The following is a 458,265-nucleotide window of genomic DNA, read 5'->3' as shown; positions in this document are numbered from 1 at the left end:
CTGCTCGCGGCGTGCTTCGTGACGCTGGAAATCCACGAGTTCGTGGGCATGATCGCCGACGGCGCCGGCCCCGGCCGCAGCGCCTTCCTGTCCTCGTTCTTCACCCTGGTCGGCACGCACGGCCTGCACGTGTCCGTCGGCATCCTGTGGCTGATCGTGCTGATGGTGCAGCTCGGCAAGTTCGGCCTGACCGAGGCCAACATCCGCCGCATGCAGTGCCTCAGCATGTTCTGGCACTTCCTCGACCTGGTGTGGGTCGGCGTCTTCAGCTTCGTCTATCTGGCAGGTGTGCTGCGATGAGCCATTCCGATTCCCACGACCACGCCGCGCACGGCCACGACGAGCACGCGAACCACGGCAGCCTGCGCAGCTACCTCACCGGCTTCGTGCTGGCGAGCATCCTCACCATCATCCCGTTCTGGCTGGTGATGGGCCACGTGTTCCAGAGCCACTGGCTGACCATCACCGTGGTGCTGCTGCTGGCCGTCGTGCAGATCCTCGTGCACGTGATCTACTTCCTGCACCTGGACACGCGCTCGGAAGGCGGCTGGAACATGCTGTCCTTCGTCTTCACCATCGTGCTGGTGGTGATCGTGCTGGGCGCATCCATCTGGGTGATGTACAACGAGAACTCCCTAATGATGCCGATGTCGGCGCAGTACCAGCACGGGGCGTGAGCTTCGGCTTTTGCGGTCATCCATGATCGCGAAGATCACACGGGCGGCCAGCCATGGCCGCACTATCTCGAGAAAAAGCCGGCGATGCCGGCTTTTTCGTTTTGCCGCCTCGCGCGAGGGGATGTTGTCGCGTCTACTTGCTCGGCGTTTCCAACGCGCGGCGCGGAGATTCCCCGTTTCGCAAGGAACAAGGCTCGACGATCGTCTACTGCGGGCCGACGCGAGGGCAAGTTCCCTCTCCCCTTTGGGGAGAGGGTTAGGGTGAGGGGCGGGTGCTTGCAACAACCTTCCGATTCCGCATTTTGGCTCGCCTGCGGCGGGCTTTCGATCGCCTGCCGGCGCTCGAGTTACTTCTCTTTGCTGGCCCAAAGAGAAGTAACCAAGAGAGAAGGGCCTAGTTCAATCCGCCGGAATTACAAGCAGGCTGTGTCGAGGAGGTTGGAACTACTCCCACCGTCACGAGCTTCACTGCGGCCACTCCGCACCGTATCTGAGAACTGAGGGTAGAGCCCTGCAGCGATCCACGAAGATCCTCGCAGGAGCAAACAAGCCTTGGTGCGAAAGGCCTCCGGCATAAGCCGCATGGGGCTTTCGAACAAACCCTCAGCGCACCCCGCGCACCGGCAGGATGGCCCAGGCGCCCAGCGCCACGAACAGCGCCGCCACGGCGAACAGGCCCGAGTAGCTCCCTTCGCTGGCCTGCAGGATGCCCGGTGCGATGGCCGGCATCAGCGACTGCGGCATGACGCTGGCGATGTTGAAGATGCCCAGGTTCCTGGCCGCGTGCGTTTCGCGCTCCGGCAGCACGTCGGTCACCAGCGCGAGATCGACGGCCACGTACACGCCCTGTGCCGTGCCGGCGAGCGCCATGCCGACGAGGAACCAGGGCAGCGAACCGGCGAAGGCGACCGTCAGCAGGGCCAGCGCATAGGCCAGCGCCGCGCCGCACACGAAGGCCTTGCGCCGCCCGATCGCGTCCGACAGGCCGCCGCCCACGGCGCTGAACGCCGCCACCGCGCAGGACTGCACCAGGGTGGACAGGAAGATCAGCCGCGGCGCTTCGCCCGGCGCCCGCCCCAGGTGCTGGATCAGGTAGAACTCCTGGTAGGTCATCAGCAGCGCGACCCCGGTGTAGAGCAGGAAGCGGCTGCTCCACGCCCAGGCGAAATCGGGAAAACGCAGCGGATTGATCCAGAAACTGCCGAGGAACTCGCGCCAGCCGTAGCGGGGCCGCCGCGATGCGGCCAGGCGGCGATCCGGCAGCATCCAGGCCAGGCCGATCGCGCCTACCAGCGCAAAGGCCGCCGGCAACAGGAAGACCGCGAGGGTGGAATGCTCGACCGCCTGCACCAGGAAGGTGCCCGCCGTCATGCCCAGCGGCAGGCTGACGCCCACGATGCCGGACACCGTGCCGCGCTGCGACGCCGGAATCTGGTCGGAAAAGATCGCCACCAGCGCGGCCAGCTCCGCATTGAAGGCGAGCTGCGTGATGCACCAGCCCAGCAGCAACTGCGGCACCGACGCCGCCACCGCGATGGTCGCCAGTCCCGCCGTCCCGCCCAGCGCGCCGGCGACCAGCCAGGGACGGCGCATGCCGAAGCGCGAAGCCGTGCGATCCGACAGGCGGCCGAAGAACGGATTGCCGAACAGCGCGACCAGTGCGCCCACGCTCACCACCAGCGACAGGCTGGCGGTCGCGTCCGCCGGGGCGATCTCGCGCACGCGCATCGCCAGCCCCACCAGGATCGGCGGCAGCAAGGCCATCCACAGGCCCGTGTAGGCCACGCCGTAGGCCGCGATGAACGGCCAGCCGACGGAACACGCGCACGGCACTTCGCCGGCAACCGAACCGGCTTGCGGGAGTCCGCGCGCAGCAGCTTCAAGCTTGTCGTCGATCACCGTCCCGCATCCCCATGGATCCGCACGCGGGCCTTCGCAGGCGCCATGGCGGCACGGGGCAATCCTACGGCTTTCCGGGCGCGGCCGTGGATTCGCGCAGGTGCACCTGATAGGGCACCCGCGCCTGCTGCCGCAGAGACGGGTCGCGGATCGACTGCAGCACGCTTTCAGCGGCCTGGCAGCCGATCTCGCGGCACGGCTGGCGCACCGTGGTCAGGCCCGGCGAAACGAGCAGCGACGCCGGCGTGTCGTCGAAGCCGCATACCGACAGGTCGCCGGGAATCGTCAAGCCGCGTTCGTAGGCTTCGCGCATCACGCCGCAGGCCATGTCGTCGTTCGCCGCGAAGATCGCCGTGGGCGGACGGCGCCGGTCGAGCAGCGCCCTTGCCCCGGCCACGCCCGATGCGAAGGTGAAATCCCCCGGCACCACCAGCGACTCGTCGAAGGCGATGCCGGCCCGGCGCAGGGCGTCGCGATAGCCGGCGAGCCGCCAGGCGTGCGCGCCGTGCCCCTTCAGCCCGGTGATGTGGCCGATGCGCCGGTGCCCCAGCGATACGAGATGCTCGACCATTTCCGCCGCGGCCCGGCGCTCGTCGAAGCCGATGTCGATGCGCGACTGGCGCAGCTTCGAGGAGATCGTCGAATAGCGTATGTCGAGTTCGTCGAGGCGCTGCAGCAGCCTGGCGTTGTTGGCGTGCGGCGGCACCAGTACCAGCGCGTCCGGGCGGTGCTGCGCCACGAAGCCGTCGATCTGCGCGGCCAGGTCGTCGGTCGCCTCGAACGGATGCAGCACCGCGTTGTACGGCGTCCCCTTGCACGCCTGCAGCACGCCGACGATCAACTCCATGGTGTAGCTGGAGCCGGCCATCGGGTTGTCGTACAGCAGCGCGACCAGGTACGAGCGGTTTCCCGCCAGGCCGCGCGCGGACGGATTGGGCACGTAGTTCAGCGCAAGGATCGAAGCCTCGATGCGCTCGCGCAACTTCGCGCGCACGTTCGGATAGCCGTTGAGGAAACGGGACACCGTCTTGGTGGATACGCCTGCATGCGCAGCGACATCTTCGATTCTCGCAGGCATGTGCGGTCTTGCCCCTGTATGGCTTGCAGCGGCCCATGCTACCCGAAGTGGACGGCGCACGGTCGCCCGGATTCGCCCGTTTCGCTCAAAAAGTCCAGCGCTTGTATTTTCTGTTGACAGCGCTTGTAGATTTGACTAGCTTGCGACGAACGCAAGACCCGTGCGGCGCGGTTCGCAACGCACGGGGAAAGGGGAACATCCATCCGGCGAATCGTCCGCAATGCGGGCGGCGCGGCTTCGGCCATGCCCGGCCCGGCGGGGAACACGCAACATGCGAGGGATAGGGTTGATGAACAATCGTCACTGGAGCCGGCTGGCCGCGATGGCTGCCCTGGCGTGCATCGCCGGCGGCCAGACCGCTGCGCGGGACGTGCCGCCGGCCACGCACTACGCCGACTGGCCGGAGATCAAGGGCGCCTACGGCGACGATCCCGCGCTGGACGCACGCGTGCGTCAAATCGTGGCCGGCATGACGCTGGCGCAGAAGGTCGGCCAGATGACCCAGGCGGAGATCAAGTCGATCACGCCGGACGAGGTGCGCCGCTACTACATCGGTTCGGTGCTCAACGGCGGCGGCACCTGGCCGAACAACGACAAGCACGCCTCGATCAGGGACTGGCTGGCGCTGGCGGACAGCTACTACGACGCCTCCATGCACACCGACATGGCGGTGAAGATCCCCGTCATCTGGGGCACCGACGCGGTGCACGGCGACAACAACGTGTACGGCGCCACGCTGTTCCCGCACAACGTGGGCCTGGGCGCAGCGCACGACGCGGAACTGGCGCGCGAGGTCGGCGCCGCCACCGCCAGGGCCGTGCGCGCCACCGGCGTCAACTGGGCCTTCGCCCCCACGCTGGCGGTGGCGCAGGACGTGCGCTGGGGCCGCAGCTACGAGAGCTTCTCCAGCCAGCCGCAATGGGTGCACGCCTATGCGCGCGCCTACGTGGAAGGCATGCAGGGCGCCTTCGGCCCGCACAACGTGATGGCCACCGCCAAGCATTTCGTCGGCGACGGCGCCACCTGGCAGGGCACCGACCAGGGCGAGGCCCGCGTCGACAAGTCCACCATGGTCAACGTGCACGGCGCGGGCTACTACGGCGCGTTCGAGGCCGGCGTGCTCAGCGTGATGGCCTCGTTCAACAGCTGGAACGACCGCGCCGACGGCGTGGACTACGGCAAGATGTCCGGCTCGCACGCCCTGCTCACCGACGCGCTCAAACGGAAGATGGGCTTCCGCGGCTTCGTGGTGTCGGACTGGAACGCCATCGGCCAGCTGCCCGGCTGCAGCAACGCGAGCTGCCCGCAGGCGATCAACGCCGGCATCGACATGGCGATGGTGCCGGGCGACTGGAAGGCCTTCATCGCCAACACCATGCACGAGGTGCAGGACGGCCAGATCCCGATGGCGCGCATCGACGACGCGGTGAGCCGCATCGTGCGCGCCAAGCTGCGCATGGGCCTGTTCGACGGCAAGCGCCCCTCGCAATTGCCCGGCGCCGGCGACGCCAGCCTGCTGCAGGATCGCGCGCTGGCGCGGCGCGCGGTGCGCGAATCGCTGGTGCTGCTGAAGAACAACCACGGCGTGCTGCCGCTGAAGCGCGGCATGAAGCTGCTGGTGGTCGGCAAGAGCGCGGACAGCCTGCCGAACCAGGCCGGCGGCTGGTCGCTCACCTGGCAAGGCACCGACAATGCCAACGCCGATTTCCCCAACGCGCAGAGCATCCTCAATGGCCTGCGCAACGCCGACGGCGCGGCCAACGTCACCTACAGCGAGAACGCGCAGGGCGTGGACGCAAAGGACTACGACGCCATCGTGGCGGTGATCGGCGAGACGCCGTCGGCGGAGATGATGGGCGACATCGCGCCGTCGTCCACCCTGCGCTTCGGCGACCGCTATCCGGAGGACGCGGCCCTGCTGAAGAAGGTGGCGCAGTACGGCAAGCCTGTGGTGACGGTGTTCGTGGCGGGTCGGCCGCTGTTCGTGAATTCCCTGCTCAACCGGACGGACGCCTTCGTGATGGCATGGCTGCCCGGCAGCGAAGGCGGCGGCGTGGCGGACGTGCTGTTCGCCGCCGGCCAGGGCAGCCAGCGCGACAACTTCAGCGGCACGCTGCCGCGCCCCTGGCCCGGCGTACCCTGCCCCGACGCCGGCAAAGCCGGCGCGTCGCCCTGGCTGTTCGAGCCGGGCTACGGCCTGCGTTATCCCACACGGCACGACCTGCCCGCGCTGCCCGAGCACGCCGACGTGAAGGCCTGCGCCGATGCGGCCAGCCTGCCGGTGTTCCACACGTTGGCGGTGGCGCCGTTCGCGCTGTATCTCGCCGACGCGGCGCACGGCGAACGCGCCGTGGGCTCGGATCTCAACGCCGAAATCGCGTGGCCGGGCGACCACCCGCTGCTGCGCCTGCGCACCGCGCAGGTCGACACGCAGCAGGACGCCAAGGCCGTCGCATGGCAGGGCGCCGGCCGCTTCCTCGCGCGCAGCGCGCAGCCGGTCGACCTGACGAAACTCGCTGCCGCCCGCGCGGCGCTGCAGTTCGACGTGGTGGTCGACGCGCCCGCCAAGGGCCCGGTGACGCTGCGCATGGAGTGCGGCAGCGACTGCGGCGGCCAGCTCGACCTCGGCCCGGTTCTCGCCGGCTACGCCACCGGCACGCGGCAGAGCGTGTCGATCCCGCTGGCATGTTTCGCGGAGCGCGGCGTGAACCTGGCGCACGTCGACGTGCCGTTCGAGATCGCGGCCGACGCGCCGTTCGCCGCGTCCTTCGCGGACATCCGCATCAGCTCCATCGCCACCGCGAACCGCCGCGACCTGCCGTGCGCCAGTCTGCAACCGCGCCCGGCCGGCAGCGGGGACAAGTGACAAACAACGCGGCGCAAAGCCGCAACAGTCGAGTACTCATTGCAGCTCCGGAGGGGAAAATGAACCAGCAATCCACGCAAGCGCGCCACACCAAGCAACCGTGCCGACTGTCCCTCGCGATCGCGATGGCGTTGTTCGCGGCCGGGCAACTGCATGCGCAGACCGCGCCCGCGACGACCGACCAGGCCACGCAGACCGCGCCCGACGCGAAGAAGGACAGCAAGGCGGACAAGGCGAAGGCCGCGACCGCGGCCGACGAGAAGGCAGCAAAGCAGCTCACCGGCCTCACCGTCAACGGCTACTCGTCCAGCCTGAACCGCGCGCAGGACATCAAGCGCTTCTCCGACACGGTGGTGGACGCCATCTCGGCGCAGGACGCCGGCTCGCTGCCCGACCTGTCGGTGACCGAAGCCCTGCAGCGCGTGCCGGGCGTGGCGGTCAGCGCCGCCGGCATCCCCAACGACCCGGATCACTTCTCCATCCAGGGCACGGACATCAGCCTGCAGGGCCTGCCCTACACCAGCACGCTGTTCAACGGCCGCCAGGTGTTCTCCGCCGGCGGCGGCCAGGGCCTGAACTTCTCCACGGTGTCGCCTGAGCTGATCGGCTCGGTGGTGGTGAGCAAGAACCAGACGGCGGACATGCTGGAAGGCGGCATCGCCGGCTCGATCGACCTCAACACGCGCAAGCCCTTCGACAGCAACAAGGACACGCAGGCCTCCGTCACCCTCGGCGACTACTGGGGCGACCTGGCCAAGAAGGGCACGCCGCAGATCGCCGGCCTGGTCAGCCACAACTGGAACACCGACATCGGCCGCTTCGGCGTGCTGGCCAACCTGGCCTACGACCGCATCGAGCAGACCGACAACGGGATCTCGCTGGTGAACTTCCAGCGGCGCTGCAACGGCTGCATCGTGCCGATGCCCGCCTGGGCGCCCAGCGCCGACAGCTACCCCGGCCTGGCCGAGGGCACCAACGGCCCCTACTACTACGTGCCGGTCGGCGGCGACCTGCGCAGCCAGGACGAAACCAGCACGCGCTTCGGCCACGTGCTCGCGGCGCAGTGGGAAAGCCCGGACAAGACCTGGCAGGCCACGCTGGAATGGGATCGCGCCTCGGACACCGAGACCACCTACGAGCACACCCTGCAGGCCTCGACCGACGGCTGCGGCTGGTCGCTTCCCGCCACCTGCGGCATCCCGCTGACGGGCACCACGCCCACCTACGACGCCAACGGCGTGTTCCAGTCGGGCACCATCACGGCCCTGCCCAACCCCGGCTACACCTACCCGGGCTACGGCGGCTTCCCGACGCAGCTCGACAACACCGCGTTCAAGAGCCGCTACGTGACCAACGACTACAGCTTCAACCTGAAGTGGAACGTCAACGACCGGCTGCACCTCAGCCTGGACGCGCAGGACACGCACTCCGACTACGACTACGCCTACTACTACATCCGCGAACTGACCAACGCCAACTGGTACATGGCCCTGCACGGCAACAACGTGCCCACGGTCGCGGTGCTGTCGCCCGATCCCAAGGAGACGGCGGCGCAGTATTTCGCCAATCCCGCCAACACCTACTGGGCCTCGGCGCAGGATTCCCATCGCTATTCCTGGGGCAACCAGCGCGCCTTCCGCCTGGACGGCACCTTCGAGGTGGACAAGGGCCCGCTGGACGACATCCAGTTCGGCTTCCGGCACAGCGACCAGGGCGAGACGGTGCAGGACACCGGCTTCAACTACCAGGCCGTCAGCTCGCCGAGCGGCCCGGGCGCCAACGTGATCACCGCCGGCGACACGCCCGGGTTCGTCGCCCCGTACAACTTCGACCTGCCGGCCTTCTCCAACGGCAATTTCGGCATCGTCGCTCCCTTCTTCAACATGAACCCGATCACGCAGTTCTGGCCGTCCGTCGCGGCCATGAAGCAGATCAACCAGATGTGGTACCAGGCCAACCAGCAGTACTTCGCCGCCAACCCCGGCTCGAAGCCCAACCCCTACTACACCACCTACGAAAGCGACCTGTACAACTCGCCCTACGCCTTCATCCCGGGCACCTCCTACCTGCCGCAGGACGTCTCCGCCAACGACGAGAAGACCAACGCCACCTACCTGCGCCTGAACTTCGGCAACGGCAACATGGATTTCCTGAGCGGCCTGCAGATCAGCGGCAACGTGGGCATCCGCTACGTGCATACCCAGGACGACGCCTCGGGCTACCTGTTCCTGCCGAACCAGCAGACCGTGCTCAACGGGCAGAGCATCGCGGAGCACTGCAAGTCGGGGCCGAACACCCAGGCCGGCGACGTCTTCTGCTCGCTGACGCCTGAGCAGCAACAGCAGTACCTGGCCTTCGCCAACGGCGCGTACGCCCCGATCACGGCCAGCAACAGCTACGGCAACTGGCTGCCCAGCTTCAACCTCGCCGTCGGCTGGACCGACGACCTCATCACCCGCTTCGCGTTCTCCGAGTCGATCTACCGCCCCTCGCTGATCCAGCTGGCGGCGGGGCAATCGGTCACCGGACTGATGCCCTACGGCACCAACGCCACCTCCACGCCCACGGTGGAGGGCAACAACGGCGGCCACAACCCCTACCTCAAGCCCATCACGGCGCACAACTTCGACCTGACCCAGGAGTGGTACTTCGGCAATGCCGGCTCCCTCACCGGCATGCTGTTCTACAAGCAGCTGAACCACACCATCCAGTACATCACCAACGTGGTGAGCACCTCGGTGACGAACAACGGCGTGACCTATCCGGAGCAGTACACGGTGGGCCTGGCCAACCTCGACCAGAAGGGCAGCGTGGGCGGCGCGGAACTGGCCTACCAGCAGAAGTACGACTTCCTGCCCGGCTGGCTGTCCGGCTTCGGCACGCAGATCAACTACACCTACATCAAGCCGCACGGCCTGGGATTCGGCTCGGTCAACTACTGCCCCACCACCTACCTGACGGCCACGCAGTGCACCAACCAGCACAAGCTGCCGCCGCAGGAACTGTCGCGCGACACCTTCAACTTCACCGTGTACTACGAAAAGGGCCCGCTGTCGGCGCGACTGGCCTGGAACTGGCGCTCGCAGTTCCTGCTCACCAACCAGGAAGCGGACTTCCCGCTGCTGCCCGTTCTGGCCGACCCGCAGGGGCAGCTGGACGGCTCGCTGATCTACTCGCTCAACGACCACGTCAAGGTCGCGCTGCAGGTGGCCAACCTGCTGAACTCGACGTTCAAGACCCGCGAGGTGGTCAACACCGACGGCCTGACCGTGCCCAAGGGCTTCTTCCGCAACGACACTCGCTACAACCTCAGCCTGCGCGCGAGCTTCTGACCGCGGGCGACCCGCTCCTGCCTCGCCGGCGTACCGGCGAGGCAGGACGGTTGCGGCACTCCATTCCCCGTTGCCTTCATGCCGATGCCGGCAGGCTGGCATGAAGGCATTTTTTTCGTCCGCGCGGCCATGGCTGCGACACGCTCGCGCTTTCGCAGCCGAAACGGCAAGGTGGTTGATGACTGCGTTTCCCGCGACCCGTTTCGGCAAGCCGCGCCACGGCCGGTTGGGCATGATCGCCATGGGCCTGGCATTGGCCGCCTGTGTGCCAGCGGCCGCGATGCCCGCGTGGAGCGGCGGCATCGCGACGGCCGCAGCGAGGGACGAAAGCCTGGCGAACGCGGCGTGTCGCGCCATCGCCGGGCGTGTCGATGCGACACCGGGCAACGGCCCCGTCCTGCTGCGCAGCTACGACAGCCGGCGCGGACAAGGTGCGCCCGATCTTCCGCCACTGCACTCGGCGGCCTTCACCTACGACAACGCGCTGGCCGTCATCGCCCTGCTCGCCTGTGGCCAGCGGCCACAGGCCGCGCGCATCGGCGAAGCGCTGCGACTCGCGGCAATGAACGGCACGCGCCTGCGCGACGCCTACCGCGCGTGCGCCGTCGGGAGCGACGGGCCGCAGCCGAACGGCTGGTGGGACGCAAGGCGGAAGCGCTGGATCGACGCCGCGCACGACTACGCCAGCGCGTACCAGGACGGCACCTCGTGCGGCAACGTCGCGTGGGCGGCGCTGGCGCTGCTGGCCCTGCACGACGCCACCGGCGAGGCGCGCTGGCGCGACGCGGCGATCCGCCTCGCTGGTTGGGTGGTAGCCCACGCATCGGACGCGCGTGGCGCGGGCGGCTTCGACGGCGGCATCGAATCCTGGCTGCTGGTACCGCGCAAGGCGACGTGGAAATCCACCGAGCACAACATCGACCTCGCCGCGCTGTTCGAGTGGCTGCAGCGCATCGCCGCACCGGGCGACTGGGCCGCGCCGGCAAGGCAAGCGCGCGGTTTCGTCGCCGCCCAATGGGACGCGGCGAGCGGCCATTTCTGGATGGGCACCCTGCCGGACGGCGCGACGCCGCTGCGCACGCCCTCCGCCCTCGACGTGCAGCTGTGGGCGCAGCTCCTGCCGAACGCGCCGAAGCAATGGCGGCGCGCGCTCGCCTGGGTGGAACGCACGAACGCCGTCGAAGGCGGCTTCGATTTCACCGACGCGCGCGACGGGCTATGGACGGAAGGCACCGCGCAAGCGGCGCTCACCTATCGCTGGCTGGGCCGCAAGGTCGAAGCGGACAAGCTGCTGGCGTCGGTCGCACGACAAGCATCGCCCGGCGGCTTCCTCTACGCCACGCCCCAGGCGCGCATCACCGCAGCGTATTCGTACTACTACCACCAGCCGCACCTCGCGGCGACGGCATGGGCCGTACTCGCCGCGTTGAACCGCAATCCCTACGTGCCCGTGAGAGGCACGGTCACGCGGTAAAGGCTGCACAGAGGCGGAAGGCCTACTCCACCGTCACCGACTTGGCGAGGTTGCGCGGCTGATCCACGTCGGTGCCGCGCAGCACGGCCACGTAGTAGGCCAGCAGTTGCAGCGGCACGGTGAACACTGCTGGGGCGATGAAGTCGCCGCCGGCGTCGACGCGCAGCAGGTGGCCGCGGGCGGCATTGCCATCCATTGGCGCAGCGCTGTCCGCGAACACGATCAGTTCGCCGCCACGGGCGCGCACTTCCTGCAGGTTGGATTTCAGCTTGTCCAGCAGCGGGCCGTTCGGTGCCACCGCCACCACCGGCATGTCCTCGTCCACCAACGCCAGCGGGCCGTGCTTCAGTTCGCCCGCGGGATAGGCCTCGGCGTGGATGTAGGAGATTTCCTTGAGCTTGAGCGAGCCTTCCAGCGCCACCGGGAACTGCGCGCCGCGCCCCAGGAACAGCGCGTGGTGGCGCGGGATGAAATGCGCCGCCAGCTCCACGATCTGCGGTTCCAGCCTGAGCGCATCCGCGATGGCATGCGGCAGGTGCTGCAGTTGCGCGCACAGGTCGGCGTAGCGCGCATCGTCCAGCCCATGTTGCCGCGCCAGCCGCAGCGCCAGCAGCGCCAGCGCGGCGAGCTGGGTGGTGAAGGCCTTGGTCGAGGCCACGCCGATTTCAGGGCCCGCGCGGGTCATCAGCTTGAGGTCGGCCTCGCGCACCACCGAGGATTCGGGCACGTTGCAGATCGCCAGCGTGCCGAGGTAGCCACGGCGGCGCGACTCGCGCATCGCGGCCAGCGTGTCGGCGGTTTCGCCGGACTGCGAGATCGCCACGAACAAGGTGCCCTCCGGCACCACCGCCTCGCGGTAGCGGTATTCGCTGGCCACCTCCACGCTCACCGGCAGGCGCGCGTATTCCTCGATCCAGTATTTCGCCACCAGGCCGGCGTGGTAGCTGGTGCCGCAGGCGATGATGTGCAGGCCGCGCACCTTGGCCAGCAATTCGTCGCCGCCCACGCCGAAGATGTTGGGCAGCACGCCGTGCGCGCCGATGCGCGATTCCAGCGTGTCCGCCACCGCGCGCGGCTGCTCGAAGATTTCCTTCTGCATGTAGTGGCGGTATTCGCCGCGTTCCACCGCATCGGCGGACAGCTCGCTCTCGTGCACCGCGCGCTCGACCGGCTGGCCGTCGAGGCCGAACACCTGCACGCGCTCACGGGTGATCTCGACGACGTCGTCCTCGTCGAGGTAGATCATCTTGTTGGTGACCTGGATCAGCGCCTGCGCGTCCGAGCCGAGGAAGTGCTCGCCGATGCCCACGCCCACCAGCAGCGGCGCACCGCGGCGCGCGCCAACCACGCGACCGGGCTCATCGCGGCTGATCGCGGCGATGGCGTAGGCGCCTTCCAGTTCGCGCACCACGGCCAGCACCGCGTCGCGCAGGTTCGCGCCCGCAGCGCGGCGCTGCTCGATCAGCGCCGCGATCACTTCGGTGTCGGTTTCGGAGGTGAACACGTGGCCGCGCGCCTTCAACTCCTCGCGCAGGCTGGCGTAGTTCTCGATGATGCCGTTGTGCACGATGGCGACGCGCCCGGCGACGTGCGGATGCGCGTTGGCCTCGTTCGGCACGCCGTGGGTGGCCCAGCGCGTGTGCGCGATGCCGGTGCCGCCGGGGAACGGCGCGGCCTGGTACTGCGCCTCCATCTCGCGCACCTTGCCCTTGGCGCGCACGCGGCGGATCTCGCCGCCTTCCAGCACGGCCAGGCCGGCCGAATCGTAGCCGCGGTATTCCAGCGCCTTGAGGCCGGCGATCAGCAACGGCGCCACGTCGCGCTGGGCGGCGGCGGCAACGATTCCACACATGGCGAAGCTCCGTGTCGGTGGATGCAAGCGAAGGCGGGGACTGTGCCGCCCACGCGTTTCAACCGGCTTTCGACACCGATGTCAGCTCGTCAGTTCACCTTGCGGCGTAGCCAGTTCAGCAGGTCGATGCGGGTGATCAGGCCGAGGAACTGCTCGCCGTCCATCACGATCGCCACGTGGCCGCGCTCGAACACCGGCAGCAGCGACTCGATCGGCGAGCGCACGTCGAGCATCTGCAGGTCGCTGATCATCGCCACCGACACCGGGTCGCGGAAGCGCGTCTCGTCGGCGTGCACGTGCAGCAGCACGTCCGATTCGTCGACGATGCCCACCAGCCGGTCGCCGTCCATCACCGGCAACTGCGAGACGTCGTACAGCTTCATGCGCGTGTAGGCGGTGATCAGCAGCTCGTGCGGGCCGATCACCACGGTGTCGCGCTTGGCGAACGGGCGCAGCAGCAGGTCGCGCAGGTCGCCGTGCTGCTCGCGATCGAGGAAGCCGTTGTCCAGCATCCAGTAGTCGTTGTAGAGCTTGGAGAGGTATTTGTTGCCGGTGTCGCAGACCAGGGTCACCACGCGCTTCGGCGCCGTCTGCTCGCGGCAGTACTTCAGCGCCGCGGCGAGCAGGGTGCCGGTGGAGGAACCGCCCAGCACGCCTTCTTTCGCCAACAGTTCGCGCGCGGCAAGGAAGCTCTCCTTGTCGCTGATCGCGTAGGCCTTCTTCACCCGCGAGAAATCGCTGATGGTCGGCAGGAAATCTTCGCCGATGCCTTCTACCAGCCAGCTCGACGACTTGGTGGAGAGCGTGCCCTCGTTGATGTACTGGGCGAGGATGGAACCCACTGGATCGGCAAGCACGATCTCGGTCTGCGGCGAGGTCTCGGCGAAGTACTGCGACAGGCCGGTCATGGTGCCGGAAGAACCGCAACCCACCACGATGGCGTCGATCCGCCCGTCCATCTGCTCGAGGATTTCCGGCCCGGTGGTTTCGATGTGCGCGCGCGGGTTGTCGGGGTTGCCGAACTGGTTGATGAAGTACGCGCCGGGCGTCTCGCGCGCGATGCGTTCCGCCATGTCCTGGTAGTACTCGGGATGGCCCTTGGCCACGTCCGAGCGCGTGAGCACGACCTCGGCGCCCATCGCCTTGAGGTTGAAGATCTTCTCGCGGCTCATCTTGTCCGGCACCACGAGGATCAGCCGGTAGCCCTTGGCCTGCGCCACCAAGGCAAGGCCCAGACCGGTGTTGCCCGCGGTGCCCTCGACCAGGATCGCGCCGGGCTTGATCTTGCCGGCCTTCTCGGCGCCTTCGATCATCGACAGGCCGATGCGATCCTTGATCGAGCCGCCCGGGTTCGCGCTCTCCAGCTTCAGGAACAGCTCGCACGGCCCGGTGTCCAGGCGCTGCGCGCGCAGCATCGGGGTGTTGCCGATCAGTTCGAGGACACTGCGCCGTATCGTCATGGAGAAACCATCGCTCGCCGGAAAGGCATCCATGATAGCCGAGCGCCGAAACGCCCCCGCGAAACGTCGCGGCCCCGGTCGGCTTCCTGCGCGGAAGCGGGCCGGGGCCGTCGTTGACGCGGGCGGATCTGCGATCAGCTGGAAAGCGAACGCCGGCCTTCCCACATGCGCTCGAGGCGCGTCTTGGCGTGCAGCTTTTCCTTCTTCATGCTGGCGAGGGTGAAGTCGTCGAGCGGGAGCACGCCGATCTCGGCGTCGTGCACCTTGCTGTCGAGTTCCCGGTGGTGCTGGAAGAGCCGGCGGAACTCCGCATTGGCCTTCATCAATGCTTCGACGTCATCACGCTGCTGGTTTTCGAACATGATCCAACCTCCTCGTGAGTAAGCATGCGGGCGCACGAGCGCGCCCATCCACCCGTGCGAGCCACGCGCACACGCTCCCGCCCACCCGCACCGACGACTCGGTTGGCGGGCGGAACATGGACGGGAAAGTGGGGCATGGTTCGAACCGGCAGGCATGGAGCGGAACGGCTCCATGGGTTCGACCCTACTCCCCCCGGAAAAGTGCCGCAAGCCCACGCGGAAGCCGGTGTTCCTGACCGCTAAAACGGCGTGAAACAGGCATGAAAAGCTGCCGGAGCAGCTTGTTGCGCCTGCCCCAAAAACACACGGCGCCGCTTTCGCGGCGCCGTGCCTGCAGGTGAATCGGTAGCCGCTTTGTCCAGGAGTGCAGCCATGGATGGCTGCCCGTTTGACTTTCGCAATCAGGGACGATTGCAAAGACCACTCCCGTTTGATCTCCGCGATCAAGGACGATCGCAAAAACTAAGGCTTGCCGCCCGCGTCCTGCTGCATCTGCGCGCGCATCGCCTTGGCGGCCTTGGCGGCCAGCGCGGCTTCGCGCTTGGCGGCGCGCGCCACGCGGCCCTGCGCCTCGGCCAGCCTCTTGGCCTTGGCGGCCTCGGCCTGGGCCTGCTGAGCCGCCTGCGAATAGGCCTCGCCCTGCTCCTGCAGGCGTTGCGCCTCTTCCTGCGCCATCTGGTACTGCAGGCGCTGGCGCTCCAGTTCGCGGCGCGCCGTCTCGGTTTCGCGCCGGGTGTTTTCCAGCTGGATCTGGTCGTGCTCGCGGTCGAGCTGGGCCAGCTTCATCTGGGCATCCTGCAATTGCGCGGAGGCGCGCGCCGTGTCTACCAGGCGTTCGGCCATGTACAGCGCGTGCGGGCGCTCGCTGGAGCCGGCCTGTGCCAGCTGGGCGATGGCGTTGCGGGCCAGCGACTGCTCGGCCTGCGCGTAATTGCCCAGCACCGGGTCGCCGGCGAGCTGGTTGAGGTTGCTGGTCAGCCGGCTGACGTCGATGTCGTCGCGACGCGCCTGCGCGGCGCCGGCCGCGCCCAGCGCGAGCAGGCTGGTGGCGAACAAGATGGCGGCGCGCTTCATGGCTGACCTCCCACGGGCTGGAAGCCCTGTGTTGCGTCGGTATCCTGGTTCTGCGCGGGCGCGGGCTGGAAGCCATCGCCCGACGAGGGCGCCGACAGCACGGACGCCGGCGGCGCCGGCATATCCTCCACCGGCGCGGCCGGCGGCAGCGTGCTGGCGCTGGCGGGCGGTGCCGCCGAGCCGGCGACGGCCGGCATCGGCAAGGGCTTCGCGAACTCGGCGGCGGCCGCGGCGGCGGCTTGCGCGCCCTTTTCGCGCAACTCGGCATTGGCGTCCATCTTGGCCTGGATCTGCGCCCGCGCCGCGCCCAGGTCGGCCTTGACCCGCGCCAGATCGGCGTCGGCGCGCGACTCGGCCGCCAGGTCGGCGGCCAGCGCGTACTTGCGGGCGGCCATGGCGCCCTGCGCCTGCTGGAACTTGTCCTGGGCGAAGCCCAGATCCACCGGGTCGTAATCCGCCGCGCCGGCGTCATGCGCGGCCTGCAGTTGCGACTGCGCCAGGTTCATGGATTCGTTCGGAGGGGGTACGCTGGCGCAACCGGCCAGCAGCAGCAACCCGGCCAGCAGACCCGCCCGCACCGGCGCGCTCAAGCCGGTCGGACGCCGGGTCGATAAAAGGGAGATGTGCACCATCACGCATTCCTGATTAAGCTTCTGCGCTTATTGTGGGCGTGCGCATTCGCTCAATGCAACGAGAACAGACAGGGGACTCGGCGTGGACATCGGTTACTTCCTCAAGTTGATGGTCGACAAGGGCGCCTCGGACATGTTCCTGTCCACCGGCGCGCCGGTGAACATCAAGGTCGAGGGCAAGCTCTACCCGCTCGGCAACACCGGGTTGCCCGGCGGCATGGTGAAGAAAATCGCCTACTCCCTGATGGACGAAGGCCAGGTGCCGCAGTTCGAGCGCGACCTCGAACTGAACATGGCGCTGGCGGTGAAGGAAGCCGGGCGCTTCCGCATCAACGTGTTCAAGCAGCGCGGCGAAGTGGGCATGGTGATCCGCGCGATCAAGAGCGAGATCCCCAACGTGGAGCAGCTGCAGCTGCCGCCGATCTTCCGCGAGCTGATCATGGAGCCGCGCGGGCTGATCCTGGTGGTGGGCGCCACCGGCTCGGGCAAGTCCACCACGCTGGCCTCGATGATCGACCACCGCAACACCAACTCGTCCAGCCACATCCTCACCATCGAGGATCCGATCGAGTACCTGCACCGGCACAAGCGCTCCATCGTCAACCAGCGCGAGGTGGGGCTGGACACGCACACCTACCACGAGGCGCTGAAGAACGCGATGCGCGAGGCGCCGGACGTCATCATGATCGGCGAGATCCGCGACACCGACACGATGGAAGCGGCCATCGCGTTCTCCGAGACCGGCCACCTGTGCCTGGCCACCCTGCACTCCAACAACGCCGACCAGACGCTGGAGCGCATCCTCAACTTCTTCCCCGAGTCGGCGCACAAGAACGTGCTGATGAACCTGGCGCTGAACCTCAGGGCGGTGATCAGCCAGCGCCTGGTGATCGGCAAGGACGGCCGCCGCATACCCGCGGTGGAGGTGCTGCTGAACACCCCGCTGATCCGCGACATGATCCGTCGCGGCCAGATCCACGAGGTGAAGGAGGCGATGGATCGCAGCCTGCAGGACGGCATGCAGACCTTCGACCAGTCGCTGTACCGGCTCTACAAGGAAGGCCGCATCGAGCTGGAGGAAGCGCTCAACAAGGCCGACTCCCGCGACGGCCTGGCGCTGAAGATCCGCCTTGCCGAAGGCGGTGGCAGCGGCTCGGACAGCAACGCGCTGATGGGCGGCAGCAACGACCCGTACGGCATGGGGTTCTGAACCCCGTGCCACGCCTCAAGGCGCCGGGTCAGCCCTTCGGCGCGTCCGGCTGCACTTCCGGCGCCGCCGCCTGGAACGCCTCCAGCTCGTTGCACGCCGCGTCGATGCGCCGGATCGTCGGGTAGTCGTCCAGCGGCAGTTTCCAGCGCCGCGCGTTGTACACCTGCGGGATCAGGCAGGCATCGGCCATGCCCGGCATGTCGCCATGGCAGAAGCGGCCGGTGGCTGCGTTTTCCGCCAGCATCGCCTCCAGCGCCGCGAAGCCGGTGGCTATCCAGTGCCGCGACCATGCGCCGCGCTGCGCCTCGTCGGCGCCCAGTTCGCCCTCCAGGTACTGCAGCACGCGCAGGTTGCCCAATGGATGGATGTCGCAGGCCACCAGTTGCGCCATCGCCCGCGCCTGCGCCCGGCCGCGCGCATCGGCCGGCAGCAGCGGCGGCTCGGGATGCAGTTCCTCGAGGTATTCCATGATCGCCAGCGACTGCGTCAGCACCCGGTCGCCATCGCACAGGCAAGGTATCAGCTGCTGCGGGTTCATCGCGGCGTAGGCCGGCGCGTGCTGCTCGCCGCCGTCCTTGACCAGGTGCACGGGGCGGTTTTCGTAGCCCAGTCCCTTGAGGTTCAGCGCGATGCGCACGCGATAGGCGGCGCTGGAACGCCAGTAGCCATACAGCACGAGATCGTAGGTCATGACGCGCGCCCCGCCGCCGAAAGTGCGCAGTGTAATTTGCATCCCCTCCTAACGGGCGTGAAAATACGCGGTTCCTGCCGCCGCCGCGGCCATCGCCACTCCCGGAGCCTGATGTGACCGTCCTGCGCATGAGCGACCTCGACCTCCACGGCCAGCGCGTGCTGATCCGCGAAGACCTCAACGTGCCGATCGACGACCACGGCCGGATCACCTCCACCCAGCGCCTCGATGCCGCCCTGCCGACGATCAGGGCCGCGCGCGACGCCGGCGCCAAGGTGATGGTGCTGTCGCACCTGGGCCGCCCAAAGGAAGGCCAGTTCGACGAGGCCTCCTCGCTGGCGCCGGTGGCGGCCTGGCTGGGCGACAAGCTGGGCAAGCCGGTGCGCCTGGTGCGCGACTACCTGGACGGCGTGGACGTGGCCGATGGCGAGGTGGTGGTGCTCGAGAACTGCCGCATGAACGTGGGCGAGGGCAAGGACGACGAAGCCCTGTCGAAGAAGTACGCCGCGCTGTGCGACATCTTCGTGATGGACGCCTTCGGCACCGCGCACCGCGCCCAGGCCTCCACCCACGGTGTCATCAAGTTCGCACCGGTGGCCGCGGCCGGCCCGCTGCTCTCGGCCGAGCTGGACGCGCTGGGCAAGGCGCTGGAGAACCCCGCGCACCCGCTGCTGGCCATCGTGGCCGGCTCCAAGGTCTCCACCAAGCTCACCCTGCTGGAGAACCTGATCGGCAAGGTCGACCAGCTGATCGTGGGCGGCGGCATCGCCAACACCTTCATCGCCGCGCTGGGCCATTCGGTGGGCAATTCGCTGGTCGAACCCGACCTGCTCGACGCCGCGAAGAAGGTGCTGGCCGACGCCAAGCGCCGCGGCGCCGAAGTGCCGCTGCCGGTGGACGTGGTAGTGGCGCCGGAGTTTTCCGCCAACGCGCCGGCCACGGTGAAGCCGGTGGATCAGGTGCGCGACGGCGAGATGATCCTCGACATCGGCCCGCAGACGGCGGCGAACTACGCCGCGCTGATCGCCAAGGCCGGCACCGTGGTGTGGAACGGCCCGGTCGGCGTGTTCGAGTTCGACGCCTTCGGCAAGGGCACCGAGACGCTGGCGCGCGCCATCGCCGCCTCGCCCGCGTTCTCCATCGCCGGCGGCGGCGACACCCTGGCCGCGGTGGACAAGTACGGTATCGAGAAGGACGTGTCGTACATTTCCACCGGCGGCGGCGCGTTCCTCGAATTTCTCGAAGGCAAGGAACTGCCGGCGGTGGCCGCGCTCAAGGCGCGCGCCGGCCAGTGACGCTCTGCCTGTTCGACCTCGACGGCACGCTGATCGATTCCGAGCCGGGCATCACCGCCTGCATCCGCTACGCTTTCGACAAGCTGGGCGTGCCGGCGCCGGCCGACCTGCGCCCGTGGATCGGCCCGCCGCTGCGGCACGGCTTCGCGCCGCTGCTGGAGCATGACGCCGCGCGCGTCGAGGCGGCGGTGGACTACTACCACGAGCGCTTCGCCACGCTGGGCTGGCGCGAGCACGCGGTCTACCCCGGCATCGCGGCAACCATCGAGCGGCTGCAGGCGGCCGGGCACACCCTGGCCGTGGTCACCAGCAAGCCCGAACTCCACGCGCGCCCCATCGTCGAGCACCTGCCGTTCGGCGCGGCGTTCAGCCGCCTGTACGGCCCCGATCCGGACAGTCCGCACAGCGAGAAGGCCTCGATGATCGCTGCCGCGCTGGCCGATTTCGGCGCTTCGCCCGAGCAGGCCGCGATGATCGGCGACCGCCGCTTCGACATCGAAGGCGCGCTGGCCAATCGCGTGCGCGCCGTCGGCGTGCTGTGGGGCTTCGGCAGCCGCGAGGAGCTGGAACTGGCCGGCGCGCAGGCGCTGGCGGACGAGCCCGGCCAGCTACCCCAATTACTGCACGCCTGAATTCGCGCAGACGAGGGCCGTGATGGAGCCGGCATTGTTTCTGGATGGATCCACGCGAGTGCAGCCCCTCACCCTGCCCTCTCCCCAGAGGGGAGAGGGAAAACGCAAAGGCGTCAGCCGGCGACGCGCTTCACCGCATCGACCACGTTCGCCACGGTGATGCCGAAGTAGTCGAACAGCTGCTCGGCCGGCGCCGAGGCGCCGAAGGTGGTCATGCCGATCACCTCGCCGTCCAGGCCCACGTACTTGCGCCAGAAATCGGTGATGGCGGCTTCCACCGCCACGCGCGCGCGGCACCAGCCGGGCAGCACGCCTTCGCGGTATTCCGGTGGTTGGGCATCGAAAGTCTCGGTGCAGGGCATCGACACCACGCGCACCGGCACGCCCTGCTGCGCCAGCGTGCGCATCGCCTCCATCGCCAGTTCCACCTCGGAGCCGGTGGCGATCAGGATGGCCTTGAACTTGGTATCCGCCGGGTCGGACAGCACGTAGGCGCCGCGCGCGATGTCGGCCAGCTGCTGCGGCGTGCGCTGCTGGTGCTTCAGCGTCTGGCGCGAGAACACCAGGCAGGACGGGCCTTCGCGGCGCTCGACCGCGGCCTTCCACGACACCGCCGATTCCACCGCGTCGCAGGGGCGCCACACGCGGTTGTTGGGGATGATGCGCAGGCTGGCCAGGTGCTCCACCGGCTGGTGGGTGGGGCCGTCCTCGCCCAGGCCGATCGAGTCGTGGGTGTAGACGTGGATGGAGTGCGCGGGGATCAGCGCGCTCATGCGCACCGCGTTGCGCGCGTAGTCGGAGAACACCAGGAAGGTGGCGTCGTAGGGGATGAAGCCGCCGTGCAGCGCGATGCCGTTGCCGATCGCGGTCATGCCGAACTCGCGCACGCCGGAATGGATGTAGTTGGCGTTCGGGCTGGCTTCGGTGACGCTCACCGAGCCCTTCCAGAGGGTGAGGTTGGAGCCCGCGAGGTCGGCCGAGCCGCCGATCAGTTCCGGCAGCAGCGGGCCGTAGGCGTCCAGCGTCATCTGCGAGGCCTTGCGGCTGGCCACGTCCGGGCCTTCGGCCTGCAGCTTGTCGACCCAGGCCTGCGACTTCGCGGCCCAGTCCGCGGGCAGCTCGGCGGCGAGGCGGCGCTTCAGCTCGGCGGCCAGCTCGGGGTGCGCCTTGGCGTAGGCGTCGAACAGCGCGTTCCACTCGGCCTCGCGCTTCGCACCGGCGGCCTTGGCGTCCCAGCCGGCGTAGATCTCGGCGGGAATCTCGAACGGCGGGGAACGCCAGTCCAGCATGTCGCGCGCGGCGGCCACCTCGTCCTTGCCCAGCGCCGCGCCGTGGCAGGCCTCGGTGCCCTCCTTGTGCGGCGAGCCGAAGCCGATGATGGTCTTGCACATCACCAGCGTGGGCCTGGCGGTCTCGGCCTTGGCGGCGGCCAGCGCGGCTTTGATCTTCTCCGCGTCATGGCCGTCCACGTCGCGGATCACGTGCCAGCCGCAGGCCTCGAAGCGCATCGCGGTGTCGTCGGTGAACCAGCCCGGCACTTCGCCGTCGATGGAAATGTTGTTGTCGTCGTAGACCAGGGTGAGCTTCCCCAGCTTCCAGGTACCGGCCAGCGAGATCGCCTCCTGCGAAACACCTTCCATCAGGCAGCCGTCGCCGCAGAACACCCAGGTGTGGTGGTCGACGACGTCGAAGCCCGGCCGGTTGAAGCGCTCGGCCAGCACCTTCTCCGCCAGCGCGAAGCCCACGCCGTTGGCGATGCCCTGGCCCAGCGGGCCGGTGGTGGTTTCCACGCCCACCGTGTGGTGCGCCTCCGGGTGGCCCGGCGTCTTCGAATGCAGCTGGCGGAAGCGCTCCAGCTCGCTCATCGGCAGGTCGTAGCCGGTGAGGTGCAGCAGCGCGTACTGCAGCATCGAGCCGTGGCCGTTGGAAAGCATGAAGCGGTCGCGGTTGAACCAGTGCGGGTTGGCCGGGTTGTGGCTGTGGAAATCGTTCCACAGCACCTCGGCGATGTCGGCCATGCCCATCGGCATGCCCGGATGACCGGAATTGGCCTTCTGCACGGCATCCATGGCAAGGGCTCGCACGGCATTGGCGAGTTGGCGGCGGGTGGTCATGGGAAAGCTCCGGGCGGCGACGGAAAACGCGCATTGTCCCCGATCCGCACGAGGCTGTCGCGCACGATGACCGCTCGATGGCCTCGTGGGCGCCTTGCCGCAAAAGTTAATCGCGACTTAATACTGAACTAGCAAGTATTGAATCTTTCGCCCCCGGCAACCATCCAAGCACTGTGTCCGGCATTTCCCCGATGCCGGACATGCGGCACCGGCTCTTTCCCCATGACCGGCGACCGCCTTCCCATAACAGGAGACTCTCCATGAAGAAGACTTTGCTCGCCCTTGCCCTCGCCTCCACCGGCCTGCTGGCCGTCCCCGCCGCCTTCGCGCAGAACGCGCCGGCCGACAACGGCGGCTGGTTCATCAACGGCAACGTGGGCCGTACCGCCATCGACAAGGGCCCGTACGACGGCCACGACACCGGTTACGCGCTGAACGGCGGCTACCGCTGGGCACTGTCGCCGAACTTCGCGCTGGGCGCGGAAGTGGGCTACAACGACCTGGGCAACATCCGTGCGAAGAACATCTTCAACAGCCAGCCTGTGGTCGCCCCCGGCAAGTCGCAGCTGCACGGCTGGACGGCCGGCGTGAACGCCCACCTCGACCTCAGCCCGAGCTGGTATCTCAGCGCCCGCACCGGCCTCTACAGCTGGACCGGCCACGGCATGAGCAACGACGTGAACCCGGTGCGCAAGAGCCTGGACGACAACAGCTGGTACGGCGGCGTGGGCGTGGGCTACAACCTCACGCAGAACGTCAGCGTCGGCCTGAACTACGACTACTTCGACGCCAAGAAGCACAACGTCGACCTCAGCACCGACATGATCTCGGCCAGCGCGGAATTCCGCTTCTGACCAGGCCATCGCCGGTTGCACGCAACCACGAAGGGCGCCGCAAGGCGCCCTTCGTCCGTTTGGCGATCCTTGAAGCCTTGCAAACACGCCCTTAACATCCGGCGGTCGCTGGAAAGGGCGACACGACAATTTCTCAGGGCACAAGGAAAACCCTTCATGGACAACCGGAAACTGCTTACGCTCGTCGCCGCCACCTGCGGACTCTTCGCCGCCACCGCCCACGCCGACCAGACCAATGGCTGGTTCGTCAACGGCAATGTCGGCACCGCCCACTACAAGGCCACGGTCGATGGCGATGGCACAGGCACCGACAGCAATACCGCCTTCATGCTCAACGCGGGCTACCGCGACCAGGGCATCCTCGGCTTCGAGGCCGGCTACACCAACCTCGGCAGCGTCAGCTCGAAGGACAGCTACGGCGACCGCTACAAGCTCAAGGGCGATGGCTGGACGCTCGGCCTGAACGGCCACTTCAACTTCAACGACCACTGGTACATGTCGGCCCGCGCCGGCGGCTTCCTGTGGAAGCTGAAGGCCACTGCCACGATCAACGACGGCACCTTCACGGAAACCGACCGCGCCAGCAAGCAGGGGCTCGGCTGGTACGCCGGCCTGGGCACCGGCTACGACATCGACAAGCACTGGAGCGTGGGAGCGGCTTTCGACTACTACAACATGCGCAGCCGCGGCGAGTACGAGATCGGCACGCGCGTCTTCTCGGTCAACGCCGAATATCGCTTCTGAGGCGTGTTTCAGGCAAAAGCGAAACGGGCGCCGCGAGGCGCCCGTTTCGTTTGAGCGGCGCGGCCACGGATGGCCGCCCGCCTGGCTCTCGCGATCGCAGTCGATCGCAAAATTCAAACACTCAGCCGTTCCAGCGGCCCAGCGCGGCGAGGCCGTTGTCCTTGGCGCGCGCGTGCACGGTCTTCTGCGCCTCGGCGTAGTTGGCCTTCATGTCCTTGGCCCACAGCTTGAGCGCGGCCTGCTGCATGGCGCGGCCGTAGGAGAACGACAGCGGCCACGGGTGCGGGCCGATGCGGTTCATCGCGTTGAGGTGGGCGGTGCTCTGCTCGTCGGTCTGGCCGCCGGAGAGGAACACGATGCCCGGCAGCGAGGCCGGCACGCAGGTCTTCAGCACGCGCACGGTGGCCTCGGCCACTTCCTCGACGTCGGCCTGCTCGGAGGAATCCTTGCCCGGGATCACCATGCTGACCTTGAGGATGGTGCCTTCCAGCATCACGTTCTGCTCGTACAGCGCGCCGAACAGGCTGCGCAGCACGGCTTCGTGCACCTCGTAGCTCACCTCGATGCTGTGGTCGCCGTCCATGATGACTTCCGGCTCCACCATCGGCACCAGGCCGGCCTCCTGGCACAGCGCGGCGTAGCGCGCCAGCGCGTGGCAGTTCGCCTCGATGGCGGTGGAGGACGGGTTGTCCTCGCTGATGTTGATCACGGCGCGCCACTTGGCGAACTGCGCGCCCAGCTTCACGTATTCGGCGAGGCGCTCGCGCAGGCCGTCGAGGCCCTCGGTGACCACGTCGCCGGGGAAGCCGGCCAGCGGCACCGGGCCCTTGTCCACCTTGATGCCCGGGATGATGCCGAGCTTCTTCATCAGCTGGGTGAACGGCACGCCGTCCTTGGTGGACTGGCGGATGGTCTCGTCGTACAGGATCGCGCCGGAGATGTGCTCGTTGAGGCCCGGCGTGGTGAGCAGCAACTCGCGGTAGGCGCGGCGGTTCTCTTCCGTGTTCTCGATGCCGACGGCCTCGAAACGCTTCTTGATGGTGTTGGTCGACTCGTCGATGGCGATGATGCCCTTGCCGGGGGCGACCATGGCCAGCGCAACGCTTTCGAGATCTTCGATACTCATGACGGCTCCGTACGACGAGGCGTGATCCGCCCGTTCAAGGTGGATGCCGCCCTGGCGGGCGGCGGGATGTAAGGCCGCGGATTATAACGAAACCGACTGAGAGCCTGCTCGATATCTCCGCATGGCCCGCGGAGAAATCGAGCAGGTTCTTGCGCCGATCACTGCCCGTAGCCGGGCAATTTGCAGGGTTCCATCACCTTCTGCATGCCCTCCGGGCCGTCAGGCGCGTTGAACGGCACGATGTAGTAGGTGTCGATCGGCTGGTCGATGCGGTTGGTGAGCGAAGGACCGTAGCGGAAGTTCTTCACCGCGGTCACCGCGGCGTTGCCCAGGTCGCTCCTGGGCACCAGCTTGGCCAGCTGCACGTTCATCGGCACGCCGTCGGAACCGATGGTGTAGGTCACCGCCGCGCAGCCGGGCTTGTCCAGGTTGTCGCCCGAGTTGGGCAGATCCGTCTGTACTTTGGTATTGAGGCGGATCCAGTAGTGGTACTGGTTCTGCGGATCGATCCGGTGCGACGACTGCGCCAGTACCGGCAAGGCGCAAACCAGCGCCGGCACCAGCAGCAGGGAACGGATCAGGCGGGAGGCGTTCGAGTTCATGACGGGTACTCCGGCGGGGTTGGGGACGCCGACAGTCTAGTCGCGCGGCGCGATCCCGTCGTCACCCTCGGCCGCCGGCCGCATCGGATAGCCACGCAGGCGCCACACCAGGCTTGCCAGGCCGCGTGCGCCCAGGATCAACGCCAAGCCACACGCCGCTTGCGCAAGGTAGAAAATCATCCAGTGCCATTCCGCCACCGGCAGCAGGCCCGTGGAGGAATCGGCCAGGCGGCTCTTGAAGAACAGCATGCTCAGGCCGTGCCCGAACAGGCCGGCCACGCCCGACACGGCCAGCATGGCGCCAGTCACGGCCAGCGCCACCGCCATCAAGGCGTCGGCGCCCAGCCCCACTTCCAGCGTTTCGTGGCCGCTACGGCCGACGGCCCAGCGCGCAAGGACGCCGGGCCACAACCACAGCGCCCCCGCAATCAGCAGACCGAACAGGGCAAGCAATACCGCATCGAGGGCGAACCCGCCCTCCGGGGATTGCCACAGGAACACCGGCAAGCGCTCGAACAGGCCGACGGCCATCAAGACCGCGCCTAGGCGAATGGCGACGCACAGCACCGTGTAGAGCGTGGTTTTCATTCCCTTCCCCGTTCCGCCACGCGGGCAAACGTCAGAGGTCGCGGATGTTGTCCACCGCGCCGTCGGCGCCCACCGCGAGCAGCTTCAGCGTGTTGGTGCCGCCCACGTGGCCCACGCGATCGCCATAGGTGATGACCACGCTGTCGCCCTCGGCCAGCTTGCCCTGCCCGAACAGCAGGCGCACCGCGGCGCGGGTGGAGGCGGCCATGCTCTGGTTTTCGCCGTGGCTGAACTCCACCGCGCGCACGTCGCGCAGCACCTGCATGCGGCGGCGTGCGGCGGCGAACGGCGACAGGCCGTAGATCGGGATCGCGCTGCGGTAGCGCGACAGCCACTGCGCGGTGGCGCCGGACTCGGTGAGCGCCACGATGGCGCGCACGCCGAGCTGCGCCGCCAGCACCATCGCGGCCAGCGCGATGGCCTGGTCGGTGCGGCTGAGGTGATGGCCGGCGTTGGCCAGGTCTTCCTTGGGCTCGAACTGGCGTTCGGCGCCCAGGCAGATGCGCGCCATCGCCGCCACCGCCTTGTCGGGATGGGCGCCGGCGGCGGTTTCCTCGGACAGCATCACCGCGTCGGTGCCGTCGATCACCGCGTTCGCCACGTCCAGCACCTCGGCGCGGGTGGGGATGGGCGAGCGCACCATCGACTGCAGCATCTGCGTGGCGGTGATCACCGCGCGGTTGCGCTGTACGGTCTCGCGGATGATCTTCTTCTGCAGGCCGGGCAGCTCGGCGTCGCCGATCTCCACGCCGAGGTCGCCGCGCGCCACCATCACCACGTCGGAGGCGTCGATGATCTCGCCCAGCACGGGGATCGCGTCGGCGCGCTCGATCTTGGACACCAGCGCGGCGCTGCCGCCGGCCTCGTGCAGCAGGCGGCGCGCGAGGTGCATGTCGTCGGCCGAACGCACGAAGGAAACGGCGAGGAAGTCGGCGCCGATCTCGGCGGCGAGCTTGATGTCGGCCTTGTCCTTGTCCGACAACGCGGTGACGGACAACCCGCCGCCCTGCCGGTTGAGCCCCTTGCGGTCGGACAGCTTGCCGCCCACCAGCACGGTGCAGTGGATCTCGGTGCCGGCCACCTCGTTGACGGTGAGCGCCACCAGGCCGTCGTCCAGCAGCAGCACGTCGCCGGGGCGCACGTCCTGCGGCAGGCCGAGATAGCTCACGCCCACGCGGTCGATGTCGCCGGGCGGCGCGTCGGCGCGGCAGTCCAGCACGAAGGGCTTGCCGACCTCGAGCTGGATCGGGCCGTTCGCGAACTTCTCCACGCGGATCTTCGGCCCTTGCAGGTCGGCCAGCACGCCCACCTCGCGGCCCGCCGCCGCCGCCGCCGCCTTCACCGCCGCGGCGCGGGCGCGGTGGTCGTCCGGCTGGCCATGCGACAGATTGAGACGAACCACGTCGACGCCGTTGGCGATGATGCTTTCGAGCATGCCCGGCGCATCGGTGGCGGGGCCGAGAGTGGCGACGATCTTGGTGCGGCGGAGCGGCGTGTTGGTCATGCGGTGGCCTGGTGAGCTATGGACGTCTAAATTCCGGTCGAGCCGTGGAGGCTAGCAGATAGCCGACGCCATGCCAGCCTGCATTCGTATGTAACGCCGCATGTAACGCGTCACGGCGCCAGCGCGAGGTTGAGCACCTCGGCCAGGCGGCGCCCGGCGATGCGCAACTGGTTCTCGGCCACCGGCAGTTCGGCGTCGACGTAGGCCTGGCCGATCTTGTGGCCGTCCGGGTAGAAGCCCGGCGTGGCGGTGATGCGGCAGGATTCCTCCGCCCATTGCGCATAGGGGTTGTCCAGCGGCGCGATGGGCTGCGGCAGCGCCGCCGGGCCTTCCGCGTCCAGCTTCTGCGCGTAGGCCTGCCAGTCCAGGCCGCGCGTCTTCAGCATGCCCGAGTCCCAGACCTTGTGCAGGTTGCTGCCCTTGCCCTCGAACTGCACCTGGTACTTGTTGCCGCCGAGGTCGTCGCGGTAGCCGTCGTGCAGAGGCTGGTGCTCGTCGCCCACGAAATGCACCACAAATTTCAGTGCTTCGAGGCGCACCGCGTCCGGCTGCGACTTGTCCTGGAGGATTTCCACGTAGTGCGCCAGTCCGCCCACCACGCATTCGCCGTCGCGGCAGTCGCGCGGCGGCACGTAGTCGCAGGCCGGGCCGCCACGGAAGTTGATGTAGTGCAGCTTGCGCGTCCGCTTCCACAGCGCGTCCAGCGCGGGGTTGTCCTGGATCTCGTCCGGCCAGCTGGCGATGTCCGCGAGCTGCGTGGTGTGATCCAGCGCAAGCAGGTGCTCCACCTCGGCCTCGGCGGCCGGGCTCAGGTGTTTCTGCGCCAGCGCGGCGACGATGCTGTGGCCCAGCGGCCCCCAGGCCTGCGCGGAAGGAACGGCCAGAAGGGCGGCCAGCAGGATCATGCCGGCCCGTCGAATCGATGACATGCGAGAACCTTGTCCGGAAAAGCGGACGGACATCTTGCCACAGCGACCGTGACAGCCGCCCCCGCCCGTGCCGCCCCGTCGCCGCCGGCCATTTTCCCGGGCCGGGCCCGGCGATCCACCTGCCGCTTACTGCGCCGCGCGCTCGCGACGGTGCGCGCCATGCGACAGCCACGCGTAGTAGAGCAGCGGAATGACCAGCAGGGTCAGCACCGTCGACACCAGGACGCCGAAGATCAGCGACACCGCCAGGCCCTGGAAGATCGGGTCGTCGACGATGAAGAAGCCGCCCAGCATCGCCGCCAGCGCGGTGAGCACGATCGGCTTGGCGCGCACCGCGGCCGCGTCGACCACCGCCTCGCCCAGCGGCCTGCCCGCCGCCACCGCGTGGTTGATGAAGTCGATCAGCAGGATGGAGTTGCGCACGATGATGCCGGCCAGCGCGATCATGCCGATCATCGAGGTGGCGGTGAACTGCGCGCCGGCCAGCGCGTGGCCGGGCATCACGCCGATCACGGTGAGCGGGATCGGCGCCATGATGATCAGCGGCACCACGTAGCTCCTGAACTGGCCGACCACCAGCAGGTAGATCATCACCAGGCCGCCGATGTAGGCCAGGCCCATGTCGCGGAAGGTCTCGTAGGTGATCTGCCACTCGCCGTCCCACTTCACCGACAGGCCGGCGGTGCTCCGCGGCTGCGCGATGAAATGCTGCGCCACGGCCTGCCCGTCGATCTTCCGGTGGTCGAGTTTGCCGACCAGGTCGAACATGCCGTACAGCGGGCTGTCTGCGGAACCGGCATCGTCGCCGGTGACCGTGGCGTAGGGCAGCAGATCCTTGTGGTAGATCGCCTTCTCCCAGTTGGCCGGTTCCACCTGCACCACTTCCGACAGCGGCACCAGCGCGCCGCCCTGCGCGCGTACGCGCAGCGCCAGCAACTGATCCATCGAGGCCTGGTCGCCCGCGGGCAAGCGCAGCCGGACGGGCACGGCGTACCTGGCGTGGCCGTCCATCAGGTAGGTGGCGTCATCGCCGGACAAGGCCGTACGCAGCGCCTGCGCGATGCCCGCCTGGGACAGCCCGAGGCGCGCCGCGCGGGCACGATCGACCACCACCACCTCGCGCGGCGCATCGGCTTCCACGCTGGTGTCCACGTCGACGATGCCGGGCTCGGCACGGAATACGTTTTCGATACCCAGCGCCGCCTTGCGGATGCTGCGGTAGTCGGGCCCGTAGACCTCGGCCACGATCGGCGCCAGCACCGGCGGGCCGGGCGGCACCTCGACCACCTTGAGCGACGCGCCGTAGCGCGCGGCGATCTTCGCCAGCGCGGGGCGGGCGGCGAGCGCGATCTGGTGGCTCTGCCGGTGGCGATCGGACTTGTCCACCAGGTTCACCTGCAGGTCGCCGACCAGCGGCCCCTGGCGCAGGTAGTACTGGCGCACCAGGCCGTTGAAGGTGATCGGCGAGGCGGTGCCAGCGTAGCCCTGCCAATCCTGCACTTCCGGAATCGTCGCCACCTGCGCGGCGAGGTCGTGCAACAGCTGGTTGGTGCGCTCCAGCGTGCTGCCCTCCGGCATGTCCACCACCAGCTGGAATTCCGACTTGTTGTCGAATGGCAGCATCTTGAGCACCACCGCCTTCACCATCACCAGCCCCACCGAAGCGAGCACCAGCAGCCCCATGGCGGCGAACAGCAGGCGACGGCGGCGGCGCGCGCGGTCGCCGTCGATGAAGGGCCGCATGACGCGCTGGAACAGCCGCAGCAGGCGTCCGCCGGCAGCCTCGTGGCGCGCACCGCCGTTCGCTTCGCCCGCAGCTTCTTCGTGGCGATGCACATGCCGCAGCAACCGCAGCGCCAGCCACGGCGTGACGATCAGTGCCACCGCCAGCGACAGCAGCATGCCCGCCGAGGCGTTGATCGGGATCGGCCGCATGTACGGCCCCATCAGGCCGGAGACGAAGGCCATCGGCAGCAGTGCGGCGATCACCGTGAAGGTGGCCAGGATGGTCGGCCCGCCGACCTCGCTGACCGCCTCCGGAATCGCCTCGCGCAGGCTGCGCCCGCCCAGCGCCATGTGCCGGTGGATGTTCTCCACCACCACGATGGCGTCGTCGACCAGGATGCCGATCGAGAAGATCAGCGCGAACAGCGAGACCCGGTTGATGGTGAAGCCCATCGCCCACGAGGCGAACAGGGTGAGCGCCAGCGTGATCACGACCGCGCCGCCCACCACCACGCCCTCGCGCCAGCCCAGCGCGAACATCACCAGCAGCACCACCGACATTGCGGCGAGCAGCAGGTGCAGCAGCAGGCTGTTGGCCTTGGCGGTGGCGGTCTGGCCGTAGTCGCGGGTCACCGCCACGTGCACGCCGGCGGGGATGTCGACATCCTGCATGGCCTTGAGCCGGGCGCGGATCGCCGTGGTGATGTCGGCGGCGTTGGTGCCGGCCTTCTTGGCGATCGCGATGGTCACCGCCGGCGCATTGCCGGTGGCCGGCCCCGGCCGACCGGCCGGCGAGCCGAACCAGACGTAGCGCGAAGGCAGGTCGGCACCCTGCTGCACGTTCGCCACGTCGGACAAATAGACCGGCTGGCCGTCCTTGAGCCCGATGACCAGGTGCGCCACGTCGTCCGCGCTGGCGAGGAAGGTTCCCGCGGTGACCGGGATGTCACGGTTGCCGGCCACCCGGTCGCCCGCCTGGGCCACCACGTTGGCGGCCTTCAGCGCATTCGACAGGTCGGTGAGCGACATGCCGTACGAGGCCAGCTTCGCCGGGTCGAGCTGCACCACCACCGCGCGGTCGGGTGCGCCGATGGTGTAGACGTCGCGCGTGCCCGGCACCCGCTTCAGCACCGTCTCCAGCGTGTGGGCCACTTCGGCCAGTTGGGTGGGGCCTTCATCGGGGCGGTCGCTCCACAGCGTCAACGCCATCACCGGCACGTCGTCGATGCCCATCGGACGGATCAGTGGCTGGCCCACGCCGAGGCCGCGCGGCACGAAATCCCGGTTCTGGTAGATCTGGTTGTACAGCCGCACGATGGCGGCCTGGCGCGGCACGCCGACCTGGAACTCCACCGTGATCATCGACACGCCCGGCCGGCTGACCGAGTAGACGTGCTTGACGCCCTGCAGCTCGGAAAGCTTCTGCTCCAGCGGGAAGGTCACCAGGTTTTCCACGTCGTGCGCGCCGGCACCCGGGAACGGCACGGTGACGTTCGCCATGGTGACGTCGATCTGCGGCTCCTCCTCGCGCGGCGTGATCGCCATCGCGGTGAGGCCGAGCAGCAACGCGGCCACCGCCAGGATCGGCGTCAGCGGCGAGGACTGGAAGATCCGGGCGATGCGCCCGGCAAAGCCGAGCCGCGACGCGTTCATCGCGCCTCCTCGCGGCGCCGGGCGATCAGCCAGCGCGCGGCGGCGGCGGGATCGGTGGCGATGCGCTCGCCGCCGTCCAGCCCGGCCAGCACCTGGATGCGATCGCCCGACACGTCGCCTGTGCGCAACTGGCGCAGCGCGACCTGGTCGCCGTCGATCACGTACACGCCCTGCAGCTCGCCACGCTCCACCAGCGCGGACAGCGGCACCAGCAGTTGCTTCGCCTCGCCGGTGGCGAAGGCCACCTTCACCGTCATGCCGGGGTAAAGCCCGGCGTGTTCGCCGGAGAGATCCAGCCGCACGCTGAAAGTGTGCGTGGCCGGGTCGGCATACGGGAACACGGTGACCTTGCCCGCCGCCAGCCGCTCGCGGCCGCCGTCGTACTGCACCTCGGCCGTGCCCGAGCGCCGGATCGCCTCGGCCACGCTCTGCGGCACCTTCACTTCCACGCGCAGATCCTTGAGCGAGGCGATGCCGATCAGCTGCTGCGCGAACGGCGGCCCGGTCACGGCCTCGCCCACCTGCACGTAGTGCCTGGTGATCACGCCGGCGTAGGGCGCGCGCACCACCGTGTACTTCTCCGCCTGGCCGGCCTGGCTCCACTGCGCCTGCGCCGCCTCCAGCGCGCCCTTGGCGGCATTGCGCTGCGCCAGCGCCTGGTCGTAGTCCGCCTTCGACACGTAGCCCTGCGGATAGATCGCCGCGAAGCGCTTGAAGCTGGCCTCGGCATTGACGTAGCCGGCCCGCGCCGAGGCGATCTGCGCCTGCGCGGCGCGCGCCGCGGATTTCTGCTCCACGTTGCTGAGGCGCACCAGCACCGCGCCTTCCTGCACCACGTCGTTCACGTCGTGCGGCAACTCCATCACGCGGGCGTCGGTCTGCGCCGTGAGCACGGCCGCGTTGACCGCCTCGACGGTGCCGTCCCATGCCTGCCGGTTCGGCGCTTCGTCGGGGCGTACCACCAGCGAAGCCAACGGCGGCGTGGCGCCATGCTGCCGCGCAGGCGGCTGCTTGCCGCCGCCGCAGGCGGCTAGCGCCATGGCCAGCAACGCGGGCCACAGGATTCGGAGGGCTCGATTCACGGCACGGTTCCGGTGCGGGCAAGCATTATTTGCGGGAAGGAAAAGCGCAGCCGGCGCGCAGGCCGAAGCGCGCCAGCGCCATGGCCAGCGGGCAGAAGCCGGTGAACGCGGACTGCAGCAGGTTGGCGCCCACGAACAGCGTGAGCAGCAGCCACCACGGCGACACGAAATGGGCCAGCGCGACGCTCAGCAGCACCATGCTGCCGGCGAATCCGAGTACGAAGCGATCGATGTTCATGGGAATACTCCGCGGCAAGGAAGCGTCTCAACGGCGGGACGCATCGGGTTTCAGCGACTCGATCCGCAGCATCCTCAGCATCAGCCGCTCGTAGAACGGATGCGTGTTGCCGGTGCGGACTTTGCGCAGGTGGTAGCGTTCGAACATCACCTTGGCGTAGTGCACCCATTTGCCGACGCGGGCCCACGTCACGTTGCGCGGCGGGATCTGCGGCAGCGCCACGAACGCCGCGCCGGTATCGCCCATGTCCGCCAGGCACACGGCGTTCCAGGTGGCGCGCGCCTGTACCGGCCGGCCGGCCAGCTCGTCGCGCAGGTTCTCGGCGATCGCGCCGACCATCGATTCGATCATGAAGCCGGTCTTCGGCGCGCCCGTCGGCACCGGCGTGGCCTCGACCGGCGGAATCGCCACGCACACGCCGGCCGAGAAGATGTTGCGATAGGCGGGGTTGCGCTGGTGCTCGTCGATGAGGACGAACCCGCGCGGATTGGTCAGCCCCTCGATGCCACGCAGCGCGGGAATGCCGGTGAATGCCGGCAGCAGCATGGCGAAGGCGAACGGCAACTCGCGCGACTGCGCCACCGCCCCCTTGGCGTCGACCTCGTCGAGCTTCAGGCTGCCCGCTTCGACCGAGGTGACGCGCGCATTGGCGACCCAGCGGATGTCGCGCTCGCGCAGGATCGATTCCAGCAGGCCTTTCGAGTCGCCGACGCCGCCAAGGCCCATGTGGCCGATATAGGGTTCGGGCGTGACGAAGGTCATCGGCACCCGATCGCGCAGCCTGCGCCGACGCAGATCCGCGTCGACGATCAAGGCGAATTCGTAGGCGGGCCCGAAACAGCTGGCACCCGGGGCCGCGCCGATCACCACCGGGCCCGGATTCGCCAGCAGCGCCTGGTAGGCGCGCCAGGTTTCGTCGGCGTGCGGCCCGGTGCAGATCGAGTGCGTGTGTCCGCCATCCGGCCCCAGGCCCGGCACCTCGTCGAACGCGAGCCGCGGGCCGGTGGTGATCACCAGGTAGTCGTAAGGCAGATCCTGGCCATCGACCAGGCGCACGCGGTTCTCGGCCGGAAGCACGTGCTGCGCCGGCACGTCGATGAAGCGGATGCCGTGACGGCGCATCGGCTCGGCCACCGCGACCCGGATCGCCTCCTGCTTGCGCCAGCCCACCGCCACCCAGGGGTTCGACGGGGTGAACTGGAAATAAGGGCTGTCGCCGACCAGCGTCACCTCGTGCGCCGCGCCGAGCGCCGCCTTGATTTCGTATGCGGCGGCCGTACCACCCAGCCCCGCGCCCAGGATCACGATCTTTGCCATGGAGCCTTCCCCCTAGCCGATATCAGGATGGGTAGCCGCCCTTGCGGGCCCCTTGATTCATCTCAAGCGACGATATAATTCAACTTAACTAAATTAGATTTATCTTATTTAGATGATTGCGCTAAAGTCAAGCATCGAATCTGCCGGATCGGTTCTTCGGAGGCGTCATGCCAGCCACTGCCAAACACGACTTGAACGCCATGCGCGAGCGGGCCGAGGAAGCCTCGCGGCTGCTGAAGGCGCTGGGCAACCCGCAGCGCCTGCGCGTGCTTTGTCTGCTCGTCGGTCAGGAAATGTCGGTGGGCCAGCTCAACGAGGAGCTGGCCGATCTCAGCCAGTCGGCGCTCTCGCAGCACCTCGCCAAGCTGCGCGACGAAGGCTTGGTGCGCACGCGGCGTGAATCGCAGACGATCTGGTACACGCTGGCGCACGGGCCGGCCGAACAGATCATCGCCACGCTCTACGGGATCTACTGCGCCCCCGAGGAAGCGCCGCTGTGCGCGTCCTCGTCGCGCAAGCGCACCGGCAGCCGCAGGTAGCTGGCGCCGTTGCCTTCCGGCGGCGGCAGCCGGCCGCCGCGGATATTGACCTGCAGCGCAGGCCACAACAATCGCGGCACGGCCAGTGTGGCGTCGCGTGCGTTGCGCATCGCCACGAAGTCCGCCTCGTCGATGCCGTCGTGCAGGTGGATGTTCGCCGCCCGCTGCTCCTGCACCGGGATCTCCGCACGCGCCTCGGCGCCGGCCGGCGGATAGTCGTGGCACAGGAACATGCGTGTCGCCGGCAGGCCGTAAAGCCGCTGCACCGAACGATACAACGCGTGGGCGTCGCCGCCCGGAAAATCGCAGCGCGCCGAACCGCTGCTCGGCGAAAACAAGGTATCGCCGACGAACACCGCGTCGCCGACCAGATAGCTCATGCTGTCCGAGGTATGGCCGGGCGTGGCCAGCGCCTGCACGGCCAGCGCGCCCACCTGCAGGATGTCGCCGTCGGCCAGCAGCCTGTCGAACTGCCGCCCGTCGGCGACCAGGGCGTCGTCGTCGAGATTCAGGCGCTCCTTGAAGGTTCGCTGCACGCGGACGATGCCTTCGCCGATCGCCACCCGCGCACCGGTGCGCTCGCGCAACCACGCCGCGGCCGACAGGTGATCGGCATGCGCGTGGGTTTCCATTATCCATTCGATGCGCAGGCGCGAGGCCTCGGCGGCGGCCAGCACCTTCGCCGCGCTCTGCGCGCGCGCCTCGCCCGAAGCGACGTCGAAATCCAGCACCGGATCGATCAGCACGGCCGCATCGTCGCCGGGCGCGTGCACCAGGTACGTCCAGGTGGCCGTGCCCTCGTGGCGGAAGGGAATGACGTTCGGATGCATGTGCCGCTCCTGCACGGACTTGACCAATACATTAGACAATACTAATTTACTTCCATCGACGCAAATACCGGAACCCGAATGAGCAGCTATCTACCGAACCAGTGCTGCCCGGCGGCACGCCTGCTCTGCGGCGGCCAGCCCAGCGAAGCGCAACTCGCGGACTTCGCCGCGGCCAATCCGCACGGTTGCGTGGTCAACCTGCGCCCCGCGGCGGAAACGACCGGATGGGACGAAGGCGCCATCGCCCGCCGGCTTGGCCTGGCCTACGTGCATATCCCGGTGGCCGGCCCGCAGGATCTCACCCCGGCCAACGCCAAGGCACTCGCAAGCGCGCTGGACGCGCACGCGGACGCCGCCCTGCTGATCCATTGCGCCAGCGGCCAGCGTGTCGCGGCGCTGCTGGCGTTGAAGGCGGCATGGGTCGACGGCCAAAGCGCGCGACAGGCCATGGCCACCGGAAAATCGGCCGGCCTGTCGGCCCTGCAGCCGTACGTCAAGGCCCGCCTGTCCGGATGAGGCGCGGATCGACGACCCGCAGCGGATCACGACCCGGTGGTTCGGGCTAGAATGGCGTTTCGGCGGCCACGACCGGCCGTCCGTTCCCATTCCATCGAACCGGAGGAAGGTTGCCCATGGCCATCAAGGTCGGCATCAACGGCTTCGGCCGCATCGGCCGCAACGTGCTGCGCGCAGCAGTGCAGAATTTCGCCAGCGACATCGAAATCGTTGCGATCAACGACCTGCTGGAGCCGGACTACCTCGCCTACATGCTGCGCTACGACTCCGTGCACGGCCGCTTCAAGGGCGACGTGTCCATCGAGAACGGCCAGCTGGCGGTCAACGGCAAGACGATCCGCCTCACCCAGGAGCGCGATCCCGCCGCGCTGAAGTGGAACGAGGTGCACGCCGACGTGGTGATCGAGTCCACCGGCCTGTTCCTGGACAAGGCCAGCGCGCAGAAGCACCTCGACGCCGGCGCGAAGAAGGTGATCCTGTCCGCGCCGTCGAAGGACGACACGCCGATGTTCGTCTACGGTGTGAACGACAAGACCTACAAGGGCGAGGCGATCATCTCCAACGCCAGCTGCACCACCAACTGCCTGGCGCCGATCGCCAAGGTGCTCAACGACAAGTGGGGCATCAAGCGCGGCCTGATGACCACCGTGCACGCCGCCACCGCCACGCAGAAGACCGTGGACGGCCCGAGCAACAAGGACTGGCGCGGCGGCCGCGGCATCCTCGAGAACATCATCCCGTCCTCGACCGGCGCGGCCAAGGCCGTGGGCGTGGTGATCCCCGAGCTCAACAAGAAGCTCACCGGCATGAGCTTCCGCGTGCCGACCTCGGACGTCTCCGTGGTCGACCTCACCTGCGAGCTGGAAAAGCCCGCCACCTACGCGGAAATCTGCGCGGAGATGAAGGCGCAGTCGCAGGGCGCGCTGAAGGGCGTGCTGGGCTACACCGAGGACAAGGTGGTCGCCACCGACTTCCGCGGCGAGACCTGCACCTCGGTGTTCGACGCCGACGCCGGCATCGCGCTGGACTCCACCTTCGTGAAGCTGGTGAGCTGGTACGACAACGAGTGGGGCTACTCCAACAAGTGCCTGGAAATGGTGCGCGTGGTGGCGTGATCCTGGCGATCGTCCCTGATCGCGAGAATCAAAAGCCCGCGCAAGCGGGCTTTTTCGTAGCTCCCACCCAGGATCCGAATTGGGGTGCCCCGAGCTCGTCATTCCGGCGCAGGCCCACTGCTGTCCGGAATAATCCGGGGATGGTGTCGAAGGATGAAGACCCGCGCCGCTTGCACGAAGCATTGCGAGAAGGCGACTTCATTTCCGATAACGACCACCTATCCAGACTGTCATCCCGGCGAAGGCCGGGATCCAGTAGCGACCATGTTCGCTCAGGCCGCACGGCCACTGGATGACTCGCTTCGCTCGCCCCTTCGGGGCCGCCCTGCGGGCGTTCTGCGCGCTTCGCGCTTGTCCGGCCTGCGCCGGAATGACGAGAAAGACCGCGGCCACGAATGTTCAAAATTATTCCGGACAGTAGTGGGCGAAGGCCGGAATCCAGCAACCGTATGGCCTGCATCGGCGTTGCCGCTACGGGATGACTCGCTACGCGCGCCCCTACGGGGCCGCCCTCCGAACGTTCTGCGCGCTTCGCGCTTGTCTGGCCTGCGCCGGGATGGCGATACTCAAGTTCGCGGCCATGCCTCTCCTCCTCGGCGCTTCAGCAACGGCAGCTTGTCCGGCACGCCGTCCCACTTGCCGGCATCCTCCAGCGCGGGAATCCTGCGGGTCAGCACCGGCCACTCGCGCGCCAGTTCGGCGTTGATCGCGAGGAAACCCTCCTGCCCCGCCGGCACGTCGAGTTCGGGGAAGATCGCGCCCACCGGGCATTCGTCCACGCACAGCGTGCAGTCGATGCACTCGTCCGGGTCGATCACCAGGAAGTTCGGGCCTTCATGGAAGCAGTCCACCGGGCACACCTCGACGCAATCGGTGTGCTTGCAGTTGATGCAGTTCTCGGTGACGACGTGGGCCATGAGGGAAAGCGCTCGATCCGGGTTCGCGGTGTCCGTGCAGCATCGCCCGCCGCGCCGGGAGCGGCCATGACCTGGATCAGTGGCCCCCTCGCGCAGGCGATCCCCGGACAAATTGCCGCAGCCGCTTGACGGCCATCATGGCGCGTCGACAAGGGCTGGCGACAATACCCGCGACGTCTCCCGGGGAAATTCCATGCCGACCACCGAGTACTACAACGACAGGGTCGTGCGCCAGTTCCTGCTGGCCGCGGCGGTCTGGGGCATCATCGGCATGTCGGTGGGCGTGTACATCGCCGCCGAGCTGATGTGGCCCGCGCTCAACTTCGACCTGCCGTGGATCACCTTCAGCCGGCTGCGTCCCGACCACACCTTCGGCGTGATCTTCGCGTTCGGCGGCTCCGCGCTGATGGGCACCTGCTACTACGTGGTGCAGCGCACCGGCCACGCGCGGCTGGCCTTCACCCGGCTGGCCGGCTTCACGTTCTGGGGCTGGCAGATCGTCTGCGTGCTGGCGATGGTGTCGATGCCGCTGGGCCTCACCACCAGCAAGGAATACGCCGAGCCGGAATGGTGGATCGCGCTGTTCACCGCGGTGGTGTGGGTGTGCTTCGGCGTGGTGTTCTTCGGCTCGCTGGCGCGCCGGCGCATCAAGCACATCTACGTGGCGAACTGGTACTACGGCGCCTTCATCATCGCGGTGGGCCTGCTGCACATCGTCAACCACCTGTCGCTGCCGGTGTCCTGGAGCAAGTCCTACCCGATCTACTCGGGCACGGTCGACGCGATGGTGGAGTGGTGGTACGGCCACAACGCGGTGGCGTTCTTCCTCACCGCCGGCTTCCTCGGGATGATGTACTACTTCGTGCCGCGCCAGGCCCAGCAGCCGCTGTGGAGCTACCGCTTCTCCATCGTCAATTTCTGGGCGCTGATCTCGGTCTACATGTGGGCCGGCTCGCACCACCTGATGTACACCGCCCTGCCTGACTGGGTGCAGTCGGTGGGCATGGCGTTCTCGCTGGTGCTCTTGATGCCGAGCTGGGGCTCGGCGGCGAACGGTCTGCTCACCTTCAACGGCTCCTGGCACAAGCTGAAGGACGACCCGGCCGCGAAGTTCATGGTGATGTCGCTGGTGTTCTACGCCGCCGCCACCTTCGAAGGCTCGATGATGGCGATCAAGACCGTGAACTCGCTGTCGCACTACACCGACTGGACGATCGCCCACGTGCACTCCGGCTCGCTGGGCTGGGTGGCGATGATCACCATCGGCTCGCTGTACGCGATGGCGCCGCGCGCGCTGGGCCGCCCGGCGATGCACTCGGTGCGCGGCATGAACCTGCATTTCTGGCTGCACATGGCCGGCACCCTGCTGTACGTCGGCTCGATGTGGACCGCCGGTGTCACCGAGGGCGAGATGTGGCGCGCCACCCTGCCCGACGGCTCGCTGAAGTACGGCTTCCTGGACAGCCTGATCGCGATCAAGCCGATGTACCTGATCCGCTGGTTCGGCGGCGTGCTGATCCTCTCCGGCATGTGGGTGATGGCGTGGAACCTGTGGCACACCGCCGCCGACGCACGCGCCCGCATCATCAAGCCGATCCCGGTGCCGATCCCGGAGCCGGTGCCGCACCAGATCCCGGCCCCGCTGGCGGCCGTTACCTGATGCGCTCGTCCGTGATCACCGCTTCGGTCGGATTCCCGCTGCGGGAAGGCGGCTCGATTCTGCTAGTCCAACCGCGGCCATCCATGGCCACACTCCTCGATCTGATGCGCTCGTCCGTGATCGCCGCTTCGACCCGGTTCCCGCTGCGGGAAGGCAGCTCGATTCGGCAAGTCCAACCGCGGCCATCCATGGCCGCACTCCTCAAGTAGAGCTCAATCATGGCCTACAGGCATTTTGAAGCGATCGAGAAGCACGCCGGCCTGCTCGGCGTCGGCATCGCGATCATGGTCTCGCTGGGCGGGCTGGCCGAGATCACCCCGCTGTTCGTCGAGGCGCACTCGCTCAAGGCGCCGCCGAACGTGCATCCGTACGACCCGCTGCGGCTGGCCGGCCGCGACGTCTACGTGCGCGAGGGCTGCTACCTCTGCCACTCGCAGATGATCCGCGCGCTGCGTTTCGAGACGCAGCGCTACGGCCACTACTCCACCGCGGAGGAGTCGGTCTACGACCGCCCGTTCCAGTGGGGTTCCAAGCGCACCGGCCCCGACCTCGCGCGCGTGGGCGGCAAGTATTCCGACGACTGGCAGCGCATGCACCTGATGGATCCGCGCAGCGTGGTGCCGCAATCCAACATGCCGGGCTACACGTGGCTGGCCAAGGCCGGCATCGACGGCGCCGACATCCAGGCGCGCATGCGCGTGCTGCGCAAGCTGGGCGATCCGTACAGCGACGCCGACATCGCCGCCGCGCCGGAGGCCGTCAAGGGCAAGACCGAGCTGGACGCGCTGATCGCCTACCTGCAGGGCCTGGGCATCAAGAACGAGCCGGACGACACGCCGCCGGCCAGCGACGGAGGTGCGCCATGAGTCCGTTCTGGGGCCACCTGGCCGGCGTGATGATCGTGCTGATGATGCTGAGCTTCGTCGGCATCTGGATCTGGGCCTGGCGCAAGTACCACAAGCCGGTGTTCGACCGCATGGCGCAACTGCCGATGCAGGACGACGACCTGCCCGCCGCGCCCACCACGCAGGAGAAGACGCCATGAGCGCCGGCTGGTCGCTGTGGGTGATGTTCCTGGTGGTGCTGAACCTCGGTATCACCTTCTTCCTGTACCTGTGGGGGCCGCGCGCGAAGATCCCCACCCAGCCCGACGGCACCAGCGGCCACGTCTGGGCGCACGGCGTGCTGCGCGAAGGCGTGCGCCGCCTGCCGACGTGGTGGGTGCTGCTTTCCGGCGCGATGTTCGTGTCCGCCTTCATCTACCTCGTGCTGTACCCCGGCTTCGGCAACCACAAGGGCGCGCTGGGCTGGACCTCGCACCGCCAGCTGGCCGGCGAGCAGGCCGCCAACGACGCGAAGCTGGAGCCGCTGATGCAGCGCTTCGCGCTGTACACGCCCGAGCAACTGGCCGGCGACCCTGCCGCGCTGCAGATGGGCCAGCGCCTGTTCGAGGACAACTGCGCCGCCTGCCACCAGCGCAGCGGCAAGGGCAACCAGCAACTGGGCGCGCCCGACCTCACCGACAACGACTGGCTGTACGGCGGCAGCGGCAAGGACATCACCACCTCGATCCACGACGGCCGCGGCGGCGTGATGCCGCCATGGAACAGTCTGGGCGAGCAGACCGACGACAACCTCGTGCAATACGTGCTGAGCCTGTCCGGCGAACCGCACGATGCGAAGATGGCGGCCGCCGCCGAGCCGATCTTCAAGGCCACCTGCGCGGCCTGCCACGGCCCCGACGGCAAGGGCAACCAGGCCGTGGGCGCACCCAATCTCACCGACCACATCTGGCTGCACGGCGGCAGCGTGGCCGACATCCACGCCACCATCCACGACGGCCGCCAGGGCCACATGCCGGCGTGGGACAAGCGCCTCGACGACCGCCAGATCCACGTGCTCGCGGCCTACGTCTACCACCTGTCGCACCCCGATGCCGGTGCCGCCGAATAAAGCCGGCGGCCGCTGGTACCGCCAGCCCATCCTGTGGCTGGGCATCGTGGTCTTCGTCGCCTCGATCGCCGGCTGCGTGTGGATCATCGTGGCCAGCGCGCGCAGCGCCGACATCCCGCTGCCGACCTCGCACGTCGTGTTCGGCGTGCCCGCCAGCGCGCGCAGCAGCCACGCCGCCGACACGCGATGAACGCGCACGCCGCCTGGGGTCACCCGCTGCTGCTCGCCCAGGTGCTGCGGCCGCGCCGCGACGGCCGCAGCGAAGTGGCGTTGCGCGTGGACGCGCTGGGCGAGCCGCGCCGCGCGCTGGCGCTGGAACAGGCGATCCGCGCCCTGCCCGGCGTGCAGCGCGTGGCCGTGCTGCCCGCCGCGCGCCGGCTGCGGGTGGTGTGGGACGCGCACCGGCTCTCACTGGACGCGCTGGTCGAACACTGCGACGCGATGCGCTGCCCGGCCCAACCGCTACCGCACGACGACGCCGACGAGGCGCGCGCCGCGGAACTGCACGACGCGCTGAAGCGCCTGCTGGTGGCCGGCATGTGCATGATGCAGGTGATGGCCTACGCCCTCGTCATCTACCTCGGCGCGGTGGATTTCGTGGACTTCACCACGCGCGGCCTGTTCCGCTGGCTGGGTTTCCTCACCACCATCCCGCTGGTGGCCTACTCCGCGCAGCCGTTCTTCGCCGGCGCATGGCGCGAGTTGCGCAGGCGCTGCCTCGGCATCCACCTGCCGGTGGCGCTGGCGGTGGCGCTGGTGTTCCTCGCCAGCGCGTACGACACCCTGCGCGGCAGCGGCGAGATCTATTTCGACTCGGTGAGCATGTTCGTGTTCCTGCTGCTCGCCGCGCGCTACGTGGAGCTGCGCGCGCGCCATCGCGGCAACGCGCAGGCCGACGCCGCCATCGACGCCGCGCCGCTGCTGGCGCAACGCCTCGATGCCGACGGCACGCTGGAAACCGTGCCCGCGCTGGCGCTGCGCGCCGGCGACCGCGTGCACGTCGCCGAAGGCGGCAGCGTACCCGCCGACGGCGTGCTGGAGTCGGAGGCGGCGCGGCTGGACGAGGCCCCGCTCAGCGGCGAAGCGCGCCCCGTGCTGCGCCGGCGCGGCGAAGCGCTGGTGGCCGGCAGCGTGCTGCTGGACGGCCCGGTCACGCTGCGCGTGGAACGCAGCGGCGCGGCCACCACGGTGGCGCGCATCGGTGCGCTGGCCGCGCGGGCGCGCGAGGCACGCCGCTTCGCCGCCGCCGGCGACCGCGACGCCGCCCGCTTCGTGCTGCGCGTGCTGGCGCTCACCGCGCTCACTGCCGTCGGCTGGCTGCTGGTCGAGCCCGCGCGCGCCTTCGACGCCGCGCTCGCCGTGCTGGTGGTGGCCTGCCCCTGCGCCTTCGCGCTCACCGCCCCCGCTGCCTTCACCCGCGCGCTCACCGCACTGGCGCGCCACGGCGTGCTGGCGACCGATGCCGCCGCGCTCGTCCGCCTCGCGCGTGTGGACACCGCGCTGTTCGACAAGACCGGCACGCTGGGCGTGCCGCGGCTCGATCCCGCCGCGATCGAACCGCTGCGCGGCACGCGCGAGGAAGCGCTGGCGCTGGCCGCCGCGCTGGCGCGCGAAAGCTCGCACCCGCTGGCCCGCGCCATCGCCGGGGCCGCCGATCCGTCGCTGCCGCCGAAGCGCGCCGAACAGGTGGAAGCCGTGGCCGGCGCCGGCCTGCGCGGCACGGTCGACGGCCGCGCGCTGCGCCTCGGCCACGCCGACTTCGCCCTGGATCGCGCGCAGGCCGGCCAGCACGACGCCATGCTGCTGGCCGACGACCACGGCGCCATCGCCCGCTTCCATCTCGCCGAACATCCGCGCCCCGACGCGCCGGCCACGCTGGCCGCACTGCGGGCCGATGGCATCGCGCCCTGCATCGCCAGCGGCGATGCGCCGGAACGCGTGGCCGCGCTGGCCGCGCAGCTCGGCATCGCCGACTGGCGCGCGCGCCAGACGCCCGCCGACAAGCTCGCGCGCCTGCACGAACTGCGCGCCGCCGGCCACGTAGTGCTCGCGGTGGGCGACGGCAGCAACGACGCGCCTATCCTCGCCGGCGCCGACGTCTCCGCCGCGCTGGCGGGCGGCACCGGTCTCGCGCAGGCGCAGGCCGACCTGCTGCTGATGGACGACCGCCTCGACGGCCTGGTGCGCGCCCGCGCCGTCGCGCGCGAAGTGCAGCGCATCGTGGCGCAGGGCCGGCGCTGGTCGCTGGTCTACAATCTGTGCGCGGTGCCGTTCGCCGCGTTCGGTTTCGTGCCGCCGTGGCTGGCCGGCATCGGCATGTCGCTCAGCTCGCTGGCCGTGGTGCTCAACGCGCTGCGCGCCGGCCGCGACGACGGCCATCCACGACAGGAGCTGCGCGCATGAACATCCTGCTGGTGCTGATCCCGGTGACTGCGCTGGTGGTGCTGCTGGGCGTGGCGCTGTTCTTCTGGGCGGTGAACCACCAGCAGTTCGACGACCTCGACACGCCCGGCATCCTGCCGCTGCTGGACGAGGCCGCGCCGGACGCCGCCACCACGCACGACGACGACACGCCCGCACCATGAGCACACTGGACGAAACCCGCATCGCCGCCCTGGTCGACCGCTTCTACGACAAGGTGCGCGCCGACGCTTCCATCGGCCCGATCTTCAACGCCGCCGTGCACGACTGGCCCGGGCACAAGGCCCTGCTCACCCGCTTCTGGTGCTCGGTGGCGCTGGGCGCGCAAAGCTATCGCGGCAACCCGATGGCCGTGCACCGCGGCCAGCCCGCGATCCGCGCCGTGCACTTCGCGCGCTGGCTGGAGCTGTGGCGCGAAACCACGGCCGAAGTGCTGGACGAAGCCGACGCCGCGCAGATGCAGGACTACGCCGACCGCATCGGCCGCAGCCTGCGCATGGGCATGGGGCTGCCCGAACGGCTGGACGTGCGCCCGCTGGGGATTCCGGTGGTGGGCGTGAGCCCGCCCTGAGCCGGCGCAAGGCGCGCGCAGCCGCCGGATCGCCCGCAACCATGACTTCCGGCGATGTCCCGCCCGCGCGCATAGTGGCATGGTGCCGTGTCGAATTCCCCGCGGAGTCACCGCCATGCGCCCCACCCTGCTCGCGCTCAGCCTCGCCCTCGGACTGGGCGCCGCCGCCCTTGTCCATGCCGACGCCACGCCGCCGTCGCAGCCGCCGCTCACCGCCCTGACCAAGGACTCCGGCACGCCGATGCCGGCCGAGCAGAAGCGCGTGCATTTCGAGCATGCCGAGCTGCACATCGCGGTGGATCCGGCCACGCAGAGCATCGCCGGCAAGGCCACGCTCACCTTCGGCGCGCTGGCGGCCACCGACGTGCTGATGGTGGATCTGGATCGCAACCTGCCGGTGAGCGCGATCAGCATCGACGGCCATGCGCTGCCCGCCAGCGCATGGAGCAACCCGGAGGGCCGCCTGCGCATCCAGTTGCCGCAGGCCGTGGCCAAGGGCGGCACGGTCGTCGCCACCATCGCCTACGGCGGCAAGCCGCACGTGGCGAAGAACGCGCCGTGGGACGGCGGCTTCGTGTGGAGCCATACGAAGGACGGCCAGCCCTGGGTGGGCAGCGCGGTGGAAGGCGAAGGCTGCGACCTGTTCTGGCCCTGCATCGACCAGCCCGACGGCAAGCCCGACCTGGTCGACCTCTACGTGAACGTGCCCAAGCCGCTGGTGGCGCCCGGCAACGGCGTGCTGGTCGGCGTCGCCGACGAGGGCAGCACGCGCACCTACCACTGGCGCGCCAAGCATCCCACCACCTACGCCATCTCGATCAACGTGGGCCCGTACAAGGAGCTCACCGGCGAGTACAGGAGCCGCTACGGCAACACCATCCCGCTGCAGTACTGGTACCTGGACGGCGAGGACACGCAGGCGAAGGCGCTGTTCGCCGAGTTCCCGCGCATGCTGGACTTCTTCGAGGCGAAGATCGGCCCCTACCCCTGGGGCGACGAGAAGATGGGCGTGGTGGAAACCCCGTACAAGGGCATGGAGCACCAGACCATCAACGCATACGGCAACCACTACGCGAAGAACGGCAGCGGCTTCGACGACCTGCTGCAGCACGAGTTCGCGCACGAGTGGTTCGGCAACCAGATGACCAACGCCAACTGGGACGACATGTGGCTGCACGAGGGCTTCGCCACCCTGATGCAGCCGCTGTACGCGCAATACCTCGACGGCGACGCCATCTACTACGCCTGGCTCGCCCGCCTGCGCATGATGATCGAGAACCATCATCCGGTGGTGTCCGGCACGCCGCGCACCGAGGAGGCCGTGTACGAGGACTCGCGCGGCGGCCCCGGCCAGGACATCTACAACAAGGGCGCGCTGATGCTCGACACGCTGCGCCACCTGATCGGCGAGCAGGCGTTCTACGACTCCATCCGCGAGCTGGTGTACGGCCGGCCCGACCCGAAGCCCGGCAACTTCCAGCCGCAATACCGCACCACCGCGGACTTCATGCGCATCGTGAACCGGGTCACCGGCAAGGACTACGACTGGTTCTTCAAGGTGTACCTCTACCAGGCCGCGCTGCCCAGGCTGGACGTGCAGCGCCGCGGCGACACGCTGGATCTCGCCTGGCACGCGCCGCACGACCTGCCGTTCCCGATGCCGGTGGAAGTGAAGGTGGGCGACGCCGTGCACACCGTGCCGATGGACGGCGGTCACGGCAGCCTCGCGGCGCCGGCCGGCGCGCTGGTGACCATCGACCCGCATTCGCTGCTGCTGCGCGACGAGCCGCGCGTCACCGAGTTCCAGCAGTGGATGAAGCAGCAGCGCGCGCAGAGCAAGGCGGCAAAACAGTAAGAGCCTGATCGACCGGCTTCCTGCTCGTCATTCCTGCGCAAGCCAGGAATGACGAGCGCAGCCAGGGCCTCCCAAGCCGTCGTCAACTTGCGCCGGTGAGGAAGCCGCCGATCCGGCGCAGCCGCTGCCCCAGCGTGCGCAGCCCGCGCACCAGCTTCGGCAGCAGCCAGCACAACAGCAGCACGAACAGCGCCAGCAGCACCAGCATGGCCAGCGGGTGACGCCACATCAGGTAGAGGCCGCCCAGCCAGGTGAGATCCTCGCCGGCGCTGGCCGTCCAGTTGCTCAGCGGCTCCGGCGAGGTGTTGATGAGCGCGCGGCCGCCGCTCTTGGCCAAGTGCGTGCCCGCGGTGAGCGCGCCACCGAGCAGGGCCGCCGCCACCTGCGTGCCGGCACCCGAATCCCTGAACACGCCCCACGCCAGCAGCATGCCCACCGGGACGCGGATGAAGGTGTGGATCGCGTCCCACACGCTGTCGAAGGCGGGGATCTTGTCGGCGAGGAACTCGCCCAGCGCCAGCACGCCGGACACCGCCAGCACCCAGGTATCGGTGAGCATCGCCAGCCCCGGCGGCAGGTGCACCCAACCCAGCCGCCCGAGCAGGCCGGCGGCGAAGACCGTGGCATAGAGGCGGAAACCGCTGGCCCAGGCCAGGCCTCCGGCCAGTGCGACGTTCGACAGCGGATCCATGGGCAGGCTCCCGGCAACCGGCAAGGCCGCGAATGGTGCCACGCTCGCGCGCCGCCGCCACGGCGTCAAGCGCCAGTGCACACGGTGCATGCAACCGCCAGCCGCGGAAACGGACAGGGGCGCCGTGGCGCCCCTGTCCGCATGGCCAGCATGGATGGCCCCAGAGCCTGTTTACGATCTCCGCATGCCCGCGCCGGGAGCTGTTTGCGCGCAGGCCCAGGAAGAAGGAGGGAGTGGACGTCTGTCCACGACCGAGTGATGACGCCGAGATGGGGGCAAACAGACCCGGCCCTATGGGTTGCCTTGCCGTGGCCGCCATGCGGCAGCGCGCGGCTTGGCCTGCCAGCCAGGCAGGCGCTGCGCCACGCACTACCACCTGACGACCACGTCAAGGCAACGCGGGCCATGCGGAGATCGTAAACAGGCTCTTAGTGTGCGGCGCTGGAGGCCGCGGCAGCGGGTTTGTGCGCTGCCGCCAGCGCAGCGAGGTAGTCGCTGCCGGGCGGCAGGATGCCGCTGGCCAGCTTGGGATCGGCCTTCAGCATGCCCACCTCGTCGGCGACGATGTGCGCGGCCTCGCGCAGTTGGGCGTCGGGCGCGTCCTTGGCGTCCTTCTCCTGCTTGAGCTCGCTCTTCAGGCTGCGCTCGCCGGGATCGAGGCCATCGTCCAGCGCGCTGTCCTCGTCCTTCATGTAGGCGTCGCTGCCGTCGATCGCCTTCTGGCGGTCGCGGAAACTGGCCTGTATCGCGTCCAGTTGCTTGCGCTCGGCTTCGCGCTTGGCGAAGTTCAGCGACACCGAGGTCTTGGCGCGCATGGTCTTGTACTGCGCCAGCTCGTCCAGCATCAGCTTCCACGCCGGCGACATCGCGGTACGGGCCTCGTGCAGGCTCTCCAGCTTCGGCAGGTAGAGCTTCACGTCGCCGTCGGGCTGGTAATCCGCCGGGGCGATGTGCGTCCACGGCAGCGCGTTGTCGTAGGTGGATTCGCCGAAATCCTTGGAGTCGCCGTTCCGCGGGAACTCGATGTCCGGCGTGACGCCCTTGATCTGGGTGGAGCCGCCGTTGATGCGGAAGAACTCCTGCACGGTCATCTTCAGCTCGCCGTACTGCGGCTTGCCGGCGGGGTCGGGGCTGAAGCGGTCGAGGTCGATCAGGGTCTGCACCGTGCCCTTGCCGAAGGTGGGCGTGCCGATGATCAGGCCGCGGCCGCGATCCTGGATCGCCGCGGAGAAGATCTCCGAGGCCGAGGCGGTGCCGCGGTTCACCAGCACAGCGAACGGGCCGTTCCACAGCGGCGCGGCGTCGTCCGCGCCCTGCACGTCCACCTGGCCGCGCGCGTCGCGCACCTGCACCACCGGGCCCTTGCCGTTGAACAGGCCGGTCATCGAGTCGGCCTCGGCCAGCGAGCCGCCGCCGTTGCCGCGCAGATCCATGATGATGCCCTGCACGCCGGCCGCCTTGAGCTCGCCGACCAGCTTGGCCACGTCGCGGGTGGCGCTGCGGTAATCCTTGTCGCCTTCGCTGCGCGCGCCGAAATCGGAATAGAAGCTCGGCAGGTCGATCACGCCGATCTTGCGCACGGCGTCGCCGTCCTTGACCTCGATGATCTTCTTCTTGGCCGCGCTTTCCTCGATGTTGACCTTCTTGCGCACCAGGCTGACGACCTCGTGCTTGCCGTCCGGGCCGGCGTCGGCGGGCAGGATCTCCAGCCGCACCGTGGTGTCCTTCTTGCCGCGGATCAGGTTGACCACGTCGTCGATGCGCCAGCCGATCACGTCGGTGAACGGGCCGCTGTCGCCCTGGCCCACGCCCAGGATGCGGTCGCCGGGCTTGAGCTTGCCGGACTTCTCCGCCGGGCCGCCGGGCACCAGGCTGAAGATGATGGTGTAGTCGTCGCGCGACTGCAGCTGCGCGCCGATGCCTTCCAGCGACAGCTTCATCTGGATCGCGAAATCCTCGGCCTTGCGCGGCGTGAAGTAGTCGGTGTGCGGATCGGTGGTTTCGGCGTACGCGGTCATGAAGGTCTGGAAGGCATCGTCGCCGTCCAGCTGCTTCACGCGCTCGATGTAGTTGCTGTAGCGCTTGGTCAGCGTCTTGCGGATGTCGTCGTCGCTCTTGCCGGCGAGCTTCAGGCGCAGCCAGTCGTTCATGGTGCGCTTGCGCCACAGGTCGTCCAGCGCCGCGTCGTCCTTCGCCCAGGCGGCGTCCTTGCGGTCGTACTGGTAGCTCTCGTCGCCGTCGAAGCTGAAGCCGGCCTTGAGCAGGCCGCGCGCATAGGTCATGCGCTGCACGGCGCGCTGCAGGAACTGGTTGTAGATGTCGAACGGGATCGAGAGATCCTGGTTCCAGATCGCGTCGTCCAGCTTGGTCTGATCCGGCGCGAACCGGTTCATGTCCTGCTGGGTGAAGAACACCTTGTCCGGATCCAGCAGCTTGAAGTAGTCCGCGTAGATCTTCGCCGACATCGCGTCGTCCAGCGGCTGCGCGTCGTAGTGGAAGCGGGTGAGGAAGCGCGCGGAAAGCTGCGCCGCCTGCGCCTGCGTGGCGGTGGGCTTGAGCGGCCACGTGGCCGCCTTGCGGTTGCCGCCTGCGCCGAGGTCGGCAGCGGATTGGGCGAAGGCGCAGGTGACGGTCAAGCCCAGCAGCAGGGCCAGCGCGGGACGGAAGGTCATGGGGATGGCGGCTCTCGGCAGATTAGGCGACGCCGGCCGCGTGGGCCTGCAGGTCGGCGTGGTAGGAGGAACGCACCAGCGGGCCGGAAGCGACGTGATGGAAACCCATCGCCTCGCCTTCCCTGCGCAGGTCGTCGAATTCTTCGGGCGTCCAGTAGCGCACTACCGGGTGATGGTGCGGCGTGGGCTGCAGGTACTGGCCGATGGTGATCATCTCGACGTCGTGCGCGCGCAGGTCGCGCATCGTCTCCAGCACCTGCTCGCGCGTCTCGCCCAGGCCCAGCATGATGCCGGACTTGGTGGGCACGTCGGGGTGCTGCGCCTTGAAGCGCTTGAGCAGATCCAGCGACCACTGGTAGTCGGCGCCCGGACGCACTTCGCGATAGAGGTGCGGTACGGTTTCGAGGTTGTGGTTGAACACGTCCGGCGGGAAGTCCGCGAGCACTTCCAGCGCGCGCTCCATGCGGCCCTTGCCGCGGAAGTCGGGCGTGAGGATCTCGATGCGGATGGCCGGGCTGGCGTGCCGCACCGCGCGGATGCACGCGGCGAAATGCTCGGCGCCGCCGTCGCGCAGGTCGTCGCGATCCACCGAGGTGATCACCACGTACTTCAGGCGCATGTCGCGGATCGTCTCGGCGAGACGCGCCGGCTCCAGCGGATCGGGCGCGGCCGGGCGGCCATGCGCCACGTCGCAGAACGAGCAGCGCCGCGTGCACACCTCGCCGAGGATCATGAAGGTGGCGGTGCCCTTGCTGAAGCACTCGTGGATGTTCGGGCACGAGGCTTCCTCGCACACCGTCACCAGCGCGTTCTCACGCAGGCGCGCCTTGAGCTGCTGCACGGCATTGCCCTGCGGCAGGCGCACGCGGATCCAGCTCGGCTTGCGCAGCACCGGCACCGCGGTGTCGAAGCCGGCGCGGTTCAGCGCGATCTTGTCGTTGCCCAGTTGCTTGTCGACCGCGGGCGCGCCGCTGACGACGCTGATCGGAATGGACTTGGCGGGTGAAGCGGAGGCGTCGCTCATGCGGATTCGCGTGGGGGGAGTTCGGGGATGACGGAGGCAGCCGGTTCGGCGCGGAACCCGAACTGGCGGCAGAACTCCTCCACCAGCGCATCTTCCACGTCCGCCAAACGCGACGGGCCGCCCAAGTCTAGCACCTGCGTCACCGCCAAACCCTTGTAGCCGCAAGGGTTGATGCGGTGGAAGGGCTCTAGGTTCATGTTCACGTTGAAGGCCAGGCCGTGGAAGCTGCAGCCGCGGCGCACGCGCAGGCCCAGCGCGGCCACCTTGGCCTCGGCCACGTAGACGCCCGGCGCGCCCTCGCGGCGCTCGGCGACGATGTTCCAGTGCGCCAGCGTATCGATGATGGCCTGTTCGATCTTGTTGACCAGCTCGCGCACGCCCACGCCGGCGCGGCGCAGGTCGATCAGCGGGTAACCCACGATCTGGCCGGGGCCGTGGTAGGTCACCTGGCCGCCGCGATCCACCGGCACCACCGGGATCTCGCCCGGCGCCAGCACGTGCTCCATCTTGCCCGCCTGGCCCAGGGTGAACACCGGGTCGTGCTCCAGCAGCCAGAACTCGTCCACCGTGTCGGCGGTGCGGTTGTCGGTGAACGCGCTCATCGCCTTCCACGTCGCCGCGTAGGGCTGGCGGCCGAGGTGGCGGATCTTGAGCGGCAGGGACATGGCGAAACCTGGCAGAACGGAGATGGAAAGATGCGGCCGGACGGCGGAAAGCCAAGGGCGGCGCGGCAGCCGCCCGGCCGGTCACAAGGTGTAGCGGATGGCCGTATCGGCGCGCAGCGCGGCGTGCGCGCCGTCGTACTGCTCGCGGCTGTCGCAGCGGAAGCGGACGGAGACGGAGACGTAGTTGCCGCCGCCGGAATGGCGGTGCTTCACCGTCTCGTGCAGCACGTGCAGGCCGGCGCCTTCGAGCAGTTGCGGCACGCGCGCAGGCAGGCCGGCGTCGGCCTTGCCCACCGCGGTGATCTCGAACTCGCCGGGGAACTGGAAGCCCTTGCCTTCCCGCTTCGCCTGGCTGAAATCGATCTCGTGCATCACTTCGTACCCGGCGCGGCGGCCGGGGCAAGCGCCGGCACGTCGGTCTTCTTGTTGCCGCGGAACCACAGCAGGATGGAATCCCACAGCCGCGAGAAGAAGCCGCCCTGCGGCGCGTCGTTCAGCGCGACCAGCGGCACGCTCTGGATCGGCTGACCGTCCAGCGCGATGCGCAGCGTGCCCACCTGCTGGCCCTTCTTGAACGGGGCGATCAGGGTGGCTGGGATGTCCATGGTGGCCTTGAGCTTGTCGTACTGGCCGGTCTTCACCGTCACCAGCACGTCGTCAGCCACGCCCAGCGGCAGCGTGTCGGCTTCGCCCTTCCACAGGCGCGGGCTGGCCAGCGGCTTGCCGGCGTCGTACAGCTTGTGCGTCTCGTAGAAGCGGAAGCCGTAGTTGAGCAGCGCCATCGCGGCGTCGGCGCGGCCCTTGTCGGTGCTGGAACCCATCACCACCGCGATCATGCGCTCGTCGCCGCGCTTGGCCGAGGCGTCGAGGCAGAAGCCCGCGGCGGCGGTGTGGCCGGTCTTGATGCCGTCAACGGAAGGATCGCGCCACAGCAGCGCGTTGCGGTTCTGCTGCTTGATGCCGTTCCACTCGTACTCCTTGATCGCGGAGATCGCGTAGTCGGCGGGGAAGTCGTGGATCAGCGCGCGCGACAGGATCGCGATGTCGTGCGCGGTGGAGTAGTGGCCGTCCACCGGATAGCCGGACGCGTTGACGTAATGCGTGTTCACCATGCCGAGCTGCTTGGCGTAGGCGTTCATCAGGTTGGCGAACGCATCCTCGGAGCCGGCGGCGTGCTCGGCCAGCGCAATGGCGGCGTCGTTGCCGGACTGCACGATCATGCCCTTGAGCAGGTCTTCCAGCGGCACCTGGCTGCCCAGCTTGAGGAAACTGGTGGAGCCGTCGGTGCCGGCGCCGCCGGACTTCCACGCGTGCTCGCTGATGGTCACGGTGTCGTTCGGATGCAAGCGGCCGTTGGCGATCTCGGCGGAGACCACGTAGTCGGTCATCACCTTGGTCAGCGAGGCCGGTGCGCGGCGGTCGTCGGGGTTCTTCGAGGCGATGATCTGGCCGGTGGCGTAATCCATCAGCACCCAGCTCTGCGCGTCCACGTCCGGCGGCGGCGGCACCGGCATCGGCGCCACCACCGGGTTCGGCACGCCGCTGGGATGCGGCGGCATGGCGACGGGGTGCGGCGGCGTCTGCGCGAAGGCTGCGCCGGCCACCAGCGCGGCAGCGGCGAATGGGGTCAGGATGCGGCGGATAAAACTCATCGTGATCGTGTTCCGGATGATTGCCGGCGGCACTCGCGGGCACCGCCGACGGGAAGAAAGTTTGTCAGTCTACCGCGACCTGCGGCCGCGGCAGGCCCATGTTCTCGATGCGGCCGGTCAGCTGGTCGGCGCGATCCACGCTCTCCAGCGGCCCCACCCGCACGCGGCGGATGGTGCGGCCATCGACCTGAACCTGCTCCACCTGCACCGGCGCGAAGTTGGCCTGGCGCAGCTGCGCGGCCACCCGCTCGGCATTGGCCGGATCGGAGAACGCGCCCACCTGCAGGTAGATGCCCGGCGACCCGCCACGGCTTGCGACCGGCGCGGGCGGCGGAGGTTCCCTGCCGGGAGCGGACGGATCGATGCCCTGCACTTCGACCAGGCCGGTGCCCTTGGGCCAGATGCCGATGCGCACCGCCGCGGCGTAGGACAGGTCGATGATGCGGTTCTCGTGGAACGGCCCGCGGTCGTTGACGCGCACGATCACGCTCTTGCCGTTCGCGAGGTTGGTCACCCGCGCGTAGCTCGGCAGCGGCAGCACCTTGCTCGCGGCGGTGAATTTGTACATGTCGTAGTTTTCCAGGCTGGAAGTCTTGTAGCCGTGGAACTTGTTGCCGTAGAACGAGGCGATGCCGCGTTCGTCGTAGCCGCGCGCCGTGGGCAGCACGCGGTAGGTCTGGCCCAGCACGCTGTAGGGCGACTTGTTGCCGTACAGCGAGCGCGGCTCCGCCTTCGGCACCGGCTCGGGCAAGGTGTAAATGTACGACGGCGGCGCGCCGGCGGGCGAACTGTCGCTGCTGTCGCCGTAGCGCTTGTCCTGCGGCAGGCTGGTGTCGTCGCCGTGGCGGAAGGAGAACCAGCCGTGGTGCGCGGGGGCCGGCGCGGCGGCGGCTTCCGGCGGCGCCGCGGGCCGCGTGGCATGGCGGCCGCCGCAGGCGGCCAGCAGCATCGCCGCCGCCAGCAGGATCAGCCCGCGCGCCAGCTTCATTGCGCGCTGCCCGCGCCGTCCGCGGCGCGCACGCCGTCCATGATCGCCTGCGCCAGCTGGTGCACCGCCATCGCGTACATCGGGCTGCGGTTGTAGGTGGTGATGACCTGGAAATTGTTGAAGGTGAACCACTGCTCCGGCCCGGCCAGGCCGTCCAGCGTCAGCAGGCTGGTCGGCTCGCCCGGGTTCAGGTGCTGGAACGGCGCATAGCCCCACGCTTCCAGTTGCTCCAGCGGCCACTGCGGCTTGGCCTGCCAGTCGCCCAGCGGCTTGGCCGCGCCGTCCGGCTGCGCGCGCGCCGCCACCGGGCCGCCGGCGATCCAGCCGTGCCTGGCGAAGTAGTTCGCCACGCTGGCGAGGATGTCGGGCAGCGAGTTCATCAGGTCGATGCGGCCGTCGCCGTCCGCGTCCACCGCGTAGTCGCGGATGCTGTCGGGCATGAACTGGCCCCAGCCCTGCGCGCCGGCGTAGGAGCCGGTGAGCGTGTTCAGCGGGCCGGCGAGCCGGTTGTCCGGCAGCTCCAGCAGGGTCTTCAGCTGCTGGCGGAAATAGGGCGCGCGCTTCGGGTAGTAGAAGCCCAGCGTCACCAGCGCGTCGAGCACCCGGTACTTGCCGGTGTTGCGTCCGTAGAACGTCTCCACGCCAATGATCGCCACGAGGTACTGCGGCGCCACGCCGTACTGCTTGCCGATGCTCTCCAGCAACGCGCGGTGCTCGCGATAGAACGCCACGCCGTCGTCGATGCGCTTCTGGGTGAGGAAGATCGGCCGGTACGCGCTCCACGGCTTGGATTCGGCCGGGCGATTCATCGCGTCGATGATGCTCTGCTGCATCCGCGCCCCGTCGAGCAGCGCATTGAGCGCCGCCGGATCCTTGCCCGTGTCGCGCGCCACCTCCTGCACCAGCGCGGACTGGCCGGGATGCGTGTCGGCCAGCACCGGCGACGACGCGACGATCAACAGCAGGGCAAGCGGAAACAGGCTGCGCAAACGGCGCGACGCGGCAGGCACGGGCATGGTTGATCGACTTCGGCAACGACTTCGCCGAAGCGTAACACGCACTCCGGCGCAAACCGTGGCGCGCGCGGGCCGCGCGAAAGGCAGAGATTCAGTCGTGCCGCTTGCGGTGCGCATGGATCGACATCAGCATGCCGAAACCGGTCAGCAGGGTCACCGCCGAGGTGCCGCCGTAGCTCACCATCGGCATCGGCACGCCCACCACCGGCAGCATGCCGGACACCATCCCGCCGTTGACGAACACGTAGACGAACAGGCTCATGCCGATCGCGCCGGCGAGCAGGCGCGAGTAGGTTTCGCGCGCCTCCATCGCGATCCACAGGCAGCGGCCGATGATGAAGGCGTACAGCGCCATCATCAGGCACACACCGAGCAGGCCGAACTCCTCGGAGAACACCGCGAAGATGAAGTCGGTGGTGTGCTCGGGCAGGAAGTCCAGTTGCGCCTGCGAGCTGTGCATCCAGCCCTTGCCGAACGCACCGCCGGAGCCCACCGCGATCTGCGACTGGATGATGTGCCAGCCGTTGCCCAGCGGGTCGGACTCCGGATTGAGCATGGTCAGCACGCGGTCGCGCTGGTACTGGTGCATGAAGTGCCAGCCCACCGGCACCATCGCGCCGACGCCCGCCAGCAGCAGGCCGATGCGCCACCACGCCATGCCGGAGAGGAACAGCGCGAACGCGCCGGCGGCCGCCACCAGCAGCGCCGTGCCGAGGTCGGGCTGCTTGGCGATTAAGCCGGCGGGAATCGCGATCAGCACGCCCACCGCCGCAATGTCCTTCCAGCCCGGCGGCAGCTGGCGCGGGTGCAGGTACCACGCCGCCATCATCGGCATGGTGAGCTTCACCAGTTCGGACGGCTGGAAGCGCATCACGCCGAGGTTGAGCCAGCGATCCGCGCCGCGGCCCTCGCCCAGCACCGCCACCACCGCCAGCAACAGGACGCTGCTGGCGTACAGCCACGGCGTCCAGTTGCGCAGCGTGGCGGGCGGGATGCGCGAGATCAGTAGCATCAGCGCAAAACCGAGCACGAAGCGCGCGGCCTGCCCGCCGACCAGCGCCATGCCGCCGCCCGCCGCTGTGTACAGGGTGCACAGCCCGGCAACCGCCAGCAGCAGCAGCCCCCCCGCCAGCGGCAGGTCGATGCGCGGCCGGGTCAGCACACGGCGCAGCAGGCGCGCCCACCGCACTTGCAGCATCTCGATCATGGCGGGTTCTCCTGCGACGACGCTTCGGCAGGCTCGTCGTGCGGCACGTCCTGGGACGCATCCGGCGGGGCATCCTGCGGCGTTTCCGCTGGCGTGCCGGCCGGTATCGCCGGAGCGCCCGGCGCCGCGCCGGGCGGAGGCAGGCCGCCCGGCGGCAGCGGCGTGTCCGGCGGCGCGTTCGGCTGGGTGGCCAGCCAGGCGTCGAGGATCTTGCGCGCGATCGGGCCGGCGGAGGAAGCACCCCACGCGCCCTTCTCCAGCAGCACCGCCACCGCGATGCGCGGCTCCTCCGCCGGCGCGAACATCTCGAACCACGCGCGATGCCGGCTGGCGAGGTAGGCCAGGTTGGTGTTGTCGTTGTAGGCGTCGGTGTGGCGCGAGTAGAGCTCGGCGGTGCCGCTCTTGCCGGCGATGGTGTACGGAAAGCCCTTGCCCAGCCCGTAGCCGGTGCCGCGCGGGTCGTTCACCACCATCTGCATGCCGTCGACCACCGCCTGCCATTCGGACGGATTGCCGATGACGGACGGGCCTTCCGGCGGATTGGGCAGCGGCACCCTGGGCGCATCCACCCCGGCCTGCGTGGCCATGACCAGCCGCGGCGCATACGGCACGCCATGCCCGGCGAGCGTGGCCAGCGCATGCGCGAGCTGCACCGGCGTCACCGCCCAGTAGCCCTGGCCGATGCCCGCGATCATCGTCTCGCCGGGGTACCAGGCCTTTCTGTAGCGTTTGGCCTTCCATTCGCTCGAAGGCAGCACGCCGCCGGCTTCGCCGTCGAGGTCGATGCCGGTGGGCTTGCCGAAGCCGAACCGGGCCATCCACGCGCTGAAGCGGTCGATGCCCATGTCCACCGCCAGCTTGTAGAAGTAGGTGTTCACCGACCACATGATGGCCATGCGCAGGTTCACCGTGCCGAAGCCGCCGCGGCGGTCGTCGCGGCGGCAGAACGTGGTGCCCGGCAGGCAGAACGTGCCGGTGGAAAGCACGGTGTCCGCCGGCGTGCGTAGGCCCAGTTCCAGCCCGCCCAGGCCGACGAAGGGCTTCACCGTGGAGCCAGGCGGGTACACGCCGCGCAGCGCGCGGTTCAGCAGCGGCTTGTCCGGCGCGCTGGTCAGCGCGTTGTAGTCGGCGTGGCTGATGCCGTCCACGAACAGGTTGGGATCGAAGGTCGGCTCGCTGACCATCGCCAGCACCTGGCCGTTGCGCGGGTCGATCGCCACCGCCGCGCCGGTCTGCCCGGCCAGGGCCTGCTCGGCGGCCTTCTGGACGCGCACGTCGATGCTGAGGTAGATGTTCCTGCCGGGCGTGGCCGGATGCGTCTGCAGCACGCGCTGGGTGCGGCCGTCCGCGTTCACCTCCACCAGCTCGTAGCCCGGCGTGCCGTGCAGCACGTCCTCGTAGGAGCGCTCGATGCCGATCCTGCCCACGTGGGTGGTGCCCTTGTAGCGCGCGGGGTCGAGGCGGTCGAGGTCGTCCGCGTCGATGCGCGAGACGTAGCCGATCACGTGCGCGAACAGCCCGCCGAACGGATAGCGCCGGTTGAGGTAGGGCACTACGTCCACGCCGGGGAAGCGCCAGCGGTTCACCGCGAAGCGGTCGATCTCGTCCTCGGTGAGGCGCAGTTTCAGCGGCACGCTCTCGAAGCGGCGGCTCTGCTTCAGCTGCTTGTGGAAGGCGTCGAGGTCGTCCTGGCTGAGCGGGATCACCTGGCCGAGCTGCGCCAGCATCGCCTTCATGTCCGTCACCTGCTCGGGCACCACCTCGAGCCGGAACGCCGGCACGTTGTTGGCCAGCAGCACGCCGTTGCGGTCGTAGATCAGGCCGCGCGCCGGCGGGATCGGGATGGGCTTGACGCGGTTGTTCTCCGAGCGCGCGGCGAACTCGTCGTAGCGCGCCACCTGCAGGGTCGCGTAGCGGCCGAGCAGGCCGAGCAGGCCGAGCACGATCAGCGCGAAGCCCGCCAGCGCACGGCGGCGGAACAGCTCGCCTTCGCTGCGTGAGTCCTTGATCGCGCGCCGCAGCTTCATGTCGCCGGTTCACGTCTCATTGTATCCGCAGCCGCACGCGCAGGTCGTCCAGCAGCAGGAACAGGAACGGCCACAGCGCGGCGCCCATGAACGGGGCGATCCACCAGCTCGCCGGCGGCATCGGCGCGCCGGACAGCAGCCGCACCAGCAGCAGCAGGACACGGTCGTTCAACAGCAGCGCCAGCACCGCCAGGATCTGCTGCGACATGGTGAAGAAGCGCAGCCGCGAGCGGAAGCGCAGCACGATGAACACCAGCGCGCACAGGCGCAGCGCCTGCTCGCCCAGCAGCACGCCGTCGAACAGGTCGGCGGCCAGGCCGAGCAGGAAGGCCAGGCCCAGGCCCACGCGATCCTCCGACTCCAGCACCCAGTACAGCAGCACCAGCGCGGGCCAGTACGGCTTGAACGGCTCCAGCACCGCCGGCAGCGGCACCAGCATGGACAGCAGCGCGAACAGCAGCGTGCCGGCGAACCACCACGTGGACAGGCGCTGGCGGTTCATCGCGCGCTCCCGGCCGCGGCGGGCGATGCGCTTGGATCGGCGGCGGGCAGGATGGCAGTGGCGCGCGGCAGGGTCGTCCGCACGGCACCCGCCGATGCGGCGGAAGCTGGCACGGCGGCGGCGCCCGGCGCGGGCGCCAGCGCCGCCGGCGGCCCGGCCGGAATCGCCGGCGCGGGCGGCCCGTCGGGCTCGGCCTGGTCGTGCAGCAACAGCACGTCCTCGCTGCGGTCGATATCGGCCGCCGGCTGCACCTGCGCCACGCGGAACATGCCGGAAACGCCCGGCGCCACCTCGGTTACCTTGCCCACCGGGAAGCCCGGCGGGAAGCGGCCGCCCAGGCCGGAGGTGAGCAGCCGGTCGCCCGGCCGCACGTCGGCGGACAGCGGAATGTTCGGCAGCACCAGCCCGCTGCCGTCGCGCGCCCCGTAGGCCACCGTGCGCAGGCCGGAGCGATCCACCACCACCGGGATCGCATGCGCGGGGTCGGTCACCAGCATCACCACCGACGTGGTCGGCAGCACCTCGACCACCTGCCCCATCACGCCGTGCGCATCGATCACCGGCTGGCCTGGCTTCACGCCGTCGCGCGCGCCCAGGTTCAGCACCAGCCGCTGCTGCCATGCGCCCAGATCCACGCCGACCACGCGCGCCAGCTGCACCTTGAGGTCAAGGCTGCGCCGGGTGTCCAGCAGCTCTTTCAGATGCTGGTTCTGCTCGGCCACGCCGGCCATGCGGTTGAGCCGCGCGTTGGCCAGCAGCAGATCCTCGCGCAGGCGCTGGTTCTGCTCGGTGAGCAGCTTGCGGTCGGCGAACGCCACGCTCAACGTGCGCATGCCGGCGCCGGGCAGGTCGGCCAGCCGGTACATCGGCTCCACCACCACCGACGCCATGCCGCGCACGCGCCACAGCCAGCCGTTGCGGTGATCCAGCACCATCAGCACCATGGCCAGGGCGAGGTAGACGATCAGCCGCAGCGTGCCCGCGGCGTTGCCGGCGAACAGGGGCGAAGACTCGTCACGCGTGCGCGCCACGACTGGGCCGGCTCGCTCGGCTTATTCGGGGGCGAAGAAATCGCTGCCGTGCTGGTCGATCAGCTCCAGCGCCTTGCCGCCGCCGCGCGCCACGCAGGTGAGCGGATCGTCCGCCACCTGCACGTGCAGGCCGGTCTCCTCGGAGATCAGGCGGTCGAGGTCGCGCAGCAGCGCGCCGCCGCCGGTGAGCACGATGCCGCGCTCGGCCACGTCGGAGCACAGCTCGGGCGGAGTCTGCTCCAGCGCCGACTTCACCGCGGCCACGATGCCGGCCAGCGGCTCGTGCAGCGCCTCGAGGATCTCGTTGGAGTTGATCGTGAACATGCGCGGCACGCCCTCGGCGAGGTTGCGGCCGGAGATCTCGATCTCCTTCACGTTGGCCTGCGGGAAGGCGCAGCCGATTTCCAGCTTGATCCGCTCGGCGGTGGATTCGCCGATCAGGGTGCCGTGGTTGCGGCGCACGTAGTTGATGATGGACTCGTCGAAGCGATCGCCGCCCACGCGCACGGACTGCGAGTAGACGATGCCGTTCAGCGAGATCACCGCCACCTCGGAGGTGCCGCCGCCGATGTCCAGCACCATCGCGCCGCGCGCCTCGTGCACCGGGATGCCGGCGCCGATCGCGGCGGCCATCGGCTCCTCGATCAGGAACACGTCGCGGGCGCCGGCGCCCTCGGCCGATTCCTTGATGGCGCGGCGCTCCACCTGGGTGGAGCCGCAGGGCACGCACACCAGCACGCGCGGGCTGGGGCGCAGCAGGCGCGACTTGTGCACCTGCTTGATGAAGTACTGCAGCATCGCCTCGGTCATGGTGAAGTCGGCGATCACGCCGTCCTTCATCGGACGCACGGTGGCGATGTTGCCGGGCGTGCGGCCCAGCATGCGCTTGGCCTCGCTGCCCACCGCGGCGATCGCGCGCGGGCCGCCCGGGCCGCGATCCTGGCGCACCGCCACCACCGAGGGCTCGTTCAGCACGATGCCCTGCCCGCGCACGTAGATCAGCGTGTTGGCGGTGCCGAGGTCGATCGAGACGTCGTTGGAAAAGATCCCGCGAAACTTCTTGAACATGGGGTTCGCCGCGCGCCGGCCTGAGTAAAAAACAAGCTGGCCAGTCTAGTCAGCGCGACCAGCGCGCGCAACCGGAAAGACGTTAAAAAACCCTTGTGCAACGCCGCTTTCCGCACATTCCGGAGATTCCGCCTCAGCTGCACGGATTCGCCATGAACGTCCGTTCACGATAGGATGCGAACCTTTGCCGGCCGCGACGCCGCGCGCCATCCACCATCGCAACCGGGGCAATCACGCAACCATGTCAGCCGTCATCTGCGGATCGCTGGCCTATGACACCATCATGGTGTTCCAGGATCAGTTCAAGAACCACATCCTGCCCGACCAGATGCACATCCTGAATGTGTCCTTCCTGGTGCCGCGGATGCGCCGCGAGTTCGGCGGCTGCGCCGGCAACATCGCCTACAACCTCAAGCTGCTGGGCGGCGACCCGCTGCCGGTGGCGGCGGTGGGCCAGGATTTCGCGCCCTACCGCGCGCACATGGAAAAGTGCGGCATCCCGCTCGACCGCGTGCGCGTGTTCGACGACCAGTTCACCCCGCAGTGCTTCATCACCACCGACCTGGACAACAACCAGATCACCGCCTTCCACCCCGGCGCGATGTCCAGCGCGCACGACAACCACGTGCGCGAGATCCCCGACATCGACTTCGCCATCGTGGCACCTGACGGCCGCGAGGCGATGCTGCAGCACGTGGAGGAATTCGCCGCGCGCGGCGTGCCCTTCATCTTCGACCCGGGCCAGGCGATGCCGCTGTTCAGCGGCGACGAGTTCCGCTCGATGATCGGCAAAGCGACCTACGTGATCGTCAACGACTACGAGTCGCAGCTGCTGCAGACGCGCACCGGCTGGAGCGCCGAGGAGATCGCCGGCCGCGTGAAGGCCTATGTGGTCACGCTGGGGCCGCGCGGCTCGCTGATCCATGCCGACGGCGCCACGCACGAGATCCCGCCCGCGCACGAGCGCCAGATCGTCGACCCCACCGGCTGCGGCGACGCGTACCGCGCCGGCCTGATCTTCGGCATCATGCGCGGCAAGGACTGGCCCACCGTGGGTCGCATGGCCTCGCTGATGGGCGCGCTGAAGGTCGAGCACCCCGGCACGCAGAACCAGCGCTTCGATTACGCGCAGTTCGCCGCCGCGTTCAAGGAACAGTTCGGCTACGCGCTGGACTGAGGCAAGCCCGGACAACCGGCAAACCGGCACCTGTCCGCCATCCCTGGATCCCGGCCTGCGCCGGGATGACGGGCAAAATCCCAAACCGCTTCACCCGGCAGGAAACGCGCAGGCGGCCTGCACCGCCGCCTGCCAGCCGCGGTAGCGCCGCTCGCGCTCCGGCGCCGACATGCGCGGCTCGAAACGGCGCTCCATCTGCCATAGCTGCGCGAGCTGCTCGCGGCTTTCCCAGAAGCCCAGCGCCAGCCCGGCCAGATAGGCTGCGCCCAGCGCCGTGGTTTCCTGCACCCGCGGGCGCAGCAGCGGCACGTCCAGCATGTCGCTCTGGAACTGCGCGATGAAGTCGTTGGCGATCGCACCGCCGTCGCAGCGCAGCTCCTTCAGCGGGATGCCCGCGTCCGCCTCCATCGCCGCCAGCACGTCGCGCGACTGGTAGGCCATGGATTCCAGCGCCGCGCGCACCAGGTGTTCGCGTCGCGTGCCGCGGGTGATGCCGAACATCGCGCCACGCACCTCGCTGCGCCAGTACGGCGCGCCCAGCCCCACGAAAGCCGGCACCAGGTAGACGCCGTCGCTGGAGGCCACGCTCTCGGCCAGCGCCTGCGAGTCGGCGGCACGCTCCAGCATGCGCAGGCCGTCGCGCAGCCACTGCACCACCGCGCCGGCGACGAAGATGCTGCCCTCCAGCGCGTACTCGACCTTGCCGCCGATCTCCCAGGCGATGGTGGTCAGCAGGCCGTGCCGCGACGGCACCGCCTGCGCGCCGGTGTGCATCAGCATGAAGCAGCCGGTGCCGTAGGTGTTCTTCGCCATGCCCGGCTCGAAGCAGGCCTGGCCGAACAACGCCGCCTGCTGGTCGCCGGCAAGGCCGCCGATCGGCACCGCGGCGCCGAGGAAACGCGCGGGATCGGTATCGCCGTAATGTTCGCTGCAGGCGCGCACCTCGGGCAGCATCGCGCGCGGCACGCCGAACAGGCGCAGCAGCTCGTCGTCCCAGTCGCGGCGGTGGATGTCGTACAGCAGGGTGCGCGCGGCGTTGCTGGCGTCGGTGACGTGCAGGCGCCCGCCGCTGAGGTTCCACACCAGCCAGCTCTCGATCGTGCCGAACAGCAGCTCGCCGCGCTCGGCGCGCGCCTGCGCACCTTGGACGTGGTCGAGGATCCAGCGGATCTTGCTGGCGGAGAAGTAGGCGTCGATCAGCAGGCCGGTCTTCGCGCGCACCATCGACTCGGCGCCGTCCGCCCGCAGCCGCTCGCAGATCGCCGCGCTTTGCCGCGACTGCCACACGACGGCGTTGTGGATCGGCTGGCCGCTGCGGCGATCCCACACCACCGTGGTCTCGCGCTGGTTGGCGATGCCGATGCCGGCCAGCTCGCCCGGCTCGACCTGCGTGCGCGCGAGCAGCTCGGCCACGGTGGCATGGACGCTGGCGAGGATCTCGCGCGGGTCGTGCTCCACCCAGCCGGGCTGCGGATAGACCTGCGCAAATTCGCGTTGCGCGATGCCTGCCACGCAGCCGCCTGCATCGACCAGCATCGCCCGCGTGCTGGTGGTGCCCTGATCCAGCGTCAGGATGTATCGCTTCACCAAGAGGCACCTCGTGCGCGGGCAGTGGCACGAAGATTAACAAGACGGCGGCGCGGCGTTTCCGCCATGCCGCCGTTTCGCCGAGGGGAAGGCGATGGATTTACCAGGTACGCACGTCCGCCACGCTGGCGGTGAAGCTGTTCGCATCCGGCGTCGCGCGGAACATGCGGCCCAAGTCGAAGCTCACCGAGCCGCCAGGGGGAATGTTGGAGGTGCCCGCCGGCCATGCCTGCTTGCTCTGCAACACACCACCCGACGCATCCTTGATCTCGATGCGGATCTGCGCAGCGGCGGGGGTGGCGCAGTTGTTGACTAACTCGCCGCGCAAGCTCATGTGTCCACCTGGAACCACGCCCGGCTTGAAGTCCTTGATTGCGAAATCGGTAACCGAACAGGCGGCATGGGTAACCAACGGGGTCAGCAGCAGGACGGCGGCAACGACAAGAACTTTCATGCAGGTCTCCGGAGACGGTGGGAAATGCTATGCCCATGTTTCGGTTGACGCGCGGAAAACTTTAGCGGTCACGCCTCGATCCGGATCTCGCCTTGTCTGGATCAATGCAGCACGAAAAGCTTGTCGAAACCGGCCACGCGCAGCGTGCTGCGCAGTTCGCCCGATGCGTTGACGATGCGGATGTCGGCACGGTCGGCGCCGGCGTGCTCGCGCAGCAGAAGCAGCATGCCCAGTGCGGAGCTGTCCATGCCGGTGACCTCGCCGAGGTCGATCACGTAGCTGCGCGCGCGCTTGCCTTCGCCCAGGCAGGCGTCGTGGAAATCGCGGTGGATGCTGAAATCGAAGCGTTCGCCCAGTTGCAGGGTGAGGCAGTCGAGCTCGGCATCGTGGTGGACAATGAGGCTCATGGAAGCGTTTCCCGGTTCAGAACGGCGATCCGTGGATGGATCGTGCGCCAATCAAGCACGACGTGCCTGATCTTTCGTGGCCAGGCCCGGGCACGCACCGGGCTTGGGCAAGCCGGAAAGATGCAGGGCACGTTCCCGGCCTTCAATGTCAGAAGAGTTCGATCTCGCCGGCGTCCATCGAGTTCTGCAGCGCCGGGCCGCGGGCGCGCAGGCGCGCCTTCTCGCGCTGGATCGCCAAGCGGTTGCGCACGCTCTGCGCTCGCGCCTCCAGCACCTCGGTTTCCAGCGTGGCGCAGGCCAGTTCCTCGATGTCGCGGGTGCACTCGCTGGTCACTTCCTGCAGTTCGACGAGGCGCTCGCGGGTCTGCCCGATCAGCTGGCGCAGGATGTCCTCGAACTGCAGCGAACGCACGGTGGTGGAAACGTCGCTGGTGAGGCCGCGGCTGATCTCGACCACCTGGTCGGCCACCTTGCTGGTGCGCGCGTCGCTCTCCGTAACGTGCGCGGTCATCGCGTCGATGCCGCCCTTGGCCGACAGCGCCACGTTGAGATCCTGCGAAGCCATCGTGCCGATCAGGCCGCGCAATTGCTCCATCGCGGTGCGCGCACGCTCGACGTGGCCGCCGATGCGCTCGTTGAGCTGGTTGGAATTGCTGGCCAGGTTGCGGATCTCGCCGGCCACCACCGCGAAGCCGCGGCCCGACTCGCCGGCGCGCGCCGCCTCGATGGCGGCGTTCAGGGCCAGCAGGTTGGTTTCCTCGGCGATGGTGCTGACGTTCTTGAGCAGGCCGAACACCGCGTCCATTTCCTTCGCCATGCCGTCGATGCGGTAGACGATGCGCAGGCTCTCGCGCGACATCTGCACGATCATGCCCACGAAGTGCTCCAGCAGGTCGCCGGTGCGCGCGGCGAAATCCTGCACCGACACGCCGCCGTTCTGCACGCCGATGATCTGCTTGAGCAGCGACTGCTGCAGCGCGGTCTTGTTGGACAGGCCGTCGAAGCCGCCGCCGAGTTCGGACACCGCGTCGCGCAGCAGATCCAGGCATTGGTGCAGCTCGCGGGTGGCGTGGCCGAGTTCGTCCACCAGGGCGCTGCGCACGTCTTCCAGCGCCTCGCGCACCGGGCCGGCGCCGGCAGGCGCGGCCACGGCGGCCGGCGCGGCGGCCTCGACCGTCGCCTCGGCGCGCGTGGCGACGAACCAGGCCGCGGTGAGCGCCAGCACCACCAGCGGCGCCAGCCAGGCCGGATGCCAGACCAGCGTGAGCAGCAGCGCGACGGCGCTGGCGATCCAGCCGGCCAGCGGGCGTCGGGAAAGAATGGGGGAAACGAGTGACATGATCCGCGATCCGGGTCAGGCGCCTTTGGCGCTGGCAGTGGGGCCAAGGTGGACGTGGTGCGCCAGCGCGAGCAGGCGGGCCGCGATATTGTCGATCGGCAACATTTCCGGGGCGGCGCCGAGCTTCCACGCGGCGCCGGGCATGCCCCAGACCACCGAGCTGGCCTCGTCCTGCACCAGGGTGGCGGCGCCGGCCTGGCGCAGTTCGAGCAGGCCGCGCGCACCGTCGTCGCCCATGCCGGTGAGCAGTGCGGCCACGGTGGCCTTGCCCACGCTGGCGGCCATCGAGCGGAACAGCACGTCCACGCTGGGCTTGTGGCGGTTCACCGGCGGACCGTCATGCAGGCGGCACACGTACCTGGCGCCATCCCACATCGCCAGCAGGTGGTGGCTGCCGGGCGCGATGTAGGCGGTGCCCGGCTGGATCGGCTGGCCGTCCTGCGCCTCGCACACGCGCATCGCCGAGCAGCGATCCATGCGTGCGGCAAACGGCCCGCTGAAGGCGGCCGGGATGTGCTGCGTCACCAGGATCGGCGGCGCGTCGGGCGGCATCATCTCCAGCACCACGCGTACCGCCTCGGTACCCCCGGTGGAGGCGCCGATGGCGATGATCGGGCTGCCGCCGCGGCTGCCCGCCATCTGCGAGCGCGGCAGCACCGCGTCGGCCGAGAGGCGTGGCGCCACCTCCAGTTTGCGTACGGTGGTGCGCGCCTGCGGCCTGGCCTTGGCCGCGTGCTTGACCTTGGCGCACAGCTCCTGCGCGGCGTCGCCGAAGCTGGCGGCGAGGTCGGTGTTCGGCTTGGCGTAGAAATCCACCGCGCCCAGTTCCAGCGCGCGCAGCGTGACGTCGGCGCCGGCGGTGGTGAGGGTGGACACCATCACCACCGGCATCGGCCGCAGCCGCATCAGGTTTTCCAGGAAGGTGAGGCCGTCCATGCGCGGCATCTCGACGTCCAGGGTGAGCACGTCGGGATTCAGTTGCTTGATCTTGTCGCGGGCGATCAGCGGATCGGGCGCCGTGCCCACCACCTCGATCTCCGGATCGCAGGCGAGCATCGTCGACATCAGCTTGCGCACCAATGCGGAATCGTCGACTACCAGTACGCGCACTCTTTCCATTGCTCACCTTGGGCTATGCGGGGCCGAGGCCGGCGACGGCCCAAAGAAGGGCCGGCGCCGGACGCCACAGCGTCAGAACAGCTCGACCTCACCCTTTATCGGATCGTTCGCCAGCTGCTTGAGGTACTTGCGCTCGTTGTCCACCAGCTTCACGTCGTCGCCACGGCGCAGCAGGCGTACGCGCGCCTTGCCGCTCTGCGGGAAGAACTGCACCTGGCGCGGATAGACGTCGCCCAGATCCTCCGCCACCACCCGGAGCTTCTCGGTGGCGATGTAGCGGCGCACGAACTCGATGTTGCGCTGGCCGACGTCGCTCATCTGCGCCAGCACGCGACCGCCGCCGAACAGCTTGACGGTGAAATCCGAGCGTTGCGCACCCGCCTTGAGCAGGGCGTTGATGAGGTGCTCCATCGCGTCGGAACCGTAGCGCGCGGCGCGGCCCACGGTGGACGACCAGCTGTCGCTGGCGCCGCGGGGCTCGGGCAGCATGAAATGGTTCATGCCGCCGATGCCGCGCACCGGGTCGTGGATGCAGGCGGACACGCAGGAGCCGAGCACCGTGCTCACCAGCTCCTCCTGCGCGCCCACGTAGAACTCGCCCGGCAGCACCTTGACGTTCATGCAGCCCTGCACCGGATCCCAGTAGCGGCGCAGGTGCTCGAAGCCGGGCATCGCCTCCGGCAGCGTGGGTATCGCACGGCGTTCGGATCGGCGCGCGTCCATCAGCCTCGCTTCCTGTAGACGGTGCGGCCGATCAGGTCGAAATCGTCGCTGATGCCGTGCAGCGACTCGGAGTGGCCGAGGAACAGGTGGCCGCCCGCCGGCAGCAGCGCGGCGTAGCGGCTGAACAGCTTCTGCTTGGTGGGCTGGTCGAAGTAGATCACCACGTTGCGGCAGAAGATCGCGTCGAACGGCCCGCGCATCGGCCAGTCGTGCAGCAGGTTGAGCGGCTTCACCGTCACCAGCTCGCGCAGGAGCGGATGCACGCAGGCGTAGCCCTCGTACTGGCCGGAGCCGCGCTTCATCCAGCGGCGCCGGCGCTCTTCGCTGATGCCGCCGAGCTTGTCCAGCGCGTAGACGCCGTTGCGCGCCGCCTCCAGCGCCTGCGGCGACAGGTCGGTGGCGAGGATCTTGGCGTCGATGCCGCTGGCGCCGTGCTTTTCCAGCGCCTCGGCCAGCACCATCGCCAGCGCATAGGGCTCTTCGCCGGTGGAGCAGCCGGCCGACCAGATGCGCAGCCGGTCGCCGTCGCGGCGCTTGTGCTTGATCCACTGCGGCAACAGCTCGTTTTCGAGCAGCTCGTAGTGGTGCGGCTCGCGGAAGAACGAGGTGACGTTGGTGCTGATGACGCTGGCCAGTTCGCCCAGCTCCGCGTCCGGCTCGTTGCGCAGCAGCTCGCAATAGGCCGCGTAGTCGGGCAGGCGCAGCGCGCGCAGGCGCCGCGCCAGCCGCCCCTGCACCAGTTGGCGCTTGTGCTCGCCCAGCGAGATGCCGAGGTGCTGGTACACGAAATCGCGCATGAAGCGGAATTCGGCGTCGCCGAGCAGGCTGCCGTCGTCGGCCGCGGTCGCCGCGTCGTTACGGGTTGCACCGGCCGCGGCGGCACGCATGCTCAGAACTCCTTCCAGGCGCCGGCATCCGACTCGACTGCAATGGCGCGCGACGGCGGCGCCTTGCGCACGGCGGCGAACACCGCCTCGGTGGCCTTGGTCACTTCCTTCGCGCGCGACGGCGGCGCGCCCTTGCCGCCCTTGGCCGCCTTGTCGCCGCCGAGGCGGAAGAAGCCCACCTGCGCGGTAAGGTCGGAGGCCTGCTCCTGCATGGCGCGGGCGGCGGCCGAGGCCTGCTCGACCAGCGCCGCGTTCTGCTGGGTCATCTCGTCCATCTGCATCACGGCGTTGTTGACCTGGTCGATGCCGGCGGACTGTTCGTTGCTGGCCGCGGCGATCTCGGCCACGATGTCGGTGACCTTCTTCACGCTCTCGACGATGTCGGCCAGCGCCTTGCCGGACTGGTTGACCAGCTCCGAGCCGCTGCGCACCTTCTCCGCGCTCTCGGCGATCAGGCCCTTGATCTCCTTCGCCGCGCCGGCGCTACGCTGCGCCAGGTTGCGCACCTCGCTGGCCACGACAGCGAAGCCGCGGCCCTGCTCGCCGGCGCGCGCCGCTTCCACCGCGGCGTTCAACGCCAGCAGGTTGGTCTGGAAGGCGATGTCCTGGATCAGCCCCACGATCTCGCCGATCTTGCGGCTGGACGCATCGATTTCGGCCATGGCGGAAACCGCCTTGCCGGCCACTTCGCCGCCATGCTCGGCCTGCTCGCGCGCGCCGCGCGCCAACTGGTTGGCGTGGCTGGCGTTCTCCGCGTTCTGCTTCACCGTGGAGGTCATCTCCTCCATCGACGAGGCGGTTTCCTCCAGGCTGGAGGCCTGTTCTTGCGTGCGCTGGCTGAGGTCGTCGTTGCCGCGCGCGATCTCCTGCGCCGCGCTGTTGACCGCCTCGGAACCCTGGCGCACTTCGTCCACGATGCCGCTCAGGCGTTCGTCCATGGTGCGGAAGGCTTCGAGCAGGTTGCCCAGCTCGTCCTGCCGATCCACCTTGATGTCGTGGCCCAGCCGGCCTTCGGCGATGGCATGCGCCACGGTCATCAGCCGTTTCAGGGTATAGGTGAGCGAACGCACCAGCAGGGTCGCCGTCACCAGCACGATCAGCAGGCCGATGCTCATGCCGGCGAACACCAGCACGCGCACCTTGTTGTAGCGGCTCACCTGGTTGGTGTACGTCTGCTTCACCTCCTCGCCCTGCATCTTGATCAGCTTGTTGAGCGTGTCCATGCGCAGCATCAGCGCGGGGCGGACTTCCATCTCCAGCAGGTCGTGCGAGCCGTCGTCGCCCTGGCTCAGGGCATCGGTGACGTCCTTAAGGCTGTTCACGTAGTCCTTGTCGGTGGCGGTCATCGCCTCGTATTGCTTCTCGACCGCCGGGGCGAAGTGCATCGCGCCCAGCTGCTTGTTCAGCGGCGGGATGGCTTTCTGGTTTTCCTGGAACTCGGCGAGCTTCTGCTTCACCTGATCCGGCTTGCCGACCACGGCCGCCGCCTCGCCAAGCACGATGAAGTTCATCAGCGAGCGGTTGCGCAACTCGCTCATCACCTGCACCGGCACCATGCCGTCTTCGTAGCTCTTGCGCATGCCTTCGTTCTGCCAGGACATCACGCCCAGGCCCACGGCCGCGCCCACCACCAGCATGATCGACATCAGGCCGATCATGGCGACCAGGCGGGCCTTGACGGAGAGGGCGGACAGCTTGGAAAGGCGGAAGCTTGCAATGAATTTCTTGATGTTCATCAGGATTCCAGGATCAGGCGGAAACTTCGACGTCGCGGACTTCGGGCAGTGCGGAGTCCAGCGCGTCGACGTCTTCGGGGCGCATCAGCTTTTCCACGTCCAGCAGCATCACCATGCGCTCGACGTGGGTGGCCAGGCCTTTCAGGTAACGGGTATCGACGATGGCGCCCATGTCCGGCACCGGCTTGATAGCCGCCGGGTCGATGTCGACCACGTCGGATACCGAGTCCACCACGATGCCGAACAGGCGGTCGGCCACGGCCACCACGATCATCACCGTGGCGTCGCCGTAGGCCTCGCGCTCCAGCCCGAAGCGCAGGCGCAAGTCCATCACCGGCACGATGGCGCCGCGCAGGTTGAGCACGCCCAGCAGGTGCTCCGGCGCCTGGGGGATGCGCGTGACGCGCGTCCAGCCGCGGATCTCGCGCACCGACAGGATGTCGACGCCGTATTCCTCGCCGGCCAGGCTGAAGGTGAGTTGCTGCACGGCGGGCGCCGTGTCCGCAGTGTTTTCGTGCATGGATCGCCTACCTCGTGAGGATCGTTTCGGGACGGCCGGTTACGAGCGCTATCGGCCGGATCCGCGAACACTTGAATCAGAACGACAGTTCGCTCCACACGCCCAGTTCGTTGGTGGTGGCCAGGGGCACGCCCTGGCGCAGCACCGCGGTGTGCTTGCCCACCAGAGCCAGCCGCAGCCACTTCTGCGGACGCCATTCGACGCCGGCGTCGGCATAGCGGCTGCGTCGCGAGGGATCCTGCAGGCGGTTGGGCCAGGTGTAGTCGTAGCGCGCGAACACGCTCCACTGCGCCGTGAGCTGCCGGCTGGCCCAGGTCGAGACGTTGCGCACGCGCTCGCTGGGCACGGTATACAGGTTGGCCCAGTTGCTGCCGTAGCTGTAGCGCATGCCGAGGCGCCAGACCTTGTCCGCCCAGGCCGCCAGCAGGTCGAGGCGGCGCGCGGTGTGGCGCAGGGTGTGGGTGGCGTCGTCCTCGTCGCCCAGCTGACCGTCGTAGCCGCCCAGCGCGACCACCGCCTGCTTGACGGGATGCCACGCGGCATATGCCTCCACGTCGACGCGGTCGCCGGTGTGCGGCTCCTTGTAGCCGCCGCCGGTGACCACGGACACGGCCACGTCGAACGCCGGCGATAGCCGGCCGGCGAAGTGCACGCCCCAATCCGCGGCCGAGTCGATCTTGGCCATCGAGCTGCCGATGGCATCCACGTAGCGGTAGCCGTACCACTGGCTGGTCAGCGCCAGCATGGGCATGTCGCTCGCGCCTATGCGCAGGGTGGTGCCGGGGGCGAACTTGCGCTGCAGGTAGAGGTGCTTCACCCACACGTCGGTGGTGTGCACCTGCCCGCGCAGCCAGTTGACGTCGGTGGTGAGGTGTACCGACCAGGCCGGGTCGAACGCGTAGTCCGCGTCCAGGTACAGGCGCTTGAGGTCGCCATTCCACGCGCGGTTGCTGGTATCGGTCTTGTAGTTGTTCTGCTGCAGGCTGCTGATGTCGGCAAACACCTTGCCGCCGAAGGTGAAGTCGCCGGCATGGGCCGCGCCGGCGGCCAGGCCGAGCAGCAGCAGGCCGGCCATCGCGGATCGGGCGTACCGCGACCGGCCGCCCATGGAACGCAGGATCGTGCGCATTGGTCTGCTTCCTTGTGCGAGCCTGCTCAGAATTCCGTCCAGCCGCTGTCGGAAGGTGCGGCCGTGGCGCTGTAGGTGGGCTTGGCCTGGCGCGCCAGTTCGCGCGAGGGCGACCGCGAGGCCTTGCGCGCCACCGGCATCGGCTTGATCGCCTGCGTCTCCACCGCCGCCACGCCGCCGTCCAGCCGGAAGAACGCCGTCTGGTTGCGCAGCTCCGCCGCCTGCTCCTGCATCGCCTGTGCCGCCGCCGACGCCTGCTCCACCAACGCCGCGTTCTGCTGCGTCACCTCGTCCATCTGCATCACCGCACGGTTCACCTGGTCGATCCCCGTCGACTGCTCCGCGCTCGCCGCCGCGATCTCCGCCACGATGTCCGTCACCTTGCGCACGCTCTCCACGATCTCCGACAGCGCCGTCCCCGTCTGCTCCACCAGCACGCTGCCCGCCTCCACCCGATCCACGCTCTCGCCGATCAGCGCCTTGATCTCCTTCGCCGCCGACGCGCTGCGCTGCGACAGGCTGCGCACCTCGCTGGCCACCACCGCGAAGCCGCGGCCCTGTTCGCCCGCACGCGCCGCTTCCACCGCCGCGTTCAGCGACAGCAGGTTGGTCTGGAACGCGATCTCGTCGATCAGGCCCACGATGTCCGCGATCTTCCGGCTCGACGCCGTGATCTCGCCCATCGCCGACACCGCCTGCGCCGCCACCGTGCCGCCCTGCTCCGCCTGCGCGCGCGCGCCGCTCGCCAGCTGGTTCGCGTGGCTCGCGTTCTCCGCGTTCTGCTTCACCGTCGAGGTCATCTCTTCCATCGACGCTGCCGTCTCTTCCAGGCTCGACGCCTGCTCCTGCGTGCGCTGGCTGAGGTCGTCGTTGCCCCGCGCGATCTCCTGCGCCGCCCCGCTCACCACCTGCGAGCCCCTCTGCACCTGACCGATCACTTCCACCAGCTTCACGTGCAGCCGCTGCATCGCATGCATCATGCTGCCGGCCGGCAGATCGAGCTTCTCCGTGCCGTTCAGCGACAGGTCGCCATCGGCCATGCGCCCGGTCATCATCACCGCGAACGCGGGCTCGCCGCCGATGCTGCGCCGGATGCTGCTCATCGACAGCCACACCACGCCGATCACCAGCAGGGCGAGCAGGCCGGCCCAGGCCAGATGCACCATCAGGTCGTGGCGAAACTGCGCGTCGATGTCGTCGAAGTAGGCACCGGCGGCGAAATTGAGGTTCCACGGCTTGAACAACTGCGCGTAGGTGATCTTGTCCTTGGCGCCGCCCTTGGGCATTTTCTGCGAGTAGCGGATCAGGATGTGGCCATTCTTGACGTCGCCCTCCGACATCATGCGGTAGTGCGGCATGCCGTTGGCGTCGGTTTCGGCGCTGATGTCCTTGCCGGCCCAGTCCGGCCGCAGCGGGTGCATGCGCATCACCAGGTCGGTGCCGAACACGAAGACGTAGCCGGTGCCGTTGTCCCAGCGCATGTTGTGGATCTGCGCCAGCGCCTGCTTCTGCGCCGCATCTTCGCTGAACTCGCCCTTGGCGGCGCGATCGTGGAAACCCTGCGCTATCGATGCCGCGGTTTCGATCTGGTTCTGCAGCCGATGCTCCAGATCCGACATCTGCACGCTCCGGCTCTGCCACGCGCTCATCACGGTGAGCGCGATCAGGCCGACCAGCACCACCGCGATCACCACGCCGACGCGGGCGTTGAGGCTCATGTTGTTCAACGACCACTTCGTTGCTTTCATCGCGGACATCCGCCTGTATGAAGTGCGTGCCGGCCACGCGACGGCGACCAGCGAAGATGAAGCGGGAAACCCCGTTTCAGAATTCCGTCCAGCCGCCGTCGGAAGGTGCGGCCGTGACGCTGTAGGTGGGCTTGGCCGGACGTGCCAGTTCGCGCGAGAGCGACCGCGACGCCTTGCGCGCCACCGGCACCGGCTTGATCGCCTGCGTCTCCACTGCCGCCGTGCCGCCATCCAGCCGGAAGAACGCCGTCTGGTTGCGCAGCTCCGCCGCCTGCTCCTGCATCGCCTGCGCCGCCGCCGACGCCTGCTCCACCAGCGCCGCGTTCTGCTGCGTCACCTCGTCCATCTGCATCACCGCACGGTTCACCTGGTCGATCCCCGTCGACTGCTCCGCGCTCGCCGCCGCAATCTCCGCCACGATGTCCGTCACCTTGCGCACGCTCTCCACGATCTCCGACAGCGCCGTCCCCGTCTGCTCCACCAGCACGCTGCCCGCCTCCACCCGCTCCACGCTCTCGCCGATCAGCGCCTTGATCTCCTTCGCCGCCGACGCGCTGCGCTGCGACAGGCTGCGCACCTCGCTGGCCACCACCGCGAAGCCGCGGCCTTGCTCGCCCGCGCGCGCCGCCTCCACCGCCGCGTTCAGCGACAGCAGGTTGGTCTGGAACGCGATCTCGTCGATCAGCCCAACGATATCCGCGATCTTCCGGCTCGACGCCGTGATCTCGCCCATCGCCGACACCGCCTGCGCCGCCACCGTGCCGCCCTGCTCCGCCTGGGCCCGCGCCCCGCTCGCCAGCTGGTTCGCATGGCTCGCGTTCTCCGCGTTCTGCTTCACCGTCGAGGTCATCTCCTCCATCGACGCCGCCGTCTCTTCCAGGCTCGACGCCTGCTCCTGCGTGCGCTGGCTGAGGTCGTCGTTGCCCCGCGCGATCTCCTGCGCCGCTCCGCTCACCACCTGCGAGCCCCTTTGCACCTGACCGATCACTTCCACCAGCTTCACGTGCAGCCGCTGCATCGCATGCATCATGCTGCCGGCCGGCAGGTCGAGCTTCTCCGCGCCGTTCAGCGACAGGTCGCCGCCCGCCATGCGGTTCACCAGCGCCACCGACACCGACGGCTCTCCACCGATGCTGCGCCGGATGCTGCTCATCGACAGCCACACCAGCGCGGTCACCACCGCACCCAGCAGGCCGACCCACAGCAGGCTGGACATCAGCTCGCGATGGAACTGCGCGTCGACGTCGTCGAAGTAGGCGCCGGCGCCGAAATGCATGTTCCACGGCTTGTAGAACTCGGAATAGGTGACCTTGCCGACGATCTTCTTGGTGCCGGGCTTGGGCCACTCGTATTCGCTGATGCCGCTGCCGTTCTTCGCGTCGACGTCGTGCATCAGCTTGAACACCAGCCTGCCGTGCGGATCGGCCATGCCGCCGACGTTGCTGCCGATCTTGTCGAGCAGCACCGGATGCTCGGTGAGCGTGTAGTCGTCGCTGAACGCGAACACGTAGCCCGCACCGTTGTCCCAGCGCATGTTCTGGATCTGGGCCAGTGCGCGCTTCTGCGCCTCGGCCTGGCCGAACTCGCCCTTGGCGGCGCGCGCGTCGTAGGCCTTGGCGATCGAAAGGGCCGACTCGACCTCGCTTTTCAGCAGGCTTTCCAGCCCGTGCATCTGGTTGGCGCGGCCGTGCAACGCGTTCGTCACGGTGAGCGCGAGCAGCCCCGCGATCACCACCACGACCACCAGCACGGTTCGCGCATTGAGGCTCATGCGCTGGAACGACCATTTTTCAAACGACATCTCGCCCCCCTTCCGGATGCCGGCCGGGCCGCCCGCGTCAGGCGGCCTTGACGCGCCGCCCCAGCCGCACCACGCCGCCCACGTCCACGATCAGCGCTACCGAACCGTCGCTGACGATGGTGGCGCCGGATACGCCCTGCACCCGTTCGTAATGCTTTTCCAGCGACTTGATCACCGCCTGCTGCTGGCCCAGCAGCTCGTCGACCAGCAGGCCCACGCGCTGGCCTTCGTCCTCGACCACCACCACGATGCCGCGCTCGATCTCGGCGATCGCGTCGGCGCAACCGAAGGCGCGGTGCAGGCGGATGATCGGCAGGTATTCGCCGCGGAACTGGAACACCTCGCCGCCGCCGGCGATCCTGCGCACGACATCGGCCGTGAGACGCAGCGATTCGACGATGGAGATCAGCGGCACGATGTAGCGCTCCGCGCCCACCGCGGTGACCAGGCCGTCGATGATCGCCAGGGTCAGCGGCAACGCGATGGTGAACACGCTGCCCTTGCCCGTCACGCTCTTCACGCCCACGGTGCCGCCGAGGTCGCGCACGTTGCGGCGCACGACGTCCATGCCCACGCCGCGCCCGGAGAGGTCGGTGGCCACGGCGGCGGTGGAGAAGCCGGGCTGGAAGATCAGCTCGGCCACCTCGTCGTCGTTGAGCTGTTGGCCCGCGGCGACCAGGCCGCGCTCGACCGCCTTGGCCAGGATGCGCTCGCGGTTGAGCCCGGCGCCGTCGTCGCTGATCCGCACCACGATGTTGCCGCCTTCGTGGTGCGCGTCGAGCGTGAGCGTGCCGGTTTCCGGCTTGCCGGCGGCGCGGCGCTGCTCCGGCATTTCCAGGCCGTGGTCGATCGCGTTGCGCACCAGGTGCACCATCGGATCGCCGATCTTCTCCAGCACGGTCTTGTCCAGCTCGGTCTGCTCGCCCTGCAGCTCCAGCTTCACCTGCTTGCCGAGCTTGCGCTCGAGGTCGCGCACCAGGCGCGGGAAGCGGTTGAACACTGAGCCGATCGGCAGCATGCGTATGCGCATCACGCTTTCCTGCAGCTCGCGCGTGTTGCGTTCGAGTTGGGCCAGCCCCTCGCGCAGGCGCTCCAGCTGCGAAAGGTCGAAATTGGTGCCGATGTCGTTGAGCATGGACTGGGTGATGACCAGCTCGCCCATCATGTCGATCAGCGCATCGACCTTGTCGATGCCGACGCGGATCGAACCGCCTTCGCCATGGCCGGAAGCCGCCGCCTCGCGCGCGGCAGCCGCAGGCGCGGCGGGCGCCGCGACGGGGACGGCCGCAGCAACAGCCGGCGGCGCCGGCGCGGGAGCAGGCGCGGCAACCTCGGCCGCAGCAGCGGCCAGCGGCGCGATGGCCAGTTCGCAGTCGCCGTCCAGCCACTCGAACACGGCGTCGAGATTCGCGCGCGCCACCGCGCCGTGCAGGCGCAGCTCCCAGCCCAGGTAGCACTGGCTGGGATCGACCGCGGCGAACTCCGCGGGCGCGGCGTCGCTGACGAAGGCGCGCACCACTTCCAGCGTGCCGAGCTGCTGCAGTTCGCGGAACAGGCGCAGCGGCTCGTTGCCGGTCTGCAGCAGGTGCGGCATCGCCACAAAACGGATGTTCCAGCCGGCGACCGGCGCGGCTTTCGCCTTGGCCGCCGCGGGCGCCGCCGCGGCTTCGCCTTCCACCAGCTCCGCCAGTTCGGCGCGCAGCGACTCGCTGATGGCGTCGGCGGCGGGCTGGCCCTTCGCGGTGCGGTCGAGCATGGAGCGCAGGCAGTCGACCGAGCGCAGCAGCAGGTCGGTGAGGCCGGCGTCCACCGCGCGGCGCTCGCTGCGCACTTCCTCCAGCAGCGATTCGGCCACGTGGGTGAACGCGGCCACGTCGGCGAAACCGAACGTCGCCGCGCCGCCCTTGATGGAATGCGCCGCGCGGAAGATGGTGTGCACCAGCTCGTGGTCGGTCGAACCCGAGTCCAGCGCCAGCAGCGCGGCCTCCATCGCGTCGAGGCCTTCCAGGCTTTCCTCGAAGAAGGTCTTGTGGAACTGGGTCAGGTCGACCGTGGCCATGGATGCGTTTCCTCAGCCCAGCACGCGCTTGACGGTCGCCAGCAACTGCTCGGGATCGAACGGCTTGACCAGCCAGCCGGTGGCGCCGGCGGCCTTGCCTTCCATCTTCTTCTCGGTGTTCGACTCGGTGGTGAGCATCAGGATCGGCACGCCCTGGTACTCGGGCCTCGCGCGCAGCGCGCGCACCATGCTGATGCCGTCCATCACCGGCATGTTGACGTCGGCGAGCACCAGGTCGAACGCGCTGGCGCTGGCTGCGTCCAGCGCCAATTGGCCGTTTTCGGCCTCGGTCACTTCGTGGCCCGCGCCGCGCAGGGTGAAGGCCACCATGCCGCGCATCGAGGTCGAATCGTCTACCGCCAGAATCTTTGCCATGCTGCCACCTCAGTTAGGCCGGCCCGACGGCCGGCAGTTCCAGAATCCGTGCCAGGCCGAGCAGGCCGGCCGCGTCGTTCAAGGCGGCGCTGCTGCCGCGCCAGGCCAGCGTGCCGCCGCGCCCGTCCAGCGCGCGGCGCAACAGCACCAGCAATTGCAGCGCGGCCGTGTCCACGCGCTCCACCTGGCTGCCGTCGAGCTCGATGGCGCCGTGCTGCAGCGCCTGCGCCAGTTCGGCCTGCAAGGCCGCCTGCGCGGCGATGCGGCAATCCGCCGGCAACACCACGGTTGCCTTCTCGCCCGCCGCCTGTCCTTCGTCCTGCCTTGCTGCCCGCTTGCCGGCCATGCCGTCGCCCCTTTCGCGCCACCTGGCGCTGACTGCTGGCTTATCGGCCGGCACGCTAGCCCCTTTAGGCTCTAAAGTTTGTGCAGACGCCGCCGATGCCGTTTCCGATTAGCCGACTCAGGCCCATACCTTTTATGCGGGATCCGACTTGATCATCCAGCCGACCAGCCTTGCCGCCCTGACCTGGGCCGGCGCCGCCGCAGGCACTGCCGCGCCAAGCTGGCGCATCGGCACCGTGCTGTCCGCGCGGCCGCTGGGGGTGAGTCCGCAGGGGTTGCAGATACTGCAGATCGGCAGCCTGACGGTGGAAGCCGACGTGCTCAGCAGCCAGCTCCCCACGCAGTTCCAGGTGCGCGTGCTCAGCCTGGGCGCGCAGCCTCAATTGGAAATGCTCACGCCGCCGGCCGACGCCGCCCTGCAGCGCGCCATGCGCGAGAGCCTGCCCCAGCAGAACGGCTACGCGCCGCTGCTGGCCACGCTCGATGCGCTGGCGCAGCGCCCGATGCTGCGCCAGTTGCCGCCGGATCTGCGCACCGCGCTCGCTTCGCTGGAACAGGCGCTGCGCAGCCCGGCGGAAGTCACCCGCGGCGAAGGGCTGCGCGAAGCCATCGCCCACAGCGGGCTGTTCCTCGAAGCCACGCTCGCCCGTTCGCTGGGCCAGCCCCCGCCGGCACTGCAGGACGACTGGAAGGCCGCACTGCTGCGCCTTGCCGCCACGCTGGACAGCCGCGCGCCCGCATCACCGGCAACACCGGGGCAGAACGCCGGCGAAACCGCGCCCCCGCTGCTGCAACGCGGCCTGCAGGCGCAACCGCGCGCGCCCTTGCCCGAGCTGCCGATGGACGACGTGACGCCCTTGCTGGGCCGCCTGCAGGGCGAGGTGCATGCCGCACTGGCGCGGGTCGAGGTGGCGCAACTGGAGTCCGGCACCGGCCCGCTGCCGGCATGGATGATCGAAATCCCCATGCACGGCGAAGGCGGCAGCGACGTGCTGCAGGTGCAGCTCGAGTACACCGTCGACGACGGCGACGGCAGCCGTGGCTGGAACCTCGGCTTCGCGCTCGACCTGCCCACGCTGGGCGCGATCCAGGGCGAGCTGCAGTTGCGCGAACCGCGCCTGTCGGTGCGCCTGTGGGCCGCCCTGCCCGACACCGTGCACCTGCTGGAGCGCCAGTTCACCGCGCTGCGCCAGCGGCTCTCCGCCTGCGGCCTGTTGCTCGATCAGCTGACCTGCCAGCTCGGCCTGCCCGAACCGCCGAACCGCTACAGCGCCGTGCTGCTGCAGGCCACCGCATGAGCGCGCCGGACAATACGCCGACCGCACCGCCGCCGGTGCGCCGGGTCAGCCTGCGCATTTCCGGCGGCGGCACCGTCGGATCCCGGGCCAGCCTGCCGCCGGAATCGCTGGAGGCCCTGCGCGCGCGCGCGCAGGCGATGGGCCTGCCGCTGCACCCCGATCCGCAGATCGCCGCCCTGCTGGCCGGCCTGCGCCTGCGCGACGACGTGCCGGTGCTGCTCTACGCCGCCGCCGCCTCGGTGCTGGCCGCCGTGTACGACGCGGCGGCGGAGCAATAGCTCAGAGCCTGTTTACGTCGGCGTCCGCATGGCGAGAATCAGCTTCGCCTCATCACTGGACAGCCCGCAGCACGCCACCAGTTGTTCGACATCGGCGCCTTCGCGCGCCAGTTGCTTGGCCAGCTCCCACGAGCGATCGGGCAGCACGGGGCGCTCCACCTGGCCGAGCTTGCGCTCGACGCGGCCCAGCGCCGTCACCAGCATCGAGGTGGGCACGTCGGTGCTGGTGCCCGCCGCGTTCTGCCACAGCGCATCGACACGCCGCTGCAGGCGATGCGACTGCCGCCACAACAGCACCAGCAGCACGCTCTGGCCCGCCGCCACCAGCAGCAATGCGACCACGCCAAGTTCAAGCCACATCGTCGCCGCCTCCGTTCAGGCGGTACAGGCGGCGCGCATCCAGCAGCACCACAAAGCCGTCCCGCCATGGCAGCACGCCGCTGACCGGGTCGTCGTCGCGGCTGACCCTTCCGGGCGGCGGCGGCGCGATCTCCAGCCCATCGCCATCCAGCAGTTCGCCCACCGCGTCGACCTTGAGGCCCAACGACTGCCCCGCGTGCGACAGCATGATGATGCGAATCCCCAGCGGATCGGCTTCGGGTTGCGCCGGCAGGCCGAGCCGGCGGCGCCCGTCCATCACCGGCACGATGCGGCCGCGCAGGTGCCGCACGCCAAGCAGATCGGGAGCGGAACCCGGCACCGGGGTCAGCTCGTCGTCGCGGATCACCTCGCTGACGTCGGCCAGCCGCGCGGCATACAGCTGCGCGCCGATGCGGAAGGTCAGCCAGTGGCGATCGTCGTCCGAATGGTTCTGGATGGCGGGCGTGTTCATGGGGCGTCCTTGGCGTGCGGTTCGGCGCCGGGCGTGGCGGCGGCCGAAGTGGCCGACGCCGGCGTCACCGTGGCGGTGGGCAGCGTATGGGTGACGGAGGCCTCCGGCTGGCGCGCCGTGTCCGCAGGCACGGGCGAAGTGGATCGCAGCACCTGCACGGCAGGCAAGCCGGCGGCCGGCGCGGCGACCGAAGAAGCGACGGAGATGCCGGACTGGCGGTCGATCTGGCCGACGTCGCTTTGCGTGCGCTGCGGGGCCGAGCCTTCGCCCATCACCACCACCAGCACGCGGCGGTTCGCGTTGCGGCCGTCCGCGGTGCCGTTGTCGGCGACCGGATGCGTTTCGCCCCAGCCGACGATGCCCAGCCTGTCCTGCGCGATGCCGCCGTCCATGAACAGGCGCGCCACGCTGCCCGCGCGCGCCGCGGAAAGCTCCCAGTTCGAGGGGAACTGCGCGGTGCTGATCGGCACGTTGTCGGTGAAGCCTTCGATGCGCAGCGGATTGCTGAAGCCGGCCAGCACGACGGCCAGGTTGTGCAGCACGACCTGCGCCTTGTCGGACAGCTGCGCCACGCCGCTGGGAAACAGGATGTCGGTGCGGATCTCGATTTCCAGCCACTGCTGCTTGTTGCGCACCACCACCTGCTTGCTGTCGATCAACGGCTGCAGCGCCTTGCGCACCTCGGATTCGATGCGCTTGAGGTTGTCCTTCCCGGAGCCGGCGCCGACGTTGCGCCCGTTGCCGCCCTGCAGCGCCACCGGATGCGGCGGGATCGGCACGGCGACCACCGCCACCGCGCCCGCCTGTCCTTCCGGCGAGGCGATGGACGGATCGACGTTGTGCGGCTTCACCTTGGAGGGCGGCATCGGCGCGATGACATGGCTGGAACCGTTGAACGCCTCGATCATCGCCTCGGAAAGCACCCGGTACTTGCCCGCGTTGACCACCGAGACGGCGTACATCACCACGAAGAAGGCCAGCAGCAGGGTGATGAGGTCGGCGTAGGGGATCGCCCAGGCCTCGTGGTTCAGGTGCTCCTCGTGCTTGTGCTTGCGGCTCACGAAACGTAGCCCTGCAGGCGCGCCTCGATCTGGCGCGGGTTGTCGCCCTGCGCGATCGACACCAGCCCCTCGATCAGGATCTCGCGCATCTTGGTCTGCTTGTGCACCAGGCTTTTCAGCCGCGCCGCCATCGGCAGCATGAACAGGTTGGCCAGGCCCACGCCGTAGATGGTGGACACGAACGCCGCGGCGATGCCGTGGCCCAGCTTGCTGGGATCGGCCAGGTTCTGCATCACCGCCATCAGGCCCATCACGGCACCGAGGATGCCCATGGTGGGCGAGAAGACGCCGGCGCTTTCGAACACCTTGGCGCCGGCCAGGTCGATGGCCTCGCGGGTTTCCAGCTCCACCTCCATCACGCTGCGGATCGCCTCCGGCTCGCCGCCGTCGACCAGCAGCTGCAGGCCCTTGCTGACGAACGGGTCGGTCTCGGCCTCGATCTGCGCCTCCAGTCCCAGCAGGCCCTGCCGGCGCGAGATCTCGCTCCAGCCCACCACGCGACTGATGAGGTCGGCGGGGCGGTGGTTCGGCGGCCTGTAGATCATCGCCGCCATCTTCAGCGCATGCTTGAGCACGCCGCCCTGGTTCTGCAGCAGCAGCGCCGACACGGTGCCGAATATCACGATCACGAACGCGCCGTCGTTCCACAACGCATCGACGCTCGATCCCTTGAGGATGGTGCCGATGATGAGAACCAGAAAGCCCAGTACCGTGGCGATGATGCTGATCAGATCCATGAGCAGGCTCTCAACCGGTCTGCGCCAGCGGGGCGAAGGGTTTCGCGGCGCCGTCGGCCAGGCCGGCCAAATCCATCACCAACGCCAACCGGCCATCGCCGGTAACGGTGGCGCCGGCCACGCCGGGCACGCCGGCGAACAGGTGGCCCAGCGGCTTGACGATGACGTCCTCGCGGCCGAGCACTTCGTGCACGAGGCAGCCCAGCCGCTGGTGGCCGATGTGCAGCACGGCCACGTGGCGCACCGCCTCGGGTGCCGCGCCGGCCCAGGCGACCATGTCCACCAGCGGCAGCGCGCGCCCGCGGTGGCGCGCCACCAGGCGGCCGTCGAGCAGGCTGTCCTGGCCGGGATCGAGCTCGAAAACCTCTTCCACGTTGCCCAGCGGCAGCGCCTGCAGCCGGTTGCCCACGCGCACCATCAGCACGCGCACCACGGCCAGCGTGAGCGGCACGGCCAGTTCGAGTTCGCTGCCGTGGCCCAGGCGCGAATGCACCGCCAGCGTGCCGCCCAGCTCGGTGATGCGGGTCTTCACCACGTCCATGCCGACGCCGCGGCCGGAGATGTCCGACACGGTGGCAGCGGTGGAGAAGCCGGGGCGGAAGATCAGCTCGTAGCACTCGCTTTCGGACAGTCGCGCGGCCTGCGCCGCGTCGATCACGCCCTTTTCCACCGCCTTGCGCTTGAGGATCTCCGGATCCATGCCGCGGCCGTCGTCGGACACGGTGATGACGATGCGTTCGCCGCGCTGGCTGGCCGCCAGCACCACGCGACCCTTGCGCGGCTTGCCGGCGCGCTCGCGGTCGGCGGGCTGCTCCAGGCCGTGATCCAGCGCGTTGCGCAGCAGGTGGATCAGCGGATCGGCCAGCGCCTCGACCAGGCTGCGGTCGAGGTCGGTGCCTTCGCCTTCGAGCACCAGCTCCACCTCCTTGCCGAGCTGGCGGGCAAGGTCGCGCACGATGCGCGGGAAGCGCTGGAACAGGCGTCCCACCGGCTGCATGCGCATGCCCATCACCGCGCCCTGCAGTTCGTCGGTGATGCGATCCAGTTCGCCGGTCGCCGCGGCCAGCGCCTCGCTGCCGTGGCGCGCGGCGAGGCTGAGCAGGCGATTGCGCGCCAACACCAGTTCGCCGGCATGGTTGACCAGCAGATCCAGCCGCGCCGTGTCCACGCGCACCGTGGTTTCGGCGGCGGGCGGCGCGGCCTGGCGCGCGGCGGGAGCGGCCGGTGCCGCCGGTGCGGGCGCCGGCGCGGCCACGGGTGCGGGCGGCGGCGCGGCCGAACCGGGCTGGCCGCCCTTGCCGTGCAACGTGTCCAGCAGCGCCTCGAACTCGTCGTCGTCGATGGTGCCGGCGGGGGCCGGCGCGGGAGCCGCGACCGGCGGCAACGCGGCGGGCTCGATGGTGCCGGGCACCGCGGTGCCGTAGAGGCTGTCGAGCAGCGCCTCAAACTCGCTGTCGTCGATGGTGCTGTCTGCCCCGGCGGCCGGCGCAGGCGCGGACACTGGAGCCGGCGCAGGTGCCGGCGCAGCCGCCGCCACGCCACGCGGCAGCAGCGCCTTGAGCAGCTCGGCCGGCGGCGTCGCCAGCGGCGTGCCGGCGGCCAGCGCGGCCATCATCTCGACCAGCCGATCCAGCGTCTGCAGCAACGCATCCATGTAGCTGGCATCGAGCGTGAGGTTGCCGTTGCGGGCCTGGTTGAGCAGATCCTCGGCGTTGTGGCACAACTGCACCATCGGCTCCAGCGAGAGGAAGCCGGCACCGCCCTTGACGGTATGGAAGGCGCGGAACACGGCGTTCAGCAGTTCGCCGTCGCCCGGCGCCGCTTCCAACCCCACCAGTTGCTCGCCCAGGCGCTCGACGAGTTCGCCCGCTTCGACGAGGAAGTCCTGGCGCAGCTCGTTGTCGAAATCAGCGTTCACTGCGCCCGCGCCCTCAGAAACCGAATTCGCTGAGCAGCCGGTCGGCGTCCTCCTGGCTGTGGATCTTGTCCACGTCGGCGGGCACCTCGGCGCCCGCCAGCGCGCCGGTGAGACGCACCAGCTCCAGCAACGAGGTTTCGACCGTGCCGATGAAGGCGGATACCTTCTTGATGCGCTGGCCGGAGAGATCCTGCCAGGACTGCGCCACCACCATGTCGGCGAGGCCGGTGCGGCAGGTTTCGGCGAAGCCGCCCGCGTCGCGCGCCAGCCCGGCGGCGAGTTCGTCGCCGTCGGCGCGCTTGAGCACGTCGCCGGCGTGCTGGGCCAGCGCTTCGGCCTGCGGCCGCAGGCGCTCGGCGAAGTCGATGCTGCGATTGGCGGCGTTCGCGCTCATCTCCAGCACGTCCTGCAGGTGCTGGCGCGCGTCGGCCACGATGCCGGGTACGCCCTCCTGCGCCAGCTCGCCGCCGAGGCGGCGCACGGCGTCGTGCAGCTCGCGGGCCAGCTGGCCCAGCGCGCGGAACAGGTGCTGCTCGCGCTGGCGCACCATGGTGTCCAGCGCGTGCTCGAAGGCGGGGCCCTCCGGGCTGTTCAGCAGGTCGCGCAGTTCGGACGGCAGGTTCTCGTCGCCAGCCAGGGGGATCAGGGTGCTCATGCGTTGGCTCCGCTGGCGGCGATCCGCTCGAAGATCTTGGTGAGCTTCTCCTGCAAGGTGGCCGCGGTGAAAGGTTTGACCACGTAGCCGTTCACGCCCGCCTGCGCGGCGGCGATGATCTGGTCGCGGTTGTTCTCGGCCGTCACCATCAGCACGGGCATGCCTTTGAGCGAGGGCTCGGCGCGGATCGCGCGCAGCAGGTCGATGCCGGTCATGTTCGGCATGTTCCAGTCGGTGACCACCAGGTCGAACGGCTGGGCGCGCAACATGGCAAGCGCGTTGTTGCCGTCGTCGGCCTCCTGGATCAGGGTGTTGGTGAAGCCGAGCTCCACCAGCAGGTTCCTGACGATGCGCCGCATGGTGGAGAAATCGTCCACCACCAGGATTTTCATGTTCTTGTCCAAACGACTGCTCCACGTAACGAGGGTCTGCGGGGGATGCGGGTTCGCGGCTCAGGTGCGCCAGCCGGAGAGCTTGCCGCGCAACCGGATCACGGCCTGGCCGTGGATCTGGCACACGCGCGACTCGCTGACGCCGAGCACGGCGCCGATTTCCTTGAGATTGAGCTCCTGCTCGTAGTACAGCGACATCACCAGTTGCTCGCGTTCGGGCAGTTCGACGATGGCCTCGACCAGCGCTTCGCGCATGCCGCTGTGCTCGATGCCCTCGTCCGGCGACAGGCTGTTCTCGTCGGCCACGTCGTACACGCTGGGCTCTTCGCTGTCGTCGGAGGAGGTGAGGCTGAGCAGGCGCGAGGAAAGCGCGTCCGAGAGCACCTGGTGGTACTCCTCCGCGCTGATGCCGAGCCGCCGGATGACTTCGGCGTCGTCCGCCTCGGCGCCGGTCTCGGCCTCGATCTGGCGGATCGTCTCGGCCACCTCGCGGGTCTTGCGGTGCACCGAGCGCGGCGTCCAGTCGGCGCGGCGCAGCTCGTCCAGCATCGCGCCACGGATGCGGATGCCCGCGAACGTCTCGAAGCTGGCCCCCTTGTCGTTGGCAAAATGGCGCGCTGCCTCAAGCAAACCGATCATCCCCGCCTGGATCAGGTCGCCCACATCGACGCTGGCCGGCAGCCGCCCCATCAGGTGGTAGGCGATCCGCCGAACCAACGGCGCGTGCCGACGTACCAGTTCGTCGGCACTTCCGCGGGAGAATTGTAGATATTCCGAAGTCGCGCTCATCCCGGGGTTCCCCCGGCCGGAACCGCCCGGCCACCGAAGAAGGAGATGCGATCGAGACCCGCGCGACCGGGCTCGACCCACTTATCGACCGACTCGGCCAGTTTCTTGAATGCCCTGGCCGACGGACTCGACGGCCACAGTTCTACCACGGCTGCCTGGCGGCGGATCGCCTGGCGCAGCCTTTCGTCGTGTGGTATCCAGCCGCAGAATTCGATGACCAGGTCGAGGAAGCGGTCGCTGACCCGCGCCAGCTTCTGGTGCAGCAGGCGCGCGTCGGCCTCGTTGCGCACCATGTTGGCCACCATGCGCAGGCGGCGCACGCCGAAATCGCGGCTGAGCACCTTGGCCAGCCCGTAGGCATCGGTGAGCGAGGCCGGCTCGTCGCACACCACCAGCACCACGTCGTCCACGGCGGCAGCGAACATCGTCACGCTGTCGGACAGGCCGGCCGCGGTGTCCACCAGCAGGAACTCCGGCGGACGCGCCAGCTCGTCGAAGGCGCGGATGATCGCCGCCAGCTGATTGCTGTCCAGTTGCGCCAGCCGGCGCGCGCCGGAGCCGGCCGGCACCACCTGCAGGCCGCAGGCCGCGGGCATCACCAGCGATTCCAGCGAGCATTCGCCGTCCAGCATGTGGCCGATGTGGCGGGTGGGGGACAGGCCGAGCATCACGTCCACGTTCGCCAGGCCGGTGTCGGCGTCCAGCAGCATCACCTCGCGGCCGGCGCCGGCCAGCGCCGCGCCGAGGTTCACCGCCAGCGTGCTCTTGCCCACCCCGCCCTTGCCGCCGGTGACCGCGATGGTCTTGCAATGCCGCCGCGACGACGGCACCGCCGTGAGCAGGCCGTCGGCCTGGTGGCCGGCGGCGGGCATCTGGGCTGGCGTGGGCGGCACCACCATGGCGGCCAGCAACTGCGTCAACCCGGAAGCCTGATTCATCGCAAACACTCCACTCATGCCTCTGCCACAGCCAGGCCGAAGCGCTCGGCCATCATGTCGTCGTCGGGATTCGCGCTCGCCTTGACGGCGCGGGCGGCGCGGCACACCAGTTCGCGTGCGTCGGCGGTGGCAATATCCTCCGGTACGCGTTGACCGTCGGTGACGTAATCCAGCGGCAGGCGGTGGCGGATCAGCACCGACAGCGCGCCGCCCAGCCGCGGCGCCTCGTCCAGCTTGGTGAGGATACAGGCGTGCGGGTTCAGTTCGCGGTAGGCGCCCATCGCCTCTTCCAGCGAATGGCTCTGCGCATTGGCGGCCAGCACCAGGCAGGAGCGCAGCTCGCCGGCGCCGGCGAGGATCTCCAGCTGCTGCGACAGCCGCGGGTCGCTGCCGGCCATGCCGGCGGTGTCGATCAGCACGGTATGGCGGCCGGCCAGCATCTCCAGCACCTTGCCGAGGCTGCGCGCGTCGTAGGCCGGGTACACCTGCACGCCGAGCAGGCGGCCATAGTGTTCCAGCTGCGCGGCGGCGCCGATGCGGTAGTGGTCGGTGCTGACCAGCGCCACCTTGGCGGCGCCATGGCGCATCACCGCCCGCGCGGCGAGCTTCGCGATGGTCGTGGTCTTGCCCACGCCGGTGGGGCCGACCAGGGCGGTGACGCTGCGCTCGTCGCCGCACAGGTCGCGGCCGCTCACCGCCAGGCTGCGGCTGAGGATGCCCAGCGGCAGGTAGCGCGCCTGATCGGCGTTGATCTGTTCCGGCAGCTCGTTCACCAGGGTGCGCGCCACGTCGGGCTCGATGCCCAGCCGGGTCATCTCGCGCAGGATGCGCGCGCGCAGCGGCTGGCGCCGCTCCATGTCGTTCCAGGCGAGGCTGGACAGCTGCACCTCCAGCATCGCGCGCAGTTCGTTGAAGTCGCTGCGCAACTGCGCGGTGTCGCGGGCGGCGCGTTCCATCAGCGGATGCGTCGTTGCCGGCTGCACTGTGGCCACCGGCGCGGCGACCGGCGGCACCGGCGCGCGCGGACGGCTCGGCGCGGCAGGTGCCGGCGCGGCTTTCGCCACCGGCTGCGGCTGCGGCTGTTGTTGCGACTGCGGTGCGGCCACCGCTTCGACCGGCCCACCGTGCCTGGCCGCCTCGCGCACCAGCGCCTCGTCGTAGTCGATGGCGGCGATCACCTCGATGCCGTCGTCCATGCGCCGGGTGGACAGGATCACCGCGTCCGGCCCCTGCTCCTCGCGCACTTCGCGCATTGCCTGGCGCATGTCTGGCGCCACGAAACGTTTGATCTTCATAGCTTGCTCCGCAAGCGGGATCGGAGATCGGGGCCTGGGGATCCGAAAGAGCCGGCGGCGCGACGAGCTTGCGGCGCCCCGGCTTTTGACGAATCCACCATCCCGAATCCCGAACCCCGGTTCTTACCGCCCCAACGCCTGTACCAAGCGCACCCGACGGTTGTCGGGCACCTCGTTGTAGGCCAGCACGTGCAGGTTTTGTGCCACATGGCGGGTGAAGCGCGCGAGCCACGGCCGCAGCTGCGGCGCGACCAGCAGCACGGCCGGCTCGCCGCTCATTTCCTGCTTGCGCGCGGCGTCGGCCACGCTCTGCTGCAGGCGGTCGGCGAGGCCCGGTTCGACCGCCGCGCCGGCCATGCCGCCCGCGCCGGACATCGAGCCGAGCAGGATCTGCTCCAGCTCCGGCGCCAGCGTGATGACCGGGATCTCGGTGCCCAGGCCGGCGATCTCCTGCACGATCTGCCGGCCCAGCGCCACGCGCACGGCAGCGGTGAGCATGCCGGGATCCTGACTCTGCCCGGCATGCTCCGCCAAGGATTCGACAATGCTCCGCATGTTGCGGATCGGCACGCGCTCGGCCAGCAGGTTCTGCAGCACCTTCACCACCACGCCCAGCGACAGGCGCTTGGGCACCAGATCCTCCACCAGCTTGGGCGCGCTCTGCGCGAGGCGATCCAGCAGTTGCTGCACGTCCTGGTGGCTGAGCAGTTCGTGTGCGTGGCCCTGCAGGATGTGCGAGAGATGCGTGGCGATCACCGTGGCCGGATCGACCACGGTGTAGCCGTAGCTTTGCGCCAGCTCGCGCTGGCCCAGCTCGATCCACACCGCCTCCAGGCCGAAGGCCGGATCCTGCGTGGCGATGCCGGCCAGCGTGCCGTGCACCTGGCCCGGGTTGATCGCCAGCAGGCGCTCGGTATGCACCTCGGCCTCGCCCATCGGCACGCCCATCAGCATGATGCGGTAGGCGTTGGGGCCGAGGTCGAGGTTGTCGCGGATGTGCACCGCGGGAATCAGGAAGCCCAGCTCCTGCGACAGCTTGCGGCGCACCGACTTGATCCGCCCCATCAGCTCGCCGCCCTGATGCGCGTCCACCAGCGGGATCAGCCGGTAGCCCACTTCCAGCCCCAGCGGATCGACCGTGGCGACGTCCTCCCAGCCCAGCTCCACGCGCTCGGCGGGCGCCGCGGCGACCGGCGCCTCGGCGGGGCCGGCGGCGAGTTGCTCACGCGTTTCGTGTTGGCGCTTGAACAGCAGCCAGGCTGCGCCGGCGCACACGCCGCCCAGCAGCAGGAAGGCGAGGTTGGGCATGCCGGGCACCAGGCCCATGGCGATCAGCACCGCCGCCGCCACCGCCAGCGCGCGCGGCTGACCAAACACCTGGCGGGCCAGTTGCCGGCCCATGTCCTGCGCCTTGGAGACGCGGGTGACGATGATCGCGGTGGCCACCGACAGCATCAGCGCCGGCACCTGCGCCACCAGGCCGTCGCCAATGGTCAGCAGGGTGTAGGTCTGCGCCGCCTCGCTGGCGGACAGGCCGTGCTGCATCACGCCCACGAAGAAGCCGCCCACGATGTTGATGAGCAGGATCAGGATGCCGGCGGTGGCGTCGCCGCGCACGAACTTGGAGGCGCCGTCCATCGAGCCGTAGAAGTCCGCTTCCTCGCGCACTTCCTGGCGGCGCTCGCGCGCCTGCTCCTGGGTGAGCAGGCCGGCGTTGAGGTCGGCGTCGATCGCCATCTGCTTGCCGGGCATGGCATCCAGGGTGAAGCGGGCGGTCACCTCGGACACGCGGGTGGCGCCCTTGGTGACCACCACGAAGTTGATGATGGTGATGATGGCGAACACCACCAGGCCCACCGCGAAGTTGCCGCCGATCACGAACTCGCCGAACGCCTCGATCACCTTGCCCGCGGCGCCGGCGCCGTCGTGGCCGTGCAGCAGCACCACGCGGGTGGAGGCGATGTTGAGCGCCAGGCGCAGCAGGGTGGCCATCAGCACCACGGTGGGGAATGCGGCGAACTCCAGCGGCCGCATCACGTAGACCACCGCCAGCAGGATCACCAGCGACAGCGCGATGTTGAAGCTGAACAGGATGTCGAGCAGGAACGGCGGCAGCGGCAACATCATCATCGCCAGCATCACCAGCATCATCACCGGCGCGCCGGCGCCCCGTCGCGCCAGCTGCTTGAAACTGCCCAGTACCTGCGTGCCCGTCATGGTTTTGACTCGTGCTGCGTGTTGAAGGATGGCAGGCTGTTTTGGCAGCCCGTCAGCGATATGGCCCCATCAGGTCGGGATCGACCTCGGGGTTCGGCGCGGCCGGCGGCGCTTCGCCATGCGCCGCAGCCTGCTTCAGCTGGTAGACGTAGACGAGCACCTGAGCCACCGCCACGTAGAGCGCAGCGGGGATCTCCTGGCCCAGCTTGGTGGAGGCATACAAGGCTCGTGCCAGCGGCGGCGCCTCGACCAGCGGGATGCGGTGGCTGCCCGCCACCAGGCGGATCTGCTGGGCCAGCATGTCCGCGCCCTTGGCGATCACCCGCGGCGCGCCCATGCGGCCGTCGTCGTAGCGCAGCGCCACCGCGAAGTGGGTGGGGTTGACCACCACCACGTCGGCCTTGGGCAGTTCCTCCATCATGCGGCGGCGCGCCTGCGCCATCTGCACCTGGCGGATGCGGCCCTTGATCTCGGGGCTGCCCTCGCTCTCCTTCATCTCGTCCTTGATCTCCTGCCGGCTCATGCGCAGGTTCTTGTTGTAGTCGTACTTCTGGTACACCGCGTCGATGCCGCCGAGCAGCGCCAGGATGCCGCCGAACCACAGCGCGGCCTGCCCCATCAGGCTCATCGCCTCCACGATGCCGTCCACCGCGGAGCCGCGCCCGGTGGCCTGGATGCCGGCCTGCCAATGGCGCATCAGCAGCGCCAGCACCGCGCCGATGAACACCACCTTCAGCAGCGCCTTGCCCAGCTCCACCAGGCCGCGTATCGCGAAGATGCGGCCCAGGCCCGCGACCGGATCCAGGCGGCTGAACTTCGGCTCCAGCGCCTGCGTGCTGAAGTTGAGACCGCCCAGCAGCAGCGGCGCGGCCAGTGCGGCCAGCACGGTGGCCAACGCCACCGGCGCGAACAGCGCCAGCGCCTCGCTCACCGCCACATGCAGCGTGCGCCCCGGCAACGTGTCGGAAAACAGCGCCTCGCGCGAATAGCCCAGGCCCAGCAGGAAGATGTTCCGCGCGTGCCCGAACGAGGCCCGCCCGCCGGCCATCAGCGCCGCCACGCCGGCCAGCACCACCGCCGCGCCGGAGAGGTCGCGCGATCGCGGAACCTCGCCTTTCTCGCGCGATTCCTTCAGCCGTTTTTCTGTCGGCTGTTCGGTTTTTTCCTGGTCGCTGTCGTCGGCCACGGTTCGGCCCTAACCGCCCAGCAACTGGCGCATCAGGTTCCAGGCGGCGTCCTGCAAGGTCGCGAACGCGCCGGGCAGGCTGCGCAGGGAGAGCCACAGCGCGATGAAGCCCAGCGACACGGTGATCGGGAAACCCACCGCGAACAGGTTCATCGACGGCGCCGCGCGGCTGATCGCCGCAAAGCCGATGTTCACCAGCAGCAGCGAGGTCATCGCCGGCAGGGCCACGCGCACCGCGCCGCCGAACAACTGCACGCCGAAGGCCATCACCGCATGCAGGCCGTTGGCGTCGATGGCGGCCTCGCCCGGCGACGCATGGCGGAAGCCGTCGGCCAGCAGCGCGATCAACTGCAGGTGGCCGTCCATCGCCAGGAACAGCAGGGTCACCAGCGCCAGGTAGAACTGGCCCAGCACGTTGGCGTTGCCGCCGGCCTGCGGATCGACCACCTCGGCAAAACCCAGGCTCATGCCCTGCCCCACCAGGCCGCCGCCGAACTGCACCGCGTCGAACACCAGCTGCAGCACGAAGCCCACCGCCGCGCCCGCCACGAACTGGCCGGCCAGGTTCGCCATGCCGGCCGCGCCGAGCACGTCCGTCACGTCCGGCGCCAGCGGCACCAGCACGAAGGTCAGCAGCAACACCACGCACGCGCGCACGCGCATCGGCACCACCGAGGCGCCGAACACCGGCGCGACCAGGCAAACCCCGCCCACGCGCGCCAGCGCCCACAGGAACCGATCCATCCACGGCATCAGCATGGCCACGTCCAGCACGGTCACCGCATCATCCCCGGCAGCCCCTGGATCAATTCCGCCGTGTAGTGCACCAGCAGGCGCAGCATCCACGGCCCCGCGATCAAGGCCACCAGCGCCATCGCGATCAGCTTGGGGATGAAGCTCAGCGTCATCTCGTTGATCTGCGTGGCCGCCTGGATCACGCCGATCAGCAGGCCCACCACCAGCGCCGTGAGCAGCAGCGGCGCGGCCACCAGCATCGCCACGTAGAGCGCGTGCTGGCCGATTTCCATGATGGATTCGGGGGTCATGGGGACACACCCTCGGCTCGGCTCGCCGATACAGCGACAAAAAGCTTTCGTCCTCCTTCGGAGGGCGAGTCACTTTTCTCTGCGTGGCCAGAGAAAAGTGACCAAAAGAGAGGCCACCCCGGTGGCGTGCCCTCCAGGCATCCTGCCTTCTGGGTGCGCGGGTGGGCTACGGGGTTTTTCGACGGGACTCCTGTCCCGGCGAAAAACTGGCCCTCATCCCTGCGGGCCATCCTGCGGACTTTCCTCTGCCCACCCGCCACACCATAGGGGCCCCGGAAAAGCAGCGCGCTCCCAGCGCGCAGAAGCAAGAGCAAGAGCAAGGGCCGCGAGCTTGCGGCGCTCTGGCTTCTGGCGCGCACGATGCGCACCTGCTCCTCCGGGGCCCCTGGGCGGCGGTGAGGCGGGGACGACAAGGCCGCGCAGCGGGCGAGCCCAAGGACGGGCTCGCCTTTTCGCGCGGGCAGGAGCCCGCTCGAAAAGCCCGGCCCCGGCTCACGAACTTGCCGGGCACGAAGCCCGGCAAGCGCCAATCGGGGTGTCGTTTTCTCTTGGCTACTTCTCTTTTGGACAAGCAAAAGAGAAGTAGCTCGGCTGCCGACAGGCAGACGAAACCGCTTTGAAACTTCCGGAAGCACGGAAGCAAAAGCCCCTCTCTCCCGCCCCTCTCCCGCAAGCGGGAGAGGGGAAACGAAGGGCATCGCGAGCACCCGCCCCTCACCCCGGCCCTCTCCCCGCATGGGAGAGGGCGTGAACAGCAGCGCGGCGCTCATGTGTAGAAGCTCCCGGCCAGGGTTCCCAGCAGCAGCGTCCACCCGTCCACCAGCACGAACAGCATGATCTTGAACGGCAGCGAGATCAGCGAAGGCGACACCATCATCATGCCCATCGACATCAGCACGCTCGCCACCACCAGGTCGATGATGAGGAACGGGATGAACAGCAGGAAGCCCATCTGGAACGCGGTCTTGAGTTCCGAGGTGATGAAGGCCGGCATCGCCACCTTGAACGGCACGTCGGCCTTGCTGGCGTAGGGCTGCTCGCCGGCCAGCTTGGTGAACAGCTGCAGATCCGCCTCGCGGGTCTGGTCGAGCATGAAGCGCTTGAACGGCGCGCTGGCCGCCGGCAGCGCCTGCTCGGCGCTCAGCTGGCCGTCCATGTACGGCTTCACGCCGTCGGCGTAGGCGCGGTTGAGCACCGGCGACATCACGAACAGGGTGAGGAACAGCGCCAGCCCCAGCAGCACCTGGTTCGGCGGCGTGGACTGCGTGCCCAACGCCTGCCGCAGGAAGCCCAGCACGATGATGATGCGGGTGAACGAGGTCATCATCAGGAAGATCGCCGGCAGCATGGTCAGCGCGGTGAGCAGCGCCAGCATCTGCAGCGACAGCGTCCAGTTCTTCGCGCCGTCCGGCGCGTTGCGCACGGTCAGCACGGGGATGCCCGCGCCGCCGATGCCGGACGGGCTGGCCGGCATCGACAGCGCCGGCGCGTTGCCTGCCGGCGCGGCGTTGCGCGCCGACTGCGGCGCGGCCAGCGCGAGCGCCGGCAACAGCAGCAGGACGAGCGCCAGCCATCGGCGCACGGCGGCAAGACGGCGGCTCACGACTTGCCTCTCCAGCGCGACAGCAGCTGGGCGAGATCGGGCACGGCCGGCAGGGCGACCGGGTCGTCCTCCACCGGCGCGCTGCCTTCGTAGACGTGCAGGGTGCGCATGCCGCCCGGCCCCACGCCCACCAGCAAACGCTTGCCGTCGGCCTCGATCAGCAGCACGCGGTCGCGCGCGCCCACCGCCATCGCCTCCACGCAGCGGATGCGCCGCCCGCCGGGCCGGCTGCGCGCCTGCATGCGCCGGCTCAGCCAGCCCGCCGCGAAGATCAGCGCCACCACCGCGGCAAGGCTGAGCAGCACGCGCAGCAATTCGCCGCCCACGTCGATGTCCGCCGCCGGCACGGCGGCCGGCGCCAACGCGAGCGCCCTGCGAATCAGGCATGACTCGCCGCACCGGCGGCCTGCCCTGCGTGCCATCGGCTGCGCCGATGTCCACACCGTCATCCAGCCTGCGCGATCCGTATCCCGAATCATAGCTGTCGTCACCGCAGCTTGCGCACGCGCTCGGCCGGGCTGATCACGTCGGTCAGGCGGATGCCGAACTTCTCGTTGATCACCACCACCTCGCCGTGCGCGACCAGGGTGCCGTTGACGAACACGTCCAGCGGCTCGCCGGCGGCGCGATCCAGCTCCACCACCGAGCCCTGGTTGAGCTGCAGCAGGTTGCGGATGCTGATGCGGGTGCGGCCGACCTCCATCGCCAGGGTCACCGGCACGTCCAGGATCATGTCGAGATTGACTTCGTGAGCGCCGCCCGCGGCGCTACCGCGCAGCGAATCGAACTCGACGCGTTCGTCGGCGGCGCCGGCCATCGCTTCAGTGGGCTGGTTCATGCGTTTTCTTCCGGGTTGAACTGGTCGCCGGCGGTGCGCATCTCGCGCCGCCCGACCGGGGCTTGGAAACGGACGGCGTTGCGGCCGTTGGCCTGGCCGTAGCGGCCGCGGAACAGCGGCACGTCCTCGGCATAGACGGTGGACAGCTCGGGCAGCTGGATCGGCAGGACGTCGCCGGTGCGCAACTGCAGGAAGTCGCCCAGCGTGATCTCGATGTCGAGCAGCTGCGAGCTCAGCGGCACTTCGGCGTCCAGCACTTCCTCGCGCAGCAGCTCGGCCCAGCGGTCGTCGCGATCCACGCGGTCGCTCTGCACGCCGGCGTCGAGCAGGGTGCGGATGGGCTCCACCATCGCGTAGGGCATGGTGAGGTGGATCTCGCCGCCGCCGCCGTCGAGCTCGATGTGGAAGCGCGACACCACCACCGTCTCGGTGGGGCTGACGATGTTGGCGAACTGCGGGTTGATCTCCGAGCTCTGGTACTCGAAGCCGAGCCCCAGCACCGGCGCCCACGCCTCCGCCATCGCGGTGAAGAACTCGGCCAGCAGGATCTGGATCACGCGGTTCTCGGTGGCGGTGAAGTCGCGCCCCTCGATGCGTGCATGGAAGCGGCCGTCGCCGCCGAAGAAGTTGTCGATCACGGTGAACACCAGGCGCGGCTCGAACACCACCAAGGCAGTGCCGCGCAGCGGCTTGATCTTCACCATGTTCAAATTGGTGGGCACCACCAGGCTGTGCACGTACTCGGCGAACTTCACCATCTTCACGCCCAGCACCGAGACCTCGCAGGTCTTGCGCAGCACGCTGAACACGCCGGTGCGGAAGTAGCGCGCGAAGCGGTCGTTGACCATCTCCAGCGTGGGCAGGCGGCCGCGCACGATGCGATCCTGCTGGGTGAAGTCGTAGGACAGCACCGTGCCGGGCGGCAGCGGCTGGTCGCTGCCGGTTTCCACCGCGCCATCGGTCACGCCGTCGAGCAGTGCGTCGATCTCGTCCTGGGAAAGCAGGTCGCTCATGCGCGCGGTGCCTCCGTCACTGCATCACGAAGCTGGTGAAGTACAACGCGTCGATGCCGGGCTTGCCGGTGTGCTCGTTGACGATCCTGCGCACGGTTTCCAGCGCCTGATCCTGCAGTTTGCGGCGCCCGGGTGCAGTGACGATCACCGAGTATTCCTGGTTGCTGAACAGCGACACCAGGGCGTCGCGGATTTCCGGGCCGGCGCTCTTCGCCGCGTCGATCGCCTTGGGGTCGCGCGACATCAGCGTCACGCCCACCTGCAGGTAGCGCAGCGATTCGCCGTCCTTGAAGTTCACCACGAAGGGCGGATCCAGCGGCAGGTAGAGGTCGACCTTGGCCAATTCCGCCTGCGTCTGGCCTTCCGAATGCGCCGCCTTCTGCGTCTTCCAGAAATAGCCGCCGCCAGCCAGCGCCAGCACGACTACCGCGCCGATCATCATCATCGGCTTGCGCGACTTCTTCGCCGGTGCCGCCGCCTTTTCCTCGTCTGCCATGGAAACCTCGATCCGCCGTGTTGAGTGAAGTGTTCAATGCAATCCATGTGCCAAAGAAAATCCCGGAAATCGGGATGCGGCTTTCCGCGCCGCCTGGCCTTGCCGCGCGATATGGGAAACTGCGTCCTGGCCCCGGACTTCTCCCGGCGGCGCTTTCTTGACGCACGCCGGACGTACGCCGCGTCGCAATCGCGACACGCCCCATGTAAGCGGAACCGGGATGAAGCGGGCGTCTGCGCACGCGCGATCTCCAGGCGGGCGCGCCCGGGGAGCGCGGACGAACCCTTCGCTCAGGCGAACGCGTCGAGCAGGCCGATGCGGCTGGCCACGGCCGCCGTCGAGGCCATGTCCTGCACGTCGCCGGCATCGCCGGTGGCCGACGCCGCATCGCCATCGCCGTGCGCGTGGCCGTTGCCCTGGCTTTGCTGCTGCCCCACTTCGGCATGGCCCAGCGCCAGGCCATGCTGGGCCAGCATGTGATCGAGTTGCGGAAGGCCTTGCTGCACGGCGGCGACGGCGGCGGGGTGCTGCGCGCTGAACACCACGTCCACGCGGCCATGGCTCACGCTGAGTTTCACGTCGAGCGAACCCAGATCCTCCGGATGCAGACGCACCTTCGCCTGCTGCACGCCTTGCTGGCTTAGCCATACCACCTGCTGGCCGAGGTCGCCGGCAAAGCCGGCGCTGCCCGGCGACGACGACAACTGCAGCTGCGGCACGCTCGGCGCCGGCGCCGGCGTCGATGCCGTCAAGTTCGTCGCCGTCGCCAGCGTCAATGCATCCAGCGCGCGATCCTTGTGCGTGCCGGCGCTGGCTGGCGTGGCGGCTGCGGTGCCAAGCGCACTGGCCAGGCTGGCCATGGACGTGGCGGCGGGCGTGGCGGCGACGACCTGTCCGTCCTGCGCCATCGCCTGCAGCAAGGCGGCGGCCTTGCCGCGCCCCGCTGCGCCATCCCCCGACACCTTGTCGCCATCCGTGTCGGCAGCGCCATTGGCGGTGCCGGCGATCTGGCCGAGCATGGCAAGCATGCTGCCGGCCAACGAGGCGGCGGCATCGCTGCCGGGTTCGTCGGTTTTCGGCGCGGTCGCCGGTTTGGCCGCCGCCGCCGCGCCCGTGCCGGCAATCGCCGCCGACGCGGCCTGGGCCGTGGCAAGGGCGGCATCGATCAGGGCGGCATCCGTCGACGCGGCGCCGGCCGACGGCGTGGCCGGCGCGGACGCGTTGCTGGCGGCGGATGCCGTCGCAGGCGTGGCAACCGAGGACATGTTCGACTCCTGCGCGGATTTGCCCGCGGCATCGGCGTGGGATGCATCGCCCTGGCCGCCCGCATCCGGCCGGGTTGCGTTCGATGCGCCGGGCGCGTTCGCCGATGGCGGCGCATCGCTGGCCTGCGCGCTGCGCGCGGCCTGCAAGTGCTGGTCGAACGGCGTGAGCGCGGCATCGCTGCCCGGCGCGCTGGCGGGCGCGGCGAGCAGGACGGGTGGCGTAGGCATGGGGGGAAGTGCGGCGGGTGCGGGCATGGCAAAACTCCAGTGCGGGCGGCAGGCGCGGCGCTTCAGCGCGGCCGCCGATGCTGCATGCGTTCGTCGATCTCGGCTTGTTCGTGCCGCTCCTCGGCGCGGCGCTCGTGTTCCTGGTGGTGCGCGATCACCGTGTCCAGCGCGCTTTCGCGCGCATGCGCCTGTTGCCAGTGGTCGCGCACCTGGTCGAGGCGGCGATGCTGGCGGTTCACTTCGGCCACCTGCTGGGCGATCGCCTGGTCGATGCGCGCGACGAACTGCTGGCGATTGAGCAGCGCCGTGACGCTGACCGCGCCGGCGCCGGCCTCGGCGTATTCGCGCCGGTAGCGTTCCAGCTCGCCCAGCTGCTGCTCGGCCTTGGCCAGCGCCTGTTGCTGGATGGCCAGCCTCGCCAGCGCGTCCTCGGCTTTCTGGTGGGCCTGGTCGGCCGCCGGCTGCAAGCGCTTGGCACGCGAGTTCATGTGGTCACCCGTTCGGCGATGAGGGCGAGGCGCTCGACGGCGGCGGCCAGCGTCACCGGCTCGTCCACTTCCTGCTGCAGGAACTCGCGCAGCTGCGGCCACATCTCGATGGCCTGGTCGACCTGCGGGTCGGAACCTTTCTGGTAGGCGCCCACCGCGATCAGGTCGCGCTGCTGGCGATAGGCGGAGTAGACGCGGCGGAAGCGTTGCGCGTCCTGCAGCTGTTCGCGCGCCACCACCTGCGGCATCACGCGGCTGATCGAGGCCTCGATGTCGATGGCCGGGTAGTGGCCGGCCTCGGCGAGGTCGCGCGAGAGCACGATGTGGCCGTCCAGGATCGCGCGCGCGGCGTCGGCGATCGGGTCGTGGCGGTAGTCGTCGCCTTCGGTGAGCACGGTGTAGAACGCGGTGATCGAGCCCTTGCCCTCGGCGTCGTTGCCCGCGCGTTCCACCAGCGCCGGCATCATCGCGAACACCGACGGCGGATAGCCCTTGGTGGCGGGCGGCTCGCCGATCGCCAGCGCGATCTCGCGCTGCGCCTGGGCGTAGCGGGTCAGCGAATCCATCAGCAGCAGCACGCGCTGGCCGCGGTCGCGGAACCATTCGGCGATGGCGGTGGCGTATTGCGCGCCGCGCAGGCGCTTCAGCGGCGGCGCGTCGGCGGGCGCGGCCACGATCACCGCGCGGCGGCGGCCTTCCTCGCCCAGCGTGTGCTCGACGAATTCCTTCACCTCGCGCCCGCGTTCGCCGATCAGGCCCACCACCACCACGTCGGCGTTGGTGTAGCGCGTCATCATGCCGAGCAGGGTGGACTTGCCCACGCCGGAGCCGGCGAACAGGCCGATGCGCTGGCCGCGGCCCACGGTGAGCAGCGCGTTGATGGCGCGCACGCCCACGTCCAGCGGCGCGTCGATGGGCTTGCGCGCCATCGGGTTGATCGGTTCGTTCTTGAGCGCGGCGTGCTCGTCGAGGTCGAGCGGGCCGTCGCCGTCCAGCGGCAGGCCGTCGGCGCCGACCACGCGGCCCAGCAGGTGCGCGCCCACCGGCAGGCCGCCGCTGCGCGCGCAGGGGCGCACGCGCGCGTTCGGCAGCACGCCGTGCATGTCGCCCACCGGCATCAGCAGCAGGCGCTCGTCGGCGAAGCCCACCACTTCGGTTTCCAGTTCGCCGCCAACGGCGGTGTCGACCAGGCAGCGCGCGCCCAGCGCGGCTTCGCAGCCCTCGGCTTCCAGGGTCAGGCCGACCACGCGGCGCAGGCTGCCTTCCACGGTGAGCGTGTGCGCGGCTTCGGCACGCGTGGCCTGCCGCGCGATCTGGCGCTGCCAGCGTTCGCTCCGCGCGACCGGGTCGACGGCGGGAATCATGGTTCGCCGCCGTGCGGTTCGTCGGTTTCGCCGAGCACGGCCTCGGCCAGTGCGGCGAGCCGGGTTTCCACCCGTGCGTCCAGCCTCGAACGTTCACTCTCCAGCACGCAGTCGCCGCGCGCCAGCGTGGGGTCGGACTGCAGGCGCCAGTGCTTTTCGACCGCGCCCAGGCTTTGCAGCAGGACGAGATCCTGCGGATGCAGGCGCACGCGCAATTCGCGGGTGGCGGCCGGCAGCGCGCCGGCCGCTTCGCGCACGGCGCGCGCGACGAGTTCGGGCGACAGCTGCAGTTCGCGCGCGACCACGCGGCCGGCCACCACCATCGCCAGTTGCGTCAGCTCCCGCACCACCTGTTCGTCCAGCGCCTGCAGCGGGCGCGCCGCCGCTTCGCACACGGCGTCGAACTGCGCCAGGCGCTGCAGCAGCTCCTGCTGCGCCAGCGCACGCCCCTCGGCGAGCCCGGCGGCGCGGCCTTCGTCGCGCGCCTGCTGTTCCAGCGCCTCGAGGTCGCGCACGGTGGGTTGCGGCGGCAGCTCGTTCGCGGCCTGCGGCGCCGGGTCGGGCTCGTCGCCGACGTTGGGCAGCTCCCAGCGCTGGAAATCCGTGCCGGCATGGTGGATCGCGGCCGCCATCACACGTACTCATCCCCGCCGCCGCCGCCCAGGGTGATCTGGCCGGCGTCGGCCAGCTTGCGGGCGGCCGCCAGCACTTCCTTCTGCGCCGCGTCGACTTCGGAAAGGCGCACCGGGCCTTTCACTTCCAGGTCGTCGCGCATCATGTCGGCGGCGCGCTTGGACATGTTGGCGAAGATCTTTTCGCGGATCGAAGGCTCGGCGCCCTTCAACGCGGTGATGAGGATGCCCGACGGCACTTCGCGCAGCAGGGTCTGCATGCCGCGGTCGTCCAGTTCGGCTAGATCCTCGAACACGAACATCAGGTCTTCGATGCGGCTGCCCAGCGCGTTGTCGTGGCTGCGGATCGCCGTCATCAGCTCGGCCTCGCGGCTGCTGTCCATCGCGTTGAGGATGTTGGCGGCGGCCTTCAGCCCGCCCACGTTGGCGGACTTGAGTTTCTTGGTGTTGCCGTTGAACTGGCGCTCCATGATCTCGTCCAGCTCGTTCAGCGCGTGCGGCTGCACGCCGTCGAGGGTGGCGATGCGCATCACCGCGTCGCTGCGGGTGCGCGGTGGCAGGTAGCCGATCACCTCGGCGGCCTGGTCGGGCTCCAGGTGCGCCAGCACCAGCGCGATGATCTGCGGGTGCTCCTGGTTGATCATCTCGGCGATCGCGCGGCTCTCCATCCACTTCAGCGATTCCAGCCCCTTGCTGCTGCGGCCGAGCAGGATGCGGTCGATCAGGCCGCCGGCCTTGGTTTCGCCCAGCGCGTTGGTGAGGATCTTGCGGATGTATTCCTCGGTGCCGACGCCGAGCGAGGTCTGCATGCCCATGTCTTCGTCGAGCTTGTCGAGCACCTTCTCGACCTGCTCGCGCGACACGCTGGAAAGCCCCGCCATCGCGGTGCCGACCGATTGCACGTCGCGCGCGCTGAGGTGCTTGAGCACTTCGGCGGCATCCTGCTCGCCCAGCGTCAGCAGCAGGATGGCCGCACGCTGCGCGCCGGTGATGGGTGCGTCGTGGCGGTTAGTTGCCATCTTCGTTCACCCAGTTGCGGACGACTTGCGCCACCTGCTTGGAGTTTTCGCCCACCATGTGGCGGGCCTGCTCCACGCGCTGCTCGTAGACCCGCGAGGGCGTGGTGTCGATGCGCGCGGCATGCGCCGTCTGCTGGCCCAGTTGCTCGCGCGGCTGCGGCTCGTCGTCGCCCACGCGCACGGACACGCTGGGCAGCGGCGTCGGCAGGGCGGCGGCCCTTTCCGGCGCGCCGCGCAGCAGGCCCTTGAGCAACGGCCGCAGCAGGCCGAACGCCACCAGCAGCGCAACCAGGATGCCGGCGGCCTGCTTGATGAGATCCAGCATGCCGGGACGCTCCCACAGCGGCACCGACGGTTCGGCGTCCGGCGTGAGGTTGTGGTGGAACGGCTGGTTGATCACGCTGACGCTGTCGCCGCGCGTGGCGTCGAAACCCACCGCGTTCTTCACCAGATCCGTGAGGTGCTGCAGTTCCTGCGCGGTGAACGGCACCTCCTTCTGCGCGGCCTTTGCGCCGGCGGTGGCCGCGGCGCTTACCAGCTTGTCGTCCACCACCACCGCCACGGTGAGGCGATCGAGCCGTCCCGCCGGATCGCTGACGTGACTGATGGTGCGATCCAGCTCGTAGTTGCGCGTGGCGCTGCTGGAGCTGTCGCTGTCGCGGGCGGAGGAGGCCGCGGTGCTGCCCGGCGTGGCGGCCGTGCCGGCGTTGGGCTTGGCCGCAGTGGGCTGGGCCACCGTCTTCGGCGGCTGGTTGCTGAGCGCGCCGGGCACGTCGCCGGCGGCGCCGCCGCCGGTGCGCTGCTCGCTGCTGACCTGCTCGCTGCGCAGCGCGGGGTTGTCCGGGTTGTAGGTTTCGGTGGCTTTTTCGGTCTGGCTGAAATTCAGATCCGCGTTGACCTGCGCATGCACGCGACCGGGGCCGACCAGCGGGGTCAGCAGATCCTCGATGCGCTGGGCGTAGATGTTCTCGATGCGCGTGGCAAGGCGCAGGCGGTTGTCGCTGGTGCTGCCGGGCGCGTCGGCGTTGCTGGTGAGCAGTTGGCCCTGCTGGTCGACCACCGACACCTGGCCGGGATCCAGCCCCGGCACGCTGGACGCCACCAGGTGCACGATGGCCGCCACCTGCCCCGCATCCAGCGAACGGCCCTGATAGAGCGTGAGCAGCACCGAGGCGCTGGCTTCGTGGTTGTCGCGGATGAAGGCCGATGGCTTGGGCAGGGCCAGGTGCACGCGCGCGGCGCGCACGGATTGCAGCGAGGCGATGGTGGAGCCGAGGTCGTTCTCCAGCATCTGCTGGTAGCGCGTACGCTCGGCGAGGTCGCTCATGCCGAACGGCGAGTCGTTGGCCGACTGCGCGTCGAGCGCGACGCTGCCTTGCGGCAGGCCCTTGGACGCCAGTTGCAGCCGCAGCGCGCCGAGGTCGGCGGCCGGCACCATGATCGAGCTGCCGTCGTTGCTCAGCTTGTACGCCGTGCCGTTGGCCTGCAGCTCCTGCGTGATCGCGGCGGCGTCCTTCTGGTCGAGCCCCGCGTAGAGCAGGCCGTAGTTGGGCCCGCGCGACCACAGCACCACGGCCACGCCCAGCGCCACTGCGGCCGCCACCGCCACCAGCAGGATGAGCTGGCGCGCCGCGGGCGTGCGGGCGATCTGCTTGAAGGAGTCCAGGCGTACGCCGGCGTTGTCGCTGCCGGTCGTCGCGATGGCGTTGTCGGCCATGCTGATGCTCGTCGGTCAGGGTTGCTCGGTGATCGGGGCGCCGATCAAACCGACATGTTCATGATGTCCTGGTAGGCGCCTACCAGTTTGTTCTGCACCGCCACCGTCGTGCGCAGCGAGAGATCGGCCTTCTGCACGGCGATCATGGTCTTGGCGAGGTCGGCGCCGGGATCGCCGCGCTCGAAGCTCGCGGCCATGCGCCCCGCCTCCATCTGGGTGTCGCCCACCGCGGCGATGGACTGCCGCAGCAGCGTGGCGAAATCCGCCGGCCCGCCGCTCGGCCGCGCTTGCACCGCGGTTTCCGGCAGCCGCGTCTGCGCCGTCATCTGGCGCATCTGGGCGAGCAGGTTGTTGATGTCGATGGTGCTCATGGCGCGGCCCCACGGTGATGGATGGGAGACGGAATCCCGTCGCGAGACGGGCTCCGTCAAGGCAAATGCACGAGCCGTGCCATGGCTGTCGCGGTTGTGCTTCGGCTTTTGCGGCAGCGCATCCGGTGCGCGGAAGCCCTTGCGCCAGGGCATTCGCGCGCGAAGCGCTCCCGCGGACAGATGACGCTCAGGCCGCCATGCCGTTGGCCTGCAGGCCGTACTTGCGCAGCTTTTCCACCAGGGTGGTGCGCTGCATGTGCAGCAGGCGCGCCGCATGCGCCACCACGCCATCGGTGATGTCGAGCGCCTGGCGGATCAGCCCCACTTCGATGTCGGCGAGGTGATCCTTCAGGTCGATGCCCTCTTCGGGCAACAGGCGTTGCGCTTCGTCCACCGCCTGGAGGCCGATGGCGCCGATCACGGGATGCGGCGTTTCCATCAGCGCCAGCAGGGCTGCGCCGCGCACTTCCTCGCCGGCCGGCACGCGACGGTATTTCGGCGGCAGCTCGCTGGCGCGCACCTCGCCGTGCGGGCACAGGATCGCCATGCGCTCGACCAGGTTGGCCAGCTCGCGCACGTTGCCCGGCCAGGCATGCTCGCCCAGCGCCTGCATCGCGCCGGCGCTGAAGCGCGCCACGTCGAGGCCGCGGCGGACAAGGCGCTGGTTGAATTCGTCGATCAGCACCGGCAGGTCTTCCAGCCGCTCGCGCAGCGCGGGCAGCTCCAGCGGGAACACCGAGAGGCGGTAATACAGGTCTTCGCGGAAGCGGCCTTCGGAAATCGAGTTCTCCAGGTCGCGGTGGGTGGCGGCGATGATGCGCACGTCGCAGCGCTGGGTCTTGGTGCCGCCGACGCGCTCGTAGACGCGCTCCTGCAGCACGCGCAGCAGCTTCACCTGCATCGGCAGGCTCATGTCGCCGATCTCGTCGAGGAACAGCGTGCCGCCCTCGGCCAGCTCGAAGCGGCCCTTGCGCGCGCTGATGGCACCGGTGAAGGAGCCCTTCTCGTGGCCGAACAGTTCGCTTTCCAGCAGCTCGGCGGGGATCGCGCCGCAGTTGATCGCCACGAACGGCTTGTCGCGGCGGGCGGACTGCTCGTGGATGGCGCGCGCCACCATTTCCTTGCCGGTGCCGGATTCGCCCAGCACCAGCACGGTGGAATCGAACGGCGCCACCTGGCGGATCAACGCGTTCACGTGCACCATCGGCGCCGAATGGCCCACGAAGCGCAGCCCGCCGGTGTTGCCGCCGAGCAGGCGCGCATGGATGCCGCGCAGCGCCTCGGACACCTGCTCGTACAGCAGCGGAATATCCACCAGCGCCGCGCGCGGCGCGGCCGCCTTGACGTAATGCGCGGCCAGCGGCGCGTCGGCGGCCACCAGCATGGCCGCACGCTTCGCCGCGCTGCCGAGCAGACCCAGCTGGCGCTCCACCATGGCCTCGTCGCCGTCGCTCCCCACGTACACGCCTTGCCAGGCATGCGTGGCTTCTTCAACGCCCTGGCAATCCACCGCGCGCTGCGGGTGATAGCCGAGGAAGTGCAGCGCCGACATCACGGCCTCCGCACGAGTCGCGTTGGACTCGATGACGAGAAAATCGAATTTGTGCATGACCCCCGTTCCTTAACCCATCACGCACCCCTGGGCTCCCTGCGGGATACGTCGCTTCATCAGTGCCAGCTTTCCGTCACCGGCGTGCTGAACGACGAGCAACAACGAGGCCAACTTTGACGGCTTGCACGACAACAAAACGTCAATGGCGACGAATTCACGGCACCCTCACGCAAGCCGCATGACACGGGCGCATGTAACGCCCCATGTAAACACATGCCATGTATGGCTTTTTGCCGAAGCGGACGACGGAGCCGCGCTCGGCCGGTTTCCTGCCATGTGCGCAGGGAGAATTTTCTGGCGGTTTTCGCATACGTGATGCGCGTCACATATGACGCCGAGGCCTTAGCCAACTTGCTGACGCGCGCCTGCCACTTTGCGTCGGTGATGGCGAAACACGAGCCGCTCAATCGCGTCACTCGTGGCATCGCCGTGCAAGGTGAACTCCACGAAGCTTCGACCATCGTCCAGCGTGCGCGAGACGCGCGCCGGCAGTTCCAGCGGCAGGCTGCGGCAGGCATCGAAGCGCATGCGCAGCAGCATGCCCTCGCCTTTCGGCACCAGCGCGGTCGGCAGCACCGCGCCCACGGCGTTGAAGCGCAGCGTCTGGCGCGGCGGCAGCGAGGTATCGGGCGCGAGCATCTGGTTGACGATTTCCACCAGCGCGGTGAGCTTGACGTCCATCCGCAGGATTTCCTGCATCAGGGGGCTTTCCTCGTCGCCGTGGTCGGTGCGGCGCTCCTCCAGCGAAGCCAGCATCGCCAGCACGTTCGCATTGCGCTCGGCCAGCCGTTGCAACACCTCCGGCGAAGGCGGCCACTCCAGCGGCTTGCAATCGGCGTGCAGCAATTCCTCGCTGCTGAGACGTTGCTCGAATTCATTCCACTGGCTGGCTGTCATGTCGGCTCCGCATGCGCTTTCCGGGCCGGACTGGCCCAAGGATCGCCCGACCGCAGCAAGATGCTCGCCAAGCGAACGTGGAACAGGCGTGACGGCGCCGCAGGGAAACCCGCAGCACCGCCGAAATCCTTGCTCGCCTCCTCCGGCACGCTGCGGGCCGCCCGCGCGGATTCGCCTAGCGGGCCAGATCGACGTAGGTGCGCAATGCCTGGTGCGCGTGGCCATGCTTGACCAGCGCGTTGGCGATTTCGGCGCGCGCACGCGCGGCCAGGCTCAGCATTTCCTCGTTGCACGCCAGCAACTGCTGCAACAGCTCGCGGGTGCGCATGTCGCGCGGGTGGGACGCGCGCAGCAGCGGCGCGCGCTCCACCTCCATCCGCGGCAGTTTGTCCCAGTCGCCTTCGCGCGCGGCGGCCAACATCGCGTTGCTAACCTCAAGGGCACGTTCCAGCATGGCGTACTCTCCACTCACGCTTGCCCTCCGGCACGGCTGGCGAGATAGGCATCGCGGATGCCATTCCAGCCCTTGCGCACCGGTTCGAGCAGGCCGATGCACTCGGCCAACGCACGGTCGTCGTTGTTCAATTGCGCGAACAACAAACGGCGGTTGATGTAGTCGTAGAGCGCGTCGAGGCGCCCGGCCAGCGAGCCGCCGGCCTCGTGGTTCAGGCTGGCGCGCAGTTCGCCCACGATGGCCACGGCCTTGGTCACCACGGCGCCCTTGGCGGATACGTCGCCGTGGCGCAGGTGCGCGCGCGCCTGCGCGATGCGCTCGATGGCGCCGTCAAGCAGCATGGCGATCAGCTTGTGCGGGTCGGCGTCTTCCACCCGCCCCGCGACGCTGGTCTGCTGGTACATCGCACTGGCCTGACGCATGTAAGCGTTCGTCATGGGCCGGCCTCCTTATTTCTTCGAAGAATTGCTTCCGATCAACGCATCCAGCTGGGTAGTCAGGTAACTGCTGGTGTTGTTGAGCGAGGACATCAGCGTGTCCAGCGCGGTGTACTGCTGGCGCAGCTGCGTCGCGTACGTGTTCATGCGCGCGGTGAGATCGGCCGATTCCTGGGTCAGGTTGGTGAGCTGCTTCTGGATGCTGTTGGTGCGCGAAGTGATGATGCCGTTGCCGGAAGTGAAGCTGTCCAGCACGTTGTTGAGCACGGTGGCGTAGCCGTTGGTGCCGGCGAACAGGTTCTGCACCGCACTGGGGTTGCTCTGCAGCGCAGTGTTCAGGGTGCCGCTGTTCACCGTCAGCGTGCCGTCGGCGTTGCGTGCGATGCCCAGGGCCGCCAGCGAGCCGATGCTGTTGCCCGCCACGCTGTTGCTGAGCACGCTGTTGATCTGCCGCTGCACCGACATCAGCGTGGAGTCGCCCAGCAGCACGCCGGCCTGCTTGCTGTCGGGGTCGTAGCTGTTGAGCGTGGCGACCGTGCTCACGTAGCTGTTGTAGGCGCTGACGAAGTCGTTCACCGCGCTGGTCACCGCGCTGGTGTCCTGGCTCACCGTCAGGGTGGTGGTGCCGGTGCCGGTGAGGTTCAGCGTGACGCCGTTCAGCACGCCGCTCACCGAATTGCTGGCGCTGGTGGCCGCGATGCCGTTGATGCTCAGGCTGGCGTCGCTGGCCTCGTGGCTGCCCGCCGTGTTCAGGGTGGTGGCCAGCGCGGAGAGCCCGCTGCTGCTGTCGTCGCCCGCGCTCACGGTGAAGCCGTTGGCCACGCCGGTCTTGGTGGAGGTGAGCAGCAACTGCGCGCCGCCAGAGCCGTAGATGACGGTGGCCTGCACGCCGGGGTTGCTGGTGGACTGGTTGATCGACGTGGCGATGGTGCTGATCGAGTCGGTGGCCCCCACCGTGATGTCCATCGACTTGCCGCCGACGCTCACCGTCAAAGTTCCGGCGCCCACCGCCGTACCCGTGGCGTAGGCGCCGCTGGTGCGCGACTGCGCGGTGGCGAGATGATCCACCTCCACGCTGTAGGTGCCCGGTTGCGCATTGGGCAGCGTGGTCGCCGAGCCCATCGCCGTGTTGCCCAGCGTGGCCGCATAGGTGTTGTAGGTGATGCTGCTGGACAGGGCGCTCAGCGTGGACTGGATGGAGCTGAGCGAGCTGCTCAGCGCGGTCAGTCCGGCCTCCTGCGACTGCAGCTGCGTGGTCTGATTGCTGATCTGCTGCGCCGGGCCCGCCTGCTTGGCGTTGACCAGTGCAGTGATGATGGCGTCCACGTCCAGACCCGACCCGACGCCCGCCGAGCTGAGCAGCGCGGACGTGCCCAGGCTGGTGGTGTTTCCGCTCGTACCACTGGTGCCGCCGGTCGTACCGCCGGTCGTGGTGCCCGTCGTGGTGGTGCCGATGCTGGGGATGGAGGTCATGGAATGGCGTCCCGTGCTTGTTGCCCCCTGCGCGCGAGGGGTCGAAGGTTGCAGGCAAGACCCGCGCCAATGGCGCAAACAGGCCGACAACCCCGCTTGAGCGTTTTTCGGCGCCTGCACCGCATTCTTGAGCCGTCAAATGTCTGGCACGGAACGTGCGCCGCTCCGGCGGCCGGCGGCCAGCCGCTATTGCAGCAGCCGGAGCGCGCCCTGCGGCTGGGCATTGGCCTGGGCCAGCACCGAGATGCCCGCCTGCTGCAGCACCTGCGCCTGGCTCAGCCGCGCCGTTTCCGCCGCGAAGTCCGCGTCCTGGATCGTCGACTGCGACGCCTGCAGATTGGTGGTCTGCGCCGACACCGTGGCGATGGTGGACTGGAAGCGGTTCTGCACCGCGCCCAGTTGCGCCGCGAAGTCGCTCACCGAGGTCAACGCCACGTCGATCCGCGAGATCAGCGCGTTGGCGTCGCTCACCGTCTTCACGTCGCCGCCGTCCAGCGAACCGGTCGCCGCGATCGCCGTGCCGTCGGTATACGCCCCGGTCGCCGTGCCCGTGCCGCTGGTCGCGCCCGTCCCGGTGATCTTCGCCGCTGCGCCGTTACCTTTCGCGGAACCCGAGGCAATCGAACCGGCGTCCGTGACCTTGAAGCTGCCCGCCGAGAAGATGCTCACGCCGCCGTTGCCGTCCACCGCCGCGCTCACGTTGCCGCTCAGCGCCGCGTTGATCGCGTCGGACACGTCCTGCGAGCTGCTCGCCGTACCGGCCAGGGTCACCGAACCCGTGGTCACGCCGTCGGCACCGGTGTACGCCACGGTGAGCTTGCTCAGATCCAGCGTCTGCGCGGCCGTGCCCGTGCCGCTGCTCACGAAGGCGCCGCTCAGGTTCACCGAGTCGAAGCTCGACACCGAGCCCAGCGCCGAGGCCTTCACGCTGGTGTTCAGGCTCACGCTGATCGTCTGGCCCACGTCCGCGCCCACCTGGAAGCTCTTGGTGCCCAGCGAGCCGTCCAGCACGTTCGAGCCGTTGAACGTGGTCTGGTTCGCGATGCGGGTGATTTCCTGCAGGCGCTGCTGCACTTCGTTGTCGATCGACGCGCGGTCGTCCGAGGTGTACGTGCCGTTGGCCGACTGCACCGCCAGGTCGCGGATCGCCTGCAGGTTCGCCGTCACCTGATCCAGCGCGCTGCCTGCCGTCTGCGCCAGGTTGATGGCATCCGACGCGTTCGCGCTCGCCTGGTTCAGGCCGCCGATCTGCGTGGTGTAGCGCTGCGCGATCGCGTAACCCGCCGCGTTGTCCGCCGCGCTGTTGATCTTCAGGCCCGACGACAGGCGTTCCGTGGCCGTGGCCAGCGCGCCCTGCGACTTCGTCAGGTTGTTCTGCGCCTGCAGCGAAGAAATATTGGTGTTGACGACCAATGCCATGAAGATCCCCCGGGGGGAGCGGCCAATGCAGGAAGCTTCAACCGCCCGCAGCCGCGCCTCGCGGACATGGCGTCATCGCCGATCCGAAGCATCGGGGCCGGATCGCCCGGCAAAGCCCACGCCTGTCGCATGGGCTTTGCCCGGAACCCGAGGCGGCGGCGCCCGTTGCGGCGCCGCCACCGGAAAGCGAAACCGGCCGCGGATTTCCCGCGGCCGGCCTGTTTGTCGCCTGTTACTGCAGGAGCTTCAGCGCCAGCTGCGGGTTGGAGTTGGCCTGGGCCAGCACCGAGATGCCTGCCTGCTGCAGCACCTGCGCCTGGCTCAACCGCGCCGTTTCCGCCGCGAAGTCCGCGTCCTGGATCGTCGACTGCGACGCCTGCAGGTTGGTGGTCTGCGCCGACACCGTGGCGATGGTGGACTGGAAGCGGTTCTGCACCGCGCCCAGTTGCGCCGCGAAGTCGCTCACCGAGGTCAACGCCACGTCGATCCGCGAGATCAGCGCGTTGGCGTCGCTCACCGTCTTCACGTCGCCGCCGTCCAGCGAACCGGTCGCCGCGATCGCGGTGCCGTCGGTATACGCCCCGGTCGCCGAACCCGTGCCGCTGGTCGCGCCCGTCCCGGTGATCTTCGCCGCCGCGCCATTGCCCAGCGCGGAACCCGAGGCCACCGAACCGGCGTCCGTGACCTTGAAGCTGCCCGCCGAGAAGATGCTCACGCCGCCGTTGCCGTCCACCGCCGCGCTCACGTTGCCGCTCAGCGCCGCGTTGATCGCGTCGGACACGTCCTGCGAGCTGCTCGCCGTACCGGCCAAGGTCACCGAACCCGTGGTCACACCATCGGCACCGGTGTACGCCACGGTGAGCTTGCTCAGATCCAGCGTCTGCGCCGCCGTGCCGGTGCCGCTGCTCACGAACGCGCCGCTCAAGTTCGCCGAGTCGAAGCTCGACACCGAGCCCAGCGCCGAGGCCTTCACGCTGGTGTTCAGGCTCACGCTGATCGTCTGGCCCACGTCCGCGCCCACCTGGAAGCTCTTGGTGCCCAGCGAGCCGTCCAGCACGTTCGAGCCGTTGAACGTGGTCTGGTTCGCGATGCGGGTGATTTCCTGCAGGCGCTGCTGCACTTCGTTGTCGATCGACGCGCGGTCGTCCGAGGTGTACGTGCCGTTGGCCGACTGCACCGCCAGGTCGCGGATCGCCTGCAGGTTCGCCGTCACCTGATCCAGCGCGCTGCCCGCCGTCTGCGCCAGGTTGATGGCATCCGACGCGTTCGCGCTCGCCTGGTTCAGGCCGCCGATCTGCGTGGTGTAGCGCTGCGCGATCGCATAGCCAGCCGCGTTGTCCGCCGCGCTGTTGATCTTCAGGCCCGACGACAGGCGTTCCGTGGCCGTGGCCAGCGCGCTCTGCGACTTCGTCAGGTTGTTCTGCGCCTGCAGCGAAGAAATATTGGTGTTGATGACCAGTGCCATGGGGTGTCTCCTAAGGAATTCGGTCTTGAAGCTGTCGGATACGTTCTCCGGCGGTGCTCCAGACCGGAGTGCCAACCGCCTCAGGGGGAGTTTCGGCGCTGGCACGGGCTTCTTGAGGCATATTTTTGGTTGGCACGGATCGTGCGCGCGCCCGGCCGGCCGCCGTGACCGGCCGCACGCTTGGCATCATGCTTGCTGACATGCCTGCATGTCGGCCACGGCCGACGATAAGTTGACGACCACGGGTTGGCTGGCTCCAACCGACGCACCGGGATTCCGTATCGATGCAGACAACAGAAGAGCGTCTCGCGCAGAACCACGCCGAATTCCAGACGCTGCTCGACCACATGGAAGCGGCCATCGATGCCGGCGATTTCAATGCGGCGATCAGCCACGCCCGCGTAGCCGCCACGCTGGCGTGGCAGCGCAGTTGCGGCATCTTTGCCTCGCCGCGGCTCGAATCCCTGCTCGCACGCGTGGGGCAGGCACTGCCGCCCGGCCCGCCGCGCAGCCCGCGGACGGACGGCCGCCGCCGCGTGCTGACCATCATGTCGCAGGGCTACGACACCGGCGGCCACACCCGGCTGGCCTGCCAGTGGATGGCGCTGGACAGGAACTCCACCCATACGCTGGTGCTCAGCCAGCAAAACACGATACCCGTGCCCGACATGGTCAGCGACATGGCCAGGCGGGGGCAGATCACGCTGGTGGTGCTGGAGGACGATTCCAGCACGAAGCGCATCGCCGCCCTGCGCAGGCTGCTGAGCGACGCCGATGCCGTGGTGCTGCAGATCCACCCGAACGACCCGCTGCCGGTGGCGGCGCTGGCGGGCATGGAATCGCCGCCACCGGTGCTGCTCGACGACCATGCCAACCACGTGTTCTGGATCGGCGCCAGCGTCACCAACCTGCTGGTGTCCCTGCACGCGGACGGCATGCGCATCGCCACCGAGCGCCGCGGCATACCCCGCAGCCACATGGCCGCGCTGCGCCCCGCCATCGAGTACCCGTCGATAGACCCGGCACGCGCGGGCGATATCCGCGCGCGCCACGGCATACCGCCCGACGCGCCGCTGCTGGTGTCCTGCGGCGCCCCCTACAAGTACATCCCCATCGAAGGACAATCGCTGGCCGGCCTGCTGGCGCCGGTGCTGGCCGAGCGCACGGATGTCCACCTGCTGCTGATCGGCCCGCGCTACGACCCGCCCGGCACCAGTCTCGCAGCGGACTATCCGGATCGGGTGCACCTGGCGGGCTTCGTCTCCGACGTGGACGAGCTGTTCACCACCTACGCCGCCTGCGACGTCTATCTCGACTCCTTTCCGTTCGCCTCCGGCAGCGCGTTCCACGAAGCCATCTCGATCGGCAAGCCTGCCCTGAAATACGCCCCGCAGGCATGGAGCGACTGCGGCTACACCATCAACTCGGCCTCGCTCCCCGAACTGCTCTACCTCGCGCGCGATGCCGACGAATTCCGCAGCCGCCTGTACGAGTTGCTCGATTCGCCGGCGCTGCGCGAATCCCACGGCCGCATGCTGGCCAGCATCGCATGCACCTACCACGACAAGGCCGACTACCAGGGGCAGGTCGATGCCCTGTACATGCGCGCCGCGCGCACCTCGCTGATCGAGATCGATCCGGAGATCGCGGCACAGCGCGTGGAACTGCTCGACACCCTGCTCGACCGGCTGGGCGACAACCGCATGGCCGCCGTCCGCGCGGAAGGCGGCGGCGCCAAGTCCACCCCGCTGGAAGCGCTGTCCGTGGAGGAGCAGTACCGCCGCTGGCTGGACGCGCAGGTGCTGCCGCCGGCCCGCGCGGCGGCGGCGGCCGCCCGCCTGGCGGATACGCCGTGTACCTTCCACGTGCTGGTCATCAACGCCGCCGGTGACGACACCCTGCTGGCGCGCACCCTGGATTCGCTGCTGGCGCAGTCCTGGCCGGCGGCCGCGCTCACCGTGCTCGGCGATGCCGGCGGCCCGCTGCCGGACGGCATCGCTGTCGAACCCGTGGGCGACGGCTGGATCGCCGCGATCAACCGGATCGCCGAGGCCGGCGCGACGACCTGGGCGCTGGCGCTGCAGGCGGGCGACACCTTGAGTCCCGATGCCCTGCTGCTGCTGGCCGACCTGGCCAACGCGCAACCGGGGCTGGCCTGCTGCTACGCCGACGAGGACAGCCTGCAGGACGACGGCCCGGCCGCGCCGATCTTCAAGCCGGATCTCAGCCTCGACCTGCTGCGCAGCTACCCGTACACCGGCAGCCTGCTGGCCATGCGCCTGGCCTCGCTGCAGGCGGCCGGCGGCCTGCAGGAGCAGGCGGGCGAGCTGGCCGGCCACGACTTCATCTTCCGCTGCATCGAGCAGTTCGGCCTGGCCTCCGTGGGGCATCTGGCCGAGGTCGTCCACCATGCCGCCACGCCCTTCGCGCAATGGCTGGGCAGCCCGGCGGTGGCGGAGCAATCGGGGCCGGTGGTGTCGCGGCACCTCGACCGCCTCGGCATCCCCCACCAGTTGCTGCCCGGCGTGCTGCTCGGCTCCCAGCGCGTCGTCTACCTGCACGACCGCCAGCCGCCGGTGTCCATCATCATCCCCACGCGCGACCAGCTGCCGATGCTCAACGGCCTGATCGACAGCCTGCTGGCCAAGACCAGCTACAAGAACTACGAGCTGCTGATCGTGGACAACGACAGCCGCGACCCGGCCGCCTGCGCCTACCTGGACGGCATCGAGCGCCTCGACAATCCGCAGCTGCGCGTGCTGCGCTGGCCGCATCCGTTCAACTACTCCGCGATCAACAACTTCGCCGCCGCGCAAGCGCGCGGCGAATACCTGATCCTGCTCAACAACGACACCGCCGTGCTGCACGCGGACTGGATCGAGGCGCTGCTCAACCACGCGCAGCGCCCCGAAGTGGGCATCGTCGGCGCCAAGCTGCATTTCCCCGACGGGCGCATCCAGCACGGCGGCGTGCTGCTGGGCATGAACGGCCCCGCCGAACACCCGTTCGTGGGCCTGGCGATGGACGCGCCGGGCTACATGCACCGCCTGCAGGTGGATCAGAACTACACCGCCGTGACCGCCGCCTGCATGATGATCCGCAAGTCCGTGTACGAGGAAGTCGGCGGCCTGGACGAGCGGGATTTCAAGGTTTCCTACAACGACGTCGACCTCTGCCTAAAGGCGCAACAGGCCGGCTACCTCACGGTGTGGACGCCCTACGTGCGGCTGATGCACGAGAGCAACGCCAGCCAGAAAGTCTCCGACAGGACGGCGCTGGCGACCAACCTCGTCCGCTTCAGGGGCGAGCAGGCGGCGATGTACCGCAAGTGGCTGCCGCTGCTGGCGCGCGACCCCGCCTACAACCGCAACCTGGGCCTGGCGCCGCCCGGCTTCGACCTCGACCCGGTTCGCGCCCTGGCCTGGCAGCCGCTCGCGCAACCGGCGCTGCCGCGCCTGTTCTGCATCGCCGCCGACGAAACCGGCTGCGGCCACTACCGCGTGATGCAGCCCTATCTCTCCATGCAGCGCGAGGGCGTGGCCGAAGGCATGATCGCCTCCGCGCACATGCCGCCCGTGCTGCTGGAGCGCTTCGCGCCCACCAGCCTGGTGCTGCAGCGACAATACACCGACGCCCAGCTCGAGACGATGCGCGGCTACCGCGACTTCAGCCGCGCGTTCAAGGTGTACGAACTGGACGACTACATGCCCAACGTGCCGCTGAAGAGCGTGCACCGCGCGCACATGCCCAAGGACATCATGAAGTCGCTGCGCAAGGCCATGTCGCTCGTCGACCGCTTCGTGGTGTCCACCGCGCCGCTGGCCGAGGCGTTTGCCGGCCTGCACGACGACACCCGCGTGGTGCCCAACCGCCTGCCGGTGGATTGGTGGGGCGACCTGCGCAGCGAACGCCGCAAGGGCGCCAAGCCGCGCGTGGGCTGGGGCGGCGGCAGCAGCCATCGCGGCGACCTGGAGCTGATCGCGGATGTGGTGCGCGACCTCGCCAACGAGGTGGAATGGGTGTTCTTCGGCATGTGCCCGGAGAAACTTCGTCCCTACGTGCACGAATTCCACACCGGCGTGCCGATCGGCCAGTACCCGGCCAAGCTGGCCTCGCTCGACCTCGACCTCGCGCTGGCGCCGCTGGAAGACAACCTGTTCAACGCCTGCAAGAGCAACCTGCGCCTGCTCGAATACGGCGCCTGCGGCTTCCCGGTGGTATGCAGCGACATCGTCTGCTATCGCGGCGAGCTGCCGGTGACGCGCGTGCGCAACCGCTTCAAGGAGTGGGCGGACGCGATCCGCATGCACCTCGCCGATCTCGATGCCACCGCACGCATGGGCGACGCATTGCGCGACGCCGTGCACCGCGACTGGATGCTCACGGGCGACGACCTCGTCGCATGGCGCGACGCGTGGCTGCCGGATTGAGCGTGCCGGCCGTCGTCGTGCCGGCTTCTTGTCCGTCATCCCGGCAACAGCGTTCTTGCTCGTCATCCCTGCGCAGGCCGGACAAGCGCTTCGCGCGCAGAACGCCCGCAGGGCGGCCCCGAAGGGGCGAGCGCAGCGAGTCATCCAGTGACCATGAGGCGTGACCGGGCATGATCGTCGCTGGATCCCGGCCTGCGCCGGGATGACAGGCAAAATCGGCGACGGTTTTTTGACCACCAACACGGGGCAATGCAAGACTGCGTAACAGCGTTTCGGGATCGTCCGCCACGACACATACGGCTGGACGCAGCCATGCAGGCCGTCGCATGCGGTTGGCCGGAAAATTGCAGCTTCCATCGGAAATTCCACCACAGGGGCACAGCAAAACCATGGTCACCATCGAAGAGTTCATCGGGCAGTTCCTCGACGCCGTCGATTTCCAGAACCCCGTCGAAGTCACCCCCGACACCAAGCTGGCCGACCTGCCGGAATGGGATTCGCTTTCCGCGCTGGCGACGATCGTGTTGTTCGACACCGAATACGGCAAGGTCATCGTCGGCCCCGACCTGGAGAAATGCGCAACGGTCGGCGACGTGTACGCCCTGGCGGGGTAAGGCCATGAGCCAGTCCACTCTGCGCAACGTGCGCTTCGCCGGCATGGCCACCTGCGTGCCGAAGCGGGTGTTCCACAACATCGACGACGCGCCGCCCAAGATCCGCTCGGAGCGCGAACGCCTGACCCGCAACATCGGCATCTACACGCGCCGCCTGTGCCCGAACTGGCAGGCTTTTTCCGACCTGGCCTTCGAGGCCACGGAAAAGCTGCTGGCCGAACTGAAGTGGGACAAAGCCGACGTCGATGCGCTGATCGTCGTCAGCCAGTCGCCGGACTACCTGATCCCGGCCACGGCGATCATCCTGCAGGATCGCCTGCAGTTGCCGCAGACCACGATCGCCTTCGACGTCAACCTGGGTTGCTCCGGCTACCCGTTCGGGCTGCACCTGCTCGGCAGCATGATCGCCGCGGGCGCCATCAAGAAAGGCCTGCTGCTGTGCGGCGACCGCGCCGGCCAGGAGAAGGATCCGCTGTTCTCCGACGCGGGCACGGCGACGGCGCTGGAATTCGACGCCGGTGCGCCGCCGATGCACTTCGACCTGAACAGCGACGGCAGCGGCTACCGGGCCATCATGCTGCCCGTGGGCGGCCAGCGCGAGCCGGTGTCGATCAACCACCTCATCGCGCACCGCGACGAGGGCGGCTACTGGCGCAGCGCGATGGATCTGATCCTGGACGGCCCGGCCGTGCTGAGCTTCTCCACCCAGCGCGTGCCGCCGGCGGTGGAGAAACTGCTCGACCACGTCGGCATGGACAAGGACGAGATCGACTATTTCGTCTTCCACCAGGCCAACCGGATGATCAACGAAACCATCCGCAAGAAGCTCCGCCTGCCGGAAGAGAAGGTGCCGAGCACGCTGCACGATTTCGGCAACACCAGCGGCGCATCGCTGCCGGTGACGATGACGGCGCGCCTGCGCGACACCCTCGCGCAGGGCAGGCACCGCCTGCTGCTGTGCGGCTTCGGCATCGGCCTGTCCTGGGGCACGGCCATCGTCGACATCGAGTCCGGCGTCTTTCCCGAACTGATCGAGGCGTGAGCGTGGACGCCGCGGATCCGTTCTCGCTGGAGGGCAAGCGCGTCCTGGTCACCGGCGCCTCCTCCGGCATCGGCCGGCAGGTCGCCATCGCCTGCGCGCAGATGGGCGCGCAGCTCGTCGTCAGCGGACGCAACGGCGAGCGGCTGGCGGCGACGCTGGCCGAGCTGGAGGGCGAAGGCCATGCCGCCGTCGCAGCGGATCTGTCCCGGCAGGAAGACATCGACCGCCTCGCCGGCGAAGCCGGCGTCGTCGACGGGCTGGTGCACGCCGCCGGCATTTCCAGGCTCGTACCGTTCCGGATGATCTCGCGCACGCAGCTGGACGAGATGTTTTCCAGCAACGTCTACGCGCCGATGCTGCTGAGCAAGGCTTTGCTGGCGAAAAAGCGCATCGCCGCCAACGGCTCGATCCTGTTCATCTCGGCACTGGCTTCGCATGTCGGCCCGCTGGCCACCGGCGCGTACTCGGCCAGCAAGGCGGCGCTGCTCGGCGCCATGCGCACGCTGGCGCTGGAAGTGGTCAAACAGGGCATCCGCGCCAACTGCATTGCACCGGGTTACGTGCGCACGCCGATGCTGGACAGCCTGAACCAGGGCGGCGGCAGCATCGACGAACACGCGAAACTGACGCCACTCGGCCTGGGCGAACCGGAAGATGTCGCCTACGCCACCGTGTTCTACCTCTCCGACGCCAGCCGCTGGATCACGCGCAACTACTTCATCGTCGATGGCGGATTGACCGTGCCGATGGACATCTACGCATGAGCAATCCCGCGCACAAGGCATTCTCGCTGGCCGGCAAGACCATCCTGGTGACCGGCGCCTCGTCCGGCCTGGGGCGGCAGATCGCCCTCACCTGCGCGCAGCGCGGCGCGCGGCTGGTCGTCACCGGCCGCCATGCCGCGCGCCTGCAGGAAACGCTCGACCAACTGGCCGGCATGGGACACGTACAGGTGGTAGCCGACCTGACTTGCGCCGAAGACCGCGAACGCCTTGCGCAGGCCGTCACGGACATCGACGGCCTGGTGCTGTGCTTCGGCGGGCAGATGCTTTCGCCCATCCGCCAGCTCAGGGAAGCCTTGATGACGGCGATGTACCAGACCCATTTCCTCGCCCCGGTGATGCTGACCCAGCGCCTGTTGCAGGCCAATGCCATCGCGAAGCAGGGCTCCATCGTGTTCATGCTGTCCACTTCGGCGCACATCGGCACGCGCGGCGTGGGGCCCTACTCGGCGATGAAATCCGCGCTGCTCGGCATCATCCGCTGCCTCGCCATCGAACTGGCTCCCCGCAAGGTGCGCGTCAACGGCATTTCGCCGTCAGTGATTCCCACGCCCCGGCTCTGGGGCGACGACAACGAGCAGAACGAGCCGCTGAAGAAGGAGCGCGCGCGCCACCCGCTGGGGCTGGGCACGCCGCAGGACGTCGCCAACGGCGCGGTCTACCTGCTGTGCGACGCCAGCCGCTGGGTGACCGGCACCAGCCTGGTCATGGACGGCGGGGCGGTGCTCTGATGCAGCGCGTGCTCATCATCGGCGCGGGCGGCTGGGGGCGAGAGGTGCTGCACCAGATGACGCACGACGACGCCGGGCACGAGGTGCACTGGGTCGTCGACGGCTTCCTCGACAGCCGCGCGCACATCCTCGACGGCTACGACGTGGGCGTGCCCATCGTCGGCGATCCGATGACCTACGTGCCGCAGCCCGGCGACGTGTTCGTCTGCGCCCTGGGCGATCCGCACGAACGCCTCAAGTACACCCGGCCGCTGCTCGACAGGGGCGGCATGTTCATCTCGATCCACACGCAATCCTTCCTGAGTTCGCGCGTGCAAATCGGACAGGGCTGCCTGCTGGGACATTGGGTGCATGCCGGCCCGGACGTGCATATCGGCGACTTCGCCAACATCCAGGCATTGAGCATGCTGGGGCACGACGTGCATATCGGCCGGTACGCGCACGTCGGCGCGCAGGTGTTCATGGGCGGCGGCGTGCGCATCGGCGACTTCGCCGTCGTGCACCCGCGCGCGACGATCCTGCCCGGCGTGGCCGTCGGCGACAACGCCGTGGTTGGGGCCGGTTCCGTCGTGCTGAAGGACGTGCCCGCCGGCGCCACCGTGTTCGGCAATCCGGCCAAGGTCATTTTCCAGAAGGGCGAGTGAGGGACGGACGGCCATGCGTTCGAGGATGCATCCGAAGTACTACCTGTCGCAGGACATCTTCGAGCGCGAGCAGGCGAAGATTTTCCGCAAGGTCTGGCTGTTCGCCGGGCTGAAGACGATGCTGCCGAAGCACAACGCCTTCATCACCCGGAGGATCTGCGGCATTCCGGTCGTCATCCAGAACTTCGACGGCGAAATCCGCGCCTTCGAGAACGTCTGCCTGCATCGCAACGCGCTGATCCAGCATGGCGTCGCGGGCTGCCGCCCGCTGGCCTGCCCCTACCACGCCTGGCTGTACGGCGAGCACGGCGAGGTGAAGAACATCCCCGACTGTCGCAGCACCTACCTGATCAGCCAGTCCGAGCAGCGGAAGATGAAGTTGCACCAGTTCGCCCTGCACGCCATCGGCAACGTGCTCTTCATCAACATGGACGAGCACCCGTTCCCGATCGAGGATCAATTCCCGCCCCATGTCATCGACATGCTGGAAAGCAGCTCGAACCTCTACGACGGCGAGGTGATGCTCACCACCTTCCACTGCAGGTTCAACTGGAAGCTGGCCTACGAGAACCTGCGCGACGCCAACCATCCGCACTACGTGCACCGCAACAGCCTGGCCCAGGACGTGAGTTTCTATCCTGTCGTCAACACGGAACAGGCCGCAGAAGGCCTGCAACCCCTGGCGGACACCAGCCCCGCGGCGATGCGATCCGAGATGAAGCGCTTCAGCATGGCCGCCGCCGAGGCGCCGCTGCCGCATCCGAAACGCCTGCCGTTCCACGACATGGTCGAACGCTGGGGGGATCAGGACGCCTACTTCAACTGGCTGGCCTTTCCGAACATGCATATCGCCAGCCCGAACGGCGGCTACTCCTTCACGCTGGAGCACCACATTCCGATCGCGCCCGACCGCACCGATCTTGAAATCTACTGGTTCACCGCGCGCAAGAAGAAGCCGTATGCGTTTTCGAGCTGGAGCCTTCTGTCGCACATGCACGGCAGCCGGCTGGTGACGGGCGAGGACATCGACATCATGGAACGGGTGCAGGCCGCACTGCACGAGCATGCCCCTCTGCCCACGCAAGGCGCCTACGAATTCCAGAACCGCCTGGTCGAGCGCTGGTACACCACGCTGATGGAGGGCGACCATGAAATCTAGGTGGGTGGTGGGCGGCGGCATCTGCCTCGAACAGGTCGTCAGCACCTGGACGCGCATGTTTCCGCAGGAAAGCGTGCAGCGGATCGAACTGCTGCCTGGCGACGACTACAGCTTCGACCTGCACGTGCTGGACGCGCTCGACCCTTCACAGGGCACGATGTTCGTGGCCTTCGACGAGCGCTTCGGCAACTTCAAACGCATGGAGCTGATGCAGTCCGCAATGGCGCGCGGCTTCAAGCTGGAGCCTTTCGTCGCGCCGTCCGCCATCGTACCGCCGGACGCAACCATCGGCCCCAACGCCTTCGTCGGCGAGGGAGTGGTGATGGGCATCGGCTGCCGCATCGACTTCAACGCCGTCGTCCGCGATGGCGCCAGGCTGGGCGCGAACGTGCATTTGCGCTCCTCCTGCTGGCTGGAAACCGGTGTGATGGTGGGTGACGGCGCGGAGATCGGCGCGCACTGCATCCTGCGCATGGGTGCCATCGTCGCACCGCATACCAAGGTCGGACGGCACTGCGAGCTGGGCTGGCCCCGACTCTACGAGGGAGACATCGCCTCGCGAACGGTATTCGACACCCGTTACCCGGAGCCAATCCACGTCTACGGGGATTGATCCGCCCAGCGAAACCACACGACCCGACGACTACGGCGGAGGCTGCCCGTGACTTTTTACCCCGACTTGTCCGAAGAGGTTCTGCTCAGGCAACTGGTGGAACTGCACACCTCCCTCCAGACTGAAGGCGTGAAGTGGCCTGCGTGGATGACGACCCATCCCGCAGACGTCCTGAAGGAAAAGAAATTCATCGTTTGCGGCGCGCAATGCCGCCCGGAAATCCGCGTGCTGGCCAAGCACGCCAATGTCGTTGCCATCGTGGACGACGTGGTCACGGGCCGCGGCGGAGAACGGCTCTTTGGTGTGGATGTCATCGATTCCGACGCATGGATCGAATTGGCCCGCGGCGACGACAGCATCGTCTCGATCGTGCTGGTTTCGGGCCCCACCGGCTACCAGCACTTCGTCAAACTTGCCGCCCAGTGGGGGTTGCAGTTGCTGAAGCCCCTGCAGTTCCTGCACCTGCTCAGCGCCTGTGGAATAAGCAGGAACGGCGAGATCGGGCGCTTCTTCTGGTACGGCGAGGAGTTTTTCGACCGTACGCTGGATCGCTTCGACAAGCTCGTAGAGGCGCGCAACCGGCTCGACGATCCGTGGTCGCGCATCACCTGGCTCTGCGTCCTGCTCTACCGCCTCACGCTGAACCCGTTCTTCCTCGTCGCCTGCGCCACGGGCTACAACACAGATCGCTTTTCCTGGAATTCGTACGAAACGAACCGCAGGTTCTTCCAATTCTCGGATAGCGAGGTCTACGTGGACGGTGGCGCATCCACCGGGGATTCGTTGGCGTGGTTCCTGCGCGCCGTGGACGGAAGGTTCAAGCACATCCACACCTTCGAGCCGTCAAGCGAGAACAACCGCCTGATCCGTAAGCTTCTGTCGGACCTGCAGGCGAGTTACCTGGCGTCCCTGCACTCGAAAGTCAGCCTGCACGAGAAGGGCCTGTGGGATTCCGAAACGACGCTGCTGTTCAATCCATGCACGGCAGAGGCGCAAATGGACTCCGTCAGGCTGAACCTGATCGGCAACCCGACGTCCGCCCACATCATTGCCGCCGGAATCGCCGACCACCTCCTCGACGAGCAACAGCAATCGGCGATGTCCGTACGGGTACCGGTGACCGCGATCGACACGGCCACGGATCGCGACGCCACTTTCATCAAGCTCGAAATCGAGGGATCGGAACTCAACGCCTTGCACGGCGCAAGTGAAACCATTGCGCGCAACCGCCCGAAGATGGCGATCTCGATGTACCACAAGCCGGAAGACCTGGAGACGCTGCTCGATTTCGTGCTCGAGACTGGACACGGCTACCGGCTTGGCTTCCGCCAGCACAACCCGTTTTGCCCGGACGCCATGGTGATGTATTGCAGGTGAGGGCTGACAGCGCCGGCCCTCATCTGCGCGCGAGCACGGAAAACACCTCGCCCACCGCGCGGATGTCAGCACCGCTCACCGACGACCCATTGGGCAACACGATGACCTTGCCCGCGACCATATCGGTCTGCGCCAGCGCCTGGCCTTCACGCGCAGGCAAATCGCAGTACGGCCGCATGCGGTGGCAACCGGGCCAGAAGTATTTGCGGGCCAGCACGTTTTCGGCGTGCAGCGCCGCAACGATCTCGTCGCGGGAGGCTGCACAGCATTCGTCCACCTCCACCACCATGTAGTGGTAGCTGTTGCGTTCGCCCGGGTCGTAATCCAGCAGCGCGATGCCGGGGATGCCGGCCAGTGCTTCGCGGTAAGCCGCATGATTGCGCCGATTGGCCGCCACAACCTCGTCGAAACCTCCGAGGTTGCTCAGCCCCATCGCGGCGCAGGCCTCGACCATCTTGCCGTTGGTGCCGGGGTGGATCACGTTGTCGTAGCCGGCGAAGCCGAAGTTGCGCATCAGGCGCATGGCTTCGGCCAGCTCGTCGTCGTCGGTGGTGACCGCACCACCCTCCATCGCGTTGAACGCCTTGGTGGCGTGGAAGCTGAATACCGCGCAGCGGCCGAAGCGACCGATGGGCTGTCCGCGATACGTGCTGTCGAAGGCGTGCGCGGCGTCGAACATCAGGCCCAGCCCGTGTTCGTCCGCGATCGCCTGCAGCGCGTCCACCGGCGCGGCGCGCCCCCACAGGTGCACGCCGATGATGCCGGTGGTGCGCGGCGTGATCATGCGCCGCACGGCATCAGGATCGAGGTTGTGCGTGGCCGGGTCGATGTCGGCGAACACCGGCGTGATGTCCTGCCAGTACAAGGCGTGCGCGGTGGCGACGAACGTCCACGAAGGCACGATCACCTCGCCGGAAAAGCCCAGCGCGCGTATCGCGATTTCCAGCGCGATGGTGCCGTTGCACATCGCCACGCAGTGCTTTACTCCGAGACGTTCGGCGATGCGTTGTTCGAACTCCTGCACCATCGGGCCGTTGTTGGTCAGCCACTGGTTGTCCAGCACCTGCTCCATGCGCCGGAGGAACCCCTCACGGTCACAGATGTTGGGGCGACCCACGTGCAAGGCTTCGGTGAACGCAGGCGGTGCGCCATGGATGGCGAGGTCGGCCTTGCTGCGGATGGACTTGGTGGGCATGGTCGATTCCGGCAACGACTTCCGTGATGGATTCGTGGTCGAACTGGCGCGGATGGTGCGTCAAATTGCCGGCGTCCTGCTATCGGAATACCTGCAGCAGGCCGCCGTCGCGAACCCGCCCGTGCCATGAAGCACATACCGCGCCAATGAACGCCGCCGGATTGGACGCGCGCAAAAGCAAACCGCCCTGGCAGCGCCACGGGCGGTTTGCTCTGGAACGGATACGTATTGGAGCGGCTACTGGATGTAGTTGAACAGGCTCATGCCCTGCACCTTCGCGAAGGTCTGCATGGAAGCCTGCAGGGCGGTGGATTGCAGCGAGAGCTGGCTGATGGCGCTGGCCATGTCGGTGTCCTGCACGCCGGAGAGCACGGTCTGGTAGGTCAGCGTGAGGTTGCTGTAGTTGCTCTGCTGCTGGGTGAGGCGGTTCAGGCGGCCGCCCACGTCGGTCTGGGTGGCGGAAACCTGGTTTTGCGCCTGGTCGAGCGACTCGATCTGCCGGCTCAGCGTATTGCTGAGCTGCGCGTTGTTGCTGCCCGAGTCGTTCAGCGCGTTGATCATGTTGGTCATGGTGGCGAACACGTCCTGGGTCTGGCCAGAGTGCACGCTCACCGTGTCGCCGGCGGCGGGCGTGCCGCTCAGGGCGATGCTCATGCCGTTGAAACTGATGCTGCCGCCGTTCTGGTAGGAGCCGGTGGCCACCGTGGCGTTGCCGTTGTTGGCGTCGGTGGCCGTCCAGTTGCCGGCGGCGTCGAACGTGATCGTGTAGTTCACCGGCCCGGACGCGGTGGCCGCGCTCCAGGCGCTGGTGTTGGTGACGCTGTTGGCGCCCACCAGCAAGGTACCGGTGTTGCCCGCCGCCGCGCTGGCGTCGAACGAGCCGTTGCCGGTCGGGATGTTCATGAACAGCCCGGCGCCCTCGTCGCTATTGGGGAGGCGCAGGCCGCTGCCGATGGCGGTCATCTGGTTGTCGCTGTTGCCGTTGTAGGTCACCGAGCCGTCGCTGTTGAGCACGAACGGCGTGGTGGTGGTGCTGGTGCCGGCGAACAGCGCGTCGTTGTTGGCGTCGCGGGTGTTGGCCAGTTGCACCAGTTGCGCGCGGATCTGGGTGAGCTGCGCGGCCATGTCCTGCCGATCCGCGGTCGACAGCGTGCCGTTGATGCCCTGGATCGCCATCGATCGCGCCTGGTTCAGCAGCGAGTTGAAGGAGTCGAGCGTATTGCTCTCGGTGGAGAGCCGCGCATTGGCATCGTTGATGTTGGCGGTGTACTGCGCGGCGTTGGCCAGCACATGGTTGAGCGACACCACCTCCGTGGCGCCGCCCGGGTCGTCGGAAGGCAAGTTGATGCGCTGGCCGCTGCTCACCTCGTTCTGCGAGGCGGCGACCGCTCCCTGCTGGGTGAGTATGTTGGAGAGCGACTGCTGGTACATCCAACTGGTGGAAATGCGGATCACGGGGCTGCCCTCGGTCAGGCCTGGATGGCGGTGATCAGGCTGGCGAAGATGGTCTGCGAGGTGGAGATCACCTGCGCGGACGCCTGGTAGGCCTGCTGGTACTTGATGAGGTTGGCCGCCTCCTGATCCAGGTTGACGCCGGCCAGGCTCTGCTGGGTGCTGGTCGCCTGGTTGTAGAGGCCGGCCTGGGTGGTGAGGTTGCTGGCCGCCATGCTGCCGGCCACGCCGACCTGGTTGGTCAAGTTGGCGTAGCCTCCCACCACGGTGGTGCGGCCGCCGTCGAGCACGCCCACGTCGACCAGTCCGGCGAGATCCAGCGCGTTGCCGTTGTCGTTGAGGCCGCTGCTGTTCTGCGCCACGGTGAAGCTGTCGCCGTTGGCGGGCGTGCCGCTCAGGTTCAGGCTCCAGCCGTCGAACTGGATCGGCGAGCCGCTGGCGTACGTGCCGGTGCTGGTGTTGCCCGCGCCGTCGGTGACGGAATAGCTGCCGCCCGCGCCGAACGTGACCGTGGCGCCCGCGAACAGGTTGGCGTCGGTACTGTCGGTCACGTCCACCGAACTGACCGTGGCGCCGCCCGTATTGGCGGTGGCGGCCGTGCCCTGCAGCGCCGACGCCGCGGCGATGGCCGACGGATCGTCGGTGGCCAGCGCCAGGCTGCTGGCCACGTTCTGGGTGGGCTTGATCTGGAAACTGTCGCCAACCTGCGCGCTGCCGGATACGGTAAACGTGAGGCCATTGGCCGACAGCGTCCCGTTGGAATTGGCGGTCAGCGCCACGGCGCTGCCGCTGGCGGTGTTGAGCTGCCAGCCGTTCACCGAGGGCGCGGTGCTGCTGCCGGTGTAGGTGAGCGTGTAGTTGTCGTTGGTCAGCGCCGAGAGATCGCTGATGTTGGCGCTCACCGAGGCGCTGCCCAGGTTGGCCTTCAGCGCGGCCACGCTCGGATACGGCACCACGAAGATCGGCTGGCCCTGCGCGCCGGTGAGGTTCAGGCCCTTGGCCTGCTGGTCGTTGACGCCCTGCGCCATCGCCAGCGCGGTGCGGCCCAGCTGGTTCTGCGCCGGATCGAGCGTATTCGTCCGGTACGACAACAGCGCGCCCAACGTGCCGCCGGAAAGGCTGGCCGTGATGTCGGTGCCGCTGGCGTTGAGCACGTCGGTGGTGCCGCTGTCGTAGGGGCTGCTGCCTACCTGGAAGCCGTAGGAATAGCTGCCGCTCACCAGCGTCTGGCCGGAGGTGCTGTAGACGCTCAGCGTGCCGTCGGGCTGCGCGGCCACGGAGATGCCGGTGTCGCCGGCCAGTTGCTTGACCAGGCCGTCGCGCTGGTCGAGCAGGGCGTTGGGCTGGGTGGCGCCGGCCTGGCTGATGCTGGTGTTGAGCGCGGCGATCTGCTTGACCAGCGAATTGATGTCGCCGACGGTGTCGGAAACCTGCGTGTTGATCTGCTGGCGCTGCTGGTCGAGCTGCTGGCCGAGGGTGTTGAAGGTCTGTACCAGGCTGGATGCGCTGCCCAGCAGCGCCTGCCGCACGGACGAATCCTGCGGCGCGTTGGCCACGTTGTTGAAGGCGCCGTAGAAATCGTCCAGCGAGGACTGCAGGTCGCCGCCGTTCTTCAGCAGGCTGTTCAGCGTGGTGTTCAGGTCGTTGGTGGTGCTGGCCCCCTGCATCGAGCTGTAGGTGCCCCACACCGTTTGCGTGAGGTACTGGCTGTAGGCGCGCTGCACCGAAGTCACGTCCACGCCGGTGCCCATGGTGTAGCGGCCGGCGTTCTGGCCCACCTGATCCACCTGCACCACGCTTTGCTGGCTGTAGCCGTCCGTGCCGGCATTGGCAATGTTGTTGCCGGTGACTTTGAGGCCGATCTGGGCGGCGTTGAGTCCCGAAATGCCGATGTTGAGCAGGCTTGACATGGCCTAAACCTCTGGGTAACGCCTATGGGTTCGGCAGGTCGGCCGGATTCTTGAGGGCCGCCAGCGCCTCGCGCATCTGCGGGCTGGCGGCGATGGCGGCGATCTTGGCCGCATAGCCCGGATCGGTGGCGTAGCCGCCGCGCACCAGGGCATTGGCGAAGCCGTGCACGTCGTCGCCGTGGCCGCGCACGCCGGCGTAGCGCGGGTCGCTGGCGATCAGGTTGGCATAATCCTTGAACGACTGCGCCGGCGAGTCGTAGGCGCGGAACTGCGCGTGCCGGCGTACCGCCACGCCGTTCTCGTACTCCAGCGTGGGCACGCTGACCTTCTGGCCGTCCCAGTTGCCGCCGGCCTTGATGCCGAACAGGTTGAAGCTGGTGGAGCCGTCCGCCGCGCGCGGCATGTGCTTGCCCCACTGGGTTTCCAGCGCGGCCTGGGCCAGCACGGTGCGCACCGACAGGCCCAGCTTCTGCGCGGCGGCCTCGGCGTAGGGCGCCAGCGCGCGCACGAATTCCTGCGCGTCCTGCGGCAACCATTTCATCGCGCTGCGGCCCACTTCACGGCCGGCCTCGACCACGTTGGCGAGGCGGCGCTGGAACTGGTCGGCGGTGGCCGGCAGCTGGGTGGGATCGCCGATGCCGTCGGTGTCGTCCTCACCGGCTGTCGCCGCGGGCGAACCGAGGCCGCCGATCGGCGTGCCGGCGCTGGACGTCGGCGCGGCCTGGCCACCCAGCTGGCGTATCAGCATCTGGGCGATGCCCAGGCCCTTGCCCTGGGACAGGGTCACCGAAAGCTGCTGGTCGTACAGGTCGCGATAGGCCTTGCCGGCATCGCTGTCGCCCAGCGCGTTGCCCAGGCTGTCGCTGGCCTCGCGCATGGACTTCAGCATCATCTGGGTGAACAGCGCCTCGAACTGCTTCGCCACCGCGGGCAAGGCCGCCTTGCCGTCCTGCTGCGCCTGCGCACGCAGCTGGTCGAACCCGGACAGATCGGTCCAGGTGTTCAGCGAGACGTTGGCGGACAGGGCGGCGTCAGTCACGTCGGTCGCCCGCTAGATGACCACCAGGTCGGCATGCAACGCACCGGCCTGCTTCAGCGCCTGCAGGATGGAGATCAGGTCGCTGGGCGAGGCGCCCACCTGGTTCACCGCGCGCACGATGGTGTCCAGGCTCACGCCGGGGCCGAACTTGAACATGTGGCCGCCCTCTTCGCTGATCTGCACGTTGCTGGAGGGCACCACCGCGGTCTGGCCCTTGCTGAACGGCGCCGGCTGGCTGACCAGCGGCTGCTCGCCGATGGTGACGGAAATGGCGCCGTGCGCCACCGCTGCGGCGGAGACGCGCACATCCGAGCCGATCACCACGGTGCCGGTGCGCGAGTTCACCACCACGCGGGCCGGCGGGGAGCCCGGCGTCACGTCCAGGCTCTCGATGGCGCCCAGCCAGGCCACCTTCTGCGTGGGATCCAGCGGCACGCGCACGTCCACCGTGCCGCCGTCCACCGCGTGCGCGGTGCCCGTGCCGTAGGTGTGGTTGATCGCGTCCACGATGCGCGAGACGGTGGTGAAGTCCGGCGTGTTGAGGTTGAGCCGCAGGTCGTCGCTGGACGCGAACGAGGAAGCCACGCTGCGCTCCACCGTGGCGCCGTTGGGGATGCGCCCGCTGGCGGAGATGTTCTTCTCCACCTTGGAGCCGCTCTTGCCCTGCGCGCTGATGCCGCCCACCACCACGCTGCCCTGCGCCATCGCGTAGACGTTGCCGTCGGCGCCGCGCAGCGGCGACATCAGCAGCTCGCCGCCGCGGAGGCTCTTGGCGTTGCCGATCGAGGCCACCGTGACGTCGATGGTCTGGCCCGGCTTGGCGAACGGCGGCAGGTCGGCGGTGATGGTCACCGCGGCGGCGTTCTTCAGCTGCGGGCGCACGCTGGCCGGCACGTTGATGCCGAACTGCTGCAGCATGTTCTCCAGGCTTTGCGTGGCGAACGGCGCCTGCGTGGTCTGGTCGCCGGAGCCGTCCAGGCCCACCACCAGGCCATAGCCGATCAGCTGGTTGGAGCGCACGCCGCCCACCGAGGCGAGGTCGCGGATCTTGTCGGCATGGGCAGGGGTGGCGAGCAGGGTGGCCAGCGCGAGGGCAGCCACGAGCTTCACTCCCTCTCCCCGCCGGGGAGAGGGCCGGGGTGAGGAGCGGGTCTTGCGGAAGAGGTTGGACAGGCGACGCTTGATGAAAGTCAAAGCGGCATTTCGCGAGGGTGTCCCCTCTCCCCAACCCTCTCCCCGGAGGGGAGAGGGGGCGAACGCGGTGTGCGGGTTCGCCCGCTCGTGCCTTACGGCAGCCTGCAATGTCATGGGCCCGTGGAGTTTCATTTAGAAGGGCATCCACTTGGAGTTGAAGAAGCGCGACAGCCAGCCTTGCGTGTTGGCGTCGGCCAGCGAGCCGCGGCCGGTGTAGGAGATCTTGGCGTCGGCGACGCGCGTGGAGGGCACGGTGTTGTCCTGGCCGATGTCCTGCGGGCGCACGATGCCGGCGATGCGCACGAGCTCCTGGCCCTGGTTGATGGTGAGCCACTTCTCGCCACGCACCATCAGGTTGCCGTTGGCCAGGCGCTGCACCACGGTGACGGTGATGTTGCCGGTGAGCTGGTTGCTCTGGCTGCTGGAACCGCCGCCGTCGAAGCTGCGGGCGCTGTTGATGCCAACGCCGGCCTTGTTGAAGGTGTGGCCGAGCAGCGAGGGCGCGCCGATGGCGTCCTTGTCGGTCTTGCTGGTGCTGGTGGTGGACTTCTTCACCGCCTGGGTGTTCTCCTCCAGCACGATGGTGAGGATGTCGCCCATGCGGTGCGCGCGCGGGTCGGCGAACAGCTCCATGCTCTGTGCGTCGTGGTAGATCGCGCCGTCGGCCGGCGGCGCGGCGGCGGGCACCACCGGCGGCGTGGCGGCCCACATCGCGTCGTCGCGCGCCTGTTTCTGCATGACGGCGCAGCCGGGCAGCACGACCAGCGCGAGCGCGATGGCGAGGTTGGGGAGGATGGCGATGATGCGCACGACGGCGTGCCTCAGGTCTTGTTGGTGATGGTCTGCAGCATGTCGTCCGCGGCGCTGATGGCCTTGGAGTTCATCTCGTAAGTGCGCTGGGTCTGGATCATGTCCACCATCGCCTCGACCACGTTGACGTTGGACGATTCCAGCGAGCCCTGCAGCAGGGTGCCCAGGCCGTTCAGCCCGGCCTGGCCGGTTTGCGGCGTGCCGCTGGAGGCGGTTTCCAGGTACAGGTTCTGGCCCATGGACTGCAGGCCGGCCGGGTTGATGAAGTCGGCCAGTTGCAGCGTGCCCACCTGCTGCGGCGCGGCCTGCCCCGGCACGGTGGCGCTGATCGTGCCGTCGGTGCCGATGGTGATGCTCTGCGCGCCCTGCGGCAGGGTGATCGCCGGTTCGAGCGGGTAGCCGTCGGCGGTCACGATCTGGCCGTTGGCGTCCTGGTGCAGCGAGCCGTCGCGGGTGTAGGCGGTGGTGCCGTCGGGCATGGTCACCTGCAGGAAGCCGCGGCCCTGGATGGCCACGTCCAGCGCGTTGCCGGTCTGGCTGATCGCGCCCTGGGTGAACATCTTCTCGTTGGCTACCACGCGCACGCCGGTGCCCATCAGCAAACCGGCCGGCGACTGCGTCTGCTCGGTGGTCTGCGCGCCGGGCTGGCCCAGGTTCTGGTACATCAGATCCTGGAACTCCGGGCGCGACGACTTGTAGCCGGTGGTGCTGGCGTTGGCCAGGTTGTTGGAGATGGCGTCCAGGTTCGTCTGCTGCGCATCGAGCCCGGTCTTGGCGATCCAGAGTGAGGAAAACATGGGAAAGCTCCGCTGAGGTTGTTCGGGTTAGCTCGCCTGCAGCAGCTTGAGGCTGGAGTCGGCGTCGTCTTCGGCGGTCTTGATCGAGCGCACCTGCAGGTCGTACTGGCGCGACAGCGCGATCATGCGCACCAGCTCGGCCGAAGGATTGACGTTGCTGCCTTCCAGCGTCTGCGGCGCCAGCAGCACGGTGTCGTCGGCGTCGGCGGTGTCGCCGCCGGCCAGGTGCAGCAGGCCGTCCGAGCCCTTGGAAAGCTGCGTGGGGTTCGGGTTGACCAGCTTGATGCGATCCACCTGGGTGAGCGTGTTCGGCCCCTGCCCCAGCGGCACCGTGGAGATGGTGCCGTCGCCGCCGATCACGATGTTCGCGCTGTCGGGAATAGTGATCGGGCCGCCGCTGCCGATCACCGGATCGCCCTCGGCGTCGGTGAGCGTGCCGTCGGCGGTGAGCTGCAGGTTGCCGGCGCGCGTGTAGGCCTCGCTGCCGTCCGGCGCCTGCACCGCGATCCAGCCCGGGCCGCGCACCGCCACGTCCAGCGCGCGCCCGGTGTGCTGCATCGGCCCCTGGCTTTCGTCGCGGCCGAGGCCGTACGCCACCGCGTTGATGCGGCTGGGCTGGCCCGGCCCCAGCACCGGCAGGCTCTGGAACGCATCCAGCTCGCTCTTGAAGCCGGTGGTGCTGGCGTTGGCCAGGTTGTGGCTCACCACGTCCTGGGCCCGCATCACCTGCGTGGCACCGGTCATCGCGACGTAGAGGGAACGATCCATGACGGCTTACCTCGGCGGCTTTCCGCTTACCGCGACACGGCGTTGAACAGCGTGGTGGCCAGCGTGTTGTCGGTGGACAGCACCTGCGCGTTGGCCTGGTAGTCGCGCTGCGCCTGGATCATGTCCACCAGCTGCGCGGTGGTGTCGCTGGTGTTGGATTCCTCCAGCGCGCCGGACTGGATGGTGCCGTACTGGCCACTGGCGGCCGTGCCCATCACCGCAGTGCCGGAATCGGTGCTGGCCATCCAGCTGGCGCTGCCGAGCTGGCGCAGGCCCTGCAGGTTCTGGAAGTTGGCCATCGCCAGCTGGCCGATCTTGCTGCTCTGGCCGTTGGAGTAGTTGGCGGTGACGATGCCCGCGCTGTCGATGTCGATCGAGGACAGCGCGCCGGCGGTGTAGCCGTCCTGGCTGATGGTGCCGGCGGCATAGCCGGTGCCGTACTGCGTGCTCTTGGCGAAGTTGATCGACAGCGTCTGCGGATTGGCGCCGTTGCCGTAGTTCACCGGGTTGAAGGTGACGATGCCGTTGGCCGGCGTGGTCAGCGCGCCGCTGCTGTCGAAGGTCAGCGCCTGGGTGCCGGCGTTGTTGCCGTCCACGTACAGGTTCACGTTCCAGGTGTTGTTGCCGGTCTTCACGTAGTACGCCGTGGCCTGGTGCGACGAGCCCAGGCTGTCGTACACGGTGAACGTGGCCGACTGGTTGAAGGTGGCCGGGTTGGTGGGATCGAAGGCCAGCGTCGGCACGGTGGCATCGGCCGGCAGGTTGGACGAGATCACCGCCGTGGTGGAGGGCTTGGCCGAGCTTTGCGCGGTGACCAGGTTCAGCGGCGTCAGCGTGCTGCTGTCGAACGTGTTGCTGGCGGCGCTGTAGGGATAGACCTGCAACGCGTCGCCGTCCTCGTTGACCACGTTGCCCGACGGATCCTGGTGGAACGCGCCGGCGCGTGTGTAGGCGTAGCCGTTGCCGGTGTTGACCACGAAGAAGCCGTTGCCGCTGATCGCCAGATCCAGGCTGTTGCCGGTGGTCTGGATGTCGCCCTGCGCGAACTGCTGCGCCACGTCGGTGAGGCGCGTGCCGCTGCCCACCGCGGTGGCGCTGAGGTTGATGCCGGTCACCGCGTAGATGTCCGCGAACTCCGCGCGCGAGCCCTTGAAGCCGGTGGTGTTGGCGTTGGCGATGTTGTTGGCGATCACGTTGAGATCGGACTGCGCGCCGTTCAGGCCGCTGAGCGCTTGATTGAGAGCCATGTTTCGTTCCTCGCTGGAAGAGTTGTCGTCGTCGATCAATTGATCTGCGCGATCGAACCGAGCGGCACGCCGCCCACGCCGTTCACCTGCACGTACGTGCCCACGCTGGTGCCGCCGTAGCCCACGCCGCTTACCGTGCCGCCGACATAGGTGGAGAGCGCGTTGCCCCCCTGGTCGGCGGCCGCGATGCTGTAGGTGCCGGTCGGCACCGTGTTGCCGCTGTCGTCCTTGCCGTCCCAGCTGTAGTTGGCCAGGCCGGCCGGCTGCGCGCCCAGGTCGATCGTGCGCACCTTCTTGCCGCTGCTGTCCGTGACGACGAGCTGTACGTCGGAAGAAGCGCTGGTGACGCCCACCGCGCCGCTCATGGTGCTGCCGGCGTAGCTGAGGCTGTCTGACGGCACCAGCACGCTGCGTCCCACCAGGCCGACCGAGCCGAGCACCTGCGAGGTCTGCATGGCGCTGGAAACCTGGCCGGAGAGGCTGTTGACGGTGCTGTCGAGATCCTGCGTGGAAGCCAGCTGGCTGAACTGCGCCAGCTGCGACACGAACTGCGTGTTGTCCATCGGGTTGGTGGGATCCTGCGCCTGCAACTGGGCGGTAAGCAATTGCAGGAAGTCGGCCTGGCTCATCGAATTGCCGAGCACGTTGCCGGTCGCGCCCGAGGCGCTGCTGGTGTTCGAAGTGTTGGCGGTGGTGTTGATCGCGGTCATGGCGGGAAACTCACTGGCCCAGGGTCAAGGTCTTGGTCATCAGCTGCTTGGCGGTGTTCATCACCTCGACGTTGTTCTGGTACGAACGCGACGCCGAGATCATGTTGACCAGCGCATCCACCGGGTTGACGTTGCTGCCGTAGACGTAGCCGTCGGCATTCGCCAGCGGGTTGCCCGGCTCGTAGCGCACGGGAATCGCCTCCTGGCTTTCGGTGATGCCGAGCACCTGCACGCCTTCGCTGGCATCGGCATCGGCGCTGTCGCTGCCGTCGCCGAGCAGCGCGGACTGCCGCCTGTGCACGGCGGCGAACAGCGGCTCGCGCGCGTGATAGGCGCCTTCCGGCGTGGAGGACACGCTGTCCGCATTGGCGAGGTTGCTGGCCACGGTGTTGAGCCGCAGCGACTGGGCGGCCATGCCGGAGCCGGCCACGTTGAAGATGGAAAAGAGCGAGGACATCAGCTTTGGCCTCCGGTGATGGCGGTGCGCAGCATGTGGATCTGCGCCGTGATGAAGGAGAGGCTGGCTTGGTAGTGCACGCTGTTGGCGGCGAAGTCGGCCTGCTCGACCTGGGTGTTCACGGTGTTGCCGTCCATGCTGGGCTGCGTCGGCACGCGGTATTCCAGCGTCGCGCCGCCCTGCCCGGGACTCGTGCCGTCGCCGATCTGCCCCCGCGTGGGCGCCTCCAGCGCCAGCTTGCCGCCATCGCTGCCGCCGCTGGCCGCGGCCAGCGCCTTGCGGAAGTCGATGTCGCGCGCGAGATAGCCGGGGGTGTCGGCATTGGCCAGGTTGTTGGCCAGCACGTCGGCGCGGCGCTGCCACAGCTCCAGCGCCTGGGTGTGGATGCCGAACAGGTTTTGGGGAACGGGATTCATTCGGTCTGCTCCGCGTGCATTGGCCGCACGGAGCAGAAGGCAAGTTGCATGCCACTAGGCCGAAGCCCTTGCCACGACTGGGCTGGCAGGATTTTCGCCGCGGCGTCGCCACGGCGGCACCCTGGAGAAGTCGATTTGTTGACGCGCCTGCGGCGGCGCTTTCAGGGCGTCAGCCGGCCGCCGTATCCACCGGCAGCAGCTCGAACACGGCTTGCGCCAGCAGGTCGGGCTGGAACTTGGCGACAAAGGCGTCGGCCTTCACTTCCTTGACCATCGCCTCGTTGAAGCCGCCGCTGAGCGAGCTGTGCAGCACCACCTTAAGCCGGCACAGCTCCGGCGCCTCGCGGATGGCGCGGGTCAGCGCGTAGCCGTCCAGCTTCGGCATCTCGATGTCGGACACCACCAGCTTCACGCCTTCGTCCGGATCGCCGGCGGCCAGCTTGCGCAGCTTGTCCAGCGCCTCGCGGCCGTCCTTCGCCACCACGCACTCGATGCTCATCTGCTTGAACAGCGCCACCAGGCGGCGGCGCGCGATCAGCGAGTCGTCCACCACCATCACCCGGCGCGGCGACAACTGGCGCGCGTCGGCAAGGCGCTGCATCTGCACGGAAAGGTCGGCCGGCGCCGAGTCGATGCTGGCCAGCACCTGCTCCACGTCGACCACCGCCAGCAAGGCGCCATCCAGGCGGGTCACCGCGTTGACCTTGTTGCCGAAGCCCAGCACCGCCGGCGGCTCCGCCATCTTTTCGCCGTCGCACTGCACCATGCGCTGCAGGTCGGCGACCAGGAAACCCTGCACCGAACGGCTGAATTCGGTGACCATCAAATGTGCCGATGGCTCGTCGCGCAGCGGCGGATAACCCAGCGCGGCGGCCAGGTCGATCACCGGGATGGTCTGCCCGCGGTAGTCGCAACTGCCGGCCAGCAACTCGTGGATGCCCATCATGCGTTCCAGCGGCGGGCGGCGCATCACCTCGCGCACCTTGAACACATTGATGCCGAACAGTTGCGCATCGCCGAGCCGGAACAGCAGCATGGCCACGCGGTTGTGGCCGGCCAGCCGGGTATGCTGCTCCACCTTTTCCAGCAACGTGCCGCCCATGCGGACTCCTCGCGATGACTTGCCGGCACAGCGGCCGTACGCGCAGGCTATCGGCCACGCCGCGGGCCGCTTGAGCTCGATCGGCGGCTTTCGCCGGTGGCACGTGGATTGCTTTCTCAAGCCCAGGCGGTTTTGGACGATGCAGTCCTCTGCTATCGCCCACCGCCCACTTACACAAGGTGACGTCCATCCCATGAGCCTGATCTGGAATCAGCACCTCGCCCCCTTGGTGGAAGCCGCCGCCGCCGGCGACGACACCCGGCTTGCCGCGCTGCGCCGGGCACACCCGCGCGTCGCACAAACGCTGGCACCGCTGCTGGCCCGCGTCGCCAATCGGCCGCCGGCCACCGTGGCGCTGCAGTCCGTGGAGCAGCAGAGCCTGGTCTTGAACGCCGTGCAGCAGCTCGCGCGCGAACAGGCGGCGCTGGACAAGGCCGCCGTCGAGGGCCGCAGCAGCGTCGATCGCTTGACGGAAGGCAGCGCCAGCATCTCGACGGCCCTGCAGCAGGTCGGCGCCGAACTGGAGCAGGCCAGCAAGGCCAGCCAGAGCGGAGGTAGTTCGGTCAGCGAACTCGACGGCCAGCTGCGGCTGCTGCGCAGCGCGCTGGCGGCCATGAACCGCAACCAGAGCAAGCTGGCCGAGCAGGTGGAGCAGATCCGCAAGCTCACCTCCTCGGTGCAGGAAATCGCCCACCAGACCAACCTGGTCGCGCTGAACGCGGCCATCGAGGCCGCGCGCGCCGGCGAGGCGGGCCGCGGCTTCGCCGTGGTCGCGGACGAGGTCAAACAACTGGCGGAAAAGACCGCGCTCACCACGGCGGAAATCGAAAGCGTCACCGTTTCCATCGGCGACTTCTCCACCCAGCTGGATGGCGACGTGCAGCACAGCCTGCAGCAGTTGGAACGCGCCCAGGCCGGTGCCGCGCAATCGGGCAGCACGCTGGAATCCGGCAGCCAGGCCTTGCGCAACGCCACGGATCGCGTGCAGAAGCTGCAGCAGAACCACGACGCCCAGCACGCGCGCGCCACCAACGTGCAATCCGCCCTCGGTGCCTTGCAGCGCCGCGCCGGCGAAGCGCGGCGCCAGTCCGACTCGCTGCAGCGCGCCGCCCTGCTCTCGCATCGGCTGAGCTTGGACTGGCTGGAAGGCATCAGCGGCAAGGACACGGGCAGCCTCAGCCTGACCTTGCGCGAAGCCTCGCTCAACCTGCGCCAGGCGGCCGAGCTGGCGCTGCTGGAACCGGCCGCGCTGGATCGGCGCTGGTTCGATACCCATGCGATCCGCGCCAGCGTCGAGCGGCTGGGCGCGCTGAGCGCAGGAAAGCCGGCGGCCAGCGGCCTCGTCGCGGCCGGCGAACAGCTGTGCGAACTGGGCAGCCGTTTCATCGCGCAGCTGTGCAACGGCGAAGCCGACCAGGCTGCGACGCTGTCGCCGCAGATCGAAGCCGCCCGCGACGCCCTGCTGGCGCAACTCGACAAGCTGCTGGCGGACGCGTGAAGCCGGCCCGCGCCAGCATCAGCCGTCTGCTCGCCCTTGCGGGGCTCATCCTGGCGTGGTCGGGCGCCGGCCTCGCTGCCGAGCCGGCCGCCGATGCCACGCTCGCCGCCGCCAGACAGGCCGTGCTGGCCCGTTTCGGCCTGCCGGGCAGCCGCGTGGAGGCCAAGGCCTTGCCGCTCGATCCGCGCCTGCACCTCGCGCCTTGCGCTCTGCCGCCGCGCGCCATGCTGAGCGATGCCATACGCCCCGCCCCCAACCTCAGCGTGCCCGTGCAATGCCCACAGGCCGGCGGCTGGACGATCCGCGTGCAGGTACAAATGCAGCTGTACCGCCCGGTGCTGGTCACCAGCCGTCCGCTGATGCGTGGCGACGGCTTGCGCCCGGCCGACGTGCATGTCGAACAACGCGACGTGACCCGGCTGGGCTACGGTTACCTCGACAACCTCGGACAGGCGGAAGGACGCACCCTCGCCCGCGACCTGCCCAGTGGCAGCGTGGTCACTCCGGCCGCACTCGGTGGCCGGAACATGGTGCGCGCCGGCGACCACGTGGTGGTGGTGGCCAGCATGGACGGCATCGTGGTGCGCGCCGACGGCATCGCGCTGGGCAGCGGCGACAACGGCGCCCGCCTGCGCGTGCGCAACGAAAGCTCGGGCAGGGTGGTCGACGCCATGGTTCACGCCCCCGGCGTGGTGCAGGCTCTGCCATGAAACCGGCCACCGCTTCCACATTTCATTCACAGCCCCTAAAGTTTCCGCGCATCGGGCCGATGCCCTACTCACAGGGCCAATCATTCATGAGAACGGACGCATGAACACGACCATTTCCAACAACGGCTTGCCGAAGCTCCAACAGGCTCCCGGCCAGACTGGCGGCAACCAGGCCACGGACTCTTCCTCCGCTGCCGGCTCCAGCGCGCCCGCCGCCAAGTCCGACGACCAGCTCAAGCTGACCGACTCGGCCAAGGCCCTGCAGGAAGCCGCACGCACCACCGACTCCAGCGCCATCGACACGCAGCGCGTGCAGCGCGTGCAGAACGCCTTGGCCAACGGCAGCTACAAGATCGACGCCGGCCGCATCGCCGACGGCCTGATTTCCATGGAACGTCAGCTGGGTGGCCCGAGCCGGGCATGAGTTCGCCGCTGCGCCAGGAGTGTGCCGAAGCCCTCGCAACGATACAGGGCGACATGCGCTTGGCGCTGGATCTGCTCGCGCAGGTGCTCGAGGCCGAGCATGCCGCCGTGGGCAACGGCGACATCGAGGCGCTCGACCACGCCGGCGCGCGCAAACAGGCGCTCATGCAGCAGCTCGAACAGCTGGATGCGGAGCGTCGCCTGTTGATCCAGCAACAATCGCCAGCCGAAGCTACGCCGGATTCGGCATGGCTCGCCATCGAACAGTCGCTGCGGCACTGCCAGCAGCTCAACCAGCGCAACGGCGGTATCGTAGGCCAGCGCCTGCATTCGGTGCGGCAAGCCTTGGCTTTGCTAACCGGCGCAGACGGCGGCAACGGGCTCTACGATCGCAGCGGCGAGCTGCATGCCAGCCCGCGTTCACGCCCGCTTGCGGCGGCATGATGTCGAATTGAAATCACTGCCATCCGCGCGAGCGGAGGCTTTTCCAGCGCGCCGTTGGCCGCGGCTCGCACAACCGCCAAATGCGATGCCGGATCGATCATGAGTTCCTCCTCCACTCCCACCGCCCCCGATACCGCCACCCGCAAATCCAGCCTCTACGAGGACGCTACACCGCCGCTGCCGGTTCTGCGCGTGCCGCTGCTCAACCGCGAACGCGAACTGTACGCCTACGAAATCCTGTTCCCGCGCGAAAGCGGCGACGACCATAGCCTGCTGCAAAGCGTGCTGGGGATGATCACCGACGGCGCCCTGACACGCCTCGTCCGCGGCAATCGCGCCTTCCTGAACCTGCCGGCCGAACTGCTGCCGGAAGATGCCGACGTGCTGCTGCACCAGCCCCGCCTGGGCGTGGTGCTGCAGCCGCACGTCGCCAACGATGCGGCGCTGATGCAGCGCCTGCAATCCATGGCCCAACGCGGCTGTCAGTTCATCCTTGATTTGGGCGAACAGGATTTCGGCAACAGCCAGCCGCTGGAAATGCTTCTGCAGATGGTGCAGCTGGTGCGATTGGACGCCAGCCGCTTGTCTCCGGAAGTGCTCGCCCAGCGTGTCGCCCAGTTGCACAATCGCGGCCTCAACGTGGTGGCCGGGCATGTCGACGACAACGCCACCTACGAACGTTGCCTGACGCTGCCGATCGAGGCCGTGCAAGGGCGTTACCTGCTGGTGCCGCAGCCGGTCGAAGTTCCCGTGCTGACCGCCAATCGCCTGAGCATGCTGCGCCTGATGGGCGTGTTGCACGAAAGCAACCCCGGCCCGGTCGAGCTCGGCAACATCGTCCGCGACGATGCCGTACTCAGCTACAAGCTGCTGAGCTGCGTCAACTCGGCCTATTTCGCACTACCGCGGCAGCTGAAGTCGGTGCAGCAGGCCGCGATCTTCTTCGGCGTCACCCGCATGCGCAACTGGGTCGACACCATGGCCATGTGCAGCATGGACGACCGCCCACCGGAACTGCTGCGCGCCGCCCTGATCCGTGCCCACATGTGCGAGCAACTGGCCGAGGGCATGCCGCACGGCAGCGCCGAAATGGCATTTACCGTCGGCCTGTTCTCGTTGCTGGACACCTTGATGTGCGCGCCGATGGAGTTCCTGCTGACCCACTTGCGCCTGGTGCCCGAGATCAGTGACGCACTGACCGGACGCGGTGGCCCGTTTGCCACGATCCTGCAGCAGATCCTCGCCTGGGAAGCCAACGAGCTGACCAGCGCACAAGTGCCCGCGCAGCGCATCCAGCGCCTCGCCGCCATTTATCTGAATGCCACGCAATGGGCCGATCAGGTCTACGCCAGCGCAAACAACGAAAAAAGCGCGCAGTAGAGCTGCACTCGCCACGACATCACGACACCTGCCTGCTGGCACAGCAGGCATCCTCTGCCATTCCGTCGCACACCGCGCAATGGTGCGGTGTCGACGTCCCCCCGCTTTGAGTAGCGGGTCGGTTTAGAGTCCGGAGTTACTTTAACTGCTTCGCGTAGGCGGCAGGTGTCAGCCCACCCAACGCCTTCTTCGGTCGCTCCTCGTTGTACTCCCGGCGCCAGCGTTCGATCTCGGTGCGCGCGTGTAGCAGGCTGGGAAACCAGTGTTCGTTGAGGCACTCATCGCGCAGCCGACCGTTGAACGATTCGATGTAAGCGTTCTGGTTCGGCTTGCCCGGTTCGATCAGGCGCAATTGCACGCCGCGCTCGTGCGACCAGGCGACCATCGCCTTGCCGCAGAACTCTTTGCCGTTGTCAGTGCGAATCGTTTTGGGCAGGCCGCGAATGATTGCCAGACGATCCAGCACGCGCATTACGCCCGTGCCGGAGATGGCTCGCTCGACTTCGATGCCCACCGCCTCATGCGTTGCGTCATCGACGATGGTCAGGCATTTGAGGACGCGGGCGTCGGCGGTGCGATCGAAGACGAAGTCCATCGACCAGACCTCGTTGGGCGCCGATGGACGACACAGCGGTTGCCGCTCGCTCACCGGCACTTTCTTCCGTTTGCGCCGACGCACCTGCAGCCGTTCCTCCCGATACAACCGCTCCACACGCTTGTAGTTCACCGGCTCGCCGCCTTCTTGCCGAAGCTTCAGGTGGATCATCCCCACACCGTAGCGCTTGTGCCGCTGCGCCAGCTCCACGATCCGCCGCCGCAGCACCACGTTGCGGTCTGGCTGCGCCTGATAGCGGTACGCGCTGGCACTCATGCCCACCACGCGCAACGAGCACCGTTCACTTAGCCCCTTGTCGATCATCTGGCGCACCAACGCTCGCCGGGCCGGTGCGCCTACGGTTTTTTTCGCAGGACGTCCTTGATCACCTCGTTCTCAAGCATCTGCTCGGCCAGCAGCTTCTTCAGCCGCGTGTTCTCCGTCTCCAGCTCCTTCAGGCGCTTGGCGTCCGGCACGCTCATGCCGCCGAACTTGCTGCGCCACAGGTAGTAGGAGGCCTCGCTGAAGCCGTGCTGGCGGCACAGATCCTTGATCGGCAGCCCGGCATCCGCCTCACGCAGGAAGCCGATGATCTGTTCTTCGGAAAAGCGTTTCTTCACGTCCAATCTCCTTCGGTTGGGGAATTGGACTCCAAACGGCCGTGCTACTCAAAACCGGGGGGACGTCGGTGTGACTGTGCCCTGCATCCGATAAAGCACCTAACCTCGACAGGGTCGTCAGCACCGAACGACAGGGCTGTAGCAACCGCCTGTAGTGCGCGCTCCGCGTTGCCAAGTCGTCCTTGGGATGATAGGCGATAGGGTCGCCAAGGCACGGTGGAGAGGTTATGTGGAGCCCCAAAAGCAAACACCCCCACCGGTATCGGTGAGGGTGTTTGGGGATAAAGCCCCTGGCGGTGACCTACTCTTGCATGCAAGTGCACACTACCATCGGCGCGGCTGCGTTTCACTTCCGAGTTCGGGATGGGATCGGGTGGGACCACAGCGCTATGGCCGCCAGGGAAGGGGTTGAAGCAGCGCAGATGCGCCGGCTTCAAGAATTTGGCAAACGAGTGACAAGCGTCCGGGTTGAAGTACCGGGATACGTGGTGAAGGCCACTTGGGGTTATATGGTCAAGCCGCACGGCTCATTAGTACGCGTAAGCTCAATGCATTGCTGCACTTCCACACCGCGCCTATCAACCACTTAGTCTAAATGGTGCCTACAGGAGAGTTGAACTCTCGGGAGATCTCATCTTGGGGCGCGCTTCCCGCTTAGATGCTTTCAGCGGTTATCGCTTCCGTTCATAGCTACCGGGCAATGCCATGGGCATGACAACCCGAACACCAGCGGAACGTCCACTCCGGTCCTCTCGTACTAGGAGCAGCCCCCCTCAAATCTCCAACGCCCACGACAGATAGGGACCGAACTGTCTCACGACGTTCTGAACCCAGCTCGCGTACCACTTTAAATGGCGAACAGCCATACCCTTGGGACCGGCTACAGCCCCAGGATGTGATGAGCCGACATCGAGGTGCCAAACACCGCCGTCGATATGAACTCTTGGGCGGTATCAGCCTGTTATCCCCGGAGTACCTTTTATCCGTTGAGCGATGGCCCTTCCATACAGAACCACCGGATCACTAAGACCTACTTTCGTACCTGCTTGATCCGTCGATCTTGCAGTCAAGCACGCTTATGCCTTTGCACACAGTGCGCGATGTCCGACCGCGCTGAGCGTACCTTCGTGCTCCTCCGTTACTCTTTGGGAGGAGACCGCCCCAGTCAAACTACCCACCATACACGGTCCCTGACCCGGATTACGGGCCGAGGTTAGAACGTCAAGCACTTCAGGGTGGTATTTCAAGGATGGCTCCACCGAAACTGGCGTCTCGGTTTCGTAGCCTCCCACCTATCCTACACAGAAGAACTCAACGTTCAGTGTAAAGCTATAGTAAAGGTTCACGGGGTCTTTCCGTCTTGCCGCGGGAACGCTGCATCTTCACAGCGATTTCAATTTCACTGAGTCTCGGGTGGAGACAGCGCCGCTGTCGTTACGCCATTCGTGCAGGTCGGAACTTACCCGACAAGGAATTTCGCTACCTTAGGACCGTTATAGTTACGGCCGCCGTTTACTGGGGCTTCGATCAAGAGCTTCGCCTTGCGGCTGACCCCATCAATTAACCTTCCAGCACCGGGCAGGCGTCACACCCTATACGTCCACTTTCGTGTTTGCAGAGTGCTGTGTTTTTGATAAACAGTCGCAGCGGCCAGGTTACTGCGACCCTCTAACGCTCAGTCACGCACGTGACCACGTCGGAGGGCGCACCTTCTCCCGAAGTTACGGTGCCATTTTGCCTAGTTCCTTCACCCGAGTTCTCTCAAGCGCCTTGGGATTCTCACCCTGCCTACCAGTGTCGGTTTACGGTACGGTTGGCTGTAGCTGAAGCTTAGTGGCTTTTCCTGGAAGCGTGGTATCAGTCACTTCGCCCAAAAGGGCTCGTCTCGGTGCTCGGCATAAAGAGGGCCGGATTTGCCTAACCCTCATGCCTACCGCCTTTCCCCGGGACAACCAACGCCCGGTAGACCTAACCTTCTCCGTCCCCACATCGCACTACAGACCAGTGCTGGAATATTAACCAGCTTCCCATCGACTACGCATTTCTGCCTCGCCTTAGGGGCCGACTCACCCTGCGCCGATGAACGTTGCGCGAGGAAACCTTGGGCTTTCGGCGTGCGGGCTTTTCACCCGCATTATCGTTACTCATGTCAGCATTCGCACTTCCGATACCTCCAGCAGACTTTACAATCCACCTTCACAGGCTTACGGAACGCTCCTCTACCGCGCACATTGCTGTGCACCCCGAGCTTCGGTGTCTAGCTTAGCCCCGTTAAATCTTCCGCGCAGACCGACTCGACCAGTGAGCTATTACGCTTTCTTTAAAGGATGGCTGCTTCTAAGCCAACCTCCTGGCTGTCTATGCCTTTCCACATCGTTTTCCACTTAGCTAGAACTTGGGGACCTTAGCTGCGGGTCTGGGTTGTTTCCCTTTTCACGACGGACGTTAGCACCCGCCGTGTGTCTCCCGGATAGTCTGTCCTGGTATTCGGAGTTTGCCATGGTTTGCTAAGTCGCGATGACCCGCTAGCCATAACAGTGCTCTACCCCCAGGAAGATTCGTCCGAGGCGCTACCTAAATAGCTTTCGAGGAGAACCAGCTATCTCCGAGTTTGTTTAGCCTTTCACTCCTATCCACAGCTCATCCCCATCTATTGCAACAGATGTGGGTTCGGTCCTCCAGTGCGTGTTACCGCACCTTCAACCTGGCCATGGATAGATCACTCGGTTTCGGGTCTACTGCCAGAGACTATGCGCCCTATTCAGACTCGGTTTCCCTTCGCCTCCCCTAGACGGTTAAGCTTGCCACTGACAGTAAGTCGCTGACCCATTATACAAAAGGTACGCAGTCACCCTTACGGGCTTCCACTGCTTGTACGTATACGGTTTCAGGGTCTATTTCACTCCCCTCTCCGGGGTTCTTTTCGCCTTTCCCTCACGGTACTTGTTCGCTATCGGTCAGTCAGGAGTATTTAGCCTTGGAGGATGGTCCCCCCATGTTCAGACAGGGTTTCTCGTGCCCCGCCCTACTCAATTTCATGCACGGTGCCCTTTCGCCTACCGGGCTATCACCGTCTGCGGCGGGCCTTTCCAGACCCTTCGACTAAAACACTGTGCACTTTTGGGCTAGTCCGCGTTCGCTCGTCGCTACTGACGGAATCTCGGTTGATTTCTTTTCCTCCGGGTACTTAGATATTTCAGTTCCCCGGGTTCGCTTCCGCAACCTATGAATTCAGTTACGGATACCTATTGCTAGGTGGGTTTCCCCATTCGGACATTGCCGGATCAAAGCTTGTTGCCAGCTCCCCGACACTTTTCGCAGGCTGCCACGTCCTTCATCGCCTCTGACTGCCAAGGCATCCACCGTATACGCTTGGTCGCTTGACCATATAACCCCAAGTCGCCTCAGGGCCATACTTTCAAACCACCTGTTCGTGCCTCAACACGTGTCTCGGTTCAGTTCGAACCAAGACGCTTGTCACTCGTTTGCCAGTTTTCAAAGAACACAAGAACGGCCTCAACGCCGCCTCGCTTCAAAATCTTTTAGTGTGCTTGTCTTCACGCAGTCCATCGTGGTGGAGCCAGTCGGGATCGAACCGACGACCCCCTGCTTGCAAAGCAGGTGCTCTCCCAGCTGAGCTATGGCCCCATAGCCTTTGGTGAAGAGTCCGGCCAAGGATGGCCAGTTTTCCGCCGAAGGATCCGGCGACCAGTGATGGTGGGTCTGGGAGGACTCGAACCACCGGCCTCACCCTTATCAGGGGTGCGCTCTAACCACCTGAGCTACAGACCCGCAAAGCTTTCTTGCAGGGACGCTACGTGAAATACAGGTGTCTTGTGTGGACGTCTTGCGCGACGGATCGCGCTGTCGTTCTCGAAAGGAGGTGATCCAGCCGCACCTTCCGATACGGCTACCTTGTTACGACTTCACCCCAGTCATGAACCACTCCGTGGTCGTCGTCCCCCTTGCGGTTAGACTAACGGCTTCTGGAGCAACTCACTCCCATGGTGTGACGGGCGGTGTGTACAAGGCCCGGGAACGTATTCACCGCAGCATAGCTGATCTGCGATTACTAGCGATTCCGACTTCATGGAGTCGAGTTGCAGACTCCAATCCGGACTGGGATCGGCTTTCTGGGATTGGCTCCACCTCGCGGTATTGCAACCCTCTGTACCGACCATTGTAGTACGTGTGTAGCCCTGGCCGTAAGGGCCATGAGGACTTGACGTCATCCCCACCTTCCTCCGGTTTGTCACCGGCAGTCTCCTTAGAGTTCCCACCATTACGTGCTGGCAACTAAGGACAAGGGTTGCGCTCGTTGCGGGACTTAACCCAACATCTCACGACACGAGCTGACGACAGCCATGCAGCACCTGTGTTCCGATTCCCGAAGGCACTCCCGCATCTCTGCAGGATTCCGGACATGTCAAGGCCAGGTAAGGTTCTTCGCGTTGCATCGAATTAAACCACATACTCCACCGCTTGTGCGGGCCCCCGTCAATTCCTTTGAGTTTCAGTCTTGCGACCGTACTCCCCAGGCGGCGAACTTAACGCGTTAGCTTCGACACTGATCTCCGAGTTGAGACCAACATCCAGTTCGCATCGTTTAGGGCGTGGACTACCAGGGTATCTAATCCTGTTTGCTCCCCACGCTTTCGTGCTTCAGCGTCAGTGTTGTCCCAGATGGCCGCCTTCGCCACTGATGTTCCTCCCGATCTCTACGCATTTCACCGCTACACCGGGAATTCCACCATCCTCTGACACACTCTAGCTCGCCAGTATCCATCGCCATTCCCAGGTTGAGCCCGGGGATTTCACGACAGACTTAACGAACCGCCTACGCACCCTTTACGCCCAGTAATTCCGATTAACGCTTGCACCCTTCGTATTACCGCGGCTGCTGGCACGAAGTTAGCCGGTGCTTATTCCTCAGGTACCGTCAGCTCCACGGGGTATTGGCCCATGGCATTTCGCTCCTGATAAAAGTGCTTTACAACCCGAAGGCCTTCTTCACACACGCGGCATTGCTGGATCAGGCTTGCGCCCATTGTCCAATATTCCCCACTGCTGCCTCCCGTAGGAGTCTGGGCCGTGTCTCAGTCCCAGTGTGGCTGATCATCCTCTCAGACCAGCTAGCGATCGTCGCCTTGGTAGGCCATTACCCTACCAACTAGCTAATCGCACATCGGTTCGTCCAACCGCGCGAGGTCTTGCGAGCCCCCGCTTTCTCCCATGGGACGTATGCGGTATTAGCGTAAGTTTCCCTACGTTATCCCCCACGTTTGGGTAGATCCCGATGCATTACTCACCCGTCCGCCACTCGCCACCCGGTATTGCTACCTGTGCTGCCGTTCGACTTGCATGTGTTAGGCATGCCGCCAGCGTTCAATCTGAGCCAGGATCAAACTCTTCACTTAAGTTTTCGATCTCCCGAAGAAGATCTATCTTTCTGAAGCGTGACCCCAACCAATCAAAACTCATTACTGACTTTCTTTTGGGTGGGACGCTTGCATTGCTTGGACAGGTCATCGACCCGCCAGCGCAAGGCGTCCACACAATTCACCTGTGCACACTGTCAAAGATCACTTCACCGCGGAGCTTTCCGCCGTGGGACATTTCGTCCCGGTGAGCCGCCTACTATACATCGTCTTTCCTGTCCGTCAACACCCGCTGCCAAGAATCTTTATTTGCGGGGTGGTGACGCGAACCCTTCGAAGCAAGGCGTCTCGTCGAAGGGGCGAGAATCATAGCGCCGCTGCGTGCGACTGTGAAGAGGCTACGCACAAATTTTTCAGGCCGCGACGCGGCGTCGGCATACACTCAGTGATCGACGCATACACGCAAAGGCAAGCACGCATGTCGAAGCCACTGGCCGTCACACTGCTGCTCGCACTGTCCTGCAGCGCCTGTTCGGGCCCGCATGCAGCAGCAGTGACGGTGACTCTGCGCGGCCAGCACTTCACAGCGGAACTGGCTACCCACGAGGCCGCGCGTGAGCGCGGCCTGATGATGCGCACGGCGCTGGCCGCGGATCACGGCATGCTGTTCGTGTTCCCCGACACGGCACAACGCGGGTTCTGGATGAAGAACACGCTGATCCCGCTCGACATCCTGTACTTCGATGCAAAGCGCAAACTGGTGTCCGCACAGCAGAACGTGCCACCGTGCAAGGCCGATCCCTGCCCGATCTATCCGAGCACGGGGCCGGCGCGTTACGTGCTTGAGCTGCCGGCGGGCACGGCCAGGCGGATCGGCGTGCGCGACGGCGACACGCTGGCGATCAAGGGCGAAGTGGGGTCGGCGGACTGAGCGACGACGAGGCCGACGCGGTAGGGGATCAATGCTTCCATGCAAACCGCATCGAGCATGTCCCACTCGTCTTCAAACGGAATGAACTGCTGCATGGTGGTGCTTCCGGCGAAACGCGCAAGGCTTGCGCGTGGAAGCATCACAGCGGATCGGCAGGCCCGTTCGCAGGCGGGAAGATGGCGAAATCGGGCCGCCTGCTGACGGGAACCTGCTGGTGGAAACCGGCGATCAGTCGACCTCGATCATCTCGAAGTCGCTCTTGGTAGCGCCGCAATCCGGGCAAGTCCAGGTCTCGGGCACGTCTTCCCAGCGCGTGCCTGGCTCAATGCCTTCTTCCGGCACGCCCAGCACCTCGTCATAGATGTAACCGCAGACCACGCACATCCACTTGCGCTGACCGGGAACCTGGCTTGCACTGTCGCTCATCGTCGGGCTTCTTTGTTCTAGGGTGAATGGTGCATTCTCGCAACTCGCCTGCCGTTGCGGAAGCTGCACGATGACCCGAACCCGATTGCCACACCGCGGCCTGTACGCGATCACCGATGGCCCGCGTACCGGCCTGATGGATGCAGTTGCACAGGCGCTGGCCGGCGGCGCGCGCGTGCTGCAGTACCGCGACAAGACCGCGGATGCCGCGCAACGCCATGCCGAAGCCGTCGCGCTCAAGCGCCTGTGCGACACGCATGCCGTGCCGCTCATCATCAACGACGACGTCGCGCTTGCTGCCGCGGCAGGCGCCGCGGGAGTGCACCTGGGTCGCGACGATGGCGACGTCGCCGCCGCGCGCGCTGCGCTTGGCAGCGGTGCGATCATCGGCGTGTCTTGCTACGACTCGCTCGAACTCGCGCGTGCCGCGTCGGCGGCGGGCGCCGACTACGTGGCTTTCGGTGCGTTCTTCCCCTCGCCCACCAAGCCGCACGCGGCGCGCGCCTCGCCTGACCTGCTGCGACAGAGCGCCGCGCTGGGCGTGCCGCGGGTGGCCATCGGCGGCATCACGCCGGACAATGCGCCCTCGCTGATCGAAGCCGGCGCGGATTTCCTCGCCGTCATCTCGGCGGTTTTTTCCGCGCCTGACGTGCGCGCCGCCGCGCAGCGCTTCGCCTGCCTCTACCCGTCCGATTGATCGAGAGCCCACCGATGAGCACCAACCACGAACTGTTCCAGCGCGCCCAGCAACGCCTGCCCGGCGGCGTGAACTCGCCGGTGCGCGCGTTCAAGTCCGTGGGCGGCGAGCCGTTCTTCACCACGCGCGCCGACGGCGCCTACCTGTGGGACGTGGAAGGCACGCGCTACATCGACTACGTGGGCTCGTGGGGCCCGATGATCGTGGGCCACAATCATCCCTTCGTGCGCGAAGCGGTGGAACGCGCAGTGAAAGACGGCCTCTCCTTCGGCACGCCCTGCCCGGCCGAGGTGACGATGGCCGAAACCATCGCGAAACTGTTGCCGTCGGTGGAAATGGTGCGCATGGTGAACTCGGGCACCGAGGCCACCATGTCGGCGATCCGCCTCGCGCGCGGCGCCACCGGTCGCGCCAAGATCGTGAAGTTCGAGGGCTGCTACCACGGCCATGGCGACAGCTTCCTGGTCAAGGCCGGCTCCGGCGCGCTCACCTTCGGCGTGCCCACCTCGCCCGGCGTACCCAAGGCCAGCGCCGACCTCACGCTCACCCTGCCCTACAACGACCTCGACGCGGCGAAGGCGCTGTTCGCGGAACAAGGCGGTGACATCGCCGGCCTGATCATCGAGCCGGTCGCCGGCAACATGAACTGCATCCCGCCGGTGGACGGCTACCTGCCAGGCCTGCGCGAACTGTGCACGCGGCACGGCGCGCTCTTGATCTTCGACGAGGTGATGACCGGCTTCCGCGTGGCGCTGGGCGGCGCGCAGGCGCACTACGGCGTGACGCCCGACCTCAGCACCTTCGGCAAGATCATCGGCGGCGGCATGCCGGTGGGCGCCTACGGCGGCCGGCGCGACTTGATGGAACAGGTCGCGCCCAGCGGCCCGATCTACCAGGCCGGCACGCTCAGCGGCAACCCGGTGGCGATGGCGGCGGGCCTGGCGATGCTGGAGCTGATCCAGGCTCCGGGCTTCTACGACACGCTCGCCGCGCGCACGCGCCTGCTCTGCGACGGCTTCCAGTCGGTGGCGGATGGCGCCGGCGTGCCGTTCAGCACCAACCGCGTGGGCGGCATGTTCGGGCTGTTCTTCTGCGCGGAGAAAGTCACCAGCTACGCGCAGGCCACCACGGCGGACACTGCGCTGTTCAACCGTTTCTTCCACGGCATGCTGAAGCGCGGGGTGTACCTCGCACCCAGCGCGTTCGAGGCGGGCTTCCTGTCCAGCGCGCATTCGGATCAGGACATCGCCGACACCCTGCAGGCCGCGCGCGAGGCGCTGGCCGAGGCGAAAGGCTGAATCGCGCGCCGCCCGACGCCTGGGCGACGTACCCGATTTCACCAACTGCCGGTGTTGGGCATCGAAACCCACGGCTCCTGCGGCGGCAGGTGGCCGTCCTGCAGCAGCTCGACGGAAATCAGGTCGGGCGAGCGCACGAAGGCCATGTGGCCGTCGCGCGGCGGGCGATGGATGGTGTAGCCCATGTCCATCAGCCGCCGGCAGGTGGCGTAGATGTCGTCCACGCGGAACGCGAGGTGGCCGAAATTGCGCGCACTGCCGTAGTCCTCGGTCGAACCCCAGTTGTAGGTGAGCTCGATCTCCGCCTCGGGACTGTCCGGCGCGGCAAGGAAAACCAGGGTGAACTTGCCCTGGGCGTTTTCCATGCGACGCGTCTCGCGCAGCCCCAGTCCCTCGCAATAAAAGCGCAGCGAGGCGTCGATGTCGCGCACGCGCACCATGGTGTGCAGGTATTTCATCGCCTGTCTCCAATGCTCAAGCCTGTGCGAAGGCGCTCAACGCCGCATGCAGGCGATCGAGGCCCTCGGCCACTTCCTCGTCGTTGATCGTCAGCGACGGCACGAAACGCAGCACGTCCGGGCCGGCCTGCAGCAACAGCAGGCCGTGCGCGGCGGCATGATCGAGAATCTCGCCAGCCTTGCCCTTGTACGCCTCGGCCAACACGGCGCCGATCATCAGGCCGCGGCCACGCACCTCGCCGAACAAGCGCAACTCGCCGTCGATGCGCGCCAGACCAGCACGCAGCGCATCCGCCTGCCGCGCCACGTTCGCCAGCACGTCCGCCGAACCCAGCTTGCGCAGCGCCACGCGCGCCACTGCGGCCGCCATCGGGTTGCCGCCGAAGGTGGTGCCGTGCGCGCCGTACTGCATCACCTCGGCCACCTTGAGGCCGGCCAGCATCGCGCCGATGGGGAAGCCGCAGCCCAGCGCCTTGGCGAGCGTCACGATGTCCGGCTGCACGCGGTCGTGCGCGTGTGCGAACAGCGCGCCGGTACGGCCCATGCCGCATTGGATCTCGTCCAGCACCAGCAGCGCGCCATGCGCATCGCACAGCTCGCGCACGCGCCTGAGGAAGCCCGGCGCGGCCGGCACCACGCCACCTTCGCCCTGCACCGGCTCCAGCATCACCGCGGCGACGTCGCCGGCGGCGAAGGCGGCTTCCAGCGCGTTCGCATCATTGAAGTCGAGGTAGCGGAAGCCAGCCGGCAGCGGCTCGTAGCCTTCCTGGTACTTGGGCTGCGCGGTGGCGGTGACCGTGGCGAGCGTGCGGCCGTGGAACGAGCCCTTGAAGGTGACGATGACGCGCTGCTCCGGCGAGCGCCCCTGCGCGGCCGCCCACTTGCGCACCAGCTTGATCGCCGCCTCGTTGGCCTCGGCGCCGGAATTGCACAGGAACACGCGTTCGGCAAAGCCGCTGGCCTGCACCAGCTCCTCGGCGAGTCGCAGCGGCGGCTCGGTGTAGAACACGTTGCTGGCGTGCCACAGCTTGCCGGCCTGCGCGGCGAGCGCGGCGAGCAGGTCGGGATCGCCGTGGCCCAGCGCGTTCACCGCGATGCCGGCGCCGAAGTCGATGAAGTCGCGCCCTTCGGCATCCCACACGCGCGCGCCCTTGCCGTGGTCGAGCACCACCTCGCGCGGCTTGTACACCGGCAGCCAGTAGCGCTTGCCGAGGCCGATCAGGGACGCGGGCGAATCGTGTTGCGGCATGTGGGGCACTCCAGGGGGAGCCGCCATTATCCACGCCTGCACGCCACTCACGCATCGAGGGGCGGATCAGGTTTTCCGGGTCATGCCTTCTGGAATCGCGGCAGGATGTCGCGCAGTTCGGCCAGGCGTTGCAGCGGATCGGTCAGCTCCAGCAACCGCTGGCGTTCGTCGCCGCCCAGCGGCAGCAGCTCGGCCAAGCGGAAACCCAGCCAGCGCGCATCGTCGTAGCATTCGCGCGGCGCCTGTTTCCAGTGCGGCGCCATCGCCTCGACCAGTCGCTCGGCGATCGTTTGCAGCAACGCGAGTTCCACCGGCACCGGCGCGGGCGCCTCTTCCGGCCACCACTCCACTTCGCCGCGCAATTGGCCGTCCGAACGCGCCCGCGTGCGGCGCACCCGGAAGCGCTGCCCACCCTCGGCCACGATGCCGAGCAGGCCATCGGCGCCATAGTTGAAATCCACGACGCGCGCCAATGTGCCCACCGCCGCCGGCAAAGCCGGCTCGCCCACTTCGCGCCCGGCGAGGATCAGGCAGACGCCGAAGCCGCTGCCGTCGCGCGTGCATTCGCGCACCAGATCCAGGTAGCGCGGCTCGAAGACGCGCAGCTCCAACCGGCCGCCCGGATACAGCACGGTGGACAGCGGGAACAGCGGCAGTTCGGCGCGGGAGGATCGGCCAGCCATGCGCGGCGCGGGAACTCAGCCGAGGAAAAGGTCGGGCAGCAGCGGCTGGCCCGGCTGCACCGCGTAGCGGTCGAAATCGCGCACGCCGTTCTCGCGCAGCACGTCCTCGTCAATGGCGAACTGGCCGGTGTACTCGCGCGATGGCCGGACGAGGATGGCGTGCGCGGCATCGGCCACGATCTCCGGCGTGCGGCAATGCTCGGGTTTCACGCCGTCGATCATCGCGATGGCCGCGGTGGCAATCACCGTGCGCGGCCACAGCGCGTTCACCGCGATGCCCTGCGGCGCGAACTCCGCGCTCATGCCCAGCACGCACAGGCTCATGCCCATCTTGGCGATGGTGTAGGCGGTGTGCGGCGCGAACCATTTCGGGTCGAGCGTGGGCGGCGGCGCCAGCATCAGCACGTGCGGGTTCACGGCCTTCTTCAGGTAGGGCAGGCAGGCCTGGGTGACCAGGAAGGTGCCGCGCGTGTTGACCTGGTGCATCAGGTCGAAGCGCTTCATCGGCGTGCCTTCGATACCGGCCAGCCAGATCGCGCTGGCGTTGTTCACCACGATGTCGATGCCGCCGAAACGCTCGGCCGCCTGCGCCGCCGCGGCATGCACTTCGGCTTCCTCGCGGATGTCGCACTGGATCGCCAGCGCGTGGCCGCCGGCCTGCTCGACCTCGGCCGCCGCGGTGTGGATGGTGCCTGGCAGCTTGGGGTTGGGCACGCCACTCTTGGCGGCGATCGCCACGTTGGCGCCGTCGCGCGCGGCGCGCAGCGCGATGGCCAGGCCGATGCCGCGCGAGGCGCCGGTGATGAACAGGGTCTTGCCGGAGAGATCGCTCATGCTGGGATCGGATTGGCCAGGGTCGCCGCAGGATATCGCGTCTGGCCGTTCATTCACCGGCTGCTTTCACCACGCATCAACGCTGCGGCACAATCGCCGTTTCGCCCGGAATGCAGCACCCGGTCAGGCCCGTACGCCAGGCGGGCGGGCTTTGGACGCCGCCAAGGGTTCGGGCCGTTCAGCTCCGGCTCCGTGGATTCCCCCGCCTCCCCATCGGCAATACGCTTCCAGGCCATGCACAGCGCTCCGCATCCGCAACCTTTGATCTCCGTGGCGATCAGCGTCTACAACGGCGCCAGGTTCCTGCCGCCGCAAATGGATTCCATCCTGGCGCAGCAGGATGTGCGGATCGAGGTGGTCGCGGTGGACGACGGCTCCAGCGACGAAAGCCTCGCCATCCTGAACGCCTACGCAGCCCGGGATCCGCGCGTCCGCGTGCATGCCAACCCCGGCAATCTCGGGCTCACGCGCAGTTTCGAGCGCGCCATGTCGCTTTGCCGCGGGGAGTACCTCGCGCCCAGCGACCAGGACGACGTCTGGCTTCCGGCGAAACTGTCCCGATTGCTGGCGGCCATCGGCGACCGCGACATGGCCTACTGCGACTCGCTCTACATCGACGAGGCCGGCGCGCCGACGGGCCGGCGCGTTTCCGACGATGTCGAAATGCTGCGCGGCGCGAACCCGATGCAGTTCGTCTTCGCCAACTCGGCATCCGGCCACGCGATGCTGCTGCGGCGCGGATTGTTCGAACGTGCATGCCCGCTGGTGCCTGCGCTCTACTACGACTGGCAACTGGCCCTGTACGCAGCGGCCAGCGCCGGCATCGTCCACGTCGACGAGCCGCTGGTGCAGTTTCGCCGGCACACGCAGGCCTTTTCCGCCATCGGCAAGGCGGCGCCTGCCAGGCTGGCCAATCGCAATCTGGTCTGGTTCGACGAGCGCGGGTTGCTGCTGCGCGCATGGATGGCCAGCAAGCTCGGCGACACCAGCCGCGCCAGCCGCATGCTGCAGGCCATCGAGCACGCATACCAAGGATCGGGAAACCTGCCGCTGCTTGCCGCCGTCTGGAGGGAGCGCCGGGCGATGTACCCCGATCGGCAATGGCCGGCGTTCGCCGCGGTCAAGTTGTATAGCCGGCTGCGTCGCAAGCTGCGCCGGGCGCGCGCCGAAGCGGGCAATCCAGAAGGCCCTCGCCTGGCCTGATGGGCAGCGCGGGAACCCGTTCCCTCAGCGCGCAAGCAACTCGACGAAGCGCCGTGGTGCGCTTTCGAAACCGCCGTTGGACATGAACACCACGTGGTCGCCAGGCTGCGTTTTCGCACGCAAGGCCGCGAGCAGAGCATCCACGCTTGGCGCGGTGCTGCCTCGCCCCTGCAGCGCATCGGTGACACGTTGCGCGTCCCACGGCAATTCGGGCCGGTGCAGGAACAGCACGCCGTCGGCATCGGCCAGCGAAGGCGCCAGCGCCTCGGCGTGCGCGCCTAGGCGCATCGAGTTGGAGCGCGGCTCCAGCGCCACCAGGATGCGCGCCTCGCCCACCCTGGCGCGCAGGCCCGCCAGCGTGGTGGCGATGGCGGTGGGATGATGGGCGAAATCGTCGTACACGCGCACGCCGCCCACTTCGCCCACCAGCTCCATGCGCCGCTTCACGCTCTCGAAGCTGGCGAAGGCGGGCAGCAAGGCGCGCGGATCGGCGCCCGCCGCGGTTGCCGCAGCCAGCGCAGCGAGTGCATTCATCACGCTGTGGTTGCCCAGCAGCGGCCAGCGCACTTCGCCCAACCGCTCGGCGCCACGATGCACGGCGAAGGTGGAGCCGTCCGCCTCGATCAATTCCGCCCGCCAGTCACCGCGGCCGATGCCGAAGGTCTCCACCGGGGTCCAGCAGCCCATCGCCAGCACTTCGGCGAGATGTCCGTCGTGCGCGTTGACGACCAACCGGCCGTTGCCCGGCACCGTGCGCACCAGGTGGTGGAACTGGCGCTGGATCGCCGCTACGTCGGGAAAGATGTCCGCGTGGTCGTATTCGAGGTTGTTGAGGATGGCGATGCGCGGGCGGTAGTGCACGAACTTCGAGCGCTTGTCGAAGAACGCGCTGTCGTACTCGTCCGCCTCGATCACGAACGGCTTGCCATCGCCCTTGCGCGCGGAAACGCCGAAGTTGCCCGGCACGCCGCCGATCAGGAAGCCCGGTGCCATGCCCGCTCTTTCCAGCAGGTGCGCCAGCAGGCTGGTGGTGGTGGTCTTGCCGTGCGTGCCGGCTACGGCCAGCACGTCGCGGCCCGGCAACAGCGTCTCGCCCAGCCACTGCGGGCCGGAGATGTAGCGCAGCTGCGCGTCGAGCATGTACTCCACGGCCGGGTTGCCGCGCGTCATCGCGTTGCCCACCACGACGAGATCGGGCGCGGGCTTGAGGTGCTCGGCCCGGTAGCCGTCCATCAGGCGGATGCCCAGCGCTTCGAGCTGGGTGCTCATGGGCGGGTAGACGTTGGCGTCGGAGCCCTCGACGGCGAGGCCGAGCTCGCGCGCCAGCGCGGCGACGCCGCCCATGAAGGTGCCGCAGATGCCGAGGATGTGCAGGCGCATGTCGTGGAATCCGTCTCTCTCGCCGATGCTTGCTCCCCTCTCCCGGCGGGAGAGGGGCTGGGGGTGAGGGTACGGGACTTGCGGGGAAGCGGGACTTCGCGGGCCGGACTTGTTCGCTCCGACCGCCCCTCACCCCGGCCCTCTCCCCGCAGGGGAGAGGGAGAAAAGGCGGGCTCAGCCGTTGGCGGCTGCCGTCTCGGCCTTGAGCGCACGCTTCACGCGCGCGGTGACTTCGTCCAGCTCGCCCACGCCGTCGACCACCTGCAACTTGCCGCACCTGGCGTAGAAATCCGCCACCGGTGCGGTCTGCTCGGCGTAGACCTTGAGCCGGTCGCGCACCACGGCCGGATCGTCGTCCTTGCGGTGCTCGGCGGCGTAGCGGATCTCGCAGCGGGCGATGATCGCCTCGTTCGGCACCTCCAGCTTCACCACCGCGTCCAGCGGCTGGCCGATGCGGGCCAGCAGATGGTCGAGCGCATCGGCCTGCGCGAGGTTGCGCGGGTAGCCGTCGAGGATGAAGCCGTTCTTCGCGTCGGGCTGAGCCAGGCGCTCTTCCAGCATGGCGAGCAGGATGTCGTCGGAGACGAGCTTGCCGGCGTCCATCACGGCCTTGGCCTTGAGCCCGGTGGGCGTGCCCGCGGCCACGGCGGCACGCAGCATGTCGCCGGTAGAAATGTGCGGCACGGCCAGTTCGTTCTTCAGCCGGGCGGCCTGGGTGCCCTTGCCCGAACCGGGCGCGCCGAGTAGCACGAGTCGCATATCGCTCCGCAATGGCGGCAGACGGCCGCCGATTCCCTGGGAAATGGGTTCCACGTTAGCGTTTGCAGCCAGTTATAGTCAAACGAAAGTCGTCGCGCGCAACGCTTCGCACCCACCATCGGAGACCACGCCATGCCGATCCGTCGCCCCGTCCAAGGCAAGCTGCTCTACGCCCAATCCGGCGGCGTCACCGCCGTCATCAACGCCACCGCGGCCGGCGTGATCGAGGCGGCGCGGGCGAAGGGCGTGCAGGCCTACGCCGCGCACAACGGCATCCTCGGCGCGCTGCGCGAAGACCTGATCGACACCGGCAAGGAATCGAAGACCGCGATTGCGGCATTGCGCCACACCCCGGGCGGCGCGTTCGGCAGCTGCCGCTACAAGCTGAAATCGCTGGAAGCCAACCGCGCCGAGTACGAGCGGCTGATCGAGGTGTTCCGCGCGCACGACATCCGCTGGTTCCTCTACAACGGCGGCAACGATTCCGCCGACACCGCGCTCAAGCTCTCGCAGATCGGCAAGGCGATGGGCTACGACCTGCGCTGCATCGGCGTACCCAAGACGGTGGACAACGACCTCGCCGTGACCGACTGCTGCCCCGGTTTCGGCTCGGTGGCGAAATACACGGCGATCTCCGCGCTGGAAGCCAGCCTCGACGTGGCCTCGATGGCCGAGACCTCGACCAAGGTGTTCATCCTCGAGGTGATGGGTCGCCATGCCGGCTGGATCGCCGCCGCTGCCGGCCTCGCCGGCAACGGCCCGGACGAGGCGCCGCACCTCATCCTGTTCCCCGAGAACGTGTTCGACGAAGCCGCGTTCCTGGCGAAGGTGAAGGCTACGGTGGAGCGCGTGGGCTGGTGCACCGTGGTCGCCTCCGAAGGCATCCGCAACGCCGAGGGCCAGTTTCTCGCCGATGCCGGCACCCGGGACGCCTTCGGCCACGTGCAGCTCGGCGGTGTGGCGCCCACGCTGGCCGCACTGGTGAAGCAGAAGCTCGGCTACAAGTACCACTGGGCGCTGCCTGACTACCTGCAACGCTCCGCGCGGCACGCAGCGTCCAAGGTGGATGCCGAACAGGCGTATGCCGTGGGCAAGGCCGCGGTGGACTACGCGCTGGCCGGCATGAACGCTGTGATGCCGGTGATAACCCGCACCAGCGACGCGCCCTACCGCTGGAAGATCGAGCCCGCGCCGCTGGCGAAGATCGCCAACCGCGAGAAGAAGATGCCGAAGGGCTTCATCACCCGCGACGGCTTCGGCATCACCGCCGCCGCGCGGCGCTATCTCGCGCCGCTGATCGCGGGCGAAGCGCCGCTGCCCTATGGCACGAATGGCCTGCCGCGCTACGTCGCGCTGAAGAACGTCGCCGTCGCGCGCAGACTGCCCGACTGGCGCCCCTGATCCGGCGAACGTGAAACGGCGAAGGCCGCACTGCGAAGTGCGGCCTTCGTGCTTCAGCCGTCGGCGCATCGCGCAATCACGGTCAACGCGGCTTGACCGGCAGGTACTGACCCCGCTCGCCGTAATGCGCGTGCTTGCCATCCACGTTCGCGCACAACTGGCCATTACCGCAGAGCACCACATCGGCGCTGTTGTAGGCCCGCATGAGTTCGGCGGATACCTGGTTGTCCCGGATCACGCGCACGTAGCGCGTCGACAACCATGCGCCGCCGCCAAGCAGCAACGCCAGGGCGGCCAGGACGGTGGCCGAGGTCTTCCAGATCAAGCGTCGATGCAGGCTTTGCAGCTGGCCGATCTGCCCCGCCAACGCCTGCGCGGCCCGCGCGACTTCCGCGTTAGCAGCATCCATGCTCTGCCTGTACGCACCCAGCGATTGCCCGAGCCCGCTGCGTACCGTGTCGGCCATCTCGCCCGGCAGGGTCTGCAGCAGATCATGGGTTGCGCCCCTGACCGCAGAGGGCAATTGCTGCGCCAGGCCGTGCAGTACCTCGCCCAGCTCCTGGAGCCGTGCGTCGATGTGCGCGCCGCGGCGCTCGTACTGCACCATCAGGGTCGCGGTCTTGTCGATCAGTGCGTTCAACTCTTCCATCTGCATGGCGCGGCTTCCTTGGCTGGCGGCTTCGACGGTGCGATTCAGAACGACATGGCCGGGCCGGCCGGCTGCACTGCCTGCTGATGGACGGCTTGCGGCATCGGCTGCTGCTCCAGCCAGGAGGCCTGGGCCACAGCATTCGCCAGCATGCCGCGACCGGCCTCGCCAAAGGCCAGCATCCCGTTCTCCCGACTGAAAGCCCCCCAATCGTTGGACTGCCCCGCCGCCAGCAGGCGGTCGAGCTGCGCCGACAGGACGCAGGAGGGCGCTTGCTGCGGTTGATCCGGGAGGACGGGTTGCATGCCCGTGTCTATGCGCTGCCGCTGGAATTGCTTGTTCAACGATTCATCGCGCGGCTCGGCATTGAGCGGATCGGCCACCTGCTTCGCTTCCGACTTGGGCACCAGCAATTCGTTGTAGCCATCGTGGCTGAGCCGGTCGACCTTGGGCGCGAGCCGGTACAGCAGCATGCCGTCTTCCGAACGATGCACCACGTCCAATCGCGGGTCGTCCGGCGCCGCCTGACGCTGGAGAAACGGACGGTCGCTCAACCCGTTGAGGTAATCGACCATCAGGTTTTCGCTGCGAATGGCCAAGCCGTCGCGGTGATAGCTGCCGCCGACGTCGGAATGCGCACCCGCTACGGTCACGCCCAAGAAGCGCCCGTCCGGCGTCATGCCCGGATCGATGATGCGATCGGACTTGAACAGCCCGCGCCGCTCGTCCGCAGCCGTGATCTGGATGCCTGAAATCACCGATGGCGGCAGGCGCCGGTCGTGGTGCTTCACCGGATCGCCGGTGCCCACCGGGTCGAACAGCCCCACCGCCTGCGCCACCTGACCGGGCTCGATCAGCGGCGGGCGAGTGTATTCCACATGGGTGATCCGGTGGTGGCTGTCGTAGGTGTAGTGCGCACCCATCGGATCCTGGATGCCGCGCTCCTGCACGATGCGCGCAAACCCAGCCGCCTGATCGCTACCACGGCTAAAGCCGATGTCGACCACGCGGATTTGGGCATCAGGGTCGGCCTGTTTCCAACGCCATGCCTGGTCGGTGAATTTCTTGTACATCTCCTCGACACGCGCGTCATAAGTGCGGCCGTTCATGCCATCAAACGTTCGTGCGAGGAACGCATCCTCAGTACCCGGGCCTGGAACATAACCGCGATCGATGTGTTCGTTCCCCGAGAGCCTTAGCGCCTCGATCTGATCATCGATCTTGCCAACATTGGTCTCATGGGCTGGATCCTTGAACTTGTCGTTGCCTGTGCCATCGAAGGATGCAACGTACAGATACTCACGCGGATTGTTCGCATGAACGAAAACAGGAGCATCAAACTCCGACAGCTCTGCGCGAGCGTCCACGTAACTCTGCAATCGTTGCGCATCGGCTTTGTAGTACGGCACGCCATCATCGCGAATTCCATCTGCGTCGAGCTTGTCTTCATGGGTCATTCCATACCCTCCGATCAATAGGTGTGCGTCCAGACAAGAAACCGATCATCTCGTCCATAGCTGAGTTTTTTTCCTGGAATCTGCTCCGTCTTGGTGGGAATCAACATCCACGTGAATACGTTGATGGTGTGGTCGTTCACTTCCAGGAAAATATCCGGCTCACCCGCCACCGGGCCGCTGAAAAAATCGGCCATGTCGGATTTCGGCACCTTGTGCCAGATCAGCTGTTCTTTGAAGATCTTGGCTATATCAATCTCGGACTCGTGCTTTGTGCCATCCAGTGACGTCCACCGAACAACGGCAGGGGACGGAAAGTTCTCGATGCCTATGAACCCTGCATCCCATTTTTCCCGGTAATTCGGTGAAGGTGGAGCCGGCGATGGCCTGTCGATGCTGAAGGGCGCAAACTGCTTGTGGTTGTACACCACGCTGCAGCTCAAGGTGTTGTAACAGGCCGCTCCAAAATTGTGTTCCGCGAACCGCAACGGCACGGCATGCGTTTCAGGCGGCGGCTGGATGGTGTCGGTCTGGGTGGACATGGCGGTTTGGCATCCTGTCGTCAGCAAAACGAAGGCAACGGGAAGCAGGGAACTGCGAAAGCGTGGCATCGGACTCTCCCTCGTCGATCCTGCATGGTTCGGCCTGCTCGGCCGCAGCGCCGCCTTTTCGCCGCGGCTTGCATGGAGGGCAAGTATGCCGCGCCATCCATGCGAGCCGATGTCGCCGCGTCACACTTCGCGCGTAGGGATAATCCGACATCGCGACTCCAGGCCTCGATGCAGGTTGCCGAGGTACGGCCGCCTCTCCATGCGTTGCGCCGCACAACAGGTTGTCCGCGAGGCTCTGCCTATACTCCCCTCGACCGCCCGTTCCGGACGGCCATTACAACCATGGGGAGGCTCCGATGCTGCAGCAGTTTGGCTGGTGGATCGTGCTCGCGTGTGCGGTGGTGGCAGTTTTGTATGGTGCCTTGTCGGCACGCTGGGTTCTGGCGCGCTCGCCGGGCAATGCACGGATGCAGGAAATCGCCACGGCGATCCAGGAAGGCGCGCGTGCCTATCTCAATCGCCAGTACGGCACGATTGCCCTGGTAGGCGCACTGTTGTTCGTGCTGATCGGCTTCTTTCTCTCCTGGGCCACCGCAGGTGGCTTTCTGATCGGCGCCGTGTTGTCCGGTGCGGCCGGCTACATCGGCATGAACGTGTCGGTGCGCGCCAACGTGCGTACCGCCGAAGCCGCCCGGCAGGGCCTGGGGCCGGCGATGGACGTGGCGTTCCGTGGCGGCGCGATCACCGGCATGCTGGTGGTGGGCCTGGCACTGCTGGGCGTGGCCGGCTACTGGCTGATCCTCAAGCATGCGGGCGTGGCGCACGAAGCCGCACTGCATGCGCTGGTAGGCCTGGCCTTCGGCAGCTCGCTGATCTCGATCTTCGCGCGCCTGGGCGGCGGCATCTTCACCAAGGGTGCCGACGTGGGCGCCGACCTGGTGGGCAAGGTCGAAGCCGGCATCCCCGAGGACGACCCGCGCAACCCGGCGGTGATCGCCGACAACGTGGGCGACAACGTGGGCGACTGCGCGGGCATGGCCGCCGACCTGTTCGAGACCTACGCGGTGACGGTGATCGCCACCATGCTGCTGGGCGGCCTCACGCTGACCAATGCCGGCAGCACCGCCGTGCTGTATCCGCTGCTGCTGGGCGCGGTGTCCATCATCGCTTCCATCATCGGCACGCTGTTCGTGCGCGTGAAACCCGGCGGCTCGATCATGGGCGCGCTGTACAAGGGCGTAGCGGTGTCGGGCGTGCTGGCGGCGGCGGCGTTCTGGCCGATCACCATGCAGCTGATGGGCGGCTTCAGCTACGGCGCGATGAACTTGTGGCTCTGCGCGCTGATCGGGCTGGTGCTCACCGGCGCCATCGTGTGGATCACCGAGTACTACACCGGCACCGACTACAAGCCGGTCAAGCACATCGCGCAGGCCTCCACCACCGGCCACGGCACCAACATCATCGCGGGCCTGGGCGTGTCGATGAAGGCCACCGGCCTGCCGGTGGTGGCGATCTGCGTGGCGATCTGGGGTGCCTACGAGCACGGCGGCCTGTACGGCATCGCCATCGCGGCGACCTCGATGCTGTCGATGGCCGGCATGATCGTGGCGCTGGACGCCTACGGCCCGATCACCGACAACGCCGGCGGCATCGCCGAGATGGCCGACCTGCCGCCGGAAGTGCGCGGCGTCACCGACCCGCTGGACGCGGTGGGCAACACCACCAAGGCGGTGACCAAGGGCTATGCCATCGGCTCGGCTGCGCTGGCGGCGCTGGTGCTGTTCGCCGACTACACGCACAACCTCGCGGTGAACCATCCGGACACCACCTACAGCTTCGACCTCTCCGACCACATGGTGATCATCGGCCTGTTGATCGGCGGCCTGATCCCCTACCTGTTCGGCGCGATGGCGATGGAGGCGGTGGGCCGCGCCGCGGGCGCGGTGGTGGAAGAAGTGCGCCGCCAGTTCCGCGACATCATCGGCATCATGGACGGCACCGGCAAACCGCAGTACGACAAGGCGGTGGACATGCTCACCAAGTCGGCGATCAGGGAGATGATCGTGCCTTCGCTGCTGCCGGTGATCGTGCCCATCGTGGTGGGCCTGCTGCTGGGGCCGAAGGCGCTGGGCGGCGTGCTGATCGGCACCATCGTCACCGGCCTGTTCGTGGCGATCTCGATGACCACCGGCGGCGGCGCGTGGGACAACGCCAAGAAGTACATCGAGGACGGCCACCACGGCGGCAAGGGTTCGGAGGCGCACAAGGCCGCCGTTACCGGCGACACCGTGGGCGACCCCTACAAGGACACTGCGGGCCCCGCAGTGAACCCGCTGATCAAGATCATCAACATCGTGGCGCTGCTGATCATTCCGCTGCTGCACTGAGCGATCCGGCACGGCGACAGGCCCCGTTCGCGGGGCCTGTCGCTTTTCGGATACCTGACTTCAGCCACAGGCGCACGCCGCACGGCATGCCCACACTTGAGGTTGCACCGGCTTTGTCCGTCATCCCAACGCAGGCCGGGATCCAGTGACCGTATCGCCCGAACAAGCGTAGCCGCTACTGGATCCCGGCCTGCGCCGGGATGATGAGCTTAAAGAGCACCAGCATCCCTCAAATCTTCCGCCGCACACCCAAGGAGCTTCCATGACTTCCAAGACCTCCCTCTGGCTCGCCCTCGCGCTGGGCATCACCGTGGGTGGCGCTGGCATCGCCCAGGCCGCCGAGCAGACTGCCGGCAGCGACGACCCCTATCTCTGGCTGGAGGCTACCCACGCCCCGCGCGCGATGGACTGGGTAAAGGCGCAGAACGCGATCACCGAGAAGGCTTTCGCCAGCTCCGCCGACTTCGACCGCACGCGCAACCAGATCCTCGAAGTGCTCGATTCCGACGCGCGCATCCCCTACGTGAGCCGCATGGGCGAGTACCTCTACAACTTCTGGCAGGACAAGTCGCATCCCCGCGGCCTCTGGCGCCGCACCACGCTGGCCGAATACCGCAAGGCCGATCCCAAGTGGGAAACCGTGCTGGACGTGGACGCGCTCAACAAGGCCGAAGGCAAGCGCTGGGTGTTCAAGGGCGCTCAATGCCTGAAGCCCGCCTACACACGCTGCCTGCTCTCGCTGTCGCCCGACGGCGGCGATGCGGTGGCGGTACGCGAGTTCGACACCACCGCCAAGTCCTTCGTGAAAGGCGGCTTCGAGCTGCCGATTTCCAAGACCGAGGCAGGCTGGATCGACGAAGACCACATCTACGTCGGCACCGACTTCGGCCCCGGCTCGATGACGCAATCCAGCTATCCGCGCATCGTGAAGGAGTGGACGCGCAACACGCCGCTTGCCGCCGCAACCACGGTGTACGAAGGCAAGCCCAGCGACCTCGCGGTGAGCGCCTACCACGACCGCACGCCCGGCTTCGAGCGCGACTTCGTGCAGGTGGCCACCGACTTCTTTCACAGCGACACCTACCTGCGCAAGGACGGCAAGCTGGTGAAGCTGGACGTGCCCAGCGACGCCAGCGCTGATGCGCACCGCGAATGGCTGCTGGTGACGCTGCGCTCGCCGTGGACGGTGGGCGGCGTGACCTACCCCAATGGCGCGCTGATCGCCACCAGGTTCGACGACTTCATGGCCGGCAAGCGCGCCTTCACCGTGCTGTTCAAGCCCGATGCGCACACCGCGCTCTCCAACTACGCGTGGACGCGGCACCACCTCATCCTCGACGAACTGCACGACGTGCAGAGCAAGCTGGAAGTGCTTACCCCTCCAGGAAATTCAGCAACCGCTGGCGACTGGCAGCGCGAAGCCATGCCGGGCGCACCGGCGATGAGCACGGTGGAAGTGGTCGACACCGACCCCGACCACAGCGACGAATACTGGCTCACCGTCACCGGCTTCCTCACCCCGCCCACGCTGGAACGCGGCGTGCTGGGCCAGGGCGCGGCCGAGACGGTCAAGCACCAGCCCGCCTTCTTCGACGCCTCGAAGTTCGACGTGAGCCAGCACTTCGTCACCTCCAAGGACGGCACCCGTGTGCCCTACTTCGAGATCGCGCCCAAGGACATGAAGCTCGACGGCAGCCACCGCACCCTGCTCTACGGCTACGGCGGCTTCGAGGTCTCGCTGCAGCCGTTCTACAGCGGCAGCATCGGTCGTGCGTGGCTGGATCGCGGCGGCGTCTACGTGATCGCCAACATCCGCGGCGGCGGCGAATACGGCCCGGCCTGGCACCAGGCCGCGCTGCAGGCCAACCGCCCGAAGGCCTACCAGGACTTCGCCGCGGTGGCGGAAGACCTGGTGAAGCGTGGCGTCACCTCCGCCAAGCATCTCGGTGCCGAAGGCGGCAGCAACGGCGGCCTGCTGATGGGCAACATGCTCACCCAGTACCCGCAACTGTTCGGCGCCATCGCCTGCGAGGTGCCGCTGCTCGACATGAAGCGCTACACCCACCTCGACGCCGGCGCCTCGTGGATCGCCGAATACGGCAACCCCGACGACCCGCAGCAGTGGGCCTTCATCAAGACCTTCTCGCCCTACCAGAACCTGCACAAGGGTACGCACTACCCGCCGGTGCTGTTCTACACCACTACCAGCGACGACCGCGTCGGCCCCGCGCAGGCGCGCAAGATGGCCGCGAAGATGGAAGGCATGGGCATTCCCAACGTGTGGTTCTACGAGAACCTGGAAGGTGGCCACGGCGCGGGCGCGGACAACAAGCAGTCGGCGCACATGCACGCGATGGTGTACGACTTCCTGTGGGACAAGTTGCAGTAAGCCGCTTCGGCATGGAGCACGCGTGAGCCGGCTTGGGCCGGCTCACGTCGTTTCGAGGGTCGTGAAGTAAGCTTGCCGGAGTCCACGACTTGCCGCGCATCATGAGCATACGCAACACCATCAGCCCCGAACTCCGCGAATGGGTGCTCGCCACCAGTCGAGCCGGCCACAGCCCGCATGCCGTGGTCGAACTGATGCGCTCGCACGGCTACGACCCGCGACAGAGCCGCAGCATCGTGGCCGAAGTGCTGAATCTGCCACCGGCTGCCCTGCTTGCGGACGCTCCGGCACCGAACGGCCGCCGCACCCGGCACCCCGAGCCGCCGCTGGCGAAGGCCGGCGACCGTGAAGTGCGCGTCTCCTTGAGCATGGACAAACCCGCATTGCGCGTGCTCGACGGCCTGCTGACCGGCGAGGAATGCGACGAGCTGATCGCGCTGGCACGCCCGCGCCTGGCACGCGCGCTCACCGTGGACGCGAGCGGCGGGCAGCAGGTGGATCACCGGCGCACCAGCGTGGGCATGTTCTTCAAGCTGGGCGAACTGCCGCTGGTGGCGCGGCTCGAACAGCGCATCGCCGGACTGTTCGACGTTCCGGCGAGCCACGGCGAAGGGCTGCAGATCCTGCACTACCTGCCCGGCCAGGAATACCAGCCGCACTTCGACTGGTTCGATCCCGACCAGCCCGGCTACGCCACCATCACCGCGCGCGGTGGCCAGCGCATCGCCAGCGTGGTGATGTACCTCAACACGCCCGAGGCCGGCGGCGGCACCGCCTTCCCCGAGGTCGGCCTCACCGTGACGGCGCTGCGCGGTTCGGCCGTCTATTTCGCCTACGAGGGCGGCGACGCCAGTTCGCTGCATGCCGGGCTGCCGGTGCTGCGCGGCGAGAAGTGGATCGCCACCAAGTGGCTGCGCGAGCGGCCTTACTGAGCCGTTCCGCATCGGCATTCAGCGCCTGCTGCTGCATCGCAACAGCCAGTGGCGTATCCTTGCCGGCTTTCTCCCTCCAAAAATCGCGCAAGGAATCCCCATGGGTCTGCATCTGGTGCCCGCCGGCCGCAACGTGCCGGACGAAATCAACGTCATCATCGAAATCCCCAAGGATGCCGAGCCGGTCAAGTACGAGGTGGACAAGGAGTCGGGCGCGATCTTCGTCGACCGCATCCTGTCCACGCCGATGCGCTACCCCTGCAACTACGGCTACGTGCCGGGCACGCTGGGCGGCGACGGCGATCCGCTGGACGTGCTGGTGATCCTGCCGCTGCCGCTGACCGTGGGTTCGGTGATCCGCTGCCAGCCGGTCGGCATGCTGAAGATGACCGACGAGGCCGGCAGCGACGAGAAGCTGCTGGCGATCCCCTCGCCCAAGGTGTTCCCCGGTTACGCCCACATCAGCGACATCAAGGGCGTGTCGCCGCACTGGCTGGAGCGCATCGGCCACTTCTTCGAGCACTACAAGGATCTGGAGAAGGGCAAGTGGGTGAAGGTGGAAGGCTGGGAAGGCGCCGATTCGGCGAAGGCCGAGATCGTCGCCGGCGTGGAGCGCTACAAGGCATCCAAGGCCTGACCGCACGCATGACGACGGCGCGCCGCCTCGCAGCGGCGCGCCGTTTTTTTATGCCTGCCGCCAACGCAGGCCACCGGATGCGAACGTCTTGCGCCTCGCCGGCGGCTGCGCTGCGCAAACACGCATGGCATGGGCCTATCCTTCCTTCATCCCCATGGAGGCATGCCATGAAAGCCGTCGCCCTCACCCGTTACCTGCCCATCACCGATCCCGAATCGCTGTTGGACGTGGAATTGCCGAAACCCGCACCGGGAACCCACGACCTGCTGGTGCGCGTGGAGGCCGTGTCGGTGAACCCGGTCGACACCAAGATCCGCGCGCCCAAGCCGCAGGTCGAAACGCAGCCGAAGGTGCTTGGCTACGACGCAGCCGGCGTGGTCGAGGCCGTGGGTAATGATGCTCAGGGATTCAAACCCGGCGACCGCGTGTACTACGCCGGCGACGTCACGCGCGCGGGCAGCAACGCGGAGTTCCAGCTGGTCGACGCGCGGCTCGCTGCGATGATGCCGCGCTCGCTGGACTTCGCCGGCGCCGCCGCGCTGCCGCTGGTGGCGATCACCGCCTGGGAACTGCTGTTCCAGCGCATGCCGTTCGACAGCGAGCGCGGCGGCGAAAGCAAGTCGTTGCTGGTGATCGCGGGTGCGGGCGGCGTGGGTTCCATCGCCATCCAGCTTGCGCGCCGCGCGGGCTTCAGCGTGATCGCCACCGCCTCGCGCACCGAAAGCGCCGACTGGTGCCGCGCCATGGGCGCACGGCACGTCATCGACCATCGCCAACTGCTAGCCCCGCAACTCGCCGCACTGGGTTTTGCGCAGGTCGATGCCGCGCTCAACCTCGCCGATACCGACCGCTACTGGGACGACCTCGGCGAACTGCTGGCGCCGCAAGGGCACGTGGGCCTGATCGTGGAACCGAAGGGCGCATTGAAGATCGGCGACCCGTACAAGGCCAAGTGCATCGGCATCCACTGGGAGCTCATGTTCGCGCGCCCGCGCTTCCGCACGCCGGACATGGCCGAGCAGGGCCGCATCCTCGCGCGCGTGGCGCAACTCATCGACACCGGCGAACTGAAGGGCATCCGCCGCGACACGCTTGCGCCGATCAACGCCGCGAACCTGCGCGAGGCGCATCGCCGGCTGGAATCGGGCACCGGCATCGGCAAGCTGGTGCTGGCCGGCTGGTAGCCGCCGTCCGCAACGGGCGGGCGCAACCCGGGCGAGGGATCAGGCCCGCTTGCGCCCGGCGCCCTTCTTGCCGGACGGCTTGCGCGCAGGCGCCGGCTTGGCCGGCTCGCCCTTCTTGCCCAGTTGCTCCAGCAGGGTATTCATGTCCTCGGCGTGCTCCTCCTCCATCGCCAGGATGCCTTCCAGCATGCGGCGGGTGGTGGGGTCGGCCGTGCCAACGTAGTCGATCATCTCGCGGTAGCTGTCGATGGCGATGCGCTCGGCCACCAGGTCTTCCTTGATCATGTCCACGATGTCCTCGCCTTCCACGTAGTCGGCATGGCTGCGCGCGGCCAGCCCCTCGGGCGAGAAATCGGGCTTGCCGTCGAGCTGGGTGATGCGCTCGGCGATCAGGTCGGCGTGGCCCTGCTCCTCGTTCGCGTGCTGCAGGAATTCCGCCTTGATCGCCTGCGAGTGGATGCCCGAAGCCGCGTAGTAGTGGTACTTGTAGCGCAGCACGCAGACGATCTCGGTGGCCAGCGCGTGGTTGAGCAGCTTCACCACGGTGGCGCGGTCGGCCTTGTAGCCCGCAGTCATCGCCCCCTTGTCGATGTCCTGGCGCGCACGCTTGCGGATGGCTGCGATGTCGCTGGCGAAGGGCTTGGCTTTGGACATGGCTGGCTCCTGTGGAAACGTCGACGCATCGGCCGGCAAGGAGCTCCAGCCTAGGTACGCGGATGGAAAAAACGGGTGAAGGCAGCGCGGCGCGTTCGCCGCCGCGGATCGGTTCCTCACCCGCATGCGCCATCCGCCCGGATCCACGTCAGGGCACCGCACGGCATACGGCGGGAGACTGGATGCACTCCCCATCAACGTTTCCATGCCCGGCACTCCCAGCGTTCCCGACGGCAGCAAGTTCGCCAGTCCCCAAGGCACCCGCACAGTCAAGGGCGGCATCCGCCCCAACGCGGCCACCGGCAAGCCGGACGCGGATCGCGCCGCCATGGCTGCGCGTGCGCCTGCCCGGCGGCGCGCAGTACGAGGCCGTCGCCGACATCGTGCGCACGCACCAGCTCAATACCGTGTGCGCCGAGTCCCGCTGCCCCAACATCGCCGAGTGCTGGGGCCGCGGCACCGCCACGCTGATGCTGATGGGCTCGGTGTGCACGCGCGCCTGCAAGTTCTGCGCGGTCAGCACCGGCAACCCGCAAGGCTGGCTCGATCCGCTGGAACCGGCCAAGGTGGCCGACGCAGTGGCGCTGATGGGCCTGAACCACGTGGTGCTCACCTCGGTGGATCGCGACGACCTGAAGGATGGCGGCGCGGCCCACGATGCCGCCTGCACGAAGGCCATCCATCTGCGTTCGCCCGCAACGGCCATGGAGGCGCTCACGCCCGATTTCGCCGGCAACCACGATGCCGTGGCCGCCGTGCTGGACGCGGGCCTGGCCACCTACGCGCAGAACCTGGAAACCGTGCGCCGGCTCACCCACCCAGTGCGCGACCCGCGCGCGGGCTACGAGCAGACGCTGGGCGCACTGGCCTTCGCCAAGCGCCTCGCGCCTCGGACGCTGACCAAGACCAGCCTGATGCTTGGCCTGGGCGAAACCGACGCCGAGATCGAACAGGCGCTGGACGACATGCGCGCCGCCAACGTGGACGTGGTCATGATGGGCCAGTACATGCGCCCCAGCCCGCACCACCTGCCGGTCGAACGCTTCGTCGCCCCGGACGAATTCCGCGCCTATCGCGAACTGGCGCTGGGCAAGGGCTTCGTGGAAGCGGTCGCCGGGCCGCTGGTGCGTTCGAGCTATCGCGCCGAACACGTGCTGGAGCGCAACAACCCGGGCCTGTGACCCACGTGCGGCGGGCCGCGCCGCATCCCCGCGCTGACGCTGCATGGCGCGCGCCGCTCCGAAACGGGTGCGGCGCGATTCCATCGGGCGTGCCGGTACCGGCACGCCACGCCGGCCAAGTCAGGCCTTGCGGTACACCTCGGCACCCTGCGCGCGGAACTCGGCGGCCTTCTCGGCCATGCCTTCGGCCAGCGCCTCGGTTTCGCCGGTGCCGTGTTCGGCGGCGTAGTCGCGCACGTCCTGGGTGATCTTCATCGAGCAGAACTTGGGGCCGCACATCGAGCAGAAGTGCGCGCTCTTGTGCGCGTCCTTGGGCAGCGTCTCGTCGTGGAATTCCTTGGCCTTCTCGGGATCGAGACCTAGGTTGAACTGGTCGTCCCAGCGGAACTCGAAGCGCGCCTTGCTGAGCGCGTTGTCGCGCACCTGCGCGCCCGGATGGCCCTTGGCCAAGTCGGCCGCGTGCGCGGCGATCTTGTAGGCGATGATGCCGTCGCGCACGTCCTGCTTGTTCGGCAGGCCCAAGTGTTCCTTCGGCGTGACGTAGCAGAGCATGGCGGTGCCGAACCAGCCGATCATCGCCGCGCCGATCGCGCTGGTGATGTGGTCGTAGCCCGGCGCGATGTCGGTGGTGAGCGGCCCCAGCGTGTAGAACGGCGCCTCGCCGCACTTCTCCAGCTGGCGATCCATGTTCTCCTTGATCAGCTGCATCGGCACGTGGCCGGGGCCTTCGATCATGGTCTGCACGTCGTGCTTCCAGGCGATTTGCGTCAGCTCGCCCAGCGTGTCCAGCTCGCCGAACTGCGCCGCGTCGTTGGCGTCGGCCACGCAGCCGGGGCGCAGGCCGTCGCCGAGGCTGAAGGACACGTCGTACGCCTTCATGATCTCGCAGATGTCCTCGAAGTGCGTGTAGAGGAAGTTCTCCTTGTGGTGCGCCAGGCACCACTTCGCCATGATCGAGCCGCCGCGCGAGACGATGCCGGTGACGCGCTTCGCGGTGAGCGGCACGAAGCGCAGCAGCACGCCGGCGTGGATGGTGAAGTAGTCCACGCCCTGCTCGGCCTGCTCGATGAGCGTGTCGCGGAACAGCTCCCAGGTCAGCTCCTCGGCCACGCCGCCGACCTTTTCCAGCGCCTGGTAGATCGGCACCGTGCCGATCGGCACCGGCGAGTTGCGCAGGATCCATTCGCGCGTCTCGTGGATGTGCTTGCCGGTGGAGAGATCCATCACCGTGTCGCCGCCCCAACGGATCGACCACACCATCTTCTCGACTTCCTCGGCGATCGACGAGGTGACGGCCGAGTTGCCGATGTTCGCGTTGATCTTGGTGAGGAAGTTGCGGCCGATGATCATCGGCTCGCTTTCCGGATGGTTGATGTTGGCGGGGATGATCGCCCGGCCGCGTGCCACTTCGTCGCGCACGAATTCCGGCGTGATGAGGCGCGGGATCGCGGCGCCGAAGGACTGCCCCGGATGCTGCACGCGCAGCGCGCTGTCGCCCAGCGCCTCGATCTTCTGGTTCTCGCGGATGGCGATGTATTCCATCTCCGGCGTCACGATGCCGCGGCGCGCGTAGTGCATCTGGGTGACGTTGGCGCCCGCCTTCGCGCGGCGCGGCGTGGGCAGCTGCGGGAAGCGGATCGCGGCCAGCTCCGGCGCGCTCGCGTGGCGGCGGCCGAACTCGGAACTGCGGTCGCCCAGCGCCTCGGTGTCGCCGCGCTCGGCGATCCACGCCGCACGCAACGCGGGCAGGCCGGCGGCCAGATCCACGGCATAGTCCGGATCGGTGTACGGGCCGGAGGTGTCGTAGACGGTGATGGCGGGATTCTTCTCCACGCCGAACATCGCCGGCGTGTCGGCCTGCGCGATCTCGCGCAGCGGCACGCGCAGGTCGGCGCGGTTGCCTTGCGCATGGATCTTGCGCGATCCGGGAATCGGCCGCGTCACCGCGGCGGAGAGTTCCTGCGCGGCGCGCGCGAGGTCGGACGGCAAGGCATTCATGGGTTGGCTCCGGCTTGGCTTTTTTGAAAAGTCCGCACACGGATGTGCGGTTCTTCGCGAGGGATTCGCACACGACCGCACATGGATGTGCGGGATCCTGCGAATGGATTCGCATGAAGCAACAAAAGCGACGGCGCCAAGCGCACGACAGGACAAGCACCGCGTCGTGCGGCGAAGCTCCCTCCACCGGTGCTAACCGGATCAGGTTCGAAGGGACTCTCTCAGCCGGCCGTTGCGCCGGCACCCCCGCTTCTGGAATGGCTATTCAAGCACGAAGCGGGGACTGGCCGCGAGTGCGGCCACCGTTCAGCGCGGCGCGTAGGCGCGCAGGAAGGTGACCACGCCGGCGCGGGCGGTGGCCTCGATCTCGGCGGCGTAGCTCTCGCTGCAGTCCACGCAGCCGAACATGCGGCGCATGAACAGGTCGCCCTTGATGAGGGCGAAGAACTGCACGCAGGCGCGCGGCACGTCGTCGATGGCGAGCTGGCCGGCATCGACCGCCTGCTGCAGCAGGCGCTCCATCAGGCCGTGCGTGCGCAGGGTGCCTTCCTCCCACAGCAGCCGGCCGAAGCGCGGGTTGCCCTGGCGGCAATCGCCCAGGATGGCGCGGAAGGTGCCCACGGTCTCAACGTCGCAATCGAGCCGCGCATGGATCAGCGCCACGCGCAGCAGGATCTGCTCGATCGTGGCGTGCGGATCGTAGTCGTAGGTGTTCTCGGGCAGCAGATCCTCGACGCGAGCGCGGATCACCTCGCGGAACAGGTTGTCCTTGTCGCCGAAGTGGCTGTAGACGGTGAGCTTGGAGACGCCGGCCTCGGCGGCGATGGCGTCCATGCTGGTGCCGGCGAAGGCGTTGCGGATGAACAGCGCCTTGGCCGCCGCGAGGATGGCCGCGCGTTTCTCCAAGTCTTTCGGTCGCCCCGGCCCCTGCGACCTGACCGGCGAGATGCTGCTCATGACTACGCCTTCCCAAAGCAATGCGAGAACTTTATTATACGCACTGGTTTACTTATTTCCAGCTACACGGCAGGCAAAGTGTCCGCGGACACGCATTCCGGCATGACTAGCGTCATCGCCTGCCGGTGACTTCCGGCACTTCGTGGCGCGTCGTGCCGGCCGCACCCTAGTCGTTGTCGAGGCAAGGCCAAGCCCTTATCCTTTCAGGTCTTTTTCGACACTCACGGAATCCTTGCAGACATGGCGATGAACTTCGAACAGGCGCGGGCAAACATGGTGGAAAACCAGGTGCGCCCCTGGGAAGTGCTGAACGCCCGCGTGCTGGACACGCTGGGCCGCGTGCGGCGCGAGGACTTCGTCGCCCCCGAGCACCGCCAGCTCGCCTTCGCCGACCTGTGCCTGCCGCTGGGCCACGGCGAGGTGATGATGAAACCGGTGCTGGAAGGCCGCGTGCTGCAGGCGCTGGATCTGCAGGGCAACGAGCGCGTGCTGGAAATCGGCACCGGCTCGGGCTTCCTCACCGCCTGCCTGGCTGGGCTTGCCGCCGAGGTGGCCAGCGTGGACATCCACGCCGATTTCGTCGCCGTCGCGGGTCAACGCCTGCAGGCCGCGGGCGTTGCCAACGCGAAGCTGCACACCGGCGAAGCCGTGAACGACTGGCAGCCGGAAGGCCAGTTCGACGTGGTGGTCGCCACCGGCGCCGTGGCCAGCGTGCCGCCGCGCTGGATGGGCTGGCTGAAGCCGGGTGGCCGCCTGCTGGCGATCCGCGGCGAGTCGCCCGTGCAGCAGATGGCGATGATCACCCGCGAGGGCGAGGAAAACCTGCTCGAAACCGATCTGCCCTACCTCGTGCACGCCGCGCCATCGCCGCGCTTCGTGCTCTGAGCCCCCATTGCCCTCTCCGATCCCCACGAGGCACCTCATGCGTTTGAAGCTGCTCACCTTGGCACTGGCCTTGGCCGCCGTCTCGCTGCCCAGCCATGGCGAAGACCTGCTGGATGCCTACCGCGACGCGCGCGCCAACGACCCGGTGCTGGCACAGGCCGACGCCACCCGCCTCGCCACCGGCGAAGGCGTGAATCAGGCTCGCGCACTGCTGCTGCCGCAGATCAACGGCAGCCTCTCGCTGAGCCAGGCCACCGGCGGCGGCGGCAGCCGCATCCAGGATCCGGGCAACCCCAACCAGTTCATCAGCACCAGCACGTTCGGCCACAGCCGCACGCGCAGCCTCAGCGCCGACCTCAGCCAGACCGTGTTCGACTTCGCGAAGTACGCCAACCTCAAGTCGGCGCACGCCTCGGCGAACGCCCAGGACGAAACCTACCAGGCCGCCCTGCAGAACCTGTTCGTGCGCGTGGCCGCGGCCTACTTCACCGTGCTCACCGACGAGGATCAGCTCACCTACGCCAAGGCCAACGAGGACTCGTACAAGCAGCAGTACGACCAGTCCAACCAGCGCTACAAGGTGGGCCTGTCGGCGATCACCGACGTCTACCAGGCCAAGAGCTACTACGAGGGCGCCAAGGCGCAGACCATCGCCGCGCAGAACACGCTGGACAACGACCGCGAGGCGCTCAGCCAGATCACCGGCAAGCCCACCGGCACGCTTAAGAAGCTGCGCGACGACCTGCCGATGGGCGCGCCCGATCCCTCCGACCCGAACGCATGGGTGCAGCAGGCGCTGGCCAACAACCCCAGCCTGCTGGCGCAGGTGCAGAACGTGAAGGCCGCCGACGAGAACGTCACCGCGGCGCGCGCCGGCCACCTGCCCACGATCACCGCCAGCGTGAGCTACGGCAAGAACGCGAGCTGGTACGAGAACGCGGCGATCCACTCCAACACGCCGTCGCAGACCACGGTGGGGCTGACGCTCAACGTGCCGATCTTCTCCGGCGGCCTCACCCAGTCGCAGGTGCGCCAGTCGATCTACAACCGCGACGCCGCGCAGGATTCGATGGAAATCGAGCGGCGCCAGGTAAAGGCGAACACGCTGAACTACTACCGCTCGGTGCTGGCCGGCATCAGCCAGGTGGAGTCGGGCAAGGCCGCGGTGGACTCTGCGCAGAAGGCGCTGGACGCCACCCGCGCCGGCTTCGACGTGGGCACGCAGACCATGGTCAACGTGCTGCTGGCGATCCAGACCCTGACGCAGGCGGAGAGCAGCTACTCGCAATCGCGCCACCAGCTGGTGCTGAACCGCCTGCTGCTGAAGCAGAGCGCCGGCACCGCCAGCCTAGGCGACATGCAGAGCATCAACGCGCTGCTGCAGTAAGCGCCGCGCAGAGCACGCAACGAAGGCCGGGCTCTTTGCCCGGCCTTCGTCGTTTCACCCTTGCAGCTGCGTGGCGATCAGCTGCATCAGGCGGCCCACCGCGCCGCGCTCGCGCTCGAACACCTGCTGCGCCGCCCGTCCCATCGCGCGGCGACGCGCGTCGTCGCGCAGCAGCTGCAGCACCGCGCCCCCCAGTGCCCCGCTCTCCGGCACGCGCAGCGCACCGCCCTGTTCGATCAGGCTGGCGGTGATTTCCTCGAAGTTGAAGGTATGCGGCCCTACCAGCACCGGCGTGCCCAGCGACGCCGGCTCCAGCACGTTGTGGCCGCCGATCGGCACCAGGCTGCCGCCCACGAAGGCCAATCCCGCCGCGGCATAGAACGGCATCAGCTGGCCCATCGCGTCGATCACGAACACCTGGTTCGATGGCGCCGGGCCGCCGTCCGCGCCATAGGTGCCCGCAGCGAAACCCAGGCTGCGCACGGCATGCTCCACCGGGCGGAAGCGCTCGGGATGACGCGGCGCGATCAGCAGCAGCGCGTCCGGCAAGTGCCTGAGCACCTCCAGGTGCGCCTCCAGCACCGCCTGCTCTTCGCCCTCGTGGGTGCTGGCGGCGATCCACACCGGCCGCTGCGCGCCCCAGCGCTCGCGCAGGCGCGCGCCGGCCGACGGCGCATCCCGCGGCACCGGCATGTCGTACTTGAGGTTGCCGCAGACCAGCACGCGCGCGCTCGGCGCGCCGATCAGGCGATAGCGTGCCGCGTCGCTGTGCGACTGCGCGGCGATCAGGTTCACGCACCCCAGCGCCGCGCGCACCATGCCGCGCAGCGGCCGCGGCCGATAGCCCCGCACCGAGCGCTCGGACAGGCGCGCGTTGACGATCATCAGCGGGATGCCGCGACGCTTGCAGGCGAAGTACAGGTTCGGCCAGATCTCGGTTTCCACGATCAGCGCCAAGCGCGGGCGCACCCCGGCGAGGAAGCGGTTCACCGCGTACGGCAGGTCGTACGGCAGGTAGACGTGGAAAACGCTGTCGCCGAACAGCTGCTGCACGCGTGCGGTGCCGGTGGGCGTCACCGTGGTCACCACCAAGGGCGCGTCCGGGTAATTGCGCTTGAGCGCCTTTATCAACGGCTCGGCTGCGTTCACCTCGCCCACCGACACCGCATGCACCCACAGGCTGTCGCGCAGCTCCGGCGGCGCCTTGAAAAAGCCGAAGCGCTCGGCCCAGCGCCAGTAGTACGGCCTCGACCGGAAGCCGCGCAGCGCCAGCCGCAGCACGATCAGCGGCGTCACCAGATACATCGCGAGGGTGTATAGGAAGCGCAAGGCAAGCTCCAGAGACAGCGCCCGAGTATACGGGCCGCCGGTGGCCGTCCATTACAATTCGCGGATGCCAGGCACTCCCCGTCCCGACTTCCAGCGCGCCCTGCTCGCGCCCCGCCATTGGCCGGCCTGGATCGGCGTGGCCGCGATCAAACTGGTGGCGCTGTTGCCGTACCGCGCGCGGATGGCGCTGGGACGCGCACTGGGCGCGCTGATCGCACGGATTCCGTCCGCACGGCGGCCGGTGGCGCGGGTCAACATCGCGCTGTGCTTCCCCGAACTCGACGCCGGTTCGCAGGCCGCCTTGGTCGATGCCCATCTGCGCGACCTCGGCCTGATGCTGATGGAATTCGCGCTGGGCTGGCTGGGCTCCGATCGCGCCGTTGGAAGCGTGCCGGTGACCATCGAAGGCCTGGAACACCTTGAGGCCGCCCGCGCGCAGGGGCGCGGCGTGCTGCTGGTGGGCGGCCACTTCTCGCACCTGGAACTGTGCGCACGGCTGGTGTCGCGGCGCATTCGCATCGCCGGCATGTACCGCAGAATGGATTCGGCGGTGTTCGAATGGGTGGTGCTGCGCGCGCGCCTCGGCTACGCCAACGCGATGTTCGACAAGGACGACATCCGTGGCACGGTGAAATACCTGCGCAACGGCGGCACGCTGTGGTACGCGCCCGACCAGGACATGCGCAGCAAGGACAGCGTGTTCGTGCCGTTCTTCGGCGTGCCCGCCGCCACCATCACCGCCACGCACCACCTGGCGCGCCTGTCCGGCGCCGCGGTGATCCCGTTCTTTCATCACCGCCTGCCCGACGGCAGCGGCTACGCGCTGCGCCTCGGCGCGCCGCTGGACGATTTCCCCGGCGCGAGCGCGGAAGACGACACCGCACGCGTCAACGCCTGCATCGAGCAGATGGTGCGCGAGGCGCCCGAGCAATACCTGTGGGTGCACAAGCGCTTCAAGACCCGTCCGCCCGGATCGCCGCCGGTGTACTGAACACCGGTTCGACGAATCTGAAAGCTGACGCAAAGGTAGCGCCCCCATCATGCGCGGGTCGTTCCCACGGCTCATGGACATGCGCAATTTTCTGCGTTCGCTGCAAGGTCGCACGGATTGGCGTGGCGGCGTACCCAAGCGTTCGATGTACGCCGTCAAGTACGCGATGCGCAGCCTGCGCCATCGCTCGCTGCACGCGGCATGGCTCGATTTCATCTACGGCGAGCCGCGCATGCGCGCGATGCTGGCGCACGACCCGCGCCTGCTGGAACGGCCGCAGCACGACTACATCAACCGCCAGCTCGACGCCGCAGCTGGCTACGCCATCGTGCGCAGCCATTACGACTACGTGCTGGCGCATTTCCCGGCGGCCATGGTCGAACGGATCTACCAGCATGGGCGCTGCCCAGTCGGCACGCTGCCGCTGAAAGACGGCGATACGCTGTCGGTGGAACTGCGCCGGCCCACCGGGCGCGGACGCGAAGGCGAACTGGCGCTGTACCTGCTCGATGCGCAAGGCCGCGCGTTGTCCTCCGCCATCTTCACGTTCGCCGACAACGGCCGCCGCCTGCTGCTGGGATGCCTGCAGGGCGCCGCCGCCGAACTCGGCCGCGACGCGGTGCGCGCCCTGACCAGGCAATGCCACGGCCTTCGCCCGAAGAACCTGCTGCTGTCGATGCTGCTCGGCCTTGCCGAATGCATCGGCGCCGAGCGCGTCTCCGGCGTGTGCAACGCGGCCCACCCATTCGCCGGACAGGCCGACAAGATCAAGGCCGACTACGACAGCTTCTGGCTGGAATGCGAAGGCGTGGCGGGCAGCGACGGCTTCTACGAACTGCCGCCGCGCGAGCCGCAGCGCGACATCGCCGCCGTGGAGAGCAAGCACCGTTCCGCCTTCCGCAAGCGCGAGGCGCTGCGCTGCGAGGCCGCCGCGCTGCTGCCGCGGGCGCTCGGTCGTGCGCAACCGCTGGCGCTGGCCGGCTAGCCGCGCATCCTCCGCCGCGCCTCGTACAACTTCGCGTATTTCAGGAATACGTAGTTCGCGCCCACCACGCTGGCGATGAAGCCCGCCCAGCCGTTGAGGAAGTAGCGCTTGAACAGATACTGGCGCAGGAAGAACAGCGGCGGGTAAAGCACCATGCGCAGCCCGGCGAAGCGCTGGCGGCGGCGCAGCTTGTGCGCCACCAGCGCGCTCGAATAGCGGTTGATCCGCTCGATGCGGCTGGCGATGTCGGGGTCGCTGTCGTTGACGAAGTCGGCGCGCCACAGCGTCTTCACCGGGCCGTCGACCTCCATCGCCGCGTGTACCTCCACGTCGTTCATGCGGCCGCGGCGGCGGTCGTACAGGCGCAGGTGCGCGTTGCGCCAGCTCCACGGGTGCTGCACCGTCCAGAACATGCGCTCGCGCCGCGGCAGGCGGAAACCGGCGTGCCGCGGGTTTGTCAGCGCGCGCTCGATCACCGCGCGGCTGGCCGGCGAAAGCACCTCGTCGGCGTCGAGGTTGAGAATCCAGTCGTGGCTGGCCATGTCGATGGCGCGCTGCTTCTGCGGGCCGAACTCGTCGAACGGATGCGTGGCCACGCGCGCGCCATGGCGCCGCGCGATGGCCAGCGTGTCGTCGCCGGAGCCGGAGTCCAGCACCACGATCTCGTCGGCCCAATCCACGCCCGCGAGGCAGGCGTCCAGCGTGGCCGCGTTGTTCAGGGTGATCACCACCACCGACAGCATCTCACGCGTCATCGGACGCCTCCCGGAGGAAGGGCTTCTTTGAGGAGTCCGGCAAGGATGCCGGGCTTTGCTCTGCCGGCAGGGATGCCGGCACAAACAGACTGCTGCACCAAAGCCCGAGCAGCCACGCGAACAGCAGCCCCCACCACGCCGAATAGAAGGCCAGGTGGGTGTTCAGCGGGAACAGCATCACGCCCAGCGCCACGCTGGCCGGGAACGCGCGTGCGCGCGCCGCCGCATCCGCGCGCCGCCATGCGCGCCACGCCAGCGCCGCGCCGGCCAGCCACAACGCCAGGCCGATGCCGCCGGTTTCGGTGAGGATTTCCAGCACGAGCTGGTGCGCATGGCAGGCGCCCTCGCCCACGCCGCAGGACTCGGCCACCACGAAGTGGTCGTCGGCCGGCGCGAACTGCGGATAGGCGTAGCGGAACGCACGCACGCCCACGCCGTTCCACGGATGCGCCGCGATCATCTTCAGGCTGTCGTGCCAGATCTCCAGCCGTCCGGTCAGCGCCTCGTCCAGCCCGCGATGCGTGCCGTGCAGCGCGTCCAGCGTGCGCTGCATGCGCGCATCGAAACGGTAAGACACGCGCCACGCGATGCCCCCGGCCACGGCTAACGCCACCGCACCCAGCACGCAATACAACGCGAAGCGCCGCCACGAGTTCGCTTCGCGCCAGGCGAATGCCAGCGCCACCAGGCCATAGCACAGCCACGCCGCGCGCGAACCGGCCAGCAGCACCGGCCCCAGCAGCAGCAGGAAGGCGGCCACCAGCCCGCCGATGCCCCAGCGCCGCCGCGCCGCCCACAACGCGAACGGCGACAGCACCGCCAGCGTGGGCCCCAGCTTGAGGTTGCGCGCGCCGAAGATGCCGGAGAGGCGTTCCGCCTCGGCATGCCCGCCCAGGCTCCAGCCGGTGAACGCCTGCACCCATGCGTCCAGCGCCCACCACGCCAGCACGCCGGCCACGGCCAGGTACAGGGCTTCGAGCTTGGCGCCGCGACGGATGGCGAAGCAGGCATACAGGCCCAGCGGCAGGTAGCGCAGCAGCGCGGCCACCGTGCCCCAGCTCTTGCCCGGCGCGACCGAATCGACGGCCGACAACAGCGCCGCGCCGATGTATGCCGCCAGCAGCCACAGCAACAGGCGCGCGCCGGGATGGCCTTGCAGTGCGCGCGGTTCGCGCACGAACAGCAGGATCACGCCCAGCAGGCACAGGAAGGTGCCGAGCTCGCTGCTGCGCCCGAACGGCAGCAGCGCGACCACCAGCCAGAACGGCAGCAGCGGCGAGAGCAAGGCGGATTTGAGGGATTCGACTGCGGAGGCCATGCGGGAACCGGGTCGGCGGCGACCCCGCATTGTAGGCGAGTCGCGCGGATCAGCCCGCGACCACTTCCCCGTACAGCGCCAGCGTGGCCTGCTGCATGTCGGCCAGGCGGTACGACTGCAGCATCGGGATCGGCGGCGCCACGCGCAGCAGTTCGGCGGCGCGCTCCACCAGCCGTTCGCGGTCGCCCGCCGGCACGCGGCCGGCGGGATACAGCTCGGCCAGCAGCTCGCCCACGCCGCCGTGCGCGTAGCCCAGCACCGGCCGGCACAGCGACAGCGCCTCGATCACGGTGCGGCCGAAGGACTCGGGCTTGTTCGACAGTTGCAGGATCAGGCTGGAAACCGCGTAGATGTCGCGCACGTCGCTGCGCGGCGGCGCCAGCACCGCCTGCGATTCCACGCCGCGCTCGCGGATCAGCGCGCGCAGTTCCTCCACGTAGGCCTCGCGGCCCGGCTCGACCACGCCCAGCAGCAGCAGGCGCGCGTCGATGCCGCGGCGCTTGAGGTCGGCCAGCAGCTCGATGGCGTCATGGTGCCCCTTCAGCCGCGAAGCGCGGCCCGGCAGGGTGAGCAGGGGCGCACCGGCCAGCGCGGGGTATTCGGCAAAGAAGTCGCGCGTCCACGCCTCGTCCGGGCGATGGCCGTAGGGAAAGGCCTCGGGATCGATGCCGCGCGGGATCACCCGCACGCGGCCCGGCTCCAGCCAGCGGTAATGGCCGAGCACGTAGTCGCGCAGGGTTTGCGAAACCACGATCACCCGCTCGCCGCGCAGCAGGATGGCGCTGTAGCGGCCCGGCGAGTTGAGCCCGTGCACGGTGGTGACGAAATGCGGGCGCCGCGGCAGCCCCTTCAGCGCCCACCAGCCCAGCCATGCCGGCAGGCGCGAACGCGCGTGCACGATGTCGGGCTGGATCTCGCGCAGATGCCGGCGCAGCGCGCCGAGCCGGAACAGCGTGGCCGGCGATTTGCGGCCGATGTCCAGCGCGATGTGCTCGCTGCCCTCGGCCACCAGTTGTTGCGCCAGCCGGCCGCCCGCCGAGATCACCACCGAGCGGTGCCCCGCCTGCACCAGCGCGCGCGCGACTTCCAGCGCGGATCGCTCCGCGCCGCCGGACTGCAGCGCGGGGATCAGCTGGACAACGGTCAAGCGCGGTGTGGTCTTGGCGCCACCGGACATGGTTCCTGCCTGCGGGCCTGCATCCTGATGCAAGAGTTTCATGTTGCGATCCAAGCAAGAAAAGTGCCGCAGGCAGGCTGAACCTGCCCCTACTCAGTCGCGCAGCACGTAATGCGCGCCGCAATAGGCACAAACCGACTCGCCGCCGTCGTCCACGATGGGCAGATACACCTTGGGATGCGAATTCCACAGCGCCATGCCCGGCATCGGACAGGACAACGGCAGGTCGCTGCGCGTCACTTCGTAACGATTTTCGGCATTCGCCGGGATGGGCGCGACAGAGGCGGGCATGGGGGTGGCTCCGAACGGGATGCGAGGCCCGGCATGGTAACAGGCCGCTTCGCGCCGGCAGCAAGAATCCCTCCCCGGACGGCCCGCACCCCCTCCAGGCGACGGCCACGAAAAAGCCCGCGCCGTCGCCGGCGCGGGCCTCGGCTTTTCCCCAGGGGGATTACTGCTTCGGCACTTCGGCCTCGGTGGTGATGCGCACCTTGATCTCGTCGCTCACCATCGGCACGTACGCGCCCATGCCGAAGTCGGAACGCTTCAGCGTGGCAGTGGCGTCGAAACCGATCGCCTGCACCTTCATCATCGGATGCGGGCCGATCTTGTTCAGCGTGGCGTCCAGCGTCACCGGCTTGGTAACGCCGTGCACGGTGAGGTTGCCGGTCACCTTGAAGTGGGTGGCGTCCACCGGCACCACGCGGGTGCTCTTGAAGGTCACGACGGGGTACTTGGCGGCATCGAAGAAGTCGGCCTTCTTCAGGTGCTCGTCCAGCGCCGGCACGTGGGTGTCGAGGCCGCTCAGCGGCAAGGTCACCTCCACCGAGGACTTGGCAGGATCCTGCTGGTCGAACACCAGCGTGCCTTCGCCCAGGCCGAGGTCGGCGGTGGGGTTGGAATAGCCGAAGTGATTCCAGCTGAACAGCACCATGGTGTGGCCGGGATCCATCTTGTAGGTGACCGGGCTGGCCTGGACGGTGGCCGCGGCGCCGAGCAGGCCAGCGATCAGGATGCAACGAAACATGCGCATTGGGGTTCTCCGCGACAGTGGAAGGTGCAAACGAGAGCCGTAAGCCGAGCGTTCGCCGTTATGCTGACCCAGTGTATGGGCAAGCCGCCGGACGATAAACGCGATCAGGCGCAACGCAGCGTGTACGGAAAGGAAACAATCGCCGCATGTCGCCCCTGAGGCAAGAATGCTGGGCCATCACCGACGCCGCCGCGGGCAACCAGCGGCAGGCGCTGGCGCTGGCCGAGCGGATGGGCCTGCCGGTGCGCCACCTGGTGCTGGAGCCGCGCGCGCCATGGTCGTGGCTGGCGCCGCGCCTCGCGCTGGGCGGCGCCATGGCCTTGCCGGCGGAACAGCGTGCGCAGTTCGCGCCGCCCTGGCCGCGGCTCGCCATCGGCTGCGGGCGCGCCGCCGCCCTGTTCACCCGCATGCTGCGGCGCTTGTCGCACGGGCGATGCCATGCCGTGCAGATCCTCGATCCACGCATCGACCCGATGCATTGGGACACCGTGATCGCGCCGCGCCACGACCAGCTCGCCGGCCCCAACGTGCTCACCCCGCTGGGTTCGCTGAACCCGGTGGACGATGCGTGGCTGGCCGATGGCCGCGACGCCTGCCCCAGCTTCGAAGCCTTGCCGCAACCGCGCGTCGGCGTACTGCTGGGCGGCCCGCGCAAGCCACTGGCGCTGGATGCGGGTTACGCGCGCGAACTCGCCGCGCGCCTGCTCGCCCGCCGGGAACGCGAAGGCGGCAGCCTACTGGCGCTGGCCTCGCGGCGCACGCCGCCGGAAGCGCTGGCGATCTTCCGCGAGATGCTGGCCGATGTGCCGGGTCTGGTGTGGAGCGGCCCCGACGACGGCCGCAATCCCTACCCCGGCGTGCTGGGCTGGGCGGATCGGCTGGTGGTCACGCCCGATTCGGTCAACATGCTCAGCGAGGCCTGTGCCGTGGGCTGCGCCGTGCACACCCACGCCGCCGCGCCGCTGCCGGACAAGATCGCGCGCTTCCACCACGCGCTGCGCGAACGCGGCCTGCTGCACGACGTCGATGCCGTTGCGCCCGCGCGCCAGCAGCCGTTGCGCGAAACCGCCGCGATCGCCGCGGAACTGTGGCGCCGCATGGGCGGGCAGCCATAAGCGCGATGCCCTGGATCGCGCTCACGCGAACACGAAGCCCAGCGACTCCGTCACGGCCACCACCTCGCCGCACAGCGCCTCCAGCTCCGCGTCGCGCGGCGCGATGCGCGGGCGCAGATCCAGCGTGCAGGTCAGTGCGCGGCGCAGCAGTTCGACGTGCGCCACGGAAAGGATCGCGACCTGGTTGGCATCCAGCAGTCCCGCCACGCGGCAGGCCTCGAGCAGCGCCGTGTTGGACGTGGCGCCAAGCAGCACCGGATGCCGCGTGGCATGCGCCAGCACCAGGCCCTGCAGCGCGAACTCGATGTCGAGCAGCGCGCCCCGACCCTGCTTGAGGTCGAGCTTCGCCGCATCGGAACGGTCGCGCTCGGCGCGCCAGCGGCGGCGCATCTCGCCCACTTCGGCCAGCACCCGTGCCGGCTCGCGATGCACGCCGAGGATGTCGCGGCGCACCGTCGCCAGCGACGCGCCCAGCGCGGCATCGCCGGCCACCGGGCGCGCGCGCAGCAGGGCCTGGTGTTCCCACGTCCACGCGCGGCTCTGCTGGTAGGCGATGAAGGCATCGAGGCTGCCTACCAGCAGGCCCTTGGAACCGTCCGGGCGCAGGCGCGTGTCCACCTCGTACAGGCGACCGGCGCGGGTGGACACGGTGAGCCAGTTCATCACGCGCTGGGCAAGCCGCTGGTACCAGCGCGCGCCTTCGATCGGCCGCGCGCCGTCGCTCATCGCCTGCGCGCGCTTGCCGTCGTAGACGAACACCAGGTCGAGGTCGGAAGCGAAGCCCAGCTCCTCGCCGCCAAGGCTGCCGTAGCCCAGCACGGCGAAGCCGGAACCCTGGCCCGGCAGCCGGCCATGCTGGGCCACCAGCTCGCGCTCGGCCAGCGCGGTGACCGCGCCCACCACCGACTCGGCCAGCGCCGCGAGCCTGCGCGCGGTGGCCGCCGCGTCGGCGCGGCCGTCGTTGAAGGCCAGGCCGAGCCGGAACGCGGTGGAGGACTGGAACTCGTTGATGCGCTCCAGTTCCGCTTCCGCCTCGCGCTCCTCCAGCGTGGCCAGCACGCGGGCGATCTCGGCGGCGATGTCGGCGCGCTTCAGCGGCAGCTGGTCGATGCGCGGGTCGAGCACGTCGTCCAGCAGCAGCGGCTGCGCGATCACCTGTTCGGCGAGCAGGGCGCTGTCGGCGAACAGCGCGGCCAGGCGCTTGCGCGCGGCAGGCTGCTCCTCCAGCAGGGCGAGATAGGACGAACGCCGCGCCACCGCCTGGGTGAGCCGGCACAGGCGCAGCAGGCAGGGCACCGGCGCCTTGCCGCCGCGTGCGGCGGCGATCAGTTGCGGCATCAGGTGATCCAGCCGTTCGCGCGAACGCGCCGACATCGCGCGCACCGCACCGCCCTGCGGCAGCTTGGCCAGCGCGTCGGCCGCCTCCGCGCCCGGCACGAAGCCGCTGGCCTCCAGCATGCCCGCATCCAGCGTCTCGGCGCAGGCGGCCTGCCACAGCGCGGCGTCCGCCGCCGGCACGCGCGCGCCGCGCCCGCCTTGCGGCATCAGCACGGCGGCAAATTCGTTGGCGACGATCTCGCGGTGTTTCGCCAGTTCCACCGCCAGCGGCTCCCATGCCGGCCAGTCCAGCCCGAACGCGATGCGCTCGCGGCTCAGCGCGTCGTCGGGGATGTCGTGGGTCTGCGCGTCGCGCAGCATCTGCACGCGGTTTTCCAGCCGGCGCAGGAACACGTAGGCCTCGCGCAGCACCTTGGCACGCGCGGCCGGAATGTGGCCGCGCGCCTCGCATGCGGCCAGCGCCGGCAGCAGGCCGCGCACGCGCAGGGACGGCTCGCGGCCGCCGCGGATCAGCTGCACCAGCTGCACGATGAACTCGATCTCGCGGATGCCGCCAGCGCCGAGCTTGAGGTTGTCGGAAAGATCCTTGCGCGCCACTTCCGCGTCGATCAGCGCCTTCATCTCGCGCAGGCCGGCGAACGCGGTGTAGTCGAGGTACTTGCGGTAGATGAAGGGCCGCAGCAGTTCCGAAAGTTGCTTGCCGGCGGCGCGGTCGCCGGCCACCGGACGCGCCTTGATCCAGGCGTAGCGCTCCCAGTCGCGGCCCTCGCGCTGGTAGTACTGCTCCATCGCGGAGAACGACAGCGCCAGCCGCCCCGCGTTGCCGAACGGGCGCAGGCGCAGGTCGACGCGTGCGCAGATGCCGTCCACCGTGGGCTCGCCCAGCAGGCGCACCAGTTGCCGGCCCAGGCGCACGAAGTACTCGCCGTTGTCGAGCACGCGCGCGCCATCGCTCTCGCCGCCGTGCGGGTACGCCAGCACCAGGTCGATGTCGGAGGAGAAGTTCAGCTCGGCGCCGCCCAGCTTGCCGAAGCCCACCACCACCAGCCGCTGGCGCTCGCCCTCGCGGCTGCGCGGCTGGCCGTAGCGCTCGGCCAGCGCGCGTTCGCTCCAGCCCAGCGCGGCTTCCAGCAGCACCTCGTACAGCACGCTGGTGGCGGACAGGGTTTCCGGCAGCTCGTCCAGACCGTTGACGTCGCGGAACACCAGCCGCAGCGCCTCGGCGTGGCGGAAGCGGCGCAGCGCGGCCAGCGTCGGCGCCTCGTCCACAGGCAGCTTCAGCGCCTCGATGCGCGCGGCGGCGTCGGCGTTCGAGCGCAGGCGCTCCAATCCCGCGGGCGACAGCAGCGCGGGCTGGGCGCGCCAGGCCTCGAAGGCGAAATCGCTGGCCGCCAGTGTGCGGCGGATGCGCTCGGCCACGCCGGCATCGTCGTGCAGGGGCACGCCGGCGGCGCGGCAGCGTGCGGCCAGTTCGGCATAGCGGTCGTCGACCAGGGCGCGCAGCTCGGAGGATTCGTGGGGCATGCCTGAATTGTGCCGCAGCGGCGGCGCACGCGCCCGTACACCGTTTGCCGCCTCGATACGTTGCCGAAAGCGTGTCCGGGCAACACTCGATTCATGTCGCCCTGATTACTGTTCCTTGGCGATCGTTTCCGATCGTGAAGATCACGCGGGCGGTCAGCGATGGCCGCACGCTTCAATCACTCCCCTGCGATCATCCGTGATTGCGGGAATCAAACGGGCAGCCATCCGTGGCCGCACGCTTCAACCAGTCCCTTGCAATCGTCCATGATTGCGGAAATCAGACGGGCGGCCATCCGTGGCCGCACTCTTCAACCATTCCCCTGCAATCATCCGTGATTGCGGAAATCAAACGGGCGGCCATCCATGGCCGCACTCTTCAATTCACCGCATGACAACCGAGTTCCCGGTTTCGCCATGACTCCAGCCGCCGCCTCGCCTTCCACTTTCCGCCGCACGGCTTCGCGCATCGCGCTGGTTTTCGCGATGACGCTGCTGTTCGTGCTGCTCACCGGCCTGCTCGACGGCGGGATGGGCGTGCTGCCGCTGCGCCTGCTGGATCAACCGCGCTTCCCGATCGCCAACGCGTGGCCGGGCCTGCTGTTCGCGGGCCTGCTGCTGGTGATGACGCGCCGGCTGCTGCTGTCGTTCGGGCTGGCCTACCTGCTGCAGGGGCTGATCTACAGCATCAATGCGCTGAAGGTGGCGAACCTGGGCATGCCCTTGCTGCCGGCGGATTTCCGCATGGTGGGCCAGTTGCGCAAGGGCGGCTTCCATCTGCTGGCCGGCTACCTGCCGCACAGCCCGTGGCCATACCTGGCGCTGCTCGCGGGCGTGCTGATCCTGGTGGCGATGTGGCGGCTGGAGCCGCCGCTGTTCGCGCGGCGCACCGGCGGCAAGCGCCTCGTTGCCGGCGGCGCGCTGCTGCTGCTGCTGGGCAGCCTGCTCGGCGGCTGGAGCGGCTGGGCGAAGGTCTACAACGGCCACGTGCTGTGGCTGGAGCCGTGGTCGGCGGCATCCACGCGCACGCATTCCGGCCTCGTCAGCGAACTGACGATGTTCCGCCTGCAGTACGCCCAGAAGAAAGCCAGGCCCGACCGCGCCGTCGCCGAGCAGCTCATCCAGCAATCCGCCGGCGCCCTGCGCCAGAACCTTGCGACGCCGGATGCCGCGGTGCTGCCCGACATCGTGGTGATCCAGAGCGAGTCGTTCTTCGATCCCTCCATCATGAAGGGCTACGCGAACGCCGACCTCACGCCCAACCTGCGACGCCTCGCGCAGCGCGGCACCAGCGGCGCGCTGCACGTGCCCACCTTCGGCGGCGGCACCATCCGCACCGAGTTCGAGATGCTCACCGGGCTGTCGCTGCGCTACTTCGACGCCATGCAGTTCCCCTACCTGCAGATGAACCACAAGCAGGTGCCCAGCCTCGTGCACGTGCTCGACGCGCATGGCTACTCGACGGTGGCGGTGCACGGCAACGACCCCACGTTCTGGAACCGCAACACCGCATTCAAGGCGCTGGGCTTCCAGCGCTTCGTGTCGCAGGCGGATTTCCCGCATGACGCGCCGAACGACGGCAAGTACATGGCTGATAGCGCGATGACCGACGAGATCCTGCGCCAGCTCAAGGACAGCGGCCCGCCGCAGTTCATCTTCGCCATCAGCATCGAAGCGCACGGCCCTTACGACGTCGATCCGAAGGACACCGCCGCGCGCGACGCCATCCCGGTGCCTGCGGACATCGAAGGCAAGGACAAGCTGGAGCTGCAGAACTACCTCTACCACATGCAGCACGCCGATCGCGAACTGGGGCGGCTCGCCGACGCGCTCGCCAAGCGCCAGCGCCCCACCCTGCTGCTGTTCTACGGCGACCACCTGCCCGCGCTCACCGATGTCTACCGCACCGACGGCTTCGTCGACGGCGGCGACATGCTGGCGCAGCCCGGCACCTGGCTGCTGCTCGATCCGCGCGGCGACGCCCGGCCCGTGCGCGAGGACACCGCCGCATGGCTGATGCCCGGCCAGTTGCTGGCCGCCGCCGGCATCCACGACGCCTACTACGCGCTTACCAATCAGCTCGGCCCGCAGCTCGCCGCGCTCACCCGCGCGCCCGGCGCGCCGCAGCCCGACGAGGACGACGCCACCCGCCGGCTCGACCGCTCCATGGCCAGCGTCGAGCAGCTGCGCATGAACGGAAAACTGCAGCCCTTGCTGGCGAAGATCGTGGGCGCGGCGACGCCTGTGCACGCTGCCGACGCGGTGCCCGCAGCGCCCACCCCGACCGTCGCCGCCGGAGTGCAGGCCGCCCACTGAGGCGGGCGGCTGTCACGGCGATCGCGTGTAGCGAAGCGTCCGGGACAGGGCGCGCAAACGGCCCTCAACTATGCGTTACGCCTGCGGATGCGCGCCCACCTCGCGCTCGGCGTCTTCCACCGAAGGCGTGCGCCAGCCCGACTTCACGCCCCACACGTAGAACACCAGGCCGATCACCGCCACCACCGCCAGATCCCAGCCATACGGCAGATAGCCCCGCCCGCCGAAGGTGGTGCTGCCGGCCCAGGAAACGAGGGCGATCACGGGCAGATAGGCGACCAGCCACCATGCACCCTTCATCTGGCGGCCGAAGTCGTGCCAGCCGGACTTGGCCTGGTAGTAGAAGTAGATCGGCAGCGCCACGACCATCAGCAGGATGATCTCGCCGGTCAGCGGCCACTTGGCCCAGTACAGCAGCTCGGTGGACATCACGAAGGCGATGCCGGCGAGCACGGGCAAGCCGGCCAGGCGCAGCGGGCGATGCAGACCGGGCGCGGTGCGGCGCAACGTCATCACGCTGACCGGGCCGGTGAGGTAGGAGATGATCGTCGCCACCGAGATCACCGCCGCCAGCGTGCCCCAGCCGCGGAAGAAGAACAGGAACATAAAGGACACCACGAGGTTCACCCACATCGCCGGGCGCGGCACGCCCGATTTCGGGTCGATGTGGCCGAGGATCTTCGGCAGCGTGCCGTTGCGCTCCATGCCGTAGAGCATGCGCGCGGTGGTGGCGGTGTAGGTCATGCCGGTGCCGCTGGGGCTGATCACCGCGTCGATGAACAGCAGCGTGGCCAGCCACTGCAGGCCGAGGATGATCGCCAGGTCGGCGAACGGCGAGCTGAAGTTGATGCCGTGCCAGCCCACGTTGGCCAGCATCTGCTGCGGCACCGCGCCGATGAAGGCCACCTGCAGCAGCACGTAGATCACCGTGGCCAGCACGATCGAGCAGACGATCGCGAACGGGATGCTCTTGCCCGGGTTGTGCGCCTCGCCGGCGAGGTTCACAGGGCTCTGGAAGCCGTTGAAGCTGAACACGATGCCGGCGATCGCCACCGCCGTGAGCACGGAGGCGAAGTCGATGGAATGCACCTCGCCGTGGATGCCGACGCTGAAGTTCTCGGGATGGAAGCCGCTGGCGATCAGCAGCACCGCGGTGAGCGCGGGGATGATCAGCTTGAACAGGGTGATCGCGGTGTTCGAGCGCGCGAACAGCTTCACGCTCCAGAAGTTCAGCAGGAAGTACGCGATCACCAGCGCGCCGGCGATGGTGAGGCCGGCCGCGCTCAGTTCGCCGTGGCCGCCGGGCGCCTGGTGGTAGAGATCCTTCGCCCACGCCCACTTCCACGAGGACATGTACTGCGCCGAGGCCTCGGCTTCCACCGAGATCACCGAGACGATCGCGATCCAGTTCGCCCAGGCCGCGATGAATCCCACCAGCGAGCCGTGCGAGTAGTGGCCGTAGCGCACCATGCCGCCGGACTCGGGGAACATCGCGCCCAGCTCGGCATAGGTCAATGCGATGAACAGGATGATCACCGCGCCGATCACCCACGCCCAGATCGCGCCGGGGCCCGCGATCTGGGCCGCGCGCCAGGCGCCGAACAGCCAGCCGGAGCCGATGATCGACCCGAGGCCGGTGAGCATCAGGGCGAACGGGCCGACGTCGCGGCGGATCGAGCTGGAAGACATGGAAACTCCTGAAGCGCGTGCCGCGCATCCCCGAAAGGGGTCGATGGTCGCAGACCCGGGAGCCGCCTGTCACCCCGCGAAGGTCATGCGTGGCCGTACGCGGCGGTATCGGCCCAAGGTGGCGACAGGTCTGCGGCGAGTGGAATACCCAGCACTATCTGCGTGCCGAAGAAGCTTCACAACAGCGAAATCGTTCATCCAGTGACTCTACGGCCTGGATGAACGTCACCGTCACTGGATTCCGGCCTGCGCCGGAATGACGAGCAAGAGCGCGGTGTCGATGCACACCGCACGTGGCCACAGGTGTTCAAGATTGTTCCGTGCAGTCGTGAGGCGCAACCGGAACAGGCGTGATGCGGGCGCGGAGAGCACGGACTTCAGCACTCGATGACGTTGACCGCAAGGCCGCCGCGCGAGGTTTCCTTGTACTTGTCCTTCATGTCGCGGCCGGTGTCGCGCATGGTTCTGATGACCTTGTCCAGGCTCACGCGATGCTTGCCGTCGCTCTTCAGCGCCATGCGGCTGGCGTTGATCGCCTTGACCGAACCCATCGCGTTGCGCTCGATGCAGGGGATCTGCACCAGGCCGCCGATCGGGTCGCAGGTGAGGCCGAGGTTGTGCTCCATGCCGATCTCGGCAGCGTTCTCCACCTGGTGGATGCTGCCGCCCAGCGCGGCGGCGAGACCGCCGGCGGCCATCGAGCAGGCCACGCCCACCTCGCCCTGGCAGCCCACTTCGGCGCCGGAGATCGAGGCGTTTTCCTTGTACAGGATGCCGATCGCGGCGGCGGTGAGCAGGTAGTCGATGATGCCGTTCTCGTCGGCCTTGGGGCAGAAGCGCAGGTAGTAGTGGCCCACGGCAGGCACGATGCCGGCGGCGCCGTTGGTGGGCGCGGTGACCACGCGGCCGCCCGCGGCGTTCTCCTCGTTCACCGCCAGCGCGTAGAGGTTCACCCAGTCCAGGATGGTCAGCGGATCCTTCAGCGCGGCCTCGGGCTGGTTGCGCAGTTCTTCCGCCATCGCCGGCGCGCGGCGCGCCACGTGCAGGCCGCCGGGCAAGGTGCCGGGCGAACGCAGGCCACGCGCCACGCAGTCCTGCATGGCCTTCCAGATCGTCAGCAGGCCGGCGCGGGTTTCCGCCTCGGGGCGCCACACGGCCTCGTTCGCCATCATCAGTTGCGCGATGGTGAGGTGGTGCTTCTCGCACAGCGCCAGCAACTGGTCGCCGGTGGAGAACGGATAAGGCTGCTCGGTGGTGTCGGCGACGATGCGGTCTTCGGCCGCCTCGTCGTTGTTCACCACGAAGCCGCCACCCACCGAGTAGTAGTCGCGCGTGGCCAGCTCGTTGCCGTCGGCGTCGTAGGCGCTGAAGCGCATGCCGTTGGTGTGGAACGGCAGCTTCTGGCGCTTGTTGAACACCAGGTCGCGCTTCTCGTCGAAATCGATCTCGCGCTTGCCGAGCAGGCTCATGCGATGCGTCTTGCGGATGCGCTCGAGGATGCCGGGGATCGCGTCGGGATCGACCGTGTCGGGGTGCTGGCCTTCGAAACCCAGCAGCACCGCCTTGTCGGTGCCGTGGCCGCGGCCGGTCATCGCCAGCGAACCGTACAGCTCGGCGCGCACGCGGGCCACGCGGTCGAGCACGCCCTTTTCCTCCAGCCAGCGCTCGGCGAAACGCGCCGCCGCGCGCATCGGCCCCACCGTATGCGAGGAGGATGGCCCGATGCCGATCTTGAACAGGTCGAATACGCTGACGGCCATGGCTGCGCTGCGCGTGGAAAAGGGAAACCGTTATTCTACGCGGGCATCCGATCCATTCGCAGGCGCATGCCCGACCTCGTCCTCTACCAGCGCGACTACTGCCACCTCTGCGACACGGCGCTCGCCGTGCTGGCCGAGGCGCAGGCGCCGGAGTTCGACAGCGTGTGGGTGGACGATGCGCCGGAACTGGAAGCGCGCTACGGCACGCGCGTGCCGGTGCTGCGCGACGCGCGCGACGGCCGCGAGCTGGACTGGCCGTTCGACGCGGCGGCGGTGCGCGCCTTCCTCGCCCGCTCTCGTTGAACGACCGCCGCGCGTGCAGCGCACGCTCGCCTTCGCATGAGGTGCGCGCTTATTTCGCCACCAGCACCAGGTGCGCGTGCACCTTCACGTCGGCGCCGATCACCGAGGTGTCGGCGTAGTCGCCGCCGCCCACGCCGAAGTCCAGCCGCTTGAGCGTGCCGTCCACGTCCAGCGTGGCGTTTTTGCCTTGCGGCCTGAAGTCCACGGCGAGGCTCACCGGCTTGCTCACGCCACGCAGGGTGAGCGTGCCGTCGGCGACCACCTTGCCGCCCACGCTGCGGAAGCCGGTGGTGACGAAGTGCGCGCTCGGGTACTGCGCCACGTCGAAGAAATCCTTGCCGGGCAGCGCGCCCTGCTGATCCTTGTCGCTCACCGCGACGCTGGCCATGGCCACCTCGACGTCGAACTTCGACTGCGCGAGCTGGGCGGGGTCGTAGCTGATCGCCGCATGCCACTGCCTGAAGCTGCCGTCGAAGCTGGCGCCCTGGAAGCTGCCGGTGAAGCCCAGCGTGCTGGCGGGCTGCACGGCGTAGTCGGCGGCAAGCGCGGCGCAGGGCAAGGCGAGCGCGAGCAGCGCGCCGGCGGCAAGGCGGATCGTCGTTTTCATCGGCATCACTCCTTTTCGTTGCGCAGCCTGCCGAACGGCAGCATGCGCCTGAGCACATCGTCTTTGTCGAACACGTGGTGCTTGAGCGCGGCGCCCACGTGCGCCACCAGCACCAGCACGAGGAACCAGAACAGGTATTCGTGCACCGCGTGCGCGAAGTGGCGCAGGTCGTGGTTCTTCGCGGCGATGCCGGGCAGGTTGAACAGCTTGAAGAACTGCAGCGGCTTGCCGGCGATGGAGTTGAACCACCAGCCGGAGAGCGGCAGCGCCAGCGCCAGCAGGTAGAGCAGCGCATGCATGGCGCGCGCGGCGAGCTGCTGCCAGTGCGGCGCAGGCTCCTCGCGCGGGCGGCCGTCGCGCCAGCGCCACGCCAGGCGCAGCAGCATCAGCGCCAGCACGGTGAGGCCGATGGATTTGTGCAGCGCCAGCCAGTTGATCTTCTGCATCGGGTTGCCGGCCAGATCCATGCACAGGCCGAACACGCCGTTGCCGAGGATGGCCAGCGCCACGATCCAGTGGAAAGCCTTGGCAACCGCTCCCCAATGGTTGGCGTCGCTGCGCAGGGTCATGGCGAATCCTCGATGGCATGGTTATCGGTGGCGGCATGATCGTCGCGGATCGCTTCCAGTTCCAGCCATACCGAGACCTGGTGGCCGATCGAGCCCGGGAAGGCGGCGATGCCGAAATCGGTGCGATCCAGGCTGGCGGTGGCCGAGAAGCCTGCAACGGTATGCAGGCCGTACAACGTGCGGGCCACGCGGTTGAGCCGGAACGGGATGTCGAGCGGGCGGCTCACGCCGTGCAGGGTGAGCGTGCCGTGCAGCACGCCGTGGCTGGCGTCGACGCGCTCCACCGAGCGGCTGGCGAAATGCGCCTCGCGGTACCGCCGGCAATCGAGCAGGGAGCGCCCGCAGACAGCCGCGTTCCACTTCGCATCGCCCATGTCCACGCCGGCGAGGTCGATGTCGAGCGCGGTGGCCGCGTGGCTCCAGTCGCCGGGATCGAGGCGCAGCCAGCCGCGCGCGATGTGCAGCCGCCCGAACGGCCGCGAATAGCCATCGTGGTCGATGCTGAAGACGATCTGGCTGTGCACGGTGTCGTAGCGGTACTCGTGCGTGCCGGCGAACGCCGCCATGGCCGGTACGGCCAGCGACAGCAGCAACCAGCGTGCGGGATGCGCAGGGGACATGCGCCGAAGTCTGGACGATCGCCGCCGTGCGCGCCAGCCGCGGCGGCGGAACGCAGCGTTCGCTTAGCCCGCCCTGTTTTGGCATGATTTGCGGCTGTTGCGGTGCGGGTGGCGCGGATTCGCCGCGGATGCCCGGCACGCCATGCATGGGGGCAACGATGGGGCGCAGGTCGTTGGGGTCTGCAGGCTTGCTTGGCCTGCTGCTGCTCGTCGCGGCGCCCGCGCCGTCGCGCGCCCTGCCCGTAGCCGCCCCCACGGCCACCGAGGCGGCGGTATCCCCCCTGGTCACGCCGCAATTCCGCCGCTACGGCGTGGCCGACGGCCTGCCCAGCTCGAACGTCTACGCGGTGGTGCAGGATCGCAGCGGGGCGATCTGGTTCGGCACCAAGGGCGGCATCGCGCGCTTCGACGGCGTGCGCTTCAAGGTGTTCCGCCACGTGGCGGGCGACCCCGGCTCGCTGTTCGACAACGGCATCGCCACCCTGATGCTGGACAGGCAGGGCCGCCTGTGGGCCGGCGGCCTCAACGCGGGGCTGAACCGCTACGACGCGGTCACCGGCAAGTTCGTGCACTGGGGGCACGACCCGACCGATCCGTCCAGCCTGTCCAGCCTGCGCACCTGGTCCATCGCGCAGACGCCCGATGGCGCGATCTGGGTGGGCACCGGCAACGGGCTGGATCGCCTGCGGCCGGACGGCCACGGCTTCGACCACCTGTCGTACCGGCCACCCGGCGGCAAGGCCAAGAGCTTCGGCCTGGTGGGCGCGCTGCACGTGGACGCGCACGGGCAGTTGTGGATGGGCTGCGATCTCGGCGTGTTCCGCCGCGACGCGCGGGGCGAGTGGCACCGCGTGCTGGCGGCCGACCCGCACGATTCGATGTCGGCCTGGCGCATCGACAACGACGGCGACGAGGTGCGCATCGCCACCGACCACGGCCTGATGGTGGTGGGGCCGGACGGACTGGCGCACCGCTTCGGCGGCACGGCGATCCCTTCCACCAACGTGATGGACAGCGTGCGCGACCTGGCCGGCCGGCTGTGGGTGGGCACGCAGCGCGGCCTGTTCATGCAGCCCCGCACCGGCGCCCCGGTGATGGCGATAAGCAACCATCCGATGCTCGACGGCGACCTGCCCGGCACCTGGGTGTGGCAGATGCTGGTCGACCGCTCCGGCGGCCTGTGGGTGGCACTGTTCGACGGCGGCGTCGGCTACCTCGCGCCGGGCTGGGACAGCTTCAGCCGTTTCACCCACGTCCCGGACGACCCGTCCAGCCTGCGCGACTCCATCGCCACCACCATGGCGCGCGGCAAGGACGGCCTGCATGTGTGGGTGGGCGAGCGCGCCAGCCGGGTGGATCGGCTCGACCCCGCCACCGGTCAGGCGGAGCCGTTCTTCTCCGGTCTCGGCGGCGACGTGGTCGGCCTGACCGAAGACGAGCGCGGCCGCCTGTGGGTGGTGCTGCAGGGCTCCATCGACGTGTGCGACATCGCGCGACGCCGCTGCCGGCCCGTCGCCGCGGAAGGCAGCGGCATGCGGCATCCGCTGGAAGTGGAACCGGGGCCGGATCACCAGATGTACGCGCGCACCTTCGGCGAAGGCCTGTTCCGCATCGACCCGGACACCTTGGCGGTGGCGCCGGTGCCGATGGATCAGCCCAACGAGAAGGTGCGCTGGGGCAGCCAGATGACCTTGCGCGACGGCGTGTTCTGGTACGCCAGCGACGGCGGCATGATGCAGCTGGACGAAGCGCACCGGCGCTTCGTGATGGCGCCGGGCGCGACGCCGGGACAAAGCGTGGATGCCTTCGCCTTCGCGGTGGACGGCCTGTGGACGGCCAACGTCAACGGCCTCGCGCATTACCGCATCGAGGGCAACGCGCTGGCGCGCGACCGCACGGTGGGCACGGCGCAGGGCTGGCCGTCGATCAACGTGGTGGACTTGCGGGTGGATGCGCAAGACCGCGTGTGGGTGTTCGGCCACGACGGCCTGTGGCGCTACGACCCGGCAGGCGGCGCCACCCGCTCCTTCGGCCTGCAGGACGGGCTGTTCAACGGCGAGTTCTCGCGCGGCTACGCGCTGATGCCCAGCGGCTACCTGTACGCCCCCACGCTGGGCGGCGTGGTGGCGTTCGATCCGGATCGCATCGGCGCGTTCAAGTCGGCGCCGCCGCTGGCGATCAGCGGGATCAGCGTGCGCCGGAACGGCGTGCGGCATGTGCTGCCCGTCGACGGCAGCGCGGTGAACGTTGGCTGGCGCGACCGCCAATTGAACGTGCAGGCGCGCGTGTTCTCCTACCTCGCCCCCGCCGCCAACCACTACCGCTTCTACGTGCATGGCTTCGACCCCGGCTGGGTGGACGTGGGCAACCAGGGCGAACGCGACCTCTCCGGCCTGGGCAGCGGCGACTACACGCTGGACGTGATGGCCACCGGCGCCGAAGGCGTATGGACGCATCTCGCGCAACCATTGCGCATCCACGTGCAGGCGCCGCCCTGGCTGCGCTGGTGGGCCTGGCTGCTGTACGCCGTGGCGCTGGTGTCCGCAGTGAGCCTGTTGCTGCTGGAGTGGCGGCGCCGGCTGGCGCAAGGCCACCACGTCGACCTGATCGAGCAGCGGCGCACGCTGGCCGAGCAGGCCAGTTCGGCCAAGACCCAGTTCCTCGCCACGCTCAGCCACGAGATCCGCACGCCGATGACCGGCGTGATGGGCATGGCCGAGCTGCTGCTCAACACGCCGCTGGACGCGCGCCAGCGCGACTACACCCGCGCCATGCAGCGCTCGGGCGACATGCTGATGAAGCTGCTCAACGACGCGCTCGACCTGGTGCGCATCGATTCCGGCCGGCTGGAACTGGAGCCGGCGCCCTACGATCCGCGCCAGCTGGTGGGGGACGTGGCGCAGCTGGAGCAGGGGCTGGCGTGGAGCAAGGGCCTGCGCTTCGTGGTGGAGATCGCCGACGGCGTACCCGCGCAGGCGCTGGGCGACGCCATGCGCATCAAGCAGGTGCTGCTCAACCTCGCCAACAACGCACTGAAGTTCACCGAACGCGGCCACGTGGCGCTGCGCCTCTCGCGCCGTGGTGACGACCTGCTGTTCAGCGTCAGCGATACCGGCCCGGGCATTCCCGAGCGCAGCCTGGTGCGCCTGTTCCAGCGCTTCGAGCAGGAAGACAGCCCGCAGCGCCGCATCGGCAGCGGCCTGGGCCTGGCGATCTGCCGCGAACTGGTGGAGATGATGGGCGGCAGCATCGCGCTGCAATCGCAACTGGGCCACGGCAGCACCTTCACGGTGCGCCTGCCGCTGGTCGAAGCGCCCGGCGTGCCCGCAGACGCCGCACCTCCGCCGAGCAGCGGACGCCAGCTGCACCTGCTGCTGGTGGAAGACGACGCGATCGTCGCCGCCGTCGTCGCCGGCCTGCTGCAACAGCAGGGGCACTCGACCTGCCACGTGACCAATGGCCTGCTCGCGCTGGCCGAGCTGGAACGCGGCCGCTACGACGCCGTGCTGCTCGACCTCGACCTGCCCGGCGTGGACGGCTTCCAGATCGCGCGCTTGATCCGCCAGCGCGAGACGGATCGGCGCCTGCCCATCGTGGCGGTGACCGCGCGCACCAGCGAGGGCGACGAAGCGAAGGCGCACGAGTCCGGCATGGACGGCTTCCTGCGCAAGCCGCTCAGCGGCGAGCAGCTGGCGGCGGCACTGGCCAGCGTGCTGGAAGAGCGGGAACGGGACGCACCGGCCTCGCTGGCGGAAAGCACCCCGTGACCGCCGGCCGCCTCACATGTCGTGCTTGGACAGCTCGAAGCCGCGCCGCTTGTATTCGCTCCAGCGCTCGCGCGAGCCGGTGCGCTCGGATTCGTCGGCGGGGACCACCTCCAGCACGCGCTGGAAGCCGCCGTCGGCGCAGCCTTCGCGCAGGTTGATCGCCAGCGGGCGATCCGGCGTGTCCACGCCGGGCGGCACGATCAGCACCGCGGTGTCCGCGTCGTCCGTGTCGCCGGCCAGCTGGTGCGGGATGAAGGCGTCCTCGTCGAACGCCCACAGCCATTCGTCGATGGCTTCGGCCTGCGCATGGTCGCGGGCAAGGATCAGCGTGGGCTGCTGCGCCGCGAACGCGCGCTTGGCCAGCTCGCACACCAGCAGCAACGGCTGCTCGCGGAAGCGCGGCTTGTCGATCAGGTAGAAGTCGGCACGGGGCATGGCGGTATCGGCTCCTGATCGTCATTCCGGCGCAGGCCCACTGCTGTCCGGAATAATCTGGGGATGGTGTCGAAGGATAAAGGCCCGCGCCGCTTGCACGAAGCATTGCGGGAAGGCGACTTCATTTCCGATAACGACCACCTATCCAGACTGTCATCCCGGCGAAGGCCGGGATCCAGTAGCGACCATGTTCGCTCAGGCCGCACGCCACTGGATTCCGGCCTGCGCCGGAATGACGAGAAAGACCGCGGCCACGAATGTTCAAAATTATTCCGGACAGTAGTGGGCCTGCGCCGGAATGACGGTGTTCTGAGAGTTTACGCGCTCCGGTCGATCAGCCACTGCGCCAGCAAGGCCACCGGGCGGCCGGTGGCCAGGCCCTTGCGGCCTTCGTCCCACGCAGTGCCGGCGATGTCGAGATGCGCCCAGCGCTGGCCTTCGGCGAAGCGCGAGAGGAAGCAGGCGGCGGTGATCGCGCCGGCGCTCTTGCCGCCGATGTTGGCGACGTCGGCGAAACCGGAGTCGAGCTGCACCTGGTAGTCGTCCCACAGCGGCATGCGCCAGGCGCGATCCAGCGTGTGTTCGCCCGCGGCGAGCAGCTCGGCGGCGAGGTCGTCGTACTTGGTGAACAAGCCGCTGGCATGCTTGCCCAGCGCGATCACGCAGGCGCCGGTGAGCGTGGCCGCGTCCACGATGGCCTGCGGCCTGAAGGTCTGCGCCGTCCAGGTGAGCGCGTCGCAGAGGATCAGGCGCCCTTCGGCATCGGTGTTGAGCACCTCGATGGTGAGCCCGGACAGGCTGGTGAGCACGTCGCCGGGGCGGTAGCTGTCGCCGTCGGGCATGTTCTCCGCCGCGGGCACCACGCAGACCAGGTTGTGCTTCAGGCCCATCTTCACCGCGGCCACGAAGGCGCCCAGCACGCCGGCCGCGCCGCCCATGTCGTACTTCATCTCCTCCATGCCCGGGCCGGGCTTGAGGCTGATGCCGCCGGTGTCGAAGGTGATGCCCTTGCCGACGAAGGCGTAGGGGGCCGTGCCTTCGGCGCCACCCTTGTATTCCAGCGCGATCAGCTTGGGCTTGTTGACCGAGCCGCGACCCACCGCGAGCAGCGAGCCGAAGCCCAGCTGCTCCATCTCCAGGTGGTCGAGCACGCGGCAGGAAACCTTCTCCTGCGCATCGGCGAAGGCCTGCGCCTGCGCGGCGATGTAGGCCGGGTTGCAGATGTTCGGCGGCAGGTTGGCCAGCTCGCGGGCGAAGCGCACGCCTTCGGCGATGGCGACCGCCTGGTCGAGCCAGGGCTGCGCCTCGGCGCCGGCGGCGAAGGCCACGCTGGCCAGTTCCGGCGTGGCGGCCTTCTCGCGCGGCTTGAAGGTGGCGGTGTAGCGGTAGGCGGCGTGGTCGGTGGCCAGTGCGATGGTGCGCAGGCGCCACGCGGCGTCGCGGCCGGGCACGTCCACCTCGGCGAGGTAGGACACCGCCTCGGTCAGCGGCAGCCGGCCCAGCGCGCGCGCGGCCTCGATGGCCACCTTCTGGTAGCGCGCCGCGTCGAAGCCCTTCTGCGTGCCCAGGCCCACCACCAGCACGCGTTTCGCCGCGACGCCCTCCGGCGCGTACAGCACCGTGGTGCTGCCGGCCTTGCCGCTGATGTCGCCGCTTTCCGCCTGGCGCTTGATCGCGCCACCGGTGGCGCCATCGACGCGGGCGGCTGCGCTGGTCAGCACGCCCTGTTCGTACACGCCTACCACCACGCAGGCGGTTTCGGCGGTTTCGGGGGCGGCGGCGGTGAGGCTGAACTGGAGGGCCATGGCACGATCCTGCAAGGGCGCGACGGGTGGGGAACCGGCTAGACTGGCGGTTCGCCGATATCAGTCGACGTTGACGGAAGCCCTCAAGTTTATCGCATGCTGAGCATTCTCGACCGCTATTTCCTGCGCGAGCTGGCGCAGACCGTGGCCGCCACCGTGGTGGTGCTGATGGTGATCGTCGCCGGCACCGCGTTCGCCGGCGTGCTGCAGCAGGTGGCCAAGGGCAGCTTTCCGGCCAGCGTGATGTTCCAGGTACTGGGCCTGCGCACGCTGCAAGGCCTCACCAACATGCTGCCGCTGGCCAGCATGATCGGCGTGCTGATGGCGCTGGGCCGCATGTACCGCGAGAGCGAGATGCACGTGCTGATGTCCTCCGGCATGGGCCCGAACGGGCTGCTGCGGCCCACTTCGATCCTCGCCGCGGCGCTGGTGCTGCTCACCGCGCTGGTTTCGCTGTGGCTGGGGCCGTGGGCGGCGCGCACCAGCGACGCGCTGGTGGCCGCGGCCAACCGCTCGGTGATCGCCGCCGGCCTCGACGCGGGACGCTTCACCGAGCTTCCCGGCAAGGGCGGCATCATCTTCACCGACGCGCTGAGCCAGGACGGCAGCAAGCTCGGCCGCAGCTTCGTGGCCACCCAGCGCAGCAACAAGGACGGCGCCCTGCACGTCAAGCTGGTCACCGCCAGCCACGGCGAGCTGTACCAGGAGAGCAACGGCGGCAACCGCTTCATCTCCTTCCGCGACGGCTGGCAGTACGACATTCCGCTGGGCGCGGACAACTGGCGGCGCATGCAGTACCAGCGCAACGACAGCGCGCTGTCCGAAGTGACGGACAACGACAACGACGACGATCCCGCCGAGAGCATGACCACGCTGCAGCTGCTGGGCACTGAGACGCCGGAGGCGCGCGCCGAACTGGCGTGGCGCACCAACGCGCCCGCGCTGACCCTGGTGATGCTGATGCTGGCGCTGCCGCTGTCGCGGCAAAGCCCGCGCGAGGCGCGCTACGGCCGCCTGATGCTGGCAATGGCGAGCTTCTACCTCTATTACCTGCTGCTGGCGCTGGGCCGCGCCCAACTCGGCAAGGGCCACTGGCACCACCAGACCGCACTGTGGCTGCTGCACGCGGTGATGCTGGGGATCGCCGCCTGGCTGTGGCGCAAGCAATATGCGCCGCGCCAGCCGCGCATCGGCAAGCCGGGCGGCGGCAAGGCGCTGCCCGCATGAAGCTCGCGATCCGGCGCGTGGACAAGCTGGTGGCGTTCAGTGTGCTCGGCTCGCTGATCGGCGTGTGGCTGGTGCTGACCGGCTTCGACGCGGTGACGCAGTTCCTGCGCCAGCTCGGCAACATCGGCAAGAACGGTTTCACGCTGACCGACGCCACCGTGTACGTGCTGGTGACCACGCCGCGCCGCGCCTACGAGATGTTCGGCAACGCGGCGCTGATCGGCGGCCTGCTCGGCCTGGGCGGCCTGGCCGCCACCGGCGAGCTCACCGCGCTGCGCGCCGCCGGCATGTCGCGGCTGCGCATCGCCGCCTCGGCCACCGGTGTGATCGCGGTGCTGATCGTGGGCGTGGTGATCCTGGGCGAAACCGCCGCGCCCTGGGGCGACCAGCTCGCGCAAGCCATGCAGCTGCGCCTGAAGTCCGGCAACCTCGGCACCACCGGCAGCGGCCTATGGGCGCGCGACGGCGACCGCATCATCAACGCGCGCGGCACCATGATGCGCAACGCCGGCGACCACGACACCGTGCAGCTCGCCGACGTGCGCGTGTTCACGCTGACCGGCGACGGCCAGCTCAGCCGCTTCGACTGGGCCAAGACCGCCGACCACGACGGCCACACCTGGATCCTGCACGACGTGCGCAGCACCACGCTGGACGACAGTGGGGTGCACGCCGCCACCGCGGCCAGCGAACAGTGGCAGTCCAGCCTCAACCCGCAGGTGCTGGCGCAGTCTGTGATCCAGCCGCAATACCTGTCGATGCGCGACCTGCGGCGCAACATGCGCTACCTGGAAAGCAACGGCGAGAGCCCCGGCGCCTACGCGGTGGCGTTCTGGACGCGCGCGCTGTACGCGCTCAACGTGCTGGTGCTGGTGCTGTGCGCGATGCCGTTCGCGTTCGGCACCATGCGCTCCGGCGGCCTCGGCAAGCGCATCTTCATCGGCATGCTGCTGGCGATCGCCTGGTACTTCCTGCAGAAGGCGATGGTGAACTTCGGCACCGTCTACGGCATGCCGCCGCTCGCCGCCAACCTGCTGCCCGCGGCGCTGCTGGCGCTGGTGGCGTGGCTGTACTTCCGCAAGCACGCCTGATGGAGGCGGCAATGAACGTGGTCGACCTGCGCAGCGACACCGTCACCCGCCCCACGCCGGCGATGCGCGCCGCGATGCTGGACGCCGAGGTCGGCGACGACGTCTATGGCGAGGATCCCACCGTCAACGCGCTGCAGCGCCGCCTCGCCGGCGAGCTCGGCTTCGAGGACGCGCTGTTCGTGCCCAGCGGCACGCAGAGCAACCTGCTGGCGCTGATGAGCCACTGCGAACGCGGCGACGAATACCTCGTCGGCATGGACGCGCACACCTACAAGTTCGAGGGCGGCGGCGCGGCGGTGTTGGGCTCGATCCAGCCGCAGCCCATCGTGCAGGCCGAAGACGGCAGCCTGCCGCTGGAGCGGCTCGCCGCGGCGATCAAGCCGGTCGATCCGCACTTCGCGCGCACCCGCCTGCTCGCACTGGAAAACACCTGGCACGGCCGCATGCTGCCGCCGGACTACCTGCGCGCCGCGCACGACTTCGCCCGCCAGCGCGGCCTGGCGCTGCACCTCGACGGCGCCCGCCTCTACAACGCGGCGGTGGCCGGCGGCGTGTCGGCGCGCGCCATCGCGCAGCACTTCGACAGTGTGTCGGTATGCCTGTCGAAGGGACTGGGCGCACCGGTGGGTTCGGTGCTGGTCGGCTCCGCGCCGCTGATCGAAAAGGCGCGCCGCTGGCGCAAGGTCGCCGGCGGCGGCTGGCGCCAGGCCGGCATGCTCGCCGCCGCCGGTCTGCATGCGCTGGATCACCACGTGGCGCGGCTGGCCGACGACCATCGCCGCGCGGCCTACCTGGCCGGCCGCCTGCGCGAGATCGCCGGCGTCAGCCTGCTCGGCCAGCACACCAACATGGTGTTCGTCGACGTGCCGATCGAACGCCTGCAGGCGTTCGATGCCCACCTGCGCGCCGCAGGCATCCGCATCAGCATCGGCTACCTGCCCACGCTGCGGCTGGTGACACATTTGGACGTGGACGACGAGGGCATCGAGCGCGTGGCGGGGGCATTCCGCGTATTCTTCGCACGGGGCTGAAGACGATACGGTCGCACCGCACCGTATCTGGGAACTCCCATGATCGTCATTCCGGCGCAGGCCGGAATCCAGTGACCGCGAGGCCTGAACGAGCGCGACCGTCACTGGATCCCGGCCTACGCCGGGATGACGAGCAAGAGCATTCAACGCCATGCCCTGCTTTGCTGTTGCTTCTGCGCGCAGGAGCGCGCCGCTTTTCCGGGGCCCCTATGCGGCGGTGAGGTGTGGACGATCAGGCCGCGCAGCGGGCGTCGCCAAGGATGGCGATGCCTTTTCGACCGGGCAGGAGCCCGGCCGAAAAGCCCCGCCATGCCTCACGGACTTTCCGTCCATGGATGGACGGAAAGCGCTGCATCGGGGTGCCCTTTCTCTTTGGTTCCTTTCTCTTTGGGCACGCAAAGAGAAAGGAAATCGGCCGCCGGCAGGCGGGCGAAACCGCTTCGTTCATTGCGAGGAGAACACGGGAGCCAAATCAATCCCGCCCCGCAAACGCCTCATCCAGCCAAACCCGCATCAACCGATACGAACGCGCCGCCGCCTTCGCGTCGTACCGGCAGCCCGGCGAGTTCTCGCCCACCTCGGTGAAGCAATGCACCGCATGCCCCAGCACCACGAACTGCCAGTCGGCGGGGCTCTGGCGCATCTCGTCCATGAACTTGTCGGCGTCCTTCATCGTCCAGGTGTCGTCGGCGCCGTTCATCGCCAGCACGCGGGCCTTGATGTGCTTGGCCATCGAGGCATCGTCGGTGGAGAGGTCGCCGTGGAAGGACACCACGGCGGCGACGTCCGCGCCGCTGCGCGCGAGATCGAGCACCGCGGCGCCGCCGAAGCAGAAGCCGATGGCGGCGAGCCTCGCGGTATCGATGGGCGCGTCCTTCGCCTGTGCCCTGAGCTGGGCCAGCGCCTCGTTGATGCGCGAGCGCATCAGCGCACGGCTGGCGTACAGCGGCTTCACGGCGGCCTGCGCCTGTTCGGCGTTGTCCAGCTGCGGGCGCACGTTGGCGCCGTACATGTCGGTGAGCAGGATCACGTAGTCCTTGCCCGCGATCATCTCCGCCTTCTTGATCGCCTCGTCGTTCACGCCGAACCAGTTCGGCACCATCACCAAGCCGGGGCGCTTGGTGCTGCTGGCGTCGTCGTAGACCAGGATGCTGTGGAAGCGCGTGCCGTCCTGCGTCCATTCCACCGGGCGATGCACCATCTTCGCCTGTGCGGCGAAGGCGAAACTGGCGAGCAGGAATGCGGCGAGACTGCGGATGTGGCGCATGGCGGAACCCTCCCTCAAAGTGGAACCTGATTGGCGGCGAGACTCGACTAGAAACGGCTTTTGTTTTTGAGGAGTGCGGTCATGGACGGTCGCCCATTTGATCTTCGCGATCAGGGATGGTCGCACTTGTTTGAAGACTGCGGCCAAGGATGGCCGTCCGTTCGACTTTCGCGTTCACGGACGAACGCACAAGCAAGGCATCAAAGTCCGGCGGCATGCTCCGCAAGGCGACGTTTCAGCGGCGCCAGCCTGTCGAGCAGGCGCACGCCGAGGCCGCGCGCGGCGACCAGCGGCGGCGCCTGCCACGCGTAGATGCGCGCCAGCGCGTCGAAGCCACGCGCGTCCAGCGTGTCGGCACTGTGGCGGCGGCGCGCGTAGCGACGCAGCACGTGGGCAGCGGCGAAATCGCGTCCCGCATCGCGCGCGTCGACCAGCACGTTGCGCAGCTCCGCCACGTCGCGCAGGCCCAGGTTCACGCCCTGCCCGGCCAGCGGATGCACCGCGTGCGCGGCGTCGCCCAGCAGCACGAAGCGTTCGGCCTGGTAGGTTTCCGCCAGCTGCAGCCTGAGCGGGAAGGCGGCGCGCGCCGTGGCGGACACGATGCGGCCCAGGCGGAAATCGCTGGCGACACCGAGTTCACGCATGAAGTCCGCATCGGAAAGCGCCAGCACGCACCGCGCCTCGTCCTCGGGCAGCGACCACACGATGGAGCTGCGCCCGTCGGCCAGCGGCAGCAGCGCCAGCGGGCCGCTGGGCAGGAAGCGTTGCCAGGCCGTCCGCGCGTGCGGCCGCTCGGTGGCCACGTGCGCCACCACGGCGCGCTGCGCGTAGTCGCGTCCGCGCGTGGCGATGCCGACCATGCTGCGCAGCGGCGAGGCGGCGCCGTCGGCCGCCACCACCAGGCGTGCGGACAGGCTTTCGCCGTCGGCCAGTTCCAGCGTCGCGCGATCCCCGCGCGCCTCGATGCCGCGCACCTCGGCCGGGCACAGGCGCCGCACGCCGGCGGCTTCCAGCGCCCGCCACAGCGTCCACTGCACCAGGTTGTTCTCGACGATGTGGCCGAGCAGGTCGCGCCCCTCGTCCGCGGCGTCGAAGTCGATGGCCGCGCCGCTCTCGCCGTCCCACACGTGCATGTGCGCGTAGGGGCCGGAACGCGACTCCCGGATGGACGTCCAGACGTCCAAGTCATCCAGCAAGGCGATGGACGACGGCGCCAGCCCCACCACGCGCAGATCCACCTCGTCGGCGACGCTCCACGGCTGCGGCGCGCGCGCCTCCAGCAGGGCGGTGGCGAAGCCGGCCTTTGCCAGCGCCAGCGCGGCGGCGGCACCCACCATGCCGCCGCCGACCACGGCGACGTCCAGCGCGGGCGCGCGGCGGCGTTCGGGCGCGGCGCTCATGGCAGCCGCTCCAGCACCGCGCGCGGCGGCTCGCCGCGGAAGCCCATGCCGTGCCACGCAAGGCGATCCTGCAAGGGCGCAAGGCGGTCGTTGGCGAGCAACGCCAGCGAGCGCAGCGGCGCGAGCATTGGCTGTTCGAGGCAGGCCAGGCGCACCAGGCCGTGGCTCATCGCCATGGTGCCTTCGCGATCGGGCGCGCGGCGCGCGGCGTAGCGTTCCAGCAGGCCGGGCGCGCCGGGATCGTCCGCGGCGGCAACCAGCTCGGCGAGGGTCAGTGCGTCGCGCAGGCCGAGGTTGAAACCCTGCGCGCCGATGGGATGCACGGTCTGCGCCGCGTTGCCCACCAGCACCGCGCGCGGGCCGGTGAGCCGCCGCGCGGCCACGCGATGGATCGCGTAGGGGTGGCGCCTGCCGGGCCGCGCCAAACGGCCCAGCCGCCAGCCGAAGCGCTGCTGCGCCAACGCGGCGAAGGCCTCGTCGTCCATCGACGCCACTTCGTCGGCCTGTTCGGCCGGCACGGTGAGCACCAGTCCGCAGCGCCCCTGCGCCAGCGGCAGCAGGGCCACCGGACCCTGGTCGGAGAAACGCTCGAAGGCGCGGTTCGCGTGCGCGCGTTCGGGCGTGACGGTGGCGACGAACAGAGTCTGCCCGTAGTCGAACCGTTCGGCCTCGATGCCGAGTTGCGTGCGCACGAAGGACTCGGTGCCATCGGCGCCCACCAGCAGCGCGGCGTCGATCGCGCGCTCGCCATTGGCGGTGCGGATGCGGGCGCGCCAGCCATCGGCCTGCGCCTCCAGCGCCTCCAGTTTCGCGGGCGCGAGCCGGGTCAGCCGCGTGCAGGCGTCCAGCCGGCGCAGCAGGGCCGCGCCCAGTTCGCGCGCGGGCAGCGTCCAGCCCAGCGCATCGACGCCGTGCTTCGCCGCTTCGATGCGCGCGCTGCCGAACTCGCCGGCACGGCTGACGTGGATGTGGCGGATGGCCGTGGCCTGCGCCGCCGCGTGCGGCCACACGCCGATGGCGGCGAGGCCGTTGACGGTGGCGCGGGCCAGCGCGAGGTTGCGCTCGTCGTAGCTGGGCTGGGCGTCGGCGCGCGGCGCGGCGGCCTCGACCAGGGTGGCGGCGACGCCGGCGGCGTCCAGCGCGATGGCGAGGCTGGCGCCGACCAGGCCGCCGCCGACGATCAGCACGCCGCCAGCGGCGGGGGATGCGGAGGGATTCATGCACGGGATGATACGCGCCAGCGCATCGGGCCGGCTGCCTTGCGTTAAACTGCCGCCCTGATTTCAGCCTTAGCTTCACGGAGTAGACATGGCAACCACAACGACCCGACGCCTGGCCATCTTTCTCGGCCTGGCCGTGGTGATGGGCGTCACCCGCTTCCATCCCTCGCTGCTGCACCATGCGCTGTGGGACGCCTCGTGGGGCGTGTTCTTCCTCGCCGGCTTCTGGCTGCGCGGCCAGGGCCGCTGGGCCTTCCCGCTGCTGATGGCCGAGGCGGTGCTGGTGGACTACTTCGTCATCAGCGGCATGGGCATCGACTTCTGGCAGCACTACTGCGTGTCGGCGGGCTACTGGTTCCTGCTGCCGTCCTACGGCGCGCTGTGGCTGGGCGGCAGCTGGCTGGCGAAGCGGCAGTCCGGCCTCGACCTGCGCACGCTGGGCCTTGCCGCCGCCGCGCTGCTGGTGGCCGAAGGCGCGTGCTACCTGATCTCCAACGGCAGCTTCTACTGGATCAGCGCCAGCGTGCCGCTGCCGCGCGGCTTCGGCGCGTGGTTCGCCAACCTCGGCGACTGGTACCTGCCCTTCCTCGAAGGCACGGCCCTCTACGTGGGCCTGGGCGCGGCGGCGCACGTGCTGGCGACGCAGCTGTCGCGCGCCACGCAGCACAGCGGCCACGCGCAGCACTGACGGTGGGCAACCGCCTCTCGAAGATCTACACGCGCACCGGCGACGACGGCTCCACCGGCCTCGGCGACGGTTCGCGCGTGGCGAAGGATTCCCCGCGCGTGGCCGCCTACGGCACCGTGGACGAGCTCAACAGCGCGGTCGGCATGGTGCTCGCCTGCGCAGGCGTGGACGAAGCGGTGCGCGAGGCGCTGACCCAGATCCAGCACGAGCTGTTCGACCTCGGCGGCGAGCTGTGCATCCCCGGCATGGCGATGATCGAGGACGCCGACGTCGCGCGGCTGGAAGGCGTGCTGGACGGCTTCAACGAGCCGCTGCCGCCGCTCAAGGATTTCATCCTGCCCGGCGGCGGCATGGCGGCCTCCTGCTGCCACCTGGCGCGCACCGTGTGCCGCCGCGCCGAGCGCGAGGTGATCGCGCTGCGCCGCACGGAACCCGAGGTGCGGCCGCAGACGCAGCGCTACCTCAACCGCCTCTCCGACCTGCTGTTCGTGCTCTGTCGCGTGCTCGCCCGCGGCGGCGGCCACGGCGAGGTGCTGTGGCAGCACGAGCGGCGGCGCAAGCCTGCCGCCGGCTGAAGCGGCCGCATGCTGCGGCTGTACACCCATCCCGCCTGCCTGCGGCACGACAACGGCCCCGGCCATCCCGAAGCCGCCGCGCGGCTGGGCGCGGTGCTGCGCGCGCTCGACCACGACCGCTACGCCGCGCTGGATCGCGTGGAGGCGCCGCGCGCCGGCCGCGAACAGCTGCTGCGCGTGCACACGGCGGCCCACGTCGAACGCATCCTCGCCGCCGTGCCCGAGGGCGAGACGCGACGGCTGGACGAGGACACCGGGCTGTCGCCCGGCTCCGCCGAGGCCGCCCTGCGCGCGGCGGGCGCCGCGGTGGCGGCGGTGGACGCGGTGCTCGACGGCGGCCACGTGCGCCGCGCGTTCTGCGCGGTGCGCCCACCCGGCCATCACGCCACGCGCGAATCGGCGATGGGCTTCTGCCTGTTCAACAACGTGGCGGTGGCCGCGGCGCACGCGCTGGCGGCGCATGGACTGAAGCGCGTGGCGATCGCCGATTTCGACGTGCACCACGGCAACGGCACGCAGGACATCTTCTGGCGCGAGCCGCGCGTGCTGTTCGCCTCCAGCCACGAGATGCCGCTGTATCCGGGCAGCGGCCATCCGGACGAACGCGGCGCGGGCAACATCCTCAACCGGCCGCTGTCGGCCGGCGACGGCCCCTACCTGTTCCGCGAACTGTGGGAAGGCGACCTGCTGCCGCGGCTGCACGCGTTCAAGCCGCAGCTGGTGCTGGTTTCGGCGGGCTTCGACGCGCACCAGCGCGATCCGCTGGCCAACCTCTGCCTCGGCAGCGAGGACTACGCCTGGATCACCGCGAAGCTGGTGGAGCTGGCGAACCGCCATGCCGACGGCCGGCTGGTTTCCACGCTGGAAGGCGGCTACGACCTCGCCGCCCTGGCCGCCAGCGCCACGGCGCACGTCGAAGCGTTGCTGGATTGAAAAGTGCGGCCATGAATGGCCGCCCATTTGACTTCCGCAATCAAGGACGACCGCATGGATACCGTTGAAAGCGTGGCCATGAATGGCCGCCCGCGCGATCCTGCGACCTGGGATGATCGCAATGGCAAAACCGCAAACTCACTCCGGCACGAAATCCAGCGCCAGCGAATTGATGCAATAGCGCAGTCCGGTGGGCCGCGGGCCATCGGGAAACAGGTGGCCCAGGTGCGAATCGCAATGCGCGCAGCGCACCTCGATGCGGCGCATGCCGTGGCTGTCGTCGTCGTGGCTGGATACCGCAGCCGGCACCAGCGGCTGCCAGAAGCTGGGCCAGCCGGAACCGGAGTCGTACTTGCTGTCCGAGCCGAACAGCGCGCTGCGGCAGGCCACGCACACGTAGGTTCCTTCGGCATGGTGGCGGTACCACTTGCCGCTGAACGGAGGCTCGGTGGCCGAGCAGCGGCAAACCGCGTATTGCTCGGGGCTCAATTCGGCGCGCCATTCCTCCGCGGTTTTGACCGGCCCGGGTTCGTTCATGGCTGAATCCTCGTCGCCTGCGGCAGCGCTCGCCGCCTGCCTGATCTGGGGTGTTTCTGCTAGTTTTACCGGCCTCACTGCCGCCGGGTTTCCATCGTGACGCGCAAGCTCCCTCCACGCCGCCTGCTGGCGGTTGCCGCCGCCCTTGCCCTGATCGGCGGCCCCGTCGAAGCCAGCGGCGCCAGGCAGCATCGCGGCACCTCGCTGGACGGCAGCGAACAGGTCTGCCCGCTCGGCTCCTTCGCCTGCAAGCCGCGCCCGTACAACTACGCGATGTGCCACCCGAACGCGATGCTGGAGTTCTACGACCCCACGCTGAGCAAGGACAGCAGCCTGCGCGACACCAGCGACACCTACGTGTGGGCGCAGCACGTGGACAGCTCCAACCAGACCGTCTACCACCTGTCCGGCAACGTGCGCATGGATCGTGCAGACCAACGGCTGCAAGCGGATACGGTTGACTACAACGACGACACCACCGATTACGACGCGCGCGGCAACGTGCGCTACCAGGACGCCAGCGGGTTGATGGCGGCCACGCACGCGCACGGCAACAACGACGCCAGCACCGGCATCGCCGACGACGTGCGCTACCAGATGCTCGACTCGCGCGGCAACGGCGTGGCCAGCAAGGCGCAGATGTTCGACGCCGAGCACACGCGCTACACGCAGGCCACCTACTCCACCTGCGACGTGGGCCACCACCTGTGGGAATTCCGCGGCAAGTCCATCGCCGTGAACAAGGACAGCGGCCGCGGCGTGGCGCGCGACGCCACTTTCCGCGTCGGCGGCGTGCCGCTGTTCTACCTGCCGTGGATCAGCTTCCCGGTGGACAACCGGCGCATGACCGGCTTCCTGTACCCGACCTTCGGCCATACCAGCCGCTCGGGCTACATGCTCAGCACGCCGTTCTACCTGAACCTGGCGCCGAACTACGACGCCACGCTGGATCCGCGCTTCTACAGCCTGCGCGGCAGCATGCTGGACGCCGAGTTCCGCTACCTGCTGCCGGAAAGCAAGGGCACGCTGGATGCGCAGTTCCTGCCGAACGACCACGGCACCACCGATCCGGGCACCACGGCCGACACCGCCGGCACCAACCGCTACCGCGTGCAGCTCACCGACACCACGCACCTGTGGGGCAGCTGGGACTTCAGCACCTCGATCGACCGCAGCTCGGACAACAACTTCCAGTACGACTTCGGCGACCAGTTGGGCGGCGCGCCGGTCTACATCCTCGGCTCCAGCGCACAGGTCGCCGGCGGTGGCAGGTGGGGCGACGCGACATGGAACGCCTCGGTGGGCGGCAGCGCCTACCAGAACATGAACCCGTTCACCACCGACGCCTCGCTGCCCTACCGGCAATTGCCCTACGCCGGCTTCAACATCGACTGGCCGATCGACAACCGGCTGGAATTCGGCATGACCAACCAGTTCACGGCGTTCCGCAAGCCGGGCTACGTGGAAGGCAGCCGCGAGGACATCCAGCCCTGGCTGTCGGCGGATTTCGGCAACCAGGCCTGGTTCGTGCGCCCGCGCGTCGCATGGCGCTACACCGGCTACCAGCTCAGCAACGGCTACCAGGACTACGGCTACTACGGCCTGCTGGACAGCGGCGTGGCCTCGCCGTTCGCCCAGCGATCGCCAAGCCGCTCGCTGCCCATCGTCAGCGTGGACAGCGGCCTGGTGTTCGACCGCAGCGCCTCGCTGTTCGGACAGAGCTACACGCAGACCCTGGAGCCGCGGCTGTATTACCTGTACGTGCCGTACCGCAACCAGGACAACCTGCCGCTGTTCGACACCAGTGCGATGTCGTTCGACTACTGGCAGCTGTTCTCGACCAACCAGTTCTCCGGCGCGGATCGCCAGATGAACGCGAACAACCTCACCGCGGCGCTCACCACGCGCCTGCTCGACGAGGGCGGCGTGGAGCGGCTGTCCGCCAGCTTCGGCCAGATCCACTACTTCACCCCGCAAAGGGTGGAGATGCCGAACGGCGCGAACACGGTGTCGGCGGCCACCGACTGGAGCCGCTCGGCCTACGTCGCCCAGCTCGACCTGCAGCTCAGCGACGACTGGCGCGCCAGCAGCTCCTACCAGTGGGATCCGAACACCCGCTACACCGACATGGCGATGCTCCAGTTGCAGGGGCGGCTGGGCACGGACGGCGTGGTCAACTTCGCCTACCGCTACCGGCGCGGGCTGATGGAACAATACAGCGCTTCGGCGGTCTATCCGCTGTCCGAGCGCTGGCGGCTGATCGGCGCATGGACGTATGCGGAACCGATCAAGGGCGTGGTCAACCCGTTGAAGGGCACCATCGAGGCGCTCGCCGGCGTGGAATACGACAGCTGCTGCGTCACCCTGCGCCTGGTCGACCGCAGCTACGTGAACCAGGGCTATTACGGTTACGTGGGGCCCACTCCCTCGAACCCGGTCAAGCTGCGCAACAACGCCGTCATGTTCGAGGTCGTCTTCAAGGGACTGGGCTCCACGGGTGGCCAAATCGACCCGCTGCTGCGCCGTGATATTCTCGGCTATCAATAAACCGCTGTATCCATCTTCCGGCTGCTCCCTGATGAAGCGTTTTCTCGCCCCGCTGCTCTCCATTTTCGTATTCGCGCTCGCCCTGCCCGCGCAGGCGCAGTTGCTGCCCAATGCCGGCGCCGGCGTCGCCGCGCCGTCCAACATGCTGGATCGCATCGTGGCGGTGGTGAACGAGGACGTGATCCTGCAGAGCGAACTGGACGACGCCGTGCGCTCCGTCCAGCAGCAGTACGCCAGCCAGCCCGGTCAGCTGCCGCCGCTGAACGTGCTGCAGCAGCAGGTGCTGGATCGCCTGATCCTGATGAAGCTGCAGCTGCAGAAGGCCGACGACCAGGGCATCCACGTCTCCGACGCCCAGGTCGACCAGGCCGTGGCGCAGGTGGCCCAGCAGAACAAGATGACGCCCGACCAGTTGCGCACCGAGGTCGAGCGCACCGGCCAGGATTTCGCCTCGTTCCGCCAGCAGCTTTCCGACCAGCTCGTCGTGCAGCAGCTCCACCAGAGCGTGGTGCACGACTCGGTCTCGGTCACCGACAGCGAGATCGACAACCTGCTCGCCAGCCCCAGCTACAAGGCCGGCGAGGTGCACCTGGCGCACATCCAGATCAGCATCCCCAGCGGTGCCGACGCCGCCGCGATCCAGGCCGCCGCGACCAAGGCCGAGCAGGCCGAGGCGGCGATCAAGGGCGGCATGGATTTCCACGCCGCGGCGATCCGCTACTCCGACGCGCCCGACGCGCTGGACGGCGGCGACCTCGGCTGGCGCCGCATGGACGAGATCCCTCCGGCCTTCGCCGACACCGTGGCCAACATGAAGCCCGGCGAGGTCAGCCCCGCGCTGCGCGGCCCCACCGGCTTCCACATCCTCAAGCTGGTCGGCCAGCGCGCGCCGTCCAAGCAGATCGTCACCGAATACCGCGCGCGCCAGATCCTGATCAAGCCCAGCGAGCTGGTCACGCCCGCGCAGGCGCAGCAGAAGGCGCAGGAGCTGTACGAACAGATCGTCGACAAGCACGCGGACTTCGCCAAGCTGGCCAAGGACAACTCCAACGACGACACCACCGCCAACAACGGCGGCGACATGGGCTGGTTCCCGCAGCAGGCGTGGGGCAGCACCATCGCCCAGCAGCTCGGGCAGATGAAGGTCAACGAAGTCTCGCATCCGTTCCAGACCGATGCCGGCTGGGACATCCTGCAGCTGGTCGGCACGCGCCAGAGCGACGTCACCACCCAGGCGGAACGCGACCAGGCGCGCCAGGCCATCGGCAACCGCAAGGCCGAGCAGGCCTACGAGGACTTCCTGCGCGAGCTGCGCGCGAACGCCTACGTGCATGTGCTGGTGCCCGCACTGCGCGACGACAGCAACACGCCGGCCGACGCCGGAAACGCCTCCTGACCGGAGGCTGCCGGCATGGCGCTCGCCCGGCTTGCCGTCACCGCGGGTGAGCCGGCCGGCGTCGGCCCGGAGTTGATCGCGCGACTGGCCGCCACGCCGCTGGCGGCGGATCTGGTCGCCGTCACCGACCGCGGCCTGCTCGCCCGCGCCGCCGCGCGCTGCGGCCTGCATCTCATGCTCGCCGACGACGACGGCACGCCGCGCGAACACCGCGAACCCGGCAGCCTGCGCGTGCGCCACGTGCCGCTGGGCGCCGCGGAAATCCCCGGCCAGCCCGATCCGCGCAACGCGCAGCACGTGCTCGCCACACTGGCCGAGGCCGCCGACGGCTGCATGGCCGGCCGCTACGCCGCGGTGGTCACCGCGCCGCTGCAGAAGGCCTCGATCAACGAGGCCGGCATCCGCTTCAGCGGCCACACGGAGTTCTTCGCCGAACGCGCCCACGCCGACGTGGTGATGATGCTGGCCAGCCCCGAGTTGCGCGTGGCGCTGGCCACCACCCACCTGCCGCTGGGCGCGGTGCCCGCCGCGATCACCCGCGCGTCGCTGGCACGCACGCTGCGCATCGTGCATGCCGAGCTGCGCGCGAAGTTCGGCATCGCCACGCCGCGCATCGCCGTGCTGGGCCTCAACCCGCATGCGGGCGAAGGCGGCCACCTCGGCCGCGAGGAACTGGACACCATCATCCCGCTGCTGGACGAGCTGCGTGCCGAAGGCATGCAACTGATCGGCCCGCTGCCCGCCGACACCGCCTTCGTGCCCGCGCAGCGCACGCGCTACGACGCGGTGCTGGCGATGTACCACGACCAGGCGCTGCCGGTGCTCAAGAGCGAAGCCTTCGACCGCACCGTCAACCTCACGCTCGGCCTGCCTTTCATCCGCACCTCGGTCGACCACGGCACCGCGCTCGACCTCGCCGGCACGGGCCACGCCGATCCCGCCAGCCTGATCGCCGCTGCCGACATGGCCATGAACCTCATCGCCCGCTCTTCTCCCTCTCCCCTGCGGGGAGAGGGTCGGGGTGAGGGGCCAACCTCGCGACACACCCCATGACCCACGCCCTCGCCCGCCCCAAGAAAAGCTTCGGCCAGCACTTCCTGCACGACCGCCGCTACATCGACGACATCGTGCGCGCCATCGCGCCGCGCGCCGGCGACTTCCTGGTGGAGATCGGCCCCGGCGAAGGCGCGCTCACCCTGCCGCTGCTGGCGACCGCGCGCTCGCTCACCGCGATCGAGCTGGACACCGACCTGATCCCCGCGCTGAAGGAGCGCGCGGCCAGCGTGGGCGAACTCGCGGTGATCCACGCCGACGTGCTCAAGGTGGATTTCGCCGCGCTGGCGCACCGCCACGGCGTGGAGCGGCTGCGCATCGCCGGCAACCTGCCCTACTACATCTCCAGCCCCATCCTGTTCCACTGCGTGGAGCACGCGTCCGCCATCGAGGACATGCACTTCATGCTGCAGAAGGAAGTGGTGGATCGCATGGCCGCGGAACCGGGCAGCAAGGTGTATGGCCGCCTGTCGGTGATGCTGCAGCTGGCCTGCCGCGTGACGCCACTGTTCGAGGTGCCGCCGGAAGCGTTCCGGCCGCCGCCGAAGGTGGATTCGGCGGTGGTGCGCGTGGTGCCGCTGGCGCCGCACGAGCGCCACGACGCCGACCCCGCGCTGCTGCACGACGTGGTGAAGGCCGCCTTCGGCCAGCGCCGCAAGACGCTCGCCAACGCGCTCAAGCAGCTGCTGGACGCCGACGCCATCCGCGAAGCCGACGTCGACCCGAAGGCGCGCGCCGAAACGCTGACGCCGGAGGACTTCGTGCGGCTGGCGAAACGGCTCGCCGCGCGCTGACCGCGCGCACACGACGCCGCGCATTCCGTACAATCGTGGCATGAGCGAAAACAATCCCTACACGATCGACGTGCAGGTCAGCACCCGTTTCGTCCCCGACCAGTCCCGCCCCGGCGACAACCGCTACGCGTTCGCCTACACCATCACCCTGCGCAACACCGGCAGCATGCCCGCGCAGCTGATGGCGCGGCACTGGGTGATCACCGACGCCAACGGCAAGGTGGAGGAAGTGCGCGGCGACGGCGTGGTGGGCGAACAGCCGTGGATGCGCCCCGGCGACGACTACGAATACACCTCCGGCGCGGTGCTGGAGACGCCGGTAGGCATCATGGGCGGCAGCTACCAGATGCTGGCCGACGACGGTACCCGCTTCGACGCGCCCATCCCGCCGTTCACGCTCGCCATCCCGCGCACGCTGCACTGACGGCGGCACAGGATGGCCACTTACGCGATCGGCGACGTGCAGGGCTGCTACCCGGAATTGCAGCGCCTGCTCGACAAGCTGCGCTTCGACCCGGCGGCGGACAGGCTGTGGTTCTGCGGCGACCTGGTGAACCGCGGCGGCGAGTCGCTGGCCACGCTGCGGCTGATCCACGGCCTGCGCGAGCACTGCGTGGTCACCCTGGGCAACCACGACCTCAGCCTGCTGGCGATCGCGCTGCGCAAGCCCGAAGCGCAGGCCAAGGTCAACCCCGAGCTGCGCGAGGTGCTGTTCGCCGACGACGCGCCGGTGCTGTTCGAATGGCTGCGCGCGCAGAAGCTGCTGCACCACGACGAGCAGCTCGGCTGGACGATGATCCACGCCGGCCTTGCCCCGCAATGGACGCTGCGCCAAGCGCAGAAGTCTGCGCAGGAAGTGGAGCGCGAGCTTTCCAGCCCGCGCCATGGCCGCATCCTCAAGAACCTGTTCGGCAATCGGCCGGCCGGCTGGTCGAACCGCTTGCAAGGGCTGGATCGCCAGCGCGCCACGATCAACCTGCTGACCCGCATGCGCTACTGCGACGTCAACGGCCGCATCGACTTCGAGGCCAAGGACATCCCCGGCACGCAGCGGCCCGGCCTGTATCCGTGGTTCGAGGTACCCGGCATGCGTCGACGCGAGACGCGCATCGTCTGCGGCCACTGGTCGGCACTGGGCCGCTTCGCCGGCCTCGGCGTGTACGCGATCGACACCGGCTGCGTGTGGGGTGGCCAGCTCACCGCGCTGCAGCTGGACGGCGAGGAGCCGCACCACATCACCGTGAATGCCGAACCGCACCGCAGGCGCGTGCCCGGCGCGGACTGACCGCGTGCTAGCTTGAGGCTCCCCACCCGCAGGAGCCATCGCAATGGAACACCAGGGCGCCGTCGTCCGGCAATTCGGATCGCAAGCACAGGCCTACCTGGCCAGCAGCGTGCACGCACAGGGCCATGACCTGGCCCGGCTCGCGGAACTTGCCGCCCGCGTGGCCGGCGGCGCCGCCGCGCTCGACCTCGGTTGCGGCGCGGGCCACGCCAGCTTCGCGATGGCGCCGCACGTCGCCGAGATGGTGGCCTACGACCTCTCGCGCGAGATGCTCGACGTGGTGGCACAGGCCGCGTCCGCACGCAAGCTGCCGTCCGTGCGCACGGAACAGGGCCACGCCGAAAAGCTGCCGTTCGCCGACGGCGGCTTCGCCCTCGTCGCCAGCCGCTACAGCGCCCACCACTGGGGCGATCCGGCCACCGCCCTGCGCGAAGCCGCGCGCGTGCTCGCGCCCGGCGGCACGCTGTGCCTGATCGACGTGGTCGGCCCGCAAGGCCCGCATGCGGCCCTGCTGGACAGCCACCTGCAGGCGGTCGAACTGCTGCGCGACACCTCGCACGTGCGCGACTACAGCCGCACCGAATGGCGTGCCATGCTCGCCGACGCGGGCTTCGCACTGCAGGACGAACACGACTGGCGACTGGAGATCGGCTTCGCCAGCTGGCTCGCACGCATGCGCACACCGCCGGTGCTGGAGGCGTCGATCCGCCACCTGCTCGCACACGCGCCCGACGAAGTGCTGGCCTACTATCAGGTCGATCCGGCGACACTGGACTTCAAGCTCGAATCGGCGATGTTCGTGGCGCGACGCAGCGGCTGATCCGCACCGCCGCCACAAACGGAAACGGCCGGGAAAACCCCGGCCGTTTCTGTCGATGCATGCCTTGTCCGGTCAGTTCAACTGGCCGTGGCAATGCTTGTACTTCTTGCCGGAACCGCAGGGGCACGGGTCGTTGCGGCCCACGCGCGGCATGTCCGGCTGCTGCAGGCGCATCGCGCCGACGGCCGCGACAGCCGGATCGGCATCCAGCGCCGCGTCGGGCGCGCCGCCGCCGCTGGCCAGCATCTGGCGCTGCAGGCGCTCGGCGAGACGCTGCTGCTCGGCCTCCATCGCGGCGACTTCCTCCTCGCTGCGAATGCGGATGCGCGCCAGCATCTGCACCACTTCGGACTTGATGCGGTCGAGCATGTCGGAGAACAGCTGGAACGACTCGCGCTTGAACGCCTGCTTGGGATCCTGCTGGGCGTAGCCCACCAGGTAGATGCCCTGGCGCAGGTAGTCCATGCTGGCGAGGTGCTCCTTCCAGGCGTTGTCCACCACGGTGAGCATGATGTGCTTTTCCAGCGCGCGCATGGTCTCGGCGCCGACCTGCGCCTCCTTGGCCTGGAACATGCCGTCCACGCCTTCGCGCACGTGCTCGAGGATCATCGCCGCGTCGATTTCCGGCTGCTTTTCCAGCCAGTGCGGCAGATCCAGCGACAGGCCGAACTTGCCTTCCAGCTCGCGGTCGAGGCCCGGGATGTCCCACTGCTCGTCGATGCTGTCCAGCGGCACGTGCGTGCGCACGATGCTCTCGACCACGTCGTGGCGGATGTCGGCCACGGTGGCGGAGACGTCCTCGCCCTCCAGCAGCTCGTCGCGCTGGCGGTAGATCACCTTGCGCTGGTCGTTGGCGACGTCGTCGAATTCGAGCAGGTGCTTGCGGATGTCGAAGTTGTGCTGCTCGACCTTGCGCTGCGCCTTCTCGATCTGGCGCGAGATCATCTTGTCTTCGAGCGCGTCGTCTTCCTTCATGCCGAAGCGCTTCATCCAGCGGATCAGGCCCTCGCCGCCGAAGATGCGCAGCAGGTTGTCCTCCAGCGACAGGTAGAAGCGCGAGGAACCCGGATCGCCCTGGCGGCCGGAGCGACCGCGCAGCTGGTTGTCGATGCGGCGCGACTCGTGGCGCTCGGTGCCGATGATGTGCAGGCCGCCCGAGGCCAGCACCTGCTCGTGCAGCTTCTTCCATTCGTCCTTGGCACGGGCGCGGTCGGCATCCGTCGCGTCCGCCGGTAACGCGGCCAGCGCGGCCTCGAGGCTGCCGCCGAGCACGATGTCGGTGCCGCGGCCCGCCATGTTGGTGGCGATGGTGACCGAACCCGGCGCACCCGCCTGCGCCACGATGTGCGCTTCGCGCTCGTGCTGCTTGGCGTTCAGCACCTCGTGCCGCACGTTGGCCTTGCGCAGCTGCTCGGACAGCAGCTCGGACACCTCGATCGAGGTGGTGCCCACCAGCACCGGCTGGCCGCGCTTGTGGCAATCCTTGATGTCCTCGATCACCGAGTTGTACTTGGCCTGCTGGCCGAGGAACACTAGGTCGGCGTTGTCCTTGCGGATCATCGGCTTGTGGGTGGGGATCACCACCACTTCCAGGCCGTAGATGCTCTGGAACTCGAACGCCTCGGTGTCGGCCGTGCCGGTCATGCCGGCCAGCTTCTTGTACATGCGGAACAGGTTCTGGAACGTCACCGTGGCCAGCGTCTGGTTCTCGCGCTGGATCGGCACGCCTTCCTTCGCCTCCACCGCCTGGTGCAGGCCGTCCGACCAGCGGCGGCCCGGCAGGGTGCGGCCGGTGAACTCGTCGACGATGATGACCTCGCCGTCGCGCACGATGTAGTCCACGTCGCGCTGGTAGATCGCGTTGGCGCGCAGCGCGGCGTTGAGGTGGTGCACCACGGCGAGGTTCTTGGAGTCGTACAGGCCGCTGTCCTCGCTGATGACGCCGGCCTCGCGCAGCAGCTCGTCGGCATGCTGCATGCCGTCCTCGGAGAGGTGCACCTGCTTCTGCTTCTCGTCGACCCAGAAGTCGCCTTCGCCGTCTTCTTCCTTCTGGCGGATCATGCGCGGCACGATCTTGTTCACCGCGATGTAGAGCTGCGGCGAATCCTCGGCCGGGCCGGAGATGATCAGCGGGGTGCGCGCCTCGTCGATCAGGATCGAGTCCACCTCGTCGACGATGGCGTAGTTGAGGCCGCGCTGGTAGCGCTGCTCCTTGCTGAGCGCCATGTTGTCGCGCAGGTAGTCGAAGCCGAACTCGTTGTTGGTGCCGTAGGTGATGTCGGCGGCGTAGGCCTTGTGCTTGTCGGCGTGATCCATGCCGGGCCACACCACGTCGGTGGTCAGGCCGAGGAAGCTGTACAGCTTGCCCATCTGCGCCGAGTCGCGGCGGGCGAGGTAGTCGTTCACGGTGACCACGTGCACGCCCTTGCCTTCCAGCGCGTTGAGGTACACCGGCAGCGTGCCCACCAGCGTCTTGCCTTCGCCGGTGCGCATCTCGGCGATCTTGCCCTGGTGCAGCACCATGCCGCCGATCAGCTGCACGTCGTAGTGGCGCATGCCCAGCACGCGCTTGGCGCCTTCGCGCACCACCGCGAACGCCTCGGGCAGCAGCTTGTCCAGCGGTTCGCCGCCGGCGACGCGCTGCTTGAACTCCTCGGTCTTGCCGCGCAAGGCCTCGTCGCTCAGCTTCTCGAATTCGGGTTCCAGCGCGTTGATGCGCGCCACGGTGCGCGACAGCTGGCGCAGCACGCGCTCGTTGCGGCTGCCGAAGATGCTGGTGAGGACGCGATTGAACATCGATCTTCCGAATGGCGTGGACAGAAGGCCGCGCGTTGGCGCAGGCCAAACGGGCATGTTACTACACGGGCCCGGACGGCAGGCGGCGCGGCCACTCGGGCGATATCCCGCATGGCGGCGCCGGCGCGCGGATTCAAGGGCGGCGGGTATGATGGCCGCACCACCCTGCCCCGGAGCCACCGGACATGTCCCGCGCCGCCACGCGCCCCCGCGGCCCGCAAGCCCTCGGCGACTGCGGGTCTTTCGCCAGCCTGGCCAACAAGGCCGCGGCGCTGGACGCGCTGGATCGCGCGCTGCGCCAGACCCTGCCGATGCCGCTGCGCGACGAGGTGCGTTTCGCCAACCTGCGCGGCGGACGGCTGCTGTTCCTCGCCAGCACGTCGGCCTGGGCCACGCGGCTGCGGCTGCTGCAAGCGCAGATTCTCACGACGGCGCGCAGTCTCGACATCCGCGCCGAAAGCATCGGCATCAAGGTGAGTCCGCTGCCGAAGGTCGAGCTGGAACCCGAGCGCACGCGCACGCTGTCGCCTGCGGCGGCTGGCCACCTGCGCGCCGCCGCGGCAGCCACGGCCGATCCCGAGTGGAAGGAACTGTTCGGCCGCCTGGCCGCGCTGGCCCGGCCCGATCAGTAACTTTCGCGATCATCCTTGATCGCAAGGATCAAACGGACGGCCATCCCGGCTGCACTCCTCAAAGCTTTTGCGATCATCCTTGATCGCAGGGATCAAACGGGCGGCCATCCTGGCCGCACTCCTCAAACAAAAGCCGCCGCATCGTGGGATGCAGCGGCTCTTCGTTGCCTTGCCGGCTGTTGCGACGCGCGCGGTCAGATCGCCTGGGCGGGATGCGCGTAGGAGATCGGCGAGGTGGCCGGGTCGTCCTGGTAGCTGACTTCTTCCCACGCCGCGGCGTCGGCCATCAGGGTGCGCAGCAGCTTGTTGTTGAGCTCGTGGCCGGACTTGTGGGCGCTGTAGGCGCCGATCAGGCTGTGGCCGAGCAGGTAGAGGTCGCCGATGGCGTCCAGGATCTTGTGCTTGACGAACTCGTCCTCGTAGCGCAGGCCGTCTTCGTTGAGCACGCGGTAGTCGTCCAGCACCACGGCGTTGTCCATCGAGCCGCCCAGCGCGAGGTTGTGTTCGCGCAGCATCTCGATGTCGCGCATGAAGCCGAAGGTGCGCGCGCGGCTCACTTCCTTCACGAACGAGGTGGTGGAGAAGTCGATCTCGGCGCGCGAGGTGCGCTTGCTGATGATCGGGTGGTTGAATTCGATCGAGAAGCCTACCTTGAAGCCGTCGAACGGCTCGAAGCTGGCCCACTTGTCGCCTTCCTGTACCTTGATCGGCTTCTTGATGCGGATGAAGCGCTTGGCGGCGTTCTGCTCCTCGATGCCCGCGGACTGCAGCAGGAACACGAAGGGGCCGGCGCTGCCGTCCATGATCGGCACTTCGGGCGCGGACAGATCCACGTAGGCGTTGTCGATGCCGAGGCCGGCCATCGCCGAGAGCAGGTGCTCGACCGTGGCCACGCGCACGTCGCCGTTCACCAGCGTGGTGGAGAGGCGGGTATCGCCCACGTTGTCGTGGCGCGCCTGCAGATCCACCGGCGGATTGAGATCCGTGCGACGGAACACGATGCCGGTGTTGGGCGCCGCGGGGCGCAGGGTCATGTACACCTTGTCGCCGGTGTGCAGGCCCACGCCGGTAGCGCGGATGATGTTCTTGAGCGTGCGCTGCTTGATCATTGTCGTTGGTACCTGCCAAGTAGCAGCCAATGCGGTGGCGAATGCTAACACAGTTTTAACCACCTGCAATAGCAAACCGTACCGTACAGTCTGGTTGAATGGCCCGGATTTTCATGCCGGGACACACGTCACGAAACATGCCCGGGCGCGCCATGCGCCCGGATCGACACGCAGCCCCGGGCCGGGACGGGATTCCGGCACCGGGGCAACGGACGGGCGCCGCCGGGTATCCGGCGGTCGCCCATCATGCGCTTCCCTTTCGCATCGTCTCAAGGGATCACGGACACGGAACGCACCGGAGCGGTCTTCGCTGACAGCCCGGTGCGGCAGCCGGCCGCCGTCCCCTCTTTCACGTTTCGGTTCTGACCCAATCAACAGGCGATTCGTTCAACTCCTCAATCAATCACACGTGCCTGGCGCCGGTCTGGGCGCCTAGCGCTTCAGTCCGCCTGGCGGCGCAGGAAGGCCGGGATGTCCAGGTAATCCAGGCCGTTGTCCTGGCGGGCCGGCGCCTCGGCGCGCGGATTGCCGCCGTACACCGCTTCCGGCTGGGCGTAGTCCACTACCTCGTTGCCCGTGCCCGTGCGCAGCACCACCGGACGGGGACGCTGGCGCATCTCCACCTGCTTGGTTTCCACGGCGCGCACGCTCTGGCGTCCCGTGACGCGGTTGAGGCCGGTGGCGACCACGGTGACGCGCACTTCGTCCTTCAGCTCCGGGTCGAGCGAGGTGCCGATCACCACGGTGGCGTCCTCGCTGGCGAAGTCGTTGATGACGCGGCCGATCTCGTCGAACTCGCGCATGGTGAGGTTGGGGCCGGCGGTGACGTTGACCAGGATGCCGCAGGCGCCGTTGAGGTTGACGTCCTCCAGCAGCGGGTTCTTGATCGCCTGCTCGGCCGCGGCCTGGGCGCGGTCGTCGCCGCTGGCGACGCCGGTGCCCATCATGGCGAGGCCCATTTCGCTCATCACGGTGCGCACGTCGGCGAAGTCGACGTTGATCAGGCCGGGCGCCGTGATCAGGTCGGCGATGCCCTGCACCGCGCCCTGCAGCACGTTGTTGGCGGCCTTGAACGCGTTGACCAGCGTGACTTCGCGGCCCAGCACGCTGATCAGCTTCTCGTTCGGCACGGTGATCAGCGAATCGACATGCTGCGACAGGTCTTCGATGCCCTTCTGGGCGACCTGCATGCGGCGACGGCCCTCGAACGGGAACGGCTTGGTGACCACGGCCACGGTGAGGATGCCCTTCTCCTTGGCCAACTGCGCCACCACCGGCGCGGCGCCGGTGCCGGTGCCGCCGCCCATGCCGGCGGTGATGAACACCATGTCGGCGCCTTCCAGCATCGCCTCGATGCGCTCGCGATCCTCCAGCGCGGCCTGGCGGCCGACCTCGGGGTTGGCGCCCGCGCCCAGGCCCTTGGTGACGTTGGCACCCAGCTGCAGGTGGGTGCGCGAGTTGCAGCTGCTCATCGCCTGCGCGTCGGTGTTGGCGACGATGAATTCCACGCCTTCGATGTTGGCATTGATCATGTGCGCCACGGCGTTGCCGCCGCCACCGCCCACACCGATGACCTTGATGACTGCGTTTGGTGCGAGTTTCTCGATCAGTTCGAACATTTCCCGTCCTCCAGAGTTGTTGTCGTTGTAACCGCGGGTGGCGACTCCTGTCGCTCCGTGGTGGTGGGCGGCGATCCCGCCGCCCGTGGCTGCGCCTCCTGCGCCGCCGAAACCTGTCCGCTTCCGACCGGCCGCCCTGCGGCGTCCGATCAGAAGTTCTTCTTGAACCAGCCGATCGCCCGGCCGACCACGCCGCCGACCTGGCCGAACGAAGTGCCGCCGCCGCGCACCGGCGCGTTGTGGCGCGCGCCGTGCAGCAGCAGGCCCGCGCCGGTGGCGTGCAGCGGGCTGCTGATGACTTCGCCGAGGCCGGTGATCTGCTGCGGCACGCCCAGGCGCACCATCTTGTGGAAGATCTCCTCGGCCAGCTCCAGCGCGCCTTCCATCTGCGCGGCACCGCCGGTGAGCACCACGCCGGCCGCGACCAGGCTGTCGTAGCCGGAGCTGCGCAGCCTGTCCTGCACCATCTCGAAGATTTCCTCGTAGCGCGCCTGCACGCTCTGCGCCAGCGCCTGCCGGGCGAGCCGGCGCGGCGGACGGTCGCCCACGCTGGGCACCTGGATGGTTTCGTCGGCATGCGCCAGCGCGGTCAGCGCGCAGGCGTACTTGATCTTGATTTCCTCCGCGTGCGCGGTGGGCGTCTGCACGGCGTAGGTGATGTCGCCGGTGATCTGGTCGCCGCCGATCGGCAGCGACGCGGTGTAGCGGATCGAACCCTGGGTGTAGATCGCGATGTCGGTGGTGCCGGCGCCGATGTCGACCAGACACACGCCCAGCTCGCGTTCGTCGGGCGTGAGCACCGCGCGCGCGCTGGCCAGCGCCGACGGCACCAGCTCGTCCACCGACAGCCCGCAGCGCTGGATGGACTTGGTGATGTTCTGCACCGCCGCCGCCGCACCGGTGACCAGGTGCACGTTGGCCTCCAGCCGCGTGCCGCTCATGCCCACCGGCGCGCGGATGCCGTCTTGGCCGTCGATGCGGTATTCCTGCGATTCCTTGTAGAGCACCTTGCGGTCGGCCGGTATCGCCACCGCGCTGGCCGCTTCCAGCACCTGCTCAAGGTCGCCCGGCGTCACTTCGCGCTCGCGGATCGCCGCGTTGCCGTGCGAGTTGCGCGTTTCCAGGTGGCTGCCGGAGATGGAAGCGGTGACCGCGCGGATGTCGCAGCCGGCCATCAGCTCGGCCTCTTCCACGGCGCGCTGGATCGAGTGCACGGTGGATTCGATATCCACCACCATGCCCTTGCGCATGCCGCGCGAGACATGCGTGCCGATGCCGATGACGGTGATCTCCTCGCCCGGCTCGTATTCGCCCACGATGGCGGTCACCTTGGAGGTGCCGATGTCGAGGCCCACCACCAGTTGCTTGTCGTTGCGCGTCTTCATGGCTGTTGCGTCCTCACGAGCGGCGCACGGTGGTGGTCTTGGCGGCGGGCGCGGGATCCGGCCAGCGCACGGCAAAACCGTTGGTGTAACGCAGGTCGGCGTAGACGAAACCCTGGTCGTGGCCGGCCATCATTTGCGGATAGACGTCGAGGAAGCGGCGCAGCCGCATGCCGGCAAGGTCGCGGTCGCCGATCACGATGCGCGCGCCGCTCGCCGTGGCGACGCTCCAGCTGCCGCGCGCGGTCAGCGCCACGCCGTTGATCGCGAGGTGCGTGCCGGCGAAGGCCTTGCGCACGTCGGCGTAGAAGCTCACCACCTCGGCGAGGCGATCGTCCGGCCCCTGCAGGTTCGGCAGTGCGGCGGCATCGGCGGCGTCGATCGGCGCGTCGAACACCTTGCCCTGCCGGCTGATCAGTTGCTTGTCGTTCCAGCGCGCGAACGGCTGGCGTTCGGTCACGCGCAACTGCAGGGTGTCCGGCCAGCGCTTGCGCGCCTCCACCGACTCCACCCACGGCAGCGCGGCCACGGCCTGCTGCACGCTGTCGAGGTTCAGGGCGAAGAAACCCTTGCCCAGCCGCGGCAACACGGCGCCGCGCAGCTCGTCCATCGTCACGTGCTTGAACTCGCCCTGCACGGTGAGCTTGGTCACCGGCCAGCGGCTGGCCGCGAACCAGCCGTTCAGCACGCCCACGACGGGCAGCGCCAGCAGGGCGGCGACCAGGCACCAGGCGACGGGACGCGTGCCTGCCCTCATGCACCCTCCCGGAAGCTGGTTTCCAGCACGCGCCAGCACAATGCTTCGTAGTCGATGCCTGCGGCGCGCGCGGCCTTGGGCACCAGCGAATGCGAGGTCATGCCCGGCGCGGTGTTCACCTCCAGCAGCCAGTTGCGGCCCTGGCGGTCGCGCATCACGTCCACGCGGCCCCAGCCGGCGCAGCCCAGCGCGTCGAACGCAACCAGCGCCAGCGCGCGCAGCTCGTTCTCGGCCTCGCCCTGCAGGCCGGGGCACAGGTACTGCGTGTCCTCGGCGACGTATTTCGCGTTGTAGTCGTAGAACGCGCCCTTCGGCACGATGTGGATGGAGGGCAGCACCTCGCGGCCGAGGATGCCGACGGTGAGCTCGTCGCCCTCGATCAGCGTTTCCATCAAGAGATCACCGGGGTACTTCGCCGCCAGCTCGACGGCGCTGTCCAGCTGCGCCTCCTCGAACACGCGGGTGACGCCCACGCTGGAGCCTTCGCAAGCCGGCTTCACGATCAGCGGGAAGCCGATCTGCTTTGCCGCGGCATGCACGTCGGCGCCGCGCGGCAAGGCCACGAACTTCGGCGTGGGCAGGCCCAGCGACTGCCACACGCGCTTGGAGCGCGTCTTGTCCATCGACAGCGCCGAACCCAGCACGCCCGAGCCGGTGTACGGCACGTTGAGCGATTCCAGCGCGCCCTGCAGCACGCCGTCCTCGCCGCCGCCGTGCTGGCCGTGCAGGATGTTGAACACGCGCGCAAAGTGGCCGGCGCGCAGCGCGTCGAGCAGCGCCGGGATGCCGTCGATGGCGTGCGCGTCCACGCCGCGCGCCGTCAGCGCCGCCAGCACGTTGCGGCCGGAATCCAGCGACACCTCGCGCTCGGCCGAGCTGCCGCCCATCACCACGGCGACGCGGCCGAACTCGGCGGGATTGGCGATGCGGGTTTCGGAGTTCGTTGCCATCACGCGGCACCCTTGGTCTTGAGTTGGCCCAGCTGCGCCAGTTCCACCGCCGCGGCGCCGATGTCGCCGGCGCCGAGCAGCAGCAGCAAGTCGCCGTCGCGCAGCAGCGCCGGCAAGGTGTCCTTGAGTTCACGCGGGTGGTCGACCAGCACCGGGTCGACCTTGCCGCGCGCGCGCACCGCCCGCGCCAGCGCGCGGCCGTCGGCGCCGGCGATGTGCGTTTCGCCTGCGGGATAGACGTCCGTCAGCACCAGCACGTCGGCCTCGGCCAGCACGTTGGCGAAGTCGTCCAGCAGGTCGCGCGTGCGGCTGTAGCGGTGCGGCTGGAAGCCGACCACGAGACGGCGCTCGGGCCAGCCGCCGCGCGCCGCCGCGAACACCGCGGCCAACTCGCTGGGATGGTGGCCGTAGTCGTCCACCAGCAGCGCCGTGCCCTTGTCCAGCGCCAGCTCGCCGCGGCGGTGGAAGCGCCGGCCCACGCCCTGGAAATTCGCCAGCGCGCGCGCGATCGCCTCGGCGTTCACGCCGAGCTGCCAGCCGATGCTGGCGGCGGCCAGCGCGTTGAGCACGTTGTGCTTGCCCGGCAGATTCAGCGTCACCGGCACCGCGTCCGGGTTGCCGGGCAGGTGCAGGTCGAAGTGCATCTGGAAGCCCTGCTGGCGCACGTTGGAGGCGCGCACGTCGGCGTCCGCGCTGGCGATGCCGTAGGTCATCACGCGGCGCGTGGTGGTCTTCGCCAGCTCGGCCACTTCGGCATCGTCCACGCACAGCACGGCGAGGCCGTAGAACGGCAGGCGATGCAGGAAATCGGCGAAGGCCTTCTTCACCTCGGCGAAGTCGCCGTGGTAGTTCTCCAGGTGGTCGGCGTCGATGTTGGTAACCGCGGCGATCACCGGCGACAGCAGCAGGAAGGAGCCGTCCGACTCGTCGGCCTCGGCCACCAGGTACTGGCCCGTGCCCAGCCGCGCGTTGGCGCCGGCCGCGTTGAGCTGGCCGCCGATCACGAAGGTGGGGTCGTAGTTCGCCTCGGCCAGCACGCTGGCGGCCAGGCTGGTCGTCGTCGTCTTGCCATGCGTGCCGGCGATGGCGACGCCGCGGCGGAAGCGCATCAGCTCGCCCAGCATCTCCGCGCGGGGAATCACCGGGATGCGCGCGGCGCGCGCGGCGACCAGCTCGGGGTTGTCCGCGCGGATCGCGCTGGAGGTCACCACCACGTCGGCATCGCCCACGTTCGCGGCGTCGTGCCCCACCTGCACCACTAGGCCCAGCTGCGCGAGGCGCTGCGCGGTGGGCGAGTTGGACTTGTCCGAACCCGACACCGCGTAGCCGAGGTTGTGCAGCACCTCGGCGATGCCGCTCATGCCCACGCCGCCGATGCCGATGAAGTGCACGCGGCGGAACGTGGTCATCAGGTCTTCGTGCGCGAGCAGGCGACGCGGCGTCATGCGGCCACCTCCACGCAGGCTGCTTCAAGACATGCGGCAGCAATGGCATCCGCCGCGTCGGGCTTGGCCAGCGTGCGCGCGGCCTCGGCCATGGCGAGCAATCGCGCGCGGTCGGACAGCAGCGCATCCAGACGCTGCGCGAGTGTTTCGATGTTCAAATCGCGTTCCTGGATCAGTTCGGCGGCGCCGGCGGCGAGCAGCGCCTCGGCGTTGCGGGTCTGGTGGTCGTCCACCGCATGCGGGAACGGCACCAGCACGGCGCCCAGCCCGGCCGCGGTGAGTTCGGCCAGCGTGAGCGCACCGGCGCGGCACACCGCGAGGTCGGCCCACGCGTAGGTACCCGCCATGTCTTCGATGAAGGGCACCACCTGCGCCTCGACACCGGCCTTCGCATACACCTCGCGCGCTTCGTCCAGGCCACGGTTGCCGCACTGGTGCAGCACCTCGGGGCGACGTTCCGGCGGCAGCAGCGCCAGCGCCTGCGGCAGCGCGAGATTCAGCGCACGCGCGCCGAGGCTGCCGCCCAGCACCAGCAGGTGCGTGCGTCCGCTACGCCCCGCGAAACGCTGCGTCGGCGCCGCCAGCGCGGCGATGGTGGCGCGCACCGGGTTGCCCACCCATTCCGCGTTTGGCAGGGCACCCGCGAAACCCGCCAGCACGCGCTGCGCATGCGCGGCCAGCTTGCGATTGGTGAAGCCAGCCACGCGATTCTGCTCGTGCACCAGCAGCGGCCGATGCAGCAGGCGCGCGGCCAAGCCGCCGGGGCCGGCCACGTAGCCGCCCATCGACAGCACGCTACGCGGCTTCAGCCTGCGCAGCACGGCGAGCGCGGCCAGCAGTGCACGCGCCAGCATCAGCGGCGCCGCCAGGCGCGTCTTCCAGCCCTTGCCGCGCAGGCCGCCCACGCGGATGGCGTGCAGCTCGATGCCGTGCGCCGGCACCACCTTGGTCTCCATGCCGCCCACCGCGCCCAGCCACGCCACCGGCACGCCCTGCGCGCGCAGCGTCTCGGCCACGGCGAGGCCGGGGAAGATGTGGCCGCCGGTGCCGCCGGCCATGATCAGCACGGGACGGGTATCGGCGCTCATGCCACCGCCGCCTCGCGCGAACGCGCCGCGCCGTTCACGTCCGCCGCCGCCACCGCTTCGGGCATGCGCTTGGCCATCTGCCGCGCATCCAGCGCGCGGTTGATCTCCCAGGTCGCGCGCAGCAGCACGCCGGCCATCGTGCAGGTCAGCACCATCGACGAACCGCCGTAGCTGATCAGCGGCAGGGTGAGGCCCTTGGTCGGCAGCGCGCCGAGGTTCACGCCCACCGACACGATGGCCTGCATCGCCAGCATCAGCGAGATGCCGAACGCGACGTAGCCGGCGAAGCGCTGGCCCACCTCGACGCCTTTCAGGCCCATCGCCAGGCCGCGGCCCACCGCCAGCGCGAACAGGCCCATCACCAGCACGATGCCGACCAGGCCCAGCTCCTCGCCGATCACCGCGAAGATGAAGTCGGTGTGCGCCTCGGGCAGGTACGACAGCTTCAGCACGCTGGAACCCAGGCCCACGCCCGTCCACTCGCCGCGGCCGATCGCCATCAGCGACTGGGTGAGCTGGAAGCCGTCGGTGAACGGGTGCTCCCACGGGTTCATGAAGGAGGTGAGCCGCTTCACGCGGTAGCTCTCGCCGGTGGCGGCGATGTACAGCAGCGGCATCAGCGGCATGCCCATGCCGCACAGGTAGATCGGCCGCGCGCCGCCCAGCCAGACCATGGCGATGGTCACCGAGATCACCAGCGCGGACGAGCCGAAGTCCGGTTGCAGCAGCAGCAGCACCACCACGGCGCCGGCCACCATGATCGGCTTGAACAGGCCGAGGAATTCCGTCTCGATGCTGTCGCGGCGGCGGACGAGGTAGCTGGCCAGGTACACCACCACGATCAGCTTCACCGCCTCCACCGGCTGGAAGCTGGTGACCACCAGGTTCAGCCAGCGCCGCGCGCCGTTGATGCGCATGCCCAGGTGCGGCACGAACACCGCCAGCAGCAGCACGAAGGCCAGCCCCAGCAGCGGGAAGGCGTACTTCTCCAGCAGCTTGAGCTCCACCCGCATCGCCACGCCGGCCGCGACGGCGCCCAGCACGAGGAACAGCAGATCCTTCTTCAGGTAGTAGAACGCGCCGAGGTGGCTGCCGTCGGCCACCGCGATGGAACTGGAGGTCACCATCACCACGCCCACGCTGGCCAGCCCGACCAGCGCGACCAGCAGCCACGGGTCGTAGCTGCCGCGCGGGCCTTGCCGCTTGACCGCCTGCGAGGTGCCGAAGCCGAACATGTCAGCGCACCTTCAACGTGGCGAGGCCGATCAGCACCAGCACGACGCTGATGATCCAGAAGCGCACGATCACCCGCGGCTCGGGCCAGCCCTTCAGCTCGAAGTGGTGGTGGATCGGCGCCATGCGGAACACGCGTTTTCCGGTGAGCTTGAAGCTGGCCACCTGGATCATCACCGAGGCGGTTTCCAGCACGAACACGCCGCCCATCACCAGCAGCACGATCTCCTGCCGCACGATCACCGCGATGCAGCCCAGCGCCGCGCCGATCGCCAGCGCACCCACGTCGCCCATGAACACCTGCGCCGGGTAGGTGTTGAACCACAGGAAGCCCAGCCCCGCGCCGGCCAGCGCGCCGCAGTAGATCGACAGCTCGCCCGCGCCGGGGATCGAGGGGATGCCGAGGTATTCGGAGAACACCTTGTTGCCGGCGAGGTAGGCGAACGTGCCCAGCGCGCCGGAGACCAGAACCGTCGGCATGATCGCGAGGCCGTCGAGGCCGTCGGTGAGGTTCACCGCGTTGGAGAAGCCCACCACGATGAAATACGCCACCACCACGAACAGCGCGCCCAGCGGGATCGCCACGTGCTTGAACAGCGGCACGTACAGCGCCGTCTCCGCCACCGGCACGCTGCCCGCGGCGTGCGGCGCGGTGAAATACAGGAACAGCGCCGCGCCGAGGCCGAACACCGACTGCCAGAAATACTTCCAGCGCGAGGCGAGGCCGCGGCTGTCCTTCAGCACCAGCTTGCGGTAGTCGTCGTAGAAGCCGATCAGGCCAAAGCTCAACATCACCGCCAGCACCACCCACACATAGCGGTTGCCGAGGTCGGCCCACAGCAGCGTGGCGACGGTGACCGCCAGCAGGATCATCACGCCGCCCATGGTGGGCGTGCCGGCCTTGGAGAGGTGCGACTGCGGGCCATCGCTGCGCACTACCTGGCCGGCCTTGAGCGCGGCCAGCCGGTTGATCAGCCAGGGGCCGCACAGCAGCGACATCGCCAGCGCGGTGAGCGCGGCCATGATGGTGCGGAAGGTGATGTACTGGAACAGATGCAGCGTGGTGAAGTGCCGCGCCATCCAGTCCGCGAGTTCAAGCAGCATCGGATGCGCCCTCCGGCTTCGTGACGGCATGTTCGGCGGCGCCTTCCAACGCCTTCACCACGTGCTCCATGCCCGAGGAATGCGAGCCCTTGACCAGGCAGGTCACACCGGCGTGCAAACCTGCCTTCAAGGCGGCGACCAGGCCCGCCTTGTCCGCGAAATGCTGGCCGCCGGCCCCGAACGCCTCGACCGCCGCCGCACCCAGCGGGCCGACCGCGAACAGGCGCTCGATGCCGCGCTCGCGCGCCTTCGCGCCCACGCCGGCATGCAGCGCGCGCGCGTCGGCGCCGAGCTCGGCCATGTCGCCCAGCACCAGCCAGCGCTCGCCCTGCGCCAAGGCCAGCGTGTCGATCGCCGCGGCCATCGAGCTGGGGTTGGCGTTGTAGCTGTCGTCCACCAGCGTGGCGCCGCCGGGCAAGGCGATGCGGCGCAGCCGGCCGGCGACCGCGCGCGCCTGTTCCAGCCCCGCCACGATGGTGGCCAGCGGCACCTCCAGCGCCAGCGCGATGGAGGCCGCGGCCAAGGCGTTGGCCACGTTGTGGCGGCCGGGCAGCGCCAGTTCCACCTCGGCATCGCCCACCGGCGTGCTCAGCACGAACAGCGAGCCGTCCGCGCGCTGCTCCACGATGTCCGCGCCCACGTCGGCCTTGTGTTCCAGCCCGAAGCGCAGCACGCGGCGCGTGCCGGCCAGGCCCGCGAAGAAGCCGGCGAACGCGTCGTCCGCATTGATGATCGCCACGCCGTCCGCGGGCAACGCCTGGTACAGCGCGCCCTTGGTCTCGGCCACGCCTTCCACGCTGCCCATGCGCTCAAGATGCGCGGGCGCGATGAGGTTGACGAGGCCGATATCGGGCCGCGCGATGGCGGCGAGATAGGCGATGTCGCCGGGCTTGCCCGCGCCCATTTCCAGCACCGCGTATTCGGCGTCCTCGGGCATGGACAGCAGGGTCAGCGGCAGGCCGATCTCGTTGTTGAAGCTGCCGGTGTTGACGTGGGTGCGCCCGTGCAGCGACAGGATGGACGCGGTGAGCGTCTTCACCGTGGTCTTGCCGTTGGAGCCGGTGATGCCGATCACCCGCGCGTGGCGCTGCGCACGCACCGCGCTGGCGAGGTCGCCCAGCGCCGCCTCCACGTCGTCCACCAGCACCTGCGGCAGCGGGCTGTCCACCTTGCGCGACACCAGCGCGCCGGCGGCGCCGGCGGCGTGCGCCTGCGCGAGGTAGTCGTGGCCGTCCACGCGCTCGCCCTTGAAGGCGGCGAACAGGTCGCCGGGCTTGAGCTTGCGCGTGTCGATGGCCACGCCGCCCACCGCGGCGTCCTCGCCGAGCAGGCGGCCGTGCGTCCACATCGCGATGGCGCCGAGCTGCATCATGCGCGCCGCTCCAGGGCCGCGCGCGCGACCAGCATGTCGTCGAACGGGCGCTTGCCGGCCGCGCCCTCCTGGTAGGTTTCGTGGCCCTTGCCGGCGATCACCACCACGTCGTTGGCCGCGGCCATCTCCAGCGCCTGCCCGATGGCGGCGGCGCGGTCGCGCTGCACGCCGTACTCGCGCGCGGCGCCCATGCCGGCCACGATCTGCGCCACGATGGCGTCGCCGTTCTCGCCGCGCGGGTTGTCGTCGGTGACGAAGGAGACATCCGCCAGGCGCGCCGCGATGGCACCCATCAGCGGACGCTTGCCCGCGTCGCGCTCGCCGCCGCAGCCGAACACGCAGATCAGCCGGCCGCGGCAATGCGCGCGCACGGCGTTCAAGACCTGCTCCAGCGCGTCGGGGGTGTGCGCGTAATCCACCACCACCAGCGGCAAGCCGTGCTGGCCGCCGAGCCGGCTCATGCGGCCGTTGACCGGCTGCAGGTTCTCCAGCGCGGACACGATGCGTTCGAACGGCTCGTCCAGCGCGCCTAGGCAGGCGGCGACGGTAAGCAGGTTGGCCACGTTGAACAGGCCGAGCAGGCGGCTGCGCAAGGTGTGCGTGCCCCACGGCGTGCGCAGCACGAAGGCCAGGCCCTCGGCCGAGCTGACCACGTTGCCCGCCGCCACGTCCGCCGCCGCATCGCCCTTCGCGCTCACGCGCAACGCGCGCACGCCGGCAGGCAACTGTTCCAGCAACCGCGCGCCGAAGGCGTCGTCGCCATTGACGACCGCCGCGCGCAGACCTGGCCACGCGAACAGCTTGGCCTTGGCCGCGCCGTAGGCCTCCATGCTGCCGTGGTAGTCCAGATGGTCGCGAGTGAGATTGGTGAACGCGGCAACCTCGAAATCCACCGCGCCGACGCGGCCCTGCTCCAGCGCGTGCGAGGACACCTCCATCGCCACGTGGGTGGCGCCGGCATCGCGGAATTCGGCCAGCAGGCCATGCACGCTGATCGCGTCCGGCGTGGTGCGCTCGCCGTCGCGCAGGCGGCCGTGCAGCCCCGCGCCCAGCGTGCCGATGCTTGCGGCGCGATGGCCGAGGAACTCCAGCGCTTGCGCCAGCAATTGCACGGTGGAGGTCTTGCCGTTGGTGCCGGTGACGCCGACCACGCGCAGCGCTTCGGAGGGGCGGTCGTAGAAGCGCGAGGCGATTTCGCCGACCTGCGCGTGCAGGCCGTCGATCCACAGCACCGGCACGTCCAGCGGCGCGATCTCGACGACCGGCGCCTCGGCCAGCACCACCGCCGCGCCGCGCTGCGCCGCGCCGGCGGCGAAGGCGATGCCATGATCCTGCGTGCCGCGCAGGGCGAAGAACGCGTCGCCGCGGCGAACCTTGCGCGAATCCAGCGCCAGCCCGGATACCGCGATGCGCGCGGCCTCCGCCGGCACGTCGGCGATGCCCAGCAGCAACTGGTCGAGGCGACCGTTGTTCATGGCGTGCCTCCGTCGGCCGGGACTTCGTCGACCGGCGCCTCGTGCACCGGCACGTCGTTCGCCGCGGGCGGCGGCTGCCGCGCCTGGCTGCCGACCAGGCCGCCGTTGCCCTGCAGCGGGCCGCCCACGTACCAGCGGCCGATGTTGTCCGGCGGGATGTCGAGCAGGCGCAGCGCGCCGCCCATCACCGCGGAGAACACCGGCGCCGACACGGTGCCGCCGAAGTAGCCGCCCTTGGTGGTGCCGTTGACCACCACCACGCCGACGATCTGCGGGTTGCTGGCCGGCACGATGCCGGCGAACAGCGAGTTGTAGGTGTCCTTGGAGTAGCCGCCGGCGATCGCCTGGTGCGAGGTACCGGTCTTGCCGGCCACGCTGTAGTTGGCGATGCGCGCGTTCGCGCCGGTGCTGTCGGGGCCGGTGATCGTCTCCAGCATGCTCACCAGCTCGTGCGCCACCTGCGGCGAGATGATCTGCTTGCCGGGGCTGTCGTCGCCCTTGATGAAGGTGGGCGTGTGCATCACGCCGTTGTCGGCGATGGTGGCGTAGGCGTTGGCCAGTTGCAGCGCGGTGACGTTGACGCCGTAGCCGTAGGCCATGATCGCCTTTTCCAGCGGACGCCAGTCGCGGCCGATCTTCAGCAGGCCCGACGACTCGCCCGGGAAGCCGCTGCCGGTGCTGCTGCCGAAGCCGAACGCGCGGTAGGTGTCGTACATCAGCGTGGTGTCGAGCGTCATCGCGATCTTCGCCGCGCCCACGTTGCTGGAACGGGTGAGCACGCCGGTGGGCGTGAGCAGGCCGTTCGGGTCGTCGTCGCGGATGTCGTGGCCGTGGAAGAACCAGTGGCCGTTGCCGGTGTCGATGATCGGACTGGTGGGCGTGTACGCTCCGCTGGACAGCGCCGCCGCCAGCGTGAACGCCTTCATGGTGGAGCCCGGCTCCACCACGTCGGTGACGGCGCGGTTGCGCCGCTGCGCCGGCTTGCTGCCGGCCAGCGCGTTCGGGTTGTAGGTGGGCAGGCTGGCCATCGCCAGGATCTCGCCGGTGTGCACGTCCATCACCACCATCGAGCCGGAGGCGGCGTTGAACTTGTCCAGCGCGTTCTTCAGCTCGTTGTAGGCGAGGAACTGGATGCCGCGGTCGATGCTGAGCGTGAGGTTCTGCCCCGGCTTGGGCGCGCGCACCTGCTCCAGCTCCGCCACCTCGTGGCCCTTGCCGTCGCGAATCACGCGCTTCAGGCCGGGCTTGCCGGCCAGCCAGTCGTCGTAGGCCAGCTCCAGCCCTTCCTGGCCGTGGTCGTCGATGTTGGTGACGCCGAGCACGTGCGCGGTCACTTCGCCCGACGGATAGAAGCGCTTGAACTCGCGCTGGCCGTTGACGCCCGGGATGTCGAGGTCGAGCACCGCCTGCGCCGCCTCCGGCGGCATCTGCCGGCGCAGGTAGACGAACTCGCGGTCGGAACGCTGCTCGAGGTATTGCTCGATCTGCTGCGGATCGCCGCCCAGCGCCTTCGCCAGCGCGGGGATGCGGTCGGAATTCGCCAGCAGCTCGCCCGGATTGGCCCAGATCGAGGTCACCGGCGTGGACACCGCCAGCGGCTCGCCGTTGCGGTCGAAGATGGTGCCGCGCGACACCGGGATCGGCACCTCGCGCAGGAAGCGCGCGTCGCCCTGCTTCTGGTAGAACTGCTTGCGCACCACCTGCAGGTCGAACGCGCGCGCCACCAGGGCCAGCGAGATCAGGCCGAGCACGCCCACCACCAGCACCATGCGCTTGCGCGCGCTGGGGCCGGCGCCGCGGCGCCGGCCTGGCGACGTGGCGCGCAGCGGCTGCGGACGGATGCGGTCGCGCCACTTCGTCATCGGCGCAGCAGCCGGATGTCTTGCGGGCGCGGATCGACCATGCCCAGCTGCTGCCGCGCCTCCTCGTCGATGCGGCGCGGCTCGGCGAAGGTGGCCTGTTCCAGTTCGAGCCGGCCGTATTCGATGTTCATGGCGTCGCGCTGGTTCTGCAGCGCGGTCAGCTGCACGAACAGCTCACGGCTCTCGTGGCGCGCCCATACCACGCTGATCGCACTGCCGATCACGGCAGCCAGCAAGGCGAGCATGAAGAGGGTCTGGAGCAGCCTCATGCGTGCTCCGCCGCCGGCAGTTTCTCGGCCACCCGCAGCACCGCCGAACGCGCACGCGGATTCACCGCCAGCTCGGCCTCTGAAGGGAACTGCGCCTTGCCCACCGCGGCCAGTTCGGCCGGCTTCGCGGCGACGGGCGGGCCGCGCCGGTTGCCCTGCACGCGGCCGGCGTGGTCGCGGATGAATTGCTTGACGATGCGGTCTTCCAGCGAATGGAAGCTGATCACCGCGAGCCGGCCGCCGGGCTTCAGCCGCGCCAAGGCGGCATCCAGCCCGCGCTGCACGGCATCCAGCTCGCCGTTCACGCGGATGCGCAGCGCCTGGAAGCTGCGCGTGGCCGGGTGCTTGCCCGGTTCGCGCCGGCCCACCACGCGCTCGATCAGCGCGGCCAGTTCGCCGGTGCGCGTGAGCGGGTTTTCGGCGCGGCGCTCCACGATGGCGCGGGCGATCTTGCGGCTGAAGCGCTCCTCGCCGAACTGCCACAGCACGTCGGCGATCTCGCGCTCGGAAGCATGCGCGAGGAAATCCGCCGCGCTCTCGCCCTGCGAGGTGTCCATGCGCATGTCCAGCGGCGCATCGGCCATGAAGCTGAAGCCGCGCGCGGCCTCGTCCAGTTGCGGCGAGGACACGCCGAGGTCGAGCAGCACGCCGTCTAGCCCGTCGGCGGTTTCGTCCCACTCGGCCATGCCGGAGAAATTGGCATGGCGGATCGCCACGCGCGGCTCGGCGGCGAACGCCTTGCGCGCTTCGGCGATGGCCTGTGGATCCCGATCCATCAGCAGCAGGCGCCCGCCGGGGCCGAGGCGCGACAGCACGGCGCGGGCGTGACCGCCGCGTCCAAACGTGCCATCGAGATAACGCCCGCCTGCCTGCACGGCAAGGCCCTCCACCGCTTCGTCCAGCATTACCGGGATGTGCCGCAATTCGGCCATGCCGCACCTCCCGACCCGTTGCCCGCCCGCAAAATTCGCGCCGCCTTACAACTGCAGCGCGGCCATGTCGTCAGTGATGTCGTCTTCGCCGATGGTCTGGCGGATCTTGGCCAGGTGGGCCTGTTCGCTCCACAGCTCGAACTTGTTGCCCATCCCCAGCAATACCGCCTTCTTCTCGATGCCCGTGGTCGCGCGCTGGCTGGCCGGCAGCAGGATGCGCGCGGCACTGTCGGGTTCGACGATGGACGCGGCGCCCACCAGCTTCATCTGCATGTCGCGATGGGCCCGCTTGACCATGGGCAGGGCATTGATCTGGTCGCGCACCTTTTCCCACTCGGCATACGGGTACAGCCACAGGCAGCCCGACTCGAAGGGGTCGTAGGTGACCACAAGCCGGTTCGCGCAGGCGCCCGCCACCAACTCGCGGTACGCGGTCGGTATGGCCAAGCGGCCCTTGTCGTCGACGGTGATGGCGGTTTCGCCTTGAAACACGAACAGACTCCACAATTACCCACGATTTCACACCGAAATCCACGATAGTCTCAGCCCCTGAGACTGTCAAGGAAATTTTTGCTTGTGAATCAAGGGGAAAGGCGAAGTTATGACAGTGTTTCCAGCACTTTCTGAGGAACGTACTCAAGGTGTTTGAATGCAGGGAGTTTTTCCTGCAGCTGACACGGTGTGCCGATGCGCAAAATCCGCTCGCGATCACCTGCAGGCCGCACCCGGCATGAATCGCCGTTCACGCTCGCCGCCGACGCGCACCCACAGCCGTCCCGGCGCATGCCTGCACCGGGACGGGAACCGAAAAGAAGGTGGAGTCGGCCTGTAAGCCGGGTTCTGTACGCCTTGCGGCGCGACAGTCATTCCTCTCGGCCAGGCGTCGCCGCCTGGCTCCAGCAACCTACCCGGGGACGACGCGGGCCGCGCCAATGTCCCCCTATTTGGTCTTGCTCCGAGTGGGGTTTACCGTGCCGTACGGCGTTGGCCCCGTACGCGGTGCGCTCTTACCGCACCCTTTCACCCTTACCTGTGCCCTTGCGGGCCATCGGCGGTCTGCTCTCTGTTGCACTGGCCGTCGGCTCGCGCCGCCCAGGCGTTACCTGGCACTCTGCCCTGTGGAGCCCGGACTTTCCTCGATGCGCTTGCGCGCGACGCGACTGTCCGGCCGACTCCGCCGATGAGTATAACGCGACTGTCCTCGACTTCGATCGTGCGGATCCTGGCATTCCCTGACCGGCGCTTCCCCGGATCACGAATGACGCCGACCGATGGAACGCGGAACCCTGCCGCAGCACCGCCACACCCGCGGATATGGCCCGTTTGACAGTGGCCATGCTCCAGGACTACCTTTATCAAAATTGATAAAGGTTCATGCTCCTTGCCCGGAAAGACTGTCCTAGATGTCTTGCTGCACCCGATCCGCATGAGGATCGTGCGGACTTTTGCGGGGGCGGCGGAGCTTACCGTTCGAGACTTGGCAAAAAATCTTGACGACGTTCCGCAGGCCACGCTTTACAGGCATTTGAGCCGATTGACCGAAGCCGGCGTCCTGACCGTGGCTTCGGAAACCCCCGTGCGTGGCGCCCTGGAGCGCGCCTACCGGATCGATCCCGCCGCCGTCACGGTACCTACGGAAGACATCGGCGCCATCGACCCGGAGACCCATCAAAAGTACTTCTCGGTCTTTGTCGCCTCGCTGCTGGAGGACTTCAGCCGTTATACCCGGTCAGGTGATGTCGATGTGCTGCGCGACGACGTCCACTATCTGCAGGTACCCGTCCTTGCGACGCCAGAGGAGTTCGCCAGCTTCATGAAAGAACTGGCGGCACTCGTCAAAAAGTTTGCGGGACGCAAGCCCGCCAAGCGGCGAATACGGCGAACGGTATCCATCGTCACGCTCCCGGAAAAACCCGCGAAAACACATTGAATCCACCGTTGGCAGATTCGATCTACACGTATTGAAGGAATGCAAATGCGGGACAATGTCATGAAGCTGCACGACGGGAGGAAACTTGGTTTTGCCGAATACGGCAAACCCGCAGGCATTCCGTTATTGCTGTTTCATGGCACGCCCGGCTGTCGCATCATGCCGCGATTGGAGACTGCGGCATGGATCAGGGAAACCGGCATCCGCGTGATCGTGCCCGACCGACCCGGCTATGGCCTTTCCGACCCTGCCCCCAAACGCGCCATCATGGATTGGGCGGCCGATGCAGAGGAACTGGCCGACCATCTCGGCCTTGCCCGTTACCATATCGCAGGCGGTTCGGGCGGCGGCCCATATGCCCTTGCCTGCGCGATCCGCTCCCCCAGACGAGTGTTGTCCGCGACCTTGATATGCAGCGGCGGCCCGCCCGAGGTGATGCCGCCGTCGAAGGAAATGAATTCTGGAAACAGGATCGCGTTCTTTCTGGCGCGACATGCACCGATGATCCTGAAATTACAGTTCACGATCATTGCCAAATTCATGCGGAAACCACCGCCGGAACCTGGATCAAGGAAAGCGGAGAAATTGGCACGCCTGAAATCGAAACAGCTTGCGCGGCTACCCGAATGGGACAGGCGCGTCCTTGAAGGTCAGAGCGGAGAAAATTTGCGGACGCAGATGAAGGAGGCTTTTCGGCAGGGTACCGACGGTGCGTATCGCGATCTGTTGCTTGCAAGCCGCCCCTGGTGCCTCGACCTAGAGAAACTGACGATCCCCGTATTCATGTGGCATGGCATTGCCGACACCCATGTACCCGTTTCCACCGCCCGCAAGTTTTCCAACCTGATACCTGGATGCGAAACCCACTTCATACCGGATGCCGGCCACCAGCTTCTGGCAAGCGAGGAGGTATGTTCGCAAATGGTGGCCCGGATGTTATCCGTCACGGCATAACCGTCCGCTGTCAGCCATTGCCCCCGCTAGACGGCCCGCCTGTCACCGCGTGCCGCCGGCCCGATCAACACCCGGTCTGGTGGTCGGCAACCGCCGCATGAGCGCCCAACCTGGCCGGAACGCGTACTGCCAAAGCCGCCGTCACGAGTGCAGCGCGCTCCTATCCCACGTACAACGTCTTGCGCGGCGCCCCACTGATCGCCGCGGCGAGCTTCGCCGCCTTCGCCGGCGGCAGTTCCTCGCGCAGGATGGCGAAGACGCGCTGGCCTTCGACCAGCTTCGCATCGGCTTCCTCACCACGGCCGGCAACCAGGATCACGCATTCGCCGCGCTGCTGATCGGGATCGTTCGCCACGCGTTCGGCAAGTTGCGCCAGCGGCTCGCCGATCACCGTCTCGAACAGCTTGGTGAGTTCGCGCGCCAGCACCGCCTCGCGTCCGTCGCCGAACACGTCACGCATGTCGGCCAGGCTCTCGGCGACGCGATGCGAGGATTCGTAGAAGATCAGCGTGCGCGGCTCGCCCACCAGCTCCTGCAAACGTGCGCGGCGTGCCGCGGACTTCGGCGGCAGGAAGCCCTCGAACACGAAGCGGTCGCAGGGCAGGCCCGCCACCGACAACGCCGCGATCGCCGCGCACGCGCCAGGCACCGGCGCGCAGCGCACGCCAGCAGCACGCGCCGCACGCACCAGCCGGAAGCCGGGATCGGAAATCAGCGGCGTGCCCGCGTCGGAAATCAGCGCCACCGACTCGCCGCCCTGCAGGCGCCGCACGATGGCATCCACCACCTCGCGCTCGTTGTGCTCGTGCAAGGCCACCAGCGGCGTGGCGATGTTGTGGTGGAGCAGCAGCGGCTTGCTGTGGCGTGTGTCCTCGGCGGCGATCACCGCCACCTCGCGCAGCGTGGCGATGGCGCGCGCGGAGAAATCGTCGCGATGGCCGATCGGCGTGGCGACCACCCACAGGCAGCCGGGTTGGATAAGTGGCATGGGCAAAACCGGGTCACGGAAACGATGGGCTATCATCGCTCACACTCGACGCAAACATGCCGACATTGAGAGTCCCGATGCGCCTGCGCCCCCTCACCCGGCCGTCCCTGTCGGCCCTCGGCCCCGTCCTTCTGCTGGCCGGAGCGCTGGTTCTGAGCAGTTGCGTTCCCGGCAACACCAGGCCCTCGCCCGCCGAAACCGCGGCCGCCGACGGCGCCGCGGCGTTGGCACGCCAGGGCCAGTTCGACCAGGCCTCGCAGGCTTATCTCGCGCTGGCCTCCCAATACGGCGGTCGTGCCGACCATTACCGCCTGCTGGCTGCCGAGGCCTGGCGCGAGGAGGGCCGCATCGAAGCCGCCGCGCCCACGCTGGCGCAGATCAAGCGCGAAAACCTGCAAGGCGACGACGCCCTACGCTTCGATCTGCTGCGCGCCGATCTCGCACTGCAGCACCATGACGCCGCCACCGCCCTGCGACTCACCACCCAGCCCACCGTCGCCGTACCGGAAGCGCTGCAGCTGCGCCTGTACGAACTGCGCGCCCGCGCGCAGGCCGCCACCGGCGACCATTGGGGCGCTGCACGCACCCGCGTGCAGATGGACGACCACCTGCAGGGGCTGGATCGCGCCGAAAATCGCAAGCTTGCCCTCGCCGAACTGGCCCAGCTCGACGTGGCGGCGCTCAAGCGACGCGCCGCCGCGATGCAGCCGGGCGACCGCATGCTGCCGTGGACGAACGAAGCGCTGAGCCAGCGCGGCATTGCCGTGGCGCAACCCACGCCGTCGCTGCAGCAACCGGTGGGCACCTTGCTGCCGGGGGTCAACGCGGACGTGCGCGAGGGCTACCGGATGCCCGCCCGCGTGGCCCTGCTGCTGCCGCAGAGCGGCCCTTACGCCGCCGCCGGCAACACGATCCTCGAAGGCTTCTTCGCCGCCTACGCGGAAGCCGCGCGCACCCACGCGCCACGCGCTTCGGTGCACATCTACGACACGCAGGGCACCGCCGATGGCGCGACCAAGGCCTATCAGCAGGCCGCCAAGGATGGCGCGCAACTGGTGGTCGGCCCGCTCACCCGCGGCGCGGTGGCAGCGCTGTTCGCCCAACCCTCGCTGCCGGTGCCGGTGCTGGCGCTGAACCACCCGGACAACAAGCAGATCCCGGCCGGCGGCGCCAGCGAATTCGGCCTGCTGCCGGAAGCCGAGGGCGCCCAGGCCGCCGACCACATGGTCGACCGCGGCTTGAACCAGGCCTACGTGGCGATCTCCGGCGACGACTTCGCCCAGCGCGCCGCCAACGCGTTCAAGGCCGAATTGCTCGCACGCGGCGGCAACGTGCTCGGCATGGCCACCGTGCCCGCCAACGACATGAACTATGCCGACACGATCAGCCAGCTCAACATGGCCGGCGCAGGCGGCGACGCCGGCATCTTCATCAGCATGCCTCCGCGGCAGGCGCGCCTGCTGCTGCCGCAATTGCGCATCGCCAAGATCGCCTTGCCGGTGTTCGGCACCTCGCACGTCTATGCCGGCAGCGACAACCCCACCGCCGACGGCGACCTCGACGGCGTGGAGTTCTGCGACGCGCCCTGGCTGTTCAACGCCCAGCCAGGGCTGCCCAACCACGACGACATCGCCACGCAACTGCCATCCGCGCGCGGCGGCAACGCGCGGCTGTTCGCGTTCGGCATGGATGCGTGGAACCTGGTGCCGTATCTCGACTGGCTGCGCGACCACCCCGGTAGCTATCTGCCCGGCGCCACCGGCCAGCTCACCGCCGACGAATTCGGCCGCATCCGCCGCGTGCTGACCTGGGCGAAGTTCGACAACGGCCTCGCCCGCCCGCTCAGCGGCAGCCTGCAACTGGACGACCTGCCCGCACCGTCCGGCAGCGCCCCTGCACCGGCCGGCAGCAACGCGCAACCGGCCACGCCTTCTTCGACCGGCCACTGATGCGCAGCACCGGCGCCGACTACGAGCAACGCGCCGGCACCGAGCTCGAACGCGCCGGGCTCAAGACGCTCGCCCGGAACTACACCACCCGCCACGGCGAACTCGACCTGGTGATGCTGGATCGCGACACCGTGGTCTTCGTCGAGGTGCGCTACCGCGTGCGCACCGCGCACGGCGACGCGCTGGCCTCGATCACGCGCGGCAAGCAAGACAAGCTGATCCGCACCGCGCAACTGTGGCTGGCCGCCCATCCGCAACATGCGCACCGCTCCTGCCGTTTCGACGTGGTCGGCTACGACGGCCCTGCCGGCGATACGCACATGCAGTGGCTGCGCGGGGCTTTCGAGGCATGACGCGCCCCCTGTAGGCATCGGACTACATGATGTCAGTGCCTTCCGGCACACATTTCAGCGCGCCCACCTACAGGCCACGGCATGCACACGCCCTAACATGCACAGCGCGCCGTTTTGAGATGTATTCGACGAAACACGCGCGCATCGTGTGACAGCATCGACCAAGCGTGGCGTGTTGTGTCTGCCACGCGGGGGATGTGTCAACCGACCCAACCAGGCACTTGCTTGCGCGATGTTCCCTATCGCGCGAGGGCTCTTGCTTCCGGAAAGTTCCGGGAGCCATCGGACTGGATGCACGAATGGATATCGCAGCGCCCGCACAACGCGACGCATCGCCACGAAGGCACCGCTCCGGCAACGCCATCGAACAAACCACCGTTTCAAACATGCCTGCCGACAGCGGCCCCTCGCCGTGTCCGCGCGACACGGGGACGACAGCATCAAGCCCTCGTCCGCGGCAACTCCATCCAACTCCAACCAGCGGGTCAGACGTGGACAAGGATCTACCGAAATCGCTCCGTACAGGCGTCATGTTGCTCGCCATCGCGGCACTGGCCGCATGCGGCACGCCTCCGGCCAAAAACTTCAGCGGCCCATGGAAGCCCGTCAACCGTTTCCAGAACGCACCCACCGAAATCCCGCTGAACCCGGCCTACGTGTTCTACGCGTCGCCGATGGACGAAACGCTCAAGACGATGCTCACGCGATGGGCCAAGGACTCGGGCCGTGAGCTGTCGTACAAGCTCCCCTTCGACGTGACCCTGTACCAGCCGGTTGCCGGCATCCGCACCACGGACATCGACGATGCCATGGCGCAGCTCGACACGATCTACGCGTCGCAAGGGGTCTCCATCTCAGCCAGCCTGCGGCGCATCGAAGTCGGCCCGATCGCTGCCGGCAGCACCGGCCCACAGGCTGGGAACGCCGCACCCGCCGCTGCCGCGTCCGCCGCGCCAACCGGGGCGAAATGACCATGCGTACCAACAACACCGCGAAAGGCCCGGAATTTCGTCCATGCTGAAGAAGAATGCATCCAGTCGGAAGGTAGACGAAGCGGTCGCCAAATCCGCCAACTTCGAGTTGACCATTGCCGACCTCGCCCGGCGCAGCGAGCGCCGCGCGTGGATGGTTGCGTTCGGCGCCATCGGCATGTCGCTGATCCTTGCCGGTGGCTATTTCTACATGTTGCCGCTCAAGCAGAAAGTCCCCTACCTCGTGATGGCCGACGCCTACACCGGTACCAGCACGGTGGCGCGACTCACGGACGACGCAATCCAGCACAGGATCAGCGCCAGCGAGGCGATCAACCGCAGCAACGTCGCGCACTTCGTGCTGGCGCGCGAATCGTACGACCTGGCCCTGCTCAACCTGGGCGACTGGGCCACCGTCCAGACCATGTCCGCTCCCGGCGTGCGCGCCGCATACACCCAGCAGTATTCGTCGAACAACCCCAACGGCCTCTACAGGAAGTACGGCAAGGACACCGCCATCCGGATCAAGCTGCTGAGCATCGTGCTCAACGGTGGTGGCCCAGGCATGGCCCCCAGGGGCGCCACCGTGCGCTTCCAGCGCAGCCTCTACGACAAGCAATCGGGAGCCACGCGCCCACTGGACAACAAGATCGCGACGATGTCGTTCACCTACAAGACCAACCTCGATATGGACGACCAGAGCCGCATACAGAACCCGCTGGGTTTCTGGGTCACCGAATATCGCGTCGACGACGACTACTCGTCGGCTCCGCCTGCCGAGATCCAGGACACGGCCGCTCCCGCCATGCCGGCCCAGAGCATCGCCCCGGGCATAACCCCATCGCCAACCGCGACCGCTCCGATGGCCCTGCCACCCGCCACCGCCGTCGCCAACCCGCCCATGCAGGAACCCGGCGGGCAGACCACCGGGAATTCCGCCACTGGAGTAGGTCGCCCATGAACCGTCCCCGCCTGCTTGGCCTGACCATCGCAACATGCGCGGCCCTCCTCGGCCTGTCCGCGCCGGCGAGCGCGCAGGTCGTGCAACAGTACGAATACCAGCCCGACCGCATCTATCCGGTGCGTACGGGCCTCGGCATCACCACGCAGATCGAGCTCAGCCCGCAGGAGAAGATCCTCGACTACAGCACCGGCTTCAGCTCCGGCTGGGAGCTCACGCGCCGCGACAACGTCTTCTACCTCAAGCCGAAGAACGTCGACGTGGACACCAACATGATGATCCGCACCGCGACGCACTCCTACATCTTTGAATTGAAGGTGGTCGCCACCGACTGGAAGACGCTCGACCAGGCGCGCCGCAATGGCGTGGAATACAAGATCACCTTCAGCTATCCGGCCGACACCAGCTTCGCCAAGGAAATCAAGAAGGACACCAAGGTATCGGCACTGAACACCAGTCTCGTGCCCGGGCGCAGCTACAACTTCGACTACGACTACGCGACGCGCAGCAAGGCCGCGCCATGGCTGGTGCCCGCCAACGTCTACGACGACGGCCACTTCACCTACATCAGGATGAACGACCTCAAGCAGTTCCCGACCGGCGACTTCCCCGCGGTGTTCATGCGCGAACAGGAGAAGGGCGAGGACTCGCTGGTGAACACCACCGTCGAGGGCAACATCATCATCGTTCACGGCACGTATCCCTACCTGGTCATCCGCCACGGCAACGATGTCGTTGGCCTGCGAAGGAACACCCAGAAGTGAACTCCAATACCCCGAACCAGCCCGGCGACGGCTCCATGCACCCGCAGGATCCCCACGACATGCCGGGCAACCAGGCCGACCCGCTGGGCAACAACCCCTATTCCAACCGCTATCAGCAGTCCGCCGTCCCCGACCTGGACGCCGGCGCCCCCCAATTGCGCTCGCACGACCTGAAGCGCATGAACCAGCGTGCGCTGCTCCTGCTGGTCGCAGTGGTGCTGCTCATGCTGTTCGTTGCGTACTGGATGATCACCGGCACCCGCAGCCGCAGCGCACAGGCCAAGCCGCGCGAGGAAAAAGTCACGGTGGCGGAGCCGCCGAAATCGCTGGCCCTGCCGCCATTGCCGGCCGCAGCGCCAGCACCGCGGCCAGCCGCCGCCATTCCACTGGTGCAGCAGCCCCCCCTTCCGGCCGTTCAGCAGCGATCGCTGTTGGCACCTGCCACCCAGCAGCCAAGCTTGGTGCAACGCCGGATCGCCGGACTGGAAAACACCGATGCCGGCGCGGGTGCCAGTCTGCCCGTCACCGCACCGGCCGCAATCGGCATGGGCCCGCCCGGCAGCCTGAACGATTCGACCGTCCCCAGCGCCCAGCCGTTGCGCAGCCCCGACACCCTGATGCAACGCGGCACCTACATCCGCTGCGTGCTGGAGACGCGCATCATCTCGGACATCCCCGGCTACACGTCCTGCCTGGTCACCGAGCCGGTCTACTCCTTCAACGGCCAGCGCCTGCTGCTACCCAAGGGCTCCAAGGTGCTGGGCACATACGACAAGGGGCCGATGGGCGACCGCATGGCGGTGATCTGGGATCGCATCATCACGCCCAATGGCATCGACGTGAACATGGCCAGCCCGGGCATCGACAATCTGGGCGGCGCCGGCATCCCCGGCCACTACGACGCCCACTGGGGCCAGCGCATCAGCTCGGCCCTGCTGATCAGCATGCTCAGCGACGCCTTCAAGTACGAAGCCGCCGAGCACGGCCCGAAGAGCACCACCGTCACCAACGGGGTGGTGACCCAGGAGCCGTTCGAGAGCAACACCGCACAGACCGTGCAGAACCTGGCCAACCAGGCCGTGCAGGCTGCCGCCAACCGCGCGCCGACCGTAACCATCAACCAGGGCACGATCGTCTACGTCTACGTCGCCAAGGACGTCGACTTCAGCGGCGTCGTGGCCCGCTTCTGACCCGCCATCCCAAGCAGCCATGCAGGAACTGGACGCCCACATCTCGAACGAATTCCTCGCCTACCAGTACGACGTGCTGGGGGTGCGGGAGTTCATGTCCTCGCCGGACGTCACCGAGATCTGCATCAACCGTCCGGGCGAGCTGTACCTGGAAAGTCGCGGCGCCTGGCGCCGCGTCGAGGTGCCCGCTCTGACGTTCGAGCGGGCGCGCCAGTTCTGCACCGCGGTCGTCAACGAGAGCAACACCGGCCAGCGCATCACCGATACCGATCCGGTGGTGTCGCTGACCTTCCCCACCGGCGAGCGCGCGCAATTCGTGATACCGCCGGCCTGCGAAGCCGGCAAGACATCCATCACGATCCGCCTGCCCTCCAAACAGATGAAGACGCTGGCCCAATACCAGCAGGACGGCTTCTTCGACGAGATCGTCGAAGTCGGCGGCGGCATCGGCGACGCCGATCGCGAGCTGCTGGAGCTGCGCGCCAGCCGCAACTACGCGGACTTCTTCCGCAAGGCGGTGCTCAACAAGAAGAACATCGTGGTTTCCGGCGCCACCGGCAGCGGCAAGACCACGTTCATGAAGTCGCTGGTGCACCACATCCCCGACAACGAACGCCTGGTGACGATCGAAGACGCGCGCGAGCTGTTCATCGCCCAGCCCAACGTCGTGCACCTGCTCTATTCCAAGGGCGGCCAAAGCACCAGCAACGTTACCGCCAAGAGCTGCATGGAAGCCTGCCTGCGCATGAAGCCGGATCGCATCATCCTGGCCGAGCTGCGCGGCGACGAGTCGTTCTACTTCATCCGCAACTGTGCTTCCGGCCACCCCGGTTCGATCACCAGCTGCCACTCCGGCAGCACGGAGCAAACCTGGGATCAGCTCGCCCTGATGGTGAAAGCCTCCAGCGAAGGCGCCGGCCTGGAGTTCGCCACCATCAAGCGCCTGCTCATGATGACCATCGACATCGTCGTGCACATCAAGGCGCATGCGGGACGCCGTTGCATCACCGGCATCGATTTCGATCCGGCCCGCAGCTTTCCGCAATCCTGACCGGCACCGGAGACCATCGCATGTTTGCCGCAATCGGATTGATGACCTGTCCCAACCTGGCGGTGCCGGCCGAGGTGATGAGCCATGTAGTCGACGTCGAATCCGGCGCCAACCCCTATGCGATCGGCGTGGTCGGCGGCCAGCTCGAACGCCAGCCGAGGAGCCTGGCCGAGGCGCTAGCCACCGTGCACATGCTCGATGCCAAGGGCTACAACTATTCGCTGGGCGTGGCGCAGGTGAATCGCGCCAACCTCGGCAAATACGGCCTGGATTCCTACGAGAAAGCCTTCGACACCTGCCACAACCTGGCGGCCGGCGCCCAGATACTCGCCGCATGCTACGCCAGCGCCGGCGGCAACTGGGGCAAGGCCTTCAGCTGTTACTACTCCGGGAATTTCGTCACCGGCTACCGCGACGGCTACGTGCAAAAGGTGTACGAATCCATCAATCGCAGCATGGGTGTGGACGACTCCCAAGCCATCCCCTTGAAATCCGTGGTAACGACCTCGGCCAGCAGCAACGACAAGCTAGCGACGCTGTCGCCAGGCAGCCCCGGCTATCGCGTGGCTATTCGCAGCATGTCGTTCTCCCCGGCAAAGGCTGACCAGACTGCGGCCGACACCGCGCCCCCGTCCCAGGATCAAGCCCCCACAGCCCCGGCTACCGCGGCGCACGATATTGCTGCCAAGGTCGCCGCCACACCCCCGACAGCAACGGCAACACCGGAAACCGCGCCCCCGCCAGCCTCAGGGCCAGCCAACGGCATACCAAACAACAATGCGACCGCCTCCTCAATCTTCGAGCCGCAGGTAACTGGCCCGAACGACAGCGCGGTCGCCGCCGCCCAGAACAAACCACCCGCCCAACCCGCCGCGGACAAGACCGATCTGCGGGTTCGCGTGCACGACGCTGCATTTGTTTTCTGACGTGAAGCATGCACCGATAAAGCACAGGGACGTCATCGCACAAGAAGCTCCGCCTCTTCACCCGGCAAGCCGCAAACATCACCGCGACAACCGAAGCAACCGCAGCAGCAAGAGGGGTCGGCGGTACGGAAGCCATCGCGACCAGTCACCACGACCACCACATCCACCCCAACCGACCGAAGAAGGAAGTCCAACCATGGCAATCAAACCCTTTGTCAACGTCACCGAGCAGCGCAACCAGATGCTCAAGCGTGCTGTTCTCATGGCCGTCACTGCAGCAATCATCCTTCCCGGTATCGCCGGGGCGAGCGATGCCGAGTCCAACGTCTGCGGCGTTCTCAGCACCTTCAACAACTTGCTGAACGTGGCTTCGGTCGTCGTCGTGACCATCGCCGTCATCTTCTCGGGTTATCAGATCGCCTTCGCCCACAAGCGGATCTCCGACGTCGCCCCGGCGCTTATTGGTGGTGTGCTTATCGGCGCTGCCGCCCAGATCGCCAAGATGGTCATCGGCGGCAATTCCACGGGCAACACCCAGTGCGGCGGCACCTCGCTGAACTCCGCCATGCTGATGGAGCACCTGCACTCCGCCGCGCATCTCATCCAGCACTATGCATAAAAACGCGATGTTCCGCGGCTGCACCCGCCCGCCCATGTTCATGGGCGTGCCCTACGTCCCTTTCTTCATGGGTGCGGGCGGGTGCCTTCTGCTGGCGATGTACACCAACATCTTTTACCTGCTGTTGCTTCCCCTGGTGATCTTCGTGATGCGCCAGATGGCGCGCCGCGACGAGATGATCTTCCGGCTGCTCGGGTTGCGCCTGCAATTCCGCACCCGGGTACGCAACCTGCGGGAGCACGACGGGATGTGGGTGTTCACGCCCAACAGCTACCGCGGCCAGTCGAAAGACAAAACGTAAGCCACCAGGGCGCCCCGACCTGCCGGGGCGCCATTCCGGATCCAGAGCCATGCCCAAACCCAGCTTCATCCCCGACACCGCGATCAGCGAATTCGTCACGCTGTCCACCCACGTGTCCCCCACCGTGCTCAAGACCACGGGCGGCGATTACCTGATGGTGTGGCGCCTGGGTGGGCTGCCCTTCGTGGGGCGCGAGGAATGGGATATCGAGCACCGCCACAACACCTTCAACCGCATGCTGCAGACGCTGCGGGCACCGGACTTCGTGAACGTGGCGTTCTGGGTTCACGACGTGCGCCGCCGCCGCCGCCTCAAGGATCACAGCCGCTTCGCGCAAACCTTCAACCAGAGCCTGTCGGACACGTATTACGGCACGCTGTCCAGCCAGAAACTGATGCAGAACGAGCTATACCTCACTCTGATCTACCGCCCCATCGTCGAAGGCAAGCGCTTCGCCGAAAAATCCAGCGACCTCACCCGGCTGGAATCCGAGCAGTTGCAGGCCGTCAACACCGTGCTGGAGCTGGCAGGCAACATCGAAGCCGTGCTGAAGGACTACGCGCCCTACCGTCTAGGCATGTACGAAGCTCCGAACGGCATCGTGTTCTCCGAACCGCTGGAGTTCTACGGCTACCTGCTCAACCGCATCGATGAACCCGTGCCCGTGCTACCCGCGCCGGTCTACAGCTACCTGCCCGTTAGCAAGCACCACTTCTCCGCCAAGACCGGCGACTTCGTCATCACCTCGCCCGACGGCATCAACCAGTTCGGCGCCATTCTCAACATCAAGGAATACACCGATGGCACCTACCCCGGCATCCTCAACGGGCTGAAGTACCTCGACTTCGAATACGTCGTCACCCACTCGTTCAGCCCCATGGGCCGCCACGATGCGCTCAAGGCACTGGAACGCACCAAGGGCATGATGATCTCCTCCGGCGACAAGGCCTTCAGCCAGATCGCCGAACTGGATCACGCCATGGATCAGCTCGCCTCCGGCAACTTCGTGCTGGGCGAGTACCACTTCACCATCGCGATCTACGCGCCCAGCCAGGAAACGCTCTCGCAGCAGATCGCCGCCACGCGCGCGGAGCTTTCCAACGCCGGCTTCGTTTCGGTGAAGGAGGATCTCGCCGTCACCGCCTCGTTCTATTCGCAACTGCCCGGCAACTGGAAATACCGAACGCGGCTGGCCAACGTCAGTTCGCTGAACTTCCTCGGCCTGTCGCCGCTGCACAACTTCGCCACCGGCAAGAAAGAGAATAACCCCTGGGGCGACTACGTCACCACGCTGCAGACCACCAACGGCCAGCCCTACTACTTCAACTTCCACGCCACCCATCCGGCGGAGAACTCCCTGGGCGAAAAGGCCATCGCCAACACCATGGTCATCGGCAAGTCCGGCACCGGCAAGACCGCGCTGATCAACTTCCTGCTCAGCCAGGTGCAGAAGTACACACCCACACCCACGATCTTCTTCTTCGACAAGGATCGCGGCGCGGAGATCTTCGTGCGCGCCTGCGGCGGCAACTACCTCGCGCTGGAGAACGGCCAGCCCACCGGCTTCAACCCGTTCCACTGCGAGCGCACCGAAGCCAACGTGCAGTTCCTCGCCGAGCTCATCAAGGTGCTGGCCGGCAAGAGCGTCTACAGCTCGCGCGAAGAGGAAGACATCTTCCGGGCCGTGGAGAGCATGCTCGACACGCCCATACGCCTGCGCAACATGACCAACTTCCAGAAGAGCCTGCCCAACATGGGCGACGACGGCCTCTACGTACGCATGCGCAAGTGGACGGCCGGAAACTCGCTGGGCTGGGTGTTCGACAACCCCGTCGATACCATCGACCTGACCCGCGCCAGCATCATCGGCTTCGACTACACCGACATCATCGACAACCCCGAAGTGCGCGTGCCGGTCATCAACTACCTGCTGCATCGGCTGGAGGCGCTGATCGACGGCCGCCCGCTGATCTACGTGATGGACGAGTTCTGGAAGATCCTCGACGGCAAGGGCGGCCTCAAGGAATTCGCCAAGAACAAACAGAAGACCATCCGCAAACAGAACGGCCTCGGCATCTTCGCCACGCAAAGCCCGGAAGACGCGCTGGCCAGCGACATCGCCGCCGCGCTGATCGAGCAGACCGCCACCATGATCCTGCTGCCCAACCCCAACGCCAGCCGCGAGGACTACGTCAACGGCCTAAAACTCACCGAAGCGGAATACCAGGTGGTAGTGAGCCTCGACGAACGCTCGCGCCGCTTCCTCGTCAAACAGGGCCACTCCAGCGCCGTGTGCCAGCTCGACCTGCGCGGCATGGACGACGCGCTTGCCGTGATCTCCGCCTCCACCGACAACATCGAGATCATGCACAAAGTGCTGCAACAACGAGCCTCCGCCGAAGGCACGGCCGTGGACGACCTGCGCCCCGAACAATGGCTCAGCGACTTCTACGAAAACCGCAAGGGCAGCGGCAAGGCCAGGCCCGCCCAGCCGCCGCAGTCCACCCGTCCCACCCGCTCCGCAGTCCAGTAACCGAATCTGCATGAACAAGGAGTGCGCCATGACCAACTCGCTCACCAATCCGGCGCAGTCGCGCCCGACGTGCATGCGCTATATCGCCCTGGCTTTGGCGCTGCTGCTGAGCCTCGTTGCCAGCGTCGTTCATGCCCAGGACGAAGTGGCGGTTTCCGACCGAACCGTCAGAAGCAACACCAGTGACATCAAAAACAACACCAACGACATCAAGAACAACACCAACGACATCAAGAACAACACCGGCGACATCAAGAGCAACACCAAGGACATCAGCAACCAACTCGGCGGCAGCACCAGCAGCAACTCCTCCGACACGGTCAACGGCCACCTCAAGAACATCGACACCCTGGGCAACGCGCCCGCCACCCTCAGCACCGTGGCCGCTCCCGCCGACGCCATCAACCCGGACAAGATAACGATGACGGCCCAGGGCAGCGGCGCCGCCGACCCGTGCACTGCCCTGGCCAGCGCCCAGCAGGAGCAATGCCAACACATCAACAGCGCCAAGCTGGCGCGGTTCAACTACATGAAAGCCATGTACGACAACACGCTCAAGCTGCAACAGACCCTCACCGACCTTCAAAAAGCGCGCCAGAACATCGGTTCGGAGGAATACGGCAAGCTGCAGGACAACAGCAACCAGCTCCTCGCCGTCATCGCCCAGTTGCAGATCGACCGCCAGCAGATGGAATCGGTCAACCACGCCTACGAGTCGTACATCGCAGACCAGCAAAACCAGCAGATCCAGGAGGCCAAGGCGGCCACCGCACCCGGCTCGGCCGGCGGCAGCCCCATCAGCAACGTAGCCTCTTCGATCATCGGCGGTGCCATTCTGCAAGGGGCGTTGAGCGTGGAATCCTCCGGCAGCGGCAGCGACCATCAACTCAGTATTGAGCAATAAGCACCCGCCGTAACGGGCCTCGCATGCCTCGCCGGACGAGGCACGACACCTGGCACGACCCGCGTTTCACAAGGGAACCCGACCATGGGCGATTTAAGCAACTTCGTCTTCTTCACCATCATCAACAACTGGCTGAGCAATGAGATCTACAAATTCCAGTCCGATCTGTTGACGAGCATGAGCACGGCGATCGGCGGCATCGCGCTGGGCTTGGTCACGGTATGGATAATGCTGCACGGCTACCGCATCGTCACGGGCCAGTCGCAGCAGCCGATGATGATGCTGGTGGGCGATTCGCTGCGCGCCACGGTGATCGTGCTGGCCGCCACCTCCCTCGGCCTCGCCGGCTCACAGGTCTGGAACATCACCGACGGCATTTCCTCCGAAATCGTGCAGACGGTCACCGGCAATGCCGCCAGTCCCTTTTCGCAGATCGACCAGAACCTCGGCGAAATGCAGCTCGGCATGTCCACCATCGACACCATCGAGGACGGCGGCAACAGCACCGTCGCCAGCGACCTCACCCGCGACAAGTGGATGTCCGGCATCGGCGTGGCTGGCCCCGCCGTCGTCGCCGGTTCGCTGCTCCTGCTCAACAAGGTCGCCCTCGCCCTGTTCATCGGCCTCGGGCCTCTCTTCATCCTCTGCCTCCTCTTCAAGCAAACCGCTCCCCTCTTCCAGAAATGGCTGCTCTACGGCATCGGCACCGTCTTCTCCCTCGCCGTGCTCTGCGTCATGACCACCATCGCCATGAAGATGCTCACCGCCGTCACCGGTGCCTACATCGCCAAGTACGTCGCCTCCATGGCCATGTCCGGCGGCACCGCCTCCGCCGATGGGCTCAATTCCATTGCCCTCCAGCAGGGCGGCATCGGCCTCATCCTCACCACCTTGCTCATCTCCGCCCCGCCCATGGCCGCTTCGTTCTTCCAGGGCACGCTGGGGCAGTTCCAGTCGTATAGCCCGTTCGGGCGCATGGGCGGTGAGCCGGCGGCTTATCGGCAGCAATCCGTGTTGTTTGGGCATCCAGCTGCTAATACGCAGTTGCCGGGAAATCAAGGAAATCCAACAACAAACTTGAGCAGGAATACAACACAAATCACCGGCCCCAGCGGCAGCGGCATAGGTTCCGATGGTAATACCCCGGGCACACTCGGCTTGGCGGGAAAAAGCAGCTACCCAGGGCAATATTGACATGAAAATCATAACCACCCTTGGTCTCTTGTTAGTGGCCGTGATGTCTGCCCCCGCAGCTCGGTCTCAATGCGCCGCCGGTGTGGACACGGGGGGGCAATGCATACCACCGGATGCCCTCGATCCACAAGGCGATACCAATCCACACGCCCGGCCCCAGCAGCCTCAAGTTGTCTGGGCAGCAAGGTGGGGAGCATTTGCGATTGATGAGACCACATCAAGTATTGGTATTTCCGAAAACCAAGTCAGCAAATCTGCCGCTTCTGATCAAGCCCTGCAACGGTGTGAGTCCAAAGGCAATAGCAGTCACTGCCAAGTAACCTATACCTACCGTAATGAATGTAGTTCCTTGGCTGTAGGCACACATCTCTCCTATATAGGCTCTGACACAGATTTATCTCAAGCCGACAGCAAAGCCATGGACGGTTGTTCGAAAGGTGCAGCAGACTGCAAGATCGCATATCACGGCTGCAGCCCCCCCGTCCGCGTCCAGTAACTCCATAGCTTGCCCACGTACAGAAATGAACCGGTGACATGTTGATTGATTAAGAATAAGGTCAGGTTTTGCGGATTACAGACATGAACAGGAAAACACAATTTGACCGCCCCTGTTTTTTCCGCACGCTTGCAGTGGCCCTGCTCCTATCCCTCCCCCTCACCGCCTGCTCCTCGCCCATGAACGACCAGCCCGACATCAAACTCAACTCGCATCCCGTGCAGCGTTACGAAATCACCGTGACCACCGATGCGCCGGGGCCGTTCGACTCGGCCAAGGGTTACGCACACTATCAGGTCAGCAATGTGGACTGCGTGCCTCGGGACGCTTTCGAGGGCGCTCGCAATATTCCCAACAGGGGACATGAGTTCACTCTCACCAAGGTAAGCGACAAGACCTACAAGGGCTACTTCTACCTTGACCAATTGCAAAATGAGGATTACTTCGGGCTTGGCGTCTGCCATTTCGATCTGACAAGCGTCTGGGCAGGATTTGGAGTGCACGGCATGACGTTCGGAGCGATCATGTCGGCGGATACGCTTTCCGCGCAGAAACCCACGGTTTGGTACACACCCAAAAAGGTTTATTTCGATTCGTCCGAACATTCGAGCAACTGGTCTCTCCCCATGCCGGAGCTCAACGCCAAAGAACGCAGCCAGTATTTCGAGGTAACGATCACCGCGAGGAAGGTTAGCCCATGAGCCTCGACACGCGTGACTATGCCTATTTGTCCAAGAATGCTTACACGAACTACAGCCGGGAGGACATCGACCGTACCACCGTCAACCTAAATGGCCACGAATACAAAATCTTCGACTACGCGCAAAATCCTGACGGGTTTCACGCGACCGCCTACCAGCGCGTCGAATCACCCCATGACGTGGTCATCGCCTTTCGCGGCACCGATCCGGACATCAAGCACCATACCCTGACCACCATTCAGGACGTCGCCACCGACGCGATCATGGTGGCCGACAAGGCCAACGTGCAGGCGCACGATGCGATTGCGTTCACCGAAAAGGTAATGGCCAAAGTAAAGCATCAAGAAGAAGTTCGCCAACGCCCCATTGACCTTACCGTCACCGGCCACTCGCTCGGCGGTACGCTCGCCGAGATCGCCGCATCCAAGTGCCACCTGCACGGCCAGACCTTCAACGCCTACGGCGCAGCCGACCTCGGCCTTGGCATCCCGCAAGGCGGCCATCAGGTGATCGACAACGTGCTGGCCGGCGATGTGGTCAGCGCGGGGCACCACTTCGGGCAGGTGGTGGAATACGCCACCACGGCGGACATCGACAGCTTGCGCCACGCCGGCTACCTGGACGGACAGCACGGCATCCCGGAAGCACTGCGCGCGATGCGGCTGTCGGATCACGGCGGCGACAACTTCGCCCCCGATCCCGGCACGGGCGCTTCCGTGCTCACGCCGGAAAACCAGGCCCGCGCCCGCGAGTACGCCGCGCCCATCGCCCGCTACCGCGAGGACGTGCAGCGCGCCCGCGCCGACCTGCACGTGGCGACGGAACTGCCATTGACGCCGTTGTGGGGCGTGGCGCGGACGGCCGAGACCGTGGAAGCCGCTACTACCTTGGAACAAGCCGCGCTGCCGGTGGTCGAGCATGCGGCACAGGCGGTCGAGCACGCGGCGATAAGCACGGGTGAAGCCGTCGGGCATGCTGCCCAACGAGCCGGCCATGCCGTCGAACACGCCGCCGCACGCACGGGCGCAGCTATCGAACACACCGCCTCTTCCATCAAACAAGATGGCGCAGCCTTGCTCTACCGGGCGGAAGGTCTCCTGCATCCCGCGTCGCTGGAGGAGGCCGCCCATCCCGCCCATGCGCTGTACCAGTCCGCCCGCGCGGGCGTCCACCGGATGGAGAACGATAAGGGCATCCCGCACGGCGAGCATTCCGCACGGCTGGCCGGCGCGATCACCGTCGCCGCCCTGCAGCAGGGGGTGGCGCGTATCGACCAGGTGCACTTGAGCGACGACGGCGAACGCGCCTTCGGCGTGCGGAGCACCCCCCCGCTCACCGATTACAGCCACATGGCCGTCGTCGACACCGCCACCGCCGTGCGCACGCCGCTGGCGCAGTGCAGCGCGCAGGCCGAGGCCGCGTATCCAGCGTGGCGGCAACGCCAGACCCAGCAACGGCAGGCAGAACAGGCCGCCTTGATGGCCGCGCCGGCGCAACACCAGGCACAGGGCTTCGCCCGATGAGCGCGATGGCTGCCACGTTGCCGGGGCCGGTCGGTGGCCGCGCGCCCATGCTTCGCGCACAGGTCGGCAGCCGCAACTGGCTGAACGACAAGATCTACGCCTTCCAGGCCAATCTGTTGGCAAGCATGAGCACGGCGATCGGCGGCATCACGCTGGGCCTGGTCACGGTATGGATAATGCTGCACGGCTACCGCATCGTCACGGGCCAGTCGCAGCAGCCGATGATGATGCTGGTGGGCGATTCGCTGCGCGCCACGGTGATCGTGCTGGCCGCCACCTCCCTCGGCCTCGCCGGCTCCCAGGTCTGGAACATCACCGACGGCATTTCCTCCGAAATCGTGCAGACGGTCACCGGCAATGCCGCCAGTCCCTTTTCGCAGATCGACCAGAACCTCGCCGAAATGCAGCTCGGCATGTCCACCATCGACACCATCGAGGACGGCGGCAACAGCACCGTCGCCAGCGACCTCACCCGTGACAAGTGGATGTCCGGCATCGGCGTGGCCGGGCCCGCCGTCGTCGCCGGTTCGCTGCTCCTGCTCAACAAGGTCGCCCTCGCCCTGTTCATCGGCCTCGGGCCCCTCTTCATCCTCTGCCTCCTCTTCAAGCAGACCGCTCCCCTCTTCCAGAAATGGCTGCTCTACGGCATCGGCACCGTCTTCTCCCTCGCCGTGCTCTGCGTCATGACCACCATCGCCATGAAGATGCTCACCGCCGTCACCGGTGCCTACATCGCCAAGTACGTCGCCTCCATGGCCATGTCCGGCGGCACCACCTCCGCCGATGGGCTCAATTCCATCGCCCTCCAGCAGGGCGGTATCGGGCTGATTCTCACCGCCCTGCTCGTCTCCGCTCCGCCCATGGCTGCATCATTCTTCCAGGGGACGCTGGGGCAAATGAACTTCCTTAGCCCGTTCGGCCGCATCGGCGAAGGGCCTGCCGGTGCGCAGCAGCAGCGGGCGTTGTTTGGGCATCCGGCAAATCCGCAATTGCCGGGGAATACCAACACTGGGAGTAACACTCCAAGTACCGGTACTGGTTTTGGCGGCAATACTGGTCTGCCCCTAGGCGCCAGCGGCGGCGGCAGGAGTATCGACGCCCACACCCAAGGTATATACGGACAAGCCACGGGCGGAACCTTGGGGTCGAACCAATGAAAACTTTGATTACGTTGATCCTGCTGATCGTTACACCAGCCACTTGGGCGCAATGCACGGGCGCAGGGGATAGTGGCGTTCAATGTTTTTCGCCCGATATCTACGCACCAACCAATACCCCCAATCCTCAACCTCAGCAGCCTCAAGCTGTCTGGGCCTCACGCTATGGCGCTGTCGCTTACGACTCAGTGAGTGGAGCCGAAGGGCATATCACCGACCAGACCAGCAAGGCTCAAGCGGAGAGCACGGTGTTGAGTCTTTGCGCCCAACACGGTGGCGCGAATTGCAAAGTAATTGTTTCTTATTACAACCAATGCGCAGCAGTTGCTCAAGTTTCCGGCGGCGGGCTGATAGGCACAGGAAACGCCCTCCACTCACAACAAGCGGAACAGCTGGCGATGGAAGCATGTGAAAAGGGCGCGTCCAACTGCAAAATCGTCTACAGCGCCTGCAGCCTGCCTATCCGCGTCCAATAACTCCGCCTTTGTCCTTCTGCAAAGAAACGGATCAGGAGACCCGCCATGAAACTACACGCCCTTGTCGCCACCCTCGCCCTCGGCGCTGTCGCCAGCCTCGCCACCGCCCCTGTGCATGCCCAGGGCAACGTCTGCGCCAGCTTCCTCTGCATGGCCGGCAAGACCCAGGGCAAGAACAATGTCCCTGGCTGCACCGCCCCCGTCCAGGCGTTCTTTTCTCCCAGCCTCTATGTCTATGACGAAGAAGGTGTCGATTGGCCCGCCACCGCGCTGAGACGCGAGCAGTGGCTCTCTCAATGCAAAGGCGCCCAGGGACAGAACTCCGGCATCCTCGCCACCATCATCGCTGAGTACGGTATGCGCGCTTCCGGCTGAGCCGCTCCAAGCGCTGGAGTCAACCCCACATATCAACTAATCGTCTGACTCGCCAAAGGGCTCAGGCTTCCCCATAACCAGAAGATCATGAACAACGTTAGCCGCACAATGATCGCCCATGAACCCGTTGCCCATGCAGATGATCGCCTATCCGGCTTTTCGATCGTCATACGCTCGTTTCGATTGCCCGGATTCATCATCGACCAAGGGAAAGCGCCATGCCTTCGTTGTTTCTCTCTCTCTGGCTTTCGTTTAAAAATCGGATTAGCAGCCCTTCTAGTCCTAAGCGGCGTCGCACATGCTCAAAGCCCAGACACGCCAGTACAGTTGGATTCCGACGGCATCCGAGCCTCTTATTCCACCTGCCTCAAGGCGGCCGACGGCGTAACCCCGGACATGCAAGATTGCATCAGCAACGAGTACGCATATCAGGACAAGCGACTGAACCAAGTTTACAAGGCGTTGATGGCGCAATTGAGCAAAGTCGAGCAAGTCAAGCTGCGAAACGAGGAAAGAAAATGGATCGCTCATCGGGACGCTTATTGCGCACCTCCACCGGATGCGGGACAAGGACAACGCCTGGACGCTAATGATTGCGCGATGGAACAAACAGCGAAACGCGCCACCATCCTGGAAGCGCGTCAACCCAAAAAGTAATTTGTACTGTCATGTTGCTCTAGCGCATAACAGCCCACCGAAGCTTGGCAGGAGAAGGACATGGCGCAATCCGAATGGCATCCTGGACAAACTTCGGCGCATTACGAAGGTCATGGCCCCGGCACGATTTCCAGCGGCGAGGGCGACTATGGCGGCGTCTCTTATGGCACTTATCAGTTTTCCACGCAACCGGATGGTGGGTCGCTAAAGGAGTTTCTACACCTTTCGGCCTATCGGGATCAGTTCAAGGGACTGGAGCCCGTTACGCCCGAGTTCAATGCAAAGTGGAAAGAACTGGCACGGAGTGATCCTGGCTTTGCCCGGGATCAGTACGAAGTAATGAAGAAAACGCATTACGACGCCATGGCTGCCCGGTTGAAGTCCGAGGGGATCGACCTGACCGGGCGTGGCCCCGCTGTACAGGATGCGATATGGAGCACCTCCGTGCAGTTCGGCCCCAACCACTGGCACGGCGCCGGTGGCCCTGACATCTTCGAGAAAGGCTTACACGAAAAGTTTGGCAAGGACTACGACTTGTCCAAGCTTTCGGATGCGGATGTTGTCGAGGCCGTGCAGGACTACAAGATCAAGCACAACGAAACGCTGTTCAAGCATTCCCCCAAGGAATGGGCCTCGCTTGAAAACCGGGCAAGGAACGAAAAAACCGACTTGCTGAAATTAACTGGCGTAAAAGTTTCCATCAAGGAAGGGGAGACTCCGCAAACACCCGCAGAGCACGGAGCGCACACTCATGTGCATGCGACGCAGGGACAGGCACTGGAACAAGGCACCCACGGCCAAGCCGTGCACGCCCTGCAAGCCGACCTCGCCAAGCTCGGTTACAGCGACAGTCGCGGCCACTTGCTCAAGACCGACGGCGAGTTCGGCATCCAGACCCGCCACGCCGTGGAACGCTTCCAGCACGACCACCACCTCACCGTGGACGGCAAGGTCGGCCCCCTGACCCAGCACGCCCTGCACACCGCGCTGCAACAGCGCACCATGGCGCACGACCTCAGCGACCCCCAAAACCCCAACCATGCCCTGTTCGAGCAGGCGCTGGCCGGCGCGCGCACACTCGATGCCCGCGGCCAACCCACCGAGCAGCAGCGCCTCAACCTCGCCGCCGCGCTGACCGTCGAGGCCAAGCAGCAAGGCATGTCGCGCATTGACCAGGTCGCGCTCGGTGACGACGGTCGCCGGGTCTATCTCGCCCAGCAGCCGACCTCACCGCTGGAGACGATAAAGCTCGGCTCCGTCGATACGGTCACGGCCCTGCAAACGCCTGTGGCCCAAAGCTCCGCGGCAGCGGCAGCCGTGCCGTCGCCCTCCGTCACGCCGCCGGCTCCGGTCGTTCAGCCGCCCGCGCCAGCCCAGGCGCAAGTGATGTAGCCGACACGCACGCCGATGCTTCTCCTGTCCCTGTTCCACAGCCACGGCTTTCGTCTTGCCTGCGGGCAAGGCGTCGTCGCCATGCACGGCTACGATTCGGCCTTACCAACTTTTCATGACCACAAGGAGTCAAGTCATGCAATTGCGTACTCTGCTTGCCGCTCTCACCATCGGCGCCATCGGATTGACCACTGTCGCCGTACATGCCCAAGGCTCGGATCCCTATTCGGTCTACACCTGCATGGCCGGTATTTCCGATGTGGGCACCACGGGCGGCGCGGCTTGCACCGCACCTATCATCACCTTCCATGCCATCCAGATGTGGGATCCAGAATTCGACAGTGGATCTACCGCTTCCGCACGCCGGCAGCTCTTGATGCAGTGCAAGGCTACCCAATTGCCATCCAATTTGGCCGTCCGCAACGCCATCATTGCGAAATGGGGCTACAGCCCCTGAATGACTCTCGATTGTCCGTCGTTCCGCCATCTAAAGATGCCGCCCAAACATTCGATGAGATATTGAAGAATGCGCCAAGGAAAGTTGGTATTCGCAGTGATGCTGCTCGTGGCCGCCCTGCTCGGCGGCCTCTACCTCACTGACTGGCTCGCGCTGTGGCTGCTCGGCCTGAAGAACTCGCCATTGGCCTGGAACACCTGGTGGCAGTACCACCAAGCCGCCAGCTTGCCGCAGTACGCGCCCTATGCAGGCAAGATCAAGCTGGCCGGCTGGCTCGGCTTCGGTTTGCCCTTGCTGGCCTGGCTGCTGCTGTTGATCCCGCTGTCCCGGCGCAAGGCCGAGTCGCTGCACGGCGATGCCCGTTTCGCCAGCCTCCACGATCTCAAGAAAGCCGGACTGCTCACACAGACTCCGCAAGGCATCCTCGTCGGCAAGTACAAGGGACGCTACCTGTGGTTAAACGGTGCCCAGCACGCCATCGCCATTTCGCCCACGCGCTCCGGCAAGACCACCAGCATCGCCATCCCGGTGCTGCTTTCCTACGCCCAGTCGATGGTGGTGCTCGACCTCAAGGGCGAACTGTTCAAGGCCACCAGCGGTTGGCGGGAGGCGCAGGGCCATGCCGTCCGCGTGTGGGCGCCTTACGACGATTCGGGGAACACCCACCGCTTCAATCCGCTGTCCCTGATGGCCGGCATGGATCCCGGCAAACGCCTCGGCGAGATCCAGACCATGGCCGCCATCCTGTATCCGGACGAGGCGGGCAAGGATCCCTTCTGGATCAGCCAGTCGCGCGCCGCCTTCACGGCTTTCACCTCCTTCATGTTCGAGGTATGGGACGCGCAGGCGCTGGCCCAGCAGCACGCAGGCGCGCCAGCGTCGATACGACTCGATCCGAACACTTCAGCACTTTTCCCCAGCCTTGAACGCATCCTGCGCCTCTCCAGCGGCATGGATGGCAAGGGCACCAAGGAAACGCTGCAGCTGATACTCGCCGACTCCGCCTATGCCTGCGTGAGCCCGCAGACCCGCACCGTGTTCGGCAACCTGCTGGGACTGGCCGAGCAGACTTTCTCCTCGATCATCGCCACCGTGCAGGCACCGCTGCAGCAGTTCCTGAGCCCGATCCTCGCAGCGGCCACCAACGCCACGGACTTCGACGTGACCGCGCTGCGCAAGCGCCCCACTACCCTCTACATCGTCATCCCCACGAACAAGCTGGACGAGAGCAGCAAGCTCCTGAACATCTTCTTCAGCACCGTGATCGGCGCCAACCTCGGCAAGCAACTGGGCGAGGAGCCCGACCTCAAGCACCAGCTGCTGATGCTGATGGACGAGTTCACCGCCATGGGCCGGGTGGACGTGTGGGCCAAGCGCATTTCGATTTCCGCCAGCTATGGCGTGCGCGACCTGTGCATCGTGCAGAGCCGGTCGCAACTGCGCTCCGCCTACGGCGACCACGACGCGCAGAACTTCATCACCAACCACGGCGCGCAGATCGTGTTCGCCCCGCGCGAGCAGGCGGACGCCAACGAATACAGCGAAATGCTCGGCTACAAGACGGTGCGCAGGCAACAACGCAGCACCAGCCGCGGCCGTGGGCGCGACAGTCACCAGGTGTCGATCAGCTACAACGAGGAGAAGCGCGCCCTGTTCCTGCCGCAGGAGATCAAGGAGCTGCCGCAGGACGAGGAAATCATCTTCTACGAAGGCTGCAAGCCCATCCGCGCGCGCAAGAACTGGTTCTTCAAGGACAAGGCGCTCAAGGAGAGAGCCGCCATGGCGCCCGCGAAGATCGACACGGCGGCGCGAAGCATAGCGCCCGGGCCGGCCAGCGAAAGAAACATCATCCGTCCGCAACACGAGCATGCCGAGACATGGCTGGCGCAATAGGGGCAGCTCGCCGTCGCCCGGCGATTCTCGCGGGCCGCTGCAGGAGCCAACCATCTGATCGGTGCGGGATCACCAGCATCGGCGATGGCGAACCGCACACGTCACACACCCATCCGCTCCAGCCCCCAACGGTGTCAGCGTAGCCATCATGAAAACCTCCGCTCTCTTGCTCTTCACCCTGGCCTCGATCACAGGATGCTCCATGACACACGGCGACCCTACCCATCCGAAAAAGAACCCGCACCCGGTCAAGCGCTATGAAGTCACGGCCACGGCGGATGCACCTGGGCCTTGGGATTCTGTGAAGGGATACATCGTCTACGAAGTCAGCAACCGGGAATGCGTGCCACGGGGCTCGTTTACCGGTGGACAAAACATCCCGAACGTCGATTTTGATTTCGAAATGACTCGCGTGGATGACAGAACCTGGAAGGGGTACTTCTACGAAGACCTGTTGCAGGACGAGGACTACTTCGGTCTAGGCGCCTGTCATTGGGGCGTCGCCACCATCGGGCCAAAATTCATCGTGCATGGTTCGTCCTTTACTCCAGGCGACGCCTTGGACGTGTTTCGACGCAAGGGCCATGAAACCGAGTACTTCAGGAAGTCTGATTTCCTTGACGGCTCGCGGAACTTGAACGGCTTGCCCTACCTCGACACGCGACCGGAGTTCAAAAAAAGTCCTGAGCAATTCTTCCCGGTGACGGTCACTGTCAAGGAAGTCACACCATGAACCCCAACCCGGAAATCTCCGCCGAATCGGCCAACGACGCCTACGTCAACCGCTCACAAAGCCAAGTGGACAATAGCACCGTCTATCTTGACGGCCAGCGGCACCTGGTATTCGGATACAAGAATGACCCTGTTACCGGATTTCACGCCACCGCGTATCAGAATTTGTCGACCGGCAACATCGTCATCGCATATCGCGGCACCGATCCCGGGCATCTGGTTACCAAAGTCCAGGACATCGCCGTCGACGCAACGATGGTGCGGGATCGGGTCAATCCCCAAGAGGCAGCTGCGAGCGCCTTTACCCAGCAAATGATCGACAAGGCGCAAAGAAATGGCATTTCCAAAGACCGGATCACCGTAGCCGGCCACTCGCTGGGCGGAACCCTGGCCGAAATCGAGGCTCACAAGCACGGCTTGCGTGGCGCAACCTTCAACGCCTACGGAGCGGCGAGCCTGGGCTACGGCGTGCCCGCAGGCGGCAGCGAAGTCACCGACTACGTGATGGCAGGCGACGTGGTCAGTGCAGCCAGTCACCACTACGGCCACGTAGTGACGCTCGCCAGTCCGGACGACCTCAAGAGCATGCAGGCCGGGCGCTACCTGGATGCGCCGGCTGGCTCGCAGCCGCCCAACCCTTTTCTCGCCATGAGCCTGGGCGATCACAGCATCACGCACTTCACCGGCCCGGACAGCGTGCTGAAACCGGAGATGCTGGCGCAGTACGGGAAGAACTACGCCGACAACAAGGCCTCCATCGACGCCTTCCGCAACGACATCCATCACGACCGCAGCGGATTGTCCGAGGCGTTGCGCCAGGCACAGGGCCATGACGCCCATGCGCAGCTGCCGCCGGACATCCGCAGGCAACTGGACGAATACCTGACCGTGAACGTCGATCCGCTCGTCCGGGAGAAAGTCGAGCAGAACGGTGTCGTGCTGGGCGCGGAACACAGGCTGCAGACGGGTGCCGATGCCATGCATGCGGGCAGCCAGCACGTGCAGTCGCAGTTCGAGCATGTCGCCGCGGCAGCGCGCACGGCAGGCGATGCCATGGCACCGATCAACCCTGCCGCCGGCCTGACCTCCACCATCGTCGGCGAAGCCGCGCATCTGCAAGGGCAGGCCGTCCACGCCGCAGGCGATCTCGCTGCCAACGGCCTGCACGCCGCCCGGCAGGCCATCGAACACGGCGCGCACGATGCCACCCGAACCATCGATGCGGCCATCCACAGCCCTGCGGTTCAGGCGGGCGCCGTCCATCTCGTCAATGACTTCGTCGGCGCGTACCAGGCCGTCGAAAACGCCGGGCACACCGTTGAGCGCGCCTACGACCATGCCCAGCAAACCGTGTCGCACGGCGTCGACACCGTGGAGCACGGCGCGAAAAAGGCCTACGACACGCTCACGTACCCGGAACAATGGTTCGGGCACGGCACGGCGCCCGCATCCGCCGCGCAGCCTCAACACGCACGTGCCAATCCAATGGCGGAGTCGCCGTATACACGCGACGACCCGCGCCATGCGGCAAATCCCCATCATGCGCTGTATCAGGAACTGCACGAGCGCATCCCGTCCGCCAGCGAAAAGCGCCTGCTGCAGTTCACCGCCGCCTGCCATGCCGGCGGCATCAGCCACGCCAACATCGGCCCGATCGCCTACGACGAACAGCACGGCATCATGCATTTCATGACGGCCTCGACACCCAGGCCACCCGTCGCGGTGGACGTGAAAACGCCTTCGCCCGACCCGCAGAACTCCATCCACCGTATCCAGCAGGCCCATCACGTGCAGGCCCATGCCCAGAGCCCATCCCAGGCTCACAACGTGCAAATCGCGCAATAGCAGGATCGCAAGCGCTCGTACTTTCAGATCGCGAACAGGCCCCACGCACGAACCGCGGCATCAACTCGACGACGGCCCATAGATCAAAGCCGAACCGCGCGGCGACCAAATCGCACATACCATCGCTAAACTGGCGCAATGCCACTCGCCCCTGCCTTGCTGGATCTTCTGCACGAGATATTTCCGCCCGGGGCAATCTCCGTGGCCGAAGCCGAACGCCGCACCCACGCCTGCGACAACTCGCGGCTCAGCGCCTTGCCCGACGTGGTGGTGTTCCCCACCACGCACGCGCAGGTGGAAGCGCTGGTACGCGCCTGCTGCGAGCATCGCGTGCCGCTCACCGCGCGTGGCGGCGGCACCAGCTCCACGGGTGCCTCAGTGCCCCTGTCCGGCGGCGTGGTGGCGGATTTCCAACGCATGAACCGCATCCTGCGCGTCGATCCCGACAACCGCCTCGCCGTGGTGGAGCCTGGCGTGACCAACGAGGTGCTGCAACAGGCGCTGGCGCCGCATGGTTTCTTCTGGGCGCCCGACCCCGGCTCGGCGCCGTGGTGCACGGTGGGCGGCAACGTGGCCTGCAACGCCTCGGGGCCGCACGCGGTGAAATACGGCTCGACGCGCGACAACGTGCTGGGCCTCCGCGCCGTGGCCGGCAACGGCGAAAGCTTCCGCTGCGGCACGCAGACCACCAAGAGCGCCATCGGCTACGACCTCGCGCGCCTGCTGGTCGGTTCGGAAGGCACCCTGGCGGTGATCACCGAAGCCACGCTCAAGCTCACGCCGAAACCCGCCGGCCTGCGCACGCTGCGCGCAACCTACCGCGATGCGGGAAGCGCCGCGAAGGCCGTGGCGCGCATCATGGCGCAGCCGGCCACGCCCTGCGCGCTGGAGTTCATGGACGCGCTGGCGTTGCGGCTGGCCCGCGAGCATCAACCCGAAGCCGGCGTGCCCGACGCCGAAGCGCTGCTGATGATCGAACTGGACGGCGCGCCGGATGCGCTGGACGCCGCCACCGCCACGGTCGGGGCCGCCGCCCGCGTGGACGGGCTGGTGCAGTTGGAGATCGCGCGCGACGAGGCGCAGACGCGTGCGCTATGGGCTGCACGCAAGGCGCTGTCCTTCGCCCAGCGCGCAGTCACGCAGCACAAGATCAACGAGGACGTGGTGGTGCCGGTGAGCCGCCTGCCCGAACTGGTCGTCGGCGTGCGCACGCTCGGCGAAAAGCACGCCGTGCCCATCGTGAGCTTTGGCCACGCCGGCAACGGCAACCTGCACGTGAACCTGCTGCCGCGCGACGTGGACGAGATCGAGCGCGCCTACGCCGCCTTGCCCGAGCTGTTCGCGCTGGTGATCGCGCTGGACGGCACGATCTCCGGCGAGCACGGCATCGGCGCGGTCAAGCGCGAGTACATGCCGCTGGCGCTGCCAGCCGCCACGCTCGATCTGATGCGCGGCATCAAGGCCGCGTTCGATCCCGACGGCATCCTCAATCCAGGCAAGCTGTTGCCGTGAGCGAACCGGAATCCTTCGACCGGCTGATGGCGCGCGTCCGCGCCTGCCGCATCTGTGCGGCGCATTTGCCGCTGGGGTCGCGGCCGGTGGTACAGGCGTCGCCGCAATCGCGGCTGCTGATCGTGAGCCAGGCGCCGGGGCGCAAGGTGCACGAGACGGGGATCCCGTTCAACGACGCGAGCGGCGACCGCCTGCGCGAATGGCTGGGCGTCGACAGGAACGCGTTCTACGACGCCGCGAAGATCGCCATCGTACCGATGGGCTTCTGCTTTCCCGGCACCGGCAAGGGCGGCGACTTGCCGCCGCGCCCCGAATGCGCGCCGACCTGGCATCCGCATCTGCTGCCGCGACTGGAGCATGTGCGGCTGACGCTGGCGATCGGCCAGTATGCGCAGGCCGGCCTGCTGGCCGATCGGCGCGGACGCACGCTGACCGATACCGTGCTGGCCTGGCGCGAACATCTCGCGCACGGCGTGCTGCCGCTGCCGCACCCCAGCCCGCGCAACCGTTTGTGGCTGTCGCGCAATCCTTGGTTCGAGGCGGAGCTGCTGCCGGAACTGCGCCGACTGGTGGCCGAGGCGTTGCGTTAGGGATGCTCCGGTTTTGCTCGTCATCCCAGCGAAGGCTCACTACTGTCCGGAATAATTTTGAACATTCGTGGCCGCGGTCTTTCTCGTCATTCCGGCGCAGGCCGGAGGCGCTCTACAACAGCGAAGCTGGTCATCCAGTGGCCGTGCGGCCTGAGCGAACATGGTCGCTACTGGATCCCGGCCTGCGCCGGGATGACAGTCTGGATAGGTGGTCGTTATCGGAAATGAAGTCGCCTTCTCGCAATGCTTCGCGCAAGCGGCGCGGGCCTTCATCCTTCGACACCGTCCCCAGATTATTCCGGACAGCAGTGAGCGAAGGCTAGGATCCAGTGGCTGCAGATCATTGGATGTAAAGGCACTGGATTCCGGCCTTCGCCGGAATGACGTCGATGGCGACTTCGAGGCGAGTTTCAAGCCGCACGTCTGGCGAAGATCAAGTGCAAGCCGAACAGCATGAACACCGCGCCGGCGCAGCCGTCGATCCAGCGGCGCAGGCGCAGGTAGCCGCGGCGCATCGCGGGCAGCGCGAACACGCCTGCCACCAGCGCGAACCACAGCAGCGTCTCGGCCACCACCATCAACCACAATCCCCAGCGCGCCCACGCACTCTGCCCGTCGCCCACGAAGGCGGAGAAGATGCTGCCGAAATACACCACCACCTTGGGGTTGGCGAGGTTGGTGAACAGGCCGTTGCGTAGCGCGCGCCAGGGGCCATTGGCCAGCTTCACCGCGTGCATCGGTGCGCCGCCGGCAGGCGCGGCCAGCGCGCCGCGCAGCATCTTCAGCCCCATCCAGCACAGGTAGGCGCCGCCGCATACGGCGATCGCGCGCTCCAGCCACAGCAGCCGGTGCAGCAGCAGTTGCAGGCCGAGCAGCGCCAGCGCGGCCCACACCGCCACGCCCAGCGTGATGCCCATCACGCCGGCCAGCGCTTCGCGACGCGAGTGGCTCACCGCGGTCTGCGAGACGTAGAAGAAGTCCGGGCCCGGACTCATCAGGGCGATCAACTGCACAATGGCGATGGTCAGGAACAGGCTCATGCGACACGCTCCGGACAAGACGGCGGCAGCGCAGTGTAGCCGCAACCGCACGATGCGCCGCGCCTTGCCGCCCCGCCGGAGCTTCCTCTAATCTGCCCCGATCCAAGCCGCATGGCCACGGGATCGTCCCCGGCCGCACAGGGGATGTCGACGCCCATGAGCCTCAAGCTCCGCCTCACCGTGATGAACTTCCTCCAGTACTACATCTGGGGGGCGTGGCTGCTGACCATCGGCACGTGGTGGTTCCAGACCCTGCACTGGTCGGGCACGAGCTTCGGCGCGATCTTCTCGACGATGGGCATCGCTTCGCTGTTCATGCCCTCGCTGGCTGGCATCGTGGCCGACAAGTGGATCAACGCGGAGCGCCTGTACGGCCTGTTCCACGTCCTGGGCGCGGCGGTGCTGCTCGCGATACCGCATGCGGTCGATCCGCAGCAGATGTTCTGGGTGGTGCTGCTGTACATGTGCTTCTACATGCCCACCATCTCGCTCTCCATCACGGTGGCGTACAACGCGCTGAAGCAGGAAGGGCTGGACGTGGTGAGCACCTACCCGCCGATCCGCGTGTGGGGCACCGTGGGCTTCATCGCCGCCACCTGGACCACCAGCCTGCTGGGCTTCAAGGCCTCCGCCGCGCAGTTCCACGTGGCCGCGGGCGCCTCGCTGCTGCTGGGCCTGTACGCGTTCACCCTGCCGAAATGCCGGCCCAAGCTCGACGCCGCGCACAGCCGCAGCCTGACGGATCGCCTCGGCCTCACCTCGTTCGTGCTGTTCAAGAACCGCAACATGGCGGTGTTCTTCGTCTTCGCCATGCTGCTGGGCGCGGCGCTGCAGCTCACCAACGCCTACGGCGACGCCTTCCTCAGCGACTTCGTCAAGGTGCCGGCCTACGCGAACCTGCTGACGGTGAAGTACTCCACCATCATCATCTCGATCTCGCAGTTCTCCGAAACCGCGTTCATCCTCACCATCCCGTTCTTCCTGAAGCGCTTCGGCATCAAGGCGGTGATGACGATGAGCATGCTGGCGTGGGTGCTGCGCTTCGGCCTGTTCGGCTTCGGCAACCCGGCCGGCGGGCTGTGGATGATCGTGCTGTCGTGCATCGTCTACGGCATGGCCTTCGACTTCTTCAACATCTCGGGCTCCTTGTTCGTCGAAGGCCAGGCCGACCCGAAGATCCGCGCCAGCGCGCAGGGCCTGTTCATGCTGATGACCAACGGCGTGGGCGCGGTGCTGGGCAGCCTGATCGCCGGCTTCGTGATCGACCACTTCTTCACCAACCACGCCTGCGACGACACCGTGCTGATCTGCAAGGACTGGCACGGCATCTGGCTGGCCTTCGCCGCCTATGCGCTGGCGATGGCGGTGCTGTTCGTGCCGCTGTTCAAGCACCGGCACGATGCCGCCGCCGTGCGGCACGGCGTGCAGGCGCACTGATCAGCCGGCCAGCTTGTTCGCCTGCACCTGGTCGCGGCCGCCGCTCTTGGCCGCGTACAACGCGAGGTCGGCGGCGCGCATCCAGCTCGACAGGTCGTGGCAACGCACGCCGTCGAACGGCGCCACGCCGATGCTGATGGTAAGGCGTTCCACCGGCAGGTCGTCGGGCAGGCGCAACGCGGCAACCCCGGCACGCAGGGTTTCGGCCAGCCGCATGCCCTCATGCAGGCCTGCATGCGGGCACAGCACGGCGAATTCCTCGCCGCCGATGCGCGCCACGAAGGCCGGCGCATCCACCGCGCCGCTCAGGTAATCGGTAAGGATGCGCAGCACGCGGTCGCCCTGCGGATGCCCGATGCTGTCGTTGATGCGCTTGAAGTGGTCGATGTCGATGATCAGCAGCGCGTGCGGCAAGGCATGCGGATCGCGCGGGCCGTCCAGCAGCTCGTTGGCGCGCTGCTGGAACGCGCGGCGGTTCGCGATGCCGGTGAGCGGGTCGCGCAAGGCCTGCGCGCGCAGCTCGGCGGCGTGCCGGCGCTGCGCACGCAGCAGCAGCACGAGCAGGCCGACGATCAGCAGCAGGGCCACCGCCAGCATCGCGACCGTCGCGTTCACCAGCCGCTGGCGCTGTTGCTGTTCGCGCCTGCGCTCGGCCTCCGCCTGCGCCGCCTTGAGCTGCATGTCCTTCAGTTCGTTGGCGCGCTCCAGCTCGCCGATGCGCAGCTCCTTCTCGCGCGTGGCGTAGCGCTGCTCCAGCTCGGCCTCGATGGCCCGCGAGGCCGGCGTATCGGCGACATGGTCGAGCTTGCTCGCCTCGCGCTCGTCGGCCAGCGCCTGGCGCAGGTCGCCGGCCTGCTCGGCCATGACGCTTTCCACCCGCAGCATGTCGACCAACTGGCCGTTGATGCCGGCCTTGCGCGCACGCGCCACGGCCTCGCGCATGTGCGCATAGGCTTCGTCGTGCCGGCCCAGCGCCGCCTCGGCCCGCGCGATGTCGGTGCTGGAACCCAGCGAATCGCTGATGCGCCCGGTGGCCAGCTCCTGCTTCAGCGACGCCTGCGACAACGCCAGCGCCTCGCGCGCGCGGCCCTGCTTCAGGTACATCTGCGACAGGTTGTCGCCCACCATCACGACCAGCTGCGGCGCCTTGGCCCGGGCGTAGAACTGGCGCGAACGCTCGTAGGCCGCGGCCGCCTCGTCGACGCGGTTCTGCGTGGCCAGCGCGAGGCCGATGTCGTTCTCGGCGTCGCCCATGCCGAAATCGTCGCCGAGCGCGCGATAGTCGGCCAGCGCCTGCTGGCATAGCGGCAAGGCTTTTTCCGGCTTCTCGTCCAGCGTATACGCGTCGCACAGCTGGAAGCGCGCCCAGGCCACGGTGCTCGGATCGGACTGGCCAAGCACCTGCTCGGCCGCCTTCAGCGCCTCGCCCAGGCCGTCGCCGATGCCATTGGCGATGTCGTGGCGCGCGCGCAGGAAACCGGCGGCCGCGGCGGCCACCGGATCGTGGGCCACCGTGGACAGGCTGTCCAGGCGGAGCGTGGCCTCGGCCAGCGCGGCATCGTCGTTGCTGTTGATCGCCGCCGTGCCCATGCCCCACAGCAATTCGCGCTCCTGCTCAGGCGGCAAGGCGTCGCTGGCCCGGTCGAGCTGCCGGCGCACCGAGGCGATCAGGCCGTGCGGATCGGACACCGCGCGTTCGCGCCAGGCGTTCATGTGCGCGGCGGCAGGCATCGCCGTCAACACCAGCAGCACACCTAGCCACGCCTTCCGCTGCATCCGAGGACGACCCCTGTCACCTGTTTCCTGGCCGAATCATAACCTCTGCGGGTTGCCGCGACATCGTCGCCACCCATCGCGCCACGGGCCGCGCGACTCCCGGATCAATCGCCGCCATCGCCGGTCAGCAGGGGCTCCCGCACGCGTTGGCTACGTGCGGCATCCAGGCGGCCCCGGGCGTCGAAGCGCAGCACCACCAGCCAGTCGTACACGTCGCCCGGCCAGGTCTTGCGGCCGGTGATGGCCTTGGCGTCGCCGCCGAAGGCCCCGATCAGCTTGTCGATGTGGCCGTGGTGCCAGGCGATCAGCACCACCGGGGCCTGGTTGTCCTTGTCCAGCGATTTCACCAGCTTGCCCACGTCCGCGTCGGCATACGGCTGCTCGATCGGCAGGCCGAGGCGCTGCGACAGCGGCGTCAGCGTCAGGCGCGGACGGATGCTGGCCTTGCTGTCCCGGGTGGCGATCAGCCGCCCCGGCAGCAGGCTCTGGCCATCGAGCCGCAGCGGATCGAAATAGCTGGCGTAGGCCTGCGCGCGGCGTTCGCCCTGCGGGCTCAAGCCGTTGCCCGAGGCCGGCTTCTCGGCATGCCGCACGATCAGCACGGTGACATTGCTCAACCCTGGCGAGCCCTTGTCGCCATGGTCGTGGTGCGCCAGCACCGTCATCGGCAGCAGCAACAACGACAGGAACATCCATGCGTGCTTGCGCCAGATCATGCTCATGCAGTTTCTCCGTCGATTCATCAGGTTCAAAAGCCCGGCCGGGTACAATGACGCCATGCAGATCGGCCCCTACCGCATCGACCCGCCGCTGGCGCTGGCCCCCATGGCCGGCGTCACCGACAAGCCGTTCCGGCTGCTGTGCAAGCGGCTGGGCGCAGGGCTGGCCGTGTCCGAGATGACAACGGCCGACCCGCGCCTTTGGCATACGCGCAAGTCGCTGCGGCGCATGGATCACGCCGGCGAGCCCGAGCCGGTGAGCGTGCAGATCGCCGGCTACGACCCCGCCATGCTGGCCGAGGCCGCGCGCTTCAACGTGGCCAACGGCGCGCAGATCGTCGACATCAACATGGGCTGCCCGGCGAAGAAGGTGTGCAACGTGTGGTCGGGCTCCGCCCTGCTGCAGGACGAGCCGCTGGTGGCGCGCATCTGCAAGGCCGTGGCCGATGCGGTGGACGTGCCGGTGACGCTGAAGATCCGCACCGGCTGGGATCGCCAGAACAGGAACGCGCTGGCCATCGCGCGCATCGCCGAGGACGCCGGCATCGCCGCGCTGGCCGTGCACGGCCGCACCCGCGCCGACAAGTACGAAGGCGAGGCCGAATACGAGACCATCGCCGCGGTGAAGGCCAGCGTGCGCATCCCGGTGTTCGCCAACGGCGACGTGACCACGCCGCAGCAGGCCAGGCACGTGCTGGCCGCCACCGGCGCGGACGCGCTGATGATCGGCCGCGGCGCGCAGGGCCGGCCGTGGATCTTCCGCGAGATCGCCCACTACCTCGCCACCGGCGAATTGCTGCCCGAACCCGTGCCCGCCGAGGTGGCGGGGATCCTGCTCGGCCACCTGGAACACCTCTACGCTTTCTACGGCGAGCAGTCCGGCGTGCGCATCGCGCGCAAGCATCTGGGCTGGTATGCGAAGGATCGGCCGGAGAATGCCGCGTTCCGCGAAGTGGCCAACCGCGCCGAAACGGCCGCCGAGCAACTCAGGCTGACCCGCGACTATTTCGACGCGCTGTCGGTCGGCGAGCGCCTGGCGGCCTGAGCCGGCCCGCTTGCCGCTTTTTCAGGCGGCGGCTAGTACGTGCGTGGCGACAGCCATTGGCTTCGCCCGTGCCGGCAATTCGGCCAGCACCTCGCCGCGATGCCCGAGCAGGCGCAGCGCGCCGTCGGCATCCTCGGTCAACACCGTGAGGCTTTCCACCCAGTCGCCGTCGTTGGCATAGACCAGGCCGTTCCGCTCGATCAGCGCGGCGCGATGGATGTGCCCGCAGACGATGCCGTCGAGGCGGCGCCGCGCGGCATCGTCCAGCCCTGCCTGCACGAAGCGCGCGATGTAGCGTTCGGCGGCGCCGCTACGCTGCTTCACGAAGGCCGACAGCGACCAGTAGCGCAGGCCGAGCCGACGCCGCGCGAGGTTCAGCCAACGGTTGCAGCTCAGGATGCGGTAGTAGATCCAGTCGCCCAGGCGCTCCTGCAAGCCGCCGAACTGGGTGACGTTGTCGTAGTCGTCGCCATGCGTCACCAGCAGGCGGCGGCCGTCCGCGGTGACGTGCACCGCGCGCCGGCGCACCCGCATGCCGGGCAGCATCAGCCCGCACACCCGCCGCAACGGGCGGTCGTGGTTGCCGGGGATGTAGACCAGCGTGGTGCCGCGCCGGTGCAGGGCGTGCAGCGCCTCGACCACCCGCGCGCAGGCGCCGTTCCAGCGCGTGCGCCGCCGCGCGATCCACCACAGGTCGACGATGTCGCCCACCAGGTACAGCCGCTCGCAGCGCAGGCCGTCGAGGAAGTCCGCCAGTTCCGCCGCGTGGCAATGCCTGGCGCCCAGGTGCACGTCGGAGATGAACGCCGCGCGCAGGCGGCGCTCGCCGCCGGGCGCCGCGCGCTTCATGCCGGCGCTCCCTGCGGGCGTTGCAGGTAGCGCTGGCGCTTGCGCGGCCGCAGCTGCTCCAGATCCACCTCGATCAGGCCATCGACGGAGCCGCTGAAGTCCGGATCCACGCCGAAGGCGAGGAAGCGCGCGCCGTCGGGCTCGCACAGCTCGGTGTACTGCTTGTAGAGCATCGGCACCGAGGCGCCGAGCCGGGCGAGCGCGGCCTTCATCGCATCGAAGGCGGCGTCGATGTCGAGGCCGTCGAAGGTCGGTGCGGGCGCCTGGAAGGCGAACGGCCGCCGGGCGCCGGCCAGCGCCCGCTCGCTGCCGTAGAAGCGCTGGTAGTAGGCCACCACCTGCTCGCTGGCGTCGCGCGGCAGCGCGGCGCTGATCGACACCGCGCCGTAGAGATAGCGCACGCCCGGATAGCGCTGCAGGTAGGCGCCGATGCCTTGCCACAGGTAGTCGAGGCTGCGGCTGCCCCAGTAGTCCGGCACCACGAAGCTGCGGCCCAGTTCCAGACCCGCCGCCAGCCGCGGCACGGCCTCGTCCGCGTAGCGGAACAGCGAAGCCGTATACAGGCCGGCCAGCCCGCTGCGCGCCAGTGCCTCGGCGCCGCGCATCACGCGATAGGCGCCGGCGATGCGCGCGGCCTGCGTGTCCCATACCAGGATGTGGTCGTAATGCGCATCGTAGGCGTCGAGATCGCGGCTGCAGCCGGTGCCCTCGCCCACCTCGCGGAAGGTCAGCTCGCGCAGCCGGCCGATCTCCTGCAACAACGGCGAACCGCCGGCGTCACGCGCCAGGCGGATCTGCTTGCCGTCGCTGGTGCAGCCAAGCAGTTCGGTGGCCGCCACCGCGGCCACCAGCGCACCCGCTTCGATCGGCGGCGCCAGCGGCGCGGGCCCCAGCACGACGGGCGCCGCCGCGTCGCGACCGATGGCGTACAACGCGTGGCGGATGCGCCGGAGCGCGGCGCACTCGTGCTCGCCGTACGCGATGGTCGTCGGATGGCCCACGTGCAGGCGTACCGGGCGCCTCCGGCAGGCGAACATCTCCCGCGCCAGCAGCGCCGTCGATGCCGGCCGGCACAGCGCGGAAACGCCGTAGAACAAGGCCGAGTTGCGCGCCTCGATGCGCACCGGCAACACCCGCGCCGACGCGCGGCGCGCGAAGCGCAGGAAGCCGGGGCGCCAACGCGTGTCGCGCACGCCGCGCAGGCCCAGCCGCGAAACCTCGCCGGCCGGGAACACGATCACGCATTCGCCAGCGCGCAGCGCGCGCTCCACCCGACGCAGGCTGCCCGCGCCGGCGGCGCCGCCGAACACGCGCACCGGCAGTAGCAGTTCCGCCAGCGGCTCCACCAGCGCCAGCACCTCGTTGGCGACGATGCGCACGTCGCGCCGCACCCGCCCCACCGCGTCCAGCAGCGCCAGCGCGTCGAGCGCGCCGGAGGGATGGTTGGCCACGATCAGCAATGGCCCGCTCGCGGGGATGCGCGCCAGCGCGTCCGCATCCAGCTCGCAGTGCAGTTGCAGGTAGCGCAACGCGGCTTCGACGAAGGCGAAACCGCGCAGTCCGGCATGCTCCGCGCAGAAGGCATCGATCCCGCTGAAGCCCGACCAGCGCGCCAGTCCGTGCAGCAGCGGCACCGCAAGCCGCCCGCGATGCCCCCTGAACCAGTGCGGATAGCGCTGCTGAAGACGCTGTTCGATGGCTTGCATGGCGGGATCTCCCGGCGTGGCCCGTCGCAAGATTGCACGACCATCGGGACGCCGGCGTTGCGCTTGCGCGTCAGCCGCGTGACAACGGCGACGGCACCGCAGCATCCGAGAATCACGCCGCGGACTTCTCGCGCCGCTCAGCATTCCGCGTTGACTTTGGCCGTCCAGACGGCTAATTTGCGCAGCGCCAAGGGTAATCATCTCTTTATGCGAATACGGAGATGACTCAAGGGAAGCCGGTGCGAATCCGGCGCTGCCCCGCAGCGGTATGTGGAAACGACCTCCGTCACCAGCACTGGGCCAAGGAGCCCGGGAAGCGACGGACAGTAGGTAGGGAGTGTTGGCGGTAGAAACGCAAGCGGCTGCGGCTTCGCCGTTTTGGGCATCTTTCGCGCCGGCTTTCGACCCATGGAACCACCATGGGTCTTCAAACCGACGCAAAACCTGTCCAAAACGGACGTTGCCTCGCTCGCCTGGTTTCCACCGCCAGCACTCCGGCACTTCGTCCACGAGCCCGAATACCTGCCCCGGCCGGAAGCGGCACGCCGCTTCCGCACGACCTGGCGCCTCCGCGGGGAGGGCCGGAGCCTGCGCACGCCCTTGCCGGCCCGCGCCGGTTCCGCCTGCCCGCGCCGCCGGTTCGCCCGCGGGGGCGAAGGTCAACGGCGCGGCGGAAGCCGGCCACCCTTCGTTCCTCTTTGCCCATCCATGCAAGAGGAATCATCCATGTCACTCGTTACCCATCTCGGCTTCCCGCGCATCGGCCTCAAGCGCGAGCTGAAGCGCGCGCTGGAAGCCCACTGGCAAGGCGACGCGCCGGCCGAAGCCCTGCTCGACACCGCGCGCGAACTGCGCGCACGGCACTGGCAGCTGGCCCGCGACACCGGCACCGACGTCGTGCCCTGCAACGACTTCAGCCTGTACGACCACGTGCTCGACACCGCCGTGCTGTTCGACGCGATCCCGGATCGCTACCGACCGGTGTTCGCCGAAAGCCGTCTGGACGGCTATTTCGCGATGGCGCGCGGCCACAAGCGCGGCGGCCACGACCTGCACGCGCTGGAAATGACCAAGTGGTTCGACACCAACTACCACTACCTGGTGCCGGAGCTGCACGCCGGCCAGCGCTTCACCCTCGCCGGCGACAAGCCGCTGGCGGAATTCCGCGAGGCGCAGGCGCTGGGCCACCGCGCACGGCCCGTGCTGCTGGGGCCGGTGTCCTTCCTGCTGCTGTCCAAGACCGTGGACGGCAGCGACCGGCTCGACCTGCTTGATGCCCTGCTGCCTGCCTACGCCAAGCTGCTGCGCCAGCTGGCAGAAGCCGGTGCGGACTGGGTGCAGCTCGACGAACCCTGCTTCGCGCTCGACCAGGACGCCGACGACCACGCCGCCTACCGCAAGGCCTACGCGGCGCTCGCGGCAGCAGGCGGCCCGAAGATCCTGCTCGCCAGCTACTTCGGCGCGCTGGGCGACAACCTCGCGCTGGCCGCCGGCCTGCCGGTGGCCGGCCTGCACGTCGACCTGGCGCGCGCACCGCAGCAGCTCGATGCCGTGCTCGATGCGCTGCCCGAAGGCCGCGTGCTGAGCGCCGGCGTGGTGGACGGCCGCAACGTGTGGCGCAGCCGCCCCGGCCAGGTGCTGCCGCTGCTGCGCAAGGCGCACGCGCGGCTGGGCGGAGAACGGCTGTGGCTGGCGCCCTCCTGCTCGCTGCTGCACGTGCCGATCGACCTCGGCGCCGAGACGGCGCTGTCCGCGGAGCGCCGCGCGTCCATGGCGTTCGCCAGGCAGAAGCTGGAAGAACTGCGCGCCTACGCCGACGCGCTGGCCGGCCACGCCGAAGCCGAGGCGGCCTTGCAGGCGCAGCAGACCCTGCTCGACCGGCAGGAGCAGCAGCCCGGCGTGCGGAACCCCGCCGTGCGCGCCCGCCTCAACGCGCTCAGCCCGCAGATGTCGCTGCGCCGCTCGCCCTACGCCACGCGCCGCATCGCGCAGGACGAGGTGCTCGCGCTGCCGTCGCTGCCCACCACCACCATCGGCTCGTTCCCGCAGACCGACGAGCTGCGCCAGGCGCGCGCCGCGCACCGCGCCGGCAGGCTGGCCGATGCCGACTACCAGGCCAGGCTCGAAGCCGAAGTCGAGCGCGTGGTGCGCTTCCAGGAAGACATCGGGCTGGACGTGCTGGTGCATGGCGAGCCCGAGCGCAACGACATGGTGGAGTACTTCGGCGAGCAGCTGGACGGCTACCTGTTCACCCGGCTCGGCTGGGTGCAGAGCTACGGCTCGCGCTGCGTGAAGCCGCCGGTGATCTGGGGCGACGTGGCGCGCCCCGCGCCGATGACGGTGCGCTGGTCGGCGTTCGCGCAATCGCTCACCGACAGGCCGATGAAGGGCATGCTCACCGGCCCGGTGACCATGCTGCAGTGGTCGTTCGTGCGCGACGACCTGCCGCGCGAAACCGTGTGCCGGCAGATCGCGCTGGCGCTGCGCGACGAGGTGCACGACCTGGAGGCCGCCGGCATCCGCGCCATCCAGATCGACGAACCCGCGCTGCGCGAAGGCCTGCCGCTGCGCCGCGCCGACTGGCCGGCCTACCTCGCCTGGGCGGTGGAGTGCTTCCGCATCGCGGCCGGCGGCGTGCGCGACGCCACCCAGATCCACACCCACATGTGCTACTCGGAGTTCAACGACATCATCGAGGCGGTGGCCGCGATGGACGCCGACGTGATCTCGATCGAGACCAGCCGCTCGCGGATGGAACTGCTGGATGCCTTCGTGCGCTTCCGCTACCCCAACGGCATCGGCCCCGGCGTGTACGACATCCATTCGCCGCGCGTGCCGGCGCAGGAGGAGATGCTGGCCCTACTGCGCAAGGCGCTTGAAGTGCTGGATGCCGGCCAGTTGTGGGTCAACCCCGACTGCGGCCTGAAGACCCGCGGCTGGAAGGAAACCGAACCCGCGCTGCGCGGCATGGTGGATTGCGCCCGCCGGTTGCGCGTCGGCATCGCCGCCTGATCGTCCCAGGCGGGAACCGGCGGAGGCGCCGCGGGGCGCTTCCGCCGGCCGGCGCCTTCGCCTGACGCATGACAAAGCGCAGACATGAAACAGGTTTAAGATGCCCGGAAACCTGCCGATGGCTACACCCTGATGGACTCCGCCCCGCCCGCCGCCGCTCCGCACGACAAAGCCGACATGCTCAAGTTGCGGGAGGCGCAATGGCGGCGCGTGGGCGTGCTGCTGCGCAACCTGCTGGCGCACCTGGCCGGCCCGGGCGATCTGCACAGCCAGGCGCTGGACACCACGCTGGCCGAACTGCGCGGCGCCATGCGCGAAACCGGCGGCGACAACCGCATCCCCACCCTGCTCGGCGCCCTGGCCAAGGCCGTGAAGGCGCTGGACGATCCGGCCGTCCACGCCGAGCCGCTCGCCGCTGCGCCGGCCGCGCCGCTGGCGGCAAACGAGCTCCTGCTCGCCGTGCTCGACCATATGCAGCTCGAAGACCCCACGGCCGAGCTGGCGGGACTGCGCGAGCGCATCGTCGGGTGCACCGATGCACCGGCGCTGCGCGAACATGGCCACGCGCTGGTCGCCCTGGTCAACGAGCGCCTGCGCAAGCTGGCCGAGGAACGCCAGGCCGCGTCCGTGCTGCTGCATCACATCAACTGCCACCTCGGCACGCTGGCCGAATACATCGATCAGGACGAAAGCGCCGGACGGGACGCCGCCGAGGCCTGCCGCCTGGCGAACGAGCGCCTGCTCGACGAGGTGCAACTGCTGGACGACTGCACCGGTTCGGCAGCCGACCTGGCCACGCTGCGCCGCGACGTCCGCGCCCGGCTGGCGATCATCCGCGACCACCTCGTCGACACGCACAACCGCGAGCAGGCGCGCGAGCAGGACTGGCAGAAGCGCCTCAAGCGCTCGCGCCATCGCGTGCGGCAACTGGAAGACGACATCGAACGCATGGAGACCATGCTGGCGGCGAAGGGCCACCTGGTCGACACCGACGCGCTCACCGGCCTCGCCAACCGCCGCGCGCTGGAAGCGCGCATGCCCGACATCTGCAATGCGCAGCCGGGTCGCGTCAGCCTGCTGATGGTGGACATCGACCACTTCAAGGAAATCAACGACCGCCTCGGCCACGGCGCCGGCGACCGCGCCCTGCGCATCGTCGCCGAGCAATTGCAGGCCGCCCTGCGCCCGGGCGATTTCCTCGCCCGCTACGGCGGCGAGGAGTTCGTGGCCATCCTGGAGGCCGGCTCCGAGGAGGCCATGCTCGTGGCCGAACGGCTGCGCGAACGGCTGGAGCGCACCCGCTTCCGCAGCCAGGATCAGCCCGTGCGCGTCACCCTTTCCTGCGGCGTCGCCACCGTGCAGGCCGGCGACACCCCCGGAAGCGTGTTCGACCGCGCCGACCGCGCGCTGTACCAGGCCAAGCGCGCCGGCCGCAACCGCTGCATGGCACTCTAGAAGCCAGGAGCCTGCCGCCTTGGGATCACCGCCGATGGATACCCTCCGCACCGAGCCCGCCGCAACCGACGCCGCCGAGATGCTGGAACGCGAGCAGGCGCGCTGGCGCGACCTGGACGCCCTGCTGCGCCGCTTGCTGTCGCGCCTGACCTACGCCGCGGAAGGCCGCAACGCCGGCCTGGACGGCGTACTCGGCAACATCCGCCTGGCCACCCGCAACACCCTCGACGAACAGCACATCCTGCCATTGCTGGACGAGCTGACCGACGCGGTGGCCGCGCTGGACGAAGACTCCATCCGGCCCGCTCTGCCCGCGCCGCAAGCCACCCTCCCGCCAGCGCAGGCCGAGGAACCGCCCGAGCTGGATCGCCTGCTGCTGGCCATCCTCGACCGCCTGCCGCTGGGCGAACCCGCCGAACCCGAACTGGAGGCGCTGCGCGAACGCATCGTCGGCTGCCGCGACGCCGCCCTGCTGCAGGCGCATGGCGAAGCGCTGGCCGCGCTGGTCGCGCGCCGGCTCGAGCAACTGGAAGAAGCCCAGCGCAGCGCCGGCCGCCTGCTGAGCCACGTGGACGACGAGCTGACCGCGCTGACCGAGCACCTCGACCAGGACGACCAGTCGCGCAACGCCGTGGTCGCGGCGCGGCGCGAACTGGGCGAACGCATGGCCGGCGAAGTGCTGGCGCTGGGCGAACGCGCCCGCTCGGCGCCGGATCTGGCCAGCCTGCAGGCCGACGTGCAGGCGCGGCTGGCCACGGTCGGCGCCCACCTCGCCGCGTTACGCGAGCGCGAGCAGCTGCGCGAGCGGGCGTGGCACGAGCACGCCGCGCGCATGCGCGAACGCATCCGCGAGCTGGAATCCAGCACCCGCAGCATGGAGGCCACGCTCAAGCAGAAGCTGCAGCTGGCCGACACCGACCCGCTCACCGGCCTGGCCAACCGCCGCGCGCTGGAAGCGCGCATGGCCTCGCTGTGCGAAGCGGACGCGCCCGTCACCAGCCTGCTGATCCTGGACATCGACCACTTCAAGAACATCAACGACCAGCTCGGCCACGCCGCCGGCGATCGCGCGCTGCGCATCGTGGCCGAACAGCTGCAGGCCGCCCTGCGCCCCGGCGACTACCTCGCCCGCTACGGCGGCGAGGAGTTCGTCGCCCTGCTCGCCGCCGACGGCAGCGAGGCGATGCGGGTGGCCGAGCGCCTGCGCATCCGCATCGGCCAGACACGCTTCCACAGCCAGAACCAGGTGGTGCCGATCACCCTGTCCTGCGGCATCGCCACCGTGCATCCCGACGATACGTCCGACAGCGTGTTCGAGCGCGCCGACCAGGCGCTCTATCGCGCCAAGAGCAACGGCCGCGACCGCTGCGAGGCGGCGTGAGCCACGGCAAATAGCCGTCCATCCGTCCAGAACCCGGTTCAGCCGGGGGTACAACGCCGGCGCGGCGGGATGGTATGATGCCGCACTTTCTTTTATCTCTTTATCCGTACACGAGGATATAAACGCGATGTCCAGCCACCTGTTCACTTCCGAATCGGTCTCCGAAGGCCATCCGGACAAGGTCGCCGACCAGATCTCCGATGCCGTGCTCGACGCGATCCTCGCGCAGGATCCGCGCGCCCGCGTGGCCTGCGAAACCATGGTCAAGACCGGCGTGGCCATCGTCGCCGGCGAGATCACCACCAGCGCCTGGATCGACCTCGAGGCGATCACCCGCAAGGTGATCCTCGACATCGGCTACGACTCCAGCGACGTCGGCTTCGACGGCGCCACCTGCGGCGTGCTGAACCTGATCGGCAAGCAGTCCCCGGACATCAACCAGGGCGTGGATCGCAAGAAGCCCGAGGAACAGGGCGCCGGCGACCAGGGCCTGATGTTCGGCTACGCCACCAACGAAACCAAGGACGGCATGCCGGCGGCGATCCACTACTCGCACCGCTTGGTCGAGCAGCAGGCCAAGGTGCGCAAGAAGAAGAACTCGCCGCTGCCGTGGCTGCGCCCGGACGCCAAGAGCCAGGTCACCCTGCGCTACGACAACGGCGTGGCCACCGCCATCGACGCCGTGGTGCTCAGCACCCAGCACGATCCGGGCATCAAGCAGAAGGATCTGATCGAGGCCGTGCGCGAGCACATCATCAAGCCCGTGCTGCCGGCCAAGCTGCTGCACAAGGGCACCAAGTTCCACATCAACCCGACCGGCAAGTTCGAGATCGGCGGCCCGGTGGGCGACTGCGGCCTGACCGGCCGCAAGATCATCGTCGACACCTACGGCGGCTGGGCCCGCCACGGCGGCGGCGCGTTCTCCGGCAAGGATCCGTCCAAGGTCGACCGTTCGGCCGCCTACGCCGCGCGCTACGTGGCCAAGAACATCGTGGCCGCCGGCATCGCCGACCGCTGCGAGGTGCAGGTGAGCTACGCCATCGGCGTGGCCGAGCCCACCTCGATCTCGGTCACCACCTTCGGCACCGGCAGGATCAGCGACGACAAGATCGAGAAGCTGATCCGCAAGCACTTCGACCTGCGCCCGTACGGCATCCTCAAGATGCTGGATCTCATCCACCCGATGTACCAGCAGACCGCCAGCTACGGCCACTTCGGGCGCACGCCCTACGAGGTCAAGGACAAGAACGGCAAGGTCTACACCGCGTTCTCGTGGGAAAAGACCGACAAGGCCGAAGCGCTGCGGGCGGATGCCAAGCTGAAGTAAGCCGGCACCTGCCGCACGAAAGGAAACGGGCCGCGCGATGTGGCCCGTTTCTTTTTCCCGTACACGAGGCCGACGCCACGCACGTGGCGACTACGGCTTGAGCGCACCGATCGCATCGTCGCGCACGCTACGCATGGCAGCGTTGAGCGTCTTTGGATCCATCGCGATCACCGGGTCGAGGTAGCGCCGGCGCACCTCAGCGGCGGCACCGGTGTCGCGAAGCTTCACCAGCGCCAGGTACAACCCCGTGGCGGTCTCGATGGTGTGCGGTGCGGTCGTGCCCATGCTGCGCGCACGCGCGTCCAGCGCCTGCCGGTAGGCGTCGCGGGCGGCGGCCCAGTCGCCGAGGTCGCTGTCGATGTCGCCGATCATGTTCAGCGTGCCCAGCATGACCGGATCGTCCGGCGCCAGCGCCTTGCGCTGGCCGGCCAAGGTGAGTTCGGCCTGCTGCCGGGCCTCGCGGTACTCGCCCGCCTTGTCGAGCAGGCCGGCCAGGCTGCCGCGCGCCAGCAGGGTGTTCGGGTGTTCGATGCCGAGCTGGCGCACATGCGCATCCAGCAGCGTGCGCTCCAGGGCGATGGCTTGCCGGTAATACGGCTGTGCCGCGCGATTGCTGGAAGCGCGGTCACCCTCCTTGGCGAGCAGGGCGATCAAACCGGTGGTAGCGGAAAGGGTGCGCGGATTGTCCGCACCATAATGGGCACGCCGCGCGTCGATCACGTGCTGGATCTCGGCCTGCACACGCTGCAACCCGGGCAGATCGTTGGTCAGTTTCGTCGCCCCGATGGCGGCGAGGTAGCGGGCGTCCTGCGTGGCCGGGTGATTGGCACCCAGCAGGCGCTCGCGGATCGCAGCCACCTGGCTGGCCAATGCCAGCGAACGCTCGAACTCTCCCTGCGAGTAAAGCAGCTTGGCCAAGGTCAGGGTGGCACCCAGCGTTTCCGGGTGCTCGTCGCCCAGCACGCGGCGATCCAGCGCGACCAGCGGCTCGAGCCGCTGCCGCGCCTGGGAGGCGCGGCCCATCTGCACCAGGGTGTCGATCTCGTCGTGACGCAGCGCCATCAACGCCCGGTCGGTATCGGGCACGCGTGGCGCCAATTGCGCGATCAGCCGCTGCTGCATCGCCAGGGCCTGCTGGCGATGCCCCTGCGCCACCAGCAGGCGCGCAACGCCGGATTCGGCCGCGACGCGCAGCGCATCGGTGGGCGCATCGGCCCGTGCCAGTCTTTCGGCCTGGGCGTACATGTCCGCTGCGGCCGCGGTCTGCCCCTGTCGCTCCAGTGCCTGCGCCAGATCCACGCACACGGAAAGCTGGCCGCGGTCGCCTGCGGGCAGCAGCTTCGCGCGGATCGCGAGCACCTTGCGCAACTCGCTGGCGGCATGGGCGTAGCTGCCGATGCCCAGCAGCGCCCGCGCCAACGACTGGCGCAAGTCGGCGCCCAGCAGCGGCGCATCGGGGAAGGCGCGATCGAGTCCGTCGAGCGTGTGCCCGATCACGTAGCCGTCCATCGCCTCGCGTGCGATGTCGGTGGCTTGCACGCCGGCGAAGGCCTTGGCCAGCGCATCGTCCGGCACCGGCGTCGATGCCAGCGCCGCACCGACCTGCCGCTGCGTGGCGGCGACCATGGCATGTCCCATCGCGCCGATGTCCACGCTGTCGTACATGGTCTGCTGGAACTGCACCATGCGTTCCAGTTGCTGCTGGCGCTGCCCGGCCAGCCGCTGCTGCACGCGCGCCTGGTGCAGCGAATACAGCGAGGTGAACAGCCCCGCCAGCACGCTGAGCAGCAGCGCGGCGGCGGCAGTCAGCGGCCAGCGGTTGCGCTGCAGGAAACGGCGCGTGCGGTACAGGCGCTGGCCGCGCCGCGCCAGCACCGGACGCTGCGCCAGCCAGTTGCGCAAGTCGGCGGCGAGCGCGTCCACGCTGGCGTAGCGCTCGCCGGCCTTGCGGCGCAGCGCCTTCAGCGCGATCGCGTCGATGTCGGCGGGAATGGCGCGGCGCGGCGCCTCGCCCGTTTTCGCGCTGCGGCTGGGCGGCACGATCTCGCCGGCGACGATGGCGTGGCTGAGCTGGTGCGGCGTGGTGATGTGCTGCCACGGCCGCTGCCCGGCCATCAGCTGGTACAGCACCATGCCCAGCCCGTACACGTCCACCGCGGTGGTCAGCGGTTGCTGTTCGATCTGCTCCGGGCTGGCGTAGGCCAGCGTGAGCGCGCGCTGGCCGGTGACGGTGAGCGTGCTTTCCACCGCCTGCTCGTCGATCAGCCGGGCGATGCCGAAGTCCAGCAGCTTGGGTTCGCCGTGCGCGTCGACCAGGATGTTGGCGGGCTTGAGGTCGCGGTGGATCACCAGGTTGCGGTGCGCGTACTCCACCGCGGCGCAGACCTTGAGGAACAGCCGCGCGCGCTCGCGCAGGCCCAGCCCGCGTTGCTCGCACCATTCGTCGATGCGCTCGCCCTCGACGTATTCCATCGCCAGGAAGGGCTGGCCGTCGGCCAGCACGCCGCCGTCGAGCAGGCGCGCGATGCCGGGATGCTCCAGCCGCGCCAGCATTTGCCGCTCGCGCACGAAGCGCTCCTGCAGCGTGGGCGAGCCCACGGCCCCGGCGCCCAGCACCTTCAGCGCCACCTGCTGCACGAAGCCGGCATCCTCGCGCTCGGCGAGGTAGACCACACCCATGCCGCCTTCGCCCAGCCGGCGCACCAGGCGGTAATGACGCGGGGCGTCGGCCTGCGCGTCCTGTCCGCTGAGATCCACCGTGTCGCCCGGCGCCAGCGGCAGCGTGGCGGTGTGGCTGCTCTCGACGGCAGCGATCATCCAGCGCACTTCGCGCGCCAGCGCCTCGTCATTGCCGCACTCGCGCGCAATCGCCGCGTCGCGCCCGGACACGCCGGTTTCCAGCACGCCCATGGCGATGCGCTTGGCGTGCAGATAGCGGTCGGTCAGTTGACCGGTCATGGAAGCCCCTGTGGTTGCACTTGCGCACGGCATTCCCGCTGTGCGCCGGAGCGCCGCAGGATAGCCGAATGCACTGGCTTGCTGCGCCGGAAGCGCGGGCTACTGGGAAGCCTGGAACAGGTTCCTAGCCGTCCGATTCGCGGCGCGAGGCGACCACCACCGGCGGTTTCCTGGCCGGTTCGTGGCGCGTCGCAAGGCGCGGCTCCGCATGGTGCACGCGATGCGCGACGGTGCGGCGGCAACTGCTGCCCTTGCGCGCGCCGCAGTTGCGGCTGGCCACCACGGTGGCCTTGTCGCGGCGCGCCTTGCGAACCGGCGCGGCGCGGCGCTGCGGGGCCGGCACGGTATCCGCTTCGGCGGTCTGGATCGGCGAGATCGCTTCGAGCAGGCGCGCGGCGCGGCTGCCCGCACGCACGCCACCGGCCTGCGCCACGAGAATGGGCGGAGTCGGGCGGCCGTCGAAACCGTCGTCCAGCAGGCGCGCCATCAGGCGGTCGCGGCCCGAGGCGGTGCGGCTGCCCAGCACCACGGCGAACAAACGCTGGCCGTCGCGCACCGCGGTGGAGGCGAGGTTGAAGCCGGAGGCGTCGGTGAAACCGGTCTTCAGGCCGTCCATGCCCGGGTAGCGGTACATCAGGTTGTTGTGTCCGCGCACGATGTGGCCGCGGAACACGAACTCCTGCGTGGCGAAGAAGTGCGCGTACTGCGGGAAATCGCGGTACAGCGCCATCGCCAGCTTCACCAAGTCGTGCGCGGTGGAGGTGTTGTTCGGGTCGGGCAGGCCGGAAGCGTTGGCGAAGTGCGTGTCGCTCATGCCGAGCAGCGCGGCCTGCGCGTTCATCATCCCGGCGAAGCGGCTCTCGCTGCCGCCGATGCCCTCGGCCATCACGGTGGCGGCATCGTTGGCCGACTTGGTGATCATGCCGAGGATGCAATCCTGCACCGCGATGGTCTGGCCGGCGCGCAGGCCCAGCTTGGTGGGCGGCTTGCTCGCCGCCCAGGCGGATATCGGGAGCTGCTGGTCGAGGCTCAGCTTGCCGCTCTTCAACTCCTGGAAAGCGATGTAGAGCGTCATCATCTTGGTGAGCGAGGCGGGATAGTCGCGCTGGTCGGCGTTGACCTGCTGGAGGATCTGGCCGGTGCTGCCGTCCACGACGATGGCCGCGTAGCCGGCATGCGCCGCGGCAGCGAAACCGCCGAGGCCGCACAGCAGCGCCAGCATCAGTAGCGTGCGCATGCGAAACAGCATCCGCCCCCACCCCGTCGATTCGATGGCCACCCCGATTCCTCGCAAACAGACTGCAAAAGCATTGCCCTACCCCAGCGCGACCATATCGCAAGGCCGCGTTAAATTCCATAGGCAAGACTTGAAATAATTTCGTTAAATATATGTTCCGCAAGGGATTGTTAAGGCATCTCCGCCAGCGTATGCGACCAGGCCAGGTAGCCGCCCGCTAGAATGGGTGGATGTCCCTGATCCAATTGCAGCGCGTCGACTTCAGCATCGGCGGCCCCCTCCTGCTCGAACAGGTCGATCTGTCGATCGACCGCAACGAGCGCGTGTGCATCGTCGGCCGCAACGGCGAAGGCAAATCCACCCTGATGAAGCTGATCGCCGGCGAGCTGAAAGCCGACGACGGCGAGGTGCGCGTGCAGAACGGCGTCGTGATCGCGCGCATGGCGCAGGAGGTGCCGCACGGCACCGCCGGCAGCGTGTTCGACGTGGTGGCGCAGGGGCTCGGCGACCTCGGCCGGCTGCTGGCGCGCTACCACCACCTGCTGCACGAAGGCGATCTCGATGCGCTGGGCGACGTGCAGCATGAGATCGAGGCCCGCCACGGCTGGGATCTCGACCGCCGCGTCACCGAAGTGCTGACCCGCCTGGAATTGCCCGCCGACACCGACTTCGCCGCGCTCTCCGGCGGCATGAAGCGCCGCGTGCTGCTGGCGCAGGCGCTGGTGAAGAAACCCGACGTGCTGCTGCTGGACGAGCCCACCAACCATCTCGACATCGAGGCGATCGGCTGGCTGGAAGGCTTTTTGAAATCCTTCGACGGCAGTCTGATCTTCGTCACCCACGACCGCAGCTTCCTGCAGGCGCTGGCCACGCGCATCGTGGAGATCGACCGCGGATCGCTCACCGACTGGCCGGGCGACTACGCCAACTACCTGCGCCGCCGCGAGGAGCGCCTGCACGCCGAAGCGCAGGCCAACGCGCTGTTCGACAAGAAGCTTGCGCAGGAAGAAGTATGGATACGCCAGGGCATCAAGGCCCGCCGCACGCGCAACGAAGGCCGCGTGCGCGCGCTGAAGGCCTTGCGCGCGGAACGCGCCGAGCGCCGCGAGCTGGGTGGCAACGTGAAGATGACCGCAGCCAACGCACAGGCTTCCGGCAAGAAAGTGATCGACCTGGAACACGTGCACCAGGCCTACGGCGGTCGCGTGCTGATCGACGATCTCACCACCACGGTGATGCGCGGCGACCGCATCGGCATCGTCGGCCCCAACGGCGCCGGCAAGAGCACCCTGCTCAAGATCATGCTGGGCGAACTGAAGCCCCAGCGCGGCAGTGCCACGCTGGGCACCGGCATCCAGGTCGCCTACTTCGACCAGCACCGGCTGCAACTCGACGACACGCAGAACGCGCTGGACAACGTGGCCGAAGGCCGCGAGTACATCGAACTCAACGGCCAGCGCAAACACATCATCGGCTACCTGCAGGACTTCCTGTTCTCGCCCGAACGCGCGCGCGCGCCGATCACCCGGCTGTCCGGCGGCGAGCGCAACCGCCTGCTGCTGGCCAAGCTGTTCGCGCAGCCGTCGAACCTGCTGGTGATGGACGAACCCACCAACGACCTCGACGTGGAAACGCTGGAACTGCTGGAGGAACTGCTCACCGACTACCAGGGCACCCTGCTGCTGGTCTCGCACGACCGCGCCTTCCTCGACAACGTGGTGTCCAGCACGCTGGTGCTGGAGGGCGACGGCAAGGTGGGCGAATACGTGGGCGGCTACAGCGATTGGCTGCGGCAAAGGCCGGCTTTTGCTCGTCATCCCGGCGAAGACCGGACAAGCGCAGAGCGCGCAGAACGCCCGCAGGGCGGCCCCGAAGGGGCGAGCGAAGCAAGTCATCCAGCTGCGGCAACGCCAGCCCAAGCTGAATCGCTACCGGATTCCGGCCTGCGCCGGAATGACGGCCAGAAGCGCAAGCTCAGCTACAAGGATCAGCGCGAACTGGAACAACTGCCCACGCGCATCGAGCAGCTCGAAGCCGACATCGGCGCGCGTGGCGAGGCAATGAACGAGCCGGCCTTCTTCCAACAGGACAGCGCCGCCATCGTCAAAGCGAACGAGGCGCTGGCGAAGCTGCAATTGGAACTGGAAAACGCCTACGCGCGCTGGGCGGAACTGGACGGCTGAACGCGCCGCGCGCGTTCACGCGATCACGTAGCGGGCGGCCTCGCCGCCCTTCACCGCACTGGTGACCAGGCGCTTGTCGAAGGTCGCAAGCCGGCCGCCTTGCTGCACGGCCAGCGCCAGTAGCCACGTATCGGTGACCTGGCCGGAAGCCAGCAGCCGCTCGCGGTCGATCAGCGGCGAATCCAGCAGGCTGAGATCGCCCGGCCAGAACACGTGGCCGGGCTGGCGGCACAGATCCGCCAGCAACTCCGCCGCGACGGCCGCCGAGGCCACCGCGTTGCCGTAGCGCGGATGCGACATGATGCGCAGCGCACCGTTCTGGGTGAGGCAGCAACTGGCCCACGACGCGCCGGCGGTGGCGAACCACTCGTGCGCCAGCGCGTGATGCGCATGCGTGGGATCGAGCAACGCGAGCACCACGTTGACGTCCAGCAGCCACGTCGTCGTACCCGACGACGGCCACGGCGGGCTCGCGTCGCGCACGGCCGTACCGCGCGGCTTGCGGCTCACGGCGCCTCGTCCCGCAGTTCGTTGATCTCTTCCAGCGTCATCGGGCGCGCATCCGGGCGCACCGGCATCAGGCGGATACCATTGCGGTATTGCGGCGCGTTCGCCACCGGCGCCAGGCCCTTGCGCGCCAGCTCCGAAACCACCTCGCCCAGCGTGCGGCCTTGCCGCTCGGCCAGCGCGCGCGCGGCGGACAGCACGTCTTCATCCAGTTGCAGGGTGGTACGCATGGCGGGACTCCCGGCGGCCAGGGCGCGCCGCTCGCACCTAGCATCACGCATCACGCATCACCGGTCAAGGGCGTCGGCGGCACACCTACGACAACGGCAACCACAGGCGGGCCAGCGCGCCGCCCGCATCCTCGCGGGCCAGCAGGCTGACGCCGCCCGCGTGCGCCTCGGCAATCTGCCGTACCAGCGCGAGGCCGATGCCGGAGCCGCCCGGCTTGGTGGTGAAGAACGGCACGAACAGGTTGTCGCTGGGCGGCGGGCCCGGGCCATCGTCTTCCACTTCGATCACCGCGCGTTCGCCGTCGCGGCGCCAGCGCAGGCGCACGCCGCCATCCGGCAACGCCGCTTCCACCGCGTTGCGCACGAGGTTGATCAGCGCCTGCTCGAGCTGGTCGGGATCGGCCTGCACGGACAGCGGCTCGCCTGGCTCGACCGCGACCGCCAACCGCTGCTCCAGCCTCGCCACCTTGATCACCAGCGCGGGCAAGTTCACTGCGCGCGGCTGCGGCGGCGGCAGGCGCGCCAGCCTGCTGTAGCTGGAGAGAAAGCGCCCCAGCGCCTCGGCGCGATGGCCGATCAGCTCCAGGCCGCCACGAAAATCCTCGCGCCAGTCGTCGGGCAGCGGATCGCGTGCCGCCAGCATGGCCAGCGTGCCGGCCATCGACTGGATCGGCGCCAGCGAGTTGTTGACCTCGTGGCCCAGCACGCGCAACAGGCGCTGCCACGCCGCGCGCTCCTCCTCGCGCAGTACGCGGCCCACGTCGTTGACCACCAGCAACTGGCCGCCGCGTCCACCGCTGCGTAGCGCCGCGTGGCGAATCTCGAAGCGCCCGCTACGCCCCGGGAACACGTGCGTGAGCAAGCGCGCAGCCGGCCCTTCCAGCAGCGCGGCAAGACCGAGTTCCGCGGCGCTCAGGCCGAACAGGCGATGGCGCTCGGCATTCAGCAGGCGTTGCGCCGCCGGGTTGAGCAGGCGCAGCTTGCGCTGTTCGTCGAACACGAACACCGCACTGTCCAGCGCCGCCAGCGTCTTGCCCAGCAGGTAGGAGGATTCCTCGAACTCCAGTCGCTCGCGCTGCAGCCGCTCGGCCAGCGCGTTGATGTCGTAGATCGCATCGCCCAGCACACCGCCCTGCACGCCGCGCAGGCTGTAGTCGCCCTGGCGCAGGGCTTCCAGCAGGCCCGACAGCGTGTACAGCGGGAACACCACGCGGCGGTATTGCCAGCGCGCCAGCAACAGCGTGGCGGCCACGGCGATGGCGAGACATGTCCAGCGCAACGACGCATCCCATGGCGCCACAACGAGCGCGAGCGACGCCAGCAGACCCGGCGCCGCCACCAGCAGGCTGCCGAGCAGCACGCGCCGCTCGAAGCGCGGCATGCGGCCGGCGCGCCGCGCGGAAGATTCAGCCGGCATCGCCGGCCGCGTCGCGCAGGTCGTGCTTCTCCAGCCGGCGATACAGCGACTGGCGGGTGATGCCCAGCGCGTCGGCGGCGCGTTGCAGGTTGCCGTCGAAGCGTTCCACCGCGCGCTGCACCAGATGGGCTTCGGCCTGTTCCAGCGTCATGCCGTCGAGATCGGCAACGGGTTGCGCGGCGGACTCGCCGAACGCCAGCGCCGCCGCGCTCACCTCGTCGTGCTCGGCGAGCAGCGCGGCGCGCTCCATCAGGTGCTGCAACTCGCGCACGTTGCCGGGCCAACGCCACGCCATGAGCGCGCGCTCGGCCGAAGGCGCCAGCCGCAGCCCGTCGCGGCCGTAGCGCCGCGCGTTGCGCGCGAGGAAGGCGCGCGCCAGCGGCAGGATGTCCTCCGCGCGTTCGCGCAGCGGCGGCAGGCGCACTTCCAGCGTGTTGAGCCGGTACAGCAGGTCGCGGCGAAAGCGGCCCTCGGCCACCTCCAGCGCAAGGTCGGCATTGGTGGCCGACACCAGCCGCACGTCGGTCTTCTGCGTGCGCGAGGAACCCAGCCGCTCGAACTCGCCGTCTTCCAGCACCCGCAGCAGCTTCGGCTGCTGCGCCGCCGGCACGTTGCCCACTTCGTCGAGAAACAGCGTGCCGCCGTCGGCCAGCTCGAAGCGGCCGATGCGCTCGCTCTTGGCGTCGGTGTAGGCGCCGCGCACGTGGCCGAACATCTCCGACTCGAACACGCTCTCGGCGATGCCGCCCATGTTCACCTTGACCAGCGAGCGCGACGCGCGCGGCGAGCGCTGGTGCAGCAGCTGCGCGACCACGCCCTTGCCGGTGCCGTTCTCGCCCAGCACCAGCACGTTGGCGTCGCTGGATGCGACACGCTCCACCAGCGCCAGCACGCGGCGCATCGCCGGCGACTCGGCGACGAACTCCTCGCCCGCCTCGCCGCGCAGCAATGCGTTCTCCGCCTCCAGCCGGCGCTGCCGGCGCGCGCCTTCGGACAGTGCCATCTGCGCGCGCAGCACGCTGACCAGGCGCGCGTTGTCCCACGGCTTCTCGATGAAGTCGGCGGCGCCGCGGCGCATCGCCTCCACCGTGAGCGGCACGTTGCCCCAGGCCGTCATCGTCACCACCGGCAGATCGGGCGCAAGCTGGCGCAGGCGCTCCAGCAGATGCAGTCCTTCCTCGCCCGAGGTGGTGTCCCGCGAGTAGTTGCAGTCGATCAGCGCACAGGCGAACTCGCGCTTGCGCACGGCCTCCAGCGCCGCCGCCGGATCGGCCACGCCCACACTGGCAATGCCCTCGGCCTTCAGCAGCAGGCGCAGCGCCTCGCGCACGTCGGCCTGGTCGTCAGCGATCAGCACGACGGCTTTCCCATCAGAAATCATGCTTCGGTGCTCATCGCGCATACGAGGCGGTGCTTCTCAATACCCGGCTTCTTTCTGGTGACGGAACGCCAGTACGTACACGGCATCTTCGTCAGGCACGTGGCGGTAAAGGGCCACGTAGCCCGAGTCGCCGAACGCGATCACGAGTTCGCGCAGTTCCGGCGGATCGGGCAAGGGCCGTCCCATGCCTGGCATCGATTCCAGCAGCAGGAACTGCTGCGCGATGGCCTGCGCCGCACGCCGTGATGCTTCTGGCGCCTTGCCCGCCAGGAAGGATCGACAGCGCTCCAGCCCGGCCACCGCCGCCGCCGTGACGATTACCTGTGGCACTCGGGCGCTTCCTTCTCGTCGCCCGTGCCCCAGGTGTCCAGCCATGCACGCGCTTCCTGGCCAGTCAGGTGCCGCCCGGTTTCCCGATAGGCCTGCCACGAAGCCAGCGCCTCCTGCCTGAAACTCTCGCGCGCTTCCTCGCGCTCGACGTACTGCTGGATGGCCTCGCGCATGATCCAGTGCGCCGAGCGCTGGCGCAGTCCGGCCAAGTGCTGGATGCGCTCCTTCAGATCGTCGTCGATCTTTACCGAAGCTGCCATGGCTCACTCCAAGTATAAAAAGGTATTACCTTGGCATACCGTAACCATCTGGCGACCGCTTGTCCACATCGGCGCCTCACTCATAACGCAACGCGACGGCCGGATCGACGCGCAGCGCGCGCAGCAGCGGCACCAGCGCGGCAAACGCGGAGACGCCCAGCACCAGCAACAGCACGGGCACGAACACCGCTGGATCGTGGGCGCGGGTGCGCATATTGGGGTCGGCCAGCAGCTTCGACCACGGCCAAGCCAGCACGAAGCCCGCCAGCAGGCCGATGCCGAGCTGCCACGCCAGTTGCCGCGCCACGGTGCGCACGATGGCGCCGTGGCTTGCGCCAATGGCACGGCGGATGCCCAGTTCGCGCGTGCGCTGCGCTACCGCGAACGCCAGCACGCCGTACAGGCCCGCCGCCGCCAGCAGCAGCGCCACCAGGCCTAGCGCGCTGAACACGTCGGTCATCACCACCATGCCCGCGCGAATGACGGCCATGTCCCCGGCCTGTGTCCAGGACGCAGAGGGCGGATAGATGGCAGCCTGCGGATCGACGCCATGCACGGCATCGGCGAGGCGCGACACGAAGGCATCGGCATCCGCATGCACGCGCACATTCAGTCCCACGTCCTGCAGGGGACTCATGGTGGCCGACTGATCCAGCGGCATCAGCAGGCTCGGCCGCGCACGTTCCAGCATGCTGTTGAGTTGCAGCGTCTCGACCACGCCCGCCACCGTCACCGTGCGCGCCCACGCGTTGCCGGGATAGAGCACCAGCTTGCGGCCCAGGGCATCCTCGTGCGGCCACATCGCGGCGGCCATCCGAGCGTCGATCACCACCACCGGCGTGCTGGCTGCGGTATCGCGCGCGTCGAAGAAACGACCCTCCAGCAACTTCACGCCGAAGGTGCCGGGGAAATGCGCATCCACGATGCCCATCTGCACGCGCGGCCAACCTGTGTCCGGCTGTGGCTGCCCCGGCAGCGAGACGTCCTCGTGGCTGCCGAGGAAGGCGCCCGGCACCGTGTTCGCGGCCGAGGCATCGACCACGCCCGGTTCCTGCCGCAAGCGCGCCACCACGCTGTCGAAGAAACGGATGCGCTGCGCATCGTTCGCATACGCCTGTGCCGGCAGGGAGACGTTGGCGGTCAGCACCTGCGCGGCGTGCGCGGCGCCCACCACCGGCTGCGACAACAAGGCGTCCAATGCGCGCACGAAGGTGCCCGCGCCCACCAGCAGCACCACGGTGAGCGCTACCTCCGCCACCACCAGCCACTTCGCCACCCGTGCGAAACCGCCGCCCGTGCCCTTGCCGCCATCGCGCAAGGCGTCCTGCAAGTCGGGGCACGACGCGCGCCATGCGGGGATGCCGCCGGTCAGCAAGGTGCTGAGCAGGGCCACCAGCGCGCCGAAGCCGATCACCCAGGCGTCGATGCCATGCGCGTTCGGCACCGTGTCCGGGTGACTGGCGATCCAGACCACATCCAGCCAGCGGTCGCCGGCGTGGGCGATCAGGAAAGCCAACGCCAGCGCCGCCGCCGACAACAGCACGCTCTCCACCAGCGCACCGAACACCAGCCGCATACGACTGCCGCCCAGCGCGCTGCGCAGCGCCAGCTCTTGCCGCCGTCGCAGGATCTGCACCAATTGCAGGTTGGCCACGTTGATGCACGCCAGCAGCAGCACCAGCACGCCGGCGCCGAACATCAGCCAGATCCAGTGGCGGAAATCCAGCGGCGAGAACGCCACCGACAGCGGGTAGATCGTCAAGCGGTTCATGTGCTGCCCCGAGGGCATGGACATCACCCGCTGCAAGCGATCGGCCCAGGCATCCAGCTCCGCCCGCGCTTGATCGAGGTGCACGCCCGGCGCCAGTCGCGCGGCCACGTCGACACCTCCATGCGCGTTGGGCACAAGGCGCAGCGGCAACCAGGCCGCCGCCGTGCCGCTGGGGAAATGAAAGCTGGCCGGCAGGACGCCCACCACGGTGACCCACTGCGCATTCACCTGCACGGTGCGTCCCACGATATGCGGGTCGGCGCCAAAGGCATGCCGCCACAGCGGCTCGCCCAGCAGCATCACCCGCGGCGCGCCGGGCGCATCGTCGGCCGGCTCGAAACCACGGCCCAGCAAGGGCTTGATGCCAAGCACGTCCATCATCGAAGCCGTCAGCAAACCACCGCCGTAATGCACGGCGCCATGCCCGCTGTCGAGATTGAGGTTGGTTCCCGCATACGCCCCCATTGCATCCACGCCGCGCAACTTGCCCTGCAATGCGAGGTACTGCGCGCGATCCATCCCGCCGATGCCGTTGTTCGTCGGCTCGCCCACCGCCACCAGCCGTGCGGCCTGCGGAAACGCCATCGGCTGCAGGATCACCGAATTGACCACGGTGAACAGGAACAGCATCACCCCCAGCCCCACGCCCAGCACCGCCACCGACAACAACGCATAACCCGGCCGACGCATCAGCCGGCGCCATGCCTCGCGGAATTCACGCACGATCATTTCACTCTCCCCTCAAGACACGCATCGGCGCCACGCGTGCCGCGCGCAACGCCGGCAACAGGCAGGCCAGCACGCCGGCACCCGCCAGTACCGCGCAGGCGGCGAGCACGACCCAGGGATCGAACACGCTGCGCCCCAACTGCACCACCACCGCGCGCAGCACGCCTGACCCTGCCGCGCCCAGCACCACGCCCGCCGCGAGGCCCAGCACGATCTGCAGCAGTCCTCCACGCAACACCAGCAGCAACAGGCGACGCGGCGACGCACCCAGCGCGGCGCGCACGCCGAACTCGCGCTCGCGCGCGGCCACCGCCACCGCCATCACCGCGTACATGCCCACGCCGGCCAGCAGCAGCGCCAGGCCGCCGAACAGGCCCACCAGCATCAGGTTGAATTCCGTGTCGGTGGTGATGTCGTGCACCACCCACGCCATGCTGCGCACGTTGTCGATCGGCTGGTCGGGCGCCACTTCGGCCACCGCCTGCTTCACCGCATTGCGATAACCATCAGGGCTGCCCTGCACCTTGATGGCGAAACGCAGCGGTTCGTAGGTGCGGAATACGCTCCATACGTCCTCCGGCATCTGCGCCAGCGGCAGGTAGAGGATGGGTGTTGCCGCATCCGGATCTTCCGGGCCGAACTGCCAGGTGCTGGCCACTACGCCCACGATGCGCGCCGAGAGCATGCCCACGCCCGAGCCGCGCTGGATGATCTGGCCCAGCGCATGGCCGTGGTAATGCTGGTCGGCGAATTTCTGGTTGACGATGGCCACCGCCTCGCCGCCCCGCGCATCAGTATCGGCGAACAGGCGGCCTTGTAGCAGACGTATGCCGAATGCCCCGAAGAAACCCGGATCCGCGGCATGGAGTTGCGCGTTGAATTCCTCGCCGCCTGGCACGTGCAGTTCGCCCATTGCCCATTGGCCGATGAAATCTCCCGCCGGCAGGTTGGTGCCCGCTGCGGCCTGGCGCACGCCCGGAATCTGGCGCAGGCGTTCGACCAGCCGCCGCGAGAGCACACTCGCCGAAACCGCATCGGGATAGGTCGCCTTGACCGGCGCCAATTCGAAGGTGAGTACGCCGCGCGCGTCGAAACCCAAGTCCGTCTTCGCGTTGTCGAGCAAGGTGCGCAGGAACACGCCAGCCGCACATAGCAGCAGCGAGGCCAGCGCCACCTGGGCAATCACCAACACGCGGCCCAGCAGGCCGCTACGCCGACCGAAACCGCTGCGGCCGCCTTCGCGCAGGCTGTCCATCGACAGCGCGGCATGCCCCCGCCACAGACCCAGCGCCGTGGCGACCAGCGCGCCGAACAAGCCCACCGCGACGGCCAGCACCCATGCCGGCCAGCCGAGGCTCAGGCCGCCCGGACGCGTCCACTCCACCGCCATCCAGCCGACCGGCATCCACGCGCGCAAGGCCGCCAAGCCCGACACCGCCAATGCCTGCCCGAGCAACACGCCAAGCAGACCGACCAATGCGCCTTCCGCCATCGAAGGCAGTGCCACGCGCCATGACGAAGCACCAAGCGCGCCGCGCACGGAAGCGTCGTGGCTGCGCCCCATCGCGCGCAGCATCATCAGGTTGGTGAGGTTGACCAGCGCGATCAGCAACAGCAGCGCGGCGCTGGCCAGCCACATCAGCGAGGTCGCACGCTGATCGTGGTGTTCTGCGGCACCGAGATCCTGCGCACCGAAGTGCGAGCGAAGCCAGTAGCCGCTGCCGTACACCTTGTGGCCTTGCGCGACATAGAAGGCATGCAAGCGCGTGTCCACTTCCGCCGCCAATGCGTGGCGCGCAACACCCGGCGCCAATCGCGCCGCGACCATGAAGTCGAGCGAATCATTGGACGTGTTCGCGCGGAACGCCGCAGGCAGCGCAATCGATGCCTCACCCAGATCGAAACCCGCCGGCAATACGCCGACGATGCTGTGCGCCAGGCCCTCTACCTGCAGTGTCTTGCCAACCACCGCTGGATCGCCGCCGAAGCGGCGCAGCCAGAAGCCGTGGTAAAGAAGCACGGCCGGCGGCCCACCCGGCCGATCTTCCTGCGCACTGAAGTTGCGCCCAAGCATGGGCCGCACCTGCAATGAGGGAAGCAGGCCGCGGTCGAATGTCTGCGCCTGCACTTGCACCGGCTCGCCATAGCCGGCGATGTTCGTGGCCGTGGTCTCGCTCTTGAAAATGCCCAGCGAGGCGACGCCCGGCAAGCCGGCCAACTGCTGGTATTGCTGCGGCGACATGCCGCTCACGATGCCCTGTTCGAGACGCCCAAGCGCCACGAGCCGATGCGGCTCCGGATAAGGCAAAGGCCGCAGCAGCACGCCGTCGATCATGGTGAACACGGCGCTGGCCGAACCCACGCCCAGCGCCAGCACGCTGGCGGCCAGCAGCAGGAAGCCGGGGCGACGCAGGCTGGCGCGCCAGGTTCGCCAGGCCTCGGCAAGCCAGACGTTCACGCGCCCGCCTCGATGCGCTGGCCGATCAGCGCGTCGAGGCGCGACTCGTCTTCGGTGCGCAGGCGATGGAAGGTTTCCTCGTCCACCACGCGGCCGTCGAACAGGCGGATCTTGCGCTGCGCGAGTTCGGCGTAGCGCGCATCGTGGGTGACCATGCAGATGGTGGCGCCGCCCTTGTGCAGTTCGTCGAGCAGGGCCATCACCACCTCGCCGTTGCGCGAGTCGAGGTTGCCGGTGGGTTCGTCGGCGAGCAGGAGCGCGGGCCTGCCGACCAGTGCGCGCGCCACCGCCACGCGCTGCTGCTGGCCGCCGGAAAGCTGCGCGGGATAGTGGCGCATGCGGTGCGCCATGCCGATGCGCTCCAGCGCCTCCTGCACGCGGGCGCGGCGCTCGGCGGCGTCGATGCCGCCGCGGTAGGTGAGCGGCAGCTCCACGTTCTCCTGCACGGTAAGGTCGCCGATCAGGTTGAACGCCTGGAAGATGAAGCCGATCTCGGCGTTGCGGATGCGCGCGCGCTGCGCGGCGTTGAGTCCGGCGACGTCGTGGCCGTTCAGCACGTAGCTGCCGGCGCTGGCGGTGTCGAGCAGGCCGAGGATGGACAGCAGGGTGGTCTTGCCGCAGCCGGAAGGGCCGGAGATGGAGACGTATTCGCCACGGCGCACTTCCAGGTGCACGTCGCTGAGCGCGTGGGTTTCCACTTCGTCGGTCTGGAATACCTTGCGGAGGTCGGCGAGGGTGATGACGTTGGCGGGGTTGGTCATGGGTCTGTCCACTTCTTGAGGCTTTAGGTTTCCCTTCTCCCTCTGGGAGAAGGTGGCCCGGAGGGCCGGATGAGGGTTCGGATGGGATACGGCGCTCATCTTCGCCCGTACCCTCACCCCAGCCCCTCTCCCAAAGGGAGAGGGGTTCGATTTGACGGCTCACTTCAACTTGATGCGGTCGTACTTGTCCCACTGGCTGACGTCGGAAAGGATCACGCGATCGCCGGCCTTGAGGCCGCGCAGCACCTGCACGCGATCCACCGAGGCCGCGCCGATGCGCACCGGCACGCGCGTGGCGGTATCGCCGCCGGGGTCGAGGCGGAACAGGCTGAGGTCGGCGTCGGCCTGGGCCAAGGCGGGCCTGCCCACGGAAAGCACGTCGTGCAGCTGCGCGATCAGGATGCGGCCGTCCACGGAAAGGTCGGGCCGCGCGCCGGGCGGCAGCTTGCCGGTGAGCACCACGTCCACCTGTACGCTGCCATTGCGCACGGCCGGGTCGATGCGCTCCACCTTGCCGTCGACCAGGCCGTTGTGGGTGTCCACGCTCACCGGCATGCCGATCGCCACGTCCTTGGCCTGCACCTCGGGCACCTGCAGGCGCGCGATCAGCACGTCGGGCACCGCCACGCGCGCGAGGTTGGCTCCGGCGGCCACCTGCGCGCCTTCCTGCACCGCCACTTCCTGCAGCACGCCGGCGATGCCGGCCTTCACCTGCAAGGCATCGGCCTGGCGCTGGCGCAGCTGCAGGTTGCTCTGCTGCTGCATCAGCGCGGCCTGCACCGCGTCGAGCTGCGCCTTCATGCTGGCGGCGAACGCGGCCACGCGCTGCTGCTCGATGTCCATGCGCTCGTGCAGCTGCTTCAGCGCGATCTGGCCCTGCTCGTACTGCACGCGGGGGATCAGGTGCTGCCGTATCGCGACGGTGTCGGTGTCGGCCTTGACCTTGGCCGAGGCGTAGTCGGACTGCGCCTGCGCGTACGCGGAACGCTGGTCGAGCAGTTGCGATTCGAGTTCCGCGCGCTTGGCCGCGACGTTGGCCTGCGCCGCGGCCACCTGCGCCTGCGCGTTGCGCAGCGCGTCCTCGGTCTGCGGATCGCCGAGCTGCATCAGCACGGTGTCCGGCCGCACCGGCGTGCCCTGCCAGACGAGGATCTTCTCCACCTGCGCCGGCGTGGCGGCGGCCAGCCAGCGGATCTCGCGCGGCACCAGGGTGCCGGTGGCGCGCACCTCGCGCAGCATGTCGCCCTGCTGCACGGCGTCGATCCACAGGCTGCCGCGATCCGCCACCGGCAGCGCCGGGCCCAGCCGCCACACCAGCACCGCCAGCGCGGCCACGGCCAGCGCGCCGCCGCCGATCATCAGGCGCAGGCGGCGGCGCTTGCGGATGCCATACAAGGGGTTTGCGATATCCATGCACGGTGCATGGCAAGCGGCGTGCCAGTCATGGCCCGCGCGGAAAACCCTTGCGCATCAAGGCCGGGGGCCGCAGCGGCGCGAATGGCACGACACCGCAGCTGTCCGCATCCGGATCGCGGCGTCCGCAAACGGACGCCGCATGTGCTCAATGCGCCTCGCGCTGCCGCTGCAGGCCCGCCTGCATGATGCGGTCGGTCCACGCGATGCCGATGGCCGAGACGATGAACACCAGGTGGATGATGGTCTGCCACATCACGCCCACCGTGGTGAGCGTGGAGCACTGCAGGCCCGAGCCCACGTCGCCGTTCCCGGCGATCGCCGCCAGTTCCGCCGGCGAGCAGAACGGCAGCCCTTGCAGCGCGCCGGCGGCAATGAAGGTCTTCAGCAGGTGGATCGAGGAGATGCCGATGATCGCCATCGCCAGCTTCACCTTCAGCACCGAGGCGTTGACGTGGCTCAGCCACTCCGGCTGGTCGGGGTGGTTCTCCAGCCCGAGGCGCGAGATGAAGGTCTCGTAGCCGCCCACGATCACCATGATCAGCAGGTTGGAGATCATCACCACGTCGATCAGGCCGAGCACGATCAGCATGATCTCCTGCTCGCCCAGCTTCGGCGCCTCGTGGATCAGGTGCCACAGCTCCTTGCCGAACAGGAACACGTAGACGCACTGCGCCACGATCAGACCGAGGTAGAGCGGCAACTGCAGCCAGCGCGCGCTGAAGATCAGCAGGGGCAGCGGGCCGAGCTTGGGCGCGGGACGGTCGGACATGCAAAGCTCCCGGTGGGCGCCCCAGCGTAGCGGGCGCGCCGGGAAGCTGCCAAGCCCCGCTCAGCCGGTGTTCTGCAGGCCCTGCGCCACGCCGTTGACGCAGCTCACCAGCGCGCGCAGCAGGGCGTCGTCCTGGCGGTCGCCCGCGCGCCAGCGGCCCAGCAGGTCGACCTGCAGCAGGCTCATCGGGTCGATGTAGGGGTTGCGCAGGCGGATCGAGGCGGCGAGGCGCGTGTCGCCCTGCAGCAGCTCGCTGGCGCCCTTGAGCCGGAGCACCCAGTGCCGGCTGCGCTCGAACTCCGCGCGGATCAGCGCGAAGAACGGCTCGTGCAGCTCGCCGGCCAGCTGCGAGAACGCCTCGGCGATGTCGAGGTCGCACTTGGCCAGCAGCATCTCCACGTCGTCCAGCGCGTTGGCGAGGAACGGCCAGTCGCGCGCCATCCCGGCCAGCGCGTCTTCGCCGTATTCGGCCGCGCCCCATTCCAGCGCGCTGCCCAGGCCGTACCAGCCGGTGATGATGGAGCGACACTGCGTCCACGCGAACACCCACGGGATCGCGCGCAGATCCTGCACGCCGCGCATGCTGCGCCGGCGCGAGGGGCGCGAACCCAGCGCCATGCGCTCGATCACGTCGATCGGCGTGGCGCTGCGGAAGTAGTCCACGAAGCCTTCGCGCTCGACCAGCGCGCGGTAGGCCTTGCGGCTGCACGCGGACAGCGCGTGCATGCGTTCGCGCCACTGCGTCTCGCGCGCATCCTCCTCGCGCGGACGCAGGCTTGCGCGCAGCACCGCGCCCACGGTCTGTTCGAAGTTGCGCAGCGCCAGCGCGCGGATGCCGTACTTGCGGTGGATCACCTCGCCCTGTTCGGTGACGCGCAGCCGGCCCGCCACCGAGCCGCGCGGCGAGGACAGCAGCGCGGGCGTGATGCGCGCGCCGCCGCGGCTGGCCGAGCCGCCGCGGCCGTGGAAGAACGCCAGCGTGATGCCGTGCTCGCGCGCCACCTCCAGCAGCTCCACCTGCGCCCGCTGCAGGCCCCAGCGCGAGGCCAGCGTGCCGCCGTCCTTGCCGCTGTCGGAATAGCCCAGCATCACCCACTGGCGGTCGCCGCGCGCGGTGAGGTGCGCGCGGTACAACGGGTCGGCCAGCAGGGCGCGCAGCGTGGCCGGGGCGTTCTGGAGGTCGTCGATGGTTTCGAACAGCGGGGCGATGTCGAGGGGCACCACCGTGTTTTCCTTCTCCCCTCCGGGGAGAAGGTGGCCCGCAGGGCCGGATGAGGGGCGGGTGCTCGCGGAGGTGTTGCTACTGCGACTCGCGGCAATGACAGCTTCCGGCAAGCCCAGCCCCTCACCCCGCCCCACTCCCCGAAGGGGAGAGGGAGAAGATCCGGCGCGCTCGACCAGTCCGCCATACCTTGCCAGCGCCAGCACCGCCAGCACGTCGGCGGCGGAGCGCGCCATGCTGATGATGTACAGACCGGTGGCTTCCGCGCCGTAGCGGGCGCGCGCATCGCGCAGGGCGGCGAACACCGCGCGCAGCGAGGCCGCCACGCTGTCCTCGCTGGCGACGAAATCGCGCTCGCCGCGCAGGTGCGCGTGCAGCGCCGCCACGCGTTCGTCCACGCCGCGCTGCGGCCAGTCGGCGTCGTTGAACAAGGCGGCCAGCGCGTCGTCGTGCACGCGCGAGTCCTGCCGCGCGTCGAGCCGCGCGAGGTGGAAGCCGAAGCTGCGCACGCGCCAGACCAGGCGCTGCACCGCATACGCGCCCGCGTGCAGGCCGCGATGGTCGACCAGGCTGGCGGCGATCAGTTCGAGGTCGTCGCGCAGCTCGTCGGCGCTGGCGTAGGCCTCGGGATGGCCGTCCTCGTGGGTGGCTTCCAGCCGCGCGCCGATCACGGTGAGCAGGCTGCGGTAGGGCATGTCGGCGTGGCGCGGCTTGATGCGCGACGCGGCCTGCGGGTAGCGCTCACGCATCTCGCCAAGGCGCTGGCGCAGACGCGGATCGACCTGCACGCGGCCGTCGGTCTGGCTGAGCAGGCGCGCCAGCGCGGCGACGTCGCCGATGTAGCGATCCAGCACCTGCGTGCGCTGGCTGGCGAGGCTGGCGGCGATGGTGTCGGCGCCCACGTTGGGGTTGCCGTCCATGTCGCCGCCCACCCAGGTGGCGAAGGAGAGTACGCGCGGCAGCGGCACCGCCACGCCGTACACCGCCTGCAGCGCGTCGGCCAGCGACTCGTACAGCGCGGGCACGATGCGGTAGATCGGGTCGGCGATGTAGAAGCCCACGTGCTCGCGCTCGTCCTGCACGCTGGGCCGCAGCGGCGAGGCCTCGGCGGTCTGCCAGCCGGCGGAGAGCGCCATGTGGATGCGCTCCTCGTCCTCGCCGCGCTCCTGCGGCGTGCGGCCGGCGTCGAAGCCGTCGACCAGCGCGCGCACGATGGTCTGTTCCTTCTCCAGCAGCGAGGCGCGCACCGCTTCGGTGGGGTGCGCGGTGAACACCGGCTCCACCTCCAGCTTGAACAGCCAGTCGAGCAGCTCCTGTGCGGTGACGCCCTGCGCCTTCAGCCGTTCCAGCACGTCGCGCAGCGATTCCGGCTGCGGCGCGCCGCCTTCGCGCTGGTAGTCGCGGCGGCGGCGGATGCGGTGCACGCGCTCGGCGATGTTCACCGCGTTGAAGTAGGTGGCGAAGGCGCGCGCCAGCGCCTCGGCATGTTCCGCGTCGAGTCCGGCCAGCGGCGCGGTCAAGCCGGCCAGCGGCGCGCCTTCCTGCCGGCGCGCGATGGCGGCGATGCGCACGCGCTCCACTTCGTCGAGGAAGGCCGGCGTGCCCTGCTCGGCCAGCATGCGGCCGACCAGGGCGCCGAGCCGGCGCACGTCGTCGCGCAAAGGGGCATCGGGCAAGGCGGACTCGGGACTGCGGGAGGCGTTCATCTCGACGGCATCGGCTCGCAGGGAAGGGACTTCCGAGCCTAGCGCATATGCGCCCGCCTTGCTGCAATGCCGCATATGACTTTCCGTCATCGACCCAGGTTCCGGCGCGCATGTCTTCCCGCCGGGGACGCCGCGATGGCGCGACGCTATACTTGCGGCCTCCGTCGAGGGGCGCTGCGACCGTTGCCGCATGCGGAATCCTCCGCAGGGCCTGCACTTCCCCGTGCAGGCCCTCCAGCCAACGGCCAGGCTCGACGGCACGATCTTGCAACGGCGCTCAATCACCGCGCGCGTTCTCGCGGCAGCCACCATCGCCGCGAAGCGACGCCATCATCCGGAGATCCACGATGAACGCCGCATTGAAAGAAGACAGCCACGACTACAAGATCCGCGACATCGGCCTCGCCGATTTCGGCCGCAAGGAGCTGGACATCGCCGAGCACGAGATGCCCGGCCTGATGTCGATTCGCCGCAAGTACGCCCCCTCCACGCCGCTGAAGGGCGTGCGCGTGACGGGTTCGCTGCACATGACCATCCAGACGGCCGTGCTGATCGAGACGCTGAAGGACATCGGCGCCGACGTGCGCTGGGCCTCGTGCAACATCTTCAGCACGCAGGATCACGCCGCCGCCGCCATCGCCAAGACCGGCACGCCGGTGTTCGCCTGGAAGGGCGAGACGCTGGAGGAATACTGGGACTGCACGCTGGACGCGCTGTCCTTCCCCGACGGCAAGGGCGGCTTCCTCGGGCCCCAACTCGTGGTGGACGACGGCGGCGACGTGACGCTGCTGATCCACAAGGGCTACGAGCTGGAGAAGGGCGACGAGAGCTGGGTCAACAGCGCCTCCGGCAGCCACGAGGAGCAGGTCATCAAGAACCTGCTGAAGCGTGTGGCGAAGGAGCGCCCCGGCTACTGGACGCGCGTGGTCGCCGACTGGAAGGGCGTCTCCGAGGAAACCACCACCGGCGTGCACCGCCTGTACCAGCTCGCCGAGGCCGGCAAGCTGCTGATCCCGGCGATCAACGTCAACGACTCGGTGACCAAGAGCAAGTTCGACAACCTGTACGGCTGCCGCGAATCGCTGGCCGACGGCCTGAAGCGCGCGATGGACGTGATGCTGGCCGGCAAGGTCGCCGTGGTCTGCGGCTACGGCGACGTCGGCAAGGGCTGCGCGCACTCGCTGCGCGCCTACGGCGCCCGCGTGGTGGTCACCGAGATCGACCCGATCAACGCGCTGCAGGCGGCGATGGAAGGCTTCGAGGTCAACACCGTCGAGAGCACGCTGGGCCGCGGCGACATCTACGTCACCACCACCGGCAACAAGGACGTGATCCGCCTGGAGCACATGCAGGCGATGAAGGACCAGGCCATCGTCTGCAACATCGGCCACTTCGACAACGAGATCCAGGTCGACGCGCTGAACGCCTCCGGCGCCACCCGCCTCAACATCAAGCCGCAGGTGGACAAGTACACCTTCGGCAACGGCAGCAGCATCTTCCTGCTCGCCGAAGGCCGCCTGGTGAACCTGGGCTGCGCCACCGGCCACCCCAGCTTCGTGATGTCCAACTCGTTCTCCAACCAGACGCTGGCGCAGATCGACCTGTGGGCGAACAAGGACTTCTACGACCCGAAGGTCTACATCCTGCCCAAGAAGCTGGATGAAGAGGTCGCGCGCCTGCACCTGGAAAAGATCGGCGTGAAGCTCACCACGCTCAGCGCCGAGCAGGCCGCCTACCTCGGCGTGTCGGTGGAAGGGCCGTACAAGCCGGATCACTACCGCTACTGAGCGGCGGGCTTCGGTACTGCGATGAAGAAACGGGCGCCGCGAGGCGCCCGTTTCGTTTGGCGAGGAAGAACGGCAACCCTATCGCGTTCCGCGACAAGCCGGAAATGCGGAGCAGCCCCAGAACACCTCACCCGTGCGCTTGTTGCTGCGCTCGATCATCGCCTTGCCGCAGCGAGGGCATGCCGGTGGCGTGGCGGCCTCGACGCGCATCGGCATAGGCGCCGTCTGCGCCGGCTTGGCAGGCAGTCCGGCTTGCATTGGCGTGGTCTGCGCCTCGCGGATCATCCGCAACAACGTCTCGCCACCAATCAGATCGATGGGCTTGCCAGTTGCAAAGCGCCGAGCATCTGCCGTGAAGTTGCCCAACGCCACGACCAGCACCGCACCGGCGCGATGGTGGGCAAGCAGACCATACATCTCACGCACTACCGACACCGGCACCTGTTTGCGACGCCACTGCTTGCATTGCACCAGCGTGCGCCGACCGCCGCGGCGCAGGATCAGGTCGATGCCGCCATCGGCGCCACCCAGGCCGGTTTCCTCCACCGTATAACCTTGGCGGCGAAAAGCCTCACCCACCAGCAGCTCGAACTGGCGCCAACCCAGTGCGGCCACACTGTCCAACCCGGTGCGGGTATCGAGCAGCTGCTGGCGCCCACGCCGCCCGAACCACGAAGTAATGGCCGCGATCCAGCACAAGGCGAGCACGATCCACGCCAGCGGCGTGAAAATCGAACCGTGCTGCGCCAAAGCCTGGCCGACGACTCCACCGCTGCTCCCCATCCACCATGCGATGCCATAACGAATGCCGATGAACCCGGCGATGCCAGCCACGATTCCGATCGGCCACGGCAGCGCCGCCAGATCGGTAAACAGATTCGTCCGTGCACGCCCCATGATCTCCTCCCTCCGGCCCCTTCCGAAGTCCGCGCAAACTTACGGGTACAAGACAGGAGCAGGCAAGCACTCGATCACGGCCGCCAGTTCGCGTTGCACTCCCAGAACGCCACCGAACGCCGGTAGGCCTCGCGGTCGAGCGGCACGCCGGAACCACCCTCCTCCACGCCCAGCGCGTTGCGCAGCATGGTGATCGGCGCCATCGGGATTTCCTCCGGCTCCATGGTGTAGAGGCAGCCGACGATGCCCCAGTCGGCGGCTATCGGCTCGCCTTCCTTCGCCAGTTGCTCGCGGCTGTAGAGGATGGGGATGAGCCAGTTCGCCACCGGCGGCTGCACGCCCTCGAACCAGCGCACCAGCACTGGCAGTTCGGCCTTGGTGCGGGCTTCATAGGCGGAGCGCAGCAGGTGGCGGTTGGCGTCGATGATCGGTGCGGTAAGGCAACGCGTGGACGTCCAGTTGCGATGCACGTGCAGCTTGCAGAACGGCGCGTAGCCATCAAGCACCTTGAACGGCGCCTCGTCGTTGAGGCGGCGCTGGAACTCGTCCGGCGTGCAGCCCTGGATGGTGTTCCCGCGCGGTTCGCGCGGGAACAGGCGGGCGCGTGCGAAGGGTGTGAGGACGATGGACATGGGATGACCGGCGATTTCGTTCGCGCGGAGCGTAACGTGCAAGGCCGGCTCAGGCGAGCAGCGCCCACGGACGACCGCCTTGATGAGCGGGGCAATAAGGCGCCCCTTCGACTTTCTCGCGCCTCAAAGCACGGATGTCCAATCCGCTCCGCGTCGCGTCGCGCCTGCGGCACTACGCCCGGGCGAACGGATATCGCCGCATGCACCGGCTCGTTGTTTGGACGTCTATCTTTTCATCGCGATGGACGTATAAAATCACCGGAAACCTTCGCCGGTGACTCCCATGCCCGCCCTCAGCTTTGAATTCTTCCCGCCCAAGACCGACGAACAGCGCACGCAGCTCGACCAGGCCGCGCAGGCGCTGCGGGCCTGGCAGCCCGAGTACGCATCGGTGACGTTCGGCGCCGGCGGCTCCACGCTGAGCTATACCGGCGACACCGTGGCGCACCTGCACCGGGCGCACGGCTACGCGGTGGCGCCGCACCTGTCGTGCATGGGCGGCACGCGCGCGGAGATCCGCGCCCTGCTCGACGGCTACCGGGCCGCCGGCTACCGGCGCATCGTGGCGCTGCGCGGCGACCTGCCCTCCGGCATGGCGAGCGCTGGCGACTTCCGCTATGCCGCCGAGCTGGTGGGCTTCATCCGCGAACACACCGGCGACCACTTCCACATCGAGGTGGCGGCCTACCCGGAAACCCACCCGCAGGCCGACGATGCCCTGGCCGACCTGCGCCACTTCAAGGCCAAGGTGGACGCCGGCGCGAACGGCGCGATCACCCAGTACTTCTTCAACCCAGACGCGTATTTCCGCTTCGTGGACGACGCGCACCGGCTCGGCGTGCGCGTGCCCATCGTGCCGGGCATCATGCCGATCGCGAACTTCACGCAATTGAAGCGCTTCTCCGACGGCTGCGGCGCGGAGATCCCGCGCTGGATCGCCAAGCGCATGCAGGCGCACGGCGACGACGCCGCATCGGTGCGCGCGCTGGGCGCGGAGGTGGTGGCGCAACTGTGCCGCCGCCTGCTCGACGGCGGCGCGCCGGCGCTGCACTTCTACACCTTGAACCGCGCCAGGGCCACGCGTGCGGTGCTGGAACAGTTGGGCTGATTCACGGTCGCCACGGCTGCGCGTCGCTATGCTGGCGCGATGCGCGTGTCCGCCTTGCTGCTCCTGCTGATGTTTTGCGCCTTCGCCGGATCGGCACGGGCGCAGGATGCGATCCACCGCTGCGTGGACGCACGCGGCAATCCCCTGTTCACCGATCAGCCCTGTTCGTCGCAGCAGGCCACTCCGGTGCAGGCGCCAGCGCCCGCCGCAAGCGCCGCGCCACCCGGCGTGCCGATGCCGCTGCACCGTTGCGCCGCCACCACGATAGAGCTGCGCCGGCGCGTGATCGCCGCCTTCGCCGCGCACGACCCCAACCGGCTCGCCGGCCTGATGCTGTGGCGCGGCTACGGCGACCATGCCGCCGTGGACGACCTGCGCGCGCTGGCGCGACTGGTTCGGCAGCCGCTGCTGGAAATCCACTTCGACGACGAACCCGCTTCCGCATCGAGCGCATCGCCGCCGGCAAACGCCCTGCAAGTGCGCACCGAAGGCGGCGACGACGCCAGCTTCGCCGTCACGCATCAGGCCGGCTGCCTGTGGCTGCGCCGCGACGATTGACCCGCCCGGCGGCAGCGCGACCGCTCGCGCACGGCCATGGCGCGCATGCCCTTCCGCGCGCCGCATGCTGCGCCGCAAACATCGGCGCGCGGTGCCCGGGTTTATCATGCGCAGTCCCCTACGGAGATTTGCCATGGCGCAGCAGTACCCCGATTGGATCTGGCAGAACGGCGCGATCAAGCCGTGGGCCGAGGCCACCACCCACGTGATGAGCCACGCGCTGCACTACGGCTCCTCGGTATTCGAAGGCATCCGCAGCTACGCCACGCCGGACGGTGCGGCGATCTTCCGCCTCACCGATCATCTCACTCGCCTGTTCCACTCGGCCAAGATCTACGACATGGCGCTGCCTTACACGCGCGACCAGATCGCCGCGGCCTGCCGCGAAGTAGTGAAGAAGAACGGCCTCGCCGCCGCCTACCTGCGCCCGGTGGCGTGGCGCGGCCTGGGCGGCTTCGGCCTCTCCGCCGAAACGCCGATCGAGGTGGCCGTGGCCGCGTGGCCGATGGGCCCCTACCTCGGGCCGGAGGCGCTGGAGCAGGGCATCACCGCCTGCGTGTCGAGCTGGCAGCGCTTCGCGCCGAACACCATCCCGGCCGGCGCCAAGGCCGGCGGCAACTATCTGTCCGGCCAGCTGATCGCGCGCGAGGCGCGCCGGCTCGGCTTCGGCGAAGGCATCGCGCTGGCCTCCACCGGCCTGCTCAGCGAAGGCGCGGGCGAGAACATCTTCCTGGTGTTCGACGGCGCGCTGCACACCACGCCGGCCAGCGCCTCGATCCTCACCGGCATCACCCGCCACTCGCTGATCACGCTGGCACGAGAGGACGGCATCGAGGTGATCGAGCGCGACCTGCCGCGCGAATACCTCTACCTCGCCGACGAGGTGTTCATGTGCGGCACCGCCGCCGAAGTCACCCCGATCCGCGCGGTGGACGGCAAGCAGATCGGCGCCGGCCATGCCGGCCCGGTCACCCGCCGCATCCAGGAACTGTTCTTCGGCCTGTTCAACGGCAAGACCCACGACAAGTGGGGTTGGCTGGAGCCGGTCTGAGCTTGCCTTGAAGCTCCTCTCCCACTTATGGGAGAGGGGCGCAAAGCGAGCCGCTATGATGTGCGGATGACCGACACCGCACCCGCCCTACCCGTCATCCGCCTCAAAACCGACCGCGCGCCCGGCCACCCCTGGGTATGGTCGGCGCAGGTGCACAAGCCCGAGGGGCGCATCCCGCCGGGCAGCGTAGTGGACGTGGTGGATGCGAAGGATCGCTTCGTGGGCCGCGGCTTCTGGAACGGCCACGCGCGCATCGCGCTGCGCCTGCTCACCGCGAACCCCGCCGAGAGCATCGACGCGGGCTGGATCGCCGCGCGCATCGCCCGCGCCGTGCGGCTGCGCCGCGAGCTGCTGGAGCTGGACAAGGCCACCGACGCCTGGCGCGTGGTGCACAGCGAGGGCGACGGCCTCAGCGGCCTGATCGTGGATCGCTACGCCGACATCCTCGTCGTCGAATACTTCGCCGCCGGCATGTGGAAATTCCGCGACGCGATCCGCGACGCGCTGCTTTCGCACTTCCCCGGCGCGCGCATCTACGGCTTCGCCGAGACGCACGTGCAGAAGCAGGAATCCTTCGACTGCCGCGCCGGCGAACCGCCCGCGCCGGTGGCGGTGCACGAGCACGGCCTCGCCTTCCACGCCGCGCCCGGCGCCGGCCACAAGACCGGCTTCTTCGCCGACCAGCGCGACAACCGCCGCCGCTTCGCGGAACTGGCGCGCGGTCGCCGCGTGCTCGACCTGTGCTGCAACGCCGGCGGTTTCGCGGTGCACGCGATGGCCGCAGGCGCGCGCGAAGCCGTCGGCGTGGACATGGACGCCGGCATCCTCGACATCGCTCGCGCCAACGCCGCCGCGAACAAGCTGGCGGTGGACTTCCAGCAGGCCGACATCTTCGACTGGCTGCGCGACGCGGCGGCGCGCGGCGAAAAGTACGACGCGGTGATCCTCGACCCCGCCAAACTCACCCGTGACCGCAACAAGGTGTTCGACGCGCTGAAGAAGTACTTCGCGATGAACCGCCTCGCGCTGGACGTGATCCCGCCCGGCGGCCTGCTGCTCACCTGCTCCTGCACCGGCCTGGTCGGCGAAGCGGACTTCCTGGAGATGCTGCGCCGCGTGGCGATCAACGCCGGCCGCGAGATCCAGATTCTCGAGGTGCGCGGCGCCGGCGCCGACCATCCCGTGCGCGCCGACGTGCCGGAAAGCCGCTACCTCAAGGCGGTGTTCTGCCGGGTGGAGTGAGGCTTCCGTCCGCAAGGACGAGGGAAGCGGCCCGCCCCGGGGGAATTCCGGAAACTGCCGTCGTTCCAGCGACTCCTGGCGAATGAACCTCGGGTCGCTGGATCTCGGCCTGCGCCCACTGCTGTCCGGAATAATTTGGGGATGGTGTCGAAGGATGAAGGCCCGCGCCGCTTGCACGAAGCGTTGCGAGAAGGCGACTTCATTTCCGATAACGACCACCTATCCAGACTGTCATCCCGGCGAAGGCCGGGATCCAGTAGCGACCATGTTCGCTCAGGCCGCACGGCCACTGGATGACTCGCTTCGCTCGCCCCTTCGGGGCCGCCCTGCGGGCGTTCTGCGCGCTTCGCGCTTGTCCGGCCTGCGCCGGAATGACGAGAAAGACCGCGGCCACGAATGTTCAAAATTATTCCGGACAGTAGTGGGCCTGCGCCGGGATGACGAACAGCTGAGCCTTATCGCGGCAAACGCCCTTTCAACGCCGCCGCGTCGAACGGCCCGGTCTCGGCGATCAGCGCGCGCGCCGCATCCAGCTGATCCCAGGTGTTCCACAGCAGCACGCCGCGCACGCGGCCGTGCTCCAGGTAATACACCACGCCTTCGCGGTGCGGCTCGCGCCAGTCCTCCACCACCTGCAGCCGGGTGTCGAGCAGGCCGACGGCTTCGTAGCCGAGGTCGAACAGGTCGGAGTAGAAGAACGGCAGCGTGTCGTAGCTCTCCGCGATGCCGGCCATCGCGCGACCGGCGCAGCGCCCCATGCCGATGGCGGCGTCCTCGTGCTCCACGCGCAGGCGCCGATCCAGCGCGGGGTTGCAGAAGTTGGCGACGTCGCCGGCAGCCCAGATGCCGGGGTCGCTGCTGCGCAGCTGCGCATCGACCACGATGCCGTTGTCCACCTTGAGGCCCGCCTGTTCGGCCAGCGCGGTGTTCGGCGTCACGCCGAGGCCGGCCACCGCGGCCTCCACCCGCAGCAGGCTGCCGTCGGACAGGCCAAGCTCCACGCCGCCGTCGGTGGGCCGTCCGCCGGTCACGCGCACGCCGCTGCGCACGTCCACGCCACGCTGGCGGTAGTAGTCGTCCAGGTAACGCGCGAGGCCGTCGGGGTAGCGGCCCGCGCCGATGTGCGCATCCGGGAACAGCATGCACACCTTGCAGCCGGCGCCGCACAGCGAGGCGGCCAGCTCCGCGCCGATGAAGCCGCCGCCGATCACCGCGATGATCGCGCCGGGTTCGGCGTAACGGCGCAGCCGCTGGTAATCGTCCAGCGTGCGGAAGTGGATGAGGCGATCGCCGCCCTCGAACGGCAGCCGCCGCGGCGTGGCGCCGGTGGCGAGCAACAGGCGGCGGTAACGGTAGCTGTCGCCCTGCCCGTCGCGCGCGACGCGCCCCGCGCGATCCAGCGCCACGATGCGCCGCCCCGCGTACAGCTTCGCGCCGCTGGCCGCGGTGCCCAGGTCGATGTCGGCCACCGGCTTGTCGCCCTTCCACAGCGCCTTGGACAACGGCGGACGCTGGTACGGCTGCGATGTTTCCTCGCCGACCACGGCGACGTCCGCCGCCACGTCGGCCGCGCGGATCGCCTTCGCCGCCGCGTCACCCGCCATGCCGGCGCCGACGATCAGGTAATCGTGCACGTGTTCCATGGCTCGCTCCCGTCTGGATGCATTCGGCCATCATGCGCGCCAACGGCGAATGCGGTGTGAAGTCGCAAGGCCTGCGACGCCAGGACGTACACTGATGCGAACCGTTCCGCGCGAAACCCGCCCATGCCTGCCAGCGAAACCCTGCTCATCGTCCTCGTCGTGCTCGCACTGGCGATGCTGGCCCTGCAAGTCGCCGTGCTGCTGCGGGGACGCGGCGATGTCGGCCTCGCCGCGAAGCTCGACGCGCTGAAAGACGACAACGAACGCCTGCAACGCGCGCTGCGCGAGGAGCAGCGCAGCGGACGCGAGGAACTGCAGCAGGGCTTCGAGCGCTTCCGCGGCCACGTCAACGAGCAACTGGACGGCATGTCGCGCCAGCAGGCCGAGCGCATCGGCGGCTTCGGCCAGCGCCTCGACGCGCTCACCGACGGCACGCGCAGCGGCCTCGAATCGCTTGCGCAGCGGCTCGCCGAAGACGCGCGCAAGAGCCGCGAGGAACTCGCGCTGGCGCTGAACCGCTTCGGCGAACAGCAGCAGCAGCGCCTCACCGCGCTCGGCGCCCAGCACGAGCAGCGCATGGGCGAAGTGCGCGGCACGCTGGAAGGCCAGCTCAGGACGCTGCGCGAGGACAACGCGCAGCAGCTGGAGAAGATGCGCGCCACCGTGGACGAAAAGCTGCAGGCCACGCTGGAGACCCGGCTGGGCCAATCGTTCCAACTGGTGTCCGAGCGGCTGGAAGCCGTGCAGCGCGGCCTGGGCGAAATGCAGAGCCTCGCCACCGGCGTGGGCGACCTCAAGCGCGTGCTGGGCAACGTGAAGACGCGCGGCATCCTCGGCGAAGTGCAGCTCGGCGCCCTGCTCGACCAGTTGCTGACGCCCGAGCAGTACCGGTCGAACACCGCCACCGTGCCGGGCAGCAACGAGCGCGTGGAGTTCGCGCTGCGCATGCCCGGCGCCGACGCCGAGCACCCGGTGTGGCTGCCGATCGACGCCAAGTTCCCGCGCGAGGACTACGAGCGCCTGCTCGACGCGCAGGAGCGCGCCGACGCCGAAGCCGCCGGCCTCGCCGCGCAGGCGCTGGAACGCCGGCTGCGCGACGAGGCGAAAACCATCCGCGAGAAATACGTGGCGCCGCCGCACACCACCGACTTCGCGATCCTGTTCCTGCCCACCGAGGGGCTGTACGCCGAAGCGCTGCGCCGCCCCGGCCTGTTCGAGGCGCTGCAGCGCGAACACCGCGTCACCATCGCCGGGCCGACCACGCTCACCGCGATCCTCAACGCGCTGCAGATGGGCTTCCGCACGCTGGCCATCGAGAAGCGCAGCAGCGAAGTGTGGCAATTGCTGGGAGCGGTGAAGAGCGAGTTCGGCAAGTTCGGCGACGTGCTGGACAAGGTGAAGAAGAAGCTGGACGAAGCCGGCAAGCACATCGACGCCACCGGCGTGCGCACCCGCGCGATCACGCGCAGGCTGCGCGACGTGGAATCGCTGCCGGGGCAGGAGGCCGCCGGCCTGCTGGAGCAGGCGCCTGCCGACGACGACGCCGCGGACGACGACGCATGAACAGGCACCGCCGCCGGCTGAGCGAACACCATCTCGAGCTGGACGCGCTGGCCGGCGAAGTGCAGCGCCTGTGGAAGGCGCTGCCGCCGCGGCAACGACTGGTGCTCGGCCTGGCGCAGGCGCTGCGCGCGGTGCTGGCCGCCAGCCTCGGCTACTTCGGCGCGCGCGAGCTCGGCCTGCAGCAGGGCTACTGGGCCGCGATCACCGCGATCTCGGTGAGCCAGAGCAGCCACGTGGACGTGCGCAATTCGTCGCGCGACCAGTTCCTCGGCGCGATGATCGGCGGCCTGATCGGCATGGCCGTCGCCACGCTGGGCCACGACCGCTACCTGGCCTACGCGCTCGCGGTGACGATCGGCATGGTGCTGTGCTCGGCCTTCAACCTGGGCGCGGCGGGCCGCATCAGCGGCATCACCACCACCATCATCATGCTGGTGCCGCAGCAGGGCGCGTTCTGGCAGATCGCGCTGTTCCGCCTGGGCGAAGTGACGCTGGGCGCGGCGGCGGCGCTGCTGGTGAGCGCGGCGTCCGATGCACTGGAACGCCGCCTGCTCGGCGCGCCGCCGGCGAGCTGAGCCGCGAAGCCGCTAAAATGCGGCTTCGCCCGACCCACGGAATTCCCCATGAGCAAGCACGCAACCGACGACGACGTCACCCCGCAGCAGGCCGAGGAGGCCGTGCGCACCCTGCTACGCTGGGCCGGCGAGGATCCCGCGCGCGAGGGCCTGCTGGACACGCCCAGGCGCGTGGTGAAGGCGTACCGCGACTGGTTCTCCGGCTACGGCGAGGATCCGGCCGACTACCTCAAGCGCACCTTCAAGGAAGTCGAGGGCTACGACGAGATGGTGGTGCTGCGCGACATCGAGTTCGAGAGCCATTGCGAGCACCACATGGCGCCCATCGTCGGCCGCGCCCACGTCGGCTACCTGCCGACCAACCGCGTGGTCGGCATCAGCAAGCTGGCGCGCGTGGTGGACGGCTATGCGCGCCGCTTCCAGGTGCAGGAGAAGCTCACCGCGCAGATCGCCCACTGCATCCAGGAGAACCTGCAGCCGGCCGGCGTGGCGGTGGTGATCGACGCCAGCCACGAGTGCATGACCACGCGCGGCGTGCACAAGCGCGGCGTGTCGATGGTCACCAGCCAGATGCTGGGCGCGTTCCGCGACGACGCGCGCACGCGCGCCGAGTTCCTGCAGTTCATCGGCATCCACGGCGGGGTGCGCTGAGGCGGTCGGGCCGCGGCCGGCAACCACCGCGCGCCGCAAGCACCATCGCCACTCCGGTCCCGTGCATATCGACCTGGCCACCATCGTCCTGTTCGGCGCCCTGCAGGCGCTGCTGCTAGCGCCCCTGCTGCTTGCCGCCACGCGCGCCTACGCCGGTGTCGCCCGCACCAGCCTGCGCATCTGGGGCACCGTGTTGCTGCTGCAGGTGGTCGGCTGGGTGCTGATGGGGCTGCGCGGCCAGGTCAGCGACTGGCTGTCGATCGTGCTCGCCAACGGCGTGCTGATGGTTTCCTACGCCGAAACCGCCCGCGCGCTGCGCCTGCTGCTGGGCGCGCCGCAGCGCGTGGCCCTGCTGGTGGCGATCGGCGCGGCCGGCTGGCTCGGCATCGCCTGGTTCGGCGTGGTCGCACCCGACTTCCGCATGCGCGTGTACATCGCCGTGCTGGCGCTGGGCGCCTATCTGCTGTTGCTGGCGTGGCCGCTGCGCCATGCGCTGCGGCGCGGCGGCTCGACCGCGCAGCGCGTGATGCTGCTGGTGCTGCTGGGTGCCCTGGTGGGCTGGGGCGCCCGGCTGGGCGATCTGGCCGTCCACCCCGCGGGCGCCGGGCTGCTCACCTACTCGCCGGCCAACGCGGTGCAGATGATCTACAGCGCAGTGGAGCCGGTGCTGGCCAGCATCGGCTTCCTGCTGATGTACAACGAGACGGTGCAGGCCGAGCTGCGCCGCCTGGCGCGCACCGATCCGCTCACCGGCACCCTGAACCGCCTTGCGCTGGACGAGGAGTCCCTGCGGCTGTTCCGCGCGGCGGAGCATCCCAACACGCTGGCCGCGCTGATGATCGACATCGACCACTTCAAGCGCATCAACGACAACTTCGGCCACGTCGTCGGCGACCGTGTGCTGGCCGCCCTGGCCGCCGGCATCCGCTGGCGGCTGCAACCGCCGGCGGTGCTGGGCCGCATGGGCGGCGAGGAGTTTCTTGCCTTGCTGCCCGGCATGGGCGTGGCCGAGGCCAGGGCCGTGGCCGAACAACTGCGTGTGGCCGTGGCCACCATGCAGCCCATGCCCGATGCCGCGATTCCGGCCGTCACCATTTCCGTCGGCATCGCCGCCTACCGACCCGACGACGCCGGCGCGGACGACCTGATCCAGCGTGCGGATCGTGCGCTCTACGACGCCAAGCGCGCCGGGCGCAACCGTGTCGCCGCCGCCATGGGCGATGCCGCGCCGGCTCAGCCCGCTGCGACCGACCATTCGCCGCAGGCGTCGTCGGCCACGCCCGCGAAGCATTATTGATCCGGCCCACAAATACGATACATCCACCGTTCGTCCTGAGCGTAGCGAAGCGGAGTCGAAGGACATCGACTGAAGCTATTTGCGGGCCGGATCAATAGCGCGCGGCACCACGCCGCCGATTCGCGCATCGCCGATGCACGGCACGCGTCCGTTCTCGACGCGATCGTGCGCATGCCGCACACTGCCGCGCATGCCGCCTGCCCCACGCCGCCTTCGCCACGGCCTCGCCGCGTTGTGCTTGCTGCTGCCGCTCGCGGCGGCGGCGCAGGATTCGCGCGACGCCTACCTGCGCCAGTTCGACGCCGACGGCAACGGCTGCGTCAGCGAAACCGAATACGTGGCGTACATGAGCCGCGGCTTCGAGCGCATGGACACCAACCACGACGGCGTGCTGGAGCCGGACGAGCTGCCCGGCGGCCACGGCAGGCCGGTGACGCTGAAGGAATGGCAGGACAACCTGCGGCGCCAGTTCCACCGGCTGGATCGCCGCCGCAACGGCTGCCTCGACGCGCAAGAACTCACGGCGCCGCCGGGCTGAGCCGCTGCGCAACGCGATGCGCTATCGTTCCGCGTCTGCCCCAGCGCACCACGCCATGAACTTGCCTGCCGAACCCATGCCGCGCCGCCGCGCAGCCCTCGCCTTCATCTTCGTCACCGTGATGCTGGACATGCTGGCGTTCGGCATCGTCATCCCGGTGCTGCCGCACCTGATCGAGGGCCTGATCGGCGGCGACATCGCCAAGGCGGCCTCCTGGGTGGGCTGGTTCGCCGCCTTGTTCATGGCCATGCAGTTCGTGTTCTCGCCGGTGCAGGGCGCGCTGTCGGATCGCTTCGGCCGGCGCACGGTGATCCTGATCTCCAGCTTCGGCCTGGGCATGGATTTCATCGTGATGGCGCTGGCGCCCACGCTGTGGCTGCTGTTCGTGGGGCGGCTGTTCTCAGGCGCCTGCGCCGCCAGCTTCTCCACCGCGAACGCCTACATCGCCGACATCGTGCCGAAGGAAAAGCGCGCCGCCGCGTTCGGCATGCTGGGCGCAGCGTTCGGCGTCGGCTTCATCGTGGGGCCGGCGCTGGGCGGCTTCCTCGGCCACTGGCACCTGCGCCTGCCGTTCTGGACGGCCGCCGGGCTGTCGCTGGTGAACTTCTGCTACGGCTGGTTCGTGCTGCCGGAGTCGCTGCCGAAGGAGCGCCGCACGCCACGCTTCGACTGGCGCCGCGCCAATCCCGTCGGCGCGGTGGTGCTGCTGCGCCGCTATCCGCAGGTGTTCACGCTGGCCGCGGTGTTCTTCCTGATCAACCTCGCGCAGTTCTCGCTCAACTCCACCTACGTGCTGTTCATCCAGTACCGCTTCGACTGGGGCCCGCAGACCGCGGGCTACACGCTGGGCCTGGTCGGCCTGTGCAGCGGCCTGGTGCAGGCGGTGCTGGTGCGCCGGCTGATGCCGAAGCTGGGTGAGCGGAAGATGATCCTGCTCGGCCTGTCGCTGTGCGTGCTGGGCTACCTCGCGTTCGGGCTCGCGCCCGATGCCTGGCTGTTCCTGCTGGGGATCCCGGTGTTCTGCCTCGGCGGGCTCGCCGGGCCGCCGGCGCAATCGATGATGACCCACCAGGTCGACCCGCACGAGCAGGGTCGCCTGCAGGGCGCGCTGACCAGCCTCGCCAGCCTCGCCGGCATCTTCGGCCCGGCGATGTTCGCCAACCTGTTCGCGCTGTTCATCAGCGACCACGCGCCCGTTCCGCATCTGCCCGGCGCGGCCTTCGTGCTGGCGGCGCTGCTGCTGGTCGTCGCCACGCTGGTGGCGATCCGCGCCACGCGCCACGCCGCGCCGGCGTTCGCGCTCGCCCCTTCTTCCCCCGAACCAATGGAGCACATCCCATGAGCCTCTCCATGTACCAGGCCTCCGTGCCCGTCTTCGTCCGCGCGCTCACCAACCTGCGCCACGTGCTGCAGAAGGGCGAGGCCCACGCCAAGGCCAAGGGCATCGACGACGCCGTGCTGCTGCAGACGCGCCTGATCCCCGACATGCTGCCGCTGGTGAAGCAGGTGCAGATCGCCTGCGACATGGCCTGCCGCGGCAGCGCCCGCCTCGCCGGCGAGGAGCCGAAGAGCTTCGAGGACAACGAGGCGACGATGGCCGAGGTGGTCGATCGCATCGACCGCGCCCTCGCCTACGTGCAGTCGTTCGACGCCGCGAAGATCGACGGCAGCGAAACCCGCGCCATCCACCTCAAGATGCGCAACGGCGAACTGAACATGGACGGCCAGTCCTACCTGCTGCAGTTCATCCAGCCCAACCTGTACTTCCACTGCACCACCGCCTACAACCTGTTCCGCGGCATGGGCGTGGAAATCGGCAAGACGGATTTCGTCGGCGCGCTGTAAGGATCGCGGCCCTCCCGCGTCCACGCGGGAGGGCCGCCGCGCGATGCGTCCGATCGCCGGCGACGGCGCGGAAACGCGCGCCGCGATCCGCTACGCTTCGCAGCCGCACCCGCCGGCGCCGGAGAACGCATGCACATCGAACCGCCCCATACCCGCCTGGCCTCCTTCAGGGATTTCGCCAAGCACTACCTGATGATCGTGCTCAGCATCCTCACCGCGCTGGGGCTGGAGGCGTGGATCGAACATACGCAGCATGCGCATGCGGCGGCCACCGCCAGCATGCAGATCGAGGCCGAGATCCGCAGCAACCTGGCCGCGGTCGACACCGATGCGCAACGGGACGCCAGGCAATTGCAGAAGCTGGACGCGATCCGCGACGCGGTGATCCACGACCTCAAGTCGAACGCGCCCGACGACGCGGTGCGCAAGCACATCCTCGCCCTGACCAGCGGCGGCTTCGACTTGAACATGCAGTTTCCCACCCTGCGCCACGAAGCCTGGGACGTGGCGGTGGCCAACCAGTCCGCCAGCTGGATCGACCGCGCCCGCATGCAGCGCTACTCCGCCGCCTACGCCAACGCGCGCGACAGCGTCACCCTGATGCGCGAGGACACCGCGATCCTGATGAACGGCACGGGCATGGTGGACACCATCGCCGACCTGGACGTCGGCCAAGTGGAGCCGCGCCAGTTCCTGCACGTGGTCAGCCAGATGCGCGCGATGATCGACCAGACCGCGCAGAACCTGCGCATACTCCAGAAGCAGCTCGAGGCCGCCTTGCCGACGGCGCCGCAACGCGATGCCGGCAACACCGGCCACGCCTGACGATCAGAGCTCCAGCACCGCATCCAGCCCGCGGTGCAGGCCGACCAGGCCGGGCACCTTGCGGATCGCCAGCAGCGCGCCGTCCACGTAGGGCCTCGCGCTGCCGCCCGCGTTGTGGCGGATGCTGAGGGTCTGGTCGGGCAAGCCGAACAGGGTTTCCGCGCCGAGCACGTAGCCGGGCAGGCGTACCGCATGCACCTGGCTGCCGGCCAGGGTGCCGCCGCGCGTCTCGCGCAGTCCACGCGTTTCTTCCAGCGGTACTTCCAGCACCGGCTGGCGCTGCCGGCCCATGCGCATCGCCAGTTCGCGCACGGTGCCGCTGGGTGCGTCGGGCTTGCCGGCATAGGCGTAGTCGATGATCTCCCACTGCGGCAGGATCTTCGCCGCCATCTCGGAGAATTTGATCAGCAGCACCGCGGTGAGCGCGAAGTTGCCGCAGGCAAGCACGCCGCGCCCGCGCTCGCGCGCCGCGGCATCGATTTCGGCGTAGTCCGCGTCGCTCAGGCCCGAAACGCCCACCACCACGTGCGCGCCGTGCGCCAGGGCGGCGAGGACATTCGCCTTGGCGACGTCGGGATGGGTGTATTCGACGAACACGTCGCAGGGCCGCGCCAGCGCTTCGGCCGCGCTGGCGAACACCGGCGCCGTCAGCCCGGGATCGCCCAGCACCTCGCCGAGGCCGCGGCCCGCATGGCTGCGCGACACCGCGCTGACCAGCGCCAGGTCGCTCGTCGCCGCGATGCCGCGCGCCAGTTCCGAACCGGCCCAGCCGGTGGCGCCGGCGAGACATACCTGCAGGGTCATGGCGGGTTCCTCGCTCATGGAAAGGAGCGCGCAGCACAGCATGGCGGCGGCGCGATGGCAAGACCATCAATATTGCTTGCAATTGAATAGCGCGCTATGTATATTTCGGCCATGAACACGCAACGCGCCCAAGCCGCCACGCCCCCGCTGCTGCTGGATCAGCAGCTCTGCTTCGCCCTCTACGCGGCGAACCTGGCGATGGGCAAGGTGTACCGCAAACTGCTGGCCGAGCTCGGCCTCACCTATCCGCAGTACCTGGTGATGCTGGTGCTGTGGGAGCGCGACGGGCTGACCGTATCCGAGATCGGCGCCCGCCTGTACCTGGACTCGGCCACCCTCACGCCGCTGCTCAAGCGGCTGGCGGCCACCGGCCTGCTCGTCCGCGAGCGTTCGGCCGAGGACGAGCGCCAGGTGGTGATCAGCCTCACCGCCAAGGGGCACGCGCTGAAGAAACGCGCGAGTGCCGTACCCGCAGGGGTGTTCTGCGCCGCCGGCTGCGCACCGAACGAGCTGCGCTCGCTGAAGCGCGACCTGGAACGACTGCGCGAGCGCCTGGCCGATGCGGATTGACCCGATGCCGGAAAGACATTCATTCACGCAATAAGTAGCGCACTATTCAATAGCAAGATATCGACGAGGCTCGCCGGGCCACCCGATCGATTCCCGCCCGAGGCCCGGCCACATACGAGGCAACCACCATGTCCATCGAAAAAGTCCTGTACCGCGCCCACGCCAAGGTCACCGGCGGCCGCGACGGCCACGCCGCCTCCTCCGACGGCGTGCTCGACGTCAAGCTGACCGTGCCGAAGGAACTCGGCGGCAACGGCGCCGCCGGCACCAATCCCGAGCAGTTGTTCGCGGCCGGCTACTCGGCCTGCTTCCTTGGCGCGCTGAAGTTCGTCGCCAGCCAGGACAAGCGCGTGCTGCCCGCCGACACCAGCATCGAAGGCTCGGTCGGCATCGGCCAGATCCCCACCGGCTTCGGCATCGAGGTCGAGCTGAAGATCCACGTGCCCGGCCTGCCGCGCGAGGAAGTGGAAGCGCTGGTGCAGAAGGCCCACATCGTCTGCCCCTACTCCAACGCCACCCGCGGCAACATCGACGTGAAGCTGGTCGTGGCCTGATCCCACGGCCGCGCCGCACCGAAGCCACATGCAGAAAGCCCGGCGCGAGCCGGGCTTTTTGCGGAGGGATGCACTCACTTCTTCTTCGGGATGTAGAGGTCGGTGATGGTGCCTTCGTAGACCTCGGCCGCCATGCCCACCGACTCGCCCAGCGTCGGGTGCGGGTGCACGGTGAGCGCGATGTCGGCCGCCTCGCTGCCCATCTCGATCGCCAGCGCCAGCTCGGAGATCAGGTCGCCCGCGTTCACGCCGACCACGGCGCCGCCGACGATGCGATGGGTTTCCTCGTCGAAGATCAACTTGGTGAAGCCCTCGGTGCGCGCGATGCCGATGGCGCGGCCGGAAGCCGCCCACGGGAACTTGCCCACGCCGACCTTGAGGCCCTTCTCCTTCGCCTCGCGCTCGGTGACACCCACCCAGGCCACTTCGGGGTTGGTGAAGGCCACCGACGGAATCACCCGCGCGTCGAAGTGCGCCTTGTGGCCCGCGGCGACTTCCGCCGCCACGTGCGCCTCGTGCACCGCCTTGTGCGCCAGCATGGGCTGGCCCACGATGTCGCCGATGGCGAAGATGTGCAGCACGTTGGTACGCAGCTGGGTGTCGACGTTGATGAAGCCGCGCTCGGTCACCGCCACACCGGCCTTCTCGGCGCCGATCTTGTTGCCGTTGGGCGAACGGCCCACGGCGACCAGCACGCGGTCGAACACGGTGGTCTCGGGGATGCTCTCGCCCTCGTACTTGACCTCGATGCCCTTCTTGCCGGCCTTCGCTTCGGTCACCTTGGTCTTGAGGTGGATGCCCTTGAGCTTGCCGCCCAGGCGCTTGGCCAGCGGCTTGACCAGGTCGGCGTCGGCGCCGGGGATGATCTGATCCATGAACTCGACCACGGTCACCTCGCTGCCCAGCGCGGTGTACACCGTGGCCATTTCCAGGCCGATGATGCCGCCGCCGACGACCAGCAGCTTGCCGGGCACGTCCTTCATTTCCAGCGCGCCAGTGGAATCCATCACGCGCTCGTCGTCCCACGGGAACGCAGGCAGCTTCACCGACTGCGAACCGGCGGCGATGATGGCCTGCTCGAAGCGGATCAGCTTCGCGCCTTCGGACGTCTGGACTTCCATCTCGTGCGGCGACACGAACGTGCCCGTGCCCTGCACCGTGCGCACCTTGCGCTGCTTGGCCATGCTGGCGAGGCCCTTGGTGAGCTGGCCCACCACGCTGGCCTTGAAACCGCGCAGCTTGTCGAGGTCGAGCTTGGGCTTGCCGAAGCTGACGCCGTGCGCGGCCATCGCCTCGGCCTCGTCGATCACCGCGGCGGCGTGCAGCAATGCCTTGGAGGGGATGCAGCCCACATTGAGGCAGACGCCGCCCAGCGTGTCGTAGCGCTCCACCAGCACGGTGTCGAGGCCGAGGTCGGCGGCACGGAACGCGGCGGAGTAGCCGCCGGGTCCGGAGCCGAGGACGACCAGTTGGCACTCGATATCCGGCTTCTTTCCAGTGACAGCCGCCGCTTGCGGCGCGTTTGCTCCCTCTCCCCTTTGGGGAGAGGGTTGGGGTGAGGGGCGGGTGCTCGCGGAAGCGTTGCTAGCAGCCTTCGCTTCGTCGCCAGACTGCGGCGAGCTTGTCCCCTCACCCCGGCCCTCTCCCCGGAGGGGAGAGGGAGAAGCGGCGGCATCAGCGGTTTCGAGCAGCAGGATCACCGTGCCCTCGGACACCTCGTCGCCCAGCTTCACCTTGAGTTCCTTCACCGTGCCGGCGGCGCTGGACGGCACTTCCATCGTCGCCTTGTCCGACTCCAGCGTGATGAGGCTCTGTTCCTTCGCCACCGTGTCGCCGGGCTTCACCAGCACCTCGATCACCGGCACGTTGTCGTGGCCGCCGATGTCGGGAACCTTGATTTCGATCGTGTTCGCCATGGGGAATCCTTGGATCACTATGTGGGGAGGTGGCGCCAAGGGCGGCCCCTCACCCCAGCCCTCTCCCCGGAGGGGAGAGGGAGACAAGAGTCAGAGCAGCAGGCGGCGGATGTCGCCGAGCTGCTTCGCCACGAACGCGGCGAAGCGCGCGGCGAGCGCGCCGTCGATCACGCGGTGGTCGTAGGAGAGCGACAGTGGCAGGATCAGGCGCGGCGCGAATTCCTTGCCGTTCCACACCGGCTTGATCGCCGACTTGGAGACGCCGAGGATGGCCACTTCCGGCGCGTTGACGATGGGCGTGAACGACGTGCCGCCGATCCCGCCCAGCGAGCTGATCGAGAAGCAGCCGCCGGACATGTCGTTCGGGCCGAGCTTCTTGTCGCGCGCCTTCTTGGAGATCTCGCCCAGCTCGCGGGCCAGGTCGAGCAGGCCCTTCTTGTCCACGTCGCGGATCACCGGTACCACCAGGCCGTCGGGCGTGTCCACCGCGATGCCGACGTGGAAGTACTTCTTGAGGATCAGCTTCTCGCCGGTCTCGTCCAGCGAGGCGTTGAACTGCGGGTATTCCTTCAGCGCCGCCACCACCGCCTTCATCTGGAACACCAGCGGGGTGATCTTCAGATCCTTGTTCTCCTCGCCGAGCTTCTTGCGGAAGGCCTCCAGCTCGGTGATGTCGGCGTCCTCGTGCTGGGTGACGTGCGGGATCATCGCCCAGTTGCGCGCGAGGTTGGCGCCGGAGATCTTCTGGATGCGCGAGAGCGGCTTCTCCTCCACCGCGCCGAACTTGCTGAAGTCCACCTTGGGCCACGGCAGCAGGTTGAGCCCGCCGCCTGCCGCCACGGTGCCGCCGCTCACCGGCCGCGCGCCCGAGGCCAGCGCGTGCTTGACGTAGGCGCTGACGTCCTCGCGCACGATGCGGCCGGCGCGCGCACTGCCCTTCACCTGGTGAATGTCCACGCCCAGCTCGCGGGCGAAGGCGCGCACCGCAGGGCTGGCGTAGGGCGCGTCGCCCGGCATCACGATGTTGGCGTCGAACGGCGGGCGCGCCTGCGGCGGCACGTCGCCTTCCGGCGCGTTGCCGGGCAGCACGCTGCGGCCGCCCTGCGGCGCGGGCTTCTCTTCAGACTTCGGCGCCGGGGCGGGCGCGGGAGCTGGCGCGGCAGGCGCCGGGGCGGCGCCGCCTTCGGCCTCGATCAGCGCGATCACCGCGCCTTCGGAGACTTCGTCGCCCAGCTTCAGCTTCATTTCCTTCACCACGCCCGCGAACGGCGCGGGCACTTCCATGGTGGCCTTGTCCGATTCCAGCGTGACCAGGCCCTGATCCTTGGCGACGCGGTCGCCCGCCTTCACCAGCACCTCGATCACCGGCACGCCGCTGTGGCCGCCGATATCGGGCACGCGCGCCTCGCGCACGCCGCCGCCACTTTCTCCCTCTCCCCTTTGGGGAGAGGGCTGGGGTGAGGGGGCAGGGCCTGCGGAAGCGCTTGTTGCGGCCGGCGCCGATGCGGGCGCGGGCGCAGTACCAGCCACGCCCTCGGCCTCGATCAGCGCGATCACCGCGCCCTCGGAGACCTCCTGGCCCAGCTTCACCTTCACTTCCTTCACCACGCCGGCGAACGGCGCGGGGACTTCCATGGTGGCCTTGTCCGACTCCAGCGTGATCAGGCTCTGCTCTTTTTCGACGCGGTCGCCGGGTTTGATCAGCACCTCGATCACCGGCACGTTGTCGTGGCCGCCGATGTCGGGTACGCGGGCTTCTTGGATGGCCATGGTGTCTCCTGCGGATGGCGAGGGCAGACCGCGAGGTGGGGACGTAGGGCGGTCGCAAGGCTTGCATCATAACGAACGGGGCAGGCCAGCGGCAGGTTTCTTCGCCACGCGATTTGCGTGCGCATACGTATGCACGTCATGACGAATGCACATGACGGGAGGCCCATGCACCGCACCGCCCGCTTGCCCCACACTTCCCCCCCATCGTCCACTGCGCCAGCCGCCCATGCTCAGCATCAGCCACCTGTCCAAGACCTACGCCAATGGCGTGCGCGCGCTGCGCGACGTCTCGCTGGAGATCCCCAACGGCATGTTCGGCCTGCTGGGGCCGAACGGCGCGGGCAAATCCTCGCTGATGCGCACCATCGCCACGCTGCAGGATCCCGACGAGGGCGACATCCGGCTGGACGGCCTGGATCTGCTGGCCGACAAGCAGGCCACCCGCCGCCTGCTCGGCTACCTGCCGCAGGAATTCGGCGTGTATCCGAAGGTTTCCGCCGAGGCGATGCTGGAGCATTTCGCGGTGCTGAAGGGCGTCACCGCCAAGGGCGAGCGGCGCGAGCTGGTGGAGGCGCTGCTGCGCCAGGTGAACCTGTGGGACGTGCGCAAGCGCAAGCTGGGCACCTACTCCGGCGGCATGCGCCAGCGCTTCGGCATCGCGCAGGCGCTGATCGGCGACCCGCGGCTGGTGATCGTGGACGAGCCCACCGCCGGACTCGACCCGGAGGAGCGCAACCGCTTCCTCAACCTGCTGGCGGAGATCGGCGAGCGCGTGGTGGTGATCCTCTCCACCCACATCGTGGAGGACGTCACCGACCTCTGCCAGCGCATGGCCATCGTGGGCCAGGGCCAGGTGCTGCTCACCGGCGAACCGTACGAGGCGATCCGCGCGCTGGAAGGCAGGGTCTGGCGGCGCAGCATCGACAAGGCCGAACTGGACGGCTACCGCGCCCGCATGAACATCCTTTCCACCCGCCTCGCCGGCGGCCGCACCCTGCTGCATGTGCTGGCCGACGAGCGGCCCGAGCCGGACTTCGAGCCGGTGGCGCCGGATCTGGAGGACGTCTATTTCGGCCGCCTGCGCGCGCAGGCCACCGCGCGCGCCGCCTGACGGAAGGGCCGCCATGTTCTTCGAGATCTTCCGCTTCGAGCTGCGCCAGCAACTGAAGGCGCCGCTGTTCTGGATCATCGCCGCGGTGTTCGCGGCGCTGGCCTTCGCGCTGGCCAGCACCGACGCCATCGTCATGGGCGGCGCCACCGGCAACGTGCTGCGCAACGCGCCGCTGGTGATCGCGCGCCTGCTCAACGTGTTCGTCGTGTTGAGCATCCTGCTGGTGGTGGCCTTCATCGCGAACGCCGCCACGCGCGATTTCGAGCAGGGCACGGCCGAACTGCTGTTCGCCACGCCGCTGCGGCGCGGCGCCTACCTGGGCGGCCGTTTCGCCGCGGGCTACCTGGTGCTGGTGGGCATCCTCGCGCTGTGCGCGCTGATGCTGGCGGCGGGCGGCGCCATGCCGTGGGTGGACGCCGGCCGGCTCGGCGGCACCGACTGGCGCGGCTACCTCTGGGGTTTCGGCGTGCTGGTGCTGCCCAACCTGTTCTTCATCGCCGCCCTGCTGTTCCTGCTGGCCACCGCCACCCGCTCGCTGCTGGCCAGCTACGTGGGCGTGATCGCCTACTTCGTGCTGCAGATCGTGACCGGCCTTCTCAGCCGCGACCTGGACAACCGCTGGCTGGCGGCCATGCTCGATCCGTTCGGCGGCCACACGCTGCAGCTGGTCACCCGCTACTGGACGGCCGACCAGACCAACCACCTGCTGCCCGCGATTGGCGGCGTGCTGCTGTTCAACCGCCTGTTGTGGCTTGGCGTGTCGGCGTTACTGCTGGCCGGCTCTTTCGTGCTGTTCCGCACCGACCGCGAGGGACTCCGGCTGCCGCGCCGCAAGCCGCGCGCCGAGCCGCCGCTGCTGCGCCCGCAGGCCGGAACCACGGCGCTGGAGCTGCCGAAGGTGGCGCTTGCCTTCGACACGCGCGCACGGCTTGCCCAGTTGCGCGCGCAATTCGCGTTCGACCTGCGCGGCGTGCTGCAGGGCGCGGCCTTCATCGTGCTGACCGTGCTGGCGCTGGTGCTTATGCTGACGTCGCTGGCGATGGGCGGACTGGTCTACGGCACGCCGACCTGGCCGGTCACCCACCAGGTGCTCACCGCGGTGGACGGCAGCTTCGGCCTGCCGCTGATGATCGTGCTGATCTTCTACGCCGGCGAATTGGTATGGCGCGAACGCCAGTACCGCTCGGCCGAGGTCAGCGACGCCTTCCCCACGCCCGACTGGGTGTCGCTGCTGGCCAAGCTCAGCACGCTGCTCGCGGTCGTCGCCATCATGCTCGCCGCCGGCGCCGTGGCGGGCATGGGCTGGCAGCTCGCGCACGGCTACACCCGCCTGGAACCCGGCCTGTATCTCGCCACGCTGGCACTGCACGCGATCCCGTTCGTGCTGGTGGCGGCGCTGGCGCTGTTCCTGCAGGTGGCGTGCAACAACAAGTTCATGGGCTACCTGCTCAGCATCCTGTGGCTGGCAAGTTCGCTGGCCTTCGAACTGCTGCACTGGGAGGACAGGCTCTACGACTACGGCAGCGCGCCTGTCGTGCCGTACTCGGACTTGAACGGCTTCGGCCATTTCGTCGTGGGCGCGCTGTACTTCAACGCCTACTGGGCCTGTCTCGCGCTGGCGATGCTGGTGGCGGCCGCCCTGCTGTGGCCGCGCGGCACCGGCGCGGACTGGCGCGGGCGCCTGCGCGAAGCGCGCGCGCGGCTGCGCCCCGGCCTCGCGGCCGTGCTGGCGCTGGCGCTGGCGGGCTTCGCGGGGCTGGGCGGCTGGATCTACTACAACACCCACGTGCTCAACCACTACGAGAGCAGCACCGAGCAGAAGCGCGAACAGGCCGACTACGAGAAGCAGTACGCGAAATACGCCGACCTGCCGCAGCCGCGCATCACCGCGGTGCAGGCCGACGTGGACATCCACCCCTACCGGCGCCGGCTGCACATTCGCGCGCGCTACACCCTGGTCAACAAGCGCGACGTGCCGGTGACCGAGCTGCTGGTGAACTACGCCGACGGCTTCGTGCCGAAGACGCTGAGCTTCGCCCCGCACGACACCGCCAGCTTCGACAAGCGCCTCGGCGTGGCGATCTACAAGCTGAAGACGCCGCTGGCGCCGGGCGCCTCGATGCCGTTCGAGTTCGACATCGACTACGCGCCGAAGGGCTTCACCAACGGCACCGGCGAGACCTTCCTGGTGCACAACGGCACGTTCTTCAACAACGCGCTGCTGCCGCAATTCGGCTACCAGTCCAGGCTCCAGCTCACCGATCGCAACGACCGCAAGAAGTACGGCCTGAAGCTGGACGTACCGCGCATGCCGCCGCTGGGCGACGAGAAGGCGCGCGCCAACACCTACATCAGCAACGATGCCGACTGGATCAGCTTCGACACCACCGTCTCCACCGCCGCCGACCAGATCGCGCTGGCGCCCGGCACGCTGGTGAAGGAATGGACGCAGGGCGGCCGCCGCTACTTCCACTACACGATGCAGCGGCCGATGCTGAACTTCTTCGCGTACCTGTCCGCGCGCTACGCCACCCGCAGCATGGACGCCAACGGCGTGAAGGTCACCGTGTACTACGACCCGGCGCACGCCTGGAACGTGGATCGCATGCTGGAAAGCGCGAAGGACTCGCTCGCGTACTACGACAGCCACTACACGCCCTACCAGTTCGGGCAACTGCGCATCGCGGAGTTCCCCGGCTACCTGGCGTACGCGCAGAGCTTCGCCAACACCATCCCGTTCTCCGAGTCCATCGGCTTCACCGCCGACCTGCGCGACAAGAGCCACATCGACTACGTCTACGACGTCACCGCGCACGAGGTGGCGCACCAGTGGTGGGCGCACCGGGTGATCGGCGCGGACATGCAGGGCTCCACCCTGCTCAGCGAATCGCTGGCGCAATACAGCTCGCTGATGGTGCTGAAGCACAAGTACGGCGCCGACCAGATGCGCAAGTTCCTGAAGTACGAACTGGACATGTACCTCGCCGGCCGCGCCGCCGAGAAGGTGGCCGAGGAACCGCTGGGCAAGGTGGAGAACCAGCCCTACATCCACTACCGCAAGGGCTCGCTGGTGTTCTACGCGCTGCAGGACTACGTGGGCGAAGACAGGCTCGATGCCTTCCTCAAGCAGTTCCTGATCGACTATGGCTACCAGCAGCCGCCCTACACCACCTCGAAGGAATTCGTCGATGCGCTGGGCAAGGCGCTGGGGCCGCAGTGGCAACCGATGCTGGACGACTTCTTCTGGAAGATCGCCCTGTTCGACGACCGCATGCTGGACGCCACCGCGAAGAAGCTGCCCGGCGGCAAGTACGAGGTGACGATGAAGGTGCATGCCGGCATGAGCTACGCCGACGGCAAGGGCAAGGAAACCAGCGCCGCGCCCAACATCCCCATCGCCATCGGCGTGTTCGCGCAGGGCGAAGGCGGCAAGGACGGCAAGCCGCTGTACCTGGAAAAGCGCACCCTGCCCGAAGGCGACAGCACCGTCACCGTGACCGTGGACGGCCGGCCCGCGATGGCCGGCATCGACCCGTACAACGAGCTGATCGACAAGGTGCCGGACGACAACCGCAAGCCGGTGACGGTGCGGTAAGCGCGCCCCGCCGCCGGCAAGTCCGCGGATTCAGCGGCTGCGCTCGTCGATGTCGCTGACGCGCCCGTCGATCAGGGTCACCACGATCACGCGGCCGTCGCGGCGGTACTGCCACCGCTCGCCGGCCGCCGCATCGCCGGAAACCGCGCGCACGCGCCTGCCGCGGCGCCCATTGCCGCGCGTGCCGCCGCGATGCGACTTGTGCGAAGGCTTGCCCAGCATGCCAAGCACCGTGGCCGCGCTGTCGCCCACCACCAGCACGCGGTTGCCCACGCGCAGGCTGTCGGAAGCGGCGGCACCGCTGGCGCAGGCGAACAGCGCAACGGCCAGCAGGCTGGCCAACCCGTATCGATGCATGATGCGCGCCCCGTGCGAAGGGCGCCGTGCGCCCGGTCAGGCAAGCTAGCGCGCGCAAGTCGGCGGCGGTTACGGCCGACGGCCGGAAACCGGGTGGGCGCGATGCCCGTGCCTGCGTAGTCGCAGGCCATCAGGAGTGCGTCGCGCCCGCCAGGCTATGCATGTCCAGATGGATGCCGCGCAAACGCGGCAGTTGCCGGCGCAGGCCACGGGTGGCGCTTTCCGGCAAACCGGCGATGGCGCTCTCGAAAGCGCGCAGCAGCGCACCCTCGTCCTGCGCCAGCGCGTGTATCCACGCATTGTCGTGCCGCGCGGTGGCGCGGGCCATGCTCTCCACCAGCCGGCAACGCAACATGGCGCGCCAGCTGCCGCGCCTGCGCGCTTCGCCGCCGGCCCGCTCCACGTCCTGCTGCAACTCGACCACCACGGAGGCCAGCGCCTGCGCGTCTTCGTGCAGCACCGCGCGCAGGCCGGGTTCGTTCACCGCCTGCGCAGCGCGGCGGTACAAACGGCACAGGTCGATGCCGCGGCGGATCAGCTGGTTGAAGGTGTTGTGTGCGGAATGGATGGCCACGGTCGCCGCCGGTCGGGCGCTGGTAACGGGGGCATCATCCTCGGACATCGCCACTTAGCCGGAGATTAATTCGAGCCCTCGCCCGCACCAGCGATCTGCAGCAGGTTCAGCGCGCGGCCATGCTCGTCGCGCACGCCCTGCTGCAACGACGACAACTGCCGGATCGCCGGGCACAACGCCACGACCTGCGGCCGCAATGCCTGCATGCGTTGGCGCATGCGCGGTTCCAGTTGCGTGGCGAGGTTCGCCGCGCGGTCGCGCAGATCCGCGGCGGTTTGCAGGTCGCCGCCCATCGCGGCATTCAGCGCCTGCTGGCCGAGGTCGCCGGCGATCAGCGGCAGCAGGTCGCCCTCGACCTGGCTGATGTACTGGCTCATCGCATCGCCCTGCCAGTCGTGCGTGCTGTCGCTGGCGGCGATGCGCTGCTTGAGCCCGGCCGCATCCGCCGCCAGCCGGCGATCCAGCTCCGCGCGCGTATCGTCGCCCAGGCCCATGCCCGCCGCTTCCTCGCGCAGGCCCTGCACCGCGATGTCCACGCCGTGCTGCGCCACGGTGCGCACGCGCGGCGCCAGCGCGCGCAGGTCGCGCTCGAACAGGGCGAGGCGATCCTGATCCTCCGCATTCAGCGGCACCGCCGCGCCGTCCACGCGCAGCGCGCCCCGACTCAATTCCACCTGCGTGGGCGCGGGCGACGGGCGGTCGAACAGCACGCTGTCCGGCCGCAACGTCACGTCGTAACTGCTGCTGGCATGGCAGGTGGCGGCGAGATCCTGCGCGTGCAGCGGCAGCGCGGCGAACAGCGGCAACAGGCAAAGCGTCAGGCGACGAAGGCGCATCGATCGGATTCCACAAGCGGGATGACGCAGCGATACCCGCCCGCGGGTCAACCCGTGCTGAACGCGCGCCAGTTCACGCGCCCTTGGATGGCGCCAGCAGGCGCGAGCCGCGAGCTGGCCGGCCGATGGCTCCCCTGGCCCCCTTTGGCGAAACGGATCAACGGCGCCGCCGGAACTGCATGCCCACCGCCGGCCGGCCCAGTTGCCAGGCCAGCCACAGCAGCACGGGAATCGCGACGGCCTTCAGCCCCAGCGTGATGCGGTAGACGCGCCGCGCGTGCAGCACGGCGCTGCGCAGCGCCTCGTCCTGGCCCAGCTGGGCCAGCGCACCGGCGCTGGCGTGCTCGAACTGCGGCCACTGCGCCAGCATCATGCCGCCGCCGACCAGCGCCCACAGCGCCAGCGCGCCGCTGGCCACGCGCAGCGGCGCACGTGCCCACGCCTGGCGCAGGATGCAGCCGGCGCACAGCACGATGAGCGCGAAGGCGGCCACGAAGTAGCCGACGTCCCAGGCCAGCATGCGCCGCCACGCGGCGCCGTCGGCGGGCGGCACGTTGGCGCGCTGCGCCCACAGCAACTGCGCATGCGCGAGGTATTGCACGCAGCCGAACGCGGCCAGCAACAGCAGCAGCCACGCCACCACGCGCCACACCGCGAAGCCGCGCGGCGCGCGACCGGCCTCGGCATGCGTCAGCACCGGCATCAATGCGCCGCCTGCTTCAGGCCGGCGAGATCGGCCAGCACCTGGCTGGAGTTCGCCTTGGGATCGACGTCCACGTACACCTTGGCGATCCGTCCCTGCGGGTCGATCAGGAAGGTGGTGCGCTTGGCGTAGTGGAAACCCACTGTCGAGGTGAGCACGCCATAGGCGGTGGCCACCTTGCGATCCGAGTCGGCCAGCAGCGGAAACGGCACGTGGTACTTGGCGGCGAAGTCGGCGTGCGACTTCGTGTCGTCCAGGCTCACGCCCACCACGGAGGCGCCGGCCTGGCGCAGCTTGGCGATGTCGTCGCGGAAGGTGCAGACCTCGGTGGTGCAGCCTGGCGTGAAGTCCTTGGGATAGAAGTACAGCACCAGCCAGTGGCCATGGTAGTCGGCGGGGCTGCGCCAGTGGCCGTTCTGATCCTGCAGGCGGAAGGCGGGCGCGGCGGTGCCGGCCTGCGGCAAGGCGGCGCCGGCAAACGCGGGAGCGGCGAGCAGGCCGCACAACAAGGTCAACGCGAACAGCAGCGGCAGGCGGCGCATGGCGGTGTTCCATGGGGATGGCAACGCCCAGTGTACGCCTCCGCGCAAACGAAGGGCGCCGCGCGGCGCCCTTCGTTTGCAGCGTGAACCACCGCTCACGGACGGCTGATGGTGAAGCGCCCCACCGACACGCCGAGGTTGACGCCTTCGCCGTGGCCGGCCAGCGCCAGCGAGGTGGTGCCCTTGGTCAGCACCTGCACGGTGCCGCTCTTCACCACGCCGGCTTCGGCGCTGGCCTGCGCGTAACCGCCGAACACGTCGCCGATGTCGCGCACATGCGTGATGTCGCCGGTGCCGTGGTCGATGCGGTACTTGCCGGCGGTGAGGCCGCCGCCCACCACCGCGATCTTCACCTCGGCATGCTGGCCGTTGTCGCAGCGCACGGTGCCGCTGCCTTCGGCATGCTTGTAGAGGATCGACCAGCCCGACAGGCTGAAGTCGAGATGGCATTTCACGTTCGCCTCGGCGGCATGGGCTGGCGCCGCCGGCAGGGTTGCCAGTGCGCCCGTGCCCAGCAGCAGGGCGGCGGTCAGGGCGAGAGTGCGCTTGCTCATTGTCGTCTCCTTCGTTTGCGGGGTCGTTGCGATCCGCCCTTCAGGCTGGAACGCACGATGCAGCGTCTGCGCGGCATCGTGACGGCCACGTGAGTCCTGCGCGCTTCCGTTCATCTTCTTGATGTTTCGCTAACGCGGCGGCATCCACACTGCATCCGACACGGTTTCGCCGCGACAGGAGCGGGCATGCCCAAGTATTCGCTGGTTGGTTACGACGGTTCGGACGCCGCACGGCGTGCCTTTGCGTTTGCGATGGAACTGGCGCGCGCCTGCGACGGCCGCGTGCGCGTGGTGTCGGTGCTGCAGGTGGCCGAAGGCGGCGACACCGTCGCCCTGATGATGACCGACCCCGGCATCCAGCGCGCGCAGGAGCTGAAGGACGAACTGGCTTCGCTCGATGCGGACGCCGCGCGCCTCGTCGACGTGGAACTCACCCACGGCGCGCCCGGCGACGTGCTGCTGAGCCAGGTCGCCCAGCACGGCATCGACCACATCGTGATCGGCCACACCGAACGCGGCGCGCTGGCGCGCTGGCTGATAGGCTCGGTTTCCGACAACGTGCTGGCACGCGCGCACGTGCCGGTGACGGTGGTGCGCTGAGAGCCTCCATGCGGCTTGCGCAGGGAGTATTTTGCGGCAAAGTGCTCCCACGAGAATCTTTGTACGCTCCGCCTGCAATCGTCTTGCGCCAGGGTGACGGGCAAGAAGTAACAACGCGAAGCTGCTGCAGATTCAGCCCTCAGTGTCCAGATACGGTGCGACGTGGCCGCTGTGAATCCTCGTGTCGCTCCACTACTGTCCGGAATAATTTTGAACATTCGTGGCCGCGGTCTTTCTCGTCATTCCGGCGCAGGCCGGAATCCAGTGGCCGTGCGGCCTGAGCGAACATGGTCGCTACTGGATCCCGGCCTTCGCCGGGATGACAGTCTGGATAGGTGGTCGTTATCGGAAATGAAGTCGCCTTCTCGCCATGCTTCGTGCAAGCGGCGCGGGCCTTCATCCTTCGACACCATCCCCAGATTATTCCGGACAGCAGTGCGTGTCGCTCGGAAAAAGTTCCAACCTCCTCGACACAGCCTGCTTGTAGTTCCGGCGGATTGAATCAGGCCCTTCTCTCTTGGTTGCTTCTCTTGACTCCGTGCATCCTGCCCTCCGCCCTTCGGGCCGGCTTCGCCGTTCGCCACCGCTCCTGCGGTGGCGTGGGCCAGTAAAGAGAAGTGACTCGGACGCCGGCAGTGACCGAAAGCCCGCCGCAGGCGAGCCAAGGTGCGGAACCGAAGGGTTGTCGCGAGCACCCGCCCCTCACCCCAACCCTCTCCCCAAAGGGGAGAGGGTGTTTGCTCTCGCGCCTGCACGCGGTAGACGACCGCGGGGCTTGTTCCTGGCGATAACTGCAAAACACCCCGGCCACAAAACCGGAAAAGGCGAACAGGAGATTTTGAACAGGCTCCGAGAACCCGTGTCAGCGGCCGGCAGGCACCGCGCCCTGTTCGCGCGGCTCCGCATCGATCTTGCGCTGCGCCTGTTGCTCCAGCTTCAGCTTCGCCACGTCGACCGGGCGGATCTGCGTGATGAAGCACGGCGGATAGCCGCGCCCGGTGAGCACCTTGTCGAAGTTCACCGACACCTCGCCGCTGAACGAGGTGAGCCCGATGGTGTTGGCGAACTCCAGGTTCGGGCACACGCCCACGTCCAGCAGCCACGCGCGGTTGGCCTGCGTATAGACGGCCAGTTGGCCGTCGGCCAGCGGCTCCCACGAATACAGGTCGTAGAAGTGGAAGCTGCGCACCGGCGCACCGGCGGCCGCCGCATAGGCGGCCTGGCGCTGTGCCATCCGCTGCGCGTAGGGCACGCTGGAACATGCGCCCAACGCCGTCGCCAGCACGGCGACCATCCACGAAGCTTTGCGGGACATGGCTGCACCTCCTTCCGTCGATACCTGTCGTAACGCGCGAGCAGCCGGCAGGTGCACGCGCTATTTCTTGCCGCCCTTCTTCGGCAGCGCCTGCCAGTGGTCGGGCAGGAAGCCGCCCACCTCGTAGACCAGTTCCACCTTCTTCTCGCCGTCCTGCAGGGTGACGGGCAGGCTGACCTTCTTCGACTTCTGCAGCAGAGCGATGAAACCCTTGTCGTCGCTGATCATCAGCGCCGGCTCGCCGGTGGACGGCGCGTAAGCCTTGATCGGGTGCGGCTTGCCGTCGAACTTGGCGGCGATCGTGCACTCGCCCTTGCAGACGAAGCCGTGCGCGTCGCTGTACAGGAACGCGCTCTGGCCCCAACTGGTGTGCCGGCGCAGGATCAGCCGCACGCGCACGTCGGCGGGCTGGCTGTCGTAGATCGCCGCGGTGGACTGCGTACCGCCCTCCATCGGCGCCACCTGGTATTGCCACAGCGCGGCGAGGCGCGTCTTCTCGCTGTTCTCCTTCCAGCGCTTCTCGACCTCGGGCAGGGTCTGCTGCACTTCCTTCGCCGCCGCGCTGTCGGGAAAGCGCTGCACGATGTCCTCGCCCATCGACGCCGCCATCTGGTCGTTGTGGATGCGCAGCAGCTGGCGGTAGGTGTCGAGGTTGCGCGCCGCCTCGGCGGCCTGCGCCTGCGCCTGTTGCTGCGCGGCATCCGGCGCGGGCGCGCCGCCTTGCGAACAGCCGGCCAGGATCAGCGTGCCGGCCAAGGCGGCGGGAACGAAGCGGGAGCGGAGCATCATCGGCGGATCATCCGGAGCGGAACCAGCGGCTAGCTTGGAACGATCGCGCGCCGCGACGCAAGCTCACTCGACCGCGCCGGGCTGGCCGCCGTAGCGCTCGCGCAGCGCGGCGCGGTAGCGACGGCTGCACGGGATCGCGGTGCCGTCGCGCAGGCGCAGGCGCGCGTCGCCGGTGTCCAGCGGCTCGATCTCGGCGAGGTAGTCGAGGTTGACGAAGTAGCCGCGGTGCACGCGCAGGAAGCGCGCGGGATCCAGCCGCGCCTCGATCGCCGCCATCGTGCTGCGCAGCGGGTAGTCGCGCCCGCGCACGTGCAGGTTCACGTAGTTGCCCGCGGCCTGCAGCCACTCGATCTCGCTGGCGGCGAGCAGGAACTCCTTGCCCAGCTTGCGCACCAGGAAGCGTGCGGGGCGATCCACCGGCTCCACCGGCGGCCCGTCGTCCGGTTCGGCCAGCAGCTTCGCCTCGCCCTGCTGGCGCAGCAGCCACAGCCGCGACAGGCAGATCAGCGCGACGATGAGGAAATAGCTGCGGATGTCCTTCAGGTACTCGTAGCCGAAGTTCGGCCACCACGCGCCGAAACGGTAATGCTGGCCCACCATCGCGTAAGCCAGCTTGCGCAGCACGACCATGCCGGCCACGTGCACCAGGCTGAACGCCACGCTGGCCAACAGGTGCCATGGCAGGCTGTGGCGCCAAGTGTCGAAGCGGAACGGCCAGCGCCGCTCCACCGCCTTCACGAAGGGGATCAGCAGCAGGATCAGCAGCGCGCTGCTCGATTCCCACACCCACGGTTCCCAGGCCGCCGTGCGGGCATGGTCGATCTGCGCAACGAGGCCGTTGAATACCGTGTTGAGGGCGTACAGCGCCACCCAGAAGGCCACCTCGGCCGGGCGGGGCCAACGCTGGAAATCCCTGTATCCCACATCCGCCTGCTCGTTCATGCCGGCGATTCTACGTGGCGGCGGCGACATCCCGCGCGACCCGTCACGCGTCGGGGTCGGTTCGTCCCTGGCCGCCCACCATCCGTCACCCCACGCTGGGAACGGCAGCGGCGCACGCCCATGCTGGCCACCGTCCATCCCGTCCGGAGCGATACGATGAAAAGGCGCGATTTACTGAAGGCCGCCGTCACCCTGCCCCTGCTTCCGCTGCTGATGCGCAGCGGCAGTGCGTTGGCGCACGGCGCCGGCACGCTCGCCACGACCCTGCGCTCGCGGCTGCGCCCGGGCCAGGCGGGCTGGCCCGCGACTGCGGAATGGGAGCGGCTGAAGCGGCAGGTCGGCGGCCGGCTGCTGAAGCTGGAAGCGCCATTCGCCCACGGCGCCGCGTCGCCGGCGCTCAAGCAACTGGACAACCCGTTCGCGGTGGGCGACAACCCCGCGCTGACCCAGACCAGCGGCTGGGCCGATGCCTGGACATCGCAACCCAGCGCTTATGCGGTAGCTGCGGAAAGCGCCGCCGACGTGGTCGCCGCCATCGACTTCGCGCGCAAACATCATCTGCGGCTGGTGGTAAAAGGCGGCGGCCACAGCTACCAGGGCACCTCGGACGCGCCGGATTCGCTGCTGGTGTGGACGCGCCACATGAACAAGATCACGCTGCACGACGCCTTCGTGCCGCAGGGCTGCACCGGCCACGCGGCACCGCTGCCGGCGGTGAGCGTGGAAGCCGGCGCGATGTGGATCGACGCCTACGACGCCGTGACCACCCACGGCGGCCGCTACGTGCAGGGCGGCGGCTGCACCACGGTGGGCGTGGCCGGGCTGGTGCAGAGCGGCGGCTTCGGCAGCTTCTCAAAAAACTGGGGCACGGCGGCGTCCAACCTGCTGGAGGCGGAAGTCGTCACCGCCGACGGCCAGGTGCGCATCACCAATGCCCGCACGAATCCGGAGCTGTTCTGGGGCCTCAAGGGCGGCGGTGGCGGCAGCCTGGGCGTGGTCACGCGGCTGACCCTGCGCACCTTCGAGCTGCCGGAGTTCTTCGGCGGGGCGAACCTCACCATCAAGGCCGACTCGGAAGCGGCCTACCGCGCCCTGATCGCCGAGGCTATGGGCTTCTACCAGCGCGCGCTGTTCAACCCGCACTGGGGCGAGCAGATGAAGTTCTACGGTGGCGACACCTTCGAGGTTTCCATGATGTTCCAGGGCCTCACCAAGCAGCAGGTCGAACAGACCTGGGCCCCCTTCCTGACCTGGGTGCAGGCCCGCAAGGATTGCTGTATCACCAAACCGTTCCAGGCGCTGGCGGCGCCGGCCCGGCATCTCTGGGACGCCGAATTCCTCCGCAAATACCTGCCGAACGCCATCGTGCCTGACGACCGGCCGGGTGCGCCACGCGATCACTACGTGTGGGCCGGCGACCACGAGCAGGTGGGCTGGTTCATCCAGGGCTACCAGTCGGCCTGGCTGCCGGCTTCGCTGCTGCAGCCGGGGCGGCAGGCGCCCCTGGTGGATGCCTTGTTCGAAGCCGCGCAGCACCAGGGCGTTTCGCTGCACTTCAACAAGGGCCTGGCCGGAGCGCCGGCCGATGCGATCGAGCGCGCCCGCGACACCGCCATGAATCCGCAGGTGCTCGATGCCTTCGCGCTCGCCATCAGCGCCAGCGGCGACGACCCCGCCTTTCCCAGCATGCCGGACGCGAAGCCCGATCTGGCCATGGCGCGGCGCATGGCGTCGGCCGTCGAGCAGACGATGGCCCCGCTGCGCGCGGCGGCGCCCAACGCCGGCTCCTACGTCTCGGAAAGCGACTACTTCCTGCGCGACTGGCAGCAGGGCTTCTGGGGCGGCAACTATCCGCGCCTCGCCGCGGCAAAGCGCAAGTACGATCCTGACGGCCTGTTCTTCGTGCACCATGGCGTCGGCAGCGAGGACTGGAGCACGGACGGCTTCACCCGGGTGCGGACGTAAAACGCGAACCCGCTCAGTTTTCGCTGCCCAGCGTGGAGTCGAGATGCTCCACGCTGGTGATCTCGTCCAGCCACATCCAGCGGTGCCAGCCGGGCTCGTCCGGGCGCTCCAGCCGCAGCTCGCCGTTGATGCCCTGGCGTTGCTCGGTGGGGTCGTAATAGACCTGCACGGTGGCGCGTTCCGCGACCACGCCCTCGCACGTGCCGCCATCCTTCAGCACCAGGCGCACGTGCCCGTTGGCGGGAAGCCTGCCCGCTATCGCCTGCAGCGACTGCACGTCGGCCGGGTCGGAATAAACATGTTTGGCGGATCTGCCCATCGGCGCATTTCTCCTGGTGGAAAGCCACCTCCACGGTAGCCGCGCGCAGGGAAAGCCCGGATCAAATCCGCGGTATGGCGGCGTCAAGCCGCATGGCCTGCCGGCACGTGCGGCGCGGCTACAATGCGCGCACCCCGAGGATTTCCATGTCGAACCCCACACTCCCTTCCGCCGCAGCGGATTCGCCGCTGCGCCACCGCGCCTTCGTGCAGTTCTGGTGCGCGCGCATCGCCTCCGGCTTCGGTTTCCAGATGCTGTCGGTGGCGGTGGGCTGGCAGATCTACGCGATCACCGGGCGCGCCTTCGACTTGGGTTTGATCGGTCTTGTCCAGTTCATCCCCTCGGTGCTGCTGGCGCTGCCGGCCGGGCATGTGGCCGACCAGTACGAGCGGCGACGCGTGGTGCTGCTCGGGCAGATCGTGGAATGGACGGCCATCGTGCTGCTGGCCGTGCTGACCCTGCTGGGCCGCATCCACGAAACCGGCATCCTGCTGCTGGTGTTCGCGATCGGCGTGGCCAAGGCGTTCGAGTCGCCCTCGATGCAGTCGCTGCTGCCGGCGCTGGTGCCGCCGGCGATCCTGCCGCGCGCGGTGGCGGTGAGCGGTTCGGCGTTCCAGATGGCGATGATCCTCGGCCCCGCGGTGGGCGGCCTGCTCTACGTGGCGGGGCCGGGCGTGGTGTACCTGAGCGCCGCCGCGCTGTACATGGTCGCTGCCGGCATGATGGCGATGCTGCGCTACGAGCAGGCTCCGCCGAAGCGCGAGCCGGCGACGCTGAAGACGCTGTTCGCCGGCGTGCATTTCATCCGCGAGCGCAAGGACGTGCTGGGCGTGATCTCGCTGGATCTGTTCGCGGTGCTGCTGGGCGGCGTCACTTCGCTGCTGCCGATCTTCGCGCGCGACATCCTGCACACCGGGCCGTGGGGGCTGGGCCTGCTGCGCGCGGCGCCTGCAGTTGGTGCGCTCTTGATGTCGCTGTGGCTGGCGAAGCACGACCTGCAGCGGCGCGTGGGCATGACCATGTTCGCTTCGGTCGCCGGCTTTGGCGTGGCGACCCTGGTGTTCGCGGTCTCTGCCTCGCTGTGGCTGTCGCTGGCCGCGCTGTTCGCGCTGGGCGCGTTCGACATGGTGAGCATGGTGATCCGCGGCTCGCTGGTGCAGCTGGACACGCCCGACGCGATGCGCGGCCGGGTCAACGCGGTGAACTCGATCTTCATCAACACCTCCAACCAGCTCGGCGAGTTCGAGTCGGGCATGCTGGCCGCGTGGCTGGGCGCGGTGGGCTCCGCGGTGGTCGGCGGCCTCGGCACGCTGGCGGTGGTGGGGCTGTGGATGGCGATGTTCCCCGGCCTGCGCCGGCGGCAGAAGCTGCACCTGGAAACGGCTGCGGACGAGGAGCAGGCGGCGAGCGACACGCTCTGAGTTGTGCGGCACGCGCCATCCGGCGAAGCTTGACCGCATCGCAGCCATTGCGGAGAACCGCGCATGTCCATGCCGCCGCCCTTGCGCTCCAGCTTCGTCACCGCGCTGGCGTGGGTGTTCATCGGCCTGGCCGGGTTCGCCACGCTGATCGCCCTGCTGCAGAACCTGATGCTGCAACTGTTGTTCCTGCCGGACATGCAGGGGCCTTCCATGCCGCCGCTGCCGCCCGACCTGCCGGCACCGGCGCAGTGGATGTTCGGGCACATGGCGTGGTTCTTCCGCGCCTTCCTGCTGGTTTCGGTCGCCACCCTGGTCGCGGCCATCGGCCTGCTGCTGCGGCGCGAGTGGGCGCGGCGCCTGTTCGTCGGCCTGATGGGTTTCGCCATCGCGTACCAGTTGTTCGGGCTGGCGTGGCAATGGTGGTTCATGGGATCGATGGACGCATTCATGCGCGCGCCCGGCATGCCGCCCGGCACGGACGCGGTGATGCACGGCTTCATGCGCGTGGCGCAGGCGTTCGGCATGCTGATGGCGCTGGTGTTCGCCGCGCTGTTCGGCTGGATCATCCGTCGCCTGTGCAGCGCGAAGGTGCGCGACGAGTTCCGCGCATGGGAGGCCGCGCGTTGATGCGCCGGAAGCGCTGCTAAGCTCGCGGTCGTCCTCCACGCGACGGTCGCCATGGCTTCGGAACTGCGTTTCCATCATCCCTTCGCGTTCTGGCTGGGCTGCATCGCCGTGGCGGCCGGCGTGCTGCTGCACATGCCGATGTACCTGATGGCGGCGCCGATGCACTACCGGCTCGCCGGCATGCCGATGGACACCGGCATGCTGGTCGGCATGGTGCTGATCCCCGGCGGCGTGCTGCTGGCCGGCTACGGCCTGATGCCGCGGCTGGCGCAGTTGCGCCGCAGCCGGCACGACCACGGCGACCGGCCGCACCTGCATGTCGCCGACGGCGTGCCGCTGAACCGCGCGCACTGGACGCTGGCGGCGGCGCTGGCGGTGGCATTGGTGATCGACGTGATGAAGCCGGCCTCGCTGGCCTTCGTGATGCCCGGGGCCGCGGCGGAATACGGCATCGACATGGCGGCCGCGGGCAAGCTGGCGCTGTTCGCGCTCACCGGCACCGCGATCGGTTCGCTGGTGTGGGGGCGCATGGCCGACCTGTTCGGTCGCCGCGCGGCGATCCTGCTGTCGGCGCTGCTGTTCATGGGCACGGCGATCTGCGGCACGATGCCGTCGTTCGAGTGGAACCTGGCGATGTGCTTCATGATGGGCGCGGCGGCCGGCGGCATGCTGCCGATCGCCTTCACCCTGATGGCCGAGACCGTGCCCGCCGCGCACCGCGGCTGGCTGCTGGTGGCGCTGGGCGGGCTGGGCACTTCGGCCGGCTATCTCGCCGCCTCCGGCGCGGCCACCGCGCTGGAACCGACCTTCAGCTGGCGCGCGTTGTGGCTGCTCAATCTGCCGACCGGCGCGCTGATCGTGTTCATCAACCGCTACATCCCGGAGTCGCCGCGCTTCCTCGCCGACGCCGGGCTGCATGCGCAGGCGCGCGCGGTGCTGGCGCGCTTCGCCGGTTCGCCCGCGGCACTACGCGAAGACCCCGCCGGCAAGGACAGCGACCCGCCGATCCTGGAAAGCACGCACCCGGCGACCGACCTGCGCCAGCTGCTGCGCGGCCGGCACGCGCGGATCACGCTGGGGCTGGGCACCTGCGGACTGGCCTGGGGACTGGTGAATTTCGGCTTCCTGCTGTGGCTGCCGGCCAACCTGGCCAGGCTCGGCCTGGATGCGCACGCCGCCAGCGCGCTGCTGGCGCGCTCGGCGCTGCTGGCGGTGCCGGGCACGGCCGCGGTGGTGTGGCTGTACCAGCGCTGGAGCAGTTTCCGCACGCTGGTGCTGTTCATCGCGCTGACCGCGCTGTCGCTGGCCGCGTTCTGCGCGCTTGCCTTCAGTGGCGCACAGGCCGAAGCCCCCATGATCGCCGCCACGGCGGCGCTGCTGGTGAGCAGCGGCGGCGTGATCGCCACGATGATCCCGTATGCGGCGGAGATCTACCCGGTGCACCTGCGCGGCAGCGGCTCGGGCCTGATCGCCGCCAGCTCGAAGTTCGGCGGCATCCTCGGCGCGGCGCTGGGCGTGCTGGGCCTGTTCGCGCACTTCGCGCTGTCGGCGCTGCTGATCGCCTTGCCGATGGCTGCCGCCGGCTGGCTGCTGGCGCGCCACGGCGTGGAGACGCGCGGGCATGCGCTGGAGGCGATCCAGCGCACGCTGGCGGAGTGATGTCCCGGTGCTCACAGATGAGCGCCAAAATCAAACAGACTGCCATTCGCGACTGCCATTCCAGACAAGAAAACCCGCCGATGGCGGGTTTTCTTGTCATGTCGCCAGCGGCTCATGCCGTGGCGATGTCTTGCTTGTGGCTTGCCGGGATCCAGTGACGATCATGCATGTCCCAGCCATACAGTCGCTGGATTCCGGCCTGCGCCGGAATGACGGCATGATCGGGCCGCCGTTCCGGCTTACATCGTGAGCGGGTTGGGCTTCTCCGGATCGAGCTTGTATTCCTTGATCGCGCGGGCCACGTCCTTGGCGTTGACCTTGCCGTCCTTCGCCAGCGCGGCCAGCGCGGCGTGGGCGATCCAATAGCGATCCACCTCGAAGAAATCGCGCAGGTGCGCGCGGGTGTCCGAGCGGCCGTAGCCGTCGGTGCCCAGCACGGTGTAGCGCATGCCGTCGGGGATGAAGGCGCGGATCTGGTCGGCGTACTCGCGCACGTAGTCGGTGGCCGCGATGGCCGGGCCGGCGCGGCCTTCCAGCAGACCCGTGACGTAGGGCACGCGCGGCTTGGCTTCCGGATGCAGGCGGTTCCAGCGCTCGGCGTCGAAGCCGTCGCGGCGCAGCTCGATGAAGCTGGGCACCGACCAGATGTCGGCGGTGACGCCGAAATCCTTCTCCAGCAGTTCGGCGGCGGCGATGGCCTCGCGCAGGATGGTGCCGGAGCCGAGCAGTTGCACGCGCGACTCGCCCTTCTTCGGCTTGCCGGCGTCCTTGAACAGGTACATGCCCTTGATGATGCCCTCGGCGCTGCCTTCGGGCATGTCCGGGTGGGCGTAGTTCTCGTTCATCACGGTGATGTAGTAGTAGTTGTCCTCCTGCTCCTGCATCATGCTGCGCACGCCGTCCTGCAGGATCGCCGCCACTTCGTAGGAGAAGGTGGGGTCGTAGGCCTTCACGTTGGGGATGGTGCCGGCCATCAGGTGCGAGTGGCCGTCCTCGTGCTGCAGGCCCTCGCCGTTGAGCGTGGTGCGGCCCGAAGTGCCGCCGACCAGGAAGCCGCGCGCGCGCATGTCGCCGGCGGCCCAGCACAGGTCGCCGATGCGCTGGAAGCCGAACATCGAGTAGTAGATGAAGAACGGCAGCATCGCCTGGTTGCTGACGCTGTAGCTGGTGGCCGCGGCCAGCCACGAGGCCATGCCGCCGGCCTCGCTGATGCCCTGCTGCAGCACCTGGCCCTTCTGGTCTTCGCGGTAGTACAGCAGCTGGTCGGAATCCTGCGGGCGGTACTTCTGGCCGAACGGCGCATAGATGCCGATCTGGCGGAACATGCCTTCCATGCCGAAGGTGCGCGCCTCGTCGGCCACGATCGGCACGATGCGCTCGCCGAGCTGCTTGTCGCGCAGCAGCAGGTTCATGCCGCGCACCAGCGCCATGGTGGTGCTGATCTCGCGGTCGACGGTGCCCTTGGTGATCTGCTCGAACGCCGACAGTTCCGGCGCCTTCAGCTTGGCGTCGGCCTTGCGGCGGCGCTGCGGCAGGAAGCCGCCCAGCGCGCGGCGGCGCTCCAGCATGTATTCCACTTCCGGCGAGTCCTTGCCGGGGTGGTAGTACGGCACTTCGTCCAGCTTGGCGTCGGGGATCGGCACCTGGAAGCGGTCGCGGAAGTGGCGGATCGCGTCGCCGCTCATCTTCTTCTGCTGGTGCGTGGGGTTCTCCGCCTCGCCCGAGCCGATGCCCATGCCGTAGCCCTTCACCGTCTTGGCGAGGATCACCGTGGGCATGCCCTTGGTGTTCACCGCCGCGTGGTAGGCCGCGTGCACCTTGTGCGGGTCGTGGCCGCCGCGGTTGAGGCGCCAGATGTCCTCGTCGCTGAGGTTGGCGACCATCTCGCGGGTCTGCGGATACTTGTTGAAGAAGTGCTCGCGCGTGTAGGCGCCGCCGAAGGCCTTGCAGGCCTGGTACTCGCCGTCCACGGTTTCCATCATCAGCTTGCGCAGCACGCCGTCCTTGTCGCGCGCCAGCAGCGCGTCCCAGTAGCCGCCCCAGATCACCTTGATGGCGTTCCAGCCGGCGCCGCGGAACACGCCTTCCAGCTCCTGGATGATCTTGCCGTTGCCGCGCACCGGGCCGTCCAGGCGCTGCAGGTTGCAGTTGATCACGAACACCAGGTTGTCCAGGCCTTCGCGGCCGGCCAGCGCGATGGCGCCCAGCGACTCGGGCTCGTCGGTCTCGCCGTCGCCCATGAAGCACCAGATCTTGCGGTCGGTCTTCGGCATCAGGCCGCGGTGTTCCAGGTACTTCCAGAACTGCGCCTGGTAGATCGCCTGGATCGGGCCGAGGCCCATCGACACCGTGGGCACCTGCCAGTAGTCGGGCATCAGCCACGGGTGCGGGTAGGACGACAGCGCGCGGCCCTTGCCCACCACTTCCATGCGGAACAGGTCGAGCTGATCCTCGCCGATGCGGCCTTCGAGGAAGGAGCGCGCGTAGATGCCGGGGCTGGAATGGCCCTGGTGGAACACCAGGTCGCCCGGGTGGTCGGCGCTGGGCGCGCGCCAGAAATGGTTGAAGCCCACGTCGTACAGCGTGGCGCTGGACGCGAAGCTGGCGATGTGTCCGCCCAGCTCGCCCGGCTTGCGGTTGGCGCGCACCACCATCGCCATGGCGTTCCAGCGGATCAGCGAGCGGATGCGCCACTCCATCGCCGCGTCGCCCGGGAACTTCGCCTCGTTGGCCGGCGCGATAGTGTTGACGTAGGCGGTGGTGGGGTCGAACGGCAGGTAGCCGCCGGCGCGGCGCGTCGAATCGACCATCTGCTCAAGCAGGAAGTGCGCGCGCTCGGTGCCGTCGTGGTTGATGACCGCGTTGAGCGAGTCGATCCACTCGCGGGTTTCGGTGGGATCGAGATCCTGGTTGAGGATGTCGTCGAGCTGATCCATGGGAGATTCTCCGCGGCGCCGTGCGGCGCGATGCCTGAAGGGGAGGCGGTCGCCGTGGGGAAGCGGCGGGCCGACGCCCGAGTTTAGCTTTCGCGGCGGGGCACTGCCAGTTGGACGTCCGTCTACAACGACATGCGGCAGCGCATGGCACGCATGCTTTCTCCCTCTCCCCTTCGGGGAGAGGGCTGGGGTGAGGGGAGACGCTGAGGATACGCAGGCTACGAAGCGCGCTTCGATGACGCGACTCCACGAGCACCCACCCCTCACCTCAATCCTCTCCCTCGCTCCTCAAAGCAGGGCCATCCATGGCCCTTCCCCGCGTCCCGGAGGGGAGAGGAGGCGAAGGTGGTGAGCGGGTTCGCCTGTCCGGCGTTTCAAGACGCAGCAACGTCCGGTTTCAACCCGAGCCTCGCCACTTTGCCCGCAGCTAGCGCGCCGTCTTCGACAGCGCGCTAGCTGCGGGCGGCGCGGATCTGCGCATCCACCGCGGCGATCGCGGTCATGTTGACCACGCGGCGCACGCTGGAGGCCGTGGTGAGGATGTGCGCGGGCTTGTCCACGCCCATCAGGATCGGCCCGATCGCCACGCCGTCGGTCATCACCCGCACCACGTTGTAGACGATGTTGGCGGCGTCGAGGTTGGGCATCACGAACAGGTTGGCGCGACCGGTGAGCGTGGTGCCGGGGAACATGCGCTTGCGCAGCGCCTCGTCCCACGCGGTGTCGGCCTGCATCTCGCCGTCCATATCGAGCTTGGGCGCGCGCGCCTTGAGGATCTCGCGCACCTTGCGCATCTTCGCCGCGCTGGGGTTGTCGTGGCTGCCGAAGTTGGAGTGCGACAGCAACGCCACCTTGGGCTCGATGCCGAACAGCTTGAGGCGATAGGTCGCCTGCAGCGTGGCCTCGGCGATCTGCTCGGCGGAGGGGTCGACCTGCACGTGGGTGTCGAGGAAGAACCAGGCGCCCTTGTCGTTGATCACGCCGGTCATCGCCGAGGTGCACGACACGCCGGGGTCGAGGCCGAACACGCTGCGCAGGTAGCCGAGCTTCTTGTGGTAGCGGCCGACCAGGCCGCAGATCATCGCGTCGGCTTCGCCGCGCTCGACCATCATCGCGGCGATCAGGGCGGTGCGCGTGCGCATCAGGGCCTTGGCCGCGTCCGGCGTGACGCCGCGACGCTCGGTCATGGCGTGGTACTGCTGCCAATAGTCGTTGAAGCGCGGGTCGTCGTTGATGTTGGTCAGCTCGAAGTCCACGCCCTGACGCATGCGCAGGCCCAGGCGCTGGATGCGCATGTCGATCACGTCGGGGCGGCCGATCAGGATCGGGAAGGCCAGCTTGTAGTCGATCACCGACTGCACCGCGCGCAGCACGGTTTCCTCCTCGCCCTCGGCGTAGACCACGCGCTTCGGGTCGGAACGGGCACGGTCGTACACCGGCTTCATGATCAGGCCGGTGCGGTAGATGAACTGGCCGAGCTTCTCCTTGTACGCGTCCATGTCCGCGATCGGTCGCGTGGCCACGCCCGAATCCATCGCCGCCTGCGCCACCGCGGGCGCCAGCATCACCAGCAGGCGCGGGTCGAACGGGCGCGGGATCAGGTAGTCGGCGCCGAACGAGGGCACGTCGCCGCCGTAGGCGCTGCCCAGGTCGGAGGCCTCCATCCGCGCCAGTTCGGCGATGGCGCGCACGCAGGCCGTCTTCATCGCCTCGTTGATGCCGGTGGCGCCCACGTCCAGCGCGCCGCGGAAGATGTACGGGAAGCACAGCGCGTTGTTGACCTGGTTCGGGTAGTCCGAACGGCCGGTGGCGACGATGCAGTCCGGGCGCACCTTCTTGGCGTCTTCCGGCAGGATCTCCGGATCGGGGTTGGCCAGCGCCAGGATCACCGGCTTGTCGGCCATGGTGGCCACCATCTCCGGCTTCAGGATGCCGCCGGCGGAGAGGCCGAGGAACACGTCGGCGCCATCGACGATTTCCGCCAGCGTGCGCTTGCCGGTGTCGCGCGCGTAGCGCGCCTTGTCCGGGTCGAGATGGTCGCGGCCCTTGTAGATCACGCCCTCGCGGTCGAAGGCCAGGATGTGCTCCGGGTTCGCGCCCAGCGCCACCAGCATGTCCAGGCAGGCGATGCCGGCCGCGCCGGCGCCGGTGGTGGCGATGCGCACGTCCTCGATCTTCTTGCCCACCACTTCCAGCGCGTTGACGATGGCGGCGCCCACGATGATGGCGGTGCCGTGCTGGTCGTCGTGGAACACCGGGATCTTCATCCGCTCGCGCAGCTTGCGCTCGACGATGAAGCACTCCGGCGCCTTGATGTCTTCCAGGTTGATGCCGCCGAAGGTGGGCTCCATCGCGGCGATGATGTCCACCAGCTTGTCCGGATCGCGCTCGTTCAACTCGATGTCGAAAACGTCGATGCCGGCGAACTTCTGGAACAGCACGCCCTTGCCTTCCATCACCGGCTTGCCGGCCAGCGGGCCGATGTCGCCGAGCCCGAGCACCGCGGTGCCGTTGGTGATGACGGCGACGAGGTTGCCGCGCGCGGTCATCTCGCTGGCCGCGTTCGGATCCTCGACGATGGCCTCGCACGCATAGGCCACGCCCGGCGAATAGGCCAGCGACAGGTCGCGCTGGGTCAGCAGCGGCGTGGTCGGAGCGACCTTGATCTTGCCCGGGCGCGGATGGCGGTGGTATTCGAGCGCGGCGCGGCGCAGGTCTTCGGAATGGGTCATGGACGGGGCTTTTCGTGGGATCCGGAGGGCCGCGAGGCGGCTCGCGACATGGTAGCACCGGGCTATTGGAGCCTGTTCGCGATCTCCAAGCGCACCGCGCCGGGAGCTGTTTGCGCGCAGGCCAAGGAAGAAGGAGGGAGTGGACGTCCGTCCACGACCGAGTGATGACACCGGCATGCGGGCAAACAGACCCGGCCCGAAGGGTTGCCATCGAGTGGCCACCATGCGGCAGCGCGCGGCTTGACCTGCCAGCCAGGCAGGCGCTTCGCCACGCCCTACCACCTGGCGGCCACTCGATGGCAACGCGGGGTGTTTGGAGATCGTGAACAGGCTCTTGACTACACGCCGCGCGCGAGGTCGTCCGCGCCCACCTTGCCCATGCGTATGCCGTTGATGAAGACGGAGAACGCCAGCTTGCCGGCCAGCCCGTGCACGTGCTGCATCCACGGCGGCAGCCAGCGCGGCGGCGCGATGGCGCCCGACTCGAAATACGGCTGCAGGGCCACCACGTCGGACAGGGTGAGCTTGCCGGCGAACAGGCAGCGCAGCAGCTCCAGCCGCCGTTCGCGGAATGCCCAGCGGAAGAAGGTGTGCACGGTGAGCAGACCGCTGAGGTACACGTTGTCCTTGGCGAACGCCGCGCCGCCGGTCGGCGGCACGCCGCGGAACACGCGCTGCGCGGAATGGAAGCTGTCGGCCACGCCCTGCCCGCGCGCGTGGAAGAACTGGTACACCTCGACGAAGTCTGCGCCGTCCAGCGCCATCTCGATGGCGAGGATGCGCAGGCTGATGCGCTTCAGCCGCGCGATGTCGATCGCGCCGGACATCAGCTCGGCGAACACCGCCAGGCCCTCCTGCGTGGCGGTGACGCGCGGCGAGGTGCGCGCCAGCGAGGCCAGCACCGGCTGCGCGCGCCCGTTGAGCGCGGTGAGCGTGTGCACCAGCGCCTCGTGCGCCAGCAGCTGGTGGCGGTCGTAGTCGCTGAAGCTGGCGCCGCCGCGCAGGCGGATGCGCGTGGCGCCGGCGGCGGCCTTGGCGGTGAGCTCGGGGTCGATCTCCACCTTCACCCGGCCCGCGCCGAAGAAATCGTCCAGCGTGCGCGCCATCTCGTCGCGCAGGGTTTCGGCATCGATGCCCTCGCGCGCGTCGTCGGCGTCGAGGCCCGCGCCCAGCTCGTCCGACAGCTCCACGAAATAGCGCGCCGCGTCGAGGTTGCTGCGCTGACTGCCGGGGATGGTGTCGCCGGGGCGGCCATACAGCAGGATCGACGGCTCGGTGACCTGCGTCGTGCCCACCACCTCTAGCATCTCCGCCGCGATGCGCCAGGACTCGGCCGTGCGCGCGAGGTATTCGCCCAGCGCGCCGCCCTGCTCCAGCGCCTCGTATTGGATGGCCTCCAGCTCGGCCCGGGCCACGGCGAGGTCGGGCCGCTGGTAGCGCACCTCGGGCAGGGCGAAGCGGCCCGCCGCGAAATCATCGATGAGCCGGTTTTCCAGCGAGGCCGGCCACGCCACCGTGGGCAGGATGTGGATGCCCTTCACCGCAGCCAGCAGGCGCTGGTCGAGCGCGGTGACGTGTTGCAGGTCGGGGGCCGTCACGGCAGCTTCTTGTTCCTGTCGCGCGCCGCGCGCCGGGCCAGCAACGCGGCCAGCGACGGCATCGCCGAGGCTGGCGCGATCACCAGCAGCAGGCCGTCGTGATGCGCGACCTCGCGCCATGCGCCGACCGCGACAAGCAGCCCGCACAGCATCATCCCCACGCCGAACCAGAACTGGCTGCGGCGCCCCTTGCGTGCAACTTCGTCGCCGTTTCGCATGGAATCCATACTTGTCAGTCCCGCTCGCGCTTGCCGCGCGGCGCGTGCGGCCGCTCGATCGGCCTGCCACCGCGCTGGCGGCGCAGCTTGGCCTCCAGCGTGCTGGCCTGCTCCTCGCGCTCGTCGCGCAGCTTGAGGTAGTTGCGCCAGCGCTCGGGCGACAGCTCGCCGCTGTCCAGCGCCGCCTGCACCGCGCAACCCGGTTCGCTGCCGTGGCCGCAATCGGCGAAACGGCAGGTCTCGGCCAGCTCCTCGATGTCCGCGAACAGGTCGAGGTTTTCTTCGCCGGTGAGCTTCAATTCGCGCATGCCGGGCGTGTCGATCAGGCAGCCGCCGGTGGGCAGCTGCAGCAGCGCACGATGGGTGGTGGTGTGGCGGCCGCGGCTGTCGTGGTGGCGCACCGCGCCGGTGGCCATCTTGTCGATGCCGAGCAGGGTGTTGGTGAGGGTGGACTTGCCCGCGCCGGACGAACCCACCAGCACCGCGCTGTCGCCGGGTTGCAGGTAGGGCGCGAGCTGCGCCGTGCTGGCCGCGTCCTTGCCGTTGATCGCGTGGATCGCCGTGCCGGGCGCCAGCCGCGCGCGCAGCTCGGCGATGCGCTCGGCGGCGTCCGCGTGCAGGTCGGTCTTGCTGAGCAGCACCACCGGCTTCGCGCCGGAATCCTCGATCAGCGAGAGATAGCGCTCGATGCGCGCGGGGTTGTAGTCGCCGTCCAGCCCGGTGAGCACCAGCACGCAGTCGATGTTGGTGGCGATCACCTGCCGCGCGTAGCGCTCGCCCGCGGCGGCGCGCGACAGCACGGTGCGCCGCGGCAGCACCGCGACGATGTGCGGCGGCTGGCCCGGCTCGATCTCCACGAAATCGCCCACCGCGGGCCGCTCGCCGGGGTCGAGGCTGCGCTTCAGGAAATGCCCGGCCGGCTGCGCGCCGAAGCTCTGCTCGCCGTCGTGCAGTTCGTAGCCGGCGCGGTGCTGCGCCACCACGCGCGCCAGCCTGCGGCCGGCCGCAGGCAGTGCCTCGCCGCGCCAGCCGATGCGCCTCAGCCGCTCTAACGTTTCCGCATCGCTCATGGGTCTGGGGACTTCGACAAGTGGCCCGATTATGCCCTGCCCGGGAAATGCCCGCGCAACGGCTCGCGCTGCACCGCACCACGCTGCTAGGATCGACGTCGATCCACCCCATGAGGATTCCGGCGTTGGCTTCGATCAAACCCAGCTCACATCTCGCGGACGTGCGTTACGAGATCCGCGGCGCACTCACCCGGCGCGCGCGCGAACTGGAAGCCGCCGGCCACGACATCATCAAGCTCAACATCGGCAACCCCGGCCGCTACGGTTTCGAGACGCCCGCGCACCTGCGCGAAGCGATCGCCGGCCACCTGCGCGACAGCGAGGCCTACGGCCACGAACAGGGCCTCGATGCCGCCCGCGAAGCCATCGCCGCGCAGCAACGCGCGCGTGGCGCACGCCACGTGGACGTGGAGCGCATCTTCATCGGCAACGGCGTCAGCGAGCTGATCGACCTCAGCCTGCGCGCCCTGCTGCAACCCGGCGACGAGGTGCTGCTGCCCAGCCCCGACTACCCGCTGTGGAGCGCCGCCACCATCCTCAACAGCGGCAAGCCGCGCTATTACCGCTGCCTCGCGGAGAACGGGCACCAGCCCGATCCCGACGAGATCGAGGCGCTGGTGACGCCGCGCACGCGCGTGCTGGTGCTGATCAACCCGAACAACCCCACCGGCGCGGTGTACCCGCGCGCGCTGCTGGAGCGCATCGTGGCGGTGGCCGCGCGGCACAACCTGCTGTTGCTGACCGACGAGATCTACGACGAGATCCTGTACGACGGCACGCCGTTCCAGCCGCTGGCTGAAGTGGCCGGCGAACTGCCTTGCGTGAGCTTCGGCGGCCTGAGCAAGGTGCACCGCGCCTGCGGCTACCGCGTGGGCTGGCTCTCGCTTTCCGGCGACCCCGCGCGCAGCGCCGACTACCGCGACGCGCTGCAGCTGCTGGCCGCGCTGCGCCTGTGCGCCAACGTCACCGCGCAGTGGGCAGTGATCCCCGCGCTGCGGGACGCACCCACCATCACCGCGCTCACCGCGCCGGGCGGCCGCCTGCACGAGGCGCGCAAGGCCGTGCTCGACGGCGTGGCCGCCAGCGCCTTCCTCGACGTGGTCGCGCCTGCCGGCGCGCTGTACGCCTTCCCGCAGATCCGCGCCGACGCCCTTCCCGCCTTCGACGACAACGCGTTCGCGCTGCGCCTGCTGGAGGAGGAATCGGTGCTGGTGGTGCCCGGCTCCAGCTTCAACGTGCCGGCCAGCCGCCACCTGCGCCTCACCCTGTTGCCGCAGCCCGCGCAGTTGCGCGAGGTGTTCGCGCGCATCGAGCGGGTGCTGGCGCGCATGGCGGCGGAGCAACCACGCCGCGTCGCCGCGGCGTGATGCCCAAAGCCCCTCTCCCATCGGGAGAGGGGTTGGGGTGAGGGTTCGGCTGCCCTCGCCGCTTCGCCCATACCCTCATCCGGCCCTTTGGGCCGCCTTCCTCGCTCCCCAAAGCGGTGCCATCCTTGGCACCTCCCCGCGTCTCCCGAAGGGAGAAGTGAAGTGCAGGAGATCCGCATGCCGCTGACCTACCTCGCCCTCGGCGATTCCTACACCATCGGCGAAGGCGTGCCGGCCGAAGGCCGCTGGCCGCTGCAACTGGCCGCGCTGCTGCGCGACGAAGGCAAGGTGCTGGCCGAGCCGGGCATCCTCGCCACCACCGGCTGGACCACCGACGAGCTTTCCGCCGCGATGGATGGCGCGAGCTTCGCGCCCGCCTACGACCTGGTCAGCCTGCTGATCGGCGTCAACAACCAGTACCGCGGCCGCGGCGTGGACGACTACCGCGAGGAATTCCGCCGCCTGCTGCAACGCGCGATCGCACTGGCCGGCGGCCATCCCGGGCGCACGCTGGTGCTGTCGATCCCCGACTGGGGCGTCAGCCCGTTCGCGCGGGACAGCGGCCGCGACACCGCGCGCATCGCTGCCGAACTGGACGCCTACAACGCCGTCGCGCACGAGGAAACCCTGCGACTGGGTGCGCGCTGGGTGGACATCACGGCCATCTCGCGCCGCCACGCCGCCCTGCTAGCCGACGACGGCCTGCACCCCTCCGCCACGCAATACGCGCTGTGGGCAGAAGCCGCGCTGCCGGTGGTTCGCGACATGCTGGCGGCTTGAAGCCGCGCCGCGGCGCCGGCATATCGGCAGGCGGTATCATTGCCTTCTTTGCCGGAGCCTCCCCCATGTCCCTGGACGCCACCACCCGCGAACGCATCGAATCCCTGCTCAAGAGCCACCGCGTGGTGCTGTTCATGAAGGGCAACCGCCACGCGCCGGCCTGCGGCTTCTCCGCCGCCGCCACGAACACGCTCAACGAACTGCTGCCCGACTACCACACGGTGAACGTGCTGGAGGATCCCGAGATCCGCGAGGGCATCAAGGCCTACGGCGACTGGCCCACCATCCCGCAGCTCTACGTGGAAGGCGAGCTGGTCGGCGGCGCCGACATCATCCGCCAGATGTACGGCAGCGGCGAGCTGCACGCGCTGTTCGGCGTCGCCGCCCCGGATCGCACACCGCCGGAAATCACCATCACCGACGCCGCCGCCAAGGCCATCCGCGAGGGCACCGCCACCGCGCAGGGCCTGGCGTTGCACCTGGAGATCGGCCCCGACCACAGCGCCGGCTTCCAGCTCGCCCCCGCCAGCGAGCACGACATCGTGGCCCACGCCAACGGCCTCGAAGTGCACTTCGATCCCGCCAGCGCCCAGCGCGCCAAGGGCATCGTGATCGACTGGGTGTCCACCGTGCAGGGCGAAGGCCTGAGCTTGAAATTCCCCGGCGCGCAGGAAGTGAAGCCGCTGACCGTGCAGGAGCTGCAGCAGCGCCTCGCCTCCGGCAGCATCACCCTGGTCGACGTGCGCCCCGCCGCTGCCCGCGCGCAGCTCGCCTCGCTACCGCAGGCACGCATCCTCGAAGACGAAGGCTACGAGGCACTCGCCGCCCTGCCCAAGGACACCGCGCTCGCCTTCATCTGCTCGCGCGGCATCTCCAGCCAGGGCGTGGCCGAGCGCTTCGCCGCGCATGGCTTCGGCAACGTGCACAACGTGACAGGCGGGATGGAAGCGTGGGGCAGCGCTTTCGACAAAGCGTGATCGCCAGGAGGCATACGCCAGTCAGCGTCTATCCTCCCGATAGTTTCGGACACTTTCGACGAACCCGGCCACTTTAAGAGCAGGGTTGCCGCGGCCCCGTGGGCAACCCTGTGTCGCTCCAGTATCCAGATCAATCAGCCGGAAGCTCTGCTCACACATTGCCTACCGGGGAAATTCACGAGAACGTAGCGATTTCAATCCGCCGGCAATTCGCAACTGCGGTTGAAGTCGCCGATACCGGCGACCAGCTCGGCGACAGCGGCACGCTCGGCTTCGCTGAGATCGGGATTCCAGCAATCCATGATCAGCACCACGCGGGTTTGCCCACTGCGATTCCAGGCTTCATGTTCAAAGGTGTCATCGAAAGTGACGCAACGGCCCACTTCCCATTCGTGAAGCTCGCCGCCCACGTTCAGCGCGCAGTTCTCCGGCACAATCAACGGCAAATGGGTCACCAGGCGCGTGTTGGTGACACCTCGGTGCGGCAGTATGTGGGTGCCGGGGCGCAGAACCGAAAACAACGCCTCCGGCCCATGGTCACGGATACGTGACAGCGGCATCCGTTCGACCAGTGCCGTAGTTCTGGGGCAAGCTTCGCAGTGCACGTCGTATCGCTGACCATGGCGATAGAAGAAATAGGCATCCCATGCTGCCCGCTGTTCACCGAAGCCGCGCAACATGGTGGCCAACTGTTCCTGTGAGCCGGCTCCGAGAAAAGCCTCCAGATCTCCTGGCTGCTCCAGCACCACGCGCAGCTCACCGAGAATCGTCTCAACACCCACCTCCAACTCCTCGAACTCGGGAAAGCGTTCACGCGGATAGTAGGTTTGGCTCGGGATACCGGGAAAGTACAGGAACTTGGGTTGCTGGCGCGGATCGGGCAGGTTTGCCGGCTGCTCGTGCAGATAGATTGCGAGGCATTGCTCCACACGTCGCAGTTCGGAAACACCGTAGCGTTGTCGCAGCGGCTCCAACATGCCATTGAACAAGGCATGCCTCCCGGCATCCACGTAGCGCATTGCATGCTGTACTGCTTCGCGGATTCCAAGCGCCGTGGTCGCGTCACTTAGCCAACGCCCCTGCGCCTGCGCCGCGTTGATTGCCGCGAAATATGCCACCAATGCATCATGCGACTGCCCTAGTTGCTCCAAGGCCACGCCCAGCCTCAGGCGCGCCACGAACATCCCCGGCGCCAACGCCAAGGCATGGCGCAAGTGGCCAACGGCCCCCGCGTAATCCGCTCCCTGCATCCGCGCTGCGCCCAGTTGATGCAGCAGTCCCGGCACTTTCGGATGCGCTTGATGAGCCGTCAACAACCGCCCGATAGCCTTGCCCACCTCGCCGCGCTCGAGATGACGTGCAGCGAGAAATTGCAACGCCTCCAAATCATGCGGCTCGAGGTCGACCAGCCGCGTGAACGCCTGCTCCGCTACGACCTCATCACCATACTTCAGCGCAAATCTGGCGCGCTCCCGGTGATCCTTCAGGATTGGTGAGGGCGATTCGTTCATGATGGCCTTTACAGGGACTGGGCGGCCACATTGCATCGCGGTGGCCGCTACGCGAACGGGCATAATACGATGACCACGCGCCCTTCCGCAGGACGCTGGACGCCTGTGCACAGCCTCTGCTGGTTTCCCGCGACAACCCTCATGCCCAACACCCAGCCAACTTCCCGTCTGCACGGACTAACATCCATCGACGCCGAGCACGTCATGGCCGCTGCCGCCGCGCTGGATGCCGGCAGAGCGGCGGAAGCGGAGCAGCAATTGCAGAAGGTGGCACCAGCACAGCGGCAGCATCCCGAAGTGTTGCGCCTACAGGCCGGCGCCCTTGGCATGCGTGCTCAACGCGACCTGGCCATCCGCACGATGCGGCAAGCGATAGCGCAACGCCCGCAAGATGCGCTCTATCACAACACGCTGGGTAGCCTGCTGGGCGAAGCTGGCCTGTACGACGAGGCCATCGCCGCACTACGCCGGTGCTGTACGCTGCAACCGGGATTCGCACTCGCTTGGTACAATCTAGGTTTGATGTTGATCCGCAGTGTACGCAACGACGAGGCCCTGCCCGTATTGCAACGCGCCGTCTCGCTGGCACCGAAGCATCGTGATGCAAGGGCGTTGCTGGCCGACCTGCTGCGCACCACCAACAAGATCGAACAGGCTGCCACCGAATACCGCCGCCTGCTTGCCGAGCAACCAGCCACCGGCATGGCTTGGTGGGGTCTTGCGGAACTGCGGGGTGGATTCCTCGGCCACGACGAAATCAACCGCATGCAAGCCGTATTGCACGAAAACAGGGCAAGCGTCGACGATTTGGTGGCAACCGGCTTCGCGCTGGCCAAGGCACTGGACGAAGCGGGCCGCCTCTCCGAGTCGCTGGCCACCTTGGAGCGCACCAATGCCTTGGCGCGACAACGGCAGCGCTGGGATGCCAAGTCCTTCTCCAACGGTGTGGACGCCATCCTCTCCCAATTCACACCGCCCCCCGCATCCACCGGCACACAGGGACGTGAGCTGATCTTCATCGCCAGCCTGCCCCGCTCCGGATCAACTCTGGTCGAACAGATCCTCGCCTCACACTCCTCGGTTGAAGGTGCCGGCGAGTTGGCCGACCTCCCGCAAGTCCTTGGCGAAGAATCACGCCGGCGAGGCATACCGTTCCCGCAATGGGTGCGCCAGATGCAACCGATAGACTGGGAGCGTCTAGGGCAACGCTACCTGGAGCGCACCGCGCATTGGCGCCGGCAGCGGCCAATCTCGCTCGACAAATTACCGAACAACTGGATGTACGTCGGCGCAATCCGCGCCATGCTGCCGTCTGCCCGAGTCATCGTCTGTCGCCGCGATCCGTTGGAAACCTGCTTTTCCTGCTACCGCCAACACCTGGCTGGCAACGAGTACACGCGCAGCTTCGAGGACTTGGCAGGCTTCTGGCGCGATTTCGACCGTAGCGTGCGGCGTTGGCGCGAGCTGCACCCGGCGCACGTCTTCGAACACGTCCATGAGGAACTGCTGACCGACCCGGATGGCCACATCCGCCGCCTGCTGGATTTCTGCGGCCTGCCGTTTGAGCCGGCTTGCCTGCACTTCCACGAGAACCGGCGCGAAGTGCGCTCACCGAGCGCGACCCAGGTGCGCCAACCGCTGCACGACACCTCTCGCGCGCCTCGTTACGGCGCCCTGCTTGATCCGCTGAGGGCCGCGCTGGGTCTGCCACCATGGCAACAGGGCGATATCCGATGACTACCGCTGCCGCATCGTTGTCCGATGCAGTCGAACATCGCCTGGCCACCTACCGGTCGCTGCATAACCAAGGGCGCATGCGGGACGCCGAAGACACGCTGCTGGAAACCTTCGCAGGTGCATCCGAAGCGGCGTGGCTGGATTGTGCACGCGCACTCGTATTGCGCAGCGATATCGTTACGGCACACGCGGTGCTGTCTGCCGCGACCGTCGCACACCCCAAATCGATCGATATACGTTTCGCCTTGGCTGGCATCCTGCAACAGGCCGGTGACACAATGGCGGCCGAGACCCTGCTGCGTGAGATACTGGAGCAACAACCGACACATGCCGCCGCCACCTTCCTGCTGGCTGGCATGCTACGTCGGCAAGGCCGCATGCATGCCGCGACCCGAGCCATACGCGACCTGTTCAGACACGCACGACAGGATGCCGATACGCTCATCAGGGCCGTGGAAATGCTCGATGACATGCAACGAGCAGCTGATGCTGCAGCGATCTGCGAGGCCGAAATCGCCGCCGGCTGCATCGACCCGCGGATCCACGCCTATGCCGGCATGCTGGGTATCCAACTCGGCCACTTCGACCGCGTGCGTGAACGGTATGCCTTCGCATTGGCACATAACTCGCTGGCTGTGGAGTGGAACATCCCGATCGGCTTGTCCGGCCTGCAGCGTTACGAGAACACCAGCCATGCTGATTTCCAGTTGTTCCGTGACGTACTGCAGCTACCAAACTTGAGCGAGCAGGCACGCATGACGACCCTATTTGCCCTGGGAAAAGCCTGCGACGACATTGGCGACTACGCGCGGGCAACGCACTGGTTGCGCCAAGGCAATATGCTCGCCCACGCGAGCTCGACTTGGTCACGCAAACGCTGGCGACGCCTAGTCGAAGCACGCTTGACGGCCACTCCGCCACCATGCCGGCTGACCGCACCGGAGGGATGGGCTCCACTGTTCATCGTCGGCGTACCGCGCTCCGGTACCACGTTGCTGGCAGAGTTGCTCGCACGCCATCCACTGGTCTGCAATCGCGGCGAGCTGGGTTGGGTGGCAACCGTATCACGACAACTCGAAGCAAGCGGCGCCAGGACGCCGGCTGCATTCGAGAGCGCGGCCGCTATATATGCAGCACAACTGCGCCAGGATGATTCAGACGCACGCTGGTTCATCGACAAGCAACCCTTGAACCTGCTGCACACCGAACTGATCCTGGCGCTATGGCCAAATGCACGCATCATCTGTTGCCGACGCAACACGCGCGACACAGCACTGTCGCTCTGGTCGCAATCGTTCCATGACAACGCACATGATTATGCCTACGATTTCGATGACATCACCGCTCTCATACAGGGGTGCGAACGCCTGATCACGCATTCACTCACGCGCCATGCCGCGTCGATTCGTGTCGTGCGCTACGAGGAGTTGATTGCCGAACCGGGCTCCTGCCTGGAAGCGCTCATGCACTGGCTCGGCCTGCCAAAACACAATCTGCTCTCGGCCACAAGCGACGATCATGCAATCAGCACCGCCAGCGCGTGGCAAGCACGCCAGCCGATTCATACGAACTCCATAACCCGCTGGCGCTTCTACGCGCCCCATATCCCTGAATTATTGCGCTTGCCGGATCGATGACAGCACCAGGCATCAACGTCCATCGCTGCGTCAGCGCAGCATCAATTTAGATCTCGGCAGCGGCTCTTTCCAACGACCATAGCTTGACATCCTCGCCACGTGACGCCGACATCTCTTCCTCCCAACGATGCAGCACGACTCCGCGATGCCCAGGCCCTGTGGGAGCAAGGTCGAGTCGTACCGGCGCGCGCCTTGGTAGACAGCATCCTATCCCACTATCCGACACACTCGGAAGCGACCGTGTTACTGGCCAAGCTGCTGCAAAGCGAAGGCAAGCTCAATGCTGCAAGTCAACTGATGGCCAACCTTTGTCGTCGTTCGGGCCTGGATACGGCAATTGCCTTGCGCTGTGCCCAGTTCATCCAACAATGCCAGCGTCAGCCACTGGCATTGGCACTCTGTGAAGAAGCCATTGCACGCACTCATTCCAACGCTGAACTACATTCGTTGGCTGGCAATCTGGCTCGCGAACTGGGCGAGTTCGAGGCTGCGCGTACGCACTACTACGCGGCGCTGGAAGCCGGGGTCGACCTCGACACCTGGTTTGTGCTTGGGGCTCTGACTGCCACCAAACGCTATACGAACCGCACCGACCCGGACTTTGCGCGCCTCATCGCCCACTTCGAGCATCCAGCTGGCTCCCTGCATGCTCGTGCAGTGACGGGCCTCGGCCTGGCCAAGGCCTACGACGACATCGGCGACTATGCGTATGCGGCACATACCCTGCGCGCAGCCAACCGGCTTTCACGGCTGGCGCAACCCTGGTCGCGCGAGATATGGGCCCGTTGGCTGGATATCCGCACGCACTCGCGCGTGCTCGAAAGACCCCTGCCCGAAACAACCGATTTCGTGCCGATCTTCATCGTTGGCCTGCCGCGCAGCGGCACCACCTTGGCGGCAACGCGACTCGCCGGGCACCCGGATACTCGCGACCGCGGCGAATTACCCATGCTCGACTTCATTGCCGGACAACTACTGTCCGGTAATCTGCTGCGCGATGGCAACGCCTTGCGCCAAGCCGCCGATCTGTATCGGACGCATGCCGTCCAGGACGACCCGCAGGCGCACTGGTACATCGACAAGAATCCGAACAATTTCCGCTACCTTGACCTGATCGCGACGCTGTTCCCGCAAGCCAAGATCATCCATTGCCGTCGCAGTCCACGCGATGCCGCTCTGTCGATCTGGTCGCAGAGCTTTGCACATCCGCAATACGGCTTCGCCAGTGACCTGGATGACATCGCCGACTTCATCCGAGGCCATGACCGCCTGATGGGGCACTGGCAACACCGCTTGAACATGCCAATCCACCAACTCGATTACGAGTCCATGGTCGATAATCCAGCAGCGATGCTGGATACGCTGTGGAAATTCATCGGCTTGCCCACGCCCGCCACCACTCCCTCGCCTGCCGCCCCCACCGCGATCAGTTCGGCCAGCGTATGGCAAGCACGCCAGCCGATCTACGCTACATCGGTGGGCCGCTGGAAAAACTACCTCCCCTACGTACCGGAGCTGAGCCGGTTCTGAGCCGCCACCCCGCCTACGTCTCTCCCTACTACAGCGACGACGAACTGTTCGGCGCGGTTCATCGTGGCCTGCAAACCCGGCAGCACATGGTTGATCAACTCCTCATGCCTGCGCCACTTACCAGGCACAGGCTCGGTAACGGTATAGCGAGAGAGGGGCAACACCCGAGTAAGCGGACGATCCCAAGCAAGATCGAGTTCACCGCACAGACGTGCCACTTCCGCCACGGGATCGGCAATCAAGGCTTCATAGCGCACTACATGGCAACGATCCGATGGCAATGCCGCCAGATCATCAAGCAGGATGCGCGTGGTGGTATCCCACTGCGCCGCCACGATCTCATGCAATGGCCGTCCGATGAGATCGCGCCAACCAGGCACCAGCAATAGTGACCACGGCAACCCGACCCAGCCCGGCAAATTGGGGTAGGTGCGGAAGCCGCCGGACTGCCATGCCTCGATCATGCTACTCAGGGTTTCACGCGGATCGCGGTACAGATAGACGAAACGGGCTTCCGGGAAAACTTTTACGAGAAAGGGGATGCGCAGCGCATTTTTGGGCGTCTTCTCCAGCATCCGCATCGGATGTCGATCTGGTGCCTGACCTATGCGATCACGCAACTCGGACAAAAACCGTTGCCGCAACGTCTCGGCAAGCTCTGGCGTCGCCGTCGCAGCATCGAGTTGATTGGATTCATAGCTTTGTTCCCTCGCGCTGAGGCCAGGCGTGCGCTCGATCAGCGCATGACTTTCGCCGCCTATGGTGTACAGGCCCGGAGCTTGAGCCAGAATCTCGAACAACAATGTCGAACCGGAACGTGGCGGTGACACGATGAACACCGGGCGATCGTAGACTGGATCGAGCGTCGTTCCAGCGGAGCGTAACACCACTCCCTTAGGTGCGGCGCTTTGACGCAACTCATCGCCACTGGATGCAGCATTTCCGCTATCGGCAACGGCCACCGACAACACCATCAATCTCATTGCCCCCACCAGCGGTGAATCGTTGATCAAGCGCAGCGACGGCACCGAATTCCTCAACCACTGCTCGTAGGTAGCCAGCGCCTTGCGATAAGCCGGCAATCCGGCTGGGTCGGTTCCATATTCAAACCACAATGCCTGCCAAGCAGATAAAAACCGGGTGGTGACTTGCTTCACCAGTTCGAGCTGTGGATGCGGACGCGTCTCGTGCAGCAGAAAAGTGATGTGCTCGCGCATCTCCCAAGGCGTCATCACTGTGGGTATGTTGACGGATTCAAAGCGCAGAGGCGGATGCATTTCTCCGGTCGGCGCAACGATCTCGGCGCGCCAGCCCTCCAACTCGTGGTTGCCAGGCATTCGACCATTCCTGACCAACTCGCCGAACTCGTCGCTGCCAACTGTGTCGGCCACGAGATGGATACGTTCGTCATCGGAGGCATTGATCACGTGATGCTGACGCCAAGTATCGAAAATCCAGCACTCACCCGGCGCCATGTTGACTTCGGCATCTCCGCAGATGAATCGCACGCTCGGCTTGGTAAGGATGGGCACATGGACACGCGCACGTGCACGCCAGTAATAGTTCACGTCGAAGTGGGGCGAAACCTCGGCTTGGCCGGTGAGTTTCATCAGGCGGGTACGTCCCCACACGGCGCCAATCTGCGAGAGCACCTGCATCAAGTAGGGACTTTTCAGCAGATAAGGTGTAGGTCGCATCAACCCAGAAAAAGACTCGTTGTCGGGGTCGCCATCTGCCGCGATGAGGGGCAAGAACAGGTTGCCAGGATATTTTTGCGGATGCTCTCGCCAAGCATCTTCACCGAACTGCGCGATTTCCCGCGCAAGCACCATGGCATCAAACTGCAACGGTAATTGAATGAATGGAACTGGCAACTTCACGGACATTCACTCATATGGGTTAAGTCACGAGCATCTCTACTGCACGCTGGATCCAGCCGGGCGGCGCACAAGACCCACGCGCCACGCTGAAAGACCAAGGGCACACATGCCACAATACCCGATGCAGGCGCAATCAGGTGACGACCATATCCCTCAAAGGCTGCAACTGTCGCTCGTAACGACGCCATTCTTCAAAAGAACGCGAATGGATCGATTCACGTACCTGCACCTGGCTTAGGGTAGCGACCGCGGCCTTGTTGCGAGTGATGTCCGTGCATCCTTCCTCCCATGCCAATCCGCAGTACTCGAGCACCATGCGTACGGTCGCTTCCGGTTCACGCGTTAATTTCTCGTAGGACACATCAAGCACCTTTCCCGGCATGGCCGCATGCCAATGCTCGAGCACACGTCGGTACTGCAGGTAATGCTGGGCCAATGCATACAAGTCATAGCCCCAGGGCAACAGGTCGCCCATTACCTGCGTGCGAAAATTGGAGAAGCACACGTCCATGGGATCGCGTACCAGATTCAAGATGCGGGCCCCAGGCAATGCACGATGGATCAGCCCGGCAAGCATCCAGTTGCGCGGCATCTTGTCAATGAAAAATCTCGCCCCCTGTGCGCGCCACTGGGTTTGCTCGAGGTAACGACGCCCGACCCGCGCATAGTCCAGTTCGGGCAGGTGCTCTACCACATGTTCGTCCAGAGTGACGCGGTGATTGGCTTCCCAGCGCAACTGCAGACCGAATTCGTTGAGTTCGCCCGCCGACGTCACCTGCGAATGATTGCTGAGCACGCGCTCCAGCAAGGTAGTCCCCGAGCGCGGCATGCCGATGATGAAAATCGGTTGTGGCCCATCATTGGAAGCGTCATGAGCCTGCAGGAATTCCGATGTGCAGCGATCAATCAGGCGGCCAAACAACTGCCAAGCATACGTCGGATCATGCTGCTGACGCGCATACATGATGGCATTGGCACTCGCCAACGCATCCCATGCCTCGTCATAACGGCCCAGATCTTCCAACTCCTTGTACAACGCGAACTCGAGCGACCCATGATCCTCAGAACCATACACGACCTCACGCAGACGACGTCGCAAGTCGTCCAGATGGTTGTCCTGCAGCGTCTGCCGACGCGCACGCGATAGCATCAGTGCCGCCTGCCCATGGCATGGGGCCAGGCGCAGGCAGGTTCGCAGCTCTGCCTCCGCCTCTTCCATAAACCCGTTGGACATCAGCCCTTGCGCGCGTTCGAAACGGAAATCTACCGTCCCTAGGCCTCTCGCAGCAGCCCTGTTGAAGAGCATCAGCGATTCTAAGTGTTCACCCAGCAACTTTCGCACGATGGCCATACGCATCAGAGTGGCATCGTCGGCCACTTCCGCCAATGCCGGATGATCCAGACAACGGCGTGCAGCCACCGTCTCACCAAGTTGTCGCAATGTCTCTGCCGTGTCGACCGCCAGATCGCCGTTCGCAGGCAGGTTCTGCGCGACGATCAATGCGCGTTCCGTAGCATTCCGTATACGGCCCTCGGCACGATCAATGCCACAGAATGCAAGCATGGCTTGGAGGTGCCCAGGTTCGCGCTGCAATAGGGATTCCAGTGCGGCCTTTGCCGCCGCGATCTGTCCCTCAGCAAGATAGCGCTGTACCCGATGCCAACGCCGATCAGTGGAATCACTCATGTTGTACACCCGAACCGAATCTTCTCAATTGCGCGATATGAGGCGCTGTACCAGCCATTAGCTTTGCTGATACTAGCCAGCTTTTATCAATTCGACGCCGAATCGACTAAATACCCCCAATGCCTCAGCATCGGTTCGAGTATGGGCAGTATTGGCTCGAACTCGCGGCGATAGCGGTGCCAGCGGTTCATGGCCTTGCGATTCACCGGCTCAATGACCTGGGTGTAACTCGGTGTCGCGATGTAACCCTTGTCGCGTGCGTGCCGATCGAACTGCTGCATCGGATCCGCGTCCTCTAGCATCAAGAAGTCTGCAATGCGCCGAGTTTGTTCTGGAAAATTTGTCACTAGCTCCTCATAGCGCGACACTAGCACCTGCGGTTGGAAAATACGCTCGTCCTCCAACCAGCATTGCATCGCCTGCACATACGCTGTAGCCAACCGCTCGAGAGTTGAACAAGCAGCCCCCAGGATGCTGGAACGAAAATTCTGCATGTAGCAGCTCAAGATCACGTCACATGGGTGGCGCAGAGCCAAGATGAACCTCGCCCTGGGAAAGAGTCGATGGATTAGCGGCACCCACAACATGTTCAATGGGTTCTTGTCGACCAGTTGTGCACTCCACCGGCGATGAATCGTCTCGGAAACCATTACCAGATAACGCTTGCGCAATTCGTCGCAGTCACGCTGCTTCAGCAGATCGAGATTCGACAGGATACCTGGATGATGATTGCGCAGCTTGTCGGCCAAACGGTTGAAGAACGGATTCTCATCCATGGACTGCAGACCCGGATGTGCATCAAGCATCTGCTCAAGCAATGTCGTGCCAGAGCGCGGAAAGCCCACGATGAATATTGGCGAATCATGCGCATCGGGCGCGATAAGCCGAGGCCAGCACGCGTAATTCTCGGCGCTTACTCTCGGAATCGCTGCGGGCAGAGCTTGGGCATCCGATACGAAATGCTCAGGCGCAGCATATTTGAGCTCTTCCGCTTGTACCTCATGCGCACGACGCAGGGACTGCATGGCCAGAGCAGGCTCGCCCAGCTTGTCGTAGACCTTGGCCAAATCGAAATAATGAGTGTAGTCGTTCATGTGACGCGGGCCGCTGCATTCAAGCAGCCCCCGAGCTGCTCGTGCGTCTCCGTCACGCAAAGCCAACGTGGCCTGCAGATGGTTGACCTCGTTGGAGAACGTTCCGCTTATTGCCGCGACAGCCTTGTTGTCAACGACCGACTCCAGCATCCTCCTTGCATCCTCAACTCGATTCAATCGCTCGTATATACCGCCCAACAGCAACCGTGCCTCGGCTTGTGACGGATTCCTGTTCACCAGGTCTTCCAGTAGCACCGCCGATGCCGGTGCATCGCTCAACAGATTAAGCTGTCTGGCCAATTCGAGCTGTAGAGCATCGTCGTTGAGCGGCAACCAGCTGCTCCACGATTTCAACAGATCCTCGGCACCCTGAAAATCCTGACACAGGCCGCAAGCACGCGCCGCCTGGATGCGCACCAATGGCAGATTCCGGTCAAGTTCAAATGCGTCGAGCAGCGTGTCACGCGCTGCTAGATAATCCCGTCGCTCCAGCAGCATCAGACCCAGTTGTATCCTCGGGTTGATGTTGTGTGAATCCCTTTGGATCGCCAAGACATAGGTGGCCTCTGCCTCGGTCAGAGAGCCCGTCTGGCGCAAGGCTGTTGCGTAATTGCACAAATGCAGGCTGCTGTCGGGAAACAGATCAGCCAGCCGGGCGTATACATGCAGCGCCTCTATCTGTCGCTCTTGGCGTTGCAGGCTCAGCGCTAGCAAGAGCAGCCCATCTTCATCATCTGGCTGCACGCGCAATTGTTCGCGGCACAGGCGTTCCGCCTCTAGCGGATTGCCGGCCGACATGAAGGCGACGATCAATCGGGTGGATTCTGGGGTCATGGCATAAAAAGGGCCGCGTGATCGACTCACGCGGCCCTCAAGATTAACGCAGATATCCGCGACTTAGAACTTGACCGTCACGCGAGCCCAGTAGTAGCGACCCATCAGATCGAAATCGCTCGGATCGGTGTTGGCATTGAGTGTGTTGTTCGCATACATGACCGGCGGCTGCTTGTCGAAGGCATTGTTGACGCCGAAATCGACACGCGTGTTGAGCGGTTCGATGTTGTAGCCAAACGAGAGGTCGTTGTACACGGTTGCAGCATACTTGTACTCCGCGCCAGCGATCGTGCAGTTGTAGACACCGCCGGCTGGATTCGGCTTACCCTGCCAGTAGCAGGCACCATCCGGATGCACGTCCTGCGACGCCACCTGAGAACCCATCTGGAAGCGGCCGATATAGCGCATGCGCCAAGAGGCACTCCAGTTACCCATCTGCCAGTCTACAAAACCCTGCGCACGCCAGCGCGGGAACAGACAGGTACCGGCTCCCGGACACGAAGCCTCCGGCGCCGAACCGTACGACAGGAAATGACCGGCATCATGGAAGACGACGTCACCTGCCGTACCCGGCGCTGTTTCCTGATTGTAGTACTTAAGGTAAGTGGCATCCAGGCCAATAGTGAACTGGCCGAATGCGAACTGCGGCAGCTTGTACCTCATCGACATGTCGATACCACCGGTACTCAGGGTACCAAGGTTGGCGGTTGGCTGCAGGATGCTGATGATCTGACCCTGACTCACGCCCGGTGTCGCGTTACGAGTGATCAGCGGGCAATACTCCGTCTGCCCCCCAGCGCATAGATTGAGCACTTCTTGTGAATTGACGCTGGTGATGTCATCGTTCAGGTACAGATGCCACACATCGACGGTAGCCGACAGGCCCGGAGCCCACGACGGGCTGTATACCGCACCAACGTCGAACGACTTACCCTGCTCCGGCTTGATCGGAAAGCCCGCATACTTGGAGCCTGAGGTGATCGCATTAAGCTGAGTACCAGTGACCACGTTGTTGTTGATGAACGGAGCACCAGGGCCAGAAGTAGGCACGTTCACACAAGCAGGATCCACCGGCGAGCCAGTGTAGCCTGTGCAAGGATCAGTCGCGATCTTCGGCGCCGAACTAGCCGGAGCACCGTAGACTTCACTAATGTCAGGAGCACGGAACACTTGCGACATTGTGCCGCGCAGCAACAGATCATCGATCGGCTTGTATTCCAGCGCAAACTTGAAATCGTTCGTGCTGCCGAAAGTACTAAAACGCGAATAGCGGTCGCCAATGGTAATGTTCAGCGACTTCACGCCAGGCAGGTTAGACAGCACTGGAATGAAGGTTTCCGCAAACACTTCCTTTACGTTGTAGCCACCCGCCAGACTGGAGCTACACTGACTACCCAGCACGCAGGTACCGGTAGCCGGATCGATGTTAAGCAACGGATCAACGACCGAAGTCAGGTGCTCCTGACGATAATCCGCGCCAGCTGCCAGTTGGACGGTACCCGCCGGCAAATCGAACAATCCACCATTGATACCTGCGTGCCAGACCTTCTCTTGGCTATACGAGTTGCTGACCGCGGGCACACCCGCCGCCTGCAGAGCCGCTACGGAACCAGCCGAGTTCAAGTCAAACGGATTGAACTGGAGCATGCTTTCGGTGACGCCCGTCGGACAGCCTTGGGCCGCCGTCGTGGCATTCGGCACGCAGGCCAAACCGGCAGCGCCCATATACGAGGCGCCGGTATACAGCTTGCTCGTGTTGGGCAAGCCACGGGTAGTAGTAACCGTATTGGAATGGCCATAGTCAAGGCCAGCATCCCAATTCCAGTCCTGATTGAAGACCGTAAAACTACCCTTGAAACCGACATTGAATTGCGCATTGTTAATGCCGACAGCCGTAGCGCGGTTGCCTAATGACTTCAGACGCGCAGTGAATGCATTTGTGCTCTGCGAGAACTCCGTACCGAACTGGTTCCAGTAGTTGTCCGCCGAGATGTCCGCACCGTAGGGTGAGCCATACACGGCAGGAGCCAACTGGAATTCAGACGAGGTCTTGTTGAAGTACGCATTCGCGTACGCCTGAACGTTGTCGCTCAGGTTGTAAGTACCCATCAGGAAGGCATTCGTTCGCTCCTGCGGGGTCATGATCAGGTTGACTGTCGCATAATTGTACTTGTCGCTATGCGCGCCGTTGTTCTGGTAGCAGTGGTAATTGGCCGTGCTGACCACCTGACTGTTGCCGCCCGGGTTCAACGCCACGTAGCCGCAACCAAACGTTGCCGCAAGGCCTGCCGGCAGCTGGATGTGACCATATGGCGAGGACGACGAACCGCCAATGTTTGCCGTGACCGGCTGTGGTGCGGATGGGCCGGTACCATTGGTGCCATACAGCGACACCGAATTCTTGGAGAACTTGCGGTTGCCCGCCTCCACGCCATCCTGCTTGTTGTACTCGATGCCACCCATGATGCTTCCCTTGTCGGACGTCTGTCCGAAAGTGAAGCTGTAGCCCGATTGCTCGCCGTCGTCGTGATCGGACTGACCGACATTCGTGGTGAACTGTGCACCCTGATAGTCGTGACGCAGGATGAAGTTCACCACGCCACCAATCGCATCGGAACCGTAGGTCGCCGAAGCGCCATCGGTCAGCACTTCGATGCGCTCGATCATGTTGGCTGGAATCGAGTTCGGATCGGTGTTCAGCACACGCTGTCCATCGACGAGAATCAAGGTACGGTTGGCACCTAGACCGCGCAGGTTGATGGCCGAGCCACCCGTACCACCGCCATTGTTGACCTGCGGGTTAACCGCGCCACCGGTCATTGCCGGCAGCTGCTGCACCAGATCACCCAGCGTCATTTTGCCCGTAGCTTCAATCGCCGCGCGATCGATGGTCACGACCGGGCTGGACGTTTCAACGTCGACTCGGCGGATTAGCGAGCCTGTAACCACCACCGTCTGCAGCTGCTTGGCCTTTTGGTCGCTGGACTGACTGGGCTGGCCGCTCTGCTGGCCGCTCGTATCCTGCGCAAAAGCCGTGGTGCTGGCACCCAATGCCACGACGGCACCCAGCGAAAGCGCCAGGCGGACGGACGCGGAAAGTTTCGAAACCCCAAGATTCATAAATGGTACCCTCTCGTATGTTCTTGAAAATACTGGCCAGCGGCGGCACCTCTAGCCTGCAACTCGTTACCCAGATCGCAGCGTTCCGTTACTCAACCGTCGCCGTCAGGAATGGCAAAAATGGCATCGCCGCAGTAGGAACACGAACCAGCCGTCAACTCCCGTGTCCAAGGTTAGGTCACCCAATCTTGGTCAACGCCAGTACAACCGACCCCCATGTCCAGGCCCCCGGATTTGAACGCCAACTTTACAAGTTGTCAACAAATCACATGCTGCCGGTAACCTTCAAACCGGGTAGCGCACACTTTTCACACGCGCAACATCCTTCGCATTAAAAAATAAAGCATTTTGAATCAATCGTTTATAGCGTAAATGTCGCGCATGTTAACTTAAAATTAACTTGCACACCAGAATCAAAGCGATACGTACGCTCCCGCACCTTGTCATGGTGGTCTGTGCCGAATAAGCACCGACCAACGCCCCAGCTTACATGACGCCTCGGCCACACCAGCAGTCTAGTTACCCAACCAAGCTCCATGAAAGAGTTCAGCCGATCGATCGAACGCCTATACCGAATAGATGCCAGACAATCGCCGCCTCACTCCTCCTCGCCATCCTCCTCGAACCGCAGGTGCTTCACGCTGCGGCCGTTGCGGCGAACCAGCTTGAGCGCCTCGATGCCGATGCGGATGTGCGCATCGACGTATTTCTCGGTGACCGTGCGGTCGCTGGCCTCGGTCTTCACGCCCTCGGGGATCATCGGCTGGTCGGACACCAGCAGCAGCGCGCCGCAGGGGATCTCGTTGGCGAAGCCGGCGGCGAAGATGGTGGCAGTCTCCATGTCGATCGCCATGCTGCGGGTCAGGCGCAGGCGATCCTTGAACGCCTCGTCGTGCTCCCACACGCGGCGGTTGGTGGTGTAGACGGTACCGGTCCAGTAGTCGTGGCCGAGGTCGCGGATCATGGTGGAGACGCCGCGCTGCAGTTGGAACGCGGGCAGCGCCGGCACTTCGGGCGGCAGGTAGTCGTTGCTGGTGCCCTCGCCGCGGATCGCGGCGATCGGCAGCACCAGGTCGCCGATCCGGTTCTTCTTCTTGAGCCCGCCGCATTTGCCGAGGAACAACGCGGCGTGCGGCTTGATCGCACCGAGCAGATCCATCACGGTGGCGGCGTTGGGGCTACCCATGCCGAAGTTGATGAGGGTGATGCCGTCGGCGGTGGCATTGGGCATGGGGCGGTCGCGCCCCTGCACCTCCACGCCGTGCCATTCGGCGAACAGATCCACGTAGTGGCCGAAGTTGGTGAGCAGGACGTACTGGCCGAACTGCTCCAGCGGCGTGCCGGTGTAGCGCGGCAGCCAGTTGGAGACGATCTCGTGCTTGTCTTTCATAAGGTGTTGCCTTGTGCTGAGTTGCCGGCGACGCCACGCCGGCGGGTTCCTCCGGGTTCACGGCCATTATCCATGGCGCCGGCCATGCAGGGCCGTGTTATGTTGCGATTGCCTTTCGAGGGGGTGAACCCATGCGCATGGGACTGACGATCGACGCGTCCTGCGACCTGCCGCAGGCCTTCCTGCAGGAACACCGCATCACGGTGATGCCGGTCACCATCAAGGTGGACGACGAGACCTTCACCGACAACCGCGACCCGACGGAAGTGCAGCGTTTCGTCGACCGCCGCCTGGGCAGCCGCAGCCACTCGGCGGAAACCGAACCGACCTCGGCGGAAGAGGTGCAGAAGCTGTTCATGGAACGCCTGGTGCTGGAGCAGGACTGCGTGTTCTGCCTCACCGTCACCGCCACGCGCAGCCCGATCCACGACAACGTGATGCGCGCCAGCTTCGCCGTGCTGCGCAGCTACCGCGACGTGCGCGAGCCGGCGGGCATCCCCGGGCAGTTCCTGATGCGGGTGATCGACACGCGCAACCTGTTCGCCGGCACCGCGCCGGTGGCGTGGGAGGCGGCGCGGCTGATCGCCGCGGACATGCCGCCGGCGGCGATCCGCGAGCGGCTCAACCACGTGGCCAACCACAGCTATGGCTACATGATGCCGCGCGACCTGTATTACATCCGCGCGCGCGCCAAGAAGAAGAACGACCGCAGCGTGGGCCTGTTCAGCGCAATGCTGGGCACCGCGCTGGACATCAAGCCCATCCTGCGCTGCTTCCGCGGCGAAACCGGCCCGGTGGGCAAGGCGCGCGGCTTCGAGCAGGGCGCGCAGCAACTGTTCGACTACGCCGCCGCCCGCGTGCGCGCCGGCCTGATCGTGCCGATGGTATGCGTGAGCTACGGCGGCGACCTCGCCGTGCTGTCCAGCCTGCCCGGCTACGACAAGTTGCGCGCGGCCTGCGAGGAATGCGGCGTCGCCCTGCTGGAAGCGCCGATGAGCATCACCGGCATGGTCAACGTGGGCGAAGGCGCGGTAACGCTGGGCCTGGCCGCCGAGGAACACGAACCCGATTTCTGAGAGCCTGGCATGGCCGTGGAGCGAACGATGCCGCGTCTGCCCGCCCTGCTCCTGCTGGCCGCTGCCGCCGCGTGCGCGCCCTGCGCGGCGCAGACGGTGTACCGGTGCGCCGGCGCGCACGGCGAGGCCAGCTACCAGTCCACACCCTGCCCCGGCGGCCACGGCCGGCAGATCGCCCTCGACGCGCCACCGCCAGCACCACCGCCCCTGCCGGCGCCCGCCGACAACACCCCGCCGCCACCCGAGGCCGAGGCGCCGCCGCCAGCACCGCCGCCTGCCGCACCGATCCCCGTGTTGTACCGGTGCGTGCGCGCCACCGACGGCAAGACGTACACCAGCCGCAACGGCAATCCGCCCGGCTACTACGCGCCACTGGGCATGGTGGGCCTGCCCATGCCGCTGACCGAGCAGTACACCGCGGCCAACCACATGGGCAACGCCAAGCCCAACTCCGCCATGGTTTCCGGCTACTACACCTTCGTGCAGGATCAATGCCGCGAAATGAGCGCGGAGGAAACCTGCGCCGCACTGCGCAAGGACTGGACGGAGAACGAGCACAAGCTCGGCCGCGCCTTCAAAAGCGACCAGCCGCCGCTGCTTGCGCGCGAGGCCGAGTTGCGCGCGCAGTTGCAAGGCTGCGGCGGGCCCTGAGATCTCAAAAGCCGTAGTTGAGGAAGCCGCCGTCCACGCCCAGCACCTGCCCGGTGATGTAGCTGGCCGCGGGCATGCACAGGAAGGCGATCGCCGCGGCCACTTCCTCCGGCTCGCCGATGCGGCGCAGCGGCGTGCGATCCAGCACTTCCTCCAGGTAATCCTCGTCGGCCAGCGCGGTGTCGGTGCGCTGGGTGCGGATGTACCACGGCGCCACCGCGTTGACGCGGATGCCGTCCACGGCCCATTCCACGGCGAGGTTGCGGGTGAGCTGGTGCAGCGCGGCCTTGCTCATGCCGTAGGGCGCACCGGTGCGCACGTGGGTGGCGCCGGATACCGAGCCCACGTTGACGATGGCCGCGTTCGCGTGCTGCACCAGTTGCGGGTGCGCCAGCCGGCACATCTCGAACGCGGCGAACAGGTTCAGCTCGAAGATCGCGCGGTACTCGTCGTCGCCATATTCCAGCACCGGCTTCGGCACGTTGCCGCCGGCGTTGTTGACCAGCAGCGACAGCGGCAGGCCGAGGTCGGCCACCCAGTCGAACACCGCCAGCCTGTCCTCCGCCTCGGCGAGGTCGGCGCCCATCGCGTAGACCGCAATGCCCTCGTGCTCGTCGGCCAGTTCCACGCGCACCTGTTCGAGGTAATCCTCGTCGCGCGCCACCAGCAGCAGGTTCGCGCCCAGCCCGGCCAGCTCGCGCGCGGTGGCGTAGCCGATGCCCTTGCTGGCGCCGGTGACCAGGGCGGTATGGCCGTGCAGTTGCCAGGCGTCGATGCGGCTGTTCATGCGGCGAGCTTACACGATGGCCTTGCCCGCAGAGCCGCGCGGCGGGACACTCGACGCAAGCCTTCGAGGGATTCGCACGATGAAAACCCTGCCGCCATGGTTGTGTGTCCTCGCCCTTGCCGCCTGCTCCGGCAAGCCGCCGGAACCCGTCGCGCAGCCCGCCACCGCGGCTAGCAGCCGCGTCGCCACGCCGTGGGACGCGATGAAGGCGGACGAGCAGCGCGCGAAGGACGTGCAGAAGATCGTTAACAAGCAGGCCGATGACCAGCGCAAGCAGATCGAGGCGCAGACTCAATAGCCTTTATTTGGCCGTCTTGACGTCCAAACGCCTTGCACGGACGGGCGTTTGCCGGCATCGTTCCGCGCATGGACGCCAATCTTGCCACGCCGCCCCTGCTCGAGATCGACGCCGCCACCGTGCTGCGCGGCGACCGCCACGCGCTCGACCGCCTCAGCCTGCGCATCGAAGCCGGCCAGCACACCGCCATTCTCGGCGCCAACGGCTCGGGCAAGTCCACCCTGGTGCAGCTGATCGCGCGCCAGCTCTACCCGCTGGCACCGGGCGACGGCCGCCGCCCGGTGCGCGTGTTCGGCCGCGACCGCTGGAACGTGGCCGAACTGCGCGGCCTGCTCGGCATCGTCTCGCCGGCCCTGCAGCGCGAGTACACCACCGACACGCCGCTGGAAGTGTTCGACGCGGTGGTGTCCGGCTTCTTCGCCGCGCGCGGGCTGTGGCTGGATCATGAAATCACCGGCGCCATGCGCGAACGTGCGAACGCCGCGCTGGCGCAACTGGAAGCCGGCCACCTGGTCGGCCGCGAGATGGCCAGCCTCTCCACCGGTGAGGCGAGGCGCGTACTGATCGCCCGCGCGCTGGTGCATCGCCCGCGCGCGCTGCTGCTGGACGAGCCCTGCGCGGGGCTGGATCTCGCCAGCCGCCGCCATTTCCTGGAAACCCTGCGCGCGCTGGCGCGCGGCGGCACCACCCTGCTGCTGGTGACCCACCACGTCGAGGAAATCATCCCCGAGATCGGGCGGGTGCTGCTGCTGAAGAACGGCCGCACGCTGCGCGAAGGCGGCAAGGCCGCCACGCTCACCGGCGAGGTGCTGGGCGAGGCGTTCGGCATGCCGGTACGCGTCACGCAGCACGATGGCTGGTACCACGCCGCCGTAACGTGAGCTGCGAATGCCGTTCTCTGCTCGTCATCCCGGCGCAGGCCGGGATCCAGTCACCGTACGGCTTGAGCGAGCGTGATCGCTACTGGATCCCGGCCTGCGCCGGGATGACGAGCAGAATCAGGGCGGACTCAGTGCGGCGAACAGAAACAGAACGCGTAGACATTCGGCACGCCGGCCTTCGCGTCGCGCAGCAGCGACAGCTCCGGCGCCAGCGCATGCACCTGTGCGAACCACGGCGGCAGGCGCAGGCCCCAGCTGCGCAGCAGCTCGACGCTGGCGTTCTGGCTGAAGCCGACCAGGAAGCTCTCGAACGCGCCCATCGGCGCCTGCTGGTAGCGCACGGAATAATCCTTGCCCAGCTTCGCCAGCCTGGCCGCGACGTCCTCCGCGTCGCCGAGGCCGCCGAGCTGGTCGACCAAGCCGCGATCCAAGGCCTGGCTGCCCGTCCACACGCGGCCCTGCGCGATGGCGTCGATTGCGTCGAAGCTCTTGCCGCGCGCCTTGGCCACACCGCCCACGAAGTCGCGGTAGCCCTTGTCGATGATGGCCTGGATCACCGTGCCCACCCTGGGATCGAGCGGGCGGGTGATGTCGAACGCGCCGGCCATCGGGCCGGTGGCCACGCCGTCGCTCTGGATGCCGAACTTGGCCAGCGTGTTCGGCACCGAGTAGTACATGCCGAAGATGCCAATGGAACCGGTGATGGTGTTGGGCTCGGCGATAATGCGGTCGGCATTCATCGAGATCCAGTAGCCGCCGCTGGCGGCCACGTCGCCCATCGACACCACCACCGGGATGCCGGCCTCGCGGGTCAGCGCCACCTCGCGGCGGATCTGCTCCGCGGCGTACACCTCGCCGCCGGGGGAATCCACGCGCAGCACCAGGGCCTTGGTGCGCTTGTCCTCGCGCGCGGCGCGGATCAGCGCGGCGGTGGATTCGCCGCCGATGCTGCCGGCCGGCCGCTTGCCGCCCGCGATCTCGCCCTCGGCCACCACCACGGTCACGCCGCTGGCGAGCACGTCCGCATCCTTCCTGACGGCGGCGGCGTAATGCGCGAGATCCACCGAACGCAGGCCATGGCCGTTCCTCGCGGCGGGCACGCCCTGCCTGCGCAGGCTGGCGATCAGTTCGGCGCGGGTGGCGGTGCCGTCGATCAGGTGTTCGTTGAGCGCCAGTTGCGCGAGGTCGCCTTGCGTGCCCGCGATGGTCTGCGGCAGGTCGTCCACGTCGGCGCGCAGCGTCGCCGGATCGAGCTTGCGCAGCTTCGCCACCTCGGCGAGGTACTCGTCCCACAGCCCGCCCATCCAGAAGCTGTCGGCCTCCTTCGAGGCGGGCGAGGCGTGGTCGAGGATGTACGGCTCGGCCGCGCTCTTGAACTGGCCCACCCGAAACAGGTGCACGTCCACGCCCAGCTTGTCGAGCAGATCCTTGTAGAACAGCCGGTAGTTGGCGAGGCCGGTGAGCATCAGGCTGCCCTGCGGATCGAGCAGCACGCGGTCGGCATGGGCGGCGAGGTAGTACTGGCCCTGGTCGAGGTTCGCCGCCCAGGCGATCACCGGCTTGCCGGCGGCGCGGAAGCGATCCAGCGCCGCACCCACCTCGCGCAGCGCGGCGAAGCCGCCGGCGTGCAGTTCGTCCGGCAGCAGCAGGATGCGGCTGATGCGCTTGTCCTTCGCCGCGGCGTCGATGGCGCCCACTAGGTCGCGCAACTGCACCTGCTGCGTCTTGTCGCCCGAAAGCGACGCCAGCGCACGCTGCAACGGGGCGACGCTGTACTGCTCGACCAGTTGCCCCTCCGGCTGCAGCACCAGCACGCTGCCGTCCAGCACCGTGTTCTTCGCACGGCTGGCGGCGATGCCGCCGACGACCGCCAGCAACACGATGAACAGGAGAATGAAGAACACCGCGTTGACGATGAGCAGCCGCGCCACGTTGATGCCGCGACCGACGCTGCACAGCGCGGCCCAGAAGCCGCCGCGGCGTGGCGGCGGCAACGGCAGGGGATGGGACGGCATCGGCGGTGGCGACATGGTTACGGCTCCTTGCGTGAGCCGCTAGCGTAGCCGCTCGCGCGGCATGGCGTCAGCGCCTGCTTAATGTCTCCGCAAGCCACGCGGAGGCATTGAACAGGCTCTCAGGCTTGCGCCGCGGCCAGCGCCGGCGCATGCCGGCGCCAGCGTTCGCGGCGTGCGCTGCGCCAGAAGCGCGTGAACAGCATCGCCGCCGCCACCGTGAGGCCGGCGATCAGGCCCATCCACATGCCGCGCGCGCCAAGCCCGTGGTGGAAGGCCAGCCACCAGCCGGTGGGCATGCCCACGCCCCAGTACGCGAACAGGGTGATCGCCATCGGCACGCGGGTGTCCTTGAGCCCGCGCAGCGCGCCGTTCGCGGCCACCTGGACGCCGTCGGAGAACTGGAACAGCCCCGCCAGCACGATCAGCTGCGACGCCAGCGCGATCACCTTCGCGTCGTGCGTGTACAGCGCGGCGATGAAATGCGGCAGCCCCAGCATCAGCGCGGCGGACACCAGTTGCGACGCCAGCGTCAGGCCGATGCCGCAGAAGCCGGCGTAGCGCACGCCGCTGGCGTCGCCGCGGCCCACCGCGTTGCCCACGCGCACGGTGATCGCCATCGCCAGGCCCAGCGGCACCATGAAGAACAGCGTGGCGACGTTGAGCGCCACCTGGTGGCTGGCGATCACGTCCTCGCCCAGCGTGCTGATGATCAGCGCTGTGGCCACGAACAGGCCGCCCTCAGCCAGCAGGGTGACCGCCATCGGCGCGCCCACGTGCAGCAGCGCGCCGATGCGCCGCCAGTCCGGCCACTCGAAATGCTGCAGCAGGTTCAGCCCGCGGTAGTTGCGGTGCTTCAGCACGTACACGGCGAAGCCGGCCATCTCCAGCCACAGCGCCGTGGCGGTGGCGATGCCGCAGCCGTGCGCGCCCTGCGGCGGGATGCCCAGCTTGCCGAACATCAGCACGTAGCCCAGCGGCACCAGCAGCACGAGGCCGCCGAAGCCGAAGTACATCGACGGCCGCGTCAGCGACAGCCCTTCGGACAGCCCGCGCAGCGCGAAATAGCAGGTCAGCGCCGGTGCGCCCCAGCTGATCGCGAACAGGAAGCGCAGCACGTCGTGGCGCAGGCTGGGCGTCACGCCGATCAGGTCGATCAGCGGCCCGGCATGGCGCACCGCGAACCACAGCAGCACGCCCATCGCCAAGGCCAGCCACAGGGCCTGGCGGAACACCGCGCCCACCTCGCCGCGTCGCCCCGCGCCGTCCAGCTGCGCCACCGAAGGCGGCACCGCCATCATCACGCCAATGCCGCTGACGATGGCCAGCGACCAGATGCTGGCGCCCACCGCCACCGCGCCCAGCACGTGCGCGCCGACGTGGCCGGAAAGCACCGCGTCGATCACGTTGCTGCCTACCGCGGCCAGCTGCGCCAGGATCAGCGGAAGGGCGAGGCGCACGGTGGCGCCGATCTCGTGCCGCACGCGGGCACGCTCGGGGCGTAGCGGTTTCATCGGAAGACTCCAGCGGGCAACCATTCTAGCCGGCGGGGCTGTCGGGAACCGCATGCTGTGCCAAGATCGCGCGCTGCGACGCAATCGAGGGGCACGCGATGAAATCCCTGGTCAGCCACGAGGGCCTGCACTGCGCCAACTGCGCCACGCCGCTGGTGGGCGAGTACTGCCACGAGTGCGGCCAGTCCGTGCACAGCGTGCTCAAGCCCATGCACCACATGGTCGAGGAAACCGTGGAGACGGTGCTGCACATCGACAGCCGCATCGTGCACACGCTGCCGCCGCTGTTCCTGAAGCCCGGCTTCCTCACCCTGGAATACTTCGCCGGCCGCCGCATACGCTACATCGCGCCGTTCCGGCTGATGTTCGTGCTGTGCCTGCTGTGCTTCTTCGTGCTGCACCTGGCCGCCTCGTCGGGGATCGAGCAGGACATCGACCAGCACCAGCAGCGGGTGCTGCTCGACCGCGGCAGCGACTTCGCGGACGCGGACAGCGCCACCGAAGTGCGCGACATGCTGGAGAAGAAGATCAACGCGCTCAATGCCGTGCAGACCCTCGGCAGCGACGCGATGGCCGCGCAGGCAGGCAAGGTCAAGCAGATGCTCCGCGATGCCGCCAACCGGCGCCTGGTCGAACTGCACGCGCAGCCATTGCCCGCGCCCAGCGCCAGCGCCGCCGCTCCCGCCGTCCGACGCAACACTGGCCGCACGCCGGTGGATCCGGTGCGCATCGGCTGGCTGCCGGGTTTCGTCAACGCCGGGCTGACCCGGACTTTCCAGCACATCCAGGACAACTATTACGACTACCAGCACGGCGACCCGGCCACCCGCGAGGCCGCCAAGGAACGCATGGTCAACGGCGTCTTCGGCAAATTGCCGGGCGCCATGCTGGTGTTGATGCCGGTGTTCGCGCTGCTGCTCAAGCTGTTCTACGTGTTCAAGCGCCGGCTCTACATGGAGCACCTGATCGTGGCGCTGCACAGCCAGGCCTTCCTGTTCCTGTGGCTGCTGCTATGCATCCTGTTGGCGGCGCTGGCCCATTGGCTGGAACCGCGGGCGCTCTGGACCACCTACCCGCTGAACTGGCTGGAACGCATTCTGGTGCTGTGGGCGCCGATCTACCTGCTGCTGATGCAGAAACGCATCTACCGGCAGGGCTGGCCGATGACCCTGCTGAAGTACTGGTGCATCGGCTGGTGCTGGTTCTGGCTGCTGGTCATCGTGCTGCTTGGCGCGACCGTGCTGGGGATGGCGCACTGAACACGGGGGCGATCGCGGTTTTGCACAGCGTCAATAACCTGTCAAGTCATTCCGCGGCGCGTGATCATCGAATGAACGCTTGCCGGGCGAAAATTTCAAGTCATTGATACGGAACATGTTTTTTGCGTGACTAAAACGTGTCCAGACCGTCATGAAGGGCGACGCCATGCGCTTCGGCGCCCCTCGTCCCCGCCTCGTCCACAGACTTTTCCACAGGCTTTGTGGATAAACGGAAAAACCTGCGCCAAAGAGTGACTTGCGCCCCGTTTCTCGATCCGCAGGCAGCAAGTGCCCGCAAGCTTCGCTCCGCTTGAACCACGCGCGGAGCATGCAGGCCCGGCCGGCTTGACCTCGCCGCTAAACTGCCCGGCATGATGCCCGTCGTCCTGCGCGTCGCCCTGCCGGTGCCCCTGCCCACCCTGTTCGACTACCTGCCACCCGCGGCGGGCGGCGAGGCACGGCCGGGCAGCCGGGTGCTGGTGCCGTTCGGTCGCGGCCAGGCGGTGGGCGTCGTGGTGGCTACGGGCGTGGAAGCGGCGGTGGGCGCAGGCAAGCTCAAGCGCGCGCTGCGCCTGCTGGACGACGGCCCCCTGCTCGACGCCGAACTGATGCAGACCCTGGCCTGGGCCGCCGACTACTGGCTGGCCGCACCCGGCGAGGCCTATGCCAACGCGCTGCCGCTGGCGCTGCGCGAAGCGAAGCCGCTGCCGCCGCTGGGCGAGGAATGCTGGTCGCTCACCCTCGCCGGGCGCAGCGCGCTGGATGCGCGCAGCCGCCGCGGCAACAGCCTGGCCCTGCTCGCCGAACTCGCCGCCGGCGCATCGAGCGCCGCCGAACTGGACGCCTGCCTGCCCGACTGGCGTGCCGCGGCGCGGCGGCTGCTGGCCGCCGGCCTCGTCGAGCGCGGCGAGCGCAGTGCCCGCGCGCACGCGCCCACACGCAACGCCCCCGCACTCAGCGAAGAGCAGCAGCAAGCCGTGGACGCCGTGGCCGAATGCCTCGGCCGCTACCAACCCTTCCTGCTCGACGGCGTCACCGGCAGCGGCAAGACCGAGGTGTATCTCGCCCTGATCGAGCGCGTGCTGGCGCAGGGCAAACAGGCGCTGCTGCTGGTGCCGGAGATCGGCCTCGCACCGCAGACCCTGCGCCGCCTGCGCGAGCGCCTGGGCGTGCCCGTGGAAGTGATCCACTCCAACCTCGCCGAGGGCGAACGCGCACGCGCCTGGCTGCGCGCCCGCTCGGGCGAGGCGAAGGTGATCCTCGGCACCCGCTCCGCGGTGTTCACGCCGCTGCCGCAAGCCGGGCTGGTGATCGTGGACGAGGAGCACGACGGCGCCTACAAGCAGCAGGAAGGCTTCCGCTACCACGCGCGCGACCTCGCCGTGGTGCGCGCCCGCGCGCTGGGCGTGCCGGTGCTGTTGGGCTCGGGCACGCCGTCGCTGGAATCGCTGGCCAACGTGGAAGCCGGCCGCTACCGCGCGCTGCACCTGCGCGCCCGCCCCGGCGCGGTGCGGCCGCCGCAGGTGCAGATCGTCGACATGCGCGCGCAGCGGCTGGAACACGGCCTCTCGCCCACCCTGCTCGCGGCGGTGGCCGACACCGTGGCGCGCGGCGAGCAGGTGCTGGTGTTCAAGAACCGCCGCGGCTATGCGCCGGTGTTGTACTGCCACGCCTGCGGCTGGCACGCCGACTGTCCGCGCTGCGAGCGCCCGATGACCCTGCATGCCGGGCGGCGCGCGCTGGTCTGCCACCACTGCGACCACCACGCACGCATCCCCGCCGCGTGTCCGAGCTGCGGCGCCGCCGAACTCAAGCCGCAAGGTCAGGGCACCGAACGGCTGGAAGAAGCGCTCGCCGCGCGCTTCCCCGACATTCCCGTGCTGCGCATCGACCGCGAGACCACGCGCCGCCGCGACGCCTTCGAGCACCTGCTCGGCGGCCTGCGCGACGAGGCGAAGCCCGCGATCCTGGTCGGCACCCAGATGCTGGCAAAGGGCCACGACCTGCCCAACCTCACCCTGGTCGCCATCGTCGGCGTGGACGAGGGCCTGCTCAGCGTGGACTTCCGCGCTAGCGAGCGGCTGGCGCAGCAGCTGGTGCAGGTGGCCGGCCGCGCCGGCCGCGCCGCCAAGCCGGGCCGCGTGCTGCTGCAGACCCATCACCCCGACCACCCGCTGCTGCGCCAGCTGCTGGCGCAGGGCTACGCCGCCGCCGCGCAGAGCCTGCTCGCCGAACGGCGGCAGGGTCTGCTGCCGCCCTTCGCGCACCAGGCGCTGCTGCGTGCCGAAGCCACGCAACGCAGCGTGGTGGATGCCTTCCTCGGCGAAGCCTGCGCCGCCCTGCCTGCCGACCATGGCCTGCAGGTCGCCGGCCCCATGCCCGCGCCGATGCCGCTGCGCGCCGGCCGCCAACGCGGCCAGTTGCTGCTGGAAGCCGCCGTGCGACGCGAACTGCACGCCGCGCTGCGCCCCTGGGCCGCGCAACTCGCGCGCCTGCCCGGCGCACGCAAGGTGCGCTGGTCGCTGGACGTGGATCCGATCGATCTTTATTGAGGACACCGCCATGCCCGATGCACGGCCCCACATCGTGATCCTCGGCGGCGGTTTCGGCGGACTCAGCGCCACCCGCGCGCTGGCCCGCGCACCGGCGCACATCACCCTGGTGGATCGCCACAACCATCATCTGTTCCAGCCGCTGCTGTACCAGGTCGCCACCGCGGGGCTGTCGGCGCCGTCGATCGCCGCGCCGCTGCGGCAGATCCTCCGTCACCAGCGCAACGTCACCGTGCTGATGGACGAGGTCACCGGTATCGACCTCGCGCAACGCCGCGTGCAGCTCACCCGCGAACGGCTGGACTACGACTGCCTCGTCGTCGCCACCGGCGCCATGCACGCCTACTTCGGCCACGACGACTGGGCCGCCAACGCGCCGGGCCTGAAGTCGCTGGACGACGCGCTGGCGATCCGCCGCCGCGTGCTCACCGCGTTCGAACGCGCCGAGCAGGAGGACGATCCCGCGCGCCGCCAGGCGTGGCTGAACTTCGTGGTGGTGGGCGGTGGAGCCACCGGCGTGGAACTGGCCGGCACCCTGGCCGAGATTGCGCGCCACACGCTGACCGGCGAGTTCCGCCGCGCCCAGCCGCGGTCGGCCAACATCCTGCTGGTGGAAGCGGGGTCGCGCGTGCTGGCCGCATTCGACCCCGCGCTGTCGGCCAAGGCGCAGCGGCAGTTGGAGCACCTTGGCGTGCAGGTATGCCTGGGCCACGCGGTGACCGTGGTGGACGGCGAAGGCGTGACACTGGGGGAGGAACGCATCGCCGCACGCACCGTGCTGTGGGCCGCGGGCGTGGCCGCCTCGCCGCTGGGCCGCAGCCTCGACGCACCGCTGGATCGTGCCGGCCGCGTGATCGTGCAGTCAGATCTCAGCCTGCCCGGCCACCCCGAGGTGTTCGTGCTGGGCGATCTCGCCAGCGTGCAGCAGGAGGGCCGCCCGGTGCCCGGCGTGGCGCCCGCCGCCAAGCAGATGGGCCAGCACGTGGGCCGGCTGATCACCGCGCGCCTGCGCGGCGACACCCGCGCCATGCCCTTTCGCTACCGCGACGCCGGTTCGCTGGCCACCATCGGCCGCATGGCGGCGGTGGCGCAGTTCGGCAAGCTGCGGCTATCCGGCCTGCTTGCGTGGTGGGTGTGGCTGGGCGCGCACATCTGGTTCCTGATCGGCTTCCGCAACCGCCTGGTGGTGTTGCTGGACTGGGCGATGGCCTACTGGAGCCAGGCGCGGCACGCGCGGATCATCACCGGCGCGAACGAACACGCGGAGCGGGATTGACCGCCCGCCTGGCGCGGGGCTTCAAGCGCCAGCCGCCGCAACGCCGCCATGCACGGGCTTCCGCGCCAACTGCTCGCGCGACCAGCCGCCGCCCAGTGCACGGATGAGCTGCACGCTGGCGCGCAGCTGCTGCGTGCCCAGGCTGAGCACTCCGCTTTGCGCCTGCAGCGCCGCGGTCTGCGCCTGCACCACGTCGAGGTAGCTGGCCGCACCGGCCTTGTACTGCTTCATCGCCAGATCCAGCGCGTGTTGCGCGGCGGTGGCGGCAGCCTGCTGGTCGACCATCGCAGCGCCGTAGCGGTCGAGCAGGGCGAGGTTGTCCTCCACCTGCTGGAACGCGGCCAGCACCACGCCGCGGTATTTCGCGCCGGCCTCGTCCGCCGCGGCCCTGGCCACCGCGACCTGCGCCTTGCGCATGCCGCCGTCGAAGAGGTCGAACAGCAGCGAAGGGCCGAGCGCCCAGACGTGGTTGGGCGCGGTGAGCAGGTCGGTGTAGCGCTTGCTGAGGAAGCCGCCTTGCGCGTCCAGCGTCAGCGAGGGGAAGTACGCCGCGCGCGCCACGCCGATTTCGGCATTGGCCTCGGCGGTGCGGCGCTCGGCGGCGGCGATGTCGGGGCGGCGCTGCAGCAGGGTCGAGGGCACGGCCAGCGGAATCCGCGGCAGCGGGATGGCCGCGGTCTGCGCCGGCAGGCTGAACTGCGAGGCGGACTCGCCCACCAGCACCGCGATGGCGTCCTGCATTTCCGTGCGCTGGGCCGCGGTCTGCGCCCACTGCGACTTCGCCGTGGACAACTGCGTCTGCGCGCGCGCCACGTCCAGGCCGGAGACGATGCCGCCGTTGTGCAATTCCCGGGTGAGATGCAGTGCCTTCCCGTAGGCATCGATGTTCTGCTGCAACAGCTGCAACTGCTGGTCTAGGCCGCGCAGCGCGAGGTAGTCGTCGGCAAGCTGCGCCTGCAGGCTGAGCTGCACCGAGGCGAGGTCGGCTGCCGTGGCCTGCGCCTCGTCCCGACCGGCGGCGACGGTGTCGCGCACCTTGCCCCACAGATCCACTTCGTAGCCGAGCTGCGCGCCGGCGGTATAGGTGTCGTAGTCCGCCGGCGCGGTGGCGCCACGCAAGGGCGCGTTATCGGACTGGTGCTGACGCACGGCGCCCGCGCTGGCGCCGATCTGCGGGAAATAGCCCGAGCGCGCCTCGCGGAACAGCGCCTGTGCCTGCTGGTAATGCGCCAGCGCGGCGGCGAGGTCGGCGTTGTGGGCAAGCAGACGCTGCTGCAGCTGATCGAGCTGCGGATCGCCGTACAACGACCACCAGTCGGCACGCGGCAACTGGTCGGAGGGCTGCGCCACCACCCACGGGCCGGTGTCCCTGTACTGCGCGGCGACCGGTGTCGTCGGCACCTTGTAGGCCGGCGCCAGGTTGCAGCCGGCCAGCGCCGCGGCCAATGGCAGCGCGAGCAGGAAGCGGTCAGCCCTTCGCATGGGAATCGTCCGCCTTCGGCTGCGCGGCCACGCGCACGCGGTCGCCCGTATCGATGCCGTCCGGCGGGCTATCGATCACCTTGTCGCCGGCTTCGAGACCGGAGCCGATCACGGCGTGCTTGCCGTCGTCGCGCAGCACGGTCACCGGCTTGAACGTGACGCTGTCGTCGGCGCCCAGCGTGGCCACCTGCATGCCCTTGCCGTTGAAGACCAGCGCGCTGGACGGCACGCTGAGGTCGTCGTGCGCCGCGCCGAGATCCAGCTTCACGCTGGCGAATCCGCCGGGCATCAGCTCGCCCTTGGCGTTGTCCACCAGCAGCTGCATCAGCGTGGTGCCGCTGGCGGCGTTGACCGAGTCCGCCGAGTCGAGCACGGTGGCGGTGTAGGTCTGGCCCGGATGCTCCGGCACGCGCAGTACGGCGCGGGTGCCCTTCGGCACCTGCGGCACGTAGTTCTGCGGCACGTTGACGTACAGGCGCAGCTTGCGGGTGTCGGATACCACGAACAGTTCCGGGCCGGCGCCGCTGCCGACGTTGATCAGCGCGCCCACGTCGGTGTCGCGCGCGGTGACGGTGCCGTCGAACGGCGCGACCAGCCTGGCGAAGCCCTTCTCGACTTCGAGCTGGTCGACCTGTGCCTGCGCGGCCTTCACCTGCGCCTCGGCCGCGTTCAGCGCGCTGGTGCGCTGGTCGATGTCCTGCTGCGCGACCGCGTCGGTGCCGGCCATCGCCTGCCAGCGCTTGGCGCTGATCTGCGCCAGCCTGGCGTTGGCCTGCGCCACGCCGAGGCTGGCCCGTGCCTGCGCAAGTTGCTGGTCGACGTCCGGCGTCTCGATGGTGCCGAGCAGGTCGCCCTTCTTCACGTGCGCGCCGATATCGGTGTTCCAGCTCTTGAGGTAGCCGGAGACGCGCGCGTAGATCGGCGCGCTCACGAAGGCCTGCAGGCGACCCGGCAGCTGCAGCGAGGACTGGCCCCTGGCCAGCTCCGGCTGCACCACCGCGACCACCGGCAGCGCCTGCTGCTGCGTCCAGGCGCGCATCTGCTCCGTGCCGTGGACACGGCTGGCCACGCCATACACGACGACGACCGCGGCCACCACGGCGGCGGCGATGCCGGCCGTGCGCAGGCCGCGCGGCGCGGCTTGCGGCTGGGGGTGCGGATCAGGCTGGGACATGGATCTCTCCGGGATGGCCTTGCGGCGCAGGCTGCTGGCCATGGCGCCGATGGATGATGCTGAACACGACAGGGACGAAGAACAGGGTGGACACGGTGGCGAACACCAGGCCGCCGATCACCGCGCGGCCGAGCGGCGCGTTCTGCTCGCCGCCCTCGCCCAGCGCCAGCGCCATCGGCAGCATGCCGATGACCATGGCCAGCGCCGTCATGCAGACCGGGCGGAAGCGCACGAAGCCCGCCTCCAGCGCGGCCCGCGCCGCGTCGCCGTGCTCGGCCAGCCGCTCGCGGCAGAAGCTCACCACCAGGATCGAGTTGGCGGTGGCCACGCCCATGCACATGATCGCGCCGGTGAGCGCCGGCACCGACAGCGTGGTGTGGCTGGCGAACAGCATCCAGACAATGCCGGCCAGCGCGGCGGGCAGCGCGGTGATGATCACGAACGGGTCGGCCCAGGACTGGAAGTTCACCACGATCAGGAAGTAGATCAGCGCGATCGCGCCGAGCAGGCCCAGCAGCAGGCCGTTGAACGCCGTGTTCATCGTCTGCACCTGGCCGAGCAGGGCCACGGTGGTGCCCTTGGGCGCGTCCTTGGCGTTGGCGTCGATGACCTTCTGGATGTCGGCGGCCACCGCGCCGAGGTCGCGCCCCTGCGTGCTGGCGAAGATCTGCACCATCGGCTGGATGTTGTATTCCGACACCTCCGCATCGGCGCGGCCGTACTTGATGTCGGCGATGCCGCCCAGCACCGTGGTCGGGCTGCCCGCGGCGTTGACCGGCAGGTCGGCCAGCGCGGCCGAGGTATCCATCTTGTACTGCGGCGTCTGCATCACGATGGGATAGGTGATGCCGTTCTTCGGGTTGAGCCAGAACGTCGGCGCCACCTGGCTGCTGCCGGCCAGGTTCACCACCATGCTGTTGGTGACGTCGCGCGGGGTGGCGCCGACGTACTGCGCGCGCGTGCGGTCGAGATCCACGTCCACCGTGGGCAGCGACTGCGACTGCTGGATGCGCGCGTCGGCCACGCCGGTGACGCGGCGGATCTGCGCCAGCAGCTTGTTGGCGTAGGCGAAGTCCGCAGGCAGGTCGCGGCCGCGTACCTGCAGCTCGATCGGCGCCGGCGTGCCGAAGTTGAGGATCTGGCTGACGATGTCGGCGGGCAGGAACGAGAAGGTCACGCCGGGGAAGCGCTTCGGCAGTTCCTCGCGCAGGCGCTTCACGTAGTCGTCGGTGGGCGCATGCCCTTCGCGCAGCGCGATCTGGATGTCGCCGTCCTGCTCGCCGATCGTGCCGGTGTTGTTGTAGATGGTGTTGATCGACGACAGGAACGGCGCGCCGATGTTGTCGGCCACCGTGTCCAGATCCTTCGGCGGGATGATCTGGCGGATGGCCTGCTCGATGCGGCCGAACCTGGCGGCGGTGTCCTCCAGCCGCGTACCGACGCGCACGCGCGCGTGGATCAGCATCTGGCCGGCATCCACCGACGGGAAGAAGTTGCGGCCGAGAAACGGCGTCAGCGCGAATGACAGCACCACGAAGGCGAGGAAACCCAGCGTGAAGCCGCGCCGGTGCCGCAGCGCCAGGTCGAGCAGGCCATGGTAGCCGCCGCGGATCTTCTCGAAGCGCGCCTCGAAGCGGCGCTGGAAGCGCACCAGCGGGTTGCGCGACGGCGGCAGCGCCGCATTGGTGCCGTGTTCGTCGGTATGCGGCGCGTGCGGCTTGAGCAGGTACTTCGCCATCGTCGGCACCAGCGTGCGCGACAGGAAGAACGAGCAGACCATCGCGAACATCACCGCCTCGGCCATCGGCACGAACAGGTAGCCCGCCACGCCCTGCAGGAAGAACATCGGCACGAACACGATGCAGATGCACAGCAGCGAGACGAAGGCCGGCGTCACGATCTGCGCCGCGCCGTCCATGATCGCGGTTTCCACGTCCTTGCCGTGCTCGAGGTGCCAGTTGATGTTCTCGATGGTCACCGTGGCATCGTCCACCAGGATGCCCACCGCCAGCGCCAGGCCGCCCAGGGTCATGATGTTGAGCGTCTGGCCCAGCGCCGCGAGCATGGCCACCGAACCCAGCACCGCCAGCGGAATCGACACGGCGATGATCACCGTCGAGCGCCAGCTGCCCAGGAACAGCAGGATCATCAGGCTGGTCAGCGCCGCCGCGATCACGCCTTCGCGGATCACGCCGGTCACCGCCGCGCTGACGAACACCGACTGGTCGCCGACCGGCTTGACCTGCAGCGCGTCGGGCAGCGTGGGCCTGATCTCCGCCAGCATCTTCTTGACGCCGCTGATGATGTCCAGCGTGGAGGTGGCGCCGCTCTTGAACACGCTGAGCAGCACCGAACGGCTGCCATCCACATGCACCATGTTGGTCTGCACCGCGCTGCCGAAGTGCACGTTGGCCACGTCGTGCATGTAGACCATCGCGCCGTTCACCGACTTGATCGGCAGGTTGGCGAGGTCTTCCAGCCCCGACGGCGCGTTGTTGAGGTCGACCACGTACTCGGTGTCGCCGACCTTCTGCGTGCCCACCGGCGTGAGCAGATTCTGCGCGGCCAGCGCGGTGGCGACGTCGTTGCCGGTGAGCCCGCGCGCCTGCAGCGCGGCGGGGTCGAGGTCGAACATCACCTGCGGCGTCTTGCCGCCGAACGGATACGGGATGCCCGCGCCCTCCACCGTGATCAGGCGGGAGCGCACCTGGTTGAGGCCGATGTCGGCCAGGCTCTGCTCGCTCATCCCCTTGCCCGACATCGCCAGCTGCAGGATGGGCACGGTGGAGGCGCTGTAGTTGAGGATCAGCGGCGGCGTGGTGCCCGGCGGCATCTGCTTGAGCAGGGTCTGCGCGATCGCGGTGACCTGCGCGTTGGCGATGGCGATGTTGGCGCCCGGGTGGAAGAAGATCTTGACGATGCCGAAGGTGTTGTACGAGTTCGCCTCGATGTGCTCGATGTCGTCCACCGTGGTGGTGAGCGCGCGCTCGAACGGCGTATCGATGCGGCCGGCCATCTGGTCGGGCGGCAGGCCGGTGTACTGCCAGGCCACCGCGATCACCGGGATGTCGATGCTCGGGAAGATGTCCACCGGCATGCGCAGCGCGGCCAGCGCGCCGGTGATCAGGATGAGCAGGGAGAAGACAACGAAGGTGTACGGCCGCGAAAGCGCGATCCTGACCAGGCCAATCATGGGGATTCCAGAGCGCGGATGGTGCGTCGCGGAAATTTTCTCACGCAGGCCGATGCGCGAGGCGCTCACCAGGATGAAGATAATTTCATCTACGCCGATGACTTCTGGCCGATGCCCTCGAATGGACGGCCAGATGCGGCATCGACTGCCCCGGCGGCCGGTCGACACGTTTCCGCATGGCAACGCATGCTGATGCACGCCCCCCCGCCCTCGCCCGCGCCGATCTCCAGCGCGTAGCCGTGCAGGCGCACGATGGCGCTGACGATGCTGAGGCCCAGGCCCGAGCCCGGCGTGCTGCGGCTGTTGTCGCCGCGGTAGAAGCGCCGAGTGACCGCGTCGCGCTCGCCGGCAGGAATGCCGGGGCCGCCGTCCACCACGTCCACGCGCGGTTCGCCATGCTCCATCCACGCGCGCAGCAGCACGCGGCCACCGGCGGGAGTGAACTTGATCGCGTTGCCGACCAGGTTGGCGAAAGCCTCGAACAACAGGTGGGCGTCGCCGCGCAGCGGGGCCAGCGGCACCAGCTCCAGCGCGAAGCGCAGGCCGCGATCCTCGGCCAGCGGCGCGTAGAAGTCGTGCACCTGCTGCAGCACGCGCTCCAGATCCACCTCGCTGAAGCAGGCGCTGCGGTGCGTGTCTTCCAGTTCGGACACGCGCAGCAGGGCGCGGAAGCGCGTCAGTACGGCGTCGATGTCGGTCACGCAGGCTTCCACCAGCGTCGCCTCCGGCCGGTCGTCCAGTTGCTGCCGGGCACGATGCAGCCGCGCGCGCAGGCGCGTCAGCGGCGTGCGCAGGTCATGCGCAATGTTGTCGCACACGCCTTTCACCTCGCCCATCAGGCGCTCGATCTCGCCCAGCATGGTGTTGACGATGCCGGCCAGCACGTCCAACTCGTCGCCGCGCCGGCCCACCGGCAGACGCCGGGTGAGGTCGCCGCGCTGGATCGGCTCGGTGGCCAGCTGGATGTCGCGGATGCGCCGCGCCGGCCCGCGGCTGAGCAGCAGGCCGCCGAGCAGGCCGGGGATCACGGTCAGCGACAGGCCCCACAGCAGGGTGCGGCGGATGATCGCGCCCAGCCCGGCAATCGTGCTGGTGTCCTTGGCCAGCACCAGCAGCCTGCCGTCGGGCAGGCGCTGCGCCATCGCGCGCGCGCCGACGTTGCCGCGCAGGCGGTCGGTGCGCGGCACGCCCTTGGGCAGCTGGTGCAGGCGGCCGTCGGCCACCAGCCCCTGCGGCAGGCTGGCGATGTTGCCCGCCAGCGGCCGTCCCTGCGCGTCGAACAGCCCCGCCGACATGATGCCGTGCGGGTCGAGTGTGCCCGATGCGTCCACCGCCTGCGGCAGGTGCGCGGCGTCGATCTGCACGAGGTACTGCATGCGCTGCGACACGATCTGGTCGAGCACGTGGGTGAGATAGCGCGAGCTTTCCCACTGGATCGCGCCCAGCAATACCACGCTCCACACCACGAACAGCGCGCCGTAGATCAGGATCAGGCGCGAGGTGGCGGAGCGCCAGACGTCAATCAGCGGGCGCAAGGCGATACCCCGAGCCGCGCACGGTATGGATCAGCGCGGGCAGCCTGGCCACGTCGATCTTGCGGCGCAGGCGGCCGATGTGCACGTCGATCACGTTGGTGCCGGGATCGAAATGGAAGCCCCAGACGTGCTCGAAGATCATCGTGCGGCTGAGCACCTGGCCGGAATTGCGCATGAGGAACTCCAGCAGCCGGTATTCGGTGGGCAGCAGCGGCAGCGGCTGGCCACAGCGGCTGGCGACGTGCCGCACCAGGTCGAGCTCCAGGTCGGCCACGCGCAGTCGATTCTCCGCCTGCGGCTGGCGCCGCCGCAACAGCACCTCGACCCGCGCCGCCATCTCGTCCGGCGCGAACGGTTTGGTGAGGTAGTCGTCGCCGCCTGCGTGCAGGCCGCGCACGCGCTCGTCCACCTCGCTCAGCGCGCTGATCATCAGCACCGGCGTGTCCGCGCCCCGCTCGCGCAGCGCGGTGATGACGTCGATGCCGCTGATGCCCGGCAGCATGCGATCCAGCGTGACGAGGTCGTAACCGCCGGCCAGCGCGCGCGCGAGGCCGTCATGGCCGCTAGCCGCCCAGTCCACGGCCATGCCGTGCGCGCCCAGCTCGGCGACGATCTCGCGTGCGGTGACTTCGTCGTCTTCGATGACCAGGATGCGCGGCATCGTGATTCCAGCGAGGCTGCAGAATGGCGGCCCGGCTTCCGGAACGGAAACGGCCTCCGCGGGGAGGCCGTTCCAACGATCCACTGCCGGCCGGAAGCCGGATCAGGCGGCGAACAGGCCGCGCATCTTCTTCATCGCGTTCGCCTCGACCTGGCGGATGCGCTCGGCGGAGACGCCGTACTCGTCGGCCAGTTCCTGCAGCGTGGCCTTGTCCTCATCCAGCCAGCGGCGCTGGATGATGTGGCGCGAGCGCTCGTCCAGGTTCTGCAGCGCGGAAGACAGCGCGCTGAGCTGGTTGTCGCTCTGGTCGGCCTCGGCGAGGTTGTCGTAGGGGTCGGCACCTTCGTCGATCAGGAAAGCTTCCGGCGCCGGCTTGGCATCGTCCTCGGCGTCCGCCGGGGCTTCGAAGCCGATGTCACGGCCGGACAGGCGCGATTCCATCTCGCGCACCGTGGCCTCGGGCACGCCCAGATCCTGCGCCACCGTGCGCACTTCCTCGGCGTTCATCCAGCCCAGGCGCTTCTTGCTCTTGCGCAGGTTGAAGAACAGCTTGCGCTGCGCCTTGGTGGTGGCGACCTTCACGATGCGCCAATTCTTCAGGATGAACTCGTGCATCTCGGCACGGATCCAGTGCACCGCGAAGCTGACCAAGCGCACGCCTTGGTCGGGGTCGAAACGCTTCACCGCCTTCATCAGGCCGATGTTGCCTTCCTGGATGAGGTCGGCCAGCTGCAGGCCGTAGCCGGAATAGCCACGCGCCACGTGCACCACGAAACGCAGGTGCGACATCACCAGCTTCTTCGCCGCCGACAGGTCTTCCTGCGCGTTGTAGCGGCGCGACAGATCCTGCTCCTCGTCCTGGCTCAGCACCGGAATGCGATGCACGGCCGAGATGTAGGCATCCAGGCTACCGACCACGCTGGGCAGCGTCGAGGGGATGGTCGCCAAGGCTTGGGTCATGGGGAAACCTCCAGTACAAGGGTTTCAGGTTAGCACTCTGGTGCTTTGAGTGCTAAAGCCGCGATTAGTTCACGGCTTTTAATGAACCGAATCGTACAGAAATATGGAGCGCTTGTCCATCCTGCCCCCGCATCCGACGCCGGACATGGGCTGTTCGACAGGACTTGATGAAACGCAATCCCCGCCGGAACCCACCCACTACAATGCCGGAACATGCCAAGCCGGAAGGGGGAGTTCACTTGATCGTCTGTGTACCCGATGTATTGACCGCCCAGGAACTGGCCGCGCTGCGCGCCGAGCTGCAGTCCGCCCCCTTCGTCGACGGCTCCGCCACGGCCGGCTGGTCGGCGCGCAACGTGAAGAAGAACCAGCAGATCGACCCGAACAGCGCGGGCTACGCACGGATGGCGGACATCGTGCGCACCGCCTTCCTGCGCCACGGCATGTTGCAGGCCGCGTTGCTGCCGGCGGCCAACACCCGGCCGTTGTTCAATCGCTACGCCGGCGGCATGGAGTACGGCGCGCACGTGGACGCGCCGGTGATGGGCGGCATGGGCAGCGCGGTGCGCACCGACATCGCGATCACCGTGTTCCTGTCCGACCCTGGAAGCTACGATGGCGGCGAGCTGGTGACGCACGCCAGCGGCGGCATGGAATACAAGTTCAAGCTGGATGCCGGCGCTGCCATCGCCTACCCGGCCAACACCCTGCACCATGTCAGCCCGGTGACGCGTGGCGTGCGCGATGCCGCGATCATCTGGGTGCAGAGCCTGGTGCGCGATCCGGCCCGCCGCGAGCTGCTGTGGGATCTGGATAACACCAAGCGCGAGATCTTCGGCCGCGAAGGCAAGAGTCCGACTTTCGACATCATCAGCCGCTCGCACGCGAACCTGTTGCGCATGTGGGCCGAAGTGACCGGCTGATCAACCCTGCAGCGCGGCGCGCGGCGGCAGCGACCAGTCGATGGGCGCCTGCCCGTGCGCTTCCAGATAGCGGTTGGCCGCGGAGAAATGCCCGCAGCCCAGGAAGCCGCGGTGCGCCGACAGCGGCGAGGGATGCACGCTTTTCAGCACGCAGTGCCTGCGCGTGTCGATCAGCTGGCCCTTGCGCTGGGCGTAGCTGCCCCAGAGCATGAACACGATGCCTTCGCGCTCGCGGTTGAGCACATCGATGGCGGCGTCGGTGAAGCCCTCCCAGCCCTTGCCCTGGTGCGAGGCGGCCAGTCCGCGCTCCACCGTGAGCACCGCGTTGAGCAGCAGCACGCCGCGGTCGGCCCAGGGCGTGAGGCAGCCGTGGTCGGGCGGCGGGATGCCGAGGTCGCGCTCGATTTCCTTGAAGATGTTCACCAGCGAGGGCGGCGTCTGTACGCCCGGCCGCACCGAGAAGCACAGTCCATGCGCCTGGCCGGGGCCGTGGTAGGGATCCTGCCCCAGGATCACCACGCGCACGGCGTCGAACGGCGTGTGCTCGAACGCGGCGAAGATTTCCGGGCCCGGCGGGTAGATCGCCTTGCCGGCACGCTTCTCGGCACGCAGGAACCCGGCCAGCGCCTGCATCTCGGGACGCTCGAGGTAGGCGCCGATGCGCGCCTTCCACGACGGCTCCAGCCGCACCTCGCTCATGCGCCGGCTCCGCGCTGGCGCAGGTGGCGCGCCACGCGCAGCTGGAACAGCAGCTTGGTGAGCAGCAGCTTTTCGTCCACGGGCTTTTCCACCAGGTCGTTGGCGCCGGCCTTGATCAGCGCGGCCTGGTTGGCCGGGTTCTCGTCGCCGGTCATCACCAGCACCGGCAGCCGGCCCTTGCCGTAGCCGAACTGGTTGCGGATGCGTTCGAGCAGGTCGCCGCCGGTGAGCTCGCCCTTCAGGCTGACGTCGGTGAGCACCACGTCGGCGCCCACTTCACCCTGCACTTTCGCGGTTTCCAGCATGGCCAGCGCGTCCTCCACGCTGACCACGTGGTGCACGGTGAGGCCGTACTTCTCCAGCATGCGGCGGGTGGCCAGCGCCACCACGCGGCTGTCTTCCACGTACAGCACCTCGCCCTCGGCCGTGCCCTCGGGACACACGTATCCGCGGATGAACTCGGCCAGCGCCTGGAAGCCCAGGCCCTTGTCGAAGTAGTCGGTGACGTCCTCGCCCAGGGTGCGGCGGTGCAGGCGGTCGTCCACGTCGCCGGACACCACCACGATGGGCACGTAGGTCTGCGGCGCGGACTCGCGCACGAAGCGCGCGAGTTCCAGGCCGTCCATGTCGGGCAGTCGCAGCGCGATGGTGATGAAGTCGAACACGCCCTCGCCCAGCAGTTGCTGCGCCTCGCTGCCGCTGCCGCAGCCCACCACTTCCACGCCCGGCAGTTCGGCGGTCAGCACGCGGGCGATCATCTGCCGCACCATGCGCGAGCCGTCCACCACCAGCACGCGCGGCGCCGTGCCGACCGAACGATTGCTGATGTTCGTGCTCATGCTCCGTTGCCCCCTGCGCTTCGCTCAGACAGCCTTGCGCAACTGCCACGCGCTGACCAGCCGCGCGCCCAGCCAGCCCAGCACCGCCGCGGCCAGCGGCACGACCGCCAGCAGCCACAGCGGCAAGCCGCCGAGCTGCAGTTTGCCATCATAGGCCTGGCTCAACTGCGCCACCGGCCCGCTCAGCGCGAATTCGATCGCCAGCGCCAGCAGCGCGGCGAGGATGCCGCTGAACAGGCCGTACCAGATGCCGGCATAAAGATAGGGCCGGCGCACGAAGGCGCCGCTGGCGCCCACCAGCAGCAGCACGCCGATCTCCTCGCTGCGGCTGGCGATGTCCACCCGCACCGTGTTGCCCACCACCAGCAGGGCGGCCAGCGCCAGCATCAGCGCCAGCGCCGCCACCACGCGTTCGCCCACGCCGAGCAGCGCGTCCAGCCGCTGCCGCCAGCTGCCGCTGTCCTGCACCTGGGCCACGCTGCGTAGGTCGCGCAGGTCGCCCACCAGGCGCCCCACCGTGGGCGCATCGAGTCCCGGCTTGGGCTGCACCATCAGCACCCAGGGCAACGGGTTCTGGTCGAGCGCATCCAGCGCGCCGGAGAAACCCTGCAGCTTGGCCAGCTCGTCCAGCCCCTGCTGCGGCGTCTTGACCGTCACCGCGGCCACGTCGGAGCGGTCGCCGAGCTGCTTCGCCAGCAGCCGCGCCTGCGACTCGCCCTGGTCGGGCTGCAGGAACACGTTGATCGCCTGATCCTGGCCCAGCGCCCGGCCCATCTGCTGCACGTTGCCCAGCAGCAGGTAGAAGGCCAGCGGCAGCGCCAGCGCCAGCCCCATCACCGCGATGGTGAGCAGGCTGCCCAGCGGGCGCGAGGCGAGCCGGCGCAGGCTGTCGGCGGCGCTCCAGGCGTGGTGCTCGCGCCAGCCGGAGACGCTGCGGCTGCGGCTGGGTTCGTTGCGCGCGGGCGCGGCGGCATCCATGGTCACAGCACCTCCTCCGCGGCGAGATCGGCCACCAGCCGACCGTGGTCGAGCACCACCACGCGCTTGCGCATGCGCTTGATCAGCGGCAAGTCGTGGCTGGCGATCAGCACCGTGGTGCCCACCTGCTGGAATTCGGCGAACAGGCCCATGATCTCCAGCGCCAGCTGCGGGTCGAGGTTGCCGGTGGGTTCGTCGGCGATCAGCAGCGAAGGCCGCCCCACAAGGGCGCGGGCGATACCCACGCGTTGCTGCTCGCCGGTGGACAGGGTGGCCGGCAGCTGGCGTTCGTACGAGAGCAGGCCCACCTTTTCCAGCGCCGCGCGCACGCGCCGGGCGCGCTCCTGGCGGGCGACGCCGGCGATGGTCAGCGGCAGCTCGACGTTGGCGAACACCGTGCGATCCATCAGCAGGCGGTGGTTCTGGAACACCATGCCGATGCGCTGGCGCAGCTTGGGGATGCCGCGGCCACGCACCTTGGCCAGGTTCTGGCCGTCCACCGAGATCGTGCCGTGGCTGGGCCGCTCGATCACGCCCAGCAGCTTGAGCAGGGTGCTCTTGCCGGCGCCGGAGTGGCCGGTGACGAAGGCCATCTCGCCCGTGGGCACGGTGAAGGAAAGCTGCGAGAGCGCCTCGTGGCCTCCCGCGTAATGCTTGCTCACCTGGTCGAACTGGATCACCGTGCGTCCCCGCCGCCTGTCGTAACGGCAACAAGGATACGGGATGCGGCGCGCGAGGTCGCCCTGCGCGCGCTCATGCCTGCGGTCGCCGGTTCAGCGCGGCGACATGGCGCGGTCAGCGGCCGGTGAACAGGCGCGTCAGGCGGCGGAACAGGCTGGGTTTGTTCGGGTGCGTGGGTGCAGGCGCGGTCGCCGCCGCTGCCACCTGGCGCGAGGGACGCGTGCCGTCTGCGGCATTCTGCTCGCGCGGCGGGCGACGCTCGCCACGCGGCGGACGGCCGCCCTCGGCCGATGCCGGCGACGGATTGCCCTGCACGGCATTGGCCACCGCCTCGCCGCCCTCGCGGCGACGGTTGCGACCGCCACGGCGACGACGACGCTTGTGTTCGCCCTCGCCGGCCGGGGCGACCTCGTTCGCTGCCGGTGCGGCAGGCTTGGCGACAGCGGCATCCGCCGCTTCGGGGCGCGGCGCACGCGGCGGCCGCGCCTCGTGCGAACGGCCTTCGCGCGGCCCGCGCTCGCCACGCTCGCCGCCGCGTCCACCCTCACGGCGCGGACGCCCGTCCTTCTTCTTGTCGTCGTGCCGCGGCTCCACGCGGTCGCCGAACGCGGCGCTGTCGGCGGCGGCGGCGGCGGCGAACTCGGGGTCGATGTCGCGCGGCTTCGGCATCACCAGCAGCTCGGGCTCGATCGCCGCCACCGGGATGGCCTGGCCGATGTAGGCCTCGATGTCCGGCAGGCTCATCGCGTACAGGTCGCAGGCGAAGCTGACCGCGTCGCCCTCGGCGCCGAGGCGCGCGGTGCGGCCGATGCGGTGCACGTAGTCCTCGGCGTCCTGCGGCAGGTCGTAGTTGAAGACGTGGCTGACGGCGGGGATGTGCAGGCCGCGCGCGGCCACGTCGGTGGCGACCAGGATGTCGAGCTGGCCGTCCTGGAAGCGCTGCAGCAGCTTCTGGCGCTTCAGCTGGGGCACGTCGCCGGAGATCGCGCCGACGCGGCAGCCGTGCCGCTTCACGCGCTCGGTGACGCGCTCGGCGGCGGCCTTGGTGTTGACGAAGATGATGCTGCGCGCGGGCTTGTGCTTGTCGATCAGGTTGAGCAGCAGCGGCAGTTTCTCCTCCTTGGCGGGGAAGTACACCACCTGGCGCACCTTGTCGGCGGTGACGTTGTCGCTCTCCACCACCAGCTTCTCGGCATTGTGCATGTGCTCGTAGGCCAGCTCCAGCACGCGGTGGCTGAGCGTGGCGGAGAACAGCAGCACCTGGCGCTGCTCGCGCGCCGGCAGGCGGCGGAAAATGAAGCGCACGTCCTTGATGAAGCCGAGGTCGAACATGCGGTCGGCCTCGTCGATCACCATCACCTCGACGCCGTTGAAGCCGAACACCTGCTGCTTGTAGTAGTCGAGCAGGCGGCCGGGCGTGGCGATGATGATGTCGCAGCCGTCGTGCAGCTGCTGGCGCTGCTTGTCGTAGTCCACGCCGCCGTAGATCAGGGCGGTCTTGAGGCCGGTGTGGCGGCCGATGACGCGGGCGTCCTTGTCGATCTGGATCGCCAGCTCGCGGGTGGGCGCGATCACCAGCGCGCGCGGATCGCTGTCCTTGCGCTCGGCCACGGCGGGCGTGGTGAGCAGGCGGTTCATCAGCGCGACCAGGAAGGCGCAGGTCTTGCCGGTGCCGGTCTGTGCCTGGCCGGCGACGTCGCGGCCGGTGAGCGCCACCGGCAGGGTCAGTTCCTGGATCGGCGTGCAGCGGGTGAAGCCGGCTTCGGCCAGGCCTTGCTGCAGCAGCGGATGGAGGTCGAAGTTGGTGTAGAAGGTATCGGTGAGTACGGTTTGCGACATGGATAAGGAAAGCCGTTGGGATGCGGGCGCGGGCGAGCCGGCCCGGCTCCGGGCGCGCAGGCGCGGGCGGAGCGGTGGGATGTGCGGCGCGCGGCGATGCGCGGCGCCGGTCGTTGGGCACAACCGGCAGTCCCGCTGGCATAGGCGAAAGGACTCGACGAACCCGGATGCCCGCGTTTGCCCCGCAAGCGCTTGAGTCGCCTCGCCTATGTCAACGGAACCGTCCGTTGCCGCCCTTGAATCGCTTGAATCGCGCCCCGAGTTACGTTGCAATGAGGCATCGGGCCGTCATGGCCAAGCCCCCTTTCCCGGTTCGACCCGCGCTTCTTGGGCGCCCCAGTGTAGCCGATGCAGGCCGCGCGGCGCCGAACCTCCCTTCCTCCCGTCTTTCGGAGACCCCGGTGAGCGACCTGATTACCCACGTGAGCGACGACGCCTTCGAGCGGGCCGTGCTGCAATCCGACACCCCCGTGCTGCTGGACTTCTGGGCCGAATGGTGCGGCCCGTGCAAGGCCATCGCGCCTGTGCTGGACGAGCTGGCCAAGCAGTACGAAGGCAAGCTGCGCGTCATGAAGATCAACATCGACCACAACCAGAAGACCCCCCGCACCTACGGCGTGCGCGGCATCCCCACCCTGATGGTGTTCAAGAACGGCAAGGTCGAGGCCACCCAGATCGGCGCCGTCAGCAAGGGCCAGCTGGCCCAGATGATCGACAAGGCGATCTGATCGCCGCTTCGCCACCCGCCGCGCGCAGCGCTTTACGGCCACGCGCGGCGGGTGCTAGATTCGCCGCGTCCGTCGGGATCCTCCTGATCCCCCTGCGCCCTGCTGGCGCGACGCACACACCTCCCTCCTGTTTCCAACGGCGCCCCGCGAGGATTGCCCGTGTCCGATACCGATAGCACCACCCCGAACGACGCCAGCGGCGCCGAGAACCCGACCGAGTCGCGTCCGCGCGCCCCGCGCCGCCAGTCGCGCAGCGCCAAGCCCGCCAGCGATGCGCCGGCCGAAAGCGCCACCGCGCCGCTGTTCGAGGCTGCCGCACCGGCGCCCGCGCCGGCACCGTCTGCCGCACCGCCCGCACCCGCGGGCGAACCCGCTGCTGCCACCGCGCCCGAGTCGCGCGGCGAAGGCGGCCAGCCGCAGAACCCGCAGCAGCAAGGCCAGAACAACAACCGCAACGACCGCGAGGGTCGCGGCCGTCGCCGCCGCCACGAGCGCAACCAGCAGCGCCCGCAGCAGGGCGGCAACGGCGGCGGCAACAACAACCCGCGCTACAACAACCCGCACGGCCTGCCGATGGACGACGACAACGCCGACCCCGGCGCGGACGATCGCCTGATCAACCTCACCGAACTGAAGCGCATGAAGGCGCCGCAGCTCATTGCCTACGCCGAGTCGCTGGGCATCCGCGAAGGCGTGGCGCGCGCGCGCCGCCAGGACGTGATCTTCTCCATCCTCAAGGCGCACGCCCGCTCCGGCGGCGGCATCTGGGCGGAAGGCGTGCTGGAGATCCTGCAGGACGGCTTCGGCTTCCTGCGCTCGGCCGACGAGAGCTACCTGGCCGGCCCCGACGACATCTACGTCAGTCCCAGCCAGATCCGCCGCTTCAACCTGCGCAACGGCGACTACATCACCGGGCGCGTGCGCCATCCCAAGGAAGGCGAGCGCTACTTCGCGATGCTGCGCGTGGACGACATCAACGGCGATCCGCCGGAAGCGTCCAAGAACAAGATGCTGTTCGAGAACCTCACCCCGCTGTTCCCGCGCAAGGCGTTCAAGCTGGAGCGCGGCAACGGTTCGAGCGAGGACATCACCGGCCGCATCCTCGACCTGGTGGCGCCGATCGGCCGCGGCCAGCGCGGCCTGATCGTCTCGCAGCCGAAGTCCGGCAAGACGATGATGCTGCAGAACATCGCTCAGGCGATCCAGTACAACCACCCCGACGCACACCTCATCATCCTCTTGGTGGACGAGCGCCCAGAGGAAGTGACCGAGATCGCCCGCACCGTGCGTGCCGAGGTGATCAGCTCCACCTTCGACGAGCCGGCCGTGCGCCACGTGCAGGTCGCCGAGATGGTGATCGAGCGCGCCAAGCGCCTGGTCGAGCACAAGCGCGACGTGGTGATCCTGCTCGACTCGATCACCCGCCTCGCCCGCGCCTACAACACCGTGGTGCCCAGCTCCGGCAAGGTGCTCACCGGCGGCGTGGACGCCAACGCGCTGCAGCGCCCGAAGCGCTTCTTCGGCGCCGCGCGCAACGTGGAGGAAGGCGGCAGCCTCACCATCATCGCCACCGCGCTGATCGACACCGGCAGCAAGATGGACGAGGTGATCTACGAGGAGTTCAAGGGCACCGGCAACATGGAAGTGCACCTGTCCCGCCGCATCTCCGAGAAGCGCGTCTACCCCGCCATCGACATCAACCGCTCCGGCACCCGCCGCGAGGATCTGCTGATCGAGCCGGACATGCTGGCCAAGATCTGGATCCTGCGGAAGCTGCTGCACCCGATGGACGAGCTGGCCGCGATGGAGTTCATGCTCGACAAGATGAAGAACACCAAGTCCAACGACGAGTTCTTCAACTCGATGAAGCGGTAGGGGCGAGGCTGCCCCTGGCCCTCCATCTCCGGCCAGCCATTTCCATCGTGTCGCGTGCCTGGCCACACCCGGCGGTTTCAGCAACCGCCGGGTGCCCATCGGCAAAAAGGAGCCTTGCCATGGGCACCACCCGCCCCCTGCCCTCCGGTGGTCACGACAACAATTTCGATGGCCTGCGGCTCATTGCCTCGCTGATGGTGCTGCTTTCCCACCAGTTCGTGCTTCTCGGCATGCACGAGTCCACGCTGGCCGACGGCATGACGCTCGGCTCCATTGCGGTGGCAATGTTCTTCACCATGAGCGGCTACTTGGTGGCCGAGAGCTGGTACCTCGATCCGCACATCATGCGCTTCGCCATGCGCCGGTTCCTGCGCATCTGGCCGGCGCTGGCCGTCGCCACCATTCTGATAGCCATCGCTGGCGCAGCCGTCACTTCATTGCCCTTGCACGCCTACTTCGGGCACGAGACGCGCGACTTCATCGCACACAACCTCGAGCTTCGACCGCACTACGCCTTGCCCGGCGTGTTCGAGACGGAACCCGCCAACCCCATCCTGTCCGCGGTCAACGGCAGCTGGTGGACAATCCCGCTCGAAGCGAGGTGTTACGTACTCCTGGCCATGCTCGGAACCATCGGCTTGCGGCGGCGAGCATTCACCTTGCTCGCACTGGCCGCGGTTGCCGTGATGTACGTCAGGACGCTGCCCGGGCATCCCCAAGGCAACACCCTTCACAATCTCCGCTACTTCTACGTAGCCTGCTTCCTGGCCGGCGTCGGCTCCCGCCAGTTTGCCATCGAGATCAGCCGCCGGCGCCTGATCGTCGCCGGTGGCGTGGCGGCCTGCCTGCTCGCTGCCGCACTGCTACAGCATGCCCGATTGGCCCAATGGGCCATGACGGTGCCGCTGACCTTGTGGCTCGGACTGCAAAGCACCCCGGGGCTCCGCTCCGCGGCCCGTTTCGGCGACCTGTCCTACGGCACCTACCTCTATGCCTACTTCGTACAACAATTGACGGTGCATCTCTGGCCAGCGACACCGTCCTATGTCGCGACGGCAAGCATCGCGAGCATCGCCACCCTCCTTTTGGCCTGGTGCTCATGGCATAGCGTGGAGGCCCCTGCGCTGTCGCTGAAGCGGCGGCTTCGCAGCTGGTTTCCGGATTTCGCTCCCTGAGACAAAAACGGCCGACCCAAAACCGGCGAGTCGGAAAGCGCCGGAAAGCGCTTTGTCATCCTTCCAGCGCGGATCCTGGCTTTGGACTGGAACATCACAGTACGCCGCTGCCGGCCATGCGCCGGCCTTGGCGTTTCCGCTTGCCGAGGCTTGCGGCAGGCTGCAAGCTGGCGACACCTGACGCGAGGAAACACGGAATGCTTGCCCGTCTCGCCCTGATCGCCTGCGCGTTCTGCGCGCTGCAACCCGCCATCGCCGCGGAACCGACGCCCGCCGCCAACCTCTGCCGGCAGGCACTGCCCACGATCCGCAAGCTCTGGCTCCATGACCTCTACGACGCCCCGCCCGCCGTGGCCACGGTGATGGTCGATGCCATCGACGGCAAGCTGCCGCAGGTGCGCCAGGGCCTCGCTTCGCTGCCCGTATCCGAGCAGGCGCATTGGCGCCAGGTCGCCATGCTCACCGCGGCCAACGCCTACCAGCCGGCCGTGGTCGATGGCCTGCTGGACGATGGCGCTGCGGTGGATGGCACGGCACGACTGCCGCCGTTCAAGCCGGCGTTCTATCACCAAACCCTCGATGGAATGGATCACGACCCTCACTTCGGCCCGGGCACGGCCAAGGCACTGCAAGCCAGCGGTCTGTCGGACAACCGCGGAAACCTCGTCGGCCCTGCGCTGATATCCGCCGTCAGTTGCGACGACACGGCCACGCTCGACGTGCTGCTGCGCCATCACGCCAACGTCATGACACGCGAAGCACCGAACGTGGCCGATGCACTGACCGCAGCCATAATCAATGGCAACGCCCCCATCGTGAGCCAGCTGCTCGACCACGGTGCCGACGTCTGTGCGGAAGACCGGCGCATCCGCAAACCCGACACCACGCTGGCCAGGATTGGCCGCCATCGGCATCTGCCGGACGCGCTGGTGCAACGGCTGGTCTGCCACGTACCAACCGCCCGCTGACTGACCTGCGGAGCATGGCAGCAGCAATCTCCTGTACCGGCCCGTACAAAAATTTCCGTCAACCCCTTTTCGCGGCCGCGCGGCGCCTCCATAGTCGGTGCTCCCCACCGCGAGGTCGCGCCCGTGTCCATCCCCAGCGCCGTCAAGAGCACGCCCATCGAAGGGCGTCAGCAACTGATCGACTACCTCGCCGCCGGCGAAAAGCCGCGCGAGGCCTGGCGCATCGGCACCGAGCACGAGAAGTTCGGTTTCCGCACCGACGACCTGCGCCCGCCCACGTACGAAGGCGAACGCGGCATCCGCGCCCTGCTGGAAGGCATCGCCGTCCAGCACGGCTGGGAGATCGCCCGCGAAGGCGAGTTCCCGGTGGCGCTCGTCCGCGGCAAGGCCAACATCACGCTGGAGCCCGCCGGCCAGCTCGAACTCTCCGGCGCGCCGCTGGAAACCATCCACCAGACCTGTTGCGAGGTGAACAAGCACCTCGACGAGGTGCGTTCCATCGCCGACCCGATGGGCGTCGGCTTCCTCGGCATGGGCTTCCAGCCGAAGTGGCGCCGCGACGAGATGCCGTGGATGCCCAAGGGCCGCTACAAGATCATGCGCGAATACATGCCCAAGGTCGGCGGCCTCGGCCTGGACATGATGACGCGCACCTGCACGGTGCAGGTGAACCTGGATTTCTCCAGCGAAGCGGACATGGTGAAGAAGTTCCGCGCCAGCCTCGCCCTGCAGCCCGTCGCCACCGCGCTGTTCGCCGACTCGCCGTTCACGGACGGACGTCCGAACGGCTACCAGTCCTACCGCTCGCACGTGTGGGAAGACACCGACGCCGACCGCACCGGCATGCTGGACTTCGTGTTCGAGGACGGCTTCGGCTACGAGCGCTACGTGGACTACGCGCTGGGCGTGCCGATGTACTTCAGCTACCAGGACGGCCGCTATATCGACCTTTCCGGCCAGGACTTCAAGCGCTTCATGGCCGGCGAGCTGCCCGCGCTGCCGGGCGTGAAGGCCACCATGAAGGACTGGGCCGACCACCTCACCACCGCCTTCCCCGAGGTGCGGCTCAAGCAGTACCTGGAAATGCGCGGCGCCGACGGCGGCCCGTGGAACCGCCTGTGCGCCCTGCCCGCGCTGTGGGTGGGCCTGCTCTACGACGACGAGGCGCTGGATGCGGCGTGGGATCTGGTCAAGGACTTCTCCATGGCCGAACGCCATGCCCTGCGCAACGGCGTGCCCAAGCACGCGCTGAAGCTGCCGTTCCGCAGCGGCAGCGTGCGCGACCTCGCCCGCGAAACACTGAAGATCGCCGCACACGGCCTCTCGCGCCGCGCCCAGTTCAACCGCAACGGCGCCGACGAGCGCATCTACCTCGAACCGCTGCTCGAGATCGTCGAGGCCGGCCAGACGCCCGCCGAGCGCAAACTGGAGCTGTTCCACGGCGCATGGGGCGGCAGCGTGGATCCGGTGTTCAGGGAATTCGCGTACTGATTCCGCCAACGAAAAAGGCCGGCATAGCCGGCCTTTTTCGTGAAGCACGACGCCGCGCCTTACTTCTTCGGCGCATCCTTCAAGCCACGGTTCTCCAGCATCGGCTCGATGGCCGGATCCTGGCCGCGCCAGTCCTTGTAGAGCTTGGACAGCTCCACGGTGTTGCCGCGCGAGAGGATCATGTCGCGGAACTTCTGGCCGTTCTCGGCGGTGAGGCCGCCGTGCTGCTTGAAGTCCACGAAGGCATCGTCGGCGAGCATCTGCGTCCACAGGTAGGCGTAGTAGCCGGCGGAGTAGCCGTTGCTCCAGATGTGTAGGAAGTAGCTGGAGCGGTAGCGCGGCGGCACGTAGCTCAAGTCCACGCCGTCCTTCTTCAGCGCGGCGGCCTCGAACTTGTCGGCGTCCTGCTTGGGCGCGTCGGCGCCGAGCATGTGCCAGTTCATGTCGAGCATGGCGGCGGCCACCAGCTCGGTCATGGCGTAGCCGCTGTTGAACTTGCCGGCCTTCTGCATCTTGTCCACCAGCGGTTGCGGCATCGGCGCGCCGGTCTGGTAGTTCTTGGCGAAGTTGGCGAACACCTTGGGATCGCTGGCCCAATGCTCGTTGAACTGCGAGGGGAACTCCACGAAGTCGCGCGCGGTGGCGGTGCCGGACAGGCTGGGGTACTGCTCGTCGGCGAACATGCCGTGCAGGGCGTGACCGAACTCGTGGAACATGGTGATCACGTCGTCCCACGACAGCAGCGCGGGCTGGCCCGCCGCGGGCTTGGTGAAGTTGGCGACGTTGTAGATCACCGGCTTGGTGCCGAGCAGCTTGGACTGGCCGACGAAGTTGTCCATCCACGCGCCGCCCTGCTTGTTGTCGCGCTTGAAGTAGTCGCAGTACCACAGCGCCAGCGACTTGCCGTCCTTGTCGAACACCTCGAACACGCGCACGTCCGGGTTATACACCGGGATGTCGTGGCGCTCCTTGAAAGTGATGCCGTAGAGCTGGTTGGCGGCGTAGAACACGCCGTTCTTGAGCACGTTGTCCAGCTCGAAGTAGGGCTTGATCTGCGACTCGTCGAGATCGTACTTGGCCTTGCGCACCTGCTCGGCGTAGTACTGCCAGTCCCACGGCTCCAGCTTGAAAGTGGGCTGGTGCAGCGCGGCCTGATCCTTGTCGATCTGCGCCTGGATCTCGGCGGCCTCCTGCTTGGCGCGCGCCACGGCGGCGGGCGCCAGCTTGCCCATGAAGGCCATCACAGCTTCCGGCGTCTTCGCCATCTGATCCTGCAGCGTCCACGCGGCGTAGTTCGGGAAGCCCAGCAGCTTGGCCTCCTGTGCGCGCAGCTGGGCGAGCTGCTCGATGATGTCGCGGGTGTCGTCGGCGTTGCCCTTTTCGGCGCGGTTCCACGAGGCCTCGTACAGCGCCTTGCGGGTGTCGCGATCGGTGAGGTACTGCAGCGCCGGCTGCTGCGTGGTGTTCTGCAGCACGATCACCCACTTGCCGGCCAGCCCGCGATCCTTGGCGGCCTGCGCGGCGGCGGCGATGTCCTCGTCGGAGAGGCCGGCGAGCTTGGCCTTGTCGTCCACCACCAGCGCACCGTCCTTCGCGGCGGCGAGCAGCTTGTTGTTGAACTGCGCCTCCAGCGTGGACTCCTGCTGGTTGAGCGCCTTCAGCTTGGCCTTGTCGGCGTCGGACAGCTTGGCGCCGTTGTGCACGAACTCGCGGTAGGTCACCTCGACCAGGCGCAGCGACTCGGGATCGAGCTTGAGCGAGTCGCGCTGGTCGTAGATCTTCTGCACGCGGTCGAACAGCTTGCCGTCGAGGTAGAGCGCGTCCTGGTGCGCGGCGAGCTTGGGCGCCTCCTCCTCCTGCACCTTCTGCAGCGCGTCGTCGGTGTTGGCGCTGGCGACGCCGTTGAACACCATCATCACGCGGCTGAGCAGGGCGCCGCTCTTCTCCAGCGGCACGAAGGTGTTGTCGAAGGTGGGCGCGTCGGCGTTGTCAGCGATCTTCTGCCATTCGGCGAGCTGGTCGGCCATGCCCTTTTCGATGGCCGGCTGGTAGTCGGCGTCCTTGATCTTGTCGAACGGCGGCGCCTGGAACGGCAGCGTGCTGGCGGCGAAGAACGGATTGGCGGCGACGGCGTCGGCCACCGGCGCGGCGGCGCTGGCGGGCTTGGCCGGCGCGGTCTTGGCCGGCTCGTTGGAGCCCTGCGAACAGGCGGCGAGGGCGATGCTGGTGGCGATCACGAGGGTGCGTAGGCGAAGCATGTGGGGTTCCCGGTCGGTGCGCCGAGGCGCGGGCAGAAACCACCGAATGTAACGACAGTGCCGCGCCTTTTACCAGCCGCAGCGCAGCGAAGGCGGCGCAACGAAGTCAGGCCGGGCGCACGTCGCGCAGTTGCCAACCCGCGCCGATCAGCCAGTTCAGGCGCTGCCGCAGCAGGCTCATCGGCAGGCTGGTGAGCACGTCCACCTCCACGTGCAGGTCGGCCACGCGCGCCTGCACCTGCGCCTGGCCGTCGGTGGCGCCCAGCGACGGATCGACCGTCTCCGGCTCCGCCTGCTTCGCCAGCCAGTGCTCGAACAGCGTGCGGCTGCGCAGCGCCTCCTGCAGGGCGGCGGCGAAATCGCCGGGGCCGGCGCCATCCCAGCTCAGGGCCGCGTCGCTGCCGCGCGCCTGCGCGAGGTCGGCGATGCTGAGGTAGTAGTGGTTGCGGCTGGCCATGGGTTCTCCTTGTGCGTTGCGTCGGGCAAGCATGCGTATCTCCGGGCATGCCGGATGTGAATTCAGGCGAACAACGCAGCGAGGTCGATGCCGGTCGCCGCCTGCGCCGGCGCCACGCCATGCGGCAACACGCCGAGGCAGGGCGCGGGCAGCAGCTCGCGCAGGGTGGCGAGGTTTTCCTCCACCGCCTCCATCGCGGGATCGACGCGGTTGCCGATCCAGCCGGCGAGGCGGCAGCCGTCGGCGCGGATCGCCTCCGCGCTGAGCAGCGCGTGGCTGAGGCAACCCAGGCGCAGGCCCACCACCAGGATCACCGGCAAGTCCCATTGCCGTGGAATCCCGGAGGCGAACAGGCGCGGCGCCAACGGCACGCGCCAGCCGCCCACGCCTTCCACCACCACCGCGTCGTGCGCGGCGCACAGCGCATCGAACGCGGCGCGCAGCGGCGACAGCGTGATGGTGGCGCCCTCGTGCGCCGCCGCGAGGTGCGGCGACAAGGCATCGCGCAGCGCCACCGGGTTGCTCAGCGCATACGGCGGCAACGGCGTGCTGCTGGCGTCGCGCAAGGCCAGCGCATCCTCGTTGTGCAGACCTTGCGGCGTTTCCATGCAGCCGCTGGCCACCGGCTTCATGCCGGTCGCGCGAAGGCCCGCCGCGCGCAGGGCATGCAGCAGTGCGCAGGCTGCATGCGTCTTGCCGATGCCGGTGTCGGTGCCGGCGACGAACCATGCCGATCGCGTCATGCCGCGCGCGCCAGCGCCCGGCGCGACCAACTGCCCGTTATCCAGTAGACCGCCGTCAACAGCGCATAGAGGCATCCCGGCACCACGCTCCAGGTGCCGCCACTCGGCACGATGCTGGCCGCGTCGTGTGTGCGGAACCGGTCGCGCCATTGCACGTGCCGGTGCCAGAACAGCATCAGCGTCGCGAAGCTGCAGGCGAAGGCGGGGATCCGGCTCAGCGCCACCATCAGGTCATGCAGGCTGTGCGGGATCTCGGCGCCCGCGATCGCCAGCACGCTCACCGCGAAAGCGAACACGGCGTCGATGAAGCCGTCCAGCCGGTGCGCCTCGATGCGCCCTTCCCGCGCCGTGTCGTGCTGCCCGCTCATTGCGATTCCCCTTGTGCGCAAGCCGTCGATATCCCATCTTGTCGCATCAGTCTGCAGCAACCGGGTCGTTCCGTCATGTTCGAGATCAAGACCAGCCACGCCGCCAGCAAGCGCGAGCACTACGCCGACCTCGTGCAGCAGGCGCGCGGCCTGCTGGCGGGCGAATCCAGCCTAGTCGCCAATGCCGCCAACTTCAGCGCGCTGGTGTTCCACAGCCTGCCCGGCCTCAACTGGTGCGGCTTCTACCTGTACGACGGCACCGAACTGGTGGTCGGCCCGTTCCAGGGCAAGCCGGCCTGCATCCGCATCGCGCTGGGCCGCGGCGTGTGCGGCACGGCCGCGCAGACGCGGCAGACGCAGGTGGTGCGCGATGTCAATGCGTTCGACGGCCACATCGCCTGCGACGCCGCCTCGCAGTCGGAGATCGTGGTGCCGCTGGTGAAGGCCGACGGCAGCCTGCTCGGCGTGTGGGACGTGGACAGCCCGCACGTGGCGCGCTTCGACGACGACGATCGCGCGGGGATGGAAGCGCTGTGCGCGGCGTTCATGGAAGCCCTCGCGGCGTAGACCACGCTTTTTCCGCGGAATGCGACGATCTGCCGCCCGCGACAAAGCGTCACTCGCGCGGCGTGCGCAACAGCTCCGCCACGCGTTCGCGCGCCTCCTCCACGCCGGTGCCGGCGGGCGAGGAAAACACCTGCGCGGTGGCGTGCAGGCCGTCGGGAAAACTCTTGCGCATCGCCGCCAGTGCCTGCGCGGCCTGGTTGCGCGACAGCTTGTCGGCCTTGGTCAGCAGCAGGTGGCATGGCAGGCCGGTGGCGAAGCAGAAGTCCAGCATCATCCGGTCGAACTCCTTCAGCGGATGGCGGATGTCGGCGATCAGCACCACGCCGCGCAGGCTTTGCCGGCGATGCAGGTAGGCGTCGATTTCCTGCTTCCAGTGCGCGCGCAGTTCTTCCGGCACCTTGGCGTAGCCATAGCCCGGCAGGTCGATCAGCCGCCACGGTTCGTCGGCCACTGTCGCCGGCAGCGCGAACGCCACCATCTGCTGGGTGCGGCCCGGCGTCTTGGAGGTGCGCGCCAATCCCTTGTGGCCGGTAAGCGCGTTGAGCGCGCTGGATTTGCCCGCGTTGGAGCGGCCGGCGAAGGCCACCTCGGCGCCATGGTCGGCGGGCAATTGGCTGACGCGATGGGCGGCGAGCACGAATTGCGCGCCTTGCAGGGTATTCGACATGGTTTGACCGGAGCGCGAAGGCATGGGGATAATCCGACGGTTTCTGCCCGTGTCGCCGATACCGACCGGCGATGGCAGCCTTCGACAGTTTCTGAGAGGGGAAGTGTATGGGTTTTCGGTTCGCAGGTTCTCGACCCGCTGTGCTGGGCTCTGCCGCAGTCCTGATCTTCGCCTTGACCGCCAGCGCGGCCATGGCGCAATCCGCGCCGGCCAAGGCTGCCACGGCTGCACAACCTGCCGCTGCCGCCACGACTGCGCCCGCCACCGCCGAAGCCGCGGCCAAGCCCGGCGACGCCACCGCGGGCCAGGCCAAGGCCGCCGCCTGCGGCGCCTGCCACGGCGTGGACGGCAACTCCTCCGACCCGCAGTACCCCAAGCTGGCCGGCCAGAGCGAGCAGTACATCGTCCGCCAGCTCGAGAACTTCAAGAGCGGCAAGCGCCAGAACCCGATCATGCTGGGCATGGCCACGCCGCTGTCCGAGCAGGACATGCACGACGTCGGCGCCTACTTCGCCAGCAAGACGCCGCTGCCCGGCGTGGCCGACCAGGCCCTGGTCGAGCACGGCCAGAAGCTGTTCCGCGAGGGCGACGTCAAGCGCGGCATCCCCGCCTGCATGGCCTGCCACAGCATCGACGGCCGCGGCAATCCGGGCGCGGAGTACCCGCAGCTGGAAAGCCAGCACGCGCAATACGTCGAAACCCAGTTGAAGGCCTGGCACGACGGCGACGCCTGGGGCACCGATGCGCACTCGCAGATCATGCCCGCCATCGCCAGGAAGCTGGACACCAACGACATCGCCGCCGTGGCCAGCTACATCGAGGGTCTGCACCCGGCCACCGAGGCCGACCTGGCCAAGCCCGCCACGCCCTGATCCACGCGCCGCGCCGGCCCGTGCCGACGCGGCTGCTTCGCTCCGCCATCCCCGAGGTACATCATGCTGAAGCGTCTGCCGTTCCTGTGCGCCGCCCTGCTGGCGCTGGCCGCCTGCGGCCAATCCGCCGACAACGGCACCACCCCGACCAGCGCGCCTGCCGCCCCCGGCACGGCGGCGACCACGCCGGCGGCACCCGCCACCGCCCCGGCACCAGCCAGCGCTTCAACCGCCACGCCCGCCACCAGCACCAGCACCGCCGCACCTGCCGCCGCATCCACCACGGCGGCCGCCACACCCGCCGCGCCGGCCCAGCCCTTCATGGACAACGGCCAGTGGGTGGAAGGCAAGGACTACTACCGCATCGACCCGGCGCAACCCAAGTACATCCCCACCGACAAGATCGAAGTGGTGGAGGTGTTCTCCTACGCCTGCCCGGCCTGCAACGCCTTCCACGGCGCGATGGATCAGATCGAGAAGAGCCTGCCGGCCAATGCCGTGGTGCACTACCTGCCGGCCGCGTTCCGGCCCGACGAGAACTGGCCGGTGTACCAGCGCGCCTTCTTCGCCGCCGAGGCGCTGGGCGTGCGCGCCAAGGCCCACGACGCGTTCTTCGACGCCACCTGGAAGACCGGCGAGACGGCCACCTACGACCTGTCCACCGGCCAGCCCAAGCCCAAGGGTGCCTGGCCCACCATCGACGACATCGCGAAGTTCTACGCCAAGTTCGGCGTCGATCCCAAGGAGTTCGTGGCGGTGGCCAATTCCTTCTCGGTGAACACCAAGATGAAACAGGCCGACGACCTCATCAAGGCCTACGGCGTGGGCGGCACGCCCACCATCGTGGTGGACGGCAAGTACCGCTTCTCCCCCTCCGACGTGCACACCGTGCAGCGCGCCATCGAGCTGACCCAGTGGCTGGTGGCGAAGGAAGCCGCCGGCAAGTGAGCCCGTCGCGGCCCTCGCCGCGGCCCGCCCCTCCATTCCCGCACCACCCGCCGAGCACCCCGCCATGAAACACCTCGCCCGCCTGCGCACGCTCACCCTGTTAGCCGGCCTGCTGCTGGCCACCGCCTGCACCGCGCAGTCCAGCGCCGATGCATCGGCGCCGTACACCGAGGGCGACCAGTACGTGACCCTGCCCGCCCCGCACCAGCGCTACAGCAGCGAGGGCAAGGTGGAAGTGGCCGAGGTGTTCTCCTACGCCTGCATCCACTGCGCCCAGTTCGCGCCCATCGCCGAGAAGCTGAAGAAGGCGCTGCCGCCGGGCGTGAAGTTCGAGCTGGTGCCGGCGCCGTTCAGCGCCGAGTGGCTGCCGTTCGCGCGCGCCTACTACGCGGCGGACAAGCTGGGCGTGGTGGATCGCACCCACCTCCAGCTGTTCGTGGCGAAGTTCGCCCAGCACTACCCGATGAACTCGCTGGACGACCTCGCCGATTTCTACGCCCGCGAGGGCGTGAACCGCGCGGAATTCATGCGCCTCGCCACCTCGGATGCCGCCACCGCCAAGCTCAAGGCCGACCTGGCGCTGATCCAGAAGTGGGGCGTGGACGGCACGCCCAGCATCGTGATCGACGGCAAGTACCGCGTCGCCCACGTCAAGACGCTGGACGAGCTGTCCGCCGTGACGCAGTGGCTGGTCAAGCGCGAGCTGGCCGCCACGAACAAGGGCAAGTGACCGGCTGATCGAGGCGCGGCGGGCGTTCACGTCCGCTGCGGCCTGCCGCGAGTACCGTACACAGCCCCATGGAACGCGCCGCGCCCTTGCCCGCCGAACGCCGCCTGCGCCTGCTGAGCTGCAACATCCTCGCCGGCGCCAGCGTGCAGCGCTACAGCGAATACGTCACCCGCAGCCTCAACGCCGTGCTGCCGGGGCGCCGCAAGATCGCCAACCTCGACCGCCTCGCCGCCCTGCTGCCGCAGTTCGACGTGATCGGCCTGCAGGAAGCCGACGCCGGCAGCCTGCGCTCCGGCTTCCTCAACCAGACGCGCTACCTCGCCGAAGCCGCCGGCATGCCGTACTGGAGCCACCAGCCGAACCGCCCGGTGGCCGGGCTATCGCATACCGCGAACGGACTGATCAGCCGCATCGAACCCAGCACCGTGCTCGACTACCCGCTGCCCGGCCGCGGCCGCGGTGCGCTGCTGGTGCGCTTCGGCACCGGCGATCGTGCGCTGGCCGTGGTGATCGCCCACCTCTCGCTGGGCGCGGCCACGCGCGCGCGGCAACTGGGCTTCATCGCCGAGATCCTGCAGGATCATCCGCACGCCGTGCTGATGGGCGACCTCAACACCGACGTCGGCAGCCCCGAGATGCGCCAGCTGTTCGCGCGCTCGCGGCTGCAGGCGCCCGCGCTGGCCACGCCCACCTTCCCGAGCTGGAAGCCGAAGCGGGCGCTGGATCACATCCTCGCCTCGCCCACCGTGGCGCTGGAAAAAGTGTGGACGCTGCCGCAGGCGTTCTCGGATCATCTCGCGCTGGCGGCGGAAATCCGCCTGCCCGCCCACGGAGAACCTTGATGAAGCTACGCACGCTGGTTCCATGGCTGCTGGTCGCGCTGGCCGGCGCAGGAGCGGCGTGGCTGCGCTACGGCTTGATCGAGCCGCCCGCGATGGCGGAATTGTGCACGGCCGCGCAGGCGCCCGCGTGGTGCGCGCTGCGGCAGGCGCTGGTGGACGGCTTCCTGCACGACGCGTACGGCATCGCGGCCGTCGCCGCCGCCGCGCTGTCGCTGCTGCGCCGCTCGCGCACGCTGGCGTGGCTGGCCGCGGCGCTGGGCGCCTTCGCCCTGCAGTTCTACAACTACGAGCCGGGCGCGCTCGCGCTGCTGGTCGGCTGCCTGCGTCTGGTGCGCCTGCAGGGCACCGGCGACGCGCAGGCGGCGGTCACACCCGCCCGGTGACCGGGATCAGCGCGCCGGTGATCGCGCTGGCCGCATCGGACAGCAGGAACACGATCACGCTCGCCAACTGCTCCGGCTTCACCCAGCGGTCGAAATCCGCGTCGGGCATGTCGGCGCGGTTCGGCGGCGTGTCGATGATGCTGGGCAGCACCGCATTGACGGTGATGCCGCTCGGCTTGAGCTCCTCGGCCAGCGCCTCGGTGAGGCGCATCACGCCCGACTTGGACGCGGTGTAGGCGCCCACGCCCGCGGCGGCCTTCAGCGCCGAGTTCGCGCCGATGTTGACGATGCGCCCGCGCCCTTCGTGCTGCAGGTACGGCAGCACCGCCTTGCTCGCCACCACCACGGTGCGCAGGTTGATGCGGTAGAGCAGATCCCAGGTGTCGATGTCGCCGTTGTCCAGCGTCTCCCAGCGGAACGCGCCGGCCACGTTCACCAGCGCGTCGAGGCCGCCCAGCGCCTCGGCGGCGGAGTCGATGGCGCGCTGCGCCTCGGCCACGTCGGCCAGATCCACGCCGCCGAAACCGTGCGCCGCATCCAGGCCAGCCGGCACCGACACGCGATCGATCGCCGCCACCTGCGCGCCCGCGTCCAGCGCGGCGCGCACCACCGCCGCACCCAGCGTGCCGAAGGCACCGGTCACCACGATGCGTTGTTTGTCGAGGCGCATGTCCATCACTCCTTTCAGCGGGATTGGTCGAGCATAACCGGCGCGCCGCGCGCGCGCCGCCACGCGGCGAACACCGCCGCGGCGATCGCCACGTTGAGCGCCAGCCACAGCCAGGTCGCCGGGTTCTCGCCCAGCTCCAGCGCCACCGTCACGCCGCCCAGCACGGGCAGCCACGCGGCAAGGAACAGGGCTTCGCGCGAAGGCATGCGTCGACGCTCGTCCAGCCACGCGGTCAACGCATAGCCCGCGCAGGGCAAGGCGAACAGGCCCAGCGGGAAGTCGCGGTAGCGGCCGTCGAACACCAGCAGCAGCCCGTACAGCGCCAGCACGAACAGCCACGCGCTGCGCAGCCGGCCGGCCGGCGCGGGCTTGAACGGCGCGCCCGCCAGCCGCCCCGCCAGCCAGTTCGCCAGCCGCAGCGCGGTGAACAACGCGGCAACAACCGCGGCGACGGAGAGCGACCACTCCCATGCGTCGCGGCAGGCGTAAATCATCTGCCGCACTTGCCATGCCAGCGCCGTGCCGCCGGCGAAGCCGGCCAGCCCCAACGCCAGCCAGCCGCGCCCGCGCTGCCAGCGGCGGCGGCGCAAGCCCGCCAGCACGAACAGCAACGCGCCCGCCGCGCCGGCCAGCCAGCCCAGCCACCATTGCGGGATCTCGACCACCGGCCCCTGCATCGCGAACTTGGGCCGCGCATGCGCGTCGAAGATGCCCCAGTAGCCGCCCACCGTGCCTTCCTGCGTGCGCTTCCACGGCTGGTCGAAGGCTTCGATCACGTTGTACGGCATGTCCACGCTGGCCGCGTAGCGCAGGAACTCGCGCAGGTAGCGCGCCTCGTTCACCACGCTGACCGAGGCACCGCGCCGCGGCCGGCCCTCGCTGGGCCAGCCGGTTTCGCCGATCATCACGCGCTTGCCGGGAAACGCCCGCTGCACCTTCGCGTACACGTCCGCGACGTGCTGGATCGCGCGCTCGGGCGGCACCGGCCGGTCTTCCCAGTAGGGCAGGATGTGCACGGTGACGTAGTCCACCGAGCCGGCCAGCCGCGGATGGCGCAGCCAGAACTCCCACACGTCGGCGTAGCTCACCGGGATCGACGCCGGCAAGGCCGCGCGCACTTCGCGGATGTCGGCCGCCAGTTCGGCCTCCGACAGCTCGCCGCGCAGCAGCACCTCGTTGCCCACGATCACGCCGCGCAGCACCTGCGGGTACTTGCGCGCGGTGGCGATGCCCAGCGCGATCTGCCGTGCGTTCGCCTTCGGATCGCGATCCAGCCAGATACCCAGCAGCACCTGCATGTGGTGGCGCGCGGCGATCTCCGGCACTGCCGACAGGCCCTGCCCCTGCGAGTAGGTGCGCACGCAGTCGAAGCGCTGGGACAGCGCGGCCAGATCGGCGTCGATGCGCGCGGGACTGACGAAGGCATGCGGATCGAGCGGCGTCTCGCCCGGCTCGCGGAACGGCGCGTAGGAGACGCAGGCGATGCGCGCCGAAGGCGCATCCGGCAACGGCACCGGCCGGCCGGCCGCCCACCACCACGCCGCGCCCGCCAGCGCGAGCAGCGCCAGCATCAGCCAGGCGACGAGGCGGCGACCGCGGGACGAGGGCGGAAACGACATGCGGGCCTGCAACGGGCGGTGGCGAAGTGCAGCAGCTTATCAGGCAAGCGCGCGATCCCGAGGCGGGTTCAGCCGCATCCTCTACAATCCGGCGCGGGGGGATCACCAAGGAGTTTCCATGTTCGCGAAGGCCACGCCCCGGCGCCATTCCCTCACCGTGTTGCTCGCGTGCTGCAGCCTGCTCGCCGCCTTCGGCGCGCGCGCCGCCGCGTCCATCGACGCCCAGCGCGCCGCGTTCAGGCAGGCATGGGCCGCGGCCCAGCAGGGCGGCGACGGCTGGCACGCGTGGGACGCGCAACTGCGCGGCTACCCGCTCTATCCCTACCTGCCCGCCGCCGCGCTGGAACACGACATCCGGCAGGTCGACCTGGCCACGGTGCAGGCCTATCTCGCGCAATATCCCGAGCTGATCCCCGCGCAGGATCTGCGCCGCGACTTCCTGCTGGAACTCGCGCGGCGCCAAGACTGGAGCGGCTTCCTCGCGCTGTACCAGCCCGGCGCGAACGACGCGCTCGCCTGCGATGCCGTGCAGGCGCGCATGGCCGACGGCGTGAAGCTCGACTTCGACCGCGACCTCGCCGCGCTGTGGGCCAAGCCCGAGCTGCCCAAAGCTTGCGATCCCGTGCTGCAGGCGGCGCACGAGCAGGGCCTGCTGACTGCGCCGCGCCTGTGGTCGCGCATCGCGCGCGCCGCCGACGCCGGCCGCGACGGCACCATCGCCGCGCTCGCCGGCTGGCTGCCCGCGCCGCAAGACCAGCAGGCGCAATGGCTGGCGCAGGCGCTGCGCGATCCGCAATCCGCGCTGGCCGCCGCCACGAACTGGCCCGACACCGCGCATGCGCGCGAGGCCGCCACGCTGGCCCTGCTGCGGCGCGCGCGACGCGACACCGACGACGCCGACGCGGCATGGCAGCGACTGCGCACGCGCTTCCGTTTCAGCACCGGCCAGCGCGACGCGATCGAGCGCGCACTGGCGATCTTCCATGCCGCCGATTACGACCCGGACGCGCAGCAGCAATTGCTCGCCCTGCCCGCCGCCGCGCAGACCCCCACCACCCGCGAATGGCGCGTCCGCGTGGCGCTGGCCGCGCAGGACTGGCCCGCCGTGCTCGCCGCCATCGCGGCGATGCCGCCGGAACAACAGCAGGACGACGAGTGGCGCTGGTTCCGCGCCCGCGCGCTGGCCGCCACCGGTCAGGCCGGACAGGCGCAGGCCATCTACGCCGGGCTCGCGAAGGAAACCACCTTCTTCGGCTACCTCGCCGCCGACCAGCTCGGCCAGCCCTATGCGATCTGCCCGCGCGCACCCGTCGACGATCCGCAGCAGCAACAGGCGCTGCTGGCGCAGCCCGGCCTGCAACGCGCCTTCGAGCTGTTCGCGGTGGATCTGCCGAAACTGGCGCGGCGCGAATGGACGCGCGCGCTGGACGGTGCCGACGAACGCACGCAGGTGCTGGCCGTGCAACTGGCCGACGCCCGCGGCTGGTACGACCGCGCCGCGTTCACCCTCAACCACGGCGAGGCGATGCGCTACTACGCGCTGCGCCTGCCGCTGGACAGCCGGGTCGGCGTGGTGGCGCAAGCCGAGCAAGCCGGCATCGATCCCGCCTGGGCCTACGGCATCCTGCGCTCGGAAAGCGCGTGGATGACCGACGCCCGCTCCGGTGCCGACGCACGCGGCCTGATGCAACTGGTGCCCGCCACCGCCGCGCTGGTGGCCAAACGCAACGACCTGCCGTGGGCCGGCGGCGACAGCCTGTACGACCCCGCCACCAACGTCGCGCTGGGCACGCGCTACCTCGCGCAGGTGGCCGCGCGCTTCGACGGCGCGCCCTGGCTCGCCAGCGCCGCCTACAACGCCGGCCCCAACCGCGTCGACCAGTGGCTGGCCGCGCGCGGCACGCTGCCGCCCGATTTGTTCATCGCCACCATCCCGTACAAGGAAACCCGCGAATACGTGGCCCGCGTGATGGACTACAGCGTGATGTACGACTGGCGCCTACACGGCAACGCCCTGCCGGTATCCAGCCGCCTCACCCCGATCGGCCAGGCCTACGTGCTGCCGGACGGCACGACGCCGCGCAAGGCGGTGGATTGTCCGACGCAGGTGATGGCGGCCCCTGCCGGCCCGGTGCAAATGCCGGCCACGGCGGCCTCCGCAGCGGACGAAGCCGGCCGCTGAGCATTGCCTGACCCGGCTGGCCACGGGCGCGGCCTCGGGGAAGGAAGCCCGCGCTTCCCGCCATGCCACAATCGCCCCATGCGCATCTATCTCGTCGGCGGTGCCGTCCGCGACAAGCTGCTGGGAAGGCCGGAGGGCGACCGCGACTACGTGGTGACGGGCGCGCGCCCGGAGGATCTGCTGGCGCTGGGCTACAAGCCGGTGGGCAAGGATTTTCCGGTGTTCCTGCACCCGGAGACCGGCGATGAACACGCGCTGGCGCGCACCGAGCGCAAGAGCGGGCGCGGCTACCATGGCTTCGTGTTCCAGGCCGAGCCGTCGGTGACGCTGGAAGAGGACCTGGCGCGGCGCGACCTCACCATCAACGCCATCGCCGAGGACGAGCGCGGCGAGTTGATCGATCCCTACGGCGGCGCGCGCGACATCGAGGCGCGCGTGCTGCGCCACGTCTCGCCGGCCTTCGTGGAAGACCCCGTGCGCCTGCTGCGCGTGGCGCGTTTCGCCGCGCGCTTCGCGCCGCTGGGCTTCCGCGTGGCGGACGAGACGATGGCGCTGCTGCGGCGGATGGTGGACGAGGGCGAGGTGGATCACCTGGTGCCCGAGCGCGTGTGGGCGGAGACGCGCAAGGCGCTGGCCGAGGCGCGGCCGTCCGCCTTCCTGCGCGTGCTGCGCGAGGCCGGCGCGCTGCGCGTGCTGTTCCCGGAAGTCGACGCGCTGTACGGCGTGCCGCAGCGCGCGGAGTTCCATCCCGAGATCGACACCGGCACGCATGTGGAGATGGTGCTGGATGCCGCGGCGGCGATCGCGCCCGGCGACGACCTGGTGGGCTTCTGCGCGCTCGTCCACGACCTCGGCAAGGCGCTGACGCCCCTCGACGAACTGCCGCGCCACGTGATGCACGAACAGCGCGGCGTGGCGCCGCTGCGCGCGCTGGCGGCGCGGCTGAAGGTGCCCGCCGAACATGCCGCGCTGGCCGAGCTGGTGTGCCGCGAACACCTCAACGCGCACCGCGCGCTGGAACTGAAGCCGGCCACCGTGCTGAAGCTGCTCGCCGCGCTGGACGCGCTGCGCCGGCCCGAGCGGCTGGAGACTTTCCTCGCCGCCTGCCTCGCCGACAAGCGCGGCCGGCTGGGCCACGAGCACGACCACTACCCGCAGGCCGCGTACCTGCGGCAGGCCCGCGCGGCCGCCGCGGCGGTGACCGCCGCGCCGTTCGTGGCGCAGGGGCTGGCGGGCCCGGCGATCGGCGCGGCGATGGAACGCGCGCGCGTCGCGGCGATCGCGCAACTCAAAGCCTGATCCACGCGACGCCCCGCGCTCAATCGCGCTGGAACGGCGCCAGCTCGGGGCTGTGCAGGCTGTAGCCCTGCAGGGCGTTGACGCCGAGTTCGGCCAGCGCCTGCACGGTGGCGGCGTCGGCGACCCATTCGGCCACCACCTTGAGGCCGAGCTGATGGGCGATGTCGGTGACGGCGCGCACCATCAGCCGGCTCACCGGATCGGTGAGCATGTCGCGCACGAAGCTGCCGTCGATCTTGATGGCGTCCACCGGCAGGTTTTTCAGGTAGGTGAACGAGGACATGCCGGCGCCGAAATCGTCCAGCGCGATGCTGCAGCCGACCGCGCGCAGCCGCTCCATGAAGCGCACCACCGCGGCGAGGTTGCGCACCGCCACGGTTTCGGTGATCTCGAAGCACACCCGCGCCGGATCGACCTGGTAGAAGCCCAGCCAGTCGACGATCTGCTCGGCCAGCGCGGGATCCTCGATGCTGGCGCCGGAGAGGTTGATCGAGGCCATGCGCAGCCTGGGCCCGGCCGGGTGCAGCCGGTCGAAATGCGCCAGCGCGGTCTGCACCACCCAGCGGTCGATGCTGGGCATCAGGCCGTAGCGCTCGGCCGCGGACAGGAACACGCCGGGCGGCAGCAGCGTGCTGGTTTCGTCGCGGTAGCGCAGCAGCAGTTCCACGCTGGGCGCATCGCCCGCCTGCGCGCCCACCGCGTGGATCTCCTGGTAGGCGAGCAGCAGCAGGCCTTCGTCCACCGCCCACTGCAGGCGCTGCGCCCATTCCATTTCGCCGTGGCGGCGCAGCGTCTCGTCGTCGCGTTCGGAGTGGAAGTAGACGCGGTTGCGGCCGCGCTCCTTGGCGAGATAGCAGGCGGCGTCCGCCTGCGCCATCAGATCCTTGGCCTGCACCCCCGGATGGTCGACCAGCACGCCGCCCACGCTGGCGCTCACCAGGTAGCTGCGCTGCTCCCAGGTGAACACGTAGCCGTCGATGCTGCGGCGCAGGCGCTCGGCCAACTGCTCGGCGGCGGCCTGGTCGGCCACGTCGAAGGCGAGCACGCCGAACTCGTCGCCGCCCAGCCGCGCCAGCACGTCGACCTCGCGCAACTGGCGGCGCATCACCGCCGCCAGTTGCACCAGCAGCTGGTCGCCGGCGAGGTGGCCCGAGGTGTCGTTGATGAGCTTGAACTGATCCAGATCCAGGTACAGCAGCGCGGCCGGCGCATCCGGGCCGACGCGGGCCAGCGCATCGTGCAGGCGCTGCTCGAACTCGTGGCGGTTGTACAGTTCGGTGAGCGCGTCGTGGCTGGCCTGGTGGCTCAGGCGTTCGGTGAGCCGGCGTTGTTCGCTGATATCGGCGGCCACCATCAGCAGCTTGTCGCCGCCGTTCATGACGACATGCGAGATCGCCACGCTGGCCCAGAACGGCACGCCCATTTCGTCGCGCAGGCTGGCCTCGGTCTGCCCGACGGCACCCGCCTCGGCGAGCCGCGCCGCCGATTGCGGATCCTCGAACAGCCCGGCGAGCAGGCGCTCGGCCACCGTGGCGCCGAAACGCGCGCGCGCGGCCTGGTTGGCGTAGACGATGCGGCCGTCCTCGGCGCGCGCCAGCAGCACCAGCGCGGGCAGGCGCTCGTTGAGCGCGCGGAAGCGCTCCTCGCTTTCGCGGTAGCGGCGGCTCATGCTCCAGCCCAGTTCCAGCGCACGGTGGCGGGCGCTGGCGATGGAGTACACCAGCAGCGCCAGCAGCACGCTGGCCAGCGCGCCGGCCAGCAGGGTGGCCCAATGCCACACGCTGACCTCGAGGTTCAGCGGATACATCGCCACGTCCCAGCGGCGCCCGCCGTGCACCAGGACGCGGTCGTAGCGATAGCCGACGCGGCCGGGCGCCGCGCGGCCCGGCGTGGAGTCGTACAGCAGTTGCGGCGTCGGTCCGGAGACGTCGAGCATGCGCAGGCGCAGCATGCGCTTCAGTCTGGGCGGCAGGGCGCGTTCGACCAGCGTGTCGAGGCGAAACGAAGCCGAGGCCGAACCCAGTTCGCGCGCGCGCCGCTCCGCCACGGTCTGCGGTATGGTGCCGCTGCCGAAAACCGGCAGGGACAGCACCACGCCCTCGCCGCCACCGGATGCCTGGCTGGGCTGCACCAGCCGGAACGGCGCCGACATCACCACTTCGTCGCTGTCGCGCGCCTGCAGCAGGCCGGCGAGGTTCGCCTTCTGGCTGGCCTCGTCCAGCCCGATCAGGGCCTCGTTCCCGGCCAGCGGCTCGGCCAGGCGGATGATGTAGTGCGTACCGTCGGCCTGCTGCAGTTTCTGCGCATAGGTCAGCGCCAGCAGCGCCGGGAATTGCAGGCGCGGACGCATGTTGCGGTAGAAGTCCGCGAACTCGCCGGGTTCCACCGAGTCGGAAGCGAGGTACAGCGACTGCGTGGCGCGCATCAGGCCTTCCAGCATCTGCAGCTGGCCTTGCAGGTTCGCGTAGAACTTGTTGGCCAGCGCGTCACGCTCCGACCATTGTTCCGCCTGCGCCCGTCGCCACTGCTGGTTCTGCACCAGCAGGGAGAGTCCCAGGCCCAGCAGCAGCGCCAGCGCGCTCCACAGGCACGCCAGCGCGCGCCAGTGCGGCGACGGCTGCCGCTGCAACGCGTCATCGCCGGCTTCCTCGACGAGCAGCGTGTCCGCGTTGCGGTGGTTCCCTTGCGTGGACGTGGACAAAGTCTCGACTCCTGCCGCTGCCTGTTCCGTCGCGCCCCCTGATACTACCGCCGTTCCCTCGGCTTGGCCCGGTGCGTGGGAGTGGCCGTCCACGGATCGTCGGGCCATGGATGCTTCGGATAGCGCCCCTTCAGCTCCTTCCTCACCTCGGGATAGGTGCGCTCCCAGAAGCTGCACAGATCCTGAGTCACCTGTATCGGCCGGCCAGCGGGAGACTGCAGATGCAAGGTCACCGGCACGCGGCCGCCGCCCACGCGCGGGGTGTCGGCCAGTCCGAACAGTTCCTGCAGCTTCACCGCCAGCACCGGCGGCGCATCGGGCGCGTATTCCAGCCGGCGCGTCTGGCCGCTGGGCACCCGCAGCGCATCGGGCGCATGGGCGTCCAGCGCCTGCCGCTGCACGTGGTCGAGCAGGGACGACAGCGCCTGCGCGAGTTCCTCCGCGTCCAGCGCGTCGAGCCGGCGCTTGCCTTCGAGGTGAGGCGCCAGCCAGTCGTCCAGCGTGGCGAGCAGGTACGCATCGGAAACGTCGGGCAGCCCAAGCTCCGGCATCCACGCGCGCAGGGCCTGCACGCGCAGGCGCAGGCGGCGCGCGTGTTCGCTCCACGGCAACGCGTCCAGCCCCTTGCTGCGGACGGCGGCGAGCAGCGCGGGCAAGGCGTCTTCCGGCCGTACCGGCACGCTGCGGCGCTCCAGCACGATGGCGGCGTAGCGGCGTTCCTCGAACGCTTCCACCGCATCGCGCGCGTCGTTCCAGCGCAGCACGCGCTCGCGCGCGAAGCGTTGCGGGCAGTCGCGCTCCAGCACGCGCGGGTCGAACGGCGCGGCGGCGAGGATCAGGCTGTCGCGCGCGTCGAAGCGCAGATCCAACGCCACCAGCCACGGCTCGCCGAGCAGCGCGGTGTCGTCGCGCAGGCGCGCGCCGCGGCCGTTGGCCAGCGTGTAGCGCAGCGGGTTCGCCTCGTCGCGGCGCGCGATGCGGTCGGGGAAGGCGTGCAGCAGCAGGTCGCCCACCGCATGGCTGTCGGGCGTGCCACTGGCGGACGTCCGGACGTCCAGACGTCTGCGCCAACCTTTTGCGGCCTGTTCGATCGCGGCCAGCGCGCCGGCGTCCGCGCCGTGGCCGCGGCGGTCACGCCACGCGTGCAGCGCGGCCACGCGCAGGCGAAAGTCGTCGCTGCGCGCCTGCTCGCCGCGCAGCGGCGAGCGCGCCTCCATCAGCGCCAGCAGGTCGGCGACCAAAGCTCGCAAGCTGTCCGGCGCGCGCAAGGCCGCCGCGCCGAGGCGCGGCGTGGCGCCCAGCGCCAGCATGCGCCGGCCCAAGGCCGTGATGCGGCCGTCCGCCTCCAGCGCGCCCAGATTGGCGAGCAGTTCGCGCGCCTGCGCCAGCGCGCCGGACGGGGGCGCGTCCAGCCACGGCAAGGCGTCGCTGCCCCAGGCCGCGAGTTCCAGCGCCAGGCCGGAAAGCTCCGCCTGCGCGATCTCCGCCGTGCGCGCAGGATCGAGCCGCCTGCTCTGCGGCCACAGGCGGTAGGCCGTGCCCTCCGCCACGCGGCCCGCGCGGCCCGCGCGCTGGTCGGCGGAGGCCTGCGAGATGGCCACGGTTTCCAGCCGCGTGAAGCCGGAATGGGGATCGAAGCGCGGTTCGCGCGCGAGGCCGCTGTCGATCACCGCGCGGATGCCCGGCAACGTGACGCTGGACTCGGCCACGTTGGTGGCGAGCACGATGCGGCGCGTACCCGGTTCGGCGGGCGACAGAGCCCACTGCTGTTCCGTCAGCGACAGCTCGCCGTGCAGTGGCACGATTTCGATATGCATGCCTTCCCCTCTCCCTCCGGGAGAGGGTGCCCCGGCAGGGGCGGGAGAGGGTGCGGACGAAGCGTAGCGCCCCGCTCCGTCCGCACCCTCTCCCCCAACCCCTCTCCCGGAGGGAGAGGGGAGCATCTGCTCAAGGATCGTCTGCGCCCGCGCGATCTCGCGCCGACCCGGCAGGAAGGCCAGCACGTCGCCGTCGTTCTCCGTCAGCGCCTGCTTCGCCACGCGGGCGAGTTGATGCTCCAGGTTCTCCTGCGTGCGCGCCGGCGGATGCTCGATGCGCACCGGGAAACTGCGGCCGAGGCTGCTGAGTCGCGGCGCATCCAGCCAGCGCGCGATGCGCTCGCCGTCCAGCGTGGCGGACATCACCAGCAGGCGCAGGTCGGGCCGCAGCGTGGCCTGCACGTCCAGCGCCAATGCGGCGCCGAGGTCACCGGCGAGGTGGCGCTCGTGGAACTCGTCGAACAGGATCGCGCCGATGCCGGCCAGCTCGGGATCGCCCTGGATCAGCCGCGTGAGGATGCCCTCGGTGACCACCTCGATGCGCGTGGCCGCGCTGGTCCTGGACTCGAAGCGGATGCGGTAGCCGACGGTCTGCCCCACTTCCTCGTTCAACTGCCGCGCCATGAACTGGGCGGCGGCGCGCGCGGCGATGCGTCGCGGCTCCAGCATCACGATCTTCCGACCGCCAAGCCACGGCGCATCGAGCAGCGCCAGCGGCACCTGGGTGGTCTTGCCCGCGCCGGGTGGTGCCTCCAGCACCAGCCGCGGCGCCGCTTCAAGCGACGCGCGGATCTCGGGGAGCAGTGGCGTGATCGGGAAGCTTGGCGGTGCGGGACTCATGCGCGGCGATGATATCGGTCGCAATGGCTATAGGTGCAATTGCGGCCTTCGGGATGCGGAGTTATTCGCGCCCTTTCATGTCGCTCACCTTGAGGATCTTGGCGACCACAAGTTCACGCTCACAAGATCCGAGGTTGCCGTAATGGCCCAATGGCCCCAACGTACCCTGGACAACGACGTGGGACGTGCCCCAAGGCCCCGAAACATCCGCAGCGGGCAACTCCGCCATCGACATGTCTCCACGTATGCACCATCTGGCTTCCTTGCCATCGGGGGTGAAGACGGCGTTTTCAAAGTTGTAGAAGTACTCGCCGCTATATGCGGCCTGGCCCGACGGCACGGATGCACATGCCGCAACCAACAGGACGGCTACGCAAACCAGTGGCACCAAGCAGGTTCGTACCACGACCACCTCCTCAAGTCTGCACGCTTCAATGCTGCAACGGGGCCGTGGTCGCCGCGCCTCCCGCCTTCGTCGCACGCTCCGCCTGCAACGGCTTCAGCGACTCGAACCCGCGCTGGTAGTCGTCGGTGATCTGGCGGGCTTCCTCGCTGTTGCGGATCACGCGCGGGGTGATCAGCACGATCAGCTCGGTGCGGTTGCGGGTGCGGTTGGTAGTGCCGAACAGGCGGCCGAGGATGGGCACGCGGTTGAGGCCGGGCACGCCGTTGTCGTCGTTGCTTTCGTTCTGCTGGATCAGGCCGCCGAGCAGCACGGTCTGCCCGCTCTGCACCGCCACCTGGGTCTGCATCTGGCGGTCGGCGATGGTGTAGTTGCCGTTCTTGTCCTGCGTGGTGGGGTTGCTCACTTCCTGGCTCACGTCGAGATAGACCAGTCCGCCCGGATTCACCCGCGGCACCACCTTGAGGATCACGCCGGTGGTGAGGTAGTTCACCGAGCCCACCGTGGCCGCGCCGCCGCTGCTGCCCAGGCCGGAAATGATGTTGTTCGTGTTCACCGGCACGTTGTTGCCCACCATGATGCTGGCCGGCTGGTTGTTCATCACCACCAGCGAAGGCGCGGACAGCGTCTTGGTGTTGCCGCTGTCCTCCATCGCGCGCACCGCCACCTGCATCTGGCTGTTGAGGAAGGAGTAGAACAGCGGTTCGCCGCCGTAGGCGTTGCCGCCGCCGCCCAGCGCCACCTGGCGATGGCGGTAGGGCTGGCCGGGGGTGATCGTGACGTTGCCGTTGCTGTCGGTGGTGCTCTTGCTGCCGGTGAGGCCCTGCAGGTACCACTGCACGCCGAACTGGAACTGGCCGGTGAGGTTCACCTCGAGGATGCGCGTCTCGATCTGCACCTGCAGCGGAACCACGTCCAGCCGCTTGATCGCCGCCTCGATCTCGCCCCATTGCGAGGGCCGCACGCGCACCAGCAACTGGTTGTTGGCGTCCACCGAGCCGATGCGGACGCTGCCGTCCTGCGAGCTGTACTGGCGGTCGTTCGCGCCGGCGTTGCCGAAGCTGTTGCCGGCGGACATCGCGCCGCCGCCGGCCGTGCCGTTGCCCAGCCCGCCGCTCAATCCGCCGTTGCCGCCGCCGAAGCTGCCGAGGCCAGCGCTGCTGCCGGTATTGCCGTTCAATCCGCCCAGCCCGCTGCTTGCGCCCGCGGTGTTGCTGCTGCCGAAGCTGCCGGCCGTGCTGCCCATGCCGCTGGCCGATCCGCGCGCGTTGTCGGCGCTGCCCAGCGTGCCCGAGCTGAGCCCGGGGGCGACTTCGCCGCCGCCGGAGCCCGAGTCGCCGCCGCTGCCGTTGGCGTAGATCTGCGCGAGGTACTTGGCGAGGTCGGATGCCTTGACGTTGCGCACGTCGTACACGTAGAGCTGCGGCTGGTTGCCGCCGCCCTGGTCGATGCGCGCGATCCAGTTGCCCACTTCGTCCACGTAGTTCGGCTGCGTGCTGATGACCACCAGCGCGTTGGTGCGCTTGATCGGGATGAAGCGCAGCATGCCGGCCAGCGGGGTGTCGCCCTTGCTGCCGAACATCTCGTCCAGCTTGGGCATCAGCTGCTCGACGTCCGCGTGCTGCAGGCTGAACACGCCCACCGACATGCCGCGCAGCCAGTCCACGTCGAAGGTGCTGACGGTGCGCTGGTAGTTGGCCAGCTCGTCCGGCGTGCCGGACATCACGATCACGTTGCGCGCGGCGTCCACCAGCAGCACCGCGTCGGGCCGCGCGAACGGCTTGATCAGCTTCTGCATCTCGCTGGCGGCGATGTAGTGCAGCGGGAACAGCCGCGCCTGCAGGCCGCCGGCCGGCGCCGCCGCGCCGAGGCTTGGCACCAGGTTGCCGCCCACCGCATCCTTCGACGGCAGCACCACGTAGCTGCCGTTGCGCTCGACCAGGGCGTTGTTCGTCCACGACAGCAGCGTCTCCAGGATCGGCAGCGCCTGGCTGGCGTCCACCGGCTCGGCGGTGGAGAAGGAGATGTTGCCCTGCACGCCGGGCACGATGGTGTAGTTCTTCTTCAGCAGGTCGCCGAGGATGGCCTTCACCACCGCCTGCACCGGCTGGTTCTCGAAGTTGAAGGTGACGCCGTTGGCGCCGGCCGCCGACGGGCGCGGCGTGGCCAGCCCGGTGGCGTGCACGAACTGGCCGCTGCCGCGGCTGACCTGCGGCAGCACCGCGCCGCTGGCGGTGGTGGTCTGGTCGTTGTTGAGCGGCAGCGGCGCCGGCACCGGCGCGTGCGTGCCGGCCATCGCCTCGCGTTGCAGGGAGGCGTCGTCCGATTGCGGCGGCAGGCTGGCGCAACCGGCCAGGACGACCAGCATGGCCAGGGCGACGGTGCGCGGCAGGCCGGATCGCAAACGCTTCCGCCAACGTGCGGAGGTGGGCTGACGGTGCATCAGTGGACTCCTTCGGGATTGGCAGCCTGTCGTGCGGCGCGGCGCTGCAGGACGGCAGCCTTGAGCTTGCGCAGGCGTTCGAGCTGCGCGGGGTTGTATTGCGGCGGCGACCGCGGCGGCGCATCCGCCGCTGGCCTGCCGGCGGTGTCCGGCGGCGCGGGCGCGGCGGCCGGTTTCGCAATGTCGATGCCGGCGCCGGCCGGCAGCTTGAGCTCGGTGCGGCCCTGCGCGGAATCGAGGATCACCGAGCGCGACCGCACCTCGACCAGCCGCAGGCTGTCGTCGGGCAGCGCCTGCCCTTCGCGCAGGCGCAGCTCCCGGTCGCCGTTCTTGTCGTGCAGCAGCGCCATGTGCAATTGCGGCGTGAGGATGATGCCGGTGAGCGCGAGGTCGCCGATGCTGCTGCCGCCGCTGGCGGCGTGCGCCTCGGGCTTGCGGTCGGGGCTGAACAGCGATTGCTGCCACACCGGCGCGAACGCGGCCAGCGGTTGCGGCACGGGCAGGCTGACGGGCCTGGCGGACACCGGCCGCAGGCTCGCGGCACGCGGCGCATCCCAGTGCACGCCGCGGCCGAAGCCGAGCAGCAGCGCCAGCCACAGCGCGAGCAGCAGCAGCGCAAGCAGCGCGAGTGGCGGTGTCAGCCGGCGTTGGTTGGCGGCGTTCATGGCGTGCCTCCCGCATCGCCCGTTGCCGCATCGGGCGCCGTGGCCGCACTGCCGTTGCCCGGCCGCACGTAGCCGGACAAGGTGAACTGCACCTCCAGCGACGGCGCATTCTCCTGCCGCGCCGCCACCGGGTTGCGGTAGATGTTGAGGTTGTCCACGAACAGGTAGGGCGTGCCCTGCTCCAGCGACTGCAGCACGCCCACCAGCGGCTGGATGTCGCAGCTGAGGTTGATGCTGACCGCGGCCTTGCGGTACGGCTCGCCCGCGGCGGCGGGCGGATTGGGCACCGGCATCTTCTGCGTCACCGTGCAGCTGCCGCCTTCGGTGTGCGCGGCCACGGCGTCCACCACGCGCTGCATCAGGCCGGCGGCGGCGGTGTTGGGATCGTCCTCGGGCAGGTAGGCGTCGCTGGCCGCCTGGCCGGCGCCGAGCGCGGCGAGGCGCTTCTCCAGCAGCGGCTTTTCGGCGATGGCGGCGGCGTAGCGGCTCTGCGTGTCGGCCAGGTCGCCCATCTGCGCGTCGATGGCGCGCAGCGGCGCCACGAACCACCAGTGCAGCAGCAGGAAATAGGCCAGCAGCAGGGCGAGCAGCAGCAAGCCGATGGCGGCGATGCGGCTGTCGCGCGGGCCCAGCTTCAGCGCCTTCATGGCGCGCTCCCGCCGGCGGCCGGCTGGGCGGCGGCATGTTCCGCCGCCGGCTTGTGCAATTGCGCCATCATGAAGAAGCGTTCCTTGCCGCTGCTCGGGTCGGGCTGGATGCTGCCCTGGAAGTTGGCGTTGTCGATCAGCGGCGAACCCTTGAGCAGATCCAGCAGCTTCGCCGCCTGCGGGCTCTGGCCCTGGAAGCCGATCTGGCCGTTGTCGTCAAGGCTGAAGCGCTCCAGCCACGCGCTGGCCGGCAGGCGCCGGGTGAGGTCGAGCAGCACGGCCAGCACGCTCGCGCGCTGCGCCTTGCGCCGGACGAGGAAGCTCGCCGCGCCGGCATCGTCCTGCAACTGCTTGCGCAGGGCGGCCACCTGCTGCGCGTCGCCGCGCATCGCCTCCACCTGCGCCTGCATCTGCGCCAGCGCGCTTTCGCGGTTGTGCAGCCAGCCGCCCATCGCCAGCAGCGCCAGCAGCACGCAGGCGGCGGCCAGCGCGAGGTTCAGGCGCAACCGCGGGTGCGTGCGGCGCGGCGCCTGCTCCGGCAGCAGCAGGTCGACGCCGAGGCGGCCGTCGCCCTGCGCGAGATCCACCGCGTCCACCGCGATGCCCAGCGTCTTGAGCCGGGCTAGCAGCGGCGCCAGCGTGTCGCGCCTGACCGCCAGCAGCTCCACCGCGCAGCGTCCGGCCGCGGCCGGCTGCGCGAGTTCGCGCACCGCGTAGTGCACCTGCGCCAGGGTGAACGGGGTCTGCCGATCCATCTCGTAGCCGGCCACCTGGCGCAGCTTGCCGCGCGCGGCCAGCGGCAGCTGCAGCACGCGGCGCAACACCGCGTTGGCGGGCAGCAGCAGGGCGAGCCGGCGATCCTCGGGATCGGTGGCTCGCCACGCGGCGGCCAGCGCGGCCTGCTGCGCGGCGGCGTCCAGGCCGTCGCTCCAGCGCGCCAGCGGTTCGGGCTGGCCGGCGCGGCGCAGGCACCAGTCGCCATCGGCCGGTTCCAGCAGGTGCCAGCCGGCGCCGCCGGCCAGCGCGGCGCGCCAGCGCGGCGGCAGCAGCGCGGCCAGCTCGCCGCCCCACCACGCGAAGAATCCGGGCAGCGGCGAGCCGCGCCAACTTTCGCGCAAGCGATCCGGCAGCGTCCGCAGCAGCGGCGTTGCAGCACTCATTCCCCTTCACCCTCCTGCCAGCGCAGCACCGTGTAGGGCTGCGATCCCGACCTGCCGGGCTGCAGACGGACAGTGGCGCGGATCACCGCGCGCGTGCCGTCGGCCAGCTCGGCCTGCGAACGAATACTATGCGTGATCCCGCCGCCGATGGGGGGCGCGCCGGCACCGGCGTTTTGTTTCCGTGCGGCTTGCATGGCCTGCAGCTGCTGCGGCGTCAGCCCGGGGATCGCGGCCAGCGCCAGCGGCGGCGCGGTGTCCGGATCGGGGATGGCGCGCCCGGACCAGATCGTGATGGCCGGCTCCACCGCCTGGTACAGCTCCGGCGTCATGCCCAGCACCTGCTGCACTTCCTCCAGCGTGGCGAACGGGCCGTGGCGCGGGCCGTAGTCCCGTCCCGCGGCGGTGTACTCGGCGCGGATGCTGTCCGCCTGGGTCGACTCGCCGGCGAAGCTGCGCCAGTCCACCACGTTGGCGGCCAGCCTGGCGGCCGCCGGCGCGTCCAGCCCGGCGGCGCGGAACAGCGCCTGCAGCACTTCGGGCGAGGCGGCGTTGAGGTCGACCTTGCCGTCCTCGTCGACGATGGACACCTGCACCTTGGCGCCGTCGAACGCGAACGGATAGCTGCGGCCGTCGCCCGACCAGCGCTGTTTGGGATCGGATGCCTGCATGGCGTAGATCGCGCGCATCAGCCCCGCCTCGGCGGCGTAGTGCGCGCGCGTCCACTCGAACTGGTAGCGCGTCTGCAGCGCCGACGTGCGCGCCAGCACGGCATAGCCGCCCAGCAGGATCGCCAGCAGGGTGCAGGCCCACAGCACCAACAGCAGGGCCACGCCACGCTGCCGCCTCATGGCAGGCTGCCCGGCAGCAGGCCGATGCGGCCCACCACGGCGGCGGCGTCCACGCGCAGCGGCACGTCCAGCTCGGGCCAGTCGTAGCCGCCCTGCGCCTGCAGCTTGATGCGCACCAGCTGCGGCAGGCGCATGCCGTCGGGCCAGTCGCTGCTCCATGGCAGCGGGTGGTTCATCGCGTCGCGGCCGCGGTAGTCGAAGCTGCCCTTCGCGATGTGCTCCAGCAGCACCTGCGGTTCGCCCAGCGGCTGCTGCGGCTGGCCGTCCGGCGGCAGCAGCGAGAGCTGCAGTTCCAGCCGCAGGCCGCCCTTGCCGTCGTCCGCCAGCCGCAGCACCTGCAGCTGCGGCCCCAGCTTGCCGAGGTAGCCGGGCAGCGGCGCCACGTAGCGCATCTCGTGCTCGCTGCCGATGAAGTAGACCGGCCGACCGTTGTCGTCGCGCTTGACCGGCTGCGCCAGCGCCTGCGACAGCTCGCTGCGCACGAAGCGCTGCGCCGAGCCGATTTCGTCCACGCGCGCGATCGCCGCGCTGCCCGAACGCACGCCGTGGATCGCGCTGCGCACGCCGCCGTACACGGCCACCAGCAGCAGCGCCAGCAGCGCCAGCGCGCCCAGCACTTCGAGCAGGGTGAAGCCGCGCTGCCGCCTCATGGCGCGCCGCCCGGGGGCGCCGGCGGCCGGCCCAGGCGCAGCGTGTCGAAACGCGCCACCTGCGGATGCGCCGTGCTGCCCCAGCGCACCGTCAGCGCCAGCCGGTACAACTGCACGGCATTGTCCGGCGCCGCGCCGGGCACCTGCCACGGCGTCACGTCCAGCGTCCAGCGATAGCGCTTGTCGAACGTTCCGCTGCTGCTGCCGGGCGCCAGCGGCTCCATCACGAAGGCGCTGTCCAGCAGGCTGCGCGCATGCAGCGCCGCCTCGTCGTGCGCCGCCGCGTTGCGCGAAAGCTGGATCGCGCCGCCCGCCACCTTCATCAGCGCGGCGAAGGCGATCGCGAGCAGCAGCATCGCGGCGATGACTTCGAGCAGGCTGAAGCCGCGCTGGCGGGCCGCGCGCCTCACCGCTGCGCCACCTTGTCCACCACCGCCACCTGGCCGGTGAGCCAGGACACGTTGATGCGCCACTGGCGGCGGCCGCTGGTGAGCACGATGTGGCCGCCGGTGGAACTGCCGTCGGGGAAGAAGCGGATGCGTCCGGTGTGCTCGTCCGGGCGGTCTTCCATCGCGCTGGTGATGGCGATCCTGAGGCCCGTGGGCAGGCGCACGTCCTTGCGCTTCGCGCCGCTCCAGGTGTCCTTGCGGACGTCCACGTCGAACGTCTGCTGCTTGCCCTGCACGATGGCCTGCGCGCGGGTGGCGCGCAGCGCGGCGGCGATCTCGCCGCTGGCCGCGTCGATGCGCGCGCTGGCCAGGCCGTGCGTCACCGACACCGACACCGCCGCCGCCGCGATGCCGATCAGCAGGATCACCACCAGCATTTCCAGCAGGGTGAAGCCGCGCTGGCCACGGCGCGCCGGCTCCCCTGCAGGCACGGAAGCGGGCGGCGGATCGTGGCGCACTGTGCGACGCATGCCGGCGGTCTTACTGCCAGTTGCCCACGTCCTTGTCGTAGCCGTCGCCGCCGGGCTTGCCGTCGCGGCCGTAGAAGATCAGGTCGAAGCTGCCGTGGTCGCCGGGGTACTTGTAGCCGAAGGCGTGCTGCCAGGGATCCTTGAGCTCGGACTCCTTCGCGTACGGGCCCTGCCAGTTCGGCGCGTTCGCCGGCTTGGTCACCAGATCCGCCAGCTGCTGCGGCGGGGTGCCGTTGTCCAGCGCGTAGTTCTCGATCTTCTGGCTCAGCGTCACCAGCTGCGCCTTGCCCGCGCCGTACTTGCCCTTGTCCATGTTCTTGCCGACCTGGGTCACCACCACCGTGCCTACGATACCGATCAGCACGATCACCGCGAGCATTTCCAGCAGGGTGAAGCCGCCCGAGCGGCGGATGGAACGGATGCGTCTGTACTGCATGCAAGACCTCGTCATGTCGGACTCCGGAACGATGTGCGATGGCTATTGGATGTTGCTGGTCAGGCTGAGCAGGGGCAGCAGGATCGCCGCCATGATCAGGCCCACCAGCACGGTCATCACCACGGTGAGCGCGGGCACCAGGGCGGCGAGCAGGCGGTCGATGGAGCGGCGGCTTTCCAGCTCGAAGGTGTCGGCCACCTTGAGCAGCATGGTGTCCAGCTCGCCGGCCTCCTCGCCCACCTGCACCATCTGCAGGGCGAGCCGCGGAAACAGCCTGGACTGGCCCAATGCGAAGCCCAGGCCGGAGCCTTCCTTCACCTGCTCGTGCGCCTGCGCCAGCGCCGCGTCCAGCGCGCGGTTGGCGGCGACCTGCCGCGCGATGGCGAGCGCGCCCAGCAGCGGCACGCCGTTCTTCAGCAGCGTGCCCAGCGTGCGCGCGATGCGCGCGGTCTGCACCTTGAGCAGCAGCGGGCCGGCCACGCGCATGCGCAGCAGGCGCGCATCCCACGCCAGCCGCGCGGCCGGCTCGCGCAGGCGCGCGCGCAGCACGAACGCGCCGCCGACCAGCAGCAGCACGATCAGCCACCACCACGACTGCAGGGTCTGTCCCAGCACCAGCACCGCCTTGGTGATCCACGGCAGCGGCACCTGCATGTCCTCGAAGATCGGCACGAACTGCGGCACCACGTAGGCCAGCAGCAGCACCAGCGAACCCAGCACGCCCACCAGCAGGAAGGCCGGGTAGATCAGCGAGTTGATGATGCTGCCGCGCAGCTGCTGCGAACGTTCGAGGTAGTCGGCCAGCCGGCGCAGCGTTTCCTCCAGCGAACCGCCCGCCTCGCCCGCGCGCACCAGCGCCACGTACAGCTTGGGGAACACGCCGTGCTCCTCGTCCAGCGCCTGCGACAGCGGCATGCCGCCGCGCACGCGGTCACGCACGCGCTCGATCAGCTTCTGCGCGCGCTCGCCCTCGGGCAGGTCGAGCAGGATGCCCAGCGCGCGATCCAGCGGCTGGCCCGCGCCGAGCAGGGTCGCCAGCTGGTGGGTGAATTGCGCCAGCTGGTCGCCGCTGAACGGTACGCGCTTGAACAGCGCGGCGAAGCCGGAGCCGCCGCCCAGCGCATCCGCCGCCCGCGCCTCCAGCGGCGTGTGGCCCTGATCCTGCAGCCGCGCCACCACCTCGTCGACGCTGGACGCTTCCATCTGGCCCTGCAGCAGCTCGCCGGCTTCGCTGACGGCCTTGTATTGGAACTGGCTCATGGGGTTTGATGCTCCCAGGCCTCGATCAACTCAAACGGGTGCGAACCCGCACGGCACGTTTGCCCCCTCTCCCCCGTGGGGGCGAAGCCATGCTGCTTGCGAGCCATTGGCTCGTGCATGGCTGAGCGCCCGAGCGCTGGCGCGAGGGCCGGGGGTTGCTTGGCGAGGAACGAGCCTAGCAACGGGTTGGGGTGAGGGGTCACTCTTGCCACAAGCCCGCCTTGGACACACTCCACGGCAAGCGCCCGCCCCTCACCCCAACCCTCTCCCCGACGGGGAGAGGGAGTTAGTCCCCGCCAAGGGAGAAGGAGCGGGTCAGCCCTCCTGCGTGACACGCAGCACCTCCTCCAGCGTGGTGACGCCGGCGAGCGACTTGGCGATGCCATCCTCGTACATGGTGCGCATGCCTTCGGCGCGCGCCTGCTTCTCGATCTCGCCGGCATCGGCCTTCTGCATCAGCAGGCGGCGCAGCGGCTCGCTCATCACCAGGAATTCCATGATCGCCTGGCGGCCGCGGTAGCCGCTGGGGTTGGCCGCGCTGCTGCCGGGCTTCCACAGGCGGATCGGCTTGCCGTCCGCATATTTCTCCAGCTCGAACTGGCGGATCACCTCGGGCGAGGGCTCGTACGGCACCGCCGTCTCCGGATCGAGCCGCCGCACCAGCCGCTGCGCGAGGATACCGTTGACGGTGGAGCCGAGCAGGTAGTCCTCCACGCCCATGTCGAGCAGGCGGGTGATGCCGCCGGCCGCGCTGTTGGTGTGCAGCGTGGAGAGCACCAGGTGGCCGGTGAGCGCGGACTGGATCGCGATGCGGCAGGTTTCCAGGTCGCGCATCTCGCCGATCATGATGACGTCCGGATCCTGGCGCACGATCGAGCGCAAGGCGCCGGCGAAATCCAGCCCGATCTGCGGCTTTACCTGGATCTGGTTGATGCCCTCGATCTGGTATTCGACCGGATCCTCGACGGTGATGATCTTCACGTCCGGCGTGTTGATCTTCGACAGCGCGGTGTACAGCGTGGTGGTCTTGCCCGAGCCGGTGGGGCCGGTGACCAGCAGGATGCCATGCGGGCGCTCCAGCACCTCGACGAAGCGCGACTGGAAGCTGTCGGTGAAGCCCAGCGTGGCGAAGTCGAACACCACCGACTCGCGGTCGAGGATGCGCATCACCACCGACTCGCCGAAGCTGGTGGGCACGGTGGACACGCGCAGATCCAGCTCCTTGCCCTGCATGCGCAGCTGGATGCGGCCATCCTGCGGCAGCCGGCGCTCGGCGATGTTGAGCTTGGCCATGATCTTCACGCGCGAGATCACCGCCGCGGTGGAACTGGACGGCGGCGCCTCCACCTCGTGCAGCACGCCGTCGATGCGGTAGCGCACCTTGAGGCGGTTCTCGAACGGCTCGATGTGCACGTCCGACGCGCGCTGCTCGACGGCGCGCTGCAGGATCAGGTTGACCAGGCGGATCACCGGCGCCTCGCTGGCGAGGTCGCGCAGGTGCTCCACGTCGTCCACTTCGGCGGCGCCGCCGTCGATGTTCTCCACGATGGTGCCCATCGCGGAGCGGCCGGAACCGTAATAGCGCTCGATCAGGTCGTCGATCTCCGAGCGCAGGCCGATGCGCAGCGCCACCGGCCGGCCTGCGGCCAGGGTCACCGCCTGCAGCGGATACGGATCGGCGGGGTCGGCCATCGCCAGCGCCAGCCCGTGCGCGCCGTCGTCCACCGGCACCACGTGCTGCTGCTTGAGGAAGCGCAGCGAGAGTTCGAGATCCGGCGGCGCCAGCTCGGGCGCATCGCGCGCGGAGAGCAGCGGCACGCCGAGCAGCTCGCTCCACGCCTCGGCCAGCTCGCGCTCGTTGACCAGCCCCAGCCGCGCCAGCAACGCGGTGAGCGTGCCCTCGGCGGCCTCCTCGTGCAGGCGGCGCGCACGCGCCAGGTCGCCGTCCTTCAGGCGGCCGCGCGCCACGAGCAGCGCGCACACCGCGGCCTCGCGTCCGTCCATCGTCGCTGCTCCCTCGTCCCGCGCCGGCTGCACGACTGCCGACATACGTCACCCCGCCCGCGAATCGCGACTGCCAAAACAAACCGTTCCGCGCATGCCTCCCCCCAGAGGCCGCACGGCGAACGCACATAGGTAACACATCGGCAGAGCGGCTGGCGAGCGCGACATCGCAAACCCGCGCCGATCCGCCGGTTTGCCGCCCTGCGCCAGTCTGTGACAATGGCGCTTTTCAGCGGGTTCCCCATGCAGCTCGTCGACATCGGCGCCAACCTCGGCCACGAATCCTTCCGCCACGACTTCGACGCCGTGCTGCAACGCGCGCAAGAACATGGCGTGGGCCGGATGATCGTCACCGGCGCCTCGCGCGAAGGCAGCGAGCACGCGCTGGCCCTGGCGCACGCGCATCCCGGCGTGCTGTGGGCCACCGCAGGCGTGCATCCGCACCACGCGATCGACTACGACGAGGCCACCGACGCGCGGCTGCGCGAACTGGCGCAGGATCCTGCGGCGCGCGCGGTGGGCGAGACCGGGCTGGACTACAACCGCAACTACTCGCCGCGCGACGTGCAGCTCGCCGCGTTCGAGCGGCAGCTGCGCATCGCCGCCGACCTCGGCAAGCCGCTGTTCCTGCACCAGCGCGACGCGCACGGCGATTTCATAGCCCTGCTGAAGCGCTACCGCGACCGCGTGCCCGCCGCCGTGGTGCACTGCTTCACCGACACCCGCGAGGCGCTGCGCGACTACCTCGCGCTGAATTGCCACATCGGCATCACCGGCTGGATCTGCGACGAACGCCGCGGCACCCACCTGCGCGAACTGGTGCGCGAGATTCCCGCCCACCGGCTGATGATAGAAACCGACGCGCCCTACCTGCTGCCGCGCACGGTGCGCCCGCAGCCAGCGCACCGCCGCAACGAGCCGATGTACCTCCGGCACATCTGCGAGGAGATCGCGCGCGACCGCGGCGAGCCGGCGGACGCCACCGCGGCGAACAGCACGGCGACGGCGCAGGCGTTCTTCGGCCTGCCGGCGCAGGCCTGAGGATCAGTCCACGCGCCCCACGCAGGTGAAGAACGGCCAGCGCACCGCACGCAGCGCCGCCGGATCGCCCCAGGCCGCCGCGAGCTCCGGCGCCGCCGCCTGCACCGCATCCTCGCCGGTGCGCTTCGCATGCCGCTGCGCAGCCGACCACGAGCGCAGGTAGGCGAGGAACTGCGCGAGGTTCCAGTCCGCGCGCATCGTGAAGCTCGGCGCCTCCACCGGCGCGAACGGGAAGGGCAGGCCGCGGTAGCCGGCATCCACCAGCGCGCGCTCGGGCGGCCAGTCCGGGCCCAGGGTGTCGGCGTAGAGGCGGCGCTCCACCGCATCCACGTCGCGGCTCACGCTGCAGTTGCCGTAGGCGGAAACCGCCAGCAGCGCGCCCGGTTTGGCCACGCGGCGCACCTCGGCGTGGAAGGCGTCGAGGTCGAACCAGTGCAGCGCCTGCGACACGGCGATCAGGCTGGCGCTGCGCGCGGCGAGGCTGCTGCGTTCGGCCGGCTCCACGCGGTAGTCGATATGCGGATGCGCGGCGGCCTGCTCGATCTGGGTGCCGCTGGGATCGGTGGCGATCACGCGCTCGAAATGCGCGGCCAAACCGAGGCTGGCCTGGCCGTTGCCGCAGCCGGCGTCCCAGGCCAGCGCGCGGTCGGGCGCCTGCTGCGCCAGCCAGTCGAACCAGTCGGCGGGCGGCAAGGGGCGCGCGTCGCGGTACAACGCGGCGTGGCTGGAGAAATGATCCTTGAAGTCCATGCTCGGGTTCCGTGGAGACGGATGCCGCAGATTATCGGGCATCAGCCCTCCAACACGCGCGTCTCACCCGGCATCAGCCCGTCCAACGCGTATTCGCCAACACGCACGCGGATCAGCCGCAGCGTGGGAAAGCCCACCGCCGCGGTCATGCGCCGCACCTGGCGGTTGCGGCCTTCGCGCAGGGTGAGCGTGAGCCAGCTGGTGGGGATGGCCTTGCGGAAGCGCACCGGCGGGTCGCGCGGCCACAGCCAGTCGGGCTCCATGGCGTGCTCGGCGGACGCGGGCAAGGTGGGGCCATCGTTCAGCGCCACGCCGCGGCGCAGCGCGGCGAGGGCCACGTCGTCGATGGCGCCGTCCACCTGCACCAGGTAGGTCTTGGGCTGCTTGTGGCGCGGATCAGCCAGCCGATGCTGCAGGCGGCCGTCGTCGGTGAGCAGCAGCAGGCCCTCGCTGTCGTGGTCGAGCCGGCCCGCCGCGTAGACGCCCTTCTGCTTCACGTGGTCGGCCAGCGTGGGCCGGCCGCGCTCGTCGGTGAACTGGCACAGCACGCCGTAGGGCTTGTTGAGCGCGAGCAGCACGCTAGAACGGCCGCGGGCACACCGACTGCAGGCCATCGATGTGCTCGTGCAGATCCGAGGCGATGCCCTGCCACATCGGGTCGAGGATGAAGTCGACGCCTTCGCGGCGCGCCAGCTTGGCGGCGGGGATGAAATCCGCGTCGCCGGCCACCAGCACGATCTGATCCACCAGTTGCTTGTAGGCCAGCGCGGCGATGTCGATGCCGATCTTCATGTCCACCTGGGTCTGGCGCATGTCCGGCTCGTAGTGCTCGTCGCCGAGATCGTCCCAGTGCAGGCTGCCGTCGCGCAGCTGCTGCATGGCCTGGTATTTCAGCTTCCACTCGCCGCGCTCGGCGAGCCGCCCCAGCCGCAGCGCCATCTTGCGCTGGCGGCGCAGTTGGTCGTGCAGGTCGCGGCGGAACGCGGCGGCGCCGCTGCGGCCGAAGTCCACCGTGTCGCCGCTCACCGGCCGCACGAAGCTCTTGTCCAGCGGCGGGCAGTCGTAGAAGAAGATGCGGTACAGCGATTCGCGCGGGCGATCCAGCGCCTTCAGGTGTTCCAGCGCCATGCCGAACACGGTCTTGGCTACGGTGCGCGCGTCGTTGGCGTCGCGCTCGCCCCACACCTTGCGGTAGCGGGCGAGGAAAAAGGCGCCGTCGACGAGGATGGCGGTACGTTGCATAGGAAATCCTCATGGTGTCGCGATACGGGATGACGGCCGGCCCATAAGTGGCCGGTCGCGGCTATTTTAAGCGATGCGCGGCGGATCAATCTTCCAGCGCGGCTTCGTGCGTCTTCACCGGCAGGCGCCGGCAGTAGTCGTCGGCTTCGGCCAGCAGCCAGGCGCGGAAGGCCTGCAGGCCGCGATGCTCCTGCGATCGCGGCGGGTAGACCAGCCAGTAGGCATCGTTCACCGGCAGGTAGCGGTCGCCCAGCACCACCAGCCGGCCGGCGTCGATCAGCGACTTGGACATCACCATGCGCCCCATCGCCACGCCCAGGCCTTCCAGCGCCGCGTGCCGCAGCGCCTCGAGGTTGTCGAAGTTCGCCACGTAGCGGCGCGGCGGCTCGCCGCCGAAATGCTCGAACCAGCTGCGCCAGCGGTTCGGCGGGTCGGGGTCGCCCAGCAGCGGCCACTGCGCGAGATCGCGCGGGTCGGCATCGCCCATCCGCGCCAGCAGTTCCGGCGCCGCGACCGGCGCCACCCACTCGCCGAACAGGCGCTCGCTGCGCAGGCCGGCCCACTCGCCGCGGCCGTAGCGCACGGCGGCATCCACCGGTTCGCGATCGAACTGCACCAGCATCGAGCTCGACTGCAGGTTGAGCTCCAGCTCCGGATGCGCGGCCACTAGCCGGGGCAGCCGCGGCACCAGCCAGCTGGAGATGATGCCGGGGCTGGCACTGAGCGTGAGGGCGTCGTGGCGGCGCTCGCTGTAGCGCGACAGCGCATGCTCGATGCTGTCGAAATGCTCGCCCACCGCTTCGAGCAGGCTGCAGCCTTCCGCGGTGAGGCTCACGCCGCGCGGGCCGCGCTCGAACAGGCGCCGCTCCAGCCGCTCTTCCAGCTGGCGCATCTGGTGGCTGAGCGCGCTTACCGTGAGGTGCGCCTGCTCGGCGGCACGCGACAGCTTGCCGTGGCGGGCGACCAGCACGAACTGCTGCAGCAGATCCAGCGAGAGCCGCGTCATCTTGAATATCCTTCAAAGCAGGCTTGCGAAGATATCGCTTTTTCGCCGCACCGCCACGGCTTACCTTGCATCCGCCCCACACTCCCCCCGCTTGCAAGGAATTCACCATGCGCTCGCCCTTCGTCGGCCTTCTGCTGCAGCACGGCCATGTGCATTCGCCCGAACTCGCCCGTCGCCTGAACCGCGAGAATCAACGCCCGCTGGGCCTGCGCGACGCCCTGCGCCGGCTGGCCGCGCCGGCCGCGCAACGCGATACGTGGCACGCCATGCACGACCATGCGCGGCGGCTGTTCCCGATCAACTCGCCTTGATCGCGCGGGCGGGCGCGCTCATGCTGGCGGGCGTCCCCACCGCCGGAATACCGCCATGCCCGTCCGTCAACTCGGCCGCTCGCCGCTTGCCATCGCCCCGCTGGCGTTCGGCGCCAACGTGTTCGGCTGGAGCGCCGACGAGGCGCGCTCGTTCGAGCTGCTCGACGCCTTCGTCGAAGGCGGCGGCAACCTGATCGACACCGCCGACGTCTACCCGGCCTGGGTGCCGGGCAACCGCGGCGGCGAGTCGGAAGCCATCATCGGCAAGTGGCTGAAGCAAAGCGGCAAGCGCGACCGCGTGCTGATCGCCACCAAGGTGGCGAAGTGGGCCGAGCATCCCGGCCTGTCGCCGGTCAACATCCGCGCCGCGGTGGAAGGCTCGCTCGAGCGCCTGCAGACCGACCGCATCGACCTCTACTTCGCGCACGAGGACGACGCCAGCGTGCCGATGCACGAGACGCTGGGCGCGTTCGCGCGGCTGATCGAGGAGGGCAAGGTGCGCGCCATCGGCGCCTCCAATTTCGGCGCCGCGCGCGTCGCCGACGCGCTGGCGCTGTCGCAGCGGCACGGCCTGCCGCGCTACGAATGCCTGCAACCGGAATACAACCTGGTGGCGCGCGCCGGCTACGAAACCGAACTCGAACCGCTGGTGCGCGAGCAGGGCCTGGGCGTGGTGTGCTACTACGCGCTGGCCAGCGGCTTCCTCACCGGCAAGTACCGCAGCGAAGCCGACCTCGCCAAGAGCATCGCGCGCGGCCGCGCCGCGCAACGCCACCTCAATCCGCAGGGCCTGCGCGTGCTCTCTGCATTGGATGCGGTGGCCGCCGCGCACGGCGGCGCCACGCCCGCGCAGGTCGCGCTGGCCTGGCTGATCGCCCGCCCCGGCATCACCGCGCCCATCGCCAGCGCCACCAGCGTGGCGCAGCTCGAGGAGATCATGGGCGCGCTGTCGCTCACGCTGCGCGCAGACGAGATCGCCGCGCTGGATGCAGCCAGCGCGGCCTGATCAGCGCGCGACGGAACCCGCCGTTGCGGGCGCGTCGTCGCTGCCGTCGTCGGCATCCTGCTGGTCGGGCGACAGCACGGCGTAGCCCTGCGCCTTTAGCTTGGCAAGGTAGCCGGTGGGCGACAGCAGCTCGCCCATCGGCAGCAGCGCCAGCGTCGTGCGGTTCTTCGCCAGCGCCGCGTCAGCGGCCTTCAGCCAGCTCTGTTCCACCCTGGCCGGCACATCCTGCAGGCCTTGCTGGCGCGCGAGGTCGGAGCCGTCGAAGGCATCGGTGCAGGCATCGCCGTGCCGGTCGCGGCGCAATGCGGCCAGCGTCGCGGTGTCGCCGGTGGCCCACGCATTCGCGGCCGCCTGCATGTTCGGCAGGTCGTGCTCGACGCGATCCATGGTCTGCACCAGGCAGGCGGCGTCGTCCATGCTGCCGTGGCGGAATTCGGCGAGCGCCTGCTTCGGATCGGCGATGGTAAACGTGTAGCTGGTGCTGACCTGCGGGATGCCGTGCCGCTTGGCAAGCTTGCGCGCCAGCTTGCCGGCCACGTCGTCGTCCGTGAGGCCGGCGTCTTTCACCGCCGCCTCGTACAGCTCGCCGGCCGCGAAGATCGGCCGGTACTTCTCCACGCCGTTGCCGCGACCGAGGTACCTGGCCTTCAGCGTTTGCCAGCGCGCATACACCGGCGGCGGCAGCACGTCCGCCAGCTTCTTGCCGTCGGGGTTGTTGCGGATGCCGATCAGGCGCGGCAACAGCATCAGCTTGCTGAAGAAGCCGCCCTTCGCATTCACCTCGATGGCCGGCGGCAGCAGCAGCGCCTGCGCGGCCAGCTCGGTATCGCTCACCTGTTGCGCCTGCCACTGCATCTTCTTCGGCAGCGGCGACTGCGTGCCGAGTATCCACAGCACGTGATCGCCCTTGCTGACTTTCCACAGGCCCGGCCCCGGCAGCTCGCCGCTCACCACCACGGCGGGCAGGTTCTTCGCGGCGGTGGTTGCCGGCGCGGGTACCGTTTGCGCGTGTGCCGGCAGGGTCGCCAGGCCGAGCACCATCATCATCCATCTGCTGCCACGCATCGTCCGCTCCCTTGATCCATTTCGCCCGCACCGGTCATGGCCGGGCTCCGCATGGACAGGCGCCCTGCGGTGAAGTTCACCCGGGCATGCCGGATCCGCGCCTCATTGCGCCATGGCCGAACCCGCCGGCGCGGGAGCACTGCCCGCGTCGGCCGGCGCGTCGTCCAGCCCCAGCGGCGCCTCCACCGCGTAGCCCTCGGCCTTCAACCGGTTCACGTAGCCGTCGGGCGAGAGCAGCTCGTCCATCGGCAGCATGGCGAAGCTGGTGCCGTTCCTCGCCAGCGCGTCGCGCGCGGCGGCCAGCCACGTGGCTTCCAGCTGCGCTGGCACATCGGCCAGGCCGAGCTGATGGGCGAAGCCGGCGTCGGTGATCGCGCTCACGCAGGCGTCGCGGCGATGGCTGTCGGGCTGCGCGCGCAGCGCGTCGAGGTCGCCGGTGGCCCAGGCGTTGGCACGCGCGGCCATCGCGGGCAGGTCGTGCTCGACGGCGTCCAGCGTGCGGCTGAAGCATTCCATGTCGCTGGGCGCGGCGGCCTTGAAGGCCTTGAGCGCATCGCGCGGATGCTGGATCTCCACGCGGTACTGCACCGGCGTTTCCAGCACGCCGTCGTTCTTCGCCAGCGCGGCCACCGCGCCCGGCACGCCGCCGTCGTTGCTCAGGCCGTTCGCCTTCAGCGCCTTCTTGTACAGCTCCTGCGCGGCGAACAGCGGACGCCAGCGCTCGATGCCGCGGTCGTCGCCGATGTACTTCTGCTTCAGCGCCAGCCAGCGCGCGTAAGTGGGCGCGTCCATCACCTGATCCAGCGTCTTGCCGTCGGGGTTCTTGCGCGCGCCGTACGCGCTGGGCAGCAGGAACAGCTTGCCGAAGAAACCGATGTCGGCCTTCAGCTTGATCTTCGGTTCCAGCAACACCTGCTTCGACTGCGCCAGCACCTGCTGCACGTCATGCGACTCCCACTGCATGTTCCCCGGCAGCGGCGACAGCGTACCCAGCACCCACAGCACGTGGCCGTTCTTGCTCACCTTCCACAGGCCCGGCCCCGGCACCACGCCGCTCACCACCACGGGCGCCAGCAAGGGTACGTCAGCGGGTACCGGCGGGGGTGCGACCGTACTTGTCGGCGACGGCGTTTGCATCTGCGCAGCGAGCACAGCTGGCGCGGCCAGCGCGAGGCACAGCAGCATAGACAAGGGGCGCATTGGGTTCGTCTTCATGGCTCGTTTCCGTTCCGAGGGCGGCACACCATCGGCGTTGTGACCGTATGGAGTGCGCGATGTTCGCTGGAATGAGGCAACGGGGCTTGAATCAACGCACCCACCAGCACATGCTGCCACCATCGAGACAAAGCAAAAAATGACGCACCCAAGGGGAAGCGATGGAAAGCCACTACACCGCAGACAGCTGCGCCCAGTATTTGAGCAAGTTTTACATTCTGCCGCACACCTACAGGGCCTCCATTACCACAAGGTTTTTCCTCGCACCCCTTGCCTCCATCTCTTTTGTCATGGTGATGGCATGGATTGTCCTTCCTGATGTGGTTTCTCAAATACAGCATCCAAACACCCATGAAAAATGGCAAATGAACGTCGTAACATTATGTGGATTTATTATCTGTTTTTGCTTTTTTACATTGAGCATCATGTGGAGAAAAACGGTCATCACTCGTCATTCGATAGATATCACGCTGTCGCTGTCGAAAAAAACCATACCGTCGAAAAACATTGTGGGGTATGCCTTGGAAACGACCAGACAGTACAGAGGGACGGACGTTTTGCAACTTTCCATTCTTCATAATGAACCCGGAAGACCCCAAACGAAGACTCGACTCGCCTTGAATCCCCACAACTTGAACGACCCGAAACTGCGCGGCCTCTTCATGTCAATGAGTAACTATGGAGACGCTGCGCTCAGTGATTTTCTGTACGGCATCAGCGGCAACAAAGATTCCACACAGGAGAAGGTTTTGCTCGTGATCCTTGTTCTCTTGACCTCGTTTCTCCTCTTGCATGGCCTTCCAGCAATTTTGCATGCGCTTGAGCAGCTAGGTTAAATTCAGCAGATACTTGTAACGCGATCCAAGGAGCCGCCGGCTTCGCTGGTATGACGAGCAAAAACAAGACGGGGCGCAAAGCGCCCCGTCTTGCATCCCATCATCGACTGCCCAACCTCACTTCAACCCCGCAAGCGCCGCGTTGAACGTGGCGCTGGGCCGCATCGCTGCGGCCACCAGTTTCATGTCGGGGTGGTAGTAGCCCTTGATGTCGACAGGTTTGCCCTGCGCGCCGTTCAACTCGCCGACGATGGTTGCCTCGTTGTCGGCCAGCGCCTTGGCCAGCGGGGCGAATTTCGCCTTGAGCGCGGCATCGCCGTCCTGCGCGGCCAGCGCCTGCGCCCAGTACAGGGCGAGGTAGAAGTGGCTGCCGCGGTTGTCCAGCTCGCCCACCTTGCGCGCGGGCGACTTGTTGTTATCGAGGATCTTGCCGTTGGCTTCGTCCAGCGTCTTCGCCAGCACCTTCACGCGTGCGTCGCCGGTCTTGTCGCCCACGAATTCCAGCGAGGCCTGCAGCGCGAGGAACTCGCCCAGCGAATCCCAGCGCAGGTAGTCCTCTTCCAGGAACTGCTGCACGTGCTTGGGCGCGGAACCGCCGGCGCCCGTCTCGAACAGCCCGCCGCCGGCCATCAGCGGCACGATGGAGAGCATCTTGGCGCTGGTGCCCAGCTCCATGATCGGGAACAGGTCGGTGAGGTAGTCGCGCAGCACGTTGCCGGTGACCGAGATGGTGTCCTGGCCCTGGCGGATGCGCTCCAGCGAGAACTTGGTGGCGGCCACCGGATCGAGGATGCGGATGTCGAGGCCGCTGGTGTCGTGATCCTTGAGATAGCGCTCCACCTTCCTGATGATCTCGCGGTCGTGCGCGCGCTGCGGGTCGAGCCAGAACACCGCCGGCGTGTTCGACAGGCGCGCGCGCGACACGGCGAGCTTCACCCAGTCCTGCACCGGCGCGTCCTTGGTCTGGCAGGCGCGCCAGATGTCGCCGGCTTCCACCGACTGTTCCAGCAGTACCTTGCCGGCCTCGTCGGTGACCTTGACCACGCCGTCGGCGGCGATCTGGAAGGTCTTGTCGTGCGAGCCGTATTCCTCGGCCGCCTGCGCCATCAGGCCCACGTTGGGCACGCTGCCCATGGTGGCCGGATCGAACGCGCCGTGCGCCTTGCAGTCGGCGATGGTGGCCGCGTACACGCCCGCGTAGCTGCGGTCGGGGATGATCGCCTTGCAGTCCTGCTGCTTGCCCTCGGCGTTCCACATCTTGCCGGAATCGCGGATCATCGCCGGCATCGAGGCGTCGATGATGACGTCGCTGGGCACGTGCAGGTTGGTGATGCCCTTGTCGGAATTCACCATGGCCAGCGCCGGGCGTCTGGCGTATTCCGCCGCGATGTCGGCCTTGATCGCCGCCTGCGTCTCAGCCGGCAGGCTGCCGAGGCGCGCGTACAGGTCGCCGATGCCGTTGTTCGGATCGAAGCCGGCCTGCTTCAGCGCGTCGGCGTGCTTGGCGATCACGTCCTTGTAGAACTCGTCCACCACCACGCCGAACATGATGGGGTCGGACACCTTCATCATGGTGGCCTTGAGGTGCACCGAGAACAGCACGCCCTGCGCCTTGGCGTCGGCGATCTGCGCATCGATGAAGGCGGCCAGCGCCTTGCGGCTCATCACCGCGGCGTCGAGGATCTCGCCGGCCTTCAGCACGACTTTCTCCTTCAGCACCTTGCTGGAGCCGTCCTTGCCGAACCACTCGATCTTCACCGCGGTCGGCGCGTCCACCACCACGGACTTTTCGCTGCCATAGAAGTCGCCGCCGTCCATGTGCGACACGTGGGTCTGCGAATCCTTGCTCCACGCGCCCATCTTGTGCGGATGCTTGCGCGCGTAGTTCTTGACCGAGAGCGGCGCGCGGCGGTCGGAGTTGCCCTCGCGCAGCACCGGGTTCACCGCGCTGCCCTTCACCTTGTCGTAGCGCGCCTTGGCGTCCTTCTCGGCGTCGTTCTGCGGCACGTCCGGGTAATCAGGCAGCGCGTAACCCTGCGCCTGCAATTCCTTAATCGCGGCCTTGAGCTGCGGCACCGATGCGCTGATGTTCGGCAGCTTGATGATGTTGGCGTCTGGTGTGGTGGCCAGCTTGCCCAGCTCAGCGAGGTGGTCGCCGATCTTCTGGCCGTCCTGCAGGCGATCCGGGAACTGCGCGAGGATGCGCCCCGCCAGCGAGATGTCGCGCGTCTCCACCGCAATGCCGGCGGTGGCGGCGAACGCCTCCACGATGGGCAGCAGCGAGGCCGTGGCTAGGAACGGCGCCTCGTCGGTGAGGGTGTAGATGATCTTGGGTGTATCGGACATGGCGGCGCGGCTCTCTGATCGACAAGGGACAGAACGTGTCATTGTCGCGTTTTCGGCGAGCCGCGCAAATGATCCCGGGCACGGGGATATGCCAGACTGCGCGGCTGATCGAACCGCACCGCGCGCCATGACACTCGACGAACTGCAACAGCTGGTCGCCAGCCAGGACTGGCGCGCCGCCTTCGACGCTCGCACCTTGGGCCGCGGTCGGGACTACGCCCAGCGCAAGCACGTGCACAAGCTGGAACTGCTCGACGACGGCGCGCTGCGCGGTCGCGTCAAGGGCAGCGGCGGCCAGAGCTACACCTGCACCGTCACGCTCGCGACGACGACTGGCCGCCTGCAAGTGCGCTCGCATTGCACCTGCCCGGTGGGCAGCCAGTGCAAGCACGCCGCCGCGATGCTGTTCGACGCCGCCGCCAGCCTGGCCATCGCCCTGACCACGCGGGAATCCCTGTCCGAATCGCCGGCGACGTCGACGGCGCTGGCTGCACGCCGCGATGCCGTGGAAATGCAGCAGTGGGATCAATGGCTGGCCGCGCCAAGTGCCAGCCTCGGCAACGCGCTGCCCGTCGCCGCGCCGGAAAACCGCTTCGGCCTGCTGTTGCGCGCCGATGGGCCGCAAGGTCAGTTGTATGCCTTGCCGGTGTGGATGAGCCCGGCCAGGAACCGCAACGGCAAGGCGGCCTGGGTCAAGCCCACGCCCCTGCTCAACAGTAGCGCCGGCACGTACCCGATGCCGGCGGAAGGCTGGCCGGAGGACGTCGCCATGGCGCTGGCCGTGTTGCTGGCCGCGCCCACGCACAGCATGGCCGGCCACCACTGGCTGGCCATCCGCAGCGCGCCGACGGAACACGCCTTGAGCCTGCTGCTGGCGCGCTATCCCGCCTGGTTCGAACGCGGCGAACACCCGCTGGAAGCCGGCCCCACGCTGGAGTCCACAGTGCGCTGGGTGGCCGACGAAGAGGGCAACCTGCGCCCACGCATGCAGGTGGATGCGAGTGACGCCATGCTGCTGCAAGGCGCCGGACTCTGGTACGTGCAACTTGCCGCAGGGCGCTATGGCCGCGTGGCGGGCGACCTGCAGCAGTACCGACGCCTGCAGTACGCCCCACCGCTGCGACCGCATCAGCGCGAACACCTGCGCCAGCGCTTGGCGCGCAGCCCGACAGCCGCCTGGTTGCCGCCGCTGCCGGAGGTCGAGGCCATCGAAGACCTCCGCGTAACGCCCCAGCCCGTGCTCTATCTGCAAAGCGCCCTCATCCGCGAATGGACGAGCGGGCGCGGCATGGTGGGCGTCGCCTCGCTGCGCTTCGACTACGCCGGCCACGTGCTGCCCACCAGCGAGCCGCGCAGCGTGGTGACCCGGCGCGGCGACAGCGGCCTCTACGCCATCCACCGCGACATGATCGAGGAAGAGCGCTGGATCGCCGCCCTGCGCAAGGCCGGCCTGACCCGCAAGGATGGCTTGTATGTCGGCTTCACCCTCGGCGACGGTCGCGCCCATGAGCACGATTGGGTGTGGCAGCCGAACAAGCGCCTGTTGCCGCAATCGGCCAAGGGGTGGGAACCGCTGCTGCCGAAACTCGCCGAACGCGGCTTCCGGCTGGAATACGCCGACGATTTCCCGCACGACGAGCTGGTCAGCGTCGACGACTGGCACGGCGAACTCACGCCCTCCGGCAACGCCTGGTTCGACGTGACACTGGGCGTGGACATCGCCGGCGAACGCATCGACCTGCTGCCCATCCTGCGCCAGCTGGTCGCCGACCCGAGCTTTCCGCGCACGCCCGCACCACGCGAGAAGAAGCACGCCAGCTGGCGCGTGAAACTGGACGAAAAACGCGCCGCCGACCTGCCGCTGGCGCGGCTGCGCGCCCTGATCGAGCCGCTGCTGGAATGGCTGGAACACGAAGGCGAAGGCACGCCGCGCGTGCATGCCAGCCAGCTCGGCGAACTGGGCGCCAGCGCCGACTGGCATGGCGGCGACGCGCTGCGCCGCAAGCTGGAACAACTGCGCGCCAAGGCCGGCGCCGGCAAGCCGCCACGCGGCTTCAAGGCCACGCTGCGGCCCTATCAGCTGGACGGCCTGGCCTGGCTGGATTTCCTCGGCGCCGCCGGCCTGGGCGGCATCCTCGCCGACGACATGGGCCTGGGCAAGACCGTGCAGGTGCTGGCGCATCTGCTCGGCGAAAAGCAGCGCAAGCGCCTAGCCAAACCCGCACTGGTGGTCTGTCCCACCTCACTGGTGGGCAACTGGCAGATGGAGGCCGCGCGCTTCACGCCCACGCTGAAAGTGTTGGTGCTGCATGGCGCCGACCGCGCCGACCGCTACGACGAACTGGCCACGCACGACCTGGCCATCACCACCTATCCGCTCTTGGCGCGCGACCGCGAGCGACTGCTCGAGACCGCGTTCTCGCTGCTGATACTGGACGAGGCGCAGGCGATCAAGAACGCCGCCAGCCAGGCCGCGCAAGTCGTGCGCGAGATTCCCGCCGAACGCCGTCTCGGCATGACCGGCACGCCGCTGGAAAACCATCTGGGCGAACTGTGGGCGCAGTTCGACGCGGTGGAGCCGGGCCTGCTCGGCAGCCAGCGCCAGTTCGCCAGGAGCTACCGCACGCCCATCGAAAAACACGGCGACCGCGAGCGGCTGGAGCGCCTGAACCGCCGCGTCAAACCCCTGCTGCTGCGCCGACGCAAGGACGAAGTGCTGGCCGACCTGCCACCCAAGACCGAAATCGTGCACACGCTGGAGCTGGAAGGCGAGCAGCGCGCGCTGTACGAAACCCTGCGCCTGGCCCAGCACGAACGCGTGCGCCAGGCGGTGGCCGAGCGCGGCCTGGCGCGCAGCGGCATCATCGTGCTCGACGCCTTGCTCAAGCTGCGCCAGGCCTGCTGCGATCCGCGTCTGGTCAAGCTCGCCAGCGCGAAGAAGGTCAAGGCCAGCGCCAAGCTCGACGCGCTCATGGAACTCATCGACGGCCTCGTCGCCGACGGCCGCCGCGTGCTGCTGTTCTCGCAGTTCACCGAAATGCTGGCGCTGATCGAAACCGCGCTGGCCAAGCGCAAGATCCCGCACCAGACGCTCACCGGCCAGACCCCGGCGCGCGAACGCACGGCGATGGTCAAGCGCTTCCAGCAAGGCGAACTGCCGCTCTTCCTCATCAGCCTGAAAGCCGGCGGCACCGGCCTCAACCTCACCGCCGCCGACACCGTGATCCACTACGACCCGTGGTGGAACCCCGCCGCCGAAGCCCAGGCCACCGACCGCGCGCATCGCATCGGCCAGCAGAAACCCGTGTTCGTCTACCGCCTGATCTGCCAGGGCACGGTGGAAGAAAAAATCCAGGCGATGCAGGCGCGCAAGGCCGAACTCGCCCAAGCCATCCTGGACGGCGGCGGCGCCAGCCAGCAGCTGCGCTTCGACGAGGCGGATCTGGAGGCGTTGTTCGGGGGGATGTAGCTCCACTATCGCGCCAGCGCCGAACCGCCACAGCCCCTTGTCTCGACATATGAGACTGCGCTGTGGCAAAACGAAACCTGCCAGCCCGCCTTGCGAGCGCGGGCGCACAGGGGAAACACATGGATCGGCTTGTTTGGCACGGTAGCGCACACGCAGGTGCGCCTGGCGGCATACCACCTCGTTCTGGCTTGCGGCACGCGTTCGCGGTGCCCGCCTGCTGCCCGCGACACCCGTCGCCCGCAGGCCGCCGCCCGCATCGCACCACGGGGCGCACCTATGGATTTTGAAGCTTGCTTCCGCCATGCCTTCGACCCAACGGGGGAAAAGGCAACCGCGCCCTATGCCTACCAGAGCGCCCTGGCGCACGACATCTGGCCCGACGCGCTGGACATCCCCACTGGCATGGGCAAGACCGCCGCCGTAACGCTTGCCTGGCTTTGGAAACGCGGCTGGCGGCCGGGCGGCCGTATGGAAACACCCGATCCCGAAACACCCCGGCGCCTGATCTGGTGCCTGCCCATGCGCGTGCTGGTGGAACAAGCCCGCGACACTATCCAGGGCTGGATCGAACATCTCGGCATCGGTGGCGCCCCCGGTACCGGAAACGTTTCTGTACACGTTCTGATGGGTGGCGAGGGCGACCTCGAAACCTGGGCCGAACACCCGGAAGAGGACATGATCCTCATCGGCACCCAGGACATGCTGCTCTCCCGTGCACTCATGCGCGGCTACGGCATGAGCCGCTACCAGTGGCCGATCCACTTCGCGCTGCTGCACAACGACTGCCTATGGGTGTACGACGAGGTGCAGCTGATGGGAGCCGGGCTGGCCACCTCCGCCCAGCTCGAAGCCTTCCGGCGCACCGCCTTCCCATTGGCAAAAAGCAGCCGTTCGCTGTGGGTGTCCGCCACGCTGCGCACCGCATGGCTGGACACGGTCGACCTGCGTCCGCACCTCGACACCCTGAAACGCCACACCCTCGGCGAGGCCGACCGCACCCAGGCCAGCGCACGCCTGCAGGCCGCCAAGGCCTTGCAGGCAGCCGCCACACGACTCGACAAGGACAACAGCAAGCAAAACGCCAAGGCGTACATCGACATGCTATGCGCGGAGGTGCTCGCGCAGCACGACCCGGCGGCGCAAACCCTCGTCATCCTCAACAACGTCGGTCGCGCGCAGCAGCTTTTCCAGTCGATCAAGAAGCGGCGCGGCGACCGCGACGACCTGCTGATCCACGCCCGCTTCCGCCCCTCCGAGCGCAGCGAGCTGACGCGAAAACTGCGCGCAGGGCCGGGCGTCGACCGCATCGTCGTCGCCACCCAGGCCATCGAAGCCGGCGTGGACATTTCCTCCAAGGTCATGTTCACCGAACTGGCGCCATGGGCGTCCCTGGTGCAGCGCTTCGGCCGCTGCAACCGCGATGGCAGACACAACGACGCGGGTGCGCGCGTCTTCTGGATCGACATCGAAGCCGACAAGACACTCACGCTCCCCTACGCCGCCGAATCACTGGATGCCGCCCGCGCCACGCTGGCCGGGCTGACCAGCGCCAGCCCCGGCGACCTGCCGCCCACCGAAGAAGCCCGCCCGCTCACGACCGTCCTGCGGCGCAAGGACTTCCTCGACCTGTTCAACACCGACCCCGACCTCTCCGGCTTCGACGTCGACGTTTCCGACTACATCCGCGACAGCGGCCTGCCCGGCGTGCAACTGTTCTGGCGCAATCTCAAGGACAACCCCAATACGCCCGACACGCAACCGCAGCCTGCACGCGACGAACTCTGCCCCGTATCGATGGGACAAATCACCGCCTTCGCCAAGCGCAAGGACATCACGCTCTGGCACTGGGACACACTCGACGGCCAATGGGCCAAGCTGTCGCACGACCGCAAGCTGCGCCCCGGCATGACCCTGCTGGCGCGCAGCCACGACGGCGGCTACAGCCCGGACATCGGCTTCGACGGCATCGCCAAGCCACCCGTACCGATTGGCCCTGAAGTCGCCAGCAGTGCCAGTCGCCGCGACTACGCCGACGACTGGCGCTCGCAACAACCGCGTCCTGTGGCGCTCGCCAACCATCTGGCGCACGTGGCTGCCCACGCCGCTGGGCTTTGCGACGCCGTGGGCGAAACCACGCATACGGCCGACGTCGTGCGCGCCGGGCGTTGGCACGACCTGGGCAAGCTGCACGAGGTCTTCCAGCAGTCCATGTACCGCTGCCACCTGCCTGCCGACCCGGCGCAACCGCTGGCGAAATCCAGTTGCACGGGGCCGATGCGGCACAGCCGGGCCTTCTTCCGGCATGAGCTGGCTTCCATGCTCGGCTGGCTGGCGCAGCACGACGGCGAGCCGCACGCCGACCTCATCGCTTATTTGATACTCGCCCACCACGGCAAGGTGCGCATGAGCCTGCGCGCCATGCCGAGCGAAAAAGCCGAACCCGGCGTCAAACGCTTCGCCCGTGGCATCCATGAAGGCGATGTGTTGCCCGCACTCGATTTCGATGGCGAACACAGCGCCACCGCCACACTCAAGCTCGCGCTGATGGAGATGGGCCTCGGCGAACAGGGCG

At 68.3% G+C, this 458,265-nt stretch carries 395 protein-coding genes, 2 tRNA genes, 3 rRNA genes, 1 other RNA gene and 3 riboswitches (2 of these 404 cut by a window edge); of the genes, 165 read left to right on the top strand and 236 right to left on the bottom strand.

Going from position 1 to position 458,265, the window contains the following annotated elements; translation table 11 throughout:
- Both cyoC and cyoD read left to right on the top strand, forming a co-directional pair.
- Positions 1-300, top strand: partial view of a cytochrome o ubiquinol oxidase subunit III gene (cyoC, locus tag ACZ5Z2_RS03125; protein ID WP_464760523.1) — the 3' portion only. It extends 318 nt beyond the left edge of the window; the window shows 300 of its 618 coding nt (coding positions 319-618); its start codon lies off the left edge, out of view; the stop codon is at positions 298-300.
- Positions 297-677, top strand: coding sequence for a cytochrome o ubiquinol oxidase subunit IV (cyoD, locus tag ACZ5Z2_RS03120; protein ID WP_464760522.1), 381 nt, complete (start codon positions 297-299; stop codon positions 675-677). The genes cyoC and cyoD overlap by 4 nt, the downstream gene beginning before the upstream one ends.
- Before the next feature lie 603 nt (positions 678-1,280).
- On the opposite strand, the gene ACZ5Z2_RS03115 is transcribed toward cyoD, so the two are convergent.
- Entirely contained in the window at positions 1,281-2,576 is a 1,296-nt protein-coding gene (locus ACZ5Z2_RS03115) for an MFS transporter (protein WP_464760521.1), read from the bottom strand.
- 64 nt (positions 2,577-2,640) lie between these two features.
- Positions 2,641-3,654 (bottom strand): LacI family DNA-binding transcriptional regulator, encoded by a 1,014-nt coding sequence (locus tag ACZ5Z2_RS03110; protein ID WP_464760520.1) that lies wholly within the window; start codon positions 3,652-3,654, stop codon positions 2,641-2,643.
- 289 nt (positions 3,655-3,943) lie between these two features.
- Between ACZ5Z2_RS03110 and ACZ5Z2_RS03105 the strand changes: the two genes are divergently transcribed.
- From ACZ5Z2_RS03105 to ACZ5Z2_RS03095, 3 genes are all read left to right on the top strand, one after another.
- Entirely contained in the window at positions 3,944-6,520 is a 2,577-nt protein-coding gene (locus ACZ5Z2_RS03105) for a glycoside hydrolase family 3 protein (RefSeq protein ID WP_464760519.1), read from the top strand.
- A gap of 59 nt (positions 6,521-6,579) precedes the next feature.
- On the top strand, positions 6,580-9,852 hold the full coding sequence (locus tag ACZ5Z2_RS03100) for a TonB-dependent receptor (protein WP_464760518.1): 3,273 nt from the start codon (positions 6,580-6,582) through the stop codon (positions 9,850-9,852).
- 178 nt (positions 9,853-10,030) lie between these two features.
- Positions 10,031-11,326: a hypothetical protein gene (locus ACZ5Z2_RS03095; protein ID WP_464760517.1), complete on the top strand. Its 1,296-nt coding sequence runs from the start codon at positions 10,031-10,033 to the stop codon at positions 11,324-11,326.
- A 22-nt stretch (positions 11,327-11,348) separates the two neighbouring features.
- Here the strand turns inward: ACZ5Z2_RS03095 and glmS are convergent, their stop codons facing one another.
- The 5 genes from glmS to ACZ5Z2_RS03070 all read right to left on the bottom strand — a co-directional run bounded on the left by glmS (position 11,349) and on the right by ACZ5Z2_RS03070 (position 16,706).
- Positions 11,349-13,178: a glutamine--fructose-6-phosphate transaminase (isomerizing) gene (glmS, locus tag ACZ5Z2_RS03090; RefSeq protein ID WP_464760516.1), complete on the bottom strand. Its 1,830-nt coding sequence runs from the start codon at positions 13,176-13,178 to the stop codon at positions 11,349-11,351.
- Between the two features lie 89 nt (positions 13,179-13,267).
- On the bottom strand, positions 13,268-14,638 hold the full coding sequence (locus ACZ5Z2_RS03085; protein ID WP_464760515.1) for a pyridoxal-phosphate dependent enzyme: 1,371 nt from the start codon (positions 14,636-14,638) through the stop codon (positions 13,268-13,270).
- 134 nt (positions 14,639-14,772) lie between these two features.
- Positions 14,773-15,000: a YdcH family protein gene (locus ACZ5Z2_RS03080; RefSeq protein WP_464760514.1), complete on the bottom strand. Its 228-nt coding sequence runs from the start codon at positions 14,998-15,000 to the stop codon at positions 14,773-14,775.
- 462 nt (positions 15,001-15,462) lie between these two features.
- The gene (locus ACZ5Z2_RS03075; RefSeq protein ID WP_464760513.1) at positions 15,463-16,074 is read right to left on the bottom strand and encodes a hypothetical protein; all 612 of its coding nucleotides are present in this window, start codon (positions 16,072-16,074) and stop codon (positions 15,463-15,465) included.
- Positions 16,071-16,706, bottom strand: coding sequence for a DUF4398 domain-containing protein (locus ACZ5Z2_RS03070; protein WP_464760512.1), 636 nt, complete (start codon positions 16,704-16,706; stop codon positions 16,071-16,073). The genes ACZ5Z2_RS03075 and ACZ5Z2_RS03070 overlap by 4 nt, the downstream gene beginning before the upstream one ends.
- Positions 16,707-16,788: 82 nt before the next feature.
- Between ACZ5Z2_RS03070 and ACZ5Z2_RS03065 the strand changes: the two genes are divergently transcribed.
- On the top strand, positions 16,789-17,916 hold the full coding sequence (locus tag ACZ5Z2_RS03065; RefSeq protein WP_464760511.1) for a PilT/PilU family type 4a pilus ATPase: 1,128 nt from the start codon (positions 16,789-16,791) through the stop codon (positions 17,914-17,916).
- A 28-nt stretch (positions 17,917-17,944) separates the two neighbouring features.
- On the opposite strand, the gene maiA is transcribed toward ACZ5Z2_RS03065, so the two are convergent.
- Entirely contained in the window at positions 17,945-18,607 is a 663-nt protein-coding gene (gene maiA / locus ACZ5Z2_RS03060; RefSeq protein WP_464760510.1) for a maleylacetoacetate isomerase, read from the bottom strand.
- A gap of 113 nt (positions 18,608-18,720) precedes the next feature.
- Here maiA and ACZ5Z2_RS03055 point away from each other — a divergent pair, with 113 nt between their 5' ends.
- Both ACZ5Z2_RS03055 and ACZ5Z2_RS03050 read left to right on the top strand, forming a co-directional pair.
- On the top strand, positions 18,721-19,902 hold the full coding sequence (locus ACZ5Z2_RS03055; RefSeq protein WP_464760509.1) for a phosphoglycerate kinase: 1,182 nt from the start codon (positions 18,721-18,723) through the stop codon (positions 19,900-19,902).
- A complete protein-coding gene (locus tag ACZ5Z2_RS03050; protein ID WP_464760508.1) occupies positions 19,899-20,534 on the top strand; it encodes an HAD hydrolase-like protein in 636 nt (211 codons plus the stop codon). The genes ACZ5Z2_RS03055 and ACZ5Z2_RS03050 overlap by 4 nt, the downstream gene beginning before the upstream one ends.
- A gap of 113 nt (positions 20,535-20,647) precedes the next feature.
- Here ACZ5Z2_RS03050 and tkt read toward each other — a convergent pair whose 3' ends face one another.
- Positions 20,648-22,648: a transketolase gene (tkt, locus tag ACZ5Z2_RS03045; protein ID WP_464760507.1), complete on the bottom strand. Its 2,001-nt coding sequence runs from the start codon at positions 22,646-22,648 to the stop codon at positions 20,648-20,650.
- Between the two features lie 260 nt (positions 22,649-22,908).
- Between tkt and ACZ5Z2_RS03040 the strand changes: the two genes are divergently transcribed.
- Together ACZ5Z2_RS03040 and ACZ5Z2_RS03035 are read left to right on the top strand one after the other, a co-directional pair.
- Positions 22,909-23,502: a porin family protein gene (locus tag ACZ5Z2_RS03040; protein WP_464760506.1), complete on the top strand. Its 594-nt coding sequence runs from the start codon at positions 22,909-22,911 to the stop codon at positions 23,500-23,502.
- Positions 23,503-23,658: 156 nt separating this feature from the next.
- Entirely contained in the window at positions 23,659-24,246 is a 588-nt protein-coding gene (locus tag ACZ5Z2_RS03035; RefSeq protein WP_464760505.1) for a porin family protein, read from the top strand.
- A gap of 121 nt (positions 24,247-24,367) precedes the next feature.
- Here the strand turns inward: ACZ5Z2_RS03035 and ACZ5Z2_RS03030 are convergent, their stop codons facing one another.
- The 9 genes from ACZ5Z2_RS03030 to ACZ5Z2_RS02990 form a co-directional block, all read right to left on the bottom strand.
- Complete coding sequence (locus tag ACZ5Z2_RS03030; RefSeq protein ID WP_464760504.1) at positions 24,368-25,372, bottom strand: class I fructose-bisphosphate aldolase; 1,005 nt, start codon at positions 25,370-25,372, stop codon at positions 24,368-24,370.
- Positions 25,373-25,530: 158 nt separating this feature from the next.
- Complete coding sequence (locus tag ACZ5Z2_RS03025; RefSeq protein ID WP_464760503.1) at positions 25,531-25,974, bottom strand: energy transducer TonB; 444 nt, start codon at positions 25,972-25,974, stop codon at positions 25,531-25,533.
- 36 nt (positions 25,975-26,010) lie between these two features.
- Entirely contained in the window at positions 26,011-26,562 is a 552-nt protein-coding gene (locus tag ACZ5Z2_RS03020; protein ID WP_464760502.1) for a hypothetical protein, read from the bottom strand.
- Positions 26,563-26,593: 31 nt separating this feature from the next.
- Positions 26,594-28,066 carry a pyruvate kinase gene (gene pyk / locus ACZ5Z2_RS03015; RefSeq protein WP_464760500.1) on the bottom strand — a complete coding sequence of 491 codons (1,473 nt, stop codon included), beginning with the start codon at positions 28,064-28,066 and terminating at the stop codon, positions 26,594-26,596.
- A gap of 110 nt (positions 28,067-28,176) precedes the next feature.
- Positions 28,177-28,995, bottom strand: a complete 819-nt coding sequence (locus ACZ5Z2_RS03010; protein WP_464760499.1) for a S1/P1 nuclease — start codon at positions 28,993-28,995, stop codon at positions 28,177-28,179.
- A 126-nt stretch (positions 28,996-29,121) separates the two neighbouring features.
- Complete coding sequence (locus ACZ5Z2_RS03005; protein ID WP_464760498.1) at positions 29,122-32,373, bottom strand: efflux RND transporter permease subunit; 3,252 nt, start codon at positions 32,371-32,373, stop codon at positions 29,122-29,124.
- A complete protein-coding gene (locus ACZ5Z2_RS03000; protein ID WP_464760497.1) occupies positions 32,370-33,455 on the bottom strand; it encodes an efflux RND transporter periplasmic adaptor subunit in 1,086 nt (361 codons plus the stop codon). The genes ACZ5Z2_RS03005 and ACZ5Z2_RS03000 overlap by 4 nt, the downstream gene beginning before the upstream one ends.
- Before the next feature lie 25 nt (positions 33,456-33,480).
- Positions 33,481-33,693, bottom strand: a complete 213-nt coding sequence (locus ACZ5Z2_RS02995; protein ID WP_464760496.1) for a YgaP family membrane protein — start codon at positions 33,691-33,693, stop codon at positions 33,481-33,483.
- Positions 33,694-33,720: 27 nt separating this feature from the next.
- A complete protein-coding gene (locus ACZ5Z2_RS02990) occupies positions 33,721-34,998 on the bottom strand; it encodes an NAD(P)/FAD-dependent oxidoreductase (RefSeq protein WP_464760495.1) in 1,278 nt (425 codons plus the stop codon).
- A gap of 179 nt (positions 34,999-35,177) precedes the next feature.
- Between ACZ5Z2_RS02990 and ACZ5Z2_RS02985 the strand changes: the two genes are divergently transcribed.
- Positions 35,178-35,549: an ArsR/SmtB family transcription factor gene (locus ACZ5Z2_RS02985; protein WP_464760494.1), complete on the top strand. Its 372-nt coding sequence runs from the start codon at positions 35,178-35,180 to the stop codon at positions 35,547-35,549.
- Here the strand turns inward: ACZ5Z2_RS02985 and ACZ5Z2_RS02980 are convergent.
- Entirely contained in the window at positions 35,480-36,379 is a 900-nt protein-coding gene (locus ACZ5Z2_RS02980; protein ID WP_464760493.1) for an MBL fold metallo-hydrolase, read from the bottom strand. The two genes, ACZ5Z2_RS02985 and ACZ5Z2_RS02980, sit on opposite strands and share 70 nt — an antisense overlap.
- A 78-nt stretch (positions 36,380-36,457) precedes the next feature.
- On the opposite strand from ACZ5Z2_RS02980, the gene ACZ5Z2_RS02975 reads away from it, so the two are divergent.
- Entirely contained in the window at positions 36,458-36,895 is a 438-nt protein-coding gene (locus tag ACZ5Z2_RS02975) for a beta-lactamase hydrolase domain-containing protein (protein WP_464760492.1), read from the top strand.
- Between the two features lie 116 nt (positions 36,896-37,011).
- The gene (gene gap, locus ACZ5Z2_RS02970) at positions 37,012-38,010 is read left to right on the top strand and encodes a type I glyceraldehyde-3-phosphate dehydrogenase (protein ID WP_464760491.1); all 999 of its coding nucleotides are present in this window, start codon (positions 37,012-37,014) and stop codon (positions 38,008-38,010) included.
- Positions 38,011-38,576: 566 nt separating this feature from the next.
- Here gap and fdxA read toward each other — a convergent pair.
- A complete protein-coding gene (gene fdxA / locus ACZ5Z2_RS02965; RefSeq protein WP_464760490.1) occupies positions 38,577-38,927 on the bottom strand; it encodes a ferredoxin FdxA in 351 nt (116 codons plus the stop codon).
- A 193-nt stretch (positions 38,928-39,120) separates the two neighbouring features.
- On the opposite strand from fdxA, the gene ccoN reads away from it, so the two are divergent.
- The 9 genes from ccoN (at position 39,121) to ACZ5Z2_RS02920 (ending at position 47,387) form a co-directional block, all read left to right on the top strand.
- Entirely contained in the window at positions 39,121-40,587 is a 1,467-nt protein-coding gene (gene ccoN / locus ACZ5Z2_RS02960; RefSeq protein WP_464760489.1) for a cytochrome-c oxidase, cbb3-type subunit I, read from the top strand.
- Positions 40,588-40,805: 218 nt separating this feature from the next.
- Entirely contained in the window at positions 40,806-41,453 is a 648-nt protein-coding gene (ccoO, locus tag ACZ5Z2_RS02955) for a cytochrome-c oxidase, cbb3-type subunit II (RefSeq protein ID WP_464760488.1), read from the top strand.
- Positions 41,450-41,632: a cbb3-type cytochrome oxidase subunit 3 gene (locus ACZ5Z2_RS02950; protein ID WP_464760487.1), complete on the top strand. Its 183-nt coding sequence runs from the start codon at positions 41,450-41,452 to the stop codon at positions 41,630-41,632. The genes ccoO and ACZ5Z2_RS02950 overlap by 4 nt, the downstream gene beginning before the upstream one ends.
- Complete coding sequence (locus ACZ5Z2_RS02945) at positions 41,629-42,540, top strand: c-type cytochrome (RefSeq protein ID WP_464760486.1); 912 nt, start codon at positions 41,629-41,631, stop codon at positions 42,538-42,540. The genes ACZ5Z2_RS02950 and ACZ5Z2_RS02945 overlap by 4 nt, the downstream gene beginning before the upstream one ends.
- Positions 42,527-42,730: a hypothetical protein gene (locus ACZ5Z2_RS02940; protein ID WP_464760485.1), complete on the top strand. Its 204-nt coding sequence runs from the start codon at positions 42,527-42,529 to the stop codon at positions 42,728-42,730. Before ACZ5Z2_RS02945 ends, ACZ5Z2_RS02940 begins: the two co-directional genes overlap by 14 nt.
- Complete coding sequence (locus ACZ5Z2_RS02935) at positions 42,727-44,943, top strand: heavy metal translocating P-type ATPase (protein ID WP_464760483.1); 2,217 nt, start codon at positions 42,727-42,729, stop codon at positions 44,941-44,943. The genes ACZ5Z2_RS02940 and ACZ5Z2_RS02935 overlap by 4 nt, the downstream gene beginning before the upstream one ends.
- Positions 44,940-45,125 carry a cbb3-type cytochrome oxidase assembly protein CcoS gene (gene ccoS / locus ACZ5Z2_RS02930; RefSeq protein WP_464760482.1) on the top strand — a complete coding sequence of 62 codons (186 nt, stop codon included), beginning with the start codon at positions 44,940-44,942 and terminating at the stop codon, positions 45,123-45,125. Before ACZ5Z2_RS02935 ends, ccoS begins: the two co-directional genes overlap by 4 nt.
- On the top strand, positions 45,122-45,532 hold the full coding sequence (locus ACZ5Z2_RS02925; RefSeq protein WP_464760481.1) for a group III truncated hemoglobin: 411 nt from the start codon (positions 45,122-45,124) through the stop codon (positions 45,530-45,532). The genes ccoS and ACZ5Z2_RS02925 overlap by 4 nt, the downstream gene beginning before the upstream one ends.
- Before the next feature lie 115 nt (positions 45,533-45,647).
- Positions 45,648-47,387, top strand: a complete 1,740-nt coding sequence (locus ACZ5Z2_RS02920; protein ID WP_464760480.1) for a M1 family metallopeptidase — start codon at positions 45,648-45,650, stop codon at positions 47,385-47,387.
- An 82-nt stretch (positions 47,388-47,469) separates the two neighbouring features.
- Here the strand turns inward: ACZ5Z2_RS02920 and ACZ5Z2_RS02915 are convergent, their stop codons facing one another.
- The 13 genes from ACZ5Z2_RS02915 to ACZ5Z2_RS02855 all read right to left on the bottom strand — a co-directional run bounded on the left by ACZ5Z2_RS02915 (position 47,470) and on the right by ACZ5Z2_RS02855 (position 61,930).
- A complete protein-coding gene (locus ACZ5Z2_RS02915) occupies positions 47,470-48,078 on the bottom strand; it encodes a DUF4126 domain-containing protein (RefSeq protein ID WP_464760479.1) in 609 nt (202 codons plus the stop codon).
- A gap of 428 nt (positions 48,079-48,506) precedes the next feature.
- Entirely contained in the window at positions 48,507-50,750 is a 2,244-nt protein-coding gene (locus ACZ5Z2_RS02910; protein WP_464760478.1) for a carboxy terminal-processing peptidase, read from the bottom strand.
- A gap of 22 nt (positions 50,751-50,772) precedes the next feature.
- On the bottom strand, positions 50,773-51,774 hold the full coding sequence (lipA, locus tag ACZ5Z2_RS02905) for a lipoyl synthase (RefSeq protein ID WP_464760477.1): 1,002 nt from the start codon (positions 51,772-51,774) through the stop codon (positions 50,773-50,775).
- On the bottom strand, positions 51,771-52,439 hold the full coding sequence (gene lipB / locus ACZ5Z2_RS02900) for a lipoyl(octanoyl) transferase LipB (RefSeq protein ID WP_464760476.1): 669 nt from the start codon (positions 52,437-52,439) through the stop codon (positions 51,771-51,773). The genes lipA (ACZ5Z2_RS02905) and lipB overlap by 4 nt, the downstream gene beginning before the upstream one ends.
- A gap of 81 nt (positions 52,440-52,520) precedes the next feature.
- Complete coding sequence (locus ACZ5Z2_RS02895) at positions 52,521-52,811, bottom strand: DUF493 family protein (RefSeq protein WP_464760475.1); 291 nt, start codon at positions 52,809-52,811, stop codon at positions 52,521-52,523.
- Complete coding sequence (locus ACZ5Z2_RS02890) at positions 52,811-54,091, bottom strand: D-alanyl-D-alanine carboxypeptidase family protein (protein ID WP_464760474.1); 1,281 nt, start codon at positions 54,089-54,091, stop codon at positions 52,811-52,813. Before ACZ5Z2_RS02890 ends, ACZ5Z2_RS02895 begins: the two co-directional genes overlap by 1 nt.
- Before the next feature lie 64 nt (positions 54,092-54,155).
- The gene (locus ACZ5Z2_RS02885) at positions 54,156-55,079 is read right to left on the bottom strand and encodes a septal ring lytic transglycosylase RlpA family protein (protein ID WP_464760473.1); all 924 of its coding nucleotides are present in this window, start codon (positions 55,077-55,079) and stop codon (positions 54,156-54,158) included.
- A complete protein-coding gene (gene mltB, locus ACZ5Z2_RS02880) occupies positions 55,076-56,095 on the bottom strand; it encodes a lytic murein transglycosylase B (RefSeq protein WP_464760472.1) in 1,020 nt (339 codons plus the stop codon). The genes ACZ5Z2_RS02885 and mltB overlap by 4 nt, the downstream gene beginning before the upstream one ends.
- Before the next feature lie 91 nt (positions 56,096-56,186).
- The gene (rodA, locus tag ACZ5Z2_RS02875; protein ID WP_464760471.1) at positions 56,187-57,302 is read right to left on the bottom strand and encodes a rod shape-determining protein RodA; all 1,116 of its coding nucleotides are present in this window, start codon (positions 57,300-57,302) and stop codon (positions 56,187-56,189) included.
- Complete coding sequence (gene mrdA / locus ACZ5Z2_RS02870; protein WP_464760470.1) at positions 57,299-59,329, bottom strand: penicillin-binding protein 2; 2,031 nt, start codon at positions 59,327-59,329, stop codon at positions 57,299-57,301. The genes rodA and mrdA overlap by 4 nt, the downstream gene beginning before the upstream one ends.
- Before the next feature lie 16 nt (positions 59,330-59,345).
- Positions 59,346-59,831 carry a rod shape-determining protein MreD gene (gene mreD, locus ACZ5Z2_RS02865; protein ID WP_464760469.1) on the bottom strand — a complete coding sequence of 162 codons (486 nt, stop codon included), beginning with the start codon at positions 59,829-59,831 and terminating at the stop codon, positions 59,346-59,348.
- Positions 59,828-60,862 carry a rod shape-determining protein MreC gene (mreC, locus tag ACZ5Z2_RS02860; protein ID WP_464760468.1) on the bottom strand — a complete coding sequence of 345 codons (1,035 nt, stop codon included), beginning with the start codon at positions 60,860-60,862 and terminating at the stop codon, positions 59,828-59,830. Before mreC ends, mreD begins: the two co-directional genes overlap by 4 nt.
- Before the next feature lie 21 nt (positions 60,863-60,883).
- A complete protein-coding gene (locus ACZ5Z2_RS02855; RefSeq protein ID WP_464760467.1) occupies positions 60,884-61,930 on the bottom strand; it encodes a rod shape-determining protein in 1,047 nt (348 codons plus the stop codon).
- A gap of 241 nt (positions 61,931-62,171) precedes the next feature.
- Between ACZ5Z2_RS02855 and ACZ5Z2_RS02850 the strand changes: the two genes are divergently transcribed.
- Entirely contained in the window at positions 62,172-63,107 is a 936-nt protein-coding gene (locus ACZ5Z2_RS02850) for a carbohydrate kinase family protein (protein ID WP_464760466.1), read from the top strand.
- A gap of 90 nt (positions 63,108-63,197) precedes the next feature.
- Here the strand turns inward: ACZ5Z2_RS02850 and glpK are convergent, their stop codons facing one another.
- The 15 genes from glpK to ACZ5Z2_RS02775 form a co-directional block, all read right to left on the bottom strand.
- Entirely contained in the window at positions 63,198-64,697 is a 1,500-nt protein-coding gene (glpK, locus tag ACZ5Z2_RS02845) for a glycerol kinase GlpK (RefSeq protein WP_464760465.1), read from the bottom strand.
- Positions 64,698-64,794: 97 nt separating this feature from the next.
- The gene (locus tag ACZ5Z2_RS02840) at positions 64,795-65,148 is read right to left on the bottom strand and encodes a hypothetical protein (protein WP_464760464.1); all 354 of its coding nucleotides are present in this window, start codon (positions 65,146-65,148) and stop codon (positions 64,795-64,797) included.
- A 101-nt stretch (positions 65,149-65,249) separates the two neighbouring features.
- Complete coding sequence (locus tag ACZ5Z2_RS02835; RefSeq protein ID WP_464760463.1) at positions 65,250-65,555, bottom strand: STAS domain-containing protein; 306 nt, start codon at positions 65,553-65,555, stop codon at positions 65,250-65,252.
- Positions 65,556-65,703: 148 nt separating this feature from the next.
- A complete protein-coding gene (locus ACZ5Z2_RS02830; protein ID WP_464761653.1) occupies positions 65,704-66,414 on the bottom strand; it encodes a methyl-accepting chemotaxis protein in 711 nt (236 codons plus the stop codon).
- 495 nt (positions 66,415-66,909) lie between these two features.
- Entirely contained in the window at positions 66,910-68,013 is a 1,104-nt protein-coding gene (locus ACZ5Z2_RS02825; protein WP_464760462.1) for a protein-glutamate methylesterase/protein-glutamine glutaminase, read from the bottom strand.
- 72 nt (positions 68,014-68,085) lie between these two features.
- On the bottom strand, positions 68,086-68,736 hold the full coding sequence (gene cheD / locus ACZ5Z2_RS02820; protein ID WP_464760461.1) for a chemoreceptor glutamine deamidase CheD: 651 nt from the start codon (positions 68,734-68,736) through the stop codon (positions 68,086-68,088).
- Positions 68,736-69,623 carry a CheR family methyltransferase gene (locus ACZ5Z2_RS02815; protein WP_464760460.1) on the bottom strand — a complete coding sequence of 296 codons (888 nt, stop codon included), beginning with the start codon at positions 69,621-69,623 and terminating at the stop codon, positions 68,736-68,738. The genes cheD and ACZ5Z2_RS02815 overlap by 1 nt, the downstream gene beginning before the upstream one ends.
- A 2-nt stretch (positions 69,624-69,625) precedes the next feature.
- Positions 69,626-71,359 (bottom strand): methyl-accepting chemotaxis protein, encoded by a 1,734-nt coding sequence (locus tag ACZ5Z2_RS02810; protein ID WP_464760459.1) that lies wholly within the window; start codon positions 71,357-71,359, stop codon positions 69,626-69,628.
- A gap of 13 nt (positions 71,360-71,372) precedes the next feature.
- Complete coding sequence (locus ACZ5Z2_RS02805; protein WP_464760458.1) at positions 71,373-71,879, bottom strand: chemotaxis protein CheW; 507 nt, start codon at positions 71,877-71,879, stop codon at positions 71,373-71,375.
- 76 nt (positions 71,880-71,955) lie between these two features.
- Positions 71,956-73,008 (bottom strand): hypothetical protein, encoded by a 1,053-nt coding sequence (locus ACZ5Z2_RS02800; RefSeq protein ID WP_464760457.1) that lies wholly within the window; start codon positions 73,006-73,008, stop codon positions 71,956-71,958.
- A 26-nt stretch (positions 73,009-73,034) separates the two neighbouring features.
- A complete protein-coding gene (locus ACZ5Z2_RS02795) occupies positions 73,035-74,765 on the bottom strand; it encodes a methyl-accepting chemotaxis protein (RefSeq protein WP_464760456.1) in 1,731 nt (576 codons plus the stop codon).
- Between the two features lie 67 nt (positions 74,766-74,832).
- The gene (locus ACZ5Z2_RS02790) at positions 74,833-76,557 is read right to left on the bottom strand and encodes a methyl-accepting chemotaxis protein (protein WP_464760455.1); all 1,725 of its coding nucleotides are present in this window, start codon (positions 76,555-76,557) and stop codon (positions 74,833-74,835) included.
- A gap of 37 nt (positions 76,558-76,594) precedes the next feature.
- The gene (locus ACZ5Z2_RS02785) at positions 76,595-78,616 is read right to left on the bottom strand and encodes a chemotaxis protein CheA (protein WP_464760454.1); all 2,022 of its coding nucleotides are present in this window, start codon (positions 78,614-78,616) and stop codon (positions 76,595-76,597) included.
- 12 nt (positions 78,617-78,628) lie between these two features.
- The gene (locus ACZ5Z2_RS02780; protein ID WP_464760453.1) at positions 78,629-78,991 is read right to left on the bottom strand and encodes a response regulator; all 363 of its coding nucleotides are present in this window, start codon (positions 78,989-78,991) and stop codon (positions 78,629-78,631) included.
- A 13-nt stretch (positions 78,992-79,004) separates the two neighbouring features.
- Complete coding sequence (locus tag ACZ5Z2_RS02775) at positions 79,005-79,337, bottom strand: STAS domain-containing protein (RefSeq protein ID WP_464760452.1); 333 nt, start codon at positions 79,335-79,337, stop codon at positions 79,005-79,007.
- 148 nt (positions 79,338-79,485) lie between these two features.
- Between ACZ5Z2_RS02775 and fliK the strand changes: the two genes are divergently transcribed.
- On the top strand, positions 79,486-80,634 hold the full coding sequence (gene fliK / locus ACZ5Z2_RS02770) for a flagellar hook-length control protein FliK (protein WP_464760451.1): 1,149 nt from the start codon (positions 79,486-79,488) through the stop codon (positions 80,632-80,634).
- Positions 80,631-80,912, top strand: coding sequence for a flagellar biosynthesis protein (locus tag ACZ5Z2_RS02765; protein WP_464760450.1), 282 nt, complete (start codon positions 80,631-80,633; stop codon positions 80,910-80,912). Before fliK ends, ACZ5Z2_RS02765 begins: the two co-directional genes overlap by 4 nt.
- Positions 80,913-80,924: 12 nt before the next feature.
- Here ACZ5Z2_RS02765 and ACZ5Z2_RS02760 read toward each other — a convergent pair whose 3' ends face one another.
- The 33 genes from ACZ5Z2_RS02760 to ACZ5Z2_RS02600 all read right to left on the bottom strand — a co-directional run bounded on the left by ACZ5Z2_RS02760 (position 80,925) and on the right by ACZ5Z2_RS02600 (position 112,769).
- The gene (locus ACZ5Z2_RS02760; RefSeq protein WP_464760449.1) at positions 80,925-81,272 is read right to left on the bottom strand and encodes a DUF2802 domain-containing protein; all 348 of its coding nucleotides are present in this window, start codon (positions 81,270-81,272) and stop codon (positions 80,925-80,927) included.
- On the bottom strand, positions 81,262-81,744 hold the full coding sequence (locus ACZ5Z2_RS02755; RefSeq protein ID WP_464760448.1) for a chemotaxis protein CheW: 483 nt from the start codon (positions 81,742-81,744) through the stop codon (positions 81,262-81,264). Before ACZ5Z2_RS02755 ends, ACZ5Z2_RS02760 begins: the two co-directional genes overlap by 11 nt.
- Positions 81,741-82,805 carry a flagellar motor protein MotD gene (gene motD, locus ACZ5Z2_RS02750; RefSeq protein ID WP_464760447.1) on the bottom strand — a complete coding sequence of 355 codons (1,065 nt, stop codon included), beginning with the start codon at positions 82,803-82,805 and terminating at the stop codon, positions 81,741-81,743. The genes ACZ5Z2_RS02755 and motD overlap by 4 nt, the downstream gene beginning before the upstream one ends.
- Positions 82,802-83,542, bottom strand: coding sequence for a flagellar motor protein (locus ACZ5Z2_RS02745; protein WP_464760446.1), 741 nt, complete (start codon positions 83,540-83,542; stop codon positions 82,802-82,804). The genes motD and ACZ5Z2_RS02745 overlap by 4 nt, the downstream gene beginning before the upstream one ends.
- 10 nt (positions 83,543-83,552) lie before the next feature.
- Positions 83,553-85,460, bottom strand: coding sequence for a chemotaxis protein CheA (locus ACZ5Z2_RS02740; protein WP_464760445.1), 1,908 nt, complete (start codon positions 85,458-85,460; stop codon positions 83,553-83,555).
- Between the two features lie 13 nt (positions 85,461-85,473).
- A complete protein-coding gene (locus ACZ5Z2_RS02735) occupies positions 85,474-86,115 on the bottom strand; it encodes a protein phosphatase CheZ (protein WP_464760444.1) in 642 nt (213 codons plus the stop codon).
- Positions 86,112-86,519, bottom strand: coding sequence for a chemotaxis response regulator CheY (gene cheY, locus ACZ5Z2_RS02730; RefSeq protein ID WP_464760443.1), 408 nt, complete (start codon positions 86,517-86,519; stop codon positions 86,112-86,114). The genes ACZ5Z2_RS02735 and cheY overlap by 4 nt, the downstream gene beginning before the upstream one ends.
- 48 nt (positions 86,520-86,567) lie before the next feature.
- The gene (locus tag ACZ5Z2_RS02725) at positions 86,568-87,296 is read right to left on the bottom strand and encodes an RNA polymerase sigma factor FliA (protein WP_464760442.1); all 729 of its coding nucleotides are present in this window, start codon (positions 87,294-87,296) and stop codon (positions 86,568-86,570) included.
- A complete protein-coding gene (locus ACZ5Z2_RS02720; RefSeq protein WP_464760441.1) occupies positions 87,293-88,234 on the bottom strand; it encodes a nucleotide-binding protein in 942 nt (313 codons plus the stop codon). Before ACZ5Z2_RS02720 ends, ACZ5Z2_RS02725 begins: the two co-directional genes overlap by 4 nt.
- A 14-nt stretch (positions 88,235-88,248) precedes the next feature.
- Positions 88,249-89,529 carry a flagellar biosynthesis protein FlhF gene (gene flhF, locus ACZ5Z2_RS02715; protein WP_464760440.1) on the bottom strand — a complete coding sequence of 427 codons (1,281 nt, stop codon included), beginning with the start codon at positions 89,527-89,529 and terminating at the stop codon, positions 88,249-88,251.
- Positions 89,530-89,652: 123 nt separating this feature from the next.
- Complete coding sequence (gene flhA / locus ACZ5Z2_RS02710; protein WP_464760439.1) at positions 89,653-91,746, bottom strand: flagellar biosynthesis protein FlhA; 2,094 nt, start codon at positions 91,744-91,746, stop codon at positions 89,653-89,655.
- A 52-nt stretch (positions 91,747-91,798) separates the two neighbouring features.
- Positions 91,799-92,932, bottom strand: a complete 1,134-nt coding sequence (gene flhB / locus ACZ5Z2_RS02705; protein WP_464760438.1) for a flagellar biosynthesis protein FlhB — start codon at positions 92,930-92,932, stop codon at positions 91,799-91,801.
- 9 nt (positions 92,933-92,941) lie between these two features.
- Complete coding sequence (gene fliR / locus ACZ5Z2_RS02700) at positions 92,942-93,712, bottom strand: flagellar biosynthetic protein FliR (RefSeq protein ID WP_464760437.1); 771 nt, start codon at positions 93,710-93,712, stop codon at positions 92,942-92,944.
- Positions 93,709-93,978: a flagellar biosynthesis protein FliQ gene (gene fliQ, locus ACZ5Z2_RS02695; protein ID WP_464760436.1), complete on the bottom strand. Its 270-nt coding sequence runs from the start codon at positions 93,976-93,978 to the stop codon at positions 93,709-93,711. The genes fliR and fliQ overlap by 4 nt, the downstream gene beginning before the upstream one ends.
- A gap of 766 nt (positions 93,979-94,744) precedes the next feature.
- On the bottom strand, positions 94,745-95,581 hold the full coding sequence (gene fliP, locus ACZ5Z2_RS02690) for a flagellar type III secretion system pore protein FliP (RefSeq protein ID WP_464760435.1): 837 nt from the start codon (positions 95,579-95,581) through the stop codon (positions 94,745-94,747).
- Positions 95,578-95,943 (bottom strand): flagellar biosynthetic protein FliO, encoded by a 366-nt coding sequence (gene fliO, locus ACZ5Z2_RS02685; RefSeq protein WP_464760434.1) that lies wholly within the window; start codon positions 95,941-95,943, stop codon positions 95,578-95,580. The genes fliP and fliO overlap by 4 nt, the downstream gene beginning before the upstream one ends.
- A 125-nt stretch (positions 95,944-96,068) precedes the next feature.
- Positions 96,069-96,419: a flagellar motor switch protein FliN gene (gene fliN, locus ACZ5Z2_RS02680; RefSeq protein WP_464760433.1), complete on the bottom strand. Its 351-nt coding sequence runs from the start codon at positions 96,417-96,419 to the stop codon at positions 96,069-96,071.
- Entirely contained in the window at positions 96,416-97,432 is a 1,017-nt protein-coding gene (gene fliM / locus ACZ5Z2_RS02675; protein ID WP_464760432.1) for a flagellar motor switch protein FliM, read from the bottom strand. Before fliM ends, fliN begins: the two co-directional genes overlap by 4 nt.
- 16 nt (positions 97,433-97,448) lie before the next feature.
- The gene (locus tag ACZ5Z2_RS02670) at positions 97,449-97,928 is read right to left on the bottom strand and encodes a flagellar basal body-associated FliL family protein (protein WP_464760431.1); all 480 of its coding nucleotides are present in this window, start codon (positions 97,926-97,928) and stop codon (positions 97,449-97,451) included.
- A 290-nt stretch (positions 97,929-98,218) separates the two neighbouring features.
- Positions 98,219-99,421 (bottom strand): flagellar hook-length control protein FliK, encoded by a 1,203-nt coding sequence (locus tag ACZ5Z2_RS02665; RefSeq protein WP_464760430.1) that lies wholly within the window; start codon positions 99,419-99,421, stop codon positions 98,219-98,221.
- A 62-nt stretch (positions 99,422-99,483) separates the two neighbouring features.
- A complete protein-coding gene (gene fliJ, locus ACZ5Z2_RS02660; RefSeq protein ID WP_464760429.1) occupies positions 99,484-99,909 on the bottom strand; it encodes a flagellar export protein FliJ in 426 nt (141 codons plus the stop codon).
- A complete protein-coding gene (gene fliI / locus ACZ5Z2_RS02655; RefSeq protein ID WP_464760428.1) occupies positions 99,906-101,273 on the bottom strand; it encodes a flagellar protein export ATPase FliI in 1,368 nt (455 codons plus the stop codon). The genes fliJ and fliI overlap by 4 nt, the downstream gene beginning before the upstream one ends.
- Positions 101,270-101,905, bottom strand: a complete 636-nt coding sequence (locus tag ACZ5Z2_RS02650; protein ID WP_464760427.1) for a FliH/SctL family protein — start codon at positions 101,903-101,905, stop codon at positions 101,270-101,272. The genes fliI and ACZ5Z2_RS02650 overlap by 4 nt, the downstream gene beginning before the upstream one ends.
- A complete protein-coding gene (gene fliG / locus ACZ5Z2_RS02645) occupies positions 101,905-102,897 on the bottom strand; it encodes a flagellar motor switch protein FliG (protein ID WP_464761652.1) in 993 nt (330 codons plus the stop codon). The genes ACZ5Z2_RS02650 and fliG overlap by 1 nt, the downstream gene beginning before the upstream one ends.
- Positions 102,898-102,913: 16 nt before the next feature.
- Positions 102,914-104,641 carry a flagellar basal-body MS-ring/collar protein FliF gene (gene fliF, locus ACZ5Z2_RS02640; RefSeq protein ID WP_464760426.1) on the bottom strand — a complete coding sequence of 576 codons (1,728 nt, stop codon included), beginning with the start codon at positions 104,639-104,641 and terminating at the stop codon, positions 102,914-102,916.
- A 44-nt stretch (positions 104,642-104,685) separates the two neighbouring features.
- Positions 104,686-105,012, bottom strand: a complete 327-nt coding sequence (gene fliE / locus ACZ5Z2_RS02635) for a flagellar hook-basal body complex protein FliE (protein ID WP_464760425.1) — start codon at positions 105,010-105,012, stop codon at positions 104,686-104,688.
- Positions 105,013-105,199: 187 nt separating this feature from the next.
- On the bottom strand, positions 105,200-106,621 hold the full coding sequence (locus ACZ5Z2_RS02630; RefSeq protein WP_464760424.1) for a sigma-54 interaction domain-containing protein: 1,422 nt from the start codon (positions 106,619-106,621) through the stop codon (positions 105,200-105,202).
- 345 nt (positions 106,622-106,966) lie between these two features.
- A complete protein-coding gene (locus ACZ5Z2_RS02625; protein WP_464760423.1) occupies positions 106,967-107,521 on the bottom strand; it encodes a PilZ domain-containing protein in 555 nt (184 codons plus the stop codon).
- Between the two features lie 175 nt (positions 107,522-107,696).
- On the bottom strand, positions 107,697-107,975 hold the full coding sequence (locus tag ACZ5Z2_RS02620) for a flagellar protein FliT (RefSeq protein ID WP_464760422.1): 279 nt from the start codon (positions 107,973-107,975) through the stop codon (positions 107,697-107,699).
- 14 nt (positions 107,976-107,989) lie between these two features.
- Entirely contained in the window at positions 107,990-108,412 is a 423-nt protein-coding gene (fliS, locus tag ACZ5Z2_RS02615) for a flagellar export chaperone FliS (RefSeq protein ID WP_464760421.1), read from the bottom strand.
- Positions 108,413-108,424: 12 nt separating this feature from the next.
- The gene (gene fliD, locus ACZ5Z2_RS02610; protein ID WP_464760420.1) at positions 108,425-109,885 is read right to left on the bottom strand and encodes a flagellar filament capping protein FliD; all 1,461 of its coding nucleotides are present in this window, start codon (positions 109,883-109,885) and stop codon (positions 108,425-108,427) included.
- A 186-nt stretch (positions 109,886-110,071) separates the two neighbouring features.
- A complete protein-coding gene (locus ACZ5Z2_RS02605; RefSeq protein ID WP_464760419.1) occupies positions 110,072-111,304 on the bottom strand; it encodes a flagellin N-terminal helical domain-containing protein in 1,233 nt (410 codons plus the stop codon).
- A gap of 232 nt (positions 111,305-111,536) precedes the next feature.
- Positions 111,537-112,769, bottom strand: coding sequence for a flagellin N-terminal helical domain-containing protein (locus tag ACZ5Z2_RS02600; RefSeq protein ID WP_464760418.1), 1,233 nt, complete (start codon positions 112,767-112,769; stop codon positions 111,537-111,539).
- 284 nt (positions 112,770-113,053) lie between these two features.
- Between ACZ5Z2_RS02600 and ACZ5Z2_RS02595 the strand changes: the two genes are divergently transcribed.
- The 9 genes from ACZ5Z2_RS02595 to ACZ5Z2_RS02555 all read left to right on the top strand — a co-directional run bounded on the left by ACZ5Z2_RS02595 (position 113,054) and on the right by ACZ5Z2_RS02555 (position 124,161).
- On the top strand, positions 113,054-117,199 hold the full coding sequence (locus ACZ5Z2_RS02595) for a glycosyltransferase (RefSeq protein ID WP_464760417.1): 4,146 nt from the start codon (positions 113,054-113,056) through the stop codon (positions 117,197-117,199).
- Positions 117,200-117,588: 389 nt separating this feature from the next.
- Positions 117,589-117,813, top strand: coding sequence for an acyl carrier protein (locus tag ACZ5Z2_RS02590; protein WP_464760416.1), 225 nt, complete (start codon positions 117,589-117,591; stop codon positions 117,811-117,813).
- 4 nt (positions 117,814-117,817) lie between these two features.
- Positions 117,818-118,855, top strand: a complete 1,038-nt coding sequence (locus ACZ5Z2_RS02585; protein ID WP_464760415.1) for a ketoacyl-ACP synthase III — start codon at positions 117,818-117,820, stop codon at positions 118,853-118,855.
- 2 nt (positions 118,856-118,857) lie between these two features.
- Positions 118,858-119,619, top strand: a complete 762-nt coding sequence (locus ACZ5Z2_RS02580; RefSeq protein WP_464761651.1) for an SDR family NAD(P)-dependent oxidoreductase — start codon at positions 118,858-118,860, stop codon at positions 119,617-119,619.
- Positions 119,616-120,368, top strand: coding sequence for an SDR family NAD(P)-dependent oxidoreductase (locus tag ACZ5Z2_RS02575; protein ID WP_464760414.1), 753 nt, complete (start codon positions 119,616-119,618; stop codon positions 120,366-120,368). Before ACZ5Z2_RS02580 ends, ACZ5Z2_RS02575 begins: the two co-directional genes overlap by 4 nt.
- Entirely contained in the window at positions 120,365-121,012 is a 648-nt protein-coding gene (locus tag ACZ5Z2_RS02570) for an acetyltransferase (RefSeq protein ID WP_464761650.1), read from the top strand. Before ACZ5Z2_RS02575 ends, ACZ5Z2_RS02570 begins: the two co-directional genes overlap by 4 nt.
- Positions 121,013-121,025: 13 nt before the next feature.
- A complete protein-coding gene (locus tag ACZ5Z2_RS02565; protein WP_464760413.1) occupies positions 121,026-122,171 on the top strand; it encodes an aromatic ring-hydroxylating oxygenase subunit alpha in 1,146 nt (381 codons plus the stop codon).
- Complete coding sequence (locus tag ACZ5Z2_RS02560; RefSeq protein ID WP_464760412.1) at positions 122,161-122,784, top strand: LbetaH domain-containing protein; 624 nt, start codon at positions 122,161-122,163, stop codon at positions 122,782-122,784. Before ACZ5Z2_RS02565 ends, ACZ5Z2_RS02560 begins: the two co-directional genes overlap by 11 nt.
- Before the next feature lie 48 nt (positions 122,785-122,832).
- A complete protein-coding gene (locus ACZ5Z2_RS02555; protein WP_464760411.1) occupies positions 122,833-124,161 on the top strand; it encodes an FkbM family methyltransferase in 1,329 nt (442 codons plus the stop codon).
- Between the two features lie 19 nt (positions 124,162-124,180).
- Here the strand turns inward: ACZ5Z2_RS02555 and ACZ5Z2_RS02550 are convergent, their stop codons facing one another.
- Entirely contained in the window at positions 124,181-125,356 is a 1,176-nt protein-coding gene (locus ACZ5Z2_RS02550) for a DegT/DnrJ/EryC1/StrS family aminotransferase (RefSeq protein WP_464760410.1), read from the bottom strand.
- Here ACZ5Z2_RS02550 and ACZ5Z2_RS02545 point away from each other — a divergent pair.
- Entirely contained in the window at positions 125,349-125,486 is a 138-nt protein-coding gene (locus tag ACZ5Z2_RS02545; protein ID WP_464760409.1) for a hypothetical protein, read from the top strand. The genes ACZ5Z2_RS02550 and ACZ5Z2_RS02545 overlap by 8 nt on opposite strands.
- Before the next feature lie 107 nt (positions 125,487-125,593).
- On the opposite strand, the gene flgL is transcribed toward ACZ5Z2_RS02545, so the two are convergent.
- The 12 genes from flgL to ACZ5Z2_RS02485 form a co-directional block, all read right to left on the bottom strand.
- Complete coding sequence (gene flgL, locus ACZ5Z2_RS02540; protein WP_464760408.1) at positions 125,594-126,811, bottom strand: flagellar hook-associated protein FlgL; 1,218 nt, start codon at positions 126,809-126,811, stop codon at positions 125,594-125,596.
- A gap of 14 nt (positions 126,812-126,825) precedes the next feature.
- Positions 126,826-128,718: a flagellar hook-associated protein FlgK gene (flgK, locus tag ACZ5Z2_RS02535; protein WP_464760407.1), complete on the bottom strand. Its 1,893-nt coding sequence runs from the start codon at positions 128,716-128,718 to the stop codon at positions 126,826-126,828.
- 22 nt (positions 128,719-128,740) lie between these two features.
- Positions 128,741-129,757: a flagellar assembly peptidoglycan hydrolase FlgJ gene (gene flgJ, locus ACZ5Z2_RS02530; RefSeq protein ID WP_464760406.1), complete on the bottom strand. Its 1,017-nt coding sequence runs from the start codon at positions 129,755-129,757 to the stop codon at positions 128,741-128,743.
- Between the two features lie 12 nt (positions 129,758-129,769).
- Complete coding sequence (locus tag ACZ5Z2_RS02525) at positions 129,770-130,867, bottom strand: flagellar basal body P-ring protein FlgI (protein ID WP_464760405.1); 1,098 nt, start codon at positions 130,865-130,867, stop codon at positions 129,770-129,772.
- Between the two features lie 216 nt (positions 130,868-131,083).
- Positions 131,084-131,689, bottom strand: a complete 606-nt coding sequence (gene flgH, locus ACZ5Z2_RS02520; RefSeq protein ID WP_464761649.1) for a flagellar basal body L-ring protein FlgH — start codon at positions 131,687-131,689, stop codon at positions 131,084-131,086.
- 83 nt (positions 131,690-131,772) lie between these two features.
- Positions 131,773-132,558: a flagellar basal-body rod protein FlgG gene (gene flgG, locus ACZ5Z2_RS02515; protein WP_464760404.1), complete on the bottom strand. Its 786-nt coding sequence runs from the start codon at positions 132,556-132,558 to the stop codon at positions 131,773-131,775.
- A 27-nt stretch (positions 132,559-132,585) separates the two neighbouring features.
- The gene (gene flgF, locus ACZ5Z2_RS02510) at positions 132,586-133,326 is read right to left on the bottom strand and encodes a flagellar basal-body rod protein FlgF (protein WP_464760403.1); all 741 of its coding nucleotides are present in this window, start codon (positions 133,324-133,326) and stop codon (positions 132,586-132,588) included.
- Positions 133,327-133,352: 26 nt separating this feature from the next.
- Positions 133,353-134,573 carry a flagellar hook protein FlgE gene (flgE, locus tag ACZ5Z2_RS02505; RefSeq protein WP_464760402.1) on the bottom strand — a complete coding sequence of 407 codons (1,221 nt, stop codon included), beginning with the start codon at positions 134,571-134,573 and terminating at the stop codon, positions 133,353-133,355.
- A 35-nt stretch (positions 134,574-134,608) separates the two neighbouring features.
- Positions 134,609-135,283, bottom strand: coding sequence for a flagellar hook assembly protein FlgD (locus ACZ5Z2_RS02500; protein ID WP_464760401.1), 675 nt, complete (start codon positions 135,281-135,283; stop codon positions 134,609-134,611).
- 10 nt (positions 135,284-135,293) lie between these two features.
- Positions 135,294-135,740 carry a flagellar basal body rod protein FlgC gene (gene flgC / locus ACZ5Z2_RS02495; RefSeq protein ID WP_464760400.1) on the bottom strand — a complete coding sequence of 149 codons (447 nt, stop codon included), beginning with the start codon at positions 135,738-135,740 and terminating at the stop codon, positions 135,294-135,296.
- The gene (flgB, locus tag ACZ5Z2_RS02490) at positions 135,740-136,156 is read right to left on the bottom strand and encodes a flagellar basal body rod protein FlgB (protein WP_464760399.1); all 417 of its coding nucleotides are present in this window, start codon (positions 136,154-136,156) and stop codon (positions 135,740-135,742) included. The genes flgC and flgB overlap by 1 nt, the downstream gene beginning before the upstream one ends.
- A gap of 169 nt (positions 136,157-136,325) precedes the next feature.
- Positions 136,326-137,258 (bottom strand): chemotaxis protein, encoded by a 933-nt coding sequence (locus ACZ5Z2_RS02485; RefSeq protein ID WP_464760398.1) that lies wholly within the window; start codon positions 137,256-137,258, stop codon positions 136,326-136,328.
- Positions 137,259-137,451: 193 nt separating this feature from the next.
- Here ACZ5Z2_RS02485 and ACZ5Z2_RS02480 point away from each other — a divergent pair, with 193 nt between their 5' ends.
- From ACZ5Z2_RS02480 to ACZ5Z2_RS02460, 5 genes are all read left to right on the top strand, one after another.
- On the top strand, positions 137,452-138,756 hold the full coding sequence (locus ACZ5Z2_RS02480) for a methyl-accepting chemotaxis protein (RefSeq protein WP_464760397.1): 1,305 nt from the start codon (positions 137,452-137,454) through the stop codon (positions 138,754-138,756).
- A complete protein-coding gene (gene flgA / locus ACZ5Z2_RS02475) occupies positions 138,753-139,466 on the top strand; it encodes a flagellar basal body P-ring formation chaperone FlgA (protein WP_464760396.1) in 714 nt (237 codons plus the stop codon). The genes ACZ5Z2_RS02480 and flgA overlap by 4 nt, the downstream gene beginning before the upstream one ends.
- Positions 139,467-139,566: 100 nt before the next feature.
- The gene (gene flgM, locus ACZ5Z2_RS02470; protein WP_464760395.1) at positions 139,567-139,890 is read left to right on the top strand and encodes a flagellar biosynthesis anti-sigma factor FlgM; all 324 of its coding nucleotides are present in this window, start codon (positions 139,567-139,569) and stop codon (positions 139,888-139,890) included.
- Entirely contained in the window at positions 139,887-140,333 is a 447-nt protein-coding gene (locus ACZ5Z2_RS02465) for a flagella synthesis protein FlgN (RefSeq protein ID WP_464760394.1), read from the top strand. Before flgM ends, ACZ5Z2_RS02465 begins: the two co-directional genes overlap by 4 nt.
- A gap of 99 nt (positions 140,334-140,432) precedes the next feature.
- Entirely contained in the window at positions 140,433-141,713 is a 1,281-nt protein-coding gene (locus ACZ5Z2_RS02460) for an EAL and HDOD domain-containing protein (protein ID WP_464760393.1), read from the top strand.
- Between the two features lie 136 nt (positions 141,714-141,849).
- On the opposite strand, the gene ACZ5Z2_RS02455 is transcribed toward ACZ5Z2_RS02460, so the two are convergent.
- From ACZ5Z2_RS02455 to ACZ5Z2_RS02430, 6 genes are all read right to left on the bottom strand, one after another.
- Positions 141,850-142,928, bottom strand: a protein-coding gene (locus ACZ5Z2_RS02455; RefSeq protein WP_464759962.1) for an IS3 family transposase whose coding sequence is annotated in 2 segments (ribosomal slippage) — positions 141,850-142,670 and positions 142,670-142,928 — 1,080 coding nt in all. Because the reading frame shifts where the segments join, the coding sequence is not laid out codon by codon here.
- Between the two features lie 288 nt (positions 142,929-143,216).
- Positions 143,217-143,329: ribosomal RNA gene (rrf, locus tag ACZ5Z2_RS02450) — 5S ribosomal RNA — on the bottom strand.
- A gap of 108 nt (positions 143,330-143,437) precedes the next feature.
- Positions 143,438-146,314 (bottom strand): 23S ribosomal RNA (locus ACZ5Z2_RS02445).
- Positions 146,315-146,500: 186 nt separating this feature from the next.
- Positions 146,501-146,576 (bottom strand) — tRNA-Ala (locus ACZ5Z2_RS02440).
- Positions 146,577-146,643: 67 nt separating this feature from the next.
- A tRNA-Ile gene (locus ACZ5Z2_RS02435) sits at positions 146,644-146,720 on the bottom strand.
- Between the two features lie 84 nt (positions 146,721-146,804).
- Positions 146,805-148,345: ribosomal RNA gene (locus ACZ5Z2_RS02430) — 16S ribosomal RNA — on the bottom strand.
- Together the 16S, 23S and 5S rRNA genes with 2 tRNA genes alongside form the textbook arrangement of a ribosomal RNA operon.
- Positions 148,346-148,784: 439 nt before the next feature.
- Here ACZ5Z2_RS02430 and ACZ5Z2_RS02425 point away from each other — a divergent pair.
- On the top strand, positions 148,785-149,237 hold the full coding sequence (locus ACZ5Z2_RS02425) for a DUF192 domain-containing protein (protein ID WP_464760392.1): 453 nt from the start codon (positions 148,785-148,787) through the stop codon (positions 149,235-149,237).
- Positions 149,238-149,465: 228 nt separating this feature from the next.
- On the opposite strand, the gene ACZ5Z2_RS02420 is transcribed toward ACZ5Z2_RS02425, so the two are convergent.
- A complete protein-coding gene (locus ACZ5Z2_RS02420) occupies positions 149,466-149,663 on the bottom strand; it encodes a rubredoxin (protein ID WP_192158192.1) in 198 nt (65 codons plus the stop codon).
- A gap of 70 nt (positions 149,664-149,733) precedes the next feature.
- On the opposite strand from ACZ5Z2_RS02420, the gene thiE reads away from it, so the two are divergent.
- Both thiE and hemL read left to right on the top strand, forming a co-directional pair.
- A complete protein-coding gene (thiE, locus tag ACZ5Z2_RS02415) occupies positions 149,734-150,360 on the top strand; it encodes a thiamine phosphate synthase (RefSeq protein WP_464760391.1) in 627 nt (208 codons plus the stop codon).
- A gap of 14 nt (positions 150,361-150,374) precedes the next feature.
- A complete protein-coding gene (gene hemL, locus ACZ5Z2_RS02410; protein ID WP_464760390.1) occupies positions 150,375-151,658 on the top strand; it encodes a glutamate-1-semialdehyde 2,1-aminomutase in 1,284 nt (427 codons plus the stop codon).
- A gap of 38 nt (positions 151,659-151,696) precedes the next feature.
- On the opposite strand, the gene ACZ5Z2_RS02405 is transcribed toward hemL, so the two are convergent.
- The 4 genes from ACZ5Z2_RS02405 to ACZ5Z2_RS02390 form a co-directional block, all read right to left on the bottom strand.
- Positions 151,697-152,116 carry a VOC family protein gene (locus ACZ5Z2_RS02405; RefSeq protein WP_464760388.1) on the bottom strand — a complete coding sequence of 140 codons (420 nt, stop codon included), beginning with the start codon at positions 152,114-152,116 and terminating at the stop codon, positions 151,697-151,699.
- 16 nt (positions 152,117-152,132) lie between these two features.
- A complete protein-coding gene (locus tag ACZ5Z2_RS02400) occupies positions 152,133-153,365 on the bottom strand; it encodes an acetylornithine/succinylornithine family transaminase (RefSeq protein WP_464760387.1) in 1,233 nt (410 codons plus the stop codon).
- 80 nt (positions 153,366-153,445) lie between these two features.
- Complete coding sequence (locus tag ACZ5Z2_RS02395) at positions 153,446-154,048, bottom strand: LON peptidase substrate-binding domain-containing protein (protein ID WP_464760386.1); 603 nt, start codon at positions 154,046-154,048, stop codon at positions 153,446-153,448.
- 15 nt (positions 154,049-154,063) lie between these two features.
- Entirely contained in the window at positions 154,064-154,882 is an 819-nt protein-coding gene (locus ACZ5Z2_RS02390; protein ID WP_464760385.1) for an SDR family oxidoreductase, read from the bottom strand.
- A 234-nt stretch (positions 154,883-155,116) separates the two neighbouring features.
- Here ACZ5Z2_RS02390 and ACZ5Z2_RS02385 point away from each other — a divergent pair, with 234 nt between their 5' ends.
- Positions 155,117-156,085, top strand: a complete 969-nt coding sequence (locus ACZ5Z2_RS02385) for a glycosyltransferase (RefSeq protein WP_464760384.1) — start codon at positions 155,117-155,119, stop codon at positions 156,083-156,085.
- Between the two features lie 24 nt (positions 156,086-156,109).
- On the opposite strand, the gene mpl is transcribed toward ACZ5Z2_RS02385, so the two are convergent.
- Together mpl and ACZ5Z2_RS02375 are read right to left on the bottom strand one after the other, a co-directional pair.
- Complete coding sequence (gene mpl, locus ACZ5Z2_RS02380) at positions 156,110-157,465, bottom strand: UDP-N-acetylmuramate:L-alanyl-gamma-D-glutamyl-meso-diaminopimelate ligase (RefSeq protein WP_464760383.1); 1,356 nt, start codon at positions 157,463-157,465, stop codon at positions 156,110-156,112.
- A gap of 174 nt (positions 157,466-157,639) precedes the next feature.
- Positions 157,640-158,224 carry an adenylate kinase gene (locus ACZ5Z2_RS02375; protein WP_464760382.1) on the bottom strand — a complete coding sequence of 195 codons (585 nt, stop codon included), beginning with the start codon at positions 158,222-158,224 and terminating at the stop codon, positions 157,640-157,642.
- 132 nt (positions 158,225-158,356) lie between these two features.
- Here ACZ5Z2_RS02375 and ACZ5Z2_RS02370 point away from each other — a divergent pair, with 132 nt between their 5' ends.
- Positions 158,357-159,625, top strand: coding sequence for a 6-phosphofructokinase (locus ACZ5Z2_RS02370; RefSeq protein ID WP_464760381.1), 1,269 nt, complete (start codon positions 158,357-158,359; stop codon positions 159,623-159,625).
- A gap of 82 nt (positions 159,626-159,707) precedes the next feature.
- On the opposite strand, the gene ACZ5Z2_RS02365 is transcribed toward ACZ5Z2_RS02370, so the two are convergent.
- Genes ACZ5Z2_RS02365 through ACZ5Z2_RS02355 form a run of 3 tightly spaced genes read right to left on the bottom strand, consistent with a single transcriptional unit; the run spans position 159,708 to position 162,270 of the window.
- The gene (locus tag ACZ5Z2_RS02365; RefSeq protein ID WP_464760380.1) at positions 159,708-160,280 is read right to left on the bottom strand and encodes a relaxation protein; all 573 of its coding nucleotides are present in this window, start codon (positions 160,278-160,280) and stop codon (positions 159,708-159,710) included.
- A 38-nt stretch (positions 160,281-160,318) separates the two neighbouring features.
- Positions 160,319-161,731 carry a phospholipase effector Tle1 domain-containing protein gene (locus ACZ5Z2_RS02360; protein WP_464760379.1) on the bottom strand — a complete coding sequence of 471 codons (1,413 nt, stop codon included), beginning with the start codon at positions 161,729-161,731 and terminating at the stop codon, positions 160,319-160,321.
- A gap of 14 nt (positions 161,732-161,745) precedes the next feature.
- Positions 161,746-162,270, bottom strand: a complete 525-nt coding sequence (locus tag ACZ5Z2_RS02355; protein ID WP_464760378.1) for a hypothetical protein — start codon at positions 162,268-162,270, stop codon at positions 161,746-161,748.
- A gap of 365 nt (positions 162,271-162,635) precedes the next feature.
- On the opposite strand from ACZ5Z2_RS02355, the gene ACZ5Z2_RS02350 reads away from it, so the two are divergent.
- From ACZ5Z2_RS02350 to ACZ5Z2_RS02330, 5 genes are all read left to right on the top strand, one after another.
- Positions 162,636-164,666 carry a sodium-translocating pyrophosphatase gene (locus ACZ5Z2_RS02350; RefSeq protein WP_464760377.1) on the top strand — a complete coding sequence of 677 codons (2,031 nt, stop codon included), beginning with the start codon at positions 162,636-162,638 and terminating at the stop codon, positions 164,664-164,666.
- A gap of 262 nt (positions 164,667-164,928) precedes the next feature.
- Positions 164,929-167,055 (top strand): prolyl oligopeptidase family serine peptidase, encoded by a 2,127-nt coding sequence (locus ACZ5Z2_RS02345; protein ID WP_464760376.1) that lies wholly within the window; start codon positions 164,929-164,931, stop codon positions 167,053-167,055.
- 101 nt (positions 167,056-167,156) lie between these two features.
- On the top strand, positions 167,157-167,987 hold the full coding sequence (locus ACZ5Z2_RS02340; protein ID WP_464760375.1) for a 2OG-Fe(II) oxygenase: 831 nt from the start codon (positions 167,157-167,159) through the stop codon (positions 167,985-167,987).
- A gap of 100 nt (positions 167,988-168,087) precedes the next feature.
- Positions 168,088-168,624 carry an inorganic diphosphatase gene (ppa, locus tag ACZ5Z2_RS02335; RefSeq protein WP_464760374.1) on the top strand — a complete coding sequence of 179 codons (537 nt, stop codon included), beginning with the start codon at positions 168,088-168,090 and terminating at the stop codon, positions 168,622-168,624.
- A 167-nt stretch (positions 168,625-168,791) separates the two neighbouring features.
- The gene (locus ACZ5Z2_RS02330) at positions 168,792-169,808 is read left to right on the top strand and encodes a zinc-binding alcohol dehydrogenase family protein (RefSeq protein ID WP_464760373.1); all 1,017 of its coding nucleotides are present in this window, start codon (positions 168,792-168,794) and stop codon (positions 169,806-169,808) included.
- A gap of 39 nt (positions 169,809-169,847) precedes the next feature.
- Here ACZ5Z2_RS02330 and ACZ5Z2_RS02325 read toward each other — a convergent pair whose 3' ends face one another.
- Complete coding sequence (locus tag ACZ5Z2_RS02325) at positions 169,848-170,462, bottom strand: ferritin-like domain-containing protein (protein ID WP_464760372.1); 615 nt, start codon at positions 170,460-170,462, stop codon at positions 169,848-169,850.
- A gap of 338 nt (positions 170,463-170,800) precedes the next feature.
- On the opposite strand from ACZ5Z2_RS02325, the gene lipA (ACZ5Z2_RS02320) reads away from it, so the two are divergent.
- Positions 170,801-171,643, top strand: coding sequence for a lipoyl synthase (gene lipA, locus ACZ5Z2_RS02320; RefSeq protein WP_464760371.1), 843 nt, complete (start codon positions 170,801-170,803; stop codon positions 171,641-171,643).
- 120 nt (positions 171,644-171,763) lie between these two features.
- On the opposite strand, the gene thiC is transcribed toward lipA (ACZ5Z2_RS02320), so the two are convergent.
- Together thiC and ACZ5Z2_RS02310 are read right to left on the bottom strand one after the other, a co-directional pair.
- Positions 171,764-173,641 carry a phosphomethylpyrimidine synthase ThiC gene (gene thiC, locus ACZ5Z2_RS02315; RefSeq protein WP_464760370.1) on the bottom strand — a complete coding sequence of 626 codons (1,878 nt, stop codon included), beginning with the start codon at positions 173,639-173,641 and terminating at the stop codon, positions 171,764-171,766.
- A gap of 161 nt (positions 173,642-173,802) precedes the next feature.
- Positions 173,803-173,899, bottom strand: a riboswitch (TPP riboswitch).
- A gap of 48 nt (positions 173,900-173,947) precedes the next feature.
- Complete coding sequence (locus ACZ5Z2_RS02310) at positions 173,948-174,598, bottom strand: TetR/AcrR family transcriptional regulator (RefSeq protein WP_464760369.1); 651 nt, start codon at positions 174,596-174,598, stop codon at positions 173,948-173,950.
- 240 nt (positions 174,599-174,838) lie between these two features.
- On the opposite strand from ACZ5Z2_RS02310, the gene ACZ5Z2_RS02305 reads away from it, so the two are divergent.
- Both ACZ5Z2_RS02305 and ACZ5Z2_RS02300 read left to right on the top strand, forming a co-directional pair.
- A complete protein-coding gene (locus ACZ5Z2_RS02305; protein ID WP_464760368.1) occupies positions 174,839-175,483 on the top strand; it encodes a protein-L-isoaspartate O-methyltransferase family protein in 645 nt (214 codons plus the stop codon).
- 37 nt (positions 175,484-175,520) lie between these two features.
- Positions 175,521-176,870 carry a TolC family outer membrane protein gene (locus ACZ5Z2_RS02300; protein WP_464760367.1) on the top strand — a complete coding sequence of 450 codons (1,350 nt, stop codon included), beginning with the start codon at positions 175,521-175,523 and terminating at the stop codon, positions 176,868-176,870.
- 54 nt (positions 176,871-176,924) lie between these two features.
- Here ACZ5Z2_RS02300 and waaA read toward each other — a convergent pair whose 3' ends face one another.
- Positions 176,925-178,199 (bottom strand): lipid IV(A) 3-deoxy-D-manno-octulosonic acid transferase, encoded by a 1,275-nt coding sequence (gene waaA, locus ACZ5Z2_RS02295; RefSeq protein ID WP_464760366.1) that lies wholly within the window; start codon positions 178,197-178,199, stop codon positions 176,925-176,927.
- Positions 178,200-178,263: 64 nt separating this feature from the next.
- On the opposite strand from waaA, the gene lpxL reads away from it, so the two are divergent.
- Together lpxL and ACZ5Z2_RS02285 are read left to right on the top strand one after the other, a co-directional pair.
- Positions 178,264-179,190, top strand: coding sequence for an LpxL/LpxP family Kdo(2)-lipid IV(A) lauroyl/palmitoleoyl acyltransferase (gene lpxL / locus ACZ5Z2_RS02290; protein WP_464760365.1), 927 nt, complete (start codon positions 178,264-178,266; stop codon positions 179,188-179,190).
- Positions 179,191-179,269: 79 nt separating this feature from the next.
- The gene (locus ACZ5Z2_RS02285; protein WP_464760364.1) at positions 179,270-180,175 is read left to right on the top strand and encodes a VirK/YbjX family protein; all 906 of its coding nucleotides are present in this window, start codon (positions 179,270-179,272) and stop codon (positions 180,173-180,175) included.
- On the opposite strand, the gene ACZ5Z2_RS02280 is transcribed toward ACZ5Z2_RS02285, so the two are convergent.
- The 5 genes from ACZ5Z2_RS02280 to ACZ5Z2_RS02260 form a co-directional block, all read right to left on the bottom strand.
- Entirely contained in the window at positions 180,172-180,930 is a 759-nt protein-coding gene (locus tag ACZ5Z2_RS02280) for a glycosyltransferase family 2 protein (protein ID WP_464760363.1), read from the bottom strand. The genes ACZ5Z2_RS02285 and ACZ5Z2_RS02280 overlap by 4 nt on opposite strands.
- Complete coding sequence (locus ACZ5Z2_RS02275) at positions 180,920-182,248, bottom strand: O-antigen ligase family protein (RefSeq protein ID WP_464760362.1); 1,329 nt, start codon at positions 182,246-182,248, stop codon at positions 180,920-180,922. Before ACZ5Z2_RS02275 ends, ACZ5Z2_RS02280 begins: the two co-directional genes overlap by 11 nt.
- Positions 182,249-182,297: 49 nt before the next feature.
- Positions 182,298-183,425: a glycosyltransferase gene (locus ACZ5Z2_RS02270; protein ID WP_464761647.1), complete on the bottom strand. Its 1,128-nt coding sequence runs from the start codon at positions 183,423-183,425 to the stop codon at positions 182,298-182,300.
- Positions 183,426-183,518: 93 nt separating this feature from the next.
- Positions 183,519-183,716 (bottom strand): zinc-finger domain-containing protein, encoded by a 198-nt coding sequence (locus tag ACZ5Z2_RS02265; protein WP_464760361.1) that lies wholly within the window; start codon positions 183,714-183,716, stop codon positions 183,519-183,521.
- A 160-nt stretch (positions 183,717-183,876) separates the two neighbouring features.
- On the bottom strand, positions 183,877-184,458 hold the full coding sequence (locus ACZ5Z2_RS02260) for a YceI family protein (RefSeq protein ID WP_464760360.1): 582 nt from the start codon (positions 184,456-184,458) through the stop codon (positions 183,877-183,879).
- A 146-nt stretch (positions 184,459-184,604) separates the two neighbouring features.
- Here ACZ5Z2_RS02260 and ACZ5Z2_RS02255 point away from each other — a divergent pair, with 146 nt between their 5' ends.
- Positions 184,605-185,573, top strand: coding sequence for a mitochondrial fission ELM1 family protein (locus ACZ5Z2_RS02255; RefSeq protein ID WP_464760359.1), 969 nt, complete (start codon positions 184,605-184,607; stop codon positions 185,571-185,573).
- Positions 185,574-185,594: 21 nt separating this feature from the next.
- Here ACZ5Z2_RS02255 and glnE read toward each other — a convergent pair whose 3' ends face one another.
- Positions 185,595-188,435: a bifunctional [glutamate--ammonia ligase]-adenylyl-L-tyrosine phosphorylase/[glutamate--ammonia-ligase] adenylyltransferase gene (glnE, locus tag ACZ5Z2_RS02250; protein ID WP_464760358.1), complete on the bottom strand. Its 2,841-nt coding sequence runs from the start codon at positions 188,433-188,435 to the stop codon at positions 185,595-185,597.
- A 414-nt stretch (positions 188,436-188,849) separates the two neighbouring features.
- Between glnE and ACZ5Z2_RS02245 the strand changes: the two genes are divergently transcribed.
- Positions 188,850-190,748 carry an LTA synthase family protein gene (locus ACZ5Z2_RS02245; protein WP_464760357.1) on the top strand — a complete coding sequence of 633 codons (1,899 nt, stop codon included), beginning with the start codon at positions 188,850-188,852 and terminating at the stop codon, positions 190,746-190,748.
- Positions 190,749-190,823: 75 nt separating this feature from the next.
- Here the strand turns inward: ACZ5Z2_RS02245 and ACZ5Z2_RS02240 are convergent, their stop codons facing one another.
- Both ACZ5Z2_RS02240 and ACZ5Z2_RS02235 read right to left on the bottom strand, forming a co-directional pair.
- Complete coding sequence (locus ACZ5Z2_RS02240) at positions 190,824-192,437, bottom strand: APC family permease (protein WP_464760356.1); 1,614 nt, start codon at positions 192,435-192,437, stop codon at positions 190,824-190,826.
- Between the two features lie 377 nt (positions 192,438-192,814).
- On the bottom strand, positions 192,815-194,197 hold the full coding sequence (locus ACZ5Z2_RS02235) for an L-serine ammonia-lyase (protein WP_464760355.1): 1,383 nt from the start codon (positions 194,195-194,197) through the stop codon (positions 192,815-192,817).
- Positions 194,198-194,263: 66 nt separating this feature from the next.
- On the opposite strand from ACZ5Z2_RS02235, the gene ACZ5Z2_RS02230 reads away from it, so the two are divergent.
- Complete coding sequence (locus ACZ5Z2_RS02230) at positions 194,264-194,500, top strand: glutaredoxin family protein (protein WP_464760354.1); 237 nt, start codon at positions 194,264-194,266, stop codon at positions 194,498-194,500.
- A gap of 49 nt (positions 194,501-194,549) precedes the next feature.
- Here the strand turns inward: ACZ5Z2_RS02230 and ACZ5Z2_RS02225 are convergent, their stop codons facing one another.
- The 3 genes from ACZ5Z2_RS02225 to ACZ5Z2_RS02215 are packed head-to-tail and all read right to left on the bottom strand — an operon-like array spanning position 194,550 to position 196,296.
- Entirely contained in the window at positions 194,550-195,107 is a 558-nt protein-coding gene (locus ACZ5Z2_RS02225) for a YceI family protein (RefSeq protein WP_464760353.1), read from the bottom strand.
- A gap of 5 nt (positions 195,108-195,112) precedes the next feature.
- Positions 195,113-195,676 carry a cytochrome b gene (locus ACZ5Z2_RS02220; RefSeq protein WP_464760352.1) on the bottom strand — a complete coding sequence of 188 codons (564 nt, stop codon included), beginning with the start codon at positions 195,674-195,676 and terminating at the stop codon, positions 195,113-195,115.
- Positions 195,673-196,296, bottom strand: a complete 624-nt coding sequence (locus tag ACZ5Z2_RS02215) for a YceI family protein (RefSeq protein ID WP_464760351.1) — start codon at positions 196,294-196,296, stop codon at positions 195,673-195,675. The genes ACZ5Z2_RS02220 and ACZ5Z2_RS02215 overlap by 4 nt, the downstream gene beginning before the upstream one ends.
- Positions 196,297-196,484: 188 nt before the next feature.
- Here ACZ5Z2_RS02215 and ACZ5Z2_RS02210 point away from each other — a divergent pair, with 188 nt between their 5' ends.
- Positions 196,485-200,063, top strand: coding sequence for a hybrid sensor histidine kinase/response regulator (locus tag ACZ5Z2_RS02210; RefSeq protein WP_464760350.1), 3,579 nt, complete (start codon positions 196,485-196,487; stop codon positions 200,061-200,063).
- Positions 200,064-200,075: 12 nt separating this feature from the next.
- Here the strand turns inward: ACZ5Z2_RS02210 and ACZ5Z2_RS02205 are convergent, their stop codons facing one another.
- Together ACZ5Z2_RS02205 and ACZ5Z2_RS02200 are read right to left on the bottom strand one after the other, a co-directional pair.
- Positions 200,076-200,498 (bottom strand): DNA polymerase III subunit chi, encoded by a 423-nt coding sequence (locus ACZ5Z2_RS02205; protein ID WP_464760349.1) that lies wholly within the window; start codon positions 200,496-200,498, stop codon positions 200,076-200,078.
- Positions 200,499-200,815: 317 nt separating this feature from the next.
- Positions 200,816-202,303: a leucyl aminopeptidase gene (locus tag ACZ5Z2_RS02200; RefSeq protein WP_464760348.1), complete on the bottom strand. Its 1,488-nt coding sequence runs from the start codon at positions 202,301-202,303 to the stop codon at positions 200,816-200,818.
- A 96-nt stretch (positions 202,304-202,399) separates the two neighbouring features.
- Between ACZ5Z2_RS02200 and lptF the strand changes: the two genes are divergently transcribed.
- The 3 genes from lptF to ltaE are packed head-to-tail and all read left to right on the top strand — an operon-like array spanning position 202,400 to position 205,652.
- Positions 202,400-203,530, top strand: a complete 1,131-nt coding sequence (gene lptF / locus ACZ5Z2_RS02195) for an LPS export ABC transporter permease LptF (RefSeq protein ID WP_464760347.1) — start codon at positions 202,400-202,402, stop codon at positions 203,528-203,530.
- The gene (gene lptG / locus ACZ5Z2_RS02190) at positions 203,527-204,621 is read left to right on the top strand and encodes an LPS export ABC transporter permease LptG (protein WP_464760346.1); all 1,095 of its coding nucleotides are present in this window, start codon (positions 203,527-203,529) and stop codon (positions 204,619-204,621) included. Before lptF ends, lptG begins: the two co-directional genes overlap by 4 nt.
- A gap of 11 nt (positions 204,622-204,632) precedes the next feature.
- Complete coding sequence (ltaE, locus tag ACZ5Z2_RS02185; RefSeq protein WP_464760345.1) at positions 204,633-205,652, top strand: low-specificity L-threonine aldolase; 1,020 nt, start codon at positions 204,633-204,635, stop codon at positions 205,650-205,652.
- 472 nt (positions 205,653-206,124) lie between these two features.
- Here the strand turns inward: ltaE and ACZ5Z2_RS02180 are convergent, their stop codons facing one another.
- The 3 genes from ACZ5Z2_RS02180 to ubiH all read right to left on the bottom strand — a co-directional run bounded on the left by ACZ5Z2_RS02180 (position 206,125) and on the right by ubiH (position 209,539).
- On the bottom strand, positions 206,125-206,919 hold the full coding sequence (locus tag ACZ5Z2_RS02180) for a dienelactone hydrolase family protein (RefSeq protein WP_464760344.1): 795 nt from the start codon (positions 206,917-206,919) through the stop codon (positions 206,125-206,127).
- 200 nt (positions 206,920-207,119) lie between these two features.
- Positions 207,120-208,319, bottom strand: coding sequence for a UbiH/UbiF/VisC/COQ6 family ubiquinone biosynthesis hydroxylase (locus ACZ5Z2_RS02175; RefSeq protein WP_464760343.1), 1,200 nt, complete (start codon positions 208,317-208,319; stop codon positions 207,120-207,122).
- Complete coding sequence (ubiH, locus tag ACZ5Z2_RS02170; RefSeq protein ID WP_464760342.1) at positions 208,316-209,539, bottom strand: 2-octaprenyl-6-methoxyphenyl hydroxylase; 1,224 nt, start codon at positions 209,537-209,539, stop codon at positions 208,316-208,318. The genes ACZ5Z2_RS02175 and ubiH overlap by 4 nt, the downstream gene beginning before the upstream one ends.
- Positions 209,540-209,627: 88 nt before the next feature.
- Here ubiH and ACZ5Z2_RS02165 point away from each other — a divergent pair, with 88 nt between their 5' ends.
- From ACZ5Z2_RS02165 to ACZ5Z2_RS02155, 3 genes are read left to right on the top strand one after another with little or no spacing between them, the layout of a single operon-like run.
- A complete protein-coding gene (locus ACZ5Z2_RS02165) occupies positions 209,628-210,227 on the top strand; it encodes a hypothetical protein (RefSeq protein ID WP_464760341.1) in 600 nt (199 codons plus the stop codon).
- 2 nt (positions 210,228-210,229) lie between these two features.
- Positions 210,230-210,802 (top strand): cob(I)yrinic acid a,c-diamide adenosyltransferase, encoded by a 573-nt coding sequence (locus ACZ5Z2_RS02160; RefSeq protein ID WP_464760340.1) that lies wholly within the window; start codon positions 210,230-210,232, stop codon positions 210,800-210,802.
- A gap of 12 nt (positions 210,803-210,814) precedes the next feature.
- Complete coding sequence (locus tag ACZ5Z2_RS02155; RefSeq protein WP_464761646.1) at positions 210,815-211,735, top strand: histone deacetylase family protein; 921 nt, start codon at positions 210,815-210,817, stop codon at positions 211,733-211,735.
- 138 nt (positions 211,736-211,873) lie between these two features.
- Here ACZ5Z2_RS02155 and msrB read toward each other — a convergent pair whose 3' ends face one another.
- Positions 211,874-212,272 (bottom strand): peptide-methionine (R)-S-oxide reductase MsrB, encoded by a 399-nt coding sequence (gene msrB, locus ACZ5Z2_RS02150; protein WP_464760339.1) that lies wholly within the window; start codon positions 212,270-212,272, stop codon positions 211,874-211,876.
- Between the two features lie 96 nt (positions 212,273-212,368).
- On the opposite strand from msrB, the gene ACZ5Z2_RS02145 reads away from it, so the two are divergent.
- The 7 genes from ACZ5Z2_RS02145 to ACZ5Z2_RS02115 are packed head-to-tail and all read left to right on the top strand — an operon-like array spanning position 212,369 to position 220,167.
- Positions 212,369-214,819, top strand: a complete 2,451-nt coding sequence (locus ACZ5Z2_RS02145) for an LPS-assembly protein LptD (RefSeq protein WP_464760338.1) — start codon at positions 212,369-212,371, stop codon at positions 214,817-214,819.
- A 31-nt stretch (positions 214,820-214,850) separates the two neighbouring features.
- Positions 214,851-216,215: a peptidylprolyl isomerase gene (locus tag ACZ5Z2_RS02140; protein WP_464760337.1), complete on the top strand. Its 1,365-nt coding sequence runs from the start codon at positions 214,851-214,853 to the stop codon at positions 216,213-216,215.
- A 15-nt stretch (positions 216,216-216,230) separates the two neighbouring features.
- Entirely contained in the window at positions 216,231-217,268 is a 1,038-nt protein-coding gene (gene pdxA, locus ACZ5Z2_RS02135) for a 4-hydroxythreonine-4-phosphate dehydrogenase PdxA (protein WP_464760336.1), read from the top strand.
- A complete protein-coding gene (gene rsmA / locus ACZ5Z2_RS02130) occupies positions 217,265-218,062 on the top strand; it encodes a 16S rRNA (adenine(1518)-N(6)/adenine(1519)-N(6))-dimethyltransferase RsmA (protein WP_464760335.1) in 798 nt (265 codons plus the stop codon). The genes pdxA and rsmA overlap by 4 nt, the downstream gene beginning before the upstream one ends.
- A 40-nt stretch (positions 218,063-218,102) precedes the next feature.
- Complete coding sequence (gene apaG / locus ACZ5Z2_RS02125; protein WP_464760334.1) at positions 218,103-218,486, top strand: Co2+/Mg2+ efflux protein ApaG; 384 nt, start codon at positions 218,103-218,105, stop codon at positions 218,484-218,486.
- A 12-nt stretch (positions 218,487-218,498) separates the two neighbouring features.
- On the top strand, positions 218,499-219,347 hold the full coding sequence (locus ACZ5Z2_RS02120) for a symmetrical bis(5'-nucleosyl)-tetraphosphatase (protein ID WP_464760333.1): 849 nt from the start codon (positions 218,499-218,501) through the stop codon (positions 219,345-219,347).
- A 43-nt stretch (positions 219,348-219,390) separates the two neighbouring features.
- A complete protein-coding gene (locus tag ACZ5Z2_RS02115; RefSeq protein ID WP_464760332.1) occupies positions 219,391-220,167 on the top strand; it encodes a class I SAM-dependent methyltransferase in 777 nt (258 codons plus the stop codon).
- 72 nt (positions 220,168-220,239) lie between these two features.
- Here ACZ5Z2_RS02115 and secA read toward each other — a convergent pair whose 3' ends face one another.
- On the bottom strand, positions 220,240-222,963 hold the full coding sequence (gene secA, locus ACZ5Z2_RS02110) for a preprotein translocase subunit SecA (protein ID WP_464760331.1): 2,724 nt from the start codon (positions 222,961-222,963) through the stop codon (positions 220,240-220,242).
- 185 nt (positions 222,964-223,148) lie between these two features.
- On the opposite strand from secA, the gene ACZ5Z2_RS02105 reads away from it, so the two are divergent.
- Positions 223,149-223,595, top strand: coding sequence for a DciA family protein (locus ACZ5Z2_RS02105; RefSeq protein ID WP_464760330.1), 447 nt, complete (start codon positions 223,149-223,151; stop codon positions 223,593-223,595).
- Positions 223,596-223,789: 194 nt separating this feature from the next.
- Here ACZ5Z2_RS02105 and lpxC read toward each other — a convergent pair whose 3' ends face one another.
- The 16 genes from lpxC to rnpB form a co-directional block, all read right to left on the bottom strand.
- Positions 223,790-224,704: a UDP-3-O-acyl-N-acetylglucosamine deacetylase gene (gene lpxC, locus ACZ5Z2_RS02100; RefSeq protein WP_464760329.1), complete on the bottom strand. Its 915-nt coding sequence runs from the start codon at positions 224,702-224,704 to the stop codon at positions 223,790-223,792.
- Positions 224,705-225,144: 440 nt separating this feature from the next.
- The gene (gene ftsZ, locus ACZ5Z2_RS02095; RefSeq protein WP_464760328.1) at positions 225,145-226,323 is read right to left on the bottom strand and encodes a cell division protein FtsZ; all 1,179 of its coding nucleotides are present in this window, start codon (positions 226,321-226,323) and stop codon (positions 225,145-225,147) included.
- 149 nt (positions 226,324-226,472) lie between these two features.
- Positions 226,473-227,708: a cell division protein FtsA gene (ftsA, locus tag ACZ5Z2_RS02090; protein ID WP_464760327.1), complete on the bottom strand. Its 1,236-nt coding sequence runs from the start codon at positions 227,706-227,708 to the stop codon at positions 226,473-226,475.
- A gap of 13 nt (positions 227,709-227,721) precedes the next feature.
- On the bottom strand, positions 227,722-228,462 hold the full coding sequence (locus tag ACZ5Z2_RS02085; protein ID WP_464760326.1) for a cell division protein FtsQ/DivIB: 741 nt from the start codon (positions 228,460-228,462) through the stop codon (positions 227,722-227,724).
- A complete protein-coding gene (locus tag ACZ5Z2_RS02080) occupies positions 228,459-229,412 on the bottom strand; it encodes a D-alanine--D-alanine ligase (protein WP_464760325.1) in 954 nt (317 codons plus the stop codon). The genes ACZ5Z2_RS02085 and ACZ5Z2_RS02080 overlap by 4 nt, the downstream gene beginning before the upstream one ends.
- A complete protein-coding gene (murC, locus tag ACZ5Z2_RS02075; protein ID WP_464760324.1) occupies positions 229,412-230,857 on the bottom strand; it encodes a UDP-N-acetylmuramate--L-alanine ligase in 1,446 nt (481 codons plus the stop codon). Before murC ends, ACZ5Z2_RS02080 begins: the two co-directional genes overlap by 1 nt.
- Entirely contained in the window at positions 230,854-231,945 is a 1,092-nt protein-coding gene (gene murG, locus ACZ5Z2_RS02070) for an undecaprenyldiphospho-muramoylpentapeptide beta-N-acetylglucosaminyltransferase (RefSeq protein ID WP_464760323.1), read from the bottom strand. The genes murC and murG overlap by 4 nt, the downstream gene beginning before the upstream one ends.
- Positions 231,942-233,180, bottom strand: coding sequence for a putative lipid II flippase FtsW (ftsW, locus tag ACZ5Z2_RS02065; protein WP_464760322.1), 1,239 nt, complete (start codon positions 233,178-233,180; stop codon positions 231,942-231,944). The genes murG and ftsW overlap by 4 nt, the downstream gene beginning before the upstream one ends.
- Position 233,181: 1 nt before the next feature.
- A complete protein-coding gene (gene mraY / locus ACZ5Z2_RS02060; protein WP_464760321.1) occupies positions 233,182-234,282 on the bottom strand; it encodes a phospho-N-acetylmuramoyl-pentapeptide-transferase in 1,101 nt (366 codons plus the stop codon).
- Positions 234,272-235,654: a UDP-N-acetylmuramoyl-tripeptide--D-alanyl-D-alanine ligase gene (locus tag ACZ5Z2_RS02055; protein WP_464760320.1), complete on the bottom strand. Its 1,383-nt coding sequence runs from the start codon at positions 235,652-235,654 to the stop codon at positions 234,272-234,274. Before ACZ5Z2_RS02055 ends, mraY begins: the two co-directional genes overlap by 11 nt.
- Positions 235,651-237,129 carry a UDP-N-acetylmuramoyl-L-alanyl-D-glutamate--2,6-diaminopimelate ligase gene (locus ACZ5Z2_RS02050; RefSeq protein ID WP_464760319.1) on the bottom strand — a complete coding sequence of 493 codons (1,479 nt, stop codon included), beginning with the start codon at positions 237,127-237,129 and terminating at the stop codon, positions 235,651-235,653. The genes ACZ5Z2_RS02055 and ACZ5Z2_RS02050 overlap by 4 nt, the downstream gene beginning before the upstream one ends.
- Positions 237,126-238,991 carry a peptidoglycan D,D-transpeptidase FtsI family protein gene (locus tag ACZ5Z2_RS02045; RefSeq protein ID WP_464760318.1) on the bottom strand — a complete coding sequence of 622 codons (1,866 nt, stop codon included), beginning with the start codon at positions 238,989-238,991 and terminating at the stop codon, positions 237,126-237,128. Before ACZ5Z2_RS02045 ends, ACZ5Z2_RS02050 begins: the two co-directional genes overlap by 4 nt.
- The gene (ftsL, locus tag ACZ5Z2_RS02040) at positions 238,988-239,260 is read right to left on the bottom strand and encodes a cell division protein FtsL (protein WP_464760317.1); all 273 of its coding nucleotides are present in this window, start codon (positions 239,258-239,260) and stop codon (positions 238,988-238,990) included. The genes ACZ5Z2_RS02045 and ftsL overlap by 4 nt, the downstream gene beginning before the upstream one ends.
- The gene (rsmH, locus tag ACZ5Z2_RS02035; RefSeq protein ID WP_464760316.1) at positions 239,257-240,192 is read right to left on the bottom strand and encodes a 16S rRNA (cytosine(1402)-N(4))-methyltransferase RsmH; all 936 of its coding nucleotides are present in this window, start codon (positions 240,190-240,192) and stop codon (positions 239,257-239,259) included. The genes ftsL and rsmH overlap by 4 nt, the downstream gene beginning before the upstream one ends.
- Before the next feature lie 45 nt (positions 240,193-240,237).
- Entirely contained in the window at positions 240,238-240,684 is a 447-nt protein-coding gene (mraZ, locus tag ACZ5Z2_RS02030) for a division/cell wall cluster transcriptional repressor MraZ (protein WP_464760315.1), read from the bottom strand.
- Between the two features lie 321 nt (positions 240,685-241,005).
- An RNA gene (rnpB, locus tag ACZ5Z2_RS02025) (RNase P RNA component class A) lies at positions 241,006-241,368 on the bottom strand.
- A gap of 205 nt (positions 241,369-241,573) precedes the next feature.
- Between rnpB and ACZ5Z2_RS02020 the strand changes: the two genes are divergently transcribed.
- The gene (locus ACZ5Z2_RS02020) at positions 241,574-242,122 is read left to right on the top strand and encodes a helix-turn-helix domain-containing protein (RefSeq protein ID WP_464760314.1); all 549 of its coding nucleotides are present in this window, start codon (positions 241,574-241,576) and stop codon (positions 242,120-242,122) included.
- A 60-nt stretch (positions 242,123-242,182) separates the two neighbouring features.
- Positions 242,183-243,076, top strand: coding sequence for an alpha/beta fold hydrolase (locus ACZ5Z2_RS02015; protein WP_464760313.1), 894 nt, complete (start codon positions 242,183-242,185; stop codon positions 243,074-243,076).
- A 160-nt stretch (positions 243,077-243,236) separates the two neighbouring features.
- Here ACZ5Z2_RS02015 and rsmI read toward each other — a convergent pair whose 3' ends face one another.
- Complete coding sequence (gene rsmI, locus ACZ5Z2_RS02010; RefSeq protein WP_464760312.1) at positions 243,237-244,064, bottom strand: 16S rRNA (cytidine(1402)-2'-O)-methyltransferase; 828 nt, start codon at positions 244,062-244,064, stop codon at positions 243,237-243,239.
- 77 nt (positions 244,065-244,141) lie between these two features.
- Between rsmI and ACZ5Z2_RS02005 the strand changes: the two genes are divergently transcribed.
- From ACZ5Z2_RS02005 to ACZ5Z2_RS01875, 27 genes are all read left to right on the top strand, one after another.
- Positions 244,142-246,013 (top strand): penicillin-binding protein activator, encoded by a 1,872-nt coding sequence (locus ACZ5Z2_RS02005; protein WP_464760311.1) that lies wholly within the window; start codon positions 244,142-244,144, stop codon positions 246,011-246,013.
- Positions 246,013-246,366, top strand: coding sequence for a YraN family protein (locus ACZ5Z2_RS02000; protein ID WP_464760310.1), 354 nt, complete (start codon positions 246,013-246,015; stop codon positions 246,364-246,366). Before ACZ5Z2_RS02005 ends, ACZ5Z2_RS02000 begins: the two co-directional genes overlap by 1 nt.
- A 530-nt stretch (positions 246,367-246,896) precedes the next feature.
- On the top strand, positions 246,897-247,337 hold the full coding sequence (locus ACZ5Z2_RS01995) for a hypothetical protein (protein ID WP_464760309.1): 441 nt from the start codon (positions 246,897-246,899) through the stop codon (positions 247,335-247,337).
- A gap of 43 nt (positions 247,338-247,380) precedes the next feature.
- Positions 247,381-248,298 carry a VirB8 family type IV secretion system protein gene (locus ACZ5Z2_RS01990; protein WP_464760308.1) on the top strand — a complete coding sequence of 306 codons (918 nt, stop codon included), beginning with the start codon at positions 247,381-247,383 and terminating at the stop codon, positions 248,296-248,298.
- Positions 248,295-249,062 (top strand): TrbG/VirB9 family P-type conjugative transfer protein, encoded by a 768-nt coding sequence (locus ACZ5Z2_RS01985; RefSeq protein WP_464760307.1) that lies wholly within the window; start codon positions 248,295-248,297, stop codon positions 249,060-249,062. Before ACZ5Z2_RS01990 ends, ACZ5Z2_RS01985 begins: the two co-directional genes overlap by 4 nt.
- Positions 249,059-250,252 carry a TrbI/VirB10 family protein gene (locus ACZ5Z2_RS01980; protein ID WP_464760306.1) on the top strand — a complete coding sequence of 398 codons (1,194 nt, stop codon included), beginning with the start codon at positions 249,059-249,061 and terminating at the stop codon, positions 250,250-250,252. The genes ACZ5Z2_RS01985 and ACZ5Z2_RS01980 overlap by 4 nt, the downstream gene beginning before the upstream one ends.
- 19 nt (positions 250,253-250,271) lie before the next feature.
- The gene (gene virB11, locus ACZ5Z2_RS01975) at positions 250,272-251,303 is read left to right on the top strand and encodes a P-type DNA transfer ATPase VirB11 (protein WP_464760305.1); all 1,032 of its coding nucleotides are present in this window, start codon (positions 250,272-250,274) and stop codon (positions 251,301-251,303) included.
- Positions 251,304-251,323: 20 nt separating this feature from the next.
- Positions 251,324-252,229, top strand: coding sequence for a lytic transglycosylase domain-containing protein (locus ACZ5Z2_RS01970; protein ID WP_464760304.1), 906 nt, complete (start codon positions 251,324-251,326; stop codon positions 252,227-252,229).
- Positions 252,230-252,491: 262 nt separating this feature from the next.
- Positions 252,492-252,848, top strand: a complete 357-nt coding sequence (locus ACZ5Z2_RS01965; protein ID WP_464761645.1) for a TrbC/VirB2 family protein — start codon at positions 252,492-252,494, stop codon at positions 252,846-252,848.
- On the top strand, positions 252,841-253,149 hold the full coding sequence (locus ACZ5Z2_RS01960) for a VirB3 family type IV secretion system protein (RefSeq protein ID WP_464760303.1): 309 nt from the start codon (positions 252,841-252,843) through the stop codon (positions 253,147-253,149). The genes ACZ5Z2_RS01965 and ACZ5Z2_RS01960 overlap by 8 nt, the downstream gene beginning before the upstream one ends.
- 49 nt (positions 253,150-253,198) lie before the next feature.
- Positions 253,199-255,682, top strand: a complete 2,484-nt coding sequence (locus ACZ5Z2_RS01955) for a VirB4 family type IV secretion/conjugal transfer ATPase (RefSeq protein WP_464760302.1) — start codon at positions 253,199-253,201, stop codon at positions 255,680-255,682.
- Positions 255,683-255,710: 28 nt separating this feature from the next.
- On the top strand, positions 255,711-256,586 hold the full coding sequence (locus ACZ5Z2_RS01950) for a hypothetical protein (protein WP_464760301.1): 876 nt from the start codon (positions 255,711-255,713) through the stop codon (positions 256,584-256,586).
- Between the two features lie 84 nt (positions 256,587-256,670).
- Positions 256,671-257,780 (top strand): TrbL/VirB6 family protein, encoded by a 1,110-nt coding sequence (locus ACZ5Z2_RS01945; protein WP_464760300.1) that lies wholly within the window; start codon positions 256,671-256,673, stop codon positions 257,778-257,780.
- Positions 257,719-258,276 carry a DUF4189 domain-containing protein gene (locus ACZ5Z2_RS01940; RefSeq protein ID WP_464760299.1) on the top strand — a complete coding sequence of 186 codons (558 nt, stop codon included), beginning with the start codon at positions 257,719-257,721 and terminating at the stop codon, positions 258,274-258,276. The genes ACZ5Z2_RS01945 and ACZ5Z2_RS01940 overlap by 62 nt, the downstream gene beginning before the upstream one ends.
- Before the next feature lie 83 nt (positions 258,277-258,359).
- Entirely contained in the window at positions 258,360-258,977 is a 618-nt protein-coding gene (locus tag ACZ5Z2_RS01935) for a hypothetical protein (protein ID WP_464760298.1), read from the top strand.
- Positions 258,974-260,500 (top strand): XVIPCD domain-containing protein, encoded by a 1,527-nt coding sequence (locus tag ACZ5Z2_RS01930; RefSeq protein ID WP_464760297.1) that lies wholly within the window; start codon positions 258,974-258,976, stop codon positions 260,498-260,500. Before ACZ5Z2_RS01935 ends, ACZ5Z2_RS01930 begins: the two co-directional genes overlap by 4 nt.
- Positions 260,497-261,657, top strand: coding sequence for a TrbL/VirB6 family protein (locus tag ACZ5Z2_RS01925; RefSeq protein WP_464760296.1), 1,161 nt, complete (start codon positions 260,497-260,499; stop codon positions 261,655-261,657). Before ACZ5Z2_RS01930 ends, ACZ5Z2_RS01925 begins: the two co-directional genes overlap by 4 nt.
- Positions 261,654-262,133, top strand: coding sequence for a DUF4189 domain-containing protein (locus tag ACZ5Z2_RS01920; protein ID WP_464760295.1), 480 nt, complete (start codon positions 261,654-261,656; stop codon positions 262,131-262,133). Before ACZ5Z2_RS01925 ends, ACZ5Z2_RS01920 begins: the two co-directional genes overlap by 4 nt.
- Before the next feature lie 45 nt (positions 262,134-262,178).
- Positions 262,179-262,508, top strand: coding sequence for a hypothetical protein (locus tag ACZ5Z2_RS01915; RefSeq protein ID WP_464760294.1), 330 nt, complete (start codon positions 262,179-262,181; stop codon positions 262,506-262,508).
- An 87-nt stretch (positions 262,509-262,595) separates the two neighbouring features.
- The gene (locus tag ACZ5Z2_RS01910) at positions 262,596-263,165 is read left to right on the top strand and encodes a lysozyme inhibitor LprI family protein (RefSeq protein WP_464760293.1); all 570 of its coding nucleotides are present in this window, start codon (positions 262,596-262,598) and stop codon (positions 263,163-263,165) included.
- Positions 263,166-263,225: 60 nt separating this feature from the next.
- Positions 263,226-264,557, top strand: coding sequence for a VgrG-related protein (locus ACZ5Z2_RS01905; RefSeq protein WP_464760292.1), 1,332 nt, complete (start codon positions 263,226-263,228; stop codon positions 264,555-264,557).
- Positions 264,558-264,693: 136 nt separating this feature from the next.
- Positions 264,694-265,014, top strand: coding sequence for a hypothetical protein (locus tag ACZ5Z2_RS01900; protein ID WP_464760291.1), 321 nt, complete (start codon positions 264,694-264,696; stop codon positions 265,012-265,014).
- 69 nt (positions 265,015-265,083) lie between these two features.
- Positions 265,084-266,907 carry a type IV secretory system conjugative DNA transfer family protein gene (locus ACZ5Z2_RS01895; protein ID WP_464760290.1) on the top strand — a complete coding sequence of 608 codons (1,824 nt, stop codon included), beginning with the start codon at positions 265,084-265,086 and terminating at the stop codon, positions 266,905-266,907.
- A gap of 148 nt (positions 266,908-267,055) precedes the next feature.
- A complete protein-coding gene (locus ACZ5Z2_RS01890) occupies positions 267,056-267,640 on the top strand; it encodes a hypothetical protein (RefSeq protein WP_464760289.1) in 585 nt (194 codons plus the stop codon).
- Complete coding sequence (locus ACZ5Z2_RS01885) at positions 267,637-269,484, top strand: Mbeg1-like protein (RefSeq protein WP_464760288.1); 1,848 nt, start codon at positions 267,637-267,639, stop codon at positions 269,482-269,484. Before ACZ5Z2_RS01890 ends, ACZ5Z2_RS01885 begins: the two co-directional genes overlap by 4 nt.
- A 138-nt stretch (positions 269,485-269,622) precedes the next feature.
- Positions 269,623-270,996, top strand: a complete 1,374-nt coding sequence (locus ACZ5Z2_RS01880) for an FAD-binding oxidoreductase (RefSeq protein WP_464760287.1) — start codon at positions 269,623-269,625, stop codon at positions 270,994-270,996.
- Positions 270,993-271,586 carry a uracil-DNA glycosylase family protein gene (locus ACZ5Z2_RS01875; protein ID WP_464760286.1) on the top strand — a complete coding sequence of 198 codons (594 nt, stop codon included), beginning with the start codon at positions 270,993-270,995 and terminating at the stop codon, positions 271,584-271,586. The genes ACZ5Z2_RS01880 and ACZ5Z2_RS01875 overlap by 4 nt, the downstream gene beginning before the upstream one ends.
- Before the next feature lie 410 nt (positions 271,587-271,996).
- On the opposite strand, the gene ACZ5Z2_RS01870 is transcribed toward ACZ5Z2_RS01875, so the two are convergent.
- Positions 271,997-272,626 carry a homoserine/threonine efflux transporter gene (locus ACZ5Z2_RS01870; RefSeq protein ID WP_464760285.1) on the bottom strand — a complete coding sequence of 210 codons (630 nt, stop codon included), beginning with the start codon at positions 272,624-272,626 and terminating at the stop codon, positions 271,997-271,999.
- 156 nt (positions 272,627-272,782) lie between these two features.
- Between ACZ5Z2_RS01870 and ACZ5Z2_RS01865 the strand changes: the two genes are divergently transcribed.
- Positions 272,783-274,063 (top strand): nucleoside permease, encoded by a 1,281-nt coding sequence (locus ACZ5Z2_RS01865; protein ID WP_464760284.1) that lies wholly within the window; start codon positions 272,783-272,785, stop codon positions 274,061-274,063.
- On the opposite strand, the gene ACZ5Z2_RS01860 is transcribed toward ACZ5Z2_RS01865, so the two are convergent.
- Positions 274,064-275,839 (bottom strand): GGDEF domain-containing protein, encoded by a 1,776-nt coding sequence (locus ACZ5Z2_RS01860; protein ID WP_464760283.1) that lies wholly within the window; start codon positions 275,837-275,839, stop codon positions 274,064-274,066.
- A gap of 104 nt (positions 275,840-275,943) precedes the next feature.
- The gene (locus ACZ5Z2_RS01855) at positions 275,944-276,561 is read right to left on the bottom strand and encodes a flagellar basal body-associated protein FliL (RefSeq protein WP_464760282.1); all 618 of its coding nucleotides are present in this window, start codon (positions 276,559-276,561) and stop codon (positions 275,944-275,946) included.
- A gap of 55 nt (positions 276,562-276,616) precedes the next feature.
- Between ACZ5Z2_RS01855 and dusB the strand changes: the two genes are divergently transcribed.
- Positions 276,617-277,603 carry a tRNA dihydrouridine synthase DusB gene (gene dusB, locus ACZ5Z2_RS01850; RefSeq protein ID WP_464760281.1) on the top strand — a complete coding sequence of 329 codons (987 nt, stop codon included), beginning with the start codon at positions 276,617-276,619 and terminating at the stop codon, positions 277,601-277,603.
- Between the two features lie 21 nt (positions 277,604-277,624).
- Here dusB and ACZ5Z2_RS01845 read toward each other — a convergent pair whose 3' ends face one another.
- Together ACZ5Z2_RS01845 and olsF are read right to left on the bottom strand one after the other, a co-directional pair.
- Positions 277,625-278,452, bottom strand: a complete 828-nt coding sequence (locus tag ACZ5Z2_RS01845) for a UDP-2,3-diacylglucosamine diphosphatase (protein WP_464760280.1) — start codon at positions 278,450-278,452, stop codon at positions 277,625-277,627.
- On the bottom strand, positions 278,449-280,158 hold the full coding sequence (gene olsF, locus ACZ5Z2_RS01840) for a bifunctional ornithine lipid synthase OlsF (protein WP_464760279.1): 1,710 nt from the start codon (positions 280,156-280,158) through the stop codon (positions 278,449-278,451). Before olsF ends, ACZ5Z2_RS01845 begins: the two co-directional genes overlap by 4 nt.
- 174 nt (positions 280,159-280,332) lie before the next feature.
- Positions 280,333-280,702: riboswitch (cobalamin riboswitch) on the top strand.
- 182 nt (positions 280,703-280,884) lie between these two features.
- On the opposite strand from olsF, the gene metE reads away from it, so the two are divergent.
- From metE to metK, 4 genes are all read left to right on the top strand, one after another.
- Positions 280,885-283,170 carry a 5-methyltetrahydropteroyltriglutamate--homocysteine S-methyltransferase gene (gene metE / locus ACZ5Z2_RS01835; RefSeq protein WP_464760278.1) on the top strand — a complete coding sequence of 762 codons (2,286 nt, stop codon included), beginning with the start codon at positions 280,885-280,887 and terminating at the stop codon, positions 283,168-283,170.
- A gap of 132 nt (positions 283,171-283,302) precedes the next feature.
- Positions 283,303-284,625 (top strand): GGDEF domain-containing protein, encoded by a 1,323-nt coding sequence (locus tag ACZ5Z2_RS01830; protein ID WP_464760277.1) that lies wholly within the window; start codon positions 283,303-283,305, stop codon positions 284,623-284,625.
- Between the two features lie 34 nt (positions 284,626-284,659).
- Positions 284,660-286,006 carry a GGDEF domain-containing protein gene (locus ACZ5Z2_RS01825; RefSeq protein ID WP_464760276.1) on the top strand — a complete coding sequence of 449 codons (1,347 nt, stop codon included), beginning with the start codon at positions 284,660-284,662 and terminating at the stop codon, positions 286,004-286,006.
- Between the two features lie 127 nt (positions 286,007-286,133).
- Positions 286,134-287,333 (top strand): methionine adenosyltransferase, encoded by a 1,200-nt coding sequence (gene metK, locus ACZ5Z2_RS01820; RefSeq protein ID WP_464760275.1) that lies wholly within the window; start codon positions 286,134-286,136, stop codon positions 287,331-287,333.
- A gap of 90 nt (positions 287,334-287,423) precedes the next feature.
- On the opposite strand, the gene ACZ5Z2_RS01815 is transcribed toward metK, so the two are convergent.
- Positions 287,424-290,291, bottom strand: coding sequence for a serine/threonine-protein kinase (locus ACZ5Z2_RS01815; RefSeq protein ID WP_464760274.1), 2,868 nt, complete (start codon positions 290,289-290,291; stop codon positions 287,424-287,426).
- Positions 290,292-290,415: 124 nt separating this feature from the next.
- Positions 290,416-291,528 (bottom strand): D-alanyl-D-alanine carboxypeptidase family protein, encoded by a 1,113-nt coding sequence (locus ACZ5Z2_RS01810; RefSeq protein ID WP_464760273.1) that lies wholly within the window; start codon positions 291,526-291,528, stop codon positions 290,416-290,418.
- Positions 291,529-291,758: 230 nt separating this feature from the next.
- Here ACZ5Z2_RS01810 and ACZ5Z2_RS01805 point away from each other — a divergent pair, with 230 nt between their 5' ends.
- Positions 291,759-293,711, top strand: a complete 1,953-nt coding sequence (locus ACZ5Z2_RS01805; protein WP_464760272.1) for an ATP-binding cassette domain-containing protein — start codon at positions 291,759-291,761, stop codon at positions 293,709-293,711.
- Between the two features lie 15 nt (positions 293,712-293,726).
- On the opposite strand, the gene ACZ5Z2_RS01800 is transcribed toward ACZ5Z2_RS01805, so the two are convergent.
- From ACZ5Z2_RS01800 to ACZ5Z2_RS01745, 12 genes are all read right to left on the bottom strand, one after another.
- Positions 293,727-294,221: a TA system VapC family ribonuclease toxin gene (locus ACZ5Z2_RS01800; protein WP_464760271.1), complete on the bottom strand. Its 495-nt coding sequence runs from the start codon at positions 294,219-294,221 to the stop codon at positions 293,727-293,729.
- On the bottom strand, positions 294,218-294,448 hold the full coding sequence (locus ACZ5Z2_RS01795) for a hypothetical protein (protein ID WP_464760270.1): 231 nt from the start codon (positions 294,446-294,448) through the stop codon (positions 294,218-294,220). The genes ACZ5Z2_RS01800 and ACZ5Z2_RS01795 overlap by 4 nt, the downstream gene beginning before the upstream one ends.
- Before the next feature lie 85 nt (positions 294,449-294,533).
- Complete coding sequence (locus ACZ5Z2_RS01790) at positions 294,534-295,865, bottom strand: sensor histidine kinase (RefSeq protein ID WP_464760269.1); 1,332 nt, start codon at positions 295,863-295,865, stop codon at positions 294,534-294,536.
- Positions 295,855-297,222, bottom strand: coding sequence for a sigma-54-dependent transcriptional regulator (locus tag ACZ5Z2_RS01785; RefSeq protein WP_464760268.1), 1,368 nt, complete (start codon positions 297,220-297,222; stop codon positions 295,855-295,857). The genes ACZ5Z2_RS01790 and ACZ5Z2_RS01785 overlap by 11 nt, the downstream gene beginning before the upstream one ends.
- A 60-nt stretch (positions 297,223-297,282) precedes the next feature.
- Complete coding sequence (locus ACZ5Z2_RS01780; RefSeq protein WP_464760267.1) at positions 297,283-297,576, bottom strand: type II toxin-antitoxin system RelE/ParE family toxin; 294 nt, start codon at positions 297,574-297,576, stop codon at positions 297,283-297,285.
- Positions 297,564-297,836, bottom strand: a complete 273-nt coding sequence (locus tag ACZ5Z2_RS01775) for a CopG family ribbon-helix-helix protein (protein ID WP_464760266.1) — start codon at positions 297,834-297,836, stop codon at positions 297,564-297,566. The genes ACZ5Z2_RS01780 and ACZ5Z2_RS01775 overlap by 13 nt, the downstream gene beginning before the upstream one ends.
- A 76-nt stretch (positions 297,837-297,912) precedes the next feature.
- Complete coding sequence (locus ACZ5Z2_RS01770; protein WP_464760265.1) at positions 297,913-300,336, bottom strand: ADOP family duplicated permease; 2,424 nt, start codon at positions 300,334-300,336, stop codon at positions 297,913-297,915.
- A gap of 1 nt (position 300,337) precedes the next feature.
- A complete protein-coding gene (locus ACZ5Z2_RS01765) occupies positions 300,338-302,794 on the bottom strand; it encodes an ABC transporter permease (protein WP_464760264.1) in 2,457 nt (818 codons plus the stop codon).
- The gene (locus ACZ5Z2_RS01760; protein ID WP_464760263.1) at positions 302,791-303,555 is read right to left on the bottom strand and encodes an ABC transporter ATP-binding protein; all 765 of its coding nucleotides are present in this window, start codon (positions 303,553-303,555) and stop codon (positions 302,791-302,793) included. Before ACZ5Z2_RS01760 ends, ACZ5Z2_RS01765 begins: the two co-directional genes overlap by 4 nt.
- A 159-nt stretch (positions 303,556-303,714) precedes the next feature.
- Positions 303,715-304,968 carry an efflux RND transporter periplasmic adaptor subunit gene (locus ACZ5Z2_RS01755; protein ID WP_464760262.1) on the bottom strand — a complete coding sequence of 418 codons (1,254 nt, stop codon included), beginning with the start codon at positions 304,966-304,968 and terminating at the stop codon, positions 303,715-303,717.
- A 148-nt stretch (positions 304,969-305,116) separates the two neighbouring features.
- Positions 305,117-305,740 carry a TIGR00645 family protein gene (locus ACZ5Z2_RS01750; protein WP_464760261.1) on the bottom strand — a complete coding sequence of 208 codons (624 nt, stop codon included), beginning with the start codon at positions 305,738-305,740 and terminating at the stop codon, positions 305,117-305,119.
- Positions 305,741-305,800: 60 nt separating this feature from the next.
- Positions 305,801-308,668: a phosphoenolpyruvate carboxylase gene (locus tag ACZ5Z2_RS01745; protein ID WP_464760260.1), complete on the bottom strand. Its 2,868-nt coding sequence runs from the start codon at positions 308,666-308,668 to the stop codon at positions 305,801-305,803.
- 160 nt (positions 308,669-308,828) lie between these two features.
- Positions 308,829-308,954: riboswitch (S-adenosyl-L-homocysteine riboswitch) on the top strand.
- A 61-nt stretch (positions 308,955-309,015) separates the two neighbouring features.
- Between ACZ5Z2_RS01745 and ahcY the strand changes: the two genes are divergently transcribed.
- Positions 309,016-310,455 (top strand): adenosylhomocysteinase, encoded by a 1,440-nt coding sequence (gene ahcY, locus ACZ5Z2_RS01740; protein ID WP_464760259.1) that lies wholly within the window; start codon positions 309,016-309,018, stop codon positions 310,453-310,455.
- Positions 310,456-310,533: 78 nt separating this feature from the next.
- Here the strand turns inward: ahcY and ACZ5Z2_RS01735 are convergent, their stop codons facing one another.
- Both ACZ5Z2_RS01735 and ACZ5Z2_RS01730 read right to left on the bottom strand, forming a co-directional pair.
- Positions 310,534-311,352, bottom strand: coding sequence for a restriction endonuclease (locus ACZ5Z2_RS01735; protein WP_464760258.1), 819 nt, complete (start codon positions 311,350-311,352; stop codon positions 310,534-310,536).
- 74 nt (positions 311,353-311,426) lie between these two features.
- On the bottom strand, positions 311,427-311,984 hold the full coding sequence (locus tag ACZ5Z2_RS01730) for a DUF3228 family protein (protein ID WP_464760257.1): 558 nt from the start codon (positions 311,982-311,984) through the stop codon (positions 311,427-311,429).
- A 283-nt stretch (positions 311,985-312,267) separates the two neighbouring features.
- Between ACZ5Z2_RS01730 and metF the strand changes: the two genes are divergently transcribed.
- The 4 genes from metF to ACZ5Z2_RS01710 all read left to right on the top strand — a co-directional run bounded on the left by metF (position 312,268) and on the right by ACZ5Z2_RS01710 (position 315,943).
- The gene (gene metF / locus ACZ5Z2_RS01725; RefSeq protein ID WP_464760256.1) at positions 312,268-313,092 is read left to right on the top strand and encodes a methylenetetrahydrofolate reductase [NAD(P)H]; all 825 of its coding nucleotides are present in this window, start codon (positions 312,268-312,270) and stop codon (positions 313,090-313,092) included.
- Positions 313,093-313,131: 39 nt separating this feature from the next.
- Positions 313,132-313,650, top strand: coding sequence for a DUF4124 domain-containing protein (locus ACZ5Z2_RS01720; protein ID WP_464760255.1), 519 nt, complete (start codon positions 313,132-313,134; stop codon positions 313,648-313,650).
- A 133-nt stretch (positions 313,651-313,783) separates the two neighbouring features.
- Positions 313,784-314,701 (top strand): branched-chain amino acid transaminase, encoded by a 918-nt coding sequence (locus ACZ5Z2_RS01715; RefSeq protein ID WP_464760254.1) that lies wholly within the window; start codon positions 313,784-313,786, stop codon positions 314,699-314,701.
- 66 nt (positions 314,702-314,767) lie between these two features.
- On the top strand, positions 314,768-315,943 hold the full coding sequence (locus ACZ5Z2_RS01710; RefSeq protein WP_464760253.1) for a class I SAM-dependent rRNA methyltransferase: 1,176 nt from the start codon (positions 314,768-314,770) through the stop codon (positions 315,941-315,943).
- Positions 315,944-316,398: 455 nt separating this feature from the next.
- Here ACZ5Z2_RS01710 and ACZ5Z2_RS01705 read toward each other — a convergent pair whose 3' ends face one another.
- The gene (locus ACZ5Z2_RS01705; RefSeq protein WP_464760252.1) at positions 316,399-317,586 is read right to left on the bottom strand and encodes an NAD(P)/FAD-dependent oxidoreductase; all 1,188 of its coding nucleotides are present in this window, start codon (positions 317,584-317,586) and stop codon (positions 316,399-316,401) included.
- 123 nt (positions 317,587-317,709) lie between these two features.
- Here ACZ5Z2_RS01705 and ACZ5Z2_RS01700 point away from each other — a divergent pair, with 123 nt between their 5' ends.
- The 8 genes from ACZ5Z2_RS01700 (at position 317,710) to ACZ5Z2_RS01665 (ending at position 324,880) form a co-directional block, all read left to right on the top strand.
- Positions 317,710-319,149, top strand: coding sequence for a DNA recombination protein RmuC (locus ACZ5Z2_RS01700; RefSeq protein ID WP_464760251.1), 1,440 nt, complete (start codon positions 317,710-317,712; stop codon positions 319,147-319,149).
- A complete protein-coding gene (locus ACZ5Z2_RS01695; RefSeq protein WP_464760250.1) occupies positions 319,146-319,724 on the top strand; it encodes an FUSC family protein in 579 nt (192 codons plus the stop codon). The genes ACZ5Z2_RS01700 and ACZ5Z2_RS01695 overlap by 4 nt, the downstream gene beginning before the upstream one ends.
- A 48-nt stretch (positions 319,725-319,772) precedes the next feature.
- Positions 319,773-320,375, top strand: a complete 603-nt coding sequence (folE, locus tag ACZ5Z2_RS01690) for a GTP cyclohydrolase I FolE (RefSeq protein ID WP_464760249.1) — start codon at positions 319,773-319,775, stop codon at positions 320,373-320,375.
- A 61-nt stretch (positions 320,376-320,436) separates the two neighbouring features.
- Positions 320,437-321,672 carry a GGDEF domain-containing protein gene (locus ACZ5Z2_RS01685; protein ID WP_464760248.1) on the top strand — a complete coding sequence of 412 codons (1,236 nt, stop codon included), beginning with the start codon at positions 320,437-320,439 and terminating at the stop codon, positions 321,670-321,672.
- A 190-nt stretch (positions 321,673-321,862) separates the two neighbouring features.
- Positions 321,863-322,210, top strand: coding sequence for an EF-hand domain-containing protein (locus tag ACZ5Z2_RS01680; protein WP_464760247.1), 348 nt, complete (start codon positions 321,863-321,865; stop codon positions 322,208-322,210).
- Positions 322,211-322,265: 55 nt separating this feature from the next.
- Positions 322,266-323,552: a TCR/Tet family MFS transporter gene (locus ACZ5Z2_RS01675; RefSeq protein WP_464760246.1), complete on the top strand. Its 1,287-nt coding sequence runs from the start codon at positions 322,266-322,268 to the stop codon at positions 323,550-323,552.
- The gene (locus ACZ5Z2_RS01670; RefSeq protein ID WP_464760245.1) at positions 323,549-324,055 is read left to right on the top strand and encodes a DUF1993 domain-containing protein; all 507 of its coding nucleotides are present in this window, start codon (positions 323,549-323,551) and stop codon (positions 324,053-324,055) included. Before ACZ5Z2_RS01675 ends, ACZ5Z2_RS01670 begins: the two co-directional genes overlap by 4 nt.
- 129 nt (positions 324,056-324,184) lie before the next feature.
- Complete coding sequence (locus tag ACZ5Z2_RS01665; RefSeq protein WP_464760244.1) at positions 324,185-324,880, top strand: hypothetical protein; 696 nt, start codon at positions 324,185-324,187, stop codon at positions 324,878-324,880.
- 3 nt (positions 324,881-324,883) lie between these two features.
- Here ACZ5Z2_RS01665 and dapB read toward each other — a convergent pair whose 3' ends face one another.
- Positions 324,884-325,684, bottom strand: a complete 801-nt coding sequence (dapB, locus tag ACZ5Z2_RS01660) for a 4-hydroxy-tetrahydrodipicolinate reductase (protein ID WP_464760243.1) — start codon at positions 325,682-325,684, stop codon at positions 324,884-324,886.
- A gap of 111 nt (positions 325,685-325,795) precedes the next feature.
- On the opposite strand from dapB, the gene ACZ5Z2_RS01655 reads away from it, so the two are divergent.
- Both ACZ5Z2_RS01655 and ACZ5Z2_RS01650 read left to right on the top strand, forming a co-directional pair.
- The gene (locus ACZ5Z2_RS01655; RefSeq protein WP_464760242.1) at positions 325,796-326,254 is read left to right on the top strand and encodes a MarR family winged helix-turn-helix transcriptional regulator; all 459 of its coding nucleotides are present in this window, start codon (positions 325,796-325,798) and stop codon (positions 326,252-326,254) included.
- A 128-nt stretch (positions 326,255-326,382) separates the two neighbouring features.
- On the top strand, positions 326,383-326,808 hold the full coding sequence (locus ACZ5Z2_RS01650; RefSeq protein ID WP_464760241.1) for an organic hydroperoxide resistance protein: 426 nt from the start codon (positions 326,383-326,385) through the stop codon (positions 326,806-326,808).
- A 74-nt stretch (positions 326,809-326,882) separates the two neighbouring features.
- Here ACZ5Z2_RS01650 and lpdA read toward each other — a convergent pair whose 3' ends face one another.
- Positions 326,883-328,724: a dihydrolipoyl dehydrogenase gene (gene lpdA, locus ACZ5Z2_RS01645; RefSeq protein WP_464760240.1), complete on the bottom strand. Its 1,842-nt coding sequence runs from the start codon at positions 328,722-328,724 to the stop codon at positions 326,883-326,885.
- A 90-nt stretch (positions 328,725-328,814) separates the two neighbouring features.
- Complete coding sequence (aceF, locus tag ACZ5Z2_RS01640; RefSeq protein WP_464760239.1) at positions 328,815-330,494, bottom strand: dihydrolipoyllysine-residue acetyltransferase; 1,680 nt, start codon at positions 330,492-330,494, stop codon at positions 328,815-328,817.
- A 226-nt stretch (positions 330,495-330,720) separates the two neighbouring features.
- Here aceF and ACZ5Z2_RS01635 point away from each other — a divergent pair, with 226 nt between their 5' ends.
- Together ACZ5Z2_RS01635 and ACZ5Z2_RS01630 are read left to right on the top strand one after the other, a co-directional pair.
- Positions 330,721-331,605, top strand: a complete 885-nt coding sequence (locus ACZ5Z2_RS01635; RefSeq protein WP_464760238.1) for an ABC transporter ATP-binding protein — start codon at positions 330,721-330,723, stop codon at positions 331,603-331,605.
- A 13-nt stretch (positions 331,606-331,618) separates the two neighbouring features.
- Complete coding sequence (locus tag ACZ5Z2_RS01630) at positions 331,619-335,200, top strand: ABC transporter permease/M1 family aminopeptidase (protein ID WP_464760237.1); 3,582 nt, start codon at positions 331,619-331,621, stop codon at positions 335,198-335,200.
- A gap of 30 nt (positions 335,201-335,230) precedes the next feature.
- On the opposite strand, the gene ACZ5Z2_RS01625 is transcribed toward ACZ5Z2_RS01630, so the two are convergent.
- The 6 genes from ACZ5Z2_RS01625 to ACZ5Z2_RS01600 form a co-directional block, all read right to left on the bottom strand.
- The gene (locus tag ACZ5Z2_RS01625) at positions 335,231-335,557 is read right to left on the bottom strand and encodes a DUF2845 domain-containing protein (RefSeq protein WP_464760236.1); all 327 of its coding nucleotides are present in this window, start codon (positions 335,555-335,557) and stop codon (positions 335,231-335,233) included.
- Between the two features lie 130 nt (positions 335,558-335,687).
- Positions 335,688-336,131: a PA2169 family four-helix-bundle protein gene (locus ACZ5Z2_RS01620; protein WP_464760235.1), complete on the bottom strand. Its 444-nt coding sequence runs from the start codon at positions 336,129-336,131 to the stop codon at positions 335,688-335,690.
- A gap of 65 nt (positions 336,132-336,196) precedes the next feature.
- Positions 336,197-336,967, bottom strand: coding sequence for a DUF2884 family protein (locus ACZ5Z2_RS01615; protein WP_464760234.1), 771 nt, complete (start codon positions 336,965-336,967; stop codon positions 336,197-336,199).
- Positions 336,968-337,124: 157 nt separating this feature from the next.
- Positions 337,125-337,670 carry a hypothetical protein gene (locus ACZ5Z2_RS01610; RefSeq protein ID WP_464760233.1) on the bottom strand — a complete coding sequence of 182 codons (546 nt, stop codon included), beginning with the start codon at positions 337,668-337,670 and terminating at the stop codon, positions 337,125-337,127.
- Positions 337,670-338,212, bottom strand: a complete 543-nt coding sequence (locus ACZ5Z2_RS01605) for a peroxiredoxin (protein ID WP_464760232.1) — start codon at positions 338,210-338,212, stop codon at positions 337,670-337,672. The genes ACZ5Z2_RS01610 and ACZ5Z2_RS01605 overlap by 1 nt, the downstream gene beginning before the upstream one ends.
- A gap of 95 nt (positions 338,213-338,307) precedes the next feature.
- Positions 338,308-338,766, bottom strand: coding sequence for a hypothetical protein (locus tag ACZ5Z2_RS01600; RefSeq protein WP_464760231.1), 459 nt, complete (start codon positions 338,764-338,766; stop codon positions 338,308-338,310).
- A gap of 186 nt (positions 338,767-338,952) precedes the next feature.
- Between ACZ5Z2_RS01600 and ACZ5Z2_RS01595 the strand changes: the two genes are divergently transcribed.
- Positions 338,953-339,366: a universal stress protein gene (locus ACZ5Z2_RS01595; protein WP_464760230.1), complete on the top strand. Its 414-nt coding sequence runs from the start codon at positions 338,953-338,955 to the stop codon at positions 339,364-339,366.
- Positions 339,367-340,228: 862 nt separating this feature from the next.
- Here the strand turns inward: ACZ5Z2_RS01595 and ACZ5Z2_RS01590 are convergent.
- From ACZ5Z2_RS01590 to ACZ5Z2_RS01580, 3 genes are all read right to left on the bottom strand, one after another.
- A complete protein-coding gene (locus tag ACZ5Z2_RS01590) occupies positions 340,229-340,681 on the bottom strand; it encodes a DUF6491 family protein (RefSeq protein WP_464760229.1) in 453 nt (150 codons plus the stop codon).
- A gap of 60 nt (positions 340,682-340,741) precedes the next feature.
- Positions 340,742-341,467, bottom strand: coding sequence for a hypothetical protein (locus ACZ5Z2_RS01585; RefSeq protein WP_464761644.1), 726 nt, complete (start codon positions 341,465-341,467; stop codon positions 340,742-340,744).
- A 66-nt stretch (positions 341,468-341,533) separates the two neighbouring features.
- Positions 341,534-342,412 (bottom strand): LytTR family DNA-binding domain-containing protein, encoded by an 879-nt coding sequence (locus ACZ5Z2_RS01580; RefSeq protein WP_464760228.1) that lies wholly within the window; start codon positions 342,410-342,412, stop codon positions 341,534-341,536.
- Positions 342,413-342,568: 156 nt separating this feature from the next.
- Between ACZ5Z2_RS01580 and ACZ5Z2_RS01575 the strand changes: the two genes are divergently transcribed.
- On the top strand, positions 342,569-344,377 hold the full coding sequence (locus ACZ5Z2_RS01575; RefSeq protein ID WP_464760227.1) for an FAD-dependent oxidoreductase: 1,809 nt from the start codon (positions 342,569-342,571) through the stop codon (positions 344,375-344,377).
- A 13-nt stretch (positions 344,378-344,390) separates the two neighbouring features.
- On the opposite strand, the gene ACZ5Z2_RS01570 is transcribed toward ACZ5Z2_RS01575, so the two are convergent.
- Positions 344,391-344,696, bottom strand: a complete 306-nt coding sequence (locus ACZ5Z2_RS01570; protein ID WP_464760226.1) for a DUF3247 family protein — start codon at positions 344,694-344,696, stop codon at positions 344,391-344,393.
- Positions 344,697-344,842: 146 nt separating this feature from the next.
- Between ACZ5Z2_RS01570 and ACZ5Z2_RS01565 the strand changes: the two genes are divergently transcribed.
- The 4 genes from ACZ5Z2_RS01565 (at position 344,843) to ACZ5Z2_RS01550 (ending at position 348,561) form a co-directional block, all read left to right on the top strand.
- A complete protein-coding gene (locus ACZ5Z2_RS01565) occupies positions 344,843-346,117 on the top strand; it encodes an MFS transporter (protein ID WP_464760225.1) in 1,275 nt (424 codons plus the stop codon).
- 63 nt (positions 346,118-346,180) lie between these two features.
- Positions 346,181-346,744, top strand: a complete 564-nt coding sequence (locus ACZ5Z2_RS01560; protein ID WP_464760224.1) for a hypothetical protein — start codon at positions 346,181-346,183, stop codon at positions 346,742-346,744.
- 51 nt (positions 346,745-346,795) lie between these two features.
- Entirely contained in the window at positions 346,796-348,403 is a 1,608-nt protein-coding gene (locus ACZ5Z2_RS01555; protein WP_464760223.1) for an MFS transporter, read from the top strand.
- A gap of 17 nt (positions 348,404-348,420) precedes the next feature.
- Entirely contained in the window at positions 348,421-348,561 is a 141-nt protein-coding gene (locus ACZ5Z2_RS01550; RefSeq protein WP_464760222.1) for a hypothetical protein, read from the top strand.
- Positions 348,562-348,642: 81 nt separating this feature from the next.
- On the opposite strand, the gene aceE is transcribed toward ACZ5Z2_RS01550, so the two are convergent.
- The 5 genes from aceE to rsgA form a co-directional block, all read right to left on the bottom strand.
- Positions 348,643-351,339 (bottom strand): pyruvate dehydrogenase (acetyl-transferring), homodimeric type, encoded by a 2,697-nt coding sequence (gene aceE, locus ACZ5Z2_RS01545; protein ID WP_464760221.1) that lies wholly within the window; start codon positions 351,337-351,339, stop codon positions 348,643-348,645.
- Positions 351,340-351,791: 452 nt separating this feature from the next.
- Complete coding sequence (locus tag ACZ5Z2_RS01540; protein WP_464760220.1) at positions 351,792-354,071, bottom strand: NADP-dependent malic enzyme; 2,280 nt, start codon at positions 354,069-354,071, stop codon at positions 351,792-351,794.
- A gap of 338 nt (positions 354,072-354,409) precedes the next feature.
- Positions 354,410-355,669 (bottom strand): flavohemoglobin expression-modulating QEGLA motif protein, encoded by a 1,260-nt coding sequence (locus tag ACZ5Z2_RS01535; RefSeq protein WP_464760219.1) that lies wholly within the window; start codon positions 355,667-355,669, stop codon positions 354,410-354,412.
- On the bottom strand, positions 355,666-355,896 hold the full coding sequence (locus ACZ5Z2_RS01530) for a hypothetical protein (protein ID WP_464760218.1): 231 nt from the start codon (positions 355,894-355,896) through the stop codon (positions 355,666-355,668). The genes ACZ5Z2_RS01535 and ACZ5Z2_RS01530 overlap by 4 nt, the downstream gene beginning before the upstream one ends.
- Before the next feature lie 5 nt (positions 355,897-355,901).
- Positions 355,902-356,957: a ribosome small subunit-dependent GTPase A gene (gene rsgA / locus ACZ5Z2_RS01525; RefSeq protein ID WP_464760217.1), complete on the bottom strand. Its 1,056-nt coding sequence runs from the start codon at positions 356,955-356,957 to the stop codon at positions 355,902-355,904.
- A gap of 125 nt (positions 356,958-357,082) precedes the next feature.
- Between rsgA and ACZ5Z2_RS01520 the strand changes: the two genes are divergently transcribed.
- From ACZ5Z2_RS01520 to grxD, 3 genes are all read left to right on the top strand, one after another.
- Positions 357,083-358,324 (top strand): aminotransferase class I/II-fold pyridoxal phosphate-dependent enzyme, encoded by a 1,242-nt coding sequence (locus ACZ5Z2_RS01520; protein WP_464760216.1) that lies wholly within the window; start codon positions 357,083-357,085, stop codon positions 358,322-358,324.
- 177 nt (positions 358,325-358,501) lie between these two features.
- On the top strand, positions 358,502-359,104 hold the full coding sequence (locus ACZ5Z2_RS01515) for an SGNH/GDSL hydrolase family protein (protein ID WP_464760215.1): 603 nt from the start codon (positions 358,502-358,504) through the stop codon (positions 359,102-359,104).
- A gap of 65 nt (positions 359,105-359,169) precedes the next feature.
- Positions 359,170-360,081 (top strand): Grx4 family monothiol glutaredoxin, encoded by a 912-nt coding sequence (grxD, locus tag ACZ5Z2_RS01510; protein WP_464760214.1) that lies wholly within the window; start codon positions 359,170-359,172, stop codon positions 360,079-360,081.
- A gap of 194 nt (positions 360,082-360,275) precedes the next feature.
- Here the strand turns inward: grxD and ACZ5Z2_RS01505 are convergent, their stop codons facing one another.
- The gene (locus ACZ5Z2_RS01505) at positions 360,276-361,592 is read right to left on the bottom strand and encodes an aspartyl/asparaginyl beta-hydroxylase domain-containing protein (RefSeq protein ID WP_464760213.1); all 1,317 of its coding nucleotides are present in this window, start codon (positions 361,590-361,592) and stop codon (positions 360,276-360,278) included.
- A 141-nt stretch (positions 361,593-361,733) separates the two neighbouring features.
- On the opposite strand from ACZ5Z2_RS01505, the gene ACZ5Z2_RS01500 reads away from it, so the two are divergent.
- The 3 genes from ACZ5Z2_RS01500 (at position 361,734) to ACZ5Z2_RS01490 (ending at position 366,496) form a co-directional block, all read left to right on the top strand.
- Entirely contained in the window at positions 361,734-363,329 is a 1,596-nt protein-coding gene (locus tag ACZ5Z2_RS01500; protein ID WP_464760212.1) for a tetratricopeptide repeat-containing sulfotransferase family protein, read from the top strand.
- The gene (locus ACZ5Z2_RS01495; protein WP_464760211.1) at positions 363,326-364,966 is read left to right on the top strand and encodes a tetratricopeptide repeat-containing sulfotransferase family protein; all 1,641 of its coding nucleotides are present in this window, start codon (positions 363,326-363,328) and stop codon (positions 364,964-364,966) included. Before ACZ5Z2_RS01500 ends, ACZ5Z2_RS01495 begins: the two co-directional genes overlap by 4 nt.
- Positions 364,967-365,206: 240 nt before the next feature.
- Positions 365,207-366,496: a sulfotransferase family protein gene (locus tag ACZ5Z2_RS01490; RefSeq protein WP_464760210.1), complete on the top strand. Its 1,290-nt coding sequence runs from the start codon at positions 365,207-365,209 to the stop codon at positions 366,494-366,496.
- Here ACZ5Z2_RS01490 and ACZ5Z2_RS01485 read toward each other — a convergent pair.
- From ACZ5Z2_RS01485 to ACZ5Z2_RS01465, 5 genes are all read right to left on the bottom strand, one after another.
- The gene (locus tag ACZ5Z2_RS01485; protein WP_464760209.1) at positions 366,469-368,382 is read right to left on the bottom strand and encodes a sulfotransferase; all 1,914 of its coding nucleotides are present in this window, start codon (positions 368,380-368,382) and stop codon (positions 366,469-366,471) included. The two genes, ACZ5Z2_RS01490 and ACZ5Z2_RS01485, sit on opposite strands and share 28 nt — an antisense overlap.
- Before the next feature lie 127 nt (positions 368,383-368,509).
- A complete protein-coding gene (locus ACZ5Z2_RS01480) occupies positions 368,510-370,063 on the bottom strand; it encodes a tetratricopeptide repeat-containing sulfotransferase family protein (protein WP_464760208.1) in 1,554 nt (517 codons plus the stop codon).
- A gap of 86 nt (positions 370,064-370,149) precedes the next feature.
- Complete coding sequence (locus ACZ5Z2_RS01475) at positions 370,150-371,991, bottom strand: tetratricopeptide repeat-containing sulfotransferase family protein (protein ID WP_464760207.1); 1,842 nt, start codon at positions 371,989-371,991, stop codon at positions 370,150-370,152.
- Between the two features lie 63 nt (positions 371,992-372,054).
- Positions 372,055-375,111: a TonB-dependent receptor plug domain-containing protein gene (locus ACZ5Z2_RS01470; protein WP_464760206.1), complete on the bottom strand. Its 3,057-nt coding sequence runs from the start codon at positions 375,109-375,111 to the stop codon at positions 372,055-372,057.
- A gap of 598 nt (positions 375,112-375,709) precedes the next feature.
- Positions 375,710-376,501 carry an AMP nucleosidase gene (locus tag ACZ5Z2_RS01465; RefSeq protein WP_464760205.1) on the bottom strand — a complete coding sequence of 264 codons (792 nt, stop codon included), beginning with the start codon at positions 376,499-376,501 and terminating at the stop codon, positions 375,710-375,712.
- Positions 376,502-376,632: 131 nt separating this feature from the next.
- Here ACZ5Z2_RS01465 and ACZ5Z2_RS01460 point away from each other — a divergent pair, with 131 nt between their 5' ends.
- Complete coding sequence (locus tag ACZ5Z2_RS01460) at positions 376,633-377,577, top strand: DegV family protein (RefSeq protein WP_464760204.1); 945 nt, start codon at positions 376,633-376,635, stop codon at positions 377,575-377,577.
- A gap of 27 nt (positions 377,578-377,604) precedes the next feature.
- The gene (locus ACZ5Z2_RS01455; RefSeq protein ID WP_464760203.1) at positions 377,605-378,228 is read left to right on the top strand and encodes a DUF4124 domain-containing protein; all 624 of its coding nucleotides are present in this window, start codon (positions 377,605-377,607) and stop codon (positions 378,226-378,228) included.
- A gap of 4 nt (positions 378,229-378,232) precedes the next feature.
- Here the strand turns inward: ACZ5Z2_RS01455 and ACZ5Z2_RS01450 are convergent, their stop codons facing one another.
- The gene (locus tag ACZ5Z2_RS01450; protein ID WP_464760202.1) at positions 378,233-379,015 is read right to left on the bottom strand and encodes an SDR family oxidoreductase; all 783 of its coding nucleotides are present in this window, start codon (positions 379,013-379,015) and stop codon (positions 378,233-378,235) included.
- A gap of 79 nt (positions 379,016-379,094) precedes the next feature.
- Between ACZ5Z2_RS01450 and ACZ5Z2_RS01445 the strand changes: the two genes are divergently transcribed.
- Positions 379,095-379,313, top strand: coding sequence for a hypothetical protein (locus ACZ5Z2_RS01445; protein ID WP_464760201.1), 219 nt, complete (start codon positions 379,095-379,097; stop codon positions 379,311-379,313).
- A 68-nt stretch (positions 379,314-379,381) separates the two neighbouring features.
- Positions 379,382-380,194: an ABC transporter ATP-binding protein gene (locus ACZ5Z2_RS01440; protein ID WP_464760200.1), complete on the top strand. Its 813-nt coding sequence runs from the start codon at positions 379,382-379,384 to the stop codon at positions 380,192-380,194.
- A 128-nt stretch (positions 380,195-380,322) separates the two neighbouring features.
- Here ACZ5Z2_RS01440 and sppA read toward each other — a convergent pair whose 3' ends face one another.
- Positions 380,323-382,224, bottom strand: coding sequence for a signal peptide peptidase SppA (sppA, locus tag ACZ5Z2_RS01435; RefSeq protein WP_464760199.1), 1,902 nt, complete (start codon positions 382,222-382,224; stop codon positions 380,323-380,325).
- 104 nt (positions 382,225-382,328) lie between these two features.
- Positions 382,329-383,720, bottom strand: a complete 1,392-nt coding sequence (locus ACZ5Z2_RS01430; protein WP_464760198.1) for an MATE family efflux transporter — start codon at positions 383,718-383,720, stop codon at positions 382,329-382,331.
- 98 nt (positions 383,721-383,818) lie between these two features.
- On the opposite strand from ACZ5Z2_RS01430, the gene ACZ5Z2_RS01425 reads away from it, so the two are divergent.
- The 3 genes from ACZ5Z2_RS01425 to ACZ5Z2_RS01415 all read left to right on the top strand — a co-directional run bounded on the left by ACZ5Z2_RS01425 (position 383,819) and on the right by ACZ5Z2_RS01415 (position 388,807).
- A complete protein-coding gene (locus ACZ5Z2_RS01425; RefSeq protein WP_464760197.1) occupies positions 383,819-384,979 on the top strand; it encodes a DUF3667 domain-containing protein in 1,161 nt (386 codons plus the stop codon).
- A 374-nt stretch (positions 384,980-385,353) separates the two neighbouring features.
- Positions 385,354-387,531 carry a primosomal protein N' gene (locus ACZ5Z2_RS01420; protein ID WP_464761643.1) on the top strand — a complete coding sequence of 726 codons (2,178 nt, stop codon included), beginning with the start codon at positions 385,354-385,356 and terminating at the stop codon, positions 387,529-387,531.
- Between the two features lie 10 nt (positions 387,532-387,541).
- The gene (locus tag ACZ5Z2_RS01415; protein WP_464760196.1) at positions 387,542-388,807 is read left to right on the top strand and encodes an NAD(P)/FAD-dependent oxidoreductase; all 1,266 of its coding nucleotides are present in this window, start codon (positions 387,542-387,544) and stop codon (positions 388,805-388,807) included.
- A gap of 21 nt (positions 388,808-388,828) precedes the next feature.
- Here ACZ5Z2_RS01415 and ACZ5Z2_RS01410 read toward each other — a convergent pair whose 3' ends face one another.
- The 6 genes from ACZ5Z2_RS01410 to rpoH all read right to left on the bottom strand — a co-directional run bounded on the left by ACZ5Z2_RS01410 (position 388,829) and on the right by rpoH (position 397,812).
- Entirely contained in the window at positions 388,829-390,289 is a 1,461-nt protein-coding gene (locus ACZ5Z2_RS01410; protein WP_464760195.1) for an efflux transporter outer membrane subunit, read from the bottom strand.
- The gene (locus ACZ5Z2_RS01405; RefSeq protein WP_464760194.1) at positions 390,276-391,463 is read right to left on the bottom strand and encodes an efflux RND transporter periplasmic adaptor subunit; all 1,188 of its coding nucleotides are present in this window, start codon (positions 391,461-391,463) and stop codon (positions 390,276-390,278) included. Before ACZ5Z2_RS01405 ends, ACZ5Z2_RS01410 begins: the two co-directional genes overlap by 14 nt.
- On the bottom strand, positions 391,450-394,656 hold the full coding sequence (locus tag ACZ5Z2_RS01400) for an efflux RND transporter permease subunit (RefSeq protein ID WP_464760193.1): 3,207 nt from the start codon (positions 394,654-394,656) through the stop codon (positions 391,450-391,452). Before ACZ5Z2_RS01400 ends, ACZ5Z2_RS01405 begins: the two co-directional genes overlap by 14 nt.
- 89 nt (positions 394,657-394,745) lie before the next feature.
- The gene (locus tag ACZ5Z2_RS01395; protein ID WP_464760192.1) at positions 394,746-396,191 is read right to left on the bottom strand and encodes a sensor histidine kinase; all 1,446 of its coding nucleotides are present in this window, start codon (positions 396,189-396,191) and stop codon (positions 394,746-394,748) included.
- The gene (locus ACZ5Z2_RS01390) at positions 396,175-396,852 is read right to left on the bottom strand and encodes a response regulator transcription factor (RefSeq protein WP_464760191.1); all 678 of its coding nucleotides are present in this window, start codon (positions 396,850-396,852) and stop codon (positions 396,175-396,177) included. The genes ACZ5Z2_RS01395 and ACZ5Z2_RS01390 overlap by 17 nt, the downstream gene beginning before the upstream one ends.
- Before the next feature lie 102 nt (positions 396,853-396,954).
- Positions 396,955-397,812: an RNA polymerase sigma factor RpoH gene (gene rpoH / locus ACZ5Z2_RS01385; RefSeq protein WP_464760190.1), complete on the bottom strand. Its 858-nt coding sequence runs from the start codon at positions 397,810-397,812 to the stop codon at positions 396,955-396,957.
- 239 nt (positions 397,813-398,051) lie between these two features.
- Here rpoH and ACZ5Z2_RS01380 point away from each other — a divergent pair, with 239 nt between their 5' ends.
- Entirely contained in the window at positions 398,052-398,735 is a 684-nt protein-coding gene (locus ACZ5Z2_RS01380; protein WP_464760189.1) for a Fe2+-dependent dioxygenase, read from the top strand.
- Here ACZ5Z2_RS01380 and ung read toward each other — a convergent pair whose 3' ends face one another.
- From ung to ACZ5Z2_RS01355, 5 genes are all read right to left on the bottom strand, one after another.
- Positions 398,736-399,434, bottom strand: a complete 699-nt coding sequence (gene ung, locus ACZ5Z2_RS01375; RefSeq protein ID WP_464760188.1) for a uracil-DNA glycosylase — start codon at positions 399,432-399,434, stop codon at positions 398,736-398,738. It lies immediately after the preceding gene.
- Complete coding sequence (locus ACZ5Z2_RS01370; protein ID WP_464760187.1) at positions 399,431-400,273, bottom strand: response regulator; 843 nt, start codon at positions 400,271-400,273, stop codon at positions 399,431-399,433. Before ACZ5Z2_RS01370 ends, ung begins: the two co-directional genes overlap by 4 nt.
- Positions 400,274-400,297: 24 nt before the next feature.
- The gene (ftsX, locus tag ACZ5Z2_RS01365) at positions 400,298-401,251 is read right to left on the bottom strand and encodes a permease-like cell division protein FtsX (RefSeq protein WP_464760186.1); all 954 of its coding nucleotides are present in this window, start codon (positions 401,249-401,251) and stop codon (positions 400,298-400,300) included.
- Between the two features lie 2 nt (positions 401,252-401,253).
- A complete protein-coding gene (ftsE, locus tag ACZ5Z2_RS01360) occupies positions 401,254-401,931 on the bottom strand; it encodes a cell division ATP-binding protein FtsE (RefSeq protein ID WP_464760185.1) in 678 nt (225 codons plus the stop codon).
- 115 nt (positions 401,932-402,046) lie between these two features.
- On the bottom strand, positions 402,047-403,771 hold the full coding sequence (locus ACZ5Z2_RS01355) for a DEAD/DEAH box helicase (protein ID WP_464760184.1): 1,725 nt from the start codon (positions 403,769-403,771) through the stop codon (positions 402,047-402,049).
- Between the two features lie 401 nt (positions 403,772-404,172).
- On the opposite strand from ACZ5Z2_RS01355, the gene trxA reads away from it, so the two are divergent.
- The 5 genes from trxA (at position 404,173) to ACZ5Z2_RS01330 (ending at position 410,008) form a co-directional block, all read left to right on the top strand.
- On the top strand, positions 404,173-404,499 hold the full coding sequence (trxA, locus tag ACZ5Z2_RS01350) for a thioredoxin TrxA (protein ID WP_464760183.1): 327 nt from the start codon (positions 404,173-404,175) through the stop codon (positions 404,497-404,499).
- A 159-nt stretch (positions 404,500-404,658) separates the two neighbouring features.
- Positions 404,659-406,374 (top strand): transcription termination factor Rho, encoded by a 1,716-nt coding sequence (rho, locus tag ACZ5Z2_RS01345; protein ID WP_464760182.1) that lies wholly within the window; start codon positions 404,659-404,661, stop codon positions 406,372-406,374.
- Between the two features lie 119 nt (positions 406,375-406,493).
- A complete protein-coding gene (locus ACZ5Z2_RS01340; protein ID WP_464760181.1) occupies positions 406,494-407,549 on the top strand; it encodes an acyltransferase family protein in 1,056 nt (351 codons plus the stop codon).
- A 197-nt stretch (positions 407,550-407,746) separates the two neighbouring features.
- Complete coding sequence (locus ACZ5Z2_RS01335; RefSeq protein ID WP_464760180.1) at positions 407,747-408,517, top strand: hypothetical protein; 771 nt, start codon at positions 407,747-407,749, stop codon at positions 408,515-408,517.
- Positions 408,518-408,640: 123 nt separating this feature from the next.
- A complete protein-coding gene (locus ACZ5Z2_RS01330) occupies positions 408,641-410,008 on the top strand; it encodes a glutamate--cysteine ligase (RefSeq protein ID WP_464760179.1) in 1,368 nt (455 codons plus the stop codon).
- 59 nt (positions 410,009-410,067) lie between these two features.
- Here ACZ5Z2_RS01330 and dcp read toward each other — a convergent pair whose 3' ends face one another.
- The 4 genes from dcp to ACZ5Z2_RS01310 form a co-directional block, all read right to left on the bottom strand.
- A complete protein-coding gene (dcp, locus tag ACZ5Z2_RS01325; RefSeq protein WP_464760178.1) occupies positions 410,068-412,266 on the bottom strand; it encodes a peptidyl-dipeptidase Dcp in 2,199 nt (732 codons plus the stop codon).
- Between the two features lie 106 nt (positions 412,267-412,372).
- Positions 412,373-412,723, bottom strand: coding sequence for a hypothetical protein (locus ACZ5Z2_RS01320; protein ID WP_464760177.1), 351 nt, complete (start codon positions 412,721-412,723; stop codon positions 412,373-412,375).
- Positions 412,724-412,785: 62 nt separating this feature from the next.
- The gene (gene bioD, locus ACZ5Z2_RS01315; RefSeq protein ID WP_464760176.1) at positions 412,786-413,466 is read right to left on the bottom strand and encodes a dethiobiotin synthase; all 681 of its coding nucleotides are present in this window, start codon (positions 413,464-413,466) and stop codon (positions 412,786-412,788) included.
- A complete protein-coding gene (locus tag ACZ5Z2_RS01310) occupies positions 413,463-413,834 on the bottom strand; it encodes a TMEM175 family protein (RefSeq protein ID WP_464760175.1) in 372 nt (123 codons plus the stop codon). The genes bioD and ACZ5Z2_RS01310 overlap by 4 nt, the downstream gene beginning before the upstream one ends.
- 75 nt (positions 413,835-413,909) lie before the next feature.
- Here ACZ5Z2_RS01310 and ACZ5Z2_RS01305 point away from each other — a divergent pair, with 75 nt between their 5' ends.
- Entirely contained in the window at positions 413,910-414,401 is a 492-nt protein-coding gene (locus ACZ5Z2_RS01305; RefSeq protein WP_464760174.1) for a GAF domain-containing protein, read from the top strand.
- 49 nt (positions 414,402-414,450) lie between these two features.
- Here ACZ5Z2_RS01305 and yihA read toward each other — a convergent pair whose 3' ends face one another.
- Positions 414,451-415,068 (bottom strand): ribosome biogenesis GTP-binding protein YihA/YsxC, encoded by a 618-nt coding sequence (gene yihA, locus ACZ5Z2_RS01300; protein WP_464761642.1) that lies wholly within the window; start codon positions 415,066-415,068, stop codon positions 414,451-414,453.
- A gap of 107 nt (positions 415,069-415,175) precedes the next feature.
- On the opposite strand from yihA, the gene ACZ5Z2_RS01295 reads away from it, so the two are divergent.
- From ACZ5Z2_RS01295 to ACZ5Z2_RS01275, 5 genes are all read left to right on the top strand, one after another.
- Entirely contained in the window at positions 415,176-415,940 is a 765-nt protein-coding gene (locus ACZ5Z2_RS01295) for a c-type cytochrome (protein WP_464760173.1), read from the top strand.
- 63 nt (positions 415,941-416,003) lie between these two features.
- Positions 416,004-416,888 (top strand): thiol:disulfide interchange protein DsbA/DsbL, encoded by an 885-nt coding sequence (locus ACZ5Z2_RS01290; protein WP_464760172.1) that lies wholly within the window; start codon positions 416,004-416,006, stop codon positions 416,886-416,888.
- A gap of 64 nt (positions 416,889-416,952) precedes the next feature.
- Positions 416,953-417,618 (top strand): thiol:disulfide interchange protein DsbA/DsbL, encoded by a 666-nt coding sequence (locus ACZ5Z2_RS01285; protein WP_464760171.1) that lies wholly within the window; start codon positions 416,953-416,955, stop codon positions 417,616-417,618.
- Between the two features lie 68 nt (positions 417,619-417,686).
- A complete protein-coding gene (locus tag ACZ5Z2_RS01280) occupies positions 417,687-418,460 on the top strand; it encodes an endonuclease/exonuclease/phosphatase family protein (RefSeq protein WP_464760170.1) in 774 nt (257 codons plus the stop codon).
- A complete protein-coding gene (locus ACZ5Z2_RS01275) occupies positions 418,460-418,843 on the top strand; it encodes a hypothetical protein (protein WP_464760169.1) in 384 nt (127 codons plus the stop codon). The genes ACZ5Z2_RS01280 and ACZ5Z2_RS01275 overlap by 1 nt, the downstream gene beginning before the upstream one ends.
- On the opposite strand, the gene ACZ5Z2_RS01270 is transcribed toward ACZ5Z2_RS01275, so the two are convergent.
- Complete coding sequence (locus ACZ5Z2_RS01270; protein ID WP_464760168.1) at positions 418,827-419,513, bottom strand: SDR family NAD(P)-dependent oxidoreductase; 687 nt, start codon at positions 419,511-419,513, stop codon at positions 418,827-418,829. The two genes, ACZ5Z2_RS01275 and ACZ5Z2_RS01270, sit on opposite strands and share 17 nt — an antisense overlap.
- A 14-nt stretch (positions 419,514-419,527) precedes the next feature.
- Positions 419,528-421,132 (bottom strand): glycoside hydrolase family 17 protein, encoded by a 1,605-nt coding sequence (locus ACZ5Z2_RS01265; protein ID WP_464760167.1) that lies wholly within the window; start codon positions 421,130-421,132, stop codon positions 419,528-419,530.
- A gap of 118 nt (positions 421,133-421,250) precedes the next feature.
- On the opposite strand from ACZ5Z2_RS01265, the gene ACZ5Z2_RS01260 reads away from it, so the two are divergent.
- Positions 421,251-423,314 carry a transglycosylase SLT domain-containing protein gene (locus tag ACZ5Z2_RS01260; protein WP_464760166.1) on the top strand — a complete coding sequence of 688 codons (2,064 nt, stop codon included), beginning with the start codon at positions 421,251-421,253 and terminating at the stop codon, positions 423,312-423,314.
- 78 nt (positions 423,315-423,392) lie between these two features.
- Positions 423,393-424,613: a multifunctional CCA addition/repair protein gene (locus tag ACZ5Z2_RS01255; RefSeq protein ID WP_464760165.1), complete on the top strand. Its 1,221-nt coding sequence runs from the start codon at positions 423,393-423,395 to the stop codon at positions 424,611-424,613.
- Positions 424,614-424,632: 19 nt separating this feature from the next.
- On the opposite strand, the gene ACZ5Z2_RS01250 is transcribed toward ACZ5Z2_RS01255, so the two are convergent.
- The 13 genes from ACZ5Z2_RS01250 to gspE all read right to left on the bottom strand — a co-directional run bounded on the left by ACZ5Z2_RS01250 (position 424,633) and on the right by gspE (position 441,451).
- Positions 424,633-427,314 (bottom strand): bifunctional diguanylate cyclase/phosphodiesterase, encoded by a 2,682-nt coding sequence (locus tag ACZ5Z2_RS01250; protein ID WP_464760164.1) that lies wholly within the window; start codon positions 427,312-427,314, stop codon positions 424,633-424,635.
- Positions 427,315-427,358: 44 nt separating this feature from the next.
- On the bottom strand, positions 427,359-429,971 hold the full coding sequence (gene hrpB, locus ACZ5Z2_RS01245) for an ATP-dependent helicase HrpB (RefSeq protein WP_464760163.1): 2,613 nt from the start codon (positions 429,969-429,971) through the stop codon (positions 427,359-427,361).
- 431 nt (positions 429,972-430,402) lie between these two features.
- On the bottom strand, positions 430,403-432,817 hold the full coding sequence (gspD, locus tag ACZ5Z2_RS01240; RefSeq protein ID WP_464760162.1) for a type II secretion system secretin GspD: 2,415 nt from the start codon (positions 432,815-432,817) through the stop codon (positions 430,403-430,405).
- A complete protein-coding gene (locus ACZ5Z2_RS01235; protein WP_464760161.1) occupies positions 432,817-433,482 on the bottom strand; it encodes a hypothetical protein in 666 nt (221 codons plus the stop codon). The genes gspD and ACZ5Z2_RS01235 overlap by 1 nt, the downstream gene beginning before the upstream one ends.
- Positions 433,479-434,129: a type II secretion system protein GspM gene (gene gspM / locus ACZ5Z2_RS01230; protein ID WP_464760160.1), complete on the bottom strand. Its 651-nt coding sequence runs from the start codon at positions 434,127-434,129 to the stop codon at positions 433,479-433,481. The genes ACZ5Z2_RS01235 and gspM overlap by 4 nt, the downstream gene beginning before the upstream one ends.
- On the bottom strand, positions 434,126-435,289 hold the full coding sequence (locus tag ACZ5Z2_RS01225; protein ID WP_464760159.1) for a type II secretion system protein GspL: 1,164 nt from the start codon (positions 435,287-435,289) through the stop codon (positions 434,126-434,128). The genes gspM and ACZ5Z2_RS01225 overlap by 4 nt, the downstream gene beginning before the upstream one ends.
- Complete coding sequence (locus ACZ5Z2_RS01220; protein ID WP_464760158.1) at positions 435,286-436,137, bottom strand: type II secretion system minor pseudopilin; 852 nt, start codon at positions 436,135-436,137, stop codon at positions 435,286-435,288. The genes ACZ5Z2_RS01225 and ACZ5Z2_RS01220 overlap by 4 nt, the downstream gene beginning before the upstream one ends.
- A complete protein-coding gene (locus ACZ5Z2_RS01215; RefSeq protein WP_464760157.1) occupies positions 436,134-436,787 on the bottom strand; it encodes a prepilin-type N-terminal cleavage/methylation domain-containing protein in 654 nt (217 codons plus the stop codon). The genes ACZ5Z2_RS01220 and ACZ5Z2_RS01215 overlap by 4 nt, the downstream gene beginning before the upstream one ends.
- Positions 436,784-437,197 (bottom strand): prepilin-type N-terminal cleavage/methylation domain-containing protein, encoded by a 414-nt coding sequence (locus ACZ5Z2_RS01210; protein ID WP_464760156.1) that lies wholly within the window; start codon positions 437,195-437,197, stop codon positions 436,784-436,786. Before ACZ5Z2_RS01210 ends, ACZ5Z2_RS01215 begins: the two co-directional genes overlap by 4 nt.
- The gene (locus ACZ5Z2_RS01205; protein WP_464760155.1) at positions 437,194-437,706 is read right to left on the bottom strand and encodes a GspH/FimT family pseudopilin; all 513 of its coding nucleotides are present in this window, start codon (positions 437,704-437,706) and stop codon (positions 437,194-437,196) included. Before ACZ5Z2_RS01205 ends, ACZ5Z2_RS01210 begins: the two co-directional genes overlap by 4 nt.
- A 10-nt stretch (positions 437,707-437,716) precedes the next feature.
- Positions 437,717-438,142, bottom strand: coding sequence for a type II secretion system major pseudopilin GspG (gspG, locus tag ACZ5Z2_RS01200; RefSeq protein WP_464760154.1), 426 nt, complete (start codon positions 438,140-438,142; stop codon positions 437,717-437,719).
- Between the two features lie 42 nt (positions 438,143-438,184).
- On the bottom strand, positions 438,185-439,402 hold the full coding sequence (gspF, locus tag ACZ5Z2_RS01195) for a type II secretion system inner membrane protein GspF (protein WP_464760153.1): 1,218 nt from the start codon (positions 439,400-439,402) through the stop codon (positions 438,185-438,187).
- 315 nt (positions 439,403-439,717) lie between these two features.
- Positions 439,718-441,451, bottom strand: coding sequence for a type II secretion system ATPase GspE (gene gspE / locus ACZ5Z2_RS01190; RefSeq protein ID WP_464760152.1), 1,734 nt, complete (start codon positions 441,449-441,451; stop codon positions 439,718-439,720).
- Positions 441,452-441,649: 198 nt separating this feature from the next.
- Here gspE and ACZ5Z2_RS01185 point away from each other — a divergent pair, with 198 nt between their 5' ends.
- The gene (locus ACZ5Z2_RS01185) at positions 441,650-442,447 is read left to right on the top strand and encodes a TatD family hydrolase (protein ID WP_464760151.1); all 798 of its coding nucleotides are present in this window, start codon (positions 441,650-441,652) and stop codon (positions 442,445-442,447) included.
- Positions 442,448-442,450: 3 nt separating this feature from the next.
- Here the strand turns inward: ACZ5Z2_RS01185 and ACZ5Z2_RS01180 are convergent, their stop codons facing one another.
- From ACZ5Z2_RS01180 to ACZ5Z2_RS01165, 4 genes are all read right to left on the bottom strand, one after another.
- On the bottom strand, positions 442,451-443,197 hold the full coding sequence (locus ACZ5Z2_RS01180; protein ID WP_464760150.1) for a class I SAM-dependent methyltransferase: 747 nt from the start codon (positions 443,195-443,197) through the stop codon (positions 442,451-442,453).
- Positions 443,198-443,238: 41 nt separating this feature from the next.
- Positions 443,239-443,775 carry a pseudouridine synthase gene (locus tag ACZ5Z2_RS01175; RefSeq protein WP_464760149.1) on the bottom strand — a complete coding sequence of 179 codons (537 nt, stop codon included), beginning with the start codon at positions 443,773-443,775 and terminating at the stop codon, positions 443,239-443,241.
- Between the two features lies 1 nt (position 443,776).
- Positions 443,777-444,439 (bottom strand): NYN domain-containing protein, encoded by a 663-nt coding sequence (locus ACZ5Z2_RS01170; RefSeq protein ID WP_464760148.1) that lies wholly within the window; start codon positions 444,437-444,439, stop codon positions 443,777-443,779.
- An 85-nt stretch (positions 444,440-444,524) separates the two neighbouring features.
- Complete coding sequence (locus tag ACZ5Z2_RS01165; protein WP_464760147.1) at positions 444,525-445,445, bottom strand: LysR substrate-binding domain-containing protein; 921 nt, start codon at positions 445,443-445,445, stop codon at positions 444,525-444,527.
- Between the two features lie 107 nt (positions 445,446-445,552).
- Between ACZ5Z2_RS01165 and ACZ5Z2_RS01160 the strand changes: the two genes are divergently transcribed.
- Positions 445,553-445,756 carry a hypothetical protein gene (locus tag ACZ5Z2_RS01160; RefSeq protein WP_464760146.1) on the top strand — a complete coding sequence of 68 codons (204 nt, stop codon included), beginning with the start codon at positions 445,553-445,555 and terminating at the stop codon, positions 445,754-445,756.
- 55 nt (positions 445,757-445,811) lie between these two features.
- Positions 445,812-446,762, top strand: a complete 951-nt coding sequence (locus ACZ5Z2_RS01155) for an aldo/keto reductase (RefSeq protein ID WP_464760145.1) — start codon at positions 445,812-445,814, stop codon at positions 446,760-446,762.
- On the opposite strand, the gene ACZ5Z2_RS01150 is transcribed toward ACZ5Z2_RS01155, so the two are convergent.
- Together ACZ5Z2_RS01150 and ACZ5Z2_RS01145 are read right to left on the bottom strand one after the other, a co-directional pair.
- A complete protein-coding gene (locus ACZ5Z2_RS01150) occupies positions 446,763-447,827 on the bottom strand; it encodes a TraB/GumN family protein (protein ID WP_464760144.1) in 1,065 nt (354 codons plus the stop codon).
- A gap of 102 nt (positions 447,828-447,929) precedes the next feature.
- On the bottom strand, positions 447,930-449,042 hold the full coding sequence (locus tag ACZ5Z2_RS01145) for a TraB/GumN family protein (protein WP_464760143.1): 1,113 nt from the start codon (positions 449,040-449,042) through the stop codon (positions 447,930-447,932).
- A 161-nt stretch (positions 449,043-449,203) separates the two neighbouring features.
- Between ACZ5Z2_RS01145 and ACZ5Z2_RS01140 the strand changes: the two genes are divergently transcribed.
- Positions 449,204-449,878, top strand: a complete 675-nt coding sequence (locus ACZ5Z2_RS01140; RefSeq protein WP_464760142.1) for a hypothetical protein — start codon at positions 449,204-449,206, stop codon at positions 449,876-449,878.
- A gap of 117 nt (positions 449,879-449,995) precedes the next feature.
- Here the strand turns inward: ACZ5Z2_RS01140 and ACZ5Z2_RS01135 are convergent, their stop codons facing one another.
- Positions 449,996-452,224, bottom strand: a complete 2,229-nt coding sequence (locus tag ACZ5Z2_RS01135) for an NADP-dependent isocitrate dehydrogenase (RefSeq protein ID WP_464760141.1) — start codon at positions 452,222-452,224, stop codon at positions 449,996-449,998.
- Between the two features lie 127 nt (positions 452,225-452,351).
- Here ACZ5Z2_RS01135 and ACZ5Z2_RS01130 point away from each other — a divergent pair, with 127 nt between their 5' ends.
- Both ACZ5Z2_RS01130 and cas3g read left to right on the top strand, forming a co-directional pair.
- Complete coding sequence (locus ACZ5Z2_RS01130) at positions 452,352-455,693, top strand: SNF2-related protein (RefSeq protein ID WP_464760140.1); 3,342 nt, start codon at positions 452,352-452,354, stop codon at positions 455,691-455,693.
- Positions 455,694-455,969: 276 nt separating this feature from the next.
- Positions 455,970-458,265 carry the 5' portion of a type I-G CRISPR-associated helicase/endonuclease Cas3g gene (cas3g, locus tag ACZ5Z2_RS01125; protein ID WP_464760139.1) on the top strand. Its footprint extends 131 nt past the window's final position, so 2,296 of the gene's 2,427 nt are visible here — the first part of the coding sequence; it begins with the start codon at positions 455,970-455,972; the stop codon falls past the right edge of the window.

It is taken from the genome of Rhodanobacter sp. G1 (assembly GCF_055397855.1).
This window is presented reverse-complemented; position numbering and strand designations above follow the sequence as displayed.

Coding starts and splice junctions, on each gene's coding strand:
- cyoD (WP_464760522.1), top strand. CDS start 297: ATGAGCCATTCCGATTCCCACGACCACGCCGCGCACGGCCACGACGAG.
- ACZ5Z2_RS03110 (WP_464760520.1), bottom strand. CDS start 3,654: ATGCCTGCGAGAATCGAAGATGTCGCTGCGCATGCAGGCGTATCCACC.
- ACZ5Z2_RS03105 (WP_464760519.1), top strand. CDS start 3,944: ATGAACAATCGTCACTGGAGCCGGCTGGCCGCGATGGCTGCCCTGGCG.
- ACZ5Z2_RS03100 (WP_464760518.1), top strand. CDS start 6,580: ATGAACCAGCAATCCACGCAAGCGCGCCACACCAAGCAACCGTGCCGA.
- ACZ5Z2_RS03095 (WP_464760517.1), top strand. CDS start 10,031: ATGACTGCGTTTCCCGCGACCCGTTTCGGCAAGCCGCGCCACGGCCGG.
- glmS (WP_464760516.1), bottom strand. CDS start 13,178: ATGTGTGGAATCGTTGCCGCCGCCGCCCAGCGCGACGTGGCGCCGTTG.
- ACZ5Z2_RS03085 (WP_464760515.1), bottom strand. CDS start 14,638: ATGACGATACGGCGCAGTGTCCTCGAACTGATCGGCAACACCCCGATG.
- ACZ5Z2_RS03080 (WP_464760514.1), bottom strand. CDS start 15,000: ATGTTCGAAAACCAGCAGCGTGATGACGTCGAAGCATTGATGAAGGCC.
- ACZ5Z2_RS03075 (WP_464760513.1), bottom strand. CDS start 16,074: ATGAAGCGCGCCGCCATCTTGTTCGCCACCAGCCTGCTCGCGCTGGGC.
- ACZ5Z2_RS03070 (WP_464760512.1), bottom strand. CDS start 16,706: ATGGTGCACATCTCCCTTTTATCGACCCGGCGTCCGACCGGCTTGAGC.
- maiA (WP_464760510.1), bottom strand. CDS start 18,607: ATGACCTACGATCTCGTGCTGTATGGCTACTGGCGTTCCAGCGCCGCC.
- tkt (WP_464760507.1), bottom strand. CDS start 22,648: ATGACCACCCGCCGCCAACTCGCCAATGCCGTGCGAGCCCTTGCCATG.
- ACZ5Z2_RS03040 (WP_464760506.1), top strand. CDS start 22,909: ATGAAGAAGACTTTGCTCGCCCTTGCCCTCGCCTCCACCGGCCTGCTG.
- ACZ5Z2_RS03035 (WP_464760505.1), top strand. CDS start 23,659: ATGGACAACCGGAAACTGCTTACGCTCGTCGCCGCCACCTGCGGACTC.
- ACZ5Z2_RS03030 (WP_464760504.1), bottom strand. CDS start 25,372: ATGAGTATCGAAGATCTCGAAAGCGTTGCGCTGGCCATGGTCGCCCCC.
- ACZ5Z2_RS03025 (WP_464760503.1), bottom strand. CDS start 25,974: ATGAACTCGAACGCCTCCCGCCTGATCCGTTCCCTGCTGCTGGTGCCG.
- ACZ5Z2_RS03020 (WP_464760502.1), bottom strand. CDS start 26,562: ATGAAAACCACGCTCTACACGGTGCTGTGCGTCGCCATTCGCCTAGGC.
- pyk (WP_464760500.1), bottom strand. CDS start 28,066: ATGACCAACACGCCGCTCCGCCGCACCAAGATCGTCGCCACTCTCGGC.
- ACZ5Z2_RS03010 (WP_464760499.1), bottom strand. CDS start 28,995: ATGTCATCGATTCGACGGGCCGGCATGATCCTGCTGGCCGCCCTTCTG.
- ACZ5Z2_RS03005 (WP_464760498.1), bottom strand. CDS start 32,373: ATGAACGCGTCGCGGCTCGGCTTTGCCGGGCGCATCGCCCGGATCTTC.
- ACZ5Z2_RS02995 (WP_464760496.1), bottom strand. CDS start 33,693: ATGAACATCGATCGCTTCGTACTCGGATTCGCCGGCAGCATGGTGCTG.
- ACZ5Z2_RS02985 (WP_464760494.1), top strand. CDS start 35,178: ATGCCAGCCACTGCCAAACACGACTTGAACGCCATGCGCGAGCGGGCC.
- ACZ5Z2_RS02980 (WP_464760493.1), bottom strand. CDS start 36,379: ATGCATCCGAACGTCATTCCCTTCCGCCACGAGGGCACGGCCACCTGG.
- ACZ5Z2_RS02975 (WP_464760492.1), top strand. CDS start 36,458: ATGAGCAGCTATCTACCGAACCAGTGCTGCCCGGCGGCACGCCTGCTC.
- gap (WP_464760491.1), top strand. CDS start 37,012: ATGGCCATCAAGGTCGGCATCAACGGCTTCGGCCGCATCGGCCGCAAC.
- fdxA (WP_464760490.1), bottom strand. CDS start 38,927: ATGGCCCACGTCGTCACCGAGAACTGCATCAACTGCAAGCACACCGAT.
- ccoN (WP_464760489.1), top strand. CDS start 39,121: ATGCCGACCACCGAGTACTACAACGACAGGGTCGTGCGCCAGTTCCTG.
- ccoO (WP_464760488.1), top strand. CDS start 40,806: ATGGCCTACAGGCATTTTGAAGCGATCGAGAAGCACGCCGGCCTGCTC.
- ACZ5Z2_RS02950 (WP_464760487.1), top strand. CDS start 41,450: ATGAGTCCGTTCTGGGGCCACCTGGCCGGCGTGATGATCGTGCTGATG.
- ACZ5Z2_RS02945 (WP_464760486.1), top strand. CDS start 41,629: ATGAGCGCCGGCTGGTCGCTGTGGGTGATGTTCCTGGTGGTGCTGAAC.
- ACZ5Z2_RS02935 (WP_464760483.1), top strand. CDS start 42,727: ATGAACGCGCACGCCGCCTGGGGTCACCCGCTGCTGCTCGCCCAGGTG.
- ccoS (WP_464760482.1), top strand. CDS start 44,940: ATGAACATCCTGCTGGTGCTGATCCCGGTGACTGCGCTGGTGGTGCTG.
- ACZ5Z2_RS02925 (WP_464760481.1), top strand. CDS start 45,122: ATGAGCACACTGGACGAAACCCGCATCGCCGCCCTGGTCGACCGCTTC.
- ACZ5Z2_RS02920 (WP_464760480.1), top strand. CDS start 45,648: ATGCGCCCCACCCTGCTCGCGCTCAGCCTCGCCCTCGGACTGGGCGCC.
- ACZ5Z2_RS02915 (WP_464760479.1), bottom strand. CDS start 48,078: ATGGATCCGCTGTCGAACGTCGCACTGGCCGGAGGCCTGGCCTGGGCC.
- ACZ5Z2_RS02910 (WP_464760478.1), bottom strand. CDS start 50,750: ATGACCTTCCGTCCCGCGCTGGCCCTGCTGCTGGGCTTGACCGTCACC.
- lipA (WP_464760477.1), bottom strand. CDS start 51,774: ATGAGCGACGCCTCCGCTTCACCCGCCAAGTCCATTCCGATCAGCGTC.
- lipB (WP_464760476.1), bottom strand. CDS start 52,439: ATGTCCCTGCCGCTCAAGATCCGCCACCTCGGCCGCCAGCCCTACGCG.
- ACZ5Z2_RS02895 (WP_464760475.1), bottom strand. CDS start 52,811: ATGCACGAGATCGATTTCAGCCAGGCGAAGCGGGAAGGCAAGGGCTTC.
- ACZ5Z2_RS02890 (WP_464760474.1), bottom strand. CDS start 54,091: ATGAGTTTTATCCGCCGCATCCTGACCCCATTCGCCGCTGCCGCGCTG.
- ACZ5Z2_RS02885 (WP_464760473.1), bottom strand. CDS start 55,079: ATGAAGCTGGCGCGCGGGCTGATCCTGCTGGCGGCGGCGATGCTGCTG.
- mltB (WP_464760472.1), bottom strand. CDS start 56,095: ATGCCCGTGCCTGCCGCGTCGCGCCGTTTGCGCAGCCTGTTTCCGCTT.
- rodA (WP_464760471.1), bottom strand. CDS start 57,302: ATGATCGAGATGCTGCAAGTGCGGTGGGCGCGCCTGCTGCGCCGTGTG.
- mrdA (WP_464760470.1), bottom strand. CDS start 59,329: ATGAAGCTGCGGCGCGCGATCAAGGACTCACGCAGCGAAGGCGAGCTG.
- mreD (WP_464760469.1), bottom strand. CDS start 59,831: ATGAACCGCCAGCGCCTGTCCACGTGGTGGTTCGCCGGCACGCTGCTG.
- ACZ5Z2_RS02855 (WP_464760467.1), bottom strand. CDS start 61,930: ATGTTCAAGAAGTTTCGCGGGATCTTTTCCAACGACGTCTCGATCGAC.
- ACZ5Z2_RS02850 (WP_464760466.1), top strand. CDS start 62,172: ATGTCAGCCGTCATCTGCGGATCGCTGGCCTATGACACCATCATGGTG.
- ACZ5Z2_RS02840 (WP_464760464.1), bottom strand. CDS start 65,148: ATGAAAGTTCTTGTCGTTGCCGCCGTCCTGCTGCTGACCCCGTTGGTT.
- ACZ5Z2_RS02835 (WP_464760463.1), bottom strand. CDS start 65,555: ATGAGCCTCATTGTCCACCACGATGCCGAGCTCGACTGCCTCACCCTG.
- ACZ5Z2_RS02830 (WP_464761653.1), bottom strand. CDS start 66,414: ATGTCGCGCGAGAGCCTGCGCATCGTCTACCGCATCGACGGCATGGCG.
- ACZ5Z2_RS02825 (WP_464760462.1), bottom strand. CDS start 68,013: ATGGAAAGAGTGCGCGTACTGGTAGTCGACGATTCCGCATTGGTGCGC.
- cheD (WP_464760461.1), bottom strand. CDS start 68,736: ATGGACGCGCGCCGATCCGAACGCCGTGCGATACCCACGCTGCCGGAG.
- ACZ5Z2_RS02815 (WP_464760460.1), bottom strand. CDS start 69,623: ATGCGTGCCGCCGCGGCCGGTGCAACCCGTAACGACGCGGCGACCGCG.
- ACZ5Z2_RS02810 (WP_464760459.1), bottom strand. CDS start 71,359: ATGAACATCAAGAAATTCATTGCAAGCTTCCGCCTTTCCAAGCTGTCC.
- ACZ5Z2_RS02805 (WP_464760458.1), bottom strand. CDS start 71,879: ATGCACGAAAACACTGCGGACACGGCGCCCGCCGTGCAGCAACTCACC.
- ACZ5Z2_RS02800 (WP_464760457.1), bottom strand. CDS start 73,008: ATGCGCACGATCCTGCGTTCCATGGGCGGCCGGTCGCGGTACGCCCGA.
- ACZ5Z2_RS02795 (WP_464760456.1), bottom strand. CDS start 74,765: ATGTCCGCGATGAAAGCAACGAAGTGGTCGTTGAACAACATGAGCCTC.
- ACZ5Z2_RS02790 (WP_464760455.1), bottom strand. CDS start 76,557: ATGTCGTTTGAAAAATGGTCGTTCCAGCGCATGAGCCTCAATGCGCGA.
- ACZ5Z2_RS02785 (WP_464760454.1), bottom strand. CDS start 78,616: ATGGCCACGGTCGACCTGACCCAGTTCCACAAGACCTTCTTCGAGGAA.
- ACZ5Z2_RS02780 (WP_464760453.1), bottom strand. CDS start 78,991: ATGGCAAAGATTCTGGCGGTAGACGATTCGACCTCGATGCGCGGCATG.
- ACZ5Z2_RS02775 (WP_464760452.1), bottom strand. CDS start 79,337: ATGGCCGGCAAGCGGGCAGCAAGGCAGGACGAAGGACAGGCGGCGGGC.
- ACZ5Z2_RS02765 (WP_464760450.1), top strand. CDS start 80,631: ATGAGCGCGCCGGACAATACGCCGACCGCACCGCCGCCGGTGCGCCGG.
- ACZ5Z2_RS02760 (WP_464760449.1), bottom strand. CDS start 81,272: ATGTGGCTTGAACTTGGCGTGGTCGCATTGCTGCTGGTGGCGGCGGGC.
- ACZ5Z2_RS02755 (WP_464760448.1), bottom strand. CDS start 81,744: ATGAACACGCCCGCCATCCAGAACCATTCGGACGACGATCGCCACTGG.
- ACZ5Z2_RS02745 (WP_464760446.1), bottom strand. CDS start 83,542: ATGGATCTGATCAGCATCATCGCCACGGTACTGGGCTTTCTGGTTCTC.
- ACZ5Z2_RS02735 (WP_464760444.1), bottom strand. CDS start 86,115: ATGAGCACCCTGATCCCCCTGGCTGGCGACGAGAACCTGCCGTCCGAA.
- ACZ5Z2_RS02725 (WP_464760442.1), bottom strand. CDS start 87,296: ATGAGCGCGACTTCGGAATATCTACAATTCTCCCGCGGAAGTGCCGAC.
- ACZ5Z2_RS02720 (WP_464760441.1), bottom strand. CDS start 88,234: ATGAATCAGGCTTCCGGGTTGACGCAGTTGCTGGCCGCCATGGTGGTG.
- flhF (WP_464760440.1), bottom strand. CDS start 89,529: ATGAAGATCAAACGTTTCGTGGCGCCAGACATGCGCCAGGCAATGCGC.
- flhA (WP_464760439.1), bottom strand. CDS start 91,746: ATGACGGGCACGCAGGTACTGGGCAGTTTCAAGCAGCTGGCGCGACGG.
- fliQ (WP_464760436.1), bottom strand. CDS start 93,978: ATGACCCCCGAATCCATCATGGAAATCGGCCAGCACGCGCTCTACGTG.
- fliN (WP_464760433.1), bottom strand. CDS start 96,419: ATGAACCAGCCCACTGAAGCGATGGCCGGCGCCGCCGACGAACGCGTC.
- fliM (WP_464760432.1), bottom strand. CDS start 97,432: ATGAGCGACCTGCTTTCCCAGGACGAGATCGACGCACTGCTCGACGGC.
- ACZ5Z2_RS02670 (WP_464760431.1), bottom strand. CDS start 97,928: ATGGCAGACGAGGAAAAGGCGGCGGCACCGGCGAAGAAGTCGCGCAAG.
- ACZ5Z2_RS02665 (WP_464760430.1), bottom strand. CDS start 99,421: ATGCCTACGCCACCCGTCCTGCTCGCCGCGCCCGCCAGCGCGCCGGGC.
- fliJ (WP_464760429.1), bottom strand. CDS start 99,909: ATGAACTCGCGTGCCAAGCGCTTGCAGCCGGCGGCCGACCAGGCCCAC.
- fliI (WP_464760428.1), bottom strand. CDS start 101,273: ATGATTCCCGCCGTCGACCCGGTCGCGCGGAGCGAACGCTGGCAGCGC.
- ACZ5Z2_RS02650 (WP_464760427.1), bottom strand. CDS start 101,905: ATGGCGGCCGCGATCCACCATGCCGGCACGGATTTCCAGCGCTGGGAG.
- fliF (WP_464760426.1), bottom strand. CDS start 104,641: ATGGCCGACAACGCCATCGCGACGACCGGCAGCGACAACGCCGGCGTA.
- fliE (WP_464760425.1), bottom strand. CDS start 105,012: ATGAGCACCATCGACATCAACAACCTGCTCGCCCAGATGCGCCAGATG.
- ACZ5Z2_RS02630 (WP_464760424.1), bottom strand. CDS start 106,621: ATGCACAAATTCGATTTTCTCGTCATCGAGTCCAACGCGACTCGTGCG.
- ACZ5Z2_RS02625 (WP_464760423.1), bottom strand. CDS start 107,521: ATGACAGCCAGCCAGTGGAATGAATTCGAGCAACGTCTCAGCAGCGAG.
- ACZ5Z2_RS02620 (WP_464760422.1), bottom strand. CDS start 107,975: ATGCTGGAACGTGCCCTTGAGGTTAGCAACGCGATGTTGGCCGCCGCG.
- fliS (WP_464760421.1), bottom strand. CDS start 108,412: ATGACGAACGCTTACATGCGTCAGGCCAGTGCGATGTACCAGCAGACC.
- fliD (WP_464760420.1), bottom strand. CDS start 109,885: ATGACCTCCATCCCCAGCATCGGCACCACCACGACGGGCACCACGACC.
- ACZ5Z2_RS02605 (WP_464760419.1), bottom strand. CDS start 111,304: ATGGCATTGGTCGTCAACACCAATATTTCTTCGCTGCAGGCGCAGAAC.
- ACZ5Z2_RS02600 (WP_464760418.1), bottom strand. CDS start 112,769: ATGGCACTGGTCATCAACACCAATATTTCTTCGCTGCAGGCGCAGAAC.
- ACZ5Z2_RS02595 (WP_464760417.1), top strand. CDS start 113,054: ATGCAGACAACAGAAGAGCGTCTCGCGCAGAACCACGCCGAATTCCAG.
- ACZ5Z2_RS02590 (WP_464760416.1), top strand. CDS start 117,589: ATGGTCACCATCGAAGAGTTCATCGGGCAGTTCCTCGACGCCGTCGAT.
- ACZ5Z2_RS02585 (WP_464760415.1), top strand. CDS start 117,818: ATGAGCCAGTCCACTCTGCGCAACGTGCGCTTCGCCGGCATGGCCACC.
- ACZ5Z2_RS02575 (WP_464760414.1), top strand. CDS start 119,616: ATGAGCAATCCCGCGCACAAGGCATTCTCGCTGGCCGGCAAGACCATC.
- ACZ5Z2_RS02565 (WP_464760413.1), top strand. CDS start 121,026: ATGCGTTCGAGGATGCATCCGAAGTACTACCTGTCGCAGGACATCTTC.
- ACZ5Z2_RS02560 (WP_464760412.1), top strand. CDS start 122,161: ATGAAATCTAGGTGGGTGGTGGGCGGCGGCATCTGCCTCGAACAGGTC.
- ACZ5Z2_RS02550 (WP_464760410.1), bottom strand. CDS start 125,356: ATGCCCACCAAGTCCATCCGCAGCAAGGCCGACCTCGCCATCCATGGC.
- flgK (WP_464760407.1), bottom strand. CDS start 128,718: ATGTCAAGCCTGCTCAACATCGGCATTTCGGGACTCAACGCCGCCCAG.
- flgH (WP_464761649.1), bottom strand. CDS start 131,689: ATGCAGAAACAGGCGCGCGACGACGCGATGTGGGCCGCCACGCCGCCG.
- flgG (WP_464760404.1), bottom strand. CDS start 132,558: ATGTTTTCCTCACTCTGGATCGCCAAGACCGGGCTCGATGCGCAGCAG.
- flgF (WP_464760403.1), bottom strand. CDS start 133,326: ATGGATCGTTCCCTCTACGTCGCGATGACCGGTGCCACGCAGGTGATG.
- flgE (WP_464760402.1), bottom strand. CDS start 134,573: ATGGCTCTCAATCAAGCGCTCAGCGGCCTGAACGGCGCGCAGTCCGAT.
- ACZ5Z2_RS02500 (WP_464760401.1), bottom strand. CDS start 135,283: ATGACCGCGATCAACACCACCGCCAACACTTCGAACACCAGCAGCGCC.
- flgC (WP_464760400.1), bottom strand. CDS start 135,740: ATGTCCTCGCTCTTTTCCATCTTCAACGTGGCCGGCTCCGGCATGGCC.
- flgB (WP_464760399.1), bottom strand. CDS start 136,156: ATGAATCCCGTTCCCCAAAACCTGTTCGGCATCCACACCCAGGCGCTG.
- ACZ5Z2_RS02485 (WP_464760398.1), bottom strand. CDS start 137,258: ATGGGCGGCACGTTGCTGGAAAAGGTGGAGCAGCATACCCGGCTGGCC.
- ACZ5Z2_RS02480 (WP_464760397.1), top strand. CDS start 137,452: ATGAGCCTGATCTGGAATCAGCACCTCGCCCCCTTGGTGGAAGCCGCC.
- flgM (WP_464760395.1), top strand. CDS start 139,567: ATGAACACGACCATTTCCAACAACGGCTTGCCGAAGCTCCAACAGGCT.
- ACZ5Z2_RS02465 (WP_464760394.1), top strand. CDS start 139,887: ATGAGTTCGCCGCTGCGCCAGGAGTGTGCCGAAGCCCTCGCAACGATA.
- ACZ5Z2_RS02460 (WP_464760393.1), top strand. CDS start 140,433: ATGAGTTCCTCCTCCACTCCCACCGCCCCCGATACCGCCACCCGCAAA.
- ACZ5Z2_RS02425 (WP_464760392.1), top strand. CDS start 148,785: ATGTCGAAGCCACTGGCCGTCACACTGCTGCTCGCACTGTCCTGCAGC.
- ACZ5Z2_RS02420 (WP_192158192.1), bottom strand. CDS start 149,663: ATGAGCGACAGTGCAAGCCAGGTTCCCGGTCAGCGCAAGTGGATGTGC.
- thiE (WP_464760391.1), top strand. CDS start 149,734: ATGACCCGAACCCGATTGCCACACCGCGGCCTGTACGCGATCACCGAT.
- hemL (WP_464760390.1), top strand. CDS start 150,375: ATGAGCACCAACCACGAACTGTTCCAGCGCGCCCAGCAACGCCTGCCC.
- ACZ5Z2_RS02405 (WP_464760388.1), bottom strand. CDS start 152,116: ATGAAATACCTGCACACCATGGTGCGCGTGCGCGACATCGACGCCTCG.
- ACZ5Z2_RS02400 (WP_464760387.1), bottom strand. CDS start 153,365: ATGCCGCAACACGATTCGCCCGCGTCCCTGATCGGCCTCGGCAAGCGC.
- ACZ5Z2_RS02395 (WP_464760386.1), bottom strand. CDS start 154,048: ATGGCTGGCCGATCCTCCCGCGCCGAACTGCCGCTGTTCCCGCTGTCC.
- ACZ5Z2_RS02390 (WP_464760385.1), bottom strand. CDS start 154,882: ATGAGCGATCTCTCCGGCAAGACCCTGTTCATCACCGGCGCCTCGCGC.
- ACZ5Z2_RS02385 (WP_464760384.1), top strand. CDS start 155,117: ATGCACAGCGCTCCGCATCCGCAACCTTTGATCTCCGTGGCGATCAGC.
- mpl (WP_464760383.1), bottom strand. CDS start 157,465: ATGCGCCTGCACATCCTCGGCATCTGCGGCACCTTCATGGGCGGCGTC.
- ACZ5Z2_RS02375 (WP_464760382.1), bottom strand. CDS start 158,224: ATGCGACTCGTGCTACTCGGCGCGCCCGGTTCGGGCAAGGGCACCCAG.
- ACZ5Z2_RS02370 (WP_464760381.1), top strand. CDS start 158,357: ATGCCGATCCGTCGCCCCGTCCAAGGCAAGCTGCTCTACGCCCAATCC.
- ACZ5Z2_RS02365 (WP_464760380.1), bottom strand. CDS start 160,280: ATGCAGATGGAAGAGTTGAACGCACTGATCGACAAGACCGCGACCCTG.
- ACZ5Z2_RS02360 (WP_464760379.1), bottom strand. CDS start 161,731: ATGACCCATGAAGACAAGCTCGACGCAGATGGAATTCGCGATGATGGC.
- ACZ5Z2_RS02355 (WP_464760378.1), bottom strand. CDS start 162,270: ATGTCCACCCAGACCGACACCATCCAGCCGCCGCCTGAAACGCATGCC.
- ACZ5Z2_RS02350 (WP_464760377.1), top strand. CDS start 162,636: ATGCTGCAGCAGTTTGGCTGGTGGATCGTGCTCGCGTGTGCGGTGGTG.
- ACZ5Z2_RS02345 (WP_464760376.1), top strand. CDS start 164,929: ATGACTTCCAAGACCTCCCTCTGGCTCGCCCTCGCGCTGGGCATCACC.
- ACZ5Z2_RS02340 (WP_464760375.1), top strand. CDS start 167,157: ATGAGCATACGCAACACCATCAGCCCCGAACTCCGCGAATGGGTGCTC.
- ppa (WP_464760374.1), top strand. CDS start 168,088: ATGGGTCTGCATCTGGTGCCCGCCGGCCGCAACGTGCCGGACGAAATC.
- ACZ5Z2_RS02330 (WP_464760373.1), top strand. CDS start 168,792: ATGAAAGCCGTCGCCCTCACCCGTTACCTGCCCATCACCGATCCCGAA.
- ACZ5Z2_RS02325 (WP_464760372.1), bottom strand. CDS start 170,462: ATGTCCAAAGCCAAGCCCTTCGCCAGCGACATCGCAGCCATCCGCAAG.
- thiC (WP_464760370.1), bottom strand. CDS start 173,641: ATGAATGCCTTGCCGTCCGACCTCGCGCGCGCCGCGCAGGAACTCTCC.
- ACZ5Z2_RS02310 (WP_464760369.1), bottom strand. CDS start 174,598: ATGAGCAGCATCTCGCCGGTCAGGTCGCAGGGGCCGGGGCGACCGAAA.
- ACZ5Z2_RS02305 (WP_464760368.1), top strand. CDS start 174,839: ATGGCGATGAACTTCGAACAGGCGCGGGCAAACATGGTGGAAAACCAG.
- ACZ5Z2_RS02300 (WP_464760367.1), top strand. CDS start 175,521: ATGCGTTTGAAGCTGCTCACCTTGGCACTGGCCTTGGCCGCCGTCTCG.
- lpxL (WP_464760365.1), top strand. CDS start 178,264: ATGCCAGGCACTCCCCGTCCCGACTTCCAGCGCGCCCTGCTCGCGCCC.
- ACZ5Z2_RS02285 (WP_464760364.1), top strand. CDS start 179,270: ATGCGCAATTTTCTGCGTTCGCTGCAAGGTCGCACGGATTGGCGTGGC.
- ACZ5Z2_RS02280 (WP_464760363.1), bottom strand. CDS start 180,930: ATGACGCGTGAGATGCTGTCGGTGGTGGTGATCACCCTGAACAACGCG.
- ACZ5Z2_RS02275 (WP_464760362.1), bottom strand. CDS start 182,248: ATGGCCTCCGCAGTCGAATCCCTCAAATCCGCCTTGCTCTCGCCGCTG.
- ACZ5Z2_RS02270 (WP_464761647.1), bottom strand. CDS start 183,425: ATGTCCGGTGGCGCCAAGACCACACCGCGCTTGACCGTTGTCCAGCTG.
- ACZ5Z2_RS02265 (WP_464760361.1), bottom strand. CDS start 183,716: ATGCCCGCCTCTGTCGCGCCCATCCCGGCGAATGCCGAAAATCGTTAC.
- ACZ5Z2_RS02260 (WP_464760360.1), bottom strand. CDS start 184,458: ATGCGCATGTTTCGTTGCATCCTGATCGCTGGCCTGCTCGGCGCCGCG.
- ACZ5Z2_RS02255 (WP_464760359.1), top strand. CDS start 184,605: ATGTCGCCCCTGAGGCAAGAATGCTGGGCCATCACCGACGCCGCCGCG.
- glnE (WP_464760358.1), bottom strand. CDS start 188,435: ATGCCCCACGAATCCTCCGAGCTGCGCGCCCTGGTCGACGACCGCTAT.
- ACZ5Z2_RS02245 (WP_464760357.1), top strand. CDS start 188,850: ATGACTCCAGCCGCCGCCTCGCCTTCCACTTTCCGCCGCACGGCTTCG.
- ACZ5Z2_RS02240 (WP_464760356.1), bottom strand. CDS start 192,437: ATGTCTTCCAGCTCGATCCGCCGCGACGTCGGCCCGTTCGCCCTGATG.
- ACZ5Z2_RS02235 (WP_464760355.1), bottom strand. CDS start 194,197: ATGGCCGTCAGCGTATTCGACCTGTTCAAGATCGGCATCGGGCCATCC.
- ACZ5Z2_RS02230 (WP_464760354.1), top strand. CDS start 194,264: ATGCCCGACCTCGTCCTCTACCAGCGCGACTACTGCCACCTCTGCGAC.
- ACZ5Z2_RS02225 (WP_464760353.1), bottom strand. CDS start 195,107: ATGAAAACGACGATCCGCCTTGCCGCCGGCGCGCTGCTCGCGCTCGCC.
- ACZ5Z2_RS02220 (WP_464760352.1), bottom strand. CDS start 195,676: ATGACCCTGCGCAGCGACGCCAACCATTGGGGAGCGGTTGCCAAGGCT.
- ACZ5Z2_RS02215 (WP_464760351.1), bottom strand. CDS start 196,296: ATGTCCCCTGCGCATCCCGCACGCTGGTTGCTGCTGTCGCTGGCCGTA.
- ACZ5Z2_RS02205 (WP_464760349.1), bottom strand. CDS start 200,498: ATGCCCCGTGCCGACTTCTACCTGATCGACAAGCCGCGCTTCCGCGAG.
- ACZ5Z2_RS02200 (WP_464760348.1), bottom strand. CDS start 202,303: ATGGCCCTCCAGTTCAGCCTCACCGCCGCCGCCCCCGAAACCGCCGAA.
- lptF (WP_464760347.1), top strand. CDS start 202,400: ATGCTGAGCATTCTCGACCGCTATTTCCTGCGCGAGCTGGCGCAGACC.
- lptG (WP_464760346.1), top strand. CDS start 203,527: ATGAAGCTCGCGATCCGGCGCGTGGACAAGCTGGTGGCGTTCAGTGTG.
- ltaE (WP_464760345.1), top strand. CDS start 204,633: ATGAACGTGGTCGACCTGCGCAGCGACACCGTCACCCGCCCCACGCCG.
- ACZ5Z2_RS02180 (WP_464760344.1), bottom strand. CDS start 206,919: ATGCGCCACATCCGCAGTCTCGCCGCATTCCTGCTCGCCAGTTTCGCC.
- ACZ5Z2_RS02175 (WP_464760343.1), bottom strand. CDS start 208,319: ATGAGCGCCGCGCCCGAACGCCGCCGCGCGCCCGCGCTGGACGTCGCC.
- ubiH (WP_464760342.1), bottom strand. CDS start 209,539: ATGAATCCCTCCGCATCCCCCGCCGCTGGCGGCGTGCTGATCGTCGGC.
- ACZ5Z2_RS02165 (WP_464760341.1), top strand. CDS start 209,628: ATGGCAACCACAACGACCCGACGCCTGGCCATCTTTCTCGGCCTGGCC.
- msrB (WP_464760339.1), bottom strand. CDS start 212,272: ATGAACGAACCCGGGCCGGTCAAAACCGCGGAGGAATGGCGCGCCGAA.
- ACZ5Z2_RS02140 (WP_464760337.1), top strand. CDS start 214,851: ATGAAGCGTTTTCTCGCCCCGCTGCTCTCCATTTTCGTATTCGCGCTC.
- pdxA (WP_464760336.1), top strand. CDS start 216,231: ATGGCGCTCGCCCGGCTTGCCGTCACCGCGGGTGAGCCGGCCGGCGTC.
- rsmA (WP_464760335.1), top strand. CDS start 217,265: ATGACCCACGCCCTCGCCCGCCCCAAGAAAAGCTTCGGCCAGCACTTC.
- apaG (WP_464760334.1), top strand. CDS start 218,103: ATGAGCGAAAACAATCCCTACACGATCGACGTGCAGGTCAGCACCCGT.
- ACZ5Z2_RS02120 (WP_464760333.1), top strand. CDS start 218,499: ATGGCCACTTACGCGATCGGCGACGTGCAGGGCTGCTACCCGGAATTG.
- ACZ5Z2_RS02115 (WP_464760332.1), top strand. CDS start 219,391: ATGGAACACCAGGGCGCCGTCGTCCGGCAATTCGGATCGCAAGCACAG.
- secA (WP_464760331.1), bottom strand. CDS start 222,963: ATGTTCAATCGCGTCCTCACCAGCATCTTCGGCAGCCGCAACGAGCGC.
- ACZ5Z2_RS02105 (WP_464760330.1), top strand. CDS start 223,149: ATGTCCCGCGCCGCCACGCGCCCCCGCGGCCCGCAAGCCCTCGGCGAC.
- lpxC (WP_464760329.1), bottom strand. CDS start 224,704: ATGATCAAGCAGCGCACGCTCAAGAACATCATCCGCGCTACCGGCGTG.
- ftsZ (WP_464760328.1), bottom strand. CDS start 226,323: ATGTTCGAACTGATCGAGAAACTCGCACCAAACGCAGTCATCAAGGTC.
- ftsA (WP_464760327.1), bottom strand. CDS start 227,708: ATGAAGACGCGCAACGACAAGCAACTGGTGGTGGGCCTCGACATCGGC.
- ACZ5Z2_RS02085 (WP_464760326.1), bottom strand. CDS start 228,462: ATGAGGGCAGGCACGCGTCCCGTCGCCTGGTGCCTGGTCGCCGCCCTG.
- ACZ5Z2_RS02080 (WP_464760325.1), bottom strand. CDS start 229,412: ATGGCAACGAACTCCGAAACCCGCATCGCCAATCCCGCCGAGTTCGGC.
- murC (WP_464760324.1), bottom strand. CDS start 230,857: ATGACGCCGCGTCGCCTGCTCGCGCACGAAGACCTGATGACCACGTTC.
- murG (WP_464760323.1), bottom strand. CDS start 231,945: ATGAGCGCCGATACCCGTCCCGTGCTGATCATGGCCGGCGGCACCGGC.
- ftsW (WP_464760322.1), bottom strand. CDS start 233,180: ATGTTCGGCTTCGGCACCTCGCAGGCGGTCAAGCGGCAAGGCCCGCGC.
- mraY (WP_464760321.1), bottom strand. CDS start 234,282: ATGCTGCTTGAACTCGCGGACTGGATGGCGCGGCACTTCACCACGCTG.
- ACZ5Z2_RS02055 (WP_464760320.1), bottom strand. CDS start 235,654: ATGATGCAGCTCGGCGCCATCGCGATGTGGACGCACGGCCGCCTGCTC.
- ACZ5Z2_RS02050 (WP_464760319.1), bottom strand. CDS start 237,129: ATGAACAACGGTCGCCTCGACCAGTTGCTGCTGGGCATCGCCGACGTG.
- ACZ5Z2_RS02045 (WP_464760318.1), bottom strand. CDS start 238,991: ATGACGAAGTGGCGCGACCGCATCCGTCCGCAGCCGCTGCGCGCCACG.
- ftsL (WP_464760317.1), bottom strand. CDS start 239,260: ATGAGGCTGCTCCAGACCCTCTTCATGCTCGCCTTGCTGGCTGCCGTG.
- rsmH (WP_464760316.1), bottom strand. CDS start 240,192: ATGGCCGAATTGCGGCACATCCCGGTAATGCTGGACGAAGCGGTGGAG.
- ACZ5Z2_RS02015 (WP_464760313.1), top strand. CDS start 242,183: ATGAAGCTGCACGACGGGAGGAAACTTGGTTTTGCCGAATACGGCAAA.
- rsmI (WP_464760312.1), bottom strand. CDS start 244,064: ATGCCACTTATCCAACCCGGCTGCCTGTGGGTGGTCGCCACGCCGATC.
- ACZ5Z2_RS02005 (WP_464760311.1), top strand. CDS start 244,142: ATGCGCCTGCGCCCCCTCACCCGGCCGTCCCTGTCGGCCCTCGGCCCC.
- ACZ5Z2_RS02000 (WP_464760310.1), top strand. CDS start 246,013: ATGCGCAGCACCGGCGCCGACTACGAGCAACGCGCCGGCACCGAGCTC.
- ACZ5Z2_RS01995 (WP_464760309.1), top strand. CDS start 246,897: ATGTTGCTCGCCATCGCGGCACTGGCCGCATGCGGCACGCCTCCGGCC.
- ACZ5Z2_RS01990 (WP_464760308.1), top strand. CDS start 247,381: ATGCTGAAGAAGAATGCATCCAGTCGGAAGGTAGACGAAGCGGTCGCC.
- ACZ5Z2_RS01985 (WP_464760307.1), top strand. CDS start 248,295: ATGAACCGTCCCCGCCTGCTTGGCCTGACCATCGCAACATGCGCGGCC.
- virB11 (WP_464760305.1), top strand. CDS start 250,272: ATGCAGGAACTGGACGCCCACATCTCGAACGAATTCCTCGCCTACCAG.
- ACZ5Z2_RS01970 (WP_464760304.1), top strand. CDS start 251,324: ATGTTTGCCGCAATCGGATTGATGACCTGTCCCAACCTGGCGGTGCCG.
- ACZ5Z2_RS01965 (WP_464761645.1), top strand. CDS start 252,492: ATGGCCGTCACTGCAGCAATCATCCTTCCCGGTATCGCCGGGGCGAGC.
- ACZ5Z2_RS01960 (WP_464760303.1), top strand. CDS start 252,841: ATGCATAAAAACGCGATGTTCCGCGGCTGCACCCGCCCGCCCATGTTC.
- ACZ5Z2_RS01955 (WP_464760302.1), top strand. CDS start 253,199: ATGCCCAAACCCAGCTTCATCCCCGACACCGCGATCAGCGAATTCGTC.
- ACZ5Z2_RS01950 (WP_464760301.1), top strand. CDS start 255,711: ATGACCAACTCGCTCACCAATCCGGCGCAGTCGCGCCCGACGTGCATG.
- ACZ5Z2_RS01945 (WP_464760300.1), top strand. CDS start 256,671: ATGGGCGATTTAAGCAACTTCGTCTTCTTCACCATCATCAACAACTGG.
- ACZ5Z2_RS01940 (WP_464760299.1), top strand. CDS start 257,719: ATGGTAATACCCCGGGCACACTCGGCTTGGCGGGAAAAAGCAGCTACC.
- ACZ5Z2_RS01935 (WP_464760298.1), top strand. CDS start 258,360: ATGAACAGGAAAACACAATTTGACCGCCCCTGTTTTTTCCGCACGCTT.
- ACZ5Z2_RS01930 (WP_464760297.1), top strand. CDS start 258,974: ATGAGCCTCGACACGCGTGACTATGCCTATTTGTCCAAGAATGCTTAC.
- ACZ5Z2_RS01925 (WP_464760296.1), top strand. CDS start 260,497: ATGAGCGCGATGGCTGCCACGTTGCCGGGGCCGGTCGGTGGCCGCGCG.
- ACZ5Z2_RS01920 (WP_464760295.1), top strand. CDS start 261,654: ATGAAAACTTTGATTACGTTGATCCTGCTGATCGTTACACCAGCCACT.
- ACZ5Z2_RS01915 (WP_464760294.1), top strand. CDS start 262,179: ATGAAACTACACGCCCTTGTCGCCACCCTCGCCCTCGGCGCTGTCGCC.
- ACZ5Z2_RS01910 (WP_464760293.1), top strand. CDS start 262,596: ATGAACAACGTTAGCCGCACAATGATCGCCCATGAACCCGTTGCCCAT.
- ACZ5Z2_RS01905 (WP_464760292.1), top strand. CDS start 263,226: ATGGCGCAATCCGAATGGCATCCTGGACAAACTTCGGCGCATTACGAA.
- ACZ5Z2_RS01900 (WP_464760291.1), top strand. CDS start 264,694: ATGCAATTGCGTACTCTGCTTGCCGCTCTCACCATCGGCGCCATCGGA.
- ACZ5Z2_RS01895 (WP_464760290.1), top strand. CDS start 265,084: ATGCGCCAAGGAAAGTTGGTATTCGCAGTGATGCTGCTCGTGGCCGCC.
- ACZ5Z2_RS01890 (WP_464760289.1), top strand. CDS start 267,056: ATGAAAACCTCCGCTCTCTTGCTCTTCACCCTGGCCTCGATCACAGGA.
- ACZ5Z2_RS01885 (WP_464760288.1), top strand. CDS start 267,637: ATGAACCCCAACCCGGAAATCTCCGCCGAATCGGCCAACGACGCCTAC.
- ACZ5Z2_RS01880 (WP_464760287.1), top strand. CDS start 269,623: ATGCCACTCGCCCCTGCCTTGCTGGATCTTCTGCACGAGATATTTCCG.
- ACZ5Z2_RS01870 (WP_464760285.1), bottom strand. CDS start 272,626: ATGAGCCTGTTCCTGACCATCGCCATTGTGCAGTTGATCGCCCTGATG.
- ACZ5Z2_RS01865 (WP_464760284.1), top strand. CDS start 272,783: ATGAGCCTCAAGCTCCGCCTCACCGTGATGAACTTCCTCCAGTACTAC.
- ACZ5Z2_RS01860 (WP_464760283.1), bottom strand. CDS start 275,839: ATGCAGCGGAAGGCGTGGCTAGGTGTGCTGCTGGTGTTGACGGCGATG.
- ACZ5Z2_RS01855 (WP_464760282.1), bottom strand. CDS start 276,561: ATGAGCATGATCTGGCGCAAGCACGCATGGATGTTCCTGTCGTTGTTG.
- dusB (WP_464760281.1), top strand. CDS start 276,617: ATGCAGATCGGCCCCTACCGCATCGACCCGCCGCTGGCGCTGGCCCCC.
- ACZ5Z2_RS01845 (WP_464760280.1), bottom strand. CDS start 278,452: ATGAAGCGCGCGGCGCCCGGCGGCGAGCGCCGCCTGCGCGCGGCGTTC.
- olsF (WP_464760279.1), bottom strand. CDS start 280,158: ATGCAAGCCATCGAACAGCGTCTTCAGCAGCGCTATCCGCACTGGTTC.
- metE (WP_464760278.1), top strand. CDS start 280,885: ATGTCACTCGTTACCCATCTCGGCTTCCCGCGCATCGGCCTCAAGCGC.
- ACZ5Z2_RS01830 (WP_464760277.1), top strand. CDS start 283,303: ATGGACTCCGCCCCGCCCGCCGCCGCTCCGCACGACAAAGCCGACATG.
- ACZ5Z2_RS01825 (WP_464760276.1), top strand. CDS start 284,660: ATGGATACCCTCCGCACCGAGCCCGCCGCAACCGACGCCGCCGAGATG.
- metK (WP_464760275.1), top strand. CDS start 286,134: ATGTCCAGCCACCTGTTCACTTCCGAATCGGTCTCCGAAGGCCATCCG.
- ACZ5Z2_RS01815 (WP_464760274.1), bottom strand. CDS start 290,291: ATGACCGGTCAACTGACCGACCGCTATCTGCACGCCAAGCGCATCGCC.
- ACZ5Z2_RS01810 (WP_464760273.1), bottom strand. CDS start 291,528: ATGCGCACGCTACTGATGCTGGCGCTGCTGTGCGGCCTCGGCGGTTTC.
- ACZ5Z2_RS01805 (WP_464760272.1), top strand. CDS start 291,759: ATGTCCCTGATCCAATTGCAGCGCGTCGACTTCAGCATCGGCGGCCCC.
- ACZ5Z2_RS01795 (WP_464760270.1), bottom strand. CDS start 294,448: ATGCGTACCACCCTGCAACTGGATGAAGACGTGCTGTCCGCCGCGCGC.
- ACZ5Z2_RS01790 (WP_464760269.1), bottom strand. CDS start 295,865: ATGCCGGCTGAATCTTCCGCGCGGCGCGCCGGCCGCATGCCGCGCTTC.
- ACZ5Z2_RS01775 (WP_464760266.1), bottom strand. CDS start 297,836: ATGGCAGCTTCGGTAAAGATCGACGACGATCTGAAGGAGCGCATCCAG.
- ACZ5Z2_RS01770 (WP_464760265.1), bottom strand. CDS start 300,336: ATGATCGTGCGTGAATTCCGCGAGGCATGGCGCCGGCTGATGCGTCGG.
- ACZ5Z2_RS01760 (WP_464760263.1), bottom strand. CDS start 303,555: ATGACCAACCCCGCCAACGTCATCACCCTCGCCGACCTCCGCAAGGTA.
- ACZ5Z2_RS01755 (WP_464760262.1), bottom strand. CDS start 304,968: ATGGATATCGCAAACCCCTTGTATGGCATCCGCAAGCGCCGCCGCCTG.
- ACZ5Z2_RS01750 (WP_464760261.1), bottom strand. CDS start 305,740: ATGTCCGACCGTCCCGCGCCCAAGCTCGGCCCGCTGCCCCTGCTGATC.
- ACZ5Z2_RS01745 (WP_464760260.1), bottom strand. CDS start 308,668: ATGAACGCCTCCCGCAGTCCCGAGTCCGCCTTGCCCGATGCCCCTTTG.
- ahcY (WP_464760259.1), top strand. CDS start 309,016: ATGAACGCCGCATTGAAAGAAGACAGCCACGACTACAAGATCCGCGAC.
- ACZ5Z2_RS01735 (WP_464760258.1), bottom strand. CDS start 311,352: ATGGGGCGTGCACGGACGAATCTGTTTACCGATCTGGCGGCGCTGCCG.
- ACZ5Z2_RS01730 (WP_464760257.1), bottom strand. CDS start 311,984: ATGTCCATCGTCCTCACACCCTTCGCACGCGCCCGCCTGTTCCCGCGC.
- metF (WP_464760256.1), top strand. CDS start 312,268: ATGCCCGCCCTCAGCTTTGAATTCTTCCCGCCCAAGACCGACGAACAG.
- ACZ5Z2_RS01720 (WP_464760255.1), top strand. CDS start 313,132: ATGCGCGTGTCCGCCTTGCTGCTCCTGCTGATGTTTTGCGCCTTCGCC.
- ACZ5Z2_RS01715 (WP_464760254.1), top strand. CDS start 313,784: ATGGCGCAGCAGTACCCCGATTGGATCTGGCAGAACGGCGCGATCAAG.
- ACZ5Z2_RS01710 (WP_464760253.1), top strand. CDS start 314,768: ATGACCGACACCGCACCCGCCCTACCCGTCATCCGCCTCAAAACCGAC.
- ACZ5Z2_RS01705 (WP_464760252.1), bottom strand. CDS start 317,586: ATGGAACACGTGCACGATTACCTGATCGTCGGCGCCGGCATGGCGGGT.
- ACZ5Z2_RS01700 (WP_464760251.1), top strand. CDS start 317,710: ATGCCTGCCAGCGAAACCCTGCTCATCGTCCTCGTCGTGCTCGCACTG.
- ACZ5Z2_RS01695 (WP_464760250.1), top strand. CDS start 319,146: ATGAACAGGCACCGCCGCCGGCTGAGCGAACACCATCTCGAGCTGGAC.
- folE (WP_464760249.1), top strand. CDS start 319,773: ATGAGCAAGCACGCAACCGACGACGACGTCACCCCGCAGCAGGCCGAG.
- ACZ5Z2_RS01680 (WP_464760247.1), top strand. CDS start 321,863: ATGCCGCCTGCCCCACGCCGCCTTCGCCACGGCCTCGCCGCGTTGTGC.
- ACZ5Z2_RS01675 (WP_464760246.1), top strand. CDS start 322,266: ATGAACTTGCCTGCCGAACCCATGCCGCGCCGCCGCGCAGCCCTCGCC.
- ACZ5Z2_RS01670 (WP_464760245.1), top strand. CDS start 323,549: ATGAGCCTCTCCATGTACCAGGCCTCCGTGCCCGTCTTCGTCCGCGCG.
- ACZ5Z2_RS01665 (WP_464760244.1), top strand. CDS start 324,185: ATGCACATCGAACCGCCCCATACCCGCCTGGCCTCCTTCAGGGATTTC.
- dapB (WP_464760243.1), bottom strand. CDS start 325,684: ATGACCCTGCAGGTATGTCTCGCCGGCGCCACCGGCTGGGCCGGTTCG.
- ACZ5Z2_RS01655 (WP_464760242.1), top strand. CDS start 325,796: ATGAACACGCAACGCGCCCAAGCCGCCACGCCCCCGCTGCTGCTGGAT.
- ACZ5Z2_RS01650 (WP_464760241.1), top strand. CDS start 326,383: ATGTCCATCGAAAAAGTCCTGTACCGCGCCCACGCCAAGGTCACCGGC.
- lpdA (WP_464760240.1), bottom strand. CDS start 328,724: ATGGCGAACACGATCGAAATCAAGGTTCCCGACATCGGCGGCCACGAC.
- aceF (WP_464760239.1), bottom strand. CDS start 330,494: ATGGCCATCCAAGAAGCCCGCGTACCCGACATCGGCGGCCACGACAAC.
- ACZ5Z2_RS01635 (WP_464760238.1), top strand. CDS start 330,721: ATGCTCAGCATCAGCCACCTGTCCAAGACCTACGCCAATGGCGTGCGC.
- ACZ5Z2_RS01630 (WP_464760237.1), top strand. CDS start 331,619: ATGTTCTTCGAGATCTTCCGCTTCGAGCTGCGCCAGCAACTGAAGGCG.
- ACZ5Z2_RS01625 (WP_464760236.1), bottom strand. CDS start 335,557: ATGCATCGATACGGGTTGGCCAGCCTGCTGGCCGTTGCGCTGTTCGCC.
- ACZ5Z2_RS01615 (WP_464760234.1), bottom strand. CDS start 336,967: ATGCGCCTTCGTCGCCTGACGCTTTGCCTGTTGCCGCTGTTCGCCGCG.
- ACZ5Z2_RS01610 (WP_464760233.1), bottom strand. CDS start 337,670: ATGCCGGTGCTGACGCATGCCGAGGCCGGTCGCGCGCCGCGCGGCTTC.
- ACZ5Z2_RS01605 (WP_464760232.1), bottom strand. CDS start 338,212: ATGCGCCGCCTGCCGCTGCTGTTCGCGTTGACCTTGTTGTGCGGCCTG.
- ACZ5Z2_RS01600 (WP_464760231.1), bottom strand. CDS start 338,766: ATGAGCAAGCGCACTCTCGCCCTGACCGCCGCCCTGCTGCTGGGCACG.
- ACZ5Z2_RS01595 (WP_464760230.1), top strand. CDS start 338,953: ATGCCCAAGTATTCGCTGGTTGGTTACGACGGTTCGGACGCCGCACGG.
- ACZ5Z2_RS01590 (WP_464760229.1), bottom strand. CDS start 340,681: ATGTCCCGCAAAGCTTCGTGGATGGTCGCCGTGCTGGCGACGGCGTTG.
- ACZ5Z2_RS01585 (WP_464761644.1), bottom strand. CDS start 341,467: ATGCTCCGCTCCCGCTTCGTTCCCGCCGCCTTGGCCGGCACGCTGATC.
- ACZ5Z2_RS01580 (WP_464760228.1), bottom strand. CDS start 342,412: ATGAACGAGCAGGCGGATGTGGGATACAGGGATTTCCAGCGTTGGCCC.
- ACZ5Z2_RS01575 (WP_464760227.1), top strand. CDS start 342,569: ATGAAAAGGCGCGATTTACTGAAGGCCGCCGTCACCCTGCCCCTGCTT.
- ACZ5Z2_RS01570 (WP_464760226.1), bottom strand. CDS start 344,696: ATGGGCAGATCCGCCAAACATGTTTATTCCGACCCGGCCGACGTGCAG.
- ACZ5Z2_RS01565 (WP_464760225.1), top strand. CDS start 344,843: ATGTCGAACCCCACACTCCCTTCCGCCGCAGCGGATTCGCCGCTGCGC.
- ACZ5Z2_RS01560 (WP_464760224.1), top strand. CDS start 346,181: ATGTCCATGCCGCCGCCCTTGCGCTCCAGCTTCGTCACCGCGCTGGCG.
- ACZ5Z2_RS01555 (WP_464760223.1), top strand. CDS start 346,796: ATGGCTTCGGAACTGCGTTTCCATCATCCCTTCGCGTTCTGGCTGGGC.
- ACZ5Z2_RS01550 (WP_464760222.1), top strand. CDS start 348,421: ATGAGCGCCAAAATCAAACAGACTGCCATTCGCGACTGCCATTCCAGA.
- aceE (WP_464760221.1), bottom strand. CDS start 351,339: ATGGATCAGCTCGACGACATCCTCAACCAGGATCTCGATCCCACCGAA.
- ACZ5Z2_RS01540 (WP_464760220.1), bottom strand. CDS start 354,071: ATGACCCATTCCGAAGACCTGCGCCGCGCCGCGCTCGAATACCACCGC.
- ACZ5Z2_RS01530 (WP_464760218.1), bottom strand. CDS start 355,896: ATGGATTCCATGCGAAACGGCGACGAAGTTGCACGCAAGGGGCGCCGC.
- rsgA (WP_464760217.1), bottom strand. CDS start 356,957: ATGAGCGATGCGGAAACGTTAGAGCGGCTGAGGCGCATCGGCTGGCGC.
- ACZ5Z2_RS01515 (WP_464760215.1), top strand. CDS start 358,502: ATGCCGCTGACCTACCTCGCCCTCGGCGATTCCTACACCATCGGCGAA.
- grxD (WP_464760214.1), top strand. CDS start 359,170: ATGTCCCTGGACGCCACCACCCGCGAACGCATCGAATCCCTGCTCAAG.
- ACZ5Z2_RS01505 (WP_464760213.1), bottom strand. CDS start 361,592: ATGAACGAATCGCCCTCACCAATCCTGAAGGATCACCGGGAGCGCGCC.
- ACZ5Z2_RS01500 (WP_464760212.1), top strand. CDS start 361,734: ATGCCCAACACCCAGCCAACTTCCCGTCTGCACGGACTAACATCCATC.
- ACZ5Z2_RS01495 (WP_464760211.1), top strand. CDS start 363,326: ATGACTACCGCTGCCGCATCGTTGTCCGATGCAGTCGAACATCGCCTG.
- ACZ5Z2_RS01485 (WP_464760209.1), bottom strand. CDS start 368,382: ATGTCCGTGAAGTTGCCAGTTCCATTCATTCAATTACCGTTGCAGTTT.
- ACZ5Z2_RS01480 (WP_464760208.1), bottom strand. CDS start 370,063: ATGAGTGATTCCACTGATCGGCGTTGGCATCGGGTACAGCGCTATCTT.
- ACZ5Z2_RS01475 (WP_464760207.1), bottom strand. CDS start 371,991: ATGACCCCAGAATCCACCCGATTGATCGTCGCCTTCATGTCGGCCGGC.
- ACZ5Z2_RS01470 (WP_464760206.1), bottom strand. CDS start 375,111: ATGAATCTTGGGGTTTCGAAACTTTCCGCGTCCGTCCGCCTGGCGCTT.
- ACZ5Z2_RS01465 (WP_464760205.1), bottom strand. CDS start 376,501: ATGAAAGACAAGCACGAGATCGTCTCCAACTGGCTGCCGCGCTACACC.
- ACZ5Z2_RS01460 (WP_464760204.1), top strand. CDS start 376,633: ATGCGCATGGGACTGACGATCGACGCGTCCTGCGACCTGCCGCAGGCC.
- ACZ5Z2_RS01455 (WP_464760203.1), top strand. CDS start 377,605: ATGCCGCGTCTGCCCGCCCTGCTCCTGCTGGCCGCTGCCGCCGCGTGC.
- ACZ5Z2_RS01450 (WP_464760202.1), bottom strand. CDS start 379,015: ATGAACAGCCGCATCGACGCCTGGCAACTGCACGGCCATACCGCCCTG.
- ACZ5Z2_RS01445 (WP_464760201.1), top strand. CDS start 379,095: ATGAAAACCCTGCCGCCATGGTTGTGTGTCCTCGCCCTTGCCGCCTGC.
- ACZ5Z2_RS01440 (WP_464760200.1), top strand. CDS start 379,382: ATGGACGCCAATCTTGCCACGCCGCCCCTGCTCGAGATCGACGCCGCC.
- sppA (WP_464760199.1), bottom strand. CDS start 382,224: ATGTCGCCACCGCCGATGCCGTCCCATCCCCTGCCGTTGCCGCCGCCA.
- ACZ5Z2_RS01430 (WP_464760198.1), bottom strand. CDS start 383,720: ATGAAACCGCTACGCCCCGAGCGTGCCCGCGTGCGGCACGAGATCGGC.
- ACZ5Z2_RS01425 (WP_464760197.1), top strand. CDS start 383,819: ATGAAATCCCTGGTCAGCCACGAGGGCCTGCACTGCGCCAACTGCGCC.
- ACZ5Z2_RS01420 (WP_464761643.1), top strand. CDS start 385,354: ATGCCCGTCGTCCTGCGCGTCGCCCTGCCGGTGCCCCTGCCCACCCTG.
- ACZ5Z2_RS01415 (WP_464760196.1), top strand. CDS start 387,542: ATGCCCGATGCACGGCCCCACATCGTGATCCTCGGCGGCGGTTTCGGC.
- ACZ5Z2_RS01410 (WP_464760195.1), bottom strand. CDS start 390,289: ATGCGAAGGGCTGACCGCTTCCTGCTCGCGCTGCCATTGGCCGCGGCG.
- ACZ5Z2_RS01405 (WP_464760194.1), bottom strand. CDS start 391,463: ATGTCCCAGCCTGATCCGCACCCCCAGCCGCAAGCCGCGCCGCGCGGC.
- ACZ5Z2_RS01400 (WP_464760193.1), bottom strand. CDS start 394,656: ATGATTGGCCTGGTCAGGATCGCGCTTTCGCGGCCGTACACCTTCGTT.
- ACZ5Z2_RS01390 (WP_464760191.1), bottom strand. CDS start 396,852: ATGCCGCGCATCCTGGTCATCGAAGACGACGAAGTCACCGCACGCGAG.
- rpoH (WP_464760190.1), bottom strand. CDS start 397,812: ATGACCCAAGCCTTGGCGACCATCCCCTCGACGCTGCCCAGCGTGGTC.
- ung (WP_464760188.1), bottom strand. CDS start 399,434: ATGAGCGAGGTGCGGCTGGAGCCGTCGTGGAAGGCGCGCATCGGCGCC.
- ACZ5Z2_RS01370 (WP_464760187.1), bottom strand. CDS start 400,273: ATGAGCACGAACATCAGCAATCGTTCGGTCGGCACGGCGCCGCGCGTG.
- ftsX (WP_464760186.1), bottom strand. CDS start 401,251: ATGGATGCCGCCGCGCCCGCGCGCAACGAACCCAGCCGCAGCCGCAGC.
- ACZ5Z2_RS01355 (WP_464760184.1), bottom strand. CDS start 403,771: ATGTCGCAAACCGTACTCACCGATACCTTCTACACCAACTTCGACCTC.
- ACZ5Z2_RS01340 (WP_464760181.1), top strand. CDS start 406,494: ATGGGCACCACCCGCCCCCTGCCCTCCGGTGGTCACGACAACAATTTC.
- ACZ5Z2_RS01335 (WP_464760180.1), top strand. CDS start 407,747: ATGCTTGCCCGTCTCGCCCTGATCGCCTGCGCGTTCTGCGCGCTGCAA.
- dcp (WP_464760178.1), bottom strand. CDS start 412,266: ATGCTTCGCCTACGCACCCTCGTGATCGCCACCAGCATCGCCCTCGCC.
- ACZ5Z2_RS01320 (WP_464760177.1), bottom strand. CDS start 412,723: ATGGCCAGCCGCAACCACTACTACCTCAGCATCGCCGACCTCGCGCAG.
- bioD (WP_464760176.1), bottom strand. CDS start 413,466: ATGACGCGATCGGCATGGTTCGTCGCCGGCACCGACACCGGCATCGGC.
- ACZ5Z2_RS01310 (WP_464760175.1), bottom strand. CDS start 413,834: ATGAGCGGGCAGCACGACACGGCGCGGGAAGGGCGCATCGAGGCGCAC.
- ACZ5Z2_RS01305 (WP_464760174.1), top strand. CDS start 413,910: ATGTTCGAGATCAAGACCAGCCACGCCGCCAGCAAGCGCGAGCACTAC.
- yihA (WP_464761642.1), bottom strand. CDS start 415,068: ATGTCGAATACCCTGCAAGGCGCGCAATTCGTGCTCGCCGCCCATCGC.
- ACZ5Z2_RS01295 (WP_464760173.1), top strand. CDS start 415,176: ATGGGTTTTCGGTTCGCAGGTTCTCGACCCGCTGTGCTGGGCTCTGCC.
- ACZ5Z2_RS01290 (WP_464760172.1), top strand. CDS start 416,004: ATGCTGAAGCGTCTGCCGTTCCTGTGCGCCGCCCTGCTGGCGCTGGCC.
- ACZ5Z2_RS01285 (WP_464760171.1), top strand. CDS start 416,953: ATGAAACACCTCGCCCGCCTGCGCACGCTCACCCTGTTAGCCGGCCTG.
- ACZ5Z2_RS01280 (WP_464760170.1), top strand. CDS start 417,687: ATGGAACGCGCCGCGCCCTTGCCCGCCGAACGCCGCCTGCGCCTGCTG.
- ACZ5Z2_RS01275 (WP_464760169.1), top strand. CDS start 418,460: ATGAAGCTACGCACGCTGGTTCCATGGCTGCTGGTCGCGCTGGCCGGC.
- ACZ5Z2_RS01270 (WP_464760168.1), bottom strand. CDS start 419,513: ATGCGCCTCGACAAACAACGCATCGTGGTGACCGGTGCCTTCGGCACG.
- ACZ5Z2_RS01265 (WP_464760167.1), bottom strand. CDS start 421,132: ATGTCGTTTCCGCCCTCGTCCCGCGGTCGCCGCCTCGTCGCCTGGCTG.
- ACZ5Z2_RS01260 (WP_464760166.1), top strand. CDS start 421,251: ATGTTCGCGAAGGCCACGCCCCGGCGCCATTCCCTCACCGTGTTGCTC.
- ACZ5Z2_RS01255 (WP_464760165.1), top strand. CDS start 423,393: ATGCGCATCTATCTCGTCGGCGGTGCCGTCCGCGACAAGCTGCTGGGA.
- hrpB (WP_464760163.1), bottom strand. CDS start 429,971: ATGAGTCCCGCACCGCCAAGCTTCCCGATCACGCCACTGCTCCCCGAG.
- gspD (WP_464760162.1), bottom strand. CDS start 432,817: ATGCACCGTCAGCCCACCTCCGCACGTTGGCGGAAGCGTTTGCGATCC.
- ACZ5Z2_RS01235 (WP_464760161.1), bottom strand. CDS start 433,482: ATGAACGCCGCCAACCAACGCCGGCTGACACCGCCACTCGCGCTGCTT.
- gspM (WP_464760160.1), bottom strand. CDS start 434,129: ATGAAGGCGCTGAAGCTGGGCCCGCGCGACAGCCGCATCGCCGCCATC.
- ACZ5Z2_RS01225 (WP_464760159.1), bottom strand. CDS start 435,289: ATGAGTGCTGCAACGCCGCTGCTGCGGACGCTGCCGGATCGCTTGCGC.
- ACZ5Z2_RS01220 (WP_464760158.1), bottom strand. CDS start 436,137: ATGAGGCGGCAGCGTGGCGTGGCCCTGCTGTTGGTGCTGTGGGCCTGC.
- ACZ5Z2_RS01215 (WP_464760157.1), bottom strand. CDS start 436,787: ATGAGGCGGCAGCGCGGCTTCACCCTGCTCGAAGTGCTGGGCGCGCTG.
- ACZ5Z2_RS01205 (WP_464760155.1), bottom strand. CDS start 437,706: ATGCGTCGCACAGTGCGCCACGATCCGCCGCCCGCTTCCGTGCCTGCA.
- gspG (WP_464760154.1), bottom strand. CDS start 438,142: ATGCAGTACAGACGCATCCGTTCCATCCGCCGCTCGGGCGGCTTCACC.
- gspF (WP_464760153.1), bottom strand. CDS start 439,402: ATGAGCCAGTTCCAATACAAGGCCGTCAGCGAAGCCGGCGAGCTGCTG.
- gspE (WP_464760152.1), bottom strand. CDS start 441,451: ATGTCGGCAGTCGTGCAGCCGGCGCGGGACGAGGGAGCAGCGACGATG.
- ACZ5Z2_RS01185 (WP_464760151.1), top strand. CDS start 441,650: ATGCAGCTCGTCGACATCGGCGCCAACCTCGGCCACGAATCCTTCCGC.
- ACZ5Z2_RS01180 (WP_464760150.1), bottom strand. CDS start 443,197: ATGGACTTCAAGGATCATTTCTCCAGCCACGCCGCGTTGTACCGCGAC.
- ACZ5Z2_RS01170 (WP_464760148.1), bottom strand. CDS start 444,439: ATGCAACGTACCGCCATCCTCGTCGACGGCGCCTTTTTCCTCGCCCGC.
- ACZ5Z2_RS01165 (WP_464760147.1), bottom strand. CDS start 445,445: ATGACGCGGCTCTCGCTGGATCTGCTGCAGCAGTTCGTGCTGGTCGCC.
- ACZ5Z2_RS01160 (WP_464760146.1), top strand. CDS start 445,553: ATGCGCTCGCCCTTCGTCGGCCTTCTGCTGCAGCACGGCCATGTGCAT.
- ACZ5Z2_RS01155 (WP_464760145.1), top strand. CDS start 445,812: ATGCCCGTCCGTCAACTCGGCCGCTCGCCGCTTGCCATCGCCCCGCTG.
- ACZ5Z2_RS01150 (WP_464760144.1), bottom strand. CDS start 447,827: ATGCGTGGCAGCAGATGGATGATGATGGTGCTCGGCCTGGCGACCCTG.
- ACZ5Z2_RS01145 (WP_464760143.1), bottom strand. CDS start 449,042: ATGAAGACGAACCCAATGCGCCCCTTGTCTATGCTGCTGTGCCTCGCG.
- ACZ5Z2_RS01140 (WP_464760142.1), top strand. CDS start 449,204: ATGGAAAGCCACTACACCGCAGACAGCTGCGCCCAGTATTTGAGCAAG.
- ACZ5Z2_RS01135 (WP_464760141.1), bottom strand. CDS start 452,224: ATGTCCGATACACCCAAGATCATCTACACCCTCACCGACGAGGCGCCG.
- ACZ5Z2_RS01130 (WP_464760140.1), top strand. CDS start 452,352: ATGACACTCGACGAACTGCAACAGCTGGTCGCCAGCCAGGACTGGCGC.